Annotated in this window: 405 protein-coding genes, 2 tRNA genes and 7 pseudogenes (1 of these 414 cut by a window edge); 216 read left to right on the forward strand and 198 right to left on the reverse strand. The window is 66.9% G+C overall.

What is annotated here, in order from left to right:
- Positions 1-539 carry the 3' portion of a formate dehydrogenase accessory protein FdhE gene (gene fdhE / locus KB879_RS12330; protein WP_211981537.1) on the forward strand. 325 nt of this gene lie to the left of the window's left edge, so only the last 539 of its 864 coding nucleotides appear in the window; its start codon lies off the left edge, out of view; its stop codon occupies positions 537-539.
- Positions 540-582: 43 nt separating this feature from the next.
- On the opposite strand, the gene KB879_RS12335 is transcribed toward fdhE, so the two are convergent.
- Complete coding sequence (locus tag KB879_RS12335) at positions 583-1,161, reverse strand: NnrU family protein (RefSeq protein ID WP_211981539.1); 579 nt, start codon at positions 1,159-1,161, stop codon at positions 583-585.
- Positions 1,162-1,437: 276 nt separating this feature from the next.
- Here KB879_RS12335 and KB879_RS39345 point away from each other — a divergent pair, with 276 nt between their 5' ends.
- The gene (locus KB879_RS39345) at positions 1,438-1,653 is read left to right on the forward strand and encodes a VOC family protein (protein WP_249221290.1); all 216 of its coding nucleotides are present in this window, start codon (positions 1,438-1,440) and stop codon (positions 1,651-1,653) included.
- A gap of 126 nt (positions 1,654-1,779) precedes the next feature.
- Positions 1,780-2,850: a calcium/proton exchanger gene (gene cax, locus KB879_RS12345; protein WP_013953096.1), complete on the forward strand. Its 1,071-nt coding sequence runs from the start codon at positions 1,780-1,782 to the stop codon at positions 2,848-2,850.
- Between the two features lie 35 nt (positions 2,851-2,885).
- On the opposite strand, the gene KB879_RS12350 is transcribed toward cax, so the two are convergent.
- The 4 genes from KB879_RS12350 to KB879_RS12365 all read right to left on the reverse strand — a co-directional run bounded on the left by KB879_RS12350 (position 2,886) and on the right by KB879_RS12365 (position 7,001).
- On the reverse strand, positions 2,886-3,287 hold the full coding sequence (locus KB879_RS12350) for a hypothetical protein (protein WP_211981540.1): 402 nt from the start codon (positions 3,285-3,287) through the stop codon (positions 2,886-2,888).
- Between the two features lie 147 nt (positions 3,288-3,434).
- Entirely contained in the window at positions 3,435-4,679 is a 1,245-nt protein-coding gene (locus KB879_RS12355) for an NADH-quinone oxidoreductase subunit F (RefSeq protein ID WP_211981541.1), read from the reverse strand.
- A 19-nt stretch (positions 4,680-4,698) separates the two neighbouring features.
- A complete protein-coding gene (locus tag KB879_RS12360) occupies positions 4,699-6,348 on the reverse strand; it encodes an FAD-binding protein (protein ID WP_211981542.1) in 1,650 nt (549 codons plus the stop codon).
- A gap of 14 nt (positions 6,349-6,362) precedes the next feature.
- The gene (locus KB879_RS12365; protein ID WP_211982190.1) at positions 6,363-7,001 is read right to left on the reverse strand and encodes a 2Fe-2S iron-sulfur cluster-binding protein; all 639 of its coding nucleotides are present in this window, start codon (positions 6,999-7,001) and stop codon (positions 6,363-6,365) included.
- A gap of 396 nt (positions 7,002-7,397) precedes the next feature.
- On the opposite strand from KB879_RS12365, the gene KB879_RS12370 reads away from it, so the two are divergent.
- The 4 genes from KB879_RS12370 (at position 7,398) to KB879_RS12385 (ending at position 11,927) form a co-directional block, all read left to right on the forward strand.
- Positions 7,398-8,291: a DUF2950 domain-containing protein gene (locus tag KB879_RS12370; protein ID WP_211981543.1), complete on the forward strand. Its 894-nt coding sequence runs from the start codon at positions 7,398-7,400 to the stop codon at positions 8,289-8,291.
- Positions 8,288-9,421, forward strand: a complete 1,134-nt coding sequence (locus KB879_RS12375; protein WP_211981544.1) for a DUF3300 domain-containing protein — start codon at positions 8,288-8,290, stop codon at positions 9,419-9,421. The genes KB879_RS12370 and KB879_RS12375 overlap by 4 nt, the downstream gene beginning before the upstream one ends.
- 108 nt (positions 9,422-9,529) lie before the next feature.
- Positions 9,530-11,035, forward strand: a complete 1,506-nt coding sequence (locus KB879_RS12380; RefSeq protein ID WP_013953103.1) for a DASS family sodium-coupled anion symporter — start codon at positions 9,530-9,532, stop codon at positions 11,033-11,035.
- Between the two features lie 97 nt (positions 11,036-11,132).
- On the forward strand, positions 11,133-11,927 hold the full coding sequence (locus tag KB879_RS12385) for an alpha/beta fold hydrolase (RefSeq protein WP_211981546.1): 795 nt from the start codon (positions 11,133-11,135) through the stop codon (positions 11,925-11,927).
- 32 nt (positions 11,928-11,959) lie between these two features.
- Here the strand turns inward: KB879_RS12385 and KB879_RS12390 are convergent, their stop codons facing one another.
- A complete protein-coding gene (locus tag KB879_RS12390; RefSeq protein ID WP_211981548.1) occupies positions 11,960-14,023 on the reverse strand; it encodes a cache domain-containing protein in 2,064 nt (687 codons plus the stop codon).
- On the reverse strand, positions 13,996-15,399 hold the full coding sequence (locus KB879_RS12395; protein ID WP_049800646.1) for a sigma-54 dependent transcriptional regulator: 1,404 nt from the start codon (positions 15,397-15,399) through the stop codon (positions 13,996-13,998). The genes KB879_RS12390 and KB879_RS12395 overlap by 28 nt, the downstream gene beginning before the upstream one ends.
- Positions 15,400-15,697: 298 nt before the next feature.
- On the opposite strand from KB879_RS12395, the gene KB879_RS12400 reads away from it, so the two are divergent.
- The 9 genes from KB879_RS12400 to moaA all read left to right on the forward strand — a co-directional run bounded on the left by KB879_RS12400 (position 15,698) and on the right by moaA (position 24,519).
- Complete coding sequence (locus tag KB879_RS12400) at positions 15,698-17,128, forward strand: OFA family MFS transporter (protein WP_013953106.1); 1,431 nt, start codon at positions 15,698-15,700, stop codon at positions 17,126-17,128.
- A gap of 43 nt (positions 17,129-17,171) precedes the next feature.
- Entirely contained in the window at positions 17,172-17,294 is a 123-nt protein-coding gene (locus KB879_RS40190) for a hypothetical protein (protein WP_010809255.1), read from the forward strand.
- Between the two features lie 255 nt (positions 17,295-17,549).
- Positions 17,550-18,989: a cytochrome ubiquinol oxidase subunit I gene (locus KB879_RS12405; protein ID WP_211981550.1), complete on the forward strand. Its 1,440-nt coding sequence runs from the start codon at positions 17,550-17,552 to the stop codon at positions 18,987-18,989.
- A 13-nt stretch (positions 18,990-19,002) separates the two neighbouring features.
- Positions 19,003-20,010 carry a cytochrome d ubiquinol oxidase subunit II gene (gene cydB / locus KB879_RS12410; protein ID WP_211981552.1) on the forward strand — a complete coding sequence of 336 codons (1,008 nt, stop codon included), beginning with the start codon at positions 19,003-19,005 and terminating at the stop codon, positions 20,008-20,010.
- Complete coding sequence (locus KB879_RS12415; RefSeq protein WP_013953110.1) at positions 20,010-20,147, forward strand: DUF2474 family protein; 138 nt, start codon at positions 20,010-20,012, stop codon at positions 20,145-20,147. The genes cydB and KB879_RS12415 overlap by 1 nt, the downstream gene beginning before the upstream one ends.
- Positions 20,137-22,242, forward strand: a complete 2,106-nt coding sequence (locus KB879_RS12420; protein WP_249221291.1) for an FUSC family protein — start codon at positions 20,137-20,139, stop codon at positions 22,240-22,242. The genes KB879_RS12415 and KB879_RS12420 overlap by 11 nt, the downstream gene beginning before the upstream one ends.
- Positions 22,229-22,441: a DUF1656 domain-containing protein gene (locus KB879_RS12425; protein ID WP_013953112.1), complete on the forward strand. Its 213-nt coding sequence runs from the start codon at positions 22,229-22,231 to the stop codon at positions 22,439-22,441. Before KB879_RS12420 ends, KB879_RS12425 begins: the two co-directional genes overlap by 14 nt.
- Positions 22,438-23,271: an HlyD family secretion protein gene (locus tag KB879_RS12430; protein ID WP_153953536.1), complete on the forward strand. Its 834-nt coding sequence runs from the start codon at positions 22,438-22,440 to the stop codon at positions 23,269-23,271. The genes KB879_RS12425 and KB879_RS12430 overlap by 4 nt, the downstream gene beginning before the upstream one ends.
- 147 nt (positions 23,272-23,418) lie before the next feature.
- Positions 23,419-24,519 carry a GTP 3',8-cyclase MoaA gene (gene moaA, locus KB879_RS12435; RefSeq protein WP_211981554.1) on the forward strand — a complete coding sequence of 367 codons (1,101 nt, stop codon included), beginning with the start codon at positions 23,419-23,421 and terminating at the stop codon, positions 24,517-24,519.
- 24 nt (positions 24,520-24,543) lie between these two features.
- Here the strand turns inward: moaA and KB879_RS12440 are convergent, their stop codons facing one another.
- From KB879_RS12440 to KB879_RS12470, 7 genes are all read right to left on the reverse strand, one after another.
- Positions 24,544-24,810, reverse strand: coding sequence for an Rrf2 family transcriptional regulator (locus KB879_RS12440; protein WP_010814452.1), 267 nt, complete (start codon positions 24,808-24,810; stop codon positions 24,544-24,546).
- Positions 24,797-26,251, reverse strand: coding sequence for a PLP-dependent aminotransferase family protein (locus tag KB879_RS12445; protein ID WP_211981556.1), 1,455 nt, complete (start codon positions 26,249-26,251; stop codon positions 24,797-24,799). Before KB879_RS12445 ends, KB879_RS12440 begins: the two co-directional genes overlap by 14 nt.
- A 63-nt stretch (positions 26,252-26,314) precedes the next feature.
- Positions 26,315-27,526, reverse strand: a complete 1,212-nt coding sequence (locus KB879_RS12450; protein WP_211981559.1) for a molybdopterin molybdotransferase MoeA — start codon at positions 27,524-27,526, stop codon at positions 26,315-26,317.
- Entirely contained in the window at positions 27,520-28,365 is an 846-nt protein-coding gene (fdhD, locus tag KB879_RS12455; protein ID WP_153953533.1) for a formate dehydrogenase accessory sulfurtransferase FdhD, read from the reverse strand. Before fdhD ends, KB879_RS12450 begins: the two co-directional genes overlap by 7 nt.
- Before the next feature lie 157 nt (positions 28,366-28,522).
- Entirely contained in the window at positions 28,523-28,969 is a 447-nt protein-coding gene (locus tag KB879_RS12460; protein ID WP_211981561.1) for a phosphate-starvation-inducible protein PsiE, read from the reverse strand.
- Positions 28,970-28,985: 16 nt separating this feature from the next.
- Positions 28,986-31,313, reverse strand: coding sequence for an FdhF/YdeP family oxidoreductase (locus tag KB879_RS12465; protein ID WP_153953531.1), 2,328 nt, complete (start codon positions 31,311-31,313; stop codon positions 28,986-28,988).
- 150 nt (positions 31,314-31,463) lie between these two features.
- Positions 31,464-32,372, reverse strand: a complete 909-nt coding sequence (locus tag KB879_RS12470) for a LysR family transcriptional regulator (RefSeq protein WP_211981563.1) — start codon at positions 32,370-32,372, stop codon at positions 31,464-31,466.
- A 155-nt stretch (positions 32,373-32,527) separates the two neighbouring features.
- Here KB879_RS12470 and KB879_RS12475 point away from each other — a divergent pair, with 155 nt between their 5' ends.
- Both KB879_RS12475 and KB879_RS12480 read left to right on the forward strand, forming a co-directional pair.
- The gene (locus tag KB879_RS12475) at positions 32,528-33,709 is read left to right on the forward strand and encodes a M20 aminoacylase family protein (protein ID WP_013953121.1); all 1,182 of its coding nucleotides are present in this window, start codon (positions 32,528-32,530) and stop codon (positions 33,707-33,709) included.
- Between the two features lie 26 nt (positions 33,710-33,735).
- Positions 33,736-34,746: a tripartite tricarboxylate transporter substrate binding protein gene (locus tag KB879_RS12480; RefSeq protein WP_153953530.1), complete on the forward strand. Its 1,011-nt coding sequence runs from the start codon at positions 33,736-33,738 to the stop codon at positions 34,744-34,746.
- Positions 34,747-34,779: 33 nt separating this feature from the next.
- On the opposite strand, the gene KB879_RS12485 is transcribed toward KB879_RS12480, so the two are convergent.
- Positions 34,780-35,541, reverse strand: coding sequence for a dienelactone hydrolase family protein (locus tag KB879_RS12485; protein WP_249221292.1), 762 nt, complete (start codon positions 35,539-35,541; stop codon positions 34,780-34,782).
- Positions 35,542-35,622: 81 nt separating this feature from the next.
- Positions 35,623-36,123 carry a hypothetical protein gene (locus KB879_RS12490; RefSeq protein ID WP_228772340.1) on the reverse strand — a complete coding sequence of 167 codons (501 nt, stop codon included), beginning with the start codon at positions 36,121-36,123 and terminating at the stop codon, positions 35,623-35,625.
- 121 nt (positions 36,124-36,244) lie between these two features.
- On the opposite strand from KB879_RS12490, the gene KB879_RS12495 reads away from it, so the two are divergent.
- From KB879_RS12495 to KB879_RS12505, 3 genes are all read left to right on the forward strand, one after another.
- Positions 36,245-37,201, forward strand: coding sequence for a chromate resistance protein ChrB domain-containing protein (locus KB879_RS12495; RefSeq protein WP_013953125.1), 957 nt, complete (start codon positions 36,245-36,247; stop codon positions 37,199-37,201).
- Between the two features lie 24 nt (positions 37,202-37,225).
- On the forward strand, positions 37,226-38,428 hold the full coding sequence (locus tag KB879_RS12500; protein ID WP_153953528.1) for a chromate transporter: 1,203 nt from the start codon (positions 37,226-37,228) through the stop codon (positions 38,426-38,428).
- Positions 38,429-38,606: 178 nt separating this feature from the next.
- Complete coding sequence (locus KB879_RS12505) at positions 38,607-39,824, forward strand: polysaccharide pyruvyl transferase family protein (RefSeq protein ID WP_211981564.1); 1,218 nt, start codon at positions 38,607-38,609, stop codon at positions 39,822-39,824.
- A 31-nt stretch (positions 39,825-39,855) separates the two neighbouring features.
- Here KB879_RS12505 and KB879_RS12510 read toward each other — a convergent pair whose 3' ends face one another.
- Complete coding sequence (locus tag KB879_RS12510; RefSeq protein ID WP_013953128.1) at positions 39,856-39,996, reverse strand: hypothetical protein; 141 nt, start codon at positions 39,994-39,996, stop codon at positions 39,856-39,858.
- Positions 39,993-41,282: an MFS transporter gene (locus KB879_RS12515; RefSeq protein WP_211981565.1), complete on the reverse strand. Its 1,290-nt coding sequence runs from the start codon at positions 41,280-41,282 to the stop codon at positions 39,993-39,995. Before KB879_RS12515 ends, KB879_RS12510 begins: the two co-directional genes overlap by 4 nt.
- A 174-nt stretch (positions 41,283-41,456) precedes the next feature.
- Here KB879_RS12515 and KB879_RS12520 point away from each other — a divergent pair, with 174 nt between their 5' ends.
- Positions 41,457-42,389 (forward strand): LysR substrate-binding domain-containing protein, encoded by a 933-nt coding sequence (locus tag KB879_RS12520; RefSeq protein ID WP_211981567.1) that lies wholly within the window; start codon positions 41,457-41,459, stop codon positions 42,387-42,389.
- Here KB879_RS12520 and KB879_RS12525 read toward each other — a convergent pair.
- Together KB879_RS12525 and oxlT (KB879_RS12530) are read right to left on the reverse strand one after the other, a co-directional pair.
- Positions 42,358-42,651, reverse strand: coding sequence for a DUF2917 domain-containing protein (locus KB879_RS12525; protein WP_211981569.1), 294 nt, complete (start codon positions 42,649-42,651; stop codon positions 42,358-42,360). The two genes, KB879_RS12520 and KB879_RS12525, sit on opposite strands and share 32 nt — an antisense overlap.
- Before the next feature lie 197 nt (positions 42,652-42,848).
- Positions 42,849-44,168 carry an oxalate/formate MFS antiporter gene (gene oxlT, locus KB879_RS12530; protein WP_211981571.1) on the reverse strand — a complete coding sequence of 440 codons (1,320 nt, stop codon included), beginning with the start codon at positions 44,166-44,168 and terminating at the stop codon, positions 42,849-42,851.
- Between the two features lie 1,080 nt (positions 44,169-45,248).
- Between oxlT (KB879_RS12530) and KB879_RS12535 the strand changes: the two genes are divergently transcribed.
- The 16 genes and pseudogenes from KB879_RS12535 (at position 45,249) to KB879_RS12610 (ending at position 64,991) form a co-directional block, all read left to right on the forward strand.
- Entirely contained in the window at positions 45,249-46,772 is a 1,524-nt protein-coding gene (locus tag KB879_RS12535; RefSeq protein WP_013953133.1) for a Fic family protein, read from the forward strand.
- Between the two features lie 261 nt (positions 46,773-47,033).
- Positions 47,034-47,735, forward strand: coding sequence for a cytochrome c biogenesis CcdA family protein (locus tag KB879_RS12540; RefSeq protein WP_013953134.1), 702 nt, complete (start codon positions 47,034-47,036; stop codon positions 47,733-47,735).
- 3 nt (positions 47,736-47,738) lie between these two features.
- Positions 47,739-48,257 carry a thioredoxin family protein gene (locus KB879_RS12545; protein ID WP_153953525.1) on the forward strand — a complete coding sequence of 173 codons (519 nt, stop codon included), beginning with the start codon at positions 47,739-47,741 and terminating at the stop codon, positions 48,255-48,257.
- A gap of 252 nt (positions 48,258-48,509) precedes the next feature.
- Positions 48,510-50,804 (forward strand): TonB-dependent receptor, encoded by a 2,295-nt coding sequence (locus KB879_RS12550; RefSeq protein WP_013953136.1) that lies wholly within the window; start codon positions 48,510-48,512, stop codon positions 50,802-50,804.
- A 142-nt stretch (positions 50,805-50,946) separates the two neighbouring features.
- Complete coding sequence (gene sbnA, locus KB879_RS12555; RefSeq protein WP_153953524.1) at positions 50,947-51,969, forward strand: 2,3-diaminopropionate biosynthesis protein SbnA; 1,023 nt, start codon at positions 50,947-50,949, stop codon at positions 51,967-51,969.
- Positions 51,966-52,994 carry a 2,3-diaminopropionate biosynthesis protein SbnB gene (sbnB, locus tag KB879_RS12560; protein WP_211981573.1) on the forward strand — a complete coding sequence of 343 codons (1,029 nt, stop codon included), beginning with the start codon at positions 51,966-51,968 and terminating at the stop codon, positions 52,992-52,994. Before sbnA ends, sbnB begins: the two co-directional genes overlap by 4 nt.
- A 296-nt stretch (positions 52,995-53,290) precedes the next feature.
- Positions 53,291-54,775, forward strand: coding sequence for an IucA/IucC family protein (locus KB879_RS12565; RefSeq protein ID WP_371827414.1), 1,485 nt, complete (start codon positions 53,291-53,293; stop codon positions 54,773-54,775).
- Positions 54,772-55,974, forward strand: coding sequence for an MFS transporter (locus KB879_RS12570; protein WP_153953521.1), 1,203 nt, complete (start codon positions 54,772-54,774; stop codon positions 55,972-55,974). The genes KB879_RS12565 and KB879_RS12570 overlap by 4 nt, the downstream gene beginning before the upstream one ends.
- A gap of 4 nt (positions 55,975-55,978) precedes the next feature.
- Complete coding sequence (locus KB879_RS12575; protein WP_153953520.1) at positions 55,979-57,790, forward strand: IucA/IucC family siderophore biosynthesis protein; 1,812 nt, start codon at positions 55,979-55,981, stop codon at positions 57,788-57,790.
- A 7-nt stretch (positions 57,791-57,797) separates the two neighbouring features.
- Positions 57,798-59,573: an IucA/IucC family siderophore biosynthesis protein gene (locus KB879_RS12580; RefSeq protein WP_211981575.1), complete on the forward strand. Its 1,776-nt coding sequence runs from the start codon at positions 57,798-57,800 to the stop codon at positions 59,571-59,573.
- Positions 59,570-60,037 (forward strand): annotated as a pseudogene (locus KB879_RS12585) (aldolase/citrate lyase family protein); the annotation flags it as partial. The gene KB879_RS12580 and the pseudogene KB879_RS12585, both read left to right, overlap by 4 nt.
- 75 nt (positions 60,038-60,112) lie before the next feature.
- Positions 60,113-61,366 (forward strand): IS256 family transposase, encoded by a 1,254-nt coding sequence (locus tag KB879_RS12590; RefSeq protein WP_211980211.1) that lies wholly within the window; start codon positions 60,113-60,115, stop codon positions 61,364-61,366.
- A gap of 48 nt (positions 61,367-61,414) precedes the next feature.
- Positions 61,415-61,729 (forward strand): annotated as a pseudogene (locus KB879_RS12595) (aldolase/citrate lyase family protein); the annotation flags it as partial.
- A 22-nt stretch (positions 61,730-61,751) separates the two neighbouring features.
- Positions 61,752-62,942 (forward strand): type III PLP-dependent enzyme, encoded by a 1,191-nt coding sequence (locus KB879_RS12600; protein ID WP_153953517.1) that lies wholly within the window; start codon positions 61,752-61,754, stop codon positions 62,940-62,942.
- 294 nt (positions 62,943-63,236) lie between these two features.
- Positions 63,237-64,568 (forward strand): nucleobase:cation symporter-2 family protein, encoded by a 1,332-nt coding sequence (locus KB879_RS12605; protein WP_153953516.1) that lies wholly within the window; start codon positions 63,237-63,239, stop codon positions 64,566-64,568.
- 126 nt (positions 64,569-64,694) lie between these two features.
- Positions 64,695-64,991, forward strand: coding sequence for a zf-TFIIB domain-containing protein (locus KB879_RS12610; protein WP_013953146.1), 297 nt, complete (start codon positions 64,695-64,697; stop codon positions 64,989-64,991).
- Between the two features lie 114 nt (positions 64,992-65,105).
- On the opposite strand, the gene KB879_RS12615 is transcribed toward KB879_RS12610, so the two are convergent.
- Entirely contained in the window at positions 65,106-66,746 is a 1,641-nt protein-coding gene (locus tag KB879_RS12615; protein WP_153953515.1) for a hypothetical protein, read from the reverse strand.
- A 160-nt stretch (positions 66,747-66,906) separates the two neighbouring features.
- Here KB879_RS12615 and KB879_RS12620 point away from each other — a divergent pair, with 160 nt between their 5' ends.
- The 11 genes from KB879_RS12620 (at position 66,907) to KB879_RS12670 (ending at position 79,174) form a co-directional block, all read left to right on the forward strand.
- The gene (locus KB879_RS12620; protein ID WP_153953514.1) at positions 66,907-67,746 is read left to right on the forward strand and encodes a penicillin-binding transpeptidase domain-containing protein; all 840 of its coding nucleotides are present in this window, start codon (positions 66,907-66,909) and stop codon (positions 67,744-67,746) included.
- A gap of 813 nt (positions 67,747-68,559) precedes the next feature.
- Positions 68,560-68,889, forward strand: coding sequence for a hypothetical protein (locus KB879_RS39350; RefSeq protein ID WP_228772338.1), 330 nt, complete (start codon positions 68,560-68,562; stop codon positions 68,887-68,889).
- 198 nt (positions 68,890-69,087) lie between these two features.
- Positions 69,088-70,356: an ROK family protein gene (locus KB879_RS12630; protein ID WP_013953150.1), complete on the forward strand. Its 1,269-nt coding sequence runs from the start codon at positions 69,088-69,090 to the stop codon at positions 70,354-70,356.
- 19 nt (positions 70,357-70,375) lie between these two features.
- Positions 70,376-71,938 (forward strand): sugar ABC transporter ATP-binding protein, encoded by a 1,563-nt coding sequence (locus KB879_RS12635; protein ID WP_153953575.1) that lies wholly within the window; start codon positions 70,376-70,378, stop codon positions 71,936-71,938.
- 79 nt (positions 71,939-72,017) lie between these two features.
- Positions 72,018-73,049: a ribose ABC transporter permease gene (locus KB879_RS12640; protein ID WP_013953152.1), complete on the forward strand. Its 1,032-nt coding sequence runs from the start codon at positions 72,018-72,020 to the stop codon at positions 73,047-73,049.
- A gap of 91 nt (positions 73,050-73,140) precedes the next feature.
- A complete protein-coding gene (locus KB879_RS12645; protein ID WP_228772350.1) occupies positions 73,141-74,061 on the forward strand; it encodes an ABC transporter substrate-binding protein in 921 nt (306 codons plus the stop codon).
- Positions 74,062-74,105: 44 nt separating this feature from the next.
- Positions 74,106-75,602, forward strand: coding sequence for a glucose-6-phosphate dehydrogenase (gene zwf, locus KB879_RS12650; protein WP_153953512.1), 1,497 nt, complete (start codon positions 74,106-74,108; stop codon positions 75,600-75,602).
- Positions 75,603-75,626: 24 nt separating this feature from the next.
- Positions 75,627-77,261 (forward strand): glucose-6-phosphate isomerase, encoded by a 1,635-nt coding sequence (gene pgi / locus KB879_RS12655; protein ID WP_153953511.1) that lies wholly within the window; start codon positions 75,627-75,629, stop codon positions 77,259-77,261.
- A 28-nt stretch (positions 77,262-77,289) separates the two neighbouring features.
- Positions 77,290-78,201 (forward strand): carbohydrate kinase, encoded by a 912-nt coding sequence (locus tag KB879_RS12660; RefSeq protein ID WP_211981579.1) that lies wholly within the window; start codon positions 77,290-77,292, stop codon positions 78,199-78,201.
- 253 nt (positions 78,202-78,454) lie between these two features.
- Positions 78,455-78,808: a DUF6516 family protein gene (locus KB879_RS12665; protein ID WP_153953509.1), complete on the forward strand. Its 354-nt coding sequence runs from the start codon at positions 78,455-78,457 to the stop codon at positions 78,806-78,808.
- Positions 78,809-79,174, forward strand: a complete 366-nt coding sequence (locus KB879_RS12670) for a helix-turn-helix domain-containing protein (protein ID WP_112776617.1) — start codon at positions 78,809-78,811, stop codon at positions 79,172-79,174.
- 42 nt (positions 79,175-79,216) lie between these two features.
- On the opposite strand, the gene KB879_RS12675 is transcribed toward KB879_RS12670, so the two are convergent.
- Complete coding sequence (locus KB879_RS12675) at positions 79,217-79,930, reverse strand: hypothetical protein (RefSeq protein ID WP_211981581.1); 714 nt, start codon at positions 79,928-79,930, stop codon at positions 79,217-79,219.
- Positions 79,931-80,372: 442 nt separating this feature from the next.
- On the opposite strand from KB879_RS12675, the gene KB879_RS12680 reads away from it, so the two are divergent.
- The 3 genes from KB879_RS12680 (at position 80,373) to KB879_RS12690 (ending at position 83,917) form a co-directional block, all read left to right on the forward strand.
- Positions 80,373-81,698 carry an MFS transporter gene (locus tag KB879_RS12680; RefSeq protein WP_013953160.1) on the forward strand — a complete coding sequence of 442 codons (1,326 nt, stop codon included), beginning with the start codon at positions 80,373-80,375 and terminating at the stop codon, positions 81,696-81,698.
- 1 nt (position 81,699) lies between these two features.
- Positions 81,700-82,938 (forward strand): amidohydrolase family protein, encoded by a 1,239-nt coding sequence (locus tag KB879_RS12685; protein WP_211981583.1) that lies wholly within the window; start codon positions 81,700-81,702, stop codon positions 82,936-82,938.
- Positions 82,939-83,011: 73 nt separating this feature from the next.
- Positions 83,012-83,917 (forward strand): LysR substrate-binding domain-containing protein, encoded by a 906-nt coding sequence (locus KB879_RS12690; RefSeq protein ID WP_211981585.1) that lies wholly within the window; start codon positions 83,012-83,014, stop codon positions 83,915-83,917.
- 4 nt (positions 83,918-83,921) lie between these two features.
- On the opposite strand, the gene KB879_RS12695 is transcribed toward KB879_RS12690, so the two are convergent.
- The 9 genes from KB879_RS12695 to KB879_RS12730 all read right to left on the reverse strand — a co-directional run bounded on the left by KB879_RS12695 (position 83,922) and on the right by KB879_RS12730 (position 92,998).
- Positions 83,922-84,893: a tripartite tricarboxylate transporter substrate binding protein gene (locus tag KB879_RS12695; RefSeq protein WP_153953505.1), complete on the reverse strand. Its 972-nt coding sequence runs from the start codon at positions 84,891-84,893 to the stop codon at positions 83,922-83,924.
- 204 nt (positions 84,894-85,097) lie between these two features.
- On the reverse strand, positions 85,098-86,519 hold the full coding sequence (locus tag KB879_RS12700) for an aromatic acid/H+ symport family MFS transporter (RefSeq protein WP_249221293.1): 1,422 nt from the start codon (positions 86,517-86,519) through the stop codon (positions 85,098-85,100).
- Positions 86,520-86,610: 91 nt separating this feature from the next.
- Entirely contained in the window at positions 86,611-87,768 is a 1,158-nt protein-coding gene (locus KB879_RS12705) for an FAD-dependent monooxygenase (protein ID WP_211981587.1), read from the reverse strand.
- Between the two features lie 10 nt (positions 87,769-87,778).
- Complete coding sequence (locus KB879_RS12710) at positions 87,779-88,537, reverse strand: aspartate/glutamate racemase family protein (protein WP_153953503.1); 759 nt, start codon at positions 88,535-88,537, stop codon at positions 87,779-87,781.
- Entirely contained in the window at positions 88,534-89,028 is a 495-nt protein-coding gene (locus tag KB879_RS12715) for a thioesterase family protein (protein ID WP_211981589.1), read from the reverse strand. The genes KB879_RS12710 and KB879_RS12715 overlap by 4 nt, the downstream gene beginning before the upstream one ends.
- A complete protein-coding gene (locus KB879_RS12720) occupies positions 89,025-90,737 on the reverse strand; it encodes an AMP-binding protein (RefSeq protein WP_153953501.1) in 1,713 nt (570 codons plus the stop codon). Before KB879_RS12720 ends, KB879_RS12715 begins: the two co-directional genes overlap by 4 nt.
- Positions 90,738-90,752: 15 nt before the next feature.
- Complete coding sequence (locus KB879_RS39355) at positions 90,753-91,025, reverse strand: hypothetical protein (RefSeq protein ID WP_194946780.1); 273 nt, start codon at positions 91,023-91,025, stop codon at positions 90,753-90,755.
- Positions 91,022-91,678: a VOC family protein gene (locus KB879_RS12725; protein ID WP_194946779.1), complete on the reverse strand. Its 657-nt coding sequence runs from the start codon at positions 91,676-91,678 to the stop codon at positions 91,022-91,024. Before KB879_RS12725 ends, KB879_RS39355 begins: the two co-directional genes overlap by 4 nt.
- Positions 91,679-91,711: 33 nt before the next feature.
- Positions 91,712-92,998 carry an alpha/beta hydrolase gene (locus KB879_RS12730; RefSeq protein WP_211981591.1) on the reverse strand — a complete coding sequence of 429 codons (1,287 nt, stop codon included), beginning with the start codon at positions 92,996-92,998 and terminating at the stop codon, positions 91,712-91,714.
- A gap of 208 nt (positions 92,999-93,206) precedes the next feature.
- Here KB879_RS12730 and KB879_RS12735 point away from each other — a divergent pair, with 208 nt between their 5' ends.
- Complete coding sequence (locus KB879_RS12735) at positions 93,207-93,920, forward strand: TetR/AcrR family transcriptional regulator (protein ID WP_153953499.1); 714 nt, start codon at positions 93,207-93,209, stop codon at positions 93,918-93,920.
- 191 nt (positions 93,921-94,111) lie between these two features.
- On the opposite strand, the gene KB879_RS12740 is transcribed toward KB879_RS12735, so the two are convergent.
- Both KB879_RS12740 and KB879_RS12745 read right to left on the reverse strand, forming a co-directional pair.
- Positions 94,112-94,558 carry a group 1 truncated hemoglobin gene (locus KB879_RS12740; protein ID WP_153953498.1) on the reverse strand — a complete coding sequence of 149 codons (447 nt, stop codon included), beginning with the start codon at positions 94,556-94,558 and terminating at the stop codon, positions 94,112-94,114.
- 222 nt (positions 94,559-94,780) lie between these two features.
- Positions 94,781-95,491 carry an SDR family oxidoreductase gene (locus KB879_RS12745; protein ID WP_211981593.1) on the reverse strand — a complete coding sequence of 237 codons (711 nt, stop codon included), beginning with the start codon at positions 95,489-95,491 and terminating at the stop codon, positions 94,781-94,783.
- 156 nt (positions 95,492-95,647) lie between these two features.
- Between KB879_RS12745 and KB879_RS12750 the strand changes: the two genes are divergently transcribed.
- The 10 genes from KB879_RS12750 (at position 95,648) to KB879_RS12795 (ending at position 106,405) form a co-directional block, all read left to right on the forward strand.
- Complete coding sequence (locus KB879_RS12750) at positions 95,648-96,118, forward strand: SUF system Fe-S cluster assembly regulator (protein WP_013953167.1); 471 nt, start codon at positions 95,648-95,650, stop codon at positions 96,116-96,118.
- Positions 96,119-96,149: 31 nt separating this feature from the next.
- The gene (gene sufB / locus KB879_RS12755; protein WP_153953496.1) at positions 96,150-97,598 is read left to right on the forward strand and encodes a Fe-S cluster assembly protein SufB; all 1,449 of its coding nucleotides are present in this window, start codon (positions 96,150-96,152) and stop codon (positions 97,596-97,598) included.
- Positions 97,599-97,651: 53 nt separating this feature from the next.
- Complete coding sequence (gene sufC / locus KB879_RS12760) at positions 97,652-98,398, forward strand: Fe-S cluster assembly ATPase SufC (protein WP_013953169.1); 747 nt, start codon at positions 97,652-97,654, stop codon at positions 98,396-98,398.
- Positions 98,395-99,738 carry a Fe-S cluster assembly protein SufD gene (gene sufD, locus KB879_RS12765; RefSeq protein ID WP_211981596.1) on the forward strand — a complete coding sequence of 448 codons (1,344 nt, stop codon included), beginning with the start codon at positions 98,395-98,397 and terminating at the stop codon, positions 99,736-99,738. The genes sufC and sufD overlap by 4 nt, the downstream gene beginning before the upstream one ends.
- A complete protein-coding gene (locus KB879_RS12770) occupies positions 99,735-101,003 on the forward strand; it encodes a cysteine desulfurase (protein ID WP_153953493.1) in 1,269 nt (422 codons plus the stop codon). The genes sufD and KB879_RS12770 overlap by 4 nt, the downstream gene beginning before the upstream one ends.
- Positions 101,003-101,449, forward strand: a complete 447-nt coding sequence (gene sufU, locus KB879_RS12775; RefSeq protein ID WP_013953172.1) for a Fe-S cluster assembly sulfur transfer protein SufU — start codon at positions 101,003-101,005, stop codon at positions 101,447-101,449. The genes KB879_RS12770 and sufU overlap by 1 nt, the downstream gene beginning before the upstream one ends.
- Positions 101,450-101,453: 4 nt before the next feature.
- Complete coding sequence (locus tag KB879_RS12780; protein ID WP_211981597.1) at positions 101,454-101,822, forward strand: SUF system Fe-S cluster assembly protein; 369 nt, start codon at positions 101,454-101,456, stop codon at positions 101,820-101,822.
- Position 101,823: 1 nt separating this feature from the next.
- Entirely contained in the window at positions 101,824-102,144 is a 321-nt protein-coding gene (locus tag KB879_RS12785; protein WP_013953174.1) for a non-heme iron oxygenase ferredoxin subunit, read from the forward strand.
- 152 nt (positions 102,145-102,296) lie between these two features.
- Positions 102,297-105,764, forward strand: coding sequence for an adenylate/guanylate cyclase domain-containing protein (locus KB879_RS12790; RefSeq protein ID WP_211981598.1), 3,468 nt, complete (start codon positions 102,297-102,299; stop codon positions 105,762-105,764).
- Entirely contained in the window at positions 105,761-106,405 is a 645-nt protein-coding gene (locus tag KB879_RS12795) for a hypothetical protein (RefSeq protein WP_153953492.1), read from the forward strand. The genes KB879_RS12790 and KB879_RS12795 overlap by 4 nt, the downstream gene beginning before the upstream one ends.
- Here the strand turns inward: KB879_RS12795 and KB879_RS12800 are convergent.
- A complete protein-coding gene (locus KB879_RS12800) occupies positions 106,386-107,417 on the reverse strand; it encodes a patatin-like phospholipase family protein (protein WP_013953177.1) in 1,032 nt (343 codons plus the stop codon). The two genes, KB879_RS12795 and KB879_RS12800, sit on opposite strands and share 20 nt — an antisense overlap.
- A 261-nt stretch (positions 107,418-107,678) precedes the next feature.
- On the opposite strand from KB879_RS12800, the gene KB879_RS12805 reads away from it, so the two are divergent.
- Positions 107,679-109,157, forward strand: a complete 1,479-nt coding sequence (locus KB879_RS12805) for a sensor domain-containing diguanylate cyclase (RefSeq protein ID WP_080569596.1) — start codon at positions 107,679-107,681, stop codon at positions 109,155-109,157.
- Between the two features lie 34 nt (positions 109,158-109,191).
- Here KB879_RS12805 and KB879_RS12810 read toward each other — a convergent pair whose 3' ends face one another.
- Entirely contained in the window at positions 109,192-109,734 is a 543-nt protein-coding gene (locus KB879_RS12810) for a MarR family winged helix-turn-helix transcriptional regulator (protein WP_211981599.1), read from the reverse strand.
- 95 nt (positions 109,735-109,829) lie between these two features.
- Here KB879_RS12810 and KB879_RS12815 point away from each other — a divergent pair, with 95 nt between their 5' ends.
- From KB879_RS12815 to KB879_RS12825, 3 genes are all read left to right on the forward strand, one after another.
- Positions 109,830-110,807 (forward strand): Bug family tripartite tricarboxylate transporter substrate binding protein, encoded by a 978-nt coding sequence (locus KB879_RS12815; RefSeq protein ID WP_211981600.1) that lies wholly within the window; start codon positions 109,830-109,832, stop codon positions 110,805-110,807.
- Positions 110,808-110,824: 17 nt separating this feature from the next.
- Complete coding sequence (locus KB879_RS12820) at positions 110,825-112,393, forward strand: sulfatase-like hydrolase/transferase (protein WP_013953181.1); 1,569 nt, start codon at positions 110,825-110,827, stop codon at positions 112,391-112,393.
- A gap of 108 nt (positions 112,394-112,501) precedes the next feature.
- Positions 112,502-113,029, forward strand: coding sequence for a host attachment protein (locus KB879_RS12825; RefSeq protein ID WP_013953182.1), 528 nt, complete (start codon positions 112,502-112,504; stop codon positions 113,027-113,029).
- Positions 113,030-113,080: 51 nt separating this feature from the next.
- On the opposite strand, the gene KB879_RS12830 is transcribed toward KB879_RS12825, so the two are convergent.
- Both KB879_RS12830 and KB879_RS12835 read right to left on the reverse strand, forming a co-directional pair.
- The gene (locus tag KB879_RS12830) at positions 113,081-113,341 is read right to left on the reverse strand and encodes a hypothetical protein (protein WP_013953183.1); all 261 of its coding nucleotides are present in this window, start codon (positions 113,339-113,341) and stop codon (positions 113,081-113,083) included.
- 274 nt (positions 113,342-113,615) lie between these two features.
- Entirely contained in the window at positions 113,616-114,326 is a 711-nt protein-coding gene (locus KB879_RS12835; RefSeq protein ID WP_211981602.1) for a GntR family transcriptional regulator, read from the reverse strand.
- Between the two features lie 175 nt (positions 114,327-114,501).
- On the opposite strand from KB879_RS12835, the gene KB879_RS12840 reads away from it, so the two are divergent.
- From KB879_RS12840 to gabD, 8 genes and pseudogenes are all read left to right on the forward strand, one after another.
- Positions 114,502-114,741, forward strand: coding sequence for a GMC family oxidoreductase N-terminal domain-containing protein (locus KB879_RS12840; RefSeq protein WP_211981604.1), 240 nt, complete (start codon positions 114,502-114,504; stop codon positions 114,739-114,741).
- Positions 114,723-115,013: pseudogene (locus KB879_RS12845) on the forward strand (GMC oxidoreductase); the annotation flags it as partial. The gene KB879_RS12840 and the pseudogene KB879_RS12845, both read left to right, overlap by 19 nt.
- Positions 115,014-115,062: 49 nt before the next feature.
- A complete protein-coding gene (locus tag KB879_RS12850) occupies positions 115,063-115,974 on the forward strand; it encodes a TauD/TfdA family dioxygenase (RefSeq protein ID WP_013953185.1) in 912 nt (303 codons plus the stop codon).
- 34 nt (positions 115,975-116,008) lie between these two features.
- Positions 116,009-117,429 (forward strand): annotated as a pseudogene (locus KB879_RS12855) (aldehyde dehydrogenase family protein).
- Between the two features lie 194 nt (positions 117,430-117,623).
- Positions 117,624-118,844 (forward strand): AI-2E family transporter, encoded by a 1,221-nt coding sequence (locus KB879_RS12860; protein WP_013953186.1) that lies wholly within the window; start codon positions 117,624-117,626, stop codon positions 118,842-118,844.
- Between the two features lie 109 nt (positions 118,845-118,953).
- A complete protein-coding gene (locus tag KB879_RS12865) occupies positions 118,954-119,169 on the forward strand; it encodes a hypothetical protein (RefSeq protein ID WP_041228903.1) in 216 nt (71 codons plus the stop codon).
- 90 nt (positions 119,170-119,259) lie between these two features.
- A complete protein-coding gene (locus KB879_RS12870; protein ID WP_013953188.1) occupies positions 119,260-119,478 on the forward strand; it encodes a DUF3079 domain-containing protein in 219 nt (72 codons plus the stop codon).
- A 72-nt stretch (positions 119,479-119,550) separates the two neighbouring features.
- The gene (gabD, locus tag KB879_RS12875; RefSeq protein ID WP_153953486.1) at positions 119,551-120,999 is read left to right on the forward strand and encodes an NADP-dependent succinate-semialdehyde dehydrogenase; all 1,449 of its coding nucleotides are present in this window, start codon (positions 119,551-119,553) and stop codon (positions 120,997-120,999) included.
- 101 nt (positions 121,000-121,100) lie between these two features.
- Here the strand turns inward: gabD and KB879_RS12880 are convergent, their stop codons facing one another.
- Both KB879_RS12880 and KB879_RS12885 read right to left on the reverse strand, forming a co-directional pair.
- Positions 121,101-121,763, reverse strand: a complete 663-nt coding sequence (locus KB879_RS12880) for a hypothetical protein (RefSeq protein WP_249221294.1) — start codon at positions 121,761-121,763, stop codon at positions 121,101-121,103.
- Between the two features lie 111 nt (positions 121,764-121,874).
- Positions 121,875-122,027 (reverse strand): flagellar transcriptional regulator FlhD, encoded by a 153-nt coding sequence (locus KB879_RS12885; RefSeq protein ID WP_249221295.1) that lies wholly within the window; start codon positions 122,025-122,027, stop codon positions 121,875-121,877.
- Between the two features lie 378 nt (positions 122,028-122,405).
- Here KB879_RS12885 and KB879_RS12890 point away from each other — a divergent pair, with 378 nt between their 5' ends.
- Together KB879_RS12890 and KB879_RS12895 are read left to right on the forward strand one after the other, a co-directional pair.
- Positions 122,406-124,403: a PAS domain-containing sensor histidine kinase gene (locus KB879_RS12890; RefSeq protein ID WP_211981606.1), complete on the forward strand. Its 1,998-nt coding sequence runs from the start codon at positions 122,406-122,408 to the stop codon at positions 124,401-124,403.
- Between the two features lie 109 nt (positions 124,404-124,512).
- Positions 124,513-125,493 carry a tripartite tricarboxylate transporter substrate binding protein gene (locus KB879_RS12895; protein WP_013953193.1) on the forward strand — a complete coding sequence of 327 codons (981 nt, stop codon included), beginning with the start codon at positions 124,513-124,515 and terminating at the stop codon, positions 125,491-125,493.
- A 10-nt stretch (positions 125,494-125,503) separates the two neighbouring features.
- On the opposite strand, the gene KB879_RS12900 is transcribed toward KB879_RS12895, so the two are convergent.
- On the reverse strand, positions 125,504-126,334 hold the full coding sequence (locus KB879_RS12900) for an IclR family transcriptional regulator (protein ID WP_211981608.1): 831 nt from the start codon (positions 126,332-126,334) through the stop codon (positions 125,504-125,506).
- Positions 126,331-127,158: an IclR family transcriptional regulator gene (locus KB879_RS12905; protein WP_013953195.1), complete on the reverse strand. Its 828-nt coding sequence runs from the start codon at positions 127,156-127,158 to the stop codon at positions 126,331-126,333. Before KB879_RS12905 ends, KB879_RS12900 begins: the two co-directional genes overlap by 4 nt.
- A 318-nt stretch (positions 127,159-127,476) precedes the next feature.
- On the opposite strand from KB879_RS12905, the gene KB879_RS12910 reads away from it, so the two are divergent.
- The 4 genes from KB879_RS12910 (at position 127,477) to KB879_RS12925 (ending at position 131,966) form a co-directional block, all read left to right on the forward strand.
- Positions 127,477-128,436: an MBL fold metallo-hydrolase gene (locus tag KB879_RS12910; protein WP_013953196.1), complete on the forward strand. Its 960-nt coding sequence runs from the start codon at positions 127,477-127,479 to the stop codon at positions 128,434-128,436.
- Between the two features lie 49 nt (positions 128,437-128,485).
- A complete protein-coding gene (locus KB879_RS12915) occupies positions 128,486-130,210 on the forward strand; it encodes an FAD-dependent oxidoreductase (RefSeq protein WP_211981618.1) in 1,725 nt (574 codons plus the stop codon).
- 31 nt (positions 130,211-130,241) lie between these two features.
- On the forward strand, positions 130,242-130,466 hold the full coding sequence (locus tag KB879_RS12920) for a DUF2783 domain-containing protein (protein ID WP_013953198.1): 225 nt from the start codon (positions 130,242-130,244) through the stop codon (positions 130,464-130,466).
- 141 nt (positions 130,467-130,607) lie between these two features.
- Entirely contained in the window at positions 130,608-131,966 is a 1,359-nt protein-coding gene (locus KB879_RS12925) for an MFS transporter (protein ID WP_013953199.1), read from the forward strand.
- 55 nt (positions 131,967-132,021) lie between these two features.
- On the opposite strand, the gene KB879_RS12930 is transcribed toward KB879_RS12925, so the two are convergent.
- On the reverse strand, positions 132,022-132,330 hold the full coding sequence (locus KB879_RS12930) for a hypothetical protein (RefSeq protein WP_010814535.1): 309 nt from the start codon (positions 132,328-132,330) through the stop codon (positions 132,022-132,024).
- 173 nt (positions 132,331-132,503) lie between these two features.
- Between KB879_RS12930 and KB879_RS12935 the strand changes: the two genes are divergently transcribed.
- A complete protein-coding gene (locus KB879_RS12935) occupies positions 132,504-132,725 on the forward strand; it encodes a DUF2188 domain-containing protein (protein ID WP_010814536.1) in 222 nt (73 codons plus the stop codon).
- Between the two features lie 65 nt (positions 132,726-132,790).
- Positions 132,791-133,606 (forward strand): erythromycin esterase family protein, encoded by an 816-nt coding sequence (locus KB879_RS12940; protein WP_249221296.1) that lies wholly within the window; start codon positions 132,791-132,793, stop codon positions 133,604-133,606.
- Here KB879_RS12940 and KB879_RS12945 read toward each other — a convergent pair.
- The 4 genes from KB879_RS12945 to KB879_RS12960 form a co-directional block, all read right to left on the reverse strand.
- Positions 133,600-134,163, reverse strand: a complete 564-nt coding sequence (locus KB879_RS12945; protein ID WP_211981621.1) for a BON domain-containing protein — start codon at positions 134,161-134,163, stop codon at positions 133,600-133,602. The genes KB879_RS12940 and KB879_RS12945 overlap by 7 nt on opposite strands.
- Before the next feature lie 44 nt (positions 134,164-134,207).
- The gene (locus tag KB879_RS12950; RefSeq protein WP_211981624.1) at positions 134,208-135,350 is read right to left on the reverse strand and encodes a flavodoxin family protein; all 1,143 of its coding nucleotides are present in this window, start codon (positions 135,348-135,350) and stop codon (positions 134,208-134,210) included.
- 150 nt (positions 135,351-135,500) lie between these two features.
- The gene (locus KB879_RS12955; protein WP_153953481.1) at positions 135,501-135,944 is read right to left on the reverse strand and encodes a PA2169 family four-helix-bundle protein; all 444 of its coding nucleotides are present in this window, start codon (positions 135,942-135,944) and stop codon (positions 135,501-135,503) included.
- 37 nt (positions 135,945-135,981) lie between these two features.
- Positions 135,982-136,353: a hypothetical protein gene (locus KB879_RS12960; protein WP_153953480.1), complete on the reverse strand. Its 372-nt coding sequence runs from the start codon at positions 136,351-136,353 to the stop codon at positions 135,982-135,984.
- A 342-nt stretch (positions 136,354-136,695) separates the two neighbouring features.
- On the opposite strand from KB879_RS12960, the gene KB879_RS12965 reads away from it, so the two are divergent.
- From KB879_RS12965 to treY, 8 genes are all read left to right on the forward strand, one after another.
- On the forward strand, positions 136,696-140,112 hold the full coding sequence (locus tag KB879_RS12965; protein WP_211981627.1) for an alpha-1,4-glucan--maltose-1-phosphate maltosyltransferase: 3,417 nt from the start codon (positions 136,696-136,698) through the stop codon (positions 140,110-140,112).
- Between the two features lie 21 nt (positions 140,113-140,133).
- Positions 140,134-143,499 (forward strand): maltose alpha-D-glucosyltransferase, encoded by a 3,366-nt coding sequence (gene treS, locus KB879_RS12970; protein ID WP_153953478.1) that lies wholly within the window; start codon positions 140,134-140,136, stop codon positions 143,497-143,499.
- Positions 143,496-145,766, forward strand: a complete 2,271-nt coding sequence (glgB, locus tag KB879_RS12975; protein WP_211981628.1) for a 1,4-alpha-glucan branching protein GlgB — start codon at positions 143,496-143,498, stop codon at positions 145,764-145,766. Before treS ends, glgB begins: the two co-directional genes overlap by 4 nt.
- Positions 145,763-147,997, forward strand: coding sequence for a glycogen debranching protein GlgX (gene glgX, locus KB879_RS12980; RefSeq protein WP_013953208.1), 2,235 nt, complete (start codon positions 145,763-145,765; stop codon positions 147,995-147,997). The genes glgB and glgX overlap by 4 nt, the downstream gene beginning before the upstream one ends.
- A complete protein-coding gene (gene malQ / locus KB879_RS12985; protein ID WP_211981629.1) occupies positions 147,994-150,243 on the forward strand; it encodes a 4-alpha-glucanotransferase in 2,250 nt (749 codons plus the stop codon). The genes glgX and malQ overlap by 4 nt, the downstream gene beginning before the upstream one ends.
- Positions 150,244-150,353: 110 nt before the next feature.
- Complete coding sequence (locus tag KB879_RS12990) at positions 150,354-152,888, forward strand: glycogen/starch/alpha-glucan phosphorylase (RefSeq protein ID WP_013953210.1); 2,535 nt, start codon at positions 150,354-150,356, stop codon at positions 152,886-152,888.
- Positions 152,889-153,114: 226 nt separating this feature from the next.
- The gene (gene treZ, locus KB879_RS12995) at positions 153,115-155,121 is read left to right on the forward strand and encodes a malto-oligosyltrehalose trehalohydrolase (RefSeq protein ID WP_013953211.1); all 2,007 of its coding nucleotides are present in this window, start codon (positions 153,115-153,117) and stop codon (positions 155,119-155,121) included.
- Positions 155,121-157,808, forward strand: coding sequence for a malto-oligosyltrehalose synthase (gene treY, locus KB879_RS13000; protein ID WP_211981630.1), 2,688 nt, complete (start codon positions 155,121-155,123; stop codon positions 157,806-157,808). Before treZ ends, treY begins: the two co-directional genes overlap by 1 nt.
- A 31-nt stretch (positions 157,809-157,839) precedes the next feature.
- Here treY and KB879_RS13005 read toward each other — a convergent pair whose 3' ends face one another.
- Positions 157,840-158,478: a hypothetical protein gene (locus KB879_RS13005; RefSeq protein WP_013953213.1), complete on the reverse strand. Its 639-nt coding sequence runs from the start codon at positions 158,476-158,478 to the stop codon at positions 157,840-157,842.
- A 442-nt stretch (positions 158,479-158,920) separates the two neighbouring features.
- On the opposite strand from KB879_RS13005, the gene KB879_RS13010 reads away from it, so the two are divergent.
- Genes KB879_RS13010 through KB879_RS13020 form a run of 3 tightly spaced genes read left to right on the forward strand, consistent with a single transcriptional unit; the run spans position 158,921 to position 159,965 of the window.
- Positions 158,921-159,286: a BON domain-containing protein gene (locus KB879_RS13010; RefSeq protein ID WP_211981632.1), complete on the forward strand. Its 366-nt coding sequence runs from the start codon at positions 158,921-158,923 to the stop codon at positions 159,284-159,286.
- Positions 159,287-159,320: 34 nt separating this feature from the next.
- Complete coding sequence (locus tag KB879_RS13015) at positions 159,321-159,551, forward strand: hypothetical protein (RefSeq protein WP_013953215.1); 231 nt, start codon at positions 159,321-159,323, stop codon at positions 159,549-159,551.
- A gap of 30 nt (positions 159,552-159,581) precedes the next feature.
- Complete coding sequence (locus KB879_RS13020; RefSeq protein WP_153953474.1) at positions 159,582-159,965, forward strand: hypothetical protein; 384 nt, start codon at positions 159,582-159,584, stop codon at positions 159,963-159,965.
- Between the two features lie 101 nt (positions 159,966-160,066).
- On the opposite strand, the gene KB879_RS13025 is transcribed toward KB879_RS13020, so the two are convergent.
- From KB879_RS13025 to uvrA, 3 genes are all read right to left on the reverse strand, one after another.
- Entirely contained in the window at positions 160,067-160,906 is an 840-nt protein-coding gene (locus KB879_RS13025; RefSeq protein WP_013953217.1) for an endonuclease/exonuclease/phosphatase family protein, read from the reverse strand.
- Positions 160,907-160,930: 24 nt separating this feature from the next.
- Positions 160,931-161,281, reverse strand: coding sequence for an endonuclease (locus KB879_RS13030; protein ID WP_211981633.1), 351 nt, complete (start codon positions 161,279-161,281; stop codon positions 160,931-160,933).
- Between the two features lie 97 nt (positions 161,282-161,378).
- Complete coding sequence (gene uvrA / locus KB879_RS13035) at positions 161,379-167,240, reverse strand: excinuclease ABC subunit UvrA (protein WP_211981634.1); 5,862 nt, start codon at positions 167,238-167,240, stop codon at positions 161,379-161,381.
- Positions 167,241-167,465: 225 nt separating this feature from the next.
- Here uvrA and KB879_RS13040 point away from each other — a divergent pair, with 225 nt between their 5' ends.
- Both KB879_RS13040 and KB879_RS13045 read left to right on the forward strand, forming a co-directional pair.
- Positions 167,466-167,744, forward strand: a complete 279-nt coding sequence (locus KB879_RS13040; protein WP_153953472.1) for a type II toxin-antitoxin system RelE/ParE family toxin — start codon at positions 167,466-167,468, stop codon at positions 167,742-167,744.
- Between the two features lie 11 nt (positions 167,745-167,755).
- Positions 167,756-168,091, forward strand: coding sequence for a HigA family addiction module antitoxin (locus KB879_RS13045; RefSeq protein ID WP_035815276.1), 336 nt, complete (start codon positions 167,756-167,758; stop codon positions 168,089-168,091).
- A 49-nt stretch (positions 168,092-168,140) separates the two neighbouring features.
- On the opposite strand, the gene KB879_RS13050 is transcribed toward KB879_RS13045, so the two are convergent.
- From KB879_RS13050 to ribA, 3 genes are all read right to left on the reverse strand, one after another.
- Positions 168,141-169,511, reverse strand: coding sequence for a serine hydrolase (locus KB879_RS13050; protein ID WP_013953222.1), 1,371 nt, complete (start codon positions 169,509-169,511; stop codon positions 168,141-168,143).
- Between the two features lie 46 nt (positions 169,512-169,557).
- Positions 169,558-170,037: a MarR family winged helix-turn-helix transcriptional regulator gene (locus KB879_RS13055; protein WP_013953223.1), complete on the reverse strand. Its 480-nt coding sequence runs from the start codon at positions 170,035-170,037 to the stop codon at positions 169,558-169,560.
- 178 nt (positions 170,038-170,215) lie between these two features.
- Positions 170,216-170,812, reverse strand: a complete 597-nt coding sequence (gene ribA, locus KB879_RS13060) for a GTP cyclohydrolase II (RefSeq protein ID WP_013953224.1) — start codon at positions 170,810-170,812, stop codon at positions 170,216-170,218.
- 266 nt (positions 170,813-171,078) lie between these two features.
- Here ribA and KB879_RS13065 point away from each other — a divergent pair, with 266 nt between their 5' ends.
- Complete coding sequence (locus tag KB879_RS13065; protein ID WP_211981635.1) at positions 171,079-171,609, forward strand: riboflavin biosynthesis protein RibA; 531 nt, start codon at positions 171,079-171,081, stop codon at positions 171,607-171,609.
- Here the strand turns inward: KB879_RS13065 and KB879_RS13070 are convergent, their stop codons facing one another.
- Positions 171,610-172,080: an Lrp/AsnC family transcriptional regulator gene (locus KB879_RS13070; protein ID WP_010814564.1), complete on the reverse strand. Its 471-nt coding sequence runs from the start codon at positions 172,078-172,080 to the stop codon at positions 171,610-171,612. It lies immediately after the preceding gene.
- 152 nt (positions 172,081-172,232) lie between these two features.
- Here KB879_RS13070 and KB879_RS13075 point away from each other — a divergent pair, with 152 nt between their 5' ends.
- A complete protein-coding gene (locus KB879_RS13075; protein ID WP_041228660.1) occupies positions 172,233-172,574 on the forward strand; it encodes a hypothetical protein in 342 nt (113 codons plus the stop codon).
- A 7-nt stretch (positions 172,575-172,581) separates the two neighbouring features.
- Here the strand turns inward: KB879_RS13075 and KB879_RS13080 are convergent, their stop codons facing one another.
- Positions 172,582-173,505, reverse strand: a complete 924-nt coding sequence (locus KB879_RS13080) for a LysR family transcriptional regulator (protein WP_013953227.1) — start codon at positions 173,503-173,505, stop codon at positions 172,582-172,584.
- A gap of 130 nt (positions 173,506-173,635) precedes the next feature.
- Between KB879_RS13080 and metE the strand changes: the two genes are divergently transcribed.
- Positions 173,636-176,014, forward strand: coding sequence for a 5-methyltetrahydropteroyltriglutamate--homocysteine S-methyltransferase (metE, locus tag KB879_RS13085; protein ID WP_211981636.1), 2,379 nt, complete (start codon positions 173,636-173,638; stop codon positions 176,012-176,014).
- Between the two features lie 156 nt (positions 176,015-176,170).
- On the opposite strand, the gene KB879_RS13090 is transcribed toward metE, so the two are convergent.
- The 6 genes from KB879_RS13090 to KB879_RS13115 form a co-directional block, all read right to left on the reverse strand.
- Positions 176,171-177,586: a DUF1254 domain-containing protein gene (locus tag KB879_RS13090; RefSeq protein WP_041228661.1), complete on the reverse strand. Its 1,416-nt coding sequence runs from the start codon at positions 177,584-177,586 to the stop codon at positions 176,171-176,173.
- Between the two features lie 258 nt (positions 177,587-177,844).
- Positions 177,845-178,624 carry a 3-oxoadipate enol-lactonase gene (gene pcaD, locus KB879_RS13095; RefSeq protein ID WP_211981638.1) on the reverse strand — a complete coding sequence of 260 codons (780 nt, stop codon included), beginning with the start codon at positions 178,622-178,624 and terminating at the stop codon, positions 177,845-177,847.
- A gap of 39 nt (positions 178,625-178,663) precedes the next feature.
- Positions 178,664-178,948: a muconolactone Delta-isomerase gene (gene catC, locus KB879_RS13100; RefSeq protein WP_211981640.1), complete on the reverse strand. Its 285-nt coding sequence runs from the start codon at positions 178,946-178,948 to the stop codon at positions 178,664-178,666.
- A gap of 53 nt (positions 178,949-179,001) precedes the next feature.
- The gene (locus KB879_RS13105) at positions 179,002-179,298 is read right to left on the reverse strand and encodes a YciI family protein (protein ID WP_013953232.1); all 297 of its coding nucleotides are present in this window, start codon (positions 179,296-179,298) and stop codon (positions 179,002-179,004) included.
- 41 nt (positions 179,299-179,339) lie between these two features.
- Positions 179,340-180,680, reverse strand: coding sequence for a short-chain fatty acid transporter (locus KB879_RS13110; RefSeq protein ID WP_013953233.1), 1,341 nt, complete (start codon positions 180,678-180,680; stop codon positions 179,340-179,342).
- A gap of 215 nt (positions 180,681-180,895) precedes the next feature.
- Positions 180,896-181,273, reverse strand: coding sequence for a hypothetical protein (locus KB879_RS13115; protein WP_013953234.1), 378 nt, complete (start codon positions 181,271-181,273; stop codon positions 180,896-180,898).
- 226 nt (positions 181,274-181,499) lie between these two features.
- On the opposite strand from KB879_RS13115, the gene KB879_RS13120 reads away from it, so the two are divergent.
- Positions 181,500-183,197 (forward strand): MBL fold metallo-hydrolase, encoded by a 1,698-nt coding sequence (locus KB879_RS13120; RefSeq protein WP_211981642.1) that lies wholly within the window; start codon positions 181,500-181,502, stop codon positions 183,195-183,197.
- Positions 183,198-183,285: 88 nt separating this feature from the next.
- A tRNA-Arg gene (locus tag KB879_RS13125) sits at positions 183,286-183,362 on the forward strand.
- Positions 183,363-183,452: 90 nt separating this feature from the next.
- Here KB879_RS13125 and KB879_RS13130 read toward each other — a convergent pair.
- Positions 183,453-184,346, reverse strand: a complete 894-nt coding sequence (locus tag KB879_RS13130; RefSeq protein WP_013953236.1) for a hydrolase — start codon at positions 184,344-184,346, stop codon at positions 183,453-183,455.
- A gap of 217 nt (positions 184,347-184,563) precedes the next feature.
- Between KB879_RS13130 and KB879_RS13135 the strand changes: the two genes are divergently transcribed.
- The gene (locus tag KB879_RS13135; protein WP_013953237.1) at positions 184,564-186,369 is read left to right on the forward strand and encodes a GGDEF domain-containing protein; all 1,806 of its coding nucleotides are present in this window, start codon (positions 184,564-184,566) and stop codon (positions 186,367-186,369) included.
- Between the two features lie 160 nt (positions 186,370-186,529).
- On the opposite strand, the gene KB879_RS13140 is transcribed toward KB879_RS13135, so the two are convergent.
- From KB879_RS13140 to KB879_RS13175, 8 genes are all read right to left on the reverse strand, one after another.
- Positions 186,530-186,616: transfer RNA gene (locus KB879_RS13140), tRNA-Leu, on the reverse strand.
- A gap of 95 nt (positions 186,617-186,711) precedes the next feature.
- Positions 186,712-187,998, reverse strand: a complete 1,287-nt coding sequence (locus KB879_RS13145) for an amidohydrolase family protein (RefSeq protein WP_153953467.1) — start codon at positions 187,996-187,998, stop codon at positions 186,712-186,714.
- A 76-nt stretch (positions 187,999-188,074) separates the two neighbouring features.
- Positions 188,075-188,767, reverse strand: coding sequence for a TetR/AcrR family transcriptional regulator (locus tag KB879_RS13150; protein ID WP_013953239.1), 693 nt, complete (start codon positions 188,765-188,767; stop codon positions 188,075-188,077).
- On the reverse strand, positions 188,767-189,453 hold the full coding sequence (gene upp / locus KB879_RS13155; protein ID WP_013953240.1) for a uracil phosphoribosyltransferase: 687 nt from the start codon (positions 189,451-189,453) through the stop codon (positions 188,767-188,769). Before upp ends, KB879_RS13150 begins: the two co-directional genes overlap by 1 nt.
- A 72-nt stretch (positions 189,454-189,525) precedes the next feature.
- On the reverse strand, positions 189,526-190,848 hold the full coding sequence (locus KB879_RS13160; protein ID WP_013953241.1) for a URC4/urg3 family protein: 1,323 nt from the start codon (positions 190,846-190,848) through the stop codon (positions 189,526-189,528).
- On the reverse strand, positions 190,845-192,083 hold the full coding sequence (locus KB879_RS13165) for a GTP cyclohydrolase II (protein WP_013953242.1): 1,239 nt from the start codon (positions 192,081-192,083) through the stop codon (positions 190,845-190,847). The genes KB879_RS13160 and KB879_RS13165 overlap by 4 nt, the downstream gene beginning before the upstream one ends.
- Before the next feature lie 277 nt (positions 192,084-192,360).
- Positions 192,361-193,461: an acyltransferase gene (locus KB879_RS13170; protein WP_211981643.1), complete on the reverse strand. Its 1,101-nt coding sequence runs from the start codon at positions 193,459-193,461 to the stop codon at positions 192,361-192,363.
- Between the two features lie 520 nt (positions 193,462-193,981).
- Positions 193,982-194,716 carry a GntR family transcriptional regulator gene (locus KB879_RS13175; protein ID WP_041228907.1) on the reverse strand — a complete coding sequence of 245 codons (735 nt, stop codon included), beginning with the start codon at positions 194,714-194,716 and terminating at the stop codon, positions 193,982-193,984.
- A 127-nt stretch (positions 194,717-194,843) separates the two neighbouring features.
- Here KB879_RS13175 and KB879_RS13180 point away from each other — a divergent pair, with 127 nt between their 5' ends.
- From KB879_RS13180 to KB879_RS13190, 3 genes are all read left to right on the forward strand, one after another.
- A complete protein-coding gene (locus tag KB879_RS13180) occupies positions 194,844-196,232 on the forward strand; it encodes an adenylosuccinate lyase family protein (RefSeq protein WP_153953466.1) in 1,389 nt (462 codons plus the stop codon).
- An 86-nt stretch (positions 196,233-196,318) separates the two neighbouring features.
- Positions 196,319-197,308 (forward strand): tripartite tricarboxylate transporter substrate binding protein BugD, encoded by a 990-nt coding sequence (locus KB879_RS13185; RefSeq protein WP_013953246.1) that lies wholly within the window; start codon positions 196,319-196,321, stop codon positions 197,306-197,308.
- Between the two features lie 5 nt (positions 197,309-197,313).
- A complete protein-coding gene (locus KB879_RS13190) occupies positions 197,314-198,708 on the forward strand; it encodes a lyase family protein (protein ID WP_211981646.1) in 1,395 nt (464 codons plus the stop codon).
- Between the two features lie 355 nt (positions 198,709-199,063).
- Here the strand turns inward: KB879_RS13190 and KB879_RS13195 are convergent, their stop codons facing one another.
- The 9 genes from KB879_RS13195 to KB879_RS13235 all read right to left on the reverse strand — a co-directional run bounded on the left by KB879_RS13195 (position 199,064) and on the right by KB879_RS13235 (position 213,177).
- Complete coding sequence (locus KB879_RS13195; RefSeq protein ID WP_211981648.1) at positions 199,064-199,531, reverse strand: fumarate hydratase; 468 nt, start codon at positions 199,529-199,531, stop codon at positions 199,064-199,066.
- Between the two features lie 383 nt (positions 199,532-199,914).
- Positions 199,915-200,268, reverse strand: coding sequence for a hypothetical protein (locus tag KB879_RS13200; protein WP_013953249.1), 354 nt, complete (start codon positions 200,266-200,268; stop codon positions 199,915-199,917).
- Between the two features lie 210 nt (positions 200,269-200,478).
- Positions 200,479-201,864: an FAD-binding oxidoreductase gene (locus KB879_RS13205; protein WP_153953463.1), complete on the reverse strand. Its 1,386-nt coding sequence runs from the start codon at positions 201,862-201,864 to the stop codon at positions 200,479-200,481.
- 120 nt (positions 201,865-201,984) lie between these two features.
- Positions 201,985-205,245 (reverse strand): BTAD domain-containing putative transcriptional regulator, encoded by a 3,261-nt coding sequence (locus KB879_RS13210; RefSeq protein WP_211981650.1) that lies wholly within the window; start codon positions 205,243-205,245, stop codon positions 201,985-201,987.
- Positions 205,246-205,625: 380 nt separating this feature from the next.
- Positions 205,626-206,387: a hypothetical protein gene (locus KB879_RS13215; protein ID WP_211981652.1), complete on the reverse strand. Its 762-nt coding sequence runs from the start codon at positions 206,385-206,387 to the stop codon at positions 205,626-205,628.
- 1,292 nt (positions 206,388-207,679) lie between these two features.
- On the reverse strand, positions 207,680-208,756 hold the full coding sequence (locus tag KB879_RS13220; protein WP_211981653.1) for a lipocalin-like domain-containing protein: 1,077 nt from the start codon (positions 208,754-208,756) through the stop codon (positions 207,680-207,682).
- Positions 208,753-211,278: an FtsX-like permease family protein gene (locus KB879_RS13225; RefSeq protein WP_211981655.1), complete on the reverse strand. Its 2,526-nt coding sequence runs from the start codon at positions 211,276-211,278 to the stop codon at positions 208,753-208,755. The genes KB879_RS13220 and KB879_RS13225 overlap by 4 nt, the downstream gene beginning before the upstream one ends.
- Positions 211,279-211,281: 3 nt before the next feature.
- Entirely contained in the window at positions 211,282-211,977 is a 696-nt protein-coding gene (locus KB879_RS13230; protein ID WP_211981656.1) for an ABC transporter ATP-binding protein, read from the reverse strand.
- Between the two features lie 135 nt (positions 211,978-212,112).
- The gene (locus KB879_RS13235; RefSeq protein ID WP_013953256.1) at positions 212,113-213,177 is read right to left on the reverse strand and encodes a VWA domain-containing protein; all 1,065 of its coding nucleotides are present in this window, start codon (positions 213,175-213,177) and stop codon (positions 212,113-212,115) included.
- Positions 213,178-213,252: 75 nt separating this feature from the next.
- On the opposite strand from KB879_RS13235, the gene KB879_RS13240 reads away from it, so the two are divergent.
- The 4 genes from KB879_RS13240 to KB879_RS13255 are packed head-to-tail and all read left to right on the forward strand — an operon-like array spanning position 213,253 to position 217,290.
- Positions 213,253-214,194: a S1C family serine protease gene (locus tag KB879_RS13240; protein ID WP_211981658.1), complete on the forward strand. Its 942-nt coding sequence runs from the start codon at positions 213,253-213,255 to the stop codon at positions 214,192-214,194.
- A 15-nt stretch (positions 214,195-214,209) separates the two neighbouring features.
- Positions 214,210-215,223 (forward strand): MoxR family ATPase, encoded by a 1,014-nt coding sequence (locus tag KB879_RS13245; protein ID WP_013953258.1) that lies wholly within the window; start codon positions 214,210-214,212, stop codon positions 215,221-215,223.
- Positions 215,201-216,235 carry a DUF58 domain-containing protein gene (locus tag KB879_RS13250; RefSeq protein WP_211981660.1) on the forward strand — a complete coding sequence of 345 codons (1,035 nt, stop codon included), beginning with the start codon at positions 215,201-215,203 and terminating at the stop codon, positions 216,233-216,235. The genes KB879_RS13245 and KB879_RS13250 overlap by 23 nt, the downstream gene beginning before the upstream one ends.
- Positions 216,232-217,290 carry a VWA domain-containing protein gene (locus tag KB879_RS13255; RefSeq protein ID WP_211981661.1) on the forward strand — a complete coding sequence of 353 codons (1,059 nt, stop codon included), beginning with the start codon at positions 216,232-216,234 and terminating at the stop codon, positions 217,288-217,290. Before KB879_RS13250 ends, KB879_RS13255 begins: the two co-directional genes overlap by 4 nt.
- Before the next feature lie 90 nt (positions 217,291-217,380).
- On the opposite strand, the gene KB879_RS13260 is transcribed toward KB879_RS13255, so the two are convergent.
- Positions 217,381-218,430: a porin gene (locus KB879_RS13260; protein ID WP_085959706.1), complete on the reverse strand. Its 1,050-nt coding sequence runs from the start codon at positions 218,428-218,430 to the stop codon at positions 217,381-217,383.
- A 313-nt stretch (positions 218,431-218,743) separates the two neighbouring features.
- Between KB879_RS13260 and KB879_RS13265 the strand changes: the two genes are divergently transcribed.
- Positions 218,744-220,084 (forward strand): sigma 54-interacting transcriptional regulator, encoded by a 1,341-nt coding sequence (locus tag KB879_RS13265; protein WP_153953457.1) that lies wholly within the window; start codon positions 218,744-218,746, stop codon positions 220,082-220,084.
- A gap of 9 nt (positions 220,085-220,093) precedes the next feature.
- Here KB879_RS13265 and KB879_RS13270 read toward each other — a convergent pair whose 3' ends face one another.
- Genes KB879_RS13270 through KB879_RS13295 form a run of 6 tightly spaced genes read right to left on the reverse strand, consistent with a single transcriptional unit; the run spans position 220,094 to position 227,293 of the window.
- Positions 220,094-220,831: an amidohydrolase family protein gene (locus KB879_RS13270; protein ID WP_013953263.1), complete on the reverse strand. Its 738-nt coding sequence runs from the start codon at positions 220,829-220,831 to the stop codon at positions 220,094-220,096.
- Positions 220,828-221,679, reverse strand: a complete 852-nt coding sequence (locus KB879_RS13275) for a hypothetical protein (RefSeq protein ID WP_013953264.1) — start codon at positions 221,677-221,679, stop codon at positions 220,828-220,830. The genes KB879_RS13270 and KB879_RS13275 overlap by 4 nt, the downstream gene beginning before the upstream one ends.
- Entirely contained in the window at positions 221,672-222,793 is a 1,122-nt protein-coding gene (locus KB879_RS13280; RefSeq protein ID WP_211981663.1) for an 8-amino-7-oxononanoate synthase, read from the reverse strand. Before KB879_RS13280 ends, KB879_RS13275 begins: the two co-directional genes overlap by 8 nt.
- 12 nt (positions 222,794-222,805) lie before the next feature.
- Positions 222,806-224,956: an 8-amino-7-oxononanoate synthase gene (locus KB879_RS13285; protein WP_249221297.1), complete on the reverse strand. Its 2,151-nt coding sequence runs from the start codon at positions 224,954-224,956 to the stop codon at positions 222,806-222,808.
- 22 nt (positions 224,957-224,978) lie between these two features.
- Positions 224,979-226,337: a hypothetical protein gene (locus KB879_RS13290; protein WP_211981665.1), complete on the reverse strand. Its 1,359-nt coding sequence runs from the start codon at positions 226,335-226,337 to the stop codon at positions 224,979-224,981.
- Positions 226,338-226,354: 17 nt separating this feature from the next.
- Entirely contained in the window at positions 226,355-227,293 is a 939-nt protein-coding gene (locus KB879_RS13295; protein WP_013953268.1) for a hypothetical protein, read from the reverse strand.
- A 483-nt stretch (positions 227,294-227,776) separates the two neighbouring features.
- Between KB879_RS13295 and KB879_RS13300 the strand changes: the two genes are divergently transcribed.
- Positions 227,777-228,715, forward strand: a complete 939-nt coding sequence (locus tag KB879_RS13300; protein WP_211981667.1) for an amino acid ABC transporter substrate-binding protein — start codon at positions 227,777-227,779, stop codon at positions 228,713-228,715.
- A 188-nt stretch (positions 228,716-228,903) separates the two neighbouring features.
- Entirely contained in the window at positions 228,904-229,215 is a 312-nt protein-coding gene (locus KB879_RS13305) for a hypothetical protein (protein WP_013953271.1), read from the forward strand.
- Positions 229,216-229,284: 69 nt separating this feature from the next.
- On the opposite strand, the gene KB879_RS13310 is transcribed toward KB879_RS13305, so the two are convergent.
- On the reverse strand, positions 229,285-230,178 hold the full coding sequence (locus KB879_RS13310) for a hypothetical protein (protein ID WP_013953272.1): 894 nt from the start codon (positions 230,176-230,178) through the stop codon (positions 229,285-229,287).
- Positions 230,179-230,400: 222 nt separating this feature from the next.
- Between KB879_RS13310 and KB879_RS13315 the strand changes: the two genes are divergently transcribed.
- The 8 genes from KB879_RS13315 (at position 230,401) to KB879_RS13350 (ending at position 238,484) form a co-directional block, all read left to right on the forward strand.
- Positions 230,401-230,967 (forward strand): HdeD family acid-resistance protein, encoded by a 567-nt coding sequence (locus tag KB879_RS13315; RefSeq protein WP_153953455.1) that lies wholly within the window; start codon positions 230,401-230,403, stop codon positions 230,965-230,967.
- Positions 230,968-231,244: 277 nt separating this feature from the next.
- Positions 231,245-232,984 (forward strand): glycosyltransferase family 39 protein, encoded by a 1,740-nt coding sequence (locus tag KB879_RS13320; protein ID WP_211981668.1) that lies wholly within the window; start codon positions 231,245-231,247, stop codon positions 232,982-232,984.
- A 36-nt stretch (positions 232,985-233,020) separates the two neighbouring features.
- On the forward strand, positions 233,021-233,392 hold the full coding sequence (locus KB879_RS13325) for an EamA family transporter (protein WP_013953275.1): 372 nt from the start codon (positions 233,021-233,023) through the stop codon (positions 233,390-233,392).
- 51 nt (positions 233,393-233,443) lie between these two features.
- Positions 233,444-234,616, forward strand: a complete 1,173-nt coding sequence (locus tag KB879_RS13330) for a DegT/DnrJ/EryC1/StrS aminotransferase family protein (RefSeq protein ID WP_013953276.1) — start codon at positions 233,444-233,446, stop codon at positions 234,614-234,616.
- Positions 234,595-235,587, forward strand: a complete 993-nt coding sequence (locus tag KB879_RS13335; RefSeq protein ID WP_013953277.1) for a glycosyltransferase — start codon at positions 234,595-234,597, stop codon at positions 235,585-235,587. Before KB879_RS13330 ends, KB879_RS13335 begins: the two co-directional genes overlap by 22 nt.
- Positions 235,587-236,522, forward strand: coding sequence for a formyltransferase (locus tag KB879_RS13340; RefSeq protein WP_211982194.1), 936 nt, complete (start codon positions 235,587-235,589; stop codon positions 236,520-236,522). Before KB879_RS13335 ends, KB879_RS13340 begins: the two co-directional genes overlap by 1 nt.
- Entirely contained in the window at positions 236,519-237,571 is a 1,053-nt protein-coding gene (locus KB879_RS13345; RefSeq protein WP_013953279.1) for a bifunctional UDP-4-keto-pentose/UDP-xylose synthase, read from the forward strand. The genes KB879_RS13340 and KB879_RS13345 overlap by 4 nt, the downstream gene beginning before the upstream one ends.
- A 13-nt stretch (positions 237,572-237,584) precedes the next feature.
- Entirely contained in the window at positions 237,585-238,484 is a 900-nt protein-coding gene (locus KB879_RS13350) for a polysaccharide deacetylase family protein (protein WP_013953280.1), read from the forward strand.
- A gap of 188 nt (positions 238,485-238,672) precedes the next feature.
- Here KB879_RS13350 and KB879_RS13355 read toward each other — a convergent pair whose 3' ends face one another.
- Positions 238,673-240,778 carry a heavy metal translocating P-type ATPase gene (locus tag KB879_RS13355; RefSeq protein WP_249221298.1) on the reverse strand — a complete coding sequence of 702 codons (2,106 nt, stop codon included), beginning with the start codon at positions 240,776-240,778 and terminating at the stop codon, positions 238,673-238,675.
- Between the two features lie 144 nt (positions 240,779-240,922).
- Between KB879_RS13355 and KB879_RS40195 the strand changes: the two genes are divergently transcribed.
- Positions 240,923-241,057: a hypothetical protein gene (locus tag KB879_RS40195; protein WP_256449317.1), complete on the forward strand. Its 135-nt coding sequence runs from the start codon at positions 240,923-240,925 to the stop codon at positions 241,055-241,057.
- Between the two features lie 117 nt (positions 241,058-241,174).
- Here KB879_RS40195 and KB879_RS13360 read toward each other — a convergent pair whose 3' ends face one another.
- The 3 genes from KB879_RS13360 to KB879_RS13370 form a co-directional block, all read right to left on the reverse strand.
- Positions 241,175-241,585, reverse strand: a complete 411-nt coding sequence (locus KB879_RS13360; protein ID WP_013953282.1) for a VOC family protein — start codon at positions 241,583-241,585, stop codon at positions 241,175-241,177.
- Between the two features lie 102 nt (positions 241,586-241,687).
- Positions 241,688-243,145, reverse strand: coding sequence for a heavy metal sensor histidine kinase (locus KB879_RS13365; RefSeq protein WP_013953283.1), 1,458 nt, complete (start codon positions 243,143-243,145; stop codon positions 241,688-241,690).
- Positions 243,142-243,831: a heavy metal response regulator transcription factor gene (locus KB879_RS13370; protein ID WP_013953285.1), complete on the reverse strand. Its 690-nt coding sequence runs from the start codon at positions 243,829-243,831 to the stop codon at positions 243,142-243,144. Before KB879_RS13370 ends, KB879_RS13365 begins: the two co-directional genes overlap by 4 nt.
- Positions 243,832-244,033: 202 nt before the next feature.
- Here KB879_RS13370 and KB879_RS13375 point away from each other — a divergent pair, with 202 nt between their 5' ends.
- Positions 244,034-244,477 (forward strand): hypothetical protein, encoded by a 444-nt coding sequence (locus tag KB879_RS13375; protein WP_211981671.1) that lies wholly within the window; start codon positions 244,034-244,036, stop codon positions 244,475-244,477.
- Positions 244,478-244,576: 99 nt separating this feature from the next.
- On the opposite strand, the gene KB879_RS13380 is transcribed toward KB879_RS13375, so the two are convergent.
- Positions 244,577-244,897 carry an H-NS family nucleoid-associated regulatory protein gene (locus KB879_RS13380; RefSeq protein WP_041228667.1) on the reverse strand — a complete coding sequence of 107 codons (321 nt, stop codon included), beginning with the start codon at positions 244,895-244,897 and terminating at the stop codon, positions 244,577-244,579.
- Between the two features lie 272 nt (positions 244,898-245,169).
- Between KB879_RS13380 and KB879_RS13385 the strand changes: the two genes are divergently transcribed.
- Entirely contained in the window at positions 245,170-245,445 is a 276-nt protein-coding gene (locus KB879_RS13385; protein WP_013953287.1) for a hypothetical protein, read from the forward strand.
- A 22-nt stretch (positions 245,446-245,467) separates the two neighbouring features.
- Here KB879_RS13385 and KB879_RS13390 read toward each other — a convergent pair whose 3' ends face one another.
- A complete protein-coding gene (locus tag KB879_RS13390; protein WP_211981672.1) occupies positions 245,468-246,349 on the reverse strand; it encodes a 3-keto-5-aminohexanoate cleavage protein in 882 nt (293 codons plus the stop codon).
- Positions 246,346-247,314, reverse strand: coding sequence for a 3-hydroxyacyl-CoA dehydrogenase family protein (locus KB879_RS13395; RefSeq protein WP_211981673.1), 969 nt, complete (start codon positions 247,312-247,314; stop codon positions 246,346-246,348). The genes KB879_RS13390 and KB879_RS13395 overlap by 4 nt, the downstream gene beginning before the upstream one ends.
- Before the next feature lie 136 nt (positions 247,315-247,450).
- Between KB879_RS13395 and KB879_RS13400 the strand changes: the two genes are divergently transcribed.
- Entirely contained in the window at positions 247,451-248,386 is a 936-nt protein-coding gene (locus KB879_RS13400) for a LysR family transcriptional regulator (RefSeq protein ID WP_211981674.1), read from the forward strand.
- Between the two features lie 127 nt (positions 248,387-248,513).
- On the opposite strand, the gene KB879_RS13405 is transcribed toward KB879_RS13400, so the two are convergent.
- The 3 genes from KB879_RS13405 to KB879_RS13415 form a co-directional block, all read right to left on the reverse strand.
- Positions 248,514-248,684, reverse strand: a complete 171-nt coding sequence (locus KB879_RS13405; protein WP_013953291.1) for a hypothetical protein — start codon at positions 248,682-248,684, stop codon at positions 248,514-248,516.
- 153 nt (positions 248,685-248,837) lie between these two features.
- Complete coding sequence (locus tag KB879_RS13410; RefSeq protein WP_211981675.1) at positions 248,838-250,193, reverse strand: type II toxin-antitoxin system HipA family toxin; 1,356 nt, start codon at positions 250,191-250,193, stop codon at positions 248,838-248,840.
- 2 nt (positions 250,194-250,195) lie between these two features.
- Positions 250,196-250,447 (reverse strand): helix-turn-helix transcriptional regulator, encoded by a 252-nt coding sequence (locus KB879_RS13415; RefSeq protein ID WP_013953293.1) that lies wholly within the window; start codon positions 250,445-250,447, stop codon positions 250,196-250,198.
- Positions 250,448-250,676: 229 nt separating this feature from the next.
- Here KB879_RS13415 and KB879_RS13420 point away from each other — a divergent pair, with 229 nt between their 5' ends.
- Positions 250,677-251,627 carry an NAD(P)-dependent oxidoreductase gene (locus KB879_RS13420; protein ID WP_256449327.1) on the forward strand — a complete coding sequence of 317 codons (951 nt, stop codon included), beginning with the start codon at positions 250,677-250,679 and terminating at the stop codon, positions 251,625-251,627.
- A gap of 144 nt (positions 251,628-251,771) precedes the next feature.
- Positions 251,772-251,948 (forward strand): glycine zipper 2TM domain-containing protein, encoded by a 177-nt coding sequence (locus tag KB879_RS13425; RefSeq protein ID WP_013953295.1) that lies wholly within the window; start codon positions 251,772-251,774, stop codon positions 251,946-251,948.
- A gap of 77 nt (positions 251,949-252,025) precedes the next feature.
- On the opposite strand, the gene KB879_RS13430 is transcribed toward KB879_RS13425, so the two are convergent.
- Positions 252,026-252,880 carry a glycosyltransferase family 2 protein gene (locus KB879_RS13430; RefSeq protein ID WP_211981676.1) on the reverse strand — a complete coding sequence of 285 codons (855 nt, stop codon included), beginning with the start codon at positions 252,878-252,880 and terminating at the stop codon, positions 252,026-252,028.
- 58 nt (positions 252,881-252,938) lie between these two features.
- Entirely contained in the window at positions 252,939-253,199 is a 261-nt protein-coding gene (locus KB879_RS13435) for a phosphopantetheine-binding protein (RefSeq protein WP_211981683.1), read from the reverse strand.
- 318 nt (positions 253,200-253,517) lie between these two features.
- Here KB879_RS13435 and KB879_RS13440 point away from each other — a divergent pair, with 318 nt between their 5' ends.
- From KB879_RS13440 to KB879_RS13480, 9 genes are all read left to right on the forward strand, one after another.
- Positions 253,518-254,201 carry an acyl carrier protein gene (locus KB879_RS13440; RefSeq protein ID WP_211981685.1) on the forward strand — a complete coding sequence of 228 codons (684 nt, stop codon included), beginning with the start codon at positions 253,518-253,520 and terminating at the stop codon, positions 254,199-254,201.
- Positions 254,202-254,250: 49 nt separating this feature from the next.
- Positions 254,251-255,969, forward strand: a complete 1,719-nt coding sequence (locus tag KB879_RS13445; RefSeq protein ID WP_211981687.1) for an AMP-binding protein — start codon at positions 254,251-254,253, stop codon at positions 255,967-255,969.
- A complete protein-coding gene (locus KB879_RS13450) occupies positions 255,963-256,937 on the forward strand; it encodes an acyl-CoA synthetase (protein WP_013953300.1) in 975 nt (324 codons plus the stop codon). The genes KB879_RS13445 and KB879_RS13450 overlap by 7 nt, the downstream gene beginning before the upstream one ends.
- A gap of 24 nt (positions 256,938-256,961) precedes the next feature.
- Entirely contained in the window at positions 256,962-257,561 is a 600-nt protein-coding gene (locus KB879_RS13455) for a LolA-related protein (RefSeq protein WP_211981690.1), read from the forward strand.
- Positions 257,562-257,581: 20 nt separating this feature from the next.
- The gene (locus KB879_RS13460) at positions 257,582-259,987 is read left to right on the forward strand and encodes an MMPL family transporter (RefSeq protein ID WP_211982197.1); all 2,406 of its coding nucleotides are present in this window, start codon (positions 257,582-257,584) and stop codon (positions 259,985-259,987) included.
- Complete coding sequence (locus KB879_RS13465) at positions 259,984-260,832, forward strand: polysaccharide deacetylase family protein (protein ID WP_013953303.1); 849 nt, start codon at positions 259,984-259,986, stop codon at positions 260,830-260,832. Before KB879_RS13460 ends, KB879_RS13465 begins: the two co-directional genes overlap by 4 nt.
- Positions 260,833-260,897: 65 nt before the next feature.
- Positions 260,898-262,100 carry a beta-ketoacyl-[acyl-carrier-protein] synthase family protein gene (locus KB879_RS13470; protein ID WP_211981692.1) on the forward strand — a complete coding sequence of 401 codons (1,203 nt, stop codon included), beginning with the start codon at positions 260,898-260,900 and terminating at the stop codon, positions 262,098-262,100.
- Between the two features lie 8 nt (positions 262,101-262,108).
- Positions 262,109-262,921: a beta-ketoacyl synthase chain length factor gene (locus KB879_RS13475; protein ID WP_013953305.1), complete on the forward strand. Its 813-nt coding sequence runs from the start codon at positions 262,109-262,111 to the stop codon at positions 262,919-262,921.
- The gene (locus KB879_RS13480) at positions 262,914-263,402 is read left to right on the forward strand and encodes a hydroxymyristoyl-ACP dehydratase (protein ID WP_211981694.1); all 489 of its coding nucleotides are present in this window, start codon (positions 262,914-262,916) and stop codon (positions 263,400-263,402) included. The genes KB879_RS13475 and KB879_RS13480 overlap by 8 nt, the downstream gene beginning before the upstream one ends.
- A 6-nt stretch (positions 263,403-263,408) precedes the next feature.
- Here the strand turns inward: KB879_RS13480 and fahA are convergent, their stop codons facing one another.
- The 3 genes from fahA to KB879_RS13495 all read right to left on the reverse strand — a co-directional run bounded on the left by fahA (position 263,409) and on the right by KB879_RS13495 (position 267,032).
- Positions 263,409-264,671 carry a fumarylacetoacetase gene (gene fahA / locus KB879_RS13485; RefSeq protein WP_211981698.1) on the reverse strand — a complete coding sequence of 421 codons (1,263 nt, stop codon included), beginning with the start codon at positions 264,669-264,671 and terminating at the stop codon, positions 263,409-263,411.
- 138 nt (positions 264,672-264,809) lie between these two features.
- A complete protein-coding gene (hmgA, locus tag KB879_RS13490) occupies positions 264,810-266,129 on the reverse strand; it encodes a homogentisate 1,2-dioxygenase (RefSeq protein WP_041228670.1) in 1,320 nt (439 codons plus the stop codon).
- A gap of 516 nt (positions 266,130-266,645) precedes the next feature.
- On the reverse strand, positions 266,646-267,032 hold the full coding sequence (locus KB879_RS13495; protein ID WP_013953309.1) for a helix-turn-helix domain-containing protein: 387 nt from the start codon (positions 267,030-267,032) through the stop codon (positions 266,646-266,648).
- Between the two features lie 338 nt (positions 267,033-267,370).
- Here KB879_RS13495 and KB879_RS13500 point away from each other — a divergent pair, with 338 nt between their 5' ends.
- The 3 genes from KB879_RS13500 to KB879_RS13510 all read left to right on the forward strand — a co-directional run bounded on the left by KB879_RS13500 (position 267,371) and on the right by KB879_RS13510 (position 269,520).
- Positions 267,371-267,976 (forward strand): TetR/AcrR family transcriptional regulator, encoded by a 606-nt coding sequence (locus tag KB879_RS13500; protein ID WP_041228671.1) that lies wholly within the window; start codon positions 267,371-267,373, stop codon positions 267,974-267,976.
- 171 nt (positions 267,977-268,147) lie between these two features.
- The gene (locus tag KB879_RS13505) at positions 268,148-269,173 is read left to right on the forward strand and encodes an alpha/beta fold hydrolase (protein WP_211981701.1); all 1,026 of its coding nucleotides are present in this window, start codon (positions 268,148-268,150) and stop codon (positions 269,171-269,173) included.
- A gap of 14 nt (positions 269,174-269,187) precedes the next feature.
- Complete coding sequence (locus KB879_RS13510) at positions 269,188-269,520, forward strand: DUF2917 domain-containing protein (RefSeq protein ID WP_153953447.1); 333 nt, start codon at positions 269,188-269,190, stop codon at positions 269,518-269,520.
- A gap of 134 nt (positions 269,521-269,654) precedes the next feature.
- On the opposite strand, the gene aliA is transcribed toward KB879_RS13510, so the two are convergent.
- The 4 genes from aliA to badH are packed head-to-tail and all read right to left on the reverse strand — an operon-like array spanning position 269,655 to position 274,103.
- On the reverse strand, positions 269,655-271,298 hold the full coding sequence (aliA, locus tag KB879_RS13515) for a cyclohexanecarboxylate-CoA ligase (RefSeq protein ID WP_211981704.1): 1,644 nt from the start codon (positions 271,296-271,298) through the stop codon (positions 269,655-269,657).
- 42 nt (positions 271,299-271,340) lie between these two features.
- On the reverse strand, positions 271,341-272,492 hold the full coding sequence (gene aliB / locus KB879_RS13520) for a cyclohexanecarboxyl-CoA dehydrogenase (protein ID WP_013953314.1): 1,152 nt from the start codon (positions 272,490-272,492) through the stop codon (positions 271,341-271,343).
- Positions 272,493-272,522: 30 nt separating this feature from the next.
- Complete coding sequence (gene badI / locus KB879_RS13525; protein ID WP_211981707.1) at positions 272,523-273,305, reverse strand: 2-ketocyclohexanecarboxyl-CoA hydrolase; 783 nt, start codon at positions 273,303-273,305, stop codon at positions 272,523-272,525.
- Positions 273,306-273,335: 30 nt separating this feature from the next.
- Positions 273,336-274,103 (reverse strand): 2-hydroxycyclohexanecarboxyl-CoA dehydrogenase, encoded by a 768-nt coding sequence (gene badH / locus KB879_RS13530; protein WP_013953316.1) that lies wholly within the window; start codon positions 274,101-274,103, stop codon positions 273,336-273,338.
- A 139-nt stretch (positions 274,104-274,242) separates the two neighbouring features.
- Here badH and KB879_RS13535 point away from each other — a divergent pair, with 139 nt between their 5' ends.
- Positions 274,243-274,764 (forward strand): MarR family winged helix-turn-helix transcriptional regulator, encoded by a 522-nt coding sequence (locus KB879_RS13535; RefSeq protein WP_153953446.1) that lies wholly within the window; start codon positions 274,243-274,245, stop codon positions 274,762-274,764.
- 264 nt (positions 274,765-275,028) lie between these two features.
- Positions 275,029-275,322: a GYD domain-containing protein gene (locus tag KB879_RS13540; protein ID WP_013953318.1), complete on the forward strand. Its 294-nt coding sequence runs from the start codon at positions 275,029-275,031 to the stop codon at positions 275,320-275,322.
- 78 nt (positions 275,323-275,400) lie between these two features.
- On the opposite strand, the gene KB879_RS13545 is transcribed toward KB879_RS13540, so the two are convergent.
- From KB879_RS13545 to KB879_RS13570, 6 genes are all read right to left on the reverse strand, one after another.
- A complete protein-coding gene (locus tag KB879_RS13545; RefSeq protein ID WP_153953445.1) occupies positions 275,401-276,417 on the reverse strand; it encodes a zinc-binding alcohol dehydrogenase family protein in 1,017 nt (338 codons plus the stop codon).
- Positions 276,418-276,585: 168 nt separating this feature from the next.
- On the reverse strand, positions 276,586-279,399 hold the full coding sequence (fdhF, locus tag KB879_RS13550) for a formate dehydrogenase subunit alpha (protein WP_211981710.1): 2,814 nt from the start codon (positions 279,397-279,399) through the stop codon (positions 276,586-276,588).
- 9 nt (positions 279,400-279,408) lie between these two features.
- A complete protein-coding gene (locus KB879_RS13555; RefSeq protein ID WP_153953443.1) occupies positions 279,409-281,118 on the reverse strand; it encodes an NADH-ubiquinone oxidoreductase-F iron-sulfur binding region domain-containing protein in 1,710 nt (569 codons plus the stop codon).
- Between the two features lie 181 nt (positions 281,119-281,299).
- Positions 281,300-282,619, reverse strand: coding sequence for an oxalate/formate MFS antiporter (gene oxlT / locus KB879_RS13560; protein ID WP_211981712.1), 1,320 nt, complete (start codon positions 282,617-282,619; stop codon positions 281,300-281,302).
- Between the two features lie 679 nt (positions 282,620-283,298).
- Complete coding sequence (locus KB879_RS13565) at positions 283,299-283,517, reverse strand: hypothetical protein (protein WP_013953323.1); 219 nt, start codon at positions 283,515-283,517, stop codon at positions 283,299-283,301.
- A 147-nt stretch (positions 283,518-283,664) separates the two neighbouring features.
- The gene (locus KB879_RS13570) at positions 283,665-284,588 is read right to left on the reverse strand and encodes a LysR family transcriptional regulator (RefSeq protein WP_013953324.1); all 924 of its coding nucleotides are present in this window, start codon (positions 284,586-284,588) and stop codon (positions 283,665-283,667) included.
- 317 nt (positions 284,589-284,905) lie between these two features.
- On the opposite strand from KB879_RS13570, the gene KB879_RS13575 reads away from it, so the two are divergent.
- The 3 genes from KB879_RS13575 to KB879_RS13585 all read left to right on the forward strand — a co-directional run bounded on the left by KB879_RS13575 (position 284,906) and on the right by KB879_RS13585 (position 287,008).
- Entirely contained in the window at positions 284,906-285,847 is a 942-nt protein-coding gene (locus KB879_RS13575) for a LysR family transcriptional regulator (protein ID WP_211981714.1), read from the forward strand.
- 104 nt (positions 285,848-285,951) lie between these two features.
- A complete protein-coding gene (locus tag KB879_RS13580) occupies positions 285,952-286,257 on the forward strand; it encodes a hypothetical protein (RefSeq protein ID WP_013953326.1) in 306 nt (101 codons plus the stop codon).
- Between the two features lie 163 nt (positions 286,258-286,420).
- A complete protein-coding gene (locus KB879_RS13585) occupies positions 286,421-287,008 on the forward strand; it encodes a TetR/AcrR family transcriptional regulator (protein WP_013953327.1) in 588 nt (195 codons plus the stop codon).
- Positions 287,009-287,142: 134 nt separating this feature from the next.
- On the opposite strand, the gene KB879_RS13590 is transcribed toward KB879_RS13585, so the two are convergent.
- The 11 genes from KB879_RS13590 to KB879_RS13640 form a co-directional block, all read right to left on the reverse strand.
- Entirely contained in the window at positions 287,143-288,720 is a 1,578-nt protein-coding gene (locus KB879_RS13590) for an AMP-binding protein (RefSeq protein WP_211981716.1), read from the reverse strand.
- Positions 288,721-288,998: 278 nt separating this feature from the next.
- On the reverse strand, positions 288,999-289,436 hold the full coding sequence (locus KB879_RS13595; RefSeq protein ID WP_013953329.1) for a PAS domain S-box protein: 438 nt from the start codon (positions 289,434-289,436) through the stop codon (positions 288,999-289,001).
- A 154-nt stretch (positions 289,437-289,590) separates the two neighbouring features.
- A complete protein-coding gene (frc, locus tag KB879_RS13600) occupies positions 289,591-290,841 on the reverse strand; it encodes a formyl-CoA transferase (protein WP_013953330.1) in 1,251 nt (416 codons plus the stop codon).
- A gap of 42 nt (positions 290,842-290,883) precedes the next feature.
- Positions 290,884-292,623, reverse strand: a complete 1,740-nt coding sequence (gene oxc / locus KB879_RS13605; protein ID WP_013953331.1) for an oxalyl-CoA decarboxylase — start codon at positions 292,621-292,623, stop codon at positions 290,884-290,886.
- Between the two features lie 581 nt (positions 292,624-293,204).
- Positions 293,205-294,548 carry an oxalate/formate MFS antiporter gene (oxlT, locus tag KB879_RS13610; RefSeq protein ID WP_013953332.1) on the reverse strand — a complete coding sequence of 448 codons (1,344 nt, stop codon included), beginning with the start codon at positions 294,546-294,548 and terminating at the stop codon, positions 293,205-293,207.
- A 355-nt stretch (positions 294,549-294,903) separates the two neighbouring features.
- Positions 294,904-296,301 (reverse strand): Re/Si-specific NAD(P)(+) transhydrogenase subunit beta, encoded by a 1,398-nt coding sequence (gene pntB, locus KB879_RS13615; protein ID WP_013953333.1) that lies wholly within the window; start codon positions 296,299-296,301, stop codon positions 294,904-294,906.
- 15 nt (positions 296,302-296,316) lie between these two features.
- Complete coding sequence (locus tag KB879_RS13620) at positions 296,317-297,879, reverse strand: Re/Si-specific NAD(P)(+) transhydrogenase subunit alpha (RefSeq protein ID WP_153953439.1); 1,563 nt, start codon at positions 297,877-297,879, stop codon at positions 296,317-296,319.
- Positions 297,880-297,916: 37 nt separating this feature from the next.
- Positions 297,917-298,699: a fumarylacetoacetate hydrolase family protein gene (locus KB879_RS13625; protein ID WP_211981718.1), complete on the reverse strand. Its 783-nt coding sequence runs from the start codon at positions 298,697-298,699 to the stop codon at positions 297,917-297,919.
- A 138-nt stretch (positions 298,700-298,837) separates the two neighbouring features.
- On the reverse strand, positions 298,838-300,070 hold the full coding sequence (gene frc / locus KB879_RS13630; RefSeq protein WP_153953438.1) for a formyl-CoA transferase: 1,233 nt from the start codon (positions 300,068-300,070) through the stop codon (positions 298,838-298,840).
- 357 nt (positions 300,071-300,427) lie between these two features.
- Positions 300,428-301,147: a GntR family transcriptional regulator gene (locus KB879_RS13635; RefSeq protein ID WP_011617427.1), complete on the reverse strand. Its 720-nt coding sequence runs from the start codon at positions 301,145-301,147 to the stop codon at positions 300,428-300,430.
- Positions 301,148-301,423: 276 nt separating this feature from the next.
- Entirely contained in the window at positions 301,424-302,401 is a 978-nt protein-coding gene (locus tag KB879_RS13640) for a 2-dehydropantoate 2-reductase (RefSeq protein WP_013953337.1), read from the reverse strand.
- Between the two features lie 205 nt (positions 302,402-302,606).
- Between KB879_RS13640 and KB879_RS13645 the strand changes: the two genes are divergently transcribed.
- The 3 genes from KB879_RS13645 to KB879_RS13655 all read left to right on the forward strand — a co-directional run bounded on the left by KB879_RS13645 (position 302,607) and on the right by KB879_RS13655 (position 305,922).
- On the forward strand, positions 302,607-303,362 hold the full coding sequence (locus KB879_RS13645; RefSeq protein ID WP_013953338.1) for a TerC family protein: 756 nt from the start codon (positions 302,607-302,609) through the stop codon (positions 303,360-303,362).
- A gap of 133 nt (positions 303,363-303,495) precedes the next feature.
- Positions 303,496-305,109, forward strand: coding sequence for a glucan biosynthesis protein (locus KB879_RS13650; protein WP_013953339.1), 1,614 nt, complete (start codon positions 303,496-303,498; stop codon positions 305,107-305,109).
- A gap of 120 nt (positions 305,110-305,229) precedes the next feature.
- Positions 305,230-305,922: a GntR family transcriptional regulator gene (locus tag KB879_RS13655; protein WP_013953340.1), complete on the forward strand. Its 693-nt coding sequence runs from the start codon at positions 305,230-305,232 to the stop codon at positions 305,920-305,922.
- A 24-nt stretch (positions 305,923-305,946) separates the two neighbouring features.
- Here the strand turns inward: KB879_RS13655 and KB879_RS13660 are convergent, their stop codons facing one another.
- Complete coding sequence (locus KB879_RS13660) at positions 305,947-306,822, reverse strand: EamA family transporter (RefSeq protein WP_041228913.1); 876 nt, start codon at positions 306,820-306,822, stop codon at positions 305,947-305,949.
- Between the two features lie 217 nt (positions 306,823-307,039).
- Positions 307,040-307,225 carry a hypothetical protein gene (locus KB879_RS13665; RefSeq protein ID WP_013953342.1) on the reverse strand — a complete coding sequence of 62 codons (186 nt, stop codon included), beginning with the start codon at positions 307,223-307,225 and terminating at the stop codon, positions 307,040-307,042.
- Between the two features lie 287 nt (positions 307,226-307,512).
- On the opposite strand from KB879_RS13665, the gene KB879_RS13670 reads away from it, so the two are divergent.
- Entirely contained in the window at positions 307,513-308,316 is an 804-nt protein-coding gene (locus KB879_RS13670; protein WP_013953343.1) for a BPL-N domain-containing protein, read from the forward strand.
- Between the two features lie 39 nt (positions 308,317-308,355).
- Here the strand turns inward: KB879_RS13670 and KB879_RS13675 are convergent, their stop codons facing one another.
- The 4 genes from KB879_RS13675 to KB879_RS13690 are packed head-to-tail and all read right to left on the reverse strand — an operon-like array spanning position 308,356 to position 313,893.
- Positions 308,356-310,086 carry a biotin carboxylase N-terminal domain-containing protein gene (locus KB879_RS13675; RefSeq protein ID WP_211981720.1) on the reverse strand — a complete coding sequence of 577 codons (1,731 nt, stop codon included), beginning with the start codon at positions 310,084-310,086 and terminating at the stop codon, positions 308,356-308,358.
- Positions 310,087-310,113: 27 nt separating this feature from the next.
- A complete protein-coding gene (gene pxpB, locus KB879_RS13680; protein ID WP_211981722.1) occupies positions 310,114-311,757 on the reverse strand; it encodes a 5-oxoprolinase subunit PxpB in 1,644 nt (547 codons plus the stop codon).
- 27 nt (positions 311,758-311,784) lie between these two features.
- Positions 311,785-312,597, reverse strand: a complete 813-nt coding sequence (locus KB879_RS13685; protein WP_153953435.1) for a putative hydro-lyase — start codon at positions 312,595-312,597, stop codon at positions 311,785-311,787.
- Positions 312,598-312,639: 42 nt separating this feature from the next.
- The gene (locus KB879_RS13690) at positions 312,640-313,893 is read right to left on the reverse strand and encodes an MFS transporter (protein ID WP_013953347.1); all 1,254 of its coding nucleotides are present in this window, start codon (positions 313,891-313,893) and stop codon (positions 312,640-312,642) included.
- A gap of 332 nt (positions 313,894-314,225) precedes the next feature.
- On the opposite strand from KB879_RS13690, the gene KB879_RS13695 reads away from it, so the two are divergent.
- The gene (locus KB879_RS13695; RefSeq protein WP_041228672.1) at positions 314,226-314,894 is read left to right on the forward strand and encodes a GntR family transcriptional regulator; all 669 of its coding nucleotides are present in this window, start codon (positions 314,226-314,228) and stop codon (positions 314,892-314,894) included.
- A gap of 80 nt (positions 314,895-314,974) precedes the next feature.
- Here KB879_RS13695 and KB879_RS13700 read toward each other — a convergent pair whose 3' ends face one another.
- Positions 314,975-315,877, reverse strand: coding sequence for a GntR family transcriptional regulator (locus KB879_RS13700; protein ID WP_153953434.1), 903 nt, complete (start codon positions 315,875-315,877; stop codon positions 314,975-314,977).
- Positions 315,878-316,142: 265 nt separating this feature from the next.
- On the opposite strand from KB879_RS13700, the gene KB879_RS13705 reads away from it, so the two are divergent.
- Positions 316,143-317,267, forward strand: coding sequence for a nitronate monooxygenase family protein (locus tag KB879_RS13705; protein WP_153953433.1), 1,125 nt, complete (start codon positions 316,143-316,145; stop codon positions 317,265-317,267).
- An 86-nt stretch (positions 317,268-317,353) separates the two neighbouring features.
- Entirely contained in the window at positions 317,354-317,950 is a 597-nt protein-coding gene (locus KB879_RS13710) for a DJ-1/PfpI family protein (RefSeq protein WP_013953351.1), read from the forward strand.
- Positions 317,951-317,984: 34 nt separating this feature from the next.
- On the opposite strand, the gene KB879_RS13715 is transcribed toward KB879_RS13710, so the two are convergent.
- Both KB879_RS13715 and KB879_RS13720 read right to left on the reverse strand, forming a co-directional pair.
- Positions 317,985-318,629, reverse strand: a complete 645-nt coding sequence (locus KB879_RS13715; protein ID WP_211981724.1) for a response regulator transcription factor — start codon at positions 318,627-318,629, stop codon at positions 317,985-317,987.
- A 43-nt stretch (positions 318,630-318,672) separates the two neighbouring features.
- Entirely contained in the window at positions 318,673-319,611 is a 939-nt protein-coding gene (locus tag KB879_RS13720) for a S1C family serine protease (protein WP_153953431.1), read from the reverse strand.
- Between the two features lie 496 nt (positions 319,612-320,107).
- Between KB879_RS13720 and KB879_RS13725 the strand changes: the two genes are divergently transcribed.
- Positions 320,108-320,740, forward strand: a complete 633-nt coding sequence (locus KB879_RS13725) for a malonic semialdehyde reductase (protein ID WP_153953430.1) — start codon at positions 320,108-320,110, stop codon at positions 320,738-320,740.
- 12 nt (positions 320,741-320,752) lie between these two features.
- Here KB879_RS13725 and KB879_RS13730 read toward each other — a convergent pair whose 3' ends face one another.
- On the reverse strand, positions 320,753-322,132 hold the full coding sequence (locus tag KB879_RS13730) for an FAD-containing oxidoreductase (RefSeq protein ID WP_211981726.1): 1,380 nt from the start codon (positions 322,130-322,132) through the stop codon (positions 320,753-320,755).
- 68 nt (positions 322,133-322,200) lie between these two features.
- Positions 322,201-323,118, reverse strand: a complete 918-nt coding sequence (locus KB879_RS13735) for a LysR family transcriptional regulator (RefSeq protein ID WP_211981727.1) — start codon at positions 323,116-323,118, stop codon at positions 322,201-322,203.
- Between the two features lie 108 nt (positions 323,119-323,226).
- Here KB879_RS13735 and KB879_RS13740 point away from each other — a divergent pair.
- Both KB879_RS13740 and KB879_RS13745 read left to right on the forward strand, forming a co-directional pair.
- Positions 323,227-323,974 (forward strand): annotated as a pseudogene (locus tag KB879_RS13740) (SDR family oxidoreductase).
- Between the two features lie 74 nt (positions 323,975-324,048).
- Positions 324,049-324,372, forward strand: a complete 324-nt coding sequence (locus KB879_RS13745; RefSeq protein WP_211981728.1) for a putative quinol monooxygenase — start codon at positions 324,049-324,051, stop codon at positions 324,370-324,372.
- A 12-nt stretch (positions 324,373-324,384) separates the two neighbouring features.
- On the opposite strand, the pseudogene KB879_RS13750 reads toward KB879_RS13745, so the two are convergent.
- Positions 324,385-325,131, reverse strand: a pseudogene (locus tag KB879_RS13750) (TolC family protein); the annotation flags it as partial.
- A 261-nt stretch (positions 325,132-325,392) separates the two neighbouring features.
- Between KB879_RS13750 and KB879_RS13755 the strand changes: the two are divergent.
- From KB879_RS13755 to KB879_RS13765, 3 genes are all read left to right on the forward strand, one after another.
- Positions 325,393-326,007, forward strand: coding sequence for a TetR/AcrR family transcriptional regulator (locus KB879_RS13755; RefSeq protein ID WP_249221300.1), 615 nt, complete (start codon positions 325,393-325,395; stop codon positions 326,005-326,007).
- 33 nt (positions 326,008-326,040) lie between these two features.
- Positions 326,041-326,487, forward strand: a complete 447-nt coding sequence (locus KB879_RS13760) for a helix-turn-helix domain-containing protein (protein ID WP_211981729.1) — start codon at positions 326,041-326,043, stop codon at positions 326,485-326,487.
- Between the two features lie 78 nt (positions 326,488-326,565).
- Positions 326,566-327,270, forward strand: coding sequence for a TetR/AcrR family transcriptional regulator (locus KB879_RS13765; protein WP_211981734.1), 705 nt, complete (start codon positions 326,566-326,568; stop codon positions 327,268-327,270).
- Between the two features lie 15 nt (positions 327,271-327,285).
- Here the strand turns inward: KB879_RS13765 and KB879_RS13770 are convergent, their stop codons facing one another.
- From KB879_RS13770 to KB879_RS13785, 4 genes are all read right to left on the reverse strand, one after another.
- Complete coding sequence (locus KB879_RS13770; protein ID WP_211981736.1) at positions 327,286-328,152, reverse strand: xanthine dehydrogenase family protein subunit M; 867 nt, start codon at positions 328,150-328,152, stop codon at positions 327,286-327,288.
- On the reverse strand, positions 328,149-330,521 hold the full coding sequence (locus KB879_RS13775) for a xanthine dehydrogenase family protein molybdopterin-binding subunit (RefSeq protein ID WP_211981738.1): 2,373 nt from the start codon (positions 330,519-330,521) through the stop codon (positions 328,149-328,151). The genes KB879_RS13770 and KB879_RS13775 overlap by 4 nt, the downstream gene beginning before the upstream one ends.
- Positions 330,522-330,531: 10 nt before the next feature.
- Positions 330,532-331,014: a (2Fe-2S)-binding protein gene (locus KB879_RS13780; RefSeq protein ID WP_211981741.1), complete on the reverse strand. Its 483-nt coding sequence runs from the start codon at positions 331,012-331,014 to the stop codon at positions 330,532-330,534.
- Positions 331,015-331,135: 121 nt separating this feature from the next.
- Positions 331,136-331,615, reverse strand: coding sequence for a carbon monoxide dehydrogenase subunit G (locus tag KB879_RS13785; protein WP_011615257.1), 480 nt, complete (start codon positions 331,613-331,615; stop codon positions 331,136-331,138).
- 479 nt (positions 331,616-332,094) lie between these two features.
- Between KB879_RS13785 and KB879_RS13790 the strand changes: the two genes are divergently transcribed.
- The 4 genes from KB879_RS13790 (at position 332,095) to KB879_RS13805 (ending at position 337,159) form a co-directional block, all read left to right on the forward strand.
- Positions 332,095-333,279 carry an acetyl-CoA C-acyltransferase gene (locus KB879_RS13790; RefSeq protein ID WP_211981745.1) on the forward strand — a complete coding sequence of 395 codons (1,185 nt, stop codon included), beginning with the start codon at positions 332,095-332,097 and terminating at the stop codon, positions 333,277-333,279.
- 28 nt (positions 333,280-333,307) lie between these two features.
- Positions 333,308-334,099, forward strand: coding sequence for an enoyl-CoA hydratase/isomerase family protein (locus KB879_RS13795; RefSeq protein ID WP_211981746.1), 792 nt, complete (start codon positions 333,308-333,310; stop codon positions 334,097-334,099).
- Positions 334,100-334,101: 2 nt separating this feature from the next.
- A complete protein-coding gene (locus KB879_RS13800; protein WP_211981747.1) occupies positions 334,102-336,039 on the forward strand; it encodes an acyl-CoA synthetase in 1,938 nt (645 codons plus the stop codon).
- Between the two features lie 118 nt (positions 336,040-336,157).
- On the forward strand, positions 336,158-337,159 hold the full coding sequence (locus KB879_RS13805; RefSeq protein WP_211981748.1) for a tripartite tricarboxylate transporter substrate binding protein: 1,002 nt from the start codon (positions 336,158-336,160) through the stop codon (positions 337,157-337,159).
- Positions 337,160-337,196: 37 nt separating this feature from the next.
- On the opposite strand, the gene KB879_RS13810 is transcribed toward KB879_RS13805, so the two are convergent.
- The 5 genes from KB879_RS13810 to KB879_RS13830 form a co-directional block, all read right to left on the reverse strand.
- Entirely contained in the window at positions 337,197-338,006 is an 810-nt protein-coding gene (locus KB879_RS13810) for an oxepin-CoA hydrolase, alternative type (protein WP_211981751.1), read from the reverse strand.
- Positions 338,007-338,044: 38 nt separating this feature from the next.
- Entirely contained in the window at positions 338,045-338,983 is a 939-nt protein-coding gene (locus KB879_RS13815; protein ID WP_211981754.1) for a 2-dehydropantoate 2-reductase, read from the reverse strand.
- Entirely contained in the window at positions 338,980-339,453 is a 474-nt protein-coding gene (locus KB879_RS13820) for a MaoC family dehydratase (RefSeq protein WP_114130565.1), read from the reverse strand. Before KB879_RS13820 ends, KB879_RS13815 begins: the two co-directional genes overlap by 4 nt.
- A 69-nt stretch (positions 339,454-339,522) precedes the next feature.
- Positions 339,523-340,710, reverse strand: a complete 1,188-nt coding sequence (locus KB879_RS13825; RefSeq protein ID WP_211981756.1) for a thiolase family protein — start codon at positions 340,708-340,710, stop codon at positions 339,523-339,525.
- 116 nt (positions 340,711-340,826) lie between these two features.
- A complete protein-coding gene (locus KB879_RS13830; RefSeq protein ID WP_211981759.1) occupies positions 340,827-341,315 on the reverse strand; it encodes a helix-turn-helix domain-containing protein in 489 nt (162 codons plus the stop codon).
- Positions 341,316-341,606: 291 nt separating this feature from the next.
- On the opposite strand from KB879_RS13830, the gene KB879_RS13835 reads away from it, so the two are divergent.
- Positions 341,607-342,383 (forward strand): enoyl-CoA hydratase, encoded by a 777-nt coding sequence (locus KB879_RS13835; RefSeq protein WP_211981761.1) that lies wholly within the window; start codon positions 341,607-341,609, stop codon positions 342,381-342,383.
- A gap of 32 nt (positions 342,384-342,415) precedes the next feature.
- Here the strand turns inward: KB879_RS13835 and KB879_RS13840 are convergent, their stop codons facing one another.
- Positions 342,416-342,850 carry a MarR family winged helix-turn-helix transcriptional regulator gene (locus tag KB879_RS13840; RefSeq protein ID WP_211981763.1) on the reverse strand — a complete coding sequence of 145 codons (435 nt, stop codon included), beginning with the start codon at positions 342,848-342,850 and terminating at the stop codon, positions 342,416-342,418.
- Between the two features lie 133 nt (positions 342,851-342,983).
- Positions 342,984-343,943: a GlxA family transcriptional regulator gene (locus KB879_RS13845; RefSeq protein WP_211981765.1), complete on the reverse strand. Its 960-nt coding sequence runs from the start codon at positions 343,941-343,943 to the stop codon at positions 342,984-342,986.
- Between the two features lie 123 nt (positions 343,944-344,066).
- Here KB879_RS13845 and KB879_RS13850 point away from each other — a divergent pair, with 123 nt between their 5' ends.
- The 3 genes from KB879_RS13850 (at position 344,067) to KB879_RS13860 (ending at position 346,703) form a co-directional block, all read left to right on the forward strand.
- Entirely contained in the window at positions 344,067-344,456 is a 390-nt protein-coding gene (locus tag KB879_RS13850) for an MAPEG family protein (protein ID WP_211981767.1), read from the forward strand.
- Positions 344,457-344,528: 72 nt separating this feature from the next.
- Positions 344,529-345,350: an alpha/beta fold hydrolase gene (locus KB879_RS13855; protein ID WP_211981769.1), complete on the forward strand. Its 822-nt coding sequence runs from the start codon at positions 344,529-344,531 to the stop codon at positions 345,348-345,350.
- Between the two features lie 33 nt (positions 345,351-345,383).
- Positions 345,384-346,703 carry an epoxide hydrolase family protein gene (locus tag KB879_RS13860; protein WP_211981770.1) on the forward strand — a complete coding sequence of 440 codons (1,320 nt, stop codon included), beginning with the start codon at positions 345,384-345,386 and terminating at the stop codon, positions 346,701-346,703.
- 209 nt (positions 346,704-346,912) lie between these two features.
- On the opposite strand, the gene KB879_RS13865 is transcribed toward KB879_RS13860, so the two are convergent.
- From KB879_RS13865 to KB879_RS13885, 5 genes are all read right to left on the reverse strand, one after another.
- Entirely contained in the window at positions 346,913-347,965 is a 1,053-nt protein-coding gene (locus KB879_RS13865) for an alpha/beta fold hydrolase (protein WP_211981771.1), read from the reverse strand.
- A 158-nt stretch (positions 347,966-348,123) separates the two neighbouring features.
- The gene (locus KB879_RS13870) at positions 348,124-348,315 is read right to left on the reverse strand and encodes a hypothetical protein (protein ID WP_211981772.1); all 192 of its coding nucleotides are present in this window, start codon (positions 348,313-348,315) and stop codon (positions 348,124-348,126) included.
- A 13-nt stretch (positions 348,316-348,328) separates the two neighbouring features.
- Entirely contained in the window at positions 348,329-349,927 is a 1,599-nt protein-coding gene (locus tag KB879_RS13875; protein WP_371827404.1) for a DHA2 family efflux MFS transporter permease subunit, read from the reverse strand.
- On the reverse strand, positions 349,927-351,033 hold the full coding sequence (locus tag KB879_RS13880) for an HlyD family secretion protein (protein ID WP_211981773.1): 1,107 nt from the start codon (positions 351,031-351,033) through the stop codon (positions 349,927-349,929). The genes KB879_RS13875 and KB879_RS13880 overlap by 1 nt, the downstream gene beginning before the upstream one ends.
- A gap of 84 nt (positions 351,034-351,117) precedes the next feature.
- Positions 351,118-351,606: a helix-turn-helix domain-containing protein gene (locus KB879_RS13885; protein WP_211981774.1), complete on the reverse strand. Its 489-nt coding sequence runs from the start codon at positions 351,604-351,606 to the stop codon at positions 351,118-351,120.
- 122 nt (positions 351,607-351,728) lie between these two features.
- Here KB879_RS13885 and KB879_RS13890 point away from each other — a divergent pair, with 122 nt between their 5' ends.
- Complete coding sequence (locus KB879_RS13890; RefSeq protein ID WP_211981775.1) at positions 351,729-353,207, forward strand: efflux transporter outer membrane subunit; 1,479 nt, start codon at positions 351,729-351,731, stop codon at positions 353,205-353,207.
- A 16-nt stretch (positions 353,208-353,223) separates the two neighbouring features.
- Here KB879_RS13890 and KB879_RS13895 read toward each other — a convergent pair whose 3' ends face one another.
- The 3 genes from KB879_RS13895 to KB879_RS13905 all read right to left on the reverse strand — a co-directional run bounded on the left by KB879_RS13895 (position 353,224) and on the right by KB879_RS13905 (position 356,126).
- On the reverse strand, positions 353,224-354,528 hold the full coding sequence (locus KB879_RS13895) for a sensor histidine kinase KdpD (protein WP_249221301.1): 1,305 nt from the start codon (positions 354,526-354,528) through the stop codon (positions 353,224-353,226).
- Entirely contained in the window at positions 354,525-355,268 is a 744-nt protein-coding gene (locus tag KB879_RS13900) for a response regulator (protein WP_013953371.1), read from the reverse strand. The genes KB879_RS13895 and KB879_RS13900 overlap by 4 nt, the downstream gene beginning before the upstream one ends.
- A gap of 147 nt (positions 355,269-355,415) precedes the next feature.
- Positions 355,416-356,126, reverse strand: a complete 711-nt coding sequence (locus KB879_RS13905) for an SDR family NAD(P)-dependent oxidoreductase (protein WP_211981776.1) — start codon at positions 356,124-356,126, stop codon at positions 355,416-355,418.
- A gap of 271 nt (positions 356,127-356,397) precedes the next feature.
- On the opposite strand from KB879_RS13905, the gene KB879_RS13910 reads away from it, so the two are divergent.
- Complete coding sequence (locus tag KB879_RS13910; protein WP_211981777.1) at positions 356,398-357,309, forward strand: LysR family transcriptional regulator; 912 nt, start codon at positions 356,398-356,400, stop codon at positions 357,307-357,309.
- An 18-nt stretch (positions 357,310-357,327) separates the two neighbouring features.
- Here KB879_RS13910 and KB879_RS13915 read toward each other — a convergent pair whose 3' ends face one another.
- Both KB879_RS13915 and KB879_RS13920 read right to left on the reverse strand, forming a co-directional pair.
- Entirely contained in the window at positions 357,328-357,792 is a 465-nt protein-coding gene (locus KB879_RS13915; protein ID WP_211981779.1) for a RidA family protein, read from the reverse strand.
- 147 nt (positions 357,793-357,939) lie between these two features.
- Complete coding sequence (locus KB879_RS13920) at positions 357,940-358,890, reverse strand: GlxA family transcriptional regulator (protein WP_211981780.1); 951 nt, start codon at positions 358,888-358,890, stop codon at positions 357,940-357,942.
- A gap of 168 nt (positions 358,891-359,058) precedes the next feature.
- Here KB879_RS13920 and KB879_RS13925 point away from each other — a divergent pair, with 168 nt between their 5' ends.
- Both KB879_RS13925 and KB879_RS13930 read left to right on the forward strand, forming a co-directional pair.
- The gene (locus KB879_RS13925) at positions 359,059-359,862 is read left to right on the forward strand and encodes an SDR family oxidoreductase (protein ID WP_211981783.1); all 804 of its coding nucleotides are present in this window, start codon (positions 359,059-359,061) and stop codon (positions 359,860-359,862) included.
- Between the two features lie 302 nt (positions 359,863-360,164).
- Entirely contained in the window at positions 360,165-360,476 is a 312-nt protein-coding gene (locus KB879_RS13930; protein ID WP_211981785.1) for a hydroxyquinol 1,2-dioxygenase, read from the forward strand.
- Positions 360,477-360,495: 19 nt separating this feature from the next.
- On the opposite strand, the gene KB879_RS13935 is transcribed toward KB879_RS13930, so the two are convergent.
- The 8 genes from KB879_RS13935 to KB879_RS13970 all read right to left on the reverse strand — a co-directional run bounded on the left by KB879_RS13935 (position 360,496) and on the right by KB879_RS13970 (position 367,912).
- Positions 360,496-361,530, reverse strand: a complete 1,035-nt coding sequence (locus KB879_RS13935; protein ID WP_249221302.1) for a LacI family DNA-binding transcriptional regulator — start codon at positions 361,528-361,530, stop codon at positions 360,496-360,498.
- A gap of 92 nt (positions 361,531-361,622) precedes the next feature.
- A complete protein-coding gene (locus KB879_RS13940; protein WP_153953417.1) occupies positions 361,623-362,606 on the reverse strand; it encodes a tripartite tricarboxylate transporter substrate binding protein in 984 nt (327 codons plus the stop codon).
- 88 nt (positions 362,607-362,694) lie between these two features.
- Positions 362,695-363,798, reverse strand: coding sequence for a porin (locus KB879_RS13945; RefSeq protein ID WP_211981799.1), 1,104 nt, complete (start codon positions 363,796-363,798; stop codon positions 362,695-362,697).
- Positions 363,799-363,890: 92 nt separating this feature from the next.
- Positions 363,891-364,232 carry a cupin domain-containing protein gene (locus tag KB879_RS13950; protein ID WP_114130541.1) on the reverse strand — a complete coding sequence of 114 codons (342 nt, stop codon included), beginning with the start codon at positions 364,230-364,232 and terminating at the stop codon, positions 363,891-363,893.
- On the reverse strand, positions 364,229-365,206 hold the full coding sequence (locus KB879_RS13955; RefSeq protein ID WP_211981801.1) for a zinc-binding alcohol dehydrogenase family protein: 978 nt from the start codon (positions 365,204-365,206) through the stop codon (positions 364,229-364,231). The genes KB879_RS13950 and KB879_RS13955 overlap by 4 nt, the downstream gene beginning before the upstream one ends.
- A 41-nt stretch (positions 365,207-365,247) precedes the next feature.
- Positions 365,248-366,132, reverse strand: coding sequence for a 3-keto-5-aminohexanoate cleavage protein (locus KB879_RS13960; RefSeq protein WP_114130539.1), 885 nt, complete (start codon positions 366,130-366,132; stop codon positions 365,248-365,250).
- A 52-nt stretch (positions 366,133-366,184) separates the two neighbouring features.
- Positions 366,185-366,934 (reverse strand): SDR family NAD(P)-dependent oxidoreductase, encoded by a 750-nt coding sequence (locus KB879_RS13965; RefSeq protein WP_013953384.1) that lies wholly within the window; start codon positions 366,932-366,934, stop codon positions 366,185-366,187.
- A 42-nt stretch (positions 366,935-366,976) separates the two neighbouring features.
- Entirely contained in the window at positions 366,977-367,912 is a 936-nt protein-coding gene (locus tag KB879_RS13970; RefSeq protein WP_211981803.1) for a dioxygenase, read from the reverse strand.
- Between the two features lie 414 nt (positions 367,913-368,326).
- Here KB879_RS13970 and KB879_RS13975 point away from each other — a divergent pair, with 414 nt between their 5' ends.
- Both KB879_RS13975 and KB879_RS13980 read left to right on the forward strand, forming a co-directional pair.
- Entirely contained in the window at positions 368,327-368,638 is a 312-nt protein-coding gene (locus tag KB879_RS13975) for a hydroxyquinol 1,2-dioxygenase (RefSeq protein WP_211981805.1), read from the forward strand.
- 33 nt (positions 368,639-368,671) lie between these two features.
- Complete coding sequence (locus KB879_RS13980; RefSeq protein ID WP_211981807.1) at positions 368,672-369,091, forward strand: organic hydroperoxide resistance protein; 420 nt, start codon at positions 368,672-368,674, stop codon at positions 369,089-369,091.
- Positions 369,092-369,185: 94 nt separating this feature from the next.
- On the opposite strand, the gene KB879_RS13985 is transcribed toward KB879_RS13980, so the two are convergent.
- Entirely contained in the window at positions 369,186-370,082 is an 897-nt protein-coding gene (locus tag KB879_RS13985; protein WP_211981809.1) for an AraC family transcriptional regulator, read from the reverse strand.
- Between the two features lie 98 nt (positions 370,083-370,180).
- On the opposite strand from KB879_RS13985, the gene KB879_RS13990 reads away from it, so the two are divergent.
- The 10 genes from KB879_RS13990 (at position 370,181) to KB879_RS14035 (ending at position 378,932) form a co-directional block, all read left to right on the forward strand.
- Entirely contained in the window at positions 370,181-370,924 is a 744-nt protein-coding gene (locus KB879_RS13990; protein ID WP_211981811.1) for an SDR family oxidoreductase, read from the forward strand.
- 150 nt (positions 370,925-371,074) lie between these two features.
- Complete coding sequence (locus KB879_RS13995; protein WP_211981813.1) at positions 371,075-372,130, forward strand: LacI family DNA-binding transcriptional regulator; 1,056 nt, start codon at positions 371,075-371,077, stop codon at positions 372,128-372,130.
- Between the two features lie 241 nt (positions 372,131-372,371).
- On the forward strand, positions 372,372-373,175 hold the full coding sequence (locus KB879_RS14000; protein WP_211981815.1) for a transporter substrate-binding domain-containing protein: 804 nt from the start codon (positions 372,372-372,374) through the stop codon (positions 373,173-373,175).
- A 54-nt stretch (positions 373,176-373,229) separates the two neighbouring features.
- Positions 373,230-373,988, forward strand: coding sequence for an amino acid ABC transporter permease (locus KB879_RS14005; protein WP_211981817.1), 759 nt, complete (start codon positions 373,230-373,232; stop codon positions 373,986-373,988).
- Positions 373,985-374,635, forward strand: coding sequence for an amino acid ABC transporter permease (locus tag KB879_RS14010; RefSeq protein WP_211981819.1), 651 nt, complete (start codon positions 373,985-373,987; stop codon positions 374,633-374,635). The genes KB879_RS14005 and KB879_RS14010 overlap by 4 nt, the downstream gene beginning before the upstream one ends.
- Positions 374,622-375,356: an amino acid ABC transporter ATP-binding protein gene (locus KB879_RS14015; RefSeq protein ID WP_211981821.1), complete on the forward strand. Its 735-nt coding sequence runs from the start codon at positions 374,622-374,624 to the stop codon at positions 375,354-375,356. The genes KB879_RS14010 and KB879_RS14015 overlap by 14 nt, the downstream gene beginning before the upstream one ends.
- Positions 375,353-376,141 carry a sugar phosphate isomerase/epimerase gene (locus KB879_RS14020; protein ID WP_211981823.1) on the forward strand — a complete coding sequence of 263 codons (789 nt, stop codon included), beginning with the start codon at positions 375,353-375,355 and terminating at the stop codon, positions 376,139-376,141. Before KB879_RS14015 ends, KB879_RS14020 begins: the two co-directional genes overlap by 4 nt.
- Entirely contained in the window at positions 376,138-377,082 is a 945-nt protein-coding gene (locus KB879_RS14025) for a sugar kinase (protein WP_211981825.1), read from the forward strand. Before KB879_RS14020 ends, KB879_RS14025 begins: the two co-directional genes overlap by 4 nt.
- Positions 377,083-377,102: 20 nt before the next feature.
- Positions 377,103-378,092, forward strand: coding sequence for a D-glycerate dehydrogenase (locus KB879_RS14030; RefSeq protein ID WP_211981827.1), 990 nt, complete (start codon positions 377,103-377,105; stop codon positions 378,090-378,092).
- Between the two features lie 24 nt (positions 378,093-378,116).
- A complete protein-coding gene (locus KB879_RS14035; protein WP_211981830.1) occupies positions 378,117-378,932 on the forward strand; it encodes a shikimate dehydrogenase in 816 nt (271 codons plus the stop codon).
- 48 nt (positions 378,933-378,980) lie between these two features.
- On the opposite strand, the gene KB879_RS14040 is transcribed toward KB879_RS14035, so the two are convergent.
- On the reverse strand, positions 378,981-379,943 hold the full coding sequence (locus KB879_RS14040) for a tripartite tricarboxylate transporter substrate binding protein (protein ID WP_211981832.1): 963 nt from the start codon (positions 379,941-379,943) through the stop codon (positions 378,981-378,983).
- A gap of 80 nt (positions 379,944-380,023) precedes the next feature.
- Between KB879_RS14040 and KB879_RS39360 the strand changes: the two are divergent.
- Positions 380,024-380,209: pseudogene (locus KB879_RS39360) on the forward strand (biotin carboxylase N-terminal domain-containing protein); the annotation flags it as partial.
- A gap of 165 nt (positions 380,210-380,374) precedes the next feature.
- On the opposite strand, the gene KB879_RS14050 reads toward KB879_RS39360, so the two are convergent.
- Positions 380,375-380,875, reverse strand: a complete 501-nt coding sequence (locus KB879_RS14050) for a DUF6496 domain-containing protein (RefSeq protein ID WP_211982200.1) — start codon at positions 380,873-380,875, stop codon at positions 380,375-380,377.
- Positions 380,876-381,098: 223 nt separating this feature from the next.
- Entirely contained in the window at positions 381,099-382,001 is a 903-nt protein-coding gene (locus KB879_RS14055) for a LysR family transcriptional regulator (RefSeq protein WP_013953402.1), read from the reverse strand.
- Between the two features lie 133 nt (positions 382,002-382,134).
- Here KB879_RS14055 and KB879_RS14060 point away from each other — a divergent pair, with 133 nt between their 5' ends.
- The 4 genes from KB879_RS14060 (at position 382,135) to KB879_RS14075 (ending at position 386,267) form a co-directional block, all read left to right on the forward strand.
- Entirely contained in the window at positions 382,135-383,436 is a 1,302-nt protein-coding gene (locus KB879_RS14060; RefSeq protein WP_371827405.1) for an alpha-hydroxy acid oxidase, read from the forward strand.
- Complete coding sequence (locus KB879_RS14065) at positions 383,433-384,113, forward strand: RraA family protein (RefSeq protein WP_211981836.1); 681 nt, start codon at positions 383,433-383,435, stop codon at positions 384,111-384,113. Before KB879_RS14060 ends, KB879_RS14065 begins: the two co-directional genes overlap by 4 nt.
- Positions 384,110-385,192, forward strand: a complete 1,083-nt coding sequence (locus KB879_RS14070; RefSeq protein ID WP_249221305.1) for a hydroxyacid dehydrogenase — start codon at positions 384,110-384,112, stop codon at positions 385,190-385,192. The genes KB879_RS14065 and KB879_RS14070 overlap by 4 nt, the downstream gene beginning before the upstream one ends.
- Positions 385,193-385,262: 70 nt before the next feature.
- Positions 385,263-386,267, forward strand: a complete 1,005-nt coding sequence (locus tag KB879_RS14075) for a tripartite tricarboxylate transporter substrate binding protein (protein ID WP_153953407.1) — start codon at positions 385,263-385,265, stop codon at positions 386,265-386,267.
- A 12-nt stretch (positions 386,268-386,279) separates the two neighbouring features.
- On the opposite strand, the gene KB879_RS14080 is transcribed toward KB879_RS14075, so the two are convergent.
- A complete protein-coding gene (locus tag KB879_RS14080; RefSeq protein WP_249221306.1) occupies positions 386,280-387,284 on the reverse strand; it encodes a LysR family transcriptional regulator in 1,005 nt (334 codons plus the stop codon).
- 101 nt (positions 387,285-387,385) lie between these two features.
- Between KB879_RS14080 and KB879_RS14085 the strand changes: the two genes are divergently transcribed.
- Together KB879_RS14085 and KB879_RS14090 are read left to right on the forward strand one after the other, a co-directional pair.
- Positions 387,386-388,441 carry an aromatic ring-hydroxylating dioxygenase subunit alpha gene (locus KB879_RS14085; RefSeq protein WP_013953408.1) on the forward strand — a complete coding sequence of 352 codons (1,056 nt, stop codon included), beginning with the start codon at positions 387,386-387,388 and terminating at the stop codon, positions 388,439-388,441.
- Positions 388,442-388,445: 4 nt separating this feature from the next.
- Positions 388,446-389,393, forward strand: coding sequence for a PDR/VanB family oxidoreductase (locus KB879_RS14090; protein WP_211982204.1), 948 nt, complete (start codon positions 388,446-388,448; stop codon positions 389,391-389,393).
- Between the two features lie 78 nt (positions 389,394-389,471).
- Here the strand turns inward: KB879_RS14090 and KB879_RS14095 are convergent, their stop codons facing one another.
- The 3 genes from KB879_RS14095 to KB879_RS14105 form a co-directional block, all read right to left on the reverse strand.
- Positions 389,472-390,632 (reverse strand): acyl-CoA dehydrogenase family protein, encoded by a 1,161-nt coding sequence (locus KB879_RS14095; RefSeq protein WP_013953410.1) that lies wholly within the window; start codon positions 390,630-390,632, stop codon positions 389,472-389,474.
- A 30-nt stretch (positions 390,633-390,662) separates the two neighbouring features.
- Positions 390,663-391,511 (reverse strand): MaoC family dehydratase N-terminal domain-containing protein, encoded by an 849-nt coding sequence (locus KB879_RS14100; RefSeq protein WP_211981840.1) that lies wholly within the window; start codon positions 391,509-391,511, stop codon positions 390,663-390,665.
- A gap of 122 nt (positions 391,512-391,633) precedes the next feature.
- Positions 391,634-392,812, reverse strand: a complete 1,179-nt coding sequence (locus tag KB879_RS14105) for a CaiB/BaiF CoA-transferase family protein (RefSeq protein ID WP_211981842.1) — start codon at positions 392,810-392,812, stop codon at positions 391,634-391,636.
- 226 nt (positions 392,813-393,038) lie between these two features.
- Here KB879_RS14105 and KB879_RS14110 point away from each other — a divergent pair, with 226 nt between their 5' ends.
- Complete coding sequence (locus KB879_RS14110; RefSeq protein ID WP_211981844.1) at positions 393,039-393,962, forward strand: LysR family transcriptional regulator; 924 nt, start codon at positions 393,039-393,041, stop codon at positions 393,960-393,962.
- A gap of 78 nt (positions 393,963-394,040) precedes the next feature.
- Here KB879_RS14110 and KB879_RS14115 read toward each other — a convergent pair whose 3' ends face one another.
- The 3 genes from KB879_RS14115 to KB879_RS14125 are packed head-to-tail and all read right to left on the reverse strand — an operon-like array spanning position 394,041 to position 396,680.
- On the reverse strand, positions 394,041-395,510 hold the full coding sequence (locus KB879_RS14115) for an aldehyde dehydrogenase (protein WP_211981847.1): 1,470 nt from the start codon (positions 395,508-395,510) through the stop codon (positions 394,041-394,043).
- A gap of 32 nt (positions 395,511-395,542) precedes the next feature.
- Positions 395,543-396,142, reverse strand: coding sequence for a thiamine pyrophosphate-dependent enzyme (locus KB879_RS14120; RefSeq protein WP_211981848.1), 600 nt, complete (start codon positions 396,140-396,142; stop codon positions 395,543-395,545).
- 4 nt (positions 396,143-396,146) lie between these two features.
- Complete coding sequence (locus tag KB879_RS14125; RefSeq protein ID WP_211981849.1) at positions 396,147-396,680, reverse strand: thiamine pyrophosphate-binding protein; 534 nt, start codon at positions 396,678-396,680, stop codon at positions 396,147-396,149.
- A gap of 135 nt (positions 396,681-396,815) precedes the next feature.
- Between KB879_RS14125 and KB879_RS14130 the strand changes: the two genes are divergently transcribed.
- Complete coding sequence (locus KB879_RS14130) at positions 396,816-397,745, forward strand: LysR substrate-binding domain-containing protein (protein ID WP_013953417.1); 930 nt, start codon at positions 396,816-396,818, stop codon at positions 397,743-397,745.
- Between the two features lie 18 nt (positions 397,746-397,763).
- Here the strand turns inward: KB879_RS14130 and KB879_RS14135 are convergent, their stop codons facing one another.
- Entirely contained in the window at positions 397,764-398,729 is a 966-nt protein-coding gene (locus tag KB879_RS14135; RefSeq protein ID WP_013953418.1) for a tripartite tricarboxylate transporter substrate binding protein, read from the reverse strand.
- A 273-nt stretch (positions 398,730-399,002) separates the two neighbouring features.
- A complete protein-coding gene (locus tag KB879_RS14140; protein WP_013953419.1) occupies positions 399,003-400,007 on the reverse strand; it encodes a tripartite tricarboxylate transporter substrate-binding protein in 1,005 nt (334 codons plus the stop codon).
- Positions 400,008-400,490: 483 nt separating this feature from the next.
- On the opposite strand from KB879_RS14140, the gene KB879_RS14145 reads away from it, so the two are divergent.
- The 3 genes from KB879_RS14145 to KB879_RS14155 are packed head-to-tail and all read left to right on the forward strand — an operon-like array spanning position 400,491 to position 403,240.
- Positions 400,491-401,486, forward strand: coding sequence for a tripartite tricarboxylate transporter substrate binding protein (locus tag KB879_RS14145; protein WP_211981850.1), 996 nt, complete (start codon positions 400,491-400,493; stop codon positions 401,484-401,486).
- 38 nt (positions 401,487-401,524) lie between these two features.
- Entirely contained in the window at positions 401,525-402,880 is a 1,356-nt protein-coding gene (locus KB879_RS14150) for an acyclic terpene utilization AtuA family protein (protein ID WP_211981851.1), read from the forward strand.
- 9 nt (positions 402,881-402,889) lie between these two features.
- Positions 402,890-403,240 (forward strand): hypothetical protein, encoded by a 351-nt coding sequence (locus KB879_RS14155; protein ID WP_013953422.1) that lies wholly within the window; start codon positions 402,890-402,892, stop codon positions 403,238-403,240.
- 17 nt (positions 403,241-403,257) lie between these two features.
- On the opposite strand, the gene KB879_RS14160 is transcribed toward KB879_RS14155, so the two are convergent.
- Positions 403,258-404,076 carry an IclR family transcriptional regulator gene (locus tag KB879_RS14160; RefSeq protein WP_013953423.1) on the reverse strand — a complete coding sequence of 273 codons (819 nt, stop codon included), beginning with the start codon at positions 404,074-404,076 and terminating at the stop codon, positions 403,258-403,260.
- A 41-nt stretch (positions 404,077-404,117) separates the two neighbouring features.
- The gene (locus KB879_RS14165; protein ID WP_211981852.1) at positions 404,118-405,311 is read right to left on the reverse strand and encodes an acyl-CoA dehydrogenase family protein; all 1,194 of its coding nucleotides are present in this window, start codon (positions 405,309-405,311) and stop codon (positions 404,118-404,120) included.
- Positions 405,312-405,536: 225 nt separating this feature from the next.
- On the opposite strand from KB879_RS14165, the gene KB879_RS14170 reads away from it, so the two are divergent.
- The 8 genes from KB879_RS14170 to KB879_RS14205 are packed head-to-tail and all read left to right on the forward strand — an operon-like array spanning position 405,537 to position 414,572.
- Complete coding sequence (locus KB879_RS14170) at positions 405,537-406,970, forward strand: FAD-binding oxidoreductase (protein ID WP_013953425.1); 1,434 nt, start codon at positions 405,537-405,539, stop codon at positions 406,968-406,970.
- Positions 406,971-406,989: 19 nt separating this feature from the next.
- Positions 406,990-408,075 (forward strand): ABC transporter substrate-binding protein, encoded by a 1,086-nt coding sequence (locus KB879_RS14175; RefSeq protein ID WP_013953426.1) that lies wholly within the window; start codon positions 406,990-406,992, stop codon positions 408,073-408,075.
- A gap of 38 nt (positions 408,076-408,113) precedes the next feature.
- The gene (locus tag KB879_RS14180) at positions 408,114-409,205 is read left to right on the forward strand and encodes an ABC transporter ATP-binding protein (protein WP_058696498.1); all 1,092 of its coding nucleotides are present in this window, start codon (positions 408,114-408,116) and stop codon (positions 409,203-409,205) included.
- A complete protein-coding gene (locus KB879_RS14185; protein WP_013953428.1) occupies positions 409,202-410,971 on the forward strand; it encodes an ABC transporter permease subunit in 1,770 nt (589 codons plus the stop codon). Before KB879_RS14180 ends, KB879_RS14185 begins: the two co-directional genes overlap by 4 nt.
- A gap of 11 nt (positions 410,972-410,982) precedes the next feature.
- Positions 410,983-411,897 carry a 4-hydroxy-tetrahydrodipicolinate synthase gene (gene dapA, locus KB879_RS14190; protein ID WP_013953429.1) on the forward strand — a complete coding sequence of 305 codons (915 nt, stop codon included), beginning with the start codon at positions 410,983-410,985 and terminating at the stop codon, positions 411,895-411,897.
- Positions 411,898-411,910: 13 nt separating this feature from the next.
- On the forward strand, positions 411,911-413,068 hold the full coding sequence (locus KB879_RS14195; RefSeq protein ID WP_013953430.1) for an alpha-hydroxy acid oxidase: 1,158 nt from the start codon (positions 411,911-411,913) through the stop codon (positions 413,066-413,068).
- 37 nt (positions 413,069-413,105) lie between these two features.
- Positions 413,106-413,930, forward strand: coding sequence for an IclR family transcriptional regulator (locus tag KB879_RS14200; protein WP_010810310.1), 825 nt, complete (start codon positions 413,106-413,108; stop codon positions 413,928-413,930).
- Between the two features lie 3 nt (positions 413,931-413,933).
- On the forward strand, positions 413,934-414,572 hold the full coding sequence (locus tag KB879_RS14205) for a uracil-DNA glycosylase family protein (RefSeq protein ID WP_013953431.1): 639 nt from the start codon (positions 413,934-413,936) through the stop codon (positions 414,570-414,572).
- A 41-nt stretch (positions 414,573-414,613) separates the two neighbouring features.
- Here the strand turns inward: KB879_RS14205 and KB879_RS14210 are convergent, their stop codons facing one another.
- The 3 genes from KB879_RS14210 to KB879_RS14220 are packed head-to-tail and all read right to left on the reverse strand — an operon-like array spanning position 414,614 to position 418,154.
- Positions 414,614-415,606: a tripartite tricarboxylate transporter substrate-binding protein gene (locus KB879_RS14210; RefSeq protein WP_153953403.1), complete on the reverse strand. Its 993-nt coding sequence runs from the start codon at positions 415,604-415,606 to the stop codon at positions 414,614-414,616.
- 32 nt (positions 415,607-415,638) lie between these two features.
- Complete coding sequence (locus tag KB879_RS14215; protein WP_211981854.1) at positions 415,639-417,138, reverse strand: M81 family metallopeptidase; 1,500 nt, start codon at positions 417,136-417,138, stop codon at positions 415,639-415,641.
- A 26-nt stretch (positions 417,139-417,164) separates the two neighbouring features.
- Positions 417,165-418,154: a tripartite tricarboxylate transporter substrate binding protein gene (locus tag KB879_RS14220; RefSeq protein WP_153953402.1), complete on the reverse strand. Its 990-nt coding sequence runs from the start codon at positions 418,152-418,154 to the stop codon at positions 417,165-417,167.
- Between the two features lie 135 nt (positions 418,155-418,289).
- On the opposite strand from KB879_RS14220, the gene KB879_RS14225 reads away from it, so the two are divergent.
- The gene (locus KB879_RS14225) at positions 418,290-419,333 is read left to right on the forward strand and encodes a LysR family transcriptional regulator (protein ID WP_228772328.1); all 1,044 of its coding nucleotides are present in this window, start codon (positions 418,290-418,292) and stop codon (positions 419,331-419,333) included.
- 18 nt (positions 419,334-419,351) lie between these two features.
- Here the strand turns inward: KB879_RS14225 and KB879_RS14230 are convergent, their stop codons facing one another.
- On the reverse strand, positions 419,352-420,176 hold the full coding sequence (locus tag KB879_RS14230; protein WP_211981856.1) for an IclR family transcriptional regulator: 825 nt from the start codon (positions 420,174-420,176) through the stop codon (positions 419,352-419,354).
- A 130-nt stretch (positions 420,177-420,306) separates the two neighbouring features.
- Here KB879_RS14230 and KB879_RS14235 point away from each other — a divergent pair, with 130 nt between their 5' ends.
- The 3 genes from KB879_RS14235 (at position 420,307) to KB879_RS14245 (ending at position 424,214) form a co-directional block, all read left to right on the forward strand.
- On the forward strand, positions 420,307-421,962 hold the full coding sequence (locus KB879_RS14235; protein ID WP_013953437.1) for a GMC family oxidoreductase: 1,656 nt from the start codon (positions 420,307-420,309) through the stop codon (positions 421,960-421,962).
- A gap of 129 nt (positions 421,963-422,091) precedes the next feature.
- Positions 422,092-423,420 carry an MFS transporter gene (locus KB879_RS14240; RefSeq protein ID WP_211981858.1) on the forward strand — a complete coding sequence of 443 codons (1,329 nt, stop codon included), beginning with the start codon at positions 422,092-422,094 and terminating at the stop codon, positions 423,418-423,420.
- Between the two features lie 68 nt (positions 423,421-423,488).
- Complete coding sequence (locus KB879_RS14245) at positions 423,489-424,214, forward strand: GntR family transcriptional regulator (RefSeq protein WP_211981861.1); 726 nt, start codon at positions 423,489-423,491, stop codon at positions 424,212-424,214.
- Positions 424,215-424,232: 18 nt separating this feature from the next.
- On the opposite strand, the gene KB879_RS14250 is transcribed toward KB879_RS14245, so the two are convergent.
- The gene (locus KB879_RS14250) at positions 424,233-424,901 is read right to left on the reverse strand and encodes an alpha/beta hydrolase (protein WP_013953440.1); all 669 of its coding nucleotides are present in this window, start codon (positions 424,899-424,901) and stop codon (positions 424,233-424,235) included.
- Positions 424,902-425,379: 478 nt separating this feature from the next.
- Between KB879_RS14250 and KB879_RS14255 the strand changes: the two genes are divergently transcribed.
- Both KB879_RS14255 and KB879_RS14260 read left to right on the forward strand, forming a co-directional pair.
- Positions 425,380-427,845, forward strand: a complete 2,466-nt coding sequence (locus KB879_RS14255) for a DUF3772 domain-containing protein (protein WP_211981863.1) — start codon at positions 425,380-425,382, stop codon at positions 427,843-427,845.
- Between the two features lie 121 nt (positions 427,846-427,966).
- The gene (locus KB879_RS14260) at positions 427,967-428,332 is read left to right on the forward strand and encodes a hypothetical protein (protein WP_013953442.1); all 366 of its coding nucleotides are present in this window, start codon (positions 427,967-427,969) and stop codon (positions 428,330-428,332) included.
- A 175-nt stretch (positions 428,333-428,507) separates the two neighbouring features.
- On the opposite strand, the gene KB879_RS14265 is transcribed toward KB879_RS14260, so the two are convergent.
- The 4 genes from KB879_RS14265 to KB879_RS14280 form a co-directional block, all read right to left on the reverse strand.
- Positions 428,508-431,624: an efflux RND transporter permease subunit gene (locus tag KB879_RS14265; protein WP_013953443.1), complete on the reverse strand. Its 3,117-nt coding sequence runs from the start codon at positions 431,622-431,624 to the stop codon at positions 428,508-428,510.
- A gap of 6 nt (positions 431,625-431,630) precedes the next feature.
- Positions 431,631-432,791 carry an efflux RND transporter periplasmic adaptor subunit gene (locus tag KB879_RS14270; protein ID WP_013953444.1) on the reverse strand — a complete coding sequence of 387 codons (1,161 nt, stop codon included), beginning with the start codon at positions 432,789-432,791 and terminating at the stop codon, positions 431,631-431,633.
- 2 nt (positions 432,792-432,793) lie between these two features.
- A complete protein-coding gene (locus KB879_RS14275) occupies positions 432,794-434,248 on the reverse strand; it encodes a TolC family protein (protein ID WP_211981865.1) in 1,455 nt (484 codons plus the stop codon).
- 216 nt (positions 434,249-434,464) lie between these two features.
- Entirely contained in the window at positions 434,465-434,869 is a 405-nt protein-coding gene (locus KB879_RS14280) for a hypothetical protein (protein WP_041228682.1), read from the reverse strand.
- Between the two features lie 323 nt (positions 434,870-435,192).
- On the opposite strand from KB879_RS14280, the gene KB879_RS14285 reads away from it, so the two are divergent.
- Entirely contained in the window at positions 435,193-435,423 is a 231-nt protein-coding gene (locus KB879_RS14285; RefSeq protein WP_153953396.1) for an antitoxin of toxin-antitoxin stability system, read from the forward strand.
- On the forward strand, positions 435,416-435,775 hold the full coding sequence (locus tag KB879_RS14290) for a type II toxin-antitoxin system PemK/MazF family toxin (RefSeq protein WP_153953395.1): 360 nt from the start codon (positions 435,416-435,418) through the stop codon (positions 435,773-435,775). The genes KB879_RS14285 and KB879_RS14290 overlap by 8 nt, the downstream gene beginning before the upstream one ends.
- A 71-nt stretch (positions 435,776-435,846) precedes the next feature.
- Here KB879_RS14290 and KB879_RS14295 read toward each other — a convergent pair whose 3' ends face one another.
- The 3 genes from KB879_RS14295 to KB879_RS14305 form a co-directional block, all read right to left on the reverse strand.
- Positions 435,847-437,469: a rhodanese-related sulfurtransferase gene (locus KB879_RS14295; RefSeq protein ID WP_211981866.1), complete on the reverse strand. Its 1,623-nt coding sequence runs from the start codon at positions 437,467-437,469 to the stop codon at positions 435,847-435,849.
- Positions 437,466-438,083 (reverse strand): cysteine dioxygenase, encoded by a 618-nt coding sequence (locus KB879_RS14300; RefSeq protein ID WP_013953450.1) that lies wholly within the window; start codon positions 438,081-438,083, stop codon positions 437,466-437,468. Before KB879_RS14300 ends, KB879_RS14295 begins: the two co-directional genes overlap by 4 nt.
- A gap of 113 nt (positions 438,084-438,196) precedes the next feature.
- The gene (locus KB879_RS14305) at positions 438,197-439,408 is read right to left on the reverse strand and encodes an acyl-CoA dehydrogenase family protein (protein WP_153953392.1); all 1,212 of its coding nucleotides are present in this window, start codon (positions 439,406-439,408) and stop codon (positions 438,197-438,199) included.
- A gap of 217 nt (positions 439,409-439,625) precedes the next feature.
- On the opposite strand from KB879_RS14305, the gene KB879_RS14310 reads away from it, so the two are divergent.
- The 6 genes from KB879_RS14310 to KB879_RS14335 all read left to right on the forward strand — a co-directional run bounded on the left by KB879_RS14310 (position 439,626) and on the right by KB879_RS14335 (position 445,966).
- Entirely contained in the window at positions 439,626-440,723 is a 1,098-nt protein-coding gene (locus KB879_RS14310; protein WP_211981867.1) for an LLM class flavin-dependent oxidoreductase, read from the forward strand.
- 41 nt (positions 440,724-440,764) lie between these two features.
- Positions 440,765-441,781, forward strand: a complete 1,017-nt coding sequence (locus tag KB879_RS14315) for an ABC transporter substrate-binding protein (protein ID WP_153953390.1) — start codon at positions 440,765-440,767, stop codon at positions 441,779-441,781.
- Between the two features lie 4 nt (positions 441,782-441,785).
- Positions 441,786-442,844, forward strand: coding sequence for an ABC transporter permease (locus KB879_RS14320; RefSeq protein WP_211981868.1), 1,059 nt, complete (start codon positions 441,786-441,788; stop codon positions 442,842-442,844).
- Positions 442,838-443,662 (forward strand): ABC transporter ATP-binding protein, encoded by an 825-nt coding sequence (locus tag KB879_RS14325; RefSeq protein WP_211981869.1) that lies wholly within the window; start codon positions 442,838-442,840, stop codon positions 443,660-443,662. Before KB879_RS14320 ends, KB879_RS14325 begins: the two co-directional genes overlap by 7 nt.
- A gap of 31 nt (positions 443,663-443,693) precedes the next feature.
- Complete coding sequence (locus KB879_RS14330; RefSeq protein WP_211981870.1) at positions 443,694-444,875, forward strand: cytochrome c; 1,182 nt, start codon at positions 443,694-443,696, stop codon at positions 444,873-444,875.
- 200 nt (positions 444,876-445,075) lie between these two features.
- The gene (locus tag KB879_RS14335) at positions 445,076-445,966 is read left to right on the forward strand and encodes a DMT family transporter (protein WP_211981873.1); all 891 of its coding nucleotides are present in this window, start codon (positions 445,076-445,078) and stop codon (positions 445,964-445,966) included.
- Positions 445,967-445,983: 17 nt separating this feature from the next.
- On the opposite strand, the gene KB879_RS14340 is transcribed toward KB879_RS14335, so the two are convergent.
- Together KB879_RS14340 and KB879_RS14345 are read right to left on the reverse strand one after the other, a co-directional pair.
- On the reverse strand, positions 445,984-446,808 hold the full coding sequence (locus KB879_RS14340; protein WP_013953458.1) for a 3-keto-5-aminohexanoate cleavage protein: 825 nt from the start codon (positions 446,806-446,808) through the stop codon (positions 445,984-445,986).
- A gap of 45 nt (positions 446,809-446,853) precedes the next feature.
- Positions 446,854-448,722: a bifunctional sugar phosphate isomerase/epimerase/4-hydroxyphenylpyruvate dioxygenase family protein gene (locus tag KB879_RS14345; RefSeq protein WP_211981874.1), complete on the reverse strand. Its 1,869-nt coding sequence runs from the start codon at positions 448,720-448,722 to the stop codon at positions 446,854-446,856.
- A 133-nt stretch (positions 448,723-448,855) separates the two neighbouring features.
- Here KB879_RS14345 and KB879_RS14350 point away from each other — a divergent pair, with 133 nt between their 5' ends.
- A complete protein-coding gene (locus KB879_RS14350) occupies positions 448,856-449,623 on the forward strand; it encodes an IclR family transcriptional regulator C-terminal domain-containing protein (RefSeq protein WP_153953385.1) in 768 nt (255 codons plus the stop codon).
- On the opposite strand, the gene KB879_RS14355 is transcribed toward KB879_RS14350, so the two are convergent.
- Positions 449,620-450,567, reverse strand: coding sequence for a LysR family transcriptional regulator (locus KB879_RS14355; RefSeq protein ID WP_153953384.1), 948 nt, complete (start codon positions 450,565-450,567; stop codon positions 449,620-449,622). The genes KB879_RS14350 and KB879_RS14355 overlap by 4 nt on opposite strands.
- 84 nt (positions 450,568-450,651) lie before the next feature.
- On the opposite strand from KB879_RS14355, the gene aroQ reads away from it, so the two are divergent.
- Entirely contained in the window at positions 450,652-451,113 is a 462-nt protein-coding gene (gene aroQ, locus KB879_RS14360) for a type II 3-dehydroquinate dehydratase (RefSeq protein WP_153953383.1), read from the forward strand.
- 126 nt (positions 451,114-451,239) lie between these two features.
- On the opposite strand, the gene ltrA is transcribed toward aroQ, so the two are convergent.
- The 4 genes from ltrA to KB879_RS14380 form a co-directional block, all read right to left on the reverse strand.
- Positions 451,240-452,715 carry a group II intron reverse transcriptase/maturase gene (gene ltrA, locus KB879_RS14365; RefSeq protein ID WP_371827415.1) on the reverse strand — a complete coding sequence of 492 codons (1,476 nt, stop codon included), beginning with the start codon at positions 452,713-452,715 and terminating at the stop codon, positions 451,240-451,242.
- 359 nt (positions 452,716-453,074) lie between these two features.
- Positions 453,075-454,139: a porin gene (locus tag KB879_RS14370; RefSeq protein ID WP_153956274.1), complete on the reverse strand. Its 1,065-nt coding sequence runs from the start codon at positions 454,137-454,139 to the stop codon at positions 453,075-453,077.
- Positions 454,140-454,210: 71 nt separating this feature from the next.
- A complete protein-coding gene (locus tag KB879_RS14375) occupies positions 454,211-455,539 on the reverse strand; it encodes an MFS transporter (RefSeq protein WP_013953465.1) in 1,329 nt (442 codons plus the stop codon).
- Between the two features lie 95 nt (positions 455,540-455,634).
- Positions 455,635-456,468, reverse strand: a complete 834-nt coding sequence (locus KB879_RS14380; protein WP_041228683.1) for a shikimate dehydrogenase — start codon at positions 456,466-456,468, stop codon at positions 455,635-455,637.
- Positions 456,469-456,717 lie beyond the last annotated feature (249 nt).

Below are 456,717 nucleotides of genomic sequence, written 5' to 3' on the forward strand. Positions count from 1 at the left end.
TTGCGGCGCTGCGCGCCCTCCCTGCCGATGCGCGCCTTGGCGCCGCCCAGGCGCTGACCGAGGGCCGCTTTGATGCGGTTCCGGCGGCAATCGCGCCCTTCCTCTGGGCTGCACTCTCGCTGCAATGTGCCAGCGCCGCGCGGGCCGCGCCCGTGCCCGACAGCGGCCCGGCCGAGCACGCGTCCTGCCCGGTCTGCAGCACTGCCCCCGTGGCAAGCCTGATCCTGATCGGCGATCGCCAGGGCATGCGCTATCTGCATTGCGCGCTCTGCGAGAGCCAGTGGCACATGGTGCGGGCGAAATGCACCAACTGCGGCGACGCCTCGGAGCTCGACTACCTCAGCTTCGACACCCCCGAAGCCACGGTGCGCGCCGAAAGCTGCGGCGTGTGCCACGGTTACCTGAAGGTGATCTCACTGGAACGCGACCCGCAGGCCGAGGCCGTGGCCGATGACCTTGCCTCCCTGGCCCTGGACGATGCGGTGACGGCGGAGGGCTATCAACGCACCGGGTTCAATCCCTTCGCGCTGCCGGTATGAGGGGCTGCCCGACATATCCATTGCTAACCGCCAGATTTTTCGCTTACCCGAACGCCCGCACGCCGGTCATCCATTCATGAAGCACGAATCCGAACAGCGCCCAGCCCGCCAGCCCGACGACCGCCACCATCGCATCGCGCGCAGGTGTCCCGGTCGGGTAGCTGGTTCCCGCTTCCCGGTCCCGCCCGCGCGCTGACACGAAGTCCGCCACCGCCCACGCCAGGAACGCCCCAAACAGCACCACTGCGGCGAGTGTTCCGTTGGCAAGCAGGTGCCCCAGGGCCCAGGCCTGCACGCCTGCCAGCATCGGATGACCAAGCGCAGCCTTGATGCGGTTGCGAGGCACATATGCCGCCGCAATCAGCACAAAGGCCGGGATCGTGAATAATGCGGCAACGTACCGCCCCCACACCGGCGGCGTCCAGACCACCACAGGATGCGCGCTGGCCAGGCCGTAGCCCCAGATAACCAGCGCCAGGCCGGCTATCGAAACCAGGGTGTACAAGCCTTTCCAGCGGCCGGGGCCGAGCCTGGCAATCTGCGCGGTGCGCCATGGGTCAGCAACCATGCGTACCGAGTGCGCACCCAGAAAAATGAGCAATCCCAAAACCAGTACCGTCATGCTGCCACCCCTTTCTTTAGCGCCCGCCGCACGCCTATGCTAGACATATTGCGTTGCAGCGGTCCAGCCTTATTCAGGAGGGTTTCCCATGCTTCAGAACAGTGACGTCGCGGCCAGGATTCCTGCGCAAGACCTCGCAAGGGCGAGATCCTTCTACTCGAGCAAGCTCGGTCTTGAGCCAGTCGAGGAACGGCCGGGCGGACTGCGCTACAAGTGCGGCAACAGCTACTCGTACTTTTCGAGTCGGCTGGCTCGGCCTCTGGAAGTCACACACAAATGGCCTGGGAGGTCGATGACATCCAGGCAACCGTTAGCGAGCTGCGGCACCTGGGAGTCGTGTTCGAAGAATACGATCTTCCCGGCCTCAAGACCATCAATGGGATCGCCGACGTCCAGGGGAACTACCTGTCCAAGGGTGGCATAGGCGAGAAAGGTGCCTGGTTCAGAGACAGCGAGGGCAATCTCCTTGCCATCGGGCAACCGATCAGGTGAGTCCGTCGGCCTGATCGAACTACCCGCGGCTGTACCAAGCTGTCTTGTCTCTTGCCTGCAACCCCGGTGGGAGATAAAAGGACTGTTCGAGGACGAGCTGTCATCACCGAAAGCAGGGGGCAATCCATGTGGATGAATTTGCTTCTGATCTTTGTGCCGATCGCAATCGCCCTGGAATTCCTTGCTTCCGATCACCACCTCCTGATCTTTATCGCTTCCTCCCTGGCCATCCTGCCGCTTGCCGGGCGGATGAGCCATGCCACCGAGCAACTCGCAGAGCGCATGGGCGAGGCGGTCGGGGGGCTGCTAAATGCGACATTCGGCAATGCGGCTGAACTTATCATCGCACTTGTCGCCTTGCGTGCCGGCCTCCATCAGGTGGTGGAAGCCTCCATCGTCGGTTCCATTGTCGGGAATATGCTGCTGGTGTTTGGCGCCGCGATGCTCGCAGGCGGCATTCGCTATCCTGAGCAAAGCTTTAACCCGCGCGGCGCGCGTTCCCAGGCGACCATGCTCATACTGTCGGCGATCGCGCTGATCCTGCCTGCCAGCTTTGAAGCGGTAGAAGGCACGACAGCCGTGCTGTACCGGCTCAGCGCCTGGATTTCCATCGCGCTTCTGGTCGTCTATGCGCTGTACCTGGTGTTCTCGCTGGTCACTCACCCCGCGCTGTTCCGCGGCGCATACGAAGCAAAGGCGGTTGCTCCGGAAGGCGTGGAGGACCAGCCCTCCTCGTCCGTAGCGCGGGCGATAGCGATACTGGCGGCAGCCACCGTAGGGACGGCGTGGATGAGCGAGATCATGGTGGGTGCGCTCGGCCCCATGATGCGCGACTACGCCCTCAGCGACATATTCGTCGGTGCCTTTGTGGTAGCGATCCTCGGAAATGCGGCCGAGCATGCATCGGCCATTACCGCAGCCTTGAGGAATCGCATGGACCTGTCGTTCTCCATTGCGGTTGGCTCGAGTGTCCAGGTGGCGCTGTTTGTCGCGCCGGTGCTGGTACTGACGAGCCATTTTCTCGGTCCGGCCCCGATGGACCTGGCCTTTCGTCCCGCCCTGGTCCTGATGGTGGTCCTGTCCGTGCTGGTCACGGCGCAAATGGCGAGCGACGGGCACGCCGACTGGTTCAAGGGCACGCAGCTCCTAATCGTCTATCTTGCCCTCGCCCTCACCTTCTTCTTCCTGCCGCGCTGAAGACTGCCGCCGGCGACTTTGGCATCAGACACCCGCTACCGCCGCCGCGGTGCAGAATGCCGCGGCGGATAGAGTTTCTGGAACTGTGCCGTCGTGATCCCCATTGTGCCCTTGTCATCGATGATCGTCATCTCGCGCCACGCGCTCGGCGCGCCTTCAAGTCCGGGGAATTCCCTCAACTGCCAGATGCGACCCGTCTGCGTGTCGAGCAAGAAGGGGCCTGCACGGACCTGGGGTTGACTCACGATCTGATAGCGGCCAGGTCCAGCCTGTTGCGGCATATCATCGGCTCGCTGGGGCGGCGGTATGGCAACCGCTTCACTGCCGGCAGCGACGGGTGTTTTACCGCTTGCCGGGGCTGGCGGCTGCTCGCGGTTGCCGCATGCCCCGACCAAAGCCATCGACAAGCACAGCGCATAAGGTGCAATGTAGTGCATGGTTGGCTCCGTGATCTCGCCCTTCACATCCATTGGAAAGCCGCCTGGCCGCCGTTCGGCGACCCCACAAGACGCCAGGACATCGCTGCGCGCGGCCGCGCGCTCGCATGGCGCGACGCCTCGCAAACCGGACGTTCGATGCCGAGCCTATGCCATCAGGAGCGCCTCGTATTCCTCCCGGAACTGATGGAGGGAACTGTCCACCACCGTCACGGCGCCGTCGATCAGGCCACAACGCCCGCTGCCGGGAAGGATGCGGCACAGGTTTTCCAACGATTCCAGGTCCGCGCGCACGCCGCGGCCCGTATCGATCCGGTTCAGCAGGCGCATCAGCTGGAAGGTCCCGCCCTTGCATGGCGGGCACTGGCCGCACGAGCCCTGGGCGAAGAAGCTGACGTACTCTGCCACCTTGCGGACGATGCTGGTCCCTTCCGACACCACGATCATCGCACCGGTTCCCAGCCGCGAACGCCGTTGCCGCACGGAGTCGAAGTCCAGCGCCACATCGAGATCGCGCTTGGTCAGCAGCGTATTGGAGGGACCGCCCGTGAAGACCGCCTTGAACTCCTTGCCCTGGAGCATCCCGCCGCCATGCCGGAACACGAGGGTTTCAAGGCTCGTGCCCATCGGCAGCTCATACAGGCCAGGCCGCAAGACATCGCCCGAGAGCGAGTACAACTTGGTTCCGGCGGCATGACCGATGCCGAGGCCGCGATACCACTGGGCACCGTTGCGCAAGATGCCCGGTACGTGGGCCAGCGTCTCGGTATTGTTGACGACGGTCGGTGCGCCATGCACGCCGTATTCGGCGGGAAAGGGCGGCTTGCGGCGCGGAAACGGGAACCCGCCCTCGACGCTCGCGATGACCGCGGTTTCCTCGCCGCCGATATACAAGCCAGAGCTGGGCAGGACGCGAAGCGACACCGGTCCGCCGACCAGCCCGGCCAGCTCGGCGAACTGCGGGTGTGCCTGCCATTGCTGCACCGCCTCGCGCGTCCGCGCCAGCGACAGCGGCTGATGGGGATTGACGTACAGCACGACATGGTTGGCGCGGGCGGCGGCCGCGGCGATCAGCGCGCCCTCGATCACCTGGTGCGGCGTGTGCTCAAGCAGAAAGCGGTCCTTGAATGTCCCCGGCTCGTCTTCGTTGCCATTGCAGATGATGTACTTGTCGCCAGCCGCCGCGGCGGCCACCGGCGCCCATTTTCGATGCGTCGCGAAACCAGCGCCGCCCATCCCGCGCAGGTCGGCCTGCTCGATCTCGGCGATGACCGCGGCCGGTTCGCGCAGGGCCCGGGTCAGCCCCTCTCCGCCGCCGCGTGCCAGCCAGGCATCCAGGTCGGCGCCAACCCGGATGTCCTCGTTGAGCAGAACCTGATTGAGCTGTTCCATCGCGCGCTCCGTGCCCCGCTTACCGGGTGCCGCCGACCGCCCGGCCCCACGCGCCGGAGTGCAACCCTGCGTCGACGCGCAGATCGAAATTCGCGTAGCCAGGGAACAGCTGCGGTGCCTTGACATGCAGGGGCAGCCCGGCCAGCGTCAGTTCCCGCTGCCAGGCGTGCACGTGGCCGATGCCGGCGCGGGCGGCCATGGCGCTGCGCCCGGCTTGCGCCGCGCTGGCACCGGCGCGCCGGCCCATGCTCAGGATATCGAGCAGCGCGTTGCCCATCAACCGGTTGCGCCCATGAATGCCGCCCGTGACCTCGCCGACGCAATAGAGCCCTGGCACGCTGGTCGCGCCCTCCATGTCGATGGCAACGCCGCCGTTCTGGTAGTGCAGGGTCGGGTAGACAAGGAACGGCTCCTGGGACGCATCCTGCCCGCACTTGTGGGCGAGATGGCGCAGCGTCACGAGCCGTTTTTCCAGGATGCCGGGGTTCTCCATTTCCAGCGTCGGCGTGTCGAGGAAGACACCAACCTGTCCGCCCCGCTCGATGCCGCGCCCCTGCGCGCATTCGCGCAGGATTGCCGAGGCCACGATGTCCCGCGGCTTGAGTTCATCGACGAAACGCTCGCCCTCGCCGTTGATCAGCTTCGCGCCGGCCGAGCGGGCGGCTTCCGAGATCAGGCCGCCCGCCAGGTGCGGCGGGTAGGCGATGCCGGTGGGATGGTATTGAAACGAATCCAGCTCGCGCAGGCGCGCCCCGATCCGATAGGCCAGCACCAGGCCGTCTGCGGTAGCCCCGTAATGGTTGGACGTCGGGAAGGCATTCAGGTGCAGGCGCCCCGCCCCGCCGGTGGCGAGAATCACGGCGCGCGCGCGCACCAGCATAAAGGTGCGCCATTCGAGGTTGTAGATCACCGCCCCGGCGCAGCGCCCCCGCTCGTCGGACAGCAGCTCGACTGCGGGGCAGCGGTTCCACACCGCGATGCCGGCCTCGAGGTCCACCGCCTCGCGCAGCACGCGCATCATTTCCAGGCCGGTATAGTCCCGGTAGGAGAGAATGCGCGCGGCCGATGCTCCCCCTGGCTTCTTGCGCAGAAGGTTGCCGCCGAGGGGCCGGTCTTCCTCCTGATCGAACATCATGCCCAGCCGGATCAGCCATCGGATCACGTCGGGTCCGTCCATCACCATCTGCGCGACCAGCTCGGGCTCGCCGCAGAAGTGCCCGGCGCGCAAGGTGTCCTCAAAATGCAATTGGGGACTGTCGTCCTCGCCGATGGCCGCCTGGATCCCGCCTTCGGCCATCACGGTGTTGCTGTCACCGAGGCGCAGCTTGGTGGCGAGAATCACCTGCGCGCCTTGCCTGGCCGCGGTCAGCGCCGCCGCGCAGCCGCCACCGCCCCCGCCGATGATCAGCACATCGGTGGACACGAGTTGCGCCCCGGCAATATCGACGTCGTCGATCAGCGCATTGGCTTGCAGATAGCGCGCGAGATCCGGCTGACAAGGCTCGCCGCGGTTGACGCCGACGGCCAGCGCGACACGCGCATTGGGCCCGTGGTCGGGGTGATAGGCCTTTAGCAGTGCTTCGACGGAGATGTCATCGCCGCGCACCGCCGGCGCCACACCTGGACGGTAGCGCTTGCGCGCCTCTTCGTAGGGGATGCCAGCTGGCATGATGGTTCGTCCCGTCAGCGCGGCGGCTGCGCGCCGGGTGCGTCAAAGTCGATCGTCATCGCGCCGTTCTCGATCTGCTGCAGGCGCAGCATGAGATTGGCCGGCCGCAGCGTCTGCGCCGCGATCATCCGCCGCACGAACAGGCCGAGATGGTTGGGCCGGATATGCTCTGGGCAGGCCAGCGTGCAGAGGTTGCACATGACGCATTCGTCGAACACCTGGCCCGAGGCGGTCAGCTTGCCCTCCACCGCGAACCTCACGCCCTCCTGAACATCGAGTCCCTTCGGACAGGCCCGGTCGCATCCGCTGCAGTGACGGCAATGCGCGGCCTCCGGGAATACTTCAGAGATTGTTTGCAAGGCGTCCCAGCTGTCGCCGATTTCCTCGATACGATAGACGTGCCGCTCCGACGCCGTGAAGTAATCCAGGAACGCGACCTGCATGCCATCTTCGACCAGCGTTTCGCAGGCGAGCGCGGTCTTGACATCCTGCTCGCCGTTGCGCCGCACCATGACGCGGCATGAGCCGCACACCCCCTGGCCCATGCAGCCGACGCCTTCGACAAGCGTTTCCCCCGCGTGCAGGAAGGCCTGCAGGATGGAGCAGTTTGCCGGTGCTTCGACCGAGCGTCCTTCGATGCTCAAGCGTACCAGTCCCATCGCGTCGCCTTTATTGCCCGGCGTCGTTAGCGCCACACTGGCATTTCCACAGAAAAGGTCATATAAACCTTAGCACAAGGGAGGTCATTGCGAAGGGGGCGCCGCATCCAGGCTTGCTGGACACCGCTCGCTTCGCTGCTTGCGGCAACCGGGATCGCGGCGTGATCTGCATCGCCGTATTCCTTATGACCGGCGTGCCGCTCTTGCTTTGAATCGGAGCCCTGAGGACCCATGCTGCACCGCACTTCCCACCGCCGCGATCAGGCCGCATGCGTGGATCCGCCTGCGTGCCCAAACGCGACCCGCAGCCCGGGGCTGACCATTTACGCCAGATGGCGCCTTACCATGCGACCAGCGTGCCGGCAAATCATGACGCTCAGGGACCGGGCCATGGCAAGACTGCCGAGATTTTCTTGCGGGCTCCTCGCCGCGCTGAGCTGCATCTGCCTGTTTGGTGCGACGCATGCCTTCGCGCGCCAGGTTTTCGACTCGCCGGATGCAGCCATGGCGGCCTTTGGCCAAGCGGTCCTCAATGACGACGAGACGGCCATGCGAGCCATGCTGGGCACCAACTTCCGCGACATCATCCCCCCGGTTGGCGCCGAAGCGCGGAACAAGTTCAACACGGCCTGGACACAAGCGCATCGCGTGCAGCAAAGGGGCAAGCACGCGTCCATCGTCGCGGGCGACGACGGATGGACCCTGCCCGTACCGCTGGTCAGGTCAGCCAAGGGCTGGCAGTTCGACACGCTGGCCGGCGCCCGGGAAATGCGCCTGCGCCGCATCGGGCGCAACGAACTCGCGGTGATCCAGACCATGCGGGCCATCTGCGATGCGCAGACCGAATACGCCCAGACGAGCCACGATGGCGGGAAACGGCTCGTCTACGCCGGCAGGCTGTCCAGTTCGCCGGGCAAGCACGACGGACTCTACTGGCCGAGCGGACCGGATGAACCACAGAGCCCGCTCGGGCCGGCTTTCCGTGACGCCGGCACGCGCAATGCAAGCAAGGAGGGCTACCACGGCTACCATTACAAGCTCCTCACCGCGCAAGGGTCGCACGGCGATGGCGGCAGCGTGAACTATGTCGTCGACGGCGAGCTGTTCGGCGGCTTCGCGGTCATGGCCTGGCCCGTGCGCTACGGCGACACCGGCGTGATGAGCTTCATCATCAGCCACAAGGGCCAGGTCTATGAGCGCGACCTCGGAACCAACAGTGCCGCCAAGGCAGCGGCAACGACATCCTTTGATCCAGCTCCCGGCTGGCGGAAGGTGTCGCCATGAACCCGCGCGCCCTGACCACCGCTTGCTGTGTCCTGCTTGCGCTCGGCGGGTGCCAAAGTGCCGCTCCGCCCGCAGCGGGTACGGCCACGCCGGCGATGTCCCGCGAGGGCACGATGCAGGCCCAGAAGGAACCCGCGCCTTACAAGGCGGAAGAAATCGAGGCGCTGGTGGCGCCGATCGCGCTCTATCCCGATCCGCTGCTGTCACAGGTGTTGATGGCCTCCACCTACCCACTGGAAGTCGCCCTCGCCGCGCGCTGGAGCAAGGCCCATCCGAACCTCAAGGGTGACGACGCAGTCAAGGCGGTGCAGAACGAGTCCTGGGACGTCAGCGTGAAATCGCTGGTGGCGTTTCCGCAGATCCTTGCGCCAATGGGCGACAAGCTGGACTGGACCCAGAAGCTGGGGGATGCATTCCTGGCCCAGCAGAAGGAGGTTTTCAATGCCGTGCAGCGCCTGCGTGTGCGCGCCCAGCAAGCCGGACACCTCAAGTCGGGGCCGCAGCAGACCGTGACCGTGGAAACCGCAACCTCCGGCGAAGCCGCGCAGCAGACCATCGTGCGCATCGAGCCGGCGGATCCCCAGGTGATCTATGTGCCGGTGTATGACCCGGCGATCGTCTACGGCGGCTGGGGCTATGCGGGCTACCCGTACTACTACTGGCCACCCTACGCGCCCTACTACCCCGGCGATGCCTTCGTCGGAGGCATCGCATGGGGCATCGGCCTGGCCGGGGCCATTGCCATATTTGGCGACTGCGACTGGAACAATGGCGGGGTACATGTGGAGCACCACAAGGCCCGGAACATCGACCGCAATTTCGACGCCAGCAAGTTCAAGGGAGGCCGCTGGCAGCACGACGCGCGGCACCGCCAGGGTGTTGCCTATCGCGATAATGCCACACGGGAGAGATACGGCCGGAGCATGGCCGATGCGGCGGGCCGCAACAACTTTCGCGGGCGCGATGCTTCGGGGGGCCGGGACAATGGCTTCCAGGGCGTGGGCAGTGGCGGCAGCGCCGTGCAGCGTGACGTCAATCGCGGAAGCGCGAGCCTGCATTCAGGCTCCGGCCGCGCCGGCGGTTTCGGCGGTGGCTTTGGCGGCGGACGAGGTGGCGGTGGACGACGTTAGGGAAGCAATGCCCGTCTCGGGCGGTGTAGGTCGCGTTCCTCTGGTCGGCGGTTGGGCTGCCCTGTCTGCATCCGGAACTCCATCAACTCTTCTGGGAAGGATCGCAAGATGCTCACCAAACTGAAAGCGGCGTTCCTCTACTTCAATAGCGTGGTCCCGTTCCGGCTGGGCCCCGCCCTGATCACGACGGTGGTGCTGATCACCTTGCTGCTGCTGCCTGTGCCAGAGGGGCTCACGCCCAAGGCTTGGGGCCTGGTTGCCATCTTCCTGACCACAATCGTTGCGATCATCCTGAAGGTCATGCCGATCGGGGTGATGGCGATGATGGCCATCGTGGTCCTCTCGTTGTCGCAGGTGACCTCGACCTCGTCCAAGGGGGCGATCGCCGATGCGCTGACCGCCTTCGACAGTCCGTTGATCTGGCTGATCGTGGTGGCCATCCTGATCTCCCGCGGCGTGAAGAAGACCGGCCTGGGCACCCGTATCGGCCTGATGTTCATCGCCCTGATGGGGAAACGAACGATAGGCATCGGCTATGGCCTAGCCACCTGCGAGTTGGTGCTGGCGCCCTTCACACCGAGCAATACCGCGCGCGGTGGCGGCATCGTGCATCCGATCATGAAGTCGATCGCCAATGCATTCGACTCGGACCCGGCCAAGGGCACGGAGGGCAAGGTCGGCACCTACCTGGCGTTGGTCAACTATCACGCCAATCCTATCTCCTCGGCGATGTTCGTGACCGCCACCGCCCCGAACCCGCTGGTGGTGGACTACATCGCCAAGGCGACCAACCAGAGTCTGCATCTGAGCTGGACGAGCTGGGCACTTTGCATGTTGGTGCCCGGCCTGCTATGCATGCTGGTGATGCCGCTGGTTATCTTTGTGTTGTCGCCGCCGCAGCTCAAGGCCACACCTAATGCGGTGGAGTATGCGCACGCCGAAATGGCGAAGATGGGTCCAGTGTCGCCGAAGGAAATGGTCATGATATTCACCTTCGCGCTGCTGCTGCTGCTATGGGCCAACGTTCCGGCGATGGTGTTCGGTCCTTCGCTCACGCTGGACCCGACGGTGGTCGCCTTGGTCGGCTTGTTCGTGCTGATCATCACTGGCACCCTCGACTGGGACGACGTGCTGTCCGAGAAGAGCGCCTGGGACACGCTGATATGGTTCGGTGCGCTGATCATGCTGGCCGAGCAACTGAACAAGCAGGGTGTGATCGGGTGGTTCTCGAAGGGCATGAGCGACGCGATTGTGGCCAGTGGCATCGGCTGGGGTGGCACGGCTGCGATCCTGGTGGCGGTCTTCGTGTTCTCGCACTACCTGTTCGCCAGCACGACCGCGCACATCAGTGCGATGATGCTCGCCTTCCTGACAGTCGGAGTCCATCTGATGCCGCCAGAGTATGTGGTGCCGTTCATGCTGCTTATGGCGGCCGGCTCGGCGATCATGATGACGCTGACCCACTATGCGACAGGCACCTCGCCGATCATCTTCGGCAGCGGTTTTGTCACGATGGGAACCTGGTGGCGCGTCGGCTTTGTGATGTGCGTGGTGGAGCTGCTGATCTTCGCCGTGGTCGGGAGCGTCTGGTGGAAGGTGCTTGGCTTCTGGTGAACACGCAGCCGGACGACGCCCGATGAACCGCTCGTGATCCCGCCAGGTCGACGCGTTCGGCCGCTTCTTCGCCTCGCTCTGAACCCGGAGACGCAAAATGCCATCCGTAACGTCCGACGGTGTTTCGATCCACTACGAGGTCAAGGGCCAGGGTTCGCCCGTGCTTCTCCTGGCGGGGCTTGCGGGAGTGGGCGCCTCCTGGGGGCCACAGATCGACCTGTTCGCCGGGCATCACCAGGTGATCGTGCCGGATCACCGCGGCACCGGTCAGTCCGAGCGCACCGCGCGCGGCATGACGATTGCGCAACACGCGCGGGACATGGCGCGGGTCATCGAGGCAGTCGGGTGTGGGCCGGTCCATGTGGTCGGGTCCTCGACCGGAGGCGCCATCGCGCAGCTGCTGGCGATCCATCACCGCGAACGATTGCGCAGCGCGACCATTGTCTCTTCGATTGCTCGCGCGGACGCCGTCTACCGTCGCCAGTTCGACATGCGGCGACGCATGCTGACCGATTCCGGCCTGCGCGCGTCCACCGAGGCGAACGCACTATTTCTGTTCGACCCGAAATTCAGCCGCGAGCACCCGGAGCAGGTGCAGGCGTGGGTGAATGCCGCATCGGCCGGCACGTTCGACCCGGAAATCGGCTTTGCCCGGATCGACATGATCGTAGGACACGACGCCTTCGATGATCTTCCATCGATCACGACACCGACGCTGGTACTGGTGGGCGAGCGCGACTTCTGCGCCCCGCCGTACTTCTCTGCGGAGCTTGCAGCGCGGATTCCGGGAGCGGAGTTTGCCACCCTGGACGGTGGCCACTTCATCTTCCTGGAGAAGCCCGTACTCCTGCACGACACTGTGGAAGCCTTCATTGCCAAGCACGAGCGATGATCGGTGCGAGGGCACGGCGCCATCATGCCATGTCATGGCTCACCGCCGCCCGCCTCTGCCTGCGCCGGGGCCGCCCCGTCCTCGCGCAGCCAGACAATGAACTCGGCGCCCTGTCCCACCGCGCTCTCCACGGTAATGCGGCCGCCGTAGCGCTCCACCAGCGCATAGCTGATCGATAGGCCGAGGCCCGTCCCCATCTGCTTTTTGGTCGTGAAGAACGGATTGAACAGGTTGGGCAGGTCTTCTTCCCGGATGCCGTGGCCGGTGTCGCGCACGTGCAGCGTCACGCCCTGCCCTTCCCAGTCGCGCGTGCCCAGAGTGAGCGTGCCGCCCTCGGGCATGGCGTGGATGGCATTGGTCAGTAGGTTGACCACGACCTGCTGCAACTCGCTGCGGCTGATGCGCACCTGCCGTGTGGCCAGGCAGTCCAGCTCGACCCGGATCGACGCGCCCTTCAGCATGTGCCGGACCAGGTCGACGCAGCCGGCCGCCACTTCACCCACGTCCAGGCGCTCCATATTGCCGGCGTAGGCCTCTGGCCGGACAAACTGCAGCAGCCGGTTGGTCAGCTGCTGGATGCGTCGGACCTGCTCGTCGATCAGCCGCAGCTCATGGCGGACCGGCTCCGCGGCCGGGCCCAGGATCTCGCGCGCCACGTCCAGGTTGCCCTGGATCACGGCAATCGGGTTGTTGACCTCATGGGCCACGCCAGCGGTGAGCTGTCCCGCCACGGCGAGCTTTTCCGACGTGATCAGCTGCTGCCGGGCCGCCCGCAGGACGGCGTTGGATTCTTCCAGCTCGCGGGTGCGTTCGGCCACCTTGCGATCGAGCGAGTCCGCCCAGTCCTTGAGCTGGGCGTTGCGCTGCTGCAGGTCAGACAGCAACTGGTCGAACTGGCCGGCAAGCTGGCCCAGCTCGTCTTCGCTGCCCACCGGGCCGACGCGTGCCCCGGTGTTGCCGGCCTTGAGCGCGCGCATGGTGCCGACCATCCGCGCCATCGGCGCAAACACGCGCCTAGCCCACAGCAGCGAAAAGAGCGCGCCGGCCACGCCCAGCAGCAGGAACAGGCCCACCAGCACGCCCAGCGCCAGGTCCTTGGCCTGGCTGATCGGCTTGGCCAGGTAACCCACGTACAGCATGCCGATGCGCTGGCCGCGGCTGTCCGCGATCGGCTCATAGGCGCTCATGTACCAGTCGTTGACCACGAAGGCCAGGTCCAGCCATTTCTCGCCGCGCAGCAGCACCTTGTCGCGTACCTGGCGCGAGACCCGCGTGCCCAGCGCGCGCTCGCCATGGAACAGCCGCACGTTGGTGGCGATGCGCGTGTCGTCCAGGAACAGGGTCGCCGTGCCCTGGCTGCCGCGGGGCAATGACTCGGGCTGGTAGACCAGCGCGTTGATGGTGTCGATAAAGCCGAGGTTGTTGTTCAGCAGGGTGCCGCCGTGCAGGATCGCCACCAGTGTGCCGGCTTCATCGAACACCGGCGCCGCCGCGTGCACCACCATGCCGCGGGTTTCCAGGGTCTTGTCGGTGGGCACCGCATTGGCGGTGGGCCGCAGCGCCACCTGCGCGCGCCGGGCAAGCTCGGCGGACACGGATGCCAGCTGGGCCTCGGACCAGGCGTCGGTGGCGGCCGCCGCGCGGCCGGCCGCGGCGCTGCTCACGATGCGCCAGGCGGCAGGGTCAGCCCCTGTGCCAGCCGGCGCAGCGGCAAGCAGCCGCCCTTGCGGATCCAGCAGTTGCAGGAAGTCCAGCCCGTGCGTGCGCCGCGCGTCGGCCAGGATGGCGGGCATGGCGTTGCCGCGGCCAAGCCCGGCCACCAGCGCATGTGAGCGCGCCTCCTGCAGGACCCGGTCTTCCACGCCGCCCACCATATGCTCGAAGTACTCGTGGGCGACCAGCAGGTCGCTGTTGACCTTGTAGGCCAGCAAGGCCTGGAACGCGCGATTACCCCACAACCCCATGATCAGCAGCAGCACCAGCAGCGCCACCAGCAGCGGCGCGACCACGATGGACACAAGCTTGGCCCGCAGCGAGGCGCGATAGCGGCGCAGCAGCGCGGCCGGGCTCAAGGACGCAGGCCCCACTGCAGGCATTTGCGGTCCAGCGTGCGGCGCGAGATGCCAAGCCGGCGCGCCGCTTCCACCCGGTTGCCGCCCTCGGCCGCCAGTACCTGCAGGATGTGCCTCCGCTCCACCGACTCCAGCAGCGTGCCGTCGTCGGCCGGCATGGCTGCGTCCTCGTGCTCCGCTTCCGGCAGGTTCGCTTGAGGCGAATCGGCCTGGTGCGCGAGCAGCTCGACCGGGTATTCGCCAAGGATCAGCGCCCGCTCCACGAGGTTGCGCAGCTCGCGCGCATTGCCTGGCCAGTCGTAGCCCTTGAGCACCCGGATCAATGAGGGCGAGAGCGGCACCGCGGGCAGTCCGAGCTGGGCCGACAGCTGCTCCGAGAAATGCTCGGCCAGCGGCACGATGTCTTCCGGCCGCGTGCGCAACGGCGGGATGGCGATGGACACAACGTCGAGCCGGTAGTACAGGTCCTGGCGGAAGCGCCCGGCGGCGACCTCGTTGGCCAGGTTGCGGTTGCAGGCCGCGACGATGCGCACGTCCACGGCAATTTCGCGCTCGGTGCCGAGCGGCCGGATGCGCCGGTCCTCGATCACTCGCAACAGCTTGGCCTGCATCCCCAGCGGCAGCTCCGAGATCTCGTCCAGGAACAGCGTGCCGCCGTCGGCATAGAGAAACAGGCCATGGCGCCCGCCGGCCGCGCCGGTGAAGGCACCCTTGGCGTGGCCGAACAATTCGCTTTCGATGATCTCGGGCGCCATCGCGCCGCAGTTCAGCGGCACGAACTGGCCCTGCCGTCCGCTCAGGTGATGCAGTTCGCGCGCCACCACTTCCTTGCCGGTGCCGGACTCGCCCGTCACCAGTACCGTCGATGGCATCGGTGCCACCCGTGCCACCAGCGCCATGACCTTCTTCATGGCCTCGGACTCGCCGATGAAGTGCTTGTGGATGGTGTACTTGTCCAGCTCGCGGCGCAGCAGGTAGTTCTCCCGCGCGAGCCGGGTCCGGTCAAAGCAGCGCCGGATCGCATTGAGCATCTGGTCGACACGGAACGGCTTGACGATGAAGTCCGCCGCGCCCGAGCGCAGCGCGGCAATCGCCGTGTCCATGTCGGCGAAGGCGGTCATCAGGATCACATCGGCGGGGTTGCCGGCCGCGCGCAGTGCCTTGAGCCACTCCACCCCGCTGATACCGGGCAGCGCCACGTCTAGCAGGATCAGGTCGAAATGCCGTTGCTCCAGCAGCGCGGCACCCGCTTCGGCGCTGTCGGCCGTCACCACGCTGCCCACCTTGCCTTCGAGCGCGCGCGACAGGAACGAACGCATGCCGGCCTCGTCGTCCACCACCAGGATCGTGCGGCGCTGCCAGTTGTCGGCATCGGCTGCGTTGCTTTGTCTTTCGTTCATCACTTTAGTAGTTGCGGGGGCAAGGGAAGAGTCTAGCGACAGTGCGCTATCCGCCTGTATTGGGGGTAAACCGAGCCAGCCCCGCAAACCGCGGCCACGGATGGACAGTTTGGCCCGCGCGCGGGGCCGCCGCCAGGACATTTTGTCCACGGCTGCGCCTGACGGCCCGGTCCGCGCGGGGCAAGCCATTGACGGCAAACGAAATCCGCCATGGGCATGGCTTTTGCTGAACCACGCACTCCAGCCCATCGCATCACGCGCAAGAAGAGGCTGCCACTTCCAGGTAGGAGACAACTTCATGTCATACCCCGCGCAAGCGCAAACGCCCTCGCAGAAGTCCCAACACGCGTCGCCGTCCCGGCCAACGTCACGCCCGTCGGCCTTCTCCAAGGAGGCCATCATCGCCCGCCCCGGCTTCAACCGCTGGATGGTTCCGCCCGCCGCGCTGGCGGTGCATCTGTGCATCGGCCAGGCCTATGCCTTCTCGGTCTTCAACGAACCGCTGACCCGGATCCTCGGCGTCACGCAGTCGGCGCCGGGCGACTGGCAACTGACCACGCTGGGCTGGGTGTTCTCGCTGGCGATCTTCTTCCTCGGCATCTCTGCCGCATTTGCCGGCAAGTGGCTGGAGAAGGTCGGGCCGCGGCGCACCATGTTCACGGCGGCGTGCTGCTTCGGCGGCGGCTTCCTGGTGTCGGCGCTCGGCATCTGGCTGCACCAGATCTGGCTGCTGTACCTGGGCTACGGCGTGCTGGGCGGGATCGGGCTGGGGCTGGGCTACGTGTCGCCGGTGTCCACGCTGATCCGCTGGTTCCCCGACCGCCGCGGCATGGCCACCGGCATGGCGATCATGGGCTTCGGCGGCGGCGCGATGATTGGCGCGCCGCTCTCGGTCGCGCTGATGAACACCTTCAAGAGCGCGACCAGCGCGGGCGTGGCACAGACCTTCCTGGTGATGGGCGTGGTCTACTTCATCTCGATGTCGATCGGCGCGCTGGCCATCCGCATCCCGCTCCCGGGCTGGGCGCCCCCGGGCTACGTTCCCACCACCAAGGCCCGCAAGATGGTCACGCACGCCCACGTGCACATCGACCAGGCGCTGAAGACGCCGCAATTCTACCTGCTGTGGGTGATCCTGTTCCTGAACATCACCGCCGGCATCGGCGTGCTGGGCCAGGCTGCGGTGATGATCCAGGAAACCTTCAAGGGCAGCATCACTGCGGCAGCCGCCGCCGGCTTCGTCGGCCTGCTCAGCATCGGCAACATGACGGGGCGCTTCCTGTGGAGCTCCGCCAGCGACTACTTCGGCCGCAAGATCACCTATGCCATCTTCTTCGCCTTTGGCGCCGCGCTGTACATGGCGGTGCCGGCCGTCGGCGCGTCCGGCAACGTGGCCCTGTTCGTGGCCTGCTACTTCTTGATCCTGACCATGTATGGCGGCGGCTTCAGCACCATTCCCGCCTACCTGGCCGACATGTTCGGCACCGCCTACGTCGGCGGCATCCACGGCCGCCTGCTGACCGCCTGGGCCGCCGCCGGCATTGCCGGCCCGGCGCTGGTCAACTACATCCGCGAGCACAAGCTGGCCATGGGCGTTCCCAGGTCAGAGGTCTATGTCGACACCCTGCACATCATGGCCGGCCTGCTGGTGGCGGGGTTCGTCTGCAACCTGCTGATCCGGCCGGTGCATGAGCGCCACCACCTGCGCGAAGCCACCAGCGCAGCCTGAGCGCCACCCCGGATTCCGATACCAATACACAGGAGACACCACCGTGCAAGACGACCGAACTTTCGGCAAGACGCTGCTGCTGCTCGCGTTCTGGGCCTATGTGCTGATCCCGCTGGGCGCGGGCATCTGGTCGACCCTCGGGAAGGCCATGAAGCTGTTCAGCTAAGCGCTCGCCCTGGCCGTCCGCTGCATCACGATCCGTCGATGCAGCGGGGTCCATCCATGACTGTGATCCCGCGCAATGGCGCTATCTGTATTTGCTTTGCGGCGCCTGGCGAGCGCTTCTTCCGGCTCTGCAAACTGAGCTTTAGCGGTTCTGCAAGAACTGTATCCTTCGCGGGCAGGCTGTACTCCTTACGCTTGTCCGTAGTGTCGCGCGACACGCCGTCGTGCCGGCGGCAACCCCACGGAGAGCACATCGATGCACGGACTCACAGCCCTGGAGCTCGCTCGAATCCAGTTCGGATTCACGGTTTCCTTTCATATCTTATTTCCCGCCATCACGATCGGGCTGGCATGTTTCCTGGCGTTCCTGGAAGCACGCTGGCTCTACACCAAGGACACGGTGTACAGGACCCTGTACCAGTTCTGGATCAAGATCTTCGCGTTGAACTTCGGCATGGGGGTGGTTTCCGGCCTGGTCATGGCCTATGAGTTCGGCACCAACTGGTCTGGCTTCTCGCAGTTTGCGGGGAGCGTCACCGGACCGCTGCTGACCTACGAGGTGCTGACCGCCTTCTTCCTGGAAGCGGGCTTCCTGGGCGTGATGCTGTTCGGCTGGAACCGCGTCGGGCCGGGGCTGCATTTCTTCTCGACGGTGATGGTGGCTCTCGGCACCATGATTTCCTCCACCTGGATCCTGGCGTCGAACAGCTGGATGCATACGCCGGCCGGCTACGTCGTCGTTGCCGGCAAGGTGGTGCCCACCGACTGGCTCGAGGTGATCTTCAACCCGTCGTTCCCCTACCGCCTCACGCACATGGTGATCGCCGCGCTGCTGTCCACGGCACTGTTCGTGGCGGCATCCTCGGCCTGGCAGCTGCTGCATGACCGCGCCGTGCCCGCCGCCCGCAAGATGCTGTCGATGGCCCTGTGGATGGTACTGATCGCGGCGCCGATCCAGGCGGTGGTGGGCGACGCCCACGGCCTGAACACGCTGGAGCACCAGCCCGCCAAGATCGCGGCGATGGAGGGGCACTGGAACACCGCCGCCAGGGATGACAAGGGCGGCTTCCCGCTGATCGTCTTCGGCATCCCCGACATGGAACGCGAGGAAACCCGCTACGCCATCGAGATTCCGCGCCTGGGCAGCCTGATCCTCACGCACAGCCTTGACGGCCAGATCCGCGGCCTGAAGGACTTCCCCAGAGAAGACCGCCCCAATGCCACGGTGCTGTTCTTCACCTTCCGCGTCATGGTTGGGCTGGGCGTGGCGATGATCCTGTTCGGCCTGCTGGGTTGGGTGCTGCGCCGCAATGGCGCCCTGTACCGGTCCAAGGCCTTCCTGCGCCTCGCGGTGGTGATGGGCCCCGCCGGCCTGGTCGCGCTGCTGGCCGGCTGGATGACCACCGAGATCGGCCGCCAGCCGTGGGTGGTCTATGGACTGCTGCGTACCCATGATGCCGTTTCCGCGCATGCGGCTGGCCCGGTGGCGCTGTCGCTGGCGCTGTTCGTGGTGATCTACTTCGTCTGCTTCGGCGTGGGCATCCGCTACATGCTCAAGCTGGCCAGCGCTGGCCCCGCCCCCGACGCGCACCCGCACGATGAGCCGTCCTACGGCCCCGGCAGCGTCGTTCCCGCCGCCATCGCCGCGGCTTCCACACCCAACCCGATGGCCCCGCACGGCCAGCGCGAATCCTGAACAGGTGATCAACATGGGTATCAACCTTCCCGTTATCTGGGCCGCCCTGATCTTCTTCGGCGTGATGATGTACGTCATCATGGACGGATTCGATCTTGGCATCGGCATTCTCTTCCCCTTCGTCGGCGACCGTCATGACCGCGACGTCATGATGAACACGGTGGCGCCGGTCTGGGACGGCAACGAAACCTGGCTGGTGCTGGGCGGCGCGGCGCTGCTGGGCGCCTTCCCGCTGGCCTACTCGGTGCTGCTCAGCGCCTTCTACCTGCCGTTGATGTTCATGCTGATGGGGCTGATCTTCCGCGGCGTGGCCTTTGAATTCCGCTTCAAGGCCAGCGACCGCAGCCGCCCCTACTGGGATGCCGCGTTCACGTGGGGATCGGTGGTCGCCGCCTTCTTCCAGGGTGTGACGCTGGGCGCCTATATCGACGGCATCACCATGGAAGGCACCACGTTCACCGGCGGCGCGCTCGACTGGCTGGCGCCGTTCCCGGTCTTCTGCGGCGTGGGCGTAGTGATTACCTATGCCTTCCTCGGGGTCACCTGGCTCATCATGAAGACCGAGGGCCGCCTGCAATGGACCATGCTGCGCGTGACCAACGTGCTGACCGGCGTGATGCTGGCAATGGTCGCCGCGGTGAGCGTGTGGACGCCGCTGAGCCATCCGGAGATCGCGCAACGCTGGTTCGCGCTGCCCAACCTGTTCTTCTTCCTGCCGGTGCCGCTGCTGGTGCTGGTCTCGGCCTTCGGCATCTACCGGTCCCTGCGCAACCACCCGAACGTGTCGCCGTTCCTGTACGCGCTGCTGATGATCTTCATGGGTTATACGGGGCTTGCCATCAGCATCTGGCCCAATATCATCCCGCCATCGATCTCGATCTTCGATGCGTCGTCGCCCCCGCAAAGCCAGGGCTTCGCGCTGGTCGGCACCCTGTTCATCGTGCCGATCATCCTGGCCTACACCTCCTGGTCCTATTACGTGTTCCGCGGCAAGGTCAAGCGCGGGGAGGGGTACCACTAATGACCAGGATCCTGCATTCGCGGCTGGCGGCCCGCCTGGGCTGGCTGCTGGCCCTGTGGCTGGCGGGGGTCGGCACGGTCTTCGTCTGCGCCAGCCTGATGAAGCTGCTGATGCGCGCAGCCGGGCTTGCCAACTGAAGCCATGCCGTCTTCAAGCCCGCTCTCCCGCCCCGCGCTGCCCGCGCGCACCACCGGCGTGCTCGACACGCTCGCGGCAGCCTGGGCGCGACGCGCCGACCTTGCACCCTGGCTGCATTCCCTGAAGGTGTTCGGCGCGGCAATGCTGGCGCTCTACGTGGCGCTGGCGCTCGGGCTGCCGCGGCCCTACTGGGCCATGGCCACCGTCTACCTGGTGTCCAGCCCGCTGGCCGGCGCCACCTATGCCAAGGGCACCTACCGCGTCTTCGGCACGCTGCTGGGCGCCGTGTGCGCGGTGGCGCTGGTGCCCTGGCTGGTCGACGAGCCCATGCTGCTGATGGCCGCGATCGCGTGCTGGACCGGCACCATGCTCTACCTGTCCTTGCTGGAACCGGCGCCGCGCAACTACATCTGCCTGCTGGCCGCCTATACACTGCCGATCGTGGCGCTGCCGACGGTCACCAACCCGGCCACCGTCTTTGACGTGGCCCTCACCCGCATCGAGGAAATCATCATCGGCATCGTCTGCGCCAGCGTGGTCAGCGCTGTGGTCTTTCCCTCGCGCACCACGCCGGCGCTGGCCGCACGCGCGTCGGCGTGGCTGGACCATGCCTCGCGCTGGATCACCGACGTGCTGGCCGCCGGTGCCAGCGCAGGCCAGCGCCATGACAGCTTCAGCCTGCTGGCCGCCGATATCCTCGCAATGGAAACCCAGCTGGCCCAGCTGACCTATGAAGCCGACGGCGCCCTGACCCTGCGGCGCGCACGTGCCCTGCACCAGCGCATGACGGCCCTGCTGCCGCTGGTGCTCGCGCTGGCCGATGCCGCCAGCGCCTTGCGCCGGCATCCGGCGGGCATGCCTGACGCCGTCGCGCAGCGCATGCGCGCCACGCTGGCCTGGATCGCCGGCGACGCCGGTGCGTCCCGGCCCCCGCCTTCCTGGTACCCGGCAGGCAGCACGCCGGCCGCACCCGCGGACTGGCATGCACGGCTGGTCGCGGCGACCTGCACTTACCTGGATGAACTGGGCGATCTCTGGCAGGACTGCCGCCTGCTGCAGGCCAGCCTGCGCCAGGGCGGGAGCGAGCCCACCGCGCTGCGCTACCGCGTGGAACCCGCCGGGCAGGCCCGGCACCATGATCACGCGCAGCTGTTGTTCCGCGGCGCTACCGCCGGCTCGGCCACCTTCGTCGCGGGCCTGCTGTGGATGGTGTCGGGGTGGGTCGATGGTGCCGGTCCGGTCGGCCTGGCCGCGCTCGCCAGCTGCTTTATCGCCACCACCGCGGAGCCGCGGCTGATGGCCGGCCGGGTGATCGCGTGGAGCATCGGCTGTGCCTTGCTGTCCTGGTACTACCAGTTCGTGGTGCTGCAACTGGCCCATGACTTTGGCTCGCTTGCCGCCCTGCTGTGCGGCCCCTACCTGGTCATCGGCGCCATGACCACGCAGCCGCGCAACGCGTTGTTCGGCGTGTTGCTGGCGGTCACGGCGGCGTCGTTCCCGGGCCCGCAGCACCTGACCGCCGCCAGTTTCGCCGGCATCTTCAACAGCAGCCTGGCGAGCCTGGCGGCGCTGGTGTTCGCGGCCTTGTGGGCAGTCCTGATGCAGCCCTTCGGCCAGCAGCTGGTGGCCTACCGGCTGGCCAGGGCCAACTGGAACGAGATCGCGCTGGCGGCGCACCCGCGCGCGCCGGTCAACAGCGCGCGGCTGCGCGGCCGCATGCTGGACCGGCTGCTGCGCCAGTGGCCGCCATTGACCCGCCGCAACAATGCCAGCGGCAGGCAGGCCGGCAGCGCCGTTGCCGACTTCCTGGTCGAATCAGCCGCGCTCGCGCTGCGGCGCGTCCCGGCTGGCGTGCCCGCGCCGCGCCGCCGGGCCGTGGAGCGCGTGCTGACAGGGGTCGCACGCCACTACCGCCAATGCGCGCGCACCGGCCATGCTAGCCCGCCCGCGCCGGCGCTGGCCGCGCACATCGACGCGGCCTTCGCGGCGCTGGCCACGACGGCCCATGGCAGCCCGCGCACCGCGCTGGCGGCACTGGCCACCCTGCGGCTTGCCCTGCATCCGCATGAAGGAGATCACCATGCACGCCACTGAGTTCGACCTGTACGGCGTGTTCGTGCCAGCCACCGTGGTGTGGATGCTGGCCGCCTTCGCCGTGACCGCCGGCGTGCGCGTCGTGCTCGCCCGGATCGGCTTCTACCGCATCATCTGGCACCGGTCCTTGTTCAATTTCTCGCTCTATATCCTCGTACTGGGCGCGATCGTCGCGCTCGTCTGGCAGGCCCCATCATGATTCGCAAACTTTCGCTGCTCGGCCCCGTTGCGGTGACCTTGGCGGCCGTGGTCGCCGCGGCGCTGACCGCCTGGCATTTGTGGCAGTACTACACCGAGGCGCCCTGGACCCGCGACGGCCATGTGCGCGCAGAAGTGATCCAGGTCGCGCCGGATGTCTCCGGCCTGGTCACGGCCGTGCTCGTCGGCGACAACGCCCGGGTGCAACGCGGCCAGGTCCTGTTCGTGGTGGACCAGGACCGCTTCAGCCTGGCCCTGAAACAGGCGCAGGCCGAGGCCGCTTCGGCGCGCGCCGCGCTGGCACTGGGCCGGCGCCAGGCGTCGAACGCGGCCGGCGTTGCCGCCCTGGCCGCCGCGCAGGCGCGCATCGACGAAGCCGATGCCGCGGTGGACGTGGCCAGGCTGAACCTGGCCCGCTGCCGCGTGACCAGCCCGGTCGACGGCTATGTCAGCGACCGCCTGCCGCGCGCCGGCGACTTTGCCACCCGCGGCAAGCCAGCCCTGTCGGTGGTGGCCAGCGGCTCGCAGTACGTGGAGGGCTATTTCGAGGAAACCAAGCTGCCCGCGATCCGCGTCGGCAGCGCCGCCGAAGTGCACATCATGGGCCAGCGCACCCCCTTGCGCGGACATGTGCAGAGCATTGCGCCCGGCATCGAGGACCAGGACCGCGCCATCGGGCCGAACATGCTCCCCAGCGTCAACCCGACCTTCAACTGGGTGCGCCTGGCGCAGCGCATACCGGTGCGCATCGCGCTGGACCAGGTGCCGGCCGGGGCCCACCTGATCGCCGGCCAGACCGCGACGGTGCGCATCCGGGCGCCGCGCGAATGAGGCGCCCAATTCAGCCGCACCGGTCCCGCCGGAACTGTTCTGCTTCCGCTCCTTCCGATTTGTGCGCCTGCCGGGCGGCCATCGGTTCGTACCATGGATGGCATGGCATGCGCCATGCCCTACCCCATTGCCCCCGGGAGATTCGCCATGCAAGCAGCGCTTGTGCAAAAAATGCCCGCCGCCCGCAGTTTTGAGGCGCCCGAGCCGGACCACGCATCACCCGCCTGCCGGGACCAGCTGGGCCGTCCGCTGCGCGACCTGCGCCTCTCGGTGATCGACCAGTGCAACTTCCGCTGCACCTACTGCATGCCCAAGGAGCGCTTCGGGCGCGACTATCCGTTCCTGTCGCCTGAGCAGCGCCTGTCCGATGCCGAATTGCTGCGCATCGTGCGCGCCTTTGTCAGCCTGGGCGTTGAGAAGGTGCGCCTGACCGGCGGCGAGCCGCTGCTGCGCAAAGGCATCGAGTCTCTGGTCGAACGCATTGCGGCCATGCGTACCCTGGAGGGCCGGCAGGTGGAAGTGGCCATGACCACCAACGGCAGCCTGCTGGCCCGCAAGGCGCGTTCGCTGCGCGACGCGGGCCTGGGCCGGGTCACGGTCAGCCTGGACAGCCTCGACGACCAGATCTTCCGCGCCATAAACGATGTGGATTTCCCGGTCGGCCGCGTGCTGGAGGGCATCGACGCGGCCATCGCGGCGGGCTTGGCGCCAGTCAAGGTCAACTGCGTGGTCGAGCGCGGCACCAACGACGCGCAGGTGCTGCCGCTGGTCGAACACTTCCGCGGCAGCGACGTCACGCTGCGCTTTATCGAATATATGGATGTGGAAGGCCCGAGCGGCTGGTCACAGTCGCGCGTCGTCCCGTCCGACGAGATCCGCGGCATGGTCGAACGCGCGCATGCGCTGGTGCCGGTCACTCGGCGCGACGGCGAAACCGCCAGCAACTACCTGCTGGCCGACGGCAGCCTGAAGGTGGGCTTTATCTCCAGCGTTTCGCACCCATTCTGCGGCGATTGCACCCGCGCACGCGTTTCGGTCGACGGCCGGCTGCACCTGTGCCTATTCGCCACCAGTTCCGTCGACCTGCGCCAGCACCTGGGCACCGCCCACCCGGATGAAGCCGTGGCGGACGCGGTCCGGCAAGCGTGGCAGGCCCGCGGCGACCGCTACTCTGAGCTGCGCGCTGACCGGCTGGCCAGCGGCAAGCGCCAGTACCCGACGGTGCGCATGTCGCTGGTCGGGGGCTGAGCCGCGGGCGCGGCTCCCGGTCACTCAGTCAGGATTCGGGAAGGCCTGCGCGGCAAGCTCCGCGCCGGCTGGTGTCAGGCTCGCGTGACCGCGGCCTTCCTCGTCGATCGCCACGTCCGCCAGTCCGGCGGCCTGCAGCTGCGTCAACACGCGCCGCAGCACGCTCATCGGCAGTTGTGCCCGCTTCGCGATCTTGGCGAGCGACCAGGGGCTGCCGCCACCCTCGCGCCCAGCCTGCCACAGGACCTGGAGCGCCGCGACCATGGCGGGATCGATGTCAGCGTCTTGCATGCTCTTCCTCTACGCGTTCCCGGCTGCGTGCCAGCAGGTGCTGTGCGATTTTGCCCAGCGTCTGCACGGCGGACTCGATGCCGGGCGTCCATTCCGAGCTGTAGTTCAGCCGGATGCAGTTGCCGTAAGTGGCCCCGGGCGCAAACATATGCCCCGGCGCAACGGTGATGCGGTGCTCCAGCGCGGCGTGGTACATCTCCATCGCATCGATGCCCTCCGGCAACTGCACCCACAGCACATAGCCCCCCGCGGGGCGCGACGTGGTGGTGCCGTCCGGGAAGAACCTGCGCACCGCGGCGGCCATGATGCTGGCCTGCTGCGCATAGGCCTTGCGCACCCGCCGCAGGTGGAAGTCGTAGCCGTCGTTCTTCAGGAACTCGGCAATCGCCAGTTGCGGAATCGCCGGCGTGGTCAGCGTGTTGAGGAACTTGAGTCGTTCCACGGCCTCGCGGTAGCGGCCCGGCAGCGCCCAGCCGATCCGGTAGGCATTGGTCAGCGTCTTGGAGAACGACGAGCAATGCAGCACGATGCCGGCCTTGTCAAACGCCTTCAATGAACTGGGATGGGCCTCGCCGTAATAGAGCTCGCCGTAGACGTCGTTCTCGATGACGGGGATGTCCTTCTCGGTCAGCATGGCCACCAGCGCGCGCTTCTTCTCATCGGGCATCTGGAAGCCGAGCGGGTTCTGGAAATTGGGCATCACCATGCAGGCAGCCACGCCCTTTTCATCGATCAGCCGCGCCAGCTCGCCGATGTCGATGCCCTCCGCCGGATCGGTCGCCACCTCGATGGCGCGCATGCCCAGCCGTTCGATGGCATGGAGCATGGCGTAGAAGGTCGGCGACTCCACCGCGATGGTATCGCCCGGCCTGGCCACCGCCTGCAGGCAGAGGTTGATGGCCTCGGTCGCGCCGATGGTGACGATCACCTCGTTCGGATCGATGGCGTAGCCGTTCTCCAGGTAGCGGCGCGAGATCTGCCGGATCAGCTCGGGGCTGCCGGGCGGCAGGTCGTCGAGCATGGTCCACTTGGCATAGCGGCGCGCGATGTTGTTGGCGTACTGGTTGATGCGCTGCCACGGAAACAGCGAAGGGTCCGGATAGGGCGAACCGAGCGGCACGGCATCATCGGAACGGATCGAGCGCAGCGTGGAAAGCACCAGCGCGCTGACGTCCACCGCCGAGGGCTTGGCACTGGGCCTGGACGGGCGCAGCTCGAACACCGGCTCGCCCGGCCGCGCGCGCACAAAGTAGCCGGACTGCGGCCGGCTTTCGATGATGCCGCGGCTCTCCAGCAAGACGTAGGCCCGGATCACCGTGGTGATGCTCATGCGGTGGTGCTGGCTGGTCTGCCGCACCGAGGGAATCCGCTCGCCGGGCAGCAGCACGCCCTGTTGCACCAATGCCTCGATGTCCGCAGCCAGTTTTTCATATAGTTTCACGCTGCGCTCCCCTTTCCCTTGCGCCCCGTCGGTGCCCGGACCGGCCACCTTGCCGGGCCGCCGTCAGCTGAGCCAACGATGGAGATCATAGTACGGCAGGGGCACATTTTGGAGCTGTCCGGCACATTGGGGTTCGACCCGCACAAAGCCGCTGGCCTGGCCGAGCGCCGACACCGAGGCGGCGCCCTGCTGTGCATTGACCTGCACGAAACTCTCGCGGCCGCCGAGGTTGCCGATTTCGCCCACGCGCCAGAAGGCATCGCCCCGGTGCGGGCGCGTGCTGGCCAGCGCCGCCCTGACCCGGCCTACCGGTGGGAACAGCTCGGCGCGCCCCTGCAGGCGGCGCAGCAGCGGCGTCACCAGCAGCGCGAAGGTGGCATAAGCTGCCGCCGGATTTCCCGGCAGGCACACCACGGGCTTGCCGCGCAGGCGCCCCACCGTGACCGGCTTGCCGGGCTTCATGTTGACGCCACGGCAAAGCAGCTCGCCGCCCGCCGAAGCCAGCGCCGCCGCGACCAGGTCGCGCTGGCCGACCGAGGCACCGCCGGTGACCAGCACCAGGTCGGCGTCGGCGGCAAGTTCCCGCAGCATGTCGTGCAAGGCGCGCTCGTCGTCCTGCACGTGGCGGTGGCAACTGACCACGGCGCCCATCGACTGCACCAGCGACTCGAGCATCGGGCCATTGACGTCATGCACCTGATACACGTCGCGCGGCTCGTCGTGCGCCGCCACCTCGTCGCCCGAGGTCAGGATAGCCACCTCCACCAGCCGGCAGACCGTGGCCTCTGTCAGTCCCTGCGACGCCAGCGCGGCAATATGCCCCGCATGCAGCAGGGTTCCTGCCGACAGCAACAGGTCGCCCCGGCGGGCGTCCTCGCCCTTGCGCCGGATATGCTGGCCCGCCACGGGTGCGCGCGCGCAGACCACACCGCGATAGGTCTCTTCGGCATCTTCCAGCGCGACCACGGCATTGGCGCCGGGCGGGATCACGCCGCCGGTGTAGATGCGGATGGCCTGGCCGGGCAACAGCGGCTGCGGCTGCGTGCCGGCGAAGACGACCTGCTGCAGCGGCAGGCAGGCGCCCTCGCGACAGTCTTCGCAGCGCACCGCATAGCCGTCCATGGCGCTGCGGTCCGCCGCGGGCGTATCCATGACCGCGGCCACGTCGCCGGCCAGCACGCGGCCAGTCAGCAAGCCCAGCCACACGGTTTCGGTCTGCCGCACGGGCTCCGCGCACATCGCGAAGACCGCCTGCGCCTCGTCAAAGTTCAGCATGCTGCGTCTCCGCGGCTGGCGTCCAATGCGGCGCCGGTATAGTCGACATAACCATCCTGGCGGCAGAAGCTGAGCAGGCGCAGGCCGGCCTGCTCGGCGATGCGGATCGCCAGCGAGGTCGGCGCCGAGATCGTCGCCAGCATCTGGATATTCATGCGCGCCACCTTGCGCACCAGTTCATAGCTGGCGCGGCTGGACAGCAGCACGAAGCCGTCGTCCATCGCCATGCGCTGCATCGCCAGGTGGCCGATCAGCTTGTCCAGGCCGTTGTGGCGGCCCACATCCTCGAACACATGCAGGATCTCGCCGCCCGCACCGCACCAGGCCGCGGCGTGGACGCCCCCGGTAGCCTGCATCAGCCGCTGGTGCGACGGCAGCGCCGCGACGGCGCGCTCGATCATCTCGCGCGACGGCGTCAGCCGGGTGGCCGGCTCGGGCATGCGCGCGGGCTCCAGGTCGAGCAGCTCGATGCTCTCGATGCCGCAGACGCCGCAGCCGGTGCGCCCCGCCAGCGCGCGCCGGCGGGCCCGCATGGTGGCAAAGGCGTGTTCGCTGATCTCCATCTGTACCTCGGCGCCGTGCGCGTGCACGCGCACTTCCAGGTCGTGGATCTCCGCATTGCGCCCGACGATGCCCTCGGTCAGCGAGAAGCCGACCGCGAATGCCTCCAGGTCCAGCGGCGTGGCCATCATCACGGCGTGCGAGATGCCGTTGTACACCAGCGCCACCGGGAGCTCTTCCGCCACGTTGTCCGTGGCCGGCTGCACCACGCAGTTCTTGTGCCGCACGATGCTGCGCGCTTCATAGCCTGAGTGTTCAACCAGTTCGGTGCATTGCATGGGGGTCTCGCCAAGATGGATGCCGCGCCGGCACAAGGCCGGCGCTGGTCGGGAGTGATCGGGTCTGTTGGGAATGATGGTAGGCGCGGACCGCCCCGTACGAGGCGTACAGTTGCGCCGATCGCCGGCATCTACAGATGCCGGCGCGCTTCGGGCTTCACTCGCCGGCGCCGGCTTCCCTGTCGTCGTTGCTGGGGAAGCGGTATTGCCCGTAGCGCAGGATCAGCACGCCGAAGGCCAGCATGACCACGCCCGCGCACAAGGCCAGCATGTGGAACTCGGTGGACTCGTTGAAGCGCAGGATCAGGTCGCGCGCCAGCGACACCATCGCGATGTACAAGGGGAAGCGCACGGGCAGCTGGCCCAGCCTCAGGTAGCGCACCACCATCGCCAGCACCTCCAGGTACAGGAACATCAGCAGCAGGTCGGTGATCGAGAAGACCCCCATGGCCGCGACCTTCCAGCCTTCCTGTGCCATGGCAAAGGTCGTGGCCAGGCCGATCACGACCAGGCCAGCCAGTTCCACCATGCCCGGGAAGGATTCCACCCGGGCGCGCACGCGGCTCTGGCCCGGCCGGGCGCCGGGGCTTTTGTCCATGTTCATGGCTGTGCTGGCGCGGTCAGGCCGCCGCCGCGGGCTGCCGACGGGACGGGGTCAGCAACACCGGCACCGACTTCGACGTGGGCGTGCCGCAGCCATCGCCAGTGCTTTCCAGCGGCACCAGCGGATTGGTCTCGGGGTAGTACGCCCCCAGGCAGCCTTGCGGGATGTCGTATTCGACCAGCACGAAGTCCTCGACCTGGCGCTGCACGCCGTCGTCCCAGACACTGGTGATGTCCACGTGCTGGCCCGCCTTCAGGCCAAGCCGCGCCAGGTCAGCGGGGCTGATGAAGACCACCCGGCGCAGGCCGAACACGCCGCGGTAGCGGTCGTCCAGGCCATAGATCGTGGTGTTGTACTGGTCGTGCGAGCGCGTGGTCATCATCACCATCAGCTTGTCGCCATACTTCTGGCGGGCCCGGCTGATGGGGGTGTCCTTTTCGATGCGGTTGACCAGGAACTGCGCCTTGCCCGACGGCGTATGCCAGACCCGGTTGCATGCCGCCGGCGTCAGGTGGAACCCGCCCGGCACCGCCACGCGCTCGTTGTAGCTCTCGAATCCGTCGATCACCTGCTCGATGGCGTCGCGGATGCGGGCATAGTCCTGCGCATACCAGAGCCAGTCGATCTTCTGCGAGCCCAGCGTGGCGGCCGCCATGTGCGCGACGATGGCAATCTCCGACAACAGGTGCGGCGACGCCGGCGCGTTCATGCCGAAGGAGATATGGACCATGCAGACCGAGTCCTCGACCGTCACGCCCTGCGCCACGCCGTCCTGCTGGTCGATCTCGGTGCGGCCCAGCGTCGGCAGGATCAGCGACTCCTTGCCGTGCACCAGGTGGCTGCGGTTGAGCTTGGTGGCGATATTTACGGTCAGGTCGCACTGGCGCAGGGCCTCGAAGGTGCGCGGCGTATCCGGCGTGGCGGTGGAGAAATTGCCGCCCAGGCCGACAAAGACCTTGACCTTGCCCTCGAGCATCGCCGAGATGGTGTGGACCACGTCATACCCGTGCTTGCGCGGCGGCTCGAAGCCGAAGGCGGCCTGCAGGCGGTCCAGGAATTCCTGCTCAGGCTTCTCTTCGATACCCACCGTGCGGTCTCCCTGCACGTTCGAATGCCCGCGCACCGGCAGCAGCCCCGCACCGGGGCGCCCGATGTTCCCGCGCATCATCATCAGGTTGGACAGGATCTGCACCGTCGGCACGGAGTGCTTATGCTGCGTCAGGCCCATGCCCCAGCAGGCGATCACGCGCTTACCCCTGGCGTAGACCTGGGTCAGCGCATCGATATCTTCCTGCGACACGCCCGACTCGGCGACGATGTCGGCCCAGCTTTCCGCGCGCAGGTCTTCGATGAAGTCGCGGAAGCCGATGGTGTGCTCGCGCACGAAATCCACGTCGATCAGGCGCTCGCGGCCGTGCCGGATGGCCTCTTCGTCGAGTTCGTCCAGGCGCTTGGCCATGCCCTTGATCAACGCAAAGTCGCCGCCCAACTTGGGCTGCACGAACATCGAGGCGATCTTGGTGCTGGAGCCGGTGAGCATCTCCACCGGGTGCTGCGGGCTGGTAAAGCGCTCCACCCCGCGTTCGCGCAGCGGGTTGATCGACACAATGGTGGCGCCGCGCCGCGCGCACTCGCGCAGCTCGCCCAGCATGCGCGGATGGTTGGTGGCCGCGTTGTGGCCGAACAGCAGGATGGTGTCGGCATGCTCGAAATCATCCAGCACCACGGTGGCCTTGCCCACGCCGATGGTCGGCGGCAGGCCCCGGCTGGTGGCCTCGTGGCACATGTTCGAGCAGTCGGGGAAGTTGTTGGTGCCATAGGCTCGCACGAACAGCTGGTAGAGGAAGGCGGCCTCGTTGCTGGCGCGCCCCGATGTATAGAATGCGGCCTGGTTCGGGTCCGGCAGCGCGCGCAGGCGGCGCCCGATCAGCGCAAAGGCCTCGTCCCAGGCGATCGCACGGTACTTGTCGGTCTGCGCGTCATAGACCATGGGGTGCGTCAGCCGCCCGTGCTGCTCCAGCTCATAATCGGTCTGCGCCATCAGCGACGTCACCGTGTGCTGCGCAAAGAACTCAGGGGTCACGCGCATGCTGGTGGATTCGGCGGCCACGGCCTTGACGCCGTTCTCGCAGAATTCAAAGGTGGAGGCGTGCTGCCGGTCCGGCCAGGCACAGCCGGGGCAGTCGAAGCCATCGGCCTGGTTCTGCTTGAACAGCATCTTGTACTTGCCTCCGGCAACCTTCTCCTTGATCAGGTTGATGGCAACGTACTTCAGCGCACCCCAGCCGGCAGCGGGGTGGGTGTAGGGGGCGATGTGGCCTTTTTCAGGGGTCGGGGAGCTCATTGGCGTGGTGTCCTGTAACGACGGGGGCGCTGTCCGGCGGCCTGCGCTGCTTATCGAAGGGGGCCGGATCGTTGCGGTGTCACCAGATTAGATTTCCCGGGTGCCCACGGGTACATACAAACAGGCGCTCCCCCGGGGAGCACAGTTGCTTCAGACCAGCGGGAACGCCTTCACCAGGTGCTGCAGCAAGCTGTCAGCCACCGGCGACAGGTGCCGGCCGGTCCGGGTGATGATGTGGATGCGGCTATTGTTCAGGATGGGATTGGCCAGCGGCAATGACACCAGCTGCCTGAACTGCGGCTCCTTCAGCGCCACCGAGCGTGCCGTCATGATGTAGCCCAGCCCCATCGCTGCATATTCCCACAGCACCTTGAACGAGTTGGTCACAAGCATCGGCTTCAGGGTGACGTGCTCGTCCAGCTCCGCCGCCTGGATATGCTTGCGCACACCGAACGATTCCGTCAGCGCCGCTCCCTGGTGCGGCGCCAGGTCCGCGAGCGTCAGCGCGCGGCGCCTGCGCGCCAACGGATGGTCCTTGTGCACATGCACGCGGATCGGCGACAGCCTTGAATAGTGCGAGCGCAGGCGCACATCGTCGGGCGGCTGAAAGACAAAGCCGATATGCGCCAGGTCCTCCAGGATATGCCGCACCGTTTCATCGGTGCCGGCCACCTGGATGCTGCAGCTCACGTCGGGATGCTTGCGCAGGAAGCCCTGCAGCACGGGATCTAGCACCAGGTCGACGAAGCCTTCGCCAAAGACCAGCTCCACGTGGCCACGCCGGGCATTCTTCAGGTTGTTGACCTCGGCAAGGAAAGTATCGTTCAGGTCCTGCTGGCGCCGGGCAAACAGCGCCAGCAGGCGCCCGGCATCGGTGGCGACAACACCCCGCCCGCGCCGCTCAAGCAAAGTCAGCCCGGTATCCTGCTCCAGTTTCGCCACGGCGCGGCTCACCACCGACGGATCCAACTCAAGCACCTCGGCCGCGCCGCGCACAGTGCCGGTCTCGATGATCTGCAACAGGCACAGCGCGCGCTTGCGGTCCAGCACATCTTCCATGTCTTCCTCCTCTGGCTCGCGGCGCCGGCCCAGGACGGCAGCGCGCGGATTCTTCTAATGTTGCAAATTATGCAACGTTTCGCTCTTACCATTGTCATGGTTTCGGCAAGCGCATGCGTGGAGAATACGGTGGACGACCACGCTCCGATACCGCCATGAACCAGGCCCCGCTTGCCGATCTGCACCAATCCATCCAGACCCTGTCGCCGGAGTTCGTTGAGATCCGCCGAAAGATCCATGCGCACCCCGAACTGGCCTTTGAAGAGCGCCGGACCAGCGACCTGGTCGCCGGGCGGCTGGCGGCATGGGGCTACGAAGTGCATCGTGGCATGGGCACCACCGGTGTCGTGGGCAGGCTCAGGAAGGGGCAAGGCAGCAAGGCGCTGGGCATCCGCGCCGACATGGACGCGCTGCCGATCCAGGAGAAGACCGGCCTGGACTACGCCAGCACCATCGCCGGCAAGATGCACGCCTGCGGCCATGACGGGCACACGGCGATCCTGCTGTGCGCCGCCAGGTACCTGGCCGAGTCCGCCGATTTCAATGGCACGCTGAACCTGATCTTCCAGCCGGCCGAAGAGAACGAAGGCGGTGCGCTGCGCATGTTGGAAGATGGGCTGTTCGAGCAATTCCCCTGCGACGAAATCTATGCGCTGCACAATTCCCCGGGCCTGCCGGTCGGCCAGATCGGGGTCATCGCCGGCCCTGCCATGGCCTCGTTCGACCGCGCCACGGTCACGCTGCGCGGCCGCGGCGCCCATGGCGCCATGCCCCATCATGGCATCGACGCCATGCAGTGCGCCGCCAGCATCGTGCTGGGCCTGCAATCGATCGTCAGCCGCGAGATCGATGCGCTCAAGTCGGCGGTCATTACCGTGGGCTCCATCCAGGCCGGCACCACCTACAACGTCGTGCCCGATAGCGCAACGATCAAGATCGGCGTGCGCACGCTGGACCCGCAGGTGCGCACGCTGGTCGAGGCGCGCATCAGCGAATTTGTCGCCGCCCAGGCCCAGAGCTTCCGGCTGCAATCCGAGGTCGTCTACGAACGCAAGTACCCGGTGCTGGTCAACCACGACGCGCAGACCGAGCGCGCGCGCCAGGCCGCGATCCGGCTGGTGGGCGCGGACAACGTGGTCGAGCGCCCGCCGGTGATGGGCAGCGAGGACTTCGCCTACATGCTGGAGCACCGGCCCGGTGCCTACATCCGGCTTGGCAACGGCCTGGGCGAAGATGGCGGTTGCATGGTCCACAACCCCCTGTACGACTTCAATGACAAGGCTCTGCCTGTCGGTGCCGCATTCTGGGCACACCTGACGCAAAGCTATCTGGTTTGAACAACAATTCCCCGGGGACATCCGCCATGGCTTCACTGAACCGCCGCCGCTTCCTTCAATACGCCGGTCTTTCCGCCGGCACCTCCGTGCTGGCCGGCCTGCCGGCCTTTGCCGCAGACAACTTTCCCGCCAAGTCGCTGTCCCTGGTGGTCCCCTACCCGGCCGGCGGTGCCAGCGACACTTCTGCCCGCATCTTCGGGGAATCCATCGGCAAGAGCGTCAGGCAGCAGGTGATCGTCGAGAACTACGGTGGCGGTACTGGGCTGATCGGCGCCAACAAGGTGCTGGGCGCACCGGCTGATGGCTACACCTTCTTCCACGGGTCGATCAACGAGGTCTTCCTGGCCCCCATGCTCAACCCGGCGGCGCGCTACAAGCCGCAGGACTTCCAGCTGGCCGCACCCATCAGCGACGCCAACATCGTGCTGCTCGTCAGGAACGGCATTGCCGTCGATGCCCTGGACAAGTTCCTGGACTATGCGAAGCAAAGCAAGGGAAAACCGCTGACCTACGCCACGGTCGGCATCGACTCCATCTATCACCTCATGGGCGATGCCCTCGCTGCCCGGCTCGGCGTGCCCTTCCTGCACGTGCCGTACAAGGGCGGCGCACCGGCGCTGCAGGGCCTTGCCGGCGGTGAGGTCGACTTTGCCATCCTGCCTTACCAGTCCAGTTTCGACAGCATGCAGCAACAGGGCCGGCTGAAGGTGCTAAGCAGCTTCGCCAGGGCTCTGCCCCCGGCACTCAAGCATATTCCGCTGATCTCGCAAAGCCGGATGGTGCCCGACTTCGAGTACTCGATCGGCGGCGGCTACTTCGTCAGGCAGGGCACGCCCGCGAGCCGGGTGGCGGTACTGCGCAAGGCGATTGGCGAAGCCCTGGCCAAGCCCGAGATCCGGGCCAAGCTGGAAGCCGAGGGACGTACGGTCGCACAGCCGATCGACAGCCAGGAGCAGGCGAATCAGGTCTTCGACCAGTACCTGGGACGTGTCACACAACTGATCCGGAACGTGGGCCGCAAGACCAACGCGTCCTGAAGGCTTGTCGCAGCAGGCGCCTGAGCTGGCCGGTCAGGCTGCCTTGGGTGACACACCTGGGGCAAGCCGTTCGGCCAGGAAGGCCTGCATTGCCGCCCAGGACCGGCGGTCCGCCGCCGCATCATAGGCAATGCCACGTTCCGGAAGATTCGCCCCTCGAACGTGAATGCGTGCCGGGCATGGCCATAGGCATGTAGCTGCCAGTCCGCGCCGGCGCCGGTGAGTTCCCCTGCAATGCCGAGAACGTCGTTCGGCGGCGCGACCGGGTCTTCCCAACCATGCAGTAGCATGGATGCTGGAGGTGATGGGTGCTTGCGGGCCGATCCGCGGCGCGTGGAGCACCCCGTGAAAGCTGACGGTAGCCAGAAGGTTTGGCGGGGCCGCGCGCGCCAGATCCGGGGCGCACAGGGCGCCGAAGCAATACCCGAGCGCGGCCATCCGGTGCGCATCGACTCCGGGAAACCTGGTGGCCGCATCGAACCCGGCCAACAGGCGCCGGCGAAACAGGCGGCGATCGGCCATCATCGGGCCCATGAGATGCGCGTTGTCTCCCAGCTCGTCACCACGGACGCCCTTGCCGTACACGTCTGCGGCAAAGCCGATGTAGCCCAGTGCCGCGAGCTGGTCGGCGCAGCGGCGCATCGCGGCGTTGAGTCCACTCCATTCATGGGCCAGCAGCACGCACGGCGTGCGTTGCGCCAGCCCGGCGGGCCGCGCTACATACCCTTCGAAGACAGTCGTGCCATCCGTGTACTCGACCAACGATCGTTCCAGCGGCAGTTTCCCGGCGTCCATAGCATGCTTCTTTCGAGCCGCCAGCATGCGGCAGGCTGGGAGCGCTGTATTGAACGTTTGGGACGCCAGGTGCTTGCGTCGTCAGAGATAGAAGGCCGGGGCATCGTCTGGCAGGCGTCCGAAGTACTCGGCAAGCGGCGATGGCCCGTTGCGCGCATAGTCGCCCGGCGTCTGGGCCAGGCGCCGTCGCCAGCTCCGGATCTTATGCGGCTGATCGCTATAGCCCGACAGCGCGTCGCCCTCGCCGCGTTGCACGGCCTGGATGCTGAACTGCAATCGCTCCAGGTCCATCAACTGCTTGGGGCCAAGGCCAAGGTGCCGCTCGAACCAGCGGTTCAGCTGGCGCCGGTTGACGGCGGTCAGGCTGGCGACTTCCTGCACCTGCCGTCCCTGGCGCAGCAGCGCATGCGCCGCCCTGATCGTCGCCAGTTCCGCAGGCGGCCGGATAGCCGTCATGCGCTGCAGCAACCACGCGTCCAGCTGGCAGGCAATCCGCGCCGGCGTCCAGGCGGCGCTCAGGTCGGCGCTGAGCGCGTGGGCCGCGCCATCCCCAAGGTATCCGGCCAGGGCATTTAATAGCACTACCGGCGCTAGTTGACGGTGTGGCCGCCGCGGCGCGCCTTGTGATAAAGGCACTCACAGATGAATTTGTAGAGATCGCTACATAGTTGATCAACACTCTACAAATACTTAGTATCGGCCCATGGAACCAGCTCCGGAACTGTGGACCCTCCTCGTCATCAGCCTGCCAACCAAGGGCGCTACTGCCCGGATGCGCATCTGGCGAGCCCTCAAGGCACTAGGCTGCGCTGCATTGCGCGACGGCGCCTATCTGTTGCCGACGGCAAGCGCGCAAAGCGCTCAACTGCGCGACCTGGCCGATGAAACCATCCAGGAAGGCGGCCAGGCCTGGCTGCTGAACGTGCGCGCGCAAGATCCGGCGGAGGCTCACGCCTACCGGACACTGTTTGACCGCACGGCCGACTACGCCGGCTGGCTGGCCGCCCTCTCCGAGGACCGCAAGAGCTTGTCCGGCCAGGATGAAGCCGGGATCGCCCGCCTGCTGCGCCGGCACGGCCGTGCCTTTGATGCCATCGCCGGGACCGACTTTTTCCCCAACGACGCCTCGGCCAACGCCGCCTTGCAATGGCGGGACTTCAACAGTGCGGTCGAAACCCTGCGCTCGCCAGGCGAGCCCCAGCCTGCAAGCGGCGGCATCCCGCGCCGGGATCCTGCCCAATACCAGGGGCGCGACTGGGCAACGCGGCGCCACCTGTGGGTGGACCGGGTTGCCTGCGCGTGGCTGATCCAGCGTTTTATTGACCCGCATGCGCGCTTCCTGTGGCTGGAGCATCCCGCGGACTGCCCGCATGACGCGCTGGGTTTCGACTTCGACGGCGCCGCCTTCACGCATGTGGGCGACAAGGTTTCATTTGAGGTGCTGCTGGCCAGCTTCGGGCTGGACGCCGACCGCGGACTGGCCCGCCTGGCCAGCATGGTCCACGCCCTGGATATCGGCGGGGCCCAGGTGCCCGAAGCCAGCGGCTTCGAAGCCGTACTTGCCGGCGCGCGCGAGCACCTGGCGGATGACGACGCACTGCTGGCCGAAATCGGCCGTACCCTGGATTCCCTTTATGTGCATTTTTCCGGAAAGCGATAGCACCATGCCCCTGAGGTCCACGACATGAGCAACGTCTCGCAGGCCCCAACCCCTCCGGCCGCACTCACGGAACGGCCGCACTACACCCTCTGGCAGCTGGTCGGCTACATGCTGCGCCTGGGCACGCTCGGCTTCGGCGGTCCGGTGGCGCTGGCCGGCTATATGCATCGCGACCTGGTAGACCGGCGCCAGTGGATCACCGACGCCGACTACAAGGAGGGGCTGGCCCTGGCACAGCTGGCACCTGGCCCGCTGGCCGCGCAACTGGCCATCTACCTGGGCTATGTCCATTACCGGATCGCGGGCGCGACGCTGGTCGGGATCGCGTTCGTGCTGCCGTCATTCCTGATGGTGCTGGCGCTGGGCTGGGCCTATGTGCGCTTTGGCGGCCTGACGTGGATGCAGTCCGTGTTCTACGGCGTCGGGGCCGCGGTGATCGGCATCATTGCGATCAGCGCGTACAAGCTCACCACCAAGAGCGTGGGCAAGGACCGCCTGCTGTGGGCGATCTACCTGGTACTTGCCGCGGTCACGGTGGTCACCGAATCCGAAATCGCGTGGATGTTCCTCGCGGCCGGGCTGCTGGTGTGGTTCTGGCGCGCCCCGCCCAAATGGCTGCGCCAGGGCGGCCTGCACGCGGCCGCGGCGACACAGCTGCCCCTGGCCGGCGGCGTGGCCGGCGCCATTGACTGGCCCCTGCTGGCGCAGATTGCCGTGTTCTTTGCCAAGGCGGGCGCATTTGTGTTCGGCTCGGGGCTGGCCATTGTGCCGTTCCTGTACGGCAGCGTGGTCACCGACTTCCATTGGCTCAATGACAAGCAGTTCGTGGATGCCGTGGCGGTGGCCATGATCACGCCCGGCCCCGTGGTGATCACCGTTGGCTTTATCGGCTACCTGGTGGCCGGCTTTCCGGGCGCGTCGGTTGCGGCGCTGGCCACCTTCCTGCCGTGCTACCTGTTCACCGTCCTGCCGGCCCCCTACTTCAAGAAATACGGCAAGCTGCCCGCCATCCTAGCCTTTGTCGATGGCGTGACCGCTGCCGCGGTGGGAGCCATCACCGGCGCGGTGATCGTGCTGGCCAGGCGTTCGATCGTGGATGTGCCGACGGTGCTGCTGGCGCTTTGCACGGTGGCGCTGCTGCTCAAATTCAAGAAGCTGCCCGAACCCGTGATCGTGGCCGGCGCCGCGCTGATCGGCCTGGTGGTCTATCCGCTCATGCATCATTGAGGGGGGTGCCGCGCCGAGTCTATGAGATTGCTTTGCGGTCTCGGGCGCGCAACCGGCCCACTGCCCTGGTGGCCGAAGCCACTTGCGATGGGCGGCTTTGGGGAATCTAATCCTACGGAGGAGGCGTCCCGATGCGGATCTGAGAACTCCGTGGGCGCCAACTTTTTTGCCGAACGCCATGCCAGCCTCCCGGTCAGGAACCACCGGCTTCCCCACGATCCTGTTTGGCGCTTTCGATCGCCACAACTTCGGTGACCTGCTGCTGCCGCATGTGGTGCGAAGCCTGATCGGGCAGGCCAACCCGTTCTACGGGGGCCTGGCCGAGCGCAACCTGAGAATCCATGGCGGCCATCGGGTCCACACCCTGGCGCGGCTGGCAGCCACCGTGGGCGACAGCGCCGTCGATGTCATCCATGTGGGTGGCGAAACCCTGACCTGCTCGCTCTGGGAGGCGGCCGTGATGCTGCAGCCTCCCGAGCAGGCCCGGGCGGTGGTGGCGCTGCTCGATGCCCGGCCGCACGAGCGGACGGTCTGGGCCCAGGCGCAGTTGGGCGTACGGGACCGGGTCCCCTACCTGTTGCCGGCCGGCATCTTTGCCAATGTCCGGCGTGTCATTGTCCACGCCGCCGGCGGCATTGAACTTGGATCGGTTGAGCCTGCCATGCGGGCCGAGGTGGTGGCCAAGCTCGGGGCCGCCACCAGCGTCGGGATACGAGACCATCAGACCCGGGCCATGCTCGCGGAGAACGGCATTGACTGCCGCCCGGAGCCTGATCCGGCCGTGCTGGTGGCCGAGCTGTTCGGCGACTGCATCCGCCGGCGCGCCCGCCAGGGCGAGTGCGCCCGCATCGTGTCAGGGTTCCCTGCCGGATACCTGGCCGTGCAGTTCAGCGCGGATTTTGGCGACGACGATACCCTTTCACAGCTGGCGGCCCAGCTCGAACGTATCGCCCGGACCAGGACCCTGGGCCTGGTGCTGTTTCGCGCCGGCGCCGCGCCCTGGCACGACGACCTGGCCTGCTACCAGCGCCTGGCGGCACGGCTGCGCGGCACGCCTGTGGTCCTGTTCGACTCGCTCAACCTGTGGGATATCTGTGCGCTGATTGCGCACAGCCAGGGTTTTGTCGGCAGCAGCCTGCACGGCGGCATTGTCGCCGGCGCATTTTTCCTGCCATGGCTTGGCCTGCTCCGGGCCGCACAACACCCTGGGACCAGCAAGCAAATCGCCTTTGCCGCGGCCTGGGGCGCGGCCGGGGCGCCGGCCGCGGTCACCGTGCAGGATCTTGCGGTCGGCCTGGACGAAGCGATGGCGTCCCGGACCGCGCAGCGTAGGGAATTGGCTAGGGAATGGGCCAAGGCCTGCAGGACGGCATTCCAGTTGGTTCAGGAGAACTAGCACGATCGAGTCCCGCGGGGCATGGCGACTGCTATCGGCACATCGCCATCAGCTGTACCCACGCCAGCGCAAAAGTCGGGTCGAGCCAAGATGTCAGTGCCACCATGCACAGGCCCGCCAGGCCGAGTACCGACAGCCATATGCCGAGCGCCGGTCCGCGGCGCAGACTCATGACCGCACAGGCGCGAGGCCGGTCCTGACAATCTGCCGGTCGTCGATCGGGAAGTGCAAGGCCGCGGCCAGTACGCCCAGCGCCATGGCGCTGAACCAGACCGGGTCGTACGAGCGCGTCAGTTCGAACGCGAGCCCGCCCAGCCATACGCCGAGGAACGAGCCCAGCTGGTGGCCGAAGAACACGAAGCCGAACAGCGTGGCGAGATAGCGCACGCCGAACACCTGTGCGAGGATCCCGTTGGTCAGCGGCACGGTGCCGAGCCACAGGAAGCCCATCGCCGCGCAGAACAAGTACAACGTGGGCGTGCTCAGCGGCAGCAGCAGGAACAGCGCCATCGCCGCGGTGCGCACGAGGTAGATCCCGGCGAGCAGGTATTTCTTGCTGTGGCGCCCGCCCAGCAGGCCGAACACGTAGATGCCGGCCACATTGGCGAGCGCGATGATGGCGAGCGCGGCCATGCCGTCGGCCGGACGCATGCCACGATCCAGCAGATAGGCGGGCAGGTGGCTGGCGATGAAGGCGAGCTGGAAGCCGCAGGCAAGAAAGCCGAGGTTCAGGAGCCAGAAGCCGGAATGACCGAATGCCTCGCGCACCGCGCCGAGCAGCGACGGCTGGCCGCGGGCCGCGTTGGTCTCGTCCGCGGCTGGCGCCGGCGCGGCGGCAATCCGGTCCTGGAACGGCAGCGCAAGCGGCAGCAGCACGGCCAGTGCCAGGGCGAGCATCAGCAGCGTGGTCGCCCATCCCGATGTGACCAGCAGCCCCTGCGCGGCCGGCACCAGCGCGAACTGCGCGATGCCGCCGACGGCGCCGGCCAGGCCCAGTGCGCGGCTGCGCTGCGCGGTGTCAGCCATTCTGCTCAGCGCGCCATACACTACGCCGAAGGTCGTGCCGGACAGCGCAATGCCGATGCAGACGCCTGCCGACCAGACGAACGCCGGTGACGTGTCGGCCTGTGTCATCCCGTAAAGTCCGGCGGCGTATAACGCCAGTCCGCCGGCCATCACCTTCCACGAGCCGTACCTGTCGGCCAGCATGCCAGTGAAGGGCTGCACCAGCCCCCAGACCAGGTTCTGCACCGCCATCGCGAAGCCGAAGGTCTCGCGGGTCCAGCCGCGCTCGGCGATGATGGGCAGCAAGAACAAACCCTGCACATGGCGCACGCCCAACGCCAGCCCCATCAGCAGGCCGCCCGCCAGCACGAGCACCCACAACTCCCGCCACCATGGCGTGGCGGACTGCGGCGTGGCGATGGCGGCGCAAGTGTGCGGCAGGCGAGAAGTCATGACGGCCCCTTGTCGGACAATGGCGCCGGCAGGCGCGCGATGGCTCTATTGCAGCCGCCCCGGCGCCGTGCTTCAAACGATCATTTGGTCGTTTTGCCATGCGCGCCGCGCATGGCAAGAGGGCCGGGGATCGTGCTGTAATGGCGTATCGCGAATCTGCCAGGAGACCACCGCATGTCCGTCCCGCTTGTCCGGCTGTTTCCGCTCGACCTGCTCAAAGGCTTCGTCGCTGTCGGCCGACGCATGAGCATTACGCAGGCAGCGGACGACCTGTGCCTGACGCAGTCGGCGGTAAGCCGGCAGATCCACGCGCTGGAGGAGCAGCTGAAGGTGCCGCTGTTCGTGCGTAAGCATCGCGGCGTGGCCTTCACTGCCGAGGGCGAACGGCTGTTTCGCAGCGCCGACAGCGCACTGCAGCAGCTGCAGGACGTGGTAGCCGAAGTGCGCCGCAACGAGGGCCAGCGCGCCGTCACGGTCACCGCCAGCATCGGCGTGACCGGCTTGTGGCTGCTGCCGCGGCTGGGGAACCTGCAGAAGACGCATCCGCATCTGGATGTGCGCCTGTCCGCCAGCAACCGTATCAGCGACTTGCGTGCCGAGGGCATCGACCTCGCCGTGCGCTACTGCCGCGACGCCGCGGCGCCGCCCGATGCTGTGCGCCTGTTCGGCGAAAACATCGCCCCGGTTGCCCATCCATCGCTGGTGGACGGGGTCGCCCGGCACGACGAGGCGCTGCTTCAGTTGCCGCTGCTGGAATTCGACGATCCCCGTCCGTGGCTGCAATGGCGCAGCTGGCTCGAGCCACGCAGCTACCGCCAGGCGAGCCAGCACGGCGTGCTTCGCTTCAATCAGTACGACCAGGTCATCCACGCGGCGCTGGCGGGACAGGGCGTCGCACTGGGCCGGCTCGAGCTGGTGCGGCCCCTGATCGATGGCGGCCAGCTAGTGATCGTGCCGACGGCGCTACAAGCGCCGCCGAGCCCCAACGCATACTGGCTGGTCCATGCCTCCGCCGATCCGCGCGAGGACGTCAGGTGTGTAGCCGAGTGGATTTACCAGGAAGCCGCACACACCGTCAGGACACGTGCGAGCCCCGTAGCCACCTGAGCCAGGGGAAGCCGGCATGGCGCGGGGGTGGCGGCGCCTCGATCCCGCATAACACGGGGCCGGCGCCGTGCAGCGCCGCCAGAAACACGTCGGCGTCACCATGCAGCTGATAGCGCTCGCCGGGTGCGAGCAGAACGTCCGGGGACGGCCTGTCCCGTGTTTCGAACGTCAGCCACAGGCTGCCGCCGCGGCAGACCAGTTCCGCGCCGGCCCGCAGTCGCAAGCGCAGGCATTCCGCTTCAAGGCAAAGGGTGTATGGCATGAAAGGCTCCGGTGAGCCATTTCATTGTGCGAGCCGGCGTCGCGGCTTGCCATGAGCATTGCGTCGGCCAGCCATGCGTTATCCGATCGCATACGGCCCGGCAAAGCCACCGGGATTGCCGAGTCCCTGGTAAACGAAAAGGCGGGCTTCCGAAGATGCCCGCCCGTCTTGCCGCGAAACGCCTGCGGACCTGTCCGTCAGGCTGGCACTTGCGTCCCCGCCGCCGCCGTCTCCTTCGAGAAAAGACTCCTGGAGGTGGCAACATGGCTGGCCAGCACCGGCCGCAAGACCATGATCGCCAGGAAGGCCGCGGTCAGGTCCATGGCCGCAACCGTGTAGAGCACCGTCGACCAGGTGCCGCTCGCCTCCATCATCAGGTTGCCGACCGGCACGAACAGTGCGCCGATGCCCTTGGCCGTATAGAGCACGCCGTAGATCTTGCCGATGTGCTTGGTGCCGAAGGCATCGCCGGCAAGTGCCGAGAACAGCGAGTAGACCTCGCCCCAGGCCAGGAACACCACGCCCGACAGGATCAGGAAGGCGTACGGGTTGCTGCCGAAGTAGCCGAGCGCGATGATGCCAAGGCCTTCCAGGGTGAAGGCGATGACCATGGTCTTCTCACGGCCGATGTTGTCCGAAATCCAGCCGAACAGCGGACGCGAGATGCCGTTCATGATCCGGTCGAGCATCAGCGCGAGCGGCAGTGCGGCCATCACGAAGAAGTGCAGGTCGACCTTGAACTCCTTCACGCCCAGGTCCTTGGCGATGACGCCAAGCTGGGCCACGGCCATCATGCCGCCGGTGACGACCAGGATGAACATCACAAACATCAGCCAGAACAGCCTGGTGGACATCGCTTCCTTGAGCGTGTAGTCGCGCGTGGCCTGGACCAGCTTCTGCGATGCCCTCACCTCGCTACCCTTTGGTGCGCGCAGGAACCACGCCGCGACAAAGGCGAGCCCGCCCTGCAGCAGGCCGAAGAACAGGAAGGTGTGCTGGAAGCCCTGCGACTCGATCATGGCCGCGATGGGCAGGATCGTCGCCGCGGAGCCGGCGCCGTAACCGCCCGCGGTCAGGCCCACCGCAAGGCCACGGCGGTCAGGGAACCACTTGAGCGCGTTGTTGATGCAGGTGGCGTAGATCGAGCCCACGCCAAGGCCGCCAACGGCTGCGCCGACGTAGAAGCCCATCAGGGTAGTGGCCTGGGAATTGATGCACCATGCCGCGCCGATGAAGACCGCGCCGAAGGCAACCATCATGCGCGGGCCGAACTTGTCGATGAAATAGCCTTCGATCGGCGCCAACCAGGTCTGCACAAGGACGAAAACGGTGAAGGCGATCTGGATGCTGGCGCGCGACCAGCCGTAGGTGCCCTGGATCTCAGGGACGAACAAGGTCCAGGCGTACTGGATATTGGCGGTGGCGATCATGCAGACCACACCGACAATCAATTGCAGCCAGCGTGTGCCTTCCGGGACCTGGCGCTTAGCGCCCAGCGCTGCCGATGGATTATTCATTTGCGCGCTCCTTGAATCTTTTGACCATTCAATTGCGGGGGTGCGGGCGGGTATGCGGACGCGCTTCGCCTCAGCATAAGGGTGGCTGCTGGCATTTCATGTCTCCTGTGTCATTGGCATTTATTTGCCTCTTATTCCGACGCCGACCTGAGGTCTCCGCCCTCACCCCTCTTCAAGTTCGGAGTGGCGATGGGATACACAGTATGTGATATATCAAGCAAGTCAAGAGAAAGGGATGGCAGGGTTTTCACTGAATTTATGACGGGGAAGGATCGGCACCGGATATTCACGCTGAATATGCATCTCCGCCCCCGGAGAAAGGCGTCGCCAGGCGCCACCCGATGCCCATGAAATCCTTTGCTGGAGCCGCTTCCAGGCGAATCGCCGCCGATAGATGAGCGTTCGTTTTGAATGAATGAGGAAAAGGACTTAAATTTAATCATTACGAATTTGTAATGCCCGGAAGTCCACCCACCGGTCAGTCAGCATGATTACAAAAATGTCATGATTACAGAAATGTCATGATTTTGACTGCGTCGAATGATGAGCGAAATAAATCCGATCGATTAATACCGTACAAACAGCATCCTCGCGTCCCCAAAAAAAATGCCCGCAGGCAAGCCTGGCGGGCGTAGGCATGATGCGTGACATCAGCCGCAGCATGTAGATGCAGTTATAGGCGATTATTCGAGCCAGATAAACAAATAACAATGCCTATTGCCGGGCAGCGACCAGAAACCCTCGAAAACCCTGACGGATTTACCGAAACACCCTGAACGCCATTTTGGCCGATTCAGAAGATGGCATTTTTGTCATGATGGGTTTCGATTTGCAGGCGACCAGAGGCACCGCTACCCGGGTCGGAAGGCAAGCCCTGTAGACAAGATCATCCAGGCTACCCCCGAGAGTAGACGAAACGGTAAGTCCTGTAGAACTCCTGGGAAGCCCGGCGATCAGGTTGCCCGTCCATCGTTATAGATAGAATGGAAAGCATTTGGCCATCAAGTAGAGGTTTTGGTAAATTCTGTAGAAACTCTGGTAAGCTCCGGGCAAACCCGCACCCAAGTATTGCGACTTCATATGTCTCATGCGCCACTAGGCTACGATGCGCTTATCCGCAAGTTCGGCTTGCGCGTCCCGCCGCTGCGCTCGACGTCCGCTCTCGCCGACAAGACCGGGGTCCTCAGCACGCACACCGGACCGGACGGCACCACGCGCACCGTGTACCCAAGGAACCGCTACCGCGGCGCCGACACGACCGTGGACCACCTGACGTTCGCGCTGAAGAAGGAGCACCTGGACCTGACCGTGCTGGCGGCGCTGTTCGAGCATGCGCAAGCGGTGCAGGCTGTACGCGAGTGGCTGGCGGCCACCCCGACCTCCCGTTATGCGAGGCTGAGCGCCTTCTATGCCAAATGGCTGGCCGGGGCGCAATTCGACTACAAGCTGCCGGCCGGGGCGCCCAGGGTACTGGCGCTGGACGAGACCCACTACCTGACCGGCCCGGCAACGCCGGACCTGCAGTTCGGCATCCAGAACAACCACCTTGGCCCGGCCGCGTTTTGCCCCCTGGTGCGCCGCACCGAGAAGCTGGCGCAGTACATTGCCGCCGACCTCCCCGGCCGCGTGGCCGCGGCCATCAAGCGGCTCGAGCCAGAGTTGCTGGCGCGCGCGGTGGACTACCTCTACCTCGCGGAAACTCGATCGACCTACTCCATCGAGCACGAGATCCCCGATAACCAGCGGGTCGCCAAGTTCAGGCGACTGCTGGAGTACGCCGGCAATCCCGCCCCGCTTACCGAAGAGCAGCTGTGCGAGTGGCAGAACGAAATCATCTCGGGGCTGCGCGCTGAATTCTCCTACCGCGACAAGCAGAACTGGCTGTCCCGCGGCGGGCGCATGCGCAACATCGCGGACTATATTCCCCCGCCGCCCGAGCAGCTTGGCGCGATGATGGACGGGATTGCCGCGGTGGCGGGCCTAGTCGCTGCACAGGCGGCAAACCCGATCGTGGCCGCGGCGTGCGTATCGTTTGGCTTTGTCTTCGCCCACCCGTTCTACGACGGCAACGGCCGGCTCCATCGGTTCCTCATCCACCATTTGCTGCGCCAGGCCGGTGTCACGCCCGATGGCGTAGTGCTGCCGGTGTCCGCGCGGATGCTCAAGCAGATCGATACCTATGCCGCCCTGCTGAAGTCCTATTCCGCCCCGCGGACGGCCCTGCTCAACTACGCGCTGGATTCGGACAGCGACACGATCCTGATCAAGTCGCCACAGCCCGGCTGGCTTTACGCATCCTTTGATGCGACAGCGCTGTGCGAATTCGTCTTCGAATGCATTGAGCAGTGCGTCGAGCAAGACCTTGCGCAGGAGATCCAGTACCTGCGCGCTTACGATGCCAGCGTCACACGCCTGGAAAGCTGGCTCGACCTGCGCCAGTCACGCCTGTCGAACCTGATCGACCTGATCGTCCAGAACCACGGCGAGCTGTCCAGGCGCAAGCGCAAGCTGTTCGAAGACATCACGGACGACGAGCTCGCCCGCATTGAAGCCGTCGTGCGCGACGAATTCACGGAATACCTCGAGCTCCACGGCAGCCGCTGAAGCGGCGGCACCGCGTTGGCACTGCCCGGTGCGGTCACCGTGCGGCGGGTGCGGCGCTACTATGTATCGCTCTGTATCCCGGGCCGCTGCAGACATGAAAGATTGCACGCATGCCCGGAAGCGGTAACAGCCGGGATACGTGCGGACGGTGGAATGCGTCTATCGCCAACACCGGGAGTTCTCCGCCATGTCCATCCATCCGCCGCCCCGCCCCTGCCATCGTGCCTGCTACGGCACCGCGCACGCCAACGGGGGCCGCCCATGATCGACGCCTTCCTTGCCTTTGCCGCAGGCGTGCTGACCATTGCCTCGCCCTGTGTGCTGCCGGTGCTGCCCATGCTGCTCGCCGGCTCGGTGGGCGAATCCGGCCGGCTGCGCCCGCTGGCGATCGCGCTTGGCTTCGTCAGCGCCTTTTCCGCGCTGGGCATTGTCTTCGGCGCGCTGTCCAGCGCCTTCAGCGAAGCCCCGGGCGTGGTGCGCAACGCGGCCATCCTGTTCCTGCTGGGCGCCGGCCTGGCGCGGCTCTGGCCGGCGGGCTTCGAGCGCCTGGCGGCCCCGTTCGCCGGCGTGGTCGACCGCCTGGCGGGCGCCGGCGGCCGGACCGGCACCGGCGTGGCCGGCGGCTTTGTGCTGGGCATGACGCTGGGCGCGGTATGGACCCCGTGCGCCGGGCCGGTGCTGGCGTCGATCCTCGCGCTGGTGGCCAAGGCGCAAGACCTGCATCGCGCCGCCGGGCTGCTGGCGCTGTTCGCGGCTGGCGCGGCCATCCCGATGCTGGGCATTGCCTATGGCGGCCAGTTCGCCACCACTCACGTGCGCCGCCTGGCCCGTCACACGCACCGGCTGCAGCAAGCCTTCGGTGTGCTGGTGGTGGCGACCGCCATCGCCATGTACTTCCAGTACGACACGCTTGCCGTCGCCTGGCTGACCTCCCTTTTCCCTGCCTCCCAACCTGGAGCCTGAACCATGCACCGCTTCCTTCGTACCCTGCTGGCCACCACCGCCATCGTTGCCGCCCAGTATGCAGCCGCCGCCCCTGCCGACTATGGCAAGGCGCCTGAATTCACCGGCATCGACAAGTGGCTCAACGCTGAACCGCTGACCGTTGCCGGGCTGCGCGGCAAGGTCGTGCTGGTCGATTTCTGGACCTACAGCTGCATCAACTGCATCAACACGCTGCCCCATGTGCGGCAGTGGTACGACAAATACCGCGACAAGGGCCTGGTTGTGGTCGGCGTCCACACCCCGGAGTTCCCCTTCGAGAAGTCCACCGCCAACGTGCAGGCAGCGCTCAAGCGCTTCGATATCCGCTACCCGGTCGCGCAGGACAACGCCTATGCCACCTGGAACGCCTGGCGCAACCAGTACTGGCCGGCGCTCTACCTGGTCGATGCCAACGGCACCGTGGTCTACAAGCACTTTGGCGAAGGGAATTACGCCGAGACCGAAGCGGCCATCCAGAAGGCGCTGGCCGGGCGCAAGTAAGGCTGGCATACCGCCGCCATCGAGCGCGGATGGCGAACGAGCCTGCCGCGCCCCGGGCCGTGCTCTCAGGCACGGCCCGGCCCTTGGAACCTGTCTCGGGTTCCAAGACACATCCGAGCCGGTTTCCCGGCACACCAGACGAAAATTCAGATTCCTCCACAATTTATTGTTAATGCGAATCATTACTATTACAATTCACGGAGTTCTATTACAGCACATTTCGCACATCACTACGTTGGCCTGACCATCACCATGCAAACCGCAACACGCTCAGTCACCTTGGCGGGGCCGGCCGGCCGCTGCCGGGTACGTCCGCTCGCTCTTCTTGTGGCCGCCATCGGCGCGGGCACTCCGCTGCTGTCCGAGGCGCAGGCAATGGCCGCCGCGTCCGCCGTCGCGCAAACCGGCACATCCGGTGCGAGCACAAAGCAGGACAGCCCACCTGCCAAGGCCGACGGTGGCGAGCTGAATGCGGTGGAGGTCAGGGTCGACCGGATCAAGAGCGACCTCGTCAGCCCGACGCGCCAGGTAACGGTGCTGGAACGCGAGGAAATCGAGGAACTGAAGGTGGGTTCCAACAATCTCGCGACCATGCTGAGCAAGCTGATCCCGGGCATGGCGGACTCCAGCCGCACCGTCACAGACTTCGGCCAGACGCTGCGCGGCCGCGGCACGCTGATCCTGGTGGATGGCATTCCGCTCAACACCAACCGGGATTCGGCGCGCAACCTCGCCACCATCGATCCCAGCAATATCGAGAAGATCGAGGTCATGCGTGGCAGCAGCGCAATCTACGGCGCCGGCGCCAACGGCGGCATCATCGCGATCACCACGCGGCCTGCGGGTGGCCCGCCCAGCGCGGATACCACCGTGACGCTGGGCACCCCGCTGACGCGGCTGAGCAAGGAGGGGCTCAGCGCCAATGTCCAGCAGCACTTCTCCGGCAGCCAGGGGCCGATCGACTACGCGTTCCACCTGGGCGCGCAGCATATCGGCAGCCCCTATGACGCCCACGGACACCGCATCGCGCCGGAGCCGAGCCAGGGTGACCTGTTCGATTCCAACGTTTACAACGTGAGCGGCAAGCTGGGCTGGCGCATCGACAGCCAGCAGCGCATCGAACTGAGCGTGAGCCAGTACCAGGCCAAGCAGAACACCAACTACGCCTCCGATCCCTCGGTGGCCAAGCTGCCGCCTGGCACCGCGGCCGCGCGCGCGATCAAGGGGTTGCAGCTCGAAAACCAGAACGAGCTGCGCAACACCGTCGTCAACCTGGGCTACCAGAACCTGGACCTGCTCGGCAGCACCGTGTCCACCCAGATCTACTACCGCGACTACTTCACCCGCTTCCCGCCGTTCGATGCGCGCGCGGTGGCCACGCGTGGCGGCAACGTGGACCAGGTCAGCCAGAACAGCGATGTATTTGGCGGGCGCCTGACCATCAGCACCCCGCTGGGCGCGGACAAGAAGACCAAGCTGCTGTGGGGCGCGGACTACAACCAGGAGCGCAGCGACATGCCGCTCGATGTGTTCGATCCGCGCACCTATGACCAGAGCGGCGGCCTGGTCTTCAACAAGACCGGTTCGCTGACCTACATGCCGCCGCTGGCCACCCGCAGCGGCGGCGTCTTCGGGCAGCTGCAGCACAAGTTCAACGAGCAATGGTCGATGGAGGGCGGCGTGCGCTACGAGCGCGCCAACGCCAGCTTCGACGACTTCGTGCCGCTGTCGCAATCGAAGGTCAGCAACCCGGTCGCGGTCAAGGGCGGCACGGTCAACTATGGCGCGTGGCTGTTCAATATCGGCGGTGCGTACGCGCCGGTGAAGAACCAGGAGTTCTATGCCTCGTTCGGCCAGGGCTTCCAGTTGCCCGATATCGGCCTGCAGATCCGCAATGCGCGCCCGGGCTTCGATATCAATTCGTCCAGCCTGGAGCCGGTCAAGACCAACAACTATGAAATCGGCTGGCGCGGCGCGTTCGGCAATACGATGGCGAGCCTGGCGCTGTTCTACACCACCTCGCAACTGGGCGACGTGCAGAGCTTCAACAACGGCCTGATACTGACCCGCACCAAGGAACGCATCGCGGGCGTGGAGGCTTCCGCCGACTACCTGAGCGACAGCGAGACCTGGGGCGCGGGCGGCACGTTTACCTGGATCAACGGCCGCGAGCAGCCGCAAGGCAGCAGCAGCTTCCAGAACATGACCGGCTACCGCATACCGCCGCTGAAGCTGACCGCCTACGTCCAGTACCGGCCGATCAGCACGTGGAGCAACCGCCTGCAGGTGACCTACTACGGCGGCCGCGACTACCGCCTCAACGACCAGAACAGCTTCGGGCGGCGCGAGGTCAGCAGCTACACCACCGTCGACCTGATCAGCCGCTACCAGGTCAGCAAGAAGGACACGATCACGGTGGGGATTGAGAACCTGTTCAACCGCTACTACTACCCGTTGTACAGCCAGCTGATGCGCAACAGCAACAACACCAGCCGCCTGCCGGCTGCGGGCATCACGCTGACCGCGATGTACCAGCACCGCTGGTAAAGCAGCCGCCGGACGGCGATGGCCTTGTCGGGACCATCCTCGGCCGGCATTTTTTTAAGCTCAGATGTAAATAACTATCATTTACAAAGCGATACAAATTGCCCAGGCACGGTGCCGGGCAACATCGAATGAGGGGTAAGCCATGGTTTGCAACAGCATCATCGAGAGTATCGGCGGGACACCCGTGGTCCATCTGCGCCGCCTGTTCGGGGACACCGGGGCCGAGGTCTTTGCCAAGCTGGAGCTATTCAATCCCGCCGGCAGCGTCAAGGACCGCCCTGCCCGCTACATCATCGAAAAGGGCCTCGTCGAAGGCACCATCGGCGCCAACGCCCACATCGTCGAAAGCTCGTCGGGCAACCTGGCGATCGCGCTGGCCATGGTATGCCGGCTGAAGGGGCTGCGCTTCACCGCCGTGGTCGACCCGAAGATCTCGCAGACCAACCTGACGATCCTGCGCTGTTATGGCGCCGGGATTGAGCTGGTGACCGAGAAGGACAGCCAGGGCGGCTACCTGGAAACGCGTATCGCGCGCGTGCGGCAGATGCTGCGCGACCTGCCGGATGCGGTCTGGATCAACCAGTACGGCAATCCGCGCAACTGGGAAAGCCATTACCACGGCGAAGGCGAGGAAATCCTGCGCCAGCTCGACCGGCCGGTCGACGTGCTGGTGCTCGGCGTGAGTACCTCGGGCACGGTGCATGGCATCGCGCGCCGCCTGCGCGAGGCGTGGCCCGCGTTGAAGGTGGTGGGCGTGGACGCCGCCGGCTCGGTGCTGTTCGGCCACCCGCCGGCCAGCCGCGAGCTGCCGGGCATCGGCGCGAGCCGCGTGCCGGAGCTGCTGTGCCGCGAAGAAATCGACCAGGTCATCCATGTGGACGACCACGCGGCGGCCCTCGGCTGCCGGCGCCTGCTGGCGCAGGAAGGCATCTTTGCCGGCGGGTCGTCCGGCGCGGTGGTCGCCGCGATCGGCCGCCTGTTGCAGGACCTGCCACGCAGCGCACGCCCGCCCCGCATCCTCACCCTGTTTCCTGACCGCGGCGAACGCTATCTCGACACCGTCTACGACGACGCATGGCTGGAACGCGTCGCCGCCATCCATCGCGCGCGCACGGCTTCGGCTGCCGCGCAATCGTCCATCCCTGCACACGGAGTGACCGCATGAACGCCCCCATCCAGACCCCCGCTGCCGAGCTGCGCTACCTCAGCCGCGCCGACCTGATCGCCCTTGGCGCCGACCATTCCGACGCCTTTGTTCAGGCTATTGCCGAAGGCCTGGCGCTGCATGCGCGCGACGAATGCGTGCAGCCGCTCAAGCCTTACCTGCGCTGGGCCGGCGCCGACCATATCGCCGACCGCATCATTGCGATGCCCTGCTACGTCGGCGGCGACAACCCGGTCGCCGGCATCAAGTGGATCGGCAGCCGCCAGCACAACCCGCAGCGCCATGGTCTGGAACGCGCCAGCGCCGTGATCGTGCTCAACGACGCCCAGACCAATTATCCGGTCGCCATCATGGAAGGCGGCCTGATCAGCGGCATGCGCACCGCGGCCATCACCGCGGTGGCGACGCGCCACCTGGCGCGCGCGAGCTTTACCGACGTGGCCTGTATCGGCTGCGGCCCGATCGCGCGCATGCAGCTGCAGACGCTGCTGGAGCAGTTCCCGGGCATCCGCTGCATCCACCTGTTCGATCTGTCGCGCGACGCAATGCAGGCGATGCGCAGCCAGCTGGGCGCGCGCTTCCCGGCGGTTGGCTGGGAGCTGTCGGCCAGCGCCGAGGCGGCGGTGCGTGCCGCCGACGTGACCGTCACCTGCACGGTTGCGGATGCGCCGTACCTGGAGCATGCCTGGCTCAAGCCCGGAGCCTTTGTCGCCAACGTCTCGATCATGGACGTGCACAAGGACGTCTATGAGAAGGTCGACAAGGTGGTGGTGGACGACTGGGACCAGTCCAACCGCGAGAAGAAGATCATCAACCAACTGGTGCTGGAAGGCCGCTTCAGCCGCGAGCAGCTGCATGCCGAGCTGGGCGAGATCGTGATCGGCGCGAAGCCGGGGCGCGAGCGCGACGACGAGATCATCCTGCTTAACCCGATGGGCATGGCGCTGGACGATATGGTGTGCGCGCGCCATTTCTACCAGCTTGCGCTGCAGCGCGGTGTCGGCGTGCGCCTGCCCCTGCTATGACGGTGCTGCCACACCACCCCGTACGCGAGCGGATGCTGGCGCAGGACCTGCTGGACGCATTATGGCAGGAGAACCTGTACGGCATGCGCGAGCACTGCCGGCTGGTAGCCGCTGACGACACGCCGCTGGCCGCGCTCGCCGTCGACCTGGGTACGGCCGGCACGCTGCTTTGGCTTGGCCGCCGCCTCGACGGCCCCCGGCCGCTGCAGCTTGGCGCCGGCGATGACAGGCCGCCCGTCGTCCTGCAACGCGACGGCAGCGCCATGCCGCTCGGCGCCGCCGCGGCGTTGGAAGCCTTGCAGTCGGCGGACTGGTGGCCCGGCCGCAGCGGGCGCCTGCAGACGCTGTTCGCGCTGGCCGAGGCGCAAGCCGCGCGCACGCTTGCGCACGAGCCGGCCATCCTGGATCGCCTTGCGGCGGCGCCGCGCTCGCTACTGTCGTGGGAGGCGGTTTGCTGCCTGCGCGACCGCCCTTTCCATCCGCTCGCTCGCGCCAAGGCCTGGGGCGATGCGGCCGGGCCGCACGCCGGCTTCGACGCGGAATCCGGCCAGCCCGTATGGCTGCACTGGATTGCCGTGCCGTTACACCGGCTCCGGACCGGTTCGGCGATGGAAGCGTCAGCGCAACCGCTGGCCCGCTCGCTGCTGCCGCCCGACGAACTCGACCGCCTGGTGGCACGCGCGGAAGCCGCCGGCGCGCAGCGCGGCTACCTGTGGATGCCGGTGCACCCGTGGCAATGGCAGCAGCAGGCCCACGCCGCCGCCAGCGGGCAAGCGCCATGCATCGACCTCGGTAGCGGCATCGGTGCGGCCTACCCGACCGCCTCACTGCGCTCGCTCGTCATGCATGGCCGGCCCGAGCTCCACCTCAAGCTGTCGCTGGGCGTGCAGGCACTGGGGGCCAGGCGCACCCTGCCCGCGCGCTACCTGCACAACGGTGCGCTCGCGCAACAATGCCTGGCGCAGCTGCGGGCGCGCGATCCCTGGCTCGGCCAGCACCTGCTGCTTTGCGACGAGCGCGACTGGTGGGCACTGCGCCAGCACGACTCGCTGATCGCTGAGCCGGGCGAGCTCGCCTGCGTGCTCAGGCGCTACCCCGGCGACCTGGCGGCTGGCACGTGGCTGTTGCCCATGGCGGCGTGCGCGGCGCTGACCGCCAGCAACGACCTGCCGGCGCTGCGCCGGCTGTCCTGCACCGATGCCGACGAGGCCTGGGCGGCATTCCGGTGCATCGCGGCCCTGCTGCTCGAAACCGGCCTGCGTTGCTTTGCCAACGGCGTCATGCCCGAGCTGCATGGGCAGAACGTCGTGCTGGTGGTCGGCGAGCCAGGCCCGCGGGCGCTGCTGCTGCGCGATCACGACACGCTGCGCATCTGCCCGTCCCTGCTCGCAGAGGCCGGCGCGGACGTGCCCGCGTACGCCGTGGACACCGCCACGCCGAATACGCTGATGCTCGATGCGCCGGCGCAACTGCTCGCGTACTTCCAAACGCTGGCGATCGAGGTCAACCTGTACGCCATCGCCGCCGCGATCGCCGTGGCCTTCGACAGCGACGAGCGCACGGGCTGGCGCATCCTGCGCGAGGAGATCGCCCGATTGCTGGCCGCCGGTACCGGCAACCGGACCGCAGAGATTGCGCGGACCGCGCTGCTGGATGCGCCGGAATGGCCATTCAAGCAATTGCTTGCGCCGCTGCTGGCGCGCGACACCGCCAGTACCGGCATGCCCAGCGCGCTCGGCAGCCTGCGCAATCCGCTGCGCGAGAGCGGAGTCCCGTCATGACGCCGGCGCCGCAAGCCGGCCCGTCGCGCGACATCGCCCTGCTGCTGGCCGGCCAGGCGGTGGTGACGACGGGCCTGATGACGCTGGTGCCGATCATGCCGCTCTACCTGCGCGACCTCGCCGGCCCCGCTGCCGCGCACTGGAGCAGCCTGGCGCTGGCCGCGCCGGGCGTCGGCGCGCTGCTGCTGGCGCCGTTCGCCGGCAGCTGGTGCGAACGATGGGGCTACCGCCGGCCCTTGCTGCTGTCGTTGTCGGCCTTCACCGCCAGCCTGCTGCTGATGGGGCTGTCCACGCACGTGGCCGGCTTCATGGCCGGCCGCCTGTTGCAGGGCGCGAGCGCCGTCGGCGTCTTGCTGACCATCTGCATCGGCCGCGTCAGCACGCCCGGCATGCGCGGCCGTGCCTTCGGCATGCAGGAATCGGCCGTGGCCACCGGCGCGTTGCTGGGCCCCGTGCTCGGCGGCGTGCTGCAGGACTGGTGGACGGTGCGGCCGATGCTGCTTGCAGTGGCCGCGGCCAATGCCGTGCTGACGCTGCTGCTCGCATGGCGGCTGCGCGAGCCGGCGCCACAGGCGTTGCCAGGCGCCGGCTCGTCGCGCGGATTCGCCGCCATGCTGGCGGACGCGTCGCTGCGCCGCTGGCTGCTGGCCGGCTGCCTGACGCAGGCCGGCGCGTTCGCGCTGGTGAACGTGTTCGCGCTCTACCTGCAGCAGCGCTACCCGTACGATGCCCTGCTCGGCAGCAAAACCGGCTTCCTGCACGCGCTGGGCTGGCTGGCCGCGATGCTCGCCAGCCCGCTGTGGGGCGCGCTCAGCGACCGCGGCACGACCGTGCGCGTATTCATGTTGGCCGCCGGCGGCTGCGCCGTCGCGCTCGCGTTGCTGCCGCTTGCCGATGCGCTCTGGCAGATCGGCGCGCTCCGGGTCGTGCAGGGCGCGCTGTTCGCCGCGCTCGCGCAATCCATGCTGTCCTATTGCTGCGCCCGCCTGCCCGCGAGTTTGCACGGCAGTGCCACCGGCATCGCCAAGAGCGCCATGACCGCCGGGCAACTGGTCGGGCCGCTGGCGGTGATGGCGTGGCTGCCACGCTCCGACCCGGCGGGCACGTTATGGCTGATCGCCGCCATGTTCGCGCTGGCCGCCGCACTCGTCGTCCCTGATCGCTCATCGTTGTTTGCCACCGTCCCTGATGCGAGGTAACTGCATGCTTTCCACTCTCCTGCCATCGACCACCGTGGCGCCGCAAGGGCGCCTGCGCGCCCATCGCCCGGACCGGGATGCCGCCGCGCCCGACGCCGTCGAGCGCCGCCTGATCGAGCAATTCTTCAACACCTACTGCCGCGAGACCGGCATCGTCGATCCCCGCCTTGACGCGCACCTTCCCGCCCCGGTGCCGGCTGCGCTGAGAAGTACCCTTGCGCGCTGGCGTGCCGAGGGGCTGGTACCGGCGGTGCTGGCACTGGCGGATCGCGACGGCCGCCACCGCTGGCTGGCTGCTGCGCTCTCCTACGTATCCCCGATCGGCTACCACCGGCTCGCGGATGCGGTGCTGTCCGACGGCAGCGCCTTCGCCCCGCTGCGCCGCGCCGAGAATCTGGCCGATGCCATCACCCAGGCGCTCGCGCATGCCTACCCACAGAGCGCCGCCACCGACTGGCCGGAGCGCTTTGCCACGCTGATGAAAAACGGCGTCCAGAAGGTGCGCCTGTACCACCGCGAAGCGCCCGCACGGCAAGCGCCCTCGCGCTTTATCGCTGCCGAGCAGGGGCTGCGCTTCGGGCACATATTCCACGCCACGTCGAAGGCGTCGGAAGGGTTCAGCCACGATGCGCTGCAACGCTATGCGCCGGAGCTCGGCGCCGCCTTCCAGCTGCACTACTTCGCCGTCGCCAGCGACCAGTTGGAGAGCAGCGCCATCGACGGCCAGCCGCTGCCTATCGACCCCGCGGCAATGGAGGCCGCCGCGGACCTGCTCAAGGAGGGCGACTACCGCCTGCTGCCCTGCCATCCCTGGCAAGCCACGCAGCTGCTCGCGCACAGCGAGATCCAGCCACTGCTGGCCAGCCGCGCGATGATTTCCCTCGGGCCGCTGGGAGAGCTGGCCTGGCCGACCTCGTCGGTACGCACGGTGTGGCTGCCGCAGCAGCAACGCTTCCTCAAGCTGGCGCTCGATATCCGCATCACCAACTTTGTCCGCAACAATCCGCCCGAGCACGTGCGGCGCGCGCTGGATGCCAGCCGCGCCATCGCCATGCTGCCCGAGGCGGCGCGTTCGTCCGCACACTTCACGGTGCTGGCCGAAACCGGCTACGCCGTGCTGGCCCTGCCCGACAACGCGCTGCGCGCGAGCACCGCAGTGATCTTCCGGCAAGGCATGACCGGCCCGCATGGCGACGCCGCGCAAGTGCTCGCCACGGTGCTGGAGGAGCCCGCGCATGGCGCCGGCATCCTGGACGGCCTGCTGCGCGAAGCGCTGGGCCATCAACCCGGCGCGGCGGATATCCGCCGCTGGTGGGCGCGCTATCTCGATGTCACGCTGCTGCCGCTGGCGCGCCTGTTCGCCGAGCACGGCGTCAGCCTGGAGGCACACCTGCAGAACAGCATGGTCGCGTTCGCGGGCGGCTGGCCGGTGCACGGCTATGTCCGCGACATGGAAGGCGCCAGCATCAGCCGCGCCCGCTTTGCCTGGGCGGCGCAGTTCGATGCCGACAGTCCCGCCCTGTACACCGAGGAAGCCGCGCTGCATCGCTTTGCCTATTACGTGCTGGTCAACCATATCGGCCACTTCATCGCCTGCCTGGCGCGCACGGGCGGCTGCGACGAAGCCACGCTGTGGCAGGACACCGCAGCCGCGCTCGACGCAAGCGGCCCATCGCTGCGCCAGCTGCTGGCGTCGCTGCAGGGCCTGCCCACCCTTCCCGCCAAGGCCAACATGCTGAGCTGCTTCGGCCGCCACGGCGAAACGCCTGCGTGGGCAGGCGTCCCGAACTTCCTCGTATCCGCACCGCTAGCCTGAGCCCCCGATGAACACCACCGATTACCAACGACTGATCCAGAGCCCGCAATACCAGCAAGCCGCCCGCCGTGTGCTGCGCCAGCTGCTGGAAGCCCTGTTGTTCGAAGACTGCCTGCGCGACGTGATTGTCAGCGACGCCGGCGTCGAACTGCCCGGCGTGACGGCTGACGGCCAGCCCGTCAGCTATCGCTGCGCCGCGCAGCGCACCGCCAGCTTCGGCCGCATCCGCATCCGTGGGCCGGTGCTCCGTTGCGAAGGCGAGAGCCAGGCTGAAGCCGACGACGTCGCGCAACTGCTGTCCGAGCTTGCCGGCCAGCTCGATGCCGACCCGGTGCGCCTGCAGCAGTTCGGGCTGGAGCTGCTGTCCACGCAGGTCAAGGACGCGCAGTCCCACCATGCCAACGGGCACGCCGGACAACCGTTGCGCGATGCCGGCTACGATGCCATCGAAGCGCGGCTGACGGGTGCCCATCCTTACCACCCGGGATATAAATCGCGCATGGGTTTCACGCTGGCGGACAACGGACGCTACGCGCCGGAATGCGCCGCGCCCCTGCAGCCCGTGCTGCTGGCAGCGCGCCGCTCGCATTGCCGCTGGAATCTCGGCAACGCCGAGGCATCGCCCGAGAGCCTGCTGCCACCGCCGGCGCGCGCCGCATTTGAGGCCGCTTTGCGCGAGCATGGTGCCAATCCCGCCGTCTACCTGCCGCTGCCCGTCCACCCGTGGCAATGGGACGAGGTCATCGCGCCGGGCTACCACGGCGCGTTCGCGCGCGGCGAGCTGATCGCCGTCGGCGAGATGCCGGGCCGCTACCTGCCCCAGCAGTCGATCCGCACCCTCGCCAATGCCGATCAGGCCGATGCGTTGTCGCTGAAGCTGGCCATGAATCTCGTCAACACCTCCACTTCGCGCGTGCTGGCGCCGCACACGGTATGCAATGCCGCCGTCTTGAGTGACTGGCTGGCGAGCCTGGTGGCGCGCACGGAATGGACCAAGCCGATGGCCGCGCCGGTGTTGCTGCGCGAAGTCGCCGGCGTCAGCCATGTGCCCGCCGCGCCGGTGCAGGGCCAGTACGGCGCGCTTTCCTGCATCTGGCGCGAAAGCATCCACCGCTATCTGGCACCCGGCGAGGCCGCCATTCCCATGACCGCGCTTACCCATATCGATGTCGACGGCCTGCCGCTGATCGAGCCGTGGGTCCGCCGTCATGGCGTGCGCGTCTGGCTGCAGCGGCTGGTGGAGCGTGCATGGCTGCCGGTGCTGCACCTGCTCTGGGAGCACGGCACCGCGCTCGAGTCGCACGCGCAGAACATGCTGCTGCTGCACGTCGACGGCCTGCCGCAGCGCGTGGCGCTCAAGGACTTTCACGACGGCGTGCGCTTCTCGCGCCAGTGGCTGTCCGGCGCCGCGCCGCAACTCACGCCGCCGCCGGCCGAGCATGCGCGCGTCAACCCGAACTCGTTTATTGAAACGGACGAAGCCGATGAACTGCGGGACTTCACCTGCGACGCACTGTTCTTCGTCAACCTGGCCGAACTGGCCCCACTGCTTGCCGGCCACTACCAGCTCGAGGAAACAGCGTTCTGGTCCATCGTGGCAGGCGTGATCCGCAGCTACCAGCGCGCACACCCGCGCCTGGCTGAAAGCTTCCGGCGCTTCGACTGCTTCGCGCCCACCATGTCGATCGAACTGTTGGCCAGCCGCCGCTTCATGCCCGAGATCCGGCTGCGCACGCGGCAGGCGCCCAATCCGCTGGCGCTGGCGGAGGCAGAGGCGGCATGAGATCGCTGAAGGCGCGTTTGTCGGATCCGGGCGGCGGCCAGCTGCACGGCCTGTTCTGCTCGACGCCTGCGGCACTGACCGTCGAGCTGATCGCTGCCGCCGGCTATAACTTCGTGGTGATCGACCTGGAACACACGCTGATCGATGGCGCGCAGCTTGGCGCCATGCTGCTGGCGGCGCGCGCCAGCGGCATCGCGCCACTGGTGCGCGTGGCGGCCCCGCACCAGGTGGCGCCGGCGCTGGACGCCGGCGCCCAGGGCATCGTCTTCCCGCGCATCAGTGCTGTAGCGCAGGCAAGGCAGGCGGCCAGGCTCTGCCACTACGCACAGCATCAGCCCATGCCCGGCGAGCGGGGGCTGAACGCCACCTGGCATAGCGCGTTCGGCCGCGACGATCTTGCCGCCGCCACTGCCGCAGCGGGCGCCGATACGCTGGTCGTGGCGATGATCGAAGACAGCGCCGGAGCCTGTCAGATTTCTTGTGTGTTGAGGTCATGAGACGATATCGAAAGAAACGCCCTTATGACCGAAACAAAAAGCATGACCAAGAAGAGCAAGAAATCGAGCGCGCCGAAGCTGTTTCCGGATGAGTTGATCGATCAACTACTGGCTCAGGTACAGAACAAGGACGCCGAGTCGATTCTCGGTGAATCAGGCTTGGCCGGCCTGCTCAAGAAGCAGTTGGCCGAGCGTATGCTTGCCGCCGAACTGACGCACCATCTGGCCAGCGAGGCCAAGCAAGGCAAGAGCGGCAATCACCGCAACGGCAGCAGTGCAAAGACCGTCATCACGCCCAACGGCGAGCTGGAACTGGACATTCCGCGCGACCGGCAAGCCACCTTCGAGCCGCAACTGGTCGCCAAGTACCAACGCCGGCTGTCCGGCTTCGACGACCACGTAATCAGCATGTATGCACGCGGGATGAGCGTGCGTGAGATTCAGGGCCATTTGCAGGAACTGTATGGGCTGCAGGTCTCGCCCGACCTGATTTCCACCATCACCGACGAAGTGCTGGCCGAGGTCGAACAATGGCAGCAGCGCCCGCTGGAGGCGATGTACCCCATTGTCTACTTCGACGCGCTGCGCCTGAAGATCCGCGACGAAGGCACCGTCAGGAACAAGGCGGTGTACCTCGCGCTGGGCATCCGCGCCGATGGGCGCAAGGAAGTCCTCGGCCTGTGGATCGAGCAGACCGAAGGCGCCAAGTTCTGGCTCAAGGTCTTCAACGAACTGAAGAACCGCGGCCTGGAGGACATCCTGATCGCCGTGGTCGATGGCCTGCGCGGCTTCCCCCAGGCCATCGAGGCCGTCTACCCGGCCGCGCAAATCCAGACCTGCATCGTCCACCTGATCCGCAACTCGCTCAACCTGGCGAGCTGGAAGGATCGCAAGGGCCTGGCGGCCGCACTCAAGCCGATTTACCAGGCTGCCACGGCCGATGCCGCTGCCACTGCGCTGGATGCCTTTGCCGGCAGCGACTGGGGCCGCAAATTCCCGACGGTGGCCGACATGTGGCGGCGGCAATGGGAGCAGGTCATCCCGTTCTTCGCCTATCCGCCGGAAGTGCGCAGAATCATCTACACCACTAATGCCATCGAGAGCATGCACATGCAGTTGCGCAAGATCGTCAAGAACCGGGGCCACTTCCCCAGCGACGAAGCCGCCAGCAAGCTGCTGTACCTGGCCTTGCGCAACATCGAGAAAGATTGGAAGATGCCGCCCATCACCTGGAAACAAGCGGCCAACCAGTTCGCCATTCTCTTCGGTGACCGCTTCACCAACGCCCTACGCTGAGATTTAATTAACCGACCTCAGCACACAGAATTCCTGACACCTCCCAGCGCCGCGCTCGATGCGCTCGATGACATCGCCGCTATACCCGGCATCGATGTGCTGCTCGAAGGCGCCGCGGATCTCTCGCAATCACTGGGCGTGCCATGGCAGACGCGTCATCCGCTGGTGTGGGACGCCGTGGCGCGCATTGCCGATGCGGCGCGCGCGCATGGCAAGCATTTCTGCGCGCTGCCGCGCACCCCGGAAGACGCCGCGCTCTGGCGCCGGCAAGGCACGCGCATGCTGCTGCTCGGCGACGACCGCGGCATCGCGCGCCGGGCCATGGCCGCACACCTGCAATCCCATTCCCAGTCATCAACATAAAGCCGCCCCTTCCCGCCACCACATGAACCCGCAAAACATCACCCGTTACCTGGATGAACTTGATCCCCGCAAGGGGCCTGCGTGCGCCTATCTCTATGACCTGGACCACCTGCGCACGCGCGCGGCTGGCCTCGCTGCCGCCTTGCCCGAGGACTGCGATCTCTACTACGCAATCAAGGCCAACAGCGATGCGCCAGTGCTGCGCGCGCTGCTGGGCGCAACGGCCGGCTTCGAAGTCGCGTCGCTGGGTGAAATCGAACGCGTGCGCGCCGTCGAAGCCGACGTGCCGGTCGTATTCGGGGGCCCGGGCAAGACCGATGCCGAGCTGGAGGGCGCGCTGCGCCTCGGCGTCAGGCTGATCCACGTCGAAAGCGCGCTGCAACTGCGCCGGCTGGACCGCATCGCGCAACGCATGGGCCGCCGCGCCGACGTGCTGCTGCGCGTGAATCCGGCCTACGGCCTGCCCGGCGCCACGCTGCAGATGGGCGGGCGTCCGACGCAGTTCGGCATCGACCAGGCGGAACTCCCCGCCGTGATCGCGTTGGCATGCGACCTGCCCGGCGTGCGCCTGGTCGGGCTGCACCTGCACGCGGGCTCCAACAGCCTGGACGCCGACCAGCATCTCGAACTGATTTCACGCCATATCGCGCTGGCGCAGCAATGCCGTGACGAACACGGACTGGCGCTGGAATGGCTGAATGTCGGCGGCGGCATCGGCATCGACTACACCGATCCCAATCGCACCTTTGACTGGCCGCGCTTCTGCGCCGGGCTGGCGCAACTGCTGCAGCAGCGGCGGCCCGGCTGCCGCATCGTGCTGGAATGCGGCCGTTTCATCAGCGCCGACTGCGGCTGCTACGTGGCTGAAGTCATCGACCTCAAGCACAATCACGGCAAGCACTTCGCCATCGTGCGCGGCGGTACGCACCATTTCCGGCTGCCGGTGTCGTGGCAGCACAATCATCCGTTTTTCGTCGCACCGAACGACGCGTGGCCTTACCCGTTTGCGCGCCCGGAGCTGACTGACGCAAGGCTCACGATCTGCGGCGAGCTTTGCACGCCGAAGGACGTCTTCGCGCAGGAGGTAACGGTGCCGCGCGTGCGCGTGGGCGACCGCATCGTCTTTATGCTGGCCGGGGCCTACGGCTGGCACATCTCGCACCACGACTTCCTCAGCCATCCGCATCCGGAAAGGGTGTTTTTCGGCGAGTAGCCGGCCCCGGACCTGTTCCGCGCGCCGGCGCGCGGCGCTGTTCCACTGTTCTTATCCTCCCATGCAAGGGAGCTGATACAAATTGTATGCAATTTTTGTATCACGGAGTGCTTATCCCTGCTATTCTTGCTCCCCGGTTGCGGCCTGGAACCTGATCCCGGCCATGCTCGCTGCAGGCGGTCTTCTCCGCCTGTCCGGCAGCGCGCAACGACAGGGCCGGGGGCTGCCCCTCCCCCGGCGCCAGAAGAACAAGACAGTCCGGAAACATATCCGGCCAGACAACAGGAGACATGAATGGCGCCCTTGCTGTTCAAGGTGGAAGACCGCCCCCCGCGGCTGACGACGTTTTTGCTTGCGCTCCAGCATCTGCTGGCCGCCCTGGGCGGCATCATTGCGGTGCCGCTGGTCATTGGCGGTGCCCTGAAACTGCCGCCGGACCAGGTCATTGCGCTGGTGAATGCCGCCCTGCTTGGCTCGGGCATCGTCACCATCATCCAGTGCAAGGGCATTGGCCCGGTGGGTATCCGCATGCCATGCGTGATGGGCACCAGTTTCGCCTTTGTCGGCGCGGCCATCAGCGTGGGCGTCGAACACGGCGTGGCCGGCATCCTGGGCTCGGCGCTGGCGGGCTCGCTGGTGATGATCCTGGGCAGCTTCTTCATGCCGGCGATCCGCAAGCTGTTTCCGCATACCGTCACCAGCGTGGTGGTCACCATGATCGGCCTGTCGCTGATTCCGGTGGCCATCGACTGGGCCGCAGGCGGCCAGGGCAGCAGCCGCTATGGCGCGCCCGGCAATCTGGCGATTGCCGTCGCGGTGCTGGCGCTGGTGGTGGCGGTGGTGCAGTGGGGCAAGGGCATGCTGTCGGCCTCGGCCATTGTCGTCGGCATTGCCGGCGGCTACCTGCTCTGCCTGGCACTGGGCCTGGTCGATTTCACCCAGTTTCACCAGGCACCCATCATCGCGGTGCCGCAGCCGCTGCACTTCGGCATGTCGTTCCCCATCTCGGGCATTGTCGCCATGTCGATCGCTTTCCTGGTGACCATTGTCGAGTCCACGGGCACGTTCATGGCACTGGGCGCGGCCACGCAGCGGCCGATTTCCGGCAAATGCCTGTCGCGCGGCATCCTGTGCGATGGCTTTGGCTCGGCCTTTGCGGCACTGGTGTCGAGCCCGCCGTTGTCGACCTTCGCGCAGAATGTCGGCGTGGTCTCGCTGACCGGCGTGGCCAGCCGCCATGTGGTCGCGCTGACCGGTGTCATGCTGCTGCTGGCGGGGCTGTTCCCGGTGCTGGGCGCGTTGGTGGTGACGATCCCGCAGCCGGTACTGGGTGGCGCCGGCCTGATGATGTTCGCGATGATCGTGTCGGGCGGGATCCAGATGCTCAGCACCGTCAAGTTCACGCAGCGCAATACCCTGATCGTGGCCGTGTCGATCGGCTGCGGCCTGGCGGTGACGTTCCGCCCGGAACTGCTGTCGAAGCTGCCGGCCTTTGTCCACGAAGTGTTTGGCTCCGGCATCACGGTGGGCTCGCTGTCGGCGGTGATCCTCAACTTGCTGCTGCCCGGCGGCAAGGACGAGCCGGCTGAAGACGCCGGCCACGGCACCGTCGGCGAGGCTGCCTGAGCGCCTGCCAGGGCCTGCGCACCACATCAAACGCCCTCGGCACCACTTCTGCAAGTATCCTCCGGTCGAACCATATGGGCTGGCGCCGGTCATATCCTGACGTTTTCACTTCAATGAGGAGAAGCAATGGATTGTCCGGTGTGCCCGCAAACGCAACTCGTGATGTCCGAACGCCAGGGCATCGAGATCGATTACTGCCCGAAATGCCGCGGTGTCTGGCTGGACCGGGGCGAACTCGACAAGATCCTCGAGCGCTCCGTGGCAGCCGCCCCGGTGCAGCAGGTGCCCATGCAGCAAATGCCGCAGCAAACTCCGCCCCCGCGACAGGAATACCAGCGCGGCCATGGCGACCGCGACCGGCACTATGAGCGCGAGCAGAAGCACTATAAGAAGAAGAGCATCTGGCACGAGTTGTTCGACTGACTCTGGCTTGCCAGTGAGCAAGGGCGACGCAAGGTCGCCCTTTTTTGTTGCCGGCCGCTATTGCGCTGTCCCGCGCAAACCGGACCGGCACAACCGGGGCTTAGCGCGCTGCCCTCACGCCGCCTTGCGCCTGCGCCTAGAAGCTTCTGCGGCAGCATCGCGCAACTCTGGCGGCAAGGCACGCAGTTCCGCGGTGAAGAACGCACGCTCGGCCGGCCGCAGCGCAGGCAGCTGGGCGGCCAGCCGCTCCACTGCTGCGCACGCCATTGCGGTCGCGCCTTGCTCGTGGGTGAGATACCAGGCCGATTCGAGCAGCAGGTTGGCCAGCTGCAACGGCCCCAGCCTGATGTGGCCGGCGTCATGGTCTTCCAGTGCGAACGCAGCCACGGCCGACCAGCGCACGAAGCCCTTGGCCGGCGCGAACGGCGCGTGGAACGGCCGCAGGGCGTCGACAGCGTCCGCAACGGACAACGGGCGCTGGCGGCGGAACGCGGCCATGCTGTCGTTGGCCCTGGCTGGCCGGTCGGACGGCGGGGTATCGGGCCCGCAGCTGCCGCGTGCGATGCGCAGCAGGAAGATCGCGTTCCACGCCGTGCCGCCGCCTACGCCGAACCGGTCGCAGATCCACTCCGACAAGCCCAGCCAGCGCATCGCCTGCCGCTGCACCGCGCTGGCGGACAAGACCCGCGCGGCATCGACCAGGCCGTGCTGCCAGAACAGCCACAGGCACAGGCCGATATTGGCCGCGGCATGCTGCACGGCGTCGACGGAATCGGCCTCGTAGGCTGCCTGCAGCGCGCCGGCGAAGGTATCCAGCGCCAGCTGCGCGGCCTGCGCCGTGCAGGCATGCCCGGCGCGCATGGCATCGGCCTTGTGCAGCAGCGCTTCCAGGTTCAGCACTTCAAAACGCACGCGCGGGTTGTACCGCACCACCAGGCGCAGTTCCGGATCGGAGTGCAGTCCTTCCAGGCCGGCACGCGCGCCGTCGCTGTCGCCGCGGGTATACCGTTCCCAGGCCCGCACGATATGCGCCATGGCGCAGAACGCGGGCGTCGCCGCGCCTGCCTCGGCCGCCTGCACCAGGCGGTCGACACGCCTGAGCGCCGCCCGGCTCTGATCGAGGCGGCCGCAGCGGCGCCAGGCCAGGCTTTCCTTGAGCAGCGACAGGGCTTGCTGGAAACCGTCGCCGGCACTGCGGCCAGCCGCGCGGAAGGATTCGGCCACGGCTGAGCCATGCATGCCCGCGTGGCCGTCCTGGGCGCCGCGCATGGCCTGGGTCAGCTCGCGCCAGAAGGCCATGTCGCGCATCACGTAGCCAACGCCGTCCGGCTGGCCGGCCGGCGCCGCTTGCGGCGCCGTGGCAAAGGCAAGATGGCCGGCCAGCGCGGCCGGGCCCAGCGTGCGCCCGTCCGCCACAAAGCGCAGGCGCCGCGCGCTCGCTGCCGTGATCCAGAACGGCCCGCGGCTGCGGTGCGCGGGATTGGCCGCAGCGGGATCGCGCTGGCGGTCGGCGCCCCATCCAACCGCCACCTGCCAGCGCGCAAAGTCCGCAAACGCGCGCGACGCCAGCATGCGCAGGTTGGCCGCCGTCGGGAAGGCGCTGCGCACCACTGCCGCGGTGACTCCTCCCTCCCCGGTGCGATGCGCATGCCAGATGCGCGCCAGCAGCCAGACCGACTGGTAGCGCGCGGGTTGGCCGTCGACCCGGTACGGGGCCGACACGTCGATACGGATCGGGGCAGGCGTGGCTGGCATCAGGCAGTCTGGGAACGGGGAAATCGCGGGGAAAGCCAGGCGGCGCCCGTCATGTTACGCAAGTTACAGCCGGTGCGGTTGGCGTTATCCGGGCGCTCTCCTATGCTGCGCACCACGGTCCGGGCCCGGATTGCCATCCCCTCAACTCCTCTGCACAGCCATGAACAATCATCTTGCTCGTTTGCCGACACCGATGGCGATCGGCCTCGGCCTGCTTGCCGCCACCGTGCCCGCCCTGGCGGCACCGAAAGAAGTCCCGCTGGATGCCGCGGCGCTGTTCCGCCAGGCCGATGCCACCGGCACCATGGTGATCTACGACCTGCGGCGCGACCGCATGCTGACCTACAACAAGCCGCGTGCGTCCACGCAGTACTCGCCGGCGTCGACCTTCAAGATCCTGAACTCGATGATCGGCCTGGAGAGCGGCGCCGTGGCCGACGTCGACCATGACAAGCTGCCGTGGGACGGCAAGGTCTGGCTGGTCGGCGGCAAGGCCATCCTGCCCGAGGCCTGCAACGCTGACGTGCCGCTGCGCGTGGCCTTCCCCAACTCCTGCGTGCCGGCCTACCAGGCGCTGGCGCGGCGGGTTGGCAGCGCGGCCTACCAGCGCTACCTGACTGCGTCGCACTATGGCAATGCCAACAGTTCAGGCCAGGTCGACCGCTTCTGGCTGAACGGCACGCTGCAGATTTCCGCCTACCAGCAGATCGACTTCCTGAAGGGCGTGGTGCAGCGCACGCTGCCCTTCTCGCCAACCACCTTCAAGGCCGTGGACGACATTACGGTGATGGAGCGCACCGCCGCCTACACCCTGCACGCCAAGACCGGCTGGGCCGATTCGGCCAGGCCGGCGGTGGGCTGGCTGGTGGGCTGGGTTGAGCGTGGCGATGATGACTACCTGTTTGCGCTCAATCTCGACATGCTGCGGCCCGAGCACGCCAAGGCGCGCATGGAGATCGCACACGCGGCGCTGCGGCAGGCGGGCGCGTTGCCGGATTGACGCTTCCGAAGGCGGCCGCCGGATGCGCGGCCGCCTGTAGCCACTACCCTAGAAACTTCATTCAGGCATTTTCTCCCCCGTATTTCAGATCCGTCTGATTTACCTGCCAACCCCGGATCGATAGCTTGGCTGGTCGGCATTTCCCACCGCGTCGCCCGACGCAACCAATCCGTAATGGGATCCGCCGGCGCCTGTATGCAACGGGAAAGCAAGACCGTTCCCACAATCCGGAGGTGAAATCCAATGAGAAAATAGCCATGCCGGCAGCCCTGCTGTCGGCCATCGCGTTGCTGGCCGCCTGTGGCGGCGGCGGGGACAATGCGACGCCCACACCGGCGCCACAAACGCCACCGTCTGAAAATAGTCCGGCACCGGCACCCGGGCCAAAGCCGGATCCAGCACCGCAACCTGAACCCACTGGCGAGCTACGGCCGAGCCTGAGCGCACCGCAACCGGGCTCGACGGCAGCCGTCGGCAATGACAGCGAAGGTCTCTGGGTCGGCGTCATGAACGCCACGCTGGTCGACAACAGCGGGAAGTTCGTGCACGCGAGACTGACGGGCGTGCTGGGAGGCGCGTTCCAGTTCTCTGGTTCGACCTGGACACTGGGCCCCGGCACGCTGTACGAAACCGGCTTTGCCTACCCGGCCACCGGGGCCGGCACCATTACCCCGGGCCAGCGCTTTGACGGCAATTTCGTCGCCACGCCAGGCAACCCTACCAATGTGCTATCCGGTACCTACGATCCGTCCAGCGCGCTAGCCGTGGACCACAGCTGCCATCGCCGGCAACTGGAAGCAAGACGGCTTTGCCATGCAGATCGACGACGCCGGCAACGTCACCGGTACCTATACCAGCGGCACCCGCATTTGCGACCTGCAGGGCACGGCAACGCTTGCCACCCCGGGATCGGCCAAGAACCTGTATGCGGTCAGGACCGTTGCCGAAAACTCCACGCAGCCGGGCAGCACCGGCTGCGCGCTGTCGACTGGCGTGCCGCACAAGGGCTTTGCCGCGCTCCGCCTGATGCCGGCCGACGGCAGCATCATCGTGAACAGCAGCACGCGCTATGCGCGCACGCTGGTGATGGCCGGCAGCACCGGGACCGGCGGGTATTTCACCATGCAGATGACCAAACAATAAGCCCGCTCCCGGGCAGCACCCCGGCGGTCCCCCTGCGCACGGACCGCCGCTTTCTTCCGCATCCGAGCCACGACAGTGGCTTCCCCATCACCTGGCGCCCAGGCGCCGCATCCGCCCTCCGGGTTTCCCCGCGGTTGAGTTCTGCGCTCTCATATCATTTAATTCAAGGTGAATTAATTAATAGCGGACGGAGACAAGATGACCGCATCCAAAGCGGGCCGTGGCGTGAATTCCGCCAGCCTGCGCCTGTACAACGAACGCGCGCTGCTGCTGGCGCTGCGCCGTGCCGGCGAGGCCTCCAAGGCTGATCTGGCGCGGATGGCGCAGCTGACCAATACGGCGGTGGGCAGCATCGTGCAGACCCTGTCCGAGGAAGGCCTGGTCGAGCAGTCCGGGCGCCGCACGGAAGGCCAGCGCGGCCAGCCCGCCAGCCTGATCCGGCTGCAGCCCAAGGGCGCCTTCGGCATTGGCGTACGGCTGGACCGCGGGAGCATCGAGGTGGTGATGGTGGACTTTGCCGGCCATATCCTGGCCAGCCGCGCCCACCAGCTGGTCCTGCCCCACCCTGACCAGGCGCTGGACATGGTGCGGCACGATATTGCCGAGCTGCGCGCCCTGCTCACCCCCGCCGAACAGAAGCGGCTGCTGGGCATCGGCGTGGCGCAGCCCTATAACCTGGGTGCCTGGCTGCGCGAGCTGGACGTACAGGGCGAGGCCTTCCAGGCAAGCTTCCGCGCCTGGGACCAGGCTGACTTCCCGGCAATGCTCAACGCCGCCACCGGCTTGCCGGTCTTCGGCGAGAACGACGGCACCGCCGCCGCGGTGGCCGAGCTGTTCTACGGGCGCCACCATGCCCAGCATTTCCTCTACGTCTTCCTTGGCCCCGCCATCGGCGGCGGCGTGGTGCTCAATGGCGACTGCGTGCGCGGTGTCTCCGGCAATGCCGGCGATATCGCGATGATGCCGGTGCCGCCCAGCACCCTGCCCTCCGCGCCGGGTGCCGCCGGCAACGGCAAGCGGCGCGACATCCTGATCTCGCGCGCGTCGCTCAACGCGTTGACCCGCCACCTGCGCCACCACGGCGTGGTGGTCAACGGCCATGCCGACCTTCAGCGCCAGGTCGAGCTGGGCCACCCCGCGGTCGAGGAATGGATTGCCGACTGCGTCGATGCGCTGGCGCCTGCGCTGCAGTCCGCCCTCGCCGTGCTCGACGTGCCGCTGGTGATCTTCGATGCCGATATCGACGGCGGCCTGGTCGCCACGCTGATCGCGCGCCTGCAGCAGGCGCTGGATGAAGGCGCCCCCGAAGCCCGCGCGCCCGCCACCGTGGTGCGCGGCTGCTTTGGCGCCAACGCCGGCGCGGTGGGTGCCGCGTCGCTGCCGATGTTCATGAACTTCTCGCCGCGCGCCGAGCTGCTACGGGGTGCGTCTGCCATCGTTCCGGAGGCCAGCCATGCCATTGTCTGAAGCACCGCGTACCTCGCCCATGCCAGCGCACCTGCATGGCGGCCATGCGGGCCCCGCCCCGCTGCTCGAGCTGCGCAATATCTCCAAGACCTTCCCCGGGGTGAAGGCGCTAAGCAACATGGAGCTGACCGTCTACGCCGGCGAAGTCCATGCCCTGATGGGCGAAAACGGCGCGGGCAAATCCACGCTGATGAAGATCCTGTCCGGCGCCTATATCGCCGACCCGGGCGGCGAGTGCCGCATCAGCGGCGAGCCGGTGGCCATCGACGGCCCGGCCACGGCGCGTGCCCACGGCGTGGCCGTGATCTACCAGGAGCTGAGCCTGGCGCCCAACCTGAGCGTGGCCGAGAACATCTACCTGGGCCGCCACCTGCACCACCGCGGCATGGTCGACCGCGCCGCCATGGCGCGCGCCTGCGAGGCCACGCTGGCCCGGCTGGGCGCGGACTTCACGCCGCAGACGCCGGTGCATACGCTGTCGATCGCGCAGCGCCAGCTGGTGGAGATTGCGCGCGCGGTGCATTTCGAGACCCGCATCCTGGTGATGGACGAGCCCACCACGCCGCTGTCCACCCGCGAGACCGACCGCCTGTTCGCGCTGATCCGTCAGCTGCGCGCCGAAGGCATGGCCATCATCTACATCAGCCACCGCATGGCGGAGATCGATGAGCTGGCCGACCGCGTCACCGTGCTGCGCGACGGCTGCTTTGTCGGCACGCTCACGCGTGAGGCGCTGACGCAGGCGGCGCTGGTCAAGATGATGGTCGGGCGCGACCTGTCCGGCTTCTACACCAAGACCCATGGCGAGGCCGCGCCGGGCGAGATCATGCTGTCGGTGCGCAATATGTCCGATGGCCGGCGCGTGCGCGGCTGCAGCTTCGACCTGCGCGCCGGCGAGGTGCTGGGCCTGGCCGGGCTGGTGGGCGCCGGGCGCACCGAGCTGGCGCGGCTGGTCTTCGGCGCCGATGCCCGCACCGATGGCGCCGTGTTCGTGGCCGGCACGCCGCTGGCCGTCACCGGCCCGCGCCAGTCAATCGATGCCGGCATTGCCTACCTGACCGAAGACCGCAAGCTGCAGGGCCTGTTCCTGGACCAGAGCGTGCACGAGAACATCAACCTGATCGTGGCCGCGCGCGATGCGCTGCGGGGCGGGCGCCTGAACCGCGCCAGCGCGCGCCAGCGCACCGCCGCGGCGATCCGCTCGCTCGGCATCCGCGTGGCGCACCCGCAGGTCAACGTGGGATCGCTGTCCGGCGGCAACCAGCAGAAGGTGATGCTGTCGCGCCTGCTGGAAACCCGGCCGCGCGTGCTGATCCTGGACGAGCCCACGCGCGGCGTGGATATCGGCGCCAAGGCCGAGATCTACCGGCTCATCAATGAGCTGGCGCGCTCCGGCGTGGCGGTGCTGATGATTTCCAGCGAACTGCCCGAGGTGGTCGGCCTGTGCGACCGCGTGCTGGTGATGCGCGAAGGCGAGCTGGCCGGCGAAGTGCCGGGCTGCGCCGATGCCGCCGCCATGCAGGAACAGATCATTGCGCTGGCAACCGGCGCCGGCGAGCAACAGCCCCCGGTCTTGCATTGAACCGCTGAATTCCCGTACAGGCCGGCAAAGAACGGCCGCACCGGGGCGGCATCCCGCCTCGCAGCATCAGGAGACACTTATGCGCAATCCCCTCTCATCCACGTCCCATGCGGCCCATGGCGTCACCGCCCAGGCTTCCACACCGCTGGCGCGCGCCACCGGGCGCGCCACCACGCAGGAACGCCTGCGCGCACTAGGCATGCTGCCGGTGCTGGTGCTGCTCTGCCTGGGCTTCACGCTGCTGACCGAGAACTTCGCCAGCCTGCAGAACCTGTCGATCATCGCCCAGCAGGCGTCGATCAACCTGGTGTTGGCCGCGGGCATGACCTTCGTGATCCTGACCGGCGGCATCGACCTGTCGGTGGGATCGATCCTGTCGGTGTCGGCGGTGGTGGCGATGCTGGTCTCGCTGATGCCGCAACTGGCGGCGCTGAGCGTGCCGGCAGCGCTGCTGTGCGGGCTGCTGTTCGGACTGGTCAATGGCGCGCTGATCGCCTTCATGAAGCTGCCGCCGTTCATCGTGACGCTGGGCAGCCTGACCGCGGTACGCGGGCTGGCGCGGCTGGTCGGCAACGACAGCACGGTCTACAACCCGGATATCTCGTTCGCCTTTATCGGCAACGGCGATCTGCTGGGTATCCCCTGGCTGGTGGTGATTGCCATTGCGGTGGTCGCGGTGTCGTGGCTGGTGCTGCGCCGCACGGTGCTGGGGCTGCAGATCTACGCGGTCGGCGGCAATGCCGAGGCGGCGCGCCTGTCGGGCATCAAGGTATGGGTGGTGCTGCTGTTCGTCTATGCGGTGTCGGGCCTGCTGTCGGGGCTGGGCGGCGTGATGTCGGCGTCGCGGCTTTATGCGGCCAACGGGCTGCAGCTGGGGCAGTCCTATGAGCTGGATGCGATCGCCGCGGTGATCCTGGGCGGCACCAGCTTTGTCGGCGGGGTCGGATCGATTGCCGGCACGCTGGTGGGCGCGCTGATCATTGCGGTGCTGTCCAACGGGCTGATCCTGCTGGGCGTGTCGGATATCTGGCAATACATCATCAAGGGCCTGGTGATCATCGGCGCGGTCGCGCTCGACCGCTATCGCCAGAAGGGCTCCGCCCGTACCTGACACGCTGCCGGACAGGAGAAACATTGTGATCCAACCCATCCTCAAAGCCCTGGCGGCCGGCGTGCTGGCCGCTCTGTGCGCTGCACCGGCCATGGCTCAGGCGCCCGCGCAAGACGCGCACGCTTCGGATGCCCAGGCCCCGCAACGTCCGCTCAGGAAGGTAGGCGTGACGCTGGGCTCGCTGGGCAATCCATATTTCGTCGCACTGGGCCGCGGTGCCGAGGCCGCGGCCCGGCAGGTCAACCCGAAGGTAAAGGTCACCGTGCTGTCGGCGGACTACGACCTGAACAAGCAGTTCATGCACATCGACAGCTTTATCGTCGCCGGCGTCGACCTGATCCTGATCAACGCCGCCGACGCCCGCGCCATCGAGCCGGCGGTACGCAAGGCGCGCAAGGCCGGGATCGTGGTGGTGGCGGTCGATGTGGCCGCCGCCGGCGCCGATGCCACCGTGCAGACCGACAACACCCAGGCCGGCGAACTCGCCTGCGGCTTTATCGCCGACCGGCTCAAGGGCCGCGGCAACGTCATCATCCAGAACGGCCCGCCGGTATCGGCAGTGTTGGATCGGGTCAAGGGCTGCAAGACTGTGCTGGCGCGCCATCCCGATATCCGCATCCTGTCCGACGACCAGGATGCCAAGGGCTCCCGCGAAGGCGGGCTGAACGTGATGCAGCTGTACCTGACGCGCTTTCCCAAGGTGGACGCGGTCTTCACCATCAACGACCCGCAGGCCGTGGGCGCGGACCTGGCCGCGCGCCAGCTTAACCGCCGCGGCATCGTGATTGCCTCGGTCGACGGCGCGCCTGACATCGAAGCGGCGCTCAAGGCCGACACCCTGGTGCAGGCCTCGGCCAGCCAGGACCCGTGGGCCATTGCCCGCACGGCGGTGCAACTGGGCGTGGGCATGATGAATGGCCAGCGCCCGCCCAACCCGACCGTGCTGCTGCCGTCCACGCTGGTGACGCGCGCCAATGTCGGCCAGTACAAGGGCTGGGCCGCGCCGCGGTAAGCGGCATGGCCGGTCCCTCCACCCCTTCCACTATTTTCTGATCCATGATGGCTAGCCACCCTGCCGGCGCTCCGGCACCTGAACCTGCCCCGGAGTTCGATTTCGTATTGTTCGGCGCCACCGGCGACCTGGCGCGGCGCAAGCTGCTGCCGGCGCTGTTCGATGCCCACGCCGCCGGTTCGCTGCATCCGCGCGGACGCATCCTGGCCCTGGGCAGCCAGCCGCTGTCGCATGATGCCTACCTGGCGATGCTCGACGACGAAGTACTGCCCGCGCTGGCGGGCAACGCCGCGGCCGCAGCCTGGCAGGGTTTTCTCGACCGCATCCTGTACCTGCAGGTGGATGCCAACGCCGATGCCGGCTTCGATGCGCTGGCCGAGCTGGTCAATGCGCGCGCGGCGCCGGTGGTGGTGTTCTACCTGGCCACGGCCCCGCACCTGTTCGTCACCATCTGCGAGCAACTGGCGCGCGTGGGCCTGACCGGCCAGCGCAGCCGCATCGTGCTGGAAAAGCCGCTCGGGCACGATCTGGCCTCGTCCGAGGCCATCAATGCCGAAGTGGCGCGGCACTTTGCCGAGGACCAGATCTACCGGATCGACCACTACCTGGGCAAGGAGTCGGTGCAGAACCTGATGGCGGTGCGCTTTGGCAACGTACTGTTCGAGCCGCTGTGGCGGCGCGAATGGGTGCGGCAGGTGCAGATCACCATCGCCGAAGAACTGGGCGTGGAGCGCCGCGGCAACTTCTACGACGGCATCGGCGCGCTGCGCGACATGGTGCAGAACCACCTGCTGCAGCTGCTGTGCATGGTCGCGATGGAGCCGCCCACGAGCCTGTCGGAAGACGCCATCCGCGACGAGAAGCTCAAGATCCTGAAGGCGCTGCGGCCGATCCGGCCGGAAGACGTCGCCGAGAAGGTGGTGCGCGGGCAATACGCCCGTGGCGCCGCCGGCGGCGACCCCGTGCCCGGCTATGCCAGTGAGCCCGGGATCGCGCCCGACAGCCGCACCGAGACCTTCGTCGCCATCCGCGCCGAGATCGCCAACTGGCGCTGGGCCGGGGTGCCGTTCTACCTGCGCACCGGCAAGCGCATGCAGTCGCGCGTGGCGGAGATCGTGATCCATTTCCACGACGTGCCCTACCCGCTGTTCCCGCATCCGCTGGGGGTCATGTCCGGCAACCGGCTGGTGATCACGCTGCAGCCCGAGGAAAGCATCCGGCTGTATTTCCTGACCAAGCAGCCGGGCGACACGCAGGCACTGATTCCCGCGTCCCTCGACCTGCAACTGAACACTGCCGCCCCACGTGTGCGGCGCGTGGGCGCGTACGAGCGCCTGCTGCTCGACGTGATCCGCGGCCGGCTGGGCCTGTTCGTGCGGCGCGATGAGCAGGTGCAGGCATGGCGCTGGGTCGCGCCCATCCTGAAGACGTGGGAGAACTCGCCCACGCCACCCAAGCCTTACACCGCCGGCACCTGGGGCCCGGCGGCCTCCAGTGCCCTGCTGTCGCGAGACAGCATGGCCTGGCATGAAGAGATGTAGCCCACGTATTGCGGAGTATCCAAGATGACCACTTCCCTACCCGCCTGGCAAGCCCTGCGCGCGCACGCCGACACCCTGCGCGGCACCCATATGCGCGACTGGTTCGACGGCCCGCGCGGCCCGCTGCGCGCCGAGCGCTTCACCGCCGAAGCCTGCGGCCTGACGCTGGACTACGCCAAGAACCGCATCACCGACGAAACGCTGGCGTTGCTGTTCACCCTGGCTGGCCAGGCGCGCGTGGCCGAGCGGCGCGACGCCATGTTCGGCGGCGAACCGGTCAACACCACCGAGCACCGCGCCGCACTGCATATCGCGCTGCGCGCCTATCCGGAGGATGGCTATCGCGCGCTCGGCGTACCCGTGGGCGCAGACGTCGCCACGGTGCTGGCGCAGATCGAGCGCTTTGCCAATGCGGTGCGCAGTGGCGCCTGGACCGGGTTCGATGGCCGAGCGATCACCGACGTCGTCAATATCGGCATCGGCGGTTCGGACCTGGGCCCGCGCATGGTCTGCCGCGCGCTGGGCGATGCACAAACCACCGGCCCGCGCATGCACTTTGTCGCCAATGTCGACGGCAGCGATCTGGCACGCACGCTGTCCGGGCTGGATGCCGCCACCACGCTGGTGATCGTCTGCTCCAAGACCTTCACCACGCTGGAAACCATGGCCAACGCCTGCACTGCGCGCGACTGGTTCCTGCAGCAAGGCGTGACCCGTGCCGGGCTGGCGCGGCATTTCGTGGCGGTGTCGACCAACCGCGATGCGGTGGCCGAATTCGGCATCGACCCGGCCAATATGTTCCCGTTCTGGGACTGGGTGGGCGGACGCTTCTCGCTGTGGTCGGCGGTAGGCTTGTCGATCGCCGTCGCCATCGGCTTCGAGCGCTTCCGGCAATTGCTGGACGGCGCGCGCGCGATGGACCTGCATTTCGCCAGCGCATCGCCCGAGCGCAACCTGCCGATGATCCTAGGCCTGCTCGATGTCTGGTACCGCAGCTTCCTCGGTGCCGGCAGCCGCTGCGTGGCGCCCTACTGCGAGCCGCTGGAACTGCTGCCGGCCTTCCTGCAGCAACTGGAAATGGAAAGCAACGGCAAATCCGTGCGGCTCGACGGCGGCGCGCTCGATGCGGGCTCGGCTGCGGTGGTGTGGGGCACGACCGGCACCAACGGCCAGCACGCCTACTTCCAGATGATGCATCAGGGTTCCCAACTGGTTCCGGTAGACTTCATCGCCACGCTGGAACCCGTGAGCGACTTGCCCGGCCACCATACCAAGCTGCTGGCCAACTGCTTTGCACAGGGCGAAGCGCTGCTGCGCGGGCGCACCGCCGACGAAGTGCGCGCCGAGGGCGTGCGCGACGAAGCGCTGGTGCCGCACCTGGTATTCGAGGGCAACCGGCCCAGCAACACGCTGCTGCTGCAGCGGCTGGACCCGTACCACCTGGGCGCGCTGCTGGCGCTGTCGGAACACCGCACCTTCGTGCAGGGTGCGCTGTGGCAGATCAATTCGTTTGACCAGTGGGGCGTGGAACTCGGCAAGAAGCTGGCCGCGCCGATCCAGCGCGAACTGGAAGGCACCGCCGGAGCCGCCGCGCATGATGCCTCGACCGCCGCACTGATCCGCCGCGCCCAGGCAGTGCGGGCAACGGCCGCAAGCTAACCCGCGGCAGACAACACAGGAGACTCCGATGTCCACGCCCCTTCCCCGCTATGTCGTGTTCGGCGAAGCCCTGACCGACATGGTCCGCCAGGCCGACGGCAGCTGGCTGGGTCTGCCCGGCGGCTCATGCTGGAACGTGGCGCGCGTTGGCGCCCGGCTGGGCATTGCGACCGCCTTTGCGGGCGCCGTCAGCCAGGACCTGTTCGGCGATGACCTGGCCCAGGCCAGTGCTGACGCCGGCCTGGACGGCCGCTTCCTGCAGCGGGTGGCGCGCTCGCCGTTCCTGGCCTTTGTCGCGTCACGCCATCCGCCGCAGTACTTCTTTGTCGGGGACGACAGCGCGGACCTGCATTTCGACCCGGCCCGCTTGCCAGAGGGCTGGCGCCAGGCGGCAGAGGTGATCCACTTCGGCTCCATCAGCCTGGTGCGCCAGCCGCTGGCGGCACGGCTGTGTGAAGAAGCCACGCTGGCCGCAACGGCGGGCAAGCGCATTGCCTTCGACCCCAACTTCCGGGACCTGATGCGCGCACCGGGCTACGCCAACGTCCTCGCACACATGCTGCGACTGGCCAGCTACGTCAAGATCTCCGACGAAGACCTGGCCGGGCTCTTTCCCGCGCTCGATACCGACGCGGCACTGGCACAGGTACGCGCCATGGCGCCCGATGCAACCGTCATGCTGACGCGCGGCGCGCATGGCATGACGTTGCTCAAGGGCAGTATTGACGTCGAGCAGCCCGCGCTCGCAGTTGATGTGGCCGATACCGTCGGCTGTGGCGATGCGGCGATGGGCGGCTGGATGGCCGGCGTGCTGTCCGGCGCGGCGGGCGACCTTGCCGCACAGGCGCGGCTGGCTGCCGCCGCGGCGGCCATTGCTGCGACCCGGGCCGGCGCGTATCCGCCGCGACGCGAGGAAGTGGAAGAATTACTGGCTGCCTGAAGGGCCGGCGACAGGAGCCGCAAGCGATCAGCAATGGGAAAGCCGGTGCCAGCAAGGAAAGCCCTTTGGGAAAGCTCTGAATATGCGCCAGATTTCCAGAAAATAACCTCCTCGTTACATTGTCGGTGGCAAAGTGATGTGCTAGCCAGACGAGCCTTGGCCACAGGCAAACGTTGTTCGAGCGTCCTATGGGCGTACGAAACTATGCAAGCGGTCGGGCTCGCCATACTTATCACACTATGATAGCATACCTATGCGCGACCGTAGCCTCGACACACTATTGGACCTGGATGGGCTCCGCTTCGTCATAGATGACGAAAGCTTGCATTGGGTGAAAATCGTGGTGCGCACCTGCCCTATCTCGCAGGAACGCCCTCACGGACTGAGGTATTCGCTGACACTGCATGACAGGATTGGCTGCCGTTTGCTTGGTTTTGACAATGCGCACGGCATCAATGAGGGATCCGGGCCAGGAGTGCGGACGCGCATTGAGTACGGCCACCAGCACATGGCGGCGGGCGTTCGATTCTACGACTACCAGGATGCTTCCACGTTGCTGGAAGATTTCTGGACAGAGGTCGACAAGATCCTGCAGCAAAAGGAGTGAATGATGAGCGGCAACCTCAAGATTGGCATCGCCTCACTGGAAGACTTCAAGGCCCGCACCATGGCGATCGCCCGCGGCAAACTCAAGCCCGGAAAGGATGAGCCCAAGGTCTGGTTTCAATCGCTGGACGTGCTGGCAAAGGTCCTGTCCCCCGCCAATCGCCAATTGCTTGCGCTGATCGCGGAAACGAATCCTGAATCGCTCGAAGAGCTATCGCAGAAGACCGGACGCGCCGTGTCGAACCTGTCGCGGACCCTCCGCACGATGGAGGGCTACGGCTTGATTCACTTTGAACAAGGGCCACGCCGCAGGCTTGCTCCGCGCGTTGACTACAGCGGCGTGGAGCTTGAGCTTGCTTTTCACTAGCGTCCGCTGACATGGTTGGCAGCATGGCCGGCGCGCTTGCCACTACGGCAGGAACGCCGGCGACAGCAGCCGCAGCCCGATCGTAAAGAAGCGCGCGCCGGTACCGCCGCCGAACACGTTGCCGTAGGTGGTATCGACCTGCACGCGGTCCTGCACCACCCAGAAACGGAATCCCGCCTGGAATAACGGCTTGCCGCGGTTCTCGCCGAAGGTTTCGGCAACCAGGAACACGCGCGGGTGCAGTGCCGTCTCCGTGCCGACACCCCATGTCATGCGCGTCTGGTTGTTCTCGGTGTCGCGGTTGGCGCCGACGTTCAGGTGCGCGACGAAGCGGTCGTCGGCAAACGAGACCGACACCGGCACATTGAGATACAGGTTGCCGAACAGCTTGCGTTGCTCGGCATTGGGATGATGAATAAGGCCAACGGACAGCGCAATGCCATAACCGTTGGTCTCCAGCGGCTTCAGCAGCGTCTTGGCCTGGAACTGCACATTGGTGGCATCCAGCCCGCCATCGATCCGCTGCAGCGATCCGCCCAGCGTCAGTTCCAGGTTGCCGGAGGGATTGCACCCCGGCAGCGCCCAGAGTTCATTGCCGCCGGACTGGAACTGCATCCACGATTCCAGCTGGCAGGACTTGGGATCGACAATGCGGGCATCGTCGGTGATCAGCGGCCGGGCCGCGAGCGCTGGCCGGCAGGCCGCGGCCACGATGGCCACTGTGGCCAGACGCACGAAGAACTGGTGCCACACCATGGCAACCCTCCTGACAAATACCGCCACATGGCCGCGAACGTTACGCGCAGGCCATGACAAGACATTGAAGGACAGGAAGGGAGGAACGGCACCGGCGGGCGCAGGCTTGCACCTGGCCAACGGGGGACACTGCGGGGCGCGATGGCGGCACCGCAGCGAAAGACGACTGCAGTGGCTCAGCGCACCCCGGCGGCCCGGGAAACTTCCCTTCCGCGAGAATGACTGGGACAACTGTCCACGGATAACTCCGCTGATAAGAACGGGGCGCAGTGTAATGGCAGGCCAGCGGCGCGGTCAACCCGAGCCATGCGCCACGCGCATGCATTCATGCGGAGATATCGCTACCGTCTGCGCCCCGCCTTCTCCTAACATCGGCTGCACCATCTGCCAGGCCGGCTGACACCGGCCCTCGCCCCCGGCAGCTGCCACAGAGGAGGAAGCCATGCAAAACAGTGCTGCGCCCACGAGCGCACCCTACACACCAGCAGCGCCAGCGGCGCCCGCCATCCAGCCCAGCCAGCGCCGCCGCGCCATCATCGCCACGGTGATCGGCAATGGCCTGGAATGGTTCGATTTCACCGTCTACAGCTTCTTCGCGGTCATCATCGCGAAGCTGTTCTTTCCCACCGGCGACGACCTCAGTTCGCTGCTGCTGGCCGTGGCCACCTTCGGCGTGGGCTTCTTCATGCGCCCGGTGGGCGGCATCGTGCTGGGCATCTACGCCGACCGCGTGGGCCGCAAGGCAGCACTGTCGCTGACCATCCTGCTGATGGCGCTGGGCACCACGCTGATCGGCATTGCGCCGACCTATGACCAGGTCGGCATCTTGGCCCCGCTGCTGATCGTGATCGCGCGCCTGATGCAGGGCTTCTCCGCCGGCGGCGAGATGGGCGGCGCCACCGCCTTCCTGACCGAGTACGCCCCGGCGCGCCAGCGTGCCTACTACTCCAGCTGGATCCAGGCCAGCATCGGCGTGGCCGTGCTGCTGGGCGCGGCGGTGGGCACCTTCGTCACCAGTTCGCTGAGCACCGAGGCGCTCAACAGCTGGGGCTGGCGCCTGCCGTTCCTGCTGGGCATCGTGATCGGCCCGGTGGGCTACTACATCCGCCACCACCTCGATGAAACCCCGACCTTCCGCGACAACGCCGAGCGCGCCGATTCACCGCTGAAGGAAATCGTGCAGGCCTACCCGCGCGAGACCCTGGCCAGCTTCTCGATGGTGATCCTGTGGACGGTGTGCACCTATGTGCTGCTGTTCTACATGCCGACCTACGCGGTCAAGGTGCTGAAGGTGCCGCAGGCCGACGGCTTTATCGCCGGCATGGCTGGCGGCAGCGCCATCATGGTGTTCGCGCCGCTGGTTGGCCTGCTGGCAGACCGTATCGGCCGGCGCGTGCTGCTGAGCGGCTCGGCGCTGCTGATCCTGGTGCTGGCGTGGCCGATGTTCACCTTCATCAACCATGTACCCGGACTGTCGTCGCTGCTGGTGTTCCAGCTGGTGTTCGGCGTGCTGATCGCCACCTACACCGGCCCGATCCTGGCGGCCTTCTCCGAGCTGTTCCCGGCGCGCGTGCTGTCGACCGGCCTGTCGGTCGCCTACAACTTCGCGGTGACGATCTTCGGCGGCTTTGCCTCGTTCATCATCACCTGGCTGATCGCCACCACCGGCAGCAGCATGGCCCCGGCCATCTACGTGATGATCGCCGCCGCCATCAGCCTGGTCGGCACCCGTTTCGTGCGCGAACCTTCCTACCTGCAACAACGCTGATATGTCCCAGAGTCCCCAGATCCTTTTCCACGGCGGCGATGTGCTCGAACCCGGCACGGGCGAGCTGCTGCGCGGCCACGACGTGCTGGTTGAAGGCGAGCGCATTGCCGCGGTCGGCCCGGCCATCGATGCCCCCAGCGCACAGCGCATCGACGCGCGCGGCAAGACCGTGATGCCCGGCCTGATCGACTGCCACGTGCACGTGCTGGCCTCGCTGGCCAACCTCGGCCTGAACGCGGTGCAGCCCAACGTGCTGGTGGCTATCCGCGCGCTGCCGATCATGCAGCGCATGCTGGAGCGCGGCTTCACCACCGTGCGCGATGCCGGCGGCGCCGACTGGGGCCTGTCGCAGGCGGTTGCCACCGGGCTGGTGCCGGGGCCGCGCATCTTTGCGTCGGGCAAGGCGCTGTCGCAGACCGGCGGCCATGGTGATTTCCGTCCGCGCTCAGATGTGCTCGAGCCCTGTTCGTGCGCCTTCCGCGCCGGTGCCATCGCGCGCGTGGTGGATGGCGTCGATGCCGTGCGCCTGGCCGTGCGCGAAGAAATCCAGAAAGGGGCCAGCCAGATCAAGATCATGGCCTCGGGCGGCGTGGCCTCGCCCACCGACCCGATCGGCAACACCCAGTACAGCGAAGACGAGATCCGCGCGATCGTGGCCGAAGCCGAAGCCGCACAGACCTATGTGATGGCCCACGCCTACACCGGCCGCGCCATCACGCGCGCGGTGCGCTGCGGCGTGCGCACCATCGAGCACGGCAACCTGGTCGACCGCGCTGCCGCCGACGAGATGCGCAAGCACGGCGCCTTCGCGGTGCCGACGCTGGTCACCTACGACGCGCTTGCGCGCGACGGCGCCCGCCTGGGCCTGCCGGCCGATTCGGTAGCCAAGATCGAGACCGTGCGCCAGGCCGGCCGCGACTCGCTGCGCATCTATGCCGATGCCGGCGTGCCGATGGGCTATGGCTCGGACTTGCTGGGCGAGATGCACGACCACCAGGCCGAAGAGTTCCGCATCCGCGCCGAGCTGCTCGGCAATCTGGAAGCGATCCGCTCGGCCACCTCGATCGCCGCCGCCATCCTGCAGCGCGAAGGCGAGCTTGGCACCGTGCGCGCCGCCGCGCTGGCCGACCTGCTGCTGGTCGACGGCAACCCGCTGGCCGATATCGGCCTGATCGCCGGCCAGGGCGAGCGCCTGAGCGTGGTGATGCAGGCCGGCCGCATCCACCGCCGCGAAGGCTGACCCGGGCGGCGCGCCCCTCCCGCTGGCCTGCAACGGCGGTCTATCATGGGGGCCTCTCTGACCGGAAGCCCCCATGCGCATTTCCCCGCTCCCGCCCCTGCCCAACCTGGTCGCGTTTGAAGCCGCGATGCGCCACGGCAGCTTCACCCGCGCCGCGGCCGAACTGCACCTGACCCAAAGTGCGATCAGCCGCCAGGTGGCCCAGCTGGAACGCTTTCTCGGGCGCAAGCTCTTTATCCGCGAACCGCGCGCGCTGCGCCTGACCGTCAGCGGCCAGCGCTATGCCGAGGTGGTGCAGCGCCTGCTGGTGGGCTGCGCCGAAGCAACCGAAGACGTGATGAAGGTGCGCAGCCATACCGCCTTGACAGTGGCGTGCTCCAGCGGCGTTGCGGTGCTGTGGCTGACGCCGCGGCTGGCCTCGTTCCGCGAGGCGCACCCCGAGATCCAGCTGCGCCTGACCGTCAACGACAGCCTGGCGTCACTGTCGCCGGCGGAGTTCGATATCGGCATGTACTACCTGCGCGAGGGTCCTCCGCCCGGACTGGCGGCGCGACGGCTGTATGGCGAGGAAGTGTTCCCGGTGTGTGCGCCGGGCTACCTGAACGGCCGCACGCTGGCCCCGGCCGCGCTGGCCAATGAAACCCTGCTGATGCTCGACGACGGCCAGCGCCAGTGGATGTCCTGGCAGACCTGGCTGGCCAGCCAGGGCCTGCCCGATGCCACGCTGCGCAACGTGCTGACCTCCAACCAGTACCCGATCCTGCTGCAGCTGGCCATGGAAGGCCAGGGCATCGTGCTGGGTTGGCGCCATATGATCGACGCCTGCCTGCGCGAAGGCCTGCTGGTGCGCGCCAGCGACGCCAGCGCCAGCCTGGGCGGCGGCTACTACGCGGTGTGGCCGCGCGACCGGATGGAACCGGCCGCGGCACGCGCGTTCCGCAGCTGGCTGGTGCGGCAGGCGACGCCTGCACCAGCCTGAGCCCTCACGATCCCGCCTTGTAGTTCGTATCCTTGACGATCTTGACCCACCGCGCCGCATCCTCGGCAATGGTCGCGGCGAACTGCTCCGGCGTGCCACCCACCACCTCATAGTCGATCGCTGCCAGGCGCTGCTTGATCTCGGGCTGCGCCAGGATGCGGTTCACTTCCTGGTTCAGCCGCGTGACAATCTCCTTGGGCGTGCCGGCCGGCGCCAACAGGCCCGCCCAGGAATTGAAGGCCATGCCGTCATAGCCGGCCTCATGCATGGTCGGCACATCCGGCAGCGCGGGCGAGCGCTTGGACGCGAACACCGCCAGCGGGCGCAGCTTGCCGGCCTTGATCATCGCCATGCCGTTGAACGGGTCGATGGTCATGTCGACCTCCCCCGCCACCACCGCCTGCATCTGCGGCCCGGTGCCGCGGTAAGACACGCTGACAACGTCCGGCGTGCCCGCCGCGGACTTGAAGGTGGCGCCGATCAGCTCGATCATGCTGCTGCCGGCCGACAGGCTCAGCGGCTTGGTCTTCGACTTGGCCAGCGCCACAAACTCCTGCACGGTCTTGGCCGGCACCGACGGGTGGACCACCATCACGAAGCCGATATTGCTGATCTGCGAGATCGGCGCAAAGCTCTTCAGCGGCTCATAGCCCGCCTTGTACAGCACCGGGCTGAGGGTCTGCGCGCCAGCGCTGTTCAGCAGCAGCGTGTAGCCGTCCGGCGCCGCACGCGCCACGATGTCCGTGCCGATGATACCGTTGGCGCCGGGGCGGTTTTCCACCACCACCGACTGCTTGAGCGCTTCGCCCAGCTTCTGCGAAATCAGCCGCGCCACCACATCGGTGGCGCCGCCTGGCGCAAACGGCACCACCATACGGATCGGCTTGCTGGGATAGGTGTCACTCCAGGCCAGCGCGGGCATCGCGCCCAGCACGGCGGCGCACAGCATCAGGCGGCGGCGCGAGTTCGGTCTCATCGGGTTGTCTCCTGGACGGCGGTTGTCGGAAGCCGTTGCCGGCAAGGCCAGCCTAGGGCCGGGACCTGCCATTATTCATAGTTATGAATTGGATTTTACGCACATAAATTATCCCGTCAACCAAGGGTATGTGCGGACAGGCGCTGACCGGCGAGTGCTGCGTGGACGGACGCGCGCCCCGATGGCAAGCCCTTATGCCTCGCTCTATTTGCGAAACGGGGTAGCGGCTTCGATACGGGTGAGGTCTGCCCCGACTTCGGGCTCCGGGATACTGACCGCAACCTGGACGCGCCCGGTCCGGTAGATGCCGATCGCCGCGACCACTGCCGGAATCGCCAGCAGGAGGTAGAGCGCCGCATTGCTCCATCCCGCCGATAGCAGCAATGCGCCGCCGAGCGAGCCTGCGATGGCCCCTACCCGGCCAATACCGAGTGCCCAGGCCACGCCAGTCGCGCGGCTCGACGTCGGATAGAACGCCGACGCCAGCACATTGGCGCAGACCTGCGATCCGCTCACGCAGAAGCCGGTGACGAAGATCGCGGCCGCCACTGCCGTGGGCGCGCTCACCGAAGCCAGGCATGCCACGGCGATGGCACCCAGCGTGTAGGCGCCGGCCACCACGGCATAGGGATTGAACCTGTCGAGCAGCACGCCCAGTACGATGGCACCCAGCACGCCGCCGCCCTGCAGCAACCCCGCGAGCATCGATGCTTCTTTCAGCGAGAGGCCGCTGCGCTGGACCAGGATCGGCAGCCAGTTGATCATCAGGTACAGCAACAGCAGGCTGCAGAAGAATGCCAGCCACAGCCACAGCGTCCCCTGCCGGTAGCGCGGCGCGAAGAGCTGGCTGACCGGAGAGCTGGGGCCCTCAGGCTCGTCGGTGACGTAGCGCTGGCCGCCCGTGACCCGGCTTGCATCGATGCGTGCCAGGGTGGCGGCGATCCGTGCCTCCATGCCTTCACGCGTGGCCAGGTAGCGCACCGATTCCGGCAAGGCCAGCGCCAGTACCGGGGCCAGCGCCAGCGGTAGCACACCGCCCAGCGCCAGCACGCCGCGCCAGCCGGCCTGCTCGATCAGATACGCGGTCACCACGCCACCCAGCGCGGAGCCAAGGGAGAATCCGCAGAACATGATCGTCAGCAACATGCCACGGCGACGCGACGGGCTGAACTCGGCGGTCAACGTGATCGCATTGGGCATGGCGCCGCCCAGGCCCATCCCGGTCAGGAACCGCAGCGCGATCAGCCAGCCGATGCCTGGCGCCGCGGCAGATGCCGCACAGGCAGCACCGAACCACGCCACCGACATGACCAGCACGCGACGCCGGCCAATGCGATCAGCCAGCGGACCGCAGAGAAAAGCGCCGGTCATCAGCCCGAGCAGGCCGGCAGAGAAGAGCGGCCCCAGGGCCACCACCGACAGCGACCATTCGCTGCGGATATGGGGAGCAAGAAAGCCAATGATGGCGATGTCGAAGCCGTCCAGTGCCACGATCGCGAAGCACAACGCGATGGTGCGCAACTGCAGCGATGAGAGGCGTGCCGCGTCGATGAATTCGCGCACGTTGACGGTGGCGCGCACAGGCGCGCCGGCCGCCGTGCCTTGGGGGGCGGATGGGGCTGTCATGTTGTCTCCCGGGATGGTCGGCGCACTACCGCTATGCTGCGGCTTGTGCGGGTACAGCGGGGTTTTGCGAGAATTTCACGCAGGCGTGCGGCTATACCGCGGTCGGTGCATCAACGGGATGGTTGTAACCAGCCGCTTCCACGCGGGCGATAAACTCCGGGTCGCGCTGGCGCAGGTCTTCATGCGTGACCCTGCCGGTGCGCAGCATGTAGTTGTAGGCGAACGCCACCGGATCGAGGTGCATCTTGCTATCGACCGACTCGTACCAGTCGAGGCTGCGGCGGGCCGCGTCCTGGAATTTCGCCGATGCATCGCGCCGGCTGTCCTCGAACGCCCGGAACGCCGCCGGCACATCATCGCGATGCGAGCAGACGGCATCGCACAGCGCGATCGCATCCTGCATCGCCATGCGGGTGCCGGAGCCCAGCGAGAAATGCACACTGCGCAGCGCGTCGCCGAGCAAGACCACCTTGCCATGCGACCAGTGTTCATTGCGCACCACGCTCGCCTGGAACCAGTTGGAGCGATTTCCCAGCAACGCGTGACCGCCCAGGTCTTCCGCGAAGACCTGTTCGCAGAAGGCGCGACTCTCTTCTTCCGTGGCGGTGTCAAGTCCCGCGCGCTGCCAGGTCTCGGGGTCGACTTCCACCAGGAAGGTCGACAGTGTCTCGCTGTACTGGTAAGCGTGAGCCATGAACACCCCGTGGCCGGTCTCGCGGAAGATCAGCGAGACCGGGTGAAACAGTTGATGGGTGCCGTACCAGGCGAACTTGTTGCGGCGCACATCGAAGCTCGGCCGGAAATGCTCCGCCAGCCGGGTCCGGACCTCGCTGTTGATGCCGTCTGCGGCGAGGATGATGTCGGCGTCTGGCAGTTCCGCCGGGTCGCTCACGCGGCTGCCGTAGTGAATGTCGACGCCGGCGTCGGCGCACGCCTGCTGCAGCACGCGCAGGAGGTCGATGCGCGAGGTGCGCGAAAAGTGGTTGTTGTGCAGTGGCACCCGCACCCCTTTGTGGGTGACCTCCATAAAATCGCAACGCTGGTGATGCGCGGTGAATTTGCGGAAGAACGCCGGATCCGCGACCTCCAGGAACGACAGGGCGACGTCGGAAAACACCACGCCCCAGCCGTAGGTGGCGCCCGCCTCGTTGCGCTCGTGCACGACGATATGATCTTCAGGATACCGCTGCTTGAGCAACAGCGAGAAATACAGGCCGGCCGGCCCGCCTCCGATAACGGCGACATTCATGGTAATCCTCTCACTTGCTGGCCGGCGCAAGGAACGCGCCGGCGTTGGGGACAACGGGTGCCAGGTCAAGGTGCTCCAGCATCTGGCGAACCGTGCAAACTGCCGTGGACGTGACCGGCAGGCCGATCGCGTCCTGCGCCGCCTGGATCGCCGGCAGCGACGGCATCTGCACGCAGGCCGACAGCACCGCGACGTCGGCATTGGCGGTGTTCAGGCGCCTGACGTCCTGCAGCAACTGCATGGGATCGCGACGCCCGACCTCCAGGTTGTCGGGGATCTCGAATGACAGCGCGTCCAGGACTTCGATGCCTTCATGTTCGATGTACTGCACCACTGCTTCAGTCAGTGGCTTCATGTACGGCGCCATCAGGGCAATCCGGCGCGCGCCCATCGACTTCAGGCCCGCCACCAGCGCACCTGCGGATGTCATTACAGGCGCGCCACAGTGGTTCTCGCGTGCGACGCGCAACAGGTCCTGCTCCACCTGACGGTGGTAGCCGGGGCCCATTGCCATGATCGCAACCAGGCAGGCCGTGCTCATCACGTCGACGCGCGCGTCGGCCAGCTCGGCGGCACAGCGCAGTCCCTCGCGGTTCATGGCCTCCAGTTCTTCGCGCACCACGCGATGCATGCGCATGCGGCTCGAATGGAAGGTGAAACGCTCCGGCAGGATCTGCTCCCGCGCGTGCAGCATCGCCGGGATCTCAGTCTCCATCGTCGTGTTGGAGCTGGGCACGATCTGCCCGATACGGTAGGTACGACGGTTCATGCTGTCTGGCCTTGGTGGGTTGGGTTGGCAAGCTGGTGCGTCTCGCAAGCGCGCCGATACTGCTCCAGTGCATTGCGCAGCGAGGCGGGCACATTGATGGCATCACGGGTCCCGCGGCTCACGCAGATCGGGGTGAGACGGGCGACGAACGCGGTGTCGCGGCCTTCGCTCATTCGCGCCGTCAGCGCCAGGGTGTAGGTCCGCGTGCCGATGGCCTCGACCTGCACCTCGATATCGAACGATTCATCCGGCCAGAGCGAACGGCGGAAGTCGAACGCCAGTGCACGTGTTGGCGTGCCGAATCCAAGCTCGTCCTTGGTGTTTTGAGGGCGACCGTCGAACAGGCGCTCGTAGAACAGTTCCGCGGTGGAAATGACGTATTCCGAGAAGGACGGCGTGTAGACCACGCCGGCCGGATCGCATTCGCCCCACTTGACGCGCCGGCGTACGACGAACGGTGTGTCAGCCAGTACGGCTTCGGTACAGATCATGCTGGCACCCTCCCCGTTCCATCGGTTCCGGCTATGCCTGCCTCCACTTCCAGCCGGCGTGCCACCATGGCCCGCAGCGCAGCCTTGTCGACTTTCCCAACCCGTGTCACCGGAAACTCCCCGACCACTTCGATGCGCTCCGGGCATTTGAACTTCGCGAGTCCCTGGCCAACCAGGAACGCCGCAAGCTCCGCAACATCCGGCGCCGCGTGCCCGGCGCGCAGGATCAGGTAAATGCAACCCTTCTCGCCGTACAGCGGGTCCGGCATCGCCACCAGCTTGGCGTCCGCCACCGCCGGATGGCGACTGACATACGCTTCCACCTCCTCCGATCCGATCTTCTCGCCGCCGCGATTCACGTTGTCGCGCAGGCGGCCTTCAAAAGCGAAGCAGCGGTAGCCGTCGATCACATGCTCGGTCATGAGGTCGCCGGAGCGCACGAAGCCATCTTGCGTCAGCGTTTGCGCGGTAGCCTCGGGCGCCTTGTAGTAGCCGCGCAGGCTTGACGGGCCGCGGAAGCAGAGTTCGCCCGGCGTGCCCTGCGGCACCGGCTCGTCGGTGCCCGGCGCCAGCAGGCGGAGCTCGTCATCCGGGCAACCGGAGAAGCCCTGCGTGCCATGGCGGACCCCTGCGGGAAAGCGAGCGCCGGCACCCAGCAGCAGCCCTTCGGTGGTGCCGAACAGGTTGAAGCAAGGCACGCCGAGGTGCGCTTCCAGCGCGTCGGCGCGCGTCATCGTGCCGAACAGTTCGAGCGACGAAAGATCGTGCCGCGCGATATCCTGGTAGGCGATCATCTGCGGCGCAACTGGTCCGATCGACATGCCATGCGTGACGCGATGCAGCTCGATCAGTTCGAGCATGCGCGCGATGTCGACGCGCGGCATCAGTACCGATGTCATACCACCAGCCACAGTCGGTACCAGCACGTAGAGCTGGCCAGCGTTATGCAGCAACGGCAGTGACCAGATCAGGCGGCTGTGTTCGGTCTGGCCAAGCTGGCGCATGCAGGCGAGCGCATGGCCGATGTACTCGGCATGGAAGCGGGGAATGATCTTTGGCACGCCGGTGGTGCCCCCGGACAACTGGAAACTCAGCACATCCTGGCTGCCGATCGACACCCGGGCCAGCACGGCCACTGCCTGCTCATAGGATATGCCGTCGATCAGCGCGTCCAGGCCGTGCTCGCCGTGCGCGCCGAGTCCCGGAACGGGCTCGCCCCGGGCCACGATCAGGTGCCGCAGCGACGGATGACGCTGCGCCATGCCGCGCGCAAAGCCGGCAAGGTCGAAGGCACTGAAGTCGGCCTGCACGAAATAGGCGCGCGGCTCCGACAGCGCGGACAACTGGCCGATCTCCACTTCACGGTATTGCGGCACGGCACACACCGGCACCACGCCTGCCTTGTAGCAGCCCATCAACGCAATGGCCGTATCGATCGCGGTCCCCATCTGGAAGATCGCGCGATCCCCGGGACTGAGACCAAGCTGATGCAGCGCGGCGCCCAGGCGCTCGCTGCGCTGGTCGATTTCGGTGAAGGTGATCGCGCGCTCGTCGCTGATAAATGCCAGGCGGTCCGGATCACGCCGCGCGGTCTTGCGCAGCGCCCCGCCGAGGGTGTCGTCTACCCACGCCCCGGTCTCGAAGTACCTTGCCGCGGCCGCTCGCGGGCAATACGCCACGCCTTCGATCGGAAACTGAATACCGGTCATGATTGCCTCCCGCTCTCAGGCCGACTCATAATCGCGCGGCACGATGCGCACGGTATCGCGGCCGAACGACTCGATCCTGCCGTCGAGGCCGCCGGTGAACAGGCCATACCAGACTGCGGGCTTCAGCCCCAGTTCGCGACGCCCGAACTCGATCGGCTCGCTCGCGGCAATCACGGTATAGTCGCCGAGGTCGCTGACACGGCAAGCCGGCAAGCGGCGCGCTGCTTCCGTCAGCGAGGCGAACTCGGGCACGTTCAGCACGAAGATGCGCAGGGAAGACCGGCTCATGCGTGACACTCCTGCTCCAGGTCCAGGCGGCAGCCCAGGATCTCTGCCTTGCGCAGCCAGATCTCGTCGATCGAGGTCACGTGTGCGTGATCGGCGCGGGCCTCGTCCTCCAGCTCGATCGCGGCGGCCAGCGTAGCATCGGCGTCGCGCGCGTCCAGCGCAGCAAGCGGGCGAAGCTTGCGCGTGATCTCGATGAAGTAGCCATTGGGGTCGCGGAAGTAGATCGACTCGATCACCTCGTGCGCGGTCTCGGTGGACACCACGACGCCACGCGCTTCCAGTCGTTCCTTCCATGCCAGCAGCGCTTCCTGCGACTCGACCAGCCACGCCGTGTGGGTGGCGTCGAAGACGTGGTCGTCCGGGAACGGGGGACGGGCGTCGCGGCCAGCAATGCCATCCGGCTCAACACTGCCAAGGTAGTAGAAGAAGGCGATGGTGCTGCCCTTGCCGCTGTCGAAGAAGAAGTGCAGGAAATCGGGATGCGTCGCGGGGCCCCAGCCGCGTGCCGAGATCGTGTGAATGAGCGGCAGGCCCAGGATGTCGCGATAGAACGTGACGGTTTCCTTCAGGCGCCAGGTCGGCCTGGCGGTATGGTCGACGCCGTGCAGGCACAGCGGCGCGCCGGCATCTGGTGAAGCGGTACTTGCAAACATCGTTGCGTCTCCGGATCGGATTGGTCGGGTTCGTTATTGGGGAAAGGTCTCGCGCAGCCAGCTCTGCAGCAGGCGGCCCGCCGCATAGCGGCCAGGCTCCTCGCCCTTGGCCAGCGCGCGGCCGTGGTGGTCGCCGCGCACGCGGTGGTGCTGCGTGTCAGTGCTGGCTATGCTGTGGAAGATGTCCGCGATGACGCCTGGAAAGCAGGCCTGGTCAGCTGTGTATTCGATCAGCAGGGTGGGCTGGTGAATGGCCGGGGCGGTCCGGGACAGCGCCGCGTTCGACGACAGCCCCGACCACGTCGACAACCAGCTCTCTGGCGAGCAGACACGTGCGAAGCCGACTGAACCGTAGTTGGAAGCAAACGGGTCCGCGCCCCAGAGCGATCCGTACTTGCGCTCAGACGGATCGAGCGACAGGTCGAAGCAGCGCAGGTCGGCATCCGTGCGCCACACGGTGAAGAGCTGCGTGTGGGCGGCGCGGCGCCGGATGGCATCGCTGACGGTACCGGGGTTGCGCTTCACTTCCGCGCGAGCATCCATGCGCTCGGCAATCATCGTCCTGGCCAGGTTGTCGAGGCGCTGCACCCGTATGGCCTGCGCAGCGCGATACCGCGCCACAAAGTCAGCGTGGTACGCGGAGGACTGAGGGGCCGGCGCAAAGCCATTGGCAGCCGAGAACGCATCGAGCGCCGGAACGACGGAAAGCGGATCAGATTCATCGCTCACGGCCGGGTCGATGCAGCCCTGCAGCAGCACGCCCTGCCCCGGGTGCGGCGCGACAAACACGACGCCATCCACCGCCGGCAGCGTCGCTGACGCGAGATTGGTGGCGCGGCCGCTAGGCGTCCTGGGGATCCGTGCCGCGGGGGCTGCGTTGGATTGCTGGACATACAAGGCGTACAAGCCGCTGCCTCCGGAATTGCCGAGCAGCACGATGCGGCGAAAACCCGCTTCAAGCAGGTAGCTCACGCTTGCGGCCACGTCGTAAAGCGCGAACTCGTGCTCCAGGCGCTGGTCGTTGCCGACCGAACGCGGCGACTGCGACCACGCCGCGCAGCCCGCTTCCACGATGTCCGGAATCAGGTAGTGGCAAGCCATGAATTCACGCGGATGCATGATGCAGACCACCGTATCCGGCTGGCCTGCGGCGTAGAGCGAGCCACCCGTGGCTGCACCATCCTCCGTACGCAGCACGACGTTGCGCGTCACCGTGCCGGGTGGCACGTCGCGCGGGTTCCAGTCGGTATTGAGAAACCCGGCAATCGGGCCGGCTGCCGCGGGCGATGCGTGGGGGGGCGTCTTGGAACTTGTCATCATCTCACTCCGTTTTTTACAGAATAGTCTATTTTTCGACGTTAGCGTAAATTTATTCGCAGCCGTGTCGAATCACGGATAGAAGTGATCTTTGTGACACTATTTCAAAGGATTCAGTGCGAGCCGCCGGCCATTGGGGTGGCGCGTCCGCGTCTTATTGTTTATCGTGGTGGCGTCTCGACGCCTGCGTCGAAAAACTGAATGGCAGTCCATGGCAAAGACACAGACCAAGAGCGACGCACTGCGGGACTCGATCCTGGAAGTTGCAACCCGCCTCTTCATCGAGCGTGGCTTCGATGGCACCGGACTCAACGACATTGCCGACGCAGTGGGACTGAGCCGCCCCGCGCTGTACTACTACGTCAAGAGCAAGGAAGCCATCCTCGAGGAACTGACCACCGCGGTCACGCGCACCGCTGCGCAACTGGCGACCGAGGCCATCCCTGAAGCGATGCGCACGCCTGCCGGCATTCTGCGCCACCTGGTGCTGCGCCATGCCACGCTGATCCTGTCGCACCCGTTGCAGTTCCGCGTGGTGGAGCGCAACGAACACAACCTGCCGCTAAAGCAGCGCAAGATGGCGGAACAGTCGCGCCGCGCGGTGCTCGAGCAGTTCCGGCAAGCGATCGAATTCGGCATCGATCATGGAACGTTCCGCGTGGTGGACGCGAAAGTCGCGGCGTTCTCGATCATAGGCATGTGCAACTGGACCGCGTGGTGGTTCAATCCCGCCGGACAGGTTTCCATGGATGATGTCGCAGGACAGATCGCGGATATGGCGCTACGTTCGGTGGAATTGCCCGCCAGCCGCGCATTGGAAAAGCCGGGTCCGGCAGCCATCCTGCAATTGCTGCGGGACGACCTGACGCTGCTGGAGCGCAGCCTGCAAGTGCCGGCCGCGGTCGAGCCCGATTCCGGGGCGTAGCAGTGGCCAGTCCGGAGCGCGCGGGCTGGGGGCGCCGGATCGTGACATACGTTAGCGATTGGGCTATGTCTCTGATGAGGTTGTGGGTGTCAAGGTATTACCGCGCGGCACTACAGCCCTCCGGGGCGCATGGCCGAGCGCGTGGCAGCCCGGTCGTTAGTGGGCCGACGCGAGGCTGAGGGAAAGCAGGGCTATCGAGAGACGATGTCCTTCCTCATTGGCCCTAGCATGCCGAGCAACTCTTTCTGTTCCTGAGACGGCACCTTGAATTTGGTAAGCGACTTCACCAGGTCTTCCACCAGCGCATCAAACTCGCCATTGGTGATTCCCATGCCGGCATGGGCGGTCCTCATGTCACGCCCAGAGTAAGTGCATGGCCCTCCTGCGCCAGCACAAATCTGTTCAACCAGTCTCGTCTTCAAACGCGGAATATTGGCCGTGGCGAACTTTGCATTGATACGCGCGTCGGCAGCAACATTTCCAACAAAATCGTCGACGACCGCTGTAATTGCCTGGATGCCACCAAGCCGTTCGTATAACGAAGGCATGGTTGGCTTCGGCTTATCCGGCATGGCGCAACCACCGAGTCCAATCAATGCGGCCAGCAGAACACCGTACAGAGAAGGTGAAATGCGCATGGTCGTCTCCTCTTGCAGGATTCAGACTCCGGACAGACTTGAAAACAGTTGCTGGCGCAATCTGCAATGATGAACTGCCGACGCCTGCTTATATGGGCGATTCCGCTGGTTCAGCATAGCAGATTGCATGGTTTTCTCATGGCCCTTCCGAGTAGGGAAATCCGCCGCTATCCGGATGCTCGAAGCCGCGTTTTCGACGCGGCTGCCGCGAACCCTCCGGGGCTACCACGGAATCGGCTGGCGATCGCGGAAGAACCCGCCGGTGGGGCCATCGTCGGGCAGCGTTGCCAGCCAGATCACAGTGTCGATGCCCTGCTCCGGCGAGCGCGGCGCATCGGGGCCGCCCAGGTCGGTGCGACACCAGCCGGGGCACACCGAGTTGACCTTGACACCGCTATCGGCCATCTCGGCGGCCAGGATGCGCGTGACGGCATTCAGCGCCGTTTTCGAGATTCGGTAGGCCGGCACGCCGCTGCCCATCTCCGCCAGCTGTCCCATGCCCGAAGCCAGGTTGACCACCCGGCCGGCGCGGCTGGCGCGCAGCAGTGGCGCCAACGCCTGGGTGGTCCGCAGCACGCCAAACAGATTGGTTTCCAGGGTGCGGCGCAGGGTCTCGAGCGGCAGTTCGAGCAGGCTGGTGCTGTAGTGATCGAGTGAAACACCAGCGTTGTTGATCAGCACGTCCACGCGACCGAAGCGTTCGGTCAGCCAGCTGACCAGCGCGGCCGCCGAGCCTTCCTCCGTGACGTCAAGGGGACGGCATGCAATCGGATGCCCCCCAAGCTGGAGTTCTGTCTCAAGCGCCGCGAGGTCCGTCGGCTTGCGCGCCGTGGCGACGACCAGATGACCTTCAACTGTGGCCAGACGGCGCGTGGCTGCGCGGCCCAAGCCGCGGCTCGCGCCGGTGATGACGGTAATGGGTTGGTTGACCATGCCTGAGTCCTCGCCGCTCGCGCAGATAATCATCTATACACCGTCGCCCGCCACCTTGTGCCAGCGGATCCCCCGGATCCTGGCCTGACTTCGAACCCGGATGTCGGAACAAATGAGGACCGAATTAGTTCTAATTAGCAAATACTGGTGGCGACGATGCTCAGACTAAGCAAGCTGACTGACTATGGCACGGTGATCATGACGCACTTGGCGCGAAACCCGGGCCGAATCTACAGTGCCGCAGAGGTCGCCGCCGCGATCGGCGTGGCGGTACCGACGGCAAGCAAGATTCTGAAGATGCTGGCAAGACACCACTTGCTGGAGTCCATGCGCGGTGCCAATGGCGGCTATCAGCTGGCGCGACCGCCGGAACAGATCTCGATCGCACAGGTGATTGACGCCATGGAAGGCCCGGCCGGCATGACCGAGTGCAGTGTCGCTGCCGGCCTGTGTGCGCAGGAGGGCCTGTGCGCCATCCGTGCCAACTGGCAATCGATCAATCGAGTCATTTTTAGCGCACTGAATGGCGTGACGCTGGCAGATATGGCGCAACCGGTATTGCACCCGGTGGATATTGGCGCCTTGCGCGCCCGACGCACAAACGGGCCGCAAGCCGACATTCAGTGATTCAGGTGACAGTGGCAAGCGAAGGCAGATCATGGCAACCCCGGCACGCAAGCTCGACGAACTGATCAACCAGGGCTATAAGCATGGCTTCTACACGCCCGTGGAGACGGACACGGTACCGTGCGGGCTGGATGAGGACGTGATCCGCATGATCTCGGCCATCAAGGGCGAACCGGAATTCATGCGGGAGTGGCGTCTCAAGGCCTTCCGCCACTGGCTGACAATGTCCGAGCCGCACTGGGCGACGGTCAAGCACCCGCCCATCGACTACCAGGCGATCGCCTACTATTCAGCGCCGCACTCCCAGAAGGCGGGACCGAAGACGCTGGACGAGGTCGATCCGGAGTTGTTGCGCACCTACGAAAAGCTGGGCGTGCCGCTGCACGAGCGTGAACTGCTGGCAGGCGTGGCCGTGGACGCGGTATTCGACAGCGTCTCGGTGGCCACCACCTTCAAGCAGAAACTGGGCGAACTCGGCATCATCTTCTGCTCGTTTTCCGAGGCGGTGCGGGAGCATCCGGCGCTGGTGCAGCAGTATCTCGGCTCGGTCGTGCCCTATACCGACAACTTCTTCGCCTCGCTCAACTCCGCCGTGTTCAGCGACGGCTCGTTCTGCTATATCCCGCCCGGGGTACGCTGCCCGATGGAGCTGTCGACCTACTTCCGCATCAATGCCCGCAACACCGGCCAGTTCGAACGCACTCTGATCATCGCCGACCAGGGCGCCTACGTCAGCTATCTGGAGGGTTGCACCGCGCCGATGCGCGACGAGAACCAACTGCATGCCGCGGTGGTGGAGCTGATCGCGCTGGAAGACGCACAGATCAAGTACGCGACCGTGCAGAACTGGTATCCGGGCGACAAGGACGGCAAGGGGGGCATCTACAACTTCGTCACCAAGCGCGGTGACTGCCGCGGCGCGCGCTCGAAGATTTCGTGGACCCAGGTGGAGACCGGCTCCGCCATCACCTGGAAGTATCCGAGCGTGATCCTGCAGGGCGACGACTCGGTCGGCGAGTTCTATTCAGTCGCGCTGACCAACCACTACCAGCAGGCCGACACCGGGACCAAGATGACGCACCTCGGCAGGAACACCAGGAGCACCATCCTTTCCAAGGGCATCTCGGCCGGCCACGGCCAGAACGCTTACCGCGGGCTGGTGAAGATGGCCAGGAGCGCGGTTGGCGCACGCAACTACTCGCAGTGCGATTCGCTGCTGCTGGGGGACAAATGCGCCGCCCATACCTTCCCTTATATCGAGGTTAAGAACGCCACCGGCCAGGTCGAGCACGAGGCCTCCACCTCGCGCATCGGCGAGGACCAGTTGTTCTATTGCCAGAGCCGCGGGGTCAGCGCAGAGGATGCGGTTTCTATGATCGTGAACGGTTTTTGCAAGGAAGTATTCAAGGAGCTGCCGATGGAATTCGCGGTGGAAGCGCAGAAGCTGCTGGGCGTGAGCCTGGAAGGCAGCATCGGGTAAACGTGGCGCGCACGGCGCGCGCCGCAGGGCGCACTGGATGAAAGAAGCCGGCCATGCTTGAGATCCGCAAGCTGCATGTCAGCGTAGATGACAAGCCCATCCTGCACGGCATCGACCTCGCCGTGAAGGCCGGGGAGGTGCACGCCATCATGGGCCCGAACGGTTCGGGCAAGAGCACCCTGGCCCACGTACTGGCCGGGCGCGACCGCTTTACCGTGACAGAGGGCGAGGTCCTCTATGACGGCACCAGCCTGCTTGGCATGCCGCCGGAAGAGCGCGCCCGCGCTGGCATCTTCCTCGCCTTCCAGTATCCGGTGGAAATTCCCGGCGTCTCCAATATCTACCTGCTCAAGGCGGGGCTCAACGCGATCCGCAAGCACCGCGGCCAGCCAGCGCTGGACGCCATGGATTTTCTCGCCCTGGTCAAGGACAAGCTCCAGCTCATGGAGATGGACCAGGACCTGCTTTACCGATCGGTGAACGAGGGCTTCTCCGGCGGCGAGAAGAAGCGCAACGAGATCCTGCAGATGGCGGTGCTGGAGCCGCGCCTCGCCATTCTCGACGAGACCGACTCTGGCCTCGACATCGACGCGCTCAAGATCGTCGCCAGGGGCATCGAGGCCATGCGCAGCCCGCAACGCGCGATTGTGCTGGTCACGCACTACCAGCGCCTGCTCGATTACATCGTGCCGGATCAGGTTCACGTGCTTGCGCAAGGCCGCATCGCCAGGTCTGGCGGGCCCGAGCTGGCGCGCGAGCTGGAGCGGCACGGCTATGCCGGGATGGAGTCTTCAACATGAGCGCAAGCGGACTGGAGCACTATCTCGCCGAGTTCGCCCGCGTCGAGGCCACACTGCCCGGCCGCCGCCTGGGCTGGCTTGCGCACGCGCGCCGGCAGGCGCTGGAGTATTTCGCCCAGGCCGGGTTCCCCACGCTGCGCCAGGAGGACTGGAAATACACCAGCGTGGCCGCACTCGAGCGAAGCCGCTTTGCCGTGGCACTGCCGCAGGGCGGCGACGGCCTGGACGGCGCGGTGGCAGCGCAGATCGAGGCGCTCGCCCTGGCCGGCGCGCACCTGATGGTGTTCGTCAATGGCGTGCACCAGCCGCAATGGTCGCGCATTGGTGCCCTGCCTGCGGGCACGGAGCTGGCCAGCCTGGCCGCGACGCTGGAGCGCGCGCCGGACTGCCTGGAAGCGCTGCTCGTGCGTCGCGCAAGCGAGTACCCGTCCGGTTTTGCGTCCGGTTTCGCCGCCTTGAACATGGCGCTCATGACTGATGGCGCCTATATCCGCGTGGCGGCGGGCACCGTCCCCGAACAGCCAATCCACTTGCTGTTCCTCGCCACGGCTGGCGAGCTGGCAACCCATGCGCGCAACCTCGTGGTGGCGCAAGCCGGCAGCCAGGTCTGCATCGTGGAGCATCACGCGGGCCTGGATGGCCTGGCCTATTGCACCAATACCATCACCGACATCGTTGCCGAGCGCGATGCGCAGGTCGAACATCACAAGCTGCAGCAGGAGAGCCTCAAGGCCTTCCATATCGCCGGCGTGAACCTGGACCAGCGGCATGGCAGCCGCGTCGCCTCCAGTTCCTTTGCCCTGGGCGCCGCCCTGGCGCGGGTCGACATTGAAGTCGGGCTGAATGCCGAGCATACCGATTGCTCGCTGGACGGGCTGTATATGACCGGCGGGCGGCAGCATATTGACCACCACACCCGCATCGACCACGCCAGCCCGCACAGCAAGAGTCGCGAGTTCTATAAAGGCGTGCTGGCGGGCGCCTCGCGCGCCGTCTTCAACGGCAAGGTGGTGGTGCATGCCGATGCGCAGCACAGCGACGCGCATCAGTCCAACCGCAACCTGCTGCTGTCCGACAACGCCGAGGTCGACACCAAGCCGCAACTGGAGATCTATGCCGACGACGTCAAATGCAGCCACGGCGCCACCGTAGGCCAGCTCGATCCCGAGCAGATCTACTACCTGCGCTCGCGTGGGATGGACGATGCCGAGGCGCGTGCCCTGCTGACCTTTGCCTTCGCCGAGGAGGTCGTCAGGCGGCTCGGCCCTGCCCCATTACGCACGCGGCTGGAAACGCTTTTGCGCGGCCGGCTGCCGGAGCCCGTGAAGGAGCTGCCATGAACACGGCTGCGCATGAACTGATGGCCGTGGAGCAAGCGTTGACGGTCGCCAGCCCGGAGGTAGAGCGGCTGCGGCAGGATTTCCCTATCCTGCGCCAGACCGTCAACGGCAAGCCGCTGGTCTATCTGGACAACGCCGCCACCACCCAGAAGCCGCAAAGCGTGATCGATTCCGAAGCGCATTACTATGGCGCGCTCAACGCCAATATCCACCGCGGCGTGCATACCCTGAGCCAGCGCGCCACGGATGCCTATGAGGCCGCGCGCGACGCAGTGCGAGACTTGATCAACGCCGCCGGGCGCGAGGAAATCGTGTTCGTGCGCGGCACCACCGAGGCGATCAACCTGGTGGCGGCAACTTTCGGCCAGCGCCTGCGCCCGGGCGACGAGATCCTGATCAGCGCGATGGAGCACCACTCCAATATCGTGCCGTGGCAACTGGCGTGCCAGCGCACCGGCGCCTTGCTGCAGGTGGCACCGATCAACGATGCCGGCGAGCTGATGCTAGAGCAGTTCGCGCAATTGCTCGGCTCCCGCACCAGGCTGGTCGCGCTGACGCACCTCTCCAACGCGCTTGGCACCGTCAACCCGGTGCGACACATCATCGAGCTGGCGCATTTCCATGGCATCCCGGTGCTGATCGATGGCGCCCAGGCCGTGCCGCACCTCAAGGTCGACGTGCAGGCCCTCGATTGCGATTTCTACGCGTTCTCCGGGCACAAGCTTTACGGCCCCACCGGCGTCGGCGTGCTCTACGGCAAGGCCGCGCTGCTCGATGCCATGCCGCCTTACCAGGGCGGCGGGGACATGATTCGCGAGGTCACGTTCCGCAAGACCACCTACAACGAGCTTCCCTACAAGTTCGAGGCCGGCACCCCCAATATCGCCGGCGTCATCGCCCTTGGCGCCGCCATCAGGTACGTGCGCGCGGTCGGCCTGGAAGCCATCGCCGCCCACGAGCACGCGCTGCTCGCCTATGCCGGCGCGCAGGCAGCGAGGATCGCCGGCCTGCGCATGATCGGCACGGCTGCCGACAGGGCGAGCATCCTCTCGTTCACCCTGGACGGCATCCATCCGCACGATGTCGGCACCATCCTCGATCAGCACGGCGTGGCGGTCCGTGCCGGCCACCATTGCGCCATGCCGGTGATGGAGCGCTTCGGCGTGCCTGCCACGGTGCGGGCTTCCTTCGCGTTGTACAACACGCGTGAAGAAGTGGATGCACTGTTTGCTGCCGTGCGCGCGGCACAGGAGGTATTCGCCTGATGTCTGACCTGCGCAACCTCTACCAGGAAGTGGTTGTCGACCACAGCCGCTCGCCGCGCAATTTCGGGCGGCTGGCGGCAGCGAACCGCAGCGCCGAGGGCTTCAACCCGCTGTGCGGCGACCGGTTGACGCTGTACCTGAGAATCCGCGACGGGGTGATCGAGGACGCCAGCTTCGAGGGCTCGGGCTGCGCCATCTCCACCGCCTCGGCCTCGCTGATGACAGAAGCGCTCAAAGGCAAGACCGAGGCGCAGGCGCGGGTTTTGTTCTCCGGCTTCCACGCGCTGGTGACCGGAGCGCCGGGGCAGGCCGAGGTGCCGATGGGAAAGCTGGAGGTCCTGGCCGGCGTGCGCGAGTTCCCGGCACGCGTGAAGTGCGCCACCCTGGCGTGGCATACCATGCAAGCCGCTTTGGAGAACAGCGCCAGGCCGGTCTCAACGGAGTAAAACCATGAGCATGATCGATTGGCTGCACAAGGCCAGGGAACACGAAGACAGGTTCGAGCCTGAGCCGGACAGCCTCGAGGGGCGGGTGATAGCGTCCTTGCGCACGGTGTACGACCCCGAGATCCCGGTCAATATCTACGACCTTGGCCTGATCTACCAGCTATCGGTGGACGAAGCCAGCGGCAAGGTGGGCATCCGCATGACGCTGACCGCACCGGGCTGCCCGGTGGCGCAGACATTCCCTGGCGTGGTGGAGGGCGCCGTGATGGAAGCCAGCGGGGTGGAAGATGTCGAGGTGGAACTGGTGTGGGACCCGCCCTGGTCGAGAGAACGGATGAGCGAGGCGGCACGCCTGGAACTGGGGCTGCTCTGAAATGAGTGATTGGATCGATGTCGCCCAAGCCCAGGACTTCGCGCCCGGCACTTGCCGCAGCGTCGATGTCGATGGCGTCCAGGTCGCGGTATTCAATGTGGATGGCAATTACTACGCCATCGAGGACCTCTGCTCGCATGAGGCCGAGCCGCTCTGCGGCGGCGACGTGGAAGGCCAGGAAGTCGTCTGCCCGCGCCACGGCTCGCGCTTTTCCCTGCTGACGGGCGAGGCGCTGTCCCCGCCCGCCTACGAACCGGTGGCGACGTTCCCGGTCCGGGTGGCGGACGGCAAGGTGCAGGTCAGGGACGAGCGCGGGGAATAAGCGTACATCCCGAGTCGGTGCAAGATCAGTCACTTGGCCTGGAGCAGTCTGGACGCACTGTCATCAGGCAGCACCGCCTTGCCATCCCCGTCGATCCCACCTCTAATAGTGTTGAGTACCGTCCAGGCGACCAACGACGGCCAGGAGGCGAAATGCGCTGCACCAGTTGCGGTTTCGCGAACCTTGCGGGAGCCAACTTCTGTGAGGCATGCGGGGCAAGGCTTGGCCGAGCCTGCCCACAGTGTGGCGAAGAGGCCACTGCAGCCGCGAAATTCTGCCGCGCTTGCGGCTTTGCGCTGTCCGACGCCCCTGCCAGCACTGCTTCCACGCCAGTGCCGCCTGCGGCCACGGCCCCGGTCCTCTACACGCCGCCCCACCTTGCCGGGCGCATCTTGGCCGAGCAGGCTGCAATGGAGGCCAGGGGCGAGACTGCCGGCGAGCGCAAGACCATCACCGCGCTGTTTGCCGACATGGCGGGCTCGACCGCGCTGACGCAGGACCTGGACCCCGAAGACGCGCGCCGGCTGATCGACCCCGTGGTGACGCTGATGATGGAAGCCGTCCACCACTATGAGGGCTATGTGGCCAAGTTCCTCGGCGACGGCATCCTGGCGCTGTTCGGCGCGCCGATTGCCCACGAGGACCATGCCTTGCGCGCGCTCTACGCGGCGCTGCGCATGCAGGATGCGATGCATCGCCACAGCGACCGGGTGCGGCTGGAGCAAGGCATTCCGCTGCAGATCCGGATCGGCGTCCATACCGGCGAAGTCGTGGTGCGCTCGATCCGCAAGGATGACCTGCATACCGACTACGATCCGGTCGGGCACACCATCCATATCGCTTCGCGCATGGAGGGGATTGCCACGCCGGCGTCGATCCTGGTCAGCGAATCGACTCACAGGCTCACCGAAGGCTATTTCGAGTTCACGGCGCTGGGGACCACCCATGTCAAGGGCGTGCGCGACCCGCTCGCGGTGTATGAGGTGGTTGGCCTGGGTGCCTTGCGCACGCGCCTGCAGGTGGCAGCGCACCGCGGACTGGCCAGGTTTGTCGGGCGACAGGATGAGCTGGCGCACTTGCACGCGGCGCTGGAGCAGGCCAAGGCGGGGCACGGGTGCATTGTTGCAGTGGTCGGCGAAGCGGGGGTCGGCAAGTCCCGGCTGTTCCATGAATTCAAGGTCAGGTCGCAGCAGGGCTGCCTGGCGCTGGAGACCTTTTCGGTCTCGCACGGCAAGGCTTTTGCCTACCTGCCGCTGATCGAGATGCTGAAGAGCTATTTCCAGATCACGGCGCAGGACGGCGATCGCAGCTGCCGCGAAAAGGTCACCGGCAGACTGCTGACGCTGGACCGTTCGCTGGAAGAGCACCTGCCCTACCTGCTCTACCTGCTCGGCACCATTGAGCCCGACTCGCCGTTGCCGACCATGGACCCGACCATCCGGCGCCAGCGTACCTTCGACGCCATCGCGCGGCTGCTGGTCCGGGAAAGCCTCAACCAGCCACTGGAAGTCATTTTCGAGGACCTGCAATGGCTGGACGGTGAGACCGAGGCGTTCCTCAACATGCTGATCGACCATGTACCCGGCGCGCGGATCCTGCTGCTGGTGAACTACCGGCCGGAGTACAGCCATCACTGGAATGCGGACGGGCATTATTCGCAGCTGCAGCTGCAGCCGCTGGGGCAGGCGGAGGCGCAGGAACTGCTGACCGCGCTGCTCGGGGACGACCGCAGCCTGGTGCCGCTGAAGCGGCTGATCCTCGACAAGACCGAAGGCAACCCCTTCTTCATGGAGGAAGTGGTCCAGACCCTGGCCGAGGAAGGCACGCTGCTCGGCCAGCCCGGCTGCTACCGCATCGAAACTGCGCCGGCCCTGCTCCATATCCCCACCACAGTGCAAGGCGTGCTGGCCGCCCGTATCGATCGGTTGCCGCTGGCCCAGAAGGAGCTGTTGCAAACGCTGGCCGTGATCGGCAAGGAGTTCCCGCTGAGCCTGGTCCTGCGCGTGACCGGCTTGCCGGAAGACCACTTGCATCCGCTGCTGGCCGACCTGCAGGCTGCGGATTTCGTCTACGAACGTCCGGCATTCCCTGAGGTCGAGTACGCCTTCAAGCACGCGCTGACCCAGGAGGTGGCCGGCAGCTCGCTGCTCACCGAGCGGCGCAGCGCGTTGCATGAAAGCTCCGCCCAGGCCATCGAGGCGCTCTTCCATGGCCGGCTCAAGGACTACTGCAGCGAACTGGCGCACCACTACAGCCTCAGCGGCAACATCCCGAAGGCGGTCGAGTACCTGCACTGCGCCGGCCAGCAGGCACTGCTGCGCTCCGCGCAGGCCGAAGCGATCCGGCACCTGAGCACCGCCATCGACCTGATCAAGCGGCAACCCGACAGTGCCGAGCGCGCGCGCCAGGAACTGACGCTGCTGCTTGCGCTCGGGCCCGCGCTGATTGCGGCCCGGGGCCAGGCATCACCCGAAGTGGAGGGCAATTACCGGCGGGCGCTGGCCTTGTGCGAGCAAGGCCAGCAGACGCCCTACCTGTTCTCGGCACAACTGGGGCTGTGGGCGTTCTATCAGCTGCGTGCGCAATACCAGGTCTCGCTGCCTTTGGGCAAGCGGCTGCTTGCGCTGGCCATGAAGTCGCAGAAGCCCAAGCAACTGGCGGAGGGCCATCGCGCGATTGGCGCCACGCTGTTCCGCCTCGGCATGCTGGACGCCGCGCGCAAGCATGTTGAGGCGGTGCTCGCGGTGCCGCATCCTGAACAACCAGCGTACGACTTCCTGACGGGCTACGGGCGCGACCCGGCCGTCCACGCTACCAGTACGCTGGGCTGGATCCTGTGGTACCAGGGGTTGGCGGACCAGGCACTGGCGCGCTGCCAGGAGGCGCTGGCCATGGCCCGGGCCCGGCCGGATGCATACAACCTTGCGCTGTGCCTGGTATTTGCCGCGGAACAGCATCGATGCCGGCACGAAGTCCGGCTGACACAGGAGTATGCCGAAGCCGCCATCGCCATATCGGGCGAACAGGGTTTTCCGATCTACCTGTCGTGGGGCACCGTCCTGCAGGGCTGGGCGATGGCGGAGCTGGGCAGTCACCAGGAAGGCGTTGCGCTGACGCGCCAGGGCGTAGCCGCCTATGAGGCCACCGGCGGCAGACTGGGCATGCCGAACCTCCTGGCCCTGGTTGCCGAGGCCTGCGGCAGGGCAGGCCAGACCACCGCCGCGCTGGACGTGCTCACGCAGGCACAGGCGCTGGTGGAAGAGACCGGAGAGCGGCTCGATGAGTCAACCGTGTACCGGCTGCGCGCCGAGATGCTGCTGCAGCTGTCGGCAGAGCACCCCGCGCCGCCAGCCGCGCAGGTGGAAGCCGAGGCCTGCTTGCACCGGGCCATCACGGTCGCCCACGAACAACGTGCAAAGCCGCTGGAACTGCAGGCCACCCTGAGCCTGGCCCGGCTGTGGCGTCAACAAGGCAAGGGCGACGCGGCGCGTGAAGCGCTGGCCCGGATCCATGGCAGCTTCAGCGAGGGCACCGATACCGCGGACTGGCGGGAGGCCCAGGCGCTGCTCGAAGCGCTGACCGCCGACCACGCCAATACCACGGAGCGCCCGCACGCATGACTCCGACGCCAGCCCTCCCCCTGCAAGACCGCTTTGTCGCCCTGTGGACACGTGCGGGCGGCACGCGCGCGGCCGACGCCTATACCGATCTCGCCTGTTACTACGGTGAACCGACGCGGCACTACCACACCCTCGACCATGTACGCCGCTGCCTGCACGACCTGGACTGGGCGCGCAGCGCGATACCGGATACCGACGAGGTGGAGCTGGCGCTCTGGTGCCACGACGTCATCTACGTGCCCGGCGCCACGGACAACGAGCAACGCAGCGCCGAATGGTTGCGCCATTGGGCAGGCGGCACCATCGCCGCCGCCGCGCGCGTGGCCGCCCTTATCCTGGAAACCACCCACGCCGAAGTGCCGGCAAGCCTGGCTGGCCGCTTCACCGCCGATATCGACCTGGCGGCGCTGGGCTGCAGCCGCGCGCGCTTCCAGGAAAATGGCGCCAACCTGCGGGCCGAACGCACCGACCTGGACGACGCCGCCTATGACGTCGCCGAGCGCGCCTTCCTGGGTGCGCTGCTGGCCAGCCCACGCATCTACACCACCGATCTGTTCCAGGCGCGCTACGAGGCGCAGGCACGCGCCAACCTGACGTGGCGGCTGGCACAGCCGGTCTGGCCTACAGGAACTCTCCGCTGATATCGATGCTGGAGCACCGGCCCACGCTGTCGTAGTGCTGCTCCAGCCACCGGCTCGCTTCTGCCCGGCCCTTGTCGCGCAGCGAGCACAGGAAGTCCCAGTCGGCGTTGTACTTGGTGGAGACCCCCAGCGCGGCCATGGTCTGGTCCGAGCGGATCGAGTGGATCCACATCTCCTTCATCTCCGTGCGGTCGACCTTGCCCTGCTGGATCAGCGACGTGACGAAGGCAATGGCGCGCATCTCGCGCATCAGCGACGAGTTGAAGCTGACCTCATTGACGCGGTTCAGGATATCCGCGGCCGTGGTCGGCACACCGTGGCGCACGATCGGGTTGATATGGACGATCACGACATCGTGGGTCTGGCAGTGATAGATCAGCGGAAAGATCGCCGGGTTGCCGACATAGCCGCCATCCCAGTAGTGCTGGCCGTCGATGCTGACCGCCTGGAACAGCGTAGGCACGCAGGCCGAGGCCAGCACGGCGTCGATGCTGAGTTCCTCGGGCGGGAAGATGCGTATCCGGCTGGTCTCGATATTGGTCGCACACAGGTACAGCTGGATCGGGCAATGCTCGCGCAGTGCCGCAAAGTCGACCTGGCTGCCAAGCACTTCGCGCAGCGGATTCAGGTTATTGGGATTGAACTGGTATGGCGACAGCAGGCGCAGCGCGATGTCGGCCATCGCATACATCGGGGAATGGTTCAGGCCCAGCGTATGGCTGCTCTTGAACCAGGGCAGCCACCGGAACGGGTTGTAGCGCTGCGCCGAGTGCGCGATCGCCTCCCAGAAATCATGCAAGGCCAGGCGTGCGCCGTCACTGCCGCCCTGCAGCAGCCCGTAGGCCAGCACCGTGGCGTTCATGGCCCCGGCGCTGGTGGCGCTGACGCCTTCGATCGCCAGCCTGCCGTCCTCCAGCAGCCGGTCGAGCACGCCCCAGGTAAAGGCGCCATGCATGCCGCCGCCCTGCAGGGCGAGCGCCACAGGCTTGGGTTGTGCAGGCTCTGGCTGCATGCGTTCTTCCCTTCAGCGGCGGCAACCCGCCATGATCAAGTGTAGGGAAGAACTGTGCGTGCAGCGTAGTGCCGGACGCGCGCAGTGGCACACACCACGCATGCCCTGGCCAGGGGACGAAACGCTGGCGCCCAAGGCAACTGAGCCAGGCAGCGGCCAGGTACTACAATGGCCGCATAAAAAGCAGAACAGCTCTCCTTCGTGCGTCAAATACCTCACTTTCCAGCCCGAAAAGCCATTTCCCGCCCGGCCTCACTAATCGTGGCCGCCAGCCTTGTCCTGGTCTGCATGATCGCGGCCCTTGGCGCGCTCGCGCTGGTGCAGATGCGCAGGGATGCACTGGACAATGCCGGCGAGGCCGCGGCCAACCTGGCGCTGACGCTGGAACGCAGCATCACGCGCAACCTGCAGATCCACGAACTGGCGATCGGGGGCGTGGTGGAAGCCATGCACGATCCCGCACTGCTGGCGCAACCGCCGGCGCTGCGCCAGCGGCTGCTGTTCGACCGTTCGATCAATGCCGAAGACATGGGCTCGCTGCTGGTCACCGACGCCAACGGCATGCTGGTATTCGACTCGCACCAGTGGCCGCCGCGCCCGGTCAACGTCTCTGACCGCGACTACTTCCAGGCGCACCGCAGCGGCGATCACAGCGGCCTGTTCCTGAGCCGGCCGTTCCAGCCGCGCCTGACGCCGGAGAACAAGTCCATCGGCATCAGCCGGCGGCTCTCCGGGCCGGACGGCAGCTTTGCCGGCATCGTGGTCGGCACCTTGCGCCTGAACTACTTCCGCAAGCTGTTCGATGGCGTAAGCCTTGGCGCGGGCGGCACCCTGACGCTGCTGCGTACGGACGGCACCATCATCATGCGGCGGCCCTATGAAGCCGAATCGATCGGGCGCGACATCTCCGGCAGCCCGTCATTTGCACCACTGCTGCAAGGCACGCAAGGCACGTTTATCGGCGTCGCGGCAGTCGACGGAATTCAGCGGCTTTACAGCTTCAGGCGCATTCCGGGGTTTCCGCTGCTGGTCGTGGTGGGACGCGCCACCCACGACGTGCTGGCACCGTGGTACAAGCGCGCCTGGGTGTTCGGCGCGCTGATCATCGCGCTGGACGCGATCATCATCGCGCTCTCGGTATTGCTGTCGCGCCAATGGCGGCGCCGCGCCGAGATGGAAGAGCACCTTCGCTGGATGGTCAACACCGATGGCCTGACCGGCCTGGGCAGCCGCCGCGCGCTGGACGATGCCGCCGACGTGGAATGGCGGCGCGCGCGGCGGCACGGCGAGCCTTTGTCGCTGCTGATGCTCGACGTCGACCATTTCAAGGAGTTCAATGACCGCTACGGACACCAGGCCGGTGACGATGCGCTGGCCGCGGTGGGCGCCTGCATCCAGCGCCATGTGCGGCGGCCGGGCGACTATGCGGGGCGCTATGGCGGCGAAGAGTTTGCCATCCTGTTGCCCCACACCAACGCAGCCGGCGCGGCCGCCATGGCCGAGACCATCCGCGCCGCCGTCCAGGCCTTGCGGATTCCGAATGCGGCCGGCGCCGACGGGCACTTGACGGTCAGCATCGGTGCGGTGACCGATGCCAACAGCGCTGGCAACGAAAAGGATTTCGCGGAGCTGCGCGCCTTTCTCCGTGCCGGCGACGAAGCGCTCTACCTGGCCAAGCGCTCCGGGCGCAATTGCGTCGCAACCTTCGGCGCGACGACGGCGGTGGCAATAGCGCCCTGAACGCGTGCCGCTGCGTGCTCGCTACACAAAGTGCCTATGCCCGCCAGACCTGCAGCAGATCCCACGCCGGCTCTTCCCCTTCCGGCTGTGGCAACGCTTGCGCCTCCGCCAGCATCGCACCGGCCTGCGCCTGCAGCTTGTCCAGGCAGCGCGACAGCACGCGCGCCTCTTCCGCCGTCAGGCAGCCAGCCAGCCGCGTATTGAAGTCCCGCGCCTGCACGAACGCTGCACGGTAGACGGCTTCGCCTTGCTCGGTCAGCGTGAAGGCTGCTGCGCGCCGGTCCTGGGTACGCGTTTCGCGGCGGACCAAGCCGCGTTCCACCAGGACGTGGACGGCGCGGCTGGCCAGCACCTTGTCCAGGCCGGCGCTTTCGGCCAGTTCGGTCAGCCGGGTGCCGGGCTGCTCGCCAAGGAAGGAAATCATGCGCCATTCGCGCCGCGTGACGCCCGCCCTGGCGCGCAGGTGCAGCGCCGCGGCGCTCAGCGCGACGCGGTTCAGGTGGTAGACCCGGTAGTTGATGAAATCTACCAGCCGCTGCGGCCGCTGCAGGCGGTTGCCGCTGTTGTCGTGTGCCATGCCACACCTGCCAATTAGTTGACTTTGTCAATTATATCGACGGGTGTTAGCTTGCATCGACGCCGCTTGCCGGCGGACAACAAACTGGAGACATCGTGAGCCCTCGCACCTTCCTTCCCCGATTCGCCGCGTGCCTGCTGGCCGTTGCCGCGGCATGGTCCGCACCCGCCAGCGCCCAATCGGACCGTCCGCTGCGCATCCTGGTGGGCTACCCGGCCGGCGGCACTGCCGACCTCGCCGCACGCCTGGTCGGCGACAAGCTGCGCGAGACCCTGAACCAGACCGTGGTCATCGAGAACAAGCCCGGGGCCGGCGGGCGGCTGGTGATGGACTACGCGCGCACGCAGCCGGCCGATGGCAATACCCTAGTGGTGGCCAACTCGGCGGTCATGACGATTGCGCCGCTGGTCTACCGCAAGCTCAACTACGATATCCAGCGCGATTTCACGCCGGTGGCGCAGGCCGCCAACTTCCAGCTGGCGCTCGCCACCGGGCCGGCCAGCCCGGCGCGCACGCTGAAGGACTATGTGGCATGGCTCAAGGCCGGCCCGCAGAACAACTCCTACGCCTCGCCGGCGCTGGGCAGCATCCCGCATTTCTTCGGGCTGATGATCGGCAAGCAGGTTGGCATCGACATGCTGCACGTCCCCTTCAACGGCTCGGCGCCGCTGATGAGCGCGCTGGTCGGCGGGCAGGTGCCGGCTTCGGTCGACACCCTTGCTGACCTGACCGAAATGCACCGCGCCGGCAAGATCCGCGTGCTGGCGACTTCCGGCACCCACCGCTCGGTGGCGCTGCCCGATGTGCCGACTTTCACCGAGCTTGGCTACAAGGGCATCGAAGGTGAAGGCCGTTACGGCCTGCTGGCACCCGCGGGCACGCCGCGCCCGGTGCTCGACAAGCTCAACGCCGCCATCGTCAAGGCCGTGCAGTCGCCGGACGTGCGCGAGAAATTCCTCAAGCTGGGGCTGGAACCCGCAACCGGCCCGGCCGACGCCTTTGCCGGCGTGCTCAAGGCTGACGCCGGCAAGTGGGCACCGGTGGTAAAGGCATCCGGCTATACCGGCGACTGAAGCGCGGCAAACCGATCATGACCATCCGCAATACCCTCTTCATCATGTGCGACCAGCTCCGGCGCGACCACCTGGGTTGCTACGGGCATCCGGCGCTGCGCACGCGCAATATCGATGCGCTGGCCGCGCGCGGCGTTCGATTCGACCGTGCCTTCGTCACTTCCGGGGTCTGCGGCCCGAGCCGCATGAGCTTCTATACCGGCCGCCATGTCAGCAGCCACGGCGCAACCTGGAACCGCGTGCCGCTGTCGGTCGGCGAAGTCACGCTGGGCGAATACCTGAAGCACAGCGGCCGCGCGCTGGCGCTGGCGGGCAAGACCCATATGATGCCGGACAACGCCAACCTGAAGCGGCTGCACCTGGATGGCGGCACCGAGCTGGAAACGCTGCTGCGCAGCGGCCACTTCACCGAAGTCGACCGCCATGACGGCCACCACGCCGAGCCGCACAGCGCCTACGCCGACTGGCTGCGCCAGCAAGGCTACGATAGCGCGGATCCGTGGACCGACTACGTGATCAGCGCCGAGAACGAACGCGGCGAGATCGTCTCCGGCTGGCACATGCGCAACGCCGGCCTGCCCGCGCGCGTGGCCGAGCCGCATTCCGAGACCGCGTACACGGTGGACCAGGCGATGCAGTACATCGCCACGCGCGGCGATGATCCATGGGTGCTGCACCTGTCGCTGGTGAAGCCACACTGGCCCTACCTGGCGCCCGCGCCCTACCACGCCGCGTATTCGCTCGACGACTGCCTGCCGCTGCAGCGCCACGAGGCCGAGCTGGAAGACCCGCACCCGGTGCTGTCGGCCTACCGCACTCAGGAAGAATGCGCCAACTTCATGCGCCAGGAAGTGTCGGACACGGTGCGCCCCGCCTACCAGGGCCTGATCCAGCAGATCGACGACCGGCTCGGCCAGCTATGGGAGCAACTCGAACGCCTGGGCCGCTGGCAGGACACGCTGATCGTCTTCACCGCCGACCATGGCGATTTCCTGGGCGACCACTGGCTGGGCGAGAAGGAGCAGTTCTATGACACCGTGCAGAACATCCCGCTGATCGTCTACGATCCCTCGCCGCAGGCGGATGCCACGCGCGGCACCGCGCAGGCCAGCATGGTCAGCGCGGTCGACGTGGTGCCTACGGTGCTGGACGCACTAGGCCTGCCGCCGGCCGACCACCGCATCGAGGGCCGCTCGTTGCTGGACCTGACGCGCGCGGGCGAGCGTGCCGATGCCGGTAGCTGGCGCGATTTCGTCGTATCCGAACTGGACTACGCCTATCGCGGCGCTCGCGTGGCGCTGGGCCGCCATCCTGGCGAGTGCCGCGCCTGGATGGTGCGCGACGCGCGCTGGAAATATGTGCACTGGCAAGGGTTCCGGCCACAGCTGTTCGACCTGCAGAACGATCCGCAGGAATATTTCGACCTGGGCAGCGACCCCGGCCACGAAGCCGTGCGCAGCGCCATGCGCTTGCGGCTGCTGGAGTGGTTCTGCACGCTCAAGCCGCGCGTGACGGTGACCAACGAAGAGGTGGCGGCCAAGACCAATGTGTACAAGCAGGCGGGCGTGTTCTTTGGCGTGTGGTGACTACGCGCCGCGCCACCTGCGGTCCGGCGACGTGCCCCTGCCCGGATGGCGTATCCTTTGAAGCGAGGGATGGGGGGGCCGTTGTTCGGACCGGCAACCGGAGCGATCATGAAAATCACCTGGATCCTTGTGGCGGACGAATCCCTCGCCCGCATCTTTGCCTCGCACGCCTCAACCGCGCCAATGGCGCTGGTTGAGGAAATCACTGACGCGGCAGCACATGGCGACCGCGCGGACCTGCGCCGCGACGCCTACGGCCGGCGCGGCCACGCCGCGGTACAGGGCGACGCCGGGCACCCCGGTGCCCACCAGGCCGGGCCGTCCACCGTCACATCCTCGGCCGGCGAGGATGAACTGCACCAGGAAGCACAGCTGTTTGCCCGTCGCGTGGCGGACTATCTTGCCGATGCGCGCAACAAGCAGCGCTTTGACTCCCTGGCGCTGATCGCGGCGCCGCGCTTCCTGGGCCTGCTGCGCAAAGCCCTCCCCGCCGGCGTCACGGACGTCGTCACGAAGGAAATTGGCAAGGACTTCACCCACGTGCCCAACAACGACCTGCAACAACGGCTGGCCGACGAAAACATCATTCCCGCGCGCCGCGATGCGCGCGTCATTACCGGCCGGGACCGGTCGTGAAGCCTCGCAGCCGCCGGTGCCAGGCCACTGGCGGCTGCGTCGGCGTCGGCGTCAGCGGGCCGTGCCCGAACCGCTGGCTGCACCGCTGCTGCCGCTGGATGTGCCGCTCGGGCTGGTCGTACTGGTCGCGCCGGACGTGCCGGTAGAAGTGCTGGAGCCAGGCGTGCCGTAGCCGCTGCGGCTGCGGTTCTGTTCCGTGACCGAGCCCGAGCCGGACAGCGAGCCGGAACCGGTGGTGCTGCCGGTGGCGGTGCAACCCGCCAGGATGCCAAGTGCGAGCAGGGCAGTGCCGATGCCTAAGGTTGTTTTCATGTCTTCCTCCATCTAGCAGGTTGGCGGCAAGCCTTGCTGCACGGCGCAGGCTGCCGGCGAGCGCGCCGGAACGCAGCTCTGCAGCGGAAGACGCAACTGACGTACCAGTGGGGCTATGCGGCCATCGGCGCCGCGACTGTGTTAGCAACGCGGCGCCCGGCAATGCAGGAAAGTGACATGACTGCGACCCGGCCGCAGTAATAAGTGCGCGCCGCGGGTAAAAGTTACCGCGCCGGCGCAGTTCAGTATCGCCTGAAGATGCCAGGCATCTGCCCTATCGCGTCAGTGTCCACTTGTAGGCATAGCGGTCCGGACGGAACATCAGTTCGCCGCAGAACAACGGTGTGTCGTCGATGTCACGCGGCGTGCTGCGGAGGCGCAGCAGCGGTTCGCCCTCGGCAACACCGAGCCGGCGCGCCACGTCCGCGGGCGCGGCAACGGCGGTGGCTTCCATCGCCACTTCCTTGAACCGGTATCCCAGCCGGCTTTCAAACAGCGACATGGCGTCGTTGGTTTCCAGGTCCTCCTGCACCAGGCGGCGCATCAGCGGCTCAGGACCCATCAGGGTGAAATGCGCGACGGCCGCGTCGTCCCAGTACCGCACAGTGGCCACGCTCAGCACCTTCTCGCCCGGCTGCAGACGCAGCGCCGCGGCCACATGGGCCGGCGCGCGCACCAGCCGTACCGACGCCAGCTTGCCGTAGGCAAGCTGGCCACGGGCGCGTCCGGTTTCATAGAAGCCGGTCAGCGCGCCAAGGCTGGGCGTGTCTGAGGGACGGGTCACGAAACTGCCCTTGCCGTTGACCTTCTCGATCAGGCCGGCGTTGTGCAGCCCGGACAAGGCCTGGCGCACGGTGATCCGGCTGACCGCGAATTCCGTCACCAACTCCGCCTCGGAAGGCAGCTTGGCGCCGGGCGCCCATGTGTTGCTGGCAATCCGCTGGCGAATCTCGTTTTCGATCTCTTTGAACCTGGGCAGCGCCACATGTGTTCCGCCCTGGGCGGCTCCAAATTCTGGGTGGAACGGATTATACCTATCATGACAGGCCGCGGCGCGACCCTATTGACCTGTCATAACAGGTAATGGCAGTATCACCCATCGGCAATTGCGTGCGTCCCCAGGAAAGCACCGCCACAAGGCCGCTCAGGAGACACAGAAATTGAAACCCAACGCATTGCAAAGCACCGCCAGCCCCGCGGCCGAATTCGACGACATCGTGATCGGCGCCGGGTCTGCCGGGTGCGCCGTTGCTGGGCTCCTGGCCGAGGACACGGACGCAACGGTGGCGCTGCTCGAGGCCGGGCCGCAACTACGCCTACTAACCGTACCGCAACCGGGCCTGAACGGCCGCCGCTCCTACCAGCCGCGCGGTCGCGGCCTGGCGGAAGAGAAGTTCTGACCGACGCTTTCGGCCCCGACAGCAGCAATGAAGCCGCCATCCGCGACTTCGTGCGCGCGCATGCGGACACGGTCTACCACCCGGTCGGCACCTGCAAGATGGGCGTCGACAGCATGGCGGTGGTCGACCCGGATCTGCGCGTGCATGGCGTGGAGGGCCTGCGCGTCGCAGACGCATCGATCATGCCGACGCTGATCGGCGGCAACACCAACGCCCCCGCCGTCATGATCGGCGAAAAGGCGGCGGACCTGATCAAGGCCTCGCTCCGCTGAGCCGGCTATCCCCCCTGCATTGGCAACCACAACACCGAGGAGACACCCCATGCAAGCCACTGCCGCAACCACCATCAGCCCGGAAGCCTACCGGGCGCTGGACAACGAAGCCTTTCCCTTTACCGTGCGCCGCTGCACGCCGACGATCGGCGCCGATGTCGAGGGCATCGATTTCCGCGAGCCGCTGGACGAGGAGAACTACCTCTCGCTGCGCCGCGCGCTGCTGAAGTACAAGGTGCTGTTCTTCCGCAAGCAAGCCATTACGCCCGCCCAGCACGTAGCCGTGGCGCGCCGATTCGGCGAGCTGGAAGTTCATCCCATGCTTACCAACCACCCGGAACATCCCGAACTGGTTGTATTCGGGCGCGATGGCAAGACGCGTGGCCGCGAGAACCTTTACCACTCGGACGTTACCTGGCGCGAGGTCCCGTCGATGGGTTCGATGCTGCGCTGCCTGGAATGCCCGGAAGTCGGCGGCGACACCATCTGGATAAACATGGCCGCCGCCTACGAGAACCTGCCTGAAGACATGAAGGCGCGCATCGCCAACCTGAAGGCCGTGCACGACGCGATGCCGACCTTCGGCTCGGCGCTGAACGAAGCGAAATATGCGGAGATGCGCGCCAAGTTTCCGCCGATGGTGCACCCGGTGGTACGCACGCACCCGGAAACCGGCGAGAAGATCCTGTTCGTCAACGAAGCCTTCACCACGCATTTCGCCAACTTCGCCAAGGAACAGCCGTATCGCATCGGTTCTGACTACCGGCCCGCGGAGCTGGACATGATGCAGTACCTGTACCGCCAGGCCGCCGCGCCGGAGTACCAGGTGCGCCTGCGCTGGCAACCCGACACCATCGCGCTCTGGGACAACCGCTCGACGCAACATTACGCGGTGCAGGACTACTTCCCGGCCGTGCGCCATATGAACCGCGCCACCATCATTGGCGACCGTCCGGTCTGACCGTATCCACCCACAAACATCCGAGGCAACCGGCATGAACGTCATCGACAAGTTCTATATCAACGGCAAGTGGGTGCAGCCCGCAGCGGGCGCGACCCAGGCCGACATCATCGACCCGGCCACCGAAGCGGTCGCCGGCAAGCTCGCCATGGGCACCGCGGCAGACGTGGACCACGCCGTGGCCGCAGCGCGCGCGGCCTTCCCGGCGTGGTCGGTGTCCACGCGTGAAACGCGCATCGCCCTGCTCGAACGCATCATCGCCGCCTACCAGGCGCGCACGGGCGACCTGGCGCAGGCGGTGCGCCAGGAGATCGGCGCACCGATCACGCTGGCCACCAACCTGCAGGCCGCGATCGGCCTGGCACAGTTGCAGGCAACGCTGCAGGCGCTGCGCGACTTCGAGTTCGAAACCACGCGCGGCATGAGCTGCATCCGGCGCGAGGCCATCGGCGTGGCGGCGCTGATCACGCCGTGGAACTGGCCGCTGAACCAGATCGCGGCCAAGGTGGCGCCGGCGCTGGCGGCGGGCTGCACCGTGGTGCTCAAGCCATCCGAGATTGCGCCGCTGGACGCCCGGATCTTCGCTGAGATCATGGATGCCGCGGATACGCCGCCGGGCGTCTTCAACATGATCTATGGCGAGGGCCGCGCGGTGGGCGCCGCGCTGTCGTCGCATCGCGATGTCGACATGGTCTCCATCACCGGCTCGACCCGCGCCGGCGTGGAAGTGGCCATCAGCGCCGCGGCCACGGTCAAGCGCGTGGCGCAAGAACTGGGCGGCAAGTCGCCGATGATCATCCTGGACGATGCCGACCTGCAGGCAGCGGTGACCAGCGGCGTGGCGCAGTGCATGGCCAACACCGGACAGACCTGCATCGCGCCGACGCGCATGCTGGTGCCGCGCTCGCGCTATGAACAGGCCGTGCAGATCGCGCCGCCCTGGCCAACGCGGTCAAGGTAGGTGACCCGTCCGACCCCGAAACCAAGATGGGCCCGATCTCCAACCGCGGCCAGTACGAGAAGGTGCAGCGCCTGATCGGAGTGGGCATCGAGGAAGGCGCGCGCGTGGCCGCAGGCGGCCCCGGCCGCCCCGACGGGCTGGAACGCGGCTTCTATGCGCGCCCGACCATCTTTGCCGACGTGCGCAATGACATGACCATCGCACGCGAAGAGATCTTCGGGCCGGTGATGTGCCTGCTGCCGTACGACACCGAAGACGAGGCCGTGGCCATCGCCAATGACACCGAGTTCGGCCTGGCCGCCTACATCGCGTCGTCCGACCCGGCGCGCGCGCGCAGGCTGGCCGCCCGCCTGCGCGCCGGCAGCGTGCGCATCAACGGCGCGACGATGGACCTCACCGCACCGTTCGGCGGCTACAAGACGTCCGGCAACGGGCGTGAATACGGCCCCGAAGGCATTGCCGAGTTCCTTGAAACCAAGACGGTGACTGGCTGAGCCTGCACGCTCCCAGCTTACAGTCTCCGGACCGCCCGGTCGTGCGGCGACACGCTGCCGGCCGGCGGTGTCGCTTGTAAGGTACCTCACTACCGCGCTTATCTGACATACGCAGGCGGCGGCGTCCGACAGCCGCCGCTTGCCGGCCAGCTATCTTCATAGCAGCGCCAGGCCTTTTGCCGGGGCGCCCGGCCATGTCGACCATCCCCGATTCCGCGGCTCCTTCGCTGCCCCCTGCCCCGCCCGTTCCGTTGCCCGCCGACGGTACCCCGCATGCTGGCGCCGACGCGCCTGGCACCGTGGCTGCAATGCCTGACACTGTCGTGCCAGGTGACGCCGTCACCGCCTCGCTGCAGCGCGCCAGCATCGCGCTGGTGGTGCTGGCCACGCTCTTTTCGCTGTACGCCGTGCATATCGCACGCGACTTTCTCATTCCGGTCGTGCTCGCGATCGTTCTGGCCTACCTGCTGGACCCGCTGGTGTGCGCGTTGCAGCGGCTGGGCCTGCCGCGCGCACTGGCAGGCACCGTGGTGCTGCTGGCCGTGCTGGGCGTCCTGCTAAGCGGCGCCTACCTGTTGCAGGGGCAAGTGGAATCGATCGTCAACAGCCTGCCCGATACGGCCAGAAAGCTGTCGCGCTCGGTGGGCGCGCTGATGAGCGGCGACGATTCCATGTGGCAGAAGGTACGCCGCGCCGCCACCATCCTCAGCGGTACCGGCCAGCCCCCGCCCGCGCGCGGCACGCAGGTGGTGGTGGAGCAAACGCCCGCCCAGGTCCACAACATGCTGCTGGCCGGCTCGGTCAGCATCTTCACCATGGCCGGACAGGCGGTGGTGGTGGTCTTCCTCCTGTACTTCCTGCTGCTGGCCGGCGATACCTTCAAGCGCAAGTTCATCAAGATGGCCGGGACCACCATTTCCGAGAAGAAGATCAGCGTGCATATGCTGGACGAGGTCAACCTCGCCATCCGCCGCTATATGGGCATGCTGCTGGTGACCAATGCGGCTCTGGGCGCCTGTACCTGGCTGCTATTGAAGTGGCTCGGCGTGCACAACGCCGGCAGTTGGGCGATTGCGGCTGCGGCGCTGCACTTGGTGCCCTACTTCGGCGCCATGGCGATCGCGGTCTGCCTGGGAGTGGTGACGCTCATGCAGTTCGGCACGCTCGGCATGGCGGCCGCGGCGGCGGTCGGATCGCTGCTGATCGCCACGCTGATCGGGTCGGTCGTCACCACCTGGATGACCGGCCGCATGGCGCGGATGAACGCGGTGGCCGTATTTGTTGCACTGCTCCTGTTCACCTGGCTCTGGGGCGCGTGGGGCATGTTGCTCGCCATCCCGCTGATCACAATCGCCAAGGTGGTTGCCGATCACATTGAAGGACTGGAAGTGGTGGCAGAGTTCCTTGGTGAATAGCCGTTACGCCGCCGCCCAACGGCACTATCGTTCCGCCGCTATACTGGAAAAGCGAATGCTGCACCACAGCATTCTTGCTACGCCGGGGATAGTGCGGAGGAAAACAATGATGTCTTTATGCGACCTGTGCGAGTCGCAGCTGGACCGGCCTGGCCACGTGCCACCGCATCCCAGGCTGGTGAAGTCGGCGACCTTGCGCACCGCCAGTGGCCAGAATGCGTTTGTGTACCGTTGCGAGCACTGCGGCCAGACCCTGCTGCTGGCCTCGCCCGATGGCGAGGCGCCCGACCGCTGGACCCGGCTGGATGCCGACGGATGGAACTGAGCGGGATAGCCCCGGCCTGACTTGCGCTCGCGCAAATCAACGGCTTGCGTATGTGGACATAATTCCCCCAGCATCTCCCAACCTCAAGCCATGGCCAAGAAATTTCCCCTGCATCCCCGCCACCCCGAGCGCATCTGCTGGGGCTGCGACAAGTACTGCTCCGTAGACGACATGGGCTGCGGCAACGGCTCCAGCCGCACGCAGCACCCCATTGAACTGCTCGGCGACGACTGGCTTGAATGCGGCGACTGGGGTATCGAGGCACCGTCCGCGGCCTCACCTGCCGGCCCGCCCAAGACTTCCACCTAGACAGCCGGACTACAATCGTTGTCTCAGGCATCCACAAGACGCCCGGCATCGCCGGCATCCACCGAGACAACCATGCTGAACCTCCAGGACTCCTCTCTGCTGCGGCAGCAGTGCTATATCGACGGCCGCTGGGTCGACGGCGAGCGCCGCATCGACGTCACCAACCCAGCCACCGGCGAGCGCGTGGGACAGGTCCCGCAACTGGGCGCCGAGGAAACCCGCCAGGCCATCGAGGCTGCCAACCGCGCGCTGCCGGCCTGGCGCGCCCGCACCGCCAAGGAGCGCTCGGCGCTGCTGCGCAAATGGTTCGAACTGATCATGGCCAGCCAGGAAGACCTGGCGCGCATCATGACCGCCGAACAGGGCAAGCCGATCGCCGAAGCGCGTGGCGAAATCGCCTACGCGGCCTCGTTTATCGAATGGTTTGCCGAGGAAGGCAAGCGCGTCTATGGCGACACCATTCCGGCGCCGGTCAGCAACCAGCGCATTGTCGTGACCAAGGAACCGGTGGGGGTATGCGCGGCCATCACGCCGTGGAATTTTCCCGCTGCCATGATCACGCGCAAGGCCGGCCCGGCCCTGGCGGTGGGTTGCACCATGGTGCTCAAGCCGGCATCGCAAACCCCGCTGACAGCGCTGGCGCTGGTGGCCCTGGCCGAGCGCGCGGGCATCCCGGCCGGGGTGCTGTCGGTGGTGACCGGCTCGGCCGGCGCCATCGGCGGCGAGATGAGCAGCAACCCGCTGGTGCGCAAGCTCACCTTCACCGGGTCGACCGAGGTTGGCCGCATGCTGATGGCCCAGACCGCGTCGACGATCAAGAAGGTGTCGATGGAACTGGGCGGCAATGCGCCCTTTATCGTGTTCGACGATGCCGACCTGGACGCGGCGGTGGAAGGCGCGATCGTGTCCAAGTACCGCAATGCCGGCCAGACCTGCGTCTGCGCCAACCGCATCTACGTGCAGGCGGGCGTGTATGAGGCGTTTGCGCAGAAGCTGGTGGCGGCAGTGGCGGCCCTGAAGGTCGGCAACGGCATGGACGATGGCGTGCGCATCGGCCCGCTGATCGACGACAAGGCCGTGGCCAAGGTGGAAGAGCATATCGCCGACGCGCTCGGCAAGGGCGCGCGCCTGCTGCAGGGCGGCCAGCGCCATGCGCTGGGGCATTCTTTCTTCCAGCCGACCGTACTGGCCGACGTCGGCCCCGGCATGCTGGTCGCGCGCGAGGAAACCTTCGGCCCGCTGGCGCCGCTGTTCCGCTTCGAAACCGAGGATGATGTCGTCGCCATGGCCAACGACACCGAGTTCGGCCTGGCCAGCTACTTCTATGCCCGCGACCTGGGCCGCGTCTGGCGCGTCTCCGAACGCCTGGAATACGGCATGGTGGGCGTCAATACCGGCCTGATCTCCAACGAGGTGGCACCGTTCGGCGGCGTCAAGCAGTCTGGCGTGGGCCGCGAGGGCTCGCACTACGGCATCGAGGATTATCTGGTCATCAAGTACACCTGCATGGCCGGTATCTGACCTGGCCGCGCCTTAGAACCTCTTAGCACGCCGTGTCCGCGCACACGGCGCGCCGGGGCTCGGGGCACCTCCGGCAGGTGTCGCGAAAGCACGCGATCCGGTCATGGACACGCTGCATCTGCTCCAGCTGGTAGCTGGCGCGCAGCGCTGTAGCAGGTGCCGAACTCATACAGGGCGCCATCCGCCGCGCGAGACAGTCCTTCCAATGCCTGCGCCAGCTCCCGCCCTTCCACGCTGCGGTGGCGGCGCAGGCGCCAGGACAGAGGCTCCTGGCCCTGCGCAAGCAGGCTCTGCTCAAGATAGCCAAGCTGCTCGGCAACGGCCTGCGCGCCATGCAGCGCCGACAGGTAGGCACACACCACCGCGAGCCGCTGGTTCATCTCACCGCCCCGGCCCAGCAGTTCGCGCGCACAGGTACGCAGGGTATCCGCGTCGAACGATTTGCCTTCGTCGGCGGCCTCCTGCGCATAGTCGGCCAGCGGCAGCACCGTGACTGCCAGCCCTGGCGGCAGCACGCTGGTGAAACGGCTGGCGATGGCGTGCTGCAACGTGCTGTCCAGTTCGCAGCAGGTCGGCACAGCGGCATTGACATAGAATTCCAGCGCCGGCAGCCGCCCGTGGCCCATCGACACCACGGCACGCGCAGGCGGGTGCCCGGCCATCGCAAGCACCTCGAGGCCGGTCTCGACACAGCGCTGCTCATCGGGCTCTGCCCCCAGTGCCTGGACAATATTCTGCATCTGCAGCGTGCCCGTGATTTCCATGCGGGTAGCCCCGGGCAGGTGGTCCCCCTGCGGCCGGGGTCGGTCGCCATTCGCTTCCATTCGACTTGCGTCATCGCATTGCCCGTCATACAGCCTCCGATTTTGGTTCCACTACCCGCGCTGCGCGGCCATCACGATGGCCGCGTGCATGTTCTGCAGGGCATGCAATGGTTCGGCGCCGGTCAGCGCGGCCAGCAGCATGCTGTCTTCCAGCCGGAAACGGCACAGCACCAGGTACAGGCACTGGCCTTTGCGCAGGCGCACCGTGCGCTAGATGCCCTGGGCGCCGCCCGGCAGCCCCCGTGCGCCTCCCAGGCAGAAGCGGGCCAGATGGCAACCTGCGCTGCACGGCATGCCGTCGCACGGCAGGTGGCATTCGTCTAACTGTGTCATTGGCGCCCCTGGACGGAAGACCCGAAAGCCCTTGTGCCACCATTCTATGGAGCCAGCTTCTGCGGGCAATCCGCACATTCTGATTTGCCGTACGGAAGCTTCCGATCCTGAGCCGCGCCCGGGGCGCCTCCTGCCGCACCGGCATCCCGGCGATTCGCCCTGCCAGGCTGCGGGCGGGGGTATCCTTGCTGCAATACCAGGACCGGATGCGCTGGCGGCCACGCCGGCAGGACGCGTTCAGGACATGCCATGACAAGACACCCCGACGAGCCGCAGCAACCTGCCGGAAGCGCACCTCGCCCCGACGCTGGCGAGCCATCGGGCGGGCGTTCGCACGACATCCGGGCCGACCTGCTGCCGGATGTGCCTTACCAGACCCTGGTGGACTCCGTTCAGGACTACGCCATCTTCACGCTTGACGTCGGCGGCCATGTCTCCAGCTGGAACAAGGGCGCGGCGCGCATCAAGGGCTATGCCCGCGAGGAGATCCTGGGCAAGCACTTCTCGCAGTTCTACACGCCGGATGCGATCGCCCGGAACTGGCCGCAAGCCGAGCTGAAGGCCGCGGCCGAACTGGGCCGGTTCGAGGACGAGGGGTGGCGCGTGCGCAAGGACGGCAGCCGCTTCTGGGCCAACGTCGTCATCACCGCCCTGAAGGACGCCGAGGGCCGGCTGATCGGCTTCGCCAAGGTCACGCGGGACATGACCGAGCGGCGCCGTGCCGCCGAGGCCCTGCGCCAGAGCGAAGAGACCCTGCGGCTGCTGGTGGAGGGGGTCAAGGATTACGCCATCTTCATGCTCGATCCCGACGGCCATATCGTCAGCTGGAATTCCGGTGCTTCTTATATCAAGGGCTACCGCCGCGACGAGATCATCGGCCGTCATTTCTCGGTGTTCTATCCGCAGGAGGATGTCGCCGCCGGCAAGCCGTCACGGCACCTGGCGCTGGCGCGGCGGGTCGGGCGCGTGGAGGACGAAGGCTGGCGCGTGCGCAAGGATGGCTCGCTGTTCTGGGCCAATGTCACCCTGACAGCGGTTTACGACGAGTCACGCACGCTGCGCGGCTTTGCCAAGGTGACGCGGGACATGAGCGAGCGCCGCCGCCGCGAAGAGCTGGAACGCTCCAGCCAGCGCATGAATGAGTTCCTTGCCACGCTTTCGCACGAACTGCGCAATCCGCTGGCGCCGGTGCACAGCGCGCTGGCGGCGATGCGGCTGGCGCCGCAGGACACGGCGCTGGCAAACCGGAGCCTGGCCATGATCGAGCGCCAGGTGACCCACCTGAGCCGGTTGGTGGACGACCTGCTCGACATCGGGCGCATCACCTCCGGCCGGATCGAGCTGCGCATGGAGCCGGTCGAGTTCAACGAGATCATCGCGCTGGGCATCGAGGCAGCGCGGCCAGCGCTGGATGCCAAGTTGCAGTGCGTCGACGTGCAGACCCATGCCGGCTCGATCCCGATGCACGCCGACAAGACGCGGCTGGTGCAGGTCATGCAGAACCTGGTGCTCAATGCGTCGAAGTTCTCGCCGCCCGGGTCGTCGGTGACGATCGCCACCACGATCCAGAACCGCACACTGCAGGTCCAGGTGAAGGACCAGGGCCGCGGCATCGGGCCACACGCCATCGACGACATCTTCAACCTGTTCATGCAGGAAAGCCGCCCGGGCGCCGACGTGCAGGGAGGGCTGGGCATCGGCCTGTCGCTGTGCCGGTCGCTGGTAGAGCTGCACGGCGGCACCATCGATGCCGCCAGTGCCGGGCCGGGACAAGGCAGCACCTTCACGCTGCGCCTGCCGCTGCCGGCCTCGCGCAAGGAAGACGCCCGCCCGGGCGCAGCACTGCCGGCCCAGGCTCCGGTTGCGCCCGAGCTGCAGGCGCAGCGCATCCTGCTGGTCGACGACAACCGCGACGCCGCCGACAGCCTGGCCATGCTGCTGGAACTGTGCGGCCACGAGGTGACCATTGCCTATGACGGCGCCGAGGCCCTGCACGTGGCGCCGCGCTGCCGCCCGCATATCGCGCTGATCGACCTGGCCATGCCCGGCATGGACGGCTTCGAGGTGGTGCGCGCCATGCGCGGCCTGGCCGGCACCGAGCTGACCCGCTTCGTGGCGCTGACCGGCTTCGGCCAGCCGGCGGACCGGCAGCAGACCGAGGCAGCCGGCTTCGACGCGCACCTGGTCAAGCCGGTGGAGCTGGAAACGCTGTTCGGCACCATCGCCCGGCTGCGCCAGCCGGAGTGACCCGCTCCGGCAGCGAACCCGACCTTCGCCAATCCCAAACACGCGCCTGCCGGCACTGCGACACACTGACGGCCATTCCATCGCACCAGATCACAGAAAGGAGACAGCGATGCAAGGTTGGATCAGGCGTGCAGCCGCGGGGCTGGTATTTGCGTTCACGGCCACGGCCGCCGGTACCGCGCTGGCGGACTATCCCGACAAGCCAGTGCGGCTGGTGGTGCCCTTCCCGCCGGGCGGCGCCACCGACCTGCTGGCGCGCGAGATCGGCAACGCGCTGTCGGCGCGGCTGCACCAGCCGGTGGTGATCGACAACCGGCCCGGCGCCGGCGGCAACCTGGCGGCCATTGCGGTGGCGCGGGCCCCGGCCGACGGCTATACGCTGCTGTTCGGCACCTTTGGCTCGCTGGCGGTCAACAAGAGCCTCTATGACAAACCTGGCTACGATCCGCTGAAGGATTTCGCACCGGTGGCTTCGGTCGCCTACCTGCCCAACGTGCTGGTGGTGCATCCCAGCGTGCCGGCGCGCACTGTGCAGGAGCTGCTGGCGCTGGCGCGCAAGGAGCCGGGCAAGCTGACCTACGGCTCGTTCGGCAACGGCTCGTCGTCGCACCTGGCGGGCGAGCTGTTCACCCACCTGGCGGGTGTCAATATCACGCACATTCCTTACAAGGGCAGCGCCGCGTCGATGACCGACCTGATCGGCGGGCGCATTACCATGATGTTCGACAGCGTCTCGACCGCGCTGCCGTATATCCGCGACAACCGCGTGCGCGCGCTGGCGGTGACCACGCAGAAGCCCTCTGACCAGCTCCCCGGCGTGCCCACGCTGGCCGCCGCCGGCGTGCCCGGGTACGAGCTGACCGCGTGGTTTGGCGTGGTCGCGCCGGCCGGCACGCCCAAAGCCGTGATCGACCGCCTCAACGGCGAGATCGTGGCGGCGCTGAAGCAGCCGGACCTGGCCGCCAGGCTCGCCAGCCAGGGCACCGTGCCCTTCCCCGCCACGCCGGCGCAGTTCGGCAGCTATATCCGCGCGCAGTACGAGAAGTGGGACAGCCTGATCAAGTCGGCCAATATCAAGCTGGACAACTGATGGCCTGAGTTCAGGCCGTGTCCGGCGCGCCGAAGCGCCACGACAGCCGCCGCGCCGCCTGCCCCACCAGCGCGGCAGTGGCGCCTTCGGTGCGGCTGTCAAAGCTGCCGCTCGACCCCATCACGGCAATCACCAGCGCCAGGCTGCCGGTGTGATCGAACACCGGCGCCGCCAGCGTGTCGATGCCCGGCACCGGGTGGCTCAGCGCATTGTCGAGCCGGGCCGCGCGCACCTGTGCCAGGCGCCCGGCGTAGGCCGGTGCCAGCTTGCCGCCGGGTTCAAGCACTTCCGCCGCGGCGGCGCCGGCCATGCGCAATTCGTCCTTTTCCAGCAGGCCCGCCAGCACGTTGGCTGGCAGGTATGCCGCGGCGGTGCGGCCGATCGCGGTATGGACCAGCGACAGCACCGTGCCCACCCGCAGGCTCACGTGCTGCGGCCGCGCCGATTCCTCCAGCCGGACCACCGTGGGCCCCAGCGGCCCCAGCACCGCCATGGCCACGCTCAGGCCCGTGGCGCCGGCCAGCTCGACCACCTCCGGTTCCGCCTCGCGCGTCGGCGACAGCCGCTGCAGCGCGACCAGTCCCAGCTCCAGCGCCAGCGGTCCGCACAGGTAATTGCCCGCGGCGTCGCGCGCCAGCAGGCCGGTCTTCTGCAGGCTGACCAGGTGCGGGAACGCCTTGGCCGGCGGCATGCCCGCGGCCAGCGCCAGGTCGCGCAGCGCCAGCGGCCGGCCGGCAGCCACCAGCGCTGCCAGCAGCTGGCCGGTGCTGTCCAGCGACTGGATGCCGCGCTGCGGCTTGCTGCCTTCCAGGTCTTGTTGGGCTTCTGTCGCGCGGGTCATGCCGTGCGCTCCTGTTCATCGCGCAGCGCGGCGCCGATGTCCGTCGCCGCGGCCAGCAGGGCCTGCGCTGCCGCGCCGCGCCAGTCCACGTCGATGGCACCGGTCGATCCCACCAGCGTCAGCACCAGTCGCAGCACGCCAGCGGCGTCGAGCACCGGCACGCTGAGGCTGCTGACGGCCGGGCTGGGCGTGTCGATGCTGCGCTCGATGCCGCGCTCTCGGATCTCTCCCAGGCTGGCGCTGAAGGCGGCCAGGTCGGACCCGGTCGCGCCCGGCTGCTGCGCGCGCCACAGCGGCTGCCACAGTGCCGGCGGCTGGAAGGCACAGAACACGCGCCCGGTGGCCGTGGCGGCCAGTGCCATCACCGTGCCCACGTGCAGGTTGACATGCAGCGGCGCGCTGGCCGGCACATAGCGCACGATGGTCGGGCCCTGCGGCCCGGCAATACTGATTGCCACGCTGAAGCCAGACGCCTGCGCCAGCGCATCCACCCGGGGCTGCGCGGCGCGCCAGGCGGCGTCCTGCTCCAGGTGCAGCATGCCCAGCTGCAGCGACAGCGGACCGGGCTCGTAGCGGCCGGAGAGGTGGTCGCGCTTGATCAGGCCGAGGCGCGTCAGGCTGACCAGGTAGGCATGCGCCTGGGCCGGCGCCAGCTGCGCCGCCTCGGCCAGCGCGGCCAGCGGCATTGGCGCGCGCGCGGCGGCCAGCGCCGCCAGCAGGCGCCCGCCCACCTCCACGCTCTGGATGCCGCGCTGCGCCTTGTCTGCGCGCGCAGCGGGCTCGCCCGCCTGCGTTCCTGCTTCCCCAGCCTTGCGCCTGGCCATTGCCATCCTGTGTGATCGGAAAACCCGGATATTAATCGAACGCCTCCCCTTGCCGCGCACACAGGGGTTTACCCGCATGACTCTGACCTGCTTCCGATGGCGCTCGCGGCACGTCCAAATAATTTGTCATAGGCTAATCATTTAGCTATTGATTAATTTTCCAACGTTTCCTAAGATGGCACTACCCCGTCCGAACACGGCGACCCACGTCGTGAGACATCCATAGAAACGGGGGCGAGACAGCCCGCGCTGCCAGCGCAACGCAGCCACGTGCCCCGACCGGTGCCGTCTCGCCTCCCCACACAAAGGAAAGACGCCATGTCCAAGGCATTCGCATCGCAGGCCGACCTGGAAGCCAAGCAGGTCACATTCACCCAGCTGTCAGAGAACGCCTGGGCCTACACCGCCGAAGGCGATCCCAATTCGGGCGTGGTCATTGGCGACGACGGCGTGCTGATCGTCGACACCACCGCCACGCCGGCCATGGCGCAGGACCTGATCGCCCGCATCCGCACCATCACCGACAAGCCCATCAAGTACGTGGTGCTGTCGCACTACCACGCGGTGCGCGTGCTGGGCGCGTCGGCCTACTTTGCCGAGGGCGCGCAGCAGGTCATCGCCAGCCGCGGCACCTACGAGATGATCGTCGAGCGCGGCGAGGCCGACATGAAGTCCGAGATCGAACGCTTCCCGCGCCTGTTCGCCGGCGTCGAAACCGTGCCCGGCCTGACCTGGCCGACGCTGGTGTTCGAGAAGGAAATCACGCTGTTCCTGGGCAAGCTGGAAGTGCGCATCGCCCACCTGGGCTCGGGCCATACCAAAGGCGATACCGTGGTCTGGCTGCCGCAGCAGAAGGTGCTGTTCTCCGGCGACCTGGTCGAATACGACGCTGCCTGCTACTGCGGCGACGCCCAGCTGGAAGACTGGCCGGCCACGCTGGACGCGCTGCAGGCACTCAAGCCAGAAAAGCTGGTGCCCGGCCGCGGCCCCGCGCTGACCACGCCGGAGGAAGTGAAGAAGGGCATCGCCTACACCAAGGACTTCGTCACCACGCTGTTCCAGGCCGGCAAGGAAGCCGTGGCCGAGAAGCTCGACCTGAAGGCCGCGATGGCGCACACCCGGCGCGCGATGGACCCCAAGTTTGGCCAGGTCTTTATCTACGAGCACTGCCTGCCCTTCGACGTCTCGCGCGCCTATGACGAGGCCAGCGGTGTCCGCCACCCGCGCATCTGGACCGCCCAGCGCGACCAGGAAATGTGGGCCGCACTGCAGGACTGACCTCCAAAAAGAATAAGTCGGGCAACAAGCTATGGATGGAGACACAGGCATGAGCAGCATCGATTACCAGCGGCTGTCGTTCGAGTACCAGCCCTGCGCCGAGCAACAGAAAGGGGCCGATCCGGCCATCCACCCGGTCGTCGTGGTCGGCGCCGGGCCGATCGGCCTGGCCACCGCCATCGACCTGGCACAGCGCGGCGTGCGCGTGGTGCTGGTGGATGACGACTGCACGCTGTCCACCGGTTCGCGCGCAATCTGTTTTTCCAAGCGCACGCTGGACATCTTCGACCGGCTGGGCTGCGGCGAGCGCATGGTCGACAAGGGCGTGCGCTGGCACGTCGGCAAGGTGTTCCTGCGCGACCAGCAGGTCTACAGCTTCGACCTGCTGCCCGAGAGCGGCCACCGCCGCCCGGCCTTCATCAACCTGCAGCAGTACTACGTCGAAGGCTACCTGCTGGAGCGCGCGCAGGCGCTGCCCAATATCGAGATCCGCTGGCGCAACAAGGTGGTCGGGCTGGAGCAGCGCGGCACGCCAGAGGCCGGCGTGGTGCTGACCATCGAGACGCCTGAAGGCTGCTACCCGCTGGCGGCGCGCTACGTGGTGGCCGCCGACGGTTCGCGCAGCCCGATGCGCAAGCTGCTGGGCCTGGACAGCAAGGGCCGCACCTTCCACGACCGCTTCCTGATTGCCGACGTGAAGATGGAAGCGGATTTCCCGAGCGAGCGCTGGTTCTGGTTCGACCCGCCCTTCCACCCCAACCAGTCGGTGCTGCTGCACCGCCAGCCGGACAACGTCTGGCGCATCGACTTCCAGCTCGGCTGGGACGCCGACCCGGTGCTGGAGAAAACACCTGAGCGCGTGATCCCGCGGGTGCAGGCGCTGCTGGGCAAGGACGTGAAGTTCGAGCTGGAATGGGTCAGCGTCTATACCTTCTCCTGCCTGCGCATGGACAGCTTCCGCCACGGCAACATCCTGTTCGCCGGCGATGCCGCGCATGGCGTGTCGCCGTTCGGCGCGCGTGGCGCCAACAGCGGCATCCAGGACGCCGAGAACCTGGCCTGGAAGCTGGCCTATGTGCTGCAGGGCCATGCCTGCGACAAGCTGCTGGACACCTACGCCAGCGAGCGCGAATACGCCGCCGACGAGAACCTGCGCAACTCCACCCGTTCCACCGACTTCATCACGCCCAAGAGCGCGGTCAGCCGCGTGTTCCGCGATGCGGTGCTGACGCTGTCCAGGCGCCATGCGTTTGCGCGCACCCTGGTCAACAGCGGGCGGCTGTCGGTGCCCGCGGTGCTGCAGGACTCGCCGCTGAACACCGCTGACGACGCCCAGGGCTATGCCTGCAAGCTGGTGCCCGGCACGGTCTGCTGCGACGCGCCGGTATCCGGCGCGCAGGGCGCGGGCTGGCTGCTGTCGCACCTGGGCGGGGACTTCACGGTGCTGCTGTTCGGCAACCCTGACGCCATCGACGCGGGCACGCTCGCCGACCTCGCCGCGCTGAAAGACAGCGGCGTGCCGCTGCAGCTGGTCTACGTGACCGACGCCGCGCAGCCGGCGGTGACCTGCACCAATGCCACCGTGCTGCGCGACGACAAGGGCCTGGCCGCCGCGCGCTACGGTGCCACGCCCGGCACCTGCTACCTGATCCGCCCGGACCAGCATGTCTGCGCCCGCTGGCACCGCCCCGACCCGGCCGCGATCCGCGCCGCGCTGGCGCGCGCCACCGGCGCCGACCTGCGCGCCCCGCAGCCCGGCCGCATGGCCGCCTGAGACCGGCCAGACCTGCACCGCGGAGACTCCGATGCCCAATACGCTCAACACCCAACCCAACCTGGCGCGGCCCGACGACTTCTACGAAGCGCTGATCGAGATGCACCGCGACCTCGACGAGGCGCAAAGCCAGGCCGCCAATGCGCAGCTGATCCTGCTGCTGGCCAACCATATCGGCGACCACGATGTGCTGCTGGCCGCCATGGCCGCCGCGCGCGAAGGCGTGACTGAAATGCCGGCCGCCACGCCCGCCTGACCTGATACAGGCGCGGCACCGCCGCGCCTGTCCTGTTCTTTTCCCAGCACCATCCCGGGCCAACGCGCGCAAGACGCTGCCCGCTGGCGGAACCCTCCGGCTGCCCGCCGCCGCAGCCACCACTGTACGGAGACAACGTTCATGAGCCATCCGGTCTCAGGGGATCTTTCGTCCCTATCCAGCCTGACGTCCCCCACCCTGCCCCCCGCCGCACTGGCTGCGCACGATGAAGATGCGCTCTACCGCAAGGTCTGGCTGCGCATCATCCCGTTCCTGTTCATCTGCTACGTGGTGTCGTTCCTGGACCGCATCAACATCGGCTTCGCCCAGTTGCAGATGAAGCACGACCTGGGCTTCAGCGACGCCATGTACGGCTTGGGCGCCGCTGTCTTCTACGTCGGCTACGTGCTGTGCGAAGTGCCCAGCAACATGCTGCTGGCGCGCTTTGGCGCGCGGCGCACGTTCACGCGCATCATGGTGCTGTGGGGCCTGGCCTCGGTGGCGATGATGGCCGTCTCCACCCCAACGCAGTTCTATACGCTGCGCTTCCTGCTGGGCGTGTTCGAAGCCGGCTTCTTCCCCGGCATCGTGCTCTACCTGACCTACTGGTTCCCGGCGCGCCGCCGTGCCGCGGTGATGGCGATCTTCTTTGCCGGCGTGGCGGTGGCGGGTGTGCTGGGCGGGCTGGTGTCCGGCTGGATCATGCGCGACATGGCCGGCGTGCTCGGCCTGCAGGGCTGGAAGTGGATGTTTGCGATCGAGGGCGCGCCCGCAGTGCTGCTGGGCCTGGTGGCCGCGCGCTACCTGGTGGATGGCCCGCAGCAGGCCAGCTGGCTAACCGACGGCGAACGCGCCCACCTGGCGCGCGACACCGCCGCGCAGGCACATGCCGGCGGCCATTCGCTGCACGCGTTGCGGCAGGTGCTGAGCAACCCGCGCGTGTACCTGTTCGCCTTTATCTATTTTTCGCTGACCTGTGGTTCGCTGGCGCTGAGCTTCTGGATGCCGCTGATGATCCGCGACTTCGGCATCACCGACGTGATGTCGATCAGCCTGTATTCGGTAGTGCCCAATGCCGTGGGCGCGGTCGGCCTGATCCTGATCGCGCGCCATTCCGACCGCACCGGCGAGCGCCACCGCCACTTCCTGCTGTGCACGGCAGGCGGCGCGCTGGCCCTGGCGGCGCTGACGCTGCACCTGCCCAGCCTGGCGGTCATGCTGGCCATCCTGTCGGTGGCCGCGGTGCTGATCTTTGCCGCGCTGCCGGTGTTCTGGTCGCTGCCGCCCAGCTACCTGCCGGGCGCGGGCACGGCCGCCGGCATCGCCTTCATCAGCAGCATTGGCATCACCAGCGGCATCGTCAGCCCGTGGGTGATCGGACAGATCAAGACCCAGACCGGAAGCCTGGACAATGCCCTCTACCTGCTCGCGGCGCTGCTGCTTGCCAGCGGACTGGCCATGTGGCTGGGTGTGCCAAGGCAGCCCGCGCGGCCGGCCTGAACCGGGCCGCAGGCGTCTTCAAAACCGGAATGTCCGCACCCGCGGGGTGCGGCGTTCAGTGGGATCGGCCGCAGGGGATGACGGAGGCGATTTCCTCGCGCATCACCTCAACCACGTCGTCGATCTCCAGCCCTTCGGCCGTCACCAGCACGTCCTGTCCGCGGCCGATCGCGTAGACCACGCCGCGCCAGCGGCCGGGCTCGACGGCCTCGCACAGGCGGATATTGAATTCGGTGTCCTGATCCTGGCTATACACCGTCACCAGGTCGCCCACCTGGGGAGTGCGCACCGCTTCTCCGTCGAACGCCCGGGCCACCACGGTCACCGGCGACTGCGTCAGCCCCCTGGCAAATCTTGCACGCATGGTCCGCTCCTCTTTTTGCGATCCAAGTCCAGCTTACAAGAGGCCGCACAAATAACCAGGGATTTCCATCGAAAAGTGGAACCTGATGCCCTTTGCGGCTGTCAGACGGCGCCGGATAGACAGCGCGCACAGATGCGCCACAATGAAAGCACCGAGTGTCGAGGAGACCCAACATGGGCAGCAACATACACGTCGTGCCGCATGACGAAGGCTGGGATGTGATCCACGAGGGTGCGCGCTATGCGGAATCGCACCACGCCACCCAGGAAGAAGCCGTTGCGGCCGGTACCACGAAGGCGCAGAGCGAGCATGTCGAGCTGCTGATCCACGGCCGCGACGGCCAGATCCGCTCGCGCAGCAGCTTCGGCCACGATCCGCGCACCATTCCGGGCTGATCCCCGGCCACCCCGTCAGGCCCCGCAGAGGACTCCGGCGCTGTTATCCCGGATACCGATGCGACATGCCACACCACCGGGCTGACCCCCACGCCGCCGCCGCGATTGCGGCTGCGGCGGTTCCGTTACCGCCCATCGACGACCCGGCGGCGAGCCTATTCTGCGGTCCGTTTGCCAATGCCACCGGCGTGCTGGCCGATATGCTGGCCCGACACCGCGTGGTGCTGCTGGGCGAGAGCACGCATGGCACCAGCGATTTCTATCACGCCCGCGCTGCGCTGACGGCGCACCTGGTGGCCCGGCACGGCTTCCGCATCATCGCGGTCGAGGCAGACTGGCCAGATGCCGCGGCAGTCGACCGCCACGTGCGCGGCCGCCCGCCACTGCCAGCCGAATCGCCCGGCGCAGCCTTTACACGCTTCCCGGTCTGGATGTGGCGCAACCTGGAGGTGGCGCGCTTTATCCGCTGGCTGCACACGCACAATGAAGCGTTGGCGCCTGCGCAGCGCGCTGGATTCTTCGGCCTGGATATCTACAGCCTGCGCGCTTCCATGGCCGCAGTGCTGGCCTACCTGGAGGGCGTAGATCCGCAGGCCGCCCGAGCGGCGCGCGAGCGCTATAGCTGCCTGGAACCGTGGGGCAGGGATCCGGCGCGCTATGGGCGCGCCGTGCTGCACGGCACGCATGCCGACTGCGAGGATGCCGTCGTCGCACAGCTGCAGGCGCTGCTGGACAAGCGGCTGGCCTATGCCCGGGCGGGCCACGAGGACTTTCTCGATGCCGCGCAGAACGCGCGCCTGGTCGCCTCAGCCGAGCGCTACTACCGCGTGATGTACCACGGCAGCGACGACAGCTGGAACCTGCGCGACACACCTCAGTAGATGCGCATGCCGTGGCCCGGATGCGCTTGCGCTGCGGCCGTCCGCGCCACGTGCAAGTGGTTGACCAGATCCTTCACGCCGAAGATCTCGTCGGCAATATCCTCGATCCGATACTTCTGCAGCCGGTCCGGCACACTGCCCTCCAGCGTCACCACGCCCTGCTCGACCCGGACTTCGACATCGCTTAGGTCCAGCCGCGCGCTGCGCGAGAGTTGCTCGCACAGGTCCTCAAGAATGCGCTCGTCCGTGCGCTGGTAGTTGCGCGGCCCCACCGGCCGCGCCCGCAGCGCGCCCCGGTAGAGATCCATACGCTCGTTGTAGCCAGTGAACTGGCGGTAGGGATCGGCCAGGCCCCGGGTGCGCGGCGCCGGCGCGTCCGGCGGCATGCGCTCCGGCCGCCATTCCCGCGCCTCCCGGCGCCCGCCAGACTCGCCCGGGTCCACCGGCTCGTCATAGTCGTAGACCCCGTAGGCGCCCATATAGTGGCTGCGCATATCGGCTTCAGGCACGGTGCTCTCGTGCCATGGCTGGCCGCGCCAGTTGTCTCTGCGATCCATCGTCGTCTCCGCTAGCCCCGATTCGTCAGTCCGTCTGCATCCTGCTACTTCTGCCGCGGCGGCACCAGTCCGCGGTCCGGCGCGCCCAATTCGCCCTTGCGCAACTGCCGCACCGCACACGCCAGCGCGCGCGCCACGTTGTCCACTTCGCCCTGTACGCCAGGGTCTTCGTCCAGTGCCACGTGGCTGGTGGCATAGGGCTCGTAGTAGCCGATATACCGGTCCAGCCGCGCCTGCGGGCCCGCATCGATCAGGCCCATCCAGTCCAGCCAGTCTGCCAGCGCGCGGCGCACGCCCTCGGTGCCGGCCACGTCGCCGTGCACCACCAGTCCGTAGGCGCGCCCGGACAGGTGCTTGGGATAGTCCCAGCCGGACAGCTCCAACGCCTTGGCGCGCACCACGTCCTTGCCATGTGTGCTGGTGGGGTCGGGATTGCCGCCGTCGGCACAGACCAGCCGGTCCATCATCAGCTTCAGCGGACTGGCAGCCTGGTACCAGTACACGGGCGTCACGATCAGCACGCCGTGGCAGGCCGCCCAGCGCGGATAGATTTCGTTCATCCAGTCGTTGACCTGGCCCAGCGCATGGTTGGGATAGCAGCTGCACGGCCAGTGGCATAACGGCATTGCCGTCGACACGCACGCCTTGCACGGATGGATGCGCAGGTCGGCATCTGAAGCGAGCAGGCTCAGGTCGAGCAGATCGACCTCGATGCCGTCCGCCTCCAGCCGTTCCCGTGCGCGCCCGGCCAGGCGCCAGGATTTCGACATCTCGCCCGGGCAGGTGTAGTCGTTGCGCGCCGCGGCGCACACCAGCAGCACGCGCGATGGCGTGGCGGGATCGGCCTGGCGCTGCTGAGCGCTGCGCACGGCCTCGCTGGCGGCGCGCCACTCGTCGGAGAGTTCATAGTCCGGATCGGCATGGCCAGGCCCGGCCTTATGTGTCCGGGGTGCCTTGCGGCCTTCCTGGTAGGCATACCAGGCGATGCGTTCGAGACGGTCCAGCGCCTCATCCTCCTGCCGGTATGCGGGATCCGTGAAGCGCGCAAGAAAGCGCTGGCGGAAAGTGTCGCGCGGCAGCGGGGTGGTCACCTGTCCCTTGCGCACATCTTCCGGGTTGCCGGGATGGCGCGGCGCACGGGGCGCATCCTGCGATGGTCGGGCTGGCTTGGGCGGCTGCTCGGGCATGACGGTCTCCGTACGGGATGCATGTCCCGCAGAATGCAAGATGAGCGCCATCCCCGGGCGGCATGCATTCCGCGCGGCGCCCTGCGTGGCGGCCGGCCGCGCGTGCAATTCGTTCGTTACCTTGTAAGAAATGCGGTCTCGGGCCGGCGGCTACGGGCTTGCCGGCGGCGTCCGGTACTGCTGCTGCAGCACGCGAAACAGCTCGTGGCTGACCTGCACCCCACGGTACTGGCGGCGCACCACGGCGCGCAGGCGCGCGCCCAGCACCTGCGCGCGCAGGGCCCGCGCATAGCGCCGCTGCACGGCGTGCTCGCGCTTGCTGACCGCTTGCAGGATGGACCGGTCCGAGCCGTGCTTGCCGATGGCACGTCCGGCCGACGCAGCCGAGGCCGCCGTCATGTCGGGCAGCTGCCCCAGGTCAAGCAGGCACGCCTGCAGTTCCCGCGCCGCTTGCGCAAACGCATTGGCGCGGCTGGTGAGCAGCGATTTCAGGTGGGGATTGACGGCGGCCAGCGCTGCGCCGCGGCAGCCAAGCTCGCCTTCGCGCGATGCCGCAATCAGCGCATTGAGCAACAGGATCTTCTTCTTCGCCATGACACACCTGCCCTGGTCCGCGTGCGGACCTGTGAAGTCACCGATCGGGGCCGGCTGCCGCCGGCGGTTGCTCGCTCGCGCCGGACGTGCGCCGCACACCGGGCTCGTGCAAGGATAGCGGCTCGATCCGCGCGCCGCCAGTGGCTGCAAGCGCGCGGTGCGAGGCGGGCGGCCACGCCTTGCGGGCCTCGCGCGTGCCGCGCAGGTTCATCGCGATCAGCGCCAGCTGCAGGACGACCAGCGCGTAGGCGCCGCCGTGCCAGCCCCAGGCAATCCACAGCACGTTGCTGGCAAGGAAGACCCAGAAGCCGGCCCGCCGGCGCGCGGTCCGGCGTGAGCCGACCAGCCAGGTGGCCACCACCGTCACCACCATCGCCGGCCATTGCGCTGCCTCCAGCCACCAGTCCATGCGTCTCCTTCCGCGGCCTTCCCACCGTGCCGGGAACAACACGCGCTGCCCAACAGGGGCAAGAAGCGTACCGGCGGGGACACCGCGCTCCATCGGCCCCACTGCCCTGCGCGTTCTTTCCATCGGCACGGCGCGCACCGGTAGTTTTTACAAGCAGTACGGCATCGCGCACATGAGGTGCCGCGGCGCTTGCCCTTGAGGGGCCTTGGCCGGGCGCGCAATGGCGACTGGCCGGGCGCGCTGGCACGCACTTCGCATGGCTGTGCCATCCCGCCGGCGTGCCGCGAGGTGCCGGACCGGGATTTTTGTTGCTCCGTCGGAGCGAAACACCGGGAGGACTTTGTGCGGATCTGCCAGATCGACCTGACCGGAACGCCCGATGCCGATGAACACGCGCTCCAGCGCGTGGCGGCACTGGGCTTCGACCACGTACTGATCGGCGGCTGGCCGCACCTGCCCGGCGAAGACGCTTTCGCGGCTTGCGCCCGGCACGGGCTGGCCCCGCTGCTCGACATCTCACTGGACCGCTATGCGGTCGACCACGCCGACGGCGCCTGGCCAGCTCCCGACCCTGGCTGGGTCGACAGTGCGACCCCAGCCTTCGCCCCACACGAGACCGACAGCCACATCCCCGGCGCGCGCCTGCGCTGGCATGACCAGCGCGCGGCCGACGCGTTGGTGCAGTGGTGGGCGGCCCGGCTGCGCCAGGCCTGGGCGGCAGGCGCGGCGGGCTTCTGCTGCCGTGCGCCGGCACGCGTGCCCGGCCGGCATTGGGCCGCGCTGACCGGCACGCTGCGCAGTGATGCCGTGCCGGCACAGGCGCGCGGTGCACCGTGCTTCCTGGCGTGGACGCCGGGACTGACGCCGGCGCAACTGAATGACCTGGCGCCCGCCGGCTTCGACGCCGCCTTCTGCTCGCTGCCATGGTGGGACTTTCGCAGCCCCTGGCTGACCGAGGAAATCGCGCGGCTGCGCCCGTTTGGCCGGGTGCTTGCCGCCCCCGCGCTGACGCCGGCAAGCCATGACGCGCTCAGCGCGCGGCGTGCGCTGTGGACCGCCGCGGCGATTGGCGACGGCATCCTGGTGCCGGCCGGCTTCGAGACCGGCGGCGCGCTGGCACGCGACCCGCTGGCCGCGGATGGCGCCGTGCATCAGGGTGCGCCGTACGACATCACCCATGAGCTTCTGGAAACCAATACCTGGCTGGCTGCGCGCGATCCGACACCGGCCCTCGCCGTGCGGCTGCTGAGCGGACCCGACGCGCCGCTGACGGTGCTGGCACGGCTGCCTGTGCCGAACGGCGCCTGCGCCCCGCCCGACGCGGCAGGCAACCGTAGCGACCCTGCGGTACCCGATGGCGCCGCCGCCCTGGCAGTGGTACTCAATCCGGATCCCGCAGCGCCGGGCACGCTGGGCGCCGACCGCGTGCTGAGCGCGCTGCCGCACGCCAGCGCACACCTGGAATTGTCACTGGGTGGCCCGGGCGGGACGCTTGATGCCAACCACCGGCTCGATGCGCTGGCCAGCATCACGCTGGCGCCCGCCGATATCCGCCTCTATGAAGTGCCGCCGGTGCCCCTGACGCGGCCCGGCATGCCGGCCGCCGACGCGCGCGCGCCGCACGGCCATGAAACGCTGGCCGCCACCGGCCTGGGCAGCGTGGTGGCGGCGATGGAGGCCCCGCGTATCGCCATCGAGCACGTCGAGCCCGCCTGCAACGAAGGCCGCTTCGCCGTGCGGCGCGTGGTGGGCGAGCGCGTGACCGTCAGTGCCGATATCTGGATGGATGGCCACGACAAGCTTGCCGCCGCGGTGTTGTGGCGTGCGCCGGGCCAGACTGGCTGGCACAAAGCGCCGATGCAGCCCGTGATCAACGACCGCTGGGAAGGCAGCTTTCCGCTGGTAGCGCTGGGCCGGCATGAATTCACGGTCGAGGCCTGGCGCGACACCTTCGCCAGCTGGCTCGACGAGATCGGCAAGAAGCGCGCGGCCGGCCTCAACGTGGCACTGGAGATCGAGGAAGGCGCGCGGCTGGTGGCCGATGCGCTGCTGCAGCCTGCCAGGAACGGGAAGCAGGGCAATGGCAGCAAGGACAACCGGAAAGTACCCACGAACAGCGAGCTCTCAGCCATCGTCGACGAACTGACCACCGCTGCCGGCGATGACGCCCGCCGGCAGGAGATCCTGCTGTCGCCACGCACGGCGGCCACGATGCAGGCAGTGATGGCAACCCCGGCGGGGCGCCCGTTTGCCTCGCGTCATCCGGTGGCCATGCCGGTTGAGGCCGATCGCCTGGCCGCGCGCTACGCCAGCTGGTACGAGCTGTTCCCGCGTTCGCAAAGCAACGACGAGACCCGCCACGGCACCTTCGACGATGTCATCGCCAGGCTGCCCGCCATTCGCGCGATGGGCTTCGACGTGCTTTACTTCACGCCGATCCACCCGATCGGACGCACCCACCGCAAGGGCCGCAACAACAGCCTGCGTGCCGAGCCGGGCGATCACGGCAGCCCCTACGCCATCGGCGGCAAGGAAGGCGGCCACGATGCGCTGCATCCCGAGCTCGGCACCTTTGAAGACTTCCGCCGCCTGCGCGACGCGGCGGCCAGACATGGCCTGGAGCTAGCACTGGACTTCGCCATCCAGTGCTCGCCCGACCATCCGTGGCTGCGCGACCACCCGGAATGGTTCGCACACCGCCCCGACGGTTCGCTGCGCTATGCCGAGAACCCGCCCAAGAAATACGAGGACATCGTCAACGTCGACTTCTACGCCGCCCCGCCGGCGGGCGCCGCGCTATGGCAGGCCCTGCGCGACGTGGTGATGTTCTGGGCCGACCAGGGCGTGCGCATCTTCCGCGTGGACAACCCGCACACCAAGCCGCTGCCGTTCTGGGAGTGGATGATCGCCGACGTGCGCGCGCGCCACCCCGACACCATCTTCCTGGCCGAGGCCTTCACCCGGCCGAAGATGATGGCGCGGCTGGCCAAGCTGGGCTTCAGCCAGTCGTACACGTACTTCACCTGGCGCAATGCCAAGTGGGAGCTGACCGAATACCTGACCGAGCTGACGCAAAGCCCGCTTCGCGACTTCTTCCGGCCGCACTTCTTCGTCAACACACCTGACATCAACCCCTACTTCCTGCACCAGGGCGGTCGCCCCGCGTTCCTGATCCGCGCGGCGCTGGCCACGCTGCTGTCGGGGCTGTGGGGCATGTACAGCGGCTTCGAGCTGTGCGAGAGCGCGCCCTTTGTGCTGAACGGCAAGGTGCGCGAGGAATACCTTGATTCCGAGAAATACCAGCTGCGCGTGCGCGACTGGCAGCAGCCCGGCAATATCGTTGCGGAGATCTCACGGCTCAACGAGATCCGCGCCGGGCACCCGGCGTTGCAGAACCACCTGGGGCTGCGCTTCTACCATGCCGGCAGCGACGCGGTGCTGTGGTTCGCGCGCTTCATGCCGGGCACCGACTACCTGTTCGGCGACGACGTGCTGCTGGCCGCAATCAACCTGGACCCGCACACGGCGCACGAGGCCGATATCGAAATCCCGTTGTGGGAATGGGGGCTGCCCGACCAGGCCGGCCTGGCGGTGCACGACCTGATGCAGGGCCGGCGCTTCGAGCTGCGCGGCAAGCTCCAGCGCATCCGGCTGGATCCGGCGCAACTGCCCTTCACGGTCTGGCATGTGCGCCCGCTGGAGCGTCCCGCTCCCCGCCCACCCGTAGCGCCGGCCTCGACCGACCCGCACGGCGCCTGACAGGGATACGTGGAGACACGGATGAAACGCCTTACCGAAACCGGCAGTGCCGCCCTGCTCAACGCCGATCCGCTCTGGTACAAGGACGCGATCATCTACCAGCTCCACATCAAGTCCTTCTACGACGCCAACGGCGACGGCGTGGGCGATTTTGCCGGGCTGCTGGTCAAGCTCGACTACCTGGTCAACCTGGGTGTGGACACGGTCTGGCTGCTGCCGTTCTATCCGTCGCCGCGACGCGACGACGGCTACGACATCGCCGACTACCGCAACGTCCACCCCGACTACGGCACGCTGGCCGAGGCGCGCCGCTTTATCGCCGCGGCGCACGCGCGCGGACTGCGCGTGATCACCGAGCTGGTGATCAACCACACCTCCGACCAGCATCCATGGTTCCAGCGCGCGCGCAACGCCAAGCCCGGCTCGGCGGCGCGGCGCTACTACGTGTGGTCGGACCATGACCAGGCCTACGCCGGCACCCGCATCATCTTCTGTGACACCGAGAAGTCCAACTGGAGCTGGGACCCGGTGGCGGGCGCCTACTTCTGGCACCGCTTCTACTCGCACCAGCCGGACCTGAACTTCGACAACCCGCAGGTGCTCAACGAGGTGCTGTCGGTGATGCGCTACTGGCTCGACATGGGCGTCGACGGGCTGCGCCTGGACGCGGTGCCCTACCTGGTCGAGCGAGAAGGCACCAGCAACGAGAACCTGCCCGAGACCCATGCCGTCATCCGCCATATCCGCGCCCACCTGGACGCGCGCTTCCCCGGCCGCATGCTGCTGGCAGAAGCCAATATGTGGCCTGAGGACGCGCAGCAGTACTTCGGCCTGACCGGCCCGGAGCCGGAAGGCGACGAATGCCACATGGCCTTCCACTTCCCGCTGATGCCGCGCATGTACATGGCGATCGCGCGCGAAGACCGCTTCCCGATCACCGACATCATGCGCCAGACGCCGGAGGTGCCGCCCAACTGCCAGTGGGCCATCTTCCTGCGCAACCATGACGAACTGACGCTGGAGATGGTGACCAGCAGCGAGCGCGACTACCTGTGGGAGGTCTACGCCACCGACCGGCGCGCGCGCATCAACCTGGGCATCCGCCGCCGGCTGGCGCCGCTGATGGAGCGCGACCGCCGCCGCATCGAGCTGATGAACAGCCTGCTGTTCTCGATGCCGGGCACGCCGGTGATCTACTACGGCGACGAGATCGGCATGGGTGACAACATCCACCTGGGCGACCGCGACGGCGTGCGCACGCCGATGCAGTGGTCGCCCGACCGCAACGGCGGCTTCTCGCACGCCGACCCCGAGCGGCTGGTGCTGCCGCCGCTGCAGGGGCCGCTGTACGGCTACGAGGCCGTCAACGTCGAGGCGCAGGCGCGCGACCCGCATTCGCTGCTGAACTGGATGCGGCGCATGCTGGCGCTGCGGCGCAAGCACCGTGCCTTCGGCCGCGGCGCGCTGCGCTTCCTGTTTCCCGGCAACCGCAAGATCCTGGCCTACCTGCGTGAATACGAGGGCGAGCACATCCTGTGCGTGGCCAACCTGTCGCGCGCGCCGCAGGCGGTGGAGCTGGACCTGTCTGCCTTCAACGGCCGCGTGCCGGTGGAGATGATGGGCGCCACGCCGTTCCCGGCCATCGGCACGCTGACCTACCTGCTGACGCTGCCGCCCTATGGCTTCTACTGGTTCGTGCTCAGCGACGAGGCACAGCCGCCGTCGTGGCACGTGGAGGCGCCTGAGCAGATGCCAGACCAGATCACCCTCGTGATGCAGAACATTGGCCGGCCGGAGCTGACCGACGCCTCGCGCCGCATCATGGCCAGCGATGTGCTGCCGCACTACATCGGCCGGCGCCGCTGGTTCGGCGCCAAGCACGAGCGCATTGAGCGCATCGACCTAGCCTATATGCTGCCATTTGCGCGCGGCAGTAGCGGCGAAGATGTCTACCTGGGTGAGGTCGAGGTGGTCCTGCCTGGCCGCACCGAACGCTACCAGCTGCCGCTGGGCATCCTGTGGGACCGGGAGAGCGCCGACAGCGTGTCGCAGCTGGCACACGGCCTGTCGATGGCGCGCGTGCGCCAGGGCAGCCGCGTGGGGCTGGCCACCGACGGTTTCGTGGTCGAGCCCTTTGCGCGCGAGGTGGTGCGCGCGCTGCGCAATGACGTGCAGATGCACGCCGGGAACGACATCATCCACTTCCGCGCCGAGCCCGGCCTGGCCGCGCTGGAACTGGAACTGGAGCGCGCCCCGATCGAATACATGTCGGCCGAGCAGTCCAACAGCTCGCTGTCCTACAACAACACCGCCGTGCTCAAAATGGTGCGCCGGGTCTCTGGCGGCATCCACCCCGAGGCCGAGATGACGCGCTACCTGACGGCGCAGGCTTATGCCCACGCGGCGCCGCTGCTGGGCGAGGTGGTGCGCACCGGGCCAGATGGCGTGCCGCATACGCTGATGCTGCTGCAGGGCTATGTCCTGAACCAGGGCAATGGCTGGGACTGGACCCTGGACTACCTGGGCCGCGCCATCGATGACGCGCTGCCCGCGCAGGAGAGCGAGGACGAGTTTGCCGAGGCCATGAACGGCTACGCCGCGCTGGCTGGCACGCTCGGCCGCCGGCTGGCCGAGCTCCATGCGGTGCTGGCACGGCCCACCGGCGACGACGCCTTCGCGCCGTTGCCGGCCACCGAACGTGATGCGCGCGCGTGGGCCGGGCAAGCCCTGCGTGCGCTGCAGCGCGCGCTGACGCGGCTGGAGCCTCTGCCCGCCACCGTGCCGGGACCGGTGCGCCAGGCCTGCGAGACCGACGTGCAGGCCCTGATGGCCGCGCGCGACGCGCTGCCCGCACTGGTCGAACAGCTCTCCGCCGCCGCGCCTGGCAGCCTGCAGACGCGCATCCACGGCGACTTCCACCTGGGCCAGGTGCTGATTGCGCAGAACGACACCTACCTGGTCGACTTCGAGGGCGAGCCCGGCCTGCCGCTGGACTGGCGCCGGCGCAAGACCTCGCCGTTGCGCGATGTGGCCGGGCTGCTGCGCTCGCTGGACTACGCCGCGGCCACGGTCGGCACCGACCGCCAGGAGCGCACCCACAGCGAACTGCCGCCGCAGCTGGCCGAACGCCGCGCGCTGCTGCTGGAGCGCTTCCGTACCACCGCCAGCGAAGCCTTCCTGAACTGCTACCACCAGCACATGCAGGACTCGGGCACACCCTGGGTCGCGCCCGGCCAGCTGCAGCCGTTGCTGGACCTGTTCCTGCTGGAACGGGCGGCCTATGAGGTCGACTACGAAGCCGCCAACCGCGTGGCCTGGATCGACCTGCCGGTCAGCGGCCTGGCGCGCCTGCTGCGCAAGCTGCTGGCGCCGGGAGACCAGCCATGACCCCCGCCCATGGTACGAAGCCTGGCATGCTGCCGGTCCACGAGCTCGAGGCCTTGCTCGGTGCCCGCCACCATGACCCGTTTGCCGTGCTGGGTCCGCACCCTGACGGCGACGGCACGCTGGTGCGCGTCTGCCTGCCGGGGGCGACGTCGGCGCAGCTGACCGATGCGGGCGGCACGCCACTGGCGGAGATGGCGCTGCTGCACGGCGGCGGCGTCTTCGCCGCGCGGCTGCCACGCGAATACAAGGGCAGTGCGCCCGATTACCGGCTGCGCGTGCAATGGTCCGACGGCACCGGGCAGTACAGCGCCGACCCTTACGCCTTTGGCCTGCTGCTGGGCGAACTGGACCTGCACCTGATCGCCGAGGGCCGCCACTTCGAGCTGGGCGCCTGCCTGGGCGCGCAGTGGCAGCGCGTGGACGGCATCGACGGCGTGCGCTTTGCCGTGTGGGCGCCGAACGCGCAGCGGGTCTCGGTGATCGCTGACTTCAACGGCTGGCACCCGGCGCGGCACCCGATGCGGCTGCGACACCCCAGCGGCATCTGGGAGCTGTTCATCCCCGCCGCGCTGGGCGCGCAGCCCGGCAGCCGCTACAAGTACGACCTGCTCGACCCGCACGGCACCGAGCTGCCGGACAAGGCCGACCCGCTCGCGCTGGCCACCGAGGCACCCCCGGCCACCGCCTCGGTGGTGACCGGACCGGACCAGGGCGCGCCCCCCTTCGCCTGGCATGATGCCGACTGGATGGCGCGCCGCAGCGCCGCTGATCCCTATGCCGCGCCGATGTCGGTCTATGAAGTCCATGCCCTGTCGTGGCTGCAGGCGGCCAACGACCCGCAACGCGGCTGGGACATCCTGGCCGAGAGGCTGGTGCCGTACGTGCAGGAACTGGGCTTTACCCATATCGAGCTGCTGCCGATCACCGAGCACCCGTTTGGCGGCTCCTGGGGCTACCAGCCGCTGTCACTGTACGCCCCCACCGCGCGGCTGGGGCCGCCGCAGGCCTTCGCCGCATTTATCGACCGCTGCCACCACGCCGGCATCGGCGTGATCCTGGACTGGGTGCCCGCGCACTTCCCGACCGATCCGCACGGGCTGGCGCGCTTCGACGGCACCGCGCTCTATGAGCACGAGGACCCGCGCGAAGGCTTCCACCAGGACTGGAACACCCTGATCTACAACCTCGGCCGCAACGAGGTGCGCGGCTTCCTGCTGGCCGGCGCGCTGCACTGGCTGGAGCACTTCCACGCCGACGGCCTGCGCGTGGACGCGGTCGCATCCATGCTCTACCGCGACTACAGCCGCGAGCCCGGCCAATGGGTGCCGAACCGCTTCGGCGGCCGCGAAAACCTGGAAGCCGTCGACTTCCTGCGCGAACTGAACGCCGTGGTCCACGAACGCTGCCCCGGTGCGCTGACCATCGCCGAAGAATCCACCGCGTGGCCCGGCGTGACCGCCAGCGTCGCCAGCGGCGGGCTTGGCTTCGACTTCAAGTGGAACATGGGCTGGATGCACGACACGCTGCATTATCTCGGGCACGAGCCCGTCCATCGCGCCTGGCACCACCAGGACATGACCTTCGGGCTGGTCTATGCGTGGTCCGAGGCCTTCGTGCTGCCGCTATCGCATGACGAGGTGGTGCACGGCAAGGGCTCGATGATCGGCAAGGTGCCCGGCGACGAGTGGCAGCGCTTTGCCGGCCTGCGCGCCTACTACGGCTTCATGTGGGCGCACCCGGGCAAGAAACTGCTGTTCATGGGCGGCGAGCTGGCGCAGTGGCAGGAATGGAACCACGATGCCGAGCTTGACTGGGCCTTGCTGGACCACCCCATGCACCGCGGCGTGCACACGCTGGTGCGTGACCTGAACCGCCTCTACCGCGAGCTGCCTGCGCTGCATGCGCTGGATCACCGCCCGGAAGGCTTCCATTGGGTAGTGGGCGACGACAACCACAACAGCGTGTTCGCGTGGCTGCGCCGCGCGGGCCCATACAGCCGCGAGGTGGTACTGGTGGTGGTCAACATGACCCCGGTGCCGCGCCATGGCTACCGGCTCGGGGTGCCGTACGCCGGTGCCTGGCAGGAATGCCTGAATACCGATGCCGCCGTGTATGGCGGCAGCAATGTCGGCAACGGCGGCGCGGTAGCGGCAGTGGACGTGCCTTCGCACGGGCAGCCGGCTTCGCTCGCGCTGACGCTGCCGCCGCTGGCCACGCTGGTGCTGCGCTTCGATCCGGGCGGCGGCATCCAGGGCGCATCGCCATGAGCCGCCAGTTCGCGGACCGGCTGCTGCCGGGCAAGCCGTATCCCCTCGGGGCCCACTGGGACGGCCTGGGAGTCAATTTCGCGGTGTTCTCGGCCCATGCCTCGCGCATCGACCTGTGCCTGTTCTCCGACAACGGGCGCAAGGAGCTGGCGCGCCTGCGGCTGCCGGAATGCACCGACGAGATCTGGCACGGCTACCTGCCCAATGCGGCGCTCGGCACGCTGTACGGCTACCGCGCGCACGGCCCCTACGATCCCGCGCACGGCCACCGCTTCAACCCGCACAAGCTGCTGCTGGACCCGTATGCGCGCCAGTTGAGCGGCCCGGTGCGCTGGTCCGATGCGCTGTTCGGCTACCGCCTGCAAAGTGCGCGCGGCGACCTGACACCGGACCGCCGCGACAGCGCCCCCACCATGCCCAAGGCGGTGGTGGTCGACGAAAGCTTCCACTGGGGCGACGACCGCCCGCCCGCGGTGCCGTGGCCGTCCACGGTCATCTATGAAGCCCACCTGCGGGGCCTGTCGATGCTGCGCGACGACCTGCTGCCCAACCTGCGCGGTTCCTTCGCCGCGCTGTGCGACCCGCGCTTTATCGACCACCTGGTGCAGCTCGGCATCACCACCGTCGAGCTGCTGCCGGTCCACGCCATCCTGCAGGACCGCTTCCTGCTGGAGCGCGGACTGCGCAACTACTGGGGCTACAACACCATGGCGTACTTCGCGCCCGAGCCCGCCTACCTGGGCACCGGACAACTGCAGGAATTCAAGGTGGCGATGCGGCGCCTGCACGCGGCCGGCATCGAAGTGATCCTGGACGTGGTCTACAACCATACCTGCGAGGGCAACGCGCTGGGGCCGACGGTGTCGTGGCGCGGGCTGGACAACGCCAGCTACTACCGGCTGGTGCCGGGCGACGAGCGCCACTACATCAACGACACCGGCTGCGGCAATACGCTCAACCTGTCGCATCCGCGCGTGCTGCAGATGGTGATGGACTCGTTGCGCTACTGGGTGCAGTGCTACCACGTCGATGGCTTCCGCTTCGACCTGGGCACCACCCTCGGGCGCGAGGGCAATGGCTTCGATGCGGGCTCGGGCTTTTTCGATGCGCTGATGCAGGACCCGGTGCTGAGCCGCGTCAAGCTGATCTCCGAGCCGTGGGACCTGGGCCCGGGCGGCTACCAGCTTGGCAACCACCCGCCCGGCTTTGCCGAGTGGAACGACAAGTTCCGCGACGTGGCGCGCCGCTTCTGGCGCGGCGACGCCGGCCACCGCGGCGAACTGGCGGCGCGGCTGGCGGCCTCGGCCGACCTCTTCGACCGCCGCCACCGGCGCCCGTGGGCCAGCATCAACTTCATCACCGCGCACGACGGCTTCACGCTGGCCGACCTGGTCAGCTACAGCAACAAGCACAACGAGGCCAACGGCGAAGACAACCGCGACGGCACCGACGACAATGCCAGCGCCAACTGGAGTCCCGACGGCAGCGTCGAAGGCCCCACCGACGACCCCGCCATCCTGGCCTGCCGCGCGCGCGTGGCGCAGGCGCTGATGGCCACGCTGCTGCTGTCGCAGGGCACCCCGATGCTGACCGCCGGCGATGAATGGGGCCGCAGCCAGCAAGGCAACAACAACGCCTACTGCCAGGACGACGAGATCTCGTGGCTGGACTGGAAGCAGGCCCAGACGCCCGGCGCGCAGCCGCTGCAGCACATGGTGCGCCGCCTGCTGGGCCTGCGCCGGCGGCTGCACTCCCTGGCCGGCGACCGCTTCGCGCACGGGCGCGAGGAGCCGGCGCGGGGCATTGCCGATATTGCCTGGTTCGATACAGACGGCAAGCCGCCCACGCCCGAGGAATGGGCCGACCCGGAGATCCGCACGCTCGCGCTGCGGCGCGCGGCAGCGCCGCCCCAACCGGAGCGTGCGCAGCTGGGCTCGCTGGCTCAAGAGGAGGAGACCGATGCCGACACCGTGCAGGTGACCTTGCTGCTGCTCAACGCCGGCGATGCCGATGCCTCCTTCCTGCTGCCCGAGCCCGCGCTGGCCTGGACGCTGCTGTTCGACAGCAGCCGGCCCGACGCCACCGAGGCCGAACTCGCAGGTGAGGCGGTCGCCGACAGCCAGGTGGTGGCGGGCCACTCGCTGGTGCTGCTGGCGGCCCAGGCGCGCAGCCGCCAGAGCGCGCCCCAGGAAAGCCCGCCCCTGGGCGCGCCGCAGGAGGTACAAGCGTGAGCCGGCGCGCCACCCGCCACGACGCGCCCACGCCGCTGCATGCGCTGGCGCTGTGCGCGGGCCTGCTGCCCCGGTGGACGGATGCCTGGAACCAGCCCCAGACTGTCTCCGACGCCGCGCTGCGGCGCGTGCTGGACGGCCTGGGCCTGCCCGGCGCCACCACTGGCCAGTGCGAAGCGTCGCGCGCGTGGCTTGCCTCCGATGACGCCGCGCATGCACTGCCGCCGCTGGTCACCGCCGAGCGCGGCAAGCCGGTGGCGGTGCCGTGGCCGCATACGCTGCCGCAGCGGTCCTACCGCATGACGCTGGAAGACGGCGCCATCGTCACTGGCACCGCGGTGCGTGGCAACCATGACAGCGCGCGCAACAGCGACGGCACCATGCTGCTGCCTGCCATCGACGTATGCGGCTACCACCGCCTGGAACTGGGCGATGCGCACACCGTGCTGGCGATCGCGCCGCCGCGCTGCTACGGCGTTGCCGATGCGCTGCGGCACGCCGGCCGCGCGGGCGAACTGAGCCGGCCCTGGGGCCTGGCAGTGCAGCTCTATGGCCTGCGCCGCGGCGCGCCCTGCGGCATGGGCGACCTGAGCGCGCTGGCGCAGTGCTGCATCAGCGCGGCCGGCGCCAGCGCCGACGCGGTGGCCATCAATCCGCTGCACGCCGGCTTTGCCGCCCTGCCCGAGCGCTATAGCCCGTATGCGCCGTCCAGCCGCCTGTTCCTGAATCCGCTCTATGCCGACCCCGCCGTGCAATTCGGGCAGGCCGCGGTGGACGCGGCCGTCGCCGCGCTCGGCGCGGGCGAGGCGCTGCAAGCGCTGGAAGCCCGCAGCGAGATCGACTGGATCAGGCTGACGCCACTGCGCTACGCCCTCCTGCGGTGGCTATGGGAGCGCAGCGAAACGCTGCTGCCGCGCGCGGCGCTCGATGACTGCGCCGCCTTTCGCGCGCGCGGCGGCACTGCGTTGCACGCGCACGCCTGCTACGAAGCCATCCAGGCCCGGCGGCTGGCCGACAGCGCCAACGGCATGAACCACAACGCCGCGCCTGACTGGCGCTGCTGGCCGGTCACGCTGCGCTCGCCCGGCGATGCCGCCGTGACGGCCTTTGCACAGGCCCATGCCGATGAGGTCACCTACCACGCTTTCCTGCAATGGATCGCCGCCGACGGCATGGCACGCGCGCAGCGCGCGGCACGCGGCGCGGGCATGGCGGTCGGCATCGTTTCCGACCTGGCGGTGGGCGCCGACCCTGGCGGCAGCCAGGCCTGGACGCGGCAACAGGAGATCCTGGCGGGCTTCCATGCCGGCGCGCCGCCGGACCTGTACAACCCGCTCGGGCAGGACTGGGGCGTGGCGGTGTTCTCGCCGCGCGGGCTGCGCCGCCGCGGCTATGCGGCCTTCCTGGAGATGCTGCGCGCCAACCTGGCCCATGCCGGCGGGCTGCGCATCGACCATGTGCTGGGGCTGGCACGCATGTGGCTGGTGCCGGCCGGTGCCCCGGCCAGCGAAGGCGCCTACCTGCGCTATCCGCTGCAGGATCTGCTGCGGCTGGTGGCGCTGGAATCATGGCGGCACCGCGCGATCATCATCGGCGAAAACCTGGGCACGGTGCCGCCGGAGCTGAATGCGGCGCTGTCGGCCCGTGGCGTGCTGGGCATCGACGTGCTGTGGTTCCAGCGCGAAGAGCGCGCGCCAGCCGATGCCGCGGAGGCAGCTCAGCGGGTGCCCACCCCTGCGCCCGACGCCGTGCCGGCCTTCCTGCCTCCCGCAGCCTGGCCGCCCGATGCCGTCGCCACCACCTCGACGCATGACCTCCCCACAGTCACCGGCTGGTGGGCCGGCCGTGACCTGGCGTGGCGCGACCGGCTGCACCTGCTGGCGCCCGGCGAAACCCTTGCAGTGATGCAAGCCGGCCGTGCGCGCGAGCGCGGCGCGCTCTGGCAGGCGCTGTGCGAAGCGGGGCTGTGCAGCGGCGCCGTGCCGGGCCCTGCCCATGCCCCGCTCGATGCCGTGCTGGCGTGGCTGGGCACGGCGCGCACCGCCATGCGCCTGGTGCCGCTGGAAGACCTGCTGGGCGAGGCCGAGCAGCCCAACCTGCCCGGCACCACCAGCGTCCATCCCAACTGGCAGCGCCGGCTCGATGCCGATGTACGTGCGCTGTTCGATACCCCGGTGGTGCGGGCGCGGGCTGACGCCTTGCGCGGCGGCCGGCACGGCGCACGCCATCCGCCGCCGCGCGCGTAGCCATCGGTCGCCCGCAATAAGTGCCGCCTGCAAGACCAGCGCCGCGATCTCCCTGCAGGGATTGCTCCATCCACTAAGCTTGACGCACGCACATGCGCAGGAGCCTCGCCATGAAGGAATCTATCCGGCCCGAGCATGCCGATGACACCCGTACCGCCCTCTCCGGCGCCAGCCTGCGCCGGGCCTTCCTCGACCACGTCTTCCATACCCAGGGCAAGCTGCCCGGCCACGCCAGCCAGAACGACCTCTACCAGGCCGCGGCGCATACCGTGCGCGACCGCCTGGTGCAGCGCTGGATCAGCACCGCCGAGGCCTACCTGGGCCAGCCCTCGCGCACCGTCGCCTACCTGTCGGCGGAGTTCCTGATGGGCCCGCACCTGGGCAACAACCTGATCAACCTGGGCATCTTCGACGAGGTGCGCGAGGCCATGGCCGCTGCCGGGCTGGATCTCGACCGCATCCTGGAGCAAGAGGTCGAGCCGGGGCTGGGAAATGGCGGCCTGGGCCGGCTGGCGGCCTGCTTCATGGATTCGCTGGCGACGCTGGAAATCCCCGCGCTCGGCTATGGCATCCGCTACGAATACGGCATCTTCCAGCAGACCATCATCGACGGCATGCAGGTGGAATCGACCGATACCTGGCTGCGCAACGGCAACCCCTGGGAGATCCAGCGCTCAGAGTGGGCCGTGCAGGTGCGCCTGGGCGGCCACACCGAACACTACACCGACGACCGCGGCCACTACCGCGTACGCTGGGTGCCGGCCAAGACCGTGGTGGGTGTGCCGTTCGACTCGCCGATCCTGGGCTACCGCGTCAATACCGTGAACACCCTGCGGCTGTGGCGCGCAGACGCCACCGAGGCCTTCGACTTCCATACCTTCAACCGCGGCGACTACCTGGGCGCGGTCAGCAAGAAGGTCACTTCCGAGAACCTGACCAAGGTCCTCTACCCCAACGACGAGACCAGCCAGGGCAAGGAGCTGCGGCTGGAGCAGCAGTACTTCTTCGTCGCCTGTTCGCTGCAAGACATGCTGCGGCTGCTCGCCGTTGACGGCATCCCGGTGACGCGCTTCCACGAGAAGTTCGCGGTGCAGCTGAACGACACCCACCCGGCCGTGGGCATTGCCGAGCTGATGCGGCTGCTGGTCGACGACCATGACCTGCCCTGGAACGAGGCCTGGCACATCACGCAGAATGCCTTTGCCTACACCAACCACACACTGCTGCCCGAGGCGCTGGAGCAGTGGCCGCTGCCGCTGTTTGCCCGTGTGCTGCCGCGCCATCTCGAAATCATCCTGGAGATCAACGCGCGCTTGCTGGACGAGGTGCGGATCCGCTTCTACGGCGACGAATCGCGCCTGGCGCGGCTGTCGCTGATCAATGAGTACGGCGAACGGCAGGTGCGCATGGCCAACCTGGCGTGCGTGGGCAGCCACGCCATCAACGGCGTAGCCGAGCTGCACTCGCGCCTGATGCGCGAGGACGTGCTCAAGGATTTCTACGAGATGTGGCCGGAGAAGTTCACCAGCATCACCAACGGCGTGACGCCGCGGCGCTGGCTGGCGCTGTCCAATCCGCGCCTGACGCGGCTGGTGTCGGAGGCGATCGGCGACGGCTGGATCTCCGACCTGGCGCAGATCCGCGCGCTCGAGCCATATGCCGAGGACGCGGGCTTTCGCGAACAATGGCACGCCGCGCGGCACCAGAACAAGGTGGCGCTGGCCGAGCTGGTCCGCGACACCACCGGCGTGGTGGTGGACCCGTCCTCCATGTTCGACGTGATGGTCAAGCGCATCCACGAATACAAGCGCCAGCACCTGGCGGTGCTGCATGTGATCGCGCTGTACCACCGCATCAAGTCCGACCCCGGCACCGAGGTCCAGCCGCGCACCTTCCTGTTCGGCGGCAAGGCTGCGCCGGGCTACGCCTATGCCAAGCTGATGATCCGCTTCATCACCTCGGTGGCCGACGTGGTCAACCGCGACCCGCAGATGCGCGACCGGCTCAAGGTGGTGTTCCTGCCCAACTTCAACGTCACCTACGGGCAGCGCATCTACCCGGCGGCCGACCTGGCCGAGCAGATCTCGCTGGCGGGCAAGGAAGCGTCCGGCACCGGCAACATGAAGTTCGCGATGAATGGCGCGCTCAATATCGGCACCATGGACGGCGCCAATATCGAGCTGCGCGAAGCAGTGGGCAACGACAACTTCTTCCCGTTCGGCCTGACCGCGCCGGAAGTCTATGCGCTGCGTGCAAGCGGCTACGACCCTGCCGCCTACTACCACAGCAACCCGCAGCTGCGCGCGGTGATCGACCTGGTCCAGCAGGGCTTCTTCTCGCGCGGCGACCCGGCGCTGTTCCGTCCGCTGTTCAACCCGCAGCAGATGCACGATCCCTACCTGCTGATGGCCGACTTCGCCTCATACATCGAGTGCCAGGAGAAAGTCTCGCAGGCCTTTGCCGAGCCGGCGCGCTGGCAACGCATGTCGGTGCTGTCATGCGCGCGCTCCGGGCGCTTTTCATCGGATCGGGCGATCCGCGAGTATTGCGAGCGCATCTGGCACATCGAGCCGGTGCCGGTCCGGCTGCTGCACCGCGCCAGCGGCGCGCCCTGGCAGGGTGAATCTCCGGTGCGCGCCGCGTAAGCGATGTGACGGGCACTGCGGGCGTGGGCTAGCGCACGTCCGCAGTGCGCCGGAAGTTTCTACAATGGCCCATGTAACAAAGCCCGCGCTGGCGGTAGCCCCCGCCAGCATGCGGCCTCGCAAAGCGTCGTTCTGCGGGCATGGAGTTCGCATCGTGCCAAAACCGGCCATCCGGCCGGCTCTCCCTTGGCACTTCCCACAGCTGTCCGGAAGCCAGGAGCCGAATTTGCACGCCAACCCGTTTCTTCTCGCCCCCGGCGCCCGCTCCGCCATGCCCAGCCTGGCCCCGCACGACTGCTTTGCGGCGCCCGCTGCCTTCAGGCAGCCGGGCCTGCCCTGCAACGACGAACCTGCGCACGAGTACCTGTTCGGGCCGGCCTGGCTGCCAGACGGCCGCGTGCGGTTCCGCCTGTGGGCCCCGGACGCAGCCGAGCAAGGCCAGGCGGTACGGCTGGAGATCGCCGGGCTCGGTCCGGTGCGCATGGCGGCCGGCGCCAATGGCTGGTTCGAGGCCATCGTTGCGTGCAGCAAAGGGGCACGCTACTGGTTCCGGCTTGACGACGGCACCACCGTGCCCGACCCGGCCTCGCGCGGGCAGGCCGACGATGTGCACGGGCCCAGCATCGTGCCCGCTCCCGACGCCGCTGGCGCCTTTGCGTGGGCGTGCCCCGACTGGCGCGGGCGCCCGTGGCATGAAGCCATCATCTATGAGATGCACGTGGGCCTGTGCGGCGGCTTTGCCGGCGCGGCTCGGCAGCTGCCGCGGCTGGCGGCGCTGGGCTTCACCGCGGTCGAGCTGATGCCGCTGGCGGAGTTCCCCGGCGCGCGCAACTGGGGCTATGACGGCGTGCTGCCATTCGCGCCGGAGTCCGCCTACGGCACGCCGGACGAACTGCGCGCGCTGGTGGACCGCGCCCACCAGCTCAGCATGATGGTGCTGCTGGACGTGGTCTACAACCACTTCGGGCCGGAGGGCAACTACCTGCACCGCTACGCCAGCGCGTTCTTCCGCGCGGACCGGCAGACCCCATGGGGGCCGGCCATCGATTTCCGCCGGCCGCAGGTGCGGCGCTTCTTCACCGAGAACGCGCGCTACTGGCTGGAGCAGTTCCGCTTCGACGGCCTGCGCCTGGACGCCGTGCACGCGATCGAGGACGAAGGCTGGCTGGCGGCGCTGCCCGGCGAGCTGCGCACCATGCTGGCCGAAGGCGACGGCGCCAACCGCCATCTCCACCTGGTGCTGGAGAACGACAACAATGATGCCGAATTGCTGGCCAAGGGCTACGACGCCCAGTGGAACGATGACGCGCACCATGCCCTGCACGTGCTGCTGACCGGCGAGGGCGACGGCTACTACCGCGACTACACCCGCTGCGCCGATGAGGGCGAGGATGCGGCTGCGGGGCGCGGCGAGCCCGCGCTGCGCCACCTTGCACGCGTGCTGGGCGAAGGCTTTGCCTACCAGGGCGAGCCGTCGGCGCACCGCGCTGCCGCCGCGCCGGGCGTGTCGTCAAGCGCGGACAGCGTGCGCCGCGGCCAGCCGAGCGCGCACCTGCCGCCCACGGCCTTCGTCTGCTTCCTGCAGAACCACGACCAGACCGGCAACCGCGCCCTGGGCGACCGGCTGGCCGGCCTGGCCGACCGCAATGCGCTGCGCGCAGCGGTGGCGCTGCAGCTGCTGTGCCCGCAGGTGCCGCTGGTGTTCATGGGCGAGGAAACCGGCTCGCAGCGGCCCTTCCTCTACTTCACCAGTCACCCGCCCGAACTGGCACAGGCCGTGCGCGACGGCCGGCGCCGCGAGTTTGCGGCTTCCGCGGCATTCCGCGACGATGCGCGCGCCGCGGCCATCCCCGACCCCAACGACCCGGCCACCTTCGAGGCGTCGCGCCCCGAGCTGGAGGACGACGGCGACTGGACACCGTACTACCACGAACTGCTCTCCGTCCGCCGCCGTGAACTGCTGGACCGGCTGGCCGGCTGCCAGTCGGCGGGCGTCGATATCCTGGGGCCGGCCGCGCTGTGCGCACGCTGGCGGCTGATGGACGGCATGGAACTGAGCCTGTGGCTGAACCTGGGCAGCGAAGCCGTGCCATGCACACGCCCGTGCCGCGACATGAGCGCGGCGCTGCATGAAAGCCTGCCCGGCGCCGCGGCCGAGCTGTCCGCCGGCATGCTGCCGCCGCTGGCCTGCGTCGCCACCATGTGCGAGCCCGCCGCGGCGCGCGCAAGATAATGCCCGCCGGCTTGCCGGAATCCCAGCCAGGCAGCCATGGCGATGGCGGCGACCATGACCTGCCCCGCGCCACCGCCCGGCTGCAGCTGCATCCGGGCTTCACCTTTGCCGATGCCGCCGCCGTCGTTGACTACTACGCCGCGCTCGGCGTCAGCCACCTGTACCTGTCGCCAGTGTGCAGCGCGCGCCTGGGCTCCACCCATGGCTACGACGTCACCGACTTCACCCGCGTGCGCGACGAGCTGGGCGGCGAGCCCGGCCTGAAAGCGCTGGCCGGGCGCGCCCGCGCCGCCGGCCTCGGCCTGGTGCTGGACATCGTGCCCAACCACATGGCGGCCGACGCCACCCACAACGGCTGGTGGCGCGACGTGCTGACCCACGGACGCGCCAGCCGCTGCGCCGCCAGCTTCGACATCGACTGGACCCCGCGCGACCCCGCCCTGCATGGCAAGGTGCTGCTGCCGATGCTGGGTCAGTCCTACTGGGACACGCTGGTGTCGGGCGAGCTGCAATGGGTGCCCGCCAGCGCAGAGGATGCCGCCCACCTGCGCTATTTCGAGCACTCGCTGCCGCTGGCGCCAGGCAGCGTGGATGCCGCGGCCGCAACCCAGCCCGGCTGGTACGACCCCGCGCAGGCCGAAGGCCGCACCCGGCTGCACGCACTGCTGGAGCGCCAGCACTACCGGCTGGCCTGGTGGCGCACCGCAGCCGCGGCACTGAACTGGCGGCGCTTTTTCGAGATCAGCGATCTCGTCGGCGTGCGCGAGGAAGACCCGCAGGTATTCGACGCCGTCCACGCGCTGGTCTTCCGCCTGCTGCGCGAAGGCTGGATCGACGGCGTGCGTGTCGATCATGTCGACGGCCTGGCCGATCCCGCTGGCTACTGCCGCCGGCTGCGTGCCGAACTGGACCGGCACGCCGCCGCGCGCCCGCCGTTGCTGCGGCTGGCGCACCCGTGGCTGGTGGTCGAGAAGATCCTGGGCCCGCGCGAACGCCTGGCGCCGGACTGGCAGGTCGATGGCACCACCGGATACGACTTCATGGACGATGTGGCCGCCGTGCTGCACGACGGCAACGGCGAGGCGCCGCTGGGCGCGCTGTGGGCATCGGCCAGCGGCGATGCGCGCCCGTATGCCGCCCATGTCGAGGCGGCGCGGCACGAGGTGCTGGAGCGGCACCTCGTGACCGAGTACGAAGGCGCGGCCGCCTGCCTGCACGACTGCGCGAAGCAGGAGCCCGGCACACGCGACCTGACACGCGCGGCGCTGCGGCGCGCGCTGGCCGCGCTGATGGCGGCGGTGCCCGTCTACCGCAGCTACTTTGACGCGCAACCCGGCGCGCGCGACACCTCGGCCGCACAGGCCGACGACGCCATGCTGGACCAAGCCATGCAGGCGGCGCGCGCCGGCCTGGCCCCGGACGAGGCCGTGGCACTGGCCTTTATCGGCGGCTGCCTGCGCACGCCAGCCCCGCCCGACAGCGAAACCGGCGTGCTGCGCCGCCGCCTGCAGCAACTGATGCCCGCCCTGGCAGCCAAGGCCGGCGAAGACACGGCGTTCTACCGCTACGGGCGGCTGCTGTCGCGCAACGAGGTGGGCAGCGACCCCGCCACGCTGGCGTTGCCGCCGGCGCAGTTCCACGCGCGCATGGCGGCGCGGCGCCTGGCCTGTCCTCATGCCATGCTGGCCACTGCGACTCACGACCACAAGCGCGGCGAGGACACACGCATGCGCCTGGCCGTGCTGAGCGAGATGCCCGACGCCTGGGCCGATGCCGTGGCGGCATGGGAACGCGCGTGCGCACCGCTGCTGTCGACCCTGCCGCAGGCGCCCGACCCCGGCGACCGCCTGATGCTGTACCAGACTCTGGTCGGCGCGTGGCCGATGGAGGACATCGGCAAGCCTGCAGGCAGCAACACCGTCGACGCTTTCCTGGAGCGCGTGTCGGCGTGGCAGCTCAAGGCCATCCGCGAAGCCAAGCGCCACGGCAACTGGACCTGCCCGGACGCGGAATACGAAGCCGCGTGCGAGGCCTTCCTGCGTGCCATCGCGGCGAACTGGCCGTTGGGTGTGCTGGCGCATATCGGCCAGTTTGCGCAGCATATTGCCGTGGCCGGCGCCGTCAACAGCCTGGCACAGGTGCTGGTGCAGCTGACCGCACCGGGCATCCCCGACCGCTACCAGGGATGCGAAGGCTGGGACCTGAGCCTGGTGGATCCGGACAACCGGCGCCCGCCCGATTTTGCGCAACTGCGCGCGCGCCTGGGCTGCAGCGCTGGCTGGGCCCACTGGCTAACGCGCTGGCGCGACGGACGCATCAAGCAGCAGCTGATACGTCAGGTGCTGGCAGTACGCCGCGCCCAACCACGGCTCTTTGCCGACGGGCAATACAGCACGCTGGCGGCGCAGGGCGCGCTGGTGCCGCAGGTGCTGGCCTTTGCCCGCACCGCGGATGCGCACCAGGCCATCACGGTGGTGACGCGGCTGGCGGCCACGCAGGTCGACCCGACCATGCCGCGCATCCCGCCCGCGGGCTGGGGTGACACTATCCTGAACGTGGGTGCGCCGCAGCCCAGCCGCTGGACCGATGCGCTGACCGGCCATGTGCTGGACGCGCCCATGGGCCGGCTGCGCCTGCGCGAGGTACTGGGCGGCTTGCCGGTGGCGCTGCTGCTGCGCCAGCCATAAGCGGTCCCGGGCAACGCGAACGGTCGCGGTCTCAGGACTTCTGCGCCGCCGTGTGCAACACGATCGGCGTCAGCGGGCCGTGCGGATGGTGCGGCGTGCCATGCGGCGAGGCCTGGCCGTGCTGCGGCGGCTGCGCGCCGTCGTCCTTCGGCTCGCGCCTTGCCTGGCCGGGCGAAGCACCGCGTTCCTGCGGCAGGTAGGGCCGGATCACGACGGCCACGTAATCGTCCTCCTTGGGCGTGACGACGATATACGCCAGGCCCGACATCACCAGGCCCACCTCACCCAGCTCGGTCGCGATGCGCGCCACGATAAAGCGCTGCAGCAGCAGCGGGTTGACGCTGTCGTCAATCGCAAGTGCGGCCGTGCAGATGGTCAGGAAGCAGCGCTCGACCTCGCGGCACACCACCACCACCTCATCGAGGACGTAGCCCGAGCGGCTGGCGCGCACCAGCACCGATACCCCCGAGCTGGGCGCGGCACGGTGCCAGCCCGGCTTGACCTTGAAACTGGGCAAGGCCAGGCCGGAGCCGGTGTCCTGGGCCACGGTATTGAAGCGCTGGGCGAAGTCCGTGGGCGTCATCGCAAGCAGCTGGCGCTCCACCGGCGCCGAAGACACCGAGACGGACGAGGCCAGGACGACAGTGGACAGGATGCTGGCTAGGTTCATGACTACCTCGCAACGGATGAGCCGCTCCCCCCGGCTGCGCTGTCGGGCCCGGCGACACGCGGCGCACAGGGTGCCGCCGCGGCATCGGGCCGGCGTTGCGGGCTGTGCTCGCCGGCACTTGCCGCTCGCCAGTTTTTGCCAGCATTTCCTCCACTATAGACACGACGGCACGCAATCACACGACAGCGCGCAAGCATCGCGCCGATCATGCAGCGACGGCCCGCCGGCACGCGCACGGATGCCAGGAGACGGCACATGCAGTTTCTGCCGCGGCTGTAAAAACTACGCCGCGTGTGCCGCGCCGGCAGCGCCGCGCCTGCGCCGCAAGCCGCACAGGACCCAGCCAGGCACCGCCGGCGCCGGGGCCGGGAACGGAGCTTGCAGGTCTAAGGCAGATGCGGAGCAGGAATCGCCCTGCCCCGCCAAGTACAGGAGGATCGTCATGACACCACGCTCCCGCATCGCCCGCCTGGCGCTGCCTCTGGCGGTGCTGGCGATGGCCGCCTCCCAGGCCGTCACGGCCGTCCCGGCCGATGCGCCGGCAGCGCCGTCGTCCACGGGACGCACCGCCGCGCCGCGCGACACCGAAGCCGCCAGCGACCGCGCCATCACTGCCGAAGTCCAGGCCCGCCTGGCAAACACGCGCGTGCTGGACCGCGCCCGGATCCGTGTATCCACCACTGACGGCGTGGTCAAGCTGGAAGGTACCGTGCGCGACGATAAACAGCGTACGATGGCAATGGAACTGGCTCGTTCGGTGCGCGGCGTGAGCGCCGTGTCAGACGAGCTGCGCGCCGGTACCGACTGACCGGCAGCGCCATGCCAACCTCCATGGAGACGCCATGAGCACCCATCGCCAGCCCGACCATGACATCACGCGGCGCCGCAGCGAGCGCCCCGATCCGCACAAGGGCGGCCCCGACACCGAGCATGAACGCGGCAAGCCCGGGCGCGACCGCCGCCATGATGTCGAACGCGAGCACGACATTCCGGACGAGAACGGCGAGCCGCCTTCAGTCAGGCGCCGCGGCGGCCAGTCAGAAGAAAGCGAATCGCCGGTGGAGAACTACTGAATCCGCCGGGCCAACCGAACAGGAGGCACGATGAGCAAGACCGTACGTACCCACCGTACCGGCCCACGCCACGGTGACCGCGTGGGCGGCACAGCGCCCGTGCCGCGTGAAGGCGCGCAGGCCTCCGCCGGCCGCCGTTCGCGCGAGAACACCGCGTCCGGCGCCGCGCGCGCCGACGCGGGCCATATCCCGAGCACGCTCGACCCCGATCTCGAACAGGAAACCGACGATATCGAGGAAGAAATCGAGCAACGCGAGAATGAGGCCCACACGGCGCAGGATGAGGAAAGCCCCGAGGAAGAGATCGCCGATGAAGTGGTGCATGCCGCCGAAGACCTGCCGGCCGAAGTGCCGGTCGACAAGGCCGACCACACCGATGAGCGCGAGGAGCGCCCACCCCGCGCACCGCGTTAGATAGCGCCCGGCAAGGGCGTATCAGGGCGGCAAGACGAACGGCCGGCCCCGGTGCGCCCGGGACCGCCGTCTTTGTTTCAGGACGCTCATCGAAGCCGCCGTTATGTCGGCGCTGTGGGCACCTCAAAACGAGCCAGCAACGGCAGATGGTCGGAGGCCACGCGCGCCAGCGGCGAACGGTGGCTGGCCACCGACACCAGGTGCGCGCGCGGCGACACCCAGATGCGATCGAGCGCAAACACCGGCCAGCGCGACGGGAAGGTGGCGGTGTGCGGAGTGTGCTCGAAATACGCATGCAGCCAGCGCAACGGCCGGCCCCACAGGAACCACTCATTGACGTCACCGAGCAGGATGGTCGGCAACGGCGGCGCCGCGGCCACATAGTTGAGTAACTGCTGCACCTGGCGCCGGCGCTCGCCGGGGCGCAGGCCCAGGTGGGTGGCAATCACGCGCAGCGCGCTCTCCCGGCCTGACGCCGTGCACGCCAGCGTGACATCGATGGCACCGCGCGGCTCGCAGCCCTTCACCGTCAGGTCGATCTGGTTCACCGCCTGCGGCGCAAAGCGCGCCAGCAGCGCATTGCCATAATCGGCATTGCCGCGCACGCGCGTAAAACCCGAGACCACGTGCATGCCGGTATGGCCGGCCAGGTATTCCAGGGTATGGTCGTTGCTGCTGCCGGATTCCACCTCCTGCAGCGCGACGATATCGGCGTCCAGTTCTTCCAGCACCGCTGCGACGCGGTCCGGCCGATAGCGGCGGTCGGTGCCCACGGCGCGGTGGATGTTGTAGCTGGCCACCATCATGCTGGCAATGCCGGCCGCGTCCGCCGGCCGCGCGCAGTGCAGCGCTGCCCGCGCGCCGGCGACCGCAAGCGTGTCGCCGGGGTCACGCGCCTGGGCAGGATTTACAAGAGACGGTAAGTCCGGTTGCATTCGCATGGCCGGCAGCGCTGGCCGCCAGGCTCAGCTGCCATCCAGGAACGGGTTCGGCTTGCCGACGCGGCGGCCGAGGTCGGGGCTTTCCCAACGTGGGCCGCCCATGTACGGATCCGGGGCGCGCTGCATGGTCGTGTCAGGCACGCCAGGCTGCGCCGGCATGGTCGAAGGCTGGGCCTCTGGCGCGGGCGCCAGGTCGGTCCGGGTGGGCGCGTTGGCGCCCTGGGAATACGGGTCGAACTTGTCAGTGCTGCGCGCGCCTTGAGAATACGGGTCATAGGCGCCGCGCGGCGTGCCCGGCGCCTGCGCCATGGCGGGAATTGCGGCAGCGGCCAGGGCCACGGCTGCAAGGAGTCGGCAGGGGCGGATATGCTTCATGGTTACCTCCGTTGCACGCGATGTGCGCGCCAGTAGCCATGATCAAGCGAAAGGCGTGCCCGTACGCCCTTCGCTGTGCCAACCCTGCGCAAACCCCTTACGCGATGCCCACCTTGCCTGCTTCGGCATTGCCCCGCGCCAGCACCGGCACCAGCGCCGCGCCGGTATGGCTGGCCGCGTTGCGCGACAAGGCCTCCGGATCGGCCGCGCCGACAATGGTGCCGCCGCCCGCACCGCCTTCGGGCCCAAGATCGATGATCCAGTCGGCCTCGGCAATCACGTCGAGGTCATGCTCGATCACCACCACGCTGTGCCCGCCGTCCGTGAGCCGGTGCAGCACGCGGATCAGGCGCGCCACGTCGGCCATATGCAGGCCCACGGTGGGCTCGTCCAGCACGTACAGCGTATGCGGCGCCTTCTGGCCGCGGCGCGTGATGTCGTCGCGCACCTTGCTCAGTTCAGTCACCAGCTTGATGCGCTGCGCCTCGCCGCCGGACAGCGTAGGCGACGGCTGGCCCAGCGTCAGGTAGCCCAGGCCCACGTCCTTCATCAGTTGCAGCGGATGCGCGATGTTCGACATGGCCGAGAAGAACTCCACCGCCTCGTCGATCTCCATCGTCAGCACGTCGCCGATATTCTTGCCGCGCCAGGTGACCGCCAGGGTCTCGGGGTTGAAGCGCTGGCCGTGGCAGACATCGCACGCCACCTTCACGTCCGGCAGGAAGCTCATGCCGATGGTGCGCACGCCCTGCCCTTCGCACGCCGGGCAGCGCCCGTCGCCGGTGTTGAACGAGAAGCGCGACGCCGTGTAGCCGCGTGCGCGCGCTTCCAGCGTATCGGCAAAGAGCCGGCGAATGGTGTCCCACACCCCGATATAGGTGGCCGGGCATGAGCGCGGCGTCTTGCCGATCGGGGTCTGGTCCACTTCCAGCACGCGGTCGATCGATTCCCAGCCGGTGACGGCGTCGCAGCCATGCCAGTTGTGCTCGACGTTGAGCGGCTTCCTGGCGCTTGACTTCGCTGCCTTGGACTCGTCTTTCGCAACGTTGCGCGCGCGCCGGGTCGCCGGCGACGACAGCACCGAACGGCCCACCGCATCGAGCAGGTTGGTCATCAGCACATCGCGCGCCAGCGTGGACTTGCCCGATCCGGACACGCCGGTGATGGCCACCAGCCGCGACAGCGGAATGCGCGCCGTCACCTTGCGCAGGTTATGCAGCGATGCGCCATGCACGGTCAGCCATTCCGGCGGATCGGCGGGCTTGCCGGCGGCGCCGGGCTTCACCCTGCGCCTTGCCTGCAGCGGATGGATGATGGGGTGCGCCAGGAACTGTCCGGTGGTTGAGTCCGGCGACGCCGACAGGTCGGCCACGCCGCCCTGTGCCACCAGCGTGCCGCCGCGCTTGCCCGCACCGGGGCCGATATCGATGATGTGGTCGGCACGGCGGATGGTGTCTTCATCATGCTCGACCACCACCAGCGTATTGCCCTTGTCGCCCAGCTTGCGCAGCGCGTCCAGCAGGATCTGGTTGTCGCGCGGATGCAGGCCGATGGTGGGCTCGTCCAGCACGTAGCAGACGCCCTGCAGGTTGCTGCCCAGCTGCGCGGCCAGGCGGATGCGCTGGGCCTCGCCGCCAGACAGGCTTGGCGCGGCGCGGTCCAGGCTGAGATAGCCCAGCCCCACTTCCTCCAGGAACTGCAGGCGGCTGCCGATCTCGCTGATGACATCGCGGGCGATCTCGGCATCGCGCCCCGTGAGATGCAGGCCATTGACCCAGCGGCGGGTATCGGACACGGTCCACTGCGCCACGTCGACGATGGCGTTCTCGTCAAAGGTCACCGCGCGCGCGACCAGGTTCAGGCGCGTGCCGTGGCAGTCCGGGCACGGCGTGTCGACCACGCCTTCGGGTTCCTGCTCTTCCGACGGCAGGCTCTGCTCGCGGCCGCGGTTGTCGTCCGCCAGCACGGTATCGTCGAACGCCGCGCGCTGCTCGCGCGTCAGTGCCAGCCCGGTGCCCACGCAGGTGGTGCACCAGCCGTGCTTGCTGTTGTACGAGAACATGCGCGGGTCCAGCTCAGGGTAGCTGGTGCCGCACACCGGGCAGGCGCGCTTGGTCGAGAACACCTTGACCTCGCCCACGTGCGCGGTGCCGCCGTTGTGCATGGCGTCGTGCAGGCCGTCCAGCGGCGCCAGCAGGTGCATCACGCCCTTGCCGGCCTCAAGCGTTTGCGCCAGCAGCGCGCGCAGCTCGGCCTCGTTCTCGGCCGACACCACCAAGTCGCCTACCGGCAACTCGATAGTGTGCTCGCGAAAGCGGTCCAGCCGCGGCCACGGGTCGACCGGCAGGAATTCGCCATCGACACGCAGGTGCGTATTGCCGCGCGCCTTGGCCCACTTGGCCAGGTCGGTATAGACGCCCTTGCGGTTGACCACCAGCGGCGCCAGCAGCCCCACGTGCTGGCCGCGATGGTCGCGCAGCAGCTGAGCGGCGATGGACTCCGGGCTCTGCGATGTCACCGGCGCGCCGTCATGCACGCAATGCTGGATGCCCAGCTTGACGTACAGCAGGCGCAGGAAGTGCCAGACTTCGGAAGTGGTCGCCACCGTGCTCTTGCGGCCGCCGCGCGACAGGCGCTGCTCGATCGCCACCGTGGGCGGGATGCCATAGACCGCATCCACCTCGGGCCGGCCCGCCGGCTGCACGATGGAGCGGGCGTAGGCATTGAGCGATTCCAGATAGCGGCGCTGGCCCTCGTGGAACAGGATGTCGAAGGCCAGCGTCGACTTGCCCGATCCGGACACACCGGTGACCACGTTGAACTTGCCGTGCGGGATATCGACGTTGAGCGCCTTCAGGTTGTGCTCGTGCGCATTGACGATGCGCACCACGTCCTCGCCCTCCACCGCGCGGCGCGCGCGCCGTGCCTGCAGCGCGGCCTGCAGCGGCACGCCTTCTATCTCGGCGCGCTCGGCTGCCAGCGTGCCGGCTTCGCCGAGCGCCGCGTCATAGTGGATCAGCGCCTGGCCGGTATGCGATTCGGCGCAGCGCTTCACGTCTTCCGGGGTGCCGGTGCAGACCACGCGCCCGCCGGCGTCGCCGCCCTCGGGGCCAAGGTCGATCAGCCAGTCAGCGGCGCGGATCACGTCCAGGTTGTGCTCGATCACGATCAGCGAATGGCCGCTGTCCAGCAGCTTGCCGAAGGCGCGCATCAACTTGGCGATATCGTCGAAGTGCAAACCCGTGGTCGGCTCGTCGAACATGAACAGCCGGCGCGGGATGGCGCTGGGCCGGGTCCGCGACGGCGTTGCCTGCGCCGCTTCGGCAAGGAAGCCGGCCAGTTTCAGGCGCTGCGCCTCGCCCCCCGACAGCGTCGGCACCGGCTGGCCCAGCTTCATGTATTCCAGGCCGACATCAACAATGGGCTGCAGCACGCGCAGCACCGCGGGGTCGGCGGCAAAGCAGGCGGCGGCTTCGCTGACCGTGAGCTCCAGCACGTCGGCAATGCTCAGCAAGCGCGGCGGCTGGCCGGGGGCGGCGCGCTCGATCTTCACTTCCAGCACTTCGGGGCGATAGCGGGTGCCGTCGCAGTCCGGGCAGCGCAGGTAGACATCGCTCAGGAACTGCATCTCGACATGCTCGAAGCCCGAGCCGCCGCAGGTCGGGCAACGCCCGTCGCCCGAGTTGAAGCTGAAGGTGCCCGCGGTGTAGCTGCGTTGCAGCGCCATCGGGGCCTTGGCGAAGATCTTGCGGATCTCGTCGAACGCGCCCACGTAGCTGGCCGGATTGGAACGCGCGGTCTTGCCGATCGGCGACTGGTCGACAAAGACCACATCGTCGACTAGGTCGGCGCCGGTCAACTGGCGGAAGGCGCCCGGCGACTCGGTGGCCTTGCCGAAGTGCCGCGCCATGGCCGGATGCAGCACGTCCTGCAGCAGCGTGGACTTGCCCGAACCCGACACGCCGGTCACGCACACCAGCCGCTGCAGCGGGATCTCGACCGTGACATCCTGCAGGTTGTGCTCGGTGGCGCCTTCCAGCACGATGCGCGGCAGGTTGGCATCCACCGACCGGCGCTGCCAGTGCGAGGCATCGGCCACGCGGCGGCGCCCGCCCAGGTATTCGCCGGTCAGCGTGCCGGCATTGCGGATATCCGCCGGCGTGCCGTCGAAGATGATATTGCCGCCACGCTCGCCGGGGCCCGGGCCCATGTCGATCAGTCGGTCGGCAGCCAGCATCACCGATGGATCATGCTCAACCACCACCAGCGTGTTGCCCGCATCGCGCAGCCGGTGCATGGCCTCGACAATGCGGTTCAGGTCGCGCGGGTGCAGGCCGATGCTGGGCTCGTCCAGCACGAACAAGGTGTTGACTAGCGAGGTGCCCAGCGCCGTGGTCAGGTTGATGCGCTGCACCTCGCCGCCGGACAGCGTGCGGCTCTGGCGGTCCAGCGTCAGGTAGCCCAAACCCACGTCGCACAGGTATTTCAGGCGCGTACGCACCTCGGCCAGCAGCAGCTTGAGGGCATCGTCCAGCATCGCGCTGGGCAGCGTCAGTCCGTCGAAGAAACGGCGGATGCGCTCGATCGGCAGCAGCATCAGGTCATGCACGGTTAGGCCGGGCAGCGCCTCCAGCTGGGTGCGGTCCCAGTCCACCCCGCGCGGCAGGAAGCGGCGCGGCGGCGCCAGCACGGCGTCGGCATTGTCCTTCGAGCCCAGGCGCCACAGCAGCGACTCGGTCTTCAGGCGTGCGCCGCCGCAGGTTTCGCACGGCGTGTAGCTGCGGTACTTCGACAGCAGCACGCGGATGTGCATCTTGTAGGCCTTCGACTCCAGGTAGTTGAAGAACCGCATCACGCCGTACCAGTGCTTGTTCCACTGGCCGGTCCAGTCCGGCGAGCCATGGATGACCCAGTGGCGCTCGGCCTCGGTCATCTCGGTCCAGGGGGTGTCGCGCGGGATGCCGGCCTTGGCCGCGTAGCGCATCAGGTCATCCTGGCACTCCTTCCACGCCGGAGTCTGCATCGGCTTGATCGCACCGCCGCGCAGCGTCTTGCGCGCGTCGGGGATCACCAGGCCAAGATCGACGCCGATCACGCGGCCGAAGCCGCGGCAGGTCTCGCACGCGCCGTAGGCGGAGTTGAACGAGAACAGCGCCGGCTGCGGGTCCGCATAGCGCAGGTCGCTGTCCGGGCTGTGCAGACCGGTGGAGAAGCGCCATACGGGGCCTTCGTCGCCGTCAGCCAGCACATAGATGTTGACGCGGCCGCCGCCGCGCTTGAGCGAAGCTTCGATCGCCTCCACCACGCGCACCTTCTCGGCATTGCCGATGCGGAAGCGGTCCGCCACCACATCGAGCAGCTTGCGTGCGCCGGTGGGCGACTGCACCACGCGCTGCGCCTGCACGCGCGTATAGCCGCTGACGGACAGCCACTGCTGGACCTCTTCGTCGGTGGCGGACTCGGGCAGCTCGACCGGAAAGGTCACCACGAGCCGCGCATCGTGATGCGGCTGGCCCTCGGCCGTGCGCGCCAGCAGCTCGGCGTAGATGGTTTCGGGCGAGTCATGGCGCACCGGCAGCGCGGTCTGCTTGTCGAACAGCTCCGCCGCGCGCGCATAGAGCAGCTTCAGGTGGTCGTTCAGCTCCGTCATCGTGCCCACCGTCGAACGCGAGCTGCGCACCGGGTTGGTCTGGTCGATGGCGATGGCGGGCGGCACCCCGTCCACGCGCTCCACCTGGGGCCGGTCCATCCGGTCCAGGAACTGGCGGGCGTAGGCGCTGAAGGTCTCGACGTAGCGGCGCTGGCCTTCGGCATAGAGCGTGTCGAACACCAGGCTGGACTTGCCCGAGCCAGACGGCCCGGTCACCACGGTCATCTCGCCGGGTCGCAGGTCGAGATCGACATTCTTGAGGTTGTGCTGGCGGGCGCCGCGGATGCGGATTAGCTGCTTGCTCGACACGATTTCTCTTTTCGAATCAGGACGTTAAGGAGGGGTCAGGAGGCGGCCCGACCACTGTACATCCATACAGTCTATCAGGTTGGAAAAGAATTGGTATCGATCACGTCGCCCGGAATCAGACAAGTGACGGTGCGGCGCGAGAGGCGAGCGGCTTTCATGGACGTTCGCCCCAGGCCAATGCCTGACTTTCGCTGTATTGCTATTTATCGATTACCGATATACGATATGATCCAGTCATTCAGATGTTCCGACACCGCTGAACTGTTCGCGGGCCGCTGCGTACCACGCTTCGGCAATATCCGCGCCGTGGCCGAACGCAAGCTGCGGCTGCTGCAGAGTGCGTCGACGCTGGAGTTCCTGCGCTCCCCGCCGGGCAATCGCCTGCAGTTACTGGCGGGCGACCGCAAAGGCCGCTACAGCATCCGCATCAACGAACAGTGGCGAATCTGCTTCATCTGGACCCACGACGGCCCGGCGGCCGTTGAGATCATCGACTATCACTGAGGAAGACTGACATGGTTCGCTTCAAGGACGGCATGCGTCCCATCCACCCGGGCGAAATCCTGCGCGAGGATTTCCTGGTACCGCTCAACATGAGCGCCAACGCCCTGGCCCTCGCGCTGCGCGTGACCGCGGCGCGCATCAACGACATCGTCCGCGAGCAACGTGGCATCACGCCGGACACCGCCCTGCGCCTGGCGCGCTATTTTGGCGGCGATGCGCAGTCGTGGCTGAACTTGCAGCTGGACTATGACCTGAAGGTCGCGCAGCGCGACCACGGCGAGCGGATCATGGCGGAAGTGGCGCCGCGCAATGCGGCGGCGGCCGGTCAGCCGGCTGCGGAAAAGTAGAGAACGGTGTTACCGGGGCGACGCTGGGCACGCCGCCCGGTCCATCACCCTATCGCATCAGCGTTTCCGCCAGCGCCCGGAAGGCGCGGAACGTGATCGGATTGTTGGCCGCGTTGCCGGCCACGGGGTGCGACGCGTAGCGCACGATGGTCAGCTCGGCCTTGGGGTCGATATAGATGCGCTGGCCATGGATGCCGGCGGCCTGGAACATGCCGTGGCTGTCGTGCGAGACCCACCACATGTCGCGATAGCTCCAGCCCGGCAGCACCGGCGCGCTGGCCGACCTGGCAAACTGGTCCCGGTCGCCGCCACCGCGGATATCCGCCACGACCGAGGCCGGAATGATCTGCTTGCCATTGAAGCGCCCGTTGCCGCGGATGGTCTCGCCAAAGCGCGCGAGGTCGCGCAGCGTGGTGTTCAGCCCGCCGCCGCCCGACTCCGTGCCGATGCTGTCCACGGTGAAGTACGCATCCTGCTCCGCACCCATCGGTTGCCAGATCCGCTCCGAGAGCAGCTTGGCCAGCGATTGGCCCGAGGCCCTGCGCACGATCCACGCGAGCACCTCGGCATTGACCGTCTTGTACGCAAACACAGCATTGTGGTCGCCTTCCTTCTGCAGGGTCTTCAGGAAGTCATAGAAACTCCCCGGGCCGCTGTAGCCCGCCGGGCGGCCCAGCATGCCGCCCGCACGCGCGTAGTCCCACACCTCTGCCTTTGGATTGGCATAGTCCTCGGAGTAGCGCACGCCGATGGTCATGTCCATGACCTGCCGCACCGTGGCGTCACCATAGGCCGTGCCAGCCAGCTCGGGCAGGTAGCGCGTCACCGGTGCTGCTGGGTCGAGCTTGCCGTCCGCTGCAAGCATCGCGGCCAGCGTGCCGACGAATGACTTCGTGACCGACATGGCGATATGGGGCGTGTGCCCGTCAAGCGCGCCGAAATAGCGCTCATAGATGACCTTGCCCTTGTGCATCACCAGGATGCCGTCGGTGTAGGTCAGCGCCAGCATCTCGTCGAAGGTGCGGCGGGTGCCATCGACATCGGTGAATGCCACCGCGCCGATGTCGCGTTCCGCACGCGGCAGCGCGCTGGCCGGGCCGGCGCCGCGCCAGACGGACGCGGTCGGCACCAGTTCACGGATATGCGAGAACAGCCAGCGATTGCGCGGGAACCTGTCGGCGCCCGGCGTATGCGTGATCAGCTTGTCCGGCGGCGGGGGGAAGCCCTGCATCCAGCCCAGGCGGTTCGGGTCGCTGTCCAGCGCGGCGACCAGCGTCGGCGCCGCGGCTGCCGGGGCGGCCGCACTCCCGGCGGTGCTGCCGGCGCTCTGGCTCCAGGCCGGCAGGCTGGCCGCGCACAGCGCCATGCATGCTAGGCGGCGCCAGGGGCGCGAGGATTCCGGAAGGGTCTTCAACGACATGCTGTCTCCTTGCTTTGTTTTGATTGAGGGATTGCCGCCCGCAGGGCTAGCCCGCCTGCGCATCCGCGCCCTGCTGATGCTCGATCAAAGCCGCGGTCAGCTTGTCGATGCAGCGATCCAGCGTCTGCACTTCCGCTTCCGTCAGCACGGAGAGAAACATCTTCTCCAGCACGTCGCCGCGCTGGTACGTCTGCGCGACCAGTGCTTCGCCCGCCGCTGTCAGGTAGAGGTTCAGCTGCCTGGCATCGGCCTCGCCGACTTCACGGCGCAGCAGGCCCCGCTTTGCCAGCGCGGTGACCAGCTTGGAAGTCACCGTTTTCTCCAGCAGCACCAGTTCGATCAGGCGCGTCAGCGTCAGGCCCGGCTCCAGCCCGGCAAAACGCAGCACACGCAACTCCCGCAGGCCGATGCCGAACTCGCGCTCGTAAAAGCCGGAGGCAGAGCTCTTGGTCATTTCACAGAGGCGGTTCAAGCGGAACGACATGAATTCCAGGATGGAATCGGTGGTGCTGGCAGTGTTGGACATGGGAACAGGTGATCAGGCGGCCAATAGATTCTATGGGCAATAGTTTCCATCAGCAACTAACCAAGGGTAAATACGGTTCGACGGGCTATCGCCTGGCAAAAGAAAAGGCCCGCCCCAGGATTCCTGGCAGCGGGCCTGTGCAGGCAGCGCGGCGGCTGCCTTCAGTACTCAACCGCGATCAGTCAAGCAGGTGCCCCATGCGCGTGCGCTTGGTGGCCAGGTACTTCTCGTTCTCGGCGTTGGACGGCACGATGTGGCGTAACTGCTCCGAGACCGTGATGCCGGCTTTCTCGAGCGCGGCGGCCTTGAGCGGATTGTTGCTCATCAGGCGCACGGACTTGACGCCCCACTGGTGCAGCAGATCGGCGGCAAAGGCGTAGTTGCGCGCGTCGATTTCCTGGCCCAGGGCCAGGTTGGCGTCGACCGTGTCGAGCCCGCCGTCCTGCAGGCGGTAGGCGCGGATCTTCTCGGCCAGGCCAATGCCGCGGCCTTCATGCCCGCGCAGGTACAGCAGGATGCCGCGGCCTTCGGCGGCGATCTTTTCCATCGCGAGCTCGAGCTGCGGGCCGCAGTCGCACCGGCAGGAACCGAAGACGTCGCCGGTCAGGCATTCGGAATGCATGCGGATCAGGACGTCATCGCCCGTCACATCGCCCACGCTGAGGGCCAGGTGTTCGATGCCTGAATCGGCGCCCTTGAAGGCGTGCGCCGTAAAGTCGCCGAATCGCGTCGGCAGGCGCGCCGAGTCGATCAGCTCAATTTCTGTGTCATTCATACCGGAATTCGTGGTCAAAAGGCGGGGGCGCGGCCCGGCACCGCCGACATTATGAGCGGAATTGCGCCTTCGCGCTCGGATTCCCCGCCGTGGCGGGACGGGGCGGCCGTCGGCGAAGTCCTACAGCAGTACGCGCGATCCACTTATGCAGCCGCTTCAGCCGGGTCGGTAGACTCGGTTTACAGGACATCGCCAGAGCCGTCCCAGGCATCCGAAGCGCATTGTGCATCACCTGACGGCGGCCCTCGGCCCCAGCAGGAGCAGGCATGACCGGTAATCCCTTGAACGCTGAGCAAGCCAGTACCAAGATCGCAGCACTGTTCGATACTAGGTCGGGAGCCAGCGACGCCGCCGAACGGGTCTCCCATGAGGCCCACCTCAAGCGCGGGCAGGTGCGGCTAGTGCACCCATACGAAGCGCACTTCGGCCGCAAGCTGGAGCCCGAGGACGACGCCATCGCGCGCACCGCGGTGCGCTCGCACCTGATGATGGGTGCGCTGGGCGTGGTGATCGGGCTGGCCATTGTCGGCATCCTGCACCGGCAGGAGGTCGAGGCCGTCATGGACAGCCCGGGCCTCGCCGCCGGGGCGGCCATCTTCCTGGGCCTGGTGTCCGGCATGCTGCTGGCGGGGCTGATGACCGCGCGGCCGGACCATCAACTGGTGATTACGCCGGTGCGTGAGGCCGTGCAGCATGGCCGCTGGGCGCTGCTGGTACACCCGACCACGCCGCAGCAATGCCACGAAGCCTTGCGCTCACTGCGCAATACCACCGCCGAGGTGCTCCGGACAGCCTGATCAGGGCTCGACCGAAGGCTCGCGCTTGAGGGTGCGCAGCACAAAGGTCGAGCGGCTGTGGCGCAGGCCAGGCAGCTTGTAGAGCTTGTGCCGCAGGAATTCCTCATAGCCCAGGGTCCCCGCCACGGCGACCTTGATCAGGTAGTCATATTCGCCCGTCAGCAAGTGGGCCTCCATCACCTCAGGCAATTCCGCCAGGGCCTTGCCGAAGCGGTACAGCATGTCGTCGTCGTGCCGCTCGAGCGTGACCTCGATCAGCACGGTATCGGGCAAGCCCAGCGCCTTCTGGTTCAGCAGCGCGGCGTAGCCTTCGATCACCCCGCTTTCTTCCAGCGCGCGCACGCGGTTCCAGCAAGGCGTGGCCGACAGGCCGACTTGCTCGGCCAGCCGCGCATTGGACAGGCGGCCATCACGCCGCAGTTCACGCAGGATGCGCCGGTCGGTGTCGTCGAGTTTGGGAGGCTGTGCCATCGCAATCGCTCACAAGAAAAGAAACATCCTCAAATTCTGCCATACATGGATACCTATTCTTCAATATGATCCATGTCGGAGAAAATAGAGAAGCCAATTTCGGGCAACGGCTGGTAAATTTACCCTATCGAACGACCTGCCGGAAACGACACATGCCAGCCACCACCCTCCCCACCCTGCGCCTCTCGCTGCGACTCGATACCGCCGACCTGTTCGGCGCCATGGAATGGGTGCTGGCCAATGCGCGCCGTACCGGCCTGGCGCCGGCGCAACTCAGCTTCGACGCCGCCACGCAGGCCGTGCTGCATGCCACCCTGACGGCGGAGGATTCCGGCCTGCTGTGGCTGTTCCTGCGCCGCCTCGACAATGGTTTCGACGTGGAACTGCTGATTGCCGACGTGGATGACCCGGACAGCGACGCCATGGCAGAGGCTGCGCCGCGCGCCGCCACGCGCCGCACCGACCGCGAGCCGGCCCTGGCCCTGTCCGCGTGACCCGGGCCTAAGCAGCCTGCGGCAGCAGCTCGATCCCATCGAGCTGCGCCGCGCACGTATCGCGCACGATCGAGACAAAGTCCGCCACATAGGGCCGGCGCGCCATCGCCGCCGGCACCGTGGCGTAGAGCTCGCTCCACAACCCTCTGGCGCCGATGCGCTTGGCCAGCACGTAGTCGTGGTCAACGTAGTTCTTCACGCCCCAGTTGGGCAGCGCCGCCACGCCGCGGCGGCTGGCTACCAGCTGCAGCACCGCCACCGTCAGTTCCGCCGTGCGCCGTTCCAGGTGGATACCGGCAGGCTCCAGCACCTCGCGGATCAGGTCGATGCGCTGCTCCGGCACTGGATAAGTAATCAGCGTTTCGCCGGCCAGGTCCCCGGCTTCGATGCGGCGCTTGTTGCGCAGCCGGTGTTCATTGGCGATGACCGCCAGGATCTCGAAGCGGAACAGCGGCGCCACCTCCAGCCCGCGCCGGGCCGCCGGCAGCGAGCCGATCACCATGTCGGCGCGGCCGTCGCTGAGCAGCGCGATCGGGTCGGCGTGGAAGCCCGCCACCAGGTCCACCTCCACTTCCGGCCAGCGGCGGCGGAACTCATCCATCACCGGCATCAGCCAGTCAAAGCAGGTATGGCATTCCAGCACCACGCGCAGCTCGCCGCGGGTGTCGCCCTTGAGCCGTTCGATATCGCGGTCGGCCGCGCTGACCGCGGCCATCACCTCGCGCGCCAGCGCGAGCAGGCGTTCGCCCGCCGGCGTGAAGCGCAGCCCCTGGCGCGTGCGGTCGAACAGCGGCAGCCCGTAGTGCGATTCGATCGCCTTGATCTGGTGCGATAGCGCTGACTGGCTGACATGCACGCGCTCGGCCGCGGTGGCCAGCTTGCCGGACTCGGCAATCGCCACCAGCGAACGCAAATGGCGGACTTCGATCATGTCGTGCCCCCAACCTGCCGCCCGCCCATCTTGATATGAAACTGATTCATACGTTGTTTAAAACTTGTCGCTTGATTCATTTTACGGGCAAACCGACACTGTGCGCCAGACATCTTCCGGAGCAACATCCATGGCACGCACCCATATCCTCGGCTTTCCCCGCATCGGCGAACGCCGCGAACTGAAATTTGCACAAGAAGCGTTCTGGCGCGGCGACCGCACCGAAGCCGAGCTGCGCGACGTAGCCGCGCAACTGCGCCGCCGCCACTGGCAACTGCAGGCCGACCGCGGCCTGGACACCGTCGCCACCGGCGACTTTGCCTATTACGACCAGATGCTGAGCCTGACCGCGCTGCTGGGCGCGCTGCCGCGCCGCTTCGGTTTCGATCCGGCCCAGCTCACGCTGACGCAGTACTTCGAGCTGGCGCGCGGCAACCGCGAGCAGCCGGCCATGGAAATGACCAAGTGGTTCGACACAAACTACCACTACCTGGTCCCGGAACTGGACGCCGAGACCACGTTCGACGGCGGCCCGGCATGGTTCTTCGAGGAAGCCGATGAGGCGCTTGCGCTTGGCCTGCGCGCCCGCCCGGTGCTGATCGGGCCGGTCACCTACCTGTGGCTGTCCAAGAGCCATGTGGCGGGCTTTGACCGCCTGACGCTGCTGCCGCAACTGCTGCAGGGCTATCGCCGCATCCTTGGCCAGCTCAAGGCGCGCGGCATCGAATGGGTGCAGATCGACGAGCCGGCGCTGTGCCTGGACCTGGAGCCGGCCTGGCTCGACGCGTTCGACACCGCCTACGCTGCCTTGCGCGAAGCCGGCCCCAAGCTGCTGCTGGCCACCTATTTCGACACCGCCGCCGACCATGCGCAGCGCGCCGCTGCGCTGCCGGTCGATGGCTTCCATATCGACCTGGTGCGGGCGCCGGAACAGCTGGCAACGTGGCAGGCCGCGCTGCCCGCGCACGCCGTGCTGTCGCTGGGCGTGATCGACGGCCGCAATATCTGGGGCACCGACTTGCGCCGGGTGCTGGACACCCTGCGCCCGGTGCAGGCCGCGCTGGGCGAGCGCCTGTGGCTGGCACCGTCGTGCTCGCTGCTGCATGTGCCGGTGTCGCTCGCGCATGAAGTGCGCCTCGATGCCGAGCTGAAGTCGTGGCTCGCCTTCGCCACCGAAAAGCTCGACGAACTGTCCGTGCTGGCCCGCGCGTTGAACGAGGGCGACGCCGCCGTCGCCGAAGCGCTGGCAGCATCCGACGCCGCGCAGGCCTCGCGCCGCGCCTCGCGCCGGGTGGTCAACCCGCGTGTGCAGCAGCGGCTGGCAGCCGTGAGCGCCGGCATGGCCAACCGCGCCAGCCCCTTTGCCGAGCGCATCGAGCGCCAGCGCCAGGCGCTGCAGCTGCCGCTGTTGCCGACCACCACGATCGGCTCGTTCCCGCAGACCGCCGCCATCCGCCAGACCCGCGCCGCCTTCAAGCGCGGCGAGATCGGCGCGCTCGAATACCTGGAGCGCATCCGCGCCGAGATCGCCGTGGCCGTACGCAAGCAGGAAGCACTGGGGCTGGACGTGCTGGTGCACGGCGAAGCCGAGCGCAACGACATGGTCGAGTACTTCGGCGAGCAGCTGTGCGGCTACGGCTTTACCGAGAACGGCTGGGTGCAGAGCTATGGCTCGCGCTGCGTCAAGCCGCCGGTGATCTACGGCGATGTGTACAGGCCCGAGCCGATGACGGTCGATACCGCCCGCTATGCGCAATCGCTGACCGAGCGGCCGATGAAGGGCATGCTCACCGGCCCCATCACCATGCTGCAGTGGTCCTTCGTGCGTGACGACCAGCCGCGTGCCACCACCGCGCGCCAGCTGGCCCTGGCCATCCGCGATGAAGTGTGCGACCTGGAGCAGGCCGGCATTCGCGTGATCCAGATCGACGAACCCGCGCTGCGCGAAGGCCTGCCGCTGCGCCGCGCCGACTGGGATGCCTACCTGGACTGGGCCGTCACCGCCTTCCGGCTGTCGGCCAGCGGCGTGCAGGACCAGACCCAGATCCACACCCATATGTGCTATGCCGAGTTCAACGACATCCTGCCCGCCATCGCCGCCATGGACGCGGACGTGATCACCATCGAGACCTCGCGCTCGGCAATGGAACTGCTGGAAGGCTTCGGCGACTTCGACTACCCGAACGAGATCGGGCCGGGCGTCTACGACATCCACTCGCCACGGGTGCCGTCGGTGCAGGCCATGGAGCGGCTGCTGGACCGCGCCTGCGAGGTGGTGCCGCCGCAGCGGCTGTGGGTCAACCCGGACTGCGGCCTGAAGACGCGCGGCTGGGAAGAGACCGAAGCAGCGCTGGCCAATATGGTCAGCGCGGCCCGCGCGCTGCGCGCGCAGCTGTCGGCGCGGGGCGCAACGACATGGAAGCGCGTCAGCAAGCCTGCAGCCGCCACCGCCGCGGCAGTGCCCCACGCCAGCGGCGCGTGCACGGCCTGCGCTACGCACGCGCACTGAGCCGGCGCGGCGCCAATACCGCGGTGTTCTGTCCAGGCAGCGGGCGGGCCATCTACGCCGGGGTGCGCTACAACTTCTGAGCCTTGCGCCGGCAGGAAAAGACAAAGGCCGCATGCCTGCGAGGGCATGCGGCCTTTGTCCTTGATGGCGGGATCGTCAGTTCACGCGCATCACCGCCGGCGGCATCCAGTTGCCGTCCAGCAGCACCTGCTCCGGCCAGTACGCGCGCAGCATCATGTTCAGGCCATCGGGCGGCGCCGGCAGCCAGTTCGCTGCCTTGGCGCCGGCCGGGCGCTCGTGCTGGATATAGATATCGAGCGAGCCGTCGCGGTTGTAGCGCAGGCGGTCGCGGCTGCCCACGGCGTAGCGCTGGATCGGGTTGGGAATGAAAGCCTGCCGGTCGTTGTACAGCGTCAGCGACCAGAACGCGCGTGCCGGCGGCAACTGGTCCTTGTCGAAATGCAGCACATAGCTTGCCCCGCCCTGCAGCGGCCTGCCGTTGGCATCCGTGCGGGTGGAGGCGTAGATGGCATCCTCGGGCAGATTGGCACCCAGGCCCACCCAGGCGGTCACCGCGCGGCGGCCGTAGCTGGTGCCATAGGTGCCCAGGTCGCGATGCATGACCCAGCCGTTGCCGGCATCGGCATTGCCCTTGCGCGCGCCCTGCACGATGGCCGCCAGCGCCGCGGTGGCGCCCTCCTGCACCGCGCGCGCGGTGGAGGGCTCCATCACCGTGGTCTTGAACGGCACCCCGGGGGTGATGCCCATGCGGCGGAGCTTGTCGACCATGGCGGCATCGGCGGGCGCCGGCGGATTGGCCGGCAGCAAGGCGGCAAAGCGCGTGAAGAAGGCCTGTGCATCCATTGCCGCCACCTGCTCCACGGGCGAGCTTTCGGTGTCGATGGCCGTGGGCCGCGGCGCAGCCTTCTCGGCCACGCGCCTCCCGCCACCCCAGGCCGACAGCGGCGTCAGCCGGTACTGGTCCTGCAGCCGGTGCACCGCCGGGAAGTCCTGCTTGCCATTGGTCTGCGTGCGGCCGATCAGCCAGACCATCGACGTGGGCGAGCGGATCTCCTGCATGCCCTTGGGCAGCGTGCCGCGCCAGTCAGGCCCGGTGATGACGAAATTGCCGCGGCGGGTGCCGGTCGTGCGCTTGCCGGGCGACGCGAACACATTGGTCCACGCATCCATCAGCGGCATCAGGTAGTAGCGCCCTTGCGTATCGGGCACCGACAGGATGACCGGCTCCCTGGACAGGTCGAGCCAGGCCGACGAATACAGCGTGTCGGCGTTGGGGCTGACCACATCGGTGAAGCTTGCGTCCGGGAAGGTGCGCTTGTGGCTGAAGGTATTGACCGGCGTGCGCAGCGTCATCAGCTCGCGCGTCACGTCCATCAGCACCATCGGATAGGCGAAGGTGAAGACCTCGGCAGACAAGGCCTTCATGGCCTGGTCGGACGGCGGTTGCTCGGCGACTACCGGGCTGGCCCCGTGATCCGGCGCTGACACACAACCGGACAGCATGACGGCGAGCGTGACCGCGCTCGCCAGTTGACGAAAGGAAGGCTTCATGACCCCGTTTTCCCAATGTTTTTGCGGCTTTTCGGGCGTTGCGGCTATGACTGCCGGCATGTCTTCCCGAAGGCGCATCTATTCCGTGCGCATCTTGTCCCGCACGCCGGTGACCTGTCAATTCCCATGAAGTCGGGAAGCGAGGGCAAGCGCACCGAACGCCGGCGGCATCGGTCAGGGGTGAATCATAAGGCACTATAAGGGATGATGAAAGCCGCACGGATGGCCGCAGCCGGGAGCTTTTCCCTCTATCAGGCCTCAGCGCGTCAGGAAATCCAGCACCACCTTGCTGAATGCCTCGGCCTGCTCCAGGTTGGAGATATGTGCGGCCTCCAGCTCGACATAGTGGGCGCCCGGGATCGTCTGCGCCAGGAACACGCCATCGCGCGGCGGCGTGGGCAGGTCGCCCGATCCGGCGATAACCAGCGTCGGCGTGGTGATTTTTTCGATTTCCGCGCGCAGGTCGGCATCGCGCACGGCCAGGCAGTTGGCCGCATAGCCCGCGGCCGGGCTGGCGCCGAGCATGGCGCGCAGCGATGCCACCAGCCCCGGATGCGCGGCCGCATACGGCGGGGTGAGCCATTTGTCGACCACCGCGGCCGCGATCGATGCCACGCCGTCGCGCTCGACCGCCGCGGCGCGGTTGGTCCAGTTCTCCGGCGGGCCGATATAGGCAGCGGTATTGCACAGCACCAGCTTTTGCAGGCGCGGGCCATGGTTCAGGGCCAGCCACATGCCAGTGATGCCACCCATCGACAAGCCGCAGAAACTGGCCTCGCCGATGCCAAGGTGATCGAGCAGCGCGATCACGTCGCCGCCGAGTTGCGCGATGCTGTACGGACCCGCCGGCACCGACGACTCGCCATGGCCGCGCGTGTCATAGCGCAGCACGCGGAAGTGCTGGCTGAAGGCCGCCACCTGCGGCTCCCACATGCTGAAGCTGGTGCCCAGCGAATTGGACAGCACCAGCACCGGCAGGTGCTCGGTGCCATCGAGGCGGTAATGCAGTCGGACGTTGGCGAGGTCGGCGTATGGCATGGCGTTTGGCTCAGGATCAGTGGGCTGGGTGGCAGGCGCTCAGTTCGGTGCGATGGCCGAACCGTGTTGCGCCAGCGGCGTGATCTTGATCTCCATGTACGGGTACAGCGGCAGCGTGGTCAGCAGCGTGTGCAGTTCGTCGTTGTCGCCGACATCGAAGATGCTGACGTTAGCGTACTGGCCGACCACGCGCCACAGGTGGCGCCACTTGCCTTCGCGCTGCAGGCGCTGCGACATGGCCTTCTCGTCGGCCTTGAGCTGCTCGACCAACTGCGGATCGAGCGATGCGGGAATCTTGACGGTCATTTCGGCCATGAACAACATGGGGTCTCCTTGTCTGGGGGTACGGTGGGATGGAGGCAGCGCGGGCCGCCTCGTCAAAGATGGCGCACGCCGTCGAGATAGGCCTTGCGCCAGCGCACGATGCGCACCTCGGCAAACAGGCCCGCCTCGGTGAACGGATCGGCGTCGATGAATTGCTTTGCCGCGTCGCGGGTGTCGACATCGACGATATAGATGCCGCCGCCGGCGTCCGAGCCATCGTCGTTGAGCTTGGCGCCGCAGGCCAGCAGCAGCGCCTTGTTGGCTTCCAGGTAATCCAGGTGGCTGGCGCGGGTGGCCTGGCGCACATGCTGGTGATTGGGCTTGTCGACGGTCTCGATCAGGTACGGCATGGCGGTCCTCCTGTCAGCGGCACGCTGGCCGCGGGTCAAAGTCAGGCAATCTGCGCGCCCCACAGCAGCAGCGCGGCAATGTAGATCAGGCCCACCCAGAACATCATGATCACGGTGTAGCCCATCACGTCCTTCAGGTTCAGCTTGGACAGCGCCAGCGCCGGCAATATCCAGAACGGCTGCACCAGGTCGTTCCAGGCATTGCCGAGCATCACCGACATCGAGGTCTGGCTGACCGAGCTGTTGATGGCCTTGGCCGCATCGACCATGAACGGGCCCTGGATCATCCAGTGGCCACCGCCCGAGGGCGCGAAGAAGTTGATCACGAACGAGCTGAGCAGCCCCCAGAACGGCAGCGTCTGCGGCGTGGCGATCTCCACGAACACGCGCGAGATCGTATCCACCAGCCCCGAGCCGGCCATGATCGCCATGATGCCTGCATAGAACGGATACTGCAGGATGATGCCGGAAATGGTCTTGATGCCTTCGTTCAGCTTGGCCACGTAATTGACCGGCGTGCCCAGCAGCAGCACGCCCGCGAACAGGATCAGGAAGTTGATCAGGTTCAGGTCGAGCGAGCCGCCCTGCGTGAAGTAGATGACCGCGTAGGCCATGCCGCACAGGCCGATGGCCAGGCTCAGGATGCGGCTGTTGTTCAGGCGCGCGGCCAGCGTGTTCTCGCCGCCCATGCTGTGGGCCGAGCCGGTCTCGGCCTTGGCGGGTTCCTGGTCGCGGCGGATCTCCACCACATCGGCCGGGTTGCGCGGATGCAGCCAGGCATTGAGCAGCGGCAGCGTGACGATCACCGCCAGGCTGGTCAACAGCATCGGCGTGGAGAAGATTGTTTCAGACAGCGGGATCACGCCCATCAGCTTTTCCATCGGGTGGCCCGGGGTGGAGATCAGCACCGGGATGCTGGCCGACAGGCCCAGCCCGTACAGGGTGAAGCCGCTGTACGCGGCCGCGATGATCAGCGGGTAATGCACGCCACGGACCTTCATCGCCAGCTTCCTGGCGATGATGCCGCCGATCACCAGCCCGAAGCCCCAGTTCAGGTAGCTGCCGATGCCGCCCACCAGCGTGGCGACGATCACCGCGGTGCGCGGCGAGTGCACCGCGCTGACGATGCGGTCGAGCATGCGGTCAGTGAACGGCGCGGTGGCCAGCACATAGCCCATCGCCAGGATCACCGCCATCTGCGTGGTGAACGCCAGCAGGTTCCAGAACCCCTTGCCCCAGCTGACGATCACGGCCGGGGCTGCCTGCCCTTGCACCGTCACCGCCAGCGCCATCGTCAGCAAGGTCAGGCCGATGGCAAATACAAAGGGATCCGGCAAATACCGGCGCATGAGTTCGGTGAAGAACCCGGCGATCTTGCTCATAGTTTCCTTGTCTCCAGTGCCAGACAAAGTTACGTCATTAGAACTACAGTTCTATATGCGAACTTCGCAAATATGCGGGGCTATGCTAATGGCCGGTCGACTGGTAGGTCAAGGAAATGGGGAAGCGCGATTACATCCGTTTCGCGCAACAATTATGGGATTCGCCGCCCGGCATTTTCAGCGCAGGTGTCCCGCGATGCGGCCGATCGGCAGGATCAATACCGCATCTGCACATCGTCGACCTTGCCCGTGCGCGCGTTGTACAGGCAGGCATAGTGGAAGCTGATCGCCGACGAACTGTCGTCAGGCTCGAACACACCCTCCCCATTGACCGAGGTCTGCGCATTGGGACGCAGGTAGTACTGCTCGCGGTCGGCCATCAGCATCACGCTGCCGGGCTGCGGGTAGCGGCGCTTGAGGGCTTCCGCCACGGCCGGCTCGCAGGCCCTGGACGCGGCCCTGGATGCGGCTTGTGGATCGACGGTGATGCGGGTGGTGGCCGGGTGCACAGGGCGCGGTGCCATCTGCGGTGGCGTTTCGCAGGCGGCCAGCAGGCACACCAGCGGCAGGCACAGGCAAGAAGCTCGGATCACGCGGACCTCCTCCGAAGCAGGGCGCCGGCAAGGGCATCCCAAAAAGTGAAGCGGAGCTATCAGGTTACTGCCTCCGGCCTGAAAAGCCAAAGCCGGCGCGCCCCGGCAGCCCCGGGGCAACCCCCGGCGATAGCGAATCTTTGAACGCGGCTAAACTATGGCTCGCGGCAGCGCCCCCAGGTTCCGGCCAGGTGCGCGCCGCCAGCACAACCATGATGCCGACACAATGACAACCACAGAGACAAGCGGCAACCGCACTGCCAACCCTGCCCCCCTGCTGCGCACCGCCGCCAGCCTGCTCGTCGTGCGCGATGCGCCGGCCGGCATGGAAGTGCTGCTGGTACGCCGCGTCGAACGCGCCAACGACCGCAGCAGCGGCGCCTATGTTTTCCCCGGCGGCACGCTCGACGCGCAGGACAAGGCCCTGCACGCGCATGCCCACGGCCTGGACGACGCCGTTGCCAGCGAACGCCTGGGCCTGCCGGCCAGCGGCCTGGACTTCTACCTGGCCGCCTTGCGCGAATGCTATGAAGAGGCCGGCCTGCTGTTTGCCTGCGACCGCGACGGGTGCCTGCAGTCGCCGCACCAGCTCGACGCCGCCCGGCAGGCGCTGCTGCGCGAGGCGGTGCAGCGCGGCGGCCCCGGCCTGGCCCACGCTTGCGAGCAACTGGGCCTGCGCCTGGCGGCCGACCGGCTCGCCTATCACAGCTACTGGCTGACGCCGCCCGGCCTGCCCAAGCGTTTCGATACGCGCTTCTTTGTCGCCATCGCCCCCGAAGGCCAGGTGGCCGTGCCCGACGGCACCGAGATCGTGGAGCACCGCTGGATCCGCCCCGGCGAGGCCGCCGATCCGGCCAGCGGCCTGGCGCTGATGCACGTCACGCGCCGCACGCTGAGCTCGATCGCACAGTTTGAGAGCGCCGCGACCTGCTTCGCTTATTACTCGCAGTTGCGCGGCATTGCCTGCATCATGCCGAGGCTGGCCACCGGCGCGGCCGGCGTGCGCCCGGTGATGCCCAACGAGCCGTGCTACGCCGAGATCGGCCGCATCGATCCCGACGGCAACACGCACGGCCGTTATGAGCTGGCACCGGGCGTGCCGGTACGGCTGTCCGAGCGCGTCTGGCGCGTGACCGCCAACAACGGCAACGTGATGACGGGCCCGGGCACCAACACCTACCTGGTAGGCGGCGGCGCGCGCAATGAATGGGCCGTGATCGATCCGGGCCCGGACTATGCCGAGCACGTGCGCGCCATCCTTGCTGCCGCACCCGGTCCGATCCGCTGGATCCTCGCCACGCATACCCACCAGGACCACTCCCCCGCGGCCGCCGCGCTGCAGGCCGCCACCGGCGCCGCGGTGCTCGGGCGTGCTGCGCCAGCCGGCCAGTGGCAGGACGCCACCTTCGAACCACAGCGCGAACTCGACCACGGCGAGCGCCTTGCCATCACCGAGGACTGCACCCTGCGCGTGTGCCACACGCCGGGCCACGCCTCGAACCACCTCTGCTACCTGCTGGAAGAAGAAAAGACCCTCTTCACCGGCGACCACGTGATGCAGGGCTCGACCGTCGTCATCGGCCCGCCCGATGGCGACATGCGCGCCTACCTAGACTCGCTCGCCGCGCTGCAGGACGAAGACCTCGACTGGCTGGCGCCGGGGCATGGCTTCCTGATCGCGCGGCCGCAGGACGCCATCCGCGTCCTGGTCCGGCACCGGCTGCAGCGCGAGGCCAAGGTCGCTGCCGCGCTGCGCGAACTGGGTCCGGCACCGATCAGCGAGCTGGTCCTGCGCGTCTACGACGATGTGCCGCCGCGCATGCATCCGGTTGCGCAGCGCTCGCTGCTGGCGCACCTGCTCAAGCTGCGCGATGACGGCAAGGCGCAGGAAGCGGACGGCGTCTGGTCGGAAGCCACGGCGTAGCACTGGCGCGGGCATCGGGGCCAGTTGAAGTTTTTTGGCGGGGGGCTTGCGCAAACCAGAAATTGCGCTACAATGGCGCCTCTCGTGTGCGGCTGTAGCTCAGTTGGATAGAGTACTTGGCTACGAACCAAGGGGTCGTGGGTTCGAATCCTGCCAGCCGCGCCACCTATGCAGAAAGAAAAAGGGCTTCCGTTTCCGGAAGCCCTTTTTTCATTGCGGCGCTCGCATTTGGCGCCGCCCTCCCTGTTACCACCCCTACCACCGATAGCGCGCCCCGACCGTTCCGCCCGGGTTGCGCCCTGCCCTCACCTTGAACCATAGCTTCATGCCGGTCGACGTATTGCCATGCGCGCCGATGTTGAAGGAGAACAGCCCGCGCAGCAGGTCGGCATCGATCTTGGTGCCGTTGATGTTGATGACCTGCTTGCGGCTGTCCTGCCACCAGTCTGCCTCGACGAAGGGATAGATGCCGGCCAGCCGCGTCGGCTGCGCGCCGTACAGGCGCACGCCGATACCGGCGGCGCTGGCATCGCCGGGCATGGCTTCCATCGGCATGCCGGAGACGGGAGACGTGCCAGGCTGGTAGGCCAGCTGCAAGCGCGGCTGTATGGTCAGCCCGCCTGCGCGCGGCACCACGGCATCGACCGCCAGCGCCATGGTGCGCATGCGGCTGTCGGTAAAACCGCCTGCGGTGGTGATGTCGTCCAGGTGCAGCGACACCCGGCGCGGGCGCTCCATGGCGGCGGTTTCACGGTCCACCGCGGCAAGACCGGGAGCATCGTCATCGGGCCCGGCGCCGGTGGCAAGCGTTAACGCGGATGGGGACGACGGCGACAGCGCGGCATACTCGACGGTGACGGGCTCGGCGGGCGTGGCGGACCAGGCAGGAGAAGCGGTGTCGGCAACCAGCAGATCAGGCACGTCGGCCATGACGGCCTGCCCGGGTTGCGTCTGCAGCGGCTGGTCCCAGCCGGAGACGCCATGGTTTTCCGGAACGGCGTCCTCTGCATGGGCCAGTGCACACATCAGCATGGCCAGGATGACGCTGTACTGCAGGTGATGCAGGACCATGCCGGGGTGCGCAGCACGTGCGTGCCACCCGGGGCAAGTCCCCGCCTCCCTTTCTCTCGATGACAAGACCGTAGTCATGGCAACCACCTTCGGACGTTATATGTGCCTGCCCGATGAGTTTGAGCATAGGTCAAATGCCCTGCCAGCGTTAGCCGGGAGTGTTCGGCCGCGCGCGCCCCGCGCGACGCTGTCGGCCAGCAAATTTGGCCTGGCCGCTGCGCCTTTTCGTCAATAATGGCGGTCATGACAAATCTTGCAGACATAGCCCGGCATGCTGCCGCCGGGAGCAAACCTTATGGCCTTGTGGCGACGTGCGCGCCGGCGTGAGTCCGAGCCCGGGGGCATGGCGCCGCCAGCCGGGCGCAGCCGCAGCCTGAAGCGCAAGCTGGCGATCGCCACGGCGGTCGGCGGGCTCTGCACCCTGGTGCTCGCCGCGCTGGTGATGGCCCGCTCGTATGGCGACTTCACCTCGGCCCGGCAGAACCTGTACGACATCTCGGCGTACCGCGAGTTGCTGGACGCCGCCAACGTGCTGTCCGCTGAACGCGGACCGGCCAACAGCGTGCTGGGAGAGCCACCCTCGCCCCACACCGCCGCGCGCGAACGCCTGCAAACCTTCCGCGCCCGCAGCGACGCCGCGCTGGCGCGCTTGGCCGCGCCGCCGCCGGCACCCTTCGGCCTGCACCACCACCACCTGCCGCCGCTGATGGTCGAGCGCGTGCGCGAACGCCTGGCGCGGGCGCGGGCCGAGATCGACGATCTCGCCGGGCGCCCGCGCCAGGACCGTGACATGGACGAGATCCGACACGCCATCGAAAGCATGTTCGAGGTCGTGGACGCGCTGCAGCCGGCCCTCGCCTGGCAGGTACGCGAGCTCTCCGCCTGCGACGACGGCCTGGCGGCGCCGGCCCTGACAGGCAGGATGCTGGGCGACCTGCGCGAGTATGGCGGGCGCATCGCCTCGCAAATCATGGCGCCCGTGGCGGCGCGCCAGCCGATGCCGGTGCAGAGCCTGGTGGATGCCACGCGCTCGCGCGGCCGGCTGCTTGAGCTATGGCAGCTGGCAGGGCCGGCGTACAACATGTTCGGCGCCGTGCCCGCGCTGGAGCAGGCATACGCCGACGCCAGCCACCAGTTCTTCGGCCAGGGCCTGGCCATGATCGACAGCCTGGTTGCGCAGGGCCGCGTGTCGGGCCATTACTCGATGACGCCGACGGAGCTGACCAACCGCTATGTGCGCACGCTGGAGCCGCTGGAGCGGCTGCGCAGCGTATTCCTGGATGAGGTGGTCGCGCATTTCACCGCAACGCGCGCACAGGCGCTGCGCGAGCTGACGGCCGCGTGCGGCACGTCGGCGCTGATCCTTGCCGTGCTGGGATACGTGCTGGTGTTCACGCAGCGCTCGGTGTTCCTGCCGCTGCTGCAAGCCGGCGACGAAGTGATCGGCCTGGCCGAGGCGCGCGGCCACCCGCACTACGCTGCGCCAGCGGCGTCCACCAGGCCCGCGGCGGAGATGCGGCGCCTGTTCGATGCCATCGAGATCCTGCGCCGCAAGCTGCGCGAGCGCGCCTCGCTGACCGCGCAACTGGAACACCAGGCGCGCACCGACAGCCTGACCGGGCTGCTGAACCGGCGCGCGCTGGAGCTGGTGGCCGCGCAGTACGCGGCACACGACAGCGCCAGCCTGGTGCTGATCGACGTGGACCGCTTCAAGCAGATCAACGACCGCCACGGCCATGCCGCCGGCGACCAAGTGCTGCGCGACCTCGCTGCGATGATGCGCGCGCTGGTGCCGCCCGAAGGCGTGCTGGCACGCTTCGGCGGTGAGGAGTTCGCGCTGCTGCTGCCGCACGGCAGGCCGGGCGAGGCCGCCGCGCTGGCCGAGACCCTGCGCGCGGAAGTCGCATCCCGCCCGGTCTACCTGTCCAGCACCACCCAGCTGCGCGTCACCGCCAGCTTCGGCGTGGCCATCGGACGCGGCGGCGAGCGCCACTGGCAGCGGCTATTCGGCGCGGCCGACGCTGCCATGTACCGCGCCAAGGCCGAAGGGCGCAACTGCGTTCGCGAGGCACAGCGCGAGGAAGGGGTAGCAACCGGCTGAACCAGGCCGACCCCGGAACCAGCACGGAAACGATGGACGAAAAAAACCCGCATCGCTGCGGGTTTCTTCCAGATATCCGAGGCCGGTGCCCGGCAAGGACTCGGTCACCTACGCCGGCTGAAACGAAGAAAGGCTCGCTTGCGCGAGCCTTTCTAAATATTGGTGCCCAGAAGAGGACTCGAACCTCCACAGTGTTGCCACCGCTAGGACCTGAACCTAGTGCGTCTACCAATTCCGCCATCTGGGCTTCGTTTCGCTGCATTGCTGCCGCGATGCGAAGAACGAAATTATGCCGAGCCCGACAGGGACTGTCAACTCCTTGGCGCAAAAAATTTGTGCTCCCTATTGCCCGCCGCCGTGCCGCAGGAAGTCCACCTGCGCCGGCCGGCCAGGCAGGTCCAGCGTGGCCATCGCCGGGGGCGTGCTGGCGATGGACTTGCCGGCACGCAGTACCCGCAGGCGCGTGGCGCGCAGGCGGATCGCCTCCACCGGGTCGCGCGCCTGCAGCAGCACCAGGTCGGCGCGGCAGCCAGGCGCCACGCCGTAGCCGTCCAGCCCCAGGATCTGCGCGGGCGTGGCGGTCACCGCGGCAAAGCAGGCGCGCATGGCCTCCTGCCCGGTCATCTGCGCAACGTGCAGCCCCATGTGCGCCACTTCCAGCATGTCGCCGGAGCCGAGGCTGTACCACGGATCCATCACGCAATCGTGGCCGAACGCCACCCGCACGCCGGCCTCCAGCAACTCCGGCACGCGCGTCATGCCGCGGCGCCGCGGATAGGTATCGTGCCGCCCCTGCAGCGTGATGTTGATCAGCGGATTGGCGATCGCCGCCACGCCGGCCTCGCGCATCAGCGGGATCAGCTTGGACACGTAGTAGTTGTCCATGGAATGCATCGAAGTCAGGTGCGAGCCCGCCACCCTGCCCTGCAGGCCGAGCCGGACGGACTCGCTGGCCAGCGTCTCGATATGGCGCGACAGCGGGTCGTCGCTCTCGTCGCAATGCATGTCGACGCGCAGGCCGCGGTCCGCCGCCAGTTCGCACAGCAGCCGGACCGATTCGGCGCCCTGCGCCATGGTGCGCTCGAAATGCGGGATGCCGCCGACCACGTCGACGCCCATGTCCAGCGCGCGCTTCAGGTTGTCCAGCGCGCCGGGCGCGCGCAGCACCCCGTCCTGCGGGAACGCCACCAGCTGCAGGTCCAGGTAAGGACGCACGCGCTCGCGCACGTGCAGCAGCGCCTCCACCGCCAGCAGCCGCGGATCACACACGTCCACATGCGAGCGGATCGCCAGCAGCCCGCGCGCCACCGCCCAGTCGCAATAGGCCAGTGCGCGCTCGACCAGCGCTTCCTGCGTCAGCATCGGCTTGAGCTCGCCCCACAGCGCAATGCCTTCGAGCAGCGTGCCCGACTGGTTCACGCGCGGCAGACCGTACGACAGCGTGGCGTCCATATGGAAGTGCGCATCGACGAACGGCGGCGTCACCAACTGGCCGGCCGCATCGATCTCCTCGGCGGCGCGTGCAGCCAGTGCCGGCTCAACCGCGGCGATGCGGCCTGCGGCAATGCCGATATCGATGTCGGTGCGCCCGTCGGGCAGGTTGCAATGCCGCAGGATCAGGTCGAGCATGGGGGTCTCTCAGGCAGCAGGCACGGCGATGTTCTCACGGCGCCGGCTCGGGCGCCACGGTGGGCGGGTCCAGGCGTCATACGCGCCGGTCGGGCGCCGCAGGCTCGGGCTCGAGTCCGCAGCCGCGCAGCAGCAGCGCCACCAGGTGCTCGGTGGCCTGCGCATAGTCCTGCTGCTTCAGCTGGCTGACGCCGAGCACCGCGCATACCTGCGACTCGAAATCCGCATAGGTCTGCGTGGCCGCCCAGATCGTGAAGAACAGGTGCTGCGGGTCGACCGGCGCCATCTGGCCGCGGTCGATCCACTGCTGCACCACCGCCGCCTTGCGCGACACCAGCTCGCGCAGCACCTGCCGCAGGACCTCGCCGATCTCATGCGCGCCGTGCAGCAGTTCATTGGCAAATACGCGCGATGCATCCGGATGACTGGCCGACAGCCGCATCTTGGCGCGGATGTATTGTTCCAGCGCCACCTGCGGCGGCAGCTCGGCGCGGATGATATCGGTCTCCGACAGCCACAGCTGCAGCGTATGCGCCAGCACGGCGCGGTACAGCGCCTGCTTGGTGCGGAAGTAGTAATGCAGGTTGGACTTTGGCACGCCGGCGCGCATTGCGATCTCGGCCATGGTGGCGCCGGCAAAGCCCGCGCGCGCGAAGACATGCTCGGCCGCGTGCAGGATCATGGCCTGGTTCTCCTGCCGGATGCGCCCGCCCGGGGCATCGCACGCGGGTAGCGGGCGCCGCGCCGTGGCGCTGGCGGGCGCGTCCATCAGCGCGTGCCGTAGAGGCGGTCGCCGGCGTCGCCCAGCCCGGGCACGATATACCCGTGCTCGTTGAGCGTGTCGTCGATGGCCGCGGTGACGATGCCGACCTCAGGGTGCGCTGCACGCAGCGCGCGCAGCCCGGGGCGCGAGGCGATCAGGCACACGTACTTCATGGTGGTGACGCCGGCCTCTTTCAGGCGGTTCAGCGCGGCGATGGCCGAGTTGCCGGTGGCTAGCATCGGGTCCACCACGATCACCATGCGCTCCTGGATGTCTTCCGGCATCTTGAAGTAGTACTCGATCGGCTCCAGCGTCTCGGGGTCGCGGTACAGGCCGATATGCCCGACGCGCGCCGCCGGCAGCAGTTCCAGCATGCCGTCGATAAAGCCGTTGCCCGCGCGCAGGATCGACACCAGGCACAGCTTCTTGCCGGACAGCACCCGCGACTGCATCGGCGCGATCGGCGTGCGGATGGCGACGGTCTCCATGGCCAGGTCGCGCGTGGCTTCGTAGGTCAGCAACTGGCTGATTTCGCGCACCAGCCGGCGGAAGTTGTCGGTGGTGGTCTCCTCGCTGCGCACCAGGGTGACCTTGTGCTGCACCAGCGGGTGGTCGACGACCAGCACGCCGGGCAGGCCGGCAGCATCGGCATCGAGTGGGTCAACAGCGGGAACAGCGGACATGTCGTTCATGGTGACGCTCCTGATGCCACGTTTCACATGCAATGCCTGCCAGCAACGTCGGCCGCCTGGCGGCCGACGTGCTCAGAACACGGTGCCGTCGCTGATGATGGCGAACGGCGGCGCGCCACCCGGGCGCCGCTTGGCGGCAATGCGGCGCCCCGCCGCCCAGGTGCCGCCTTCCAGCACGCGCGCAAGCGGGAAATTTTCTTCCTGCAAGCCAAGCGCCTGGCGCACGCCGTCGGCCACCAGGTCCAGGCCGGTCACTGTCAGCGCGCGCCATTCGACGATCACGGGCTCATCCACCGCATGCGGCACGGCGGCAAAACCGGGGTCGCGCGGCACCATCAGCTCGAAGTCGTAGAGCAGGCCGCCGTTGCGGTATTCGGGCAGGCCCGTCAGCGCGTCCAGCCCGGTCACGGTCAGGCCGGCGTCTTCCAGCGGCTCCAGCAGTGAATAGGTCAGCCATTGCGTGAGCTTGTGGAACGGTACCAGCCCGCCCGGCGCGGCCGGATGCCGCCAGCAGTCGCCCAGCGAAACGCCTTCGACAATGATCCGCCCCGGCCATACCGGCCCCAGGCCGACCAGCAGCGTGCGCAGCAGGAAGCCGGCGTCGAGCTGCCCGTTGACCGCATGCGCCTTCAGGTAGTCGTAGAGGTTGCCCAGCCGCGCCGGCCGGCCGAACAGCGCCGGAGTCGCCTCCATCACCTCGCCCAGGCGGCGCAGCAGGCCGGCGCGGCCTTCCAGCCCCACCAGCGGGTTGTGCTGCGCGACCTGGAAGGCGTGGGCGATGCTGTCGGCATCGATGCGCTGCAGCCGCTCGGCGTCCGCGCGCAGCGGATCGCCCGGCGCGGCCGAGAAGCCGCCGCGCGCGAACAGGACGAAGCTGGCCACGCCCAGCCCTTCCGAGCGCGTCAGCACCAGGTCGCTGGCCGGATCGCGGTAACGCCAGTCCGGGCCGGCGCCGGCATCCAGCAGTACGCTTGGAATGACCAGGTCGATGCCGATGCGGGCGCGCTCCTCGCGGTGCTCTGGCCCGCTCAGCGCGGCACGCTCGCACAACACCTGCCAGCGGTCCGCGCGCTGGTCGACGGCGCCACTTTCAAAATGGCGCCAGCGGCTGTGGTACGGCACCTGCAGGTCCGGATAGCGCTGGCGGATGGTGCTGGCGACATAGTCGGCAATTGCATGCACGCGGTCCGGATGCCAGGTGAAAAGCTCGGACGCGCCGCTGGCCACGTGTTCGGTGACCGCCGCGCAATGCGTGCGCACCGCCTCGGCACACAGCAGCGCCGAGGCGGGATGCCCTTCCGGCACCGGGCTCAGCCAGCCGGCACCCGGCCGCATCTCGTTACCTGTGCCCTGGCGGTCCATGCCGGGCTTGCCATCCTCGGGAAACATCGTCATTCGTTCAACCCCCTGCCCTTTGCCAGGGCCAGTTCGTTCGCATCCGGCGGCGTGTAGTGCGTAAAGTAGCCGGCGGCCACCTTGGCATCGATCTCGACACGGGCATCGGCGGGGATCAGGGCCTCGGGGATGGCCACCTGCTCGACCACCTCGATGCCCTGCGCCACCAGCGCGCCATGCTTCATGTTGCTCATCGACGCCCAGCGGTCGATGCGGCGGATGCCCAGCCAATGGAACACATCCGGCATCAACTCCTGGAAACGCATGTCCTGCACGCCTGCCACGCATTCGGTGCGGGCAAAGTAAGTCTCGGCACGGTCGCCGCCCACCTGCCGCTTGCGGGCGTTGTAGACCAGGAACTTGGTCACCTCGCCCAGCGCGCGGCCCTCCTTGCGGTTGTAGACCACCAGCCCGACACCGCCCTGCTGCGCCATCTCGATGCACACCTCGATGCCATGTGCCAGATACGGCCGGCAGGTACAGATGTCTGACCCGAACACATCCGATCCGTTGCATTCATCGTGCACGCGGCACGCCACGCGGGTCTCGGGCTTGCCCAGCTGGCTGACGTCGCCGAAGAAGTACAGCGTCATGCCGCCGATGGGCGGAAGGAACACCTTCAGGTCCGGCCGCGTCACCAGTTCCGGGAACATGCCGCCGGTCTGCTCGAACAGGCTGCGGCGCAGCACGCTTTCCTTGATGCCGAAACGGGCCGCCAGCCCGGGTAGGTACCACACCGGGTCGACCGCCGCCTTGGTCACCCGCACGTCGCCATTGGCATGGAGGATGTCGCCGTCGGGCTTGAGCCGGCCGGCCGCAATGGCCGACACCAGCTCCGGCATGTTGATATGCGCACGGGTGACGGCGATGGTCGGGCGAATATCCACGCCGGCCGCGATGCGGTCGGCAAAGACGGTGGAAACCAGGTGGCCCCAGGGATCCAGCGAGACAATTTTCTCCGGGTCGCCCCATTGCGGATGCGGCCCAATGGCTTCCGCCGGCGCGGTATCGGTCAGGTCGGTGCGATGGTCGCGCTGCAAAGCGCCCGCGGCAACCGCCAGGGCCCGGTAGATGGCGTAGGCGCCAGCATGAGTGCCGATCACATTGCGCTGTGCCGGATTCGCCAGGCTGGCGATGACCGGCCCGCGCTCGGCCGCCGTGGGGGCGCCCCAGTGGATGGGCTCGGCCGGCTTGTCGCGGCGTGCGTGTGAGGTGAGGACGATATGGTCGGACATGGCACCCTCGGTTCCCGATGGAATCCTGACCAAATGGTCAGGTTTACGATTCCATACTAGGCAACCTTTGTGCCATCGCCCAATGCCCGTTTACGCGAGTGTTGCGGCAATGTGTGTGGCGCCGAACGCAAGTCCGCGCTGGCGGCATGCACGCATCGCGTGCCGGCGGCGGGACATCGCGGGTGCATACGCACCAACAAAAGGCGCGCACGGCCATGCGGGCACGGCGCCGTCCGGGGCAAACCGTGCCGCCGCTGCGCGGCGGTGCCTGCAAGCATTACACGCTTTGCCGGCCGGCGGGGTCGCGGCCGTTGCCCAGCAGCGCACGCAGCGCCGCCAGCGGCTGGGCGCTTTCGATGTAGCGATAAAACAGCACGCCGGCCACATTGCTGAGCCCCCACGCGGCAACCATGCCGAGCGCGTTCAGCACCGGCTGGCCCGGCGCCAGGTTCGACACCAGCGCGTTGACCAGCAGGCAAACCGGAAAGTGAACCAGGAACACCGAATAGGAAATGCGCCCGAAGAAGCCGACCACGCGCGCCCGCGGCCAGCGCTCCAGCCAGCCGCCGCGGCGCGCCACCGCCAGCAGCAGCGCAGTGGCAAGCGCCACCGCGATGCGCAGCCGGAAATCCACCGCCAGCGCCGCCAGCGCGACCGCGCCGATAAGCAGCAGCGGCAACACCGGGCGGCCGGCGTTGGACGCCCAGTAGGCCAGCGCCCCCATGCCATAGGCGCCGAAGAAGTACACGGCCCAGATATCCCACGCGGCATCGCGGTTGAACCAGAACAGCGACGCCACCGCCACCAGCGCCACGATGCCGATGCTGGCCCCGGCACCCGCCGGCGCTTTCCCGCCCGCCACGGCGCGCGCGGCCCACAGCGCGCCCAGCAGCAGCGCAAACAGCTGCAGGTCGATAGCCACGTACCAGACCCCGGCCGAGAGCGCATCGACATCGAGCACGTTATGCAGCAGCGTCACGTGCGCCAGGAACTGCAGCAGGCCGGGCGGCGCGGGGATCGAGTCGTGCACCATCCAATGGCGCGCCAGGGCGGCACCGGCAATGCTGAGCAGCAGCGCCGCGGCAAAGGGCACCACCAGCTTCTGGTAGCGCCGCCACAGCACCAGCAGCGGATGCTGGCGGATCTCCAGCCGGCCATGCGGCGCCAGGCTGCGCGCGGCGAGAAAGCCGCTGATCACTAGGAAGACCTGCACAGCGATGCGGGCGTAGTCGTACAGCCAGTCCACCAGCCCCGGGGCCAGCCGATACGCGGTATCGGACATCGGGCCATAGAAGGCCAGGTGATGGAGCACGATCAACTGGGAGCTGACCGCTTTCAGGGCGTCGATGCAAGGCAGGCGCGACGGACGAGGGCTCATTGTTATAGGAATGCTGCAATTGCCACGGAAGGCGCGATTCTACCTGCTTGCACCGGCTCTAATATGGCGCATACGCCACTACCTATAGATTCGTTACACACTGCCCCGGCTTGTTGCGAGTTTGCCGTCGCGGCCCAAAATTCAACTGTCGGGTGGATAGGGGGGACGTCAGGCTTGAACCACGCATTCAAGGGACGTTTCTTTGTGCGCCAGTAGGCTAAGCTACAATCACCATTGCCACTGGGGCCCGCTTATGCAGCACCGCACGCTCTTCTCCCGCGCCGGTCACGCCTTCCGTTGCGGCTTGGCTGTGTGCTCCCTCATCGCCCTTCTGTCCGCGGCCCTGGCGGGATGCGAGGGAGTCCCGCGGGATACCGCGGCGACACCGCCACCGCCCCGTCAACCGATTGCGCCCAGCGACGACGTGTACCCCGCCCCGACCACGGTGCGCGACACGAGACCTGCGGCGCGCACTCCGTAGGCAGCATTTGCCGGCCGCGCCCCAGCAACCGCGGCCTGATTAGCCGGCCGAGCGCTGCAAGCGCATCGATACCGAAAAGCTGTCCGCGGGATGCACCGTCACCGAGACTTCGAACGTCTCGCCGGCCGCATCCATATAGCGCCGCACGATCTTCAGCGCCGCGGCGCCAGGGTCCAGCCTGAGCGCGTCAGCAACGCGCCGGTCGCTGACCGCAACCGCGCGCACATCCTGGTAGATCTCTGCAATCTGCCGGTCATAGCGTGACTCGATCAGCGTGCTGACCAGCGTGTCGGGCGACTCCCGCACCATCTCGCCGATCTCCGCATAGGCAGGATCCACGTAGACATCGGTCCACGCCATCGGCGTGCCGTCCTTGCCGCCATCCATGCGCAGGCTAGAGATGCGCAGCCAACGCGCACCGGGCGCGCAGCCGATTTCCGCCGCGACGTCGGCCGGCACGGCAACCTCCTCGACCGACTGCACCACGCGCAGGTGCTCCGCGCCGAACTGCACCAGGTCATCCACCGACGCCAGCGACGGCCGGAACACCGGCCGCGGCCTGGCCGATTCCACCCGCGTGCCCACGTTCTTGCGCCGCGACACCAGTCCCAGCTGCTGCAACTCCTGCAGCACCGCACGGATGGTGTAGCGGCTGGCCTGGTACTGCTCGCACAGCTCGAATTCGGTGGGCAGCAGCGACCCGACCGCGTAGCGGCCGGTGGTGATCCCCTCGATAAGTTGCCTGCTGATCTCTGCTGGATTGGATTTATTCATGACCGCCTGCCGCGTCACAACCATTGAACGCGGGTTAACCCTCATTTTCTAAATATGTTCGAACATATTTAATGTGGATATGTTCGAACATATTACCGGACTGCCCCTTTCCCCTCAAGGTAGCACCATGACCCTGTTCTCTGCCCCCACCGCCAGCACCGTCGTTGATTCCATCCTGTTCCGCGATGCCTTTGGCACCGCCAAGATGCGCCAGATCTTCTCCGATGTGGCGCTGATCCAGCGCTATATCGACGTCGAGGTCGGGCTCGCCAGGGCCGAGGCCAGGGTCGGCGTGATCCCGGCGGAAGCAGCCGAGGTCATCGCCCGCGAATCGCGCCTGGAGCGCATCGACTTCGACCACATGCGCGAGGAGACCGACATTGTCGGCTATCCGATCCTGCCGCTGGTGCACCAGCTGGTAGCGATGTGCGGCGAGGCCGGGCGCTACGTGCACTGGGGCGCCACCACGCAAGACATCATGGACACCGCGGTCGCGCTGCAGGTGCGCGACGCGCTCGACAGCATCGACGCCGATATCCGCGAACTGCGCGGCATCCTGGCCGACCTGGCGGTGAAGCACCGCGACACCCCGATGGCGGGCCGAACCCACCTGCAGCAGGCGCTGCCGGTGACCTTCGGCTACAAGGTGGCGATCTGGCTGGCCATGTTCGACCGCCACCAGCAGCGCCTGGCAGAACTGCGCCCCCGCGTGGCCGTGGTCGAATTCGCCGGCGCCGCGGGCACGCTGGCGTCGCTGGGCGGACAAGGCGACAACAAAGGCTTCGTCGTGCAGGAAGCCCTGGCTGAAGAACTGGGCCTGGGCGTTCCCGCAACCACCTGGCACGTGGCGCGCGACGGCTTTGCCGAGGCAGTGAACCTGCTCGCACTAATCACCGGCTCGCTCGGCAAGATCGCGCTCGACATCATGATCATGGCGTCGACCGAGTTCGCCGAGGTCTACGAGCCCTTCGTCAAGGGCCGTGGCGCCAGCAGCACCATGCCGCAGAAGCGCAACCCGATCTCCAGCGAGCTGATGCTGGCGGCCTCCAAGGCGGTGCGCCAGCACGCCGGCCTGATGGTCGACGCGATGGTGCAGGACTTCGAACGCGCCACCGGCCCCTGGCATGCGGAATGGATCGCCATCCCCGAGAGCTTCATCCTGAGCGCCGGCGCGCTGCACCAGGCCAGGTTCGCGCTGGGCGGCCTGATCGTCGATGAAGCCCGCATGAAGCACAACCTGGGCATCTCCAAGGGCCTGATCGTGGCCGAGGCCGTGATGATGGGCATGGCCCCCCATATCGGCCGCCAGCAGGCGCACGACGTAGTCTACGACGCCTGCCGCACCGTCAACGAACACGGCGGAACGCTGGCCGACGCGCTCGCCGCGCTGCCCGAGGTCACCCAACACTTCGACCGCGCCACCATCGACCGCATGACCGATCCGGCCAACTACCTGGGCCTCGCGCCGCAGATGGTCGACCGCGCCATTGCCCTTTCCAAGCAATCCGCAGCCTGAAACCGCAGACCAGTCGCCCGGCATGCCGCTGAACAAGGCACAGGCGATCTGCCATCACAAGAACACCGACACAGGAGACAAACCCCATGAACCCCATCAGCAAGCTGGCCGCGTGCGCGGCACTGGCCATCGCCACGGCGGCGGCCGCTACCCCGGCGTTGGCCCAGGCCTGGCCGACCAAGCCGATCACCTGGATCGTCCCGTTCGCAGCGGGCGGACCGACCGACGCGCTGGCGCGCACCATTGCCGAGCGCGTCTCGCGCGAGGTCGGCCAGTCGATCATCATCGAAAACTCGCCGGGCGCCGGCGGCACTGTCGGCGCGGCCAAGGCGGCGCGCGCGCCGGCTGACGGCTACACCATGCTGGTGGGGCACATGGGCTACATGGGCGCGGCCCCCGCGCTGTACAAGAAGCTGCCCTACGACCCGGTCAAGGATTTTGCGCCGGTGTTCCGCTTCCCGGATACGCCGATGGTGCTGATGGTGCGCAAGGACCATCCCGCCAAGGACGTGCGCGCGCTGGTCGAGTACGGCAAGAAGAACCCGGGCAAGCTCAATATCAGCAACGCCGGCATGGGCTCCACCTCGCACCTGGTGGCGACGCTGTTCGCCGCGTCGGCGGGTATGCAGGTGTCGCTGGTGCCGTACAAGGGCGCCGGCCCCGCGCTGATCGACGTGATCGGCGGGCAGGTGGATGGCATGTTCGACCAGACCAATACCGCGCTGCCGCAGATCACCGAGTCCAAGGTGCGGCCACTGGCGGTGACCTCGGCCACCCGCGTGGCGCAGCTCAAGGATGTGCCGACGCTGGCGGAGTCGGGGCTGCCCGGCTTTGAAGCCAGCACGTGGTACGGCATCTACGCGCCCAGGGGCACGCCGCAGGCCGTGGTCGACAAGATGCAGCAGGCCTACCTGAAGGTGATGAGCGACAAGGCCTTCACCGGCAAGATGACCGCACAGGCAATCCAGATGCTGCCGCCTGAGCAATACACCGCCGCGGCGCTGGGCAAGCACACCCAGTCCGAGATCACCCGCTGGAAGACCGTGGCGGCCAAGGCCAACATCTCGCTGGACTGAGCACCATGTCCGGATTGCGCATAGAACACGACGCCTTCGGGCCGGTCGACATCCCCGCCGACCGCTACTGGGGCGCCCAGACGCAGCGGGCGCTGGCGATCTTCGAGGTCGGAGAAGAACGCTTCCCCGCCTGCCTGGTCCACGCCTTCGGCGCGCACAAGATGGCGGCGGCCAAGGCCAACCTGCGCTGCGGCGTGCTGGATGCCGCCATCGCCGAGGCCATCATCGCCTCCGCGGCCGAGTTGCGCAGCGGCCAGTTCGACAGCCATTTTCCGCTGACCATCTGGCAGACCGGCTCGGGCACGCAGACCAATATGAACGCCAACGAGGTCATCGCCAACCGCGCCAACGAGCGGCTAGGCCAGGCCCTGGGCACGCGCGCGCCGGTGCACCCGAACGACCACGTCAACGCGTCGCAGTCTTCCAACGACAGTTTCCCGACCGTCATGCACATGACCGCCGCGCTGGAACTGGAAGACCGCCTGCTGCCCGCGCTGGCGCTGCTGCGCGACACCCTGCGCGAGCGCGCCCACGCCTTTGCGGATGTGCTCAAGATCGCGCGCACGCACCTGATGGATGCCGTACCCATGACCATGGGCCAGGCCTTCGAAGGCTTCACCGCGCAGGTCGATCACGCCATCGAGCGCGTGCGCGACGCCCTGCCCCGCATGCTGTTGCTGCCGCAGGGCGGCACTGCGGCCGGCACCGGCCTGAACGCGCCGGCGGGCTTCGCCCAGGCGTTTTGTGCGGAAGCCAGCCAGCTGACGGGCCTCGCCTTCCGCCCCAACCCGTGCAAAGTCGAGGGCATGGCCGCGCACGATGCACTGGTCGAACTGTCCGGCGTGCTCAACGTGATCGCCGTCTCCTTCACCAAGATCGCCAACGACCTGCGCTGGCTCGGCTCGGGCCCGCGCTGCGGGCTCGGCGAGCTGCTGATTCCGGAGGACGGCCTGACCTCGTCGATCATGCCCGGCAAGCGCAACCCGACCATCGCCGAGGTAATGATGCAGGCCGCCATGCAGGTAGCCGGGAATCATGTCACGGTGACCATGGCTGGCGCCTCCGGCAGCTTTGAACTGAACGTGGCCAAGCCGGTGCTGATCTACAACGTGCTGCAGTCGGTGCGCGTGCTGGCCGACAGTGCGCGGGTGTTCGCGCAACGGCTGGTGCAGGGGCTGGTCCCCAACCAAGATCAGCTGGCACGCAACCTGGACAGTCCGCTGCTTGCGGTGACCGCGCTCAACCCGGTGCTGGGCTACGACCGTGCAGCGCAGATCACGACGCATGCCGTTGCGAAGGGAATTTCGCCGCGGGAAGCCGCGATTGCGCTAGGATTTCTGAGCGGTGAGGAATTTGACCGGCTGGTGAACCCGATGCGTCTGGCGAAGGGGAACCCATAGGCATCAACCGCTGCGGCGATACTCACGGTCGCGAAATTGCTGATCACTTAGTCGTCTGCTTTCGGCCAGGACGAGACTTGCTACGACCCACGCGGCGGTGACCGCGTTATGGCAAGCTACAGTCACGCCTCGATCAAATGTCCGATACCTATGACCAAGCGCAAACCATGGATCTATGGAAGTGCCATCATCGGCCGTGACTGCTTGCAGCAAGACAGCTCATTCGATGCTCTAGTGAAAGAAGGGGGGTAAAGCCGTCAGCACAAAGTTCGTCGGCTTCAGCATTTCTCAGCAGTGCCCCCATCTTGCATCAATCGGCTGGTTGGCGACATCGCGTTACCAGCCGAGGCAAGGATCACGCCGACGCTTCAGGCGACGCTACAGCCGGAACCACTTTCTTCGCCGAAGCCCGCTTCTTCGTCACAAATTTCACTGCGATCGCCTTCGGGCCTGCTTTCGCGGCAACCTTGCCCTTAGTACCGGGTGCGGCCTTTTTCGCGACTGCTTTCGTTACGGCAGCTTTACTGCCCGTCGCCTTCTTGGCGCCTGCAGCCTTGGCCTTCTTCGCCAAGAGCTTGTCCTTTGCCGCTTGCTTTTCAAAACGGGCCGCGGCCTTTGCGGCTTCCACTGCCTGGGCAACCTCGCGCTTAGCCGCTTCAATTGCCTTCTTCGTGTCGGCGCGCAGCTTCAGCAAGCGCTTCTTCGCTGCCTGTGCCTCGCGGGCAAGCACGCTGGCCTTTTTCGTTGGCACGACCACCTTCTTTGCGGCAGGCTTGCCCTTGGCAGTTGCACTTACCCGTGTCGTTTTAGTTGTTGCGACCATGTTTTGTTATTCATAGTTGTGAGTGAAGCGCGGAGTATAACCGCACGAGTGGCGTTACATAATAGAGGTCAGTTTCTTCTTTATGTTGCGTCCAAGCGCGATCAGTTGGCGACTGAGATGCTGCCCCCTCTTCCGCAGCGCTTTCTTATTGGTATGTGGTACGTTCGCCAACTCAATCAGAGAAGCTCAGAGTGCAGCGATTCCTCGCCGCTTCCCTCCACATTGCAGGTGCCGCCGAAGGTGGACTACCGGCTGGCCGATTGGGACTTGGTTGCCTGACAGCAGGGTTGCGGCATATCGGGGCATGCTCGAATCATGGCGCATACTCCCGCGCCTGGACAACGGAGCGGGCTCAGACCAACCGCCCCGTTGCCCTGCCATGCTCAGGACAGGCACTCCCCGCTGTCGCGCGCGTCGCTGCGCGCGCCGTCGGTGAAGCCATCGCGCGAGCTGATGCGGGCGCCATCGGTGTAGGGGTCAGGCTTGCGCATGCCGTCTAGGTACGGATCAAAGCCACGGACCGCACACACGGACCTGCCCTGATGCGCGACCACGGGCAGCATGGCGGCCTCGGTGGCCGGACTGTGCGCGCCATCGGTAAAGGCGTCGCGCTGGCCGTTGTGTTCCGGCGCGGCAACGATCAGCGCATCAGCATATGCACCGGCGTGGGCGGTCTGGCTGAGCCCGGCGGCAAGTGCGGCAGCGGCAAGCAGGGTCTTGGCAAGGGTCTTATGCATTGCAATCTCCAACAGGGGTGTCGGCGGCGTTGCCGCGACGGCACTCCTCGTGCAGGCGATCAGCTACGGAACGGTATCGCCCGCACGGGACCGCCTCTGCCGTGCAAGCCGTTTCCTGGCGTGGGCCGGCTGCCATCCCATCGTGGCAGCGGCGTCGCGCCGGACTCCTGGATAAGGGGTACTTGCGCCCGATGTCGCAAGCGTGTTGCGTCAGGCGGGCCTGATGTTCTGATTTACGCGGAACAGGTTGGCCGGGTCGTATTTGCGCTTGATCTCGGCCAGTCGCGCATAGTTGTCGCGATAGGACGCCTTCACGTTGTCATTGCCCTCGTCCATCATCATGTTGATGTAGCCGCCGCCAGCAGAGTGCGGATGCAGGGCCAGCCAGTAGTCCTTTGCCCACTGCACGATGCGATCGTTGTTGGCCGGGTCGGGATCCACGCCGACAATCACGCTGGCAAAACTGGCATCGCGGTAGCTGAAGGCCGTGTCGTCGCAACTGGCGCGATGCGCTGCACCATTGATCGGATACAGGTGCATGGTCGAGTGCATCGACGGCAACTGCTGCGCGTACTTGATGTGCAGATCGATGGCCTTGTCGCTCAGGTCGCTGACGAAGTCGGCTTTCCAGTACCACTGCAAGCCCGCCGGATACAGTCCGTCGAACAGGCTCTGCAGGACAGGCCAGGGGATTGGCCCGGCAAAGTCCACCGCCGGCGGCATGGCCTCGCGAATCGGACGGAAATGCGTTTCGGCCTGGTCGAGCGGTCCGGTGTAGCACCACACTACGGCGCACATCTTCCGCAGGTGGACTTCCTCCGGGAAGGGCGCTGCGGGCGGCACCGTGACGAAACCGAACCAGCCATTGATGTCCTGCGGCGCGCTCAGGATGAAGTCGCGCCACCATGTCATCAGCTCGCGTGCCTGCTCCATCGGCCACAGCATCGGGCCGCCATAGACCGTGGCTACGGGATGAGCCTTGAACTCGAACGACGTCACCACGCCGAAGTTGCCACCGCCGCCGCGCAACGCCCAGAACAGGTCGGCATTTTCGTCGTTGCTTGCGGTGACGACTCGCCCGTCGGCCAGCACGACCTCGGCGCTGAGCAGGTTGTCGATCGTCAGGCCATAGGCGCGGCTGAGGTAGCCGATGCCGCCGCCGAGCGTCAGTCCGCCCACGCCAGTGGTCGAGATGAAGCCACTCGGCGTCGCCAGCCCGTAGGCACTGGCGGCGTGATCCACATCGCCCCAGGTGCAGCCACCGCCAACCCGCAGCGTCTTGCGTCCGGCATCGATAAACACGCCCTTCATGGGCGACAGGTCGATCACCAGTCCACCATCGCATGTGCCGAGCCCGGCGCCATTGTGCGCGCCGCCACGCACCGCCAGCAGCATCCCGCTGTCGCGCGCGGCGTTCACCGCCGCGATGACGTCCGCAACATCGACGCAGCGCGCGATGATCGCAGGACGCTTGTCGATCATTCCGTTGTACACGGCACGCGCCTGGTCGTAAGCCGCGTCGCCCGGCTGAATCAGTTGTCCCCGAAAATGCGCCTTGAGTGCGGTTGCGACGGGTTCGCTCAACGAAGCTTCCATGGTTGTCTCCTGTCCGGTTGGTATGCAGGAGTTTTAGCAACCTCGGCGTTTCGAAAGCGTTAGGTGAACCGTTACATGGGGATTCTGCCTCCCGACCGGCGCGCAGTGGTCGAGCCCAGACTAACGCGCGAGTAACGCCCGCGCCTTGACGAAGTCGGGCTGATCGAAGCCCTCGGTGAATCGCGCAAGCGGCGCCTCGACCACCTCATGCGGATTGACGCGCCCCTGCGAGGCTCGCAACGTCGTCAGTGACAGGGTGGCACGCAGTTCAAGCGGGAGCGCGCGTTGGGCTGTGGCGATCTCGATCGCCTTGATCAGCGATGACTCGGCTTCGGCAAGGTCGGCGCTGCTGCGCAGCAGCAATTCACCGCGCAGACGGCACAACTCGGCGTCCACCCAGTGCTCGCCAGTGCGCCCGGCGCATTCGAACGCCTGGTCCAAAGCCGCCAACGCGGCCTCGGTCTCTCCTACGTCGCCCAGGCATTCAGCCAGCATGCCCAGATAGAGCGGCAGGCGCAGGCGTGCGCCCGTCGCATGAAAGCCCTCGATCGCCGCCTGCATGGCCACCACCGCTTCGGCGCTGGGCGCCTGTTTCGCGTTCGCCCAGGCGAGCAGTATGCCTGCCCACGCGAAGTAGTAGCCTACGTGGTACTGCTCGGCAATCTCGTGTGCCTGGCGGGCATAGTGCAGCGTGAGACCGTACTCATGCCGCAGCGCATGCTGCGTCGCAAGATAGGACAGCGCGAGTGCCTGGGAGAACGGGTGTGCTACGCGGTTCGCCACCTCCAGCGCTTCGCGTCCACGCTGAAGGGCCTGATCGGCAAACCCCCTGAACCACAATCCATGCGCCGACCACGCGGCGGCCAGCACGCCGAAGTTACCGCCCATCAGGGACGCATGCTCGGCGTGCTGGGCCTCGTCATAAGCGCCGTGCGCGCGTTGATACGCGGGCTCGGCAGCCATCCAGTCGCCTTGCTGGACCAGACTACCCATGACGCTGGTCCATGCCATCACCGAGTAAGTATCGGAGCCCGGCGGCCCCCAGCCCGCAATCAGTTCCTCGCTCAGGCTGCGTGCCTGTGCGAGTTCCGCCCTCACCACCAGGAAAAATGAAAGGCTGACCTGAGCGCGTGCTTGCTGACTGGTGTCACCCGCCAGCCGGCTCAGTTCCACCGCGCGCCGCAGCGGCGCCTCCAGTTCGGGGGCTGCCCAGCCTCGGGCGATGCGAATCGGTGGCGCAAGGTCGAGTTGCAGGGCCAGCGATTGACTGGCGCGCTCCTGCGGATCGGCAATCCGGTCCGCTTGCGCCAGCCCGCGCGTCAGCAAGGCAATGGCATCGTCATAGGCGTACACACTCTGCGCAACGCCGGCCGCGCGCCGATAGAATGCCGCCGCCTGGGCTGGCAGGCCCGCCCGCTCATAGTGCGAGGCGATCTGCGCGCTTGCCGCGTCGGGCGCATCGCCTGGCGCCTGCTCGAGCGCTCGCGCCACGCGCAAATGCAGGCGGCGGCGCTGCAGCGGACTCACGTCGGCGTATGCCACGTCGCGGATCTTGTCATGGCTGAAGTCAAAGGCCAGGCCACCACCGTCGGTCTGGCGCACGATGCGCCGCTGCCACAGCTCGTCCAATGCGCCTGCCAGGGCATCCTCGCCGAGGTCGCTTGCCTGGGCGAGGATGTCGGTCGTGAACGCCCGTCCAATGATTGCAGCAACCCCGACGATATCGCGGGCGCCCGGAGGAAGCTGTGCCAGCCGGTTCGAGATGACGGTGTAAACCTTGGGCGGCAACTTCGACGCCATGCCACCCTGTGCGTCCCCGACCGGCATGGTGTCGGAGCGAGCCCGCATCATTTCGACCGCAAACAGCGGGTTACCCTCGCTCTCTTCGAACAGCCGGGTTGCCTCCGCGTCGGCCAGCGGCCGGTCCAGGATCTGGGCCGCAATCTTTGCCGTTTCGGCAGCATCGAGTGTCCCCAATGAGATCTCGATGAACTGGTCGTCGCGGCGCAGTGCGTCCAGCAGCCGGTTCGCCGCGTGCAGCGGCATGATTTCCTCGGAGCGCGCCGTCGCGACCACCATCAGCCTTGCCGCCCCGTCGAAACGCATCAGGAAGCGCAGCCATTCGAGCGTCTCGCCGTCGCACCATTGCAGGTCGTCGAGCAGCAACAGCAGTGGCCCGCCTTGTGCAAGCACCGCTCGCGCAAGCGCCTCGAAGAACCGTTGGCGTTGCCAGTACTCGGTAAGGGGCGACGGCGGCGACAGTCCGGATTGCTGCGTGAGGAGTTCGGGCAACAGGCGCGTGACCTCGGTCAGCCACAGTCTGTCGAGATTGCCGATCGCGCCACTCAGGCCAGGGCTGCGCAGCCAGCCGGTCACCGGCGCAAACGCGAGCTGTCCCTCGGCCGCATAGGCGCGCGAATGCGCCACGGTGATGCCTTGCTCGGCCAGATGGACGAGCAGCTCCTCCGCCAGGCGTGATTTGCCGATGCCGGCTTCGCCCAGGATCAGGACAAACTGCTTGTCGGCCAGCTGGGTACGCTGCCAGACTTCAAGCAACCGGCGCCATTCGCCATGCCGGCCAATCATTGGCAGCATCGCATCCCGCGGGCGTTGGCGCTGCATTGACGCGGCCTGGCCGGCCAGCCGCGCATAGGCCTCGCGCATGGGTTCGCTGGGCAGGACGCCCAGTTCGCGCGCGAGCGTTTCCACACAGCTACGATAGGCGCGCATGGCCGATGCGTGGTCGTGGTTCAGCGCGTGCAGGCGCATCAGCGCCATGCAGGTAGGTTCGCGGCACGGGTCGAGCCGCTGCAACTGCTGTGTGTACTTCAACGCCTTTGCATAGTCGCGCCGGTCCTCACTCAGTTGACCGAGGCGCGCAAGCGCCGCGATGCACTGTTCGCGCAACCTTTCGCGCTCGGGGCGGATCCACTCGTCATAGCAGTTGGCCAGCAGGTCACCGCGATAGAGATCCGCGGCATGCGTCAGCAGCTCTTCTTCAGCGCCGGCGTCGCCGTGCCTCGAGGCCCTGGCCGCAGCCGCAAGCGCGGACTGGAACTGCGCTACATCGAGGTCGGGCGCCGAATCGGGCAGCCATTGCACCGTTTGCGCATCGGCATGGACAAACTGATCTGCCTCCGGCCAGGTCTTGCGCAGCTGAAACAGCAGTTGACGCAGGGCATTGCGCGCCTGCGCCTGCGAGGAATCAGGCCAGAACAGCACGGCGAGCTGCTGCCGCGTCTGCGGTGCGTCGCGATGCAGGACAAGGCAGGCGAGCAGTGCCTGCAAGCGGGGGGAGTTTGCGTTGAACAGGGGCGCGTCAGCGCCGTCGAGCTGGAACTCGCCAAACAAGCGTACGGAGAAGCGGGCCTGGGAAGTCATGCTGGAGCGCAATGCGGCACAAAGCGATGGGGAGCTCCTGTAGGCAGCGTACGGTGCGCACTGCGGTAGCGCTCGTGCGGGAACTCTCCAACACCCAAGCCCGCGCGAGCGCCATTCGTGACTATACTCGCGTTGGCGCGTCCAATCCGGCCAACATCGACGAGCAGGCCTTCGGGGTATTCATGATCCCCCCACGTACCGGACTTCGCTGCCTGCCTGCGCCACCGCAACGGCGATCGTTTCCTGGTGTACGACCAAGCCTACGTACTTGCTAAACTTGTCCATGACCTGCCCCCTCAATTGTGGCTCTGGGTTGTTGGTTTAACCCACCTCAAGCCTAATCCACGTCGCTTGAGGTGCGACAGGTCAATACATTCTGTCTAGTTCCCCAGCCGCGCTAGCGCCTCACGCATTGGCCCCAGCGAGACCTTGATCACGCCATCGAGCGGTGTATCCATTTCCAGGATCAGGAGGATCGCCCCTGAAGCTGACAGCGCGCACAGGAGAAAGCCGACCACAATGGTCCCGTTTCGCGGCGCGAGCAATCCGAATGCGCCAAAGATAATGGCGAGCCACGACACCAGCACAACCAGCAGCGGCAGGGCCACGGAGCCCTCTCTTTGCAGCAGCGCCAGCGAGCGGGACGCGAAGACTTCATCGGAGATCCGGAGGGCGCGCGCCTGGATCTCACGTTGCGCGGGGGTGGTGGGCGAGAGTTCCGCTACCTTCTGTTGGAACGCCTCCACGCGGGCGCTGATTTCCGGGTTGGTCAGCCGTGCCGTGCGGCCTGCGTCGTCGGATGCCAGCAGATCGACCCACAACGCATAGTCGCGCCGAAGAGTGGCACGGAGCTCCTTCGCTGGAGGCCCATACTGGACCAGCAGGCGATCAAGGCGAACAATGCTTGCGGCATTGTGCACAAGGTCACCCTTAACCGTGTCGAACGTGCTTTTGGCCGATGAGATCAGCAACCCAAGCACCAAGGCGGCAATGGTCGCGATCAGCCCGGTCGCTAGCTTGATGGCGTTGCTCGATTCCTCGCTGAGGTGATGCTCCGGCAACATGCGGCGCACGTAAAGGCCAAGCAGTGCGGCGCAGAAGATGCACAGGAACGTGATCAAGGCGATGACGAGTTGGCTCACGCTTCCGTCCTCCGCTTAAAAATCCATTGCACCCAATACAGCTTGTCGACTTGGCGGCCATTCCCGCGCTCGGCCCCCCGTATCAGGGCCCACTAGGCTAGTGGCTAAACCGGGCGACAGCTGCAAAACGGGTAACGCAGGTCATGGTGACCGCAGTCGCTGCTGGTGATAGGCAACTCGCCCCTGTTCACTCGTCTCGTTGACGCTTCATGATGCCGGATACCCGCGGCATACCTTTCGCAATGGTGATTGCCTGACTGGAAGCTGTGGATTAAACGGGTCGATGCAACGGATTAATGAAATCGTTCAGCCAGTGTATTGAAGTTTAGTGTTTTTCGCAGTTTTGTCGCAACAAGAGAGATCAGTCGACAAGAAGCCAGCGGTGATGGTTGGCTTATGCGGCCGGCGAATAGAATTTGAGAGCGCACGGGCCGGTGGTTACCGGCAGGCAGTGTTCTTGTGGAACCGCTGTGCGAGCTACTTTAGCCGCCATGGCTTTCTGTTGGCTCCGGGAAGCAATCTCCCGGATGAAGTGCGAGCTTCGCGGGCGTTTCAGCGGCACGAAGGCTTGACACTGTACTGCATGAGGTGTGACCGGCCACGACACTGTAGCCCGCCTCGCATTCACTATGGGTCCTAGCCGAAGACCTCGGATGCGTCCGTCATCAGTCTAAGCCCATGGGCTCGGATTCGTTCCTGGGCACGCCGGGCAAAGACTGATGCATCCAGGTGTGACCCGAGCATCCGTACGCCGTGGGAGACTCGTCGAAAAATGAAATCAACTTCGTTTTCGGTGAAGTCGCCGTAGGCAAGGTATGCCCTCAGCATCTCGTTAAGATAGGCATCACACTCACCTCGCTGCAATACTAGTGCGCTTGCCAGCAGAGACCGCGAGTGCCACCGCAGCCACCGGCGTCTCCAGTGCTTGGAGTCGTCCTTTACCAATTGACCCCTCCATTGCCCGGCGCGGCCTTTCTTTACGCTGCCCGCAATTGCCAAGGAGTAGGGAGCACGCGGCGCGCATTTTGAAAATCAACATAGCGTGACGGAAATAGCAGGGCAATCGGCTTTCCCCTGGAGAAGGTCCCACCAAAGAGGGGGGTGGCGAGCCCGCGAGAACAAAGCCAATCATCTGGCTGCAACACCCAGAATCGGTATGTCAGTGCGCGTGCAACTGGCATACCGTGCCTTCATCGGCCATCGACCGGATATCAAGCCGCTTCTGACTCCAGCTGCAGCTACGCGCATGGCCACACGGGCCTCGCAGAGGTCACCATCCTGGACATCCCGCCTCAAAGATTGAGGCGCTGGAAATACCCAGTTAGTTCAAGGTAACCCCGTCCGACCGCGTTGCCTCCCCGCAATGCAGTCACCGCGCCCTCCCAATAGACCGCGCCGGTGCTCGCGCGGCTATCGAGTTCCTGATCATCCATCAGCGGTACCAGTTCGAGTGTGAGATCGCCTGCGCTCAACCGCATGGCAACCGGATAGCTCGTGCCGGTACGAGGCGAGCGCCAACGGCGCGCCGGCATGAAGTTGACCTCTTCGGGAGCCAGTACCTGGACGCGCCCGTCGCTGCCGCGCAGCGTGCCGCCTCCCCAGAACTTGCGCCCCGCCTTGTCCCGGATCTGGAAGGCCATCAACGCGCCGCCGTCATCCAGGTTGATGCCGATCCAGTCCCAGCCGACGGCCTCGTCGGCCAGCAAGGTCGACGACCATTCGTGATCCAGCCAGGCAGTGCCATGCACGGTTTCCTGCTGGGTGCCCCGCTTCAAGGTGCCGCTCACCTTGAGCCCCGGCTGGCTGTAGTAATAGCTCGCCTGGGCCGCCAGAGGGCCCTTGCGGCTGAAACCCCGTTCGCCCTGTAGCAACAACCGTTGGGTTGGCTCCATTGTCAGATCGAGGGTGAAATCCCGCGCGGGAAATCTGGCTCGGTAGCGCCCCGTCGCCTCTCGGCGCAGCGACCAGTTGTCGATGTAGACATCGGTATCGGCAGTGTCGGCAAGCGCCAAGCCGAAGCCGCTGCGCGCCGCGCGCTGGTCGTGCTGGAGCTTGCCGGCCACGGGATCGCTCAGGGCGACATTGGCGAACAGCAGTTGCTGCGGCGCGAAGCGGCTTGGGTTGGCCTGGTCGAACTGCGGGCGCGAGCGGAAGAACGTAACCTGGAAGCCGAGCGGCGCTCCTGCCGGCGTCTGCAGCCAGCCGGTGGCATACCACCATTCGGTGCGATAGTCGGGGTGTGCGCCGTGGTCGCGCGGGAAAGCCAGGGTTCGGCCTGCGTCGACTGGAGGATAAGCGGGCGCTGCGCCCAGCGCCGCGCCCGCCACGCCGCAACCCGGCAACAACCGCAGGAATGAGCGCCGCTTCACCAATCCTCCTGAACCGCGCGCACGGCGCTACGCGACATCGCGTGCCGCCCGCTCGCCAGCGCAGCCAGCGAGGCCGCCGCCACCACCGCGCTCGCCACCTGGGCCAGGAATGCCCAAGGCATATGCAAACTCATGGTCCAGTGGAACGACTGCGGGTTGACAACGTGAACCAGGATCAAGGCGATGACCCATCCCAGCGCAAGACCGGCTACCACGCCAAGCAGAGCGAGTAATGCGCCCTCCAGTGCCAGCATCGCGCCGATCTGCCAACGCATGAAGCCGAGATGCCGCAGCATGCCAAATTCGCGCGCACGCGCCAGGGCCTGCGCGCTGAAGCTGGCGCCGATGCCGAACAGGCCGATCATGACCGCTATGCCCTCCAGCAGGTAGGTCACTGCGAAGCTGCGGTCGAAGATTTTCAGGGTGATGGTGCGAATCTCGCCAGGCTCGGCGAAGGTAATGTGTTCACCGCCGGCGACGCGCTGGCGCAGCCTCTCCTTGACCTGCGCCGGGCCGGTGCCCTGCTCCAGCCACAGGGCGACGTCAGTGACACGCCGCTCGTCCGTGAGCCGTCGATAGTCGTCCTGGCTGATCACCACCGTACCATGCTGGCGCGCGTAATCGCGCCACACGCCGCCCACCAGGAAGGCGACGGGCCGGCCCTGCAGCGGCAACGTGATACGTTGCCCGGGGCGGAAGCCATAGAGGTCGACCATCGCCTCGCTGACCCATACCGCCGGCGGATCACCCGGCTGCGCCGCGACGGGCGCAGCCGTCAGCGGCAACCGTGCGCCCGGATTGCGCGGATCGATCGGCCTGGCAATGACCGTTACGGGGGGACGCTCGGGATCAAGCAGGATCTGGCTCGAACGTAGAAACTCCGCACGCGCAACGCCACGGACGCTGGCAATGGCCGCCTGGTCGTCAGGCGAGAAATACGCGCTATCGCCGCTTGACGAAGCACGCAAATAGAGGTCAGCCGGCAGGACATTGTGCAGCCAATCGTCCACCGAGATGCGGAAGCTTGACACCATGATCGCCATCGCGGCCATCAGGCTGAAGCTGGCGACAATGCCGGCCAGGGCGATGGCCGCGCGGCCCGGTGCGCCGGCGAGCTGGGTCAGGGCAAGCTGCGGCACAGCCTGTCGCCAAGAGGGCAGCAAGCCGAACACAAGATGCGCCAGCCGTGGCATCAGCAGGATAGCGCCCACCAACAGAAGCGCGATCGCCGCATAACCGAAGACCGGCAGATCCGCCACCGGCCGCAGTGGCGTCAGCCCAAGCCCGGCTGCCATCGCCGCAAGCCCGGTCCACGGCGAGCGCAGCCGCTTGAGCGGTGTCTCCTCATCGCCCGCCTTGAGCGCCTGCGCCGGCCGCGCACGGGCGGCCTCCCATGCCGGCGCGAGACTGCCGAGCACCGCCGCCGACAGCCCGAGCGCGAAGAAGATCAGCGCTGCCGGCGCGTCGAAGCGGACCTTGGGCTTTACACCTTCAAAGTAGCCACCGCCCAGATCGCCCCCCGCATACCCGAGCACCGCGGCAGCGAGGACGAAGCCAAGCGCCAGGCCGAGCATCGCGCCGAGCGCGCCTTGAGCCGCGCCTTCCGCCAGCAGCAGCCGCAGCAGGCCACCGCGTGTCACACCCAGGGCGCGCAACAGTGCAAGCTGCGAGCGCCGCCGCAGCACCGAGACAGCCTGCATCGTGAACACCAGGAAGGCGCCTGTGAACAACGCCACCAGCGCAAGCACGTTCAGGTTCACCCGATAGGCGCGCGACAGGTTGGAAGTTCGCCGCGCGTTGTCCTGCGGCGATCCCGCCACCACCCCTGGCGGCAGCAGCGCGGCCAGCGCTTGCGCAAAGCTGTCGGTGTCCACTCCCGGCCTGAGCTTGACGTCGATCCGCTGCAGCAGGCCAAGCCGGTCGAGGCGCCACTGCGCCGCACCGATATCCATCACGCCCAGGCGCATGCCCTCGCCCGCCGCCGGCAGCGTGCCGGCAATACGCAGCGTAAGCGCGGTGAGCCCGACTTGCACGGTGAGCGGATCCTCGGGCTTGAGGTCGAGCCAGCTCAGCGCCGCCGGCGAAAGGAACACGGCGTCGGGATCGAGAACCTCGAGCGTGCCCGCGCGCTCCTCGGCGGGCCGCCCGATCAGATTGGGGGTCACAGGCGCCGCCCGGAACACATCGATGCCAAACAGCGTCAGCGCACCGGTGCGCCCCGGCACCAGCGCATTGACTTCCACCACGGGGCTGGCCGCCGCCACCTCCGGCAGGCCCGCGATGCGCGGATAGAGCGATTCATCGAAGCCCATGCGCGGCCCGCGGATCTCCAGATCGGCATTCCCCATCAACGAGCGCACCGCCTGGGAAAACTCTGCCAGTGCAGCGTGGTTGACCAGATGCACGCCATAGCCCATTGCCACACCGATGGCCACGGCAAGGATGCCGATGATGGCGCGTCCGGGATGGGCGCCCAATTCGCCCAGAAGTAGCGCAAGGCCGAGCGAGCGCGGCGTTCGCATGGCTCAGGCTGCCGCGCTCATCGGCGGCTGGGGCCCCAGCGGCGTCAATCCGCCTGGCGTCAACTGCAAGACGCGATCCGCCGTCGCCGCAGCCAGTGCCGAGTGCGTGACGATAATCGCGGCCGTGCCGTTTGCGTTGACCAGTTCGCGCAGCAGGCTCAGCACCCGCGCAGCCGTCTCGTGATCAAGGTTGCCAGTCGGCTCATCTGCCAGCAGCAGCATCGGCCGGTGTACCAGGGCACGTGCAATCGCCACCCGCTGCAGTTCCCCGCCGGAAAGCTCGCGCGGCATACTGTCCTCGCGCCCCTCAAGCCCAACCGCGGCAAGCATCTCGGCAACGCGGGCCGACGCCTTTTCCCACTCGAGGCCGTTCAACAGCAGAGGCAGCGCCACGTTCTGCGCCGCGCTCAAATTCGGCAGAACATGGAAGGCCTGGAACACGAACCCCAGCTTTCGCCGCCTCAGCAAGGTTGCGGCATCGTCGTCCAGCTTGCCCAGGTCCTGTCCGTCGAACTGGATGCAGCCACTGTCGGGCCGATCCAGGCCGGCGATCAGGTGGAGCAGCGTCGACTTGCCCACGCCAGATTCACCCATGACGGCGACATATTCGCCGGCGTCCAGCGCAAGACTGACTCCGCGGAGAACGGTGCGCGGTCGGGCGCCGTTGTATGCCTTGGAGACGTCTGTAAGGGTCAGCACAATGTTGTCAACCTCGCGTGGCGCGCCTCTCTGTCCGTCTCGGTTCCCGGGTGAAATCCAGGCTGGAAATACACCCGCTGCGCCTATGGATGGCTCGGGGAATGAACCCGGCCGCTACATCAAGCATGCTTCAGGTCACCGCCGGAACCACAACATCGAGAGCCCGCACGCCACCCCCAGCAGCAGGACCGCTGCTGCCGAGAACAATGCACTGATCTCGGTTTCCTTGCGCTCGAGCGCGAAGCGGGCGCTGAGCTGGCGATACACTCGGCTCAGGTCCGCAGCCGAGCCTGCCTGGAAGTACTCGCCGTCCGTTATCGCCGCTACCGCCCGCAAGGCGGGTTCATCGAGCTGCATGTAGTAAGACAGGCCCGACTCTATCGTGGCTGCGCCCTGCGGCGTACCGAAGCCCACCGTATAGACGCGCACGCCGCGCTGGGCGGCCATGCGCGCGGCGTCCAGCGGGTCGGGGCCGGTGGTGCGGCGGCCATCGCTGAGCAGGATCACCGCACCGTGCCGATACGAGCCGGGCTGCGCCGCCGGCCGTTCCTGTTCGCGCTTGCGGACGGCGTCCGCCGCGGCGGCCTCTGCCAGCGATCTGCCGCCGGGCCCGGGTGCGAGCGACTCGCCGCTGAAAAGGATTGCTTCCAGGTCGATGCCATCGTCGGGGAACAACACTGCCAGCGCCTGGATCAGCCCGCTGCCGGTCGCCGTGCCGTGCTGGAGCTGGAAGCGATCGATTGCATCGAGCATGTCCTGCCGGTTGTCGGTGGGGGGCAGTACCACGGTCGCCGTGGCGGCAAAAGAGACCATGCCCAGGCGCACGCTGGCCGGCAGCCCGACGATGAGATCCCGGGCAGCCTGCTTGGATGCGGCGATCCGGGTGGGTGCAACGTCGGTCGCCGCCATGCTGCGGGAGGTGTCCATGGCCAGTACCAGGGTGATGGCGTCGGACGGCAGCGTGATCGTCGCAGTAGGACGGGCGCAAGCCAGCAGGGCCACGCCCAGCGCGAGCAGGAAGAGCAGCGGCGGGATGTGACGCCGCAGTCGTTGGCCGGGACCCAGGGCGGCGCGCGGCAGCGCAAGGCTGGCATACAACAGGGCGATTTTCTTGCGCCGCGCAAGCAGGTACAGGTAAGCGGCTGCCAGCAGGGGCAGCACGAGCAGCAGCCAGAGCATTTGCGGCCAGAGAAACTGCATACCCGTGCTCCTTGGCGCGTGGGTAAGACGATGGTACTGTATTTTCCACGGCGGGACGGGACCTCGGGGGCGGCAATGAAACGGGTATCGATCTACGGATGGGTCTCGGCAGCGGTCGCGCTGGTTCTCGCCGCGGTCGTGGGCTCTGCCTGGCTGTTGCAACCGTCGCCGCGCGTCCTAAAGCAATCCGACATCGACGCGGCAGTGCTGCACACGTTGGAGACCAGGCGTCTGCCTTCGCGCACAGCCAGGGCCGCAGAGGCGGTTCGCGAGTCGGTGGTGGAAGTTCGCAGCTATGCGCCAGCGGAAAAGGCGGCGGACAAGCCGACGGAAGCGGCATCCGCCCGAAACGCCAAACGTGATCCCCCTGCCACACGCCCCAAAACCAAATCGCACCCGCCATCCCCGCCGCCCTCTCGCGATGAACTCGCAAAAGGCGACCCATCGGGCGGCAAGGACGAGTCCGGTGGCAAGCGCAAAGTCCGCAACATCGGTTCGGGTGTGGTCGTGACCGAAAGCGGCGTCATTCTCACCAGCTACCACGTCGTCGCCGACGCCCTGCGCCTGGAGGTCATATTCCACGACGGCCACACGGCCGAGGCCTCGGTGGTGCAGGCGTTCCCGGAGAAAGACCTCGCCGTGATCCGGCCCAGTTCAATCCCCGACGACCTGCCGCCGGCGACGCTCGGTTCCAGCCGGAACCTCGCGCCCGGGACCGAAGTCGTCGCGGTCGGCTTTCCGTTCGGCATCGGTCCGTCGGTGTCTGCCGGCGTGGTGTCGGGGCTCGACCGCAGGTTCGTTTCGCCGGACGGCAAGCGGGACCTGGACAAGCTCATCCAGTTCGACGCCGCCGCCAATCCGGGCAACTCGGGCGGGCCGCTGGTGAATCTGGATGGCGAGGTGGTCGGGATCGTCACCGCCATCCTCAACCCCAACCAGAGCGGCACTTTCCTCGGCATCGGCTTTGCTGTCACGATCGAAAGCGCCGGCATTGCCATCGGATCCTCTCCTTTCTAGACGCGGGGGCCTTAAATGAACGACCAAGCCAGGGGCACTGTGGACAGCGCCGACTTGATGGAGCGCCTGCTGTATGAGGTGAAGCGCGTGGTGGTGGGGCAGGACCAGTTCCTGGAACGGGTACTGGTGGCGATCCTTGCGGGTGGCCACCTGCTGGTGGAAGGCGTGCCGGGCCTGGCCAAGACGCTGACCGTCAAGACGCTGGCCAGTACCATGAGTGGCTCCTTCAAGCGCATCCAGTTCACGCCTGACCTGCTGCCGGCCGACCTGATCGGCACGCGCATGTATAACCAGGGCACGGGCGAGTTCTCCACCGTGCGGGGCCCGGTCTTTGCCAACCTGCTGCTGGCCGACGAGATCAACCGCGCGCCGGCCAAGGTGCAGAGCGCCTTGCTGGAGGTCATGCAGGAAAAGCAGGTCACCATTGCCGGCGAGTCCCATCTGGTGCCCACGCCCTTCCTCGTCATGGCCACGCAGAACCCGATAGAAACGGAAGGCACCTACCCCTTGCCCGAAGCGCAGGTCGACCGCTTCATGATGAAGGTCCTGGTGGGCTATCCCAGCGAAGAGGAGGAGGCCGTCATCGTCAACCGTGTCACCGGCCCCCGCATCAGCGTGAGCCCCATCGCCACGCCCGAGCGCCTGGCAAGCCTGCAGGAGGAATGCGGCAGGATCTATGTGGATCCGAGCCTGGTCCAGTATGCAGTGCGCGTGGTGTCGGCCACCCGCAAGCCGGGAAGCTACGGGCTGGAAGACCTGGATCGATACATAGCGTTCGGTGCCAGCCCCCGCGCCACCATCGGCCTGATCGAAGGCGCGCGCGCCCTGGCGTTCCTGCGCCGCCGGCACTATGCGCTGCCCGAAGACGTGGTCGACCTCGTGCCGGATGTCTTGCGCCACCGCCTGGTGCTCTCATACGAGGCCATGTCCGACGGCGTGACTGCCGACCAACTCGTCACCCGCATCCTGCAGGCGCTGCCGGTTCCGGAGCGCCCATTGGAATCCCATGTTCGGGCGCCTGCGCGCTAGGCGCCGGAGCGGCCCGGAAGCCGCACCCGATAGCGCACCCGGTAGCGCACCCGCCGGCACGGCGCTGACCAGCGTCGACGCAAGGCAGGCCGAGGCCTTGCTGCGCCGCCTGGAATGGACCGTGGTGCGCCGCCTCGATGGCCTGTTGCAGGGCGACTACCGCACGCTGTTCCGCGGCTTTGGGCTGGATCTTGCCGACCTGCGCGAATACCACCCCGGCGACGACGTACGGCACATCGACTGGAACGTGACGGCGCGGCTGCAGACACCGCATGTGCGTGAGTACCAGGAAGACCGGGAGGTCTCCGTCTGGTTCCTGCTGGACCTGAGCGGATCGGTCGGTTTCGGTTCTGGCAGCGTGAGCAAGCGCGACCTGCTGAGCGACTTCACCACCGTCATGGCGCTGCTGCTGACACGCTACGGCAACCGGGTCGGCGCCCTGCTCTACGGCGGGGCCACAGACGCGGGCGCGTCGGTGGTGCCGGCGCGCTCGGGGCGCCGGCATCTGCTGCACCTGCTCGACCGCATGCATGCCACACCCGCCGCGTTGCCGGGCGACACCCGCTTGCGCGACCTGCTGGAGCGCGCACGGGCGGTCGCGAAACACCGATCGGTGCTGTTCGTGGTCTCCGACTTCATCAGCGCCCCGGGCTGGCAGGCATCGCTCGGAATGCTGGCCCGGCGCCATGAGGTCGTCGCCGTGCGGCTGGTCGACCCGCTGGAGATGGCCTTGCCCGACCTGGGCCTGGTCGTGCTGCAGGATGCCGAAACCGCGGAGCAGATGTTCGTCGACACGCACGACCCGGCCTTCCGCAAACGCTTCGCCGCCGCCGCCCAGGCGCGCGAGGCCGAGTTGCGCCTGGCCTTCACCCAGGCTGGCGTGGCGTGCCTGATGCTGTCGACCTACGCCCGCCTGGACCTGGCCCTGCTGCACTTCACCCGCCGGCGCCGCCACCGTCAAGGGGCCGCTGCAGTAGCAAAGCAGGAAAACGGGCCAAAGGGGGCAGCATGACCGATGCCATAAGCCGGCTACCCGTCTTCAGCTTCCGGTGGCCAGGCATGCTGTGGTTGCTCGCGCTCGTCCTCGTGCTGTCCGCTGGCTACGTATGGCTCGATAGGCGCCAGCGCCATGCGACGGTGCACTATCCCACCCTGAAAACCGTCGGCGTTGCCATCAAGGGCGGCGCGACCTGGCGCCGCCACGTGTCGCCCATGCTGCTCCTGCTGGCCCTGGCCGCGCTGATCTTCGCCATCGCCCGACCCCAGGCGGTGATGCTGCTGCCCTCGCGCATCGAGACCGTCGTCGTGGTCATCGATCTGTCCGGCAGCATGCGCGCGCAGGATATCCAGCCCAGCCGCATCCGCGCCGCCCAGCAAGCGGCCAAGGTTCTGCTCGACGCACTGCCCGCGGGCGTCAGCGTGGGAGTCGTCGCGATGGCCGGCACCGCCGCCGTGGCACAGGCGCCCAGTCGCAGCAAGGAGGCCGCGGCCACGGCAATCGACCGCCTCAAGCCGCAAGGCGGCACCGCGCTGGGCAATGGTCTGCTCATCGCGCTGACGACGCTGCTGCCGCAGACGGCTGATGACGCCGAGCGCCTCATGAACGGCGACACCACGCCGCTGCAAAAGCCGGACGCATCCCACAGTGGGGAGGCCGTGACGCCCGGCTCCTATCCCTCCGGGGCGATCGTCCTGTTTTCCGACGGTGAAAGCAACACCGGCCCGGCCGCGACGCAGGCGGCGCAGCTTGCCGCCGCGCACGGCGTGCGCGTTTATACCGTCGGGGTTGGCACGACCGAGGGTGTGGTGCTTTCGGTCAATGGCTGGTCGGCGCGCGTCAGGCTGGATGAGAAGGTGTTGAAGGAAGTCGCCGATGCGACAGGGGCGGAGTATTTCCCGCTTGCGGATGCCGCGCAACTGAAGAGGGTGTACCGGGCGCTCAATATGCGGCTGGCGTTTGGCAAGCGCGAACAGGTTGAAATTACTGCGTTCTTTGCCGCGCTGGGGGCGTTGCTGGCCACGTGTGCGGGGCTGCTGTCGTTGTGGTGGTTCGGGCGCGTGATGTAGGCAGGGACTGGCTCTGGCAGAGGAAACCCGGGTGTCCCTTTGCCAGAATATTGGGCCCCCGGTTTGGCGCGCGCTCCGTGGCAAGGCGCATCAGAACCGGTGACGAACGCCCATCACCGCACCCACCTGATCCTTGCCAGGCTGTACGTTGAAGACGGCCGACGTGCCGCTGCCACTGTTGAAGCCGTTGACGCCTAGTGCCGAGTTATCCTTGTTTAGCGCGTAGGAGACTGACGCGTAGAGGTCGGTGCGTTTGCTGAGCGAATAATCGCTAGTAAGCACGAACTGCCACGGGTCGGATCCGGTCTGCCGGAAGTCCTGGTAGTAAGCCGCGCCAGTCAGGGAGAAAGCCGGCGTCACTTTGTAAGCCAGGCCCAGCCAGTAGAGGTTCGAGCCGGCATCAGCCGCCTGCGCGCCCGGCACGATAGCACCATCATGGGCCTTCGCCAGACGGTAGCCCGCATAAACCTTGGCATCACCCACCGCATATGTGGCAGCCACCGAAACGCGCCTCAGGACCGGCGCCTGGTTTGACGGCGTGCCGACGTGCGCATCGTCATAGGCCGCGCCCAGCGCAAAGGGGCCGGAGGCATAGTTGACGAACGCGCCGAAATTACGTCCGAATACGTTGCTGCCAGCCACTTCGCTGCCATTAGCCTGGAATGAGTAGAAAGCCAGTCCAGTCAGCTTTCCGAACTTGCCGACATACTTGATGGCATTGTCCGCGCGCGCGCCAAACTCCGGCGCAATCGAGAGGATGCTGTAGCGGTCGGCAATCGCATTGGGATCATAGAGATTGCCGAATTCGCGCATGCCGGTCTGCTGCCGCCCCAACAGCAGTGAGCCGTGTAGGCTATCGAGCCCTACATAGGCATTGCGGCCGAACAGACGCCCGCTCTGGCCCGAATTGCCGGTATCGATGTCGAAGCCGCTTTCCAGCAGAAAGACTGCCTTCAGCCCGCTGCCCAACTCCTCCACGCCCCGCAGCCCCCAACGCGAGCCAGACTGGTTCCCGGAAACCAGCCGCACGAGACTGTTGCCGTTGCGCCCTGCATTATTGTTGAATTCGATACCGGCGTCGGCAATACCGAACAGCGTCACCCCTGACTGGGCGTGTGCGCTTGCACAACACCCAATCATGGCGAAGAACAAGGATATATCAACGAGACGTAGTCGTCGCATGGTGGTCCCCCCTCTTTCTTCTTGATTTTTGGCCAGCAATGCGCCCGCGGCAATCATCCAAACGGTGGGCCCCCAAAGGATGGTCCTGGTAAAACCCATTCGGGCTTGAAGTCACGCCAGAAACCAACTGCATATCAGCATAAAACACCCCTCAATTGCACTCCGACAGCGGCCACCTACGATAACTCCATTGTCAGGGCTCGCCTGCCATACCGCGCCTCGACTCCCCCGCAGTCCATCACCGAACTTCCATATTGCTCCGGGGTGCGGAATGCGTACTGTTCTCTATCAGGAAGATGCCGGGCAAGTCACGCACGCGCTGTGCAGGCACGGGTTGCCTGACGGAGTGAGCCTATCCGCAAGCGGTGACGGGCTGCTCGTGGTCGTCGTGCGTGCTGCGCCCAGCCGCGTGGCGGAGGCCGCGGAGCAATGGCTGCGCGGGCGGCCGTTGCCGGATGCCTTTATCGTCGGCTGCACGGACGAGACTCGCTGTCATTGCCGCCCCGAATCCTGGTGGCCATCGTCGGTTTGCGATATCGTGACCGCTGTCGATGATGACTCACTGCTGAAAGAACTGGCGCTGCGGCTTGCCCGGCTGGCGGAGCTCGAGGAGATCGTCACGTCCGACTGGCTGCGCCGGCGCGCTGTCGGAGAATCGATTGCATGGCGCAGCACCTTGCGTGCGGTGGCGGAGGCCGGCCGGCTTGGGCGCGGCGCTTGTCTGCTGCTTGGGGAAAGTGGCGTCGGCAAGGAGTTGCTGGCCCGGCTGGTGCATGATCTCGATCCTTCGCGCAGGCGTGGTCCGTTTGTCGTGGTCGACTGCACGACGCTGAGTCCCGAACTGTCCGGCAGCGAACTGTTCGGCCATGCCAAGGGTGCATTCACGCATGCCGTCACGGCGCGCGACGGCGCCGTGGCATTGGCGGACTGCGGAACGCTGTTTCTTGACGAGATCGGCGAACTCGAGCTGCCGCTCCAGGCGCGGCTGTTGCGCGTGATTCAGGAGCGGATGTACAAGCGCGTGGGGGAAGACACCTGGCGGCGCTCTGACTTTCGCCTCACCTGTGCGACGAATCGCGATCTCGAAGCCGAGGTGGAGGCCGGGCGCTTTCGCTGCGACCTGTATTTCCGCATCTCGCAATGGACCGTACGTGCACCGTCATTGTCGGAACGACGCGAAGATATCCCGCTGCTGGTGCGGCACTTCCTGAGCGAGCATGACGACGCGCCGCGTATTATGCCGGAGGTCATGGAACAGCTGATGTGCCGCGACTACCCCGGCAATGTGCGCGAGTTGCGCAACGTGGTATTACGCATGGCCGAGCGTCAGCGTGGCTTCGGTGTATTGAGCACAGGATCGCTCGATCGTCCGTCCATCCCTGCCGCTGCCGATACGCTCGCGGCATGGACGCAGATGCTGGCGCTTGCGGTGGAAGGCGCGCTTGATGCAGGGCTGGGTCTAAAACATATCGGGCAAATTGCCGAGACCATCGCCGTGCAGGCTGCCGAACGACGCACGGGATCGACCAACCGCGCCGCCGAGCTATTGCAGGTCACACCGCGCGCCTTGCAATTGCGACGGCAGGTGCGGCCCGACGGTGGCAGCGCGTAGGACCCGATCTCACGCAACCGATACACGTCGCAGCAATCGCAAGGCATTACCGCCCGCGATCCACGCGAACGCGTCGGCGGATGGACGCAAAGCGCGGATCTTGGCAAGTTCGAGGCCCGGGTGCAACCAGGGACCATCGGAGCCGAACAACAGCTTGTGCGGCCCCGCGCGATGCAGCGCCTCTTCAAGCAGATCGAAGCGGCGCACACCGGCGGTGTCGGCGAACAGGTTGGGATGCCGTTCGATCAGGTCAATCACGCGGCGCTGGGCCGCCCAGTCGTCGGCGAAACTACCAAGATGCGCGAACACGAACGCGACGCTGGGGTGCGTCTGCGCCAGCAGGCTTAGCGCACCGACATCGCCACCGGGGTCGTAGAGTACCGGCAGTTGCCAACGTTGCGCAGCATCGCAAACCTGTCGATGGATGGGTGCGTCGTGGTTATGCACCTTGATGCCGCGCAGTCCCAGCCGCAGGACCGCCTCCTCGATCATCGCGTGCACACGGTCACGGTCGCGCACGGCGTGGACCATCGCGAAGCCGGTCCAGCGACCCGGATCGGCACGCACCAACGCAGCGACGTCGCGATTCCCTTGCGCATAGTCAGACTGGAATACCGGCAGCAGAATCGAATGGCTGATACCCGCTTCGCGCGCCCGGCGTGCGTAAGCCGCCAACGGTGCCGTGGTGTCCCAGGGACCGGTCATGCCATCGCCCTGCCCGGCGTGGACGTGGAAGTCGAGGATCATGGCGCGGCGTAGGCATCGAAAGGCACTTCGAACTGCGTTCCCGCCTTGATATGCATCGTATTGGCCGTCGGCCGAAAGTCCTTTGCCAGCTCCGGGGGCATGGCGTTGCGTATGACAAGGTCTTTCTCACCGACTGTCACCAGATTGGTCAGCACCCGGTTCGCCAGCGTCGATGGCATTCCCGATCTAAGCCTTCCGTTCAATCGCAGCTTCCGATCCACCCAGCTGAGCAATGTGTGCTCGATTGCCGCCGCTACCGGGTTCTTCCGCGTAGGAGCGGTCCAGATGAATTTCGGTCCCACGCATGTAAGCGCCCGCTGGTACTGAAACCATTGTCTAAGCCGGGCTTCGAGCGCATTGGAGTGACCGATGTAGGTGGGCACCGCGCCATCACTGAATATGTAGACCCCAGGTCCCGCAACGCCGCGAGAAGCGTCTTCCAGGGAGCTCCAGCGCCTCCACTTCAGTTCGATATCCAATGACACGGGCGGCGGTGCCAACTTCGGCCGCAGATGTGTCAATTCCTCATCGAAGGCTTCGGACAGGTGCCCCAGCGACGGCATCGGGGACAAGCTCAGTCCCACCAGCGACAGCACGCCCTGCTGCTGGCGCGCCAGTAGACACGCCTGGCAACATGCACCCTCGCCCCGGCTCTCGAATCGCGCGGTACCCAGCCGCGGCTGGGTGCTGACGCGCCGAGCACGCGCAACAATCTGGCGCAGGTCGTTGACGAGCATCTGCGGCGGCGTTCCGGGCGGATAGCGGCGCGCGTCGGCCACGAGCCGCATCAGCCGGCGCATGCGCCACGGTGCCAGGTCAAGGATTTCGCCGTCTGCGGTCTTAAACATGATGCCTCCCCATGGACTTGGATAGCGTTTCGTCGGACGCGGGCAGCGCAGGCGCCGTCGCTGCCATCGTCTGCACCAGTCCGTCGATATCGGACAGCCGATGATCGGCACGCACGATCACGACCACCGCATGGCGGATCTCGGCATCGTGCAATAACGCGGTACGAAACCCACACGCACGCAGCGAGGCATGCAGCGCCTGTGTTCGCCCCGGCGTACTCAGATGAATACGTTGCATCGGATGCAGTGGCAGCGTTGCGGACAGATCTGGCAGCACGGTACGAGCCAGCGACAGCAGGCCCGCACGCAGCCGCCGCACGAAGTAGAGCAGGCGCGTACGCAGCCAGTCTCCGGTGCGCCGATTGGCGTCTAGTGCATCGAGCGCCGCCAACAGCGCGGCCTGGTTAGCAGCGCTGCAATGCGACTGCGTGGGACCATTGCACGCAATGTCACTGACCAACGCGGCGGGCCCGCACAGCGTGGCCAGCGGCACGCCGAATGCCTTGGCCCATGACGCCAACAGCAGGACCGGGTCCGATGGCCCCAGGCCGCCGTGCACGGCGATGCCACCACCACCCAGCCCCCACGGCTGCTTTGGTATGGGATGCTCACCGAGGAGCCCAAGGACCTGACTATGGTCGATCACGAGCAAGCCATCGCGTGAAGCGACGGCTTCCAGATATCCCTGCGGCGCGATCGGCATGCCGTTCCGCAGTGTGGCGTCTGTGATGACTGCCGGCGGCTTGCCCGCCCTGCTACGGCGCAATACGCCTACCAGTGCGGCAGGATCGCCATGCGCGAACCACGACAGCGATGCGCCCAAGCCACTTACGCGCTCGAGGCTCCAGCGCATGACCGGATATAGCGCTTCGTCGGCAATCAACACGTGGCTGCGCGCGAGGCGGTCGAAGGTATCGATCGCCAGATGCAGCGTGGACGGCGCCACCGCACCCGCCTCGCAACCCTGCAACTCGGCTGCGCGCGCGGCAACGCCACGCGCCTGCGGCGATGCCGCGAGCGATGCGGGCACACCGCTCGTCAATGCGGCATAGTCGCCGAGGCGCGCGGCCGGATGCGTCATGCCAAGGTATAACGCCGAGGCAAAGTCGATCATGGCCGCGGCCCCTCACGCCACCCGCTTCCCTTTGTACTCGTGCAACCGGCGCAGCAGATGCATGCCCGGGACCTGCACGTCCACCGGCTCAGCACCCACGTCGACGCCCGTTACCGCGCGATACGAGTGGATATACGCCTGGATCTCAGGCCGGAAGAATGCGGCCCAGTTGGCAGCATTCGCGGGATCGTGGATCGAGTTCCAGTCGCTCCAGCGGATCGACGCCACGATCTGCTCGCCCATGGTGGCGAGCTGCCAGAACTGGTAGGGATTGGTGTCGCCCCAGCCCTGCAGCTTGCGCATGCTTTCCACCGAATGCATCCACGGCTCAGGGTACGCGATCATCGAGCGCCGCGGCAGGAACTCGCGGAACTCGGGCCGCGCCAGCATCCATTGCTGCATCATCATTTCCACGCGTGATGTAGTGGGCAGATCGCGGAACTGGTTGTGCGCGCCTTCCGAAAGAATCAGGTGGACTTCGCGCAGCGCGTTGAGCAGCGGGAACCCGTCCGGCACCACCGTGGTGTCGTCGGCCTGGCGGAAGAACGGCACGCACAGATTGAGCAGCGTATGGAACGCGGCGAGGAACTTGCTGCGCGTGTCGGCCGCTTGCATGCGCGGCACCGCCTTGCCGATCAGCTGGAACCCGTATTCGTGCAGATACTCCGCGGCGCGGCGCTCGATCGGCAGCCGGTGCTGCTCGTCCTGGACCCAGCCCCAGATCATGTTGTTGAGCGGCCGCAGCGGATCCATCTCGAGTGCGCCAAGCGGATCGTTCGGGCCCGACGCTACGTTCTGGAAGCGGCGCGAGATGGCGTTCATCGTCTGCACGAGCTGGAGCTCTTCCATCCAGTAACTCCAGATCAGTTCGACGAGGGGCGGCTGCGCGAGCTTGGCCGAGACATTGCGGTTCCAGAATTGCAGCCAGAGACATCCCTCGCCACACATGTCCCGCTTCTCGCCGGCGAGCGTGATTTCATCGTCGACCATGTTCTCGATCATGCCCGCGGCATCGGTACCGCCCATGGCCAACGCCACACGCTGCAGGTAGGGAATGGCCGGCGGAATGTTGTTTTCCTCGCCGAAGTACTTGAGGGCCAGTGCCTTGATATCGGGCTCGGTGAGGTTCAGCCCCAACCGTTCATTCGCGAGGTCGCGAACAGCGGGATCGGCAATCAGCAGGTCTACCATCGCCTGCAGCTCCGAGGCCGGCGGTACCACAGCGCCCCAGGTCACGACGAATGCTTCGGTCGCGACCTTGAGGGCGCGATAGGCATCAGTGTCCGTGAATGGCAGAAAGCGGCGGTGACTGAGTTCGACGGCCTTTTTGTACAGCGGTGCGTTAGTGCCGACGTCCCTGCCGACATCCCCTGATTTAGCGAACGATTTCGGGAAGAACAGGCGGTCCATCTGTTCGATGTAGTTGTCCCACCCGAGCGTCACCGAATTGAGCTTGATCAGCATCCACAAGCCGACGTCACCGGTCAATGCGCGGGTGGTGCGCTGGAGCGTGACGGGCCTGGGATGACCGTCGTGTTCCCGCGACATCGGGCCGGAGCGCTCGGTGATGGGGTCGGGGAGCGGGAGATAGCGGTGCGTCTTAGGTGTTACCGCCGGCAGATTGGCTGAGGCGGCGGCTTCGGCAGGCATCGCGATCGGCGTAGCATGCAGAGCAGTGGCCGTAGCGATGATCGTCGGATCCGGTGTGGGCGCCGGCGCCACGACGGCGGGTGCCGCAACCGTCTCCGGTTGATCTGCGGCCAATGTCGCGTAGATCATCACTCCGTTGTCATGATCTAGCGTCGCGCTCAGAATCGTATACGGCATCGCGTGCGATTCAAAGTCCGATAAGGTGAACATGCTCTGGAGCTTGTGCCTGAATTCGACTATTTGCTTGTCGATGTCCGGCCCGTTTGGGCCCCTCTCAACCCCTTGCCCTTTAAGCCAAATTTTCAATTCGACACGGTACGCGGGATCGTAGTCCACGCTACTTTCCCTGGGGAAACTCAGGAAATCGGGCATGGAATCAGCGATGTACTGACAGTCTCGGACGACAACCCATGCGTGCTTGAGCACGCTGCGGGGGTTCGGTAGCTCGTGCTTCCCTTTTCCAATCGCCGCACGCGGGCGAAGCTGGACCGGCAGATAGATCTCGCTCATCATCGTTCTCCTTGATCATCGAGCTTCACGCATACGCCGCAAACGGCAACCCATGACTCTGGCGCGGCGCTGGCACCGGCCGCCGCTGGTTCAGCACTACGCTCAGTTGCGGGTCTCCCGCGCGCCACGGCAGATACCCCGCCAGTGCCCAGCGCTGCAGCAGTTCCGAAATCACGCCCAGTTCCTGACTGGCGGGCAGCAGCCCACTGAAGCGCGCCTGCCCGAGTACCGCGAACGCGAGCGTGGGGGTATCGGCCAGGTACTGCTGCGGCCTGGACCTGACCATGTGCCAGCGTTGCAGCAGCAGGCGCGGATGGCGGTCGGGCAAACGCAAGGCTTCGCCAAGCATGCGTCCCTGCAACGACGGCGGGCGGATTGACAGCAGCGCCGACACGAAAGCGGGGATGGCCGCGCCTAGCGTCTCGAACGACTTTCGCTGGCTGGCCGACATTTGCGAGGGCGGATACAGTCGCTCCCACAGCTGCGCCAGTTCGGCCCACTGCGGATGGGGATAGAGCGCGTTGCCCATGGCGATCGACAGCTTGACGCGGATCCACGGCGCCGGGTGGGGATCGTCGAGATTGATGCGCAGGACGAACGCGCGCGGCAGGCTCACCACGCTCATCAGCCCGCAGGTCGCCGCGATGCCAACGCGCGACACCGCCCACAGATCCGCGACAATCTCGCTGATCCAGCGCTCCCAGACCCGCCAGATCGAATGTGCCGGACCGCATCCGAAGCTGGCCGCCGACGCGCGCCGGTAGCTGTTCACGAGATCGAGCAACGCCGCTGCCTGGTGCCCGACCTCATGAAACAGCGACGCGGCCACGCCGGTGCCGACCATGCGTTCGCGCGGCATGCGAATCACCGCGACCGGATTGGCGCCACCGCCCGGCAGGCGCGTGCGTGCGCGCCGGATGGCACCGCCATGCCCGCGCTCCACGTAGCAGATGACCGGTGGCGGCGCCATCGACAGGCCCGGCTGCCTGAGCCCGTCCTGCGCCGCCACGTCGAGCCCCGACAGCCAGATGCCCGTGCCATGCTGGCTGCGCTGCGTCAGCACTTCCGCAAAGATCTCGAAGTGCGTCAGTGCCGCATGGAAATAGAGCTTGAGCAAGGCGTAGCGTTGCTGCGCACGGGCCACGTCGACGGGCACCGGCAGCGCGTGCCGCAGATCGCGCAGGAACCGCGCGATGCGGATGCGCAACTGCCTGCGCGCGGCCTGCATATGACGCTCGATGGCCCCCATCGCTTCGTCGCTGACATTGGCGGCGGGCACCATCGGCATCTGCAGCGCATAGGGCAGCTGGGCATCGAGCCGGGCGCGTATGCCCAGCACCTCCTGCTCGAGCAGGCGCAGCGCGTGTGTGCATGCGTTGGTCACGGCGGGTCTCCGCGCGCTCAGTACGCCGGCCGCGGCGACGCGAGATACAGAATGATGGCGCGGCCATTGCGCGAGCGGCGCCAGGTGCCGCGGGCGGGGATCGCATGCACATGGCCCGTCGGGCGGGTGCCGCAGGTGGGGCAGGTCGCTGTCGCGCCGGCAATGCCCGTAACGCCGGGAGCGCCGGTCGCGCCGTTGACAGCGGGGACGCCGCCGAACGTCGGGGGCGCGGGCACAGTTTCCGTTGCCCCGCCGAAGATCGGCATGGGCAATTGGCGTGCGGAAGCCACACCGTTCTGCGAGATGGCACGCATCGCTGGCAGCAGGCCCGGCGCCACCTGCCGCGCACCGCGCAGGAACGCAATGCGCGCCGCGCGTGCGGGCGGCATATTGCGCGGCATCGACATGAGGTGGTTGGTCGCATGCTGGCCGATCCTGACCAGCCGGCGCGCGACTTCGAATTCGCGGTCCTCGTTACTGAGTCCCTCGAGCTCGAGCCCGAGCGCACTGCCGGCCATGCCCGCGAGCTTGCCGCCGATCAACCCACCCGCCCCTGGAACCACCAGATTGCCGAGCGCCGATCCGACGATCGGCAGTGCCGACTTGGTAGCGGAACGCAGAATGCCGCCGAGCGCCTTGCCGGCCGCCGACCGGGCGAATCCCGTGGCCGCACGGCCTACAGACCTGACCAGGCCGCCAAGGAACTGTTCAAGCTCCTGCTCGCTGTTCACCGCCAGCAGCTCCGCGGCGAGCTCGAGTTCATGCATCTCGCCCGAGACTTCCTGCTCGAACTCGTTCTCGAACTCATGCTCGGCCTGTTCGAACTCGTTCTCGAACTCGTTGGCGAATTCGTTCTCCTGCTCGAATTCACCCGACATTTCCGTGGCGAGTTCGTGTTCGAACTCGTTGTAGCCAGCGCTCCAACCGCCAGGCCTCGAGCTTCCGATATCGTGCATTTGCGGCTCCTTTCCGTTGAGGTAGGCGAGAGAGAACCTCGCGAACCAGCTAACGCAGGAGCCGTGCCATCGCGTCACAAGACGATAGGCCGCTGATTTATTGGGGAATTTTGCCGATGGGCGGACCACAGGAGCGCGAAGATTGCTTCGCTTTCAAGGGCTATCGCTAGACTGGACGCGAAGCAGGCTTCGCCGATGGCATCCAGTACCGCGGCGAAAACAGCATGTCCTGCCGCTGCAGGCTGCACAGCTGCGCCTGTGTCTGCCGTAGCCCAACTCGCGCAGCATCGCGGCTAGATTTCAGCGCCGCCATCTCAATGGCGTGCCCGAACCAGACGTATGGCCCCCACTCGGACCTCGGGGGGGAAAAAGGCTTTCGGGGCAGGAATTTGCTTATGACAACAATGTCCTTCGCCCGCCCCTGACCAGGGGTATACCCTTGCGTCTTTGCCGCATTGCCGGCCGCTTTCCGGTTTCCCCCGCATGCCTGCCTTCACCCTGCCCGCACTGTCCGCCCGACTCTTCCGCGCCCGCCGCTCGCTGGCGGCTGTCGCCCTCGCCGTCATGTCCGCTGCCGCGCTGGCGCCGGCGCTGGCCAACGCCCAGAGCCCTGTGCTCGACAAGATCCGTGAATCCGGCACCATCGTGCTCGGTTACCGCGAGTCGGCACTGCCATTCTCGTTTGCCGACGATAAGGGCCAGCCTGCCGGCTATGCGGTCGACCTGTGCCTGCGCGCGGCCGAAGCGGCGCGCCAGCAACTGAGCCTGAAAGACCTGAAAGTGCGCTGGATGCCGCTCACGCCGCAGAACCGCATTCCTGCCGTGGTCAACGGGCTGGTGGACCTGGACTGCGCCCCCAACACCAATTCTCTCGAGCGCCAGAAGCAGGTTGCGTTCAGCGTCTCGCACTACGTGTCGACCGTGCGCATGCTGGTGCGCGCCGACTCTGGCATCCGCTCGTTCGGCGACCTGCGCGGCAAGACCGTGGTCACCAGCGCCGGGTCGACCGGCGACCGCCACGTGCGCCGCATGAAGGCCCAGTACGGCTACCACGACGTCTACGCCAAGGACCACGGCGAATCGTTCCTGCTGCTCGAATCCGGCCGTGCGCAAGCCTTCGTCATGGACGACGTGCTGCTGGCCGGCCTGCGCGCCCGCGCCAAGGACCCGTCGCAGTACGTGATCGTAGGCCCGGCGCTGTCGGTGGAGCAGAATGCGCTGATGCTGTCCAAGGCCGATCCGGAATGGAAGCGCCTGGTCGACCAGGCGCTGGCCAACACCTTTGCCGGCCCGGAGGTCACGGCGCTGCAGAAGCGCTGGTTCCAGCAGCCCATCGGCAGCCGCGGCATCAACCTGGCGCTGGCGCCGTCCGGCGAGGTGCGCGCGGCCTGGAAGCACCCGTCGGACGCGGTCACGGAGTAAGCCGGCAAGCGGTCCCCAACCTCAATCGGCCTGGGGCCGCAATTCAGGGTTTCCATGAGGTCGTGGCGCCTGGGCAAGCCCCAAGTTGACAGCGATCAACGATGTTGGCGACACTGGGCCAAGCCGTCCCGTGCAAGGGACAGGCCACATACACGACCGCCCGACGGCGGCATTTTTCAGGAGAAACCATGAACAAGTTCGTCGCGACCGCGATCGCACTCTGCCTTGGCGCCGCTTCGCTGGCCGTGCAGGCACAGACCGGCGGCAAGAAGCAGTTCGATCCGTATTCCCAGGGCGCCAAGTCGGGTGAGAAGTTCGACCCGTACACCCAGGGGGCCAAGGCCGGCGACAAGTTCGACCCGTACACCCAGGGCGCGAACAAGAGCACCCGCAGCGAGCTGACCGACGCTTCCGCGCCGGCCGCCGAGCAAAAGCCGGCCAAGAAGTCCACCAAGAAGAAGAGCAAGAAGAAGGCTGCTTCGGCGCCGGCTGCCAGCTGAGCCGCAAGCGCCTGACGCAAAAAATCCCGCCTTGGCGGGTTTTTTTGCGTCCTGCCCGGGCGCACCAGCCTATGGCGCTTGCGTGTCGCTCTCCAGCGCGGTGACATCGATGCGCTGCACCTTGTCATCCTGGCGCACTTCCGTGCGCAGCACGAAGGCGTCGGCCGGGCAGTACCAGTCGGTGACGTGCATCACGGTCGGCTCGACCTGCACGACTTCTTCGCCAACCAGCACCGGCCCCAGCGAGGTGCGCTTCTCGTAGGTGACCGGCAGGCATTCCTTGCGTCCCAGGACGGTATTGATCGTCTGCCGCTTGCCGACGTGGCGCGAGCCGATATGGATCGACGCATGCTGCGCCCGCACGGTGCTGACCACGTCATCCGATCCCAGCGGGTAGACCTTCAGCGAGACGCTCGATTCAAAGGTCTCGCCCTCCAGCGTGGCGCCCTCGCGCAGGTCCAGGCCGGCATAGTTGAACACGCCCATGCCGCGGAAGGCCGCCTCGCCGTACATGCGCGCGTAGCGGGCGCGGGCATTGATGACGGCATGCTGGCTTTCGATGCTGGTCTGGCCGCCGGGCGAACGGCGGTCGATCACCACTTCATGCACCTGGGTGGTAATCACCGGCGGCCCCATCAGCGCCGACAGGGCAGTCTTGGAATTGATCTCCAGTTGGGCGCGGCAGCCGGTTGGACTGCGCACCACGTCGCGCAGGGTCATGCCGACCGACATTGGCATCACGCCGTCGCCTTCCATCTGCACGTGCGAGCCCGAGCGGAACCACGGGGCACTGCACAGCACGGCCGCCGCCGATGCCTGCGCCTGGGTTGCCGCGGCCTGCGCCACGGCCGGGCCCGCGCCCGGCAGCGCCGCCGCACCCTGTGCGCCGGCGTCCTGCGCCAGGGCCATGGCCGCGCCCGCCACCAGGCCTGCCAGCCAGTCTTGCTGCGCCTTTGTCTTCACATGAATCCCCGTCTAGAATGTCCAGGCGCCCCCCGACCCAGCGCCCGGCTTGCCAGGCGGTCGCCTGGACACCGAAATTATCGCGTTTTGTTGCGTGTGTAACTCGGATTTTTCGCGCAGCATGGCCTGCAAGGCCAGACGCCATATCGTCAGGCCGTCAGTAATTTCCGTGCCGCCGGGTTTTCTCGATGCCGGCCCATTCCGGGCCCAGTGGGAGATTCCATGCTTCAGTACTACGCGAAACTCTGGTGGGTAGTTGCCCTGCGCGGGCTGTTTGCCGTGATCTTCGGCTTTTTTGCCTTTTTTGCGCCGATCGCGACGCTGGCGGCGCTGGTCATTGTCTTCGGCGCCTATGCCGCGGCGGATGGCCTGATGGCGCTGCTGATGGCGGTCTCCGGCAAGGACCGCGAAACCAGCGACCGCTGGATCCTGGCACTGCAGGGCCTGCTTGGGCTGGGCGTGGGCGCGCTGACCTGGTTCAGCCCGGCCATCACCGCGCTGTCGCTGCTGCTCTATATCGCCGCCTGGACGCTCGCCACCGGCGTGCTGCAGATCGTGGCGGCGATCAAGCTGCGCAAGGAGATCCCGAACGAGTGGTGGCTGATCCTGGCCGGGCTGGTCAGCATCGCCTTCGCCTTCCTGGTCCTGTGGCGGCCAGTGGCCGGGGCGCTGGCGGTACTGTGGCTGATCGGTTCCTGGGCCATCGTGTGCGGCATCCTGCTGATCGGCGTGGGCCTGCGCCTGCGTCGCGCCCGCCCGACGGCGCCTGGCGTGCAGCGTCCGGCCTGAACAGCACTTTCCTTTCCCTGGCAGCGGCAATCCCGCCGCCCCCTGCAGGCCCGTCCCCGGCACTGCGGGGGCAACCTGTCCGCCGTGCTACCATTGCCGGCCTCGCGTGGCCGAGGCGGCAGTGGCGCGCCGGGCACATGCCAGCCTGCCGGCCGCGGGCGGCTTGCCTGCCCGGTGTCCACCAACAGGCAAGGCCATGCGTTGTGATGGCTTCCCCTCACCGCGCGCCCACGCAGGACCATCGATCATCGATCCGTCGCGCTTTTCCAGGAGATCTATGCGTAGTTCATCGACCTCGCGGGCTGCCGCGCTGTCCGTTGGAGCCGCCACCGCCGGTGCGGTAGCACTGGCCAGCCTGTTTATCCTGCTGGTCTGGTTCGGCACCCTCGACATGCGCCACCTGCTGCGCTCCGATGAAGGCCGCTACGCCGAGATTGCCCGCGAGATGTTCGCCACCGGCGACTGGGTGACGATCCGCTACCAGGAACTCAAGTATTTCGAGAAGCCGCCCTTCCACCTATGGGTGACCACGCTGGCCTACACGCTGTTTGGCGTGGGCGACTGGCAGGCGCGGCTGTGCGTGGCGCTGTCCGGCATGCTGGGGCTGGGCGTGTCGATGCTGGCCGCGGCACGCTGGTACGGCCGGCGCGTGGCGGTGCTGACGGGGCTGGTGCTGGTTTCCGCGCCGATGTGGAATATCGCCGGCCACTTCAATTCGCTGGACATGACGCTGGCCGGCGCCATGGCGTGCGTGCTGGCCTTCATGCTGCTGGCGCAGCACCCGGATGCCACCCGCGCCGAACGCCGCAACTGGATGCTCGCCTGCTGGGCGGCAATGGGCGTGGCGGTGCTGGTCAAGGGGCTGGTCGGGCTGGCGCTGCCGGGGCTGGTGCTGGTGGTCTACACGCTGGTGACGCGCGACTTCGGCCTGTGGCGCCGCCTGCATCTGCCGGGCGGCATCGTCGCGATGCTGGTGGTGACGGTGCCGTGGTTCTGGCTGGTGTCGGAGCGCAATCCGGAATTCCTGCGCTTCTTCTTTATCCACGAGCATTGGCAACGCTATACCTCGAACGTGCACCAGCGCGAAGGCGCGATCTGGTACTTCGTGCCGCTGCTGCTGGCCGGTTTCCTGCCCTGGCTGGGCCTGTTTCCGCAAATGTGGAAGGCCGTGCGCGAGCGCGCCGGGGTCGAACGCGGCACCTCGCCGCGGCCATTCCAGCCCGCCTTGCTGGCAGCGCTGTGGGCCGTGGCGATCTTTGTCTTCTTCAGCCTGTCTGGCTCCAAGCTGCCCGGCTATATCGTGCCGATTTTCCCGGCACTGGCGTTGCTGGCCGGCGTGGCACTGGACACGGTGACGGAACGCACCTGGCGCTGGCAGGTCAATACCATGATCGCGCTGGGCGTGGTCGGGCTGCTGGCGTGCCCGTTCGTCGGCATGATGGACAAGCCCGGCATGCCCAGTGTGGTCTATCGCGAATTCGCCATGTGGATCGGCATCGCCTTCGCGGTGCTGCTGGCCGGCGCACTGCTGGCGCGCCGGCTGCTGCGCACGCGCGGGGTGTTTCCCAGCGTGGTGGCCTATGCGCTGGCGATGTTCCTCTGCTCCACGGTGGCGCTGCGCGGTCACGAGGCCATGGGCCGGCCCAGTTCCGGCGTGGACCTGGTGCCCGCCATCAATGCCGTGCTGACGCCGGACATGCCGCTGTACAGCGTGGGCATGCTGGACCACACGCTGCCGTTCTACCTGCGCCGCACCACCATCATGGTGGAGCATCCGGACGAGCTGGAATTCGGCGTCGGCCAGGAACCGCAGAAGTGGATCCCGACCATCGATGGCTTTATCGCCCGCTGGCAGGACGGCAAGCGCGCGGTAGCGATCATGTCGCCCGCGACCTACGATGCACTGGCTGCGCGCGGCGTGCCGCTGCACCGGATCGCCGGTGACCGCCGTCGGGTGGCGGTCGCCAATTTCGCACTGCCGGGCAACGGCCCGCAGACGCAACCCCCAGGACAGTAACCTGCAACTCCTGCAACCCCTGCACTACGCAGCGCCATGACGCTTTCCACCTTCGCTTTCATCCTGACCGGCGTGCTGCTCAATGCGGCAGCGCAACTGTTGCTCAAGGCCGGCGTCAACGCCGTCGGCGCCATCACGATGGACCGCGGCACGCTGCTGGTGACAGCGCTGCGCGTGCTGACCCAATGGCCGGTGCTGGCCGGGCTGACGCTGTACGTGGTCAGCGTGGGCGTATGGATCGTGGGGCTGTCGCGCGTGGACGTGTCGATCGCCTACCCGATGCTGTCGCTCGGCTATGTGGTCAACGCGCTGGCCGCCTGGTGGCTGTTTGGCGAGATGATCGGCCCCTTGCGCGTGGCCGGCATCCTGCTGATACTGGCGGGCGTCTTCCTGATCGCGCGCTCATGACGCGCCTGCGCGCCGCCAGGTCCGACACCGACCGTTCTCCTTCGCCCTGCCATGACCGCATCTGCCCCTGAATTCCTGCCTTTTGTCCGGCCTGACATCGACGCCGCCGCCATTGCCGAAGTCGGCAAGGTGCTGGCCTCGGGCTGGATCACCTCCGGCCCGAAGATGCAGGCCTTCGAGGCCGCGCTGTCGGACCTGTTCGGCGGACGCCCGGTGCGCACCTTCGCCAACGGCTCGGCAACGATGGAAATCGCGCTGCGCATTGCCGATATCGGGCCGGGCGATGAGGTCATCACCACGCCAATCACCTGGGTCGCCACTGCCAACGTGGTGCTGGCAGTGGGCGCGCGGCCGGTGTTCGTCGACATTGACCCGCGCACGCGCAATCTCGACCTGGATGCCGTCGAGGCCGCGATCACGCCGCGCACGCGCGCCATCATGCCGGTGTACCTGTCGGGCCTGCCGGTGGACATGGACCGCCTGTACGCCATTGCCCGCAAGCACGGGCTGCGCGTGATCGAGGATGCCGCGCAGGCAATCGACTCGCGCTGGCGCGGCCAGCGCATCGGCGCCTTTGGCGACCTGGTCAGCTTCAGCTTCCAGGCCAACAAGAACATCACCACCATAGAAGGCGGCTGCCTGGTGATGAACACGCCCGAAGAAGCCGTGCGCGCCGAGCGCCTGCGGCTGCAGGGCGTGATCCGCACCGGCATGGATGGCATGGATGTCGAAGAGCCCGGCGGCAAGTTCAACTTGACCGACGTCAACGCCGCGGTCGGCCTGGCGCAGCTGGGCAAGCTTGACGCCATCACCGCGCGCCGAGCCGAACTGGCCGCGACGTATTTCCGCTGTGCCGCCGACAGCGGCCTGGAAGCGCTGGGCATCGAGCTGCCGCAAGCGCTGGATGCGCACGCCGCCACCACCAACTGGCACATGTTCCAGGTGGTGCTGCCGACTGAGCGCCTGCAAGGCGGCCCGGCCCAGGCGCGCCAGCAGGTCATGGAGGCCATGCGCGAGCGCGGCATCGGCACCGGCGTCCACTACCCGCCCATTCATCTTTTCACCTACTACCGCTCGCTCGGCTGGCGCGAAGGCATGCTGCCGCATGCCGAACGCATCGGGCGCGGCATCGTCACGCTGCCGCTGTTCCCCGCGATGCAAGCCACCGATGTCGAGCGGGTCTGCGCAATCCTCAGCGAAACATGCAAACGTCTCTCCAAATGAGCCCGGTCGAAGTCTCGGTCGTCATCCCGGTCTACAACGAAGAAGACGGGCTGCAAGCCCTGTTCGACCGCCTCTATCCGGCGCTGGATGGCCTCGGCGAGTCGTACGAGATCATCTTCATCAACGACGGCAGCGTCGACCGCTCGGCGCAGATGCTGGCGGCGCAGTTCCACAAGCGCCCGGATGTGACCCGGGTGGTGCTGTTCGCCGGCAACTTCGGCCAGCATATGGCGATCCTGGCGGGCTTCGAGCACACCCGCGGCAAGATCGTGATCACGCTGGACGCCGACCTGCAGAACCCGCCGGAAGAAATCCCGCGCCTGGTCGAAGCCATGCGCGCCGGCCACGACTACGTCGGCACCATCCGCCGCCAGCGCAACGACACCGCGTTCCGCCGCTATGCCTCGCGCGCGATGAACCGGCTGCGCGAGCGCATCACCAAGATCCGCATGACGGACCAGGGCTGCATGCTGCGCGCCTATGACCGCAATGTGATCGACACGATCAATGCCTGCCGCGAGGTCAACACCTTCATCCCCGCGCTGGCCTACACCTTTGCTTCCAATCCGGTGGAGATCGAAGTCGGTCACGAACAGCGCCATGCAGGCGAATCCAAGTATTCGCTGTACCAGCTGATCCGCCTGAACTTCGACCTGGTGACCGGCTTCTCGATCGTGCCTCTGCAGTGGTTCTCGGCCATCGGCACGATCCTGTCGCTGTGTTCAGGCGTACTGGTGGTGGTGCTGCTGGTCCGGCGCTTCCTGTTCGGTTCGGAAGTCCAGGGTGTGTTCACCCTGTTCGCCATGAACTTCTTCCTGATCGGCATCCTGCTGTTCGGCGTGGGCCTGCTGGGCGAGTACGTCGGCCGCATCTACCAGGAAGTGCGCGACCGCCCGCGCTACCGCATCAAGGCAGTGCTGGAAGCGGACCCGCAGCGTGTCACGCCGGCAGCCGCCGGCGCGGAGCAATGATGCGCGCCGTCGTCTTTGCCTACCACAATGTCGGCGACCGCTGCCTGCGCGTGCTGCATGCGCGCGGCGTGGAGGTGGCGCTGGTGATCACGCACCGCGACCGCCCCGACGAGAACATCTGGTTCCGCCGCGTGGCCGACACCGCCGCCGAGCTGGGCATCCCCTTCGTCTATGGCGAGGACCCTGCCGATCCCGCCATCGCCCAGGCTGTGCGCGACGCGCGCCCGGACGTCATCTTCTCGTTCTACTACCGCGCCATGATCCCGGCGGGCGTGCTGGCGCTGGCCCCCGGCGGCGCCTTCAACATGCACGGCTCGTTGCTGCCCAAGTACCGCGGCCGCGTGCCGGTGAACTGGGCGGTGCTGCGCGGCGAGACCGAGACCGGCGCCACGCTGCACGCCATGGAAGCCAAGCCTGACGCGGGCTATATCGTCGACCAGACCGCGGTGCCGATCCTGCCGGACGACACTGCCGGCGAAGTCTTCGAGAAAGTCACCGTTGCCGCCGAGCAGACGCTGTGGCGTGCCCTGCCCGCGATGATCGCCGGACAGACGCCGCAACACCCCAACCGGCTGGCCGAGGGCAGCTACTTCTCCGGGCGCAAGCCGGAAGACGGCCGCATCGACTGGAGCCGCCCGGCCGCCGAGGTCTACAATCTCGTGCGCGCCGTCGCACCGCCCTATCCCGGCGCGTTCACCGACCTCGCCGGGCTCCGCTTCATTGTGGCGCAGGCGCGCCGGCCGCTGACGAAGCTCGCGCTGCCCGCCGGTACGGCGCCCGGCCTGCATGTGCACGACGGCCAGATCATCGGCCTGTGCGGCGACGGCGGCCTGGTGATGGTCACCCGATTGCTGGCACAAGATGGCTCGGCACTCACGCCGCAGGCCTTCGCCAAACTTATCCATACCGAACAATCCAACAAGGAAAACCGATGAAAAAGGTCCTGATTCTTGGCGTCAACGGCTTCATCGGCCACCACCTGACGCGCCGCATCCTGGAAACCACGCCGTGGGAGGTCTACGGCATGGACATGTCGTCGGACCGCCTCGGCGACCTCGTCGACCATCCGCGCATGCACTTCTTCGAGGGTGACATCACCATCAACAAGGAGTGGATCGAGTACAACATCCGCAAGTGCGACGTGGTACTGCCGCTGGTGGCCATCGCCACCCCGGCCACCTACGTGCGCCAGCCGCTGCGCGTGTTCGAGCTGGACTTCGAGGCCAACCTGCCGATCGTGCGCGCCGCGGTCAAGTACGGCAAGCACCTGGTGTTCCCGTCGACCTCCGAGGTCTACGGCATGTGCAGCGACGAAGAGTTCGACCCCGAGGCCTCGCCGCTAGTCTACGGCCCGATCAACAAGCCGCGCTGGATCTACGCCTGCTCCAAGCAGCTGATGGACCGCGTGATCCACGCCTACGGCATGGAGCAAGGCCTGAACTACACCCTGTTCCGTCCGTTCAACTGGATCGGCGCCGGGCTGGATTCGATCTTCGAATCGAAGGAAGGCTCGTCGCGCGTGGTGACGCAGTTCCTCGGCCATATCGTGCGCGGCGAGCCGATCAAGCTGGTCGACGGCGGCGCCCAGCAGCGCGCCTTTGCCGATATCGCCGACGGCATCGACGCGCTGATGCGCATCATCGAGAACCCCAACGGCGTGGCCAGCGGCAAGATCTACAACATCGGCAACCCGGGCAATATCCACTCGGTGCGCGAGCTGGCCGAGATGATGCTGAAGATGGCCGCCGACTATCCGGAATACGCCGACGAAGCGCGCAAGACGCAGATCATCGAGACCTCCTCGGGCGACTTCTATGGCAAGGGCTACCAGGACGTGCAGCACCGCGTGCCGAAGATCGACAACACCATCGAAGAACTGGGCTGGAAGCCTGGGATCAGCATGGAAGCGGCGCTGCGCCGCATCTTCGAGGCGTATCGCGGCAAGGTGGTCGAGGCCCGCACGCTGGTCGATTCGGCCAACTGAGCGCGCAACGCAGATGGCACGCATTGCCCTGAAGGTCGACGTCGACACGCTGCGCGGCACGCGCGAAGGCGTGCCGAAGCTGCTGTCGATGCTGGCGGCTGCGCAGGCGCAGGCCACCTTCCTGTTCAGCCTCGGTCCCGACCATACCGGCTGGGCGCTGCGGCGCGTATTCCGGCCCGGCTTCCTGACGAAGGTGTCGCGCACCTCGGTGGTGTCCAACTATGGCCTGCGCACGCTGATGTACGGCGTGCTGCTGCCGGGGCCGGACATCGGCCGCAAGGGCGCCGCCGAGATGCGCGCGGCGCGCGCGGCCGGCCATGAGTGCGGCATCCACACCTGGGACCACGTCTACTGGCAGGACAACGTGCGCGAGCGCGATGCTGTCTGGACGCGCCGGCAGATGCAGCAGGCGTTCGCGCGCTACCGCGAGATCTTCGGCGAAGCACCGGCCACGCACGGCGCGGCAGGCTGGCAGATGAATGAGGATGCGTTCCGTCAGATCGATGACTGGGGCATGGCCTATGCGTCCGACGGACGCGGCACCGCGCCCTATATCCCGACCATCGACGGCGTGCCCTGCCGGCACGTGCAGATGCCGACCACGCTGCCGACGCTGGATGAACTGATCGGCACCGACGACCTGACCGAAGATAACGTCCACACCGCGCTGCTGAAGCTGACCGAAGGCACGCGCGACCATGTCTTCACGCTGCATACCGAGCTGGAAGGCGGCAAGCTGGCGCCGGTGTTCGAGCGGCTGCTGGCGGGATGGCGTGCGCAGGGGCACGAGCTGGTGTCGATGGCGACGTGGTATCGCGGGCTGGACCGGCAGAGGCTGCCGGAGTTGCCGGTAACTTGGGGAGAGATTCCGGGGCGCAGTGGCGAGTTGATTGTGCAGCCGCAGGTGAGCTGACACATCGTCCCGACTACCGATTGTCTGCTCCCTCTCCCGCTTGCGGGAGAGGGTTGGGGTGAGGGCCGGGCGTATCCACGAAGTTAAAACCTGTGGTATTGCCTGCGCCTGCCCTCGCCCCCCTGCCCCTCTCCCGCAAGCGGGAGAGGGGAGCAAACCGCCAGCGGGAGGACGTCTGCCGGCAACAGCTAGCCGCGCCGCTCCGCCCCCACCCGCAGCCCGTTGAACACCACCAGCAGGCTCGCGCCCATATCGGCGAACACCGCCATCCACATCGTCCCCATCCCCAGCACCGTCAGCACCAGGAACACGGCCTTGATGCCGAGCGCCAGCGTGATGTTCTGCGTGAGGATGCTTGCGGTGCGGCGCGACAGGCGCACAAAGGCCGGGATCTTGCGCAGGTCATCGTCCATCAGCGCCACGTCGGCCGTCTCGATAGCGGTGTCGGTGCCGGCTGCGCCCATGGCGAAGCCGATATCGGCACGCGCCAGCGCCGGTGCGTCGTTGATGCCGTCGCCCACCATGCCGACGCGGCCGCCGCGCGCGTGGGCGGCGCCGGCAAGCGCCGCGATGCCGTCGGCCTTGTCCTGCGGCAACTGGTCGCCGCGCGCTTCATCGATGCCGACCTGCGCGGCAATGGCTTGCGCCGTGTGCGGATTGTCGCCCGACAGCATCAGTGTCCTGACGCCCAGTTCATGCAGCTCGGCAATCGCCTGCCGGCTGGTGTCGCGCACGGTATCCGCCACCGCGAACAGCGCCAGCGCCGTGGCGGCGCCGTTGCCGTCGACGCGCGCCAGCAGCACCACGGTCTTGCCCTCGCGCTCCAGCGCTTCGAGCCGCGCCTCCAGCGCCGGCGAGCAGGCGCCCATCTCATGCACCAGGCGGTGGTTGCCCAAGCAGTACGCCACGCCCTGCACCTTGCCGCGCGTGCCGCGCCCCGCCAGCGCCTCGAAGTCGTCCACCGGCAGCGTGCCGATCCCGTCGGCCGTGGCCGCCGTGGCCACCGCGCGCGAAACCGGATGGTCCGAGCGCGCCGCCAGGCTGGCAGCAATGGCGCGGGCATGCGGCGCGTCCTCGGCCAGCAGCGCGTGGTCGGTCTGCGCGGGCTTGCCGTGCGTGATCGTGCCGGTCTTGTCCAGCGCCACCCAGGCCAGGTGCCGGCCCTGCTCCAGGTACACCCCGCCTTTGACCAGGATGCCGCGGCGCGCGGCCGCGGCCAGCCCGCTGACGATGGTCACCGGCGTGGAGATCACCAGCGCGCAGGGGCAGGCGATCACCAGCAGCACCAGCGCCTTGTAGATCCAGTCGACCCAGGCACCGCCCATGGCCAGCGGCGGCACCACCGCGACCGCCAGCGCAATCGCGAACACCGTGGGCGTGTAGATGCGCGCGAACTGGTCGACAAAGCGCTGCGTGGGCGCACGGCTGCCCTGCGCGGCCTCCACCGCGTGGATGATGCGGGCCAGCGTGGAATCGCTGGCGGGCGCCGTCACGGTGTACTCCAGCTCGCCGGACTGGTTGATCGAGCCGGCGAACAGCACATCGCCCTCGGCCTTGTCGACCGGCACGCTTTCGCCGGTGATGGGCGCCTGGTCCAGCGCCGACTGGCCGCGCACGACCTTGCCGTCAAGCGCGACGCGCTCGCCCGGCCGCAGCCGCACCAGCGCCCCCACGGCAACGCCGGCGGCGGGCACGGTGTCCCAGCTGCCATCGGCGCGACGCACCGTGGCCTGTTCCGGCGCCATCGCCATCAAGCCGCGGATCGCGTTGCGCGCCCGGTCCAGCGAGGCCGCCTCGATGCGCTCGGCCAGCGCGAACAGCACCATCACCATGGCCGCTTCCGGCCACTGGCGCAGCAGCAGTGCGCCGGTGACGGCAATGCTCATCAGGGCATTGATGTTCAGGTTGCCATTGCGCAACGCGATCCAGCCCTTGCGGTAGGTGGTCAGCCCGCCCAGCGCCACTGCCGCCAGTGCCAGCGCGGCGGGCAGCCACGGCAAACCCAGACCCAGCCACTCCGCCGCTTCGGCACCCAAAGCGGCCACGCCGGCCAGCGCCAGCGGCCACCAGGGCTTGCTTGTCGTGGATTGCGGCAAGACTTGCTGCGCGGCCTCGGTGCTCAGCGGCACCGGCTGCATGCCCAGGCTCTCGATCGCCCTAGCCACCGGCTCCGGCGACGGCAAGGTGTGATGCACCGTCAGCACCCGCTGGATCAGGTTGAACTCCAGCGCCGCCACGCCCGCCATGCCGCCCAGCTTGCTGCGGATCAGCGTTTCCTCGGTCGGGCAGTCCATCGCGTCAATGCGCCATGCAACGGTCTGCGCGCCGGCGGGAATGTCGACCGATGCCGCGGGCGTCAGCGCAACCGTGGCCGAGCAGCCGCCGCCACAGCAGGCGGAAGCCGCCGGTGCTTGCCGGGCCTCCGCATGGCCATGCCCATGATGATCATGGTCGTGGTGGTGATGGTGATGGTGATGGTGATGGTGATGGTCGTGATCATGCCCGCCATGCCGGTGGGCGGCGCCATCGTGCGCGTGGGCAGCGTGATCTTGAGGAAGTGCGTCCTCAGGTGACGTGCGAGCCATATCTTGTTGTTCCCGCTGGTTTAACCTGATGACATTGAAGACCCTGTAGCGACTACAGAGTCAAGCGGCATGGCAGCGACCGCGGCGCCATGCCGCAGCGGCGGGTCAGTGCTCGCAGTTGACCATCCAGGACATGCCGAAGCGGTCCACCAGCATGCCGAAGCCTTCGGCCCAGAAGGTCTTCTGGTACGGCACCACCACCTGGCCGCCTTCGCTCAGGCCGTCGAAGATGCGCTGGCCCTCGTCCTTGCTGACCGCGCCCACCGACAGACTGAAGCCACTGAACGCCGGGCGCTCGCCGCGCCGGCCGTCGGACGCCATCACCTGGTTTTCGCCGAACTGGATATTGGCGTGCATCACCTTGTCCTTCCAGTCATCGGGAACCTCCATGCCGGGGCTCGGCGGGGCGTCCTTGTAGCGCATCGCGAACGTGACCTGCGCGCCCAGCACCTTGCCGTAGAAGGCCACGGCCTCATCGAAACGGCCGCCAAAATCCAGATAGGGTTGCACCTGCATGTCGCTCTCCTTGTGAATGGTCGATCGGGCTGCATGGCATTGGCTGTTCGCCCGCGCGCCATTATGCGCGCGTGCCGGCTAGGTGCAAGCGCCCGGCCGGACTCAGGAAACCGCGGCGGGGACCGGGGCAGGCGGCACGGCAGTGGCCAATGCCTCGGCAGGAAATTGCAGCGAGAACATCGTTTCGCCTTCCAGGCTGCGCACCGTCACGCTGCCGCCATGCAGCCGCATGATGGTGTCGACGATGGCCAGCCCCAGCCCGGTCGACGCCGCCGAGTTGCGGCGCGACGGATCGGCCCGGTAGAAGCGCCCGAAGATATGCGGCAGCGTCTCGGGCGGGATCGCCGGCCCGGCATTGGTCACGCGGATGCAGGTCGTGCCGCCGCCCGGCGCCGGGGCGCGCTCCACGTCGAGCTGCACGGTGCTGCCGGCCGGCGCATGGCGCAGCGCATTGTCGAGCAGGTTGGTGACCGCGCGGCGCAGCAGCGTCTGGTCGGCCTGCACCATTGCCGTACCGTTCACCGCCAGCGCGACCTCGCGGTCGGCGGCCACGGCCTCGAAGTACTCGGCCATCTTGTCCAGTTCCTCGCGCGCGTCCAGCGTGCGGATGCCCAGCGCCACCTGCGCATGGTCGGCGCGCGCCAGGAACAGCATGTTCTCGATCATGCGCGCCAGGCGCTCGTACTCTTCCAGGTTGGATTCGAGCAGCGCCTCATACTCGGACACGCCGCGACTCTGCGCCAGCGTGACCTGGGTCTGGCCGATCAGGTTGCTGATCGGCGTGCGGAAATCATGCGCCAGGTCCGCCGAGAATTCGGACAGCCGCGAGAAGCTGTCCTGCAGCCGCGCCAGCATGTCATTGAGGGCCGCCGCCAGCTCGCGCAACTCGGCCGGTGCGCTGCCCACGTCAAGCCGCGTGGCAAGGCGGCTGGTGGTGACCGCGGCGGCATCGGCAGCCATGCGCCGCAGCGGCCGCAGCCCGCGCCGCGCCAGCACGAAGCCCAGCCCCGCCGCCACGGCAGCGCCGCACAGCGTGGCCCACAGCACCTGGTGGCGGTATTCGCGGATCAGCGCCACTCGATAGCCGGCATCGCGCAGCACCACGATCTCCACGGCCTTGTCGGAATCCCCCAGCTGGCCCAACGCCGCAATGCCGCGCGAGGGCACGCCATTCTTGGGGTACCAGGTCTGCAACATGCTCTTCTCTGGCTGCGTGGTGGCGGGCAGCACGCGCAGCGCCGGCACGGATTCATTGCGCGGGTTGAGCGTGACCAGCGGCTCGCCCTGGCGTGAGCGCACCACCAGGATCAGCCCCTCATGGCCCATCGCGATATCGGCAAAGCGGTGGGTATCGGCGCGGATCTCGGCCTCGCTGCGCACCTCGCGCAGCAGGTGGCGCACCAGCAGCACTTCGCCGACCAGCTCGCTCTCGTCACGCCCCTCCAGCTGCGCCGACAGCGCCCCGGACAGGTAGGCCGCCACGCTGGCAAGAATCACTGCCGTGGCCAGCCCGTACGCCAGCGCCAGCCGCGTGGTGAGCGAAGACGTCAGCCGCATCATGCGTCCTGGCCCCGGTCCTCGCTGTCGTCCAGCACGTAGCCCATGCCGCGCCGCGTGTGGATCAGCTTGTGCGGGAAGGGATCGTCGACCTTGGCGCGCAGGCGCCGGATCGAGACGTCGACCACATTGGTATTGCTGTCGAAATTGACGTCCCACACCTGCGAGGCGATCAGCGAACGCGACAGCACCTCACCGCGCCGGCGCGCCAGCAGGTACAGCAGCGCAAACTCCTTGGAGGTCAGGTCGATCTTCTGGCCGGCGCGCACCACACGGCGGCGGATGGCGTCGATCTGCAGGTCGGCCACTTCGATGAACTCACTCTCGCGCAGCGGGCCGCGCCGCAGGATGGTGCGGATGCGCAGCACCAGTTCGGCAAAGGCAAAGGGCTTGACCATATAGTCGTCGGCGCCGAGCTCCAGCCCCTTGAGGCGGTCCGACAGTTCGTCGCGCGCGGTCAGGAACAGTACCGGGGTATCGCGCTCGCGGCGCAGTTCGCGCAGCACCTGCCAGCCATCCAGGCCGGGCAGCATCACGTCCAGCACGATCAGGTCATAGGGATGCTCGCGCGCATGGGCCAGGCCGTCCGCGCCGTCGCGCGCCAGGTCCACCACGAAGCCGGATTCGGTCAGGCCCTTGTGCAGGTAGTCACCCGCCTTGGGTTCGTCCTCGACAATCAGGATACGCATGGTTCGATCACTTTCCGGGCGGCACCAGCGCCGCCATGGCGTAACGCTAGCCGAGGATGACCGCCAATGGGCAAAGATTTCAGAAATGTCATCGCCATGCCAGGGAAATGCAGGCGGAAACCCCGGTAAAATGCGCGATCACTACCGGCGTCCTGCCGGCTTGCGCCACCGTTGCCCCCATCCTGCCCGCCGCCCCCTGCCGATGAAACGCCTGCCGAATTACCTGCTGCTGTCCCTCGCCATGCTTGCGCTGCCCGTCTCCGGTGCCGCGGCGGCAGTGGCCACGGTGTGCAGCGCGGGACAGGCTGCCGGGCTGTCGCTGCCGGAACGGCACGCGGCCGCAAAAATGGAGGCGGAAGCGGCACTGGACGGCACCGGCCCGGGCACTTGCCGCGGCAGCGCGGTCCAGGTGATGGCCGAGCCTTCCGGCAGCGGCCATCCGCTGCAGCTGCACGATGCCGATGCGCCGCAGGCGACCGACCAGGGCGCCACGCCGCTGGAGACGCGGCCATCGGCCGCGTCCGGCGTGCTGCGCGAACTGCCTGCGGAGGTGCTGGTGCATTGGGCGCACGCGGCGCCAATGGCCACGCCGGGTGCATTCACCGACATCCTGCCGCTGGAACGCCTGCTGCCCGCACGCTGCTGAGCGCGTCATAGCGGGCACAGCGCCCGCATCGCTTCTTTTCTGTTTTGCGGAATTCCGTCGGCACCGGCAATGCGCGGCGAATTGTCGCGCCTGCGCTTTTTATCCGACTCGGAAGAATTCGATCGACTGCCCGGCGTTCACGGCCCGTTGCAGCCAGTCTGGATACTCGCCCTGCCCGTCCCAGCTCTGGCCGAGCGCATTGCGGTACAGCGGGCGTGCAGCGGCAGCCTGGGGGGCGGCCTGCGGGACAAGCGGGGCCACGGCTGGCGCGGCCTCAGGCGCCGGCTCATGCCCGGCGTCGATGGCAACATGATCAAAGCACCCGGCGGCGACAAGATCGTCGAACGTCAGGGCATGACGGTCCATTTGCTCGCGGATCCACGCCACCGCAGCGAGTTTGGCTGAATCAGACTCGGACATGACTCTCGTGAGAGGCCCGCTGCATTTCCGCGGGCAATGAAAAACCGGCGATAGAACCGCAGGCCGGTCGGATAGCCGTGATTCTACAGCCTTTGCCGGCGCTGCTGCGTTTCCCTCACGGGCACGCGGCCAATTGCCTTGCGCTTGCCGCGCACGTGCGCTGCCGAGTGACACCAATGTCATGTGCCGGTCATGCTCGTGTGGGCACGCGCTGCCTAGACTTGCTTCACCGCCGCCCACCCCGGGCCGGCAACCTTACGGAGAAGCGACTCATGCAAGCACTCAGGCAAGTCTTTGTGGCCACCGCCCTTATCGCTGCCGTGGTCGGCACTGCGCAGGCTGCACCGCGCAACGTCGATCCGTTCAGCGACGGGGCGCACAGCGCCACCGGCCCCCGCAGCCCGTTCACCGACGGCGCCCGCAGCCTCATGGAAACCCGCAGCGCGTTCACGGACGGCGCGAACGCCGCAACCGGTCCGCGCAGCACCTTCACCGACGGCGCGCATAACCCCAACGGCCCGCGCGACAGCTTCAGCGACGGCGCCTGACGGCACCCGGCGAGGCAGCGCCTCAGCGCACCTCGCCGTAGATGCGGCGCGCATCGGCGGCGTCGGCAATCGGCCGGCCCAGCGTCAGGCCGCCCTGCACCGCCTGCGCCACCAGCGCATGGTTGCCGGGTGCGCGGCTGCCGTCGCGCAGCAGCAGGTTGTTCTCGAATCCCACCCGCACATGGCCGCCAAATGCCGCGGCCGCGGTCACGCAGGCATTCTCTTCGCGGCCGAAGGCGCAGATCGCCCAAGGCAACGCGTCGCCGGACTCGCCCGCGGCCTGCAGGAACGGCAGCAGGTCGTGCGGCGACGACACCTGTCCGGCGGCATAGCGCCCCAGCACGTACAGCACCGACCATGCGCCCGGCGGCACCATGCCGCGCTCACGCATCGACTGCCAGCGCCGCACATCGGCCACGTCATACAGGATCACCTGCGTCATCACGCGCTCACGCGCCAGCCAGGCGAAGAACGCCGCCAGTTCGCTGTCCGGGATCTCCGGCACGTCCACTTCGCGCAGGCCCACCGAGACGGCTTCGGGCCGCAGCTCACGCACCATCGCCATCTGCTCCGCGGCCTTGTATACGCCCGCGGCCTCGCTCGTCACCTGCACCAGCAACGCTTCGCCGACGGCCTGCTTCACCGCGGCCAGCGCGTCGCGGTAGGCCTGCACGTCGAGGGAGTGGCGCCCTTCGGCATCGCGCACATGCATGTGCATCATGGCCGCGCCGGCATCCAGGCAGGCGCGCGCTTCAGCGGCCAGTGCCGCGGCGGTCAGCGGCACCGCCGGATGGTCGCTGGCGCGCTTGTAGGCGCCGTTGGGCGCCACGGTGACGATCAGCGGCGCATCGGCCAGCGGCACGCGGGCCGCGGCGACAGGGGCTTGGGAAGGGGTCTGGGTCATGGCTCGATCTCGGGCAGTTCAGGCGCGATCAGCGCCAGGCCGGCGCGCAGCAGGCTGTCATAGCGTGCGCGCTCGGCGGCAATGGTTTCAGGGGTCCAGTGGTAGAAGCCTTCGCCGCGCTTCATGCCGTGGCGGCCGTCGGCGGCGCGCTCGGACAGGCAGCGCGCCGGATGGTCGTCGTTGCAGAAGGTCGGGTACATGGTGGCGCCGGCGGCCGCGTGCACGTCGATGCCCGCGTGGTCGCGCTGCAGCACCGGCCCGGCCGCCAGGAAGCGAAAGCCGAAGCCGAAGCGCACCGCCGCATCGACATCCTCGGGCGAGGCAATGCCGCGGTCGATCAGGCTGAAGGCCTCGCGCGACAGCGCATGCTGCAGCCGGTTGGCAAGAAAGCCCGGCAGGTCCTTGCGCACCTTGACCGGCACCATCGCGCAGCGGCGCATGAAGGCGATCAGCGCATCGGCACAGGCCTCGTCGCTGTCATCGCCCATCACCACTTCCACCAGCGGCACCAGGTGCGCCGGCATGAAGAAGTGCAGGCCGAGCATGCGCGCACGCGAGTCAAGCCCCACGCCGATGGCGCTGATCGGGAAGCTGGAGCTGTTGCTGGCCAGCACCGTATCGGGCCGCGCGCGCCGCACCAGCTCGGCAAAGAGCGCCTGCTTCAGGTCCAGCCGTTCCGGGATGCATTCGATCACCAAGTCCACGGTGGACCAGTCCACATCATCCAGCGCCGCGGCCACCGCCAGGCGCTCCGCGCCTTGTTCACGGCCGATCGCGGCCAGGTTGCCTCGCACGCGCCCGGGCAGGGCACCGGCGCGGCCGGCATCAGGCTCGACCACGGTGGTGCGGCACAGCGCGCGGGTCAGCACCACGGCAACATCGGCGCCCATGATGCCGCCGCCCACCACCACCGCGTGCGCGGCGCCAGGGCGGCTCAGGATGACCGGAGCGGTCGGGTTCGACATAGGTTCTCCCAGGAATCCAGGCAGTGTAGAGAACTTGCTTTGATTGAAGAAGTCGAATTTCTGGATAAAATGATCCAGAAATCAGATCAATAGCGTGACCCGGCCGGCACTAGACACCGCCGACCCGCTACCGCCCATGAAAATCAACCTGTCGATGCGCGACATCGAAACCATGCTGTTGCTTGGCCGCACGCTCAACTTCCGCCAGGCCGCCAGCCAGCTGCACCTGTCGCAATCCGCCCTGTCCACGCAGATCCTGCGCATCGAGGAATCCGTCGGCGTGCGCCTGTTCGACCGCACCACCCGCACCGTGCGCCTGACCGCGGCCGGCCAGGTCTTCATGCAGCAGGCCGCGCTGCTGCAGGCGGCGTTCCGCGGCGCCATCGACGCCGTGACCGGCATTGCCAGCGCCGAGCGCGGCCAGGTGGCGGTGGCGGCGCTGCCCTCGCTGGCGGCGCGCATGCTGCCGCGCGTGCTGATGGCCTACCACCAGGCGCGCCCGGAGGTGGCGCTGAAGGTGTTCGATACCCTCTCCGGCCCGGCGTTCGACCTGGTGCGCGCCGGCGACGTGGATTTCGCGCTGACCGCCGCCGACCCACAACAGGCGGACCTGCAATATGAGCCCCTGCTGTCGGACCGCTTCGTGCTGCTGATTCCGTCGGCTCACCCACTGGCGCGCAGTCCCGGGCCGCTGCGCTGGGCCGATACCGCCAGCACGCCGCACGTGTCGATGACGCACCCGAGCAGCGTGCGCCAGTACGCGGAATGGGCCTTCCTGCAGAACCGCATCCGCTTCCAGCCGGTGTTCGAGGCAGAGCGCCTGGCCACTATCGCGGCCATGGTCGAATGCGGCTTCGGCGTGGCCGCGCTGCCCGAGATCGCGGCCGGCACCGTGCGCCAGCCCGGCATTGTCGAGCGCCTGCTGACCGCGCCGGTGACCGAGCGCTCGATCGGGCTGGTGACCTCGCGCAACCGCAGCCTGTCGCCGGCGGCTGCCGAACTGGCGGCGGCGGTGCGCGCGCAGCTGGCGAGTCCGCCCGTGCAAGACACGGCGGACACGGAGGCCCGGTGAACTAGTGGCGATGCTGGCTGGCCATGGCGCGCAGGCAACGCTGGCCTGGTTCCAAGCCAACCTCGTGCGCCCGCCGCTGCGCGGCGTCACGGAAAGTGGGCCCGGCACGGCACCGGGCACGCAGCCCTCAAGAAGGGTCCTTGGTACGGGTACGCGAAACCGCCGCCATGATGCCGATGCCAAGCACGATCAGGCAGGCAATACCGATATAGACGGGCGCGAGGCCAGCCGTTTCCATGCCCCAGGCAATGCCGCCAACCAGGACCAGCAGGCCGATAATGTATAGCGCGAATGACATGAGTCGGCTCCTTGCGGTGGTGCAACCTGGCTTCAATGTAGGCAGCACGCGATGCGCAAGGGATAGGACAAGGGCGGAAGCTGGCGTAGGCGGGTTCTTACCTTGTGGTGATGTGCGCGGCGGACAGCTCCGGCGGCAAAGGCTCCCCGGGGCTCACCCCTCCACCTGCGCCGGCATCTCTCCCAGCCGCTGCACCGATGTTCGCAAACCCTCCAGGATCGTGTCCGCCACCTTCTGCGGAAAACCCGCGGGCAGTGCTGCGCCGACCTCGGCGAGCACCGCCGGGGTCCGCGCGATGATGCGCCCGATCAGCGCCTCGGCATCGGCACCCAGAAAACAGCGCGGTGCCATCGCATTGAAATGGCGGCGCTGGATATCGCGCAGACCGTAGTGCCGGCTGCGGCCGGCGACCGCCATGGCCAGCTTGGCCTTGTGCCAGGAGAACTGGTTGGCGCCCTGGCCCACCACCGGCCAGATCGACATCACGTCGTACAGCGGCGTCATGCGGTAACGCCCGCCGGCCAGCAGGCGGATGCTGAAGTTCTTGGCGTGCCCGTCCGGTGCGGCCAGCAGCCAAAACAGCAGCTGCGCGGCCAGTAGCGTCTGCAGATCATCGGCCCGGGCCACTGAGTTGCGCAGCACCGTGGCGATCTCGATCATGCCGGGTCCGCCATCGGCCTCGTATTTCTGCAGCGGGCTGAGGCCGAACACCTGGCAGAAATCTTCCTGCAGCAGCCGCAGCAGCCAATTGCCTGACGGATGAGGCTGGCGATCGAAACGCGTGACGCTCAGCACCTTGCGGCGGCCGAACGTCAGCATCTCGCAATCGGCCACCGGCAAGCCATAGGCGGCAAGGATCTTCAGGCACAGCCATTCGTTTTCCACCGACGTGCTCAGGTCGGCCCTGCGGTTGCCCACCAGGCCCAGTGGCAGCTTGAAAATATGTGTGGTCGGGGTGGCGCCATGCGGCCGCAGCCATTGGCCGTCATGGCGCAGCAGCGCAGTCTTCTCCTGCGCGCCGGCGATGGAGATGCGGAAGTCGTCGTCGTGCTCATGCCGCCCAAGCGGGGGCGTGGCGACGATATCCTCCAGCCAGCGCTCGATCTGCTCGTCCGATAGCGGTTCGCCTTCGATCCGGTCGATGCCCGCAGGCGCTTCGTTTTCGCCCAGGATCTGCACCGCGCCCACGCAATCGCGGCCGATGGCGGCGAGCAACTCGAAGGCTTCTACCGAGCCGGTCTGGAAGCGCAGCGCCAACCGGCGCCGGATGGCCTCGCTGTCCGGCAACAGGTTGTCGAAGTAGTTGCGCACGGCATCGCCACGCACCACGCGCCGGTTGCCCAGGCCATACCCGAGCGACAGAGACAGGGGCCGCCCGGCTTCAGAGCGGATCCAGTCCTCGTCGTATTCCAGTTCCATCCCGGTACCGGACGGCTGGCGCCAGGTGCCCACGCGCTGCCCGTTGGCCCAGACCGACAGCGCCGGCGTACGTGACCTGCGTGCCGCCATGATTACCACGCCACCTCGGACACCTCGGCGGCTCCCGTGGCCCGGTCCTGGACCACCAACTCCAGGCCGAGCGCGCCGACCAGCGCCAGCAGTTGGTCGACGCTGATGCTGTCGGGGTTCAGTTCCATGTGCGACATCCGGCTCTGGCTGATATTCAGCCGCGCGGCAGCCTCGGTCTGGTTCAGGCCGGCCGCCTTGCGCGCTGCCTGCAGGATCTGGCCAAGCTGCCATGGAGTAGAGACAATTTGCTTCATCGCGTTGGATGGAATACCAATATGATAGGTATTTCTATTTTAGCGACAGCATGGGTATTCTTCAAATACTCATGTCATAGGTATTTTGATTTTAACGATGCCATGACTATATGTGCCCGAAGCAGCAGCCTGTAGCGCAACATCGTGCCAGGCTCTGTATCTGGCCCCAGCCCCGGCGCCCTCGTATACTCTGGAGCCGGAGGCGGCCTAGCCGCCCCGCCGGTGCAGGATCCCGGCGTGGCATCACGCAAACGGGGCCGCGCCTCACCGATCCCAAACATACAAGCAACGGAGCAGCAGCATGCGTGTCGCATTTCTCGGACTGGGCGTCATGGGTTTCCACATGGCCGGCCACCTCGCCACCAAGGGGCACGAGGTCACCGTGTACAACCGCACCGCCGCCAAGGCGCAGGCATGGGTCGAGAAGTTCGGCGGCAAATCAGCGCCCACGCCGGCACAGGCCGTGCGCGATGCGCAGGTAGTCTGCTCCTGCGTGGGCAATGACGACGACCTGCGCGCGGTGCTGGCCGGGCATGACGGCGCCTTCTTCAGCGCGCCCAGCGGCTGCATCTTCGTGGACCACACCACCGCCAGCGCCAACGTGGCGCGCGAACTCTACGCCGCCGCGCGCGAGCACGGCCTGCACTTTGTCGACGGCCCGGTCTCCGGCGGCGAAGTCGGCGCGGAGAAAGGCATCCTGACCATCATGTGCGGCGGCGATGCCGACGCCTATGCGCGCGCCGAACCGGTCATTGCCGCCTACGCACGCGCCGTCACGCGCATCGGCGAATCCGGCGCCGGGCAACTGGCCAAGATGGTCAACCAGATCAGCATCGCCGGGCTGATCCAGGGCCTGTCTGAGGCCATCGCCTTTGGCGAGCGCGCCGGGCTGGACATGCGCCTGGTGCTGGACGTCATCAGCAAGGGCGCGGCCGGCTCATGGCAGCTCGAGAACCGCGGCCCCACCATGATCGACAACAAATTCGACTTCGGCTTCGCGGTCGACTGGATGCGCAAGGACCTGGGCCTGTGCCTGGACGAGGCGCGCCGCAACGGCGCCGGCCTGCCGGTGACGGCGCTGGTCGACCAGTTCTATGCCGACCTGCAGCAGATGGGTTGCGGCCGCGCAGACACCTCTTCGCTGATCAAGCGCCTGCGCCAGCACGCCGGGGACGCCTGACGCCACCCCTGCGCCACCTGCCGTCGTCCGATTCCTACAGCGCAATCGGCGTGTCTCGGAGAGGCCCCTGCCCGGCACGGGCCTAAGCTGGACACATGGGGCCGGTTGCCTGCAACTGGCCCGGCAACGATGCAGGAGACCATCATGTGGAAACTCGCAAGCGCGCTCCTGGTAAGTGCCAGCATGGCGCTGGCCGGCTGTACGGCGACGGGCGCGGTGGCCGGCGGCGTGGCCGGACACGAGCTGACTCACGGCAGCACCGCCGGGACCATCGGCGGCGCCGTGGTGGGCGGCGTGATTGGTCACGAACTGGGCAAGTAAGCAAACCCTGGCCCCTGAGCCCAACAAGCAGAAAGGCCGCTTCGTGCGGCCTTTCTGCTTGTTTTGCGGGATGCCGTTCAGGCTTTCGGCCGGCACGACGCACCGCCGGTCGCCCGCCGCAGCCGCTGCCACACCAGTACCGGCAGCCGCAGCACGAAGCCGGCCAGCAGCCGCAGATGCATGCCGGTCAGCAACAGGTTGTCGCGCAGATAGCGGAAATGCGATACCCCACCCTCGCGCTGGCCGAAGTAGCGCACCGGCGCATCGGCGTTGATGGGGCGCACGCCGCGCCAGCACAGGCGCACCGCTACTTCCGGATCAAAGTCGAAGCGCCGCATCCAGCGGCTCTCGCGCATGACCGCGCGCAGCGGCGCGACCGGGTAGACGCGAAAACCGTACAGGGAATCCCCGATGCCTGCCCAGAGCGTCTCGACATCCACCCAGAAGTTGGACATGCGCCGCCAGTAGACCCGCTCGCGCGGTGCGCTGGCGTCGAACACGGGCCGGCCCAGCACCATGGCGCCGGGGTTGCGCTGCGATATCGCCATGAACTGCGGAATCAGGTGTGCAGGATGCTGCCCGTCCGAATCCATCACCAGCACATGCGTAAAGCCAGCGGCGGCGGCGGCGTCGATGCCGTGCAGCACTGCGGTGCCCTTGCCCTGGTTGCGCGGCAGCACCAGTACGCGCAGCCCGGGATCGGTGGCCGCCTGCGCCAGCAGCCACTGGTCGCTGCCATCGGTGCTGCCGTCCACGACCACCCAGACCGGCGTCCAGGCGGCGCGCGCCGCGCGCAGCACTTCATGCAGGCGCACGCCGGGGTTATAGCTGGGGATCAGCACCAGGTGCGTGGCGGACGGCTCGGTGCCACCCATGGGGCAGACGCTGCCGCCGGTCACCAGTGCGGGCCCGGGCATGGCTTGCTGCGGCATGTCGTGCTCCGGTCCTGGCTTTGGGAAAGGGCGAAAGGGTGGGTGCGGCGAGCCGGGGCTAGCGCGTGCGGTGTTCCGCCAGGTAGGTGGCCAGGCTGCCCAGCGAGGCAAAGATGGTCTTGTTGTCGGGGTTGTCCGAACGCAGTTCGACCCCGTACTTGCGCGACACCAGCAGTGCGATCTCAAGGATATCGATGGAATCCAGCCCGAAGCCTTCGCCATAGAGCGGCGTGGTGGCATGGATGTCCTCCAGCCGCAACTCGACAATGTCGAGTTCGTCGATGATCAGGCGGGCAAGTTCGGTTTCGAGTTCGGTCATGTCGCTAGGTGGCTGGAATGCCGCTGCGGCATGGGTCCGGGCAAGGTTGTCCAGTCCGCACGGCAGGGCAACCGATGCTATCAAAAGGGGCAAATCCCAGCCAGTTGAGAGAAGTTTAGTAACAACAAAGGCGGCCCTTTTGGGAATCATCATCACGTCGGGCCGGTCTTTTGGGGTATAAAGCGTTCGCTTCGCGCACCATGCAGCGTCATTTCCGGCAACGCTTTGCGCCAAGCGACTTACGCTACACACAATATACCCTCGCAGATGCCATCGAGCCAGCAATTCGACCGCCCCTCCACGCCCGCCGCGCCGGCCATGCCTTTGCGGCAGGATGCCGTGCCGCCAGGCCAGCGCCATGGCTGGATTGCCGCGGTAGCCGCCTTTGTCGCCTACGAATCCGCCCTGCACCGTGCAGCACACCAGCCGGGTGCCGAAATCGCCGCCTTGTGGCTCGGGGCGGCGCCGTTCCTGCTAATCGGCTTCCTTGCCTGCCGCCGCGCCGGGTGGCGCCTCCCTGCGCTGGCTGGCTTGCTGGCAGCCTGCGCCGCCTTGTGGATCTGGCGCTTGCCGCTGGCCACGCATTTCGGCTGGACCTATTTCCTGCAGCACGCCGGCATCAACGCCGCGCTGGGCGTGATGTTCGCGCTGAGCCTGCGCCCCGGCCACACGCCACTGTGCACGCAGATCGCGACGGCAATCCATGGCCAACTGCCCCCCGCGCACCTGCGCTACACGCTGCGCGTGACCCAGGCCTGGACGCTGTTCTTTGCCGCGATGGTGGGTATATCGACGCTGCTGTTCGTGCTGGCGCCGGTGGCAACCTGGTCCAGCTTCGCCAATCTGGCCACGCCGCTGCTGATCGCGCTGATGTTCGTGGGCGAGGCCGTGTGCCGCCGCATCGCTTTCCCGGGCATGGCCCACGGCGGCCTGCTGGACGCGGTGCATGGCTATCGCGCAGTCATGGCTGCCCGTGCGGGCCGGCCCGGTTTGCCGCGCTGACGCGCCGCACCCCGGCCCCTACACTGGCAACAGGCACAGGCTCCGCCCCATGACCACGCTCCCCATCGTCGCGCATGCCTCGCCCGAAGACATCATCGCCTGGGCGCACGGGCGGCCTGTCAGCGTGCGCCAGTTCCTGGCCGATGCGTCCAGCCTGGCCACCGCGCTGCCGGCAGGCGGGCACGTATTCAACGCCTGCACCGACCGCTACCGCTTCGCCGTCGGCCTGTGCGCCGCGCTGCTGGCGGGCAAGGCCACCCTGCTGCCGCCGTCCCATACGCCGGAGATGGTGCGCCAGCTGGCCGACTTTGCCCCGGACGCCTTCTGCCTGCATGACCAGCCTGACGCGGCGTGCGCCATGCCGGCGTTCCGCTATCACGACGGCCTGCGCGGCGCCGCCACGGACGGGCCGACCGAGATCCCGCAGATTGCCGCGACCCAGGTCATGGCGTACGTGTTCACGTCAGGCTCGACCGGCACGCCGGTGCCGCACCGCAAGACCTGGGGCGCGATGGCCCGGTGCGCGCATGCCGCGGCACAGCGGCTAGGCCTGCTGGATGGGCGTGCCTGGACCGTGGTGGGCACGGTGCCGCCACAGCATATGTTCGGGCTGGAAGCCACGGTCATGCTGGTGCTGCAGGGCCGCGCGGCACTGGTGGCGGCCCCGGCCTTCTATCCGGCCGACGTGCGCGATGCCCTCGCCTCGGTGCCGGCGCCGCGTGCGCTGGTCAGCTCGCCCGTGCACCTGCGCACGCTGGTGCAGTCGGGCATGGCGATGCCGCCGGCAGACCTGGTGCTGTGCGCGACCGCCCCGCTTGGCCGCCAGCTGGCGGGCGAGACCGAGACCCTGTTCGGCGCTCCGCTGTGCGAGATCTACGGCAGCACCGAGACCGGCCAGGTCGCCACGCGCCGCACCGCGCAGACCGATGCCTGGACACTGGTGCCTGGCGTGCGGCTGGAGGCACGCCAGGGCGACGGCGGCGACACCGAGACCTGGGCCGAAGGCGGCCATATCGAACAGCCGGTGTCGCTGGGCGACGCCATCGCACCGCTGGATGCCGGCCACTTCCTGCTCCATGGCCGCAAGGCCGACATGCTGAATATCGCCGGCAAGCGCACCTCGCTGGCTTACCTGAACCACCAGCTCACGGCCATTGACGGCGTGCGCGACGGCGCGTTCTTCATGCCCGATAATGCGCACGAAGGCGACACGCATGGCCACGTGGTGCGGCTGGTGGCGGTGGCGGTGGCGCCAGGCGTCGCCCCGGCGCAGCTCCAGCAGGCGCTGCGCGCGCGCATCGACCCGGCCTTCCTGCCACGCCCGCTGCTCTTTGCCGACAGCCTGCCGCGCAATGCCTCCGGCAAGCTGCCGCGCGAAGCCCTGGCGGCGCTGGTCGCAAGGCTTGCCGCGGCACACCACGGCGAGAGCGTGGCAAGGCCCGGCTTTGTCATCGACGCCGATCACCCGGCCATCGCCGGCCACTTTCCCGGCCATCCGATCGTGCCGGGGGTGGTGCTGCTGGACCACGCGGTGCTGGCACTCGGCGCGGCGCTGGGCCGCCGCCTTGCCGTCACCCAGGCCGGCGCCATCAAGTTCCTGAGCCCGGTGACCCCGGGCGAGCGCGTGGAGATCCTTCACCAGGCCGACGCAGCGGCCGATGGCAGCGAGAGTATCCGCTTCACGCTGCGCAGCGCCGGACGCGATGTCGCCAGCGGCACGCTGCAAGTGCGTGGCGCCGCGCCGCAAGCGGGGGCATCGGCATGCTGAGCTGGCTGTGGAAGCGGCAGCCGCCGCTGGAATCCGAATGGTCGCACCGCGAGGAGCGCGGCAGCATCACGCTGCTGCGCGTCATGACGTGGATCTCGCTGGCACTCGGCCGCCCCGTCGGGCGCGTGGTGCTGCGGGGGATTGCGGCGTACTTCATGCTGTTCGCACCGGCGGCACGCCATGCCTCGCGCGCCTACATGGACCGCGCCCTCGGGCGCGAGGCCAACTGGGTCGATGGCTACCGGCATGTGTTCACCTTCGCCTCGACCATCCATGACCGCATCTACCTGCTCAACGGCCGCTTCGACCTGTTCGATATCCGCCTGCACGGAGAGGCGCAGCTGGAAGCCGCGATGGCGCGCGGCCGTGGCGCAATCCTGCTGGGTGCGCACCTGGGCAGCTTCGAGGTGGTGCGCGCGCTCGGGCGGCGGCACCCGGAGATGGAAGTCGCGATCACCATGTACGAGGAGAATGCGCACAAGCTCAACGACGTGCTGCAGTCGATCAACCCGGCGATGCGCCAGGACGTGATCGCGCTGGGTCGCTTCGACACCATGCTGCGGGTGCGCGACTACCTGGACCGCGGCTACATGATCGGCATGCTGGCCGACCGCACGCTGTCGCAGCGCGCCACCGACCCGGTGCAGCAGTGCAGCTTCCTCGGCACGCCCACGGGCCTTCCGACCGGCCCGCTGCGCATGGCGGCGATGCTGCGCCGGCCGGTGTTCTTCATCACCGGCCTGTACCGCGGCGGCAACCGCTACGATGTGCACTTCGTGCCGCTGGCGGACTTCACCGACACCGCGCGCGGCCAGCGCGAGGCAGCCGTGCAGACCGCGCTGGCGGAATACGTGCGCCTGCTGGAGCAGTTCTGCCGCAGCGCCCCATACAACTGGTTCAACTTCTACGATTTCTGGCACGCCGGCCCGCCGCTGTCTGAACAGCCGCCGCCGGGCAACGAGCCATGACCCGCGAGCCGTGAGCAGCCCCTGATGTCCCTTTCCAGACGCCCTTTCCGCTTCCTGCTGTCAATGCTGCTGGCCGGCGCCATGCTTGCGCTGGCCGCACCGTCCGGCGCCGCCACGTTTGGCGTCGACCAGCTGATGTCCACCCTGGCGCAACGCAAGTCGGGGCGCGTGCTGTTCACCGAGACCAAGTACCTGGCGATAGTCGACAAGCCGGTGCAGTCGACCGGCGAACTGCTGTTCACGGCGCCCGACCACCTGGAGAAGCGCACACTGGCGCCCAAGGCCGAGAACATGGTGCTCGACGGCGACATGCTGACGGTCGAGCGCGACGGCAAGCGCTACACCATGCCGCTGCAGAACTACCCCGAGCTGGCCGCCTTTATCGAAAGCATCCGCGGCACGCTGGCAGGCAACCGCCAGACGCTGGAGCGCTACTACAAGCTCGGCCTGGAAGGCCGCGCCAGCCGCTGGACGCTGACGCTGACACCGGCGGACTCGCGCATGGCCGCTGTGATCAGCCAAGTGCGCATCGACGGCAGCCAGGATGTGCTCGACCGCGTCGAGATCCGGCAGGCCGACGGCGACCGCTCGGTGATGAAGATCCGACCTGCCGGCCGCCCATGAGCGCAGCGCCGCCCGCAACGATGCGCCCAGCGACGCGCCGGATCGCGCTGGCACTGTGGATCTTCGCCATGCTCGCCTGCGCGGCCGTCATCAGCCGCACCACCTTCACGGCCGACCTCTCGGCCTTCCTGCCGCGGCTGCCCAGCGCCGAGCAGCAGTTGCTGGTGAACCAGCTGCGCGACGGACTGGTATCGCGCCTGGTCCTGGTCGGGATCGAAGGCGGCGATGCCGATGGCCGCGCCGCGGTATCGCGTGCCATGGCGGCACAGTTGCGCGGCGACCCGCGCTTCACGGCGATCCAGAACGGCGAGCCGGTCAACCAGGCCGCAGACCGCCAATACGTGTTTGCGCACCGCTACCTGCTCAGCCCCGCGGTCACGCCGGAGCGCTTCAGTGAACGCGGCCTGGCGCAGGCGCTAAATGAATCGTTCGAGCTGCTGGCTTCGTCCGCCGGGCTCTTCACCAAGTCGCTGCTGCCGAGCGATCCCACCGGCGAAGTGGCCGCGATGCTGGCACAGCTGGATGCCGGGCAGCGCGTGCCCATGCACGCCGGCGCCTGGGCGTCGCGCGACGGCAAGCGCGCGGTGCTGCTGGCCCAGACCGCCGCCGCGGGGTCTGACACGGATGCGCAGGCACAAGCCATCGGGGCCGTGCGCGAGGCGTTTGCCAAGGCCGCGACGGCTGGCCAGTACCAGCTGGTGATGACCGGGCCGGGCGTGTTTTCCGTCAATGCACGCGACACCATCCGCCATGATGTGGAGCGCCTGTCGACCATCGGCGTGGCTATCATCGTCACGCTGCTGCTGCTGGTCTACCGCTCGGTGCCGCTGCTGGTGCTGGGGCTGGTGCCGGTACTGAGCGGCGCGCTGGCGGGCATTGCCGCGGTCAGCCTGGGCTTCGGCGGCTCGGTGCACGGCCTGACGCTGGGCTTCGGCACCACGCTGATCGGCGAGGCGGTCGACTATTCGATCTACCTGTTCGTACAGTCCGCGCAGTACACGCGCGACGGCCGGCGCGACGAGCGCGCCTGGCTGCGCGGCTTCTGGCCAACGGTGCGCCTGGGCGTGCTGACCTCGGTCTGCGGCTTTGCCTCGCTGCTGCTGTCGGGCTTTCCGGGGCTGGCGCAGCTGGGGCTGTATTCGATTGCCGGGCTGACGACCGCGGCGCTGGTGACGCGCTTCGTGCTGCCGCAGCTGGTGCCGGCCACGCTGCACCTGCGCGACGTGGCGCCGCTGGGCCGCCGGCTGCAGTGGCTGGCGGCGCGCGCGCACCGGGTGCGCTGGCTGGTGCTCGTGCTGGTGGTGGCAGCCGGCACGGTGCTGGCCATGCACCGCGGCACGCTGTGGGGCCGCGAGCTGCAGGCGCTGAGCCCGGTGTCGGCCAGCGACCAGGCCCTCGACACCCGCTTGCGCGAGGACCTTGGCGCACCCGACGTGCGCTACCTGGTGGTGCTGTCCGGGCCGGACCAGGAGTCCGTGCTGCAGGGCGCGGAGCGCGTGGCACGTGAACTGGACCCGCTGGTGGCGCAGAATTTCATCGGCGGCTACGAGAGCCCGGCGCGCTACCTGCCCAGCGCGGCGACCCAGCGCGAGCGCCAGGCCAGCCTGCCGCCGCCCGACGAGCTGGCGCAGCGCCTGCGCGCCGCCATCGCCACGCAGCCGGTGCGCGCGTCCCTGTTCGCGCCGTTCCTGGCGCAGGCCGAGGCGGCGCGCACCGGGGCGCTGCTGCGGCGCGAGGACTTGCGCGGCACATCGATGGCGCTGGCTGTCGACGCGTTGCTGGCGCGGCGCGACGGGCGCTGGAGCGCCACGCTGCCGCTGCGTGCACCGGCCCACACCCCGCAAAGCACCGGCGCGGCCGACGGCGTCGACACCAGCGCAGTGCGGGCCGCGGTCGCGCGGGCCGGCGTCGCTGACACGCTGTTCGTCGACCTCAAGGGCGAATCCGACCGCCTCTACACCGGCTACCTACGCGAGGCCTTGCTGCTGTCGCTGGCCGGCCTGCTGGCGATCATCGTGCTGCTGGCCGTGGCGTTGCGCTCGGCACGGCGCGTCGTGGCCACGGTGTTGCCACTGGCCGCGGCGGCGCTGGTGGTGCTGGGCGGGCTGGCAGCGCTCGGCCAGCCGCTGACGCTGCTGCACCTGGTGGGCCTGCTGCTGCTGATGGCCGTGGGTTCCAATTACGCGCTATTCTTCAACGGCCCCGCGGCGGGCAGCCAGGTGGCGGGCGCTTCACCGCATACACTGGTGTCGCTGCTGCTGGCCAACCTGACCACGGTGGCCGCCTTCGGCCTGCTGGCGCTGTCGAGCCTGCCGCTGCTCAAGGCCTTCGGCCTGACGGTAGGTCCAGGTGCCGTGCTGGCCCTGTGGTTTTCGGCGATCCTGGCGCGCCCCGCGGCGCCGGACATAGCCGGGAGTGCAATATGAATTCGTATCCCGCACCGCGCGTTGCCTTGCGCGGCACCTCCAACAGCCGCCCCTGGCGCCCCACCCCGCTGCTTTATGGCACCGCCGCCGTGCACCTGGGTGCCGCCGGCGCGATCCTGGCGTACCCTGAAGCCATGGGCATGGCGCTGGCCGGCGTTGGCGCCGCCCATGCGGCAATGTGCGCCGCCGGCCTGTGGCCGCGCAGCCGGTGGCTTGGCCCCAACCTGCTGCGCCTGCCGCCCTCGGCCAGTGACTGTGTGGCACTGACGTTCGACGACGGCCCCAACCCGGCGTTGACGCCGCGCGTGCTCGACATGCTGGACCAGCATGGCGCGCGCGCGACCTTCTTCTGCGTCGGCGCGCGCGCCGCGGCGCATCCGGAACTAGTGCGCGAAATCGTCCGCCGCGGCCACGCCGTGGAAAACCACAGCATGTACCACCGGCTGCACTTCTCCGTCTTCGGTCCCGGACGCATACTGCGCGACATCGGTGCCGCGCAGCAGGTGCTGACCGACCTCACCGGCCAGGCGCCGCGCTTCTTCCGCGCGCCCGCGGGGCTGCGCAATCCCTTCCTTGAGCCGGTGCTGTGCCGGCTCGGGCTTCAGCTTGCCGCCTGGACCCGGCGCGGCTTCGATACCCGTTGCGGCGACCACGCGGCACGCGTGGCACAGCGCCTCACCGGCAAGCTCGCCGGGCGCGACATCCTGCTGCTGCACGACGGCAATCCCGGCACCGATGCCGCCGGCAACGCGCACTGCACCACGGTGCTGCCGGGCCTGCTCACCGCCATCGAACAAGCCGGCCTGCGCTGCGTCACGCTGCGCGCGGCCGTGCCGCCGGCCTGAGTGAGCTGCTGCTTGTTACAATTGGCACAGCCTTCCGAGATTCCTCCATTCGTTCCACCTAAGCCGTGTCCCCCCTCCTGTTCTCGCATTTCACGGCCACCAGCTGCCTGGGCGCCGGTGTAGACGCCACCCTGTCGGCACTGCGTGCGCAGCGCGGCGGCCTGGCGCCCTGCCGCTTCGGCGGCGTCGAGCTCGATACCTTCGTCGGCGAGGTACCCGGCCTGGACGCCGTGGCACTTCCGCCCGCACTGGCCGAATTCGACTGCCGCAACAACCAGCTGGCGCAACTGGCGCTGGAGCAGGACGGCTTTGCCGCGCGCGTGCGCGAAGCGGCGGCGCGCTACGGCGCCCACCGGGTCGGCGTCTTCCTGGGCACCAGCACCGCGGGCGTGCTGCAGACGGAACTGGCCTATCGCCAGCGGGATCCTGCCAGCGGCGCGCTGCCGCCGGGCTTCCACTACGCCACCACCCACAACCCCTACTCGCTGCCCGCTTTCCTGCGCCAATACCTGGGGCTGGCCGGCCCGGCGGCTGCGGTATCTTCGGCCTGTTCATCCGGCGCCAAGGTGTTCAGTTCGGCACGGCGCATGCTGGAGGCCGGGCTGATCGATGTAGCCGTGGTCGGCGGCGTCGATTCGCTGTGCTACACGACCCTGTACGGCTTCAATTCGCTGGAGCTGTTGTCCGACCAGCCGTGCCGGCCCTATGACGTGGCGCGCAACGGCATCTCGATCGGCGAGGGAGCGGCATTCGGCCTGCTCGAGCGCGTGGCCGGCACCGCGCAAGCCGATGCCATCCTGCTGGCCGGCATCGGCGAATCGAGCGATGCGCACCATATGTCGACCCCGCACCCCGACGGGCTGGGCGCGCGACTGGCGCTGGAGCAGGCACTGGCCAGCGCGGGCGTAGCGCGGACACAGGTCGGCTACGTCAACCTGCATGGCACCGCCACGCGCAGCAACGACGCAGCGGAGGCGATGGCCATGGCCGCGGTGCTGCCCGGCACGCCTTGCAGCTCCACCAAAGGCGCCACCGGGCATGCGCTGGGTGCCGCCGGCGCGCTCGAAGCCGTCATTTGCGCGCTGGCGCTGCGCCACGGCCTGGTGCCCGGTGGCATCAACACCACGCAGGTGGATCCGGCGCTGGACGTGAACTACCAGCTCGCCAACCGCGAAGCACCGCTGCGCTATGCAATGACCAATGCTTTCGGCTTCGGCGGATCCAACTGCACCCTGCTGTTCGCCCGCGCGGACGCAGCATCCCACTGAGCATCGCCATGCCGCAGCACGTGTATATCGAAAGCATCGGCCTGCTCGGCCCCGGCCTGACCGGCTGGCAGCAGGCCACTGAAGTCCTTGCCGGCCGCGTGCCGTATGCGCACGCGCCGACCGAGCTGCCGCCACCCGCGGGCCTGCCGCCGGCAGAGCGCCGCCGCACCGGCCCGACCGTACGGCTGGCGCTGGGGGTGGGCCAACAGGCCGTTGCCGCCAGCGACTGCGAAGCCGCGCAGCTGCCGACGATCTTTGCCTCGTCCAGCAGCGACGGCTTCAACTTCCATGCGATCTGCGAAGCGCTGGCCGAGCCTGAGCCGCTGATGTCGCCCACGCGCTTCCACAACTCCGTGCATAACGCGACCGCCGGCTACTGGTCGATCGCCGCGGGCGCGATGCGCACCTCCAATGTGCTGTGCGCCATGGATGGCAGTGGCAGCGCGGGCTTGCTCGAATGCGTGCTGCAGGCCGCCGCCGATGCCGAGCCCTGCCTGCTGATCGCCTATGACACCGGCTATCCCGCGCCGTTGCACAGCCACCGCCCGATCCCCGATCCCTTCGGCGTGGCCCTGCTGCTCACGCCGCGGCAGACCGCGCGTTCGCTCGCGCGCATCGGCGTGGCGCTGAAGCAGGCACCGGCCACGGTGATGCCGGACGCCGCGCTGGAAGCGCTGCGCAGGTCGGCGCCGGCTGCACGCATGCTACCGTTGCTGACGGCCATCGCCCGCGGCGAGACTACCACCGTGGTGCTCGATTATCTGGACACGCTGCAGCTAGAAGCCGAGGTGGAATGCCTCGGTGGCCAGGCGAATGGCTGAGCTGCTGAAAGACCGCGACTGGATCGCGGCACGCATTCCGCACCAGGGCACGATGTGCCTGCTCGACGGCGTGCTGGCCTGGGATGCGACATCGGTTCGCTGCACGTCCGCCACGCATACGCGCGCGGACAACCCGCTGCGCGCGCAGGGCCGGCTGGCCGCAGTCAGCGGGATTGAATATGCGGCACAGGCCATGGCCGTGCACGGCGCATTGCTGGCGGAAGCGGCGCCAGGCAAGGACGCGCAGCGCCCGCGCTCGGGCTACCTGGCCAGCGTGCGCAGGCTGGTGCTGCATGTGGAGCGGCTCGACGATATCGACGCGCCGTTGCAGGTTGAGGCGCAGCGTATCAGCGGTGAAGGCAGCAGCGTGCTGTACGCCTTCACCGTCAGCGCCGCGGGCCGGGCACTGCTGTCAGGCCGCGCGGCGGTCATCCTGGATGCCGCCGCAGCCGGTCAAAGCGCCGACCGCAGCGCCGGCTGAAACACTTCAGCGCGCCGGCAGGATCTTGCCCGACACCGCGCCGAAGCCGACGCGATAGCCTTCGCCCTGGCAGTAGCCGGTCATGATCACGTCGTCGCCATCCTCCAGGAAGCCGCGGCGGCTGCCGTCGGCCAGCGTCACCGGTTCGGCGCCGTTGCGGGTCATTTCCAGCAGGCTGCCGTAGGAATCCGGCGTGGTGCCGCTGATCGTGCCCGATCCCATCAGGTCGCCCACGCGCACATTGCAGCCCGACACCGTGTGGTGGGCCAGCTGCTGCGCCATGGTCCAGTACATCGCCTTGAAGTTGGTGCGGCAGATGGTGCTGGGGGCCGCGGCTCCCTGCGGCTGCAGCGCGACTTCCAGCGCGATGTCATAGGCGTTCTTGTCCTGCTGCTGCAGGTACGGCAGCGGCTGCGGCGACTGCTCGGGGTTGTCGCGGCGGAACGGCTCAAGCGCTTCCATCGTCACCACCCACGGCGAGATCGAGGTGCCGAAGCCCTTGCTGTTGAACGGCCCCAGCGGCACGTACTCCCACTGCTGGATATCCCGCGCGCTCCAGTCGTTGAGCAGCACCATGCCGAACATATGCGCCGGCGCATCGGCGGTGCTGATGGGCTCGCCCAGCGCCGATTCCTTGCCGACGATAAAGCCCATCTCCAGTTCGAAATCCAGCTTGCGGCAGGCGCTGAACACCGGACGCGCCTCGTTCGGCAGCTTGATCTGGCCGTTGGGGCGATGCAGCGGCGTGCCGCTCACCACCACCGAGCTGGCGCGGCCGTTGTAGCCGATGGGGATTTCCAGCCAGTTCGGCAGCAGCGCGTTGTCCGGGTCGCGGAACATGCGGCCGACGTTGGTGGCGTGCTCCTTGGACGAATAGAAGTCCGTGTAGCCCGGGATCTCCACCGGCAGGTGCAGCGTTGCGGCCGCCATCGGCACCAGTGCCTTGTCGCGCAGTGCGGCGTTGTCGCGCAGCGCGGCGTCATCACCGGACAGCAGCGCGCCCAGGCGCTTGCGGGTTTCGCTCCACACCGGCTTGCCCAGGGCGATAAAGCGGTTCAGGCTGCCAGCGGCAAACGTGCCTTTGGCAGCGGCCGGCAGGAGGCCGGCTTCATCCAGCGCGGCAAGGTCCAGCACCTGGTCGCCGATGGCAACGCCGACGCGCGGGGCCTGGCCCTTGGTCGAAAACACGCCATACGGCAGGTTCTGCAGCGGGAAGTGGGACTGGCCGTCGTTGGCGGAAGCGATCCAGCTGGTCTTGGGGGCGGTCATTGGGATACTCCGAAAATTTGGTGGCACTTGTCGCGTGTGGTGACGCGTCATGCTTGACGAGCGCCTGCCCTCTCCCCCGGCCCCTCGCCCGCTTGCGGGAGAGGAGAGAAAACCGGGCGGGCGGCCAGGCGCCCGGGATTAGCGAGTGTTCGGGTTGAAGTGTTTCTTCAGGCCCTGCCAGCACGTGTAGTAGTCCTGCTGCAGCGAGGCCGACTGCGCGGCATACGGCGTCGGGCGGATCACGCCCGGGGTCTCGAACATGAAGGCCATGGTGTCCTCGATGTGGTGCGGCTGCGAGGTATCGGCGGCGCTGGCCTTCTCGAAGGTTTCCGCATCCGGGCCGTGGCCGCTCATGCAGTTGTGCAGGCTGGCGCCGCCCGGGGCAAAGCCTTCGGCCTTGGCGTCGTAGACGCCGGTGACCAGGCCCATGAATTCGCTGGCGATATTGCGGTGGAACCAGGGCGGGCGGAACGAGTCCTGCATCGCCAGCCAGCGCGGCCCGAAGATGACGAAGTCGATGGTGTCCACGCCCGGCGTGGCCGACGGCGACTGCAGCACCAGGAAGATCGACGGGTCCGGGTGGTCGAAGCTGATCGAACCGATGGTATTGAAGTGGCGCAGGTCGTACTTGTACGGGGTGTAGTTGCCATGCCAGGCCACCACGTCGAGCGGCGAGTGGCCGATCCCGGCGCGCCACAGGTTGCCCTGGAACTTGGCCACCAGTTCGAAATCACCCTCACGGTCTTCATAGCTGGCAACCGGCGACAGGAAGTCGCGCGGGTTGGCCAGGCCGTTGGAGCCGATCACGCCCAGGTCGGGCAGTTGGAACAACGCGCCGTAGTTCTCGCAGATATAGCCGCGCGCCTCGCCCTCGGGCAGCTCCACGCGGAAGCGCACGCCGCGCGGGATCACCACGATCTCCTGCGGCTCCACTTCCAGCCGGCCCAGCTCGGTCACCATCAGCAGGCGGCCCTGCTGCGGCACGATCAGCATCTCGCCGTCGGCGTTGTAGAAGAAGCGGTCCTGCATCGATTGGTTGGCCAGGTACAGGTGGATGCCGCAGCCGGTCATGGCCTCGGGGCCGCCGTTGCCGGCCATAGTGACGATGCCATCGACAAAGTCGGTCGGCACCGACGGCATTGCCGGCGGGCTCCAGCGCATCTGGTTGGGCGACGGCGGCACCTGGTCGAAACGGCTCAGGAAACGCGACTGCTCGATCTGCGTGAACGGCGTATGCATCGCGGCCGGGCGGATGCGGTACAGCCACGAGCGCCGGTTGTGCGCGCGCGGCGCGGTAAAGGCCGTGCCGGACAGCTGCTCGGCGTACAGGCCGTAGGGCGCGCGCTGGGGCGAGTTCCGGCCCACGGGCAGCGCACCGGGCAGCGCCTCGGTGGCGAATTCATTAGCGAAGCCGGACATATAGCCGTGCTCGGCGAGCTGGGTGTGCGTGAGTGTCATGGTGTCGTCAGCGTTCCTGGGTCTCGATCCATCTGGCGCTGCGCTGGCGCCTAGCGGCCTCTTGCTGGGAGTGCCTGCCGGTTCGTATTCAGCCTGTGCGTGGTGCACGAAGCAAGAATTACGGAATACGTAATGCATTTACCATATCGTAATCTCCAGCATCGGACGTGTCAAACGGCATCGCGTGCGCATGCGCCGGACGCCGCTTGCATTGCAGTTGTAGGTGGGAAACGGGAAAAGCGGGAAGAAACCAGCCAGGCGCTGGGACGCGCGCTGACGCCGGCGCGGCAGCAATCGCTCACGCAGCTGAAAGGGAAAAACCGGGAAAGGCGGGAAAGCGCCGAAGCAGGCAGCCGGGCCTGCGGCGTCATCCACGCCGGGCGTCGTTCGAACGGCGCTCAGGACAATAGCGACCGGCGCGGTGCGGAACGCCCCGCGCCGGTTGTCATGCGGTGGCCTGGAGGCCAGCTGCCGGTGCCGGCGCGTTGCGAACCCGGCCGGCCAGGCAGCGGCGGGTCAGACCGGCTTGTGGCCCTCTCCGGTTCCGGAGCCGAAAGCGCCTCCGGAAGCCGGCGCCGCAGCCGGCGCGGCCGTGCTTCCGGCGGCCGGCTGGCCTGCCATGGAAGCTGCCGTCACGCCGCCATTGCGGCTGGCAATAAATGCGTTGACGTCTGCAGCAAGATGCTGCGGGGCCAGCACGACTTCCAGGCCCAGCGCCTCGCAGGCGGCCAGGAACGTCGACATGCGGGGATCGGCCTGACCCGACTCCGCCCGCAGGTAGGCTTCCCGGGAAATCCCCGCTTTACGGGCGACGTCCTCCTGCTTTAGCTTGCGCGCGCGACGCAACGCCCGCAGTTGCCGGAACGGTTCGCTAGCGCCTCTTGGCACGGCTGTACTGTTCATGTCGGTCTCCAGTCACCAGTGAAAAAAAGTGCGCGGACGTGCATTCGAGTATAGAGCACGCAAAGCGTTCCGTATGTAACCGCAGAAACACTTTGTGCAGATTTCTTAGAAGTCCGCCATCCCGCCCTGACATCGGCCGACTGGCGAACGTCAAAGAGCCGGATCGTGCACAACATCGCTGAGCCGCCCAATCTCTAACGGGCCTTGGCGGTTTGCGTTGACGTCACATGCCTATCCATATGACGTTATGGCCTCGCGGACACAAGTGCGCAAGTCGGGGCAAATACCATGCATCTGGTTTCGTTGACAAACCGACCGGTCGTGCTATTCTCCAGACTATGCAAAAAGGACAACTCACCCGCAACGCCATCGTCGAACAGGCACTGGACACCGCTGCCAAGGTCGGCTTCGAACAGTTGTCGCTGGCCACGCTGGCCGCGGACACCAATATGTCGAAGAGCGGCCTGTATGCGCACTTCAAATCCAAGGAGGTGTTGCAGCAGGCAGTGCTCGACCTGGCCGTGGAGCGCTTCGGCGAGATCGTGATCCGGCCGGCGATGCGCCAGCCGCGCGGGATGCCGCGGCTGCAGGGGCTGTTTGAAGGTTACCTGGAATGGCTGGGCGGCACGGTGACGCAGGGACGTTGCCTGTTCACGGCGCTGGGCCAGGAATACCGCGATCGGCCGGGCTCGATCCGCGACCTGGTGGTGCAGTCGCTGAAGGATTGGCACAGCACGGTTGCGCGCGTGGTGGGCGACGCCATCGATGAGGGCCATTTCGGGCCGGACACCGATCCGCGGCAATTTGCTTTCGAACTCGCGGGCATCGGCATGGCCTTCCAGCAATCCTTCAAGCTGCTTGGCCGCGAGGATGCCGAGACCATGGCGCGGCGCGCATTTGCGGCACTGGTGGCCCGTGCCGCCGAGGGCGCCCGCCGCCACTGAGCCACACATTGGCGCCGGCGCTACCCCGCCGGCGGGCAGCAACCGCTCGGGCGGGCTTTTTTTGTACATTAAAAAGCACGACTGGTCGGTCTTAACAACAGCACGGAATGCCGCCGGCGGGGCCGGTGCCGATGATGCCGTGCCATCCAGAATCCATTGGAGGTGCAGGTCGTGACGCAAGCAGTCTCTTCTCCTTCCCCGGTTTCCTCATCCCCCGCCGCCGCACCCTTGCCCGCGCGCGCCGGCAACGCGCCGCTGCGCACCGGCAAGTCCGGCCCGGTGGAGCGGGCCTTTCAGGGCTGGCAGCGGTTGCGCTGGCAGGCGGGCAGCGTGGTCAGGCCCGGCGCGACAGCGCGCGCGCTGGAGCACATCTGGTTCAAGCCGCCGCGCGCCGCAGCCACATCCGCAGCGCGGCACTTGCTGGACAGTGCGCGCGCCGACTGGGCGCTGGTGACGGGCCAGGGCCCGAGCCGGCGCGTGCGCGTCTATCGCTGGGGCACGTCCGGTCCCGTGGTGATGCTCGCGCACGGCTGGGGCGGCCATGCCGGCCAGTGGCATGCGGTGGTCGAAGGCCTGCTGGCAGCCGGCATGCGGGTGGTGGCCTTCGATGCGCTCTCGCACGGCGCCTCCGATGCCGGCGCGCGCGGCGCGGCGCAGACCTCGGTGCTGGAAATGTCGCGCTCGCTGCTCGCCACAGCCTGGCACGCGGGGCAGGTACACGCCGTGGTGGCGCACTCACTCGGCGGCGCAGCCACCGCGCTGGCGCTGCGCGAAGGCCTGCCCGCCCGCGCCGCCGTGCTGGTCGGATCGCCGGCCGACATGCACGCCGCGTGTGCGTCGCTGGCCTGGCAAATGGGCTTCACCCCCGGCGTGCTGGCGCGCATGCAGCGCCAGAGCGAGCGCTGGCTGGGACTGCCATGGTCGGCTTTCAACGTGCCCGACGTCGGCCGCACCCGGCCGGTCCCGCCAACGCTGGTGATCCATGACCGCGACGACAAGGAAGTGCGCTGGGAAGACGGCGCCGCCATCGCCGGCGCCTGGCCCGGCGCGCAACTGGTCACGACCAGCGGCCTGGGGCATCGCCGCATCCTGCAGGATCCCGGCGTGATCCGGCGCATCGCCGATTTCATCCGGCCCGGCACAGCCCCCGCGCGCGCGGTGATCCCGCCCGCCTTGCACGGCCTGGCCGTCGACTGAACCTGGAGACCATCATGTTCCTGGTGAGCAATGACATGACCGCCACCCTGCCCGCACGCAGTTCGCTGCGGCTGGTGGCGGGCCCCGGCGAACACGTCGCCGTGCGCTGCACCGAAGGCGAGCTCTGGCTGATCCGCGACGGCGACCCGAAGGACACGGCGCTGACGGCCAGCGAATGCTTTACGTTGTCCGACAGCGGCCATATCGAGCTGTATGCCGTCACCACGGCATCGCTGCACGTAACGCGCTGCCGGCAAGGCGCCGGGCCGGCAGCGGGCGCCTGGCGGCAATGGCTGCGGCGCTTGCTGGCGCCGCATGGGCGCGGCTATACCGGTGCAGGCCGGTGACAGGTGGAGCTGGACACCCTCGCCCTGCCAGCCCTGGCGCGAATGCGCGGTCGTGGTGGGGTGCAATGCTTGGCGGTTAATTGCGCTTTTTGCGTTGCGCGGCGGCCGGCGCCCCGGCCACCGCTGCGCCAGGTTCAGGACGGGTCGCCGCGCAGCATCTCGCGCAGCCGGAATTTCTGGATTTTCCCGGCGGGCGTGGCCGGCAGTGCGTCCCGCACCACGAGCTTCTCGGGGATGTACTGCAGCGCCATCTTCTGCGCCTTGAGCCAGTCCACCATCGCCGCCTGGTCGAACGCCTGGCCGGCGCGCGGCACGACAAAGGCGCAGGCGCGCTCGCCCAGCCGTTCATCCGGGTAGGCGACGATAGCCACCTGCGACACCGCGGGATGGCGGTACAGCAGGGTCTCGACCTCGAGCACGGGGATGTTCTCGCCGCCGCGGATGATCACGTCCTTGCTGCGCCCGGCGATGCGCAGGTAGCCGTGCGCATCGAGCCGCGCCAGGTCGCCGGTGTCGAACCAGCCATCGGCATCGGTGCTGTTCAGATGTGGCCGCTTCAGGTAACCGCCGAAGTTGGAACACGCCCGCACCAGCAGGCGGCCGGTCTCCCCGGTGGGCACGTCGGCATCGGCGCCGTCCACCACCCTCACCTCCACGCCCGGCAGCGGGCGACCATCGGTGGTCGATGCGCGCGCGTCGGGATCGTCCGGCAGCGTGGTGGTGACCGCGCCGTTCTCCGACATGCCCCACGCCGACACGATCGTGGCGCCCAGCGCCAGGCGCGCGCTCTCCACCAGCGCGCCCGGGATCGGCGCGCCGGCGCACAGGAAGGTGCGCAGGCTTGGCACGGGCGTGCCGGACTCCGACACCACGCGGGCAAGGTCCGTCAGGAACGGTGTCGATCCCATGGTGAAGGTCACGCCTTCCTCGCGGATCAGCGCGGCCGCGCGCGCCGGGTCCCAGATGTCCTGCAGCACCGCATGCGCGCCCAGCATCACCGGCATCATCAGTCCGTACATGAAGCCAGTCTGGTGCGCCATCGGCGAGGCCATCAGCACCACATCGTCGACCGTCAGGCGCAGCCGATCGGCATAGGCAACGATATTGGAGAACAGCGTGTTGGCGCTATGCATCACGCCCTTGGGCTCGCCGGTGGTGCCGGAGGTGTAGATCAGTTGCGTGACGTCGTCAGCGCCCGGGCGGCCGCGCAGCAGGATGTCCGGCGCATCGGGCTCATCCTCCCAGCGCGGACCGCTGAGCAATGCGTCGAAGCTGTCCGCTCCAGCGCCGCCCGTGACAACGACGTGGCGCAGCGCCGGCAATACGTCGCGCAAGCCCTGCACCATCTGCGCATGCCCGAAGCCCCGGAAACCCTGCGGCACCACCATCACCTTGCATTGCGCATGCGCCAGCATGAACGACAACTCGCGCTCGCGGAAGATCGGCATCAACGGGTTGAGCACCGCGCCCAGCCGTGCGCACGCCAGGTACAGCACCGTCAGGTGCCAGCCGTTGGGCAACTGGCAGGACACGACATCCTGCGCACCGACGCCGAGGCGGCTCAGCCCCACCGCCACCCGGTCGGCCATCCGGTCCAGCTCGGACCAGGTAAAGCGGGCCACGGTGCCGCTGTCGAGGCTTACCGCAGTCAGGGCCGGCGCGTCGGGCCGGCCGCTCACGCAGGCGGCAAGGTAGTCGTTGACGGTGCGGTCGTGCCAGTGGCCTGCCGCCACGCTGGCGGCTCGGCGGGGCGCAATCAGTACGGCGTCGAAATCCATGGCTTGTCTCCTCGTTATGCGATGCCGCGTGCGAGCGCGGCTTCAGGCCGGCACAGCTTCGCGCCCGGCGCGTCCGCGGGCAATGATGGTCTTCATGATCTGCGCGGTGCCGTCGCCGATCTGGAAGCCGAGCACATCGCGCAGCCGCTGCTCCATCACGCCGCGGTCATAGCCGCCGTGGCCGAAGGACAGCAGGCACTGGTGCACCACGTCGTAGGCCAGCTTGGGCGCCCACCACTTGCACATCGCGGCTTCGGCGGTGTGTGGCTGGCCATGGTCCTTCAGCCACAGCGTCTGCAGGCACAGCAGCCGGGCCGCGGTCACCTGGGTCTGGAAATCGGCCAGCGGGTGCGAGACCCCCTGGAAGGCCGAAAGCGGCTTGCCAAAGGCCTGCCGTTCCGCCACGTAGGCCCAGGTCTCGTCCAGCGCAGCCTGCGCCACCGCCAGCACCTGCAGGCCGATCAGCGCGCGCGAGAAGTCGAAGCCCTGCATCACCTGCACGAAGCCCTGGCCTTCCTCGCCCAGCAGGTGGCTGGCCGGCACGCGCACGTTCTCGAAGAAGATCGAGCCGCGGCCGATGGCGCGCTGGCCGTGGCAGTCGAAACGGTTGCGAGTGATGCCAGGCAGGTCCATCGGCACCAGCATGGCTGAGACGCCGCGCGCGCCGGCATCGACCGGGCCGGTGCGGGCAAAGACCACCGCGGCATCGGCTTGGTCCGCGGCGGAGATCGAAGTCTTCTCGCCATTGAGCACATAGGCGTCGCCGTCGCGCTCCATGCGCAGGCGCAGGTTGGCCGCGTCGGAGCCGCCGCGCGGCTCGGTCAGCGCGATCGCCAGCAGCGCTTCGCCGCGCGTGAGCCGCTGCAGCCACGGCCCGCCGATTTCAGGACGCGCGTGCTGTGCCAGGATCTGGCCGTTGAGCGAAGCCAGCAGGTTGATATACGACAGGCTCAGGTCGGCGCGCGCCACCGCTTCATGAATCACGCCGGCCGCGAGCGAGCCCATGCCCTGGCCGCCGCAGGCCTCGGGCAGTTCCGGCGCGATAAAGCCCATCTCGCCCATCTCGCGCATTAGCGCGCGGTCCAGCACGCGGGTCTGGTCCCGCTCCAGGTAGCCAGGCGCCACGCGCGCATCGGCAAAACGGCGCGCATGCTCCGCCAGCGCCATCAGGTCTTCGTCAAGGTAGGGGTTCATGGTTGTCTCCGCTTGGTCGGATGCCAGCGCTTATCTGGCGTACTTGCGGAAGTCGGGCTTGCGCTTTTCCTGGAAGGCCTTCACGCCCTCGCGCGATTCCTCGGTGTCGTAGTAGAGCTTGAGCGCGTACATGCCCATGCCGGCGATACCACCCTGATGCGCGGTGTCCATGTTGAACGAGCGCTTGGCGATGGCGATGGCGGTCGGGCTCTTGTCCAGGATCTCGTCGCACCACTTCTGCACTTCGGCGTCGAGCTGGTCATGCGGCACCACGGCGTTCACCAGCCCCATCGCCAGTGCCTCGGCGGCCGGGTAGCGACGGCACAGGTACCAGATCTCGCGCGCCTTTTTTTCACCGACCACGCGCGCCAGGAAGGCCGTGCCATAGCCCGGGTCGACCGAGCCCACCTTTGGCCCTACCTGACCGAACACGGCCTTTTCAGAGGCGATGGTGAAATCGCAGATCGTGCACAGCACGTTGCCGCCGCCGATGGCAAAGCCCTGCACCCGCGCGATCACCGGCTTGGGCACGTCGCGGATGGCGTTGTGCAGTTCTTCCATCGGCAAGCCGATGGTGCCGCGGCCGTCGTACTGCCCTTCATGCGCGGACTGGTCGCCGCCGGTGCAGAACGCCTTGTCGCCGGCACCCGCCAGCACGATGGCACCGATCTCGCGGTCGTAGCCGGCGCGGTTGATGGCGTGGATCAGCTCGTCGCAGGTGTGGCCGCGGAAGGCGTTCATCTTTTCCGGGCGGTTGATGGTGATCCAGGCGGCGCCGTTGCGCACTTCGTACAGGATGTCTTCGTATTGCATGGTGGTCTCCGTTTTCTGGTGTTTGCTTGCTCAGCCGTTCATGGTCAGGCCGCCCGACACGCTCAGCACCTGGCCGGTGATAAAGCCGGCGTCGTCGCTGGCAAAGAACAGCACCGCGCCGGGCAGGTCGTCGGGCTGGCCGATGCGGCCCAGCGGGATCGAGCGGGTAAAGGCCTCGACCAGCTTCTCGGGGTTGCCCGCGCCCTGCTTGTAGTCTTCGAACAGCGCGGTCTCGGTCGGCCCCGGGCACACCACGTTGACGGTGATGCCGTGGCGAGCGTGTTCGCGGGCAATCGTCTTGGAGAACGACACCAGCCCGCCCTTGCACGCGGCATAGACCGCTTCGCCGGACGAACCCACGCGCGCGGCGTCGGAGGCGATATTGATGATGCGGCCGCGCTTGCGCTCGATCATGCCGGGCAGCACCGCGTGGTGCATGTGCAGCGCGCCGGTCAGGTTGATGGCGATCAGCCGCTCCCATTGCGCGGGCTCGGTCTTGATGAACGGCTTGAACACATCCCAGCCGGCGTTGTTGACCAGCACGTCCACCGGGCCCAGGCCCTGCTCCACCGCCGCCACCGCGGCATCCACGCTGGCGCGCTCGGTGATATCGCAGCGAAGGGCCAGCGCGCGCCCGCCAGCCTCTCGGATCTGGCCGGCGACGCGCTCGGCCGCTTCCGGGTTCAGGTCGAGCACGCCCACCACCGCCCCGGCGCGCGCAAAGCGCAAACAGGTTGCGCCGCCGATACCTCCGCCACCACCGGTCACGATGACCGTCTTGCCTTCAAGTCCTTGCACAGCGTTCTCCTTTCAGGATTCCGGTGCTATCGTGCCGGCCATGGCGCCGTCACATCGCACCACCAAATAGGTAAATATGTTTACCTATAGTAGGAGGTAGCCGCTGCCTACGCAAGACGCCAACACTGTGGAAAAGACTATGGTTAACCCGGAATCAGGGGCAGATTTCCCGACAAACGCACGCATGGAACTGGCCAACCGGCTTTTCTTCCGGTTGTACCAATGCGCAAATATGTTGCATAAAACGGGATCGCGAGCCGTCGAGGCAGAGGGCCTGACGACGCAGCAGTGGGCCGTGCTCGGCGCGTTGTCGCGCCCGGAAGCCGCTGATGGCATGAGCGTGGGCGACCTGGCCCGCTACCTGATGGTGAGCCGGCAGAACCTGTCAGGACTGGTCAGCCGGATGGAACGCGACGGCCACGTCACGCTGGCCCCGGACGGCCGCGACCGCCGCTCACGGTTGATCCGGATGAGCGAGCCGGGACGGGAGGTCTGGCTGCACCAGGCGCAGCCGAAGATCCGGGCTTATTACGAGCAGGCGCTGACGGGGTTTTCTACCAATGACCTGACGCACACACTGCATTACCTGCTCAAGTTGCTGGATAACATGCGCGCGCTTGACACGCCCGACAGCGCGGACGGTGGCAGTCCACAGGACTGAGCCGCACGCAGTATCGCAACTGAAACACACCGGCCGGCCGGAACAGCCGGCCGCGAGCCCGCGGCCCGCATCCTGGCCTGCCGCGCCGACTGGCGCGCAATATGCGTTGGCATGAAGTTGCTCAGACGTCGCGAGCATCAACGGCGAAGCGCCATGCCATTCGCGCCTCGCCACGCCCCGAAGCCCTGAACCACTGCCCCGGCCGTTTGCGCCGTGCACACCGCCGGGACGGCGACCAATCCAACCATAACCGGAGGTCCCGCCATGACCCGCTACATCGTGCTAGCCAGCTTCACCGACCAGGGCATCCGCACTGTCAAGGACACCACCAAGCGCGCCGCCGCGGTGCGCGAGATGGGGGCGCGCCTGGGCGTGCAGATGAAAGACATCTACTGGACGCTGGGCGAATACGACATCGTGCTCACCGTCGAAGCGCCCGACGACGAGACCATGACCAGCTTCGGGCTGACCATCGGCGCGGCCGGCAACGTACGCACCCAAACCCTGCGCGCCTTCAACAGCGACGAGATGCAGGGCATTCTCGGCAAGATGGGCTGACCCCTGCCCCAGAAACGCACAACGCCCGCCGGGGCCATCCCGGCGGGCGTTGTTGTTTGCCGAGCGCAGCCCGCCAGCTCAGAACCCTTCCAGCACCAGCTTGCCGATGGTCCGCCCGCCTTCCAGCATGGCGTGCGCGCGCCGCAGGTTCTCCGCGTTGATGCTCCCCAGGTTCTCGCCCAGCGTGGTCTGCAGGCGGCCGGCATCGACCAGCCGCGCGACCTCGTTAAGCAGACGATGCTGCGCGACCATGTCGGGCGTGCTGAACATGGCGCGCGTGAACATGAATTCCCAGACGAAGGTGGCGCTCTTGTTCTTGAGCAATTCCACCGGCAACGGCCGCGTATTCGAGACGATCGTGCAGATCTTGCCCTGCGGGGCGACCAGTTCAGTCATCGCCGCGAAATGGCCGTCGATATCGTTGAAGCAGAGGATGTAGTCGACCTCGGCAAAACCCAGCGCCTTCAACTGCGCCGGCAGGTCGCCACGATGGTCAACGGTATGGTCGGCGCCAAGGCGGCGGCACCATTCCTGCGACTCGGGCCGCGACGCGGTGGCGATCACGGTCAGCCCGGCCAGCACCTTGGCCAACTGGATGCCGATCGAGCCCACGCCGCCCGCGCCGCCGATGATCAGCACCGAGCGGCCGGCGTGATCCCCCTTGGGCGAAATGCCCAGCCGGTCGAACAGAGCCTCCCAGGCGGTGATCGCCGTCAGCGGCAGCGCCGCCGCGTTGGCGAAATCCAGCGAGGCGGGCTTGTGGCCGACGATGCGCTCATCGACCAGGTGGAATTCGGCGTTGGCACCGGACCGCGTGATGCTGCCCGCGTAGTAGACCGGGTCGCCGACCTTGAACAGGGTCACCTCCGGCCCCACCGCCGCCACAGTGCCGGCCGCGTCCCAGCCCAGCACGCGCGGCGTGGGCTCTACCTGCGCCTTGGGCGCGCGCACCTTGGTGTCGACCGGGTTGACCGAGACGGCCTCAACCTTCACCAGCAGGTCGCGGCCGCCGGGGCTGGGCATGTCGATCTCCACGTCCTGCAGCGAACGCGGGTCGGAGATGGGCAGGTACTGGGTCAGGCCGATGGCTTTCATGGCGGGCTCCGGGATGTGTAGGGAATGATCTGAAGCGTAGCCCGTCACGATTGATTTGATTAGCTGAAAACCACAACAATCAATTTCCCGAAATTCAGGATAATCACCCAACAAAAAAGGCCGCCTGCGCTACCCGCGCAGACGGCCCCGTCAGGTCTTGCCGTTGCCCTACACCGCCAGGATCTGCCCGCCGCCGTAGCTCGACTGCTCCGGCGCCTCGCCGCCCAGAGCCATCTTCACCGCGCAGTACTTGAACTCCGGGATCTTGCCGAAGGGGTCCAGCGCCGCATTGGTCAGCTTGTTGATCGCCGCCTCGTAATAGCAGAACGGCACGAACACCGCCCCGCGCGGCGTGCCGGCGTCGGCCCGCGCGTACAGCGTGACTTCGCCGCGGCGCGATGCCAGCGTGACCACGTCGCCCGGCTTGCCGCCCAGCGCGTCCAGGTCCAGCGGGTGCACCAGCGCCACGGGGTCGGGCTCGATCGCATCGAGCACGCCGGCGCGCCGCGTCATGCTGCCGGTGTGCCAGTGCTCGAGCTGGCGGCCGGTGATCAGCACCATCGGGTAGCCGACATCGGGCCGCTCGGCCGCCGGGATGATATCGGCCGGCACAAAGCGCCCACGGCCGGTCTCGGTCGGGAAGCTGTCGATAAAGATCACCGGTTCGCCCGGGTCGCCCTCTTCCTTGCACGGATAAGTCACAGCATGTTCGCGCTCCAGCCGCTCCCAGGTCACGCCGCCGATGCTGGGCATGGCCTGGCGCATCTCATCGAAGACCTCGGCCACGCCGTCGTAGTGCCAGTCCAGCCCCAGTTGCTCCGCCATCTGCTGGATGATCCACAGGTCCTGGCGCGCCTGCCCCGGCGGGTTCAGCGCCTGGCGGCCGAGCTGAACGGTGCGGTCGGTGTTGGTGAAGGTGCCGGTCTTCTCCGGGAAGGCCGAGGCCGGCAGCACCACGTCGGCCAGGTAGGCGGTCTCGGTCAGGAAGATGTCCTGCACCACCAGGTGGTCGAGCGAGGCCAGCGCCTCGCGCGCGTGCTCGGCGTCGGGATCGGACATGGCCGGGTTCTCACCCATGATGTACATGCCGCGCACCTCGCCGCGCTCGATCGCCTGCATCACTTCGACTACGGTCAGGCCGGGCTGGCGGTCCAGCGGCATGCCCCACAGCGCCTCGAAGCTGGCGATCGCCACGGGATCGTCCACGCGGCGGTAGTCCGGGTACATCATCGGGATCAGTCCGGCGTCGGACGCGCCCTGCACGTTGTTCTGGCCGCGCAGCGGATGCAGGCCGGTGCCGGGACGGCCGATCTGGCCGGTCATCAGCGCCAGCGCGATCAGGCAGCGCGCGTTGTCGGTGCCGTGCACGTGCTGCGACACGCCCATGCCCCACAGGATCATCGAGGCCTTGGACGTGGCATACAGACGCGCGACCTCGCGGATGACCTCGGCCTCGATGCCGCACACTGGCGCCATCAGTTCCGGGCTGTACGCCGCGACATTGCGCTGCAGCTCGTCAAAGCCGATGGTGCGGCTGTCGATGAAGTCCTGGTTCACCAGGCCCTCGGTGACGATGACATGCATCATCGCGTTGAGCAGCGCCACGTCGGCATCGGGCTTGAACTGCATGAAGCGATGGGCAAAGCGCGCCAGGTCCGAGCGGCGCGGATCGGCCACGATCAGCTTGGTGCCGTTCTTCACCGCATTCTTGATCCAGCTGGCCGCGACCGGGTGGTTCACGGTCGGGTTGGCGCCGATCACGATCACCACCTCGGCCTTGTCGACATCCATCACCGGGTTCGACACCGCGCCCGAGCCGATCCCCTCCAGCAGCGCCGCCACCGACGAGGCATGGCACAGCCGCGTGCAGTGGTCGACGTTGTTGCTGCCAAACCCGGTGCGCACCAGCTTCTGGAACAGGTAGGCCTCTTCATTGCTGCCCTTGGCCGAGCCAAACCCTGCCAGCGCGCGCTTGCCGTGGGTGTCGCGGATCTGCGCGAGCTTGCCGCCGGCCAGCGCCAGGGCCTCTTCCCAGGTGGCCTCGCGGAACACGTCCATGACGTGGTCCGGATCCATGACGAAATCGCCCTGCTTGGGCACGCCTTCGCGGCGCACCAGCGGCACCGTCAGGCGCTGCGGATGCTGCACGTAGTCAAAGCCGTAGCGGCCTTTCACGCACAGCCGCTCGTGGTTGGCCGGGCCATCGCGCCCTTCCACGAACAGGATGCGGTTGTCCTTGATGTTGTAGGTCAGCTGGCAGCCCACGCCACAGTACGGGCAGACCGAGTCCACCTGCTTGTCCGGCACCGCCAGCGCGGCGTCGCGCGCGGGCATCAGCGCGCCGGTCGGGCAGGCCTGCACGCATTCGCCGCAGGCCACGCAGGTCGACGCACCCATCGGGTCGTCCATGTCGAACACGATGCGGGCTTCGTCGCCGCGCAGCGCCAGGCCGATCACGTCGTTGACCTGCTCGTCGCGGCAGGCTCGCAGGCAGCGCGTGCACTGGATGCACGCATCCAGGTTGACGGCGATGGCCGGGTGCGACAAATCCGCCGCCACGCGTTCGCGCGGGGCAAAGCGGGGCTTGCCGACTTCCAGCTTCGCGGCCCACTGGTCCAGTTCGTTGTGGCGGGTGTAGTCAGTCTCGGGCATGTCCGACTGCAGCAGTTCCAGCACGGTGCGCTGCGCACGCAGGGCGCGCTCGGACTCGGTCTGTACCTGCATCCCTTCCGCGGGAAAACGGCAGCAGGACGGAGCCAGCACGCGCTCGCCCTGGATTTCGACCATGCAGGCGCGGCAGTTGCCAGCCGGCTCGAGGCCATCCTTGTAGCACAGGTGCGGGACGTCGAAGCCTTCGCGCTGGGCCACCTTGAGCAGGCTTTCGCCGGGTTGCGCGCTCACTTCGCGGCCATTGAGCGTGAAGGTGACGGCTGGCTCGGCGGATTCGACAAGCGCGCGTTCGGCGCGGGTCAGTGCATTCATGTCAGTCTCTCAGGCCAGTTCGTGCGGGAAGTACTTGATGACGCAGTCGACCGGATTGGGCGCGGCTTGCCCCAGCCCGCAGATCGATGCATCGCGCATCACCGCGGACAGGTCATCCAGCGCCGACAGGTCCCACTTGGGCTGGCGGATCAGGTCGAGCGCCTTGGCGGTGCCGGTGCGGCACGGTGTGCATTGCCCGCAGGACTCGTGCTTGAAGAAGTGCATCAGGTTGCGCGCTGCCTGCGTGGCGCTGTCCTGGTCGGACAGGATCACCACCGCGGCCGAGCCGATAAAGCAGCCGTAGGGCTGCAGCGTGTCGAAGTCCAGCGGGATATTGCCCATCGATGCTGGCAGGATGCCGCCAGAGGCGCCACCCGGCAGGTAACCGTAGAACGCATGGCCGTCAAGCATGCCGCCGCAGTATTCGTCGATCAGTTCGCGCACCGTGATACCCGCCGGCGCCAGATGCACGCCGGGCCGTTTCACCCGGCCGGAGACCGAGAACGAACGCAGCCCCTTGCGGCCATTGCGCCCCTGCGAGGCAAACCACTCGGCGCCCTTCTCGATGATGTCGCGCACCCAGTACAGGGTCTCGAAGTTGTGCTCCAGCGTGGGCCGGCCGAACAGGCCCACCTGCGCCACATAGGGCGGGCGCAGCCGCGGCATGCCGCGCTTGCCTTCGATCGACTCGATCATGGCCGACTCTTCGCCGCAGATATAGGCGCCCGCGCCGCGGCGCAGTTCGATCGTCGGCAAGCCGGGGATTGGCGGGTCTTGCTGCAGCCGCCGCAGTTCTTCGGCCAGCAGCGCGCGGCAGCCAGCGTATTCGTCGCGCAGGTAGATATAGATCGCTGACACGTTGACCACCGTCGCCGCGATCAGCATGCCCTCCAGAAACCGGTGCGGATCGCGCTCCAGGTAGACGCGGTCCTTGAAGGTGCCGGGCTCGCCCTCGTCGATGTTGACGGCCATCAGCCGGGGCGCGGGCTCGTTCTGCACGATGCGCCACTTGCGCCCGGTCGGGAAGCCCGCGCCGCCCAGCCCGCGCAGGCCGGAGTCCTCCATCGTGCACAGCACGGCGGCCGGTTCCAGGTCGCCGCTGGCGAGGAACTTCAGCAAGGCATAGCCGCCGTCCTTCTGGTAAGCGTCGTAGCCGATATAAGGCTCGGGCGCATGGCGCACGGCCTTTGCCTGCACGGCGGCGTCGATGGCCTCGGCCGTGGCAGCATCGACCGGATTCTGCCCGACCAGCGCCGCGGGCGCCTTTTCGCAGCGGCCGATGCAGGGCGCGGCCACCACGCGCACTTCAGTGCCGAGCACCGCGGGCAGCTTGTCGATCAGCGCCTGCGCGCCCGCCAGCTCGCAGGCAATGCCTTCGCATACGCGCACGGTCAGCGCCGGCGACGGCGCGATCTGGCCGTCGGCGTCCTCGCGCACCACGTCGAAGTGGTGGTAGAAGGTGGCGACTTCATAGACCTCGGTCATCGACAGCCGCAGTTCGCTGGCCAGCGCCACCAGGTGCGGCATCGCCAACTGGCCGTAGCGGTCGTTGATGCAGTGCAGGTGTTCGATCAGCAGGTCGCGCCGGCGGGGCATGTCGCCCAGCGCCACGCGCACTTCGGCCAGCGCGGCCGCGTCTACCTGCCTGCCCTTGGGCTGGCGGCGCTTGCGCTGCCGGCCGAGCCCCGTCGCCTCGAGTGGAATGACAACCTGGTTCATGGCGTGCCTGGATTCTGTTTGTGGGGTTCCGATGTGCAATCAGGAAGGCGCCCGGCGGGCCGCCCTCCTGTCGCGCTTTGTAGTTGTCGTATTGTGCTACCGGGCGCGGCGTCTGTGCAGGCATCGCAGCCGCCACGTCCGGGTCCTGCCGGCGCCGGGGGGCGCCGTACTGCTTTCTTTATCAGGTCAGGTCTTCCGGCACGGTACGGTAGCCCATCGGTGCCGATGCATTGGCATGCACATATTTACGGGCATGCGCCTCGCGCATCGGCTTGAGCACGAACAGCGCCATTACCGCGGTCAATGCCGCCATGGCGGAGGCCACCATGAAGACCGCATGCCAGCTGCCCGTGACAGTGGTGATCACGCTGGAGAACGGCACCAGCAGCGCGGCCGTGCCCTTGGCGGTGTACAGCAGGCCCGCGTTGGTGGCGGCAAACTTCGGCCCGAAGGTGTCGCCGCAGGTGGCAGGGAACAGGCTGTAGATCTCACCCCAAGCAAAGAACACCACGCCTGTCAGCACCACGAAGGCAACCGGATGGTGGCCGTACTTGGACAGCAGCAGGATGCCGATGGCCTCGACCCCGAAGGCAAAGAACATTGTGCGTTCACGGCCGATATGATCGGAGATCCAGCCGAAGAACGGGCGCGTCAGGCCATTGAGCACGCGGTCGATGGTCAGTGCGAAGGTCAGCGCCGGCAAGGTCAGGCCGAGGATCGAGATCGGGGCGTCGTGCAGGCCGAAGTCCTTGGCGATCGGGCCGAGCTGGGCGGTGGCCATGAGGCCGCCGGCGGCCATCATCACGAACATCGCGTACATGACCCAGAAGATCGGCGACTTCAGCACCTCGCGCGGCGAAGCATTGTAGGTTGCGGCAGCCTTCAGCGTGGACTTGACCTCGCTCAGGACCTTGGCCGACGGCGGGTACAGGGCCATGCCCAGGATGAACACGATCAGGCCCTGGCCAAGACCGAACCACAGGAACGCGGCCTCATAGCCCGAAGTCTTGATCATGTTGGCAATGGGCACCACGGTCAGCGCGGAGCCCGCACCGAAACCGGCTGCGGTAATCCCCGCTGCCAGGCCCCGGCGATTGGGAAACCATTTCAGCGCGTTGCCCACGCAGGTGCCATACACCGCGCCCGCGCCAAGGCCGCCGATAGCCGCCGCGAAGTAAAGCATGGGCAGCGAGGACGCCACCGAGTTCAGGGCCCACGCAATCGCGCACAGCAGGCCACCGCCCACCACCACCGGGCGCGGGCCGTACTTGTCGACCAGGTAGCCTTCAATCGGCACCAGCCAGGTTTCCGTCACGACGAAGATGGTGAAGGCCACCTGGATCGCGGTGCGGCCCCAGTGGTACTTGTCGTCGATCGGGTTGACGAACAGCGTCCAGCCGTATTGCATGTTGGCGATCATCGCCATGCAGATCACGCCGAATACCAGTTGCACCCACGGCGACGCAAAGCGCGACGTGGACTCCCTCTGCTGCAATTCCATGATGTCTCCTTATAGCGGCTTGCCGCCAAGGTGGAAGATGGGCGCCTGTAGACGCCTCTGCGTGACTCTCAGTCAAAGAACAGCTGAGCCGTTCTAGTGCTATACGGTATGTGATATATCAGGTAAGTCAAGCGTATTCGTCGCGGCCCTGCAGCATGAGACCGCGGCGAGCGACACCTGGCTGGCCGTTGCTGCAGTGCGACTGGTGCGCACACTGCATCAATGGCCGGTCCGACAGCATCCCGAGTCGTTGGAAATCAAGCAGTTGCCATGCATCGGCGCATCAATCCGCCGACTGCTGGCACCCGCAAGAATGCCGGGGATCGCGCGTGGGAAAAACCGGGAAAACGATGAGTTGGGGAAAGTCCCTAGATGCATACATTAATGTATTGCACCGCATGTATGGCCTTGGGAACGATGCCTGAGGAGGCGCTGCAGGCATGGCAGGGAGCTGCCGGATTGGGAAAGGCGGCGCAAGACAAGGGTTGCGCGGGGCGATCGCTAGCAGCGATCGGGAGGAAGGTGGTGGCGGCCGCAGGTTCGCGCGGAACCCTGCCCTGGCTCGCGGCGAATGCCGCAGGTCAGGAATCAACCGAGGTACTGCCACAAGGGATGCCGGCCGCTACAACCCTTGCCAGATGCGCTGTTCAGCGCGAAAGGCGCATGGCCCCTGCGCGCATTAAGCGTAAGCCAGTTCACCGGCAGCGGGCACGATGCGCGACGGGCTGGCACGGCCAACGCCATCGCTTTCCTGGTTCGAGCCCAGGCCGGCGAAGCGACCATGCTCCTGCGCGGTCACCAGCACGTCCATCGGCAGGCGCGTGGCCAGCAGCGTGGTCACGCCGACACCGGCAGCAATCAGGCCTAGGCCAAGAGCGAAGAGAAGAGCGACTTCCATTTGAAAACTCCAATAGCGTTGTGGTCAGGAGTTTTCATTATATGCTGCGCTGCACTATGTGTAAATATCCTGTATGTGATATATCAGTAGAAGTTTTGCACTAATACAACGAAAGCCGCCCCAATGCCCCCAGAAGAGCCGATGGCCTCACACCGTGGTCGTTTCACGACGCGCCACCGGTGGCTCCTGATACTCCTGGCCACGCAAGGCATCCCAGATTGCTGCGGCATTGGGCTTGAGCGAACGGCTCTTGCGCCGAACCAGCATCACCGTGGAAGTCACCTGCGGACGCAGCGGCCGCATCACTGCCGCTGGATTCATGCCGCCAACCTGGGCACGCGACGGCACCACGCCGATCCCGAGGCCCAGCGCCACCATGCCGAACACCGCCGCAAAGTGCCCAAGCAACTGCAGCGAGCCCGCACGCACGTGATAGCTGCTGAGCGCCTTCTCCACCGCGGGCTGCATGCCGCACTGCTGGTCCAGGGCCAGCACGCGGGCATCGCTCAGGTCGCCCCACCCTACCGCTTCGCGCATGGCCAGCGGATGCTGGGCGGGCAGGACGGCATGGTAGGCATCGACGCACAGCGGTTCACAATAGAGGTCATCGCTTGGCTGCGGATCGGTGGCAATGCCGAAGTCCACCTCGCCGCTGCGCACGCTTTGCAGCACCGACTCCTGCGAGCGGTCCTTCAGGTGAATGGCAATCGCCGGCCACGCTTGCCGGCAGCCGGCCAGCCACGTCGGCACCGACATCGAGCTGAGCACCGGATCCGAGGCGATCTGCACCAGGCCCTGGCACGGACGGCTGGCGCTCTGGCTGTCGCGCAAGGTCTGCTCCACCTCTTCGATCAGGTGGCAGATGCGCTGCGACAGGTGCTGGCCGGCATCAGTCAGTTCCACCTGGCGCGTGGTACGGTCGAACAGGCGCTGGTCGATCTCATCTTCCAGCTCACGCACGCTGCGGCTGACCGCGGATTGCGTCAGGCCCAGTTCAACCGAGGCACGCGTAAAGCTCTTGTGCCGCGCTACCGCGGCGAAGGCCTTCAGTTGGGGGAGCGAGATATTCATGACCTGCCCCCCTGCCCTGCACCGGCGTGGCTGAGACGGAGCCTGTCTTCAGGCATGGCGGGGTGTCGCGTTGCACGCACCATTGCGTTCAGTCCGGTCACGGTAGTCTCCTTGTGTTTTTTTGTCGTGGCTGTAGGCAGCCATCGTTGTTATCGGCCATGCTTGTGGCCATTGGCGGACTCCTGGCGCAAGCCGGAGGGCCGGATTCGGGGGGCATGCCAATCCGACGATTGATGCTACTTGAATCTAAGATCAGCACTGCATAAAGTTTTTTATCGTTTATATAGTCAATCGCTTATATATCGCACGGGACGAGGATGAGGAACGCCACGCTGCGGCAACTGAAGGTCTTTGAGACCGTTGCCCGCCATATGAGCTTTTCACGCGCTGCCGAGGAACTGCACCTGACCCAGCCCGCGGTATCGACCCAGGTGCGGCAGCTGGAGCACCATGTGGGGCTGCCCCTGTTCGAGCAGTTGGGCAAGAAGATCTACCTGACCCCGGCTGGCCATGAGATGCTGCATTACAGCCGCAGCATCATCCAGCAGTTCCGCGAGGCCGAAGACGCCATGTCCCAGCTCAAGGGCATCTCCGGCGGCCGGCTCAACGTGGCGGTGATCAGCGCCGGCGACTATTTCTTTCCGCGCCTGCTGGCCGAGTTCATGAACCGCCATGAAGGCGTGACGCTGAACCTTGCCGTGCATAACCGCGAGGAATTGCTGCACCAGCTGGCCGGCAACCTGACCGACCTGGCGGTGATGGTGCGTCCGCCCGAAGGCATGGACACCATCAACGAGGTCTTCGCCCCGCACCCCTATGTCATCGTGGCTGCGCCCACCCACCCGCTGGTGGGCCAGCGCAATATCCCGCTGGCGGCGCTGACTGACGAAGCCTTCGTTTCACGCGAGAAAGGCTCGGATACCTGGAATTCGATGCAGGAAGGCTTTGCTGGAAAGCTGTCCAATATGCGCATTGCGATGGAGATCAAAAGCACGGAGACCATCAAGCAGGCGGTGATCGCCAACATGGGCATCGCCTTCCTGTCGGCGCATACGGTGGGGCTGGAGCTGCAGGCCGGCAAGCTCGCGGTGCTGGACATCGACGGCTTCCCGGTCATGCTCAACTGGTACGTGGTGCACCGCAAGAACAAGCGGCTGCCGCCGGTAGCGCTCGCTTTCAAGCAGTTCCTGATGGAAGACGGCGCGGCACTGATCCAGCGCATCACCGGCGTGGAAGGTTTGATCAGCCAGAATGCATAAACGATTGATTATGGTTTTGCTATGAAACTTTAATTATCGTAAATTATTCCGGGTCCCTATGCTTGTCTCAACCCAACCGCTACCGCGCATTTCAGGAGACGAGCATGAACCAGGTCCAACAGGAAAGCCGCCAAGCTGCCGTCACGGTCGGCACCGATAACCAACCCATTCCGCGCGACACCCAGCTCGCCGCCTACAACGCCGCGTTTATCGAGTTGGGCCTGCGCTTCCGCTGGGACGCCGAGATGTATGAATGGCTGTGCGGCATCGAATGCGAGAAGGCGCGCGTGGCCCGCTATATCGAAGAACACCACGCGCACCTGCTGGCCGCCTATGACGCCGCCTTTCTGAGCGCGCTGATCTTCGAGAAGAAGAACGAATACCTGCGCGCGGTCGGTCATCTCAACTGAGGGGGCCGGTCAGTTCACGGCGAGGCGCGCGAGCGGCCTCGCTTTTTTGCCTGGCCCGCATGTCCCTCAGGCGAGGTCACCATGCCTGCGCACCGCGCAGTCGTCGTAAGATTCGGCATCAACACTCACGCGCCCGGCGCTTGCCCGGCTTGCCACCCGTTTCATGCCGACCCGACGCACCGACGAAGAATTTGCCCACGAACTGACCCGGCTGCTGAGCACCGAAGGCGTGTCGTCGCTGACCATCGGCGAGATTGCCCAACGCATGCGCTGCTCGCGGCGGCGCCTGTACGAAATCGCGCCGACCAAGGAAGCGCTGTTCGTCGGCATCTGCCGCGACGTGCTTGCTGACAACCTGGAAAGGGGCTTTGCCGCGGCGCACCGCGAAAGCGATGCGGCGCGGGCAGTGTCCGCCTACCTGCATGCCGCGCTCCACACATCGGGACTGAGCAAGGCGGCGCTTGCGGACCTGGATGCGATCGACAGCGGCCGGGCGGTATTCGACGACTACCAACTGGCGCGCGTGCGCGGGCTGGAAAGCCTGTTGGACGCAGGCATGCGGCAAGGGCTGATGGCGCAGCACAATCCGCGGCTGGTTTCCGAAGCGATCCTCGGCGCCGCGTACCGGCTGCGCAACCAGCAGTTCCTGAAGGAAACCGGCCTGAAGATGGGCGATGCCTTCAGCGAGTTCTACGAGATCATCCTGAATGGCCTGCTGTGCCGGCCCGAAGCCGGCGCCGGCACCTCTTAGCCGCGCGCCGGCGCGCGGGTCGGCCGGATTGCGTTGAAACGCAAGCGGATTGCCATGGTGGCCTCCTCCATGATTGTTGGTCCGGGCAGGCCGCCGGCCCGCTTGCGGGACCGTGCGGCATGCGGTGAGCGCACTCAGGCCACCTGCCGCTCCTGGCCGCCCCAGTAGCAGCCGCGGATGGCCTTGCGGTCGATCTTGCCCAGCGCGGTCAGCGGCAACTCATCCACGAACACGACCTGCTTGGGCGCGTTGACCACGCCCTTGTGCTGCGTTACGTGGCCGATCACGTCGGCCTCGGTGAGCGTGCCACCTGGCCGCGTCACCACCACGGCGATGACCGCTTCGCCCCACTTGGGGTCGGGGATGCCGATCACCGCGGACATGGCGATGGCCGGGTGCAGCGCCAGGCAATGCTCCACCTCGCTCGGGTACACGTTGAAGCCGCCGCTGATGATCATGTCCTTGGCGCGGTCGACGATGTACAGGAATCCCTCGCTGTCGCAACGGGCCATGTCGCCGGTATGCAGCCAGTCGCCGGCAAAGACCTTGGCGTCTTCCTCGGGCCGGTTCAGGTAGCCCTCCATCACCAGCGGACCGCGCACGCACAGCTCGCCCACCTCGCCCGGCGCGACTTCACGCAGGTCGGGGTCGAGCAGCTTGACCTGGTTGCCCGGGATCACCTTGCCGCACGAGCGCAGGCGCTCGGGGTTGTCCGGATCGTGGTCGCGCTGGCTCAGGTAGCTGATGCACATCGGCACTTCCGCCTGGCCGTACACCTGCCCAAACACCGGGCCGATGCGGCGCAGCGCGTCAGCGAGGCGCACCGGCGCGATCGGCGCCGCGCCGTAGAGCACCAGTTCCAGGCTGGACAGGTCGGCCGCGTCCAGCCCGTCGCAATCGAGCAGGCCATAGATCTGCGTGGGAACCAGGAAGGTCAGGTTGATCCGTTGTTCGGCCACGCGGCGCAGGAAATCGGCGGGACTGAACTTGTCGCACAGGTAAATGGTGCCGCCACGCAGCAGCGTCGGCAGGAACAGGCTGCCGGACGCGTGCGAGATCGGCGTGGTCACCAGGTAGCGGATCTGCTCCGGCCATTCGTAGCTGGCCAGCATGTACTGCAGCACCGTTACCGTGGTCCGGTGCGTATGCAGGATGCCCTTGGAACGGCCGGTGGTGCCGCCGGTATAGGCCAGCCGGCTGATTTCCGTGGGGTCGTCGCCCGGGACCACGGGCGAGCCATCGAACGCAGCCGCCGCACTGGCCAGGCCAGGCCCGAACTCGCCATCGTCCAGCGGCAGGACCTGCAGGCCGGCGCCGGCCGCCAGCACGCGCGCCCGCTCGGTGAAGCGGGCGTTGTCCACCACCAGCGCCCGCACCCCGGCATCCTGCAGCACGAAGGCGTGATCCGCTTCCGACGCCATCGGATGCAGCGACACGTTCTTCAGCCCGGCCAGCTGCGCGGCGATGATGGCGGCGACCGCTTCGGCGCGGTTGCCCACCAGGAAGGCCACGGCATCCTGGCGCGCCAGCCCGCGGGCGGCAAACAGCCGCGCGACGCGCGCGCACTGCTGCGCGAGCGCCTCATAGCTCAGCGTGGTGTCGTCGCCGACGATGGCGGGCACGCCGGGCCGGGCGCGCAGCGAGGCCGCATAAAGCTGGCCCACCGTTGCGCCGCCGTGGACCACCGCAGCGGCCGAAGCTTGACGGGTCATGTTGTCTCCTCGGATCTGTTTTTGTCAGGACTCCCAATGTAGGAGGCATTCGGTACTCAGTCAACGAATCTGGTACCGTAAAAACCAGAATCGGCCACGCCAAAGCGGCGCTGGAAGCGCACGCCGGCCACCTATTCGGGAAAACTCGGGGGACAAACGAGACCTGCGCGGCCGTCCTGGCCAGGCCGCCGCGCTAACAGGAAACGGCCAGGACAGGGCCTGGCCACCGGGCCGCCGCGCTGAGCGGCTGGCCCGGGATCACGGGGAAGGCACGCGCCTCAGGCCTGTTCCTTGACCTGGTTTTCCAGTTCCACCAGCCGCTTCTTCAGCGCCCGCTCCTCCTGGAAGCGCACGGTCTCGTCGCGAATCACGGCGACGATGCCGGTGATGGCGCCCGCGTCATCCTTGAGCAGCGCCACGGTGAAGGCGATTGACATGGACTTGCCGTCCTTGTCGACCGCGGGCACCTTGAGCAGGTCGTGGCCGTAGCGTGTGATGCCCGTCGCCATGGTCTTGTCATAGCCCTCCCAGTGCCGCCCACGCAGGCGCTCAGGGATGATCAGGTCGAGCGACTGGCCCATGGCCTCGGCCTGGGTAAAGCCGAACATGCGCTCGGCGGCGGGGTTCCATAGCGTGATGGCGCCCTTGGCATCGGAGATGATGATGGCGTCGCCGATGGCGGACACCAGTTGCGCGTAGTCGATCTGGTCTGTCATGGGGATTCCCTCGTTATTACCAGGGCCGGTCGGCGCCGGCCTGTCATGGCCATCAAGGTAGCGTGCCTCATGGCCAAGCTGCAAGCAAAAACGCCGGGGCCCGCTATGCGCGAGACCCCGGCGTACGCTCCGGCACAAGTGCCGGCGGGCAGCGTCAGATCACCTGGGACTCGCGCAGGCGCTTGATGTCGTCCGCACCGTAGCCCAGGCCGGCCAGCACTTCATCGCTATGCTCGCCCAGCAGCGGCGACCCGGTGATTTCCGGCTTCATGTCGGAGAACTTGATCGGGCTGCCCACCGTCAGGTAGGTGCCGCGCTCCTTGTGCGGCACCTCGGTGATGCTGCCGCTGGCGCGCAGCGACGGATCATCGGCGATTTCCTTCATCGACAGCACCGGCGAGCACGGGATGTCGAACTTGCGCAGGATGTCCACGGCCTCGTACTTGGTCTTGTCGGCCAGCCATTCCTCGATGGTGTTGAAGATATCGAAGATATGCGGCTGGCGTGCCTTGGCGGTGGCGTAGTTGGGATCTGAAATCCATTCCGGCTTGCCCAGCGCCTTGCAGATCGGCTCCCAGGCATGGCCCTGGATGGTGAAGTAGATATAGGCGTTGGGGTCGGTCTCCCAGCCCTTGCACTTCAGCACCCAGCCCGGCTGGCCGCCGCCGCCCGCGTTGCCGCCGCGCGGCACCACGTCGCTGAAGCTGCCATGCGGATACTGCGGGTACTCTTCCAGGTAGCCCAGGCGGTCCAGGCGCTGCTGGTCGCGCAGCTTGACGCGGCACAGGTTCAGCACCGCATCCTGCATCGACACCGCCACCTTCTGGCCCTTGCCGGTCTTGTCGCGGCCGATCAGCGCGGTCAGGATGCCGATGGCCAGGTGCATGCCGGTGTTGGAATCGCCCAGCGCCGCGGCGGATACCGTCGGCGGGCCGTCCCAAAAACCAGTGGTCGAAGCCGCGCCGCCGGCGCACTGGGCCACGTTCTCATAGACCTTCAGGTCTTCATAGTGGTGGCCGTCGCTGAAGCCCTTGACCGAAGCCACGATCATCTTGGGGTTCAGTTCGTTGATGCGCTCCCACGAGAAGCCCATGCGGTCCAGCGCGCCCGGGCCGAAGTTCTCGACCAGCACGTCCGATTCGCGGATCAGCTGCTCCAGGATCTTCTTGCCTTCCGGCTTCTTGGTATCCAGCGTCAGGCTGCGCTTGTTGGAGTTGAGCATGGTGAAGTACAGCGCATCGACATCCGGGATGTCGCGCAGCTGGGTGCGCGTGACATCGCCGGAACCGGGGCGCTCGACCTTGATCACGTCGGCGCCGAACCAAGCGAGAAGCTGCGTGCAGGCGGGCCCGGCCTGGACGTGCGTGAAGTCGATGATCTTGATGCCGTTGAGCGGGAGGTTCACTTTCGTTCTCCTATTGGATCAGAGGGGTGAAATTCGGGTGAATTACTTCTTGGCCGAGCTTTGCGGATTCAGATTGGTCAGACGACCGCTTTCGGTGCCAGCAGCCGGATCGATGACAGCGTTGACCAGCGTGGGCTTGCCCGAGCGCAGGGCTTCGTTCACCGCAGCTTCGAGTTCCGCCGGCGTGGTGACGTTGTGACCGACGCCACCGAACGCTTCCATCATCTTGTCGTAGCGGGCGCCCGGGACGAATGTCGTGACCGCCGGATCCTTGCCGCCGGTCGGATTCACGTCGATGCCCTTGTAGACGCCGTTGTTGTTGAAAATGACGATGCAGACCGGCAGGTTGTAACGGCAGATCGTCTCGACTTCCATGCCAGAGAAACCGAACGCACTGTCACCGCACAGCGCCAGCACCGGCTTGTTGGTCTCGACCGCCGCGGCGACCGCGTAGCCCATGCCCACGCCCATCACGCCCCAGGTGCCCACGTCCAGGCGCTTGCGCGGCTCGTACATGTCGATCACCGCACGGGCGTAGTCCAGCGTGTTGGCGCCTTCGTTGACAAACGAGATGCCCGGATTGGCCTTGACGACATCCTTCAGCACGCCCAACGCGCCGTGGAAGTTCATCGGCGAGACATCCTTGGACTTAGCCAAGGTCTCGGCCATCTTCGCCAGGTTCGTGTCCCTGCGGTCGGCCACCGCGTTCAGCCACTCGGCGCCCGGCTTGGCAAAGTCATCGCCGACCTTATCGAGGATCGCCGACACGCACGAACCAATGTCACCCACTACCGGCGCGGCGATGGCGACGTTGCTGTCCATCTCGGTCGCCGCGATGTCGATCTGGATGAACTGCTTCGGCTTGCCCCAGGTCTTGCCCTTGCCGTGCGACAGCAGCCAATTCAGGCGGGCGCCGACCAGCAACACCACGTCAGCTTCAGCCAGCACATACGAGCGTGCGGCCGAGGCCGATTGCGGGTGCGTATCGGGCAGCAGGCCCTTGGCCATCGACATCGGCAGGTACGGAATGCCCGTCTTCTCGACCAGCGTGCGGATATCCGCTTCGGCGCGTGCGTACGCGGCACCCTTGCCCAGCAGGATCAGCGGGCGCTTGGCGCTCTTCAGCAGCGCGACGGCACGGTCGACCGAGTCCGGTGCAGGCAGTTGGCGCGGGGCCGGATCCACCACCTTGATCAGCGACTTGCGGCCCTTCTCGGCTTCCATCGACTGGCCCAGCAGCTTGGCCGGCAGGTCCAGGTACACACCGCCCGGACGGCCCGACACGGCGGCACGAATGGCACGTGCGATCCCGACACCAATGTCTTCAGCGTGCAGCACGCGGAAGGCAGCCTTGGCGTGCGGACGGGCGATGGCCAGCTGGTCCATCTCTTCGTAGTCACCCTGCTGCAAATCGACGATCTCGCGCTCGCTCGAGCCGCTGATCAGGATCATCGGGAAGCAGTTGGTGGTCGCATGCGCCAGCGCCGTCAGCCCGTTCAGGAAGCCAGGCGCAGACACGGTCAGGCAGACGCCCGGCTTTTGCGTGAGAAAGCCCGCAATCGCTGCTGCGTTGCCTGCGTTCTGCTCGTGACGGAAGCTGATGACGCGCATGCCGTTGGCCTGCGCCAGACGAGCCAGATCGGTGACCGGAATGCCCGGCAGGCCGTAGATGTTTTCGATGCCATTCAGCTTCAGCGCGTCGATAACCAGATGAAAACCATCGGTTTGTGCCTGATGTTCTTCCGCGGCGTGACGCTGCAACTCGTTTCCGACTTCTGCCATGGTTGCTTCCTTCTATGCAAATTGACTGGGGTTGGAGTTCTCTTATTTCAGGGTGTCTTCCGCGGTGGTGCTCCCGACCCGCTTGGCTGCGACGACTTCGGACATGTCTTGGTCTCCTCGTTGAATTCTTTTCGGGGCGGGGGCTCTCTCGCCTTCTCGCCCTTCACTGTTGCTACACGTTTGCCTTGCGGCGCCCGATCGTTTCCCCTGCTCTTGATGACATACGGTATGTGATATATCAGAACGACGCAAGAGTAATTTCCACTAGTTCTTCAAGTTTCGTCGGTGCAGTGCAGCAATCTTGCAGGTAACTACGGCTAAGTCAGCGCAATTCCTGAAAGGACGCTATTCATGCGCAATCGGCACAGATTCCCGGGCCATGTCGAAGCCTGCGATCTCAGCTGGATTACGCATACAGATATATTACATACCAAAATTCCAGCGACTTTCCGGCCCTCTGGAACACGTTGCCACGCACTGGCGTCCTCCGCGAACACCAGCGCGTCCACTAATAGAAATGATCTGACCTCACTCCGAAGCCCGGCAGACTTCGCCGGGCTCCCCTATCCTTCAGCCTGGGATTACTCCCCCTGACGCGGCGACATGCCAGCCAGGAACGCGGCGTCGGACACGCGCACTGCCTCGGCATGCCCGGTGATAAAGCGCTTGCGCATGGGCGCCAGGAACACCTTGGCCGAGATCCCCGCCGCAATCGTCACCACCGCCGCCACCGAGAACACGGCTCCCCAGCCACCATAGGCCGACAGGATCGATGCCAGCGGCACCACCATCGCCGCCGTGCCCTTCGCCGTGTACAGGGTGCCCGCATTAGCCGCCGCGAACTTGCTGCCGAAGGTATCGGCGCACAAGGCCGGGAAGATCGAGAAGATCTCGCCCCAGAACAGGAAGGTCAGCGCCGCGAAGAACATGAACCAGTACGGGTTGTGCCCCATCTGCATCAGCCCGAGCAGCGCCAGACCTTCGCCGATGAAGATCACGAACATGGTGTTCTCGCGCCCGAACCGGTCCGACAGGAAGCCGCACAGGGGCCGCGTAAAGCCATTGCACAAGTTGTCGATCGACAAGGTCATGGTCAGCAGCGGCAGCGTCATGCCCAGCATCGTCACCGGCATCGAGGCGAAGCCGAAGTCCTTGGCGATGGGCCCGAGCTGGGCCGTCGCCATGATCCCGCCCGCTGCCACGGCCACGAAGCAGACGTAGATCAGCCAGAACACCGGCGTCTTCACCATTTGCCCCGGCGAGAACTCGACCGGATTGGTCAGCACCGCCTTGGCCGCCACCGCGCCCTTGGGCGCCTTGGGCTTCACCAGCAGCAGTGCCAGCACGAAGATGCACACGCCCTGCAGGATGCCGAAGGTCAGGAAGGCCTTTTCATAGCCCGAGCTCTGGATCATGTTGGCGATGGGGATCACCGTGATGGCCGAGCCGGCACCGAAACCCGCCGCCGTCAGCCCCGCTGCCAGGCCGCGCTTGTCCGGGAACCACTTCAGCGCGTTGCCGACGCAGGTCCCGTAGACGCCGCCCGCGCCGATGCCGGCAATCACCGCGGCCGCATACAGCTCCGGCAGCGTGGTCGCATAGGAATTCATCACCCAGGCCAGTCCCGCACAGATGGCCCCGCCCGCCACCACCGGGCGCGGGCCGAACTTGTCCACCAGCCAGCCTTCCAGCGGCACCAGCCAGGTTTCAGTCACGATAAAAATGGAAAATGCCACCTGGATAGCGGACGCGCCCCAGTGATGCTTGGCGTCCATCGGTGACACGAAGAGGGTCCAGCCGTACTGCAAGTTCGCCACCAGCCCCATGCACACCACGCCGATTGCAAGCTGGATCCAACGGTTCTGCAGCCCGCGGCCGTTCACGTTGCCGTGACCGGCCGAGGCCGATGCTTCAAATTGCGCCATCTGTCTTGTCTCCTGGTACCGTTTGTTTGTGCCTCAACGGGCACATCAGGGCTTTGTGGGTTGCCCTTCTCACATCTAGACCGGCGCCTGGCATTGCGGCACATGAAGTCGTGGATTCATGCTACCTGAAGCTTAATTTGACAGGTCTTAAAGTTTTTTATCGTATCTATTCACGATCATTTATATATGACTGACCGGCATGAATCGCCTCGCGGGTTCCATCGCGGCTCGTCCATGGTCCGGCGCCCGACCAGATGCCTTCGATCCGTACCAGCAACAAAAGCCAGCGTCGCCCCGCAAGAGCAGGGGGCGACGCTGGGTTGAACAAAGCGCGAACGGATCCGGAATGCTCACCTCAGGCCGGGGCTTCCTCCAACTGCCGCAGCAAGGCGTCGACACTGCCCTTGGCGTCGCCAAACCACATCCGCGTGTTGTCCTTGTAGAACAGCGGGTTGTCCACGCCGGCGTAGCCCGCCGCCATGCTGCGCTTGGACACCACCACGGTGCGGGCCTTCCACACCTCCAGCACCGGCATGCCGGCAATGGGGCTGCCTGGGTCTTCCAGCGCGCCGGGGTTGACGATATCGTTGGCGCCCACCACCAGCACCACGTCGGCCTTCTCGAAGTCGTCGTTGATCTCTTCCATCTCCAGCACGATGTCGTACGGCACGCGCGCCTCGGCCAGCAGCACGTTCATGTGCCCGGGCAGGCGGCCCGCCACCGGATGGATGCCGAAGCGGACATTGACCCCCTGCGCCCGCAGCCGCCGCGCGATCTCGCTGATGGTGCCCTGGGCCTGCGCCACGGCCATGCCGTAGCCAGGCACGATGATCACGTCGCTGGCGTCCTTGAGCAGGTTACCGACTTCCTCGCTGGACACCGGCAGCACCTCGCCCTGCTCGGTCGCCGCGCCCTGCGCCTGCACCGCGCCGAAGCCGCCCAGGATCACCGACAGGAACTTGCGGTTCATCGCCTTGCACATGATGTAGCTGAGGATGGCGCCGCTCGATCCCACCAGCGCGCCGGTGATGATCAGCAGGTCGTTGCCGAGCATGAAGCCGGTAGCCGCCGCGGCCCAGCCGGAGTAGCTGTTGAGCATCGACACCACCACCGGCATGTCGGCGCCGCCGATGGCCAGCACCAGGTGCGCGCCGACCAGCAGCGCGATCCCAGTCATGATCGCCAGCGGCACCAGCCCCTGCTGCGCGTCGGGCGCGCTCAGGAAGGCATAGCCCAGCCACACGCAAACCAGCAGCGCGATGGCATTCAAGGCATGCCGCCCGGGCAGCAGCATCGGCTTGCCGCCCATGGTGCCCTGCAGCTTCAGGAAGGCGATGATCGAGCCCGTGAACGTGACCGCGCCGATCAGGATGCCAAGGTAGGTCTCCACTTCATGGATGGCCTTCTCCGCGCCGGTCAGCGCATGGGTATCCAGGTAGTTGGCGTAGCCCACCAGCACCGCGGCCAGGCCGACGAAGCTGTGCAGCACCGCCACCAGCTGCGGCATCTGCGTCATTTCCACGCGCTTGGCCAGCATGGCGCCGGCGATGCCGCCCACCAGCATCGCGCCGATGATGATGGCGATGCCGTCCGGGCTGCCCGCCAGCACGGTGGTCAGCACCGCGATCACCATGCCGGCGATGCCGAGCAGGTTGCCGCGGCGCGCGGTGCCGGGGTGGCTCAGCCCGCTCAGGCTGAGGATGAAGAGCGCACTGGCGCCCAGGTAAGCGATATTGCTGATTCCGGATGGCATCCCTGTCTCCCCCCTCTAGTCCCGCTGGAACATCTTGAGCATGCGCTGCGTCACCAGGAAGCCGCCGGCGATATTGATGGTGGCCAGCAGCACCGCGCTGCCGGCAATCACCGCCGTCACCAGCGACGGCTTGCCCAGTTGCACCAGCGCCCCCACCACGATGATCCCGCTGATGGCATTGGTCACGCTCATCAGCGGCGTATGCAGCGCGGCGGTGACGTTCCACACCACCTGGTAGCCGACAAAGATCGCCAGCACGAACACGGTGAAATGCGCCATGAAAGCCGGCGGCGCGACCGCGCCCAGGCCCAGCAACGCAGCCACCGCGATGACCAGCGCGAGCAGCGTCGCGCCGGTGCGGCTGCGCGGCGGCTCGGCCTCGGCCTGCAGCGGCGGCATCGCGGCCGGCGCCTGCTGCTGCGGGATCGCCACCGTCAGTGGCGGCGGCGGCCAGGTCACCGTGCCCTGGTGCAGCACCGTGGCGCCGCGGATCATCTCGTCGTCCATGTCGACCACGAGCTGGCCGTCCTTGCCCGGCGTCAGCTCCGTCAGCAGGTGGCGGATATTGGTGCCATAGAGCTGGCTGGCCTGCGCGGCCATGCGGCTGGGCAGGTCGGTGTAGCCGATGATGGTCACGCCGTGCTGGCGCACCGCTTCGCCCGGCACGGTCAGCACGCAGTTGCCGCCCTGCTCAGCGGCCAGGTCGACCACCACGCTGCCGGCGCGCATCAGGCCCACCGTGCCGGCCTCAAGCAGCTTGGGCGCGGGCCTGCCCGGAATCAGCGCGGTGGTGATGATGATGTCGACCTCGCGCGCCTGTTCGGCAAAGAGACGCATCTCGGCTTCGATAAAGGCCGGGCTCATCTCCTTGGCATAGCCGCCGCTGCCGCTGCCGTCCTCTTCGATCTCGACGGTCAGGAACTCGGCGCCCAGGCTTTCGATCTGCTGGCGCACCACCGGCCGCGTATCGAAGGCGCGCACCACCGCCCCCAGGCTGCGCGCCGCGCCGATGGCCGCCAGCCCCGCCACGCCCGCGCCGATCACCAGCACGCGCGCCGGCGGGATCTTGCCCGCGGCCGTGATCTGCCCGGCAAAGGGCCGGCCAAACGCATGCGCGGCTTCGATCACCGCGCGGTAGCCCGCCATATTGGCCATCGAGCTGAGCGCGTCCAGCTTCTGCGCGCGCGAGATGCGCGGCACGCAGTCCATCGCCAGCACGGTTGCGCCGCGCTGCGTCAGCCGCTCCAGCATCGCCATCTGCTGCGCCGGCCAGACAAAGCCGATCAGCGTGGCATGCTTCTTCAGCAGCGCCGCCTCTTCCACGCCCAGGCTGGGATGGACCTGCGGCGGGCGCACCTTGATCACTACATCGACCGAGGCCCACAGGCTGGCCGCGTCGACAATGGCCGCACCGGCGGCACTGTAGTCAGCGTCGGAGAACGACGCTTCCTGGCCGGCGCCGGTCTCCACCACCACCTGGTAGCCCAGCTTGAGCAGTTCCCTGACCGAGTCGGGCGTGGCGGCAACGCGCCGCTCGCCCGGGTGGACTTCGCGTGGCACACCGATCGTCATTGGCATGGCATTCACCGTTTTATGGAAGGAATCGGGCGCCGGCTCAGCCGCGCACGTGGTTGACCAGCGAGCCGATGCCCGCGATCGCCACCTCGACCACCGCACCGTCCTTCATCGACCCCACGCCGATCGAGGTGCCGCACGCAATCACGTCGCCGGGCATCAGCGTCAGGTCCTGCGAGATCCGGCTGACCTGTTCCTCGGGCGAGAAGATCATGTCCGACAGCGGGTAGTTCTGCCGCTCCACGCCATCGAGCCGCGTGATGACGCTGGCGGCTTTCCAGTTGAAGCTGCAGACAATGGCCGGGCCGATGCAGCCGAAGGTGTCGAAGCCCTTGGCGCGCGTCCACTGCGGGAAGTTGGGGTCGGCTGTGATCAGCTCGGCCGCGGTCACGTCGTTGACGACGGTGTAGCCAAAGATATGCGCGCCGGCCTCGGCCACCGACACATTGCGCGCCTTGCTGCCGATCACGATGCCCAGCTCGCCCTCATAGACGATCTTGCCGTCGTAGCTCTTGGGGCGCAGCACGGCATCGCCCGGCCCGGCCAGCGACGAGGCCGGCTTGAGCAGGAACAGCGGATGCGTGGGCACAGGCTTTTCCAGCTTGCGCGCGAGCGCATGGAAGTTGTTCCACAGCGCCACCACCTTGCCCGGCGCACAGGGCGCGAGCAGCGTCAGCAACGCGCGGTCATGCACGGCCCCCGTGGGGGCGGGGTCGTTGAAACCGTCGCCGTCATATTCGATGACACGGTTGCCATCGGCTTCGTCGATGCGGCCATGGCCGATGCTGCCGTCGGCGCGGCGAAATCGTATCCAGGTTTGCACAGCATGCTCCTTGCGCAGGCAAAGGGAGACCCTGCCTGCTCGGATGTCGGTTGCAGGATCTTGGAAGAAATGGGATCGCGGGCGGCTCGCGCCCGGAGTCGTCATTCCCGCACAGGCGGGAATGACGTCAGGCTCGCGTCATACCGCGCCGGCCAGCTTCATCGCGGCGATCTGCGCGGGCGAGCGCCCCAGCCACTCGAGGATCTCTTCGGTATGCTCGCCCAGCAGCGGCGAGCGCTCGATCTCCACCGGCGACGCCGAGAGCGTGATCGGGCAGCCCAGCTGCACGTAGCTGCCGCGCTGCGGGTGCTCCAGCTCCTTCAGGTAGCCGCGCTGGTACAGCGACTCGTCCTCGATCAGGTCTTTCATCGACAGGATCGGGCCGCACGGCACATCGACCTCGTTGAGCGCCGCCATCACGTCGAACTTGCTGCGGCCGCCGGTCCATTTCTCGATCACGGCGAAGCAGTCGGTCAGGTGTTTGAGGCGTGCCTCGGGCGTGGCGTAGTCCGGATTGGTGATCAGGTCCTCGCGCCCGCACAGGCGCATCAGCGGCTCCCAGCCCTGCGGCTGGATGATGACGTAGACATAGTCGTTGGGGCCGCCCGGCGCGCAGCGCAGCGCCGCGCCCGGCTGGCCGCCGCCCGAGGCATTGCCGGCGCGCGGCACGTGGTCGCCAAACTCTTCGTTGGGGTACTCGCGCAGCGGGCCGTTGGACAGGCGCTGCTGGTCGCGCAGCTTGACGCGGCACAGGTTCAGCACCGCGTCCTGCATCGCCACTTCCACGCGCTGGCCGCGGCCGGTGTGCTCGCGCTGCAGCAGCGCGGCTAGGATGCCGACCACGCAATGCACGCCCGTGCCTGAATCACCGATCTGCGCGCCGGTGACGGTGGGCACGCCCTCGGCATCGCCCGTGGTGGAGGCCGACCCGCCCATGCACTGGGCCACGTTCTCATACGCCTTGCAGTCCGCGTACGGCCCCGGGCCGAAGCCCTTGATCGAGGCATAGACCAGCCGCGGGTTCAGGTCCTGCAGGTGGTCCCAGTCAAAGCCGGCGCGCTCCAGCACGCCCGGCCCGAAGTTCTCGATCAGCACGTCGCAGCGCTGGACCAGGTCTTCGAGCAGCGCCTTGCCTTCGGGCGTCTTCATGTTCAGCGTCAGGCTGCGCTTGTTGCTGTTGAGCATGGTGAAGTACAGGCTGTCGGCATTGGGCACGTCGCGCAGCTGGCTGCGGGTAATGTCCCCGCGGCCGGGCATTTCCACCTTGATCACGTCCGCGCCCAGCCACGCCATCAGCTGCGTGGCCGAGGGGCCCGCCTGGACGTGGGTCATGTCCAGGATGCGAACGCCTTGCAGTGCCTTGGTTTCCATTTCGGATGTCTCCTCGGGCGATGGTTTCACTTGTATATGGTCTGATTCCTGGTGCTCGGCGCGTACTCACTTGGGTCCGTTCCGGCCTCTTGATGACATACGGTATGTGATATATCAGAAGAGAGCAAGAGGAGTTTGCCCGGTGCTACACAAATTTCGACGATGCAATGCAGCAATCGGCCGGTTTCGCCTGTCGGAAGTGGGAAACCCAGGGAAATCCCGAATCAATCAGCCAGGATTTTTTCGCATTGATATATCACATACCATAGCGCGAAACGCTCGCCCGCCATCCGGAAACGCACAAAAGCAAAACGGCGGACCCAGGTCCGCCGTTTTGCCGCCCTGCCCCGCACGCCTTCAGTCGAGGAAGTCGCAGTGCCGTTCCACGTAGTCAGCCAGGTCCAGCGAATGCTGCCGCACCAGGCGCTCGGCCAGCTCGGTATCGCGCTTCTCAAGCGCCTCGATGATGCGCAGGTGGTCCACGATGGAGCGTGCCGCCCGGTCGCTCTGCGAGATCGTCATCTTCCGGATCGCGCGCACGTGGATAAAGATATTGCGGATCGTGTCCATGATGATGTGCGACTTGGACAGCTGCACGATCGCCTGGTGGAACGCGATATTGGCGTCGGAATACTCTTCGATATGCTCGGCCGGGGTGGAATCGCGGAAGCTGTCGAACATGCTGCGCAGCTGGGCGATCTCGGCATCGGTGGCGTTCTCCGTGGCCAGCCGCGCCGCCATGCTTTCCAGCGCGGCCCACATCTGGATCATCTCCACGATCTCGCGCTTGGTCTTGCGCATGATGTAGATGCCGCGCCGGGGCACGGTGCGCAGGAAGCCTTCCTGCTCCAGCAGCGTCATGGCTTCGCGGATGGGCGTGCGGCTGACACCCATGGCCTCGCTCAGCACCCGCTCATCGAGGCGGATCTCGTCGCGCGACTGGTAGATGTCAGCGTCGGCGATGGCCTGGCGCAACATGGCGTAGGCCTGGTCGCGCAGGCTTGCGCCGGCGTTGATCGGTTGCACGGACAAGGCCAGCCCGTTGGGCTGGACGATGGATTGGCTTTGCGCAGACATGAATGAGCTCGTGTGAGACCAGCGGCAGGGTGGCCGGAATGGCTACCCCCGCATTGCCGCACAGCTTAGCAAAAACGCCTGACCCATTACGAAAACGCATCAAACAATGCGTTGTTGTCATGCATCGGCACAGTAGCGGTGCGCGGTCTGTCGTATATGGTATATCACTATCGCCCTGCCTTTCTCGCTTCGCAAGCCCGGCGCACGCCATCTTGGCGCGCCTGGCGTGCGCCAGGGGATACCTGACCCGGCGGTATCCCCTGTTTCCAGCCGCGCTCAGGCAGCCAGCTTGGCCATCGTGTCGCGCTGCTTGATCAGCCCCAGCACGGCGTCGCACATCGGCGTGGGCTGCGCGACCAGGCGTCCCATTTCCTGCACCACGGTCAGCAGCGGGTCGATTTCCATGGCCCGCCCGGCCTCCAGGTCCTGCAGCATCGAGGTCTTGTGCGCGCCCACCGCACCGGCGCCGTCGATGCGCCGCTCCACGTCGACGCGGAACTTCACCCCGAAGCGCTCGGCGATGCCCTGCGCCTCCACCATCATCTGGCGCGACAGCGCCCGCGTGGCCGGGTCGGCGGTGATGACGTCGAGCGTGGCATGCGTGAGCGCGCTGATCGGGTTGAAGCACAGGTTGCCCCACAGCTTGAGCCAGATCTCGTCGCGGATGTTGTCGCGCACCGGGGCGTCCAGGTCGGCGGCCATCATCATTTCGCTCAGCCGGGTCACGCGCGCGGAGCGGCTGCCATCCGGCTCGCCCAGCGGAAACTTCTTGCCGTAGACATGCTTGATCACGCCGGGCGCAACGATCTCAGCCGCGGGATATACCACGCAGCCGATCGCCCGCTCCGGCCCCAGTCCCTTCCATTGGCGCCCGCCGGGATCGACGCTTTCCAGCGTGCTGCCGGCCAGCTCGCCGCCATGCTTGTAGAAGTACCAGTACGGAATGCCGTTGACGCCGGTGACGACCGCGGTTTCCGGCCCCAGCAGCGGCTGCATCTGGTCCACCACGCCCGGCACGGAATGCGCCTTGAGGGTGATGAACACATAGTCCTGGTGCCCGAGCTCGCGCGGGTCGCTGGTGCATCGCACCTTGGCCACACGCTCCTCGCCGTCGATCTGCAGTTTGACGCCATGTTCCTGCATTGCCGCGAGATGGGGGCCGCGCGCGACGAAGCTGACCTCCGCCCCCGCGCGCGCCAGCTGCGCCCCGACATAGCCGCCGATGGCGCCTGCACCGTAGATACACACTTTCATTGCTGTCTCCTTGATGGCCCGATTTAGATGCTTTGATATATCACATACTATATTCCATAGAGGCGCATGGCAACCGCGTCAAACAACCTTTATCTTTCCGGATCACACTGCGCGTGCAAGCGGCGCTGCGCTAACATGACGCCTGCATGTGCCCCGGGCGGACCACCGTCCGGCGCCAGCCTGCAACCTGACACCCGGAGCCCTCATGGAAGCGTCGTTGGCATTGCTGCAGGACCCCGCCGCGTGGGCGGCGCTGGCCACCCTGGTGGCCATGGAAATCGTGCTTGGGATCGACAACCTGATCTTCATCTCGATCCTGACCAACAAGCTGCCAGAAGCCATGCGCGAAAAGGCGCGCAAGATCGGCATCAGCCTGGCGCTGGTGATGCGCCTGGGCCTGCTGGCCACCATCGCCTTCATCGTCAAGCTCACCGAGCCGGTGTTCACCATCCTGGGCCAGGGGCTGTCGTGGCGCGACATCATCCTGATTGCGGGCGGCGCCTTCCTGGTCTGGAAGGCCACGCGCGAAATCCACCACCATGTCTCGGCGGACGAGGAAGCCGAGGAAGGCGGCACGGCTAAGGCGGTGCAGAGCTTTGCCTCGGCCATCGGCCAGATCCTGGTGCTGGACCTGGTGTTCTCGATCGACAGCATCATTACCGCGGTCGGCATGACCGAGCATGTGCAGATCATGTTCGTGGCGGTGATCGCCGCGGTGATGGCGATGCTGTTCGCGGCCACACCGCTGGCCAACTTCATCAACCGCAACCCGACCATCGTGATGCTGGCGCTGGCCTTCCTGATGATGATCGGCATGACACTGGTCGCGGAGGGCCTCGGCACCCATGTGCCCAAGGGCTATATCTATACGGCGATGGCGTTCTCGGCCGCGGTCGAGGGGCTGAATATGCTGGCGCGGCAACGGCGCCAGCGGCGCCGGGCCGGCGGGCAGGCGCACTGATGTGCGGCGGCGGCCGCTTGCAGTCAGGCTGCGGGCGGCTGCCTGTAACAGAGGGTGTCCGAACTTTTCGCGGACGGCGGCGTCTCTTACAGTTCTGCACAACCCCCGGACAATAAAAGGACGCTCTCGCCACATGATGAACCGCCGAACCCTGCTGGTCTCCGCCACTGCCTCCGCCGCGCTCGCCGCACTGGGCATTACCCCGTCGGTGCTGGCAGCCAGCCGGATCAAGCTCGGCGAGGCCCAGCCATTCGGTTTCGACGCCCTGATCGAACGGGCCCGCGCGCTGGCCGGCAAGCCCTACGCGCCGCCGCCGTCGCCGCCCGCGGACGTGCTGTCCCGCATCGACTACGACGCCCACGGCAAGATCCGCTTCCGCACCGACGACGCGCTCTTTGCCAGTGGCCCCGGGCAGTTCCCGGTTACCTTCTTTCACCTCGGCACGTACTTCCGCACGCCGGTGCGCATGCACGTGATCGAGCGCGCCAAGGGCAGCCCCGCCAAGGCCCGCGAGATCGTCTACGACGACGCCTACTTCGACATGCCGGCCGACAGCCCCGCGCACAAGCTGCCGCCGGGCAGCGGCTTTGCCGGCTTCCGCTTCCAGGAAAGCCGCCTCGGCGACCAGAAAACGCGCGACTGGCGCAAGAACGACTGGGTTGCCTTCCTCGGGGCATCGTATTTCCGCGCCATCGGCGACCTGTACCAGTACGGGCTGTCCGCGCGCGGCGTTGCCATCGACGTGGCCGAAGCCGGCAAGTCCGAGGAATTCCCGGCCTTCACCCATTTCTGGTTCGAAACGCCTGAGGGCAACGGCGATACCGTCACGGTCTATGCCCTGCTGGATGGCCCCAGCATCGCCGGCGCCTACCGCTTCGTCATGCAGCGTGGCAAGGCCGTGATCATGGATGTGGAATGCGCGCTGTTCCTGCGCAAGGATGTGGGCCGGCTGGGGCTGGCGCCGCTGACCTCGATGTTCTGGTTCTCTGAAGGCATCAAGGGCACCGCCGTCGACTGGCGCCCGGAGGTGCACGACTCCGACGGCCTGGCGCTGTGGAACGGCGCCGGCGAGCATATCTGGCGCCCGCTGAACAACCCGCCGCAGACCACGGCCTCGGCGTTTTCCGACGACAACCCCAAGGGCTTCGGGCTGCTGCAGCGCGACCGCCTGTTCGACCACTACCAGGACGGCGTCAACTATGAGCGCCGCCCGAGCCTGTGGGTCGAGCCGCGCGACGGCTGGGGCGCCGGTTCGGTGCAGCTGGTTGAGCTGCGCACCGATGACGAGATCCACGACAACATCGTCGCCATGTGGGTGCCCAAGGCCCCGGCCAAGGCCGGCAGCACCTACCGCCTGCGCTACCGGCTGCACTGGCAGGCCGACGAGCCCTTCCCCTCGCCGCTGGCGCGCTGCGTGGCCACGCGCCTGGGCAATGGCGGCCAGCCGGGCCAGCCGCGGCCAAAGGGCGTGCGCAAGTTCATGGTTGAGTTCAAGGGCGCGCCGCTGGAAAAACTGCCCTTCGGCGTCAAACCCGAGGCCGTGCTGACCGCCTCGCGCGGCACCTTCTCCTACGTCTTCACCGAGGCCGTTCCCAACGGCGTGCCGGGCCACTGGCGTGCCCAGTTCGACCTGACCGCCGACGGCAACCAGCCGGTCGATATCCGCCTGTTCCTGAGGATGAACGGCAAGCCGCTGTCCGAGACCTGGCTCTATCAATACCATCCGTTCCAGTCACCGGCGGGCTGAAGCGCCCGGCACGGCCGCGCGCCAGGCCCTTTACCCCATATTGCGTCGCCGTGATGTCAGCCGCGCACGAGCGGGTATGATGGCTGGCTACGACAGTCCAACCGCATCAGCCAGCCTCACATGATTTCTCAAGAGTTCGCCGGCGCCGCCGAGAGTGGCCAGGCCGCATCGCTCCCGCGCTCAGAGCGCGCCTACCAGCAACTGCGCGCCGCCATCCAGGCCGGCCAGCTGTCCCCCGGCACGCGGCTGCGCGAGGTGGAACTGGCCGAATCCCTGGGCCTGTCGCGCACGCCGGTGCGTGAAGCGCTGTCGCGGCTGGAGTCCGAAGGGCTGGTCGTCAACGAGCCCAACCGCGGCATGATGGTCACCCAGCTCGACGCCAGCATGGTCAGCGAGCTGTACGTGATGCGCGAAGTGCTGGAAGGCACCGCGGCCGCGCTGGCCGCGCGCCACGCCACCGACGTGGAGATCTCGCTGCTGCGCGATATCGTCGAGCGCGACCTGGCCATCGCCGACGATCCCGACCGGCTCGCGCTGAACAACCGGCTCTTCCACGAAACCCTGCACCGCTGCGCCCACAACCGCTACCTGCTGAAGACGCTGCGCTCGCTGCATGAGTCGATGGCACTGCTGGGACGCACCACGCTGGCGGTGCCGGGGCGCGCGCGCAGCTCCTACGAAGAACACATCTCGCTGGTCGAGGCGCTGGAAAAGCGCGACCCGGCACTGGCCGAGCAGATCGCGCGCCGGCATATCCAGCAGGCCTACAAGGTGCGGCTGTCGCTCTGGATCCAGGAACAGTCGGGCAGTTGATCTGCCCGGTGGCAGTCGGCAGTATCAGGCCGCCTGAGTCCGCGCCGTGCGCAGCGTGCCCAGGCTAAGCACGGCCAGCGCCACCAGGATCAGCATCACCGCACCCAGCGTCTGCGGGGCGATCTGCTCGCCGCCCAGCCACGCGCCCATCGCCAGCGCCACCGGCGGGTTCACATAGACATAGCTGGCCGACAGCGTCTGGCTGACCGTGGACACCAGGTACATATAGGCAGAGAACGCCACCAGCGACCCCGCCACTACCAGGTAGATCCAGGCCCATCCGGCCTGCGCGCTGACCGATGCCGGCCACGGCTCCTGCCGCAGCGCCGACAGCACCATCAACACCGCGCCGCCGATCAGCATCTCCGCGGCAAATGCCGCGGCGCCCTGGGGCAGTTCCAGCCGGCGCGCCAGCTGCGAGCCGAACGACCAGCTCGCCACGGCCAGCATCAGCGCCACCACGCCCCCGATACTGACGCGGAATTCCGCCCCCGCGGTCAGCACCAGGATGCCCAGGCTGCCAATCGCGATCGCCACGTACTCATACCATTTCGGCCGGTTGCCGAAGCAGGCACTCCAGATCAGCGCGAAGATCGGCATCGACCCGATCATCACCGTGGTGGCGCCGGAAGAAATCGTCTGCTCGGCAATCGCGGTCAAGCCCATGCCGCCCACCAGCAGGAACAGCGCCGGCACCGCGCAGTTGCGCAACAGCCGCCACGGCGGCATCGGCGTGCCTCGCCACGCCAGCCAGGCGGCCAGCAGCAAGCCCGCGCACAGGAAGCGCGTGCCCATCATGAACAGCGGCGGAAAGCTCTCCAGCGTAAAGCGGATCGCCAGGTAGGTCGTGCCCCAGACAACATAGGTGATCAGCAGGCACAGCAGGACAAGCGGGGGCATGGTCGGGAAGGCATATTGCGCAGGCATCCACGATAGCCCCCCTGCCACGTCCCGGCCAAACGAAAAGGTCTGGCAAGCCTTGCGAAAGTTATTCACAAAGCACGCAAGAACCGCGGGCAAAACAAGACCGGCCGCGTCTGCCCGGGCGGGCGCACGTATGGCCGGTTCTACAACGCAGCCCGCAACGGGCCGCAACTACTATGCTGCAAACAACACTTTAGCCGTTGGCGTAGACCACCTTGGCCTTGCGGGCCTGGGTCTGCAGGCGCTCGATCGCGCTCTGGACGAAGGCGATGGCGCGCTTCACGTCGTGGGCGAAGCCCAGGCTTTGCGTACCGAGTTCACGGTCGATCAGGTCGCGTTCGAGTTGGTCAGTCAGCTTGATATCGGATTGGGTGTTCATGGCGTCCTTCCTTTCGGGATTACCCTTATGGGGTTTTCCCTGATTGTAGCAAAAGAATTGTCGCAATGCAGCATTAGGTGAAAGTACGTATGTGGGAGAGCAACAATTTGTTGGCGATGTCACCGAAATCTTGCCGATCGGCAGCGTTGTGCTTGAATCCATTCAGGGCAACGATATGCCTTGTCGATGCACAATAAGAGCACCTTGGATCACCCGACCTCCTCTCCGAGACCGGTGCCGGAGCCGTCCCGTGAGTTTCCGTTCGTTATTCAAAAACGGATGCCGGTATGCCAAGGCCCCAGATCCTGACCTATGTCGACGCCGGGGCTTCCGACTGGACCGCATGCCTGATGCGGACCATCGGGCACCAACTCCATGCCAGCACCTACGAGATCCGTGCGGTGATGGCAGACGACATCCGGCACGACGCCACGCTGTTCGATGGGGCGGTGCTGTTTGTCATGCCGGGTGGCGCCGACCTTCCCTACTGTGCAATGCTGAACGGTGCCCCGAACGCGCGCATCCGGCATTTCGTCGAGCAGGGCGGCGTCTACCTCGGGATTTGCGCGGGCGCTTACTACGCATGCCGGGAACTGGCGTTTCACGCCGGCACCAGGGGCGCAATCTGCGGCCCGCGCGAGCTGAGCTTTGTCGACGCGGTGGCAGTGGGCTCGCTGCCAGAACTTACCGACGGCATGCTGTATGACGGCACGCCGCGTACCACGGCCGCGGTGAAACTGCGCACCACGGACAGCCTGACCGATGTCCCGATGTCGCTATACACCCACTACCATGGCGGCTGCCGCTTTGACTTCGGCGACGCCCCCGGCCCCGACACTCAGGTCCTGGCCGTCTATGCGGATATCGATGGCACGCCGCCCGCCATCGTCAGTTCACGGGTTGGCAAGGGCCGCGCGGTGCTCGCCGGTGTCCACCTGGAGATCTCCGAGCGGGAGTGCAAGGATGCGCTGCGCGGACACAGCGATATGCCTGAACACCTCCATGTCTGCGACCGGCTGGCGGAGACCGGCGATACACGCCTGGCGGTGTTTCGCCGCTTGCTGGCGCACGCGGGGCTTGTGCTGAACTGAGCGGCGCGCCCTACCCTTTGGCCGGCATTCTTAGTGAATTCACACAATGTTGACCAGCCGCGTCCCCGCCGTCAGGAAAGTGCCTGCGGCCGCCTGCCACGTTACGCGGCCGCCGCGATGAGCATGGACTTGCATCTCCATCTTCATGGCTTCCATCACGGCGATCAAGTCGCCTTCCTTGACCTCGTCGCCAACTGCGACCTTCCAGGTCTGCACGGTGCCGGCGATCGGGGACGGCAGGTCGGCCGGGTCGGTAGGGGCGGCCTGGGCCGGCGCCGCGGCGCTGCCTTGCCCGGGCGCGTCGGCGAGGCCGCGCAGCAGCTGCGCCGGCAGGCCCAGCACCATGCGGCGGCCGTCGATCTCGATGGCGGTGCGCACCAGGCTGGCATCGTGCTGGGGCTCAGCACGGGTGGCCGCCGCCAGCGGTTCGGCGAAGTCGGACTCGATCCAGCGCGTGTGGACCCTGAAGCCATCCGCGCCGAGGAAATCTGCGTGGTCGATCACCGCACGGTGGAACGGCAGCACCGACGCCACACCCTCGATACGGAACTCGCGCAGCGCACGGCGCGCGCGCGCCAGCGCCTGTTCGCGCGTGGCACCGGTCACGATGAGCTTGGCCATCAGCGAGTCGAATGTGCCGGGGACCACCGAGCCCGACTGCACGCCCGAATCCACGCGTACGCCGGGGCCCGACGGAGCATCGAAGCGCAGCACCGGCCCGGGCGTGGGCAGGAAGCCGCGGCCCACGTCCTCGGCGTTGATGCGGAACTCGATCGAATGGCCCAGCGGCGCCGGGGTTTCGGTAATGGAGAGCGGCAAGCCATCCGCCACGCGCAATTGCTCGACCACCAGGTCCACGCCGGTGGTCTGCTCGGTCACGGGGTGCTCCACCTGCAGGCGGGTGTTGACCTCCAGGAAGGAGATCGCGCCGCTGGCGCTGAGCAGGAATTCCACGGTGCCGGCACTGGTGTAGTTGGCCGCCGCACAGATGTCGCGGGCGGCGGCGTGGATACGCGCGCGCTGCGCGTCGGTCAGAAACGGCGCGGGGGCTTCTTCGACCAGCTTCTGGTTGCGGCGCTGCAGCGAGCAGTCGCGCGTGCCCAGCACCACGACATTGCCATGCTGGTCGGCCAGTACCTGCGCTTCGATATGGCGAGGCTTGTCGAGGAACTGCTCAACAAAGCATTCGCCGCGGCCAAAGGCAGTGACAGCCTCGCGCACGGCGGAGGCGTACAGCTCTTCAACCTCATCCATGCGCCATGCAATCTTCATGCCGCGGCCGCCGCCGCCGAAGGCTGCCTTGATGATAATCGGCAGGCCGTTCTGCTCGGCAAAGGCCAGTACCTCGCTGGCGTCCGCGACCGGGTCTGCCGTGCCGGCGACCAGCGGCGCACCAACCTGCAAGGCGATCTTGCGCGCTTCCACCTTGTCGCCCAGCCGGGCAATCGTGGCGGGAGACGGGCCAATCCAGACCAGGCCGGCATCGATCACTGCCTTGGCAAAGGCTTCACTTTCCGAGAGGAAGCCGTAGCCCGGATGCACGGCATCTGCCCCGCTGCGTCGGGCGATTTCGAGCAGCTTGGGAATGTTCAGGTAGGTGTCCGCCGGACGGTCGCCGTCCAGGCCGTAGGCCTCATCGGCCAGTCGCGCGTGCAGCGCGTCGATATCGGCATTGGCATACACCGCCACCGACCCGACTCCGTAGTCGGCACAGGCGCGGATGATGCGGACGGCAATCTCGCCACGGTTGGCAATCAGGACTTTCTTCATCGCAAATCTCGGTTGGGGCTTGTGCGCTCAGGCGGCAGACGGTCGCTGCGCCGACGGTTGCAGTTCTGACGGTTGAAATTCTTCGAAGGCGCCGACCGGGTTGAAACGCAGCCAGGCGCCAACCGGAATCTGTCCGGCGAGGTCCAGGTGGTAAGGCGCCACGGCCCCGATCACGGGGTAGCCGCCGGTCAGCGGGTGGTCGGCCAGGAACAGCACGGGTTGGCCGCTTGGCGGCACCTGCAACGCACCCAGGGCGGTGCCCTCGCTGGGTAGTTCGCCGGTGATGGCGCGCTCCAGCGGCACCTCGCCGGCCAGGCACAGGCCCACGCGGTTGGATTGTGGGGTGACTTGCCAGCGCTGCGCGGCAAGGCGCGTCACGGACTCGGCAGTGAACCAGTCGGTGCGGGGACCGAGCACCACGTCCAGCACGACGTCCTGCTCCACCGTGGGCAGGTCGGCGGCAGGCAAGCCGGGGGTGCCCACGACAGCGCCGGCCGCTGCGGGCAGCAGGTCCAGCACATCGCCCACGGCCAGCGGCGCGGGGCCGACCTTGGCCAGGGTGTCAGTCGCACAACTGCCCAGGACCGGCGCGACGCCAAACCCGCCGCGTGCAGCCACATAGCTGCGGGCGCCGGCAAGAGGCTGACCGATGCTTAGCGTGTCGCCATCGGCCAGCGCCACGGCCTGGTGGTTCGGGACGCTCCATTGGCGGCCATCGGCAGTGCGCACCGTCAGCGCCGCATCGGCGCCGGTGACAGCCAGCACGGTTTCGCCCACGCTCTGCAGTTGCAGGCCGCCGCCCACGGTCTCGAGCGCCGCGCCGTCGCTGCGGTTGCCGACCAGGCGGTTGGCCATCTTGAGGGCGGCCTGGTCCATCGCACCCGAGGCCGAGACGCCCTGCCCAGCCTGGCCGTGCCGGCCCAGGTCCTGGAACACGGTCTGCAGCCCGGTGGCCTTCACCTTCAGCGCCGCGGCAGCAGGCGCCTTGTCCGTCGGCAACGGCTGGCCCGCCGGGGCGCCGGCGGCGATGCCGCTGCCCGCATCGAGCGCGCCATCGAGCGTGGCGATGTCGATGAACCGCACGCGATAGCCGGGCTGCAGCAGCGCGGGCTGTTCGCGATCCAGGTCCCACATGGCCACGGGGGTGACCCCGATGATCTGCCAGCCGCCCGGGCTGGCTTGCGGGTACACGCCGCTGAAGGTGCCAGCCAGGCCCACGGCGCCGGCGGGAATACGCGTGCGCGGCGTACTGCGGCGCGGCACGTCGAAGCTGGGATGGCCGCCGCTGAGATAGGCAAAGCCTGGCGCAAAGCCGGTAAAGGCAACGGTGTATTCGCTGGCGGTGTGGCGGCGCACCACTTCCCCGGGCGTGATGCCAAGCAGCTGGGCCACCTCGGCCAGGTCCTCGCCGTCATAGCGCACCGGAATCTCGACCAGGATGTTGCTGCGCTCGACGCGCTGCGACAGGTCGCGCGCGGCGATGGCCCGTACCAGCGCGGCGGCGCTGGTGGCCAATGGGCGAAAGTAAACGAGGATGGTGCGCGCGGCGGGCACCAACTCCGCCACGCCGTGCAGGGGATCGCGCTGCAGCGAGGCCAGCAAGGCCAGGGTCTGGTCCAGGTCGGCCAGTTCCACCAGCAGCGCATTCGAAGTGACGGGCAGAAAACGCAAAACGAGCTCCGCAATGACCCGGGGGTCCTAGACGTGATACGTGCTGTCTGGCACGTCGGTAATGAACATGTGGCCCGGCGCATGCGTCACGGCGAACGGCACGCCCGACGCCATCACGGCCGCCTGGGGCGTGACGCCGCAAGCCCAGAATACCGGGATCTCGCCCGGCTCGATACGCACGGCGTCACCAAAGTCAGGCCTGGCGAGGTCGGCAATGCCCAGCGCGGCCGGGTCGCCGACATGGACGGGCGAGCCGTGCACCGACGGGAAGCGTCCGCTGATGGAAACCGCATCGGCAACCCGGTGCGCAGGGATGGGCCGCATGGACACGACCATCTCGCCATGCAGGCGGCCAGCCGGGCGACACTGGCGGTTGGTGCGGTACATCGGCACGTTGGAACCGTCGGCAATATGCCGCACCTCGATGCCTGCCTCTTGCAGCGGCGTCTCGAAGGTGAAGCTGCAGCCGATCAGGAAGGTGACCAGATCCGGGTACTCAGTCCACAGGGGCGTGGCGTCCGCCACCTCTTCCACCAGCTTGCCGTCGCGCCACACGCGATACAGCGGGATGTCGGTGCGGATATCCGCCCCTTGCGCCAGCACGGTCTGCTGTGCACCCGCTTCGATCACGTCGAGCACGGGACAGGCCTTGGGGTTGCGTTGCGCGTACAGCAGGAAGTCCCAGGCCCAGTCGCGCGGCAACGCGATCATGTTGGCTTGCGTCATCCCCGGTGCAATGCCGGCGGTAGGCTGTACCGTGCCGGCACGGTAGCTTGCGCGCGCTTCGCGCGCGGCATTCACGGCGGCGATGCGGGCGCGTTCCAGTGCGGAATCTTGCATGAGTGTTGCTCCAGTGTCTTGGATCAGGCGAACGCGCGAATCTCAATGCGCAGCCTCGGCCCCGGCTTCGGCGAGCAGTTCGCGCCCTTGCGTTTCCGGCAACAGCAGGCAGGCAATGACGACCAGCCCATAGGCGCCGGCGGCGAGATAGCCGATGGCAACACCCAGTGACATCGATGCGCTCATATGCCCGATCATGGCCGGAAATATGGAACCGACCGCACGGCCAAAGTTGTAGCAGAAGCCCTGGCCGGAGCCGCGGATATGGCTCGGATACAGCTCCGTCAGGTACGCCCCCATCCCCGAGAAGATGCCGGACAGGAAGAAACCCAGCGGGAAACCCAGCACCAGCATGGCAGCGTCGGTGATCGGCAACTGCGTATAGCAGATCACGAGGAAGGCCGCGCTCACCGCAAACAGCATGAAGCAACGCCGGCGCCCCAGGCGGTCGGACAGCCAGGCGCTGGTCAGGTAGCCGGCGAAGGACCCGGCGATCAGCACCATCAGGTAGCCGCTGGTGTTGAGCACGGAGAGATTGCGCTCCATCTTGAGGTAGGTGGGCAGCCAGGTCGTCACCGAGTAGTAGGCACCTTGCATGCCGGTCGCCAGCAGGCTTGCCAGCACCGTCACGCGCAGCACGCCGGGCTTGAAGATCAGCATGAAGTTATTGCTTTGCCCGGTGCGGGCCAGCTTGGCCCTGGTTTCCTGATACACCTCGGGCTCGGAGATATTGCGGCGGATATACAGGATAAAGATCGCCGGCAGCACGCCGGCCCAGAACAGCACGCGCCATGCGTATTGCTGCTCGAACATGGCATAGACCGCCCAGAATGCAATCGCCGACAGGCCCCAGCCGATGGCCCAGCTGCTTTGCACCAGTCCGACCGCCTTGCCGCGGTGGCGGGCCCGAATCATCTCGGCGATCAGCAAGGAACCGACCGACCATTCGCCGCCAAAGCCCAGGCCTTGCAGCATGCGGGTCAGGAACAGTTGTTCGGGGGACTGGGTGAAGCCGCTCAGGAACGTAAAGAAACTGAACCAGAGCACGGTCAGCTGCAGGATCCGCACGCGACCATATTTGTCGGCCAGGATGCCCGCCAGCCAGCCGCCGATGGCCGAGCTGATGAGCGCGCCCGTCGCGATGTAGCCCGCCTCGGCCTTGGTCATGCCCCACACCAGGATGAAGGTGGGGATCATGAAGGTGTAGATCATGTAGTCGAAGGCATCGACCCCATAGCCGACGAAGGCGGCAAAGAGCGTCTTGCGCTCCGCCTGGTTTGTTTCTTTAAGCCACATGGTTGCGCTCACTATGGATAAGGACAAAGCGTGGACAAAGCTCGTCGCGCTGTCTTCACGACGAAGTTTCGGTAGCGAGCAAGACCGCTATTCAGCGGCCCTGCACCCCAACCGCTGTTTAGCAAAACACATGCCATGTTCATTTATATGCACGTATGACTCAACCACCATGACTTATTGTTGAACAATATTGGTTGTTGTTCGATCGTGGTATACACCTAAGTCACGTTTGCAGGGCATCATTCGCACCAATCTTGTGCCTATTGTTCAACAAAGTGGGATAACATCCCGCACGGGGCATGCCGGAACCTGTCGCCCCGACACAAGCCAACATGACATCCAGTACTGACGTAAGAAATCTGGCCGAGCGGGTCACGGAGCAGATTCGCCAGCGCATCGTGCATGGCGAATTCGCGCCCGGGCAGCGCTTGTCGGAAGCCGCGCTTAGCGAGAGCCTGCAGATCTCGCGCAATACCTTGCGCGAGACCTTTCGCGTGCTGACCAAGGAAGGCCTGCTCAAGCACGAACCCAACCGCGGGGTATCCGTGGCGATTCCCAGCATCGCGGCCATCATCGACATCTACCGCGTGCGCCGCATGATCGAGTGCCAGGCCATCGCCCAGGCCTACCCCAGCCATCCGGCCAGGAAGCACCTGCGCGAAGCGGTGGAAACGGGACTGCGCTGCCGCGACCGCGGCGACTGGCAAGGCGCGGGCACTGCCAATATGGAGTTCCATATGGCCATCGTGGAACTGGCCGACAGCGAGCGGCTGAACGTGATGTTCTCCCACCTGCTCGCCGAGCTGCGCCTGGCGTTCGGCATGCTGCAGGATCCGGAATTCCTGCATGGTCCATATGTCGAGATGAACCAGCACATCCTGCAGTTGTTCGAGTCGGGCAAGCTCGCAGAGTGTGCCGCGGCCCTCAACGACTACCTGGCGCAGTCCGAGCGCATCGTGCTGTCGGTTTGCGCCCGGCACCCGATTTTCAAGGGGCGTTGAACGCAGGCGCAGAGCGTATCCATGCGTAGCTGCTGCGCGCCGGGCCCCGATGGCCACTGCCTGCTCAAGATGTGGAGTCCTCACTTCACGGCAAGCGTAAACGGCAGCAGCAGCGCATTCACAAGCAGCAAGCCATAGACCACCACCACCGCCGCCGGGATGGCGAAACGCGTCCGATCCTGGGCGCGCGCGGTACGGCGCGTCCACAGGAAACCCGCGCCCATCACGGCAAGTCCGGAAAGCAGGCTCTCCACGGCAAGGGCTGCCGGATAGGGCTTGGCCGGGCTGCTGTTCTTGTTCCCGGCAACGGGAGGCGCTGTGGTGCCTTGCCAGACAGGCAGCGCTTCGACAGCGGGAGCCGTCGGCCGTGTTGGTTCGACGGGTTCCGGTCCGGCCGACATGGCACGCGGCACTGCCGGCGGCGGCTCTTCTTGTACGCGCTGCGTCGGCTCAGGGATCTGCGTTGAGGCCTGTGGGGCCTGCGGGGAAGCCGCCGCGGGCGGCGGTGCCGCCTCCTGGCTGGCCGGGGTAGACCTGGCCGTTGCAGCCTGATTCGCGGAGTCGGACCGGCCCGGTGCGATTCGCATCGAATCCCGCTCCCGCCAGAATTTGGCGAACATGCTTTCCAGGCATCGTACCGAGTCGCAGGCATCGCGCCGGCTGCGCCACGCCGCGATGTCCGAGTCCTGGATCCTGCCCTTGCGCAGCATCCTTTGCTGCTCGGCGTAGATGCGCTCGTAGCGCTCTGACAGCCTGGACGAATCGCAGATCAGATGCCGCGGGCGCGCCCGCGGCCCGGCCTCGTCCGTCGCAAGGTTGCATCTCACCCCGGAGCCATCCGGGTTGTTGCAGCGTACGGGGGATTCGCGCGCAGTTGATTTGCAGACGATGTCAGAGGCCCACGCGCCGCTTGCGGCAGAAAGGCCTGCTGCTATGCCCATGGAAACAATCGTGACCAGGCGCCCTGTGATCCTCTTCATCATGATGCCCCATCGAAGCGGCCCCAAGGCTTCCAAGCTAGTCGATAGTTGCCGGGTATCCCAAGCATGCAATGCGGGGCGCGTGCGGTAAGCCACCTTGCCCCGCACCGACAGCTCCGGATGCGTCGCGCGATGAACAATGCATTGCGAAGCCGCAGCAACATCTCACGCTGCCAGATTTCATGGCATGCTCGATACCCTCCGGTACAGCGTCGCCTTCGATAATCTCCCGAGCGGAATTCTGCACTTCAAAGAGAAAGAGACTTTCATGGACACTTCCACGCCTTCCAGCCACCGCCGCAACCTACTTTCGATCCTGGGCATTGCCACGCCCATCATCCAGGCGCCCATGGCCGGTGTCAGCACAGCGGCCATGGCTGCCGCCGTGTCAGAGGCCGGCGGGCTGGGCTCGCTTGGCGTCGGGGCAATGGACGCGCAAGCCGCGCGAAAGACAATCCGCGAGACAAGAGCGCTGACCGGCAAGCCATTCAACGTCAACCTGTTCTGCCACGCCCCGGCCAAGGCCGATGTGGTGCGCGAGCAGGCCTGGCTCACCTACCTTGCCGCCCAGTTTGCCGAGCACGGCGGGACAGCACCCACGAGCTTGCGGGAAATCTACAAGAGTTTCGTGGCCGACGACGCCATGTTCCAGATGCTGCTGGAAGAAAAGCCAGCGGTGGTGAGCTTCCATTTTGGCCTTCCCTCCCAGCAGAAAATTGATGCGCTACGCGGTGCCGGCATTTTGCTGCTGGCCAGTGCAACGTCCCTGCAGGAGGCCCGCCAGATAGAGGCCGCCGGCGTGGACGCCATCGTCGCGCAAGGCATCGAAGCTGGCGGACACCGCGGCACCTTCGACACCGATGGCTACGACGAAGGCCTCGGCACGCTGGCTCTGGTGCGTCTTCTGGTCCTGGGCACGAAGCTTCCGGTGATTGCCTCGGGCGGCATCATGGACGGGGCAGGCATTGCCGCGGTGCTGGCTCTCGGGGCGGAAGCCGCCCAGCTTGGCACGGCATTCATCGCCTGCCCGGAGTCATCTGCCGATGCCGCCTATCGCGCGGCGCTGACCGCACCCCAACCGCGCCCGACCACACTCACCCGCGCCATATCGGGCCGCGCGGCCAGGGGCTTCACCAACCGGCTCACGGCACTCGGCATCGCCGCCGACGCACCTCCGGTGCCGGACTACCCGATCGCCTATGACGCGGGAAAGGCGCTTCACGCCGCGGCCAAGGCCACGGGGAGCGCTGAGTACGCAGCGCAGTGGGCCGGGCAGGCAGCGCCCTTGGCCAGGTCCCTGCCGGCCGCGGAGCTGGTTGCGCAACTCAGGTCAGAGCTCAGGGAAGCGATCCTGCGCATGGCTACGTTTGCGGACCCGCAGGACGCAGCCTGAGCGTATCTATAACAATTATTTGAATGTACTGACTGTCGGCTCTACGATGGCGCAAACCCAATGTCTCCACTCCCACGAGGCCCGCCATGCACATCGCCATCCTGACCTTCGAAGGTTTCAACGAACTCGACTCGCTGATCGCGCTCGCCATCCTCAACCGGGTCAGGCGGCCCGGCTGGCGGGTTTCGATCGCCAGTCCGGCGGCCAAGGTGCGTTCGCTGAATGGTGTGGTGATGGAGGCGCAAGCATCGCTGGAGGACGCATGCAACGCGGACGCTGTGCTGGTGGGTAGTGGGATCCGAACCCGGGACGTCGTCGCCGATGCCGCGCTGATGTCGCAACTCCGCTTCGACCCGACGCGCCAGTTGCTGGGCGCGCAATGCTCGGGCACGCTCATTCTCGCCAAACTGGGCTTGGTGAACGACGTTCCGGCCTGTACGGACCTGACCACCAAGCCATGGGTAGTGGAGGCCGGCGTGGCCGTGCTCGATCAGCCGTTTGTCGCCAAGGGAAACGTTGCAACCGCCGGCGGGTGCCTGGCGTCGCAGTACCTGGCCGCCTGGTTCATCGCCCGTCTGGAAGGCGTCGAGGCTGCACGCAGCGCGATTGACTATGTGGCGCCAGTGGGCGAGAAGGAGGCCTACGTGACGCGCGCGATGGCGAACATTTCGCCGTTCCTCTGATGCGCGCTGGTGATGTGACTCCGGGCTGAGCCTCCTACACCATGATGAGGCCGTGCCGCATGCCCTGCAATACAGCCTCGGTGCGGCTGCTTGCGCCGAGCTTGCCGAAAATGGCGGGGAGGTGGAACTTCACCGTGTTGTCCGATATGTCGAGTTGGCGCGCGATTTCCTTGTTGCCAAGCCCTTCGGCGAGCATGGCCAGCACTTCAAGCTCGCGTGGGGTGAGCGTTTCGGTCAGAGCCGCGGATGCCGTCTGGCGAGGTGCCCTGCGCGCCGCCAGCAGCCTGGCGAGGATCTCCGGGGACAGCACGCAAAGTCCCGCGGCCACAGCTTCGATCGCGCAGATGATTTCGCTGGGCGTCGCGCCACGCGGCAGTAGTGCCGTGGCGCTGGCTCCCAGCGCCTCATGGATCCATTCGCTGTCCGCCTCGTCGGTGAGCAGGACCAGCGCCGGCGCTGCGGAATCTCGGCCCGCCTCTGGCACCGGCAGGTCACCGGCCTGCGGCTCAAGTTCGATCACGACCACATCCGGCACGTCGCCGGCAAAGCGGTCGGCGATCCCTGCGGTGTCGGCCGCGCTGCCTGCGAAATCCAGCGCTGGCGCCGCCTCGACAAGCGCCTGCAGGCTTGCCCGCGCCTGCGGCGAGACGGCGACCACGGCGACCCTGACCGGGCTCATCGGTGTCATCCTGGCATCCGGCATGCGACGGCTTGCATGAATCTCAGCCGCACGACTTCCGTTGCTGGCGTTCGCCCACCGTGATCGAGCACTCCTTGCGCTCGCCACCCCGGATCAGCCCGATCTTCAGCAACTGCCCGATGCGGTCGCCGCCCAGCGCGGCATGGACGTCGTCCATGTCTTGGCATGGCTTGCCATCCAGTTCGATCAGTACATCCCCGATCAGCACCCCGGCTTGCTCCGCAGGCCCGCCCGCCGCAAGCGATACCACCAGTAGCCCGCGCCCGGACGCCAGATTCAGCTTCGTCACCCAAGACTCCGACAGGCTCACCGGCTGCGTGCCCACGCCAAGGTAGCCGTGCGAGACACGTCCCTTGCTTAGCAGTTCGCCGCTCACGCGCGCCACTGTCGCTGCCGGTATCAGGATGCCAGCGCCAGGCGCGAGCGCCGATGTGCACAGGCCCGTGACCCGCCCCTGCATATCCGCCAGGGCCGCTCCGGAGAAACCGGGGCGCAGGCCGCCGTCAAGCCGCACGAAGGCGTCGAATTGCCCGCCTCGCCAGGTACGCCATGGACCGCCGGCAGTGCCGACAACGCCGAAATCCGCGCTGGTGCCAAGCCGGTCCACTCGCGCCACCGCGAGCACCAGATGGCCTGCCTTCAGGGAGCGCGCATCACCGGTCTCGACCGGGTTCGACGCCACGCCATCGAGCCTCAGTACGGCCAGGTCGGTGCCAGGGTCCCGTCCCACCAGGACGGCCGCCACGGTACGGCCATCGGCCAGGGTGACTTCAATGCCGTCTTCCTGCCTGAGCGTATGCGCGGCCGTGACCACCACGCCGGGTTGCCAGATGACTCCACTGGAGGGAAAGCGATGCCGCCCGTGCACCGCGACGACACTCTGGCCGACGCGCTCGGCAATGGCTGCCAAGTTGGCGGAAAGATCCTGCAAGGGATTTCCGCTGGGGGTTGAGGTTTCCATGGTGATGACTCCTGCCATTTGCTACGTGAACCGATGCGTCGCGCGCCCGGCCAGCTTGAGGAAGCCAGGCAGGCAAGCGCAGACGAGTGGTTTCACAATGACAGGCGCACGACGGCCGCGCACCACCCGGATGGGTAGCTGGTGCAGGGGGACTCGCGCGCGGCGTATGTGTTTGTACGAGCCTTTGTCTTCTCGTCCATTGCTTCCCCATTCTTCGTCGCACCGGTGCGCCAAGTGTTCGCCAGTATCGCCCCGAGCACCAGGGCCGGCAATCGTCACTTCGACCGGATCACTTCGCGTTTCGCCCGGCGTGCCAAAGCGGCTTTTCGGATACCTGGGCCCCTGGCCGCGCTAGCACATGCCGATGGCGCGGACAAGCCCTGCGGATCCATGCGAAAGCCGGCGGCGCGGCGACGAGCGGCGCTGCCTATGCTAGACAGAAGCGGCAACCCGGCCGGGCAGCCGCGTAGTACCGATTTCGTTTCAGGAGATAACCATGAACAAGGGCTTGAGTGAAGAAGGCATGGATCTGCTCTTTCGCGAGGCTCGCACGCACAGCGCATGGCTGAACCAGCCCGTGAGCGACGAAACCCTGCGGCAGCTCTATGACTTGATGAAATGGGCGCCGACCAGCGCCAACTGCTCTCCCGCGCGCATTCTGTTCCTGCGTACCCCTGAGGCCAAGCAGCGCCTGTTGCCCGCGCTGGCGCCGGGCAATGTCGAGAAAACCATGGCCGCACCGGTCACCGCCATCATCGCCTATGACATCAAGTTCTACGAACTTCTGCCCAAGCTGTTTCCGCACGCGGACGCACGCTCGTGGTTCGCCGATACCCCGGAGCTCGCCCTAACTACTGCGAGGCGAAACAGTTCCCTGCAGGGCGCGTACTTCATCATCGCCGCCCGCTCGCTGGGGCTCGATTGCGGGCCGATGTCCGGCTTCGACAATGCCAAGGTCGATCACGAATTCTTTCCGGCGGACCCCAAGGACAATGCCTTCCAGCTCGAATATTTCCCGGACAGTCACGTGAAATCGAACTTCCTGTGCAATCTCGGCTATGGCGACCCTGCCAAGCTGTTTCCGCGCAGCCCCCGCCTGGAATTCGATGAGGCGTGCAAACTGCTCTGAAGGAGGCAATACCTAGGCCTGTGGCCGCAGTTCCTGCAGCAGCGTTGGTATCAGCTCGGACACCGTGGGATGGATGTGCATCGCGCGGCTGATGGTGGTATAGGGTGCCTTGGCATACATGATGTCGAGCAGTGAGTGAATCACCTCGTCGCCGGTCACGCCGAGGATCGCGGCACCCAGGATCATGCGGGTATCGGCGTCGACCACGACCTTCATGAAGCCCTGGCTCTCGCCCTTCTCCACGGCTCGCCCGACGCGGCTCATGGGGCGAGAGCCGACCAGCAGCCTGCGGCCGGATTGCTGGGCTTCTGCTTCCGTCATGCCGGCGCGGCCGAGCGGAGGGTCGATGAACATGGCATAGGCTGCGATGCGGTCCGTCAGCTTGCGGGGATCGTTGTCGAGAAGGTTGGCGGCGACGATCTCATAGTCGTTGTATGACGTATGCGTGAACGCACCGCGGCCATTGCAATCGCCAAGCGCCCAGATGCCGGGGACGTTGGTGCGCAACTGTTCGTCTACCTGGATATAACCGCGAGCGTCGGTCTCGACCCCGGCCTGATCCAGCCCCAGGTCCTCGGTGTTGGGCACACGCCCAACCGCCAGCAGCAGGTGCGAGCCGTGGACGTCGCGCGCCCCATCCGAACAATCCAGCCCGACGGCAACATGATCGCCTTCCCTGCGCGCGCTCAGGCAGTTGGCATTGAGCCGGATTTCGATCCCCTCGGCTTCCAGGATCTCCCGCACTGCCTGCGACACATCCTCGTCTTCGCGCTGGATCAGGCGCGGGCCTTTTTCGACAACGGTCACCCTGGCGCCAAAACGCCGGTACATCTGGCCAAACTCCAGACCCACGTAGCTGCCGCCGATGACGATCAGGTGCTCCGGCAGGAAATCCACCGCCATCATGCTCGAGTTGGTCAGGTACGGTACCTGGTCCAGCCCGGGCATGGGCGGAACCAGGGCCCGGCCGCCGACGTTCACGAAAATCCAGTCGGCTTCCAGCAGTTCGCCGTTGACCCGCACACCATGCGCGCTTTCGAAGCGGGCGTGCCCCTGATAGACCGTGCCGTTCTCCAGGCTGCGCATCCACTGTTCCACTCCGTTGCTGGAACGGCCGGAGATCTCGTCCTTGCGTGCCTTCACCTGCTTCATGTCGACGGCGACCGGCCCGCCGATGGTCACGCCGTACTCGGCAGCCCGCCGCGCCAGTTGCGCCGCGTACGCGCTTGCGATGAGGGTTTTGGTGGGAATGCAGCCGGTGTTCACGCAGGTGCCGCCAAAACGCGCGCGCTCGATGACGGCCGTTTTCATGCCCGCGCCGGCCAGCCGCGCAGCGAGTGCGGGGCCGGCTTGCCCGGTGCCGATGATGATCGCGTCGAATCCTTGGGCCATCACGATTCTCCTTGCCTGGTACCGCAAAGCCACAAGCTACTTTAGGTGGTAGGACGCTTCCCTGCCAGCTACGCGTAGGTGTCGACGCCCCGCACCAGCAGCCTGGCCAGCCGGGGCCGTCGCAACTGCTCCAGCCACCATTGCAGGGCGCGGCCTTCGTGATCGCCGCGCCAGCCCACATAGAGCGTGTTGGGCTCGCGCGGGTCGGCGGTGCGCTTCTCTACCAGTTCGCCGCGCTGCAGCAGCGAGCCGACCCGGTGCCTGGGCAGCCAGCCGATCCCCAGGGCATCGCGCTGCGCCAGGGTCTTGGCTCGCATGCTCGGCACGGCCAGCAAGCGCTGTCCGCCCACCATGCCGTAAGCGCGGCCGCCCGTGAGGCGTGATGAATCTGCCACCACCACGGCACGATGGCGGGCGATCTCCTCACGCGTCAATGGTTGGCGGGCGGCCGCCAGCGGATGCCGGGGCGAGACCGCAAACACCCATTCGATCACGCCCAGCTCGAACCACCCCAGGTTAGGGATGGCGGGCGGCTCGTTGGTGGCACCGATGACCAGGTCGGCGCGGCCGTCCCGCAGCGCTTCCCAGGTGCCGGCCAGCACTTCGTGCGTGACGCGCAGCGCCACGCCGGATTCCAGCGCGTCGAACGCGTGCATGACGGGCATCAGCGTCTCGAATTCCATCAGCTCGTCGGTCACGATCCACAACCGGTCTTCCCAGCCGTTGGCGACCTGCCGCACGCGCTGTGTGACGCGCGCGACATCCTGCGCGAGCCGGGCGGCTTCTTCTGTCAGCAATTCGCCGGCACGCGTCAGCTGCAGGCGGTAGCGGCGGCGGTCGAACAGGAGTGCGTCGAAGCGTTGCTCCAGCTGCCGCGCGGCGTGCGACACTGTGGACGGCGCCTTGCCCAGCCTGGCCGCCGCGCGCGACAGGCTGCCGGCCTCGCGGATGGCCTCCAGCAGGGCCAGTTCGTCTTCCGACAACATGTGCGACTCCTTCGAACGTGTTCGTCGGATTGATCGTATGGCAAAGCGCAGCGCCCATACTGCAGTCACGCGATTGTTCAAGTTCAACTTTCCAAACCGGAGGACAACATGAATCGCTTCGAAGGCAAGACCGTTCTGGTCACTGGCGGCAACAGCGGCATCGGCCTGGCGGCTGCCCAGGCATTCGCCCAGGAAGGGGCCCGCGTGGTCATCACCGGCCGCGACGCAGCGGCACTGGAAGTCGCCCGCGCCACGCTCGGCAACGAGGCCATCGCCATCCGCAACGAAACCGGCACCGTGCAGGCCGCGTGACCTGGCTCGCCAGCTGACCGACGCCGGCATCCGCCTGGACGCTGTCTTCATCAACGCCGGCATTGCCAAGTTTGCCGCCGTTGCCGACGTGGACGAGGCACTGTGGGACGCCACCTTCAACGCCAACGTGAAGGGCGCCTACTTCCAGATACAGGCGCTGCTGCCGCTGCTGAACCCGGGCACGTCGATCGTGCTGAACGGCTCGATCAATGCGCGCATCGGCATGCCGATGTCTTCCGTGTATGCCGCCAGCAAGGCAGCACTGATCTCGCTGGCCAGGACTCTGTCGGGTGAGCTGGTCAGCTCGGGCATCCGGGTCAATGTGGTCAGCCCCGGGCCGGTGACGCCGCCGCTGTACGGCAAGCTGGGCCTGGAAGCCGACACCCTGTCGGCCACTGCCGCGCAGATCCAGAGCCAGATCCCGCTGGGCCGCTTCGGCCTGCCGGCGGAGATTGCGTCGACGGTGCTGCATCTGTCGGCGCCGGAATCGGCCTTCATCGTCGGTACCGAAATCATCGCCGACGGTGGCATGATCCAACTTTAAGTCAATGCCTTTGCGGGCCGCGGCGTTGAGCGCGGTCCGCGCATGAGGTCGCCCATCCTGCCTGGAGCAGTACCATGAACCAATCCATTGCCTTTATCGTCCATCTGCCGGGCAAGCCCGAGCGGCGCGCCGAGCTCGAGTCGAAGCTGCTTTATGTCCTCGACCAGATGTCGAAGGAACCGGACTTTATCAACACGTATCTGCACCGCTCGCTCGAAGATCCTGACACGCTTGTTCTCTATGAGAACTGGGCCTGCAGCGAGCAGCATTTCAGGGACCACCACCTGAAAGCGTCCTACCGGCGCGAATACGAGGCGGTGCTGGCCGATCTGCTGAAAGCACCACGCACGCTGGAGTTTCTGACGCCAGTGCGCGACTACCAGAAAGCCGGCAACTGAAGCGGTATTGCCCTATAAGGCAGTTGCCGGTCCCCACCCCCCGCCGAGCGCCTTGAATGCCGCCACGGCGGCGCGGGCTGATTCGGTCTGTGCCTGCGCTCTGGCGTCGGACGTCCGCAGAAGACTCTCGTCAGCATGCAAGACCTCAATCAAGCGGACCACGCCTTTCTGGTAGGCGGCAAATGAGGCATTGCGCGCCTGGGTCAGCGAGGTCTCGCCTTGGGCCAGCGTGCCTGCCTGATCTTCACGCTTGATCAGCGCGGAGAAGGCATTTTCGACATCCTCGGTCGCGCGCAGCACAGCCTGACGGTATGCCGCCAGCGCTTCTGCCTCCTGCCCTCGGGCCAGTTCGATCTGTGCATTGATGCGGCCGAAGTCAAACAGACGCCAGCGCAAGCCAAGCACGCCCGCTGCCTGGCTTGCGCCCGCGGAAAAGAGGTTCCCGCTGGCTACGGTTGTGGCGCTGCCCAACAGGGCACTGAGCGAGAATTTTGGGTAGTACTCCGCAATGGCTACACCGATTCGTGCGTTCGCCGCCGCCAGCCGGCGCTCCGCGACGATGAGGTCGGGCCTGCGTCGCAGCAGATCCGCCGGCGAGCCCGTTCCGGCGAGCTGCGGTGCGGCGGGAATCGCTTTAGGGCCGGCCAGTTCAGCGCGATACGTGCCGGGCGGAACACCAAGCATTACGTCCAGCGCATTCAACGCGGCATCGAGGCCTGTCTCCAGCACCGGGACGGTAGCGCGGACCTGAGCGAGCGCGTGACGGTCGTCATATCACGTGACGAACGGCCGCAGTGGCCATGACGCTCCCATGCCGCTCCCATGCCGCTCCTAGTCAAGCGTTTGCCCCGCCCGGCGATGTATCCAGCGTCTACATGCTAGTCAGGCGGACCGGCATGGTCAAGGAGGAACACGCTGCTGCTGCCTTGGTGCTATCCCTAGTGAATCACGTGGCGCGCGCCCGTTGGCCCCCACATGTAACGACGCGGCCGACAACCCCCGCGGCAAGCACCCGATGCAATGATGATCGTAATGTTATATATTGCAGAGACACACACGCCCGACTCTTCCTGTCACCTGATCATGCGCTACTCGCTCGACCAAAAGGCTGAAACCCACAAGCACATCGTCAAGGCTGCCTCGACGCAATTCCGCAAGCACGGTGTCAACGGCATCGGCGTAGCCCAGTTGATGAAAAGCGCCGGCCTGACCCATGGAGGGTTTTACGCGCACTTCGAGTCCAAGGACGCCCTGGTTGCCGAGGCCATCGACGCAGCCTTCGACCAGACCATGGAACTCCTACAAGAGGCGACGTCGGTGGCATCGCCCAGGCAGCGCAGGCAAGCCGTCGTGCAGGCGTATGTGAACAAAAGGCACCGCGACCATCCCGGATCGGGTTGCGCCATCGCGGCGCTCGGTGCCGATGTGTCGCGCCTGGATACCAAGACGCGGCGGCGTTTCGAGGCGCGCGTGACATCGCTCATCGAAGCCATTGCAGGGGGCGATGATGAGACAGCACGCAAGGATGCCATTGTCACGCTGGCGGCCATGGTCGGCGGCATGGTGCTGGCGCGCTCCGTGCGCTCGGAAGCGCTATCCACCGAGATTCTGGACGCACTCCAGACCTCCCTGTAGTGCGGCCGCCCTTGCACCAGCGCCGGAGCCGATATGAGCCAATCCCGCTTCCTCAAGATGCCATGTCCCGTTGCACATGCCTCGGCGGTGCTGGGCGAGCGCTGGGTCATCCTCATCCTGCGTGAAGCGTATTACGGGGCGACGCGATTCGAGGAGTTCGAGCGCCGGCTCGGCATTGCATCCAACATCCTGAGCGCCAGGCTTCAGGCAATGACCGATCACGGCCTGCTGATACGCAGGCCGATCGAAGGCAGCACACGCTGCGCCTACTTCCTGAGCGACAGCGCACGCGATTTCCTGCCGACCTACCTGAGCCTCAAGGCGTGGGCAGAGCGATGGGTGGCGGAACCGAAGCGGCGCGCCAAGCTTTTCGTGGACAAGCACACGGGAAACGAGATCGTGGCGCCACCATTGACGCGCCCCGATGGATCGCCGATCCCCTTCGAAGACGTCCAGGTCATCGACGCCCAGATGCGGTAGCTGCCAGCTGCCGTCCGCGGGTCACCGGATGGGTTAGCGCTAATATGGAGGCCTGACGACATCGCGACCCGCCATTTCATGACCACCTCCACCACGCGCCCGGCACGCCAAAGCTATCACCATGGCAACCTGCGGGAAGAAATGATCCGCTGTGGCCGGGAAATCCTGGCCCTCAAGGGCGTCCATGGACTGACCCTTCGCTCCGCGGCAAAGCTGGCCGGGGTCTCGCACGGCGCGCCGCGCAATCAGTTTGCCGACAAGGAGGGCCTGCTTGCCGCCATCGCCGCCGAAGGATTCCGTGAACTGGTCGCGGTGCGGCGGGCCCGGCTCTCGCCGGAGATGAGCGCCGAGGCGCGGCTGCTCACGATCATGGACGGCTATATCGAGTTCGCCGTCAAGCATCCCGCGCTTTTCTACCTGATGTTCGGGCCGCAGATCGAGGACAAGGAGAGGTACCCCGAACTGCTGGAGGCGGGCAGCGCGTCTTACCAGCTCCTGTCGGGTGCAGTCCAGGACTATTTCCGGGAAAACAATCTTGCCGAGCAGTTCGACGACATGATGGTGCGCTGCGCGTGGTCGGCCATGCACGGTGTGAGCATGTTCTTCAGTGCCAAGCCGACCGGACCCAGCCCGCGCCCACGCGTCGCGCTGGCCCAATGGCGGCAGAGCGTACAGCAATTCGTGCTGACCGGCCTGTTGGCAGCAGGCCAGAACAAGGCCGCGGCGGCCGGTGCCGCCGCAAGCAAACCGAAGGCGAGGTCACGCAGCGCAGCGCAGGCGTAAGCCTCCCCCGGAGTTTCAGTCTCCGCGGCGCGGCTCCAGCGCATCGACCAGCGCCCGCTTCAGCATCACCCGGCCAAGCTGCAGCCGGTATGCCCCATCGGCGAAGTTGTCCTCCAGCGGCGTCACGTTGGTGAACGCGGCTTCGACAATGGCATCGACCTTGTCCGGCAGGTCGGCGAAGCTGCCTTCCAGCAAAGCCCCCGCCTCCCAGGCGCGGAATGCCGCATCCGCAACGCCAGTGATGGCAATCCGTCCCCAGGTATAGCCATCTTTTGCAACGTTGATGGCAACGGCCGCCGCAGCCACCGCATAGCCCGACGACGGATGACGGAACTTGCGGTATGCGACCCGGCCCGGTGCCGGCAATGGCACATGGATGCGCGTAAGGACCTCGTCCGGCTCAACGGCTGTGGACATGAAGCCGGCAAAGAACTCGTGCGCGGGAATGCGCCTGCTGCCTTGCCCGCCTGCCACTTCTATTTCGGCATCCATCGCAAGCGCGACCGCCGGCCAGTCGGCCGACGGATCGGCGTGCACCAGCGCGCCACCGATCGTGCCACGGTTCCTGACTGTCGGGTCGGCAATCACCGTGGCGGCGAGTGGGAACAGCGGGGCCAGCCGCTTTAGTTCCGCGCTCGCCTCCAGTTCGGCGTGGGTCGTGGCGCTGCCGATGGAAACGGAGTCCTCATGGACCACGATGCCACGAAGTTCAGGCAGGCGACCGATATCCACCAGCAGTCCAGGCCTCGCCAGCCTGAGCTTCATCATCGGCAATAGCGTATGACCCCCGGCCAGGATCTTCGCCTCGGGGTTCTGGGCAAGGATGGAAAGTGCCTGTTGCACACTGCTCGCCCTAAGGTATTCGACTTCGTACGGAATCATGTCGCGCTCCGGCTCTCTTGGATGGCTCGCCAGACTTTCGGCGGCGTCAGCGGCATATCGAGATGGGATATGCCAAATGGCTTCAGTGCATCGCATACCGCCGCGACGACCGCGGGCGGCGCACCGACGCAGCCCGCCTCCCCGATGCCTTTGACGCCGAGCGGATTCGACGGCGCCGGAGAGACATGGAAGCCGGTACGCATGCGAGGGATCTGCTCGATACGCGGAAAGCCGTAGTCAAGCAGCGAGCCGGACAGCAGTTGCCCGGAGTCGTCGTACGTGGCTTCTTCGAACAGGGCCTGGCCGATGCCCTGTGCGATGCCTCCGTGCATCTGGCCATGGCAAAGCATCGGGTTGATCATCACACCCACGTCGTCGACTGCCACATAGTCCAGGATCGTCACCACCCCGGTCTCCGCATCGACCTCCACGACCACGGCATGGCAGCCATTCGGCGCTCCCAGGGCGACCGGCTCATAGAAGACGCGCTCGTCCAGCCCTGCTTCGAAATCCCGGGGCAGCTTGTGCGCAAGGTATGCCATCCTTGCGACCTGCGAGAACGGGATGACGGTCGGATTTGCCGTGCTTGAGAAATGGCCATCTGCATAGTGCACGTCCTCTTCCGGGATTTCGAGCATGAAGGCGGCGATCCGCCTTGCCCTGGCGAGAATCTTGCCCGCTGCCACATAGGCAGCGCTGCCGCCTACGGGCATGGAGCGTGAATTGAACGTGCCATGACCCGCCAGCACGCGATCCGTGTCGCCCTGCACGACATCGATATCTTCCATCGGCAGTTGCAGGGCTTCCGCAACGATCTGCGCGAAGCTGGTGGCATGGCCGTGGCCTTGCGGCATCGAGCCGCTGAACAGCGTGACCTTGCCGTCGGAATGCACGCGGATATGCGCGCTCTCCCAGCCGCCGCGGTTGAACCCGACCTTTTCCAGCATCGGCGAAATGCCCATGCCGACCAGCTCGAGATAGCAGGTCACCCCGATGCCGATGTATTTGCCCTGCTCGCGCAGCGCCACCTGCTCCTCACGCCAGCGCCGGTAGCCGATCAGCTCGGTCGCCTTGTTCAGGCAGGCTTCGTAGTCGCCGGAGTCCCATTTGCCGCGCGCGCCGTCATGCGGCAAATAGGGAAACTGATCGGGCTGCACCAGGTTGCGGCGCCGCAACTCGACCGGATCCATGTCCAGCTCCCCCGCTACAGCGTCCATCAGCCGCTCGATGATGTATGCGGCTTCTGGCCGTCCGGCGCCGCGATAGGCATCGACCGGCGTGGTATTAGTTGTCACCAGATTCACTTCCGCGTCGACTGACGTTATCTGGTAGTTGCCCGTGATGTAGTTGACCGTATTGATGGTAGGGATCCCCGTCGCCATGTTCGACAGGTAGGCGCCGAGGTTGGCGAACGACCGCAAGCGGATCCCCAGCACTTTGCCGTCGCTGGTAACGGGCGCCTCCACATACTCGGTATGCGCGCGGCCATGGGTGGTCGCGACGAAGTTCTCGCTGCGCGTCTCCGTCCAGCTCACCGGAAGCCCGAAATGTCTGGAGGCGAACGCCACCAGCACCTCTTCCGCATAGAAGTGCATCTTTGCGCCGAATCCGCCACCGATATCGGGCGCCACGATCCGGACCCGGTGCTCGGGCCAGCGCAGGGTCTCCGCCAGCCAGCGTCTCGACATATGCGGAACCTGGGTCGGGACGATAAACGTCAGGCGCTCGTCGACCGGGTCGAAGTTCGCGCACAAGGCGCGCGGTTCGAGCGGGCTTGGAATCAGCCGCTGGTTGACCAGCCGGATCGAGACTACCCGGTCGGCCCGTTTCAATGCATCCTCGTAGCTGCCGCCCTTGAGCCGGAAAGTGCCGATGCGATTGCCGGGCACGTTATCGTGAAGCTGGGGCGCGGTGTCTGACAGTGCTGCTTCCGCATCGACGACAGGCGGCAACGCTTCGTAGCCGACTTCAACGAGCTCCGCGGCGTCCGCGGCAATCTCACGGGTCCGGGCCACCACCATCGCCACGGCTTCCCCTACGTACCGCACCCGCTCGGCCGCAAGCGGAGGGTGCGGCGGCACCTTCGAATTGCCCACGACCCAGTTCGGCCGGATGTCGCCAACCTTGCCCTGGATGTCCGCATAGGTCAGAATACCGATCACGCCGGGAAGCGCGCGTGCGGCCGAGGTATCGATCTCGCTGACAACGGCATGAGCATAGGGCGATCTGACGAAGGCCGCGAAGGCCATGCCCGGGAACTGGTGGTCATCCGTAAACCTGCCCTGGCCGCTCATCAGGCGCTTGTCCTCACGGCGGCTGACCGATTTTCCAATGTACTTCGTTGCACTTCCGTTCAGTGCTTCGCTCATCTCAGGCCTCCTAATGTGTGGCGGACGGCGTTCGCTGCAGCCTGGTCGCGGCAAGAAGAACAGCATCGACGATGTTCTGATACCCGGTGCAGCGGCACAGGTTGCCGTGCAGCGCTTCCCTGACATCGCTTTCGGCCGGCGCAGGCTGGTGCGCAAGCAGCGCTCGTGCCGCAAGCAGCATTCCCGGCGTACAGAAGCCACACTGCAAGCCATGAAGTTCGTTGAAAGCTTGCTTGAGCACGGCTGTCGTGTGGTCGTGCTCCATGCCTTCAATCGTGTGCAGCTCGCAGCCGTCAGTCTGGGCGGCAAGTACGGTGCACGACTTCACTGTCGTTCCGTCCACAAGCACCGTGCAGGCACCGCACTGGGAGGTGTCACAACCGATATGAACGCCGGTCAGGCGTTTCTGGTCCCGCAACAAGTGCACCAGTAGCCGCCTTGGCTCTATCTCGGTGGTACCTGTTACGCCATTGATGGTGTTTTCTATTTTCACAGTCGCCTCTGTGTCTCCGTTAGCGCCTTCAGCATAGGCACCCGTGGTGCCTATAGAATTACGATCATCATACTAAAGGGGCAAAAAAAAATCCCGATGCTCCTCCCAGATCTGCCGAAGCTCATTCAGCGGAAGTTGCCAGCGAACCACCGGGACTTGCCTCCTGGCTTACCAGCTTTTCAAAGCGGGAAAAGAACTCCGCCAGGAACTTGTTCGCCACCGATCCCACCAGACGGGACCCGATCTGTGCGAGCTTTCCTCCCATCTGCGCTGCGGCCACGTAGTGCAGGGAAGTGCCGCCCTCGACGTCTTCCAGACGGATATCGGCGCCCAGCTTGCCGAATCCCGCGACGCCACCGCTGCCGCTGCCTTCGATGTGATAGCCGATGCCCTCCTGGTGGCCGGTAAATCGGGCCGTGCCCTTGAAGCGTGCCTTGATCGGTCCGACAGCCGCAACGATGACTGCGTCATAGTCACCGTCATCCCCCTGCTGGTATTGCTCACATCCCGGCAAACACCGCTGGAATGTCGCCGGATCGTTCAACCGTTTCCAGACCTCTGCCCTGGAAGCCTTGATTACCTGTGCGCCAGTGAATTCCAATGTTTCCCCCTTTCGGTTTCTGCTACTTCCGTCACAGCGGCCGGCCCGGAACCGCGAAGCTCCGCGCCGCTTCGTCACCGCATGGCCGAACACCAATCTATCCAGCGTCTATATCGTAGGGAGCGCGTCGGCGAGCGTCAAGGAACGGGAAGCCGTTTACGCCTAGTGGTAACCCTAGCAACGAAAGCCGTTTCGCTCATCTGGCTGGCACTGCAGTGCCCATACAGGAACAGCTGGTAAACCCGAAATTGCCCAAAGACTTCTTGACGCGGCCAAGACCGCAATCCTAGGATGTAGACAGTGGATACACCGAGCACCAGCGCGAACGCGACTAGCGCGGCAAGGCAGGCCAGGCGTTCAGCCCTTTCAACTCTGCCCACCTTCGTTCCAGTCCCCGGCGCACGCTCCAATGTATCCACTGTCTATATTCGATTCAGCCGACTTCGAACGCCGGCCCCATCCACCTCAAAGGAGAACCCATGTCTCGTGCAGTGATCGTTTCATTTGCCCGCACCCCGATCGGCAAAGCCACCCGAGGCGCCTTCAACATGACCCATGGCGCCACCATGGCGGGCCATGCCATTCAGCATGCCGTCCAGCGTGCGGGGATTGACGGCGCGGAAGTCGAGGACATCATCTTCGGCTGCGGCCAGCCCATCGCCGCCACCGGTGGCAACGTCGCCCGGCAAGGCGGCATCCGCGCGGGCCTGCCGGTGTCCGTCAGTGGCACGACGCTGACCCGCTTCTGCGCATCCGGCTTGCAGGCAGTCGCCTTTGCCGCACAGCGTGTGCTGATCGACAAGGTGCCGGTAATGGTGGCGGGTGGCGTCGAATCGATCAGCCTGTCACAACCGGTCACGCTGAAGGTTGCCCAGCAGGAAGCGTGGCTGGCCAAGAATCGCCCCGATGTTTACCTGCACATGATCGATACGGCTGAAATCCTCGCCGAGCGCTACGGCATGTCGCGGCAGCGCTCAGACGCGTTCGCGCTGCGCAGCCAGCAACTTACTGTGGCAGCTCAGAAGGCCGGCCGCTTCGCGGACGAAATCGTTCCGCTGGCAACGGTCAAGTCGGTGAAGGACAAGGTGACCGGCGAGACTTCGACGGCGGAGTTCCTGCTCGAGGCGGACGAAGGTGTCCGTGCCGACACCACGCTGGAAGGACTGAGCGTGCTGCCTGCCGTAAAGGGCGAGGGTTACCAGGTGACGGCCGGCAATTCGAGCCAGTTGTCTGACGGGGCCGCGGCGCTGGTGGTGATGTCCGAACGTGAGGCCGAACGGCGTGGCCTGGAACCGCTGGGCTACTTCGTCAGCCTGGCCACCGCTGGGGTGGAGCCGGACGAAATGGGCGTCGGCCCGGTCCGCGCAGTCCCGCGCCTGCTGGAACGCAACGAGCTTTCCATCGATGACATCGACCTGTGGGAACTCAACGAAGCCTTTGCCTGCCAGGCGCTGTATTGCATTGACCAGCTTGGCTTGCCGCTGGAGCGCGTCAACGTCAACGGCGGCGCGATTGCCGTCGGTCACCCGTATGGCATGACGGGCGCGCGCCAGGCCGGCCACATCTTGCTGGAAGGACGCCGCCGCAAAGCCAAGTATGGCGTCGTGACCATGTGTGCCGCCGGCGGCATGGGCGCGGCAGGCCTGTTCGAGTTCATCCACTAAGCATGCAAGAGCGACAACGGAGACACCGATGACCGACATCACCGAATACGACACCGTGTTTATCGACCGCGACGGTCCATGCGCCGTCGTCACCATGAACCGGCTGGAAAAATACAACGCGCTCAACACCGGACTGCGCACCGACCTTTACGCGGCGCTGTCGTCGCTGATGACCGACCGGACGGTCCGCGGGATCGTTCTCTGGGGCGGCACCAAGGCCTTCGTGGCCGGCGGCGATATCCCTGAAATGCTGGCGCGCCGCCCGATTGAAGCCTTCGTCCCGACCAGCGGCGCGCCCGACCTGTGGGCGCTGATCCACCACAGCACCATCCCCGTGATCGCCGCCATTGCCGGGCCTTGCTTTGGCGGTGGCCTCGAGCTCGCGATGGCGTGCGACCTGCGCGTGGCTGCGGACAACGCCCTGCTCGGGCAGACCGAAACCAACGTTGGCCTGATACCGGGACGCGGGGGTACCCAGCGGCTGACCCGGCTGGTTGGCGCGACGCGCGCCAAGGAAATGATCTTTACCGGCGAAATCATCAAACCGGACGAGGCTTACCGCATCGGCCTTGTCAACAAGGTGGTGCCTGCGTGCGAATTGCTGGCAGAGGCGAAGGCCTATGTGCACCGTATTGCCGAGAAGTCTCCGCACTCGATCGCGATGGCCAAGCTGATGATCAACAACGGCCAGGATGCCACGCTCGATACGGCGCTGATGCTGGAACAGCTGGCCTTTGCCACGCTCTTCAGCACTGAAGATATGCACGAAGGCGGCGCAGCGTTCCTGGACAAGCGCCGTCCGGTCTACCGGGGAGTATAACCATGACCCAGCTCAACACACGTGTGCAGGCTGCGGCCACCCTCGCGCGACCAGACCCCTACCGCCCCCGGCTGACAGTGACCGCGCTTGCCGATATCCGGCGCTTCGAGCAGACACCGCTTTCCGACCGGCGCCTGCCCGACAGCACTTACGAGCTGCTGCGCCTGGCGCGCGACCGTGCGCCCGAGGCGCCGGCGCTGCATTACTTCACCTCCGGCGACGAGTTGGCCAGGTCGGTCACCATCACCCATGCGCAGATGTTCGGACGCATCACGCAGACCGCCAACCTGCTGCACTCGCTTGGCCTGGGCCCGGATGACGTCATCGGGGTGCTGATGCCCGTGACGCCGGAGTCGCAGTACGCGATCTGGGGCAGCGAAGCGACCGGCATCGCCTGCCCGGTCAACTGGATGCTGGAGCCCGAGATTATTGCGGCGCTGCTGCGCAATGCCGGAGCCAAGGCGGTGATCGCCTATGGCCCCGACCCGGATATCGAAGCCTGGAACAAGGCCATGCTGGTGCGGCGTGAACTGCCTGACGTGAAGCACTGGATCAAGGCGGGCGGCGGTAAGGCAAGCGAGGAAGGTATCTTCGACCTCGACGCCAGCGTTGACCGTTTCGATGACGAGGCGCTTGACAGCAGACGGGTGTTCTCGCCGCAGGATACGGCTTCGATGTTCCATACCGGTGGCACCACCGGCACGCCCAAGCTGGCGCTGCACACGCATGGCAACGAAGTGTCGATGGCATGGGTCAGCGCGATGCAGATCGACGTGCAGCCTGAGGACGTACGCGTCTGCGGGGTGCCGATGTTCCACGTGACAGGGGTGCTTACCAATTGCCTGATGCCGCTGGCCCGTGGCGCATCGGTGGTGCTGCTGACGTCCAGCGGCTGGCGTGATCCGTCGGTGATCCGCAATCTCTGGCAGATCGTCGATCACTTCGGGGTCACCGCGCTGGGCATGGTCCCCAGCGTGGTCAACATGGCGCTGAATATTCCGATCGGCGACGCCGACATCAGCTCCCTCAAGGCGGCCAGCTGCGGTACGGCGCCGCTGTCGGTGGCCGTCGCCGAGGCGTTCGAGCAAAAGACTGGCGCGATGATCTTCGAGGGATACGGGCTGACTGAAGGCACCGCGCTCAGTGCAACCAACCCGCGCTATGGCCAGCGGCGCATCGGCTCCATCGGCCTGCCCATGGCCTACCAGGAGATGAAGGTCGTCAAGGTCGCCGCTGGACACATCCAGCGCGAATGCGAGCCGGGCGAACCTGGCATCGTGGTGGTGCGCGGTCCCAACGTCTTCGGCGGCTACCTGAACCCCGAACAGAACAAGAGCATCTGGTTCGAAGGCGGCTGGTTCAATACCGGCGACCTGGGCTATGTGGACGAGGATGGCTACTTCTGGCTGACCGGCCGGGCCAAGGACCTGATCATCCGCGGCGGCAACAATATCGATCCGCGCATGATCGAAGAGGCGCTGTATCGGCACCCCGAGGTATTCGATGCCGCCGCGGTCGGCCTGCCTGACGCGCATGCCGGGGAACTGCCGGTCGCGTACATCGCGCTCAAGCCGGGCAGCACCTTCCCGCTCGGCCGCATCAAGCACTACGCCTACGAGGTGATCCCGGAACGCGCCGCCGTGCCCAAGCAGTTCTACCTGGTCGACGCCATCCCCAAGACTGCCGTCGGCAAGATCCAGAAGAACACGCTGCGCAGCGACGCAGTACTGCGGGCGCAGCGGCAGATGCTTGCCGAGGTCAACGCGGATACGCCGGTGCCCCTGGTTGATATCCGCATCGAAGACCGGGGCGACCAGGGCATCCTGTCCACGCTGGTGCTGCCCGCCACCCTGAGCAACGAAGACCGGGAGATCGCGGTGGCAACCATCGGCAAGGCGTTCTCGACGCTGACCATCAAATACGCGGTGGTCTACGAATAGCCCGTTCACCGAAGCAGGGCCTCGCCAGAGGCAGTGCAGGCCGGTAGCGCCTCACCCCGACGTATCCGTCACCACGGGTATGAGCTGCCGGCTTGCAGAACCAATAATGGAGACAACCATGACTATCCAGCTTTCGCGCCGGCGCCTGCTGCAGGCGGCGTGCGGCGCCGTGCCGGCAATGCTTGTGCCGTCCTTGCTGCGGGCTGAAGCGCCCTATCCGGGCAAGCCGATCGTCGTCAAGGTCGCATTTCCCGCTGGGGGTCCGGCGGACGAATCGATCCGCGCGGCAGCCGTCGTGATGAAAAGGAGCCTGGGGCAGAACGTTCTTGCCGACAACCTCCCCGGCGCAAGCGGATCGATCTGCGCCATGAACGTGCTGCGCGGCGCCAACGATGGCTACACCTTGCTGGGCACGACCGGCATCGACTTCCTGGTCGCGCCACTTACCATCGCATCGGCGAAGTATTCGCCGGAGAAGTTCAGGCTGGCAGGCTTCAGCGGGATTTCGGACTTCATCCTGGTCTCGAATCCCTCGTTGTCGTTCAAGAACGTCGACGAGGTCATTGCCTACGCGAAGAACCCGAAGAACCGCCCGCTGTCGCTGGCGCATTGGGGCCCCGGCTCGGGACCCCACCTGGTCGGGGCCGACTTCCAGGCCCGCACCGGCGTGCGCTTCCTGGAAGTCCCCTACAAGGGCGCGGCGCCGGTCACCAGCGACATCGCCGGTGCACAGGTAGACCTGACTTTCATTCCCATGGGAGGTCCGACTTACGGGATGATCAAGGCCGGCCGCTTCCGGCCGATCGGTGTCGCCAGCAAGGCCCGGCATCCGTCGTTGCCCGATGTGCCGGCGCTGTCGGAATACAAGGACCTGGCCGACTTCGAGTACAGCCAGTGGGCGGGCGTGCTGGCTCCGCCGAATACACCGGATGCCGTGATGGCACGGGTGGTGGAGGCCATGAATGCGTGGGTGGGCAGCCCGGAAAACCGTACCCGGCGCGCCGTCAATCTCCAGCGCGCGATCGAGCCGATGACCATGGCCCAGGCGCAAGCCTTCCTGAGCAACGAACACGCCAAGCTGACCCGCATTGCCAAGAGCCTCAAGCTGGCCGGGCAATAAGACCGGTAGTAATGCGGTCAGCCCGCCTGTGCCGCGGCTATGCCGAATCGCCGCGGCGCAAGCTGGCAAAATCCGCAGGACGTTTCCCCAGGAAGGCGGCAATGCCCTCCGCGGCTTCGGCGCTGCCCTGGGCCACGGCCATCGCGCCCCTTTCAGCCTCGAGTTGCTCATCGAGCGAGCGCTCGTGCGCATGGCGGCACAGCGCCTTGATTGATCCCAGTGCCTGCTGCGGGCCCTGGGCAAGCCGCACCGCCAGCGCGATCGCCGCCGCGCCGGCCTGGCCCGCCTCAACCAGTTGATTGACGACGCCGAAGTGCTGCAGTTGCTCGGCCGTGATGCGGTCGCCAGTCAACGCCAACTGCGTCAGCACCTGCCGCGAGAGGCTCTGCGCCAGCAGGCCGGTGATGCCGCCATCCGGTGTCAGCCCGACCTTCACATAGGCGATCGAGAACGCTGCGCCGGCGGAAGCCACCAGCAAATCGCAGGCCAGTGCCAGCGAGAAGCCCGCACCTGCCGCACCGCCTTCGACCGCTGCGACGATCGGCTTGGGAAAGTCGCGCAGCTTGCACACCACGTCGTGCAGATGCCCCAGCCTCTCGATGCGTTCCTCGTAGGTCAGTTCGCGCCGCTTGCTGATCAATTCCAGGTCGCCGCCCGCACAGAAGTAGTCGCCGGCCCCGGTCAGCACGATCGCGCCAACCGCCGGATCCTCTGCGGCATTGGCCAGTGCGGCGCGGATATTGTCGTAGAGATCCGCCGCGATGGCGTTGCGTTTGCCCGGATTGTTGATGGCAAGGACCAGCACGTTGCCTTCCGTGCGCTGCAACAGGGAGGAAAAGGTAGTCATGTCGTGATTCGTGATTTCCATGAATGGGCGAAGACTGCTCAGCCAGCAGTCTGGTGCGCAGCGCGCTGGCGCTGATAGACCTGCAGGTGGCAATATGCCGCACGGCTCAATGGAAGCTCATGCCCGTACCCGGCTGCGCGCTTGATGAGGTCGCCGACGATGGCGTCGGCTTCTATGCGTGGGGCGCCCTGCGCAATATCCCGCATCATCGAGGCAGCCCAGGTCGATGCTTCGTCCAGCAGTCGGGCCTGCATGGCAGTGACAACGGGTTCAGGGATGGCATGGCCGTACAGTTGCGCCACCGTGCGGCACTCCGCAATCGCGTCAAGCATCAGGCGGCGGCCATCCTGGGTCTTCATGATGTCCGCCACGGTCCCGCGCATCAGGCATGTCATCACTGCGCCTGCGGCAATCATGACCCACTTGTTCCACAGCTCCTGCCCGATGGCGCCCGATAGCTCACGCGTACCCGGCGCCCCGGACACCAGCGCATGGAAATCTGCGGCCAATGCCGACGCCTGCGCGGCGCGCGGGCCGACTACCAGCCGGTCCATGCGGCCGGCGTGCACGACGGTTCCGTCCGCCGCCAGCGTTGTCGCGATGTATGCGACTCCACCAAGCACGCGCTGCCTGCCAAAGCACTGGTCGAGCCGGTCATAGGCGTCAAGGCCGTTGAGCAGAGGCAATACCGCAGTGTCCCGGCCAACGGCCGGGCTGATGGTCTGGATCGCGTCGGCAAGGTCGTAGGCCTTGCATGCCAGCAGGACCAGGTCGAACTGCGCGGCGACCTGACCGGACAGGACCATTTTTACCGGGCGATGGAAGTCGCCGAGTTCGCTACGCACGGCCAGGCCAACCCGTTCCAGTGCCCGCGCGCGGCCGGGCCGCAACATGAAGGTGACATCTGCGCCCGCTTCGATCAGGCGCGCGCCATAGTAGCCGCCCATGGCCCCGGCACCGAGTACAAGGATCTTCATGATGCCTCTGCCTGCGCGGCGGCTGCGGGGCGTCGCTGGACGATCAGGTTGGCGGTGAAAACCTGCACTGGCTCGTCGGCCTGGTTGAAGGTTGTGGTACGCACCTTCACGATGCCCTGGTCGGGGCGCGATTTCGAAATCCGCACTTCCAGTATCTCGCTCTCGATATGCAGTTCATCGCCGGGGCGTACCGGTTTTGGCCAGCGCAGTTCCTCGAAGCCCGCGCCGAGGATGCCGCCTGCGGGCCGGAATTCGCCGTCGACCAGCAGGCGCATCGTCAGCGCAGCGGTATGCCAACCGCTCGCAGCCAGTCCACGAAATAGCGTGTCGCGGGCGGCTGCTTCATCGAGATGGAAAGGCTGCGGGTCGAACTCGGCAGCAAAGGCCTTGATCCTTTCAGGCTCGACGGTCAGACGTCCCGAACCGTATTTCTGGCCCGCCGCGAGGTCCTCAATGTATTGAATGTTCATTTTTGCTCCTCCAGAAGATTTGCCGCTGATCTCACCGATGCATGCACGCCCGTTACGGGAACAGACGGATCAGGCCAGCGCCTCGAGCGCCAGCGCAATCCCTTGTCCGCCGCCGATGCACAGCGTGACGATGCCGCGCCGTATGCCGTCGGCCCGCATGGCATGAAGCAGCCGAGTCGTCAGCACCGCGCCGGTCGCACCGATCGGATGGCCGTGGGCAATGGCGCCACCGTCAACGTTGATGATGTCGTGCGGCAATCCGAGCTCCACCGCGACAGCCAGCGGCACCGCGGCAAATGCTTCGTTGATCTCGATGCGTTCAATGTCGCCCAGCTCCCAGCCGGCGCGTTGCAGCGCCTGCCGCACCGCCGGGACCGGGCCCAGCCCGAACATGCCGGGCTCCACGGCCCCGACACCGTAAGCGACCAATCGTCCCAACGGCTCCAGCCCCCTGGCTTCAGCCAGCGAACGTTCGGCAATGATCATGGCCGCTGCGCCGCTGTTGAGCCCGGGCGCATTGCCGGCGGTAATCGTGCCGTCCGGGCGAAACGCCGGCTTGAGCCGGCCAAGCGTATCGAGGCTGGTATCAGGACGGTTGGCTTCGTCCACTTCGAACATGGCCGTACCGCCCTTCCCCTTGATGGTCACCCCGGCAATCTGGCCGGTGAATCGCCCATTCGCCTGCGCCAGCGCGAAATTTCGCTGCGAACGCTCGGCCCAGCGGTCCTGGGCCTCGCGGGTCAGCGCGTAGCGGGCGACAAGGTCCTCGGTATGCCATCCGGAGTGCTCACCGGAGAAGGCGTCAAACAGGCCGTCGTGCAGCATGCTGTCGTACAGGACGGAATCGCCCATGCGCTGCCCCCAGCGGCCGGACGGCATCAGGTAAGGCGCACGGTCCATGTTCTCCGTGCCGCCGGCGACAGCGATGTCGACATAGCCGAGCCGCACCTCGTCCGCGGCCGTTGCAATCGCCTGCGCTCCCGAGCCGCAGACGCGGTTGACGGTCATCGCGGGAACCGAAACTGGCAGCCCTGCGCCGATGGCAGCCTGCCGGGCCGGGTTCATGCGGTTGCCGGCCTGGATCACGTTTCCGAACACCACGCTGCCGACCTCGCCTGGATCGATTCCCGCCCGTGCCACGGTTGCCCGTATCGCCGCGGCGCCGATATCAGCCGCCGGAACGGCCTTCAGTGAGCCGTTGTAGGCGCCAATGGCGGTACGCACCGGTTGGCACAGCACGACATCTCTTGCATGCATCGCATTCTCCCTACCAAACAACCAGTTTCAATCGGCCGCACGCACTCCATGCGGTATGCGCCCGGTGGCCGGGCCTTGAAGGTTGGAACAAGAATTAGCTGCGCGGGAAATCCGGCTCAGGCTTCTGCCGAGCGCGACAGCCGCTGGCGCACGCGGTCGCTGGCGGCGGGGCCGGGCGCAAGGTAATAGTCGGCATCGGTGACCGGGCGCCCGTTGGCGGCGTCGACCAGCACAGGCTCCACGCGCGCGCCGGTGCGCCGGTTGGCCAACTGCACGCTCTCGCCTTCGGGCGCGAGATGCTTGTTGCCCCAAGCCAGCATCGCCAGCAGCACCTGGCGGAAATCGCGCCCGCGCTCGGTCAGGATGTACTCGGAGCGGGGTGGCCGGTCGCAGTACTGGCGACGCTCCAGCATGCCTTCTTCAACAAGTGAGTTCAGGCGACGGGTGAGCATATTGGGCGCGATAGCCAGGTTTTGCTGGAACTCGTCGAACCGGGTCACGCCGTAAAAGGCTTCGCGCAGGATCAATACGCTCCAGCTGTCGGCAACGCGGGCCGCGGTGCGCGCGATCGGACACGGCGTTTCGCCCAGTGGCTTCTTCTGCATGATTGGCTTCCTCGAAAGACCTACTTGCTATCGATTTGATAGTTAGTCTAGAGTAGTCACTATCAGCATGCAAGTCCGGTTTCCGCTTGTGCTGTATTCCGCGCCTATCAGGCACTGCAAGCACGCGTCTGCCCACACCGTCTGTGTGGAGGACGCTGCCCCAGGTGCTGATTCCGCACGCTGCGCGCCTCAACCATTTACTTCGCATGCGAACCACCTATATACTTCGCATGCGAACTTAATCGCGATGCGTGCACGGCAGGCGTGCAACTCTCACCTGGAGACCGACCAATGACCCCGGAAATCCGCGTTGACCTCACCGGCGGCGTGCTGACCCTAACGCTTGCCCGGCCGGACAAGATGAACGCCTTGACGAACGAGATGTACGGCGCACTTGCCGATACTATCGAGCAGGCACAGCAGAACCGGGCTATCCGGGTATTGCTGTTGCAGGGGGACGGGAACACCTTTACCGCCGGCAATGATCTCGGCGAATTCGCGGCGATCGCCTCGGGAAATGGCCCCAGCGAACGTCACGTGCATCGTTTCCTGCGCGCCCTTGCCAATTCGACCGTACCGATTGTCGCCGCGGTCAATGGCAAGGCCGTCGGCGTCGGGACCACCATGCTGCTGCATTGTGATTACGTCGTGCTCGGCCAGGACGCGCAACTGATCACGCCTTTCGTCAATCTCGCACTGGTTCCCGAAGCGGCTTCGAGTTACCTGCTCCCGCTGCGGATCGGACACGTCAGGGCCTTCGAGATGTTCGCGCTGGGCGAGCCGCTTGACGCGCAAACCGCCGTGGCATGGGGCATTGCGAACAAGGTTTGCGCCAATGACCAGCTGCGCACGGATGCGCGCCGGATGGCCGAGAAGATTGCCGCCAGGCCGGCGGGCTCCCTGAGCGCAATGAAACAGCTCATGCGTGATGCGGAAAAACTGCTTGCGCAGATGAACAGCGAAAGCGCCAGGTTCGAGGAGCGGCTGGCCAGTGCGGAAGCCCGGGAAGCATTCTCGGCCTTCGCCGAAAAATGCAAACCAGACTTCACCAGGGTTGCCGGGCAGTAAGTCGACTGCCTCGCTTTCCGGCCGCTGCCAGGCTACGCCTCGCCCTCGTCCGCGGCCGGAAACTTTGTCTGCAGGCTGGTCAGCCAGCGCGCCACCACGTCGATCTCGGCGGCGGTGAAACCTTCGGTCAGCCTGGCATTCAATACCTTCATGCTCGCCTTGGAACGCTGGCGCGCCAGGCGCCCTGCCTCCGTCAGCCACAGGCGCGAGGCACGGCCATCGTTCTCGTCCGGCCGGCGCTCGATCAGGCCGGCCCTTTCGGTCCGCTCCGCCAGGCCGCTCATCCCAGGCGCACCCAGGTCCAGCGCCGCGGCAGCCTCGCTCGTCAGCGCGCCATCGTTGCTGCCCAGGAAGAAAAGCAGTCCGGCCTGGGCTGATGTCACGCCACCCGCGGCAGTGCGCGCTTGTGACCAGCGGTGCAGGCGCCGCTGGCCCACGTTCAACAGGTAGACGAGGCGATGTTCCATGTCTGGTGCGCTATAAATGATGAGATTTCGTTCGCACGCGAATATTATCATGCGCCGGTGTCCCGAATAGCGTGAAGCGCAGCGCCCGGCCTGCACTTGCATTGATGCGAAGCTGTCGCCGTGCCGCCCTCCGTCACACGGCGGCCGACTCCGCGATGCGCCGCGCACGGGCGGCACGCTTGAGGGCTTGCGGCGGCTCGCCGAAGATCCGCAGGAACGCTCGCCGCATGCGCTCCGGGTCGGAGAAGCCGGTCTTGCTCGCGATGCGCTCGATTGTCAGCGCGTCGGCTTCCACGAGCACGCGGGCCATGTCGGCGCGCAAGCGCTCGATGGCACGTGCCGGGGATTGGCCCGTGCTCTGCCGGAACTCGCGGCTGAAATGTCGCGGGCTCATGTTGGCGGCGCTGGCGAGCTGCTCCACCGACAAATCCTGGTGCAGATGATTCCTGGCGTAGGTCAATGCCGCTTGTATGCGGTCTGACTTCGATTCCAGTTCCGACAGCATCGAGAACTGCGACTGCCCCCCGGCACGGCGGTGATGAACGACGAGCTTCTTCGCGACCGCCCGCGACACATCGGTCCCGAGGTCTTGCTCCACCAGCGCCAGTGCAAGGTCGATGCATGCCGTCATGCCGGCCGATGTCCACACCGTTCCGTCCCGAACAAAGATTCGGTCCTCCTCGACGCGCACCGCAGGAAAGCGCTGCTGGAGCGTCCTGGCATAGAGCCAATGCGTAGTAGCCCGCCGGCCGTTCAGGATGCCGGCCTCGGCAAAGATGAATGCCCCTGTGCAGATGCTGGCCATGCGCCTGGTCGGCTCGAGTGCCTCGCCAAGCAAGCGCAGCAGCCTGGGCGATGCCGCCGGCACGGAGGAAGCGCCCCCAACCATCAGCGTGTCGTAGGCCAGCGGATCCATCGCGGTGGTCTGGATCGCCGCGCCCATTGAACTCTGCACGGCCCCGCCGCTTTCCGAGACCACATGGATTTCGTAGGCGGGAACCCGCACTTCGAGGTTCGCCATCTCGAAGACTGACGCCGCCGCCATATCGAGCATCTGAAAGCCGGGGAAGAGGGCGAGTCCGATTCGGTTCATGTTGTCCTGAAACGAGGGAAGTTTGTCGTTCAGGACAAAGGCTAGGACCCTATGCTGAAACTGTCAATCCACTCCCGATGGACTTCTCCCAATGAGCGCTATCGACCATGCACAAGGTACCGAATGAACATCATCGCGTTGGCCTGCACAGCTGTCCTCGGTCTGCTTCTGTTCTCACTCGGACTCGCCACCTCGGTGCAGCGGTCCAGGATCGGCGTGCTGAGCGGCTACCCATCCGAGCCTGATCAACTGCTGGCACGGCTGATTCGCGCTCACGGCAACACCACCGAGTACGCGCCGTTCCTTGCGGTGCTCTTCCTGTACCTCGGCACTCAATATCCGCCTGGCTGGGCGGTCTGGTGCATGGCAGGTGCAACCGCCTGCCGCGTGCTCCTGGTGGTTGCACTGCTTGCCTGGCCCTCCATGTCCCGGCCGAATCCGGCCCGCGCGGTTGGTGCCCTGGGAACCTATGCCTTCGGGACAGCCCTTTGCGTGGCCGCCCTCACCGTCTGACCCGGGCTGCCGATGCCGGCCGGGCGGCCACCGTCCAATTCCATTAGTACCTGACCCTTAAGGGGGAATCGCATGAGGACATTGAAAACGTTCATCAGGACTGCAGCGCTTGTTGCCACCGTCAGCAGCCTTGCAGCCGCTGCGAGCACAGCCGCAGCCGCACCGGCTGCGGACAGCCGCACTACCACGGTGGTGTGCGTGCACGGCGCCTTTGCCGACGGATCGGCCTGGGACAAGGTCATTGCCCTGCTCCAGTCCAGGGGGCTTCATGTTGTATCGGTCCAGAACCCGCTGTCTTCCCTGGCCCACGACGTGGCCGCCACGCGCCGCGCGCTCGACATGCAGGCCGGACCGGTCGTGCTGGTGGGGCATTCCTGGGGCGGTGCGGTGATCTCTGAAGTCGGACAGCATGAGCGCGTCAAGGCCCTGGTCTATGTCGCAGCGTTTGCACCTTCGGAAAACCAGTCGGTGGCGGACCTGGCCAAGGACTACCCGAAACCCGAGGGATCCAACTTCATCGTCGCTGACAAGGACGGATTCCTGACGCTGACACCCGAGGGGATGTCCAAACACTTCGCCCAGGACGTGCCGGCGGCCCAGACCCGGATCATGGCGGCGACACAGGGACCCGTCAGCGGCAAGAGCTTCGAGGACAAGGTCACGGTTGCCGCATGGCGGACCAGGCCGTCCTGGTACATCCTCAGCGAGCAGGATCACATGATCCAGCCCGCCTTGCAGAAAGCGATGGCACAGAAGATCTCCGCCCGCATCGTGACACTACCGACGAGCCACGTACCGCAGCTGTCAAGGCCGAAGCAGGTTGCGGACGCCATCTACGCCGCCGCGGTGTATCAGCCGAAACCCGACGTGCACCCGCCAAAACCACGCCGCTGACCGGATTCCACTTTCCCTCTACCTGGTATCGATATGAAACTCCGCGTAACACGCACTGCACCTGCCATCGCCACGCTCGCTTTATGCCTGGCTCAATTGGCCTTGCCAAGCCACGCCCAGGCGTTGCCGGCCGCCGAAGGCGGCGCAATCCCGCAACGCGCGGCGGCCGAAGACGCATCCATTCGCCCCTTCCACGCCAGCTTCCCGCAAGCGGCACTGACCGACCTGCGCCAGCGTATCGCCGCCACGCGCTGGCCGGACCGCGAGACGGTATCCGATCAATCGCAGGGCGTGCAGCTGGCGAAGATCCAGGAACTGGTGCGCTATTGGGGCAACGACTACGACTGGTTCAAGGCAGAGCAAAAGCTGAACGCCTACCCCCAGTTCGTTACCAGGATCGACGGACTCGACATCCACTTCCTTCATGTGCGATCGCGCCATCCCAATGCGCTGCCGCTCGTCATCACCCACGGTTGGCCGGGCTCGGTCTTTGAACTGCTGAAGGTGATTGGCCCGCTCACCGATCCCACCGCCTATGGCGGCCGTGCCGAGGACGCCTTCGATGTAGTGATTCCGTCGATGCCCGGCTACGGCTTCTCCGGCAAACCCGTCGGCACCGGCTGGGGCCCCGACCGCATTGCAGGCGCGTGGGATGTGTTGATGAAGCGGCTGGGCTACACACGCTATGTGTCACAGGGCGGCGACTGGGGCTCGGTCGTGGCGCATGCGCAGGGCCGCCAGGCGCCACAGGGATTGCTCGGCATTCACGTCAATATGCCCGCCACCGTGCCAGCGGACGTCGCCCGCGCGCTGAAGAACGGCGAAGCGGCGCCGGCCGGCCTGTCCGCCGCCGAAAAGTCAGCCTTCGAGTCGATGAACAAGTTGTATACGCTGGGCGGCGGCTATGCCGCGATGATGGTGACCCGCCCACAGACCGTGGGCTATGGCCTGGCAGATTCCCCCGCAGGGCAGGCGGCATGGATGTATGACAAGTTTGCCGCCTGGACCTTCAGCGGAGGCAATCCCGAGCGCTCGCTGACCAGGGACGAGATGCTCGACGACATCACGCTCTACTGGCTCACCAACAGCGCCACGTCGTCCGCGCAGCTATATTGGGAGAACAACACCAACAACTTCAACGCAGCGGAGCAGATGACAGGACAGATCAAGGTGCCTGTAGGCGTGACGGTATTTCCCGGCGAGCTCTATCAAGCCCCGCGCACCTGGGCCGAGCGCGCCTACCCCAGGCTGACCTACTTCAACAAGGTCGACAAGGGAGGCCACTTCGCGGCATGGGAAGAGCCGCAGCTGTTCGCTCAAGAGCTGCGCGCAGCGTTCAGGTCTCTGCGCTGAGCGCGGCAGGCGGGCGGCGGCGGGTGCTGGGGCATGGCAATGCCCGCAGCGCCCGGGCCGCCCTTGTTTCGTGCCCGCTTATCCGGGCGCATGGTCCGGGGCATGCCGGACCATGCGCACCGATGGCCTGCGCCACCCAGCTCCGATGCCAGCGCCGACAGCGTCATGGCAGCCAGTATCAGCAATCTGCGCATTGCGCCCCTCATGCGTCAGCGCCTGTCTACATCGAGCACCGCCTGCGCAAATGCGGTGGGCGCTTCCTGCGGCGGGTTGTGGCCGATCCCGCCCGTCAGGTTCCGGTGCTCGTAGCGGCCCGTGAACTTGCTGGCATAGGCGCTCGGCTCGGGGTGCGGCGCGCCGTTGGCATCGCCTTCCATGGTGATGGTGGGCACGCCGATGGCGGGCGCCGTGGCGAGCCGCTTCTCGAAGTCGTCGAACCTGGCTTCGCCGCTGGCCAACCCCTGCCGCCAGCGGTAGTTGTGGATGGTGATTTCCACGTGGTCGGGATTGTCGAAGGCGGCGGCGCTGCGGTTGAACGTCGCATCATCGAACTGCCATTGCGGCGATGCCAGTTTCCAGATCAGCCTGGCGAACTGGTGCGTGTACTTCTGGTAGCCGGCGCGGCCCCGATCGGTGGAGAAATAGAACTGGTACCACCACTGGAGCTCGGCCTCAGGCGGTAGCGGCTGCTTGCCGGCTGCCTGGTTGCCGATCAGGTAGCCGCTGACCGAGACCAGCCCCCTGCAGCGGTCCGGCCAGATCGCCGCCATGATGTCGGCGGTGCGCGCGCCCCAGTCAAAGCCGGCCACTACGGCATTGCGGATATTCAGCGCGTCCATCAGCGCGATCATGTCGGCGGCTATCGCTACGGGCTGGCCGTTGCGCATGGTGTCGGCAGACAGGAAGGACGTCGAGCCGAAGCCACGCAGGTGGGGAATGATCACCCGATAGCCGCGGGCCGCAAGCAGCGGTGCCACGTCGACAAAGCTGTGGATGTCGTAGGGCCAGCCGTGCAGCAGCAGCGCGACCGGCCCTGTGGCAGGGCCGGCCTCGGCGTAGCCGATATTGAGCACGCCGGCGTTGACGTGCTTGACCGGCGCGAAGCTGGCATGGGTGCCCGGCGTGGTCAAGGGCAGCGCCGGCGCCTTCGACACACCGGTTTGCGCGCGGGCGGCCTGCGGCAGCCCGAACGGCGCGGAGGCCAGCGTCACTGCCGCTGCACCCAGAAAGCCTCGACGAGGTAGATCGACTGTCTTCGACATTTTCTTCTCCTGTTTGCGTGATCAATGTGAGCACGAGTCTAGGCGGCCACGGCACGCGGCATGTGTCGGATTTCAGGGGATTTGTATCGCTGTGTATTGATCCGCGATGGCGACATACTTGGATACAAAGCAGCCCGGCTGACGGACTGCCACGCCAGTCAAGCGGACTCTCCCTGCGGCACGCCTTGCGGCATTGGCCTGTTGCCCTGATCTGGAAGATTGCAATAAGCATTACCTGCACGAGCGCACGCCACACCGTTGTCGCGCGGGCGCTCCCCCGCATAAGCCACCGTGGCGCTCGCCGCGATCAGCGCGGCAGACAGGAAGCGCTTGCACAGACTGATTGTCATGGTCATTCCCTCATCAATGCGCGTCTGCCGACGGACCCTTCGGCGCTCCAACCTTGCGCATCAGCGGCACCATGGCGGTGGCGATCGCGAAGCAGACCAGGATCAGCAGGAAAATGTCGCCAAAGGTCTGGGTCTGCGCCTCGCGCCAGGCCAGCGCCCACAATTGCCTGAGGGCCGCGGTCTGCGCATCGAGGGCATCGTGCCCGACCGCCACGAACTGGTCGCTGATCCCTTGCAACAGGTTGCCCATGGCTTCATTGCGGATGTTCAGGTGCTCTGCCTCGCGCAGGAAGTGCATGTTGCCGCGGTTGTTGAGGGCGGTCGCGCAGGCCGCGATGCCGATGGCCCCGCCCAGGTTGCGCATCAGGTTGAACAGCCCGGACGCAAGCTTGAGCCGCGCCGGCGGCAGGCTGCCCAAGGTCAGTGTCACCGTGGGCGCCACCGCGAACTGCTGGCCCATGCCGCGCAGCGCCTGCGGCAGCAGCAGCTGCGCCGCGCCCCAGTCGTGCGTGATGGGCGCGAAGTACCACATCGACACCGCGAACAGCCCCAGGCCGATCATCATCAGCCAGCGCAGGTCGACCCGGTTGGCCAGGAAGGCATAGAGCGGGATCGACGCCATCTGGAACACGCCGGTGGAAAACACCGCCAGCCCGATATCGAGCGCGCTGAAGCCGCGCACGCGCCCCAGGAACAGCGGCGTCAGGTAGATGGTGGCAAAGATGCCGATGCCGGTGACAAAGGAAAAGAAGCAGCCAAGCGCGAAGTTCCGGTCCTTGAGCGCGCGCAGGTCCACCACGGGGTTGGCATAGGTCAGCGTGCGCCAGATGAAGCCCACGCCCGACAGGCCGGAGATCCAGGCGGTGGCCAGGATCACGTCGTCGCCGAACCAGTCCCAGCGCGGCCCTTCCTCCAGCGTGTATTCGAGGCAACCCAGGAACAGCGCCATCAGCACCATGCCCAGGTAATCGGCACCGCGCACCAGCGACCAGTCGGGCCGGTCGACCTTGACCAGCAGCGGCACGGCGACGGTGACGAAGATGCCCGGCACCAGGTTGATGAAGAACAGCCAGTGCCAGGAATAGTGATCGGTGATCCAGCCGCCGATGGTGGGCCCCAGCGTCGGCGCCAGCGAGGCCAGCCCGCCGACCGTGGCAGCGGCGATGACACGCTGGGGGCCGACGAAGAAGGCAAAGGCCGTGGTGAACACCATCGGGATCATCGAGCCGCCCAGGAAACCCTGCAGCGCCCGGAACACGATCATGCTGTTGATGTCCCACGCCACCCCGCACAGCAGGCTGGCCACCGTGAAGCCCGCCGCGGAGGCGGCGAACAGCCAGCGCGTCGACATCACGCGCGACAGCCAGCCGGACAAGGGAATCACGATGATCTCGGCGATCAGGTAGCTGGTCTGCACCCACACGGTTTCATCGGCGCCGGCCGAGAGCGCGCCGCCGATATCGCGCAACGAGGCGGAGACAATCTGGATATCCAGCAAGGCGATGAACATGCCCACGCACATCGTGCTGAAGGCGAACACCTTGGCGGCAGTGGACATCTCGTCCGGCATCGCCACGGCGGACGCAGGGGTGGTCAGGGTGGCCGTGGTCATCACTGCACCTGCTTGCCTGGCTGCGTGTTGACCTGGGCGATCACCGACAGCCCCGGGCGCAGGACGCCAAGCCGGGCGTCCTGCTCGTCCAGGCGGATCCGCACCGGCACGCGCTGGACGATCTTGGTGAAGTTGCCGGTGGCATTCTCCGGCGGCAACACGCTGAACTGCGCACCGGTGGCCGGCGCCAGGCTGGCGACGTGGCCATGGAAGACCCGCCCCGGCAGCACATCGGCTTCAATTTCGACCGCCATGCCGGGGCGCATGTGCGCCAGTTGCCCTTCCTTGAAGTTGGCGTCCACCCACAGCCCGCTGGCCGGCACGATGGACAGCAACTGGCTGCCGGCACCGGCAAAGGCGCCGACGCGGGCGCGCCGGTTGCCCACGGTGCCATCCACGGGCGCGCGCAGTTCCGTATAGCCAAGATTCAGCTTCGCGATGTCGCGCTCGGCGGTCGCCTGCGCCAGTGACGCCTGCGCCTGCTGCTTCTGCGTGCCGATCACGTCCAGCTGGCGCTGCGCGGCCAGCAGCGCGGCACGCGCCTTCTCGCCATTGGCCTGGGCCTGCTTGTAGTCCGAGTCAGCCTTCTGCGAGCTCTGGATGGAGACAGCCGCCTTCGCCACCAGGCTGGCGTAGCGCACCTGGTCGTCGCGCGCCCGTACGGTGTCTGCATTAGTCGCCGAGATGCCGGCCTTGGCCTGGGCGATGACCGCCTCCTGCAGGCGCGCGGTGGCATCCAGGTTTGCCAGCAGTGCCTGTTGCGCCGCCACGGCGCCTTCGGCCTTGGCCAGTGCGGCGCGGTAGTCGCGGTCGTCGATGCGCACCAGCACATCGCCCGCGTGGACCGTCTGGTTGTCCGTCACCGCGACTTCCGCGATGTAGCCCCCGACCTTGGCGCCGATCACCGTGACATCGCCGCCAACGTAGGCGTCGTCGGTACGCTGCAGGTGGCGAGCCGATGTCCACCAGTGGTAGCCGTATCCGATCGCGGCCAATCCGGCCACAACCAGCGCGCCGGTCGCCAGCAGCCGCTTGGGGCTGGCCTTGGATTTCGAAGCGGGAACGGGTTCGGTACCCGCCCGTTCAGTCAGCGTATTACTGCTCATGGCACTTCCTTTCTGCTTTCAGGACTTATCCCGCCTGCGAGGCGGCATGGGTGGAGGGTTCGGTAGGGTTCGGGAGAGTTCGGGTCAGGCTTCGGCCGAGCGGTCCAGCCGGCGCCGCAGGCCGTCGGTAGCCGCCGGCCCGGGGGCGATGTGGAAATCGGGGTCGGTGACGGGGCGACCGCTGGCGGCATCGACCAGTACCGGCTCGACACGCTCGCCAGTGAGTCGGTTGGCCAGCTGCACGCTTTGGCCCTCGGGCGCGAGATGCTTGTTGGCCCAGGCCAGCATGGCCAGCAGGACCGGGCGGAAGTCATGGCCGCGCTCGGTCAGGATGTACTCGGAACGCGGCGGGCGGTCGCAGTACGGGCGGCGCTCCAGCATGCCGTCCTCCACCAGCGAGTGCAGGCGGCGGGTCAGCATGTTGGGGGCGATGCCCAGGTTCTGCTGGAACTCATCAAAGCGCGTCACGCCGTAGAACGCTTCGCGCAGGATCAGGACGCTCCAGCTGTCGGCAACGCGGGCCACCGTGCGAGCGATGGGGCAAGGCGTATCAGCAAGCGGCTTTCTGTGCATGACTGGCTTCCTCGGAAAATGTGGTTGCTATCAATTTGAAAGTTAGTCTAGAGTAGCAACTATCATCATGCAAGTTAGTTTTTGGCTTGTGCTTTATTCGTCGCTGTTGAAAGGTGTCCGTCATGCCCCAAAGTCCATTCCGTCCCCCGCTCCGGCGCACCCGCGCCGGTATCGCCCGCCTCCTGCCCACCCTGCTTGCGGCCAGCGCCGCGGCCGCCCTGGTGGCCTGCGCTGCCGGCCCCGATTACCACATGCCGGCCTCGGATATGCCTGCGGCCTACCCGCACGCAGCGGCGCTGGACGCCCGCGAGGCCCCGCAGCCCGCGCCGTCACTGGACAGCTGGTGGCTGGGCTTTGACGATCCCGCGCTGACGCGCGTCATCCAGCGCGCGCTGGAGCAGAACCTGGACCTGGCGGCGGCGATTGCGCGGGTCGACCAGGCGCGCGCCGCGGCCAGCCACGCCGGCGCTGAACTGCTGCCGCAGGCCTCGTTGTCCGGCAGCGTGGCCACGCAGCGCCAGTCGCTGGAGGGGCCTTTGGGCAGCCTCGGCAAGAACGCGCCGGGTTTTGACCGCAACAAGACGGTGTACAGCGCTGGTGTGGGGGCAAGCTGGGAGATCGACGTGGCCGGCGGCCTGCGGCGCGGCGCCGAGGCCGCCAGCGCGGAGGCCCAGGCCGCGGAAGCCGAGCACATGGGCGTGCGCGTGCTGGTGGCCGCCGAAGCGGCCGATGCCTACTTCCGTGTGCGCGGCGCGCAGCAGCGCATCGCCATCGCGCAACAGCAGGTGCGGACCAATGCCAAGCTGCTTGAACTGGTGCAGCTGCGGCTGGCCGACGGCATTGGCGCCGAGCGGGAACGGGCCCAGGCGGAAGCACAGCTGGCACAGACCCGCGTGACCATCCCGCCGCTGCAGATCGAGCTGGAGACACAGCTGAACCGGCTCGATGTCTTGATGGGCGCGCATCCGGGCACCTATGCCGCCGAACTCCTGACGCCAACCGAGCGCACCGCCGTGCCGCAGATCGCCGTGGCGCAAGGTCCGGCCAACCTGCTGCAACGCCGCCCGGACGTGATTGCCGCGGAGCGCCGGCTGGCGGCATCCAGTGCCCGCATCGGCGTGGCCACTGCCGAGTACTACCCGAAGCTGTCGCTGTCAGCGCTGCTCGGCTTCGAGAGCCTCTCCGCCGGCAAGCTGTTCACCGGGTCCGCCTTCCAGCCCGCCACGATCGCGGGACTGCGCTGGCGCCTGTTCGACTTCGGCCGGGTCGACGCCGAAGTGGCGCAGGCCAAGGGCGCCAACGCCGAGGCCCTGGCCACCTACCGCAAGGCCATGCTGCGCGCCACCGAGGACGTGGAGAACGCGATCATTACGCTGACCCAGCTGGAGTTGCAGGGCAAGGAGCTGACCGTGGAAGTGGCTGCGCACGCGCGCTCGCGCGGCGCCGCCGAGGACGCCTACAAGGGCGGCGCGGTCAGCCTGTTCGAAGTGCTGGAGGAAGACCGCCTGCTGCTGGCGGCGCGCGACCAGCAGGCACGTGTGGGCGCCGACAATGCCCGCGCGGCGGTGGCAACGTTCCGTGCGCTGGGGGGCGGCTGGTAACGTAGCGGGCGGCGGCTCAACCCACCCTGAGCCGCGCCTCCAGGCCACCGCCCTCGCGATTGCGCAGCGTCAGTGAGCCGCCGATGGCCAGCGCAAGCTGGTGCGCAATCGCCAGGCCCAGGCCGGTGCCGCCGGTCTCCCGGTTGCGCGATGCCTCAAGCCGGACAAACGGCTGCAGCACGGACTCGAGCTGCTCAGCCGGGATGCCGGGCCCGCGGTCGAGCACGCTGATGGTCACCGCGCCGCCGTCCTCGCGGTGCACGCTCAGCTCCGCCGCCCCGCCGAACTTGAGCGCGTTGTCGGTCAGGTTGGTCAGGATGCGGCGCAAGGCGTGCGGGCGCGTGTCGAGGGTACCGCCGGCACGCTGCAGGATGGTGACGGCCTTGCCGGTGTCCTGGTAGTCGTAGACCAGGCTCTCGACGAACGAGCCGATGTCGATCCGCGACCGCGTCTCGCCATCGCCATGCATGGCGCGCGCGTAGGCCAGCCCCTCCTTCACCAGCGTCTCGATCTCGGTGAGGTCTTGCACCAGCTTGCGCTTGTCTTCAGAGTCTTCCGTCATTTCGGCGCGCAGCTTCATCCGCGTGATCGGCGTCTGCAGGTCGTGGGAGATCGCGGCCAGGATCTGCACGCGCTCTTCGACAAAGCGGGCAATACGCTCGCGCATGGCATTGAATGCGCGCGCGGCACGCACCAGCTCGGTGGGCCCGGTCTCGCCCAGCGGCTGGGTCCTGGCATTCGGGTCGAGCGCGTCGGCGGCATTGGCCAGCGCCACCAGGGGGCGGATCGCCAGGCGCACGGCAAGCCAGCAGCACACGACCAGCAGCAGCAACTGGATCCCCAGCACATAAGGCAGCCATTGCGCCACCGGCGTCGGCTTAGGATGCACGTCGATGGTCAGCGGGCTGCCATCGCTGAGGGTCAGGTGGGCCTGCATGCGCTTGCCCTGGCCGGGGATGGACTCGACCCTGACCGCGAAGCGGCCGCCGCTCGCTTCCATGATCCGGTCGGCAACTTCCGTGGCCTGCGCGGTCATCTCCGGCACGCCTGGCAGGCCCGGCCCCAGGATGTATTGGTAGGCGCCGCGATTCACGTGGCGCAGCCACTGCGGGCGCTCCGCCGCGGGCAAGCGGTCCAGGATGGCGATCGAGGTGGAGACGTCAGTCTCCAGGGTGCCGAGCATGATCTTGCGCGCGGTGATGTAGCGCTCGGCAAACAGGACGCCAAACGACAAGCCGTGGGCGACGATAAGCCCGGCCAGCAGGATCAGGAACAGCCGCGAGCCCATCGTACGGGGCCAGGGCAAGGCACGGAGATTCACTGGCGTGCCTCCCGGATCTCCACGGGCGTCGAGAAGACATAGCCCTCGCTGCGCACGGTCTTGATGTAGCGGGGCTCGCGCGCATCGTCCCTGAGGTGCTGGCGCAAGCGGCTGACCAGCAGGTCGATCGAGCGTTCGAACATTTCCGCTTCGCGGCCCTGCGTCAGGCTGAGCAGCTGGTCGCGGTTAAGCACGCGCTGCGGATGGTCGACAAAGACGCGCAGCAGCCGGTATTCCGCGCCGCTCAGCGCGACGATGACGCCATCCTGGTCAATCAGGTGGCGCGCGGTGGTGTCGAGCTGCCAGTCGCCAAATGCAAGCAGCTGCCCGGCCTCGGTGATCTGCAGGTTGGGCGGAAGCATCCGGGTCCGCCTCAGCACCGCCTTGATGCGGGCCAGCAGCTCGCGTGCGGCGAAAGGCTTGGCAAGGTAGTCGTCGGCGCCCATTTCCAGGCCGACGATGCGGTCGGTCTCGTCGCTGCGCGCGGTCAGCATCAGCACCGGGGTGGCCTTGTGCTTGCCTGCCCGCAGTTCACGGCATAGCACCAGGCCATCGTCGCCCGGCATCATTACATCCAGCACGATCAGGTCGACGCTGTTGACGTCCAGGAACGACCGCATGTGCCGCCCGTCAGGCACCACGGTAACGCGCAAGCCGTTCTTGGTGAGGTAGGTTGAGACCAGTTCACGGATCTCGCGGTCGTCATCCACGATCAGGATGTGGTCGGTGTGTGCGTCCATCGGCGTCACCTTGGCAGATTGATTGAAAACCGCCAGGCGCGGCGCCGGGCACCGAAAGATTAACGCAATACGGCGCGACGGGTATTCCCCCGTCGCGCCGTCGGGAACCACCCGCGGTGCGCCGGCGCGCGCCGCGGGGGTGTCCGCTCAATGCCCTGCGCTCTGGCCGCCGTCTACATGCAGGATCTCGCCCGTGACGAACGGTGCGCTGTCGAGATACAGGACAGCATCGACGATATCGCGCATCTCGCCCATATGACCCACCGGGTGCAGCGCGCCCAGCCCCGCATGGGTTTCGGGCGGATGCATCGGCGACTTGATGATGCCGGGCGAGACAGCATTCGCGCGGATGCCGGTCTTGGCGTACTCGATGGCCAGCGACTTGGTCGCGGCGTTCAGGCCACCCTTGGTCAGCGAGGCCAGCACCGACGGCACCCCGCTGATCGCATGGTCGACCAGGCTGGTCGTGATGCTGACCACGTGGCCGCTGCGCTGCTTCTCCATTTCGGCGATGGCCAGCTGCGTGATATGGAAGAAGCCCGTCAGGTTGATGCCGGTGGCGGCCGCGTAGTCCTCGTCGGTATAGCTGGTGAACGGCTTGGCGATGAAGATGCCGGCGTTGTTGACCAGGGTATCGATGCGCCCGAACCTTGCCACGGCCTCGGCGATGACGCGGCGCGCCGTGGACGGATCGGCGATATCGCCGGCGACTGCCAGGATGTCCTGGTCGTCCGACTGCTTGATGGTGCGCGCGGTGGCGACAACGCGATGGCCACGTTCCCGGAACGCCTTGACCAGTTCAGCGCCAATGCCTTGCGATGCGCCCGTGATGACAACGACTTTCTGTGCTGCGCTCATTTTCTTGAACCTCGATGTAGATTGAATCGGCTTGCTTGCCGATCGGGCCGGCGGCTCCGATGGGTTCCAATCTAGGCAATTCCCTTTCGCATTCGAAGACCTCGGCGGCACAAACAGTCTTGCGCCACAAGCACAAATAGAGCGGGACGAATCCTCCGGCGCCCATGGCAAACGCAGCCTCGCGGTCACTTCGGCGCCAGCCACAGCCCGGACATCGACTTCTGCCAATGGCGCACATATGATGGATACATCGCTTGATCCGGTGCGAGACATGAAACGGCAATTCGACGACCTTCAGCTTGGCAGCATCGAGCTGTTCTGCCTGGCCGCGGAGCTGGGCAGCTTCACCGCGGCGGCAGTGGCCGCGGGCGTGACACCGCCCGCAGTCAGCCGCACTGTGCAAAGGCTGGAGGAGCGCCTGGGGGTGCGGCTCTTCGTGCGGACCACGCGCCAGATCCGCCTGACCGACGAAGGCCGGGTGTATTTCGAGCAGAGCCGCGGCGCACTGGCGCAGCTGGTGGATGCGGAGCGGCAGATCAGCGGCCAGCAGGCAGCCCCTGCGGGGCGCTTGCGGATCAGCCTGCCGACCCCTTACGCGCACTATCGCGTGCTGCCAGTGCTGCCGGCATTCCGCGAGCGCTACCCCGAAGTCGAGATCGACGTGCACATCAGCAACCGCAATGTGGATTTCGCCGATGACACCTATGACCTGTCGGTGCGCGGGCGTGCGCCGGATGACTCGAACCTGATCGCGCGCAAGCTGGAAGACGCTGAGCTGGTGGTGGTGGCAACGCCTGGCTATCTGGGGCGTGCCGGCACGCCGCAGTCATTGGAAGACCTGCTCAGGCATGAGTGCATCCAGTTCGAGCGCCCTAGCAGCGGCCGGCGGATCCCATGGACGTTCCAGGTCAACGGCGAGGACACGGATATCGTGACCGCCGGCTCGTATGCGGCGTCAGAAGACATCCTGGGCGGGGCCACGCTGGTGCGCGCCGGCGCGGGCCTGTTCCAGACCTACCGCTTCGTGGTGGAACAGGACCTGCGCGACGGCACGCTGGTGGAGGTGCTGAAGGACTACGGCGGCAGTACGCGCCCCTTTGTGCTGCTATACCCGTCCGCGCGCCACGTCTCGCGCCGGGTACGGGCGTTCGTCGACTTCCTGGTCGAGAAATTCTCAGCGTAACGGCACAAGCCGCGCTGCTTATTCAGGCCGGATCTGGGCAATGACCACGAGGATCACGGCCGCATTCGCCGGCTGCTGGAAGTGCGAGGAAATGGTTCGCGCGTGGCCGGCCTTCTCTACCAGCACCTCGCCAAACAGGTCGGAGGCACCGTCGAGCACCGCCGGCTGCCCGAACCAGCCGGGCGCGCTGGAAATGTGCCCGTCGACGCGGACGATGTGGTCCAGGCGCTCGAAGCCACCCAGATAGGCATGGATCTGCGCCAGCACGTTGAGCGCCGCCAGCTGGGCGGCACGCTTGCCCTGCCCGACATCCAGGTCCTTGCCGACCTGGCCTTGCCAGACCACCTTGCCATCCTGCAAAGGCAACTGCCCGGAAATGAACAGCAGGTCGCCGGCCTGGCTGACCGCGGTATAGCTGCCGAGGGGCTGCGGGGGCTGCGGCAGCACCAGGCCGCGCGCTGCGAGACGTTCTTGCACAGACATGCTGGCTCCAATCAGGTGAGGGTCACGCGACCAACTCTATGTGCGCGCCGGCCTGGGATAAAGGCATGGCGCGGAACAGGAATTGGTACCTGGGGTAACAAGTCGGATGCCCGGCTGCCTTCCATGCCCCTGTCGGCACGGCCGCCCCTACGCAGTCTGCAATTCGTCGCCGCGCGCCATGCGCCGGATTGCCTGCGGCGGTTGGCCGAACGCCCGCAGGAACGCACGCCGCATGCGCTCGCGGTCACCGAAGCCGGTATCCCGCGCGACCACATCGATGGCATGGCGGCCGCTTTCCATCATCAGCCTGGCCGCCTCCACGCGCAGGTGCTCCACGGCCTTGGCGGGGGTCTGCCCGGTCTCGTCACGGAATGCGCGCGCGAACTGCCGCGGGCTCAGGTGCGCCGCATCCGCCAGTTGGTCCACCGAAAGTTCCTGTTGCAGGTTCTGCCGCGCGAAATCCAGCGCGGCACGAATGCGGTCCGAGCGCGGTTCCAGGTCCAGCAGTGCCGAGAACTGTGACTGCCCGCTGGCGCGTCGGTGATACACGACCAGCGACTTCGCCACATCGCGCGCAACCGCGGCGCCCGCGTCTTTCTCCACCAGCGCCAGCGCCAGGTCGATGCAGGCCGACATGCCGGCCGAGGTCCAGACCGGGCCATCGATGATGAAGATGCGGTCCTCTTCCACGCCGACGTTCGGGAAGCGCCGCCGCAACTGCTCGGCGTAATACCAGTGCGTGGTGGCGCGGCGGCCATCCAGCACCCCGGCCTCCGCCAGGTTGAAGGCACCGGTGCAGGTGGCGCCGATGCGCCGCGAAGTCCGCGCCGCACGTTGCAGGAACTTCACCAGCGCGGGCGCCGTGGGCAGCACGTCGTTGTCTCCCACCACCAGCACGGTATCGAAGCGGCGCCTGCCGAACGGCTCGGTGCTGACGAAAAAGCCACCGGAACTCAACACCGGTCCGCCATGCTCGGACAGCAGGTGGACCTGGTACAGCGGCTCTCCGAGCGAGCGGTTGGCGAACTCCAGCACTGTCGAGACCGCAAGGTTCAGCACCTGGAAGCCGGGATAGAGGGCAAGGGCCACGTGATGCATGTCTAACTCCTCATGGCAGTGAAAGGCATTCTGCGCGCACGGCAGAAAAGGTGGCATCTATGACATTGGTGTCATGGCCATTGTGCTCCTAATCTTGGTTTCACGCAGCCGGCCGATCCGGGCCGACCGCCACGAATCTCCCTCCCTCACTGAATCCGGAGCTTTGACATGACCACGCACAACCATCCCGGCACCGCCCTCATCACCGGTGCTTCTTCCGGCATCGGCGCCATCTATGCGGAGCGCCTGGCGCGCAGGGGCCACGACCTGATCCTGGTGGCGCGCAACCGCGCGCGGCTGGAAGCACTGGCCCGCCGCATTACCGACGATACCGGCCGCTCGGTCGAGATCGTGACCGCGGACCTTGGCCAGGCAGCCGACGTACGACGCATCGAAGAGATCCTGCGCACGGATGCAAGCATCACCACGCTGGTCAACAACGCCGGCTTCGGCGGCGCTGCACCGCTGCTGGAATCGGATGTCGACACCATGCAGGCAATGATCGAGCTCAACGTCACGGCCCTGACCCGGCTCACCTACGCCGCCGCCCCGGCCTTCGTCGCGCGCGGCGAGGGCACGATCATCAATATCGCCTCGGTCGTGGCGGTCGCGCCCGAGATCCTGAACGGTGTCTACGGCGGCACCAAGGCGTTTGTGCTGGCCTTTACCCAGTCGCTGCAACATGAGCTTGCGGGCAAGGGCGTGCGCATCCAGGCGGTCCTGCCGGGGGCCACCCGCACCGAGTTCTGGGACACCGCCGGCCAGCCGGTCGAGAACCTGCCGCAAGCGATAGTCATGAGCGGCGACGACCTGGTCGACGCGGCCCTGGCAGGGCTGGACCAGGGCGAGGTGATTACCGTGCCGTCGTTGCCCGACGTGGCCGACTGGAACACGTTCGAGGCAGGACGCGCCGCGCTCGGCCCAAATCTTTCGCGTGACCAGCCCGCTACCCGGTACGGCGTTGCCCGGTAACTGACGGCTCGCGGACGCGCGCGGCCTTTACACCACCTTCCGCCGGGCGCGCGGTATCCGGAAGCGCTCCGGCCGCCGCGCGCCTCCTCCCTGCCATCTACGCCAGCAGGCGCCTCCCATGGTCCTTTTGTACCGCTATGTATCAGGCACAGGGGACGATACGTGCCCTGACAGAAACAGGGTCTCCACGCTATAGCGCAGATACACCGGTTTCCTTTAATGCATCTCGTGGACCGACGGCATGCGTCAACAAGACGATCCCCCGGCCGCGCAGTTCAACCCAGACCTCAAGGAAACCGACCATGATTACCGATCTCACCAAGCGCATTGTTCTCGCCCTCGCCCTGGCAGCTGCCGCCGCCGGCGCCCAGGCCGCCGGTCCCGGCGCACGCGATCCGTTCAGCGAAGGCGCACGTTCCGTGCAGGACGCACGCAACGCATTCACCGACGGCGCCCGCGCCGTGCAGGACGCACGCGACCCGTACACCGAGGGCGCGCGCAATGTCGATCCGTACGATAAGGGTGAACGCATCCTGGCCGGGTGGGACCGCACGGGTCCGTCCGCTGATCCGGCGCGCAGCTTCGATCCCTACCAGGACGGCGCCCGCGCCTGACTGCCGGCTTTGGCCTCGGCTATGCCTCTTCGCGTGGTGCTGCCGTGGAACCCCGCACGATCAGTTGCGGCGTCAGTTGCACGGTGACGGCATCGGAGGCTGGCTTGTCGATCTTCCTGAGCAGGAGGCGGGCAGCCTCCTCGCCCATTTCGTGGACGGCAATGCGCACGGTGGTCAGCGGCGGCGTCAGGGCGTCGGCGAAAGGCATGTCGTTGTGGCCCACCACCGAGACGTCCTCGGGGCAACGCATGCCGCGCTCGCGCAGGAAGTCGTAGCAGCCCATCGCCACCAGGTCATTGCCGGCGGCGATGGCGGTCATCTGCGGGAATGCCGCGAAGAGTTGCTCGCAAGCGAGCCGGCCGGCTTCACGCGAATAGCTGGCGGCTTCCATGACTTGCCATTCGCCGCGGCGCAGGCGGTGGCGCTTTACCGCCTGAAGGAAGCCCTCGCGACGCAGGAAGCCGGTCGACAGCGAGGCTGGCCCGGCAATATGCCCGATGCGGCGGTGGCCCAGGCCGACCAGGTGGTCGACCGTCTGCCGCATCGCCAGCAGGTTGTCGCTCACCACGCAGGACACCCGGCCCGTGTCTTCGCCGCGGTTGACCGTGACCACGGGGATATGCTGCTTGAGGCAGTACGCGAGGATCGGATCGTCCCGTTCCGCGGTGGCGAGCACCAGTCCTTCTACCTGCTGGCCGATCATCTGGTCGATGACAAAACGCTGCCGGCTTTTGTCGGTACCGGCATTGACCACAATTGGCACGTAGCCTTGCTGCGCCAGCACGGATTCAATCCCGGCCAGGATCGGCGGAAACACCGGGTTGGAAATATCCGGCAGCACCACGCCCACCAGTCCGGAACGCTGGGTGCGCAGCCCCGCCGCGATGCGATTGGGGCGGAAGCCGCGGGCCTCGGCAACCGCCAGGATGCGAGCCGCCACTTCCTCAGCCACCAGGTGCCGCGTGGCCGGGTTCATCACTCGCGAGACGGTCGAGTAATGCACGTCGATCTCGGCAGCCAGGTCTTTCAGGGTGAGGCGCTTGCGCTCGGGCATGACGGCAGTTGGCGGGGCGGCAGCCCGGGGAGAGTTGGAATACGCCATTCTAAGCCACCCCCGCGCCGTCGCCGCTCGCCTTCGGGCTAGCGCTACTGCCCCGCCTTCACGCCGGATTGCCTGACCACCGGCGCCAGCTTGCCGATCTCCGCCTGGATATAGGCGGCAAACTCCTGCGGCGACGAGCGCTTCGGCTCCGCGCCCTGGGCGGCCAGGCGCTCGCGCACATCCGGCGCGGCCAGTGCCTTGCCGATCTCGGCATTGAGCGCATCGACGACTTCCTTCGGGGTGCCGGCGGGCGCCAGCACGCCGAACCAGGAGTCGAACGCGTAGCCGGGGAAGCCGGACTCCGCCACCGTCGGAATATCCGGCAGCGCGCTGGCGCGCCTGGCCGTGGTGACCGCCAGCGCCCGCAGCTTGCCCTGTTTGACGAACGGCATGGCCGATACGCTGGGCGCGAACATCATGTCGCCCCGGCCAGCCATGACGTCGGTCAGCGCTTCGCCCGTGCCCTTGTACGGGATATGGACGATGTCGATGCCGGCCTGCATCTTGAACATCTCGCCGCTCAGGTGCGTAGAGCTGCCGGAACCCGCCGAGTCGAAATTCAGCGCTCCCGGCGTCGCCTTGGCGGCGTTGACAACGTCCCGCACCGATTTGTACTTGCTGCCGGCATTGACCACCAGCACATTGGGGACCGTCGCCACCAGCGAGACCGGTGCGAAGTCCTTCACCGTGTCATACGAGAGCTTGGGATACAGCGTGGCGTTGATGGCGTGCCCGACCGAAACCAGGATCAGCGTGTAGCCGTCCGGCGCCGCCTTGGCCACGCCGGTGGCGCCCAGGGTGCCGCCGGCGCCGGGGCGGTTGTCGACGATCACCTGGTAGGTGCCGCCCTCGCCCATCTTGCTGCCGATGATGCGCGCCAGGATGTCGGTGGCGCTGCCGGCCGAGAACGGCACCACCAGCCGGATCGGCTTGCTGGGGTATTGCGGTTGCGCGTGGACGGCGGGCGCGGCCGCCAGCATCAGCGATGACGCCAGCGCCAGCACGGTGCCTTGGATGGATCGAATCATTCTGTGTGTCTCCTCACTTCAGAAGCGAGCGCGGGCACCGCGCATCGCCGTTGAATGCGGCGCGCCCATGCGGGCGTGCCGTTCTGCCTCAGAAGAAGTGCCGCATGCCGAGCGCGACCGTCTGCGGGTCTGCACCCGCGCTCACGCCCAGTTCATTGATGGCAAAGTCGTAGATCGCATTGCGCTTGTTGTTGATGCGGCTGTAGTACGCATACAGCGCTGTGCGTTTGGACAGCGGATAGTCGTAGCCGACCGTGATCTGCGTGGCGCCCGTTTCCGCGCCGCTGCGGAAGAAGCCCACGGTCTCGGTCGCATTGCCCGCGCCATTGCTGGCAAGGCCAAAACCGACGCGCACGCTGCCCGGCCCGAGCTTTTGCACCACCGAGGCGTAGTACCCGTTGCGGGTCAGGTCACCGGTCGCGGTGCGGTAGTGGAGCCGTTCATAGAGCAGCGCCACGGTGGTGGTCGGGAACTTGTACGAGACGCCCGCCTTCATCGCGTCATCGTTGCGGCCGGCGGTCTGGTAGTGCTGGTGGACTTCATAGGCCAGCGCCACGTTGAGCGGGCCGTTGTCGTAGGCGGCCGAGAACGAATACAAGCCGGGATTGCGCGGTACGGTGGTCTTCTCCTCGTTCACGCCCCACGCCGCGGCGCCGCTGAAGCCGGCGAACGACGGCGTCTTGTAGACGATGATGTTCTTCTGCCGGCGGTCGAACGAGCTGGTGTCCTGCACGTTGTCGGAACTGGACGTGGAGCCGTTGCCGATCAGCGCCATATAGCCGGCAGTGGTCGGATAGTACGGGTCATAGGCCAGCGTCGATTCGGTGTATGGCGTCTGCCAGTGCCCCAGGAACAGCGTGCCAGCATCGCCCTGCAGCCCCACCCGCGTATTGCGCCCGGCCACCTGGCCCTGGCCGGTATCGAGCGAGAAATTGCTTTCGATCTGCCAGATCGCTTTCAGGCTGCCGCCCAGGGCTTCTTCGCCACGCATGCCGAAGACCGAGCGGTTGTTGGTCAGGCGCCCCACGCCGCCAAGGCGGGAACCGTCGGTCGCGGTGTTGGCATAGGAATACTCCAGTGCCGTATTGATGCGCCCGTACAGGGTCACGGCTGACTGCGCGCAGGCCTCACCGCCACAGCCTGCGGCCATGGCCAGCACGAGCAGATGGCTGCGCTTTCTGATGGGTTGCATTTGCTTTGTCTCCCCTGGTTTGTCGTGGTTGTTGTCGGCGGGCCGTCTGCTCCGCTCTTTTTTGCAATCGTTTGCAGTTCGGCCCGAGAAAATCAGCCCTTGGGATACGGCATCGCCAGCAGCAGCATCGCCGGCCGGTTACCCGGGTTCGACACCTGCCGCGCCTCACCCGGCGCCAGGCACACGGAATCGAACTGGGCCAGCGTCACGACCTCGTCGGGCGTGGCGATGCGGACTTCGCCTTCCAGCACGACGTAGTGCTTTTCCACCGGCGAGGCATCCATCGACGTATGGCCGCCCGGCAGCAGTACCGAGACCCCCATCCACAAGGCTTCGGACGGTCCCGCTTCATGCCCTTGCAGGCGCAGGCAGTGCATGCCTTCATGATTCGCCGGGAAGTAGGCTGGCGCCTTTGCGAACCGGGTCGTGTTCATGGCTTCAGCACCACGCGTTCGGTCGCGCCCTGCAGGACCGCCCGGTAGGCCTCCTTGGCGTTGGAGAGCGCATAGGTGTAGTCGGAAAGGACCGGGAACGGCCGCAGCGCACCCGAGGCAAACATCGGTGCGAGCTGGTCAAGGATGCCCGCGCAGGCGTTGCTGTCCAGCGCAAGGGTGTCGACGCCCACATAGGTGTGCTGGCCACGATAGAAGGCGAAGATATCGAACGGCACCGGCTTCTCGATGGTCGAGATGAAGATCTGCGCCGCGCCGATCGCCATGGCCTGGTTGGCCTGTTCGAAGTAGGGGCTTCCCACCGTGTTGTAGACGATATCCGCACCGTGCCCGTCGGTCTCTTCGCGCACCACCGCGGCGATGGATTCGCTGCTGGCATCGATCATGCGCACGTCGCCGCTGGCATGGCCACGATACGCCTCGGCGGTGCGCTCCACGGCAAAGACGCGCGCGCCGAGCGCCGTGGCGATCTGGATCGTTGCCTGCCCCACCTTGCCGTTGCCGCCACACACCAGCACGGTGCTGCCAGCCTGCGGCATGCCCGCGCGGCGCAGCCCTTCATAGGCGGTGATGAACGGCACCCCCACGGCGCCGGCTTCCAGCAGCGACACCGACGCCGGCTTGGCGCGCACCGCGCTGGCCTGGATGCGCAGGTACTTGCCATGCGTGCCGTCGCGGCGGATGCCGAGCTCGCCGCCGCTGCCCCAGACCTGCTGGCCCAGCAGTTCGGTGGGACCGTCGACGACCAGGCCTGCATAGTCGCGGCCTGGCGTGCGCGGCCAGATCGCATGCGGCATCATGCCGAGCGTTGCCTTCACGTCGCTCGGGTTCACGCCGGCGCTGGCCACTTCGATGATGACCTGACCCGGCGCCGCTTCCGGACGCGGCACGCCGAGCAGCTCCAGCTGCAGGACATCGATATTGGCGGCTTTTTCGCTGACTCGAATGGTGTTCATGGTGATTCCTTCCTGAAATGTTTAGTTCTGTATGGCGGGGGTCAGGCTTCGCGCAGCCCAAGCGTGCGCCGGGCCTCGGCCGACGATGCAATCTCGCCGCCGAGCGACCTGACGATGTCACGCGCCTTGGCGACCAGCGCCGCGTTGCTTGGCGCCAGCACGCCCTTCTCAAGATAGATGTTGTCTTCCATGCCGACGCGCACGTGTCCGCCTGCAAGCCATGCCTGGGCCACGATCGGGAACTCCGCGCGGCCGATGCCGAAGGCCGACCAGTGGGCGCCGGCGGGCAGCATGTTGCGCGCGTAGAAGATGGTTTCCGGCGTGGGCGCAAAGCCGTACTTCACGCCCAGCACCAGGGTCCACAGGCCGGGACCGTCCAGCACGCCTTCACGGATAAAGTCGAGCGCCATGTTCAGGTCCCCGGAATCGAAGATCTCCAGCTCGGGCATGACGCCGGCCGCGCGGATCACGCTGGCCATCTTGCGCACGTTGGTGGGCGTGTTGATGACCACGTCGCCGCCTGAATTCATGGTGTTCAAGTCGAGCGAGCAGACGTCCGGGCGCAGCGCCGCGATGTGTTCGACGCGCTTCGAGGGATGCAGCAGCGTGGTGCCGGGCGCGGCCACGCGCGGCTCGTCCTCGCTCGGCACGAAGCGGCCACCGGGTCCGGTGGTGAGGTTGATGATCAGCGAGCGGTTGCGCTTGCGGATGCGGTCGATGACATCGGCGTAGTAGTCGAGCGACATCGACGGGCGCCCCGTTTCAGGGTCGCGCACGTGGATGTGGGCGGCGGCTGCGCCGGCCTCGGCGGCTTCCAGCGCGGCGTCGGCAATCTGGGCCGGCGTGACCGGCAAGCCGGGGTGCTGCTCCGGGGTGACGATATTGCCGGTCACCGCGCAGGTGATGATGGTCTTGCGTGCGTGCATGAGCGAAGGTCAGTAATGGAAATGCTATTGGGTAGACATGGAGGGGCCTGGCCTATCCAAGCTGGCGGCCGCCGTCCACGACGATGGTGGTGCCAGTGGCAAAGCGCAGTGACGTCGCGCAGGCAGCGATGGCATCGGCCACGTCCTGTGCCTGGCCGACGCGCTTGAGCGGCGTCGACTTGGCGGCGCGCTCGTTGAAACCGCTGTCGCGTCCCGGCACGAAGGCGGTATCGACCACGCCCGGTGAAACGTTCAGCACGCGGATATGCGGCGCCAGCGCGCGCCCGAGCGACATCGCCATGACATCGAGCCCGGCCTTGGCAGCGCAGTACGCAACATTGCTGCCCTGCCCCGTACGGCCGGCGATCGACCCGACATTGACCACCAGCCCGTCGCCATTGGCGCGCAGGTGCGGCGCGAACGCACGGATCGCGGCAAACTGACCGCGCCAGTTGACGGCAAACAGTTCATCGATCAGCGCATCGTCCAGGGCGTCGAGGTCGGCGTGCGGGATCGCCCGCGTAAAGCCCGCGGTGTTCACCAGGATATCGACGCGGCCGTAGTGATGGCTGACCTCGTCGGCCAGCGCGCGCAGCGAGGCGCTGTCGGCAATCTCGGCCACGGCGGCAAGATGGTTGCCGGCCGGCAAGGCCGCCGCGGCACTGGCCGCCTTGTCGGCGTCGCGCCCGGTCAGCACGACGCTTGCGCCAAGGCGCGCCAGCGTTTCACCGGCGGCAAAGCCGATGGCACCGGTGCCGCCGAGGATCACGGCCACCTTGCCGGAAAGAGAAGTAGCACTCATGGTTTCAATGTGGGAATGGGTCAGGGGAAGCCGATTCGGCCTTCAGTCGATCGGCGGCTTCGGGAAGGTCTGCTCGCCGGGCTCCAGCGTGAAATCGAACGCCAGCGTGTAAAACGGCGCCGGCACATCGCCCCACGGGCTGGGGCCTTGGTGGTGCAGCCGGAGATCGCCAACCAGTTGCCGATGCACGCCGAACGTGACATCGGATTCCAGCTTGTCCGGCGCGTCGGCAAACACCTGGGTGACGAGCGTCCGGTAACCCGGCGCCGCGACGATGAAATGGATATGCGCCGGCCGGTACGGATGGCGCTGCTGCTCGGCCAGCAACGTGCCTACCGGGCCGTGGGTCGGCACCGGATAGCCGGCAGGCCGCACCGTGCGAAAGTGATAGCCGCCGCTTTCATCGGTATGGAAGCAGCCGCGCAGGTTGCGGTCGGGCTGGGTCGGATCCTGGTTGTCATACAGTCCCACCGGCGACGCCTGCCAGATCTCGACCAGCGCGCCTGGCAGCGGCGTGCCATCGGTCGCCCGCACGGTGCCGCTGACCAGCAGCGGCAAGCCAGGCGCGTCGTCCTGCACCACGCAGTCACCGCAGTCATAACGCGGCGCGTTGGCGCGATAGAACGGGCCGAGCAGCGCGCCGGGCGTGCGCCCGTCCCTGGTGCTGTTGTTCATGACGGTCACCAGCGTCGACAGCCCCAGCACGTCGGCAGCCAGGACAACCTCGTTATGTTTGGCATTGGTCGCATGGCCCAGGCTGGCGATATACCACAGGGCAAGCTCGAATTCCTCGTCGGACAGCCGCACCTCGGACAGGAACCCGTGAAGGTGCCGCACCAGGGAATCCATGATGAAGCGCAGGCGGGGATTGGTGGTATTGGCCATGGCCGCCTGGACCACGCCTGTCACCGAGTGTTCGTCCTCGATCAGCGCCAGACGCTCGCCTTGTGGCGCCTGCCGCTCGCTGGAAGTTTCCATGTTTTGCCTCCTTTGCAAACGTTTGCATTATCGGCGGTTTCGACGGATGGTCAAGGTCGAAGTTAGTCACCGCCACGACTTGCAACGGCTGCCGTTCAACCAGAATCACAATCAAAACAAGGGAGTACGGACGATTTTCGGGAGAAACCCTAGGTGCATGCCAAGGCGCAGAATGTGGCGCATAGGCCTGTCCGAGTCCCCTGCCGATGCGGCTCCCCAGCCCGTTCGCGCATGAATTTGTACCCGTCTGTATCACGCAGCCGCAACGATACGTGTTTCGACGGAGACACCTCTCACGCGCTACGGGCCAGATACATCGATCGCCTTAAATGCATTCCGTGGCCCGGCGGCGAACCTCAACGAAGCCAGTCCCTGCCGCGCAATACCGAACCCAAACCTTTAAGGAAGACGATCATGACTACCCACAACATCGCCAAGCGCTTTGTCTTCGCCATCGCCCTGGTTGCCGCCGCTGCCGGTGCGCAGGCCGCCGCACTGCCCCAGCCGGGCGCGCGAGACCCCTTCACCGACGGTGCCCGCTCCGTGCAAGAGGCACGCAGCCCGTACAGCGACGGCGCGCGTGCCGTCGACCCGTTCACGGACGGTGCGCGCAACGTTGATCCGTACTACGACGGCGCACGCACCCTGTCCGGCCTGGACCGCACCGGCGTGTCGGCGGACCCGGCGCGCAGTGTCGACCCCTATCTTGACGGCGCCTACGCCTGAGCCCCAACTCTCTGAATGACCAAGGAACGCATCATGACCCGTATCGAAAAAGTGCTGTACACCGGCAAAGTCCACATCACCGCAGGCGGACGCGACGGCGAAGCCCACAGCGATGACGGCCGGCTGAACCTTCAACTGTCCTCGCCGGGCACCAAAGGCCAGGGCACGAACCCGGAGCAACTGCTCGCCGCGGGATGGTCGGCGTGCTTTATCGGCGCGATCGGGCTGGCCGCCGGCAAGATGAAAGTGAAGCTGCCGGCCGAGCTTTCGGTCGACGCCGAGGTTGATCTGGGCAGCGCTGGCGAGGCCTATTTGCTGCAGGCCCGGCTCAATGTCCATATCCCCGGCATCGACCGTGAAGTGGCCCAGGCACTGGTGGATACCGCGCACCGGACCTGCCCGTACTCGAAGGCCCTGCACGGCAGCATCCACGTCGAAACCAGGCTGGTCTGACGCACACGGTGACCTGCCTGAGGCAACCGGGCAGGTCATTTTCCACAACCAAAGCGAGCCCTCTGTCCGGTGCAGTCGCGTTCCATGCGACGTTCTAACGTTTGCGCGCGTAGAGACTCGGTGGCTGGCCGACGTGCCGGCTGAACGCGGTGCTGAAGGTACTTGCCGAGCCGTAGCCGACCCGTTCGGCAACCTCGGCGATCCCGAAGTCATGGCGACGGAGCAGGTCCTTCGCCACAGCCATGCGCCAGGCGATCAGGTATTCCATCGGTGGCATTCCAACGGCGCGGGTGAAGCGCTCAAAAAAGGTCGAGCGCGACAACGCGGCCTTCTTTGCGAGTTGGGCCACCGTCCACGTGCGCGCGGGATCGGCGTGCATCTGCCGCATCGCTGACGCGAGTCGGGCATCGGCCAGGCCACGCAGCAAGCCCGGGGGTGCGTCCTCCCCCGACGTTGAGCGCAGCGCTTCGATCAGCAGCACCTCCACCAGGCGCGTGAGCACGAGCTCGCGGCCCGACCTCCGTTCACCCGATTCCTCGCCGACGAGCCGAACGATGGCCGAAAGCCGCTCGGCGCCGCGCACATGCACCAGCGCCGGCAACAGCGACACCAGCAGCGCGGCATTGGACGAGTCAAAGACAAAGTAGCCGCCGAGCAGTCGCACATCGGGACGTCCACCGCGCCTGCCGTGACGGACTTCGCCCGTCGGCGCAGACGCCACCTTGGGGTCGATGCGCTCGGGCGCCACCGGCTCAAAACCCGACAGGGTGAAGCCCGGCGTTGCCGGCAGGAGCACGAAGTCGCCTGCCTCAAGCGTGATGGCATGGTGGCCGTCGACGGCGAGACGACAGCTGCCCTCGCGCACGGCGCAGAAGCTTGGCTGGCCGAAGTCAGCGTAGCGAACACCCCAGCGGCCGGCGCCGCTGATGGACTTGGAGAACACGGCACGCGGCTGCAGCAGTGAGATGACTTCTGACAGGGGATCGCTCATCGCCGGACGATTGCAAATGAAATCTGGACTTTTCATTGTAGGCAGTCCGTCGCAGCCCCGCTATCGTTGCCGACATCAAAACCACCACCGAAATTCCCATGAAAACCGTGTTGATTACCGGCTGCTCCTCTGGCTATGGCCTTGAAACCGCGCGCCACTTCCACGCGCAGGGCTGGAACGTTATCGCCACCATGCGAACGCCGAACGAAGAACTCTTGCCCAGATCCCACCAGATCCGCATGCTGGCGCTCGACGTGACGAAGCCCGATAGCATCGCCGCCGCGCTTGAAGCAAGCGGGCCCATCGACGTGCTCGTCAACAACGCGGGCATCGGCCTGTTTGGCGCCTTTGAGGCCACGCCGATGGCCACGACGCGCGAGGTGTTCGAGACCAACACCTTCGGCGTGATGGCGATGACCCAGGCGGTGCTGCCGCAGTTCCGGGCGCGCGGGTCGGGCGTGGTGGTGAACGTGACCTCGAGCACTACGCTGGCGCCGATGCCGATGGTGGCCGTCTACACCGCGAGCAAGATGGCCATCGAAGGCTTCACCGCGTCGCTCGCGTTCGAGCTCGAAGCGTTCAGGGTGAGCGTGAAGCTGGTCGAGCCGGGCTACGGTCCGACCACGCGCTTTACCAGCAACGGGGGACCGCGCATGGAGGGCCTGATCCCCGAGGCGTACGCGTCTTTCGCGCAGCGCATCTTTGCTTCACTCTCGCAACCGGCAGCGGTGACGACCGAGGCCGAGGTGGCCGAAGCGGTTTGGCGTGCCGCCAACGACAGGTCCGGGCTGCTTCGGTTTCCGGCAGGTGCCGATGCGGTAGCGCTGGCTCATTCGGGATAAGCGGCAAGGGAGTCTGGCCCTTCGCCGGTTCGCCGCACGAGGTATCGGAGCCCAATTACGGCCTCGCACAATCGGATGGCCCGCAGGCTGGCATATCCCGACACGCCCGAGGCATAATCGTGAAACTGGTTTCACCGAGACCCGAATCCTATGCCGCGCCCTGTTATCCGACCTGTGTCCGACCAGAAACCCGCAGAGAAGCTCACCATCCAGGACGTTGCCGACTATGCGGGTGTCTCCAAGGCAACCGTATCGCGCTACCTGAACCGGGGCGGCGAGCAGTTGTCCGCGGACGTCGAGGCGCGCGTCGCCGCGGCCATCCGCGCGCTCGGCTATAGCCCCAGCCCGATGGCGCAGGGGCTCAAGCGCGGCAAGTCGCGCCTGATCGGGCTGGTGGTTGCGGATGTCTCCAATTCGTTCTCGGTGGCCGTGCTGCGCGGCGTTGAGAAGGCCTGTCGCGACGCCGGCTATATGGTGATGCTGTTCAACCTCGGCAATGACGAGCAACTGGAGCGTGAGGCCATTCGCTCGCTGTCGGCGTACCGGGTCGAGGGTTTCATCCTGCACACGCTGGGCCACGATGCCGGCGCCCTGGCCGATGCGGCGCAATTGGGCAAGCCAGTGGTACTGGTCGACCGCAAGGTCGGTGATGCCGAAGTCGACCTGGTGGCCCTGGACAACCTGACCGCCGTACAGGAAGCCGCCGGCCACCTGGTCGAAGCCGGCTACCGGCACCTGCTGTTCATCAGCGAGCCGATCAAGGCCATCAGCTCGCGCAATGAGCGCGCGCGCGCGTTCCAGGCCTTTGTCGCCGAACACGCGGACACGGTTGGCGGGACCGTTTTTGAAGCCCAGCGGGGTGACGACGATGCCCTGGATGAAGCGCTCCGCGCGCTGCGCCGTGGCGCCGGACAGGCACCCGTTGCCGTGCTGGCGGCCAACGCGGTGATCTCGCTGCGCGTGGCCGCATCCGCCGCCAGACTGGGGTGGCAACTTGGCGCCGACCTGGGCCTGATCGGCTTCGATGATCCGGAATGGGCCGCATTGGTCGGCCCTGGCCTCAGCGCCATTTCCCAGCCCACCGACGATATCGGGCGCGTCGCCACCAACTGCCTGATCGAGCGCCTGCAAGGCGCGCAACTGCCGCCGCGCCGGGTGCTGTTGCCCGGCACCCTGGTCACGCGCGGATCCACCCGCCGCGCCTGATTGCAGAGCCCTTCCCCGCCGGCGTCCGCCGTGCCCGCCTGATCCATGCCTGCACCCGCTGCGCACGTCCAGCGGGTGCCTGACGTGCCTGTTTCCGCATCCGCCAAACGCGGTTTTTGCCCGTAAGGGTTTCCACTGCTGGATCTCTGAAACCGGTTTCCTATAATTCTGAAACCGGTTTCAAGACGGTGCTTGCCAAACGCTGCGACGCCAGCGACACATTCCATAACAGGAGACATTGATGAACGTCCAACGCTTGTTGCGCCGCGTAGCCGCGCCCGTGCTGACTCTGCTGGTCCTGACCAGCGCCGCTTTCACCGCCCAGGCGCAGACCGTCGCCGAGATCGTCAAGAAGGGCAAGGTCACCATCGGCGTGGTGACCGGCGCGCCGCCCTTCGGCACCACCGACGCCACCGGCAAACCCGCCGGCTATGACGTCGACGTAGCCAACCTGCTCGGCAAGTACCTGGGCGTTCCGGTCGATATCGTTCCCCTCACCTCGCCCAGCCGGATTCCGGCGCTGGAGGCCGGCAAGGTCGATTTCCTGGTCGCCACGCTGGCGCCGACGCCCGAGCGCGCGCGGGCCATCATGTTCAGCGCGCCCTACAGCGCGTTCGAGCTGACCATCTTTGCTCCCGTCGCTGCCAAGTACGCCAAGCTGACGGAACTCGGGAAGAAGAAGGTAGGCGTGACGCGCGGCACCACGCAGGACACCGCGCTGACCCGGCTGGCCGTGCCCGGCATGAACATCGTCCGCTTCGAGGACGATGCCACCTGCGCGCAGGCCCTGATCAGCAACCAGGTCGAAGCCATTGCCCTGCCCAATACCACCGGCAACGAGATCATGAAGGCGCGCGGCGCCGGCAAGTTCGACGCCAAGTTCGCATTCTCGGTGCAGCCCAATTCGATGGCCGTGCGCCGCGACGCCTTCGAGCTGCGCCAGTGGCTCAACACCACCATCTCCTACGTCAAGCTGAATGGCGAACTCGACGCCATTGCGCAGAAGTGGACCGGCAAGGCGCTGCCCGCGCTGCAAGCGTTCTGAACCAGGCCGTCTGAGGTTGCGCGCCGGCGCCAGCCGGCGTGCCAGGAGACCCGCATGAACTATCAATTCGAATGGACCCCGGTGCTGTCGCAGCTGGATCGCTTCGCGGAAGGCGCGGCGATGACGCTGGCGCTCAGCTTCGGCTCGATCCTGCTTGGTACCGTGGTCGGCACCGCCGGCGCCATTGCGGCCGCATTCGGCGGTCCGTGGCTGCAGCGTGCCACCCGGGCCTACGTCGAGGCGATCCGCAACACGCCCTTCCTGATCCAGCTCTTCATCATCTTCTTCGGCTTGCCAACCGTGGGCCTGCAGATCGATGCCGTCACCGCCGCGGTGATTGCCATGACCGTCAACCTCGGCGCCTACTCGACGGAAATCATCCGGGCCGGCCTGCAGGCGGTGCACCGCTCGCAGCTTGAAGCCGCCGCCGCGCTGGGCATGACACGCTGGCAGCTGATCCGCCACGTCGCGCTGGTGCCGGCCTTCGAGAAGGTCTATCCGGCCCTGACCAGCCAGTTCACGCTGATGATGCTGACGTCGAGCGTGGTGTCGACGATCTCGGTGGAAGAGCTGACGGCAGTTGCCAGCCATGTCGATTCGCAGACCTTCCGCACCTTCGAGAGCTACATCCTGGTCATGTTCGTCTATATCGGGCTGGCACTGCTGCTGCGCGCAATGTTCGGCCTGATCGGCAACGTGGTGTTCAAGCGGCGCCGCGTGGTGGCGCGCGCACGAAAGCTGGCCCGCACGGCCCGGATCGCGCCGCTGGCGCAAACGGAACTGACGGCAGCGGTTGCAGGGAGCGCGAAATGATCACCGAGTTCTCCTGGAATCATCTTGAAATCCTGCTGCTGGCGGCGCGCTGGACGCTGTGGGTGACTTTGCTTGCCTTCATCGGCGGTACGCTGGCCGGTTTCCTGGTGGCACTGGCGCGTACCTCCAGAAGCCCGCTGCTGCGCCTCGCCAGCACGGCCTATATCCAGGTCGTGCAAGGGACGCCGGTGCTGATCGTGCTGTTCCTGAGCTACTACGGACTCTCCGTGCTCGGGTTCAAGCTGTCGCCGATGGTCGCTGCCATGCTGGCGATGTCGATCTACGCCAGCGCCTACCTTGGCGAGATCTGGCGCGGCTGCATCGAGGCCGTGCCGCAAGGACAGTGGGAAGCCAGCGAAGCGCTCGCCCTCACCCGCTGGCAGCAGCTGCGCTACGTGGTGCTGCCACAGGCGGTGCGGCTGGCCTTGCCGCCCACGGTGGGGTTCTCGGTCCAGCTGGTCAAGAACACCTCGATCACTTCCATCATCGGCGTCATCGAACTGACCCGCGCCGGCCAGCTGATCAACAACGCGACCTTCCAGCCCTTCGCGGTCTTCGTCGTCGTCGCACTTATCTACTTCGCGCTCTGCTTCCCGCTGTCGGCGGCAGCCCGGCGCATGGAAAGGACGCTCCATGTCAATCGTTGAAGCACAAGGCGTGCACAAGTCGTATGGCGCCGTCGAAGTCCTGAAGGGCGTTTCGTTTGCGATCGAGCCGGGCCAGGTGGTCGCCATCATCGGCCGCAGCGGCTCCGGCAAGAGCACCATGCTGCGTTGCCTGAATGGCCTGGAGACGATCAACGCCGGCAATATCACCGTCGCCGGGCACAAGCTGGATCACGACCGGAAGCGCTTGCTCGACCTGCGCCGCGACGTGGGCATGGTGTTCCAGAGCTACAACCTGTTTCCGCACCTGACCGTGGGCCAGAACATCGCCCTGGCGCCATCCATCGTGAAGAAGCTCGCCGCAGGCAAGATCGACGGCATCGTCGACCAGGTGCTGACCCAGGTCGGCCTGCTCGACAAGAAGGACTGCTACCCCGAGCAACTATCGGGCGGCCAGCAGCAGCGCGTGGCCATCGCCCGTTCGCTGGCGATGGAGCCCAAGGTGATGCTGTTCGACGAGGTCACCTCCGCGCTCGACCCCGAGCTGACGGCGGAAGTGCTTCGGGTCATGGAGAACCTGGCCGCCTCCGGCATGACCATGGTGCTGGTCACGCACGAGATGGAGTTCGCGCGCCGCATGGCGCATACCACCATCTTCATGCACCAGGGCAAGGTCCACGAGGCGGGTCCGTCGAAGGCGCTGTTCGCGCAGCCGCAGACAGCGGAACTGCAGCAATTCCTCAGCGCGGGAGCACTGAAATGAGCCAGTGGCAAGCAGATGGTTCTTCGCGCCCGCCGGTGCTGATCTCGCTGACGGCCTATGGCGCCGACCTCGCCCTGCGCGACGGACAGGCTGCACTGGCACGGATTGCCGCGGCAGCCGGCGCGGACGGCGTGGAATTCCGCGGCGAACTCCAGCGCGGGCACAAGGATGAAGTCATTGAACAGCGCGAGGTCGCCCAGCAGCATGGACTGAGCGTGGTGTGGTCCAGCCCGGAAGGCCTGTGGAATGACGCAGGCAGCCTCGATGCTGCCGCGCTCGACCGCGCCTTCGCCACCGCGCTGGCGCTCCGTGCGACCCGGGTCAAGATGTCGCTTGGCGGCTATCGGGAAGGCATGGCGCTGGAAGCACTGCTTCCCTGGCTGCGGCACGATGGCATCGAACTCGTCGTGGAAAACGACCAGACCGCCCAAGCCGGCACCGTGCCGCCGCTGCGCGACTTCTTCGCGCGTACCAGCGCGCTCGGCCAGTCCGTGCCGATGACCTTCGACATGGGCAACTGGCACTGGACCGGCGAAGACCCGCTCGACGCCGCGCAGGTCTTCGGCGCCGGCGTCGGCTACGTGCACTGCAAAGGCGTGCAGCGCACGCCCGCCAAATGGATCGCGGTGCCGCTTGACCAGTCGGCCGCACCATGGCGCAGCGTCTTGCGCCGCCTGCCCACGCACGTTGCGCGTGCGATCGAATTCCCGCTGCAAGGCGAAGACCTGGTGCAGGTCACGCGCCATCATGTCGAAGTACTGCGTTCGGTGGAGATTCCCGCATGAGCACCGATCTTGATGTAGTCACGCTGGGCGAGGCGATGCTGATGCTGGTCGCCGGCGAAGCCGGGCCGCTCGAAACCGCGCAGACCTTCCACAAGCGCACCGCCGGTGCCGAGACCAATGTAGCCATCGGCCTGTCGCGCCTGGGCCTGAAGGTCGGATGGGCCAGCCGGCTGGGCGACGACTCGATGGCCCGCTACCTGCTCGGGGAAATGCAGCGCGAAGGCGTGGATTGCAGCCAGGTGGTGTGCGAGCCCGGTGAGCGCACCGGTTTCCAGTTCAAGGGCCGGGTCGACGACGGCAGCGATCCGCCCGTCGAATACCACCGCCGCGGCTCGGCGGCCAGCCGCATGAACCCGGAGCACCTGGACGGCAGGTGGCTGCGGCGCTCGCGGCATCTGCACGTCACCGGCGTGTTCCCCGCGCTGGCCGCAGGCACGCAGGCTGCCACACGCCAGGCCATCGCCACCATGCAGGCCGCCGGCCGCACGATCTCATTCGATCCCAACCTGCGGCCCACGCTGTGGGCCTCGCCCGAGCTGATGCGCGAGACGCTGAACGACCTCGCGCAACAGTGCGACTGGGTGCTGCCCGGCATCGAGGAAGGCCGCTTCCTCACCGGCCATGCCGAGCCGGAACGCATTGCCGCCTTCTACCGTGCGCGCGGCGCCAGGCTGGTGGTGGTGAAGCTTGGTGCCGACGGCGCCTACTTCGATGGCGAGGCCGGCACCGGCCATGTCGAGGCATTCAGCGTCGAGCGTGTCGTCGACACCGTTGGCGCCGGCGATGGCTTTGCCGTGGGCGTGATCAGCGCGCTGCTGGAAGGCAGGCCGGTGGGCGACGCCGTCCGGCGCGGCGCCTGGATCGGCGCGCGGGCTGTGCAGGTGCGGGGCGATACCGAAGGCCTGCCGACCCATGCCCAACTGGCGGCTGCCAGTTTGTGAAGCCAAAGCAAGGATTTCCCATGCGCAAGAAGGTACTGGTGTTCCGTCCGATTCCTGACGACCTGCTCGCCAGGATCGAGTCGGAGCATGACGTGATCGTGGCCGACCCGCGCCAGCCGGCACAACGGCCGGCCTTCCGCGCCGCGCTGGCAAACGCCCATGGCCTGATCGGCTCCAGCGTGAAGCTGGGCGCGGCGGAACTGGCCGAAGCGGGCCAGTTGGAGGTGATTTCGAGTATTTCGGTGGGCGTCGACAACTACGACCTCCCCTGCCTGCACCGGCGCGGCATCACCCTGTGCCATACGCCCGGCGTACTCACAGAGACCACCGCCGACACCGTCTTCGCGCTCATCATGGCCACGAGCCGCCGCCTGGTCGAACTGGCGGCCCATGTGAGCGAAGGCCGCTGGACCGCCAATATCGGCGAAAGCCTGTTCGGCTGGGACGTGCACGGCAAGACCCTGGCGATCCTGGGCTTCGGCCGCATCGGCCAGGCCGTGGCACGCCGCGCGGCGCTCGGCTTCGGCATGGAGGTGCTCTACGTCAACGAGACTGCCGCGGAGCCGTCCGACCTGGTGGGACGCGCCACCCGGATGGAGCTCGACGATGCGTTGCAGCGAGCCGATATTGTCGCCGTCACGCTGCCCCTGACCGAAAGCACGCGCGGCCTGATGGGCCTGCGCGAGTTCGCGCTGATGAAGCCGGGCGCCATCTTCGTCAACGGCGCCCGCGGCCAGATCGTGCAGGAAGACGCGCTGCTCGCGGCGCTCGACAGCGGCCACCTGCGCGCGGCCGGGCTGGACGTCTTCGCCACCGAGCCGCTGCTTCAGGATTCACCGCTGCGCAGCCATCCCAGGGTGACAGCCCTGCCCCATATCGGCTCGGCCACGCATGAGACCCGGCGCGCCATGGCCGAACTCGCCACGCGCAACCTGCTGGACGCGCTCGCCGGGCGGCAGCCCGCCGCGCCCTTCGACCTGGCGGCCTTTGCCGTCCAGGCAGCCGCCTGATTTTCCCCGCAAGGACACCCCGCAATGCCCGGTTCCATTCCCACGCTGTGCGGCTCGATCATGGGCGAGCCCTTCACCTTCAATGTGCGCATCCACAATGCCGCCTACCGGGCGCTCGGGATCGACTACACCTTTGTATGCTTCGGGGTGCAGGACGTGCCCGGCGCCGTGCAATCGATCCGCGCGCTCGGCGTGCGCGGCATGAATGTCTCGATGCCGCACAAGCAGGCCGTGATCGCGCATCTCGACCATCTCGACGAGACCGCGCGCGCCATCGGCGCGGTCAACACCATCAACAATATCGATGGCGTGCTGACCGGCTACAACACCGATTGCATCGGCGCCGTCCGGGCGTTCCAGGAAGTGACTGAAGTGGCCGGCAGCCGCATTGCGCTGCTGGGCGCTGGCGGCGCGGCGCGGGCGATGGCCTATGGCCTGCGCGAGGCCGGCGCCAGCGTGACCGTGTTCAACCGCACCACGGCGCGCGGCGAGGAACTGGCCGCCTCACTTGGCCTGCGCTTTGGGGGCGGATTGACGGACTTCCGCGCGGCGGACTTCGACATGCTCGCCAACGCGACCGCCGCGGGCTTTCGCGCACCCGATGTCAACCCGGTCGCCGGACAGCTCGCGGCACACCTGATCGTCATGGACGCTGCCTTCATCCCGGTCAGGAGCAAGCTGATCCGGGATGCCGCCGCACTTGGCTGCCGCACCATCGACGGCACGCGCATGATGCTGCACCAGGCGTGCGCCCAGGTCGAGTTCTACACCGGCTGCGCACGCGCGCCGATCGATGCGATGGAGACCGCGCTGCTTGAGGAGATTGCCCGCCTGTCTTGAGCCCCCCTGCCGCCCTTGGCACTTCTGGATCGATGCGGACGCGCTGCCTCACTTGCGGAGGTTGGTCTTGGCCACCAGTGCCTTCATCACCGCGTTGTCTGCCGCGATCATCGCCTTGAAGGTCGCCGCGTCGGCATAGGCAATGCCCAGGTTCTGCCGGCGCAGCGCCGCCACGAAGACAGGATCCGCCACCGCCTTGCGGCTGGCGGCCGCAAGGGTTTCGAGCACTTCAGGTGGCGTGCCTTTGGGCGCGGCCAGCCCGCGCCATGTGCCGATCGAAAGGTCGATACCACGCTCACGCAGCGTCGGAACGCTCTCGAAACCCCTGACACGCTGCTCCGCCATCACCGCGAGCGTCTTCACTTTGCCTGCGGCCACATAGGCCGATACCTCGGCGGGACTGACGGCCACCGCGTCGATATGCCCGCCCATCAACGCCACCAGGGCCGGCGCCGCACCGGAGAACGGCACATGAGTGAACCTGACGTGCGCCTTGTCCTCCAGCGCCGTCGCCGCCAGGTGCCAGATCGAGCCCGGGCCGGAATTCCCCACCTGCACCTCCCCCGGGTGCGACTTGGCGAATTCCAGGAACGCCTCGATGGTGTTCCAGCGCGAGTCGGCCTTGACCGTGATCGCGGACGGATCGGCATTCAGGCGCGCGATCGGCACCAGCTCGGCGGCGTCGAGGGTGGTCGGCCCGAGATGCGGGACGATCACGGCTTCGGCGATGATGATGCCGAGCTTGTAGCCATCCGGCTTGGCGCGGGCCACATCCGTCATGCCGATGGCACCGCTGGCCCCTGGCTTGTTCACCACAGTCAGCGGCTGCGGCAGATACTTTCGCATGGCTTCGCTGAAAGCCCGCGCAACCGTGTCGGTACCACCGCCCGCCGCGCTCGGGACCACGAGTTCGACAGGATGATCCGGGTAGGGCGCCGCGCGCGTCTGGCCGACGACGGCAAGTGAGGCCAGCAGGGCGGCCATGTGAAACAGCTTGCGGGGCGATCGCATCTATGGCTCTCAATTCAGGGGGGGCGGAGAAGTTGATTCCGTGGGGGGAAGGCTCGGACACACGACGTGAAAGACTATCGCATCCCGGGTATGGGCTCTTGTCCGAGAGCGCGGATTTTGCCGAAGCCGTTGGAAGGGACGGGTTGGTATGCATCGGGCCTACCGCGGCTTCGATCCGGCGCATGGGCGACAAGGTCAGCGCCAAACGCGCCATGATCGAAGCCGGTGTCCCCGGCGTTCCGGGCTCCGAGGGCGCACCGACAGATTCTACGCCAGCCCCCCCTGATGGAAGAGACCTGCGCGCTCGTCGACCGCACCGTCGAAGCCGGCGAGAGAGTGGGTTGCTTACCTCCGTGTCGGTTCAGTGCGGTGAACGCCGGAGAGCGCGGCGTGCCAGGCGCGCAGCTTGCCGACAGCGGTACGCTGGTTCGCTAACGGGCTGACTCCTTCCTTGCCGCACGCGTGCGAGCGGCCTTGCGGGCCGCTTCGGAGCGACCGGCAGCTCCCTTGGTGCTGGCGGCCTTCTTCGCGGCAGCCGAGCGATCGGTCGCCGTGCGCTTGCTTGCCGCGCTCTTGGCCTGGGCAGACAGCGCCTTGGGAGAAGCACCGGCGGTGCTCTCGCGCTTGAGTGCCTTGAGCGCAGCCTGGGACCGCTTGGCCGTGCTTTCTGAACTCGCCCGTCGCGGTGCGGCCTTGGCGGCAGCAGCCTTGGTTTCCGCCTTGGTCGCACCCTTCTTCGGCGGCACAACGACGCCAGCGCGGCGTGCCTCCGACAAACCGATCGCTATGGCCTGCTTGGCCGAGCGCACGCCGTGCTTACCTTTTCGCACGGCTTCGATCTCGTCGTGAACGAAATGGCCGGCCTGGGTGGTCGGCGACTTGCCTGCTCTCTTGTCTGCCCTGGCTTGGGCAATGCTCGATGCCCTTGGCATGGTCGTCTCCATGGCAGCCGCGGTCATCCGGCACGGGCCATGGCAGATGCAATGTCCGCGGCACTGTTCAGGGCCCGCCATCTGCCGGCGGGTTAAAAAATCCCTCGCAAATGTCGTTCCAGGCGTGCAACAGGCGCGCCACCGCCACTCATAGAGGCGACGGTTGTACTGCCGCGTGCGAAATCTGCACACCTTGGGCCAAATCTACCCTGCGAGACGCGGTCTACACCAGGCAACGCGGCGCCTGGAATTCGATTACGTCCTTGATGACATCGCGCATCTCCGTGATCAGCACGCGCGCGTCGTCGCGACGCCATTGCACGACATAGTGCAGCGGTTCCAGCGCGCCGCCCTTCTTCAGGATCTGCAACACCCCGCGCGCTTCCAGCGCTTCGGCCCACTGCTTTGGCATGAAGGCGAAACCCAGCCCCTCCGCCACCATGCCGACCACGGCGCCCCAGCTGTTGCACACCAGGCGACGGTTGACCGCCATGCCACGGGTGGCCAGCCACTGGTCGAGTACCCGGGTGCCGCCCGCGCCGACCGGCAGGGACAGCAGCAATTGCTCCGCCATCAGCCGCCGCGGATCGTCGGTGCCGGTCTGGTCGATAAAAGACTCGCTCGCGACCCAGACAAAATCGACCTGTGCGATCCGTTCCGACGCAAGGCTGCTGCGCGAAGACGGCCCGGCGATCACCGCGAGGTCGAGTTCGCCATCTTCCAGGCGCTGCTCCAGCACTTGACCGATATCGACGTAGGGCTCGAGCTGAAGCTCGGGGTGCCGGATGGCCGTCTGCCGTACCAGCCGGGGCAGCCAGGTCAGGCCGCTCAGTTCGCCCAGGCCCACGCGGCAACGGCCTTGCAGGCCACGGCTCTGCCCCGCTGACTGCTGCAACTCGGCGGCAACCCGCAGCAGTTCGCGGATACGCGGCAGCATCTGCTCGCCCTGCGCCGTCAGCTCGGCGCGGCGGCCGCTTCGGTCGAACAGCTGCACGCCGAGGGAGGTTTCGAGCTCGGCCACCCTTTTGGACAGCGAAGACACGGACAGGTGGCAGCGCTCGGCGGCTACCGAGAAGTTGAGGCAGGTCGCGGCCCAGTAGAAGGCTTCGAGTTGCTTGAGGGTCATGGAATCCGCGCCGCGGGCGGCGATTATCAGTTTCCTAAAAGCGAAATTATAGCTTCGTTATTTTTCGCTTTTATCGATTCCTTGCGGTTGCTAGATTGAAGCCTCGTCGTCGCCCTGCCCCCCTATATCGATCATGTCAGCTCTTCATGCCCCTGCTGCAGACAACGCCGCTGACCGCGCCACAAATGCCGTCAGCACCGCTTCCGCGCCGCGCGTGACGACCGCGACCGCAAGCGGCGCAGGCACCTTGCGCAGGCAAGTGCTTTCGCTAAACGACCTTGAACCGCTCGCCCGCCGCCGCCTGCCCCGGCCGCTGTACGCCTATGTCAGCGGTGCGGTGGAGGACAGCGTCTCGCTGGCGGAGAACCGCCGCGCCTTCGCCAAGATCGCGCTGCGGCCGCGCGTGCTTGCCGGCGTGGCCACGCGCGAACTCGGCTTCGAGCTGTTCGGCCGGCGCTATGCCGCCCCGTTCGGCATTGCGCCCATGGGTATTGCCGCGCTGTTCGCTTACCGCGGCGATATCGTGCTGGCGCAGGCCGCGCAGCAGGCCGGGGTGCCGGCGATCATGAGCGGTTCATCGCTGATCCGGCTGGAAGAAGTGATGGCAGCCGCGCCCGGCACCTGGTTCCAGGCCTACCTGCCCGGCGACATGGCGCAGATCGACGGGCTGTTGTCGCGCGTCGAGGCGGCAGGCGTCGGGACGCTGGTGATCACCGTCGATACGCCCGTTGCGGGCAATCGCGAGAACAACGTGCGCGCTGGCTTCTCGACGCCGCTGCGCCCGAGCGCAAGCCTGGCATGGCAAGGCATCACCCACCCGCGCTGGCTGCTCGGCACCTTTGCGCGCACGCTGCTGCGGCACGGCATGCCGCATTTCGAGAACGCCTATGCGCACCGCGGCGCGCCCATCCTGTCGTCGCGCGTGCTGCGCGACTTCTCCGACCGCGCACATTTCACCTGGACGCACCTCGAAGGCATCCGCCGGCGCTGGAAAGGCACGCTGGTGGTCAAGGGCATCCTGACCGCGGAAGACGCGCTGCTGGCGCGCCGCCACGGCGTGGACGGGATCATCGTCTCGAACCATGGCGGCCGGCAACTGGACGGCGCCATCGCGCCGCTGCGCGTCCTGCCCGAGATCGTTCACGCCGTGCCCGATCTGCCGGTGATGCTCGACAGCGGCGTACGCCGCGGCACCGACGTGATCAAGGCGCTCGCGCTCGGCGCGCGTTGCGCCTTTGTCGGACGGCCGTTCGCCTATGCGGCGACGGTCGGGTCCACCCCCGGCGTGGCGCACGCCATCGACTTGTTGCAGGCCGAGATCTCGCGCGATATGGCGATGCTCGGCCTGCCCCGGCTGGCAGACATCGGCCCTGCCTGCATCCGTCCTGCCGCTTCACTACCCCACATGCCCCCTCACCCGGAGACTTATCGATGAGCACGCTTCACGGCTTCCGCATCCACCCCAAGCCGGCGCCGACCGTCAGCAACGCGCTGCTGGAACGCTACGGCAGCTTCCCGGTGGCCAATGTCAGCGACGCAATGAGCCGCACCGTCGGCACCACGCGGCTGCGGCCCCATCACCGGCGCGATGGCGTCATGGCCGGCCGCGCCCTCACCGTGCGCACGCGCCCGGGCGACAACCTGATGGTGCACAAGGCCCTCGACCTCTGCGGACCCGGCGATGTGATCGTCGTCGATGCCGGCGGCGCCGGTCCCAATGCCATCATCGGCGAGATCATGCTGGCGCTGGCGATCGCGCGCGGCGCAGCGGGCTTCGTCATCGACGGCCTGATCCGCGACAGCGATACGATCGGCAAGGAGACGTTGCCCGTCTATGCGCGCGGGGTCTCGCACCGCGGTCCTTACAAGGACGGTCCCGGCGAATTGCATGTACCCGTCTGCATCGACGGCATGGTGGTGCGCCCCGGTGACCTGGTGCTGGGCGACGGCGACGGCCTGCTGGTCGTTGCGGCCGAGGATGCCGAGGAAATCGCCGCGCGCGTGGAGAACGTACAACGCACCGAAGCAGCGGTGCTCGAGTCGATCGCGCAAGGTCGCGCCGATCGGAGCTGGGTCGAGCGCACGCTGCGCGAAAAGGGGGTGGCCGTATGAACGCGCCCGTCCTGCCGATGCCTGCCGCCGGCACGGTGGTCCGTTTCGACCACTGGCTGGACGCGGCCTTTGACCGCATCATTACGGCCACGCCAGGCCTGACGCTGCATACCTGCGCCCGCGAAGGCGCCGACGCGGCCGCCTGGGACCGGCTGTCCGGCGCTCATGTCTACCAGATCTCGGCCGCCAAGGACGAGATCCCGCGCCGCTGGTTCGCCGACGCCGCGCTGCTGGCGCGCTGCCCGAACCTGCTGGCGGTGTCGTCCAGCGGCTCCGGCTGCGACACCATCGACATCGATGCCTGCACCGAGGCCGGCGTCGCGGTGCTCAACCAAGCCGGCGGCAACGCCGACTCGGTGGCGGAGATGACGCTGGGCCTGATGCTCGCGGTACTGCGCCGCATCGCCGAATCCGACCGCAGCCTGCGCGCGCACAACTGCGAGAGCCGTGAGGACCTGATGGGCCACGAACTGCGCGGCCGCACGCTCGGCCTGGTCGGCGTGGGCCACGCCGGCCGCCGCGTCGCCGCACTCGGCCGCGCCTTCGGCATGCGCGTGATCGGGTGCGACCCGGCGCTGGATGCAGCGGAGCTGGCCGCGCGCGGCGCACAGGCGGTGTCGCTCGAGGAATTGCTGCGCAGTGCCGACGTGGTCTCGCTGCATTGCCCGCGCGACGCCACCACGCTGCGCATGATGGATGGCGCCGCCTTTGCCGCGATGCGGCCGGGCAGCATCTTCGTCAGCACCGCGCGCGGCGGCATCCACGATGAGGGCGCGCTGCATGCGGCGCTGGCCAGCGGCCATCTTGCCGGCGCCGGTCTGGACGTGTGGGAACAGGAGCCGCCACCACGCTCCCACCCCTTGCTCGCGCTGGACAACGTCGTCGCCACCTTCCACACCGCTGGCGTTACTCACGAGGCACGACGCAGGAACGCCGAACTGGCCGCCACTCAAATCGTCACGCTGCTGGCCAGTGGCGAGCGGCCCGAGCGGCTGGTCAACCCCGAAGTCTGGCCGCGTGCGCAACAGCGCATCGCGGCAGCGTTGCAGGCTGCCGCCGTGTCATCGGTCACACCTTAGCCCGCAATTCCGCGGACTATTCTTTACACATAACACGCTGGCATACCAGACCGGCGAGGAGACACCAACCATGCACCCGACCCAAGACCAATGGCGCCGGCGCTTTCCCCTTCGCCTGGTCGGCGCGCTCGCACTGGCGTGCGGCCTCGCCGCCACGGCCGGCGCCAGGGCAGAGGCGCCCTATCCCAACCGCCCTATCCAGATGATCGTGGCCTACGGTCCCGGGGGCGGGACGGACCTGGTGGCACGCCTGCTGGCCCGCCACCTCGAGAAGCAACTCGGCGGCGCCACGGTGGTGGTACAGAACAAGCCCGGCGCGGGCGGCGCCATCGGCTTCGCTGAACTGGCACGGTCCGCGCCGGACGGCTACACCATCGGCTTTATCAATACGCCGAACCTGCTAACCATTCCCATCGAGCGCAAGACCACCTTCACCTGGCGCAGCTTCGACCTGATCGGCAACCTGGTCGACGATCCGGGCGGCTTCACGGTACACAACGGCAATCGCATTGACTCGCTGGCCGCGCTGGTGCGCCATGCCAAGGCGCATCCGGGAGAGGTGTCAGTCGGCACCACCGGCGTCGGCTCGGACGACCACCTTGCCATGCTGCTGTTCGAGAAGGCCGCGGGCGTCAAGCTAACCCATGTCGGCTACAAGGGCGCAGGCGACGTCCGCGCGGCGCTGGTCGGGCAGCAGCTCACCATCGGAGCCATCAACGTGGGCGAAGCGCTGCAGTACCAGAAAGGCGGCTCGCCGATCAAGTTCATCGGCCAGATGGGCGCAACACGGGCAGCACTGGCCCCGAACGTGCCCACCTTCCGCGAACAGGGCTTCGACATCGAGCTGGCTTCGCTGCGCGGCCTGGCGGCGCCCAAGGGCCTGCCTGAGCCGGTAAGGAAGAAGCTGGTGGATGCCATGGCGCGTGTGGTCGCCGATCCGCAGTTCCGCCAGCAGGCCGAGGCGATGTATGCGCCGCTGCGCTACCTCGCGCCAGCGGCCTACAGCGCGGAGCTGGAGCGCGGCGAGGCGGGCTTCCAGAAACTGTGGAAGGAGATGCCGTGGCAGGAAAACTGAGCGTGCTGGCGGCTATCGGTTAGTGCTCTTTGCAGGCTTGCGCCCGGCATCCTTGCGTGGCCTCAGCGAGGCGTCATCTGCTGGCAATGCGGGGATCGCCGGATACTGATCGAAGGTCTGCTTGACGAGCTGCCGCAACCAGACGATCGCGGGATCGTGGTGAAAGCGCGGGTGCCAGTACTGGCTCAACGCGAACGGTGGCAAGGCAACCGGCGGTTTCACCACGCGCACCACGCCATATCGGCTGAAGACGTTGGCGAGCTCCTCGGGCACGGTGGCGATCAGGTCCGGCTCCCGGTCCATCAGCAGCGGCACGCTCAGGAAGTGGGGTGTGTAGACATAGACGCGCCGCTTCAGTCCGTGGCTCTCAAATGCGGCGTCATAGGCCGGGCTCGAGCGCCCCGCCAGGCTGACCGCAATGTGCGGCATGGTCTCAAACTGCTCGACAGTCAGCGTGTCGCCAACCGTCTTGTTGCGGCTGCTGACGATGGTCACGAATCCATGCATGAACAGCTGCTGCTGGAACAACGCCTCGGGTGCGGTACGCACTGAGCCAAGCACCAGATCCGCCTCGCCCGAGGCGAGCAGCGCCTCGATCTGCGGCATCGGTACCTGCAAGGTGCGCAGCGAGCAGCGCGGCGCGATGGCGCGCAGGCGCTGCATCAGCGGCGGGAGGAATACAAGCTCGCCCATGTCCGTCATGCATAGCGTGAACGTGCGCTGCATGGTCGCCGGGTCGAAGCTCGACTGCGGCAGCACGCGCGTCTGCATGGTCGTCATGACGTCGAGGATCGGCCCGGCCAGGCCCTCGGCCTTGGTCGTCGGCGTCATCCCATGCGCGGTCTTGACAAACAGCGGGTCATCGAAATAGCTGCGCAGCCGGTTCAGCGCATGGCTCATCGCGCTTTGCGTCAGGCCTAGCTGCTCGGCCGCACGCGTCACATTGCGCTCGCGGAGCATGGCGTCGAACACGGCAAGCAGGTTGTAGTCGAACGGAGCGTTATGCACGGCGTACATCCTTACTATGCTCTGCATGCGATTGACGCATAGTGAGCCCCTGCCTAATCCCCTGTCAAGGCGGCCCCAGAGAGGCCGAAAATCGATACAGGAGACAGAGGATGTTTGTCAGGAACACCTGGTATGTGGCGGGCTGGGACAAGGAAGTCGGGGCCAGCGACTTGTTCAGCCGGACCATCATCGGCATCCCGGTGCTGATGTATCGGGCCGAAGACGGAACGCTGGTGGCGATAGAAGACCGCTGCTGCCACCGCGGTGCGCCGCTGTCGGTGGGTCGGCGCGAAGGCGACTGCGTGCGCTGCATGTACCACGGGCTCAAGTTCGATCCCACCGGCCAATGCATCGAAGCGCCGGCGCAGCAGCGGATCCCGCCGCAAGCGCGCGTGCGGACCTTCCCCGTGGTCGAGCGCAATAGCTGGATCTGGATCTGGATGGGTGACGCGGAAGCGGCTGATCCGGCGCTGATCCCTGACACCCACTGGTTGGACGACCCGGCGTGGCGCAGCCTCGATGGCTACATCCACTACGACGTCAACTACCTGTTGATCGCAGACAACCTGCTGGACTTCTCGCACTTGCCGTTCGTGCATCCCACCACGCTTGGGGGCAGCGAGGACTACGCGGGCGTGCAGCCGACGGTCGAGCGTCTCGAAGATGGCGTGCGCATTACCCGCTGGACCATCGATACCGAGGCCCCGCCATTTGCGAAGCAGGTCAAGGACTGGCCGGGAAAGGTCGACCGCTGGAACATCTACAACTTCACGCTGCCGGCAATCCTGCTGATGGACTCCGGCATGGCGCCGACCGGGACCGGGGCACAGGAAGGCAGGCGCATCGACGCCGCGGAATTTCGCGGCTGCCAGGCACTGACGCCGGAAACCGAGAACTCCACGCACTACTTCTTTGCCCATCCGCATAACTTCGCGATCGACCAGCCGGAGGTCACCCGGTCCATCCACCAGGCCGTAGTGGCCGCGTTCGACGAGGACCGCGACATCATCACCGCGCAGCAGCGCTCGCTGGCACTCGCGCCCGACTTCAAGATGATACCGTTCTCCATCGACGCGGCCCTGTCCCAGTTCCGCTGGGTGGTCGCGCGCCGGCTGGAAGAAGAAGCCGCCCAGCGTGGGCGGGTGCGGCAACTAAAGGAGGCATGACGTGATGGAACTGGTTGTCACCGGATTGCGCACGGAAGCGGAGGGCGTGCTGGGCGTTGAGTTGCGCTGCCCGTCGCGTGCAGCGCTGCCAGGCTTTGATCCCGGCGCACACGTTGACGTGGCGCTTCCCAACGGCCTGACGAGGCAGTACTCGATTGCCAGTTCGGCTGCCGATATCGGACGCTATTGCCTTGGCATCGGCCTGGCGCCGGCATCCCGCGGCGGATCGCGCTATGCACATGAGCAACTGCGAGTGGGCGATCGCCTGCAGGTCGGCACGCCGCGATCGTTGTTTCGCCTGGAAACGTCCGCGCCAGGGCATCTGTTTATTGCCGGCGGTATCGGCATCACACCGATCCTCAGCATGATCCGCTGGTGCGTCGAGCATGGACGCGAGTGGCGCCTGTTGTACTGCGTACGCTCGCGCGGCGGCGCCGCCTACCTCGATCGGCTTGCGTCCCATGCCGATCGCGTTGTCGTGCATGCCGATGACGAGCATCGCGGCGAACGGGTCGACCTGGGCGCTGCGCTGCGTGAGATGCCTGCCGGCTGGCACGTGTACTGTTGCGGCCCGGGACCGATGATGAACGCCGTGTCGGATTGTGGCCGGGCGGCCGGGATCGAGTCCGGCGCCGTACACTTCGAACGCTTCGGCGCCGATGCCGACCAGAGCGACAAGCCAGACCGCGCGTTCGAAGTCAGCTTGCTGCGGCATGGCGGGCGTTTCACCATCCCCGCCGGTGACAGCATCCTGTCCGTGCTGGAAGCGAATGGCCTGTGCCTGCCCTCAGCGTGTCGCGAAGGCCTGTGCCGGAGTTGCGAAGTTCCGCTCCTTGCCGGCGCCGCAGACCATCGCGACTATGTACTGAGCGAGGACGAGCGGGCCGCGAACCGGTCCATCCTGATCTGTGTTTCCCGGGCGCAAGGCGCAGAGCTGGTGCTGGATCTCTGACGACTGGGAGACCGCGGAAGAAAAAACGACCCGCTCGAAGGCGGGTCGCAAGGTCCAGGAGACCACGGAAGCAAAACCTCAGAACGACCGCGGCATCCCCAGGATGTGCTCGCCGACGTAGGAAAGAATCAGGTTGGTCGAAATCGGCGCCACCTGGTAGAGCCGGGTCTCGCGGAACTTGCGCTCGACGTCGTACTCCGCCGCGAAGCCAAAGCCGCCGTGATACTGCAGGCAGGCGTTAGCCGCTTCCCACGACGCGTCCGCGGCCAGCAGCTTCGCCATATTGGCTTCGGCGCCGCAGGGCTGGTGCGCGTCGAACAGCTTCGCCGCCTTGAACCGCATCAGGTTGGCCGCTTCCACGTTGACGAAGGCCCTGGCGATAGGAAACTGCACGCCCTGGTTCTGGCCAATCGGCCGGCCGAAGACGACGCGCTCGTTGACGTACTTGGTCACCTTGTCGATAAACCAGTAGCCGTCGCCGATGCATTCGGCGGCAATCAGCGTGCGCTCGGCGTTGAGGCCGTCGAGGATGTACTTGAAACCCTTGCCCTCCTCGCCGATCAGGTTCTCCGCCGGGATTTCCAGGTTGTCGAAGAACAGCTCATTGGTCTCATGGTTGACCATGTTGATGATGGGCTGGACCGTCAGGCCCTTGCCGATGGCCTCGCGCAGATCGACCAGGAAGATCGACATGCCTTCCGACTTCTTCTTGCACTCGGCAAGCGGCGTGGTGCGGGCCAGCAGGATCATCAGGTCCGAATGCTGGACGCGCGAGATCCACACCTTCTGGCCGTTGACGACATACTTGTCGCCCTTGCGCGCGGCGGTAGTCTTGATCTTGGTCGTGTCGGTGCCCGTGGTCGGCTCGGTCACGGCCATCGATTGCAGGCGCAGTTCGCCGCTGGCGATCTTGGGCAGGTACAGCTTCTTCTGCTCGGCCGAGCCATGGCGCAGTAGCGTGCCCATGTTGTACATCTGGCCGTGGCAGGCGCCCGAATTGCCGCCGGCACGGTTGATTTCCTCCATGATGACGGACGCCTGGGTCAGGCCCAGGCCCGAGCCGCCGTACTCCTCCGGGATCAGCGCGGCCAGCCAGCCGGCCTGGGTCAGCGCGCTAACGAATTCCTCGGGATAGCCCCGTACTTCGTCAACCTTTCGGAAGTATTCCGATGAGAACTGGCCGCACAGATCGCGCACGGCCTCACGGATTTCCTGGTATTCATCGATTCTGTTCTGCACAGCCTGGTCTCCAGCAACTTTGGGGTTAGTTCAGTTCAGTTCAGCGGTCGCGCTCATCGCGAGGGCGCCATCTTCATGGCGGACCCACAGCTCGACGGTCTTGCCGTCCTCGCTGCGCTTGCCGCAGACGAAAATGCGCTGGGGCACGAAGGTCGGCCGCACGCCCCGGAACGAGAAGGTCTTGACCACTGCGTCCGGCAGGTTCGTGCGCACCAGTTCCAGCATCAGCAGTGCCAGCAGCGGGCCGTGGACGATCAGGTCCGGATAGTGCTCGATCGCGGTCACGTACTGCTTGTCGTAATGGATGCGATGGCCGTTGAAGGTCAGCGCGGAGAAGCGGAACAGCAGGACGGGATCGGTCGCCACCTCGTGCACCCATTCTTCGCCCGTCGGCGCCCGCACCGCTTCCGGTGCGGGCGCGTTCGGCGATGCGCTCTCGCGGTAGACGATGTCGTGCTCTTCGGTAACCGCCAGTCCATTGCCGCCGTAGTACTTGTGCTCGACCGTCACAAAGGCGAGCGATCCGCTACGTCCGCTCTTGGCGCTGACATCGAGGATGCGCGACACCTTCGAGGCGGCATCGCCGATGCGCAGCGGCTGGTGGAACCACAGGCGGCCGCCGGCCCACATGCGGCGCGGCAGCGGCACCGGCGGCAGGAAGCCGCCGCGGCTGGCATGGCCATCGGCACCAATCTCGGATTGCCGGTGCAGCGGCAGGAAATAGAGCCAGTGCCAGAGCGGCGCAATGGCATCGCCGCGAACGGGTGCCCGCTGATCGTAGTCCAGGGTCGCTGCGAGCGCCTTGACGGGATATGCCGTGATCTCGTCCTGGCTTTCCGCCGTCCTGCCAATCCATTCCTTCAGCTTCACAACGTCCATCACATCTCTCTAGTCTTGATTGCCTGGCTTCCACTATGCACGCTGCCGCCGCAGCTTCCAATTCGAAAGTTCGGAACGAGCCATTCGCTTGGACGGAAAGCACGTACCCTTCCGGAATGAGGTCAGATGGCGCCTTCCGTGCGCAGCCGCGACACGTCGTCGCCGGTGTAGCCGAGCTCGCGCAGGATGTGCTCGCTGTGCTCACCCAGCGCCGGGATGGCGTCCATGCGCGGCTCGAACGCATTCGGCATGCCGGGCGGCAGCAATGCCGGGATCACGCCCACGGGAGAGCGGACCGATGTCCAGCGCTCGCGTGCCTTGAGTTGCGGGTGGTTCCAGACCTCGCGCATATCGTTCATGCGGGCGTTAGCGATCTGGGCACGCTCCAGCCGCTCGACCACCTGGTCGATGTCCAGCGCGGCGAAGGCGTCGGTGATGATCTGCGTCAACTCGACGCGGCTCCTGGCGCGCAGGGAGTTGGTGACGAAGCGCTCGTCGCTCGTCAGCTCCGGCCGTTCCAGCACCACCCGGCAGAAGGCCTCCCACTCGCGCTCATTCTGCAGGCCGAGAATGATGGTCTTGCCATCGCCTGCTGTGAACGGGCCATAGGGGAAGATGGTCGCGTGCGAGGCGCCCGCGCGCGGCGGCGGCGTGGCGCCGTCGAAGGCGTAGTAGAGCGGATAGCTCATCCACTCAACCATGCTTTCCAGCATCGAGACATCGATATGGGCACCCTTGCCCGTCTTGCCGCGCTGCAGCAGCGCCGCCAGGATATTGGTGTAGGCGTACATGCCGGCGGCGATATCCGCGATCGAGCAGCCTGCCTTGGATGGGCTTTCCGGGGTGCCCGTGATCGAGACGAAGCCGGACTCCGCCTGGATCAGCAGGTCGTAGGCCTTCTTGTCCCGATACGGGCCGTCGTTGCCATAGCCAGAGATGTCGCAGACAACGATGCCGGGATAGCGCTGGGACAGCGCTTCATATGACAGCCCAAGCCGGTCGGCGGCGCCCGGCGCCAGGTTCTGCACCAGCACGTCCGCCTTGTCCAGGATCTTCTGCAGGATGGCGGGGGCCTCCTGGTGCTTCAGGTCCAGCGCCAGGCTTTCCTTCGAACGGTTGGTCCAGGCAAAGTGCGAGGACATGCCGTCCACTCTTTCGTCATAGCCGCGGGCAAAGTCGCCGACCTTGGGCCGCTCGATCTTGATCACGCGCGCGCCCAGGTCCGCGAGCTGGCGGGTGCAGAATGGCGCAGCGATTGCATGCTCCAGGGAAACCACGGTAATGCCATCGAGGGGACGCATAGCAGCCTTTTCGGGGGGGAGGATTGCGTTCGAACTGCCTTGGCGGCAACGAACGACTGAGATTCAGTTGGCGATGCAATTCGCCTCTGAGCAAGTCTCGCAGCGACGCTGGCTTGGGTAAATCTCGTTTTCTCGAAGCAGCCGTTCGTCTGCGCCGAAAACACCGAAGACCTGCCGGTTTGCGACAAATTTGACGCCTTGGTAAAGTTCAGCAGAAGGAGCACATATGCATTTCGACTTTGCCGACCTGAGGCTGTTTGCACGCATCGCCGAGGAGGAAAACCTGTCGCGCGGGGCGCGCAAGGCATTTCTGTCGCCCGCCGCAGCCAGCGCGCGGCTCAAGGCGCTGGAGGACCAGCTAGGCACCCGCCTCTTCTATCGCGAGAGCAAGGGCCTGGCCCTGACCCCGGCCGGCGAGCGCCTGCTGCGGCATACCCGGGTGATCGAGCGCCAGTTCGAGCATGTCAAAAGCGAGTTCGAGGAATACGCCAAGGACTCGGTCGGTCATATCCGCATCTTTGCGAACACCACCGCCGTGACGGAGTTCATGCCAGAGGTGCTGGCGCGCTTTATGTCAGAGCGCCCCGCCGTCACCGTCGACCTGCAGGAACGCCTGACGCGGGACATCATCCGCGGCGTGCTGGACGGCAGCGCGGACCTTGGCATCATCTCCGGACCGCTGAACTCGGAAGGGCTGGAGGTCATCCATTTCAGTACGGACAAGCTGGTTCTGGCCACACCGCTCGGCCATCCGCTGACGCAGAAGCCGAACCTCGCTTTTGAAGACACGCTCGACTATGAGCATGTCAGCCTGCATGAAGGCAGCACCCTGCACGCCTTTCTTACCGAGCTGGTCCGCGACCAGCGGCGCAAGCTGCAGATCCGCATCCAGATCCGCAGCTTTGAAGCCATGTGCCGGATGATCGAGGCTGGCGTCGGCATTGGCGTGGTGCCGTTATCGGCCGCGTTGCGCCACCGGCAGACGATGAAGATCGAGATCATCGAGTTGCACGAACCGTGGGCGCTGCGGGAGCGTGCGGTGATCGTGCGGGAACTGGAAGGCCTGCCCGGCTGCGCGAAGGCGCTGATCGACGAACTGATCGAGGTGGCACAGGCAGCGGGCGGGAGCCCTGACAACGCACTGTCATAACGCGTTCCCCCCCCTCTCCCATAAATGGGAGAGGGGAGAAAACAAGCGGCCCCCGCCACAGGCTTCGGTAAAACACAATCAGCGGATCATGAACGGATTACCCGTAGCCGCTCCCGTATTGATCCACACACTCTTGGTCTGCAGGTACGACTCGATGGCAGCGATGCCGTTTTCACGGCCGAGGCCCGAGTCCTTGTACCCGCCGAACGGCGACATAAAGCTGACCGCGCGATAGGTATTGACCCAGACCGTGCCCGCCTGGATCTTCTCCGACATGCGGAAGGCACGACCGATGTCGGATGTCCAGACCCCCGCTCCAAGCCCATAACAACTGTCATTGGCAATCGCGATGGCGTCGGCTTCGTCCCTGAACTTCAGGATGGACAGCACCGGCCCGAACACCTCCTCCTGCGCGATGCGCATCTTCGGCGAGACCCTGGCAAAGATGGTCGGCTCGACAAACCATCCGTCGCCGCAGGACGCCGGCTTGCCGCCGAGCAGCAGCTCCGCCCCTTCGTCCTGCGCGATCTGGATATACGACAGCACCTTTTCGTATTGCGCGGGCGTGGTGATGGGCCCCACCTGCGTGGAGGCATTCATCGGGTTGCCGAGCTTTGCCGTGCTGGCCAGCGCCAGCAGCTTCTCGACAAAGATATCGTGAATGTCTTCCTGCAGCAGCAGCCGCGAACCGGCGATACAGGTCTGGCCGCTGGCGGCGAAGATGCCGGAGACGGCGCCGTTGACGGCGTCATCCAGGTTGGCATCGTTGAAGACGATGTTCGGCGACTTGCCGCCGAGCTCCAGGCTCACGTGCTTGAACTGCGCCGCACACTGCTGGTTGATCACGCGTCCGGTGGCGTCCGATCCGGTGAAGGTCACCTTCTTGACCAGCGGATGCGTCACCAGCGGCGAGCCCACCTCGACGCCAAACCCGGTCACGACGTTGAAGACGCCCGCGGGAAAGCCGGCTTCCTCGAACAGCAGCGCAAGCTCGAGCGCAGACACCGAAGTGAACTCCGACGGCTTCACCACCACGGTACATCCCGCCGCGAGAGCCGGCGCGATCTTCCACGCCAGCAGCATCAGCGGTGAGTTCCACGGCGTGATGGCCGCCACCACGCCCAGCCGCTCGCGCCGCGTGTAGTTGAAATAGCCCTTCTTGTCGAGCGGAATGACCGTGCCTTCGATCTTGTCGGCCAGCCCGCCGAAGTAATAGAACCACTGCGGCAGGTACTTGAGCTGGGCGCCCATCTCCGCCAGCAGCTTGCCGTTGTCCTGCACTTCGAACTCGGCCAGCCGCTCCGCGTCCCGGGCGATCAGGTCGCCGAGCTTGCGCAGCAAGGCGCCACGCTGCGTCGCCGTCATCTCCGACCACGGCCCCGAGCGGAACGCCTGATCGGCCGCCTGCACGGCGCGATCGATATCTGCTGCGGTGCCGCGGGCCACTTCGGCCCAGGTCTTGCCGGTAAAGGGATTCTGGGTTTCAAACCAGCGACCGTCGCTCGCATTGACGAAGGTGCCGTCGATGAACATTTGATACTGCTTCATGGCGCGATGCTGTCCGTGTTGGTGTTGGCAGATCAGAACGGTGCGAAGCCGAGATGCTCGCGGAAGCGGTTCTTGACAAAGGTGCCATCGCGCGGAGGCAAGGCCCGTTGCGGCTCGTCGGTCGAGATATAGACCTGCGCCACGGTCATGCCCTCGGCCTTCCTGATGGCTTGCGCCAAATTGCCCAGCTCCTCGATATCGGAAATCTCGAGCGTCGTCGGCACGCCGACCGCCTTCGCCACCTGGGCCAGGTTGGTACCCAGGCTGGTGTGGCTTTGCTGCATGCCAGTCTCACCGAAGTGGCCGTTGTCGAGAATCACGATGTTCAGGTTTTTCTGCTGTTGCGCCGCCGCCGCCGTTGCCAGGCTGCCGATGCCCATCAGCTGCTCGCCGTCGCCGGTGATGGCGATCACGGTCTTCTCGGGTTGTGCGATGGCAAGCCCGAGAGCCAGCGAGGTGGAACCGCCCATCGCGCCCCACAGGTAGAAGTTGCCGGGACGGTCGCCAGCGGCGAACACGTCGTACGAAGGCGAACCGAGGCCCGAGACTACGAGCGCGTCAGGAAATTGCTTCAGCAGTTCGGCAACGAACTTGCGGCGGTCGATGCCAGGCTTGGAGGTAGAGGTAGTCATAGGATCAGCGCATCCACTTTTTGCGGCCGATAAGGCTCTGGGACAGGAGAACGGCAACGCGGTTGCCAGCGTCGAAGGCGGAAACCAGGCCGGCGTCGACCAGCTCGGCGGCCTCTTCCGGCGAATTCACGCGATAGACCGTGATGCCCATCAGCTCCAGCGCGCGCTGGGTGGCCAGGCCCATGGGGTTCTGCCAGGGATTGAACTCGGCGTACTCGCCGCGCATGGTCACCAGGGTGAAGAACGGGAACTTGCAGCTCTCCAGCAGCGAGAACATGTTCACGCAGTTGCCGACGCCGCTGCTCTGCATCAGCAGCACCGCGCGATCCCCGCCCAGCCAGGCGCCGCTGACGACGCCCACGCCTTCCTCTTCCGTGGTCAGCACCACGTCGCGGATTTCGGGGTCGGCCTTGGCGCGTCGGATGACATGCGAGTGGCCGGCGTCGGGCACGTAGGCCACCTGGCGGACGCCGTTCTGTTTAAGGACCTGGAAGATGTCCTCTTGCCAGGCAAGAGGCTCTGAGTTGTTTGTCGTCATAGTGCGCAAGTTAAGAAAGGGGAAAGCGGAGGGACAACGTTTGCTATCATAGAGTTGACTAGCTGGAAGTATGAAATACAATTAATTGATGTCTGCGATCACGAAGTTGAATGCCGGCCAAGGGCCTTTACAGATATGGACATCAAGCAGCTTCGAGCCCTGTTAGCCATCGCCGAGACCGGCAGCGCCACCAAGGCGGCCGAGCTCCTGCGCATCGTGCAGCCGGCGGTTTCCCGGCACGTGCGCCTGCTCGAGGAGGAACTGGGCGTCGAACTGTTCGAGCGCGAGCGCCATGGCATGGTCCTGACTGACGCCGGCCGCACGCTGGTCGAATACGGCCGCAGGGCGCTGCAGGAACTCGATCGGGCCAAGGCGGAGATCACGCCGGCGTCTGGCGCGATTTCAGGCACTGCGGTCATCGGGCTACTCCCAAGCACTTGCGAACTGCTGGCAGCGGAGCTGGTTGCCACGGTGAAGGCCAGGCATCCGCAACTGGTGGTACGCATCAACGTCGGCTACGCGGGAAACCTGCTGCAGTGGCTCGAGGCCGGCGACGTGGAGGTCGCCTTGCTCTACGACACCAAGAGTTCTCCCGGCCTGCACGTCGAAGCACTGCTCGATGAACAGCTCTACCTGGTGGGACCCGCTGGCACCCTTGCGCCAGGCGAGGAACAAACCGTCGAGAGCTTCCGCGACCTGCCGCTGATCCTGCCTAACGCCCCGCACGGGTTACGCAGCGTGGTCGAGCATGCCTGCGCGGTCGCCGGCATCACCCCGGTGGTAGCGGTCGAGACCAACTCGCTGGTGGTTCAGAAAAACCTGGTCGGCAAGGGATTCGGCCACACCGTCCTGCCGAGCTCCGCGATTTCCGAGGAGATGGAGACTGGCGCGCTGGCGGGCGCGCCCATCGTGTCGCCCAACCTGTCGCGCCGCATCGTGCTGGCGCACGCGGCCACCCGCAGGCTGACACCCGCAGCCAGCTTCGTCCGCGCCGAACTGGTGGCATTGATGAAGCGGCTGGTGCTCGACGGCGCATGGCCCGGTGCATCCTGGATCAGCGCTTGATACGGTGCCAGCGGCAGTTCAGTCCAGTTCGATGTTGGCGGCCTTGATGACCTCGGCCCACCGGCGCGTCTCAGCCTGGACAAACCTGGCCGCCTTGTCCGGGGTGGAATCGACGATGGGCTGCACGCCGATCTTTTCCATGCGCTGACGCACCTCAGAGTCCTTGACCGCCGTCTGCAAGGCAGCGCTCAGCTTTTCAATGACCGGGGCCGGCGTGCCCTTTGGCACCATCACCATGTTCCACAGCGACGTTTCATAGTTCGCGTAGCCCGCTTCCTTCATCGTCGGCACGTCCGGCAGCACGCTGGAACGCGTGGCAGTCGTGACCGCGAGCGCCTTCAGGCGACCGGACTGGATCATGGGCGCAGCCGTCGACACTGCATCGGTAATGAACTGGACGTCGCCGGAAATCACGGACTGGATCGCCTGGCTGGCGCCACGGAACGGAACATGGGTGAGCTTCAGGTGCTCCTGGAACTGCAGCAACTCGACCGCCATATGGACGGCGCTACCCTTCCCCGCGGAACCGTAGCTGTACTTGCCAGGATTCTTCTTGATGTCCTCGACCAGTTCCCTGGCCGTGTTCGCCTTCACCGAAGGATTGACCGCCAGCACCATCGGCACCCCCGCGACCACAGATACCGGCACCAGCGCATTGACGGGGTCATACGGCAGCTTCTTGTAAAGCGTGGCGTTGATGGCGTGGGAACTGGTGCCGAACAACAGCGTGTAGCCGTCCGCCGGGCTCTTGGCGACTACGTCGGTCGCAATGGTGCCGCCGGCACCCGCCTTGTTTTCCACCACGACCGACTGCCCGAGCAAGGCGCCGAGCTTGTTCGCCACGATACGCGCCACCACGTCGGTGCTGCCGCCGGCGGCGAAGCCGACGACCATTCGGACGGGATGGTCAGGGTAAGCAGCCTGGGCGTGCGCGCTGAACGAAATGAGCGCACCGATCCCTACTTGAGCAAGCAAGCGTTTCATGTCTCTTCCAGGTAGATAGTTTTGGTTGGGTGGCGCATTGCGCGTCGACACCCTTTGAAGCGATGGTAGCGAGCAACCGTGGCGACGGTGAAATAGAAAATTCCGCTGCTGCTATCAAGAGGCGGCATGCCTGGGGCTACTACTGCGGTGTTAACCCGAAGCAGCCTCCGCAGGCCCCGCGAAAACGCAAGTACGCCGCGCAGCCATCGCCGCGCGGCGTACATTCAAGGTCCAACGGAACGGAAGCGCTGGCGCGCTACCGGCCGCAGGATGTCAGTCGGCCTCCACCTTCATGGTCTTCAGCAACGGCTGCCACTTGTCGCTTTCCGCCTTGAGCCAAGACCTGAGCCCCTCCGGCGTCTGCTTGTCGAGCGGCACCACCTCTGCACCCAGGTCGTCAAGCCGCCTGGCGACGGCAGGATCTTTCAATGCCTGCTGCAGGGCCTTGGTCAGCCTGGCCGTGACCGCGGGCGGCGTACCCTTGGGCGCATAGATCCCATGCCAGACCTTCATCGAGAAGCCCTTCAGGCCGCCTTCCTGCAGCGTCGGCGCATTGGGCAGCGCCTTGATCCGGCTCGGTGTCGTCACGCCATACAGCTTGACGCGGTTGGCGTTGATATGCGACAGCGTCGAGGTGGTCTGGTCGCACAGCAGGTCCACCTGCCCGCCCAGCAAGGCCGTCAGCGCGGGCCCGGTGCCCTGGTAGGGAACGGAGGTCATCTTGACTTTGACTGCCTCCTCGAACAGCAGGCCGCATAGCTGCGAAACCGCGCCAAGGCCGGCATTGGCCAGCGAGACCTTTTCCTTGTTCTGCTGCACGTACTTGATCAGTTCCGCCGCGTTGGCCGGCGGCAGGTCCTTGCGGCCCAGCAGCGTCATCGGCACATCCGCCACCTGCCCGATGTACTCGAAATCCTTCAGCGGGCTGTAGGAGAGCTTCTTGTACAGCGCCGGCGCCGTCGCCATGCCATTGTGGTGGATCAGAATGGTGTAGCCGTCGGGCTGCGCCCGCGCCACGAATGCGGCCGCCACTGTGCCGCCGGCGCCGAGCTTGTTTTCCACGACAACGCTCTGCCCCAGATCCTTCGACATGGCCTGCCCAAGCGCCCGCGAAACCACATCGGTCGGGCCGCCGGCCGAGAACGGCACCACCAGCGTGATGGGCTTGGACGGATATGCATCCGCTGCCAGCGCCCCAGCGGAAAACGCCAGCCCGAGCGCTCCGCATGTGATCCACTTCATACCGGCCAGCATGGCCTTGCCCGCTTGAACGCACATATCACCGTCTCCATGTCGCCGGCGCGCTGACTTTGTCGCGCCGGTCGGTTTATCAAACAGGGCTAGAGTGCGGGATAGCGGCACCGGAGGACAATCCGGATTTATCGAACGGGCCATACGGCCAGGCCGAACGCACGCCGGCCGATCACCCGGTCTGGAACATCTGCCCGAAGTCGCAGGCCTCCCGGGCCAGCATGGCGATGGGCGACACAAGCTCGCTGCAATGGTCACTCTTGCAGATGGCGGCATCCGCCCGCCACCATGGCGCATCTTCCGGCAGCAGGTCGAAGCCTCATGTTCTGCTCTCCCTAGCCACGCGCCCATGGCGCTGGTCCGCCTGAAATCGCCTGAAATTTTCAACCAATGAAAATATACGGCATTCGTTTGACGCTCTTTCGCTCCGCTCCCTAAGATCTCCCACACAGAGTTTCCCTCAACGAAACCAGATGCGCGCGCACCGCCTCGCGCCCAGGAGACAACCCGATGCAGCGTCATTCCCCCCAGCGGCGTGCCGTAGTTGCGGCGCTCGCCACCCTGCCCGCCTTGTGCGCCTGGTCCGCACCGGCCTGCGCGGCAGAGGCATTTCCTTCACGTCCGATCCGGCTGGTGGTGCCCTTCACGCCCGGCGGCACCACTGACATCCTGGCGCGCCTGGTTGCGCAGAAGGCGGGCGAGGCGCTGGGTCAGCAGATCGTGGTCGACAACCGCCCGGGCGCGGGCGGCAACATCGGCGCGGAGGCGGTGGCGCGCAGCGCGGCTGACGGCTATACGCTGCTGATGGGCACGTTGGGCACGCAGGTGACCAACCAGTTCATCTACCCGCGCATGCCGTACGACAGCACCCGGGACTTCGTGCCCGTGACGCTGGTCGCCAACTCGCCCAACGTGCTGCTTGTCAACAGCACGCTGAACGCCAGGTCGGTGGGCGAACTGGTGACGCTGGCCAGGCGCCAGCCGGGCAAGATCAACTATGCCTCCACCAGCACCGGCGGGTCGCCCCACCTGTCAGGCGAGTTGCTGAACATGATGGCGGGCGTCAGCATGCAGCACGTGCCGTACAAAGGGGCCGCTCCCGCCATGACGGACCTGCTCGCGGGCCAGGTCAACCTGATGTTCGACAACCTGCCGTCCGCGCTGGCACAGATCCAGACCGGCAAGGTGACGGCGCTGGCGGTCACCAGTGCCAGGCGGGCCTCGGTGCTGCCTTCCGTGCCGACCGTGCGCGAGTCGGGGCTGCCGGGCTATGAAGTCAATTCCTGGTTCGGGCTGCTCGCTCCGGCCGGCACGCCGCCGGAGCGTGTTCGCCAGCTCCAGCAGGCGGTGGATAAGGTGCTGGCCACGCCCGACGTGCGCAAGCGCATCGAACAGCTTGGCGCCGAGCCGGGCGGCGAAGGCTCCGCCGCGTTCGCGGCGCAGATCAGTAGTGATACGGAAAAATGGTCGCGCGTGATCCAGACCGCCGGCATCAAGGCGCAATGACACGGCTCGGCAGCGCCACCCCCTGACACAGGACAACCATGACCAAGACCAACACCCTTCGTATCGGCTCGGGATCGGGCTGGTGGGGCGACCGCGTGGAGCCGGCCGAGCGTTCGGCGCGCCTGGGCAAGCTCGACTACCTGTGCTTCGAGACCATGGCCGAGGCCACGGTATCCGCCGCGCAGGTGCGCAAGCGGCGCGATGCCGCTTTCGCCGGCTACGACACCTATCTCGACGAGCGCATGCGCGCAGTGCTGCCCCCCTGCATCGCCAACGGCACGCGCATCATCAGCAACCAGGGCTGGATTCATCCGCTGGGCGCAGCCCGGCGCGTGGCCGAACTCTGCGAAGAACTGGGCCTGCCCGGTGTCAGGATCGCCGCGGTCACCACCACGGACCTGACCGGGAGCATCTGCGAGCTGGATCTCACCCTGCTGGAAAGCGGCGCACCGGTGTCCTCGCTGCGTGAAACGCTGATCAGCGCCGAGCCATACGAAGGCGCCGAGCCGATCGTCGCCGCATTGCGTGCGGGCGCGCAGATCGTGATCACCGGGCGCGTGGCCGACCCGTCGCTGTTCCTCGCGCCGATGATCCATCATTTCGGCTGGTCTCCGGACGACGTGACACGGCTTGCGCGCGGCAGCGCCATCGGCCATTTGCTCGAGTGCGGCGCGCAGGTGACGGGGGGATATTTCGGCGATCCCGGCTACAAGGATGTGCCGGAACCATGGAACCTGGCCTTCCCGATCGCCGAGGTGGAAGCCGACGGCAGCGCCGTGATCGGCAAGGTGGACGGCAGCGGCGGGCGCATCGACCTGCAGACGGTCAAGGAGCAAATGTTCTATGAAGTCCACGACCCGCGCCGCTACATCACGCCGGACGTGGTGGTCGACTTCTCGACCGCGGTGCTCGAACAGGTGGGGCCGGACCGCGTGCGCATCAGCGGCGTGAGCGGGCAGCCGCGCACCGATACGCTCAAGGTGTCGCTGGGCTGCACCGAAGGGCATATCGGCGAAGACATGTTCTTCTTCGCGGGGCCGGGTTGCCTGGAAAAGGCCAGGCTGGCCAAACGCATCCTCGAAGCGCGCTTTGCCATGGCAAGGTTGCAGGCGGATGAGGTGCGCATCGACTTCCTCGGCGTCAACGCCGTGCACGGCGCGGCCTCGCCCGAGCCTGCCTGCGAGCCCAACGAGATCGCGGTCCGCGTCGCCGCGCGCACCCGCACGCGCGCGGAAGCCGCCAAGGTCGGCCGCGAGATCGACAGCATGGCGGTCTGCGGCCTGGCCTCCACCGGCAAGCGCGTGCCGCACCAGGACCGCACGCGCGAGATCATCGGCGTCTGGTCGGCGCTGGTGCCGCGCGCGTTGATCACCTCCCAGGTCCACTATCTCTGAGGATTCGCCATGCGTGTACCACTGCGCCGCCTCGCACACAGCCGCTCCGGCGACAAGGGCAATACTTCGAACACGGCAGTCATCGCCTATGCGCCGGAGTTCTACCCGCATATCAAGGCACAGCTGACGGCACCCATGTTCAAGGCGCTGTACGGCACGCTGATCACGGGAGCGGTCACGCGCCATGAAGTGGATGGGCTGCAGGTGCTCAACTTCGTGGCGGAGGGCGCGCTCGGCGGCGGTGTGTCGCGCAGCCTCGCGATCGACAACTACGGCAAGGCGCTGGCCAGCGCCGTACTGCGTTTTGAAGTGGAAATACCTGATGCGTTGGCCGGCCTGCTGCGCGGGCCGGCGCCATAGGCTCGCCGGAGTAGGCGTCAGCCGCCGCCGGACTGGCGCCCCCTGGCACGTCGGCCGTCGGTGCACGCGCCGGCCCGCGGCGGTATCACGGTGCGCGTCCAGGCGCTGGTGATGCGCCGCGCCTCTTGCTTGAGCTTGCGCGCCAGCGCGGCCTCGCGCGAGCGGATGCGCGCACTCAGCGCCGCCACGCTCAAGGCACCGATCGGCCGGCCCTCATAGTCGAGAATCGGCACCGCGATGCCGCCCATCCCGTCAACCACCCAATCAAGAAACAGCACATGCCCGCGCGCGCGGGCGGCCTCGATTTCCGCGGCGATGCACGCCGCATCGAGCCGCGGGTACTTGCCAAGCTTGCGCGTGGTCTGCTGCAGCCGGCGCGCGCGCTCGGGCGCGGGCAGCCATGCCAGCACCGCCAGGCTGCCGGCGCCCACGCCAAGCGGCCGACGCGTGCCGACCGTCACGTAGTTCGCCCGTATCGCATACGTGCCGGGTTCCAGGTCGGTGCACACCGCCTCGCCACGGCTGGCCTCGGTCAGCACGGCGGTATCCTCGAACGCCTCCACCAGCCGTTCCAGTGCCGGACGCGCCAGCTTGCGCAAGTCCACGCGCCGCTGCGCCACGTCTGCCAGCTGGAAGATTTCGGGCCCGATGCCGTAGCGGCGCGCCTGGTCGCGCGTGGCGAAGCCCTCCTGCACCAGCAGGTCAAGCATGCGCGAGGCCGTGGCCGGATCGAGCCCGGTTGCGCGCGCCACGTCGCTCATGCGGCGCACTTCCGGATCGGACAGCGCGCGCAGCACGGCCAGTGCACGCTGGATCGGAGATGGGCGCGATGGCACCTGGCGGGCCCGCTCAGGCAGGCCCGGCGCCAGGGCAGCGCTCAGCCATGATGCGATGTTGCCAGGGTATCGCGCTTGATCTTCTTTGCCAGCGACCACTTGTGGACTTCGGTCGGGCCGTCGTAGATGCGAAACGCACGCACTTCACGGAAGACCTGTTCGACGATGGTGTCGCGCGACACGCCCATGCCGCCGAGGATCTGCACGCAGCGGTCAGCCACGCGGAATAACGCATCGGACACGGCCACCTTTGCCATCGAACTCTCCGCGGTGCCCAGGGAACCGCCGTCGAGCACCCCGGCGCACCAATCGATCATCAGTGCGGCCTGCTGCAGGTCGATCAGGTTCTCGGCCAGCATGAAGCCCACGCCCTCGTGGTCGATCAGCAGCTTGCCGAAAGCCTTGCGCGTGGTGGCGTAGGCACGCGCGGTCTCGTCGGCACGTGCCACACCGCCGAACCAGCGCATGCAATGCGACAACCGCGCCGGCGACAAGCGAACCTGCGCATAACGGAAGCCCTCGTCCACCTCGCCCAGCACCTGGTCCTGCGGCACGCGCAGGTCGTCGATCAGAACCTGTGCATGCCCGCCCGGCATGGAACTGTCGATGGTATCGAGCAGGCGCTCGATGCGGATCGCCGGATGCGGCAGGTCGACCAGGAACATGGTGGCCTGCGCGCGCTCACCGTCGCCGGTGCGCGCCATCAGGATGCCGACCCTGGCCCCTTCCGCACCGGTGATGAACTTCTTGCGTCCGCGGATCACCCATTCGTCGCCGTCCCTGACCGCGGTGGTCTGGAGCATCGACGGGTCGGAACCGGCCCCGCCTTCTTCCGCTGGCTCGGTCATGAAGAACGCGGAGCGGGCCTCGCCGCTGACCAGCGGTGCAAGGAAGCGTTGCTGCTGTGCGTCCGTGGCGACCTTGCCCAGCAGGAACATATTCCCCTCGTCCGGCGCCATGGTGTTGACCGCGACCGGCCCGAGGGGCGACAAGCCCGAGCGCTTGAGCACGGCCGCAGTTTCGAGCTGGGTCAGGTGAGAGCCGTCGGCCAGGATATGTGGCGTCATCACGCCGGCGGCGCGCGCCTGGTCGCGAAGCTCGGCGACCAGCCCGGCCGTCGGACCATGGGCTTCGCAGCGCGCATCGCGCTCATAGGGCACCACGACGTCGCGGACAAAGCGCTCGACGCGATCGGCAATGACACGGCTTCTTTCTGTGGGACAGGCGGTGAACATGGTGAGCCTCGTTGTCAGGACAGGATCAGATTGTAGGACGGCACGCCGCCGGGCCGCTGTCACGGAAGGCTGTTCGAACAAGGAACCCCGACATCTGGTCTGCAGCCCTTGCCTGCCGCCCAACAGAGTAATCGCATTGCGATTACTAGTATGTGGATTTCACCTATACCTATGCTCATAACAATCGACTAATATGGCTTCAATCGAGCACGAGGGCACAAAGCGATGTCACTTGTATTGAAGCTGAAAGACCTGTTGGGACCCGATGCGGTTCTCACCGAAGCCGCGGACGTTGCCGCCTACATCGAGGACTGGCGCGGCCGCTACACGGGTCCGGCGCTGTGCGTGGTGCTGCCGGCTTCCACCGCGCAAGTCGCCGCGGTGGTGGAGGCCGCGGCCCAGGCCAACGTGCCCGTGTTGCCGCAAGGCGGCAATACCAGCCTGTGCGGCGGCGCGGTGCCAGCCCCGGACGGCACGCCCCCCATCGTCATCAGCCTGGCGCGCATGCGGCGCATCCGCGCCATCGATGCGGCCAACAACTCGATGGAAGTCGAGGCAGGCTGCGTGCTGGCCGCGATCCAGCAGGCGGCGGCGGAACAGGGGCGTCTCTACCCCGTGAGCCTGGGCGCCGAAGGCTCCTGCCAGATCGGCGGCAACATCGCCACCAATGCGGGCGGCACCGGCGTGCTGCGCTACGGCAACACCCGCGACAACGTGCTCGGCCTTGAAGTGGTCCTCCCTGACGGCCAGGTCTGGAACGGCCTGTACCGCTTGCGCAAGAACAACACCGGCCTAGATCTCAAGCACCTGTTTATCGGCTCTGAAGGCACGCTGGGCGTGATCACCGCCGCCACGCTCAAGCTGCACCCGCTGCCCACCGCGCACGCCATGGCGTGGCTGGCGGTGCGCACGCCGCAGGCGGCGCTGGAGATGCTGGGACGCTTCCAGCAGCGCTGTGGCGCCACGCTGTCCGCGTTTGAAATGCTCAACGACGTGCAATTGCAGATCGTGCTCGATCACGTGCCCGGCCGCCGTGCGCCCTTGCCTGCCAGCCATCCCTGGCACGTGCTGGTGGAACTTGCCGACACCGGCCGGCGCGAACTGCTCGACGAGGTGCTGCAGGAAGTGCTGGAGCAAGGCGTGGCCGAAGGCCTGGTCGACGATGCCGTGGTGGCCGCCAGCGGCGCGCAGCGCGAAGCCATGTGGCAGGTGCGGCATAGCGTCTCCGAAGGCAACAAAAAGGCGGGCCTGGGCCTGAACACCGATTGCGCCGTGCCGGTCTCGGCGGTGCCGCAGTTCATTGAGCGCGCCACCGCGGCGGCGCATGCGGTCCTGCCGGATTTGCCGATCATCGTGGTGGCCCACCTGGGCGATGGCAACGTCCACTTCATCCCGCTGGTGCCTTTCCCGCAGTGGGAAGCGCTGCCAGGGCGCGATGCCGTGGCCGCCCGCATCAAGCATGCCATCGACCAGGTGGCTTACGAGCTGGGCGGCACCTTCAGCGCGGAACATGGCATTGGCCAGGTCCTGACCGAAGAAATGGCGCAGTTCAAGCCGGCGGTCGAGATCGCCATGATGCACGGCATCAAGCGCATGCTCGACCCTCGCGACCTGTTCAACCCCGGCCGGCTGCTGCCGTCCCCACCTTCCCAGCAATAACGGCAATCAAGGAGCCCGCATGAACGATCACAGCCCCATCAACTCTTCTCGCCGGCGTGCCCTCAAGGTCGCCGCTGCCGGCCTCGGCACGCTTGCCGCGCCCGCCGTGCTCCAGTACGCGCGCGCGCAGTCCAAGCGCATCGTGGTGCGCGACGACGGCGGCATCTACACCAAGGCCTACAGCGCGGTGTACTACAAGCCGTTCACCGAGAAGACCGGCATCGAGGTGGTGGGCGTGCAGGCCAACGCCGAACCGGTGGCGCAGATCCGCAGCATGGTCGAGACCAAAAACTACACTTGGGACATGGCCAAGATCAGCCAGCCGGCCATCCTGCTGCTGACGCAGGGAGGCAAGGTCTACCTGGAGAAGCACGGCCTGGAGGGCGACGCCACCGTCAAGACCATTCCGGCGCATTTCATGTCGCCCTATGGCGTGGGCACCAACGTCTACAGCACGGTCCTGGCCTATCGCACCGACGCCTTCAAGGGCCGCAAGGCACCGTCGTCGTGGGCCGACTTCTGGAACGTCAAGGATTTCCCCGGCCGCCGCGCCCTGCGCAAGCACCCGTTCGACACGCTGGAAGAGTCCCTGATGGCCGCCGGCACGGCGACCTCCGCGCTCTATCCGCTCAATGTCGACCGGGCCATCGCCAACCTGGAGAAGATCAAGGCGAACGTGGACGTGTGGTGGAACTCCGGCGCCCAGGTTGAGCAGATGCTCAAGTCCGGCGAGGTCGACATGGTGGCCACCTGGGTGTCGCGCGCACAGAGCGCGGCCGCCTCCGGTGCGGAGGTTGGCATCGTCTGGAACCAGAACCTGTGGGGCGTGGACAACTGGTCCATCCTGGCCGGCACGCCGAATGCGCAAGCCTGCCGCGAGTTCATCAAGTTTGCCTCCGACCCGAAGCGCATGGCCTCGCTGGTGGAGTACTTCCCGGCGGGCGTGACCCAGCCGGATGCCTTCAAGTACATCAAGCCCGAGGTCGCGAAGAACTGTCCGACCCACCCCGACAACATCAAGTCGGGCGTGCAGATCAACGCCAAGTACTGGCTCGACAACCAGGCCGCGGTGATGGAGAAGTTCAACGGCTGGATCCTCAAGTGATCTGAACCTCTTCACCAGACACCACAAGCAACGACACGATGCCGAACTTCAAACTCAAGATTTCCGGGCTGACCAAGCGCTATGGCGACTTCGTCGCGCTGGCCCCGACCGACCTTGAAGTGGCCGAGGGGGAATTCCTTACCCTCCTGGGCCCTTCGGGCTCGGGCAAAACCACGCTGCTCAGCCTGATCGCCGGGCTGGCCGTGCCGGACGGCGGCCAGCTGCTGATCAATGGCAAGGACGTGACCTATGGCGCCCCCTACGAGCGCGATATCGGCATGGTGTTCCAGAACTACGCGCTGTTCCCGCACATGACGATCGCGGAGAACATCGCCTTCCCGCTGAAGATGCGCCGGGTCGACGCGGCCACGGCCAGGCGCCAGGCACTGGAAGCCCTGGAAATGGTCCGCCTGCCCCACGTCGCGGCGCGCTTCCCGAAGGAACTCTCGGGCGGCCAGCAGCAGCGCATCGCGCTGGCCCGTTGCCTGGTCTACAAGCCGTCGATCATCCTGATGGATGAACCGCTGGGCGCCTTGGACAAGAAGCTGCGCGACCACATGCAGCTGGAAATCAAGCGCATCCACCGCGAACTGGGCACGACCATCGTCTATGTCACGCACGACCAGGAAGAGGCGATGACGATGTCTGACCGCATCTGCCTGATGAACGGCGGCAAGATCGAGCAGCTTGGCACACCGTCGGACCTGTACTTCCGCCCGCGCACGCTGTTCGTGGCCGACTTCCTGGGCGAATCGAACCTGTTCGAGGGCACGGTCACGGAAGTGCGCGGCGACCACGTGGAGGTGGCGCTGGCACAGGGCGGCGCCGTCGCCCACGCGGTCACCAATGCGCCGGTGGCTGCCGGGGGCAAGGTGCGGGTCATGGTGCGGCCGCAGAACATCGCCATGGCCAACGGCGTCACCGCCGCCAATGCGGTCAGCGGCAAAGTGCTGGACAGCATGATCACCGGCAGCCTGACCAAGCTGTACGTGGAATCCGACGCCGCCGGCCAGGCCCCGGTGGTGCTGTCTTACCCCACCTCGATGGGCGCTTCCCGGCATGCGGTCGGGCAGCAAGTCACGCTCACCTGGCAGCGCAGCGACGCTGTCGCCGTCCCGGATTCCCTATGACCGCCGTCGCCCTGCAACGCCGACCCCTACCCTGGCTGCGGCCCGCCTTGCTGGCCGCGCCGCTGGTGCTCCTGTTCGTGGTGCTGCTGGTCTACCCGGTCGGCCAGCTCCTGCTGCTGAGCGTCTACAGCGACGGTGCCTTCACGCTGGCCAAGTACCGCCAGCTGTTTGCGTCGTCGGTCTACGTCGACGTGATGCTGATCACGCTGAAGATCTCGCTCTGGACCACGCTGCTCTCCGTGGTCGCCGGTTACCCGGTGGCCTACCTGGTCTCCTCGCTGTCAAAGGACAGGAAGGCAAAGTGGCTGTTCTGGGTGCTGCTGTCGTTCTGGACTAGCTTCCTGGTACGCGCCTTTGCCTGGATCGTGATGCTGGGCCGCAACGGCGTGGTCAACCAGTTGCTGAGCGCCGCGGGCCTTCAGGACGCGCCTTCCAACCTGCTGTACAGCCTCGGGGCCGTGCTGGTGGCGATGGTGCATGCGCTGATGCCGCTGGCGGTGCTGACCATGCTGTCGGTGATGGAGAACATCGACCGCAACCTCCCGCGCGCGGCACTGACGCTTGGGGCACGGCCTGGCACGGCGTTCTGGCGCGTCTACTTCCCGCTCTCGATGCCGGGCGTGGCGGCTGGCGCCATCATGGTGTTCGTCACCGCCGTCGGCTTCTTTATCGTGCCCGCGCTGCTGGGCGGACGCAAAGAAATCATGGTCGCCCAGCTGATCATCGACCAGGTGCAGCAGACCATGAACTGGGGCTTCGCCGGCTCGATCTCGGTGTTGCTGCTGCTGGTGGTGCTGGCGGTGTTCGCCCTGTATGACAAGGTGCTCGGCCTCTCGTCGATGGCTGGCGCAGCGGAGCAACGCACCCGCTCCGCCGCCGCGCACGATGGCGTGCTGCATCGGCTAGGCGACAGCGTGCTGGGCGCGCTGGGAACGGTCAGCGACAGGCTGCTGGCATTGGTGCCGCGCGGCCGGCGCGAGCCGCAGCCGGGCGACTCGCTGCCGCTGCGCACGACCGTGCTGCTGGTGCTGCTGTTCCTGAGCGTGCCTGCGCTGCTGATGATCCCGCTGTCGTTCGCCGACAAGTCGGGCCTGAACTGGCCGCCGCGCGGCTTCACGCTGCAGCACTACCAGGACATGCTCGCGTCGCCGCTGTGGATGCAGGCCGGGCTGCGGTCGTTGCTGGTCGGCCTTGGCGCCGCGGTGCTGGCGCTGCTGGTCGGCACGCCGGTGGCGTTCCTGCTGGCGCGCTCGCAGATGCGGGGCAAGTCGCTGCTGCTGGCGTTCGTGCTGTCGCCGATCATCATCCCGCGCATGATCATCGCGGTGGGGATGTTCTACTTCTTCGCCAAGGTCGGGCTGGTCGGCACCTCGCTGGGCCTGATGATCGGCCACACCGTCATTGCCGTACCCTACGTCGTCATGACGATGATGGCGGTGCTGCGCAACTACGACACGCGGCTCGACCTGGCGGCGCAAAGCCTGGGCGCCCGGCCCTGGCAGACGCTGCGCTACGTGACGCTGCCGATCCTCGCCGCCGGGCTGTTCTCGTCCTTCCTGTTCGCCTTCGCCACCTCGTTCGATGAGCTGACGATCGCCCTGTTTGCCTCTGGCGGACTGAGCGCCACCCTGCCCAAGCAGTTCTGGGACGAGGTGACACTGCAGCTTTCACCGGTGATTGCCGCGGTGTCTACCTGCCTGTTCGTCTTCATTACCCTCCTGATCACCTGCGCCGAGCGCTTGCGCCGCAAGAGCGCCGGGCGCTGAGAACCTTATCCATGAACAACAAGCTTACCGCCGCCGACCTGCGCGGCATCTTCCCCGCCATCCCGACGCCCGTGACGGCCGACGACAGGATCGACCAGGACGCCACGCGCAAGCTGATGGCTTATCTGCTCGCCAACGGCGTTTCCGGCGTGGTGCCGCTGGGCGGCACCGGCGAATACGGTGCCCTGGCGCGCGAGGAGCGCGTACGCATGGCGGCCCTTTGCGTCGAAGCCGCGGCGGGCCAGGTTCCCGTCATTCCCGGCGTGCTCGACCCGGGGTTCCACGATGCGCTGGATGCGGGCAAGGCCTTTGCCGGCGTCGGCGCCTCTGCCCTGATGGTGCTGACGCCGTATTACACCTCGCCGACCCAGCAAGGCATCCGCGACTATTTCCTGCGCTATGCCGACGCCTCGCCGGTGCCGGTCATGATCTACGAGATCCCCTACCGCACGCGGATCGCGATCGCGCCCGAGGTGCTGCACGAGCTGTCGCGCCACGAAAACATCATCGGCATGAAAGCCTGCAACACCGACATGTACCACTTCCTCAAGGTGGTGGCGGGTGTCGACGACAGCTTCAGCGTGTTCAGCGGCGAGGACAGCCTGTTCCCGCTGCACATGGCGGGGGGGGCCAGGGGTGGCGTGGTCGTGACCGCCTCCGTGCTGCCGCGCACCTGGCGTGCCATCTATGAGCTCGGCGTGGCCGGCAACACCGCGCAAGCGGTACGCCTGCACCGCGAGCTGATTCCGTTGCTGGACTTGGCCTTCTCCGAAACCAATCCGGGGCCGCTGAAATCCGTGCTCGACCTGGTGGGCGTGACCGCGCCGAAGGTGCTGGCACCGCTGGTAGCGCCGGCACCCGGGCTGCAGGCACAGCTGCGTGCCGAACTGACGCAGCGGCTGCAAGCCGAGGCTGCCCTCGCCTGAGGCGCCGACGATCATGCTGCCGGCCATCAAGGACTATCGGGACCTGGCGCGGCGCAGGCTGTCGCGCTTCGCCTTCGACTATCTGGAGGGAGGCGCTGAGGACGGGCGCACGCTGGCACGCAACCTGGCCGCATACCAGGCACTGCTGTTCCGGCCGCGCGTGCTGCGCGATGTCACGGAGATCGATCCCGGCATGGAGATCTTCGGCCGCAAGTACAGCCTGCCATTGCTGGTGGGCCCCACGGGGCTGAACGGACTGTACTGGCCGAAGGCCGAAGAGGCGCTGGCACGGGCCGCGCACGCTGAGGGCCTGCCCTTCGTGATGTCGACGGCATCGACCTCGCCGATGGAAGACGTGCGCGCCGCCACCGACGGCGACCTGTGGCTGCAGCTCTACGTGCAGCGCGACCGCTCCATCGCCGAGAACATGATGGCGCGCGCACGCGCCGCCGGCTTCAGCACCCTGATGCTGACCGTCGACACCATGGTCCACGGCAAGCGCGACCATGACATCCGCAACGGCTTTCGCATGCCGGTGCCGTGGACGCCGCGGCTGCTGGCTGACCTGGCGGCCCATCCGCGCTGGTGCCTGCGCATGCTGCGCCAGGGCGGCTCGCCGCAGCTCGTCAACCTGGCCCGCAGCAGCGGGATGGCCAACGACCTGAAGACGCAGGCGGCGGGGTTGAGCCGGCAGATGGACATGTCGCTGTGCTGGGACGACATCGCCTGGCTGCGCCAGCACTGGCACGGGCCCGTCATCATCAAGGGTATCCTTACGCCGGCTGACGCGGAAATCGCCGCCCGCCAGGGCCTGGATGGCATCGTGGTCAGCAACCACGGCGGCCGCCAGCTGGAAGGCGCGCCCAGCGCAGTCGAGATGCTGCCCGCCATCGTCGCGGCGGCGGGCAGGATGCATGTATTCGTCGATGGCGGCGTGCGCCGCGGCGCCGACATCGCCAAGGCGCTGGCAATGGGCGCCCGCGGCGTGCTGGTGGGGCGCGCACCGCTGTACGGGCTGGCGGCGCGCGGTCCCCGCGGCGTAGCGGAAGTCCTGGCCATCCTGCGTGGAGAATTCGAGACCACGCTGCGGCTGCTCGGCATTCCGCAGGCAGCGAGGCTGGACACTGCCGCGCTCTCGGACGACCATGCCGCGCGGCTGGCCGCACTGTAAGCCGTGAAAACGATGACAAGGACGAACAGGAGGTTGTGTGGATTCAGGTAATGAAGGCAACGGGCTGCGCACAAGGCGCGAGCGTTCGTCCCTGTTCGTCGGTTCGGTGGAAAAGGCCTTCCAGGTGCTGGAAGCCTTCCACGGCCCGGACCGCCGCCTGATGTCGATGGCGGAGATCGCCCGGGCGGCCGATCTCGACCGCAGCGCAACGCAGCGGCTGGTGCACACACTGGAACAGCTGGGCTACATCCGGCGCCTGCCCGATTCGGCGATGTATGGGCTTGCGCCGAAGGCACTGGGCCTGTCGTACAACTACCTGCGCTCCAACGACCTGGTCGAGCGCGCATCGCCCTACCTGCTCGATATCAGCCGCACGCTGGGGGAAACCGCCAACCTGCAGGAACTCGACGGGCACGAGATCGTGTTCCTGGCCCGCTTCCCGGGGCAGCACCTGATCAACGTCGATTTCGGGGTCGGGTACCGGCTCCCGGCCGTGTACACCGCGTCCGGGATTGCGATCCTGTCGAAGCTGCCCGAGGCACAGCGCCTGGAGGTGGTGCGGGCGACCGCACTGAACCCCATCACGCCGTTCACGGAAACCGACCCCGACAAGCTGATGACGGCGATCCGCGAGGCCGGTGAACGCGGCTATGCCGTGGCCATGAACCAGACCGTGGTCGGCGACATCTCCGTCGCAGCAGCAATCACCGACCACCGCGGCCTGCCGGTTGGGGCCATCAACATCTCAGTCCCGTCCACGCGCTGGACGCTGGAAACCGCCCAGGCCAAGCTGGCCCCGCATGTGCAAGTGGCGGCCATGTCGATCTCGCAGGCGAAGCGGATGAGTTTTCAGACAGCATGAGCGATGCCTGAAGCCAAGCCGGCGCCTGAGGGAAGCCAACGTTCCTCGCTCGATGCCCTGCTGACCGAAGTACGGGCTTGCCGCGCCTGTGTGCCACACCTGCCGCTCGGCCCGCGCCCGATCGTGCGCGTCGGGGCCGACGCGCACATCCTGATCGTCGGCCAGGCGCCGGGGATCCGCGTGCACGAAACCGGCATTCCCTGGAACGATGCAAGCGGCGACCGGCTGCGGCAGTGGCTCGGGGTCGATGCCGCCACCTTCCTCGACGAATCGCAGTTCGCGATCATCCCCATGGGGTTCTGCTATCCCGGACGCGGCAAGAGCGGCGATAACCCGCCGCGCCGCGAGTGCGCGCCACTGTGGCTCGACCGGCTGCTGGCGGAACTGCCGTCGATCGAGCTGACCTTGCTGGTCGGCCAGTACGCACAGCGCCATTTCCTCGGGGCGCGCCGCAAGCCGACGCTGACCGAGACCGTCAGGGCATGGAAGGACTACGCGCCCGACTTGGTGCCGTTGCCGCATCCGTCACCGCGCAACCAGCCGTGGTTCAAGCAGCATCCCTGGTTTGAGGGCGAGGTGCTGCCGATGTTGCGCGAGCGGGTTGGCCGGCTTTTGCGGCACGGCCCTGTGCAGCCGGGGTAGGTAACAAGCGATACTCCCCCACCCCGCCTGGCCGGCTGGACTCATTCGCTGGCCGTAAAGCCCGAGGCCGCGACCACCGGGCCCCACTGCGTGCGCTGCGCCTGGATGAGCTTGCGCAGGGCATCCCCCGGCTTGCCGTTCATTTCCATGCCCAGCGCAGACATCTTGTCGCGCACCACGGGATCCTTGATGGCGTCGAGCAGCGCCTTCTCGATCCTCGCCACCGTCGCCGGCGGCGTCCCCGCCGGCACAAAGGCCGAGTACCAGCCGGACGCCGCCTCGAAACCCGGCGCGCCCGCCTCCGCCAGCGTTGGCACATCAGGCAGCAGCCCCGACCGGCGGGTCCCGGTGACGCCGAGGAAACGGATCTTGCCCGCGCGATACAACTCCATCTGGCCCCCCACCGCATCGATACCCAGCGGCAGCGTGCCGCCGATCTCATCGGTCAGCATCATGACGGCGCCGCGGTAGGCAGTGGGCAGCAAGGGCACGCCAATCGACTTGCTGAGCGACAGCACGCCGAAATGAATGCTGCCGCCGAGCGTGACCAACCCGACGCCGCCCTTGTCCTGGTTGCGCTTCACCCATGCCAGGTATTCCGGCATGGTCCGATAGGGCTGGTTGATGCTGGCGGACGCCACCAGCGGCACGTCGGCCAGGTAGGCGACCGGAACCAGGTCCTTGTCGGGGTCATAGGCCAGGCGCTTGTAGGTCAGCGGAAAGATGGTGAACGGCGGCGCGGGTGAGATCAGCACCGTCTTGCCGTCCGGCGGCGCGCGCTTGACGTTCTCCAGCGCCAGCCGCGCCGATGCGCCGGGGCGGTTCTCGACCAGGACAGCCGTGTCGAGCGAAACACGCAGCTTTTCAGCAAGCGTGCGCGCGAAGATGTCCAGCGCGCCACCAGCCGCGAAGCCGACGACAATGCGCACGGGCGCGTCGCCGCTGGCGGGGGCAGCCATGGCAGGAACGGCACTGGCACCCAGGGCCAATGCCAGCGCGGCGGCCAGCCGTCGCAAGGGGGTCGAATATGTCATGCGGTCACTCCGGTTGACGGCGGCGGATGCGCTCAGGCGGCCTCGAGCACGGTATGCGCTTCCAGCGGATAGATCGGGCGGCGCAGGTTGCGGAACGGAAACTGGCTGTAGTCAGAGCTGCAGACTCCGGGGCCGGCCACCAGCACGATCTCGCTGGCGATCGGCTCGAAACCGGCGCGGAAGTGCTGGCGCGACTTGACCAGGATGTACTTGCGGCGCGACAGGTCGATGCCCGCGTGGGTGAATACGCCGGTATCGAACGGCTCCTGCGGCTTCTCGCAGATCACGACCAGCGTGCCGGCGACATCCAGCACCACGGTACGGCCCAGGCTCAGCTTCATGCCCGTGAACATCGGGCCGGTGACCTGGTAGTTGCCGTCGGTAATGCACTGCACCCTGCCGCTCAGCCGCAGCGGGCGGCCCTTCAGGTCCAGCGCCGGCATGTGGGTCTTGCCGCCCACATCCAGCGTGACAGACTGCCCGACGCCGGCGGCAATCAGTTCCGCCACGGCGCTCGGGTCCCAGAACGGCCCGGCGACCACGCCTTCGAGCCCCTGGCGCAGGACTTCGCCCAGCACCGTCATTTCATCCGTCGGCCCGCCCGCGCCGCAGTTATCGCCATGGTCGACCAGCACGACCGGGCCCTGCGTGAGCGTCTTGGCGCGCGCGATGGATTCCGCCATCGGCTCGATCGGGAAAACGAAATCAGCCCGGCGTTCCCACGCCATGCCGCAGAGATCGTCGAGCAGGCGCCGCCCTGCTTCGATCCTGGCGCCATCAGCCACGATCACCACGGCCAGGCCTGTGTGCGGGATGTCGGCAAGCGGGAAGCCACCGAACACCGAGGCGTTGAGCACCTCGCCATCGCGCTCGGCCGCCATCGCACGCTCCATGATGTCCTTCATGGGTTGCGCGCGCGGGGTCTGGCGCAGCATGTGGGTAAGCATCGGCAGCGTGCGCCACAGCAGGACCGGGCGGGCCTCGCCTCGCAGCGCCGCCATCAGGGTACGGGCGGCGCGTGCGCCGGTCTCGTACACGTCCACGTGGGGATAGGTGCAGTAGCCGGCGATCACGGTCGCATTGTCAACCAGCGCAGCGCTGAAGTTGGCGTGGAAATCCAGCGATACCGCAATCGGCACCTCGGGTGCGGCGGCACGGATGCGTGCCAGCAGTTCGCCTTCGGCATCCGGATAGCCCTCGGCCACCATGGCGCCATGCAGGTCCAGCATCACGGCATCGCAGCCTGCACGTACTGCCTCGACAATGCTGGCCGCCATCGACTCGAATGCTTGCGCCGTCACCATGCCACTGGGCACCGCGTTCGCCATCAAGGGCATCACGAACTCGTCGCCCTGGCGGCGTACCAGATCAATGAACGCGGCCGCGGCGCTGTTGGTGCCCTGGCAGGCACGCACCGCGTCGTCGCCGTAAAGCGGGCCAGCGGTGCTGCCGCGGTTGAACGCGCTCAATGGCGTGGCAATCGGCGAAAAGGTATTGGTTTCATGCCGCATCAGGGCAATGACAAATCGCATGGACTGGCTCCGACAGCGTGAAGGGTTCAGTTAGATTCGAGATCGACCGCGCGCGCAATGGCACCGTAGCGGATCGTCTCCGCTTGCAGGAAGCGGCGGGCCTGCTCGGGGGTGGAAAGGACCGGCTCATAGGCAAGCGTCTGCAGGCGCGCGGCAAAGTCCGCTTCCTGCACGCTGGCCTTCACTTCCCTGTAGAGCCTGTCGATGACCGGAGCCGGCGTGCCCGCCTTGACCACCAGCGCCAGGTTGCCGCGTACCTGCAGCGCATCCGTGCCGCCCGCCTTCTGCGTTTCGAGGGCGGGAAACTGCGTGATGGGCTCCGCCTGCAGCGTGGCCAGGGGCTTGGCCTTGCCATCCTGGACGTAGTTGACCGAAGAGCCGATCACATCGACATGCGCGTAGGTCTGGCCGCCGATCAGGTCCGCCATGGCCGGCGGCGAGCCGCGATACGGAACGATGGTGAAATCCAGGCCATTGCGGCGCTTCCAGTCGGCCAGGCCAAGGTGCGCGGCCCCCGCGACGACATTGATGCTGATCGACACCTTGCCGGGATTGCGCTGGATATGCGTCTTCAGCTCACCCAGCGTCATCTCCTTGCGGTCGGCGCGCGTGATGATCCAGTGCGGCACGGTGCTGACGATGGTCACCGGCGTCAGGTCGGTATCGGGGCGATAGCGCAGGCCCTTGATCGTGAACGGATTGATATTGAGCGTGCCGTCGCTGGCCAGCAGCAGCGTATTGCCGTCGGCCTTCTCCTTGAGCACCGACGACACGCCCGGCACGGTCGCGCCGCCGGCGATGTTCTCCACCACCACCGGCTGCCCCAGCCGCTGTTCCAGCTTGCGCGCGAGCGTGCGGCCAATGATGTCGTAGGAACCGCCGGCCGGGAACGGCACGACCAGGCGCAGCGGCCGGTCGGGCCACGCGGGTGCGGCACTTGCGCAGGTGGCCGCGAGCAAGGCTGCGCCGGCAAGCATGCCGCGCATGATCGAGCGCAAATGGCTCACTGCTTCCATGGGTCTCCTCCTGAGGTCTGATTGCCTCGTGATGGCTTGGAATGAATCAGGTGATGCGCCGACTATATGGGATCCGTTCCGATACCAAAAGCGAATAAAAATCGCTGTTTGTTGAGCAAATGGTTAACTTGTAGAATGAGCCACCCAGCCCCGCCGATCATCGCCTGCCCCATGCCTGCCGAAACCTTCGCCCATACCCTGCTTGGCCGCCTCAAGCTGCGCCACCTGCGCATCATGCTGGCGCTGAGCGAGATGCCAACCGCCGCCGCCGTCGCCGCGCGCTTTCACGTCAGCCCCGCCGCGGTGTCCAAGACACTGGCCGAGATCGAAGACATCGTGGGCATGCCGCTGTTCGAGCGCAACCGCCGCGGCCTGCACCTGACAGAGCCCGGACGGGAGATGGCGGCCCATGCGGCGGTCTTGCTGGCGCAGCTCGAACGGCTCGCCGAATCGCTTCAGGCGGTGCGTGCCGGCAGCCAGGGTGCGTTGCGCATCGCGTTCCGGACGATGTCGGTGCAGCCCTTCCTGGCGCGGGCAATGAGCGACTTCTACCGTGACAATCCGCGCGTGGAGATCAGCGTGATCGAAGGCGGCATCGGCGAACTGGCGGATCAACTGGTGGATGGCTCGCTGGACCTGCTATTCGCCTATGACGATCCGCGCCTGTCGTTACCCGCGCTGCGCACGGCGCCGGTGGTCCCCGCGCAGAAGGTGGTGATCGTCGCCAGCCTGTACCATCCGCTGCTCACGCGCCGCAAGCTGGCGGCGCGGGAACTGTCCGGGCAGCAATGGTGCATTCCGGTGGCAGGCTCGCGCATGCTTCACCTGCTGCACACGGCGTTTCATACCCTTGGGGCGCCGGCGCCCTCGCTTGGCATCCGCACCAGCGATGTGGCCGCCACGGCCAGTCTGTTGCAGGCGGGTCATTTCCTCGCGGTGTTCCCCGAGCGCATTGCCGCGCAGCTCACCCTGGCCAAGGTGGCAAGAGCGCTTCGCTTCGAACTCGGCAGCCGCGTGGAGCCGGTAGTGGCGGTCTGGAACGACGAACTCACGCCACGCACGCCGGCGCGCCTGTTTCGCGAGCTCGTCATGCGCCGGGCCGGCGAGACCCTCATGGCCGAGCCAGTGCCGTTGCTGGCCGCGCGCGCGGTGGCGGCGGCTGGCATTCGCAAGCGCTGAGCGGGAAGCCGGCCCGGCTCAGTGCGCGCACAGTACCGCCGCCATCTCCCTCGCCGCCCCCTGCAACGTCGGCACCGCCTGCAGCAGCGCCTCAAGCGTAGCCCGTGCCGTCGGCGCATGACAGGCAATCGCAGCCACCACCCGGCCTGAACCCTCCCCATCCGGCTCCCGCACCGGCACGGCCACCGCGCACATGCCGCGCACGAATTCCTCATGGTCCACACCGATGCCGCGCGCGCCCAGCCGGTCCAGTTCGGCATTGAGGACAGGCACATCGGACAGCGTGCGCGGCGTGTGCGGGGCCAGGTCCAGGCGCCTGAGCATCTGCTGGCGTTCCAGCCGGTTCATCGCCGACAGGAACAGCTTGCCGCTGGCGGTACAGTGCAGCGGCACGTGGATGCCGGGCGACAGCTGCAGGCGCAGTGGCTCGTGGGTCTCGACGCGCTCTACGTAGAGGACCCGGTCGCCGTCTAGCGCGGTGAGGTTGCAGGTCTCGCCCAGGCTCGCCACCAGCCTGGCCAGGATGGCGCGGCACTCGCGCAGCATCGGCGGGCTCCTGAGGGTCTGCAGTGACAGGGCTGCGGCGCCCGGGCCGGGCACGTAGCCGCGCTCGGCGGGCATGCGGACCACGAAGCCGGTGCGCTCCATGGCGGCCAGCAGGCGCATCAGTGTCGCCTTGGGCACATGCAGCCGCTGCGAAAGCTGGGAAAGCGTCTGCGGATGCTGCGCCCTGGCCAGGCTGGACAGCACCATCAGCACGCGCAGGCTGCGTGCATCGTCCTCCACCGCGCCGTCTTCTGCTGCAGTGCGATTCTGAAACGGGAATTGCACGTTCTGTTTCACAACCGACGTCTCCTCGCGATTGAGCTTTCCATTCCGGCCTGGAAAAATAAAATCCGGAACAGAACGTTTCAGATTATAGATCGAAGCCGGGTGGCTACGTGCCTGCCGGCCAGAAAAGGAGACAGCGACGATGTCGCAAACCGTTGACTACATCGTGGTAGGCGCCGGCTCGGCCGGGTGTGTGCTGGCCAACCGGCTCAGCGAAGACGGCCGGTATTCCGTCTGCCTGCTGGAGGCCGGCCCGCCCGACCGCTACCCGTGGATCCATATCCCGATCGGCTATGGCAAGACCATGTTCCACAAGCAAGTGAACTGGGGCTTCTATACGGATCCCGATCCCAACATGCTCAATCGCCGCATCTACTGGCCGCGCGGCCGCACGCTGGGCGGCAGCAGCGCCATCAACGGCCTGATCTACGTACGCGGCCAGCGCGAGGACTATGACCACTGGGAGACGCTGGGCAATCCGGGCTGGGGCTGGGACAACTGCCTGCCCTACTTCCGCAAGCTCGAGAACAACGACCTTGGCGCCGGCCCCACGCGCGGCACCGACGGCCCGCTGAACGCGACCTCGATCGACCGGCAGCATCCGCTGGTCGATGCCTTCATCGGCGCCGGCCAGGCCCTTGGCCTGCCGCGCCAGACCGACTTCAACGGTGGCGACCAGGAGGGCGTGGGCTATTACCAGCTCACCACCCGCAACGGCTGGCGTTGCTCCACCGCGGTGGCCTACCTGCGTCCAGTGCGCGGGCGCACGAACCTGCGCGTCGAGACCGATGCCCACACCACCGGGATCCTGTTCGAAGGCAAGCGTGCAGTGGGCGTGCGCTACACCCAGCATGGCCAGCGCTACATCCTGCGGGCGCGGCGCGAGGTAATCCTGTGCGCCGGCGCGCTGCAATCGCCGCAGTTGCTGCAGCTGTCGGGCATCGGCCCGGCGCCGTTGATGCAGGACCTGGGCGTACCGGTGGTGCATGCCCTGCCGGGCGTGGGCGAGAACCTGCAGGACCATCTGCAGGTGCGGCTGATCTACGAGGTGGCAAAGCCGATCACCACCAACGACCAGCTGCGCTCGCTGACGGGCAAGGCGCGCATGGGCCTGGAATGGCTGCTGATGCGCAAGGGGCCGCTGGCGATCGGCATCAACCAGGGCGCGATGTTCTGCCGCGCATTGCCGCAGGAAAGCGCCACGCCGGACACGCAGTTCCATTTCTCGACCCTGTCCGCCGACATGGCGGGCGGCATGGTGCATCCCTTCTCCGGCTGCACCTATTCGGTATGCCAGCTGCGGCCCGAGTCGCGCGGCACGGTGCGGATCCGCTCGACCGACCCTTATGAGCCGCCGTCGATGCAGCCCAACTACCTGTCGGCCGAGCTGGACCGGCGCTGTACCGTGGCAGCGGTGCGCTACGCCCGGCGCGTGGCGCAGACCGAACCGATGCGCGGCCTGATGAAACGCGAGTTCCGGCCGGGCGACGAGGTGCGCAGCGACGAAGAGATCCTGCATTTCTGCCGCGAGTACGGCGCCACCATCTTTCATCCGTCCGGCACCGCGAAAATGGGTCCCGCCGCCGATCCGCTGGCCGTGGTCGATGCACGCCTGCGCGTGCATGGCGTGGGCGGGCTGCGCGTGGTGGACTGCTCGGTGATGCCCACGCTGGTCTCGGGCAACACCAACGTACCAGTGGTGATGATGGCCGAGCGCGCGGCCGACTTCATCCGCGAAGACGCTAGGCGGGAAATGCATCCCGTCGACGTTGCGACCCCGATGGCAGCAGCCGCCTGAGCGGGTTGCGCCAATCCTGATTGCGAACAACCAAGGCCAGGCATCCATAACAAGGCCAAACCCTGCAGTGCATCCGGCGTCCATAACCATCCTTCCAGAGGACGCCGCCCATCACCAGAGGAGACAAGCATGACAAGCCCCAACGAACAGGCGATCCGCAAGGTCGCGCTGGCGTCCGTGATCGGCGCCACCATCGAGTGGTATGACTTCTTCCTGTACGGCGTGGTCGCCGGCCTGGTCTTCAACAAGCTGTACTTCCCCGGCAATGACCCGCTGGTGGCCACCATCCTGGCCTACACCACCTTTGCGGTGGGCTTTGTCACGCGGCCGCTGGGCGGCGTGATCTTCGGGCACTTTGGCGACAAGGTCGGCCGCAAGAGCATGCTGGTGATCACGCTGATGATCATGGGCGTGTCCACCTTCCTGATCGGACTGGTGCCGACCTACGACAGCATCGGCATCCTGGCGCCGATCCTGTTGCTGCTGCTGCGCGTGCTGCAGGGCATCGGCCTGGGCGGCGAATGGGGCGGCGCGGTGCTGATGGCCTATGAGTACGCGCCGCCGGGCAAACGGGGCTTCTATGCGTCGCTGCCGCAGATCGGGCTGGCGATCGGACTGTGCCTGGCATCCGGCGTGGTGGCGCTGCTGTCGCTGACCCTGACCGATGCGCAGTTCCTGGCCTGGGGCTGGCGCGTGGCCTTCGTGATCTCAGCGGGGATGGTGTTCGTGGGCATGTATATCCGCCTCAACGTCAAGGAGACGCCTGAATTCGCCGTGATCAAGCAGCGCAATGCCGAGACCCAGATTCCCTTTGTCGACATGATGCGGCGCTACCCCGGCAATATCCTCAAGGGCATGGGCGCGCGCTATATCGACGGAGTCTTCTTCAACATCTTCGGCGTGTTCTCGATCACCTACCTGACTCAGACCATCCATATCAGCCGGACTGAAGCGCTGGTCGGCGTGATGGCGGCGGCCATTGCGATGTGCTTCTTCATTCCGTTCTTCGGCCACCTGTCCGACCGCATCGGCCGCACCCGCGTGTATTTCTGGGGCTCGCTGATCACGGCCTTGTCCGCGTTCCCGGCGTTCTGGCTGATGCTGAACAGCGGCGGCAACACCATGCTGCTGTGGCTGTCCATCGTGGTGCCGTTCGGCATCCTCTACGCCGCGGTCTACGGCCCGGAAGCGGCGCTGTTCTGCGAGCTGTTCGATGCCAGGGTGCGATATACCGGCATTTCGTTCGTCTACCAGTTCTCGGGGATCTTCGCGTCCGGCATCACGCCCATCATCGCCACGGCACTGCTCAGGTCGGGCGGCGGCAAGCCCTGGCAGATCTGCGCCTACGTGGCCTTCGCAGGGGTGGTGTCGGCGTTGTCGGTGGCGCTGATCGGGCGGGGCGAAGGCTCCCAGGCGCCGCGCGAAAACGGCATGCCGCTGCGCGGTCCGGCACGCTAGGCGTGGAGCGGGCCGCCGCCCGCCGGCAATGTCTTAGAATGGCGCAACGCCAATGACAGGGACATTGCATGCAAACTCCGGACGGCACCGGTGCGGCCGCCGCCCCGCTCCTGCCCAGGGTCGTGCGCCAGCGGCTGCACGACACCGTGGTCGACCACCTGCGCAACTTTATCGTCGAGGGGGTGCTGCCGCCGGGCATGAAGCTCAATGAGCGCGAGCTGTGTGAAACGCTGGGCATCTCGCGCACGCCGCTGCGCGAGGCGCTGAAGGTGCTGGCCGCCGAGGGGCTGATCGAGATCTCGCCCAACCGCGGCGCGAGCGTGTCACGGATGAGCGAGGCCGAGGCCTGGGAAGCCTTCGAGCTGATGAGCGGCCTGGAGGCCTTTGCCGGGGAGCTGGCGTGCGAGCGCATCACGCCGCCGGAGCTGGCCGAGATCAAGGCGCTGCACTACGCCATGCTTGCCTGCCGCGCGCAGAACGACCTGCCCGGCTATTACGCCCGCAACCAGGAAATCCATGACCGCATTGCCGAGGCCGCGCGCAACCAGACGCTACAGCAGACCTACCTGACGCTCAACCGGCGGCTCAAGGCGATGCGTTTCCGCTCCAACCACCAGCCCGGCAAATGGGACCGCGCCGTGCACGACCACGAGGAGATGATCCGCGCGCTGGAAGCCCGCGACGGCAAGCGGCTGTCGGCCATCCTGCGCCAGCACTTGCTGGAGAAGCGCGCCGCGCTGATGCAGATCCATCCCGACCCGATCGCCGGCGCGCCGGCGCTGCCGAACGCCTGAGGCCTCGACCCTGAGCTGTCAGGCGGCCGCCCCCGCATCGGGGCGATCCAGGTACCCGCCGACGATACGGACCAGCAGCGGCAGCTTGCCGGTAAAGAAGTGGTCCGCCCCCGGCACCACCACCACGGGCAGCCCCTGCGGGCGCGCCCAGTCGAACAGCGCGCCGAGTTCCGCGCGCTCGTCACGCTCGCCATGGACCACCAGGCAATCGGCGGGCACGGCCGGCGTGTCATAGCTGCGATGCGCCTTGACGGTGCCGTAAGGCGTGCCGGCAAGCACCAGGTGCCGGATCGGCACGGACTGCGCCGCCAGCGTGGCGGCGACATGGGCCATCACGAACGCACCAAAGGAAAAGCCTGCCAGTGCCAGCGGCAGGCCGGGATGGGCCTCGCGCAGATGGGCGATGACGGCGAGCATGTCCTGCGCCTCGCCGCTGCCCTGGTCATGCTCGCCCGCGGACCCCTCGACCCCGCGGAAATTCGGCCGCACCGTCAGGAAGCCGCGTGCCACCAGCGCCTTGGCCAGCTGGTGCGGCACCTTGTGCGTGGCCGAGCCGCCCAGCAGCGGATGCGGATGCGCCACCACGGCGATGCCTCGCGGCGCGCCGGCGGGACGGTCGACCAACATTTCAATCTGCCCGGCCTCGCCGCCGAGCTGCGCCTTTTCCGTGCCTGACGGAACAGTCATGCCTTCTCCTGGTGATGACAATGGGCCGCCTGCGGCCCGAAAACCGTGATGGTAATGCCATTCCCGCAGGCCGCGCCGGCTGGCGCCCGGCCCTGCACCGCGCGCCGCGCGCGCGTATCCGTATCAAAATGTCAGCCAGTGCACCATCCGGCACCCCTCGGAGCTGGGTGGCGCATCCGCTTTCGTATAATTCTGCGAACCGCGGCAAGGCCGTTTACCGTTTTCCCCTGGGCCCCGCCGCCATCGGTCAGCACGTCCCGTGTCACGCGCACCGGCCTGCCAGGCAGCCCGCCGCGCTTCGTGCCCTGACCAGACTTCGCCGAAGGGAGCGCCTGCGAGCGGTCATCCCTTCCCGTGTTCATTGCCGGTGTTCCGGCCGTTCCCGCATCCCATCGCCGCCGCATCCGACGCATGCCAGCGCGATGCCTTGCCGATGCCGGAGCCGCCGCAAGCCGTCACCATCCGACGAGATTCCGCCATGAGCAAAGTTTCACGGCTCGCACTGGGCCTTGCGTTCGCTGCGCTATGCCACCTGATGCCGGCCACGCTGCCCGCCGCCCTGGCCGCCCCGGCATCCGAAGCGGCTTCAGAGGCCGGCGCCCAGCAGGCGCCCGCCATCACCCACGGCGAGGCCACCGCCGAACTCAAGCGCTTGCAGACCGAGCAGGACCGCATCAAGCAGCAGGCCTCCGACCCGGATGGCAACACCAGGCTGCATGAACTCGAAGAAGCGCTGCAAAAGCTCAGTGCCGACGTCGCCAAGCTGTCTTCGGCCCTGACGCCGCAGCGTGCGCAGCTGCAGGCGCAGCTGGACGTGCTGGGTCCGCCACCGGCGGACGGCACCACCAAGGAAGCGCCTGCGGTCGTCAGGCAGCGCGCCGAACTGAATGCGCGCCGTGCCCAGCTTGACGCACAACTCAAGCAGGCGGGCGAGAGCAAGGCGAACATCGCAAACCTGAGCGACCAGCTGGCGCGGCTGCAGCGCAGCCAGATCAAGGACCAGCTCGCGCTGCGCTCCGAGAGCATCCTGAATCCGCAGTTCTGGAAGCCGCTGGCCAGCCCGACGCAGGAAGACCAGGCGCGCCTGGCCACCTTTACCGACCAGGTGGTGCCAATGGCGCAACTGGCCTGGCAGCCGTCACAGCGCGCCGCCACCATCGCCTTGCTGCTGCTGGCCCTGGCCGTATGGACCCTGGGCCGGCGCCTGGCCGAACGGGCACTGGCGTGGTTCTGCCTGAACAAGCTGCCGGCGACGCGTTTGCGCCGCAGCGCCCTGGCGCTGGCCACCACCCTGGCCACCTTGTGCACCACCGGGCTGGCGGTGCAACTCGTCTACAACGCCTTTACGCGCAGCTATGAACTGCCGCCGGACCTGACAGAGCTGTACGGCCAGCTGCTCAAGCTGACGCTGACCAGCGCGCTGATCGCGGGCCTGGGGCGCGCGCTGCTGTGCACGCGCCATCCCTCCTGGCGCCTGCCGGCGCTGGCCGATCCGGTCGCGCTGGCGATGAAGCCGTTCCCCGCCGTGCTGGCCGGCCTGCTGCTGCTGGCCGGCACGCTCGAGCAACTGAACCGCATTGCCGATACCAGCGTCCAGGTCACGCTGCTGTGGCGCGGGCTGGTGTCGCTGGTGGTGGTGCTGACCATCGGCGCCGCGCTGCTGCGCGCCAACCGCGTGCGCAACGTGCTGGCCGCCGCGGGCGAGCGGCCCGAGGCGCGCGCCACCCTGGCGGGCATGATCCACGCCGGCGTGTCGGTCATCGTGCTGGTGTCGGTGGTGGCGCTGCTGGCCGGCTATATCAGCTTTGCGCGCTTCCTGACCTACGAGCTGGTCTGGTTCGACATCGTGCTGTGCAGCCTGTACTTGCTGACCCAGGTTACGCGCGACGTCTGCGAAAGCCTGCTCTCGACCAACTACGCCAGCGGGCGCGTCATCAAGCAGCTGTTCGGCGTGGACGATTCGCACCTGGAGCAGGCGTCCACCATCCTGTCAGGCATCGGCGCCAGCGTGCTGCTGCTGGTGGCGGTGCTGGCGCTGCTGACAGGCGGCTTCGGCACCACACCCGCGGACCTGCTCAACAGCCTGGTAATGGTGCTGGGCGGCGAGAAGCTGCACAGCCTCAACATCATGCCCGACCGCATCCTGAATGCGCTGATCGCTCTCGGAGTCGGCATCTGGCTGCTGCGCTCGGTGCGGCGCTGGCTCGATGGGGAACTGCTGCCCAAGGTCTGCAAGGAGCCGGGCCTGCGCGCCTCGCTGATCACGCTGTACAGCAATGTCGGCTATGTGTTGCTGGTGCTGCTGGTGCTGTCGCTGCTGGGCGTGCGCTGGGACAACCTGGCGTGGATCGTCAGCGCGCTGTCGGTGGGCATCGGCTTCGGCCTGCAGGAGATCGTGAAGAACTTCGTCTCCGGCCTGATCCTGCTGACCGAGCGGCCGGTCAAGGTGGGCGACATGGTCAGCATTGCCGGCGTGGAGGGCGATATCCGCCGCATCAACGTGCGCGCCACCGAGATCCAGCTGGGCGACCGCTCCACCGTGATCGTGCCCAACTCGCAGCTGATCTCGCAAAACCTGCGCAACGTGACCATGAGCAACAGCACCCAGGGGGTGGCGTCGCTGCAACTCACCTTCCCCCTGAATACCGACCCCGAACAGCTGCGCGACCTGCTGCTGGATGTCTACCGCGAGAACGAGACCATCCTCGACGTGCCGGCTCCCTCAGTCATGTTCAGCCAGCTGGCGCCCAACGGCATCACGCTGTCGGTGACGGGCTATGTCGGCAGCCCCCGCATCGCCGCCAACACGCGCAGCGACCTGTTGTTCGAGATCCTCAAGCGCCTGCGCGCCGCCGACATCTCGCTGTCGGTGCCGCAATCGCTGCGGCTGGAAAACATGCCGCCATTCGGGCAGGAGCCAGAGCGCGCGCTGGCCGCCGGCTGACCAGCACCGGCATTAAAGCAGCCGTTACAACCCTAACAAGTCGCCGGCCGCGCCGAAACACATTGAGGGGCACTTTGCGTCCATCATGAATGCACACAAGCTGCATCAGAAGGAGTCCGATATGCGCCCCTCCACCCGAATCGTTTCAGCGGTTGCCCTGAGCGTGGCGCTGGTGGCAGCCGGCCCGGCGTCGGCGCGCGACCGCTACCACCACGGCGGCGGCTCGAATGCCGGAGCGATGCTGGCTGTCGGCGCCCTGGTCGGCCTGGCCTTTGGCGCGGCCCTGGCTTCGGCGCCAGTCATGGCGGCACCGCCCCCTGTCACCTACGCCCCGGCGCCGGTGACCTACGCGCCGGCTCCCGTCTCATACGCACCGCCGGCAGCGCCGCCAGGCTATTGCTACCGCGACTACGACCGTGCCTACGTGCCTTGCGGTCCGCAGCCGCCGGGGTATTACGAACAGCAGCAGCCGTATTACGGTTATTGAATAAGGCGGCTGTGCAAAAAAGAAACGCCCCATGCCAAGCATGGGGCGTTTGTCTTGAAGATACCGGCAAGCATGCGCCGCACAGACTACCGATTGGGTGCTCCCTCTCCCGCTTGCGGGAGAGGGGAGCAAACCAGCGGGACGCGAGACCAGCGCGACGCGAGACGATGTCGCCTTACACCGGCACATCCCTGGTCGGATCCGGCCTGCGATCATCAAACCAGCGATACAGCGTAGGCACCATCACCAGCGTCAGCAGCGTCGACGTAATCAACCCGCCGATCACCACCACCGCCAGCGGACGCTGCACCTCCGAGCCCGGCCCCGTCGAGAACAGGAACGGCACCAGGCCCAGCATCGCAATGGTCGCGGTCATCATCACCGGGCGGAAACGCTGAGTCGCGCCCTGCACCACCGCCTCATCGACCGACAAACCCGAGTCGCGCAGCGTGCGGATATACGACACCAGCACCACCCCGTTCAGCACCGCCATGCCCCACAGCGCGATAAAGCCTACCGAGGCCGGCACCGACAGGTATTCGCCAGTAACGAACAACCCGATGATGCCGCCGATGGAGGCAAACGGCAGCACCGTGATGATCAGCGTGGCAAAGCGCAGCGAGTTGAACAGCAGGAACAGCAGGAAGAAGATCGCGGCAATGGTCACCGGCACGATGATCTTCAGGTGGCCCATGGCGCGTTCCATGTTCTGGAACTGACCGCCCCACTCCAGGTAGTAGCCTTCGGGCAGCTTCACCTTGGCGCCGGTGGCCTGCTGCAGCTCGGCCACGAAGCCGCCGAGGTCACGGTCCTTCACGTTGATCATCACCACCACGCGGCGCTTGGCCATTTCGCGGCTGATCTGGGCCGGGCCGTCGTTGACCTCGATCCTGGCCACGCTCTGCAGCGGCACCTGGGTGCCGTTGGGCGTGGACACCAGCAGCTGGCGGATGGCCTGCTCGTTGTTGCGGAACTCCTCCGGCAGGCGCACCGCCGCGGCAAAGCGGCGCTCGCCTTCGAAAATGTCCGTGGCGCGCTTGCCGCCGATGGCGATCTCGATCACGTCATGGATGTCGGACACGTTCAGCCCGTATCGCGCAATCGCCTGGCGGTCGATCTCGATCGACAGGTACTGCTGCCCCGACACGCGCTCGATGCGAATGTCCTGCGAGCCCTGGATGCCGCCGGCCACGCGGGCGATCTCGCCCGCCAGCTCGCGCAGCTTGTCCAGGTCGTCGCCGAACACCTTCACCGCCACGTCCGAACGCACGCCGCTGACCATTTCGTCGACGCGGTCCGAGATCGGCTGCGCCATCACGATCTGCACGCCGGGAATGGCCTTGAGCTTGTCGCGGATGGCGTTGGCGATATCGTCCTGGGTCCAGCCGTCGGGCCACTCGTCGCGGTCCTTCAGGCTGGCGATCGGGGTCGACTCGTTCTGGCCCTGCGGGTCGGCCGGGCTTTCGCCGCGGCCCACGCCGGACACTACCGACTTCACGCCCGGCACGCTCAGCACCAGCTTGTTGGCTTCCTTCTCCAGCTTGATCGACTCTTCCAGCGAGATATTGGGCACGCGGTCGATCGCCGGCACGATCGAGCCTTCCTTCATTTCCGGAATGAACGAGGTGCCCAGCAGCGGCACGATCGCCAGCGTGGCGACGAAAGCCGCCACCGCGCAGAGCACCGTCTTGCGGCTGTTGCCCAGCGCCCAGTGCAGCAGGCGCAGGTAGTGGCGCTTCATGAAGGCGATCACATGCGTGTCGTGCTCCGCGCCGCCCTTGAGCAGGTACGACGACAGCACCGGCGACAGCGTCAGCGACAGGAACAGCGAGATCGCCAATGCGATCGAGATGGTGAACGCCAGCGGCGCAAACATCTTGCCTTCCATCCCCGACAGCGTCATCAGCGGCAGGAACACCAGGATGATGATGCCCACGCCCACGATCACCGGCGTGGCCACTTCCTGCACGGCCTTGACCAGGATCTCGGTCTTGGTGAGGCCCGGCTCCTTGTGGCCGAGCCGCTCGAACGCGTTCTCGACCACCACCACCGAGCCGTCGACCATCAGACCGATGGCAATGGCCAGCCCCCCCAGCGACATCAGGTTGGCCGACAGGCCCACCTCGTTCATCACCATGAAGGTCAGCAAGGGCGTCAATACCAGCGTGGCCAGCACGATCAGCGACGAACGCACGTCGCCCAGGAACAGGAACAGCACGATCACCACCAGCACCACGCCTTCCAGCAGCACCTTGGTCACGGTCCACAGTGCGGAGTCGACCAGTTCGCTGCGATCGTAGTACGGCACGATCTGCAGCTTGCCCGGCAGCATGCCGCGCTCGTTGATCTCGGCCACGCGTGCCTTCACGCGGCTGACCACCTCCTTGGCATTGCCGCCGCGCATCATCATGACGATGCCGCCGACCGCCTCGGTCTGCCCGTTCTTGACCAGCGCGCCCTGCCGCACCTCATGCCCGATGGTGACGTTGGCCACGTCGCGCAGGTACACCGGCGTGCCGTTGATCTCCTTGAGCACGATGCTGCCCAGGTCATCCACGCCGCGGGCCAGGCCCACGCCGCGGATCAGGTACTGCTCGGCATAGTGCGGCAGCACGCCGCCGCCGGAGTTGGCGTTGTTGCGCGCCAGCGCCTCATAGACCTGCTGGGTCGAGATCTGGTAGTGGCGCATGCGTTCCGGGTTGACCAGCGCCTGATATTGGCGCACGTAGCCGCCCTGCGAGTTGATCTCGGCCACGCCCGGAATCGAGCGCAGCAGCGGGCGCACCACCCAGTCCTGGGCGATGCGGCGCTCGGCCAGCTCTTCCTGCGTCAGTTCGCGGTTGCCGTCGTCGGCACGGTCCAGCGTGTACTGGTAGACCTCGCCCAGGCCGGTGGAAACCGGGCCCAGGACCGGCGACACGCCTTCCGGCATGCGCCCGCCCACTTCGATCAGGCGCTCCATCACCAGCTGGCGGGCAAAGTACACGTCGGTGGCATCGGTAAACACCAGCGTGATCAGCGACAGGCCCGCCTTGTTCAGCGAGCGCATCTCTTCCAGTCCGGGCAGGCCGGTCATGGCCATTTCCACCGGCACGGTGACAAAACGCTCGACTTCCTCGGGTGAGCGGCCCGCGGCTTCGGTGGCGATCTGCACCTGCACGTTGGTGACATCGGGGAAAGCATCCACCGACAGCTTGGTGGCAGCGCGCAGGCCGAAGAAGAACAGCACCACGGCAATCACGCACACCACCAGCCGCTGCTTGATGGCGGCTTCGACTAGGGATTTCATCATGGCCGATTACCCTTGCTCGAGGCGCTTGCGCTCGTTGTCGAGATGGAAGGCGCCATCGACCACGATGCGGTCGCCGGCCTTCACACCGTTCTGCACCACGCGCATGCCGTCGCTCTCGGCGCCCAGCTTGACCTTGGTGAGACGGTACTTGTTGCCCGGCATCTCGACATAGACCAGCTCGTCATTGCCATCGCGCACCACCGAGGCGGCCGGGATCACCAGCTGGTCGACCGGCTTGCCGGCGATCAGCATGCTGGCCAGCATGGCAGGCTTGAGGCGGCCTTCGCGGTTCTCCAGCTCGGTACGGACCAGCACCGTGCGCGACTGTGGGTTGACCGTGCGGCCGACGTAGATCAGCTTGCCGGTAATGTTCTTGCTGCCCGCACCGTTGCCAAGCGAAGGCACCTCGATGTCAACGCTCTGCCCTTCGGCCACCTGGGCGGCCTGCTGCTCTGGCACTTCGGCCACCACCCATACGCGCGACAGGTCTGCCACGGTATAGAGCGCATCGGCCGGCTGCACCACCTGTCCTTGCGCCACGTTGCGCTCGACCACGGTGCCGCTGATGCTGGAAAACACCGGCGAATGCGAATTGATGCTGCCGCTCCTGGCCAGATCGGCGATCGATGCCTGCGACATGCCCAGCACGCGTAGCTGGTCGCGATAGGCGCGCATCTCGGCCGAGGCAATCGCCAGTTCGCTCTCGCGGCGCTGCAGCTCGCCGCGGCCGATCACGTCGGCGGCAAACAGCTGGCGCGCACGCTCGGCGTTGCGGCCCTGCAGCTCGGTCTGGGCCTCGCTCTTCAGGAAGGCCATCTGCGCCGCGCCCAGCTCGCTGCTGTGCAGGCGCGCCAGCACCTGGCCGGCCTTCACTTCCTGGCCCAGGGTGGCATAGAGGTCGGTCACGCGGCCGGTCACGCTGGCGCCGATGCGCGCCACGCGCTGCTCGTCGAAGTCGACACGGCCGGCCACGCGCAGCATCTCGCTGAACGGGGAGGTGGCCACCGGCGCCACCTTCAGCCCCTTCTGCAGGTTGCCCTCGGGCTGGATCACGCCCGGCGGCAACTTGGGCGCTTCGGCAACGGGTTCAGGTTTGTCGGAGCAGGCCGCCAGGCTGAACGTCAGGACGGCAGCGGCCGTCAGCGAAAGCAGGAAATTGAGACGCATGGTTATTTCTGTTCGATGGTGGAGGTCGGCTGCAGGCCCGGCGCTGCGGTAGCGCCCGGGGCGGTCGACATAAGCTTTTCGATCTGGATGGCGGCCACCTGCACGTCGTACTGGGCGGCAATCAGCTCATTGCGCGCGCCGCGCAGCACGCGCTGGGCATCGAGGTAGTCCAGGATGCCGCGCTCGCCGAAGCGGTAGGCGGATTCGGCCACGCCCAGCGCCGACTCGGCCTCGCGCACGATGCCAGACTCAAGCGCCGTCACCTGGGCCTGGTTGATCTCGTACTGGCGGTAGGCGGCCTCCAGCTCCTGCGTCAGCTCGAACTCACGCGCTTCCAGGGCGCTGCGCGCCTGCGTGGCCTGCGCCGTGGCTTCGCCCACCGGGCCGCTGCGGCGGTCCCACAGCGGGATGGTCAGGACCAGGCCGATCTGCGAGACGTTGTTGTCAGGCTGGCGGTCGGTGCTGGCGCGCACCGCCACCTCGGGCCAGCGCAGCGACTTCTGGTAGTTCACGCCCAGCTGTGCGCGCTCCAGCTCCATGCGGCGCTGGACCAGTTCGGCATTGCTGGCGGTCATGGTGTCGCGCAGCACCGGCAGCGGCGGCACGTCGGGCGACTGGCCCAGGGAGCCGGCCAGCGAATACTGGCCCGGCATGGCACCGCCCACCTGCTGGCGCAGCGCGGCCTTGGCCTGGTTGACGCGCAACTCGGCGGTCTGCTGGTTCTTCTGCGAAGCCAGCAGTTCGGTCTCGGCCTTGATCAGTTCATAGCGCGGCGCCTCGCCCACCTCCACGCGCAGCCGCGCCCGCGAATGGATCTGGCGCATCATCGCCAGGTCTTCCTCGGCGGCATGCAGCTCGCTCTCGCGGCGCAGCACGTCGTAGTAGGCGGTCTTCACGCGGGCGGCCAGGTCGGCCCGGAAGCCTTGCCGCATGGCCTGCGACGACTCCAGCCCGCGGGTGGCCATGGCCTCGCGCAGGCTGCGCTGGTGCGGGTAGTCCAGCTTCTGCACCACGGCGTAGCTGGGCGCATTGCCGCTGGTCACGCCCGGCTGCTTGCCGGACAAGCGGCCGTACATCACCTCCACCTGCGGGTTGGGATAGGCACGCGCGCTGCTGATGGCGGCGCTGGCGGCATCGACACCGGCCTCGGCGGCGGCCACGCCCTTGTTGGTGGACTGGGCCAGGTCGAGCAGTTGGGGCAGCGAGTAGGCGGGCCCCGCCTGGGCGCCGGCCGATACGGCGGATGCGGGCTTGGGCACCGCCGTGGCCGCCAGGATGGCGGAGCCCGGCATGGGTGCGGCAGCAGGTTTGGTCAGGAGTGCGGGGGCGGCAGGCGCGGCACCGGCCGCGTCCGTTGGCTTCGGGGACACCCCGCCTTGCGCGCCGGCATGGGCCGGGGCAGCGGCGAGCGCGATCAGCGAAAGCGACGCGATCAGGGTCAGCTTGGTTGTTGTCATGAGTCGGGAAAGCAAGCAATACGGCTGCCTGTCGCCATGCTGCCGCTCGCCCCGGGGCGAGCGGTCACTTGGACGCAATCACGGCAGGACGCACAACGGCAGCGGCTTGCCCGCGCGGTCAGGCAGCAGGCAGGCTGGCGATATCAGACAAGGGGGCGCGGCCCACGGCACGGCGGCTGCATGCGGCAGCGCGTGCGGTGCGGGCGCAGAAAACGCTCAGGCGCGGGAAATGGGTGGCCGGAAGAAGGCCGAAGGCGGCGGCTCGGCGCGGCCAGGCGGATGCTGGGCGACGTCGCCAGAAGGCAGCAGCAGCTTCACTGGCGGCAAGGCAATCAGGGCACTGGATTCCTCGATCTCGTCGAGCAGGTCGAGGGGATCGAGCAGGTCCGCCGACCAGATATTGCAATACCCGGGGGGTGGGTCGTCGCAGATATCGTCGTCATGCAAGCCGTCGTCGCCGGGCACGATGATCCGGCCCAGGTCGTCGACAGGCTGCACCGCCGCCAGGTCCACCAGGTCAACGCTGGCCTGCGCCTGCAACGCCGCGCGCGCGTCCGCCACTGCTCCGAAGGAGAGCAGCGACAAGCACATGGCAGTCAGCAGGAGGAACAACAGTCGCATTGGATCGGGGGCATTGACGGCATCGCTGCCGGGGCCCGCTGTCGGGGCTGGCCGGTGGGATGCTGCAGGACAGCATTGTAACGTAACGATTACGATTGACAGGGAATCGTTACGTTCGTTCCCTTGCTGCAGAGAGATCGGCGCCTGCGAGGGCTTTCAGACTCCTCTAATTTCTGCCCAATTCGCTCCCCCAGCTACGCTCTGGTCACTGCTTCCAAACCCTGTAAGCCGGTCTGAGCATCCATCTGTTAGTGGTTTTGTAATACAAAAATGAGGGACAAATGAGCGCTATACTTCCGTATTACCGAAGTACGGAGCCATTCATGCAAGGAACGACGTTGTCCTTCCGTGCCGGCGAAGAACTGGCCGACCAGACTCGCGCGCTGGCAAAGGCATCGGGACAAAAAACTTCCGACTACATCCGCGATGCCGTGCGCGAGAAAAACGAGCGGGAAATGGCCTCCCGTATCGCCATGCTTTCCCGCAAGCTCTCGGCAAAGCACCTTGCCGCCAGTGAAGACATGGACGGATCGGCCGGAGACGGGCTTGACTGAGCTGAAGCGCGGGCAGATCTGGGAGGTCGACCTCAATCCACAGACGCATCGGGAAGAGCCGGCCAAGCGCAACCGGCCGGCACTGGTCATCCAGACGGATTTGCTCAATGACGCCGGCCATCCGACCACGATCATCGTGCCGGGCACATCACAAATCGAGCGCGAGGATTGTTTTCCGTTGCGGGTCGCGCTGGGCAAGCTGCCTGGCCTAGCCTATGAGACGGACCTGTTGATCGACCAGGTCCGAGCGGTGTCCAATCGCCGGTTCATGGGCGGCCGGCCGGTGGCCACGCTGGCGGCCAATCACCTGCGCAAGGTGGAAGAGGCCATGCGTCTGCTGCTCCGCCTCTAGGCCTTCCGGTCTCGCCCCGTCGCCGGCCTCGCTGCATGATATGCAGCGTCAGTGCATATCATGCAGCGGCCCTACACCACCCTGAACCCATGCGTCCCGTCGCGCTCCAGTTGCGCGATCAGGCCGAACTCCCAGTCCAGGTAGCCCTGCATCGCCTCGCGCGGGTTGTCGGTGCCCTCATACGGCCGGCGGTAGCGGTCGGTGCGTTCCGAGGCCAGGCGCGTTTCCCCGCTTTCCAGCGGCAGTCCCGCTGCAATCCACGCCTGGGTGCCGCCTTCCAGCACCAACACTTGCGCATCGGTCAGGCGCCGCAGGTCGGCGGCGGCAAAGCGCGCCAGCAGGCTCGATCCGCAGGTGAGCACGTAGCGCCTGGGCTGCGGGATGCGTGGCAGCGCGTCGGCCAGCTGGGCGCGAATGACGAAGTACGCGCCGGGAATATGGCGCTTGACGTAGTTGGCGCTGGTGGTGAAGTCGAGGACAGCGGTGCTGCCATCGCCTGCGTCAAGCCACGTGGCCAGTTCCGCTGCAGTGACGATCGATACCGGCGCTGACGCCGGCACCGGTGCGCTGACCGCGCCGGTTTCGCTACGCTCTGCCGCCGCCACCGGTTCCACCACCCAGATGTCCCAACCCATCTGCGCCAGCCATGAGCCGGTCATGCTGGCGCGCACGTCGTCATCATCCGCCAGCACGATGCGCGCGCCGCGCACCGGAGCGGAATGGTCGGTCTCCTGCACCAGCTGGCCGCCCGGCGCGTTGACAAAGCCCGGCAGGTGGCCGTCGGCGAATTCCTCGGGCGTGCGGACATCAAAGCGGTACACGGTGCGGCCGGGCTGCTGCAGCGTTTCGATCTGGGCCAGCGCAATACGGCGCACGCCGGCCCGGTCGGCGATCTCGCGCGCGCCGCGGCAGGCGCTGTCGCGGTTGGCGTCGCTGACCGCGGCGGGGGCGCGGCGGCTGGCACCGTGGTCCAGTTGCTGGCCGGCCAGGGTCCAGCCGATGGTGCCGTTGCGCAACGCCGCCACCGGGTTGGGGATGCCCGCGTTGACCAGCGACTGCGTGCCGATGATGCTGCGCGTGCGCCCGGCGCAGTTGACGATCACGCGCGTGTGCGGATCGGGCGCCAGCTCGCGCACGCGCAGCACCAGTTCGGCCCCCGGCACGCTGGTCGCGGTGGGAATACTCATGGTCTGGTACTCGTCGAGGCGGCGCGCATCGACGATCACCACATCGGCCTTGGTGTCGATCAATGCCTGCACTTCCTCGGCCGCCAGCGACGGCGTGTGGCGCCTGGCTTCGACGACTTCGCCGAACGACTTGCTCGGCACGTTGACGTCGCGGAACACCTCGCCGCCGTCGTCGATCCATGCGCTCAGTCCGCCTTCCAGCAGGTGCACGCGCGTATAGCCCAGCTCGCGCAGCACGGCCGCGGCGGGCGGCGCCAGGTCAGTGCCGGCGTATTCGCCGTAGACGACGATCAGCGTGTCGCGGCGCGGGATACGTGCCCACGCCTCGATCTCAAGCCTGGACAGCGGGAAATTGGCCGCCCATAGCGGGTGTTCCTGCGCGAAGGGATCTTCCTCGCGCACATCGATCAAGGCGATCTCGTCGCGGTTGAGCAGCGCCTTGCGCACCGCGTCGCGCGAGTACGTCGGAAAGGCCGGTGCGGCTTGCGTAGCAGTAATCGTGGTCATGACTGGGCGACTTCGCGGGAACGGTCCCAAAGGTTGGGCAGGGTCCGGTTGGAATAGCCGGAGACAAAGGGCTTGCGCGTGCCGTCCTCGGCATAGACCGAACGGCGCACCGCACCGATATTGGCGCCGTACACATGGATGCTGACCGAGACGCGGTCGTCATGCACGTTGTTGACAAGGTGGATATCGCCGACCGTGGGCGACACGGCCTCGACCTGCCCGGGCAGCAAGCGCACGGCGTCGCCATGCGGTACAGGCCGGCCGCCGGCGTCGAGCGCGAACGGCTGCGAGTCTTCCGCGCCGCGCAGCATGCCGATCAGGCCCCAAACGGTGTGGTCGTGGATGGGCGTGCGCTGGCCCGGCCCCCAGACAAAGCTGACGACCGAGAAGCGTTCGGCGGAATCGCAATGCAGCAGGTGCTGCTGGTAGTACTCGGGATGCGACTGGGCCCAGGCTTCGGGCAGCCAGTCGTCGCGCGCGACCAGCTTTGCCAGCAGCGCCCCGCCTTCGCGCAGGATGCGGGGCTCGTCCGGGTGCTGGTCCAGCAGCTCGGCCAGGCCGGTGATGAAGTCGCGCAGCGGCGCGAGCCTGTCGGGGGTGGGGGTGCTGCCCATGGGAATGACTCCGAAGTGTCTCGTTCTGGTTTGCCGGCGCGCCGGGCGCCTGCGGCGCGGCCCTCTTTGGGGCGGTGCTGCTGCAAACATAGCACGGCCAGGCAGGCCCGCGCTTACAGGCCAAGCTGCGCACGCCCGGCGGCGACCAGGATGGAATCGTTCTGCGGCGTATGGATGCGGCTGCATAGCACGTCGCGGTAGTGGCGCTCGAGCGGGTTGTTGCGGCTCAGGCCGTGGTTGCCCGAGAGCTGAAGCGCCAGCTCCACCGCGCGGATCGCATTGCCCGTCACCGTGTACTTGAGCAGCCCGCCGTCGGCCGGCGTGGGCGCCTCGCCCGCGTCAGTGCGCGCGGCGGCATCGTCCAGCAACACCTGATCGGTCCGCAGCAACGCGGCGATCTCGCCGATGGCTTCCTGCACGCGCGGCAGCGTGGCCAGCGGCGCGCCCAGGCTGCCGGGCGCGCGCTCGCGAACGAAATCGCCGATCCATGCGGCGGCAGCGCGTGCCACCGCGTCATAGAGGCTGCCCAGCAGCACGATCATCCAGGCCTGCTGGTCTGCGTTGGCGTCGATGTCGGCCTGGCTGGCGCCGGCCGGCGCCCATGCTGAGGGCGAACGAATATCGACCGCGTGGTCAGGCGGGATCCAGACGTTGTCGAGCACGGTCTCATGGCTGCCTGAAGCGCGCAGGCCAAGGTGGTTCCAGTTCTCGACGATGCGCACGCCCGCGATGCCGGCCGCCGGTCCGGGCACCAGGAACACGCCCACGCGCGGCTGAGGCTCATCGGTGCGCGCCCATACCGCCAGCCAGCGCAGCGCCGGAATGCCGGTGCTGTACAGCTTGCGCCCGCTGATGCGCCAGCCGTCGGCCACGCGCGTGGCCACCGTGGCCGGCAGGCCGCCGCGTGCCGGCGATCCCAGTTCCGGTTCCACCCGCAACGCGTTGATCAGCGCACCGTTTTGCACCGCGCTGGCAAAGACCTGGTCGCGCACGGTCTGCGGCCAGTGCGAATCGGCGCGGGCGATCGCGCGGTGCTGCAAGTAGGTCATGGTCAGCACGAGCGCCGTAGCGGCATCGCCGCCCGCCACCGCGGCCACGATGCGGCGCGCCTGCGCCAGGCCCGCCCCGCCGCCGCCCTGCGCGTGCGGCACCACTTGCGCTATCAGGCCATTGGCGTGCAACTGCGCAAAGTTGTCGTGCGGAAAGCTGGCAGCGGCATCGTGCGCGCCGGCACTGGCGGCAAAGCGCGTGGACAGCCCGGCCAGTACCTCGCCAAGGCGCGCTTCGCTGCTGGGCAGCCTGCGCAGGGTAGACGCTAAAGACATGGAAAAAGACTCCGGGAAGGATGACGACGAGGCGCGCTGCCCGCACCGAATGCCGCCTAGCGTAGCGCAGGCACCGCATTACGAAAACGACGCTTATTGAATATGGACCGTCGTTTTTATTCGTTAGCGAGCGCGCGCGCCTGTCGTACTTTCTGCCTCAGCCCAACACCATCCGGGCGGTCACGCTGCCGCCCTCACCGAACACAGGAGAGCGCGCATGAGCGTCGATTTCATCGGCATGATCCAGAGCCAGAAGCAGTCCGAGATCCATCCGCCGTCAGGTCCGGTGATCGATCGCGACTATGTGCGCGCCTTTGCCCAGGCCCACGAGCAGGCCGGCTTCGACCGCATCCTGGTGCCGCACCATTCCACCGGGCCGTCGGCCACGCTGACCATCGCCTACGCGGCCAGCGTGACCGAGCGCATCCACTTCATGCTGGCGCACCGCCCCGGCTTTACCGCACCGACGCTGGCCGCGCGCCAGATCGCCACGCTTGACCAGTTCAGCGGCGGCCGCCTCGGGGTGCACTTCATCTCCGGCGGCTCGGACAGCGAGCAGCTGCGCGACGGCGACTTCCTCGACCATGACCAGCGCTATGCGCGCACCGACGAGTACCTGCACATCCTGCGCCGCATCTGGACCGAGCCCGCGCCGTTCGACCATGAAGGCCAGTTCTATCGCTTTACGCAGGGCTTTTCGGAGGTCAAGCCCGTGCAGCAGCCGCATGTGCCGATCTATTTCGGCGGCGCCTCGGAAGCGGCGCTGGCCGTGGCCGGCAAGCATGCCGACGTCTACGCGCTGTGGGGCGAGTCGCTCGAGCAGGTGCGCGAGCTGACCGGCCGCGTGCGTGCCGAAGCCGCGCAGCACGGCCGCACGGTGCGCTTCTCGGTGTCATTCCGCCCGGTGCTGGCCGAGACCGAAGAAAAAGCCTGGGCCCGCGCCGACAGCATCCTGGAGCGCACCCGCGCCCTGCGCGTGCAGGCCGGCTACAGCCGCGGCGGCCCGCAGCAGAGCGAAGGGGCACGGCGCCTGCTCGCGGCGGCCGACAAAGGCGACCGGGTCGACCAGCGCCTGTGGACCGCGATCGCGCGCGAGACCGGCGGGCGCTCCAACTCCACCGGCCTGGTCGGCACGCCGGAGCAGGTGGCGCAGGCCCTGCTGGCGTACTACGAACTGGGCGTCACCACCTTCCTGATCCGCGGCTTCGATCCGCTCGAAGACGCCATCGACTATGGCCGCGAGCTGATCCCGCGCGTGCGCGAGCTGGTGGCACAGCACGACGCCGCGCAGCGGGCGGAGCGCAAGGCCGCCTGATGGCCTCACCACACAACACAACGAAGACGGGGAGTCTCACCATGAGCCAGGACAACAACAATCACGCCGACCCGCGCCGGCGCAGCGTGCTGCGGCTGGCCGGCGCCGCGGCCATCGCCGCGCCGTCGCTGATCCTTGGCCGCCAGGCCTGGTCGGCGCCGCGCAAGCTGACCTTCGCGTGGAACCAGAACTCTTTCTGCCTGACGCCGATCGTGGTGGCGCAGGAGAAGGGCTTCTTCGAGAAGAACGGCCTGCAGGTCGACCTGATCAACTACAGCGGCTCGACCGACCAGCTGCTGGAATCGATTGCCACCGGCAAGGCCGATGCGGCGGTCGGCATGATCCACCGCTGGCTCAAGCCGCTGGAAGCCGGCTTCGACGTCAAGATCATCGGCAGCTCGCACGGCGGCTGCGTGCGGCTGGTGGGATCGAAAGCGGCGGGGGTCACCAGCCTGCAGCAGCTGAAGGGAAAGACCGTCGGCGTGAGCGATCTGGCGGCACCGGGCAAGCACTTCTTCACCATCCTGCTGGCCAAGAACGGCATCGACCCGGACAAGGACATCACCTGGCGCCAGTACCCGGCCGACCTGCTGGGCGTGGCGGTCGACAAGGGCGAGATCCAGGCGATCGCCGACGGCGACCCCAACCTCTACCTGCTGGAAAAGCGCACCAACGGCGCCTACGTGGAACTGGCCACCAACCTCACCGGCGAGTACGCGCGCAAGGTCTGCTGCGTGGTCGGCGCCCGCGGCGAGCTGGTGCGCAACGACCGCCCCGCCGCCACGTCGCTGGCGCGCGCCATCGTGCAGGCCACCGACTACGTCAACGAGAACCCCAACGAGGCCGCCAGGGTCTTCGCCAGGTACTCGCCCAAGATCAACCCGGAAGACCTGCGCAAGCTCTACGCCACGCTGACCTATACCCACCACCCGACCGGCGTCGACCTGCGCGACGAGATCGCCTTCTACGCCGATGATTTCCGCCGCATCGGCGTGCTGAAGAAGACCACCGATGCCAAACGCCTGGCGCAGCACGTCTACGCCAATGTCCTGGGGTGATGCCATGACGACAAGCCAAACTGCATTCGACGCCGGGCTGGCGCGCAAGCCAGCCGCAGCCCCCGTGCCGCATGCTGCCGCGAGCGCGCGCGCGTCCGGCCCGGTCTGGGCCACCGGCATCCTCGCCGCGCTGGCGTGGGCCGCGTTCGGCGCGCTGACGTGGCTGTGGCCCAACCAGGCGGTGGGCTTCAGCGACTGGGCCTATACGGCGGAACTGGGCATCGCCGCGCTGGCGGGCGCCGCGTTGCCGGCGCTGGTTGCGCTGGCCGGCCAGCGGGTCCGGGCGGCACAACGCGCGCTGGCCGAGCTGCGCGCCGCGGGCCCGTGGCTGGTGGCGCTGCCCGTGGCCCTGGCCGCGTGGGAAATCCTGACCGCCAAGACCGCCATCCTGCCCACGCCCTTCTTCGCGCCGCCACAGGCGCTGATCGAGGTCTATGCCGACGACTGGCGGCGCCTCGGCGACAGCGTGCTGAACACGCTCAGGCTGCTCGGGCTGGGCGTGGCCTATGGCGGACTGGCCGGCTTCCTGGTGGGGGTGTCGATCGGCTGGTCGCGTCGCATCGGCTACTGGGTGCATCCGGTGCTGCGCGTGCTGGGCCCGCTGCCGTCGACCGCGCTGCTGCCGCTGACCTTCTACTTCTTCCCGTCGAGCTATTCCGCCGCGGTGTTCCTGATCGCGCTGGCCACGGCCTTCCCGGTGGCGGTGCTGACGTGGTCAGGCGTGGCCGGCGTCAACAAGAGCTACTACGACGTGGCGCGCACCATGGGCGCCTCGGGCTGGTTCCTGGTGCTGCGCGTGGCGATCCCGGCGGCGCTGCCGCAGGTATTCGTCGGCCTGTTCATGGGGCTGGGCGCTTCGTTCTCGGTGCTGGTCACGGCGGAGATGATGGGCGTGAAGTCGGGCCTGGGCTGGTACCTGACGTGGGCGCAGGGCTGGGCTTCGTACGTCAATATGTATGCGGCGCTGATCGTGATGGCGCTGCTGTTTTCGGGCGTGATCACGTTGCTGTTCGTGGCGCGTGATCGCGTGCTGTCGTGGCAGAAGGGGACGGTGAAATGGTGAGTGTTGCAGAACGGCGGGAGAGGGAAGTCAACGCCGTGGGGAGCGAGGCCGCGGAAGCCCTGACCGGTGCCCGCATCGACATCCATCAGGTCAGCCACTGGTTCGGCAGCGGCAGCGACCGGCTGCAGGTGCTGGACGACGTCGACCTGAGCGTCGCACCGGGCGAATTCGTCGCGCTGCTGGGGCCCAGCGGTTGCGGCAAGTCCACGCTGCTGCGGCTGGTGGCAGGGCTGGACCAGCCCGCCTCCGGCGAGATCCTGCAGGACGGCACCCCGATCACCGAGCCGGACCCGTCGCGCATCGTGGTGTTCCAGGACCCCACGCTGTACCCGTGGCGGCGCGTATGGGACAACGTCGCGCTGGGCCTGCAGGCGCGCGGCGTGCTGGCAAGCCAGCGCCCGCGCGTGGATGACGCGCTGCGGCGCGTAGGGCTGGAAACCTTCGCCCGCGCCTTCCCGCACCAGCTCTCCGGCGGCATGGCGCAGCGCGTTGCGCTGGCGCGCGCGCTGGTCAACGATCCGCGCCTGCTGGTGCTGGACGAGCCGCTGGGCAAGCTGGACTCATTGACGCGGCTGGCAATGCAGAGCGACCTGGTTGAACTGTGGCAACGCTCGCGCTTCTCGGCGCTGCTGGTCACGCACGACGTGGAGGAAGCGCTGTTCCTGGCGCAGCGCGTGATCATCTTCAGCCAGCGTCCGGCACGCATCACGGCGGAGATCCGGGTCGACCTGCCCTACCCGCGCCATCGCGGCGATCCGCGGCTGACCGGGCTGCGGCACGAAGCGCTGCGCCACCTGGGGCTGGACGCGAGCTGGTAATGGCGTTGCGCTTCACCTCGTGGGCCGCCAGATGAGCGGCCCGCCTCCGCAGGCATGGCTCAATGGACTAATGGTCCTGATCGAGAAACTCCAGCTTGGCTTGCTGTCGCTCTGGCATGCCCTTGGCCTGAGCGGCGACAGCCACGGCCAGCCCGCGTGGCCGTGGGCGCGGCGTGTGGCGGGCGAAACCCTGCTGATCGACCTGGGCCTCGCGCGCCAGGTCGGCCTGAGCCTGTGCGCCCTTGTCTTTGCCGTGCTGGCCATTACCGCCGCGCTGGCTTGGAGACGCCAGCGCGGCGTACTGCTTGCCGCCGGCGCGCTCGCTCTGGTGGCGGCTCCCTGGCCCAGCGCAGCGCTGCTGTTGGTGCCAGCCGCGCCGACCAGCTTTCACGCCAGCCCTACCCGCTTCTCCGTCGACGCCATCGCGCTCGGCGCCCGGGTCTATGCGCAGCATTGCGCCAACTGCCACGGCGCGGACGGGCGCGGGGAAGGCCCGCTGGCCGCCAGCCTGGCGCAGTGGCCGCCCACGCTGGTCAGTCCGCTGCTGGCGCGCCGCGCCGATGGCGAGCTGTTCTGGCATGTGCTGGCCGGTATGCGCGACCGTCATGGCCAGCCCACCATGCCGGCCTTCCGCGACATTCTGGGCGACGGTGAGGCCTGGGCCGTGGTCGACTACATGAAGGCGCTGTCGGCTGGCAGCGGCGCCGGTGCCGACGGCAACTGGCCGGTACCGCTGCGGCTGCCGGAAATGGCCGTCCGCTGCGTCGATGCCGCGCCTCTGGCACTGTCGCAGTGGCGCGCGGACCAGCGCGTGCGGCTGGTGGCTGTCGACGGGGCGGCTCCGCTGCCGTATGAGGATCCCCGCTTCCTGACCGTGCTGGTCACGCCCGACGGGCGCCTGCCGGCGCAGGTGCCGCGCCTTCGCGCCGGCTGCACGGCCACGTCGCCGCATGCGTGGCAGGCGGTGGCGGCAATCGCCGGTGAATCGCCCGCACGGCTGGCAGGCACCCAGTTGCTGGCTGACCGCACCGGGTGGCTGCGCGCGCGTGGTGCGCCCGGCCGGCAATGGTCCGATGCAGACCTTGTGTGCGTATCAGGGCCCAGCGCCAACACCCCGCGCAATGCTGCGGAACCAGCAGATGGCCTGACCGCCCTGCTCTTGCGCATGGACGCCGAGCCGGTGCGCTTCGTCAAGGGCGGCTTTATCCATTGATCGCGTCCACCGCGCGCCTTGGCCGTCGTCCTCCCGGATTATTCGCTGCCAGCGAATTCTGACTTTCCATCCATTGCGCTGATTGCCCTCGCTCCTGCCAGTAACCTGCGCACGAAGACAAAGCCAACGTGGATCGGTGACATGATGCAGACAGGGATGGCCGTGGCAAGCGCAGCTTGCCGGCCTGCGGCGTGAGCCCCATGAGAGGGGCCCGGGAACTGCAAGGCATCCTGCTGATAGTGGCGGCGGTAGCCTGCTTCGCTGCGCTCGACACGCTGACAAAGATCGCCGGCGCGGCCGTGCCAGTCGTGATGGCGCTATGGCTGCGCTACCTGGCGCAGGCGGCGCTGACCGGCGCGGTGTTGCTGCCGGCTCGCGGCCGCGCCCTGCTGCGCACGCGCCGGCCGCTGCTGCAGTGCGCGCGTGCGGTGGCGATGCTGCTGTCCAGCGGATGCGCGTTCTTCAGCCTGCAAGTCCTGCCGGTAGGCGAGTTCACCGCCGTTGTGAGCCTGACGCCGCTGGCGATGGCGCTGGCCGCGGCGGCCATGCTTGGCGAACGCGTGTCGGCCGTGCGATGGCTCTTCCTGTTGACGGGATTTGTCGGGGCCCTGGTGGTGATCCGGCCGGGCGCCGGCCTGCAGCCCGCGATGCTGTTGCCGCTGGGGGCAGTGCTGTCCAATGCCGCATACCAGTTGCTGACCAGCGTGCTGACCCGTGCCGATGGCGTCGGAACCACGCACTTCTATACAGGCTGCGTTGCCACGGTGCTGCTCTCGGCAGCGCTGCCGAGCGCATGGACCTCGCAACTCACGGCATTGCACTGGTGCCTGCTAGCTGGCATGGCGCTCGCCGGCACCGCCGGCCATCTGTTCCTGATCCTTGCCTATGCGCGCGCGCCGGTCAGCCTGCTTACCCCTTATCTCTACCTGCAGATCGCCTTTGCGATGCTTGGCGGCTGGCTGGCATTCGCCTATCTGCCCGATGCGTGGTCCGTGCTCGGCGTTGCGTTGATCGCCGCCAGCGGCGTGGGTGGCACTGTGGCGGCGGCCCGCGACCGGGAACTGCCGGGGCGGCCCGTCGGGGCGACATAGCCGCCCCGCTGCCGCCGTCAGTCCAGCCCGAGCAGCGACCGCGCCTGTGCCGGCGTTGCTACCGCCCGGCCGTACTGCCAGCAAAGCTGCGCCACGCGGCCAACCAGTTGCGCGTTGCTGGCCGCCAGTGTGTCCTTGTCCCAGCGGATGTTGTCTTCCAGACCGGTACGGCAGTGCCCGCCGAGCTCCAGCGTCCAGTGATTGACTTCCAGCTGGTGGCGGCCGATGCCGGCGGCCGTCCATGTCGCGCCCGGCAACAGCGTTTGCAGTTGCTCGACCTGGAACGCCAGGATCTCGCGCCGCGCCGGCAGCGCATTGCGGATGCCGAACACGAACTGCACGTGCGGCGGTGCCGCGATCAGCCCTTCTTTCACCAGTTCCGCCGTGTTGTAGAGCATCGCCAGGTCGAAGATCTCGATTTCCGGCTTGACGTGGAATTCCCGCATCGTGGTGGCCAGCGTGCGCACGAAGTCCGGCGGGTTTTCGTAGACGCTGGTGGGAAAGTTGACCGAGCCGGTGGCAAGCGAAGCCATGTCTGGCCGCAGATGGAGCATCGCGCCGCGCTGGCTGGCCTCGCGGCCGCGTCCGCCGGTGGAGAACTGCACGATCATGCCCGGGCAGTGTTTGCGGATGCCTTCCTGCAGCGCGGCGAATCGTGTCGGATCGGAGCTCGAATTTTCCAGTTCGTCGCGCACGTGCAGGTGAACCAGCGTGGCGCCGGCCTCATAGCTGGCGTGCGTGCTTTCGATCTGTTCAGCCACCGAAATGGGCACGGCCGGGTTGTCTTTCTTGCGCGGCACGGAACCGGTGATGGCCACGGAAATGATGCACGGCTCTTGCATGGAATGTCTCCTGTAGGGAATGTTGTGAGCGGGTGACGATGATGTTCAGCTGTGCCGCAGCTGCGCCTGTGCGGCCATGCGCACCGAAGCGTTGACCGCGCCGTAGCCGGTGTAGCCGCTGCGTTGCACGAGTTCGAAGAAAAACCGTTCGTGGAACGGCTCGGTGTAGGCATGCAGGAATTCACCGTGGGCGTCGCGGTCGTAGAGCAGGCCGAGACCTTGCAGGCGTTCCAGCAGCGCGTCGTCGAGCGCGAGCCGCGCGGCCACGTCGTCGTAGTAGTTGTCCGGCACGTGGAGCATCGCGGCGCGGGTGCGGTCGATGGCTTCCAGCGTCTGCCCGATGCGTTCCGACCGGAAGGCGATGTGGTGCACGCCCGAGCCCGCGTAAGCGGCGACAAAGCGCCCGGTGGCGGTGCGGCCGCTCTCGGACACGTTGAGCGGGATGCGAACATGCTGGCCGGGGCTGACCATGGCGCGGCTCTTCACCAGGCCATACGGATCGGCGATCTCATGCACGGCCTCCGGCTGCATGGCGAACACCGAGCGGTAGAACAGCACGAAGCTGTCGAGCCGGTTCGCCGGCAGCGCCTGCGCGATATGGTCGATGGCGGACAACCCTGCGCCGTGGTGGACGGTTCCCACGGGCGTATCGAGCACGAAGTCGCTCTCATAGATGCTGCGGTCGGCGTCGCGGTCGTCGATCAGGTGGAACAGCATGCCGTCGGGCGAGCGCAGCGCCGGGATCACGCGCTCGTCGGGCCCCACCGGCTCACGCCACTCCTTGCACAGCAGCGTGCGGGCGCGCGCCACGGCGCGGCGTGCGTCGTCCACTTTCAGGCCGATGGCGCACACCGACGGGCCGTGCAGTTGGAAGTGCTCGGCGGCGGCGCAGTCCTGCTCGGCATTCAGGATCAGGTTGACGCCGCCCTGGCGGTACAGGTCGACCGCCTTGGAGCGATGGCGGCCGGCATGGGCAAAGCCAAGCGATTCCAGCCGTTGCGCGAGTTCGCGGCCAGCCACGTAATCGACGGCAAACTCGACGAAGTCCACGCCGTCCAGCACCGGCGGCGCAGGCAGCGGCGTGCCGCCCGCCTCGGACTCCAGCCAGATCAGCGAGCGCAGCCCGTCTTGCGCGGTCAGCCGTGCCGGCGCCGCGCGGAAGTCGTCGTTGAAGACCTCCAGCGACAACGGCCCGTTGTAGCCTGCCTGCAGCACGGCGCGGGCGAAATCGGTCACCGGCAGGTCGCCCTGCCCGGGAAAATTGCGGTAGTGGCGGCTCCACGACAGCACGTCCATCGACAGGCGTGGCGCATCGGCCAGTTGCACAAAGAAGATCTTGTCCGCCGGCACAACGTCCAGGCCCTGCAGCGAATCGCCCAGTGACAGCGTATGGAAGCTGTCCAGCACCAGCCCCAGCGCGGGGTGGTCGGCGCGCTGCACGATGTCCCACGCTTGCCGCCAGAGGCGCGTATGGCGGCCCCAGGCAAGCGCCTCGTAACCGACGCACAGCCCGCGCTGCGCGGCGGCCTCTGCCATCCGGCGCAGGTCGGCGGCAGCGCGGGTGGGGTCGTCGATGGCCACCTCCTGCACATTGCTGCACACCAGCACCATCTCCGCGCCAAGCTGCTCCATCACGTCGAACTTGCGTTCGGCGCGCGCCATATTGCGGACAAACAGGTCATCCGGCATGGCCTCGAAGTCGCGCAGCGGCTGGTAGAGCAGGATCTGCAGGCCGAGGTCGGCCGCCATGCGGCGCACCTCGGCCGGTGAGCCGTCGAAATGCAGCAGGTCGTTCTCGAAGATCTCTACGCCGTCGAAGCCCGCGGCCGCGGCGGCTTCCAGTTTTTCCGGCAGCGTGCCGGACAGCGAGACGGTGGCGATCGATTTCGGGAGAGGCCTGCGGGCTGCGGTCATGGCGATTGCGAGGTGGCGACGGTATTGCCCCAAAGGTTAGGAGCGAGCCGGCCCGTCAACAACCACAATTCGCGCGTAGGCGTGCGACAATCGCTCCATTGCGATCATCCCTCGCGCGAAATTCGGGTTAACCATGGAAAAAGAACCGCTGAGCCGGCGCGACTGGATCGCCGGGCTCGAAAAAGGCCTGGCCATCCTGGAGGCCTTCGACAACGACCATCCGCGCCTCACGCCCACGCAGGCGGCGCAGCTGACCGGCCTGACGCGCACGGCTGCGCGTCGCTACCTGCTGACGCTGGAGCACCTCGGCTACACCACCAGCGACGGCACGCTGTTCAGCCTGACACCGCGCGTGCTCAAGGTGGGCTGGTCGTATTTCGACTCGGCGCGGCTGCCGCGCACGGTGCAGCCGTTCCTGCAGCAAATCACCGCGCAGCTCGGCGAGGCGGCCTACCTGAGCGTGCTCGATGGCTGGGAGCTGGTGTTTATCGCCCGCACCAGCACCAGCCGCGTGATGAGCACCGGCTTCGTGCTGGGGGCACGGGTGCCGGCGCCGCTGGGCTCGGCCGGGGTGATGATGCTGGCCTCGCGCCCCGAGCAGCAGGTGCGCGAATGGCTGGAATCTGTCGTGCTCGCGCCCTACACCCCTTACACCATCCTGCAGCATGAGCGCCTGCTCGAAGAGATCCGCAAGGCTGGCGCGCAGGGCTATGCGATGCTGGAGCAACAGCTGCAGACCGGTGTGCGCGGCATCGCCGTGCCGCTGCGCGACCGCCACGGCAAGGTGATCGCCGCGCTGTCGGTCAATATGCCGATCGGCGACGAGACCGCACAGCAGGCGCTGGACCGGGTATTGCAGGTGTTGCAAGACACCGCGCTGCTGATCATGCGAGTGCTTTAGTCCAGCGTCGTCGCCAGCGCCTGCGGTCCCTGCGACAACTGCGCCTTAAGGAACTCAAGGCACACGCGCATCCGCGCCGAGGCCGACGCCCGCGCGCTGGTCACGGCCCAGACATCGGCCGGCTGCTGCCAGTCCGGCAGCACGCGCACCAGTTCGCCGGCGCGCACGCTGGCGGCCACGTCCCAGACCGAAGCCATGATGATGCCGAAGCCTTCCAGTGCCCACTGGTGGGTCACGTCGCTGTGGTTCGATGCCATCGGCCCGGTCACTTTCACGGTCTCCCAGCCGTCAGGCCCTTGCAGCCGCCATACGCCAAAGGCCTGGTCGCGTTCGCGCAGCAGCAGGCAGTCGTGCCGGGGCAGCTCGCCCGGGTGCTCCGGCATGCCGCGCCGCGCGAGGTAGGCGGGAGCGGCGCACAGCACGCGGCTGCCGCTGGCGATCTTGCTGGCGATCAGGTGCGGCTCCTCGACCTCGCCCACGCGGATGTCGAGGTCGAAGCTTTCGCCGATCAGGTCGACGCGCCGGTCGAGCAGCTCCAGCCAGACCTCCAGCCCCGGATGCTGCTGCCGCAGCCGCGACAGCGCCGGTGCCACATGCCTGCGCCCGAGCCGCACGCTGGTGGCGATGCGCAGCAGCCCGCGTGGCTCGCCCCCGGTGGCACCCACCGCTTCCAGCATGCCGTCGACGTCTTCCAGGATCTTCTGCGCCCACGCAAAGGCGCTCTCGCCCTCGGCGGTCACGCTGACACGGCGCGTGGTGCGGTGGAACAGCTTCGCGCCCAGCATGGCTTCGAGCATGGCGATGCGCTTGCTGACGTGGGCCGGCGAAATGCCGGTCTCGTTGGCGGCGGCGATAAAGCTGGCGCGCCGCGCCACCGTGCAGAACAGCCGCAGGTCCCGCAGGAACGGGTCATTGTTCGCCGTCAGCGCATTCTGAGTTTCCATGGCGGTCGATGATGGGATGAAGGGAGTAACGATAGGCTATCGGCGATGGCCGCGCCAGCGCCGCGGCCGATTCCAGGAGACACGATGAAGACAGTACTGGTGCTCAACGGGCCCAACCTCAACCTGCTCGGCACCCGCGAGCCGGCAGTCTATGGCAGTGAAACGCTGGCGGATGTGGAGCGCATCTGCCAGGAAGCCGCGGAGCGGCTAGGGCTGGAGGCGCAATGCCGGCAGACCAACCATGAAGGCCAGCTGATCGACTGGATCCATGAAGCCGGGCGGCTATGCGCGCAAGGGGAAATGGTCGGCGTGGTGCTGAATGCGGGGGCGCTGACGCATACGTCGATTGCGCTGCATGATGCGATCAAGGGCGCGGCGGTGCCGCTGATCGAGTACCACATCTCTAACGTGCACGCGCGCGAGGCGTTCCGGCATCACTCATGGATCTCGCCGGTGGCGCGGGCGGTGATGGCGGGGCTGGGGGTGAAGGGATATGCGTTGGCGGTTGAGGCGCTGGTGCTGGTGACAGCGGCCGCGGCTGAATAAACGGATTAAGCAGATGCCACCGCGCATTGGGCGTTGCGCGGCGGCATTTCCCAATCGCGGTAGGAATGCCCATTACTGAGCACCCCCCGCACAGATCCGTACGAGCCCGATTCGGGCATACGGCTCCTACCTCGGGTGTTTGACGTCAAAGCGCCGGTCGGGCCATGGATGAAGGATTCGAGGCTGTGGGAGCCAGGCATCCGCGATCCGCTCGACCCGCGTCCACGTCATGTGATCCTTTTGGCTGCGGCGCCGGAGCGCCCGCCGCCAGAGGTCAACAATGTGGTAACGGAAGGCGCCGAGTGCTCGCGAGTTCGTTGGTACTGCGTGGTACGCGAAGTATCCGCGCACCACCTGCCTGAGCCATTTTCCTTGCGCAGGAATCGGTTCGTGCATGCGCCGCCGCAGGTCCTCCTTGATCTGCCTGAGCTTCGCCCGCATGCGATCACCTCGGGTCTTCCTCTGCAACTGGAAGGCACCCCGACGCGATCGTCCGCAGATAAAGATGAAACCCAGGAAGGCGAAGGTCTCCGGTCGGCCAAGACCTCGACGCTGGCGGTTGGCCGCTGCGTTGCGACCAAACTCCAGTAACCTCGTCTTGTCCGGATGAAGCACAAGCGAGAACTCCTCCAGCCTCTGTCGCATCGCGTCCCAGAAGCGCCGCGCGTCAGCTTCGTGCTCGAAGCCAACCACAACATCATCTGCGTACCGCAGAATAATGACGTTGCCTTTAGCTTCCCGCCGTCGCCACCGGTTGGCCCAGAGATCAAACACGTAGTGCATATACACGTTCGCGAACAGTGGCGACGCCACTGACCCCTGCGGTGTACCTGTTTCACTGACGCTCAGTTCTCCATTCTCCAAAACGCCCGCCTTGAGCCATTTCCGCACAAGACGAATGATGCGCTCGTCGCCGATCCGATGCTCCACGAATCGAACCAGCCAGTCCTGGCTGACCGAGTCAAAGAAACTCCGGATGTCGGCGTCTAAAATCCAGTTCACCGGGGTGCGGATGATGGCCGTTGCCAACGCGTCCAGCGCATCATGCTGACTGCGTCCGGGTCGGAACCCGTACGAGAAACCGAGAAAGTCTTCCTCGTAGATCGCATTTAGCACTTCAACCACCGCGCGCTGGACGACTTTGTCTTCCAGTGCGGCAATCCCCAATGGGCGCTGCTTGCCGTCCGGCTTGGGTATGTACTGCCGCCGAACGGGCAGTGCCCGATACGCTCCGCTGAGTACCTGCGTGTGCAGACGCTGAAGATGCTCTTCCAGTCCCGCTTCGTAGTACCGCCACGTCATGCCATCCACTCCTGGTGCCGCGTTGCGTTTGAGCGCATAAAACGACTCCCGAAGCCGGTCGACCGTGACGTGGTGCAGAAGCGCGGTGAACCGCTCCTTCTTCCGCTGCCTTGCAGCTTGACGTACACGTACCAATCCCTGTGGCACGCTTACCCGGTTCTGTGCCCGGCACGTGTTGGATTGACCCGTGTTCCCCTTGGTCCCCGCCCTTCGCTCCACCCACTCCGCAGTCGGTCTCCCGGCGTTGTTCGCAGGTTTCTTCGCTACTACGGCGGAGTCTGACTTCTCCCGTCCGTTCATCATCGGCTACGGCTCCTCGCCTTCCCGATGCGGACCAGCCCATGCTGCGACTGGCCAGACGCGAGACCTCCCGGTTCCCGCGCAAGGAGCGTCCGTGCGTGCCAGGGTCTTTGACCACGCCGGGTCGTCGAGGCACTCGCGTTCACGCGCCCCTTCATGTTGCCTTCCGCGTTCTGAACCGCGTCGGCACCCGGAACAACACAACTATCGCGGCTCAATGGCTGGCCCACACGCTCCCCTACCGACGCTTCGCCGACCACCTCACGGTAGCCTGCGCACGGCTCGGGGCCGATGTGGTTCGCTATTCCTTCATCGTAGTGGACTTTCACCACCTACTCCTTGCCGGTCTCCCGGCGCACTCAGAACTTATGCCGCACCCCCGCCATCACCCCGATGCGCGACGAATTGCCATAAGTATTCCCACTGTTAGCAAACGTCGGCGAGCTGTTCAACGCAATCCACTGCCCCTGCAGGTGGGTGTAGTCCACCTCCACATACACATCGGTGCGCTTGCTGAAGTTGTAGTCCAGCATGCCCGCCGTGGTCAGCCGCTTGCCCCCCTGCCCCGCATGGCGCAGCCAGTCGTACTGCAGCGTGCCGATGAACGCGAGCGCGTCGGTGATATTGAACCGCGTCCCGACATACCCAACATTGTTGCGATAGTCGGCCACATCGAGCCGGTTATTGGTGTAGCCGAGGTAATACTGCGCCCGCGCCGCTTTCCACGTACCGCCCAGACCCCACACCGTCTGCTTGCTGGCCAGCGCCGCCGGCACCGCGCCAAAGAAGGCCGAGGTCACGTTCTGCGTCTGCTGGTAGACCGCGCCGATCTCCAGCGGCCCTGAGCTGTAGACCAGCGACCCGGCCGCAGCCGAGCCGCTCTTGATGCTGCCCGGCACCTCGCCGAAGGTGTAGGCCGCCGCCACCTGCAGGCCGTTGAAGCTCTTGATGTACTTGACGGTGTTGTCATAGCGCAGCCCGGTGTAGTTGCCGCCCTGATACCCGACGATGGAGTTGTTGGCGAAGGCCATGGCCTCGTAGGACGACAGCACCTCATGGGCCAGCGTGTACTGCCGGCCGATCGCCAGCTTGCCGTAGCCGCCGTCGAGCCCGATCACCGCGGTGCGCCCGAACAGCCGCCCGCCCTGCTGGCTGGTGCCGGTGTCGGGCGCGAAGCCCGACTCCAGGATGAACCAGGCCTTGTTGCCGCCGCCGATATCCTCGGTGCCTCGCAGACCCCAGCGGCTGCCGGTGAGCACGCCATCGGTCATCTGCGTGCGGCCGTGGCCGGCCGCGTCTTCATGGGTGCTGTAGCGGATAGTCGTATCCAGCAGCCCATAGAGCGTGACGCCACCGGAAGTCTGGGCGAGCGCTGGCAGGCTGCCCGCGCCCAACGCGAGCAGCGCAATCATTCGTTTTTGCATTGGAGCTTTGTCTCTGTGTTTTATTGGCTGCGGGGCGAACGCCCCGCCGGGTCAGGCAACATCGAAAGGCGTCAGGCAACTTCCGGCACCTTGCGCGGGGCGAGGAAGAACAGCCAGGTAAGCGCGATGAAGTAGGCGCAGGGGATCATCGTGAACAGCACCGCATAGTTGTTGTGCGTCGATGTCAGTACGTAGCCGACCAGCTGCGTCATGAACATGCCGCCGATGGCGCCGATCATCCCGCCGAAGCCGAACACCGAGCTCACCACATGCTTGGGCGTGTAGTCCATCACCATGCTCCAGATGTTCGCCGTCCACGCCTGGTGCGCGCCGATCGCGACCGAGATCGCGGCCACGGCCATCCACAGGCTGCTGGCGCCGGCGGCCATCACCACCGAGGTGATGCATGCGGCGAAGATCAGCATCGACAGCAGGCGCGCACGCACTGCCGGCATGCCGCGGCTGATCAGCCACGACGACAGCGCACCGCCGCCCACGCTGCCCACGTCGGCCGCCAGGTAGATCACAATCAGCGGCAGGCCCATCTGCGTGACGCTGATGCCGAGCTGGTACTGCTGGTTCAGGAACGGCGGCAGCCAGTACAGGTAGAACCAGAACACCGGCGCGGTGATGGCGTAGGCCAGGGCAAAGGCCCAAGTGCCGCGCATGCGCAGGATTTGCGAATAGCGGATGCGGTGCGGAGGCGGTTCGACGTCTTGCGTGATGTGGGCCAGTTCGGTGGCGCTGACGGTCGGGTGCTGTTCCGGGTTGTGGTAGCGGGCATACCAGAACGCCAGCCAGATCGCACCCAGCGAGGCGATGACGATAAAGGCCGCCTGCCAGCCCCAGGCCTGCAGGATCAGCGGCAGCATGATCGGCGTAAGCATGGCGCCGACATTGGTGCCGGCATTGAAGATGCCGGTGGCAATGGCGCGCTCGCTCGCCGGGAACCAGATACGCGTGGTCTTGACGCAGGCGGGATAGTTGGCCGCCTCCGACAAGCCAAGGAAGAAGCGGCAGATCATGAAGCCGACCGCGGACGCCGCAAAGGCATGGGCACCACACGCGATGCTCCACAACAGCACCGCCAGCGCAAACGCGCGCTTGACACCGACCATGTCGATGAACCGCCCCTGCAGCGCAAAGCCGATGGCGTAGCCCACCTGGAACCAGAAGTTGATATTGGCGTAGTCCTGCGCGGTCCAGGACATGGCCTTGGCCAGCACCGGCTGCAGCACGCCAAGGGCAGCGCGGTCGATGTAGTTCAGCGTGGTTGCAAAGAACACCAGCGCCAGCATGCCCCAGCGCACCTTGCCGAAGGCAAAGGCGGCGCGGATCTTGTCGCCGAGCGAGTTGCCGGGTGCCGCAGCAGCCGGCAGCTCCTTGTGAGTCGTGGTCATCTTGTCTGTCTCCACCGTTAGATTGGAAATGCTTGCCGGCGTGCCTTTATGGGATGGCATCCGCTCGGCTGTCGGCCAGGGCACGCGCCCTGCCCTCAATACCGGATCTGCGCAACCGCGCGCAGCGCTTCAGGTGTGGCTGTGCCGTAACCAAAGAACTCCAGGTAGGCCGGAATCATCTCGAACAGCATGTCGGTGCCCACCTGGACCTTGCAGCCGCGGGCCAGTGCGGCTTCGAGGAAGGGGGTGTATTCGTGCTTCATCACCACCTCGCCGACCATCGCGCCGGGGGCGATGCGCGCGACGTCGAACGGCAGCGGGTCGCCTGCGTGCATGCCGAGCGGGGTCGCGTTGACCACCACGTCGAAGCCTTGCGGATCGTCCGATCCGGTGCTCACGCGCAACGCCGGGTAATGCTCGGCCAGGCGGCGGGCCAGCGCACGCGCGGCGCCTTCGCGGGCATCGAACAGCGCCAGTTCCGCCACGCCGGCTTGCGCCAGCGAGGCGGCGATCGCGCTGCCCACGCCGCCGCTGCCGGAGACGATGGCGCGCGCGCCTTCCGGCCGGCAGCCCTTGCGCACGATGCCGCGCACAAAGCCGGCGCCATCGAACTGGTCGCCGACCAGCGTGCCGTCGTCGCGCCGCAGCACGGCGTTGCACGCACCGGCGATGCGGGCGGCCGGCGTGAGCTCGTCCACCAGTTCCAGCGTGGCGACCTTGTGCGGCATGGTCACGAGCGCGCCGCGGATATTGGTCAGCCGGAACAGGGAGCGGAACACTTCGGCATAGTTGTCGGGCTTGACGCCCATCGGCACCACCACCGCGTCGATGCCCTGCTGAGCGAACCAGGGGTTGTAGATCATCGGCGCCTTGAACGACTCCGTGGGATAACCAAGGTGCGGGATGAGCGTGGTCTTGCCATTGATCATGGTGTTGGTGAGCCTGGCGGCCGGCCCGGGTGCGTTTCGATGACCGGAGATTAGTGGCCGGCTGCCCGCCAGCCAAGCGTCCTTTACGCCATATTGCGCGATCAGTGAACGCATATGCGCGATCAAGGCGCGCAGTTCGGGTTTCTACGAGGTGCTGCGATGCGCCGTCCAGGCGCGGCCCGGCGGGGGCGCGTTGCTATGATCCGATCGTCGCCGCAATGGCCCGGCACCGCCCCCCATCGCCACCCA

Origin of the sequence: Cupriavidus sp. KK10, assembly GCF_018223725.1 — a bacterium.
GTDB lineage: Bacteria > Pseudomonadota > Gammaproteobacteria > Burkholderiales > Burkholderiaceae > Cupriavidus > Cupriavidus necator.

Coding starts and splice junctions, on each gene's coding strand:
- glgX (WP_013953208.1), top strand. CDS start 145,763: ATGAGCCGCCAGTTCGCGGACCGGCTGCTGCCGGGCAAGCCGTATCCC.
- KB879_RS12350 (WP_211981540.1), bottom strand. CDS start 3,287: ATGCACTACATTGCACCTTATGCGCTGTGCTTGTCGATGGCTTTGGTC.
- KB879_RS13285 (WP_249221297.1), bottom strand. CDS start 224,956: ATGATGAGCGAGATCTATCTGCCGGTCCAGCTTCGCCCGCGTGCGGCG.
- KB879_RS13195 (WP_211981648.1), bottom strand. CDS start 199,531: ATGGTCGCAACAACTAAAACGACACGGGTAAGTGCAACTGCCAAGGGC.
- KB879_RS14335 (WP_211981873.1), top strand. CDS start 445,076: ATGAGAGGGGCCCGGGAACTGCAAGGCATCCTGCTGATAGTGGCGGCG.
- KB879_RS12500 (WP_153953528.1), top strand. CDS start 37,226: ATGAGCAACGTCTCGCAGGCCCCAACCCCTCCGGCCGCACTCACGGAA.
- KB879_RS13355 (WP_249221298.1), bottom strand. CDS start 240,778: ATGGACTGCCCGACCGAGGAAACGCTGATCCGCAGCAAGCTGGGCGGC.
- KB879_RS13320 (WP_211981668.1), top strand. CDS start 231,245: ATGCGTAGTTCATCGACCTCGCGGGCTGCCGCGCTGTCCGTTGGAGCC.
- KB879_RS13255 (WP_211981661.1), top strand. CDS start 216,232: ATGACCGATGCCATAAGCCGGCTACCCGTCTTCAGCTTCCGGTGGCCA.
- KB879_RS13765 (WP_211981734.1), top strand. CDS start 326,566: ATGACCACCTCCACCACGCGCCCGGCACGCCAAAGCTATCACCATGGC.
- KB879_RS14250 (WP_013953440.1), bottom strand. CDS start 424,901: ATGACTGTTCCGTCAGGCACGGAAAAGGCGCAGCTCGGCGGCGAGGCC.
- KB879_RS12480 (WP_153953530.1), top strand. CDS start 33,736: ATGGCTTCACTGAACCGCCGCCGCTTCCTTCAATACGCCGGTCTTTCC.
- KB879_RS13770 (WP_211981736.1), bottom strand. CDS start 328,152: ATGATTCCGTACGAAGTCGAATACCTTAGGGCGAGCAGTGTGCAACAG.
- KB879_RS13405 (WP_013953291.1), bottom strand. CDS start 248,684: ATGTCATTCGCGCTATACATTATCGGCCTGCTGGTCCTGGTTGGCGGC.
- KB879_RS13465 (WP_013953303.1), top strand. CDS start 259,984: ATGAATTCGTATCCCGCACCGCGCGTTGCCTTGCGCGGCACCTCCAAC.
- KB879_RS13185 (WP_013953246.1), top strand. CDS start 196,319: ATGAACCCCATCAGCAAGCTGGCCGCGTGCGCGGCACTGGCCATCGCC.
- KB879_RS13325 (WP_013953275.1), top strand. CDS start 233,021: ATGACGCTTTCCACCTTCGCTTTCATCCTGACCGGCGTGCTGCTCAAT.
- KB879_RS13030 (WP_211981633.1), bottom strand. CDS start 161,281: ATGAAGCATATCCGCCCCTGCCGACTCCTTGCAGCCGTGGCCCTGGCC.
- KB879_RS14075 (WP_153953407.1), top strand. CDS start 385,263: ATGCACCCGACCCAAGACCAATGGCGCCGGCGCTTTCCCCTTCGCCTG.
- KB879_RS12370 (WP_211981543.1), top strand. CDS start 7,398: ATGGCAAGACTGCCGAGATTTTCTTGCGGGCTCCTCGCCGCGCTGAGC.
- fdhF (WP_211981710.1), bottom strand. CDS start 279,399: ATGAATGCACTGACCCGCGCCGAACGCGCGCTTGTCGAATCCGCCGAG.
- KB879_RS12520 (WP_211981567.1), top strand. CDS start 41,457: ATGTCCGTCCCGCTTGTCCGGCTGTTTCCGCTCGACCTGCTCAAAGGC.
- KB879_RS13990 (WP_211981811.1), top strand. CDS start 370,181: ATGAAAACCGTGTTGATTACCGGCTGCTCCTCTGGCTATGGCCTTGAA.
- KB879_RS13345 (WP_013953279.1), top strand. CDS start 236,519: ATGAAAAAGGTCCTGATTCTTGGCGTCAACGGCTTCATCGGCCACCAC.
- KB879_RS13350 (WP_013953280.1), top strand. CDS start 237,585: ATGGCACGCATTGCCCTGAAGGTCGACGTCGACACGCTGCGCGGCACG.
- KB879_RS13940 (WP_153953417.1), bottom strand. CDS start 362,606: ATGATTCGATCCATCCAAGGCACCGTGCTGGCGCTGGCGTCATCGCTG.
- KB879_RS13705 (WP_153953433.1), top strand. CDS start 316,143: ATGGACACTTCCACGCCTTCCAGCCACCGCCGCAACCTACTTTCGATC.
- KB879_RS12605 (WP_153953516.1), top strand. CDS start 63,237: ATGGCGCCCTTGCTGTTCAAGGTGGAAGACCGCCCCCCGCGGCTGACG.
- KB879_RS13245 (WP_013953258.1), top strand. CDS start 214,210: ATGAACGACCAAGCCAGGGGCACTGTGGACAGCGCCGACTTGATGGAG.
- KB879_RS13845 (WP_211981765.1), bottom strand. CDS start 343,943: ATGAACCGAATCGGACTCGCCCTCTTCCCCGGCTTTCAGATGCTCGAT.
- KB879_RS13945 (WP_211981799.1), bottom strand. CDS start 363,798: ATGCAACCCATCAGAAAGCGCAGCCATCTGCTCGTGCTGGCCATGGCC.
- KB879_RS13130 (WP_013953236.1), bottom strand. CDS start 184,346: ATGACTACGGTCTTGTCATCGAGAGAAAGGGAGGCGGGGACTTGCCCC.
- KB879_RS13925 (WP_211981783.1), top strand. CDS start 359,059: ATGACCACGCACAACCATCCCGGCACCGCCCTCATCACCGGTGCTTCT.
- KB879_RS13090 (WP_041228661.1), bottom strand. CDS start 177,586: ATGAAGCCTTCCTTTCGTCAACTGGCGAGCGCGGTCACGCTCGCCGTC.
- KB879_RS12665 (WP_153953509.1), top strand. CDS start 78,455: ATGCGCGACCGTAGCCTCGACACACTATTGGACCTGGATGGGCTCCGC.
- KB879_RS12590 (WP_211980211.1), top strand. CDS start 60,113: ATGACCAAGAAGAGCAAGAAATCGAGCGCGCCGAAGCTGTTTCCGGAT.
- KB879_RS13855 (WP_211981769.1), top strand. CDS start 344,529: ATGAGGACATTGAAAACGTTCATCAGGACTGCAGCGCTTGTTGCCACC.
- KB879_RS13120 (WP_211981642.1), top strand. CDS start 181,500: ATGACAACCACAGAGACAAGCGGCAACCGCACTGCCAACCCTGCCCCC.
- KB879_RS12600 (WP_153953517.1), top strand. CDS start 61,752: ATGAACCCGCAAAACATCACCCGTTACCTGGATGAACTTGATCCCCGC.
- KB879_RS14375 (WP_013953465.1), bottom strand. CDS start 455,539: ATGACCACGACTCACAAGGAGCTGCCGGCTGCTGCGGCACCCGGCAAC.
- KB879_RS14275 (WP_211981865.1), bottom strand. CDS start 434,248: ATGACAACAACCAAGCTGACCCTGATCGCGTCGCTTTCGCTGATCGCG.
- ltrA (WP_371827415.1), bottom strand. CDS start 452,715: ATGAACGGACGGGAGAAGTCAGACTCCGCCGTAGTAGCGAAGAAACCT.
- KB879_RS13870 (WP_211981772.1), bottom strand. CDS start 348,315: ATGACAATCAGTCTGTGCAAGCGCTTCCTGTCTGCCGCGCTGATCGCG.
- KB879_RS12670 (WP_112776617.1), top strand. CDS start 78,809: ATGATGAGCGGCAACCTCAAGATTGGCATCGCCTCACTGGAAGACTTC.
- KB879_RS13910 (WP_211981777.1), top strand. CDS start 356,398: ATGAAACGGCAATTCGACGACCTTCAGCTTGGCAGCATCGAGCTGTTC.
- KB879_RS12925 (WP_013953199.1), top strand. CDS start 130,608: ATGAGCCATCCGGTCTCAGGGGATCTTTCGTCCCTATCCAGCCTGACG.
- KB879_RS12935 (WP_010814536.1), top strand. CDS start 132,504: ATGGGCAGCAACATACACGTCGTGCCGCATGACGAAGGCTGGGATGTG.
- aliB (WP_013953314.1), bottom strand. CDS start 272,492: ATGAACCCCTACCTTGACGAAGACCTGATGGCGCTGGCGGAGCATGCG.
- KB879_RS12575 (WP_153953520.1), top strand. CDS start 55,979: ATGCTTTCCACTCTCCTGCCATCGACCACCGTGGCGCCGCAAGGGCGC.
- KB879_RS13665 (WP_013953342.1), bottom strand. CDS start 307,225: ATGAACACCCAATCCGATATCAAGCTGACTGACCAACTCGAACGCGAC.
- KB879_RS14120 (WP_211981848.1), bottom strand. CDS start 396,142: ATGACTACCTCTACCTCCAAGCCTGGCATCGACCGCCGCAAGTTCGTT.
- KB879_RS13540 (WP_013953318.1), top strand. CDS start 275,029: ATGACCCGCTACATCGTGCTAGCCAGCTTCACCGACCAGGGCATCCGC.
- KB879_RS12850 (WP_013953185.1), top strand. CDS start 115,063: ATGCAAGCCACTGCCGCAACCACCATCAGCCCGGAAGCCTACCGGGCG.
- KB879_RS13300 (WP_211981667.1), top strand. CDS start 227,777: ATGCCTGCCTTCACCCTGCCCGCACTGTCCGCCCGACTCTTCCGCGCC.
- treS (WP_153953478.1), top strand. CDS start 140,134: ATGAAACGCCTTACCGAAACCGGCAGTGCCGCCCTGCTCAACGCCGAT.
- KB879_RS13410 (WP_211981675.1), bottom strand. CDS start 250,193: ATGGCGGCACGCAGGTCACGTACGCCGGCGCTGTCGGTCTGGGCCAAC.
- KB879_RS12895 (WP_013953193.1), top strand. CDS start 124,513: ATGCAAGGTTGGATCAGGCGTGCAGCCGCGGGGCTGGTATTTGCGTTC.
- KB879_RS13180 (WP_153953466.1), top strand. CDS start 194,844: ATGACCCTGTTCTCTGCCCCCACCGCCAGCACCGTCGTTGATTCCATC.
- KB879_RS12470 (WP_211981563.1), bottom strand. CDS start 32,372: ATGGAAGATGTGCTGGACCGCAAGCGCGCGCTGTGCCTGTTGCAGATC.
- KB879_RS14035 (WP_211981830.1), top strand. CDS start 378,117: ATGCCCGGTTCCATTCCCACGCTGTGCGGCTCGATCATGGGCGAGCCC.
- sufC (WP_013953169.1), top strand. CDS start 97,652: ATGCTTGAGATCCGCAAGCTGCATGTCAGCGTAGATGACAAGCCCATC.
- KB879_RS12785 (WP_013953174.1), top strand. CDS start 101,824: ATGAGTGATTGGATCGATGTCGCCCAAGCCCAGGACTTCGCGCCCGGC.
- KB879_RS13480 (WP_211981694.1), top strand. CDS start 262,914: ATGGCTGAGCTGCTGAAAGACCGCGACTGGATCGCGGCACGCATTCCG.
- KB879_RS12495 (WP_013953125.1), top strand. CDS start 36,245: ATGGAACCAGCTCCGGAACTGTGGACCCTCCTCGTCATCAGCCTGCCA.
- KB879_RS12680 (WP_013953160.1), top strand. CDS start 80,373: ATGCAAAACAGTGCTGCGCCCACGAGCGCACCCTACACACCAGCAGCG.
- KB879_RS12695 (WP_153953505.1), bottom strand. CDS start 84,893: ATGAGACCGAACTCGCGCCGCCGCCTGATGCTGTGCGCCGCCGTGCTG.
- KB879_RS13555 (WP_153953443.1), bottom strand. CDS start 281,118: ATGAACCAGGTTGTCATTCCACTCGAGGCGACGGGGCTCGGCCGGCAG.
- KB879_RS13725 (WP_153953430.1), top strand. CDS start 320,108: ATGAACAAGGGCTTGAGTGAAGAAGGCATGGATCTGCTCTTTCGCGAG.
- KB879_RS12770 (WP_153953493.1), top strand. CDS start 99,735: ATGAACACGGCTGCGCATGAACTGATGGCCGTGGAGCAAGCGTTGACG.
- KB879_RS13810 (WP_211981751.1), bottom strand. CDS start 338,006: ATGACTACCTTTTCCTCCCTGTTGCAGCGCACGGAAGGCAACGTGCTG.
- KB879_RS12750 (WP_013953167.1), top strand. CDS start 95,648: ATGCTCAGACTAAGCAAGCTGACTGACTATGGCACGGTGATCATGACG.
- KB879_RS13295 (WP_013953268.1), bottom strand. CDS start 227,293: ATGCACGATATCGGAAGCTCGAGGCCTGGCGGTTGGAGCGCTGGCTAC.
- KB879_RS12900 (WP_211981608.1), bottom strand. CDS start 126,334: ATGACCCGCGCGACAGAAGCCCAACAAGACCTGGAAGGCAGCAAGCCG.
- KB879_RS12485 (WP_249221292.1), bottom strand. CDS start 35,541: ATGGACGCCGGGAAACTGCCGCTGGAACGATCGTTGGTCGAGTACACG.
- KB879_RS13890 (WP_211981775.1), top strand. CDS start 351,729: ATGCCCCAAAGTCCATTCCGTCCCCCGCTCCGGCGCACCCGCGCCGGT.
- KB879_RS14355 (WP_153953384.1), bottom strand. CDS start 450,567: ATGGAAACTCAGAATGCGCTGACGGCGAACAATGACCCGTTCCTGCGG.
- KB879_RS13205 (WP_153953463.1), bottom strand. CDS start 201,864: ATGGAAGCTTCGTTGAGCGAACCCGTCGCAACCGCACTCAAGGCGCAT.
- KB879_RS13935 (WP_249221302.1), bottom strand. CDS start 361,530: ATGCCCGAGCGCAAGCGCCTCACCCTGAAAGACCTGGCTGCCGAGATC.
- KB879_RS13080 (WP_013953227.1), bottom strand. CDS start 173,505: ATGATCGAAGTCCGCCATTTGCGTTCGCTGGTGGCGATTGCCGAGTCC.
- KB879_RS12725 (WP_194946779.1), bottom strand. CDS start 91,678: ATGTTTGCAAGTACCGCTTCACCAGATGCCGGCGCGCCGCTGTGCCTG.
- KB879_RS12685 (WP_211981583.1), top strand. CDS start 81,700: ATGTCCCAGAGTCCCCAGATCCTTTTCCACGGCGGCGATGTGCTCGAA.
- KB879_RS13535 (WP_153953446.1), top strand. CDS start 274,243: ATGGTTAACCCGGAATCAGGGGCAGATTTCCCGACAAACGCACGCATG.
- KB879_RS14330 (WP_211981870.1), top strand. CDS start 443,694: ATGAGCGGCCCGCCTCCGCAGGCATGGCTCAATGGACTAATGGTCCTG.
- KB879_RS13015 (WP_013953215.1), top strand. CDS start 159,321: ATGAGCACCCATCGCCAGCCCGACCATGACATCACGCGGCGCCGCAGC.
- KB879_RS12960 (WP_153953480.1), bottom strand. CDS start 136,353: ATGGACTGGTGGCTGGAGGCAGCGCAATGGCCGGCGATGGTGGTGACG.
- KB879_RS13565 (WP_013953323.1), bottom strand. CDS start 283,517: ATGGAAGTCGCTCTTCTCTTCGCTCTTGGCCTAGGCCTGATTGCTGCC.
- KB879_RS12865 (WP_041228903.1), top strand. CDS start 118,954: ATGTCTTTATGCGACCTGTGCGAGTCGCAGCTGGACCGGCCTGGCCAC.
- KB879_RS12930 (WP_010814535.1), bottom strand. CDS start 132,330: ATGCGTGCAAGATTTGCCAGGGGGCTGACGCAGTCGCCGGTGACCGTG.
- KB879_RS13975 (WP_211981805.1), top strand. CDS start 368,327: ATGACTACCCACAACATCGCCAAGCGCTTTGTCTTCGCCATCGCCCTG.
- pgi (WP_153953511.1), top strand. CDS start 75,627: ATGACCACTTCCCTACCCGCCTGGCAAGCCCTGCGCGCGCACGCCGAC.
- KB879_RS12380 (WP_013953103.1), top strand. CDS start 9,530: ATGCTCACCAAACTGAAAGCGGCGTTCCTCTACTTCAATAGCGTGGTC.
- KB879_RS12690 (WP_211981585.1), top strand. CDS start 83,012: ATGCGCATTTCCCCGCTCCCGCCCCTGCCCAACCTGGTCGCGTTTGAA.
- KB879_RS13735 (WP_211981727.1), bottom strand. CDS start 323,118: ATGTTGTCGGAAGACGAACTGGCCCTGCTGGAGGCCATCCGCGAGGCC.
- KB879_RS13880 (WP_211981773.1), bottom strand. CDS start 351,033: ATGAGCAGTAATACGCTGACTGAACGGGCGGGTACCGAACCCGTTCCC.
- KB879_RS12460 (WP_211981561.1), bottom strand. CDS start 28,969: ATGAACATGGACAAAAGCCCCGGCGCCCGGCCGGGCCAGAGCCGCGTG.
- KB879_RS13595 (WP_013953329.1), bottom strand. CDS start 289,436: ATGACAGACCAGATCGACTACGCGCAACTGGTGTCCGCCATCGGCGAC.
- KB879_RS14310 (WP_211981867.1), top strand. CDS start 439,626: ATGAGCGTCGATTTCATCGGCATGATCCAGAGCCAGAAGCAGTCCGAG.
- KB879_RS12505 (WP_211981564.1), top strand. CDS start 38,607: ATGCCAGCCTCCCGGTCAGGAACCACCGGCTTCCCCACGATCCTGTTT.
- oxc (WP_013953331.1), bottom strand. CDS start 292,623: ATGGCAGAAGTCGGAAACGAGTTGCAGCGTCACGCCGCGGAAGAACAT.
- KB879_RS13450 (WP_013953300.1), top strand. CDS start 255,963: ATGCTGAGCTGGCTGTGGAAGCGGCAGCCGCCGCTGGAATCCGAATGG.
- KB879_RS13105 (WP_013953232.1), bottom strand. CDS start 179,298: ATGCCGTACCTGATCGAGACCGTCGACAAGCCCAATCACCAGCATGTG.
- KB879_RS14090 (WP_211982204.1), top strand. CDS start 388,446: ATGGAACTGGTTGTCACCGGATTGCGCACGGAAGCGGAGGGCGTGCTG.
- KB879_RS14280 (WP_041228682.1), bottom strand. CDS start 434,869: ATGCGACTGTTGTTCCTCCTGCTGACTGCCATGTGCTTGTCGCTGCTC.
- KB879_RS13640 (WP_013953337.1), bottom strand. CDS start 302,401: ATGAAAGTGTGTATCTACGGTGCAGGCGCCATCGGCGGCTATGTCGGG.
- KB879_RS12425 (WP_013953112.1), top strand. CDS start 22,229: ATGCACGCCACTGAGTTCGACCTGTACGGCGTGTTCGTGCCAGCCACC.
- KB879_RS13840 (WP_211981763.1), bottom strand. CDS start 342,850: ATGGAACATCGCCTCGTCTACCTGTTGAACGTGGGCCAGCGGCGCCTG.
- KB879_RS13830 (WP_211981759.1), bottom strand. CDS start 341,315: ATGCAGAAGAAGCCACTGGGCGAAACGCCGTGTCCGATCGCGCGCACC.
- KB879_RS13175 (WP_041228907.1), bottom strand. CDS start 194,716: ATGAATAAATCCAATCCAGCAGAGATCAGCAGGCAACTTATCGAGGGG.
- KB879_RS13850 (WP_211981767.1), top strand. CDS start 344,067: ATGAACATCATCGCGTTGGCCTGCACAGCTGTCCTCGGTCTGCTTCTG.
- KB879_RS12540 (WP_013953134.1), top strand. CDS start 47,034: ATGATCGACGCCTTCCTTGCCTTTGCCGCAGGCGTGCTGACCATTGCC.
- KB879_RS12415 (WP_013953110.1), top strand. CDS start 20,010: ATGACCAGGATCCTGCATTCGCGGCTGGCGGCCCGCCTGGGCTGGCTG.
- KB879_RS12705 (WP_211981587.1), bottom strand. CDS start 87,768: ATGAATGTCGCCGTTATCGGAGGCGGGCCGGCCGGCCTGTATTTCTCG.
- KB879_RS12475 (WP_013953121.1), top strand. CDS start 32,528: ATGAACCAGGCCCCGCTTGCCGATCTGCACCAATCCATCCAGACCCTG.
- KB879_RS13995 (WP_211981813.1), top strand. CDS start 371,075: ATGCCGCGCCCTGTTATCCGACCTGTGTCCGACCAGAAACCCGCAGAG.
- KB879_RS14130 (WP_013953417.1), top strand. CDS start 396,816: ATGGACATCAAGCAGCTTCGAGCCCTGTTAGCCATCGCCGAGACCGGC.
- KB879_RS13010 (WP_211981632.1), top strand. CDS start 158,921: ATGACACCACGCTCCCGCATCGCCCGCCTGGCGCTGCCTCTGGCGGTG.
- KB879_RS13360 (WP_013953282.1), bottom strand. CDS start 241,585: ATGCAGGTGCAACCCTATCTGGATTTTGGCGGCCGTTTCGATGAGGCC.
- KB879_RS13190 (WP_211981646.1), top strand. CDS start 197,314: ATGTCCGGATTGCGCATAGAACACGACGCCTTCGGGCCGGTCGACATC.
- pcaD (WP_211981638.1), bottom strand. CDS start 178,624: ATGCCATACGCCGACCTCGCCAACGTCCGACTGCATTACCGCCTCGAT.
- KB879_RS14240 (WP_211981858.1), top strand. CDS start 422,092: ATGACAAGCCCCAACGAACAGGCGATCCGCAAGGTCGCGCTGGCGTCC.
- KB879_RS14015 (WP_211981821.1), top strand. CDS start 374,622: ATGTCAATCGTTGAAGCACAAGGCGTGCACAAGTCGTATGGCGCCGTC.
- sufU (WP_013953172.1), top strand. CDS start 101,003: ATGTCTGACCTGCGCAACCTCTACCAGGAAGTGGTTGTCGACCACAGC.
- KB879_RS14260 (WP_013953442.1), top strand. CDS start 427,967: ATGCGCCCCTCCACCCGAATCGTTTCAGCGGTTGCCCTGAGCGTGGCG.
- KB879_RS13815 (WP_211981754.1), bottom strand. CDS start 338,983: ATGAAGATCCTTGTACTCGGTGCCGGGGCCATGGGCGGCTACTATGGC.
- KB879_RS14170 (WP_013953425.1), top strand. CDS start 405,537: ATGTCACTTGTATTGAAGCTGAAAGACCTGTTGGGACCCGATGCGGTT.
- KB879_RS12940 (WP_249221296.1), top strand. CDS start 132,791: ATGCCACACCACCGGGCTGACCCCCACGCCGCCGCCGCGATTGCGGCT.
- KB879_RS14010 (WP_211981819.1), top strand. CDS start 373,985: ATGATCACCGAGTTCTCCTGGAATCATCTTGAAATCCTGCTGCTGGCG.
- KB879_RS14225 (WP_228772328.1), top strand. CDS start 418,290: ATGAGCCACCCAGCCCCGCCGATCATCGCCTGCCCCATGCCTGCCGAA.
- KB879_RS12580 (WP_211981575.1), top strand. CDS start 57,798: ATGAACACCACCGATTACCAACGACTGATCCAGAGCCCGCAATACCAG.
- KB879_RS14235 (WP_013953437.1), top strand. CDS start 420,307: ATGTCGCAAACCGTTGACTACATCGTGGTAGGCGCCGGCTCGGCCGGG.
- KB879_RS14155 (WP_013953422.1), top strand. CDS start 402,890: ATGCGTGTACCACTGCGCCGCCTCGCACACAGCCGCTCCGGCGACAAG.
- KB879_RS12740 (WP_153953498.1), bottom strand. CDS start 94,558: ATGCGCATTTCACCTTCTCTGTACGGTGTTCTGCTGGCCGCATTGATT.
- KB879_RS14115 (WP_211981847.1), bottom strand. CDS start 395,510: ATGAAGCAGTATCAAATGTTCATCGACGGCACCTTCGTCAATGCGAGC.
- KB879_RS13005 (WP_013953213.1), bottom strand. CDS start 158,478: ATGAACCTAGCCAGCATCCTGTCCACTGTCGTCCTGGCCTCGTCCGTC.
- sufB (WP_153953496.1), top strand. CDS start 96,150: ATGGCAACCCCGGCACGCAAGCTCGACGAACTGATCAACCAGGGCTAT.
- KB879_RS13025 (WP_013953217.1), bottom strand. CDS start 160,906: ATGCGAATGCAACCGGACTTACCGTCTCTTGTAAATCCTGCCCAGGCG.
- KB879_RS14245 (WP_211981861.1), top strand. CDS start 423,489: ATGCAAACTCCGGACGGCACCGGTGCGGCCGCCGCCCCGCTCCTGCCC.
- KB879_RS12640 (WP_013953152.1), top strand. CDS start 72,018: ATGCGCAATCCCCTCTCATCCACGTCCCATGCGGCCCATGGCGTCACC.
- sbnB (WP_211981573.1), top strand. CDS start 51,966: ATGAACGCCCCCATCCAGACCCCCGCTGCCGAGCTGCGCTACCTCAGC.
- KB879_RS13040 (WP_153953472.1), top strand. CDS start 167,466: ATGATCCAGTCATTCAGATGTTCCGACACCGCTGAACTGTTCGCGGGC.
- KB879_RS13330 (WP_013953276.1), top strand. CDS start 233,444: ATGACCGCATCTGCCCCTGAATTCCTGCCTTTTGTCCGGCCTGACATC.
- KB879_RS14175 (WP_013953426.1), top strand. CDS start 406,990: ATGAACGATCACAGCCCCATCAACTCTTCTCGCCGGCGTGCCCTCAAG.
- KB879_RS13110 (WP_013953233.1), bottom strand. CDS start 180,680: ATGAGCAAGATCGCCGGGTTCTTCACCGAACTCATGCGCCGGTATTTG.
- KB879_RS12615 (WP_153953515.1), bottom strand. CDS start 66,746: ATGCCAGCCACGCCTGCCCCGATCCGTATCGACGTGTCGGCCCCGTAC.
- KB879_RS12860 (WP_013953186.1), top strand. CDS start 117,624: ATGTCGACCATCCCCGATTCCGCGGCTCCTTCGCTGCCCCCTGCCCCG.
- KB879_RS13825 (WP_211981756.1), bottom strand. CDS start 340,710: ATGCATGCAAGAGATGTCGTGCTGTGCCAACCGGTGCGTACCGCCATT.
- KB879_RS12830 (WP_013953183.1), bottom strand. CDS start 113,341: ATGAAAACAACCTTAGGCATCGGCACTGCCCTGCTCGCACTTGGCATC.
- KB879_RS13965 (WP_013953384.1), bottom strand. CDS start 366,934: ATGAGTGCTACTTCTCTTTCCGGCAAGGTGGCCGTGATCCTCGGCGGC.
- KB879_RS13435 (WP_211981683.1), bottom strand. CDS start 253,199: ATGACCGAACTCGAAACCGAACTTGCCCGCCTGATCATCGACGAACTC.
- KB879_RS12335 (WP_211981539.1), bottom strand. CDS start 1,161: ATGACGGTACTGGTTTTGGGATTGCTCATTTTTCTGGGTGCGCACTCG.
- KB879_RS12545 (WP_153953525.1), top strand. CDS start 47,739: ATGCACCGCTTCCTTCGTACCCTGCTGGCCACCACCGCCATCGTTGCC.
- KB879_RS13690 (WP_013953347.1), bottom strand. CDS start 313,893: ATGTGGCTTAAAGAAACAAACCAGGCGGAGCGCAAGACGCTCTTTGCC.
- KB879_RS12395 (WP_049800646.1), bottom strand. CDS start 15,399: ATGAACGAAAGACAAAGCAACGCAGCCGATGCCGACAACTGGCAGCGC.
- KB879_RS12405 (WP_211981550.1), top strand. CDS start 17,550: ATGCACGGACTCACAGCCCTGGAGCTCGCTCGAATCCAGTTCGGATTC.
- treY (WP_211981630.1), top strand. CDS start 155,121: ATGCCCGCCGGCTTGCCGGAATCCCAGCCAGGCAGCCATGGCGATGGC.
- KB879_RS13970 (WP_211981803.1), bottom strand. CDS start 367,912: ATGGAAACTTCCAGCGAGCGGCAGGCGCCACAAGGCGAGCGTCTGGCG.
- KB879_RS12550 (WP_013953136.1), top strand. CDS start 48,510: ATGCAAACCGCAACACGCTCAGTCACCTTGGCGGGGCCGGCCGGCCGC.
- KB879_RS13645 (WP_013953338.1), top strand. CDS start 302,607: ATGGAAGCGTCGTTGGCATTGCTGCAGGACCCCGCCGCGTGGGCGGCG.
- KB879_RS14185 (WP_013953428.1), top strand. CDS start 409,202: ATGACCGCCGTCGCCCTGCAACGCCGACCCCTACCCTGGCTGCGGCCC.
- KB879_RS12465 (WP_153953531.1), bottom strand. CDS start 31,313: ATGAGCTCCCCGACCCCTGAAAAAGGCCACATCGCCCCCTACACCCAC.
- KB879_RS13165 (WP_013953242.1), bottom strand. CDS start 192,083: ATGTCCGACCATATCGTCCTCACCTCACACGCACGCCGCGACAAGCCG.
- upp (WP_013953240.1), bottom strand. CDS start 189,453: ATGAACGACATGTCCGCTGTTCCCGCTGTTGACCCACTCGATGCCGAT.
- KB879_RS13790 (WP_211981745.1), top strand. CDS start 332,095: ATGTCTCGTGCAGTGATCGTTTCATTTGCCCGCACCCCGATCGGCAAA.
- KB879_RS13020 (WP_153953474.1), top strand. CDS start 159,582: ATGAGCAAGACCGTACGTACCCACCGTACCGGCCCACGCCACGGTGAC.
- KB879_RS12700 (WP_249221293.1), bottom strand. CDS start 86,519: ATGACAGCCCCATCCGCCCCCCAAGGCACGGCGGCCGGCGCGCCTGTG.
- KB879_RS14295 (WP_211981866.1), bottom strand. CDS start 437,469: ATGACCACGATTACTGCTACGCAAGCCGCACCGGCCTTTCCGACGTAC.
- KB879_RS14195 (WP_013953430.1), top strand. CDS start 411,911: ATGCTGCCGGCCATCAAGGACTATCGGGACCTGGCGCGGCGCAGGCTG.
- zwf (WP_153953512.1), top strand. CDS start 74,106: ATGATGGCTAGCCACCCTGCCGGCGCTCCGGCACCTGAACCTGCCCCG.
- KB879_RS12820 (WP_013953181.1), top strand. CDS start 110,825: ATGACCATCCGCAATACCCTCTTCATCATGTGCGACCAGCTCCGGCGC.
- KB879_RS14105 (WP_211981842.1), bottom strand. CDS start 392,812: ATGCGTCCCCTCGATGGCATTACCGTGGTTTCCCTGGAGCATGCAATC.
- KB879_RS14080 (WP_249221306.1), bottom strand. CDS start 387,284: ATGTACGCCGTGCATAACGCTCCGTTCGACTACAACCTGCTTGCCGTG.
- KB879_RS13635 (WP_011617427.1), bottom strand. CDS start 301,147: ATGTCTGCGCAAAGCCAATCCATCGTCCAGCCCAACGGGCTGGCCTTG.
- KB879_RS12375 (WP_211981544.1), top strand. CDS start 8,288: ATGAACCCGCGCGCCCTGACCACCGCTTGCTGTGTCCTGCTTGCGCTC.
- KB879_RS13305 (WP_013953271.1), top strand. CDS start 228,904: ATGAACAAGTTCGTCGCGACCGCGATCGCACTCTGCCTTGGCGCCGCT.
- KB879_RS12955 (WP_153953481.1), bottom strand. CDS start 135,944: ATGGCGAAGAAGAAGATCCTGTTGCTCAATGCGCTGATTGCGGCATCG.
- KB879_RS13900 (WP_013953371.1), bottom strand. CDS start 355,268: ATGGACGCACACACCGACCACATCCTGATCGTGGATGACGACCGCGAG.
- KB879_RS13775 (WP_211981738.1), bottom strand. CDS start 330,521: ATGAGCGAAGCACTGAACGGAAGTGCAACGAAGTACATTGGAAAATCG.
- KB879_RS13440 (WP_211981685.1), top strand. CDS start 253,518: ATGCCTTTGCGGCAGGATGCCGTGCCGCCAGGCCAGCGCCATGGCTGG.
- KB879_RS12720 (WP_153953501.1), bottom strand. CDS start 90,737: ATGACCGGTATTCAGTTTCCGATCGAAGGCGTGGCGTATTGCCCGCGA.
- KB879_RS13240 (WP_211981658.1), top strand. CDS start 213,253: ATGAAACGGGTATCGATCTACGGATGGGTCTCGGCAGCGGTCGCGCTG.
- aroQ (WP_153953383.1), top strand. CDS start 450,652: ATGAAGACAGTACTGGTGCTCAACGGGCCCAACCTCAACCTGCTCGGC.
- KB879_RS13200 (WP_013953249.1), bottom strand. CDS start 200,268: ATGCATAAGACCCTTGCCAAGACCCTGCTTGCCGCTGCCGCACTTGCC.
- KB879_RS13235 (WP_013953256.1), bottom strand. CDS start 213,177: ATGCAGTTTCTCTGGCCGCAAATGCTCTGGCTGCTGCTCGTGCTGCCC.
- KB879_RS13800 (WP_211981747.1), top strand. CDS start 334,102: ATGACCCAGCTCAACACACGTGTGCAGGCTGCGGCCACCCTCGCGCGA.
- KB879_RS14060 (WP_371827405.1), top strand. CDS start 382,135: ATGTCAGCTCTTCATGCCCCTGCTGCAGACAACGCCGCTGACCGCGCC.
- KB879_RS13210 (WP_211981650.1), bottom strand. CDS start 205,245: ATGACTTCCCAGGCCCGCTTCTCCGTACGCTTGTTTGGCGAGTTCCAG.
- KB879_RS14150 (WP_211981851.1), top strand. CDS start 401,525: ATGACCAAGACCAACACCCTTCGTATCGGCTCGGGATCGGGCTGGTGG.
- KB879_RS13500 (WP_041228671.1), top strand. CDS start 267,371: ATGCAAAAAGGACAACTCACCCGCAACGCCATCGTCGAACAGGCACTG.
- KB879_RS12570 (WP_153953521.1), top strand. CDS start 54,772: ATGACGCCGGCGCCGCAAGCCGGCCCGTCGCGCGACATCGCCCTGCTG.
- KB879_RS14135 (WP_013953418.1), bottom strand. CDS start 398,729: ATGAAACGCTTGCTTGCTCAAGTAGGGATCGGTGCGCTCATTTCGTTC.
- KB879_RS13585 (WP_013953327.1), top strand. CDS start 286,421: ATGCCGACCCGACGCACCGACGAAGAATTTGCCCACGAACTGACCCGG.
- KB879_RS14255 (WP_211981863.1), top strand. CDS start 425,380: ATGAGCAAAGTTTCACGGCTCGCACTGGGCCTTGCGTTCGCTGCGCTA.
- KB879_RS13685 (WP_153953435.1), bottom strand. CDS start 312,597: ATGCAAGATTCCGCACTGGAACGCGCCCGCATCGCCGCCGTGAATGCC.
- KB879_RS13150 (WP_013953239.1), bottom strand. CDS start 188,767: ATGGACGCGCCCGCCAGCGCCACGGCGCGGCGCCCGCTACCCGCGTGC.
- KB879_RS13590 (WP_211981716.1), bottom strand. CDS start 288,720: ATGACCCGTCAAGCTTCGGCCGCTGCGGTGGTCCACGGCGGCGCAACG.
- KB879_RS12990 (WP_013953210.1), top strand. CDS start 150,354: ATGAAGGAATCTATCCGGCCCGAGCATGCCGATGACACCCGTACCGCC.
- sufD (WP_211981596.1), top strand. CDS start 98,395: ATGAGCGCAAGCGGACTGGAGCACTATCTCGCCGAGTTCGCCCGCGTC.
- KB879_RS13835 (WP_211981761.1), top strand. CDS start 341,607: ATGACCCCGGAAATCCGCGTTGACCTCACCGGCGGCGTGCTGACCCTA.
- KB879_RS39355 (WP_194946780.1), bottom strand. CDS start 91,025: ATGAGCCGGTCTTCCCTGCGCATCTTCGTGCTGAACGTGCCCGAGTTC.
- KB879_RS14085 (WP_013953408.1), top strand. CDS start 387,386: ATGTTTGTCAGGAACACCTGGTATGTGGCGGGCTGGGACAAGGAAGTC.
- KB879_RS13695 (WP_041228672.1), top strand. CDS start 314,226: ATGACATCCAGTACTGACGTAAGAAATCTGGCCGAGCGGGTCACGGAG.
- cax (WP_013953096.1), top strand. CDS start 1,780: ATGTGGATGAATTTGCTTCTGATCTTTGTGCCGATCGCAATCGCCCTG.
- KB879_RS13430 (WP_211981676.1), bottom strand. CDS start 252,880: ATGCCGCAGCAAGCCATGCCCGGGCCCGCACTGGTGACCGGCGGCAGC.
- KB879_RS13700 (WP_153953434.1), bottom strand. CDS start 315,877: ATGATGAAGAGGATCACAGGGCGCCTGGTCACGATTGTTTCCATGGGC.
- oxlT (WP_211981571.1), bottom strand. CDS start 44,168: ATGAATAATCCATCGGCAGCGCTGGGCGCTAAGCGCCAGGTCCCGGAA.
- KB879_RS14050 (WP_211982200.1), bottom strand. CDS start 380,875: ATGCCAAGGGCATCGAGCATTGCCCAAGCCAGGGCAGACAAGAGAGCA.
- KB879_RS13170 (WP_211981643.1), bottom strand. CDS start 193,461: ATGAGCCCTCGTCCGTCGCGCCTGCCTTGCATCGACGCCCTGAAAGCG.
- KB879_RS13160 (WP_013953241.1), bottom strand. CDS start 190,848: ATGACGATGTTTCCCGAGGATGGCAAGCCCGGCATGGACCGCCAGGGC.
- KB879_RS14380 (WP_041228683.1), bottom strand. CDS start 456,468: ATGATCAATGGCAAGACCACGCTCATCCCGCACCTTGGTTATCCCACG.
- KB879_RS13710 (WP_013953351.1), top strand. CDS start 317,354: ATGCACATCGCCATCCTGACCTTCGAAGGTTTCAACGAACTCGACTCG.
- KB879_RS13050 (WP_013953222.1), bottom strand. CDS start 169,511: ATGTCGTTGAAGACCCTTCCGGAATCCTCGCGCCCCTGGCGCCGCCTA.
- KB879_RS13280 (WP_211981663.1), bottom strand. CDS start 222,793: ATGATCGACTTTGCCTCGGCGTTATACCTTGGCATGACGCATCCGGCC.
- KB879_RS13460 (WP_211982197.1), top strand. CDS start 257,582: ATGCGCCCAGCGACGCGCCGGATCGCGCTGGCACTGTGGATCTTCGCC.
- KB879_RS13510 (WP_153953447.1), top strand. CDS start 269,188: ATGTTCCTGGTGAGCAATGACATGACCGCCACCCTGCCCGCACGCAGT.
- KB879_RS14285 (WP_153953396.1), top strand. CDS start 435,193: ATGCAAGGAACGACGTTGTCCTTCCGTGCCGGCGAAGAACTGGCCGAC.
- KB879_RS14125 (WP_211981849.1), bottom strand. CDS start 396,680: ATGACGACAAACAACTCAGAGCCTCTTGCCTGGCAAGAGGACATCTTC.
- KB879_RS12450 (WP_211981559.1), bottom strand. CDS start 27,526: ATGCTGAACTTTGACGAGGCGCAGGCGGTCTTCGCGATGTGCGCGGAG.
- KB879_RS14055 (WP_013953402.1), bottom strand. CDS start 382,001: ATGACCCTCAAGCAACTCGAAGCCTTCTACTGGGCCGCGACCTGCCTC.
- KB879_RS12360 (WP_211981542.1), bottom strand. CDS start 6,348: ATGCCAGCTGGCATCCCCTACGAAGAGGCGCGCAAGCGCTACCGTCCA.
- KB879_RS12780 (WP_211981597.1), top strand. CDS start 101,454: ATGAGCATGATCGATTGGCTGCACAAGGCCAGGGAACACGAAGACAGG.
- KB879_RS12610 (WP_013953146.1), top strand. CDS start 64,695: ATGGATTGTCCGGTGTGCCCGCAAACGCAACTCGTGATGTCCGAACGC.
- KB879_RS13655 (WP_013953340.1), top strand. CDS start 305,230: ATGATTTCTCAAGAGTTCGCCGGCGCCGCCGAGAGTGGCCAGGCCGCA.
- KB879_RS13315 (WP_153953455.1), top strand. CDS start 230,401: ATGCTTCAGTACTACGCGAAACTCTGGTGGGTAGTTGCCCTGCGCGGG.
- KB879_RS12620 (WP_153953514.1), top strand. CDS start 66,907: ATGAACAATCATCTTGCTCGTTTGCCGACACCGATGGCGATCGGCCTC.
- KB879_RS40195 (WP_256449317.1), top strand. CDS start 240,923: ATGATGATCATGGTCGTGGTGGTGATGGTGATGGTGATGGTGATGGTG.
- KB879_RS13260 (WP_085959706.1), bottom strand. CDS start 218,430: ATGATTGGGTGTTGTGCAAGCGCACACGCCCAGTCAGGGGTGACGCTG.
- KB879_RS13860 (WP_211981770.1), top strand. CDS start 345,384: ATGAAACTCCGCGTAACACGCACTGCACCTGCCATCGCCACGCTCGCT.
- KB879_RS13145 (WP_153953467.1), bottom strand. CDS start 187,998: ATGCTCGACCTGATCCTGCGGCATTGCAACCTGCCCGACGGGCGCACC.
- KB879_RS12870 (WP_013953188.1), top strand. CDS start 119,260: ATGGCCAAGAAATTTCCCCTGCATCCCCGCCACCCCGAGCGCATCTGC.
- KB879_RS14265 (WP_013953443.1), bottom strand. CDS start 431,624: ATGATGAAATCCCTAGTCGAAGCCGCCATCAAGCAGCGGCTGGTGGTG.
- KB879_RS14305 (WP_153953392.1), bottom strand. CDS start 439,408: ATGTCTTTAGCGTCTACCCTGCGCAGGCTGCCCAGCAGCGAAGCGCGC.
- KB879_RS12735 (WP_153953499.1), top strand. CDS start 93,207: ATGGCAAAGACACAGACCAAGAGCGACGCACTGCGGGACTCGATCCTG.
- KB879_RS14340 (WP_013953458.1), bottom strand. CDS start 446,808: ATGCAAGAGCCGTGCATCATTTCCGTGGCCATCACCGGTTCCGTGCCG.
- KB879_RS12385 (WP_211981546.1), top strand. CDS start 11,133: ATGCCATCCGTAACGTCCGACGGTGTTTCGATCCACTACGAGGTCAAG.
- KB879_RS12630 (WP_013953150.1), top strand. CDS start 69,088: ATGACCGCATCCAAAGCGGGCCGTGGCGTGAATTCCGCCAGCCTGCGC.
- frc (WP_153953438.1), bottom strand. CDS start 300,070: ATGGAAACCAAGGCACTGCAAGGCGTTCGCATCCTGGACATGACCCAC.
- KB879_RS13065 (WP_211981635.1), top strand. CDS start 171,079: ATGACCGGTAATCCCTTGAACGCTGAGCAAGCCAGTACCAAGATCGCA.
- KB879_RS12355 (WP_211981541.1), bottom strand. CDS start 4,679: ATGGAACAGCTCAATCAGGTTCTGCTCAACGAGGACATCCGGGTTGGC.
- KB879_RS12945 (WP_211981621.1), bottom strand. CDS start 134,163: ATGGATCGCAGAGACAACTGGCGCGGCCAGCCATGGCACGAGAGCACC.
- KB879_RS12730 (WP_211981591.1), bottom strand. CDS start 92,998: ATGATGACAAGTTCCAAGACGCCCCCCCACGCATCGCCCGCGGCAGCC.
- metE (WP_211981636.1), top strand. CDS start 173,636: ATGGCACGCACCCATATCCTCGGCTTTCCCCGCATCGGCGAACGCCGC.
- KB879_RS12800 (WP_013953177.1), bottom strand. CDS start 107,417: ATGCAGCCAGAGCCTGCACAACCCAAGCCTGTGGCGCTCGCCCTGCAG.
- cydB (WP_211981552.1), top strand. CDS start 19,003: ATGGGTATCAACCTTCCCGTTATCTGGGCCGCCCTGATCTTCTTCGGC.
- KB879_RS12910 (WP_013953196.1), top strand. CDS start 127,477: ATGTCCAAGGCATTCGCATCGCAGGCCGACCTGGAAGCCAAGCAGGTC.
- KB879_RS14320 (WP_211981868.1), top strand. CDS start 441,786: ATGACGACAAGCCAAACTGCATTCGACGCCGGGCTGGCGCGCAAGCCA.
- KB879_RS13795 (WP_211981746.1), top strand. CDS start 333,308: ATGACCGACATCACCGAATACGACACCGTGTTTATCGACCGCGACGGT.
- oxlT (WP_211981712.1), bottom strand. CDS start 282,619: ATGGAATTGCAGCAGAGGGAGTCCACGTCGCGCTTTGCGTCGCCGTGG.
- KB879_RS13225 (WP_211981655.1), bottom strand. CDS start 211,278: ATGCGAACGCCGCGCTCGCTCGGCCTTGCGCTACTTCTGGGCGAATTG.
- KB879_RS13340 (WP_211982194.1), top strand. CDS start 235,587: ATGCGCGCCGTCGTCTTTGCCTACCACAATGTCGGCGACCGCTGCCTG.
- KB879_RS13385 (WP_013953287.1), top strand. CDS start 245,170: ATGCAAGCACTCAGGCAAGTCTTTGTGGCCACCGCCCTTATCGCTGCC.
- KB879_RS14180 (WP_058696498.1), top strand. CDS start 408,114: ATGCCGAACTTCAAACTCAAGATTTCCGGGCTGACCAAGCGCTATGGC.
- KB879_RS13570 (WP_013953324.1), bottom strand. CDS start 284,588: ATGAATATCTCGCTCCCCCAACTGAAGGCCTTCGCCGCGGTAGCGCGG.
- KB879_RS14005 (WP_211981817.1), top strand. CDS start 373,230: ATGAACTATCAATTCGAATGGACCCCGGTGCTGTCGCAGCTGGATCGC.
- KB879_RS13905 (WP_211981776.1), bottom strand. CDS start 356,126: ATGAGCGCAGCACAGAAAGTCGTTGTCATCACGGGCGCATCGCAAGGC.
- KB879_RS13495 (WP_013953309.1), bottom strand. CDS start 267,032: ATGAACAGTACAGCCGTGCCAAGAGGCGCTAGCGAACCGTTCCGGCAA.
- KB879_RS14300 (WP_013953450.1), bottom strand. CDS start 438,083: ATGGGCAGCACCCCCACCCCCGACAGGCTCGCGCCGCTGCGCGACTTC.
- KB879_RS12400 (WP_013953106.1), top strand. CDS start 15,698: ATGTCATACCCCGCGCAAGCGCAAACGCCCTCGCAGAAGTCCCAACAC.
- KB879_RS14315 (WP_153953390.1), top strand. CDS start 440,765: ATGAGCCAGGACAACAACAATCACGCCGACCCGCGCCGGCGCAGCGTG.
- KB879_RS12525 (WP_211981569.1), bottom strand. CDS start 42,651: ATGCCATACACCCTTTGCCTTGAAGCGGAATGCCTGCGCTTGCGACTG.
- KB879_RS12905 (WP_013953195.1), bottom strand. CDS start 127,158: ATGGCCAGGCGCAAGGCTGGGGAAGCAGGAACGCAGGCGGGCGAGCCC.
- KB879_RS14000 (WP_211981815.1), top strand. CDS start 372,372: ATGAACGTCCAACGCTTGTTGCGCCGCGTAGCCGCGCCCGTGCTGACT.
- KB879_RS12390 (WP_211981548.1), bottom strand. CDS start 14,023: ATGCCTGCAGTGGGGCCTGCGTCCTTGAGCCCGGCCGCGCTGCTGCGC.
- KB879_RS13670 (WP_013953343.1), top strand. CDS start 307,513: ATGCCAAGGCCCCAGATCCTGACCTATGTCGACGCCGGGGCTTCCGAC.
- KB879_RS13475 (WP_013953305.1), top strand. CDS start 262,109: ATGCCGCAGCACGTGTATATCGAAAGCATCGGCCTGCTCGGCCCCGGC.
- KB879_RS14065 (WP_211981836.1), top strand. CDS start 383,433: ATGAGCACGCTTCACGGCTTCCGCATCCACCCCAAGCCGGCGCCGACC.
- KB879_RS13620 (WP_153953439.1), bottom strand. CDS start 297,879: ATGCCAATGACGATCGGTGTGCCACGCGAAGTCCACCCGGGCGAGCGG.
- KB879_RS13395 (WP_211981673.1), bottom strand. CDS start 247,314: ATGTCGAACCCGACCGCTCCGGTCATCCTGAGCCGCCCTGGCGCCGCG.
- KB879_RS14220 (WP_153953402.1), bottom strand. CDS start 418,154: ATGGAAGCAGTGAGCCATTTGCGCTCGATCATGCGCGGCATGCTTGCC.
- KB879_RS13720 (WP_153953431.1), bottom strand. CDS start 319,611: ATGGAAACCTCAACCCCCAGCGGAAATCCCTTGCAGGATCTTTCCGCC.
- KB879_RS14145 (WP_211981850.1), top strand. CDS start 400,491: ATGCAGCGTCATTCCCCCCAGCGGCGTGCCGTAGTTGCGGCGCTCGCC.
- KB879_RS13755 (WP_249221300.1), top strand. CDS start 325,393: ATGATGATCGTAATGTTATATATTGCAGAGACACACACGCCCGACTCT.
- KB879_RS14040 (WP_211981832.1), bottom strand. CDS start 379,943: ATGCGATCGCCCCGCAAGCTGTTTCACATGGCCGCCCTGCTGGCCTCA.
- KB879_RS13985 (WP_211981809.1), bottom strand. CDS start 370,082: ATGAGCGATCCCCTGTCAGAAGTCATCTCACTGCTGCAGCCGCGTGCC.
- KB879_RS12535 (WP_013953133.1), top strand. CDS start 45,249: ATGTCTCATGCGCCACTAGGCTACGATGCGCTTATCCGCAAGTTCGGC.
- KB879_RS13915 (WP_211981779.1), bottom strand. CDS start 357,792: ATGTCTGTGCAAGAACGTCTCGCAGCGCGCGGCCTGGTGCTGCCGCAG.
- KB879_RS12635 (WP_153953575.1), top strand. CDS start 70,376: ATGCCAGCGCACCTGCATGGCGGCCATGCGGGCCCCGCCCCGCTGCTC.
- KB879_RS14270 (WP_013953444.1), bottom strand. CDS start 432,791: ATGCGTCTCAATTTCCTGCTTTCGCTGACGGCCGCTGCCGTCCTGACG.
- KB879_RS13930 (WP_211981785.1), top strand. CDS start 360,165: ATGATTACCGATCTCACCAAGCGCATTGTTCTCGCCCTCGCCCTGGCA.
- KB879_RS13365 (WP_013953283.1), bottom strand. CDS start 243,145: ATGATGCGGCTGACGTCTTCGCTCACCACGCGGCTGGCGCTGGCGTAC.
- oxlT (WP_013953332.1), bottom strand. CDS start 294,548: ATGGCGCAATTTGAAGCATCGGCCTCGGCCGGTCACGGCAACGTGAAC.
- KB879_RS13715 (WP_211981724.1), bottom strand. CDS start 318,629: ATGAGCCCGGTCAGGGTCGCCGTGGTCGCCGTCTCGCCGCAGGCGCGG.
- KB879_RS13075 (WP_041228660.1), top strand. CDS start 172,233: ATGCCAGCCACCACCCTCCCCACCCTGCGCCTCTCGCTGCGACTCGAT.
- KB879_RS14110 (WP_211981844.1), top strand. CDS start 393,039: ATGCATTTCGACTTTGCCGACCTGAGGCTGTTTGCACGCATCGCCGAG.
- KB879_RS12950 (WP_211981624.1), bottom strand. CDS start 135,350: ATGCCCGAGCAGCCGCCCAAGCCAGCCCGACCATCGCAGGATGCGCCC.
- KB879_RS14070 (WP_249221305.1), top strand. CDS start 384,110: ATGAACGCGCCCGTCCTGCCGATGCCTGCCGCCGGCACGGTGGTCCGT.
- KB879_RS14030 (WP_211981827.1), top strand. CDS start 377,103: ATGCGCAAGAAGGTACTGGTGTTCCGTCCGATTCCTGACGACCTGCTC.
- sbnA (WP_153953524.1), top strand. CDS start 50,947: ATGGTTTGCAACAGCATCATCGAGAGTATCGGCGGGACACCCGTGGTC.
- KB879_RS13760 (WP_211981729.1), top strand. CDS start 326,041: ATGAGCCAATCCCGCTTCCTCAAGATGCCATGTCCCGTTGCACATGCC.
- KB879_RS13335 (WP_013953277.1), top strand. CDS start 234,595: ATGCAAACGTCTCTCCAAATGAGCCCGGTCGAAGTCTCGGTCGTCATC.
- KB879_RS13820 (WP_114130565.1), bottom strand. CDS start 339,453: ATGAACATTCAATACATTGAGGACCTCGCGGCGGGCCAGAAATACGGT.
- KB879_RS13980 (WP_211981807.1), top strand. CDS start 368,672: ATGACCCGTATCGAAAAAGTGCTGTACACCGGCAAAGTCCACATCACC.
- KB879_RS12810 (WP_211981599.1), bottom strand. CDS start 109,734: ATGGCACACGACAACAGCGGCAACCGCCTGCAGCGGCCGCAGCGGCTG.
- fahA (WP_211981698.1), bottom strand. CDS start 264,671: ATGACCGCCCCCAAGACCAGCTGGATCGCTTCCGCCAACGACGGCCAG.
- KB879_RS39350 (WP_228772338.1), top strand. CDS start 68,560: ATGCAGATCGACGACGCCGGCAACGTCACCGGTACCTATACCAGCGGC.
- KB879_RS13250 (WP_211981660.1), top strand. CDS start 215,201: ATGTTCGGGCGCCTGCGCGCTAGGCGCCGGAGCGGCCCGGAAGCCGCA.
- aliA (WP_211981704.1), bottom strand. CDS start 271,298: ATGGATTTCGACGCCGTACTGATTGCGCCCCGCCGAGCCGCCAGCGTG.
- KB879_RS13875 (WP_371827404.1), bottom strand. CDS start 349,927: ATGACCACGGCCACCCTGACCACCCCTGCGTCCGCCGTGGCGATGCCG.
- KB879_RS12675 (WP_211981581.1), bottom strand. CDS start 79,930: ATGGTGTGGCACCAGTTCTTCGTGCGTCTGGCCACAGTGGCCATCGTG.
- KB879_RS12660 (WP_211981579.1), top strand. CDS start 77,290: ATGTCCACGCCCCTTCCCCGCTATGTCGTGTTCGGCGAAGCCCTGACC.
- KB879_RS13445 (WP_211981687.1), top strand. CDS start 254,251: ATGACCACGCTCCCCATCGTCGCGCATGCCTCGCCCGAAGACATCATC.
- KB879_RS12745 (WP_211981593.1), bottom strand. CDS start 95,491: ATGGTCAACCAACCCATTACCGTCATCACCGGCGCGAGCCGCGGCTTG.
- KB879_RS12795 (WP_153953492.1), top strand. CDS start 105,761: ATGACTCCGACGCCAGCCCTCCCCCTGCAAGACCGCTTTGTCGCCCTG.
- KB879_RS13270 (WP_013953263.1), bottom strand. CDS start 220,831: ATGATCCTCGACTTCCACGTCCACGCCGGGCAGGGCGATGGCATGACC.
- badI (WP_211981707.1), bottom strand. CDS start 273,305: ATGCAATACGAAGACATCCTGTACGAAGTGCGCAACGGCGCCGCCTGG.
- KB879_RS14025 (WP_211981825.1), top strand. CDS start 376,138: ATGAGCACCGATCTTGATGTAGTCACGCTGGGCGAGGCGATGCTGATG.
- pntB (WP_013953333.1), bottom strand. CDS start 296,301: ATGCCATCCGGAATCAGCAATATCGCTTACCTGGGCGCCAGTGCGCTC.
- dapA (WP_013953429.1), top strand. CDS start 410,983: ATGAACAACAAGCTTACCGCCGCCGACCTGCGCGGCATCTTCCCCGCC.
- KB879_RS13885 (WP_211981774.1), bottom strand. CDS start 351,606: ATGCACAGAAAGCCGCTTGCTGATACGCCTTGCCCCATCGCTCGCACG.
- KB879_RS12510 (WP_013953128.1), bottom strand. CDS start 39,996: ATGAGTCTGCGCCGCGGACCGGCGCTCGGCATATGGCTGTCGGTACTC.
- hmgA (WP_041228670.1), bottom strand. CDS start 266,129: ATGACACTCACGCACACCCAGCTCGCCGAGCACGGCTATATGTCCGGC.
- KB879_RS13070 (WP_010814564.1), bottom strand. CDS start 172,080: ATGGCACAGCCTCCCAAACTCGACGACACCGACCGGCGCATCCTGCGT.
- KB879_RS13455 (WP_211981690.1), top strand. CDS start 256,962: ATGTCCCTTTCCAGACGCCCTTTCCGCTTCCTGCTGTCAATGCTGCTG.
- KB879_RS13425 (WP_013953295.1), top strand. CDS start 251,772: ATGTGGAAACTCGCAAGCGCGCTCCTGGTAAGTGCCAGCATGGCGCTG.
- glgB (WP_211981628.1), top strand. CDS start 143,496: ATGACCCCCGCCCATGGTACGAAGCCTGGCATGCTGCCGGTCCACGAG.
- KB879_RS14370 (WP_153956274.1), bottom strand. CDS start 454,139: ATGCAAAAACGAATGATTGCGCTGCTCGCGTTGGGCGCGGGCAGCCTG.
- KB879_RS13960 (WP_114130539.1), bottom strand. CDS start 366,132: ATGCACGCACGCAAGACCATCATCACCTGCGCGGTGACCGGCAATATC.
- KB879_RS13675 (WP_211981720.1), bottom strand. CDS start 310,086: ATGAAGAAAGTCCTGATTGCCAACCGTGGCGAGATTGCCGTCCGCATC.
- KB879_RS13135 (WP_013953237.1), top strand. CDS start 184,564: ATGGCCTTGTGGCGACGTGCGCGCCGGCGTGAGTCCGAGCCCGGGGGC.
- KB879_RS13045 (WP_035815276.1), top strand. CDS start 167,756: ATGGTTCGCTTCAAGGACGGCATGCGTCCCATCCACCCGGGCGAAATC.
- gabD (WP_153953486.1), top strand. CDS start 119,551: ATGCTGAACCTCCAGGACTCCTCTCTGCTGCGGCAGCAGTGCTATATC.
- KB879_RS13745 (WP_211981728.1), top strand. CDS start 324,049: ATGAACCAATCCATTGCCTTTATCGTCCATCTGCCGGGCAAGCCCGAG.
- KB879_RS14345 (WP_211981874.1), bottom strand. CDS start 448,722: ATGACCGCAGCCCGCAGGCCTCTCCCGAAATCGATCGCCACCGTCTCG.
- KB879_RS13575 (WP_211981714.1), top strand. CDS start 284,906: ATGAGGAACGCCACGCTGCGGCAACTGAAGGTCTTTGAGACCGTTGCC.
- KB879_RS12880 (WP_249221294.1), bottom strand. CDS start 121,763: ATGGAAATCACGGGCACGCTGCAGATGCAGAATATTGTCCAGGCACTG.
- KB879_RS13380 (WP_041228667.1), bottom strand. CDS start 244,897: ATGTCCGAGTCTGATTCAGCCAAACTCGCTGCGGTGGCGTGGATCCGC.
- KB879_RS13730 (WP_211981726.1), bottom strand. CDS start 322,132: ATGGCCCAAGGATTCGACGCGATCATCATCGGCACCGGGCAAGCCGGC.
- KB879_RS13950 (WP_114130541.1), bottom strand. CDS start 364,232: ATGAACACGACCCGGTTCGCAAAGGCGCCAGCCTACTTCCCGGCGAAT.
- KB879_RS13865 (WP_211981771.1), bottom strand. CDS start 347,965: ATGTCGAAGACAGTCGATCTACCTCGTCGAGGCTTTCTGGGTGCAGCG.
- KB879_RS12515 (WP_211981565.1), bottom strand. CDS start 41,282: ATGACTTCTCGCCTGCCGCACACTTGCGCCGCCATCGCCACGCCGCAG.
- moaA (WP_211981554.1), top strand. CDS start 23,419: ATGCAAGCAGCGCTTGTGCAAAAAATGCCCGCCGCCCGCAGTTTTGAG.
- KB879_RS14350 (WP_153953385.1), top strand. CDS start 448,856: ATGGAAAAAGAACCGCTGAGCCGGCGCGACTGGATCGCCGGGCTCGAA.
- KB879_RS13660 (WP_041228913.1), bottom strand. CDS start 306,822: ATGCCCCCGCTTGTCCTGCTGTGCCTGCTGATCACCTATGTTGTCTGG.
- KB879_RS12710 (WP_153953503.1), bottom strand. CDS start 88,537: ATGAACCGTCGTACCTACCGTATCGGGCAGATCGTGCCCAGCTCCAAC.
- KB879_RS14165 (WP_211981852.1), bottom strand. CDS start 405,311: ATGTTCACCGCCTGTCCCACAGAAAGAAGCCGTGTCATTGCCGATCGC.
- KB879_RS12915 (WP_211981618.1), top strand. CDS start 128,486: ATGAGCAGCATCGATTACCAGCGGCTGTCGTTCGAGTACCAGCCCTGC.
- KB879_RS12920 (WP_013953198.1), top strand. CDS start 130,242: ATGCCCAATACGCTCAACACCCAACCCAACCTGGCGCGGCCCGACGAC.
- KB879_RS14325 (WP_211981869.1), top strand. CDS start 442,838: ATGGTGAGTGTTGCAGAACGGCGGGAGAGGGAAGTCAACGCCGTGGGG.
- KB879_RS13275 (WP_013953264.1), bottom strand. CDS start 221,679: ATGTTTAAGACCGCAGACGGCGAAATCCTTGACCTGGCACCGTGGCGC.
- KB879_RS12645 (WP_228772350.1), top strand. CDS start 73,141: ATGGCTCAGGCGCCCGCGCAAGACGCGCACGCTTCGGATGCCCAGGCC.
- KB879_RS12790 (WP_211981598.1), top strand. CDS start 102,297: ATGCGCTGCACCAGTTGCGGTTTCGCGAACCTTGCGGGAGCCAACTTC.
- KB879_RS14020 (WP_211981823.1), top strand. CDS start 375,353: ATGAGCCAGTGGCAAGCAGATGGTTCTTCGCGCCCGCCGGTGCTGATC.
- KB879_RS13265 (WP_153953457.1), top strand. CDS start 218,744: ATGCGTACTGTTCTCTATCAGGAAGATGCCGGGCAAGTCACGCACGCG.
- KB879_RS13415 (WP_013953293.1), bottom strand. CDS start 250,447: ATGAAGCAAATTGTCTCTACTCCATGGCAGCTTGGCCAGATCCTGCAG.
- KB879_RS12715 (WP_211981589.1), bottom strand. CDS start 89,028: ATGATCTGTACCGAAGCCGTACTGGCTGACACACCGTTCGTCGTACGC.
- KB879_RS13955 (WP_211981801.1), bottom strand. CDS start 365,206: ATGAACACCATTCGAGTCAGCGAAAAAGCCGCCAATATCGATGTCCTG.
- catC (WP_211981640.1), bottom strand. CDS start 178,948: ATGTTGTTCATGGCCGAAATGACCGTCAAGATTCCCGCATCGCTCGAT.
- KB879_RS12440 (WP_010814452.1), bottom strand. CDS start 24,810: ATGCAAGACGCTGACATCGATCCCGCCATGGTCGCGGCGCTCCAGGTC.
- KB879_RS12825 (WP_013953182.1), top strand. CDS start 112,502: ATGAAAATCACCTGGATCCTTGTGGCGGACGAATCCCTCGCCCGCATC.
- KB879_RS14205 (WP_013953431.1), top strand. CDS start 413,934: ATGCCTGAAGCCAAGCCGGCGCCTGAGGGAAGCCAACGTTCCTCGCTC.
- KB879_RS13545 (WP_153953445.1), bottom strand. CDS start 276,417: ATGAAAGCCATCGGCCTGACCCAGTACCTGCCCATCTCCGACCCGCGT.
- KB879_RS13650 (WP_013953339.1), top strand. CDS start 303,496: ATGATGAACCGCCGAACCCTGCTGGTCTCCGCCACTGCCTCCGCCGCG.
- KB879_RS14210 (WP_153953403.1), bottom strand. CDS start 415,606: ATGACATATTCGACCCCCTTGCGACGGCTGGCCGCCGCGCTGGCATTG.
- KB879_RS13055 (WP_013953223.1), bottom strand. CDS start 170,037: ATGTCCAACACTGCCAGCACCACCGATTCCATCCTGGAATTCATGTCG.
- KB879_RS13370 (WP_013953285.1), bottom strand. CDS start 243,831: ATGCGTATCCTGATTGTCGAGGACGAACCCAAGGCGGGTGACTACCTG.
- KB879_RS14100 (WP_211981840.1), bottom strand. CDS start 391,511: ATGGACGTTGTGAAGCTGAAGGAATGGATTGGCAGGACGGCGGAAAGC.
- KB879_RS12430 (WP_153953536.1), top strand. CDS start 22,438: ATGATTCGCAAACTTTCGCTGCTCGGCCCCGTTGCGGTGACCTTGGCG.
- KB879_RS13580 (WP_013953326.1), top strand. CDS start 285,952: ATGAACCAGGTCCAACAGGAAAGCCGCCAAGCTGCCGTCACGGTCGGC.
- KB879_RS13390 (WP_211981672.1), bottom strand. CDS start 246,349: ATGACCCAGACCCCTTCCCAAGCCCCTGTCGCCGCGGCCCGCGTGCCG.
- fdhD (WP_153953533.1), bottom strand. CDS start 28,365: ATGCAATGCACCGAACTGGTTGAACACTCAGGCTATGAAGCGCGCAGC.
- KB879_RS14215 (WP_211981854.1), bottom strand. CDS start 417,138: ATGCGATTTGTCATTGCCCTGATGCGGCATGAAACCAATACCTTTTCG.
- KB879_RS39345 (WP_249221290.1), top strand. CDS start 1,438: ATGGCCTGGGAGGTCGATGACATCCAGGCAACCGTTAGCGAGCTGCGG.
- KB879_RS12890 (WP_211981606.1), top strand. CDS start 122,406: ATGACAAGACACCCCGACGAGCCGCAGCAACCTGCCGGAAGCGCACCT.
- KB879_RS13400 (WP_211981674.1), top strand. CDS start 247,451: ATGAAAATCAACCTGTCGATGCGCGACATCGAAACCATGCTGTTGCTT.
- KB879_RS13805 (WP_211981748.1), top strand. CDS start 336,158: ATGACTATCCAGCTTTCGCGCCGGCGCCTGCTGCAGGCGGCGTGCGGC.
- KB879_RS14140 (WP_013953419.1), bottom strand. CDS start 400,007: ATGTGCGTTCAAGCGGGCAAGGCCATGCTGGCCGGTATGAAGTGGATC.
- ribA (WP_013953224.1), bottom strand. CDS start 170,812: ATGAATGACACAGAAATTGAGCTGATCGACTCGGCGCGCCTGCCGACG.
- KB879_RS13920 (WP_211981780.1), bottom strand. CDS start 358,890: ATGCATCACGTGGCCCTTGCCCTCTATCCCGGCTTCCAGGTGCTGAAC.
- KB879_RS13375 (WP_211981671.1), top strand. CDS start 244,034: ATGAAACGCCTGCCGAATTACCTGCTGCTGTCCCTCGCCATGCTTGCG.